Source organism: Aquimarina spongiae (assembly GCF_900141785.1).
Lineage (GTDB): Bacteria > Bacteroidota > Bacteroidia > Flavobacteriales > Flavobacteriaceae > Aquimarina > Aquimarina spongiae.
The window spans coordinates 57,672-519,044 of record NZ_FQYP01000002.1; the positions used below are offsets into that span (position 1 = coordinate 57,672).

The 461,373-nt window shown below is 35.9% G+C and carries 435 protein-coding genes, 5 tRNA genes and 1 pseudogene (2 of these 441 running past the window's edge); 211 read left to right on the forward strand and 230 right to left on the reverse strand.

Annotation, left to right across the window (positions count from 1 at the left end; genetic code table 11):
• The 8 genes from BUE24_RS04885 to BUE24_RS04920 all read left to right on the forward strand — a co-directional run.
• On the forward strand, positions 1–168 hold the 3' portion of the coding sequence (locus BUE24_RS04885) for a hypothetical protein (protein ID WP_073314576.1). Its footprint begins 126 nt before the window's first position; 168 of the gene's 294 nt are visible here — the last part of the coding sequence; its start codon lies off the left edge, out of view; the stop codon is at positions 166–168.
• A 2-nt stretch (positions 169–170) separates the two neighbouring features.
• Positions 171–602 (forward strand): hypothetical protein, encoded by a 432-nt coding sequence (locus BUE24_RS04890; RefSeq protein WP_073314578.1) that lies wholly within the window; start codon positions 171–173, stop codon positions 600–602.
• Positions 603–832: 230 nt separating this feature from the next.
• On the forward strand, positions 833–4,498 hold the full coding sequence (purL, locus tag BUE24_RS04895; RefSeq protein WP_073314580.1) for a phosphoribosylformylglycinamidine synthase: 3,666 nt from the start codon (positions 833–835) through the stop codon (positions 4,496–4,498).
• A gap of 341 nt (positions 4,499–4,839) precedes the next feature.
• Positions 4,840–6,612 (forward strand): AMP-dependent synthetase/ligase, encoded by a 1,773-nt coding sequence (locus BUE24_RS04900; protein WP_073314582.1) that lies wholly within the window; start codon positions 4,840–4,842, stop codon positions 6,610–6,612.
• Positions 6,613–6,806: 194 nt separating this feature from the next.
• Complete coding sequence (locus tag BUE24_RS04905; protein ID WP_073314584.1) at positions 6,807–7,262, forward strand: MarR family winged helix-turn-helix transcriptional regulator; 456 nt, start codon at positions 6,807–6,809, stop codon at positions 7,260–7,262.
• A gap of 17 nt (positions 7,263–7,279) precedes the next feature.
• The gene (locus BUE24_RS04910) at positions 7,280–9,685 is read left to right on the forward strand and encodes a 3-hydroxyacyl-CoA dehydrogenase/enoyl-CoA hydratase family protein (protein WP_073314586.1); all 2,406 of its coding nucleotides are present in this window, start codon (positions 7,280–7,282) and stop codon (positions 9,683–9,685) included.
• Positions 9,686–9,706: 21 nt separating this feature from the next.
• Complete coding sequence (locus tag BUE24_RS04915; RefSeq protein ID WP_073314588.1) at positions 9,707–10,894, forward strand: acetyl-CoA C-acyltransferase; 1,188 nt, start codon at positions 9,707–9,709, stop codon at positions 10,892–10,894.
• Between the two features lie 37 nt (positions 10,895–10,931).
• On the forward strand, positions 10,932–12,749 hold the full coding sequence (locus tag BUE24_RS04920) for an acyl-CoA dehydrogenase family protein (protein WP_073314590.1): 1,818 nt from the start codon (positions 10,932–10,934) through the stop codon (positions 12,747–12,749).
• Positions 12,750–12,861: 112 nt separating this feature from the next.
• Here the strand turns inward: BUE24_RS04920 and BUE24_RS04925 are convergent, their stop codons facing one another.
• Complete coding sequence (locus BUE24_RS04925; RefSeq protein WP_073314592.1) at positions 12,862–13,656, reverse strand: DUF8213 domain-containing protein; 795 nt, start codon at positions 13,654–13,656, stop codon at positions 12,862–12,864.
• A gap of 655 nt (positions 13,657–14,311) precedes the next feature.
• Here BUE24_RS04925 and BUE24_RS04930 point away from each other — a divergent pair.
• From BUE24_RS04930 to BUE24_RS23590, 4 genes are all read left to right on the forward strand, one after another.
• Positions 14,312–16,606, forward strand: a complete 2,295-nt coding sequence (locus tag BUE24_RS04930; protein ID WP_073314594.1) for a starch-binding protein — start codon at positions 14,312–14,314, stop codon at positions 16,604–16,606.
• Between the two features lie 117 nt (positions 16,607–16,723).
• Positions 16,724–17,524: a sugar-binding protein gene (locus BUE24_RS04935; RefSeq protein WP_084549409.1), complete on the forward strand. Its 801-nt coding sequence runs from the start codon at positions 16,724–16,726 to the stop codon at positions 17,522–17,524.
• A gap of 124 nt (positions 17,525–17,648) precedes the next feature.
• A complete protein-coding gene (locus tag BUE24_RS04940) occupies positions 17,649–18,767 on the forward strand; it encodes an MFS transporter (RefSeq protein WP_244548122.1) in 1,119 nt (372 codons plus the stop codon).
• Between the two features lie 71 nt (positions 18,768–18,838).
• Complete coding sequence (locus BUE24_RS23590) at positions 18,839–20,020, forward strand: nuclear transport factor 2 family protein (RefSeq protein WP_084549439.1); 1,182 nt, start codon at positions 18,839–18,841, stop codon at positions 20,018–20,020.
• A gap of 25 nt (positions 20,021–20,045) precedes the next feature.
• Here the strand turns inward: BUE24_RS23590 and BUE24_RS04950 are convergent, their stop codons facing one another.
• Genes BUE24_RS04950 through BUE24_RS04965 form a run of 4 tightly spaced genes read right to left on the reverse strand, consistent with a single transcriptional unit; the run spans position 20,046 to position 26,594 of the window.
• Positions 20,046–21,848: a hypothetical protein gene (locus BUE24_RS04950; protein ID WP_073314598.1), complete on the reverse strand. Its 1,803-nt coding sequence runs from the start codon at positions 21,846–21,848 to the stop codon at positions 20,046–20,048.
• A gap of 10 nt (positions 21,849–21,858) precedes the next feature.
• Positions 21,859–23,067 (reverse strand): DUF4249 domain-containing protein, encoded by a 1,209-nt coding sequence (locus tag BUE24_RS04955; RefSeq protein ID WP_073314600.1) that lies wholly within the window; start codon positions 23,065–23,067, stop codon positions 21,859–21,861.
• A gap of 4 nt (positions 23,068–23,071) precedes the next feature.
• Positions 23,072–25,837, reverse strand: a complete 2,766-nt coding sequence (locus BUE24_RS04960; protein WP_073314602.1) for a TonB-dependent receptor — start codon at positions 25,835–25,837, stop codon at positions 23,072–23,074.
• Position 25,838: 1 nt separating this feature from the next.
• Complete coding sequence (locus BUE24_RS04965) at positions 25,839–26,594, reverse strand: hypothetical protein (protein ID WP_073314604.1); 756 nt, start codon at positions 26,592–26,594, stop codon at positions 25,839–25,841.
• 278 nt (positions 26,595–26,872) lie between these two features.
• Here BUE24_RS04965 and BUE24_RS04970 point away from each other — a divergent pair, with 278 nt between their 5' ends.
• Entirely contained in the window at positions 26,873–28,213 is a 1,341-nt protein-coding gene (locus tag BUE24_RS04970) for a M28 family metallopeptidase (RefSeq protein WP_073314606.1), read from the forward strand.
• 30 nt (positions 28,214–28,243) lie between these two features.
• Positions 28,244–29,170 (forward strand): alpha/beta hydrolase, encoded by a 927-nt coding sequence (locus BUE24_RS04975; protein WP_073314608.1) that lies wholly within the window; start codon positions 28,244–28,246, stop codon positions 29,168–29,170.
• A 51-nt stretch (positions 29,171–29,221) separates the two neighbouring features.
• On the opposite strand, the gene BUE24_RS04980 is transcribed toward BUE24_RS04975, so the two are convergent.
• The 11 genes from BUE24_RS04980 to BUE24_RS05035 form a co-directional block, all read right to left on the reverse strand.
• Positions 29,222–29,956, reverse strand: coding sequence for an SGNH/GDSL hydrolase family protein (locus tag BUE24_RS04980; RefSeq protein WP_073314610.1), 735 nt, complete (start codon positions 29,954–29,956; stop codon positions 29,222–29,224).
• Between the two features lie 71 nt (positions 29,957–30,027).
• Positions 30,028–30,819 carry a cupin domain-containing protein gene (locus tag BUE24_RS23595; protein ID WP_084549410.1) on the reverse strand — a complete coding sequence of 264 codons (792 nt, stop codon included), beginning with the start codon at positions 30,817–30,819 and terminating at the stop codon, positions 30,028–30,030.
• A gap of 29 nt (positions 30,820–30,848) precedes the next feature.
• Positions 30,849–31,370 (reverse strand): hypothetical protein, encoded by a 522-nt coding sequence (locus BUE24_RS04995; protein WP_073314612.1) that lies wholly within the window; start codon positions 31,368–31,370, stop codon positions 30,849–30,851.
• Between the two features lie 10 nt (positions 31,371–31,380).
• A complete protein-coding gene (locus tag BUE24_RS05000; RefSeq protein ID WP_073314614.1) occupies positions 31,381–31,752 on the reverse strand; it encodes a VOC family protein in 372 nt (123 codons plus the stop codon).
• 37 nt (positions 31,753–31,789) lie between these two features.
• Complete coding sequence (locus BUE24_RS05005; RefSeq protein WP_073314615.1) at positions 31,790–32,305, reverse strand: hypothetical protein; 516 nt, start codon at positions 32,303–32,305, stop codon at positions 31,790–31,792.
• An 87-nt stretch (positions 32,306–32,392) separates the two neighbouring features.
• On the reverse strand, positions 32,393–33,484 hold the full coding sequence (locus BUE24_RS05010) for a hypothetical protein (protein WP_244548123.1): 1,092 nt from the start codon (positions 33,482–33,484) through the stop codon (positions 32,393–32,395).
• A gap of 15 nt (positions 33,485–33,499) precedes the next feature.
• Positions 33,500–34,576, reverse strand: coding sequence for a serine hydrolase domain-containing protein (locus tag BUE24_RS05015; protein ID WP_084549411.1), 1,077 nt, complete (start codon positions 34,574–34,576; stop codon positions 33,500–33,502).
• Between the two features lie 84 nt (positions 34,577–34,660).
• On the reverse strand, positions 34,661–35,461 hold the full coding sequence (locus BUE24_RS05020; protein WP_073314617.1) for a helix-turn-helix domain-containing protein: 801 nt from the start codon (positions 35,459–35,461) through the stop codon (positions 34,661–34,663).
• Between the two features lie 71 nt (positions 35,462–35,532).
• Positions 35,533–36,120 carry a hypothetical protein gene (locus tag BUE24_RS05025; protein WP_073314619.1) on the reverse strand — a complete coding sequence of 196 codons (588 nt, stop codon included), beginning with the start codon at positions 36,118–36,120 and terminating at the stop codon, positions 35,533–35,535.
• Complete coding sequence (locus BUE24_RS05030) at positions 36,110–36,583, reverse strand: RNA polymerase sigma factor (RefSeq protein ID WP_073314621.1); 474 nt, start codon at positions 36,581–36,583, stop codon at positions 36,110–36,112. Before BUE24_RS05030 ends, BUE24_RS05025 begins: the two co-directional genes overlap by 11 nt.
• Positions 36,583–37,509 carry an alpha/beta hydrolase gene (locus BUE24_RS05035; protein WP_073314623.1) on the reverse strand — a complete coding sequence of 309 codons (927 nt, stop codon included), beginning with the start codon at positions 37,507–37,509 and terminating at the stop codon, positions 36,583–36,585. Before BUE24_RS05035 ends, BUE24_RS05030 begins: the two co-directional genes overlap by 1 nt.
• A gap of 147 nt (positions 37,510–37,656) precedes the next feature.
• On the opposite strand from BUE24_RS05035, the gene BUE24_RS05040 reads away from it, so the two are divergent.
• Complete coding sequence (locus tag BUE24_RS05040; protein ID WP_073315342.1) at positions 37,657–38,319, forward strand: class I SAM-dependent methyltransferase; 663 nt, start codon at positions 37,657–37,659, stop codon at positions 38,317–38,319.
• A 29-nt stretch (positions 38,320–38,348) separates the two neighbouring features.
• Here the strand turns inward: BUE24_RS05040 and BUE24_RS05045 are convergent, their stop codons facing one another.
• The 10 genes from BUE24_RS05045 to nfsB form a co-directional block, all read right to left on the reverse strand.
• The gene (locus tag BUE24_RS05045; RefSeq protein WP_073314625.1) at positions 38,349–38,870 is read right to left on the reverse strand and encodes a DUF4269 domain-containing protein; all 522 of its coding nucleotides are present in this window, start codon (positions 38,868–38,870) and stop codon (positions 38,349–38,351) included.
• Positions 38,871–38,885: 15 nt separating this feature from the next.
• Positions 38,886–39,449 (reverse strand): hypothetical protein, encoded by a 564-nt coding sequence (locus tag BUE24_RS05050; RefSeq protein WP_073314627.1) that lies wholly within the window; start codon positions 39,447–39,449, stop codon positions 38,886–38,888.
• A gap of 9 nt (positions 39,450–39,458) precedes the next feature.
• Positions 39,459–40,592 carry an FAD-dependent monooxygenase gene (locus tag BUE24_RS05055; protein WP_073314629.1) on the reverse strand — a complete coding sequence of 378 codons (1,134 nt, stop codon included), beginning with the start codon at positions 40,590–40,592 and terminating at the stop codon, positions 39,459–39,461.
• A gap of 115 nt (positions 40,593–40,707) precedes the next feature.
• Positions 40,708–41,142: a cupin domain-containing protein gene (locus BUE24_RS05060; RefSeq protein WP_073314631.1), complete on the reverse strand. Its 435-nt coding sequence runs from the start codon at positions 41,140–41,142 to the stop codon at positions 40,708–40,710.
• 91 nt (positions 41,143–41,233) lie between these two features.
• On the reverse strand, positions 41,234–42,712 hold the full coding sequence (locus BUE24_RS24220; protein WP_244548124.1) for a nuclear transport factor 2 family protein: 1,479 nt from the start codon (positions 42,710–42,712) through the stop codon (positions 41,234–41,236).
• Between the two features lie 102 nt (positions 42,713–42,814).
• Complete coding sequence (locus tag BUE24_RS05070) at positions 42,815–43,693, reverse strand: AraC family transcriptional regulator (protein ID WP_073314633.1); 879 nt, start codon at positions 43,691–43,693, stop codon at positions 42,815–42,817.
• Between the two features lie 53 nt (positions 43,694–43,746).
• A complete protein-coding gene (locus BUE24_RS05075; RefSeq protein WP_073314635.1) occupies positions 43,747–44,670 on the reverse strand; it encodes an LLM class oxidoreductase in 924 nt (307 codons plus the stop codon).
• Positions 44,671–45,468, reverse strand: a complete 798-nt coding sequence (locus BUE24_RS05080; RefSeq protein ID WP_073314637.1) for an SDR family NAD(P)-dependent oxidoreductase — start codon at positions 45,466–45,468, stop codon at positions 44,671–44,673.
• A 61-nt stretch (positions 45,469–45,529) separates the two neighbouring features.
• Positions 45,530–45,832, reverse strand: a complete 303-nt coding sequence (locus tag BUE24_RS05085) for a DUF1330 domain-containing protein (RefSeq protein ID WP_073314639.1) — start codon at positions 45,830–45,832, stop codon at positions 45,530–45,532.
• Positions 45,833–45,863: 31 nt separating this feature from the next.
• A complete protein-coding gene (gene nfsB / locus BUE24_RS05090; protein WP_073314641.1) occupies positions 45,864–46,517 on the reverse strand; it encodes an oxygen-insensitive NAD(P)H nitroreductase in 654 nt (217 codons plus the stop codon).
• A gap of 114 nt (positions 46,518–46,631) precedes the next feature.
• On the opposite strand from nfsB, the gene BUE24_RS05095 reads away from it, so the two are divergent.
• Entirely contained in the window at positions 46,632–46,967 is a 336-nt protein-coding gene (locus BUE24_RS05095; RefSeq protein ID WP_073315344.1) for a winged helix-turn-helix transcriptional regulator, read from the forward strand.
• Positions 46,968–47,062: 95 nt separating this feature from the next.
• Here the strand turns inward: BUE24_RS05095 and BUE24_RS05100 are convergent, their stop codons facing one another.
• The 9 genes from BUE24_RS05100 to BUE24_RS05140 form a co-directional block, all read right to left on the reverse strand.
• Positions 47,063–47,620, reverse strand: coding sequence for a YbhB/YbcL family Raf kinase inhibitor-like protein (locus tag BUE24_RS05100; RefSeq protein ID WP_073314643.1), 558 nt, complete (start codon positions 47,618–47,620; stop codon positions 47,063–47,065).
• A gap of 82 nt (positions 47,621–47,702) precedes the next feature.
• Positions 47,703–48,551: a helix-turn-helix domain-containing protein gene (locus tag BUE24_RS05105; protein ID WP_073314645.1), complete on the reverse strand. Its 849-nt coding sequence runs from the start codon at positions 48,549–48,551 to the stop codon at positions 47,703–47,705.
• Positions 48,552–48,672: 121 nt separating this feature from the next.
• Positions 48,673–49,041 carry a nuclear transport factor 2 family protein gene (locus BUE24_RS05110; protein WP_073314647.1) on the reverse strand — a complete coding sequence of 123 codons (369 nt, stop codon included), beginning with the start codon at positions 49,039–49,041 and terminating at the stop codon, positions 48,673–48,675.
• 3 nt (positions 49,042–49,044) lie between these two features.
• Positions 49,045–49,239, reverse strand: coding sequence for a tautomerase family protein (locus BUE24_RS05115; RefSeq protein WP_073314649.1), 195 nt, complete (start codon positions 49,237–49,239; stop codon positions 49,045–49,047).
• A gap of 18 nt (positions 49,240–49,257) precedes the next feature.
• Positions 49,258–49,674, reverse strand: a complete 417-nt coding sequence (locus BUE24_RS05120) for a DoxX family protein (RefSeq protein WP_073314651.1) — start codon at positions 49,672–49,674, stop codon at positions 49,258–49,260.
• A 133-nt stretch (positions 49,675–49,807) separates the two neighbouring features.
• A complete protein-coding gene (locus BUE24_RS05125) occupies positions 49,808–50,371 on the reverse strand; it encodes a Crp/Fnr family transcriptional regulator (RefSeq protein WP_073314653.1) in 564 nt (187 codons plus the stop codon).
• 38 nt (positions 50,372–50,409) lie between these two features.
• Positions 50,410–51,474 carry an alpha/beta hydrolase family protein gene (locus tag BUE24_RS05130; protein WP_073314655.1) on the reverse strand — a complete coding sequence of 355 codons (1,065 nt, stop codon included), beginning with the start codon at positions 51,472–51,474 and terminating at the stop codon, positions 50,410–50,412.
• A 121-nt stretch (positions 51,475–51,595) separates the two neighbouring features.
• The gene (locus BUE24_RS05135) at positions 51,596–52,507 is read right to left on the reverse strand and encodes a hypothetical protein (RefSeq protein ID WP_073314656.1); all 912 of its coding nucleotides are present in this window, start codon (positions 52,505–52,507) and stop codon (positions 51,596–51,598) included.
• Between the two features lie 120 nt (positions 52,508–52,627).
• Positions 52,628–53,200, reverse strand: a complete 573-nt coding sequence (locus BUE24_RS05140) for a Crp/Fnr family transcriptional regulator (protein WP_073314658.1) — start codon at positions 53,198–53,200, stop codon at positions 52,628–52,630.
• Positions 53,201–53,279: 79 nt separating this feature from the next.
• On the opposite strand from BUE24_RS05140, the gene BUE24_RS05145 reads away from it, so the two are divergent.
• Positions 53,280–54,236 carry a nucleoside hydrolase gene (locus BUE24_RS05145; protein WP_073314660.1) on the forward strand — a complete coding sequence of 319 codons (957 nt, stop codon included), beginning with the start codon at positions 53,280–53,282 and terminating at the stop codon, positions 54,234–54,236.
• Between the two features lie 81 nt (positions 54,237–54,317).
• Here the strand turns inward: BUE24_RS05145 and BUE24_RS05150 are convergent, their stop codons facing one another.
• The 16 genes from BUE24_RS05150 to BUE24_RS05225 form a co-directional block, all read right to left on the reverse strand.
• Positions 54,318–55,091, reverse strand: coding sequence for a hypothetical protein (locus BUE24_RS05150; RefSeq protein ID WP_139241915.1), 774 nt, complete (start codon positions 55,089–55,091; stop codon positions 54,318–54,320).
• A gap of 7 nt (positions 55,092–55,098) precedes the next feature.
• Positions 55,099–55,968, reverse strand: coding sequence for an SDR family oxidoreductase (locus tag BUE24_RS05155; protein WP_073314665.1), 870 nt, complete (start codon positions 55,966–55,968; stop codon positions 55,099–55,101).
• Between the two features lie 67 nt (positions 55,969–56,035).
• Entirely contained in the window at positions 56,036–56,893 is an 858-nt protein-coding gene (locus BUE24_RS05160) for a helix-turn-helix domain-containing protein (protein ID WP_073314667.1), read from the reverse strand.
• A gap of 123 nt (positions 56,894–57,016) precedes the next feature.
• Complete coding sequence (locus tag BUE24_RS05165; RefSeq protein WP_073314669.1) at positions 57,017–57,514, reverse strand: GNAT family N-acetyltransferase; 498 nt, start codon at positions 57,512–57,514, stop codon at positions 57,017–57,019.
• A gap of 33 nt (positions 57,515–57,547) precedes the next feature.
• Complete coding sequence (locus BUE24_RS05170; RefSeq protein ID WP_073314671.1) at positions 57,548–57,895, reverse strand: VOC family protein; 348 nt, start codon at positions 57,893–57,895, stop codon at positions 57,548–57,550.
• Between the two features lie 15 nt (positions 57,896–57,910).
• Entirely contained in the window at positions 57,911–58,207 is a 297-nt protein-coding gene (locus tag BUE24_RS05175; protein WP_211483307.1) for a DUF1905 domain-containing protein, read from the reverse strand.
• Positions 58,208–58,300: 93 nt separating this feature from the next.
• Positions 58,301–58,807, reverse strand: coding sequence for an SRPBCC family protein (locus tag BUE24_RS05180; RefSeq protein WP_073314673.1), 507 nt, complete (start codon positions 58,805–58,807; stop codon positions 58,301–58,303).
• A gap of 18 nt (positions 58,808–58,825) precedes the next feature.
• A complete protein-coding gene (locus BUE24_RS05185; RefSeq protein ID WP_073314675.1) occupies positions 58,826–59,182 on the reverse strand; it encodes a SnoaL-like domain-containing protein in 357 nt (118 codons plus the stop codon).
• Between the two features lie 8 nt (positions 59,183–59,190).
• On the reverse strand, positions 59,191–59,805 hold the full coding sequence (locus BUE24_RS05190) for an SRPBCC family protein (RefSeq protein ID WP_170864559.1): 615 nt from the start codon (positions 59,803–59,805) through the stop codon (positions 59,191–59,193).
• Positions 59,806–59,858: 53 nt separating this feature from the next.
• Positions 59,859–60,371: an SRPBCC family protein gene (locus BUE24_RS05195; protein ID WP_073314679.1), complete on the reverse strand. Its 513-nt coding sequence runs from the start codon at positions 60,369–60,371 to the stop codon at positions 59,859–59,861.
• A gap of 125 nt (positions 60,372–60,496) precedes the next feature.
• The gene (locus tag BUE24_RS05200) at positions 60,497–61,369 is read right to left on the reverse strand and encodes an RNA polymerase sigma factor (RefSeq protein ID WP_073314681.1); all 873 of its coding nucleotides are present in this window, start codon (positions 61,367–61,369) and stop codon (positions 60,497–60,499) included.
• A gap of 123 nt (positions 61,370–61,492) precedes the next feature.
• Complete coding sequence (locus BUE24_RS05205) at positions 61,493–62,353, reverse strand: DUF4437 domain-containing protein (protein ID WP_073314683.1); 861 nt, start codon at positions 62,351–62,353, stop codon at positions 61,493–61,495.
• A 60-nt stretch (positions 62,354–62,413) separates the two neighbouring features.
• Positions 62,414–63,508, reverse strand: coding sequence for an L-dopachrome tautomerase-related protein (locus BUE24_RS05210; RefSeq protein WP_073314684.1), 1,095 nt, complete (start codon positions 63,506–63,508; stop codon positions 62,414–62,416).
• 221 nt (positions 63,509–63,729) lie between these two features.
• On the reverse strand, positions 63,730–64,200 hold the full coding sequence (locus BUE24_RS05215; RefSeq protein WP_073314686.1) for a DinB family protein: 471 nt from the start codon (positions 64,198–64,200) through the stop codon (positions 63,730–63,732).
• A gap of 29 nt (positions 64,201–64,229) precedes the next feature.
• Complete coding sequence (locus tag BUE24_RS05220) at positions 64,230–64,706, reverse strand: OsmC family protein (protein ID WP_073314688.1); 477 nt, start codon at positions 64,704–64,706, stop codon at positions 64,230–64,232.
• A 9-nt stretch (positions 64,707–64,715) separates the two neighbouring features.
• On the reverse strand, positions 64,716–65,114 hold the full coding sequence (locus BUE24_RS05225; RefSeq protein ID WP_073314690.1) for an amino acid-binding ACT domain-containing protein: 399 nt from the start codon (positions 65,112–65,114) through the stop codon (positions 64,716–64,718).
• A gap of 69 nt (positions 65,115–65,183) precedes the next feature.
• On the opposite strand from BUE24_RS05225, the gene BUE24_RS05230 reads away from it, so the two are divergent.
• Positions 65,184–65,867 (forward strand): ArsR/SmtB family transcription factor, encoded by a 684-nt coding sequence (locus BUE24_RS05230; RefSeq protein ID WP_073314693.1) that lies wholly within the window; start codon positions 65,184–65,186, stop codon positions 65,865–65,867.
• A gap of 21 nt (positions 65,868–65,888) precedes the next feature.
• Here BUE24_RS05230 and BUE24_RS05235 read toward each other — a convergent pair whose 3' ends face one another.
• A complete protein-coding gene (locus tag BUE24_RS05235) occupies positions 65,889–66,521 on the reverse strand; it encodes a LysE family translocator (protein WP_073314695.1) in 633 nt (210 codons plus the stop codon).
• 363 nt (positions 66,522–66,884) lie between these two features.
• Here BUE24_RS05235 and rpsU point away from each other — a divergent pair, with 363 nt between their 5' ends.
• Entirely contained in the window at positions 66,885–67,085 is a 201-nt protein-coding gene (rpsU, locus tag BUE24_RS05240) for a 30S ribosomal protein S21 (RefSeq protein ID WP_073314696.1), read from the forward strand.
• 317 nt (positions 67,086–67,402) lie between these two features.
• Positions 67,403–67,594, forward strand: a complete 192-nt coding sequence (locus BUE24_RS05245) for a cold-shock protein (RefSeq protein WP_073314698.1) — start codon at positions 67,403–67,405, stop codon at positions 67,592–67,594.
• A gap of 124 nt (positions 67,595–67,718) precedes the next feature.
• Here the strand turns inward: BUE24_RS05245 and BUE24_RS05250 are convergent, their stop codons facing one another.
• The 5 genes from BUE24_RS05250 to BUE24_RS05270 all read right to left on the reverse strand — a co-directional run bounded on the left by BUE24_RS05250 (position 67,719) and on the right by BUE24_RS05270 (position 71,801).
• On the reverse strand, positions 67,719–68,228 hold the full coding sequence (locus tag BUE24_RS05250) for a cupin domain-containing protein (RefSeq protein WP_073314699.1): 510 nt from the start codon (positions 68,226–68,228) through the stop codon (positions 67,719–67,721).
• Positions 68,229–68,846, reverse strand: a complete 618-nt coding sequence (locus BUE24_RS05255; RefSeq protein ID WP_073314701.1) for an FMN-dependent NADH-azoreductase — start codon at positions 68,844–68,846, stop codon at positions 68,229–68,231. It lies immediately after the preceding gene.
• Between the two features lie 57 nt (positions 68,847–68,903).
• Positions 68,904–69,737, reverse strand: coding sequence for a sigma-70 family RNA polymerase sigma factor (locus BUE24_RS05260; protein WP_073314703.1), 834 nt, complete (start codon positions 69,735–69,737; stop codon positions 68,904–68,906).
• Positions 69,738–69,865: 128 nt separating this feature from the next.
• Complete coding sequence (locus BUE24_RS05265) at positions 69,866–70,825, reverse strand: alpha/beta fold hydrolase (RefSeq protein ID WP_073314704.1); 960 nt, start codon at positions 70,823–70,825, stop codon at positions 69,866–69,868.
• 67 nt (positions 70,826–70,892) lie between these two features.
• Entirely contained in the window at positions 70,893–71,801 is a 909-nt protein-coding gene (locus BUE24_RS05270) for an NAD(P)/FAD-dependent oxidoreductase (RefSeq protein ID WP_073314706.1), read from the reverse strand.
• A 270-nt stretch (positions 71,802–72,071) separates the two neighbouring features.
• On the opposite strand from BUE24_RS05270, the gene BUE24_RS05275 reads away from it, so the two are divergent.
• On the forward strand, positions 72,072–72,464 hold the full coding sequence (locus tag BUE24_RS05275; RefSeq protein ID WP_073314708.1) for a Fur family transcriptional regulator: 393 nt from the start codon (positions 72,072–72,074) through the stop codon (positions 72,462–72,464).
• 120 nt (positions 72,465–72,584) lie between these two features.
• On the opposite strand, the gene BUE24_RS05280 is transcribed toward BUE24_RS05275, so the two are convergent.
• From BUE24_RS05280 to BUE24_RS05305, 6 genes are all read right to left on the reverse strand, one after another.
• Positions 72,585–73,094 (reverse strand): hypothetical protein, encoded by a 510-nt coding sequence (locus BUE24_RS05280; RefSeq protein ID WP_073314710.1) that lies wholly within the window; start codon positions 73,092–73,094, stop codon positions 72,585–72,587.
• Between the two features lie 12 nt (positions 73,095–73,106).
• Complete coding sequence (locus tag BUE24_RS05285; RefSeq protein WP_073314712.1) at positions 73,107–73,655, reverse strand: carboxymuconolactone decarboxylase family protein; 549 nt, start codon at positions 73,653–73,655, stop codon at positions 73,107–73,109.
• Positions 73,656–73,752: 97 nt separating this feature from the next.
• Positions 73,753–74,337, reverse strand: a complete 585-nt coding sequence (locus tag BUE24_RS05290) for a Crp/Fnr family transcriptional regulator (RefSeq protein WP_073314714.1) — start codon at positions 74,335–74,337, stop codon at positions 73,753–73,755.
• A gap of 177 nt (positions 74,338–74,514) precedes the next feature.
• Complete coding sequence (locus BUE24_RS05295; RefSeq protein ID WP_073314716.1) at positions 74,515–75,168, reverse strand: hypothetical protein; 654 nt, start codon at positions 75,166–75,168, stop codon at positions 74,515–74,517.
• A 188-nt stretch (positions 75,169–75,356) separates the two neighbouring features.
• On the reverse strand, positions 75,357–76,142 hold the full coding sequence (locus BUE24_RS05300; protein WP_073314718.1) for a LytR/AlgR family response regulator transcription factor: 786 nt from the start codon (positions 76,140–76,142) through the stop codon (positions 75,357–75,359).
• A gap of 102 nt (positions 76,143–76,244) precedes the next feature.
• Positions 76,245–76,784, reverse strand: coding sequence for a GNAT family N-acetyltransferase (locus BUE24_RS05305; RefSeq protein ID WP_073314720.1), 540 nt, complete (start codon positions 76,782–76,784; stop codon positions 76,245–76,247).
• A 206-nt stretch (positions 76,785–76,990) separates the two neighbouring features.
• Here BUE24_RS05305 and BUE24_RS05310 point away from each other — a divergent pair, with 206 nt between their 5' ends.
• On the forward strand, positions 76,991–78,166 hold the full coding sequence (locus BUE24_RS05310) for an alpha/beta hydrolase-fold protein (protein ID WP_073314721.1): 1,176 nt from the start codon (positions 76,991–76,993) through the stop codon (positions 78,164–78,166).
• A 44-nt stretch (positions 78,167–78,210) separates the two neighbouring features.
• Here the strand turns inward: BUE24_RS05310 and BUE24_RS05315 are convergent, their stop codons facing one another.
• A complete protein-coding gene (locus BUE24_RS05315) occupies positions 78,211–78,609 on the reverse strand; it encodes a DUF4345 domain-containing protein (protein WP_073314723.1) in 399 nt (132 codons plus the stop codon).
• Between the two features lie 220 nt (positions 78,610–78,829).
• On the opposite strand from BUE24_RS05315, the gene BUE24_RS05320 reads away from it, so the two are divergent.
• Positions 78,830–79,684: an SPFH domain-containing protein gene (locus tag BUE24_RS05320; protein WP_073314725.1), complete on the forward strand. Its 855-nt coding sequence runs from the start codon at positions 78,830–78,832 to the stop codon at positions 79,682–79,684.
• Between the two features lie 2 nt (positions 79,685–79,686).
• The gene (locus BUE24_RS05325; protein WP_073314726.1) at positions 79,687–79,866 is read left to right on the forward strand and encodes a type II toxin-antitoxin system antitoxin; all 180 of its coding nucleotides are present in this window, start codon (positions 79,687–79,689) and stop codon (positions 79,864–79,866) included.
• 31 nt (positions 79,867–79,897) lie between these two features.
• On the opposite strand, the gene BUE24_RS05330 is transcribed toward BUE24_RS05325, so the two are convergent.
• The 12 genes from BUE24_RS05330 to nagB all read right to left on the reverse strand — a co-directional run bounded on the left by BUE24_RS05330 (position 79,898) and on the right by nagB (position 102,533).
• The gene (locus BUE24_RS05330; RefSeq protein WP_073314728.1) at positions 79,898–80,356 is read right to left on the reverse strand and encodes a hypothetical protein; all 459 of its coding nucleotides are present in this window, start codon (positions 80,354–80,356) and stop codon (positions 79,898–79,900) included.
• Positions 80,357–80,558: 202 nt separating this feature from the next.
• The gene (locus BUE24_RS05335) at positions 80,559–81,083 is read right to left on the reverse strand and encodes an STM3941 family protein (protein WP_073314730.1); all 525 of its coding nucleotides are present in this window, start codon (positions 81,081–81,083) and stop codon (positions 80,559–80,561) included.
• A 52-nt stretch (positions 81,084–81,135) separates the two neighbouring features.
• Complete coding sequence (locus tag BUE24_RS05340) at positions 81,136–81,669, reverse strand: DUF4442 domain-containing protein (protein WP_073314732.1); 534 nt, start codon at positions 81,667–81,669, stop codon at positions 81,136–81,138.
• Positions 81,670–81,764: 95 nt separating this feature from the next.
• A complete protein-coding gene (locus BUE24_RS05345) occupies positions 81,765–82,124 on the reverse strand; it encodes a DoxX family protein (protein ID WP_073314734.1) in 360 nt (119 codons plus the stop codon).
• Positions 82,125–82,262: 138 nt separating this feature from the next.
• Positions 82,263–83,282, reverse strand: coding sequence for a M12 family metallopeptidase (locus BUE24_RS05350; RefSeq protein ID WP_073314736.1), 1,020 nt, complete (start codon positions 83,280–83,282; stop codon positions 82,263–82,265).
• A gap of 169 nt (positions 83,283–83,451) precedes the next feature.
• Positions 83,452–84,756, reverse strand: a complete 1,305-nt coding sequence (locus BUE24_RS24355) for a lytic polysaccharide monooxygenase (protein ID WP_073314738.1) — start codon at positions 84,754–84,756, stop codon at positions 83,452–83,454.
• Between the two features lie 85 nt (positions 84,757–84,841).
• Positions 84,842–86,989, reverse strand: coding sequence for a beta-1,3-glucanase family protein (locus BUE24_RS05360; protein WP_073314740.1), 2,148 nt, complete (start codon positions 86,987–86,989; stop codon positions 84,842–84,844).
• Positions 86,990–87,000: 11 nt separating this feature from the next.
• On the reverse strand, positions 87,001–88,698 hold the full coding sequence (locus tag BUE24_RS05365) for a carbohydrate-binding protein (RefSeq protein WP_073314742.1): 1,698 nt from the start codon (positions 88,696–88,698) through the stop codon (positions 87,001–87,003).
• A 28-nt stretch (positions 88,699–88,726) separates the two neighbouring features.
• Positions 88,727–92,359 (reverse strand): cellulase family glycosylhydrolase, encoded by a 3,633-nt coding sequence (locus tag BUE24_RS24135; protein WP_084549412.1) that lies wholly within the window; start codon positions 92,357–92,359, stop codon positions 88,727–88,729.
• A 103-nt stretch (positions 92,360–92,462) separates the two neighbouring features.
• Entirely contained in the window at positions 92,463–98,330 is a 5,868-nt protein-coding gene (locus tag BUE24_RS24140; RefSeq protein WP_073314744.1) for a glycosyl hydrolase family 18 protein, read from the reverse strand.
• A gap of 180 nt (positions 98,331–98,510) precedes the next feature.
• Complete coding sequence (locus BUE24_RS05395) at positions 98,511–100,556, reverse strand: beta-N-acetylhexosaminidase (protein ID WP_073314746.1); 2,046 nt, start codon at positions 100,554–100,556, stop codon at positions 98,511–98,513.
• 9 nt (positions 100,557–100,565) lie between these two features.
• Positions 100,566–102,533, reverse strand: coding sequence for a glucosamine-6-phosphate deaminase (gene nagB, locus BUE24_RS05400; protein ID WP_073314748.1), 1,968 nt, complete (start codon positions 102,531–102,533; stop codon positions 100,566–100,568).
• Between the two features lie 318 nt (positions 102,534–102,851).
• Here nagB and BUE24_RS05405 point away from each other — a divergent pair, with 318 nt between their 5' ends.
• Positions 102,852–106,166 (forward strand): VCBS repeat-containing protein, encoded by a 3,315-nt coding sequence (locus BUE24_RS05405; protein ID WP_073315346.1) that lies wholly within the window; start codon positions 102,852–102,854, stop codon positions 106,164–106,166.
• 54 nt (positions 106,167–106,220) lie between these two features.
• Here the strand turns inward: BUE24_RS05405 and BUE24_RS05410 are convergent, their stop codons facing one another.
• The 3 genes from BUE24_RS05410 to BUE24_RS05420 all read right to left on the reverse strand — a co-directional run bounded on the left by BUE24_RS05410 (position 106,221) and on the right by BUE24_RS05420 (position 112,803).
• A complete protein-coding gene (locus BUE24_RS05410) occupies positions 106,221–108,068 on the reverse strand; it encodes an Ig-like domain-containing protein (protein WP_084549413.1) in 1,848 nt (615 codons plus the stop codon).
• A gap of 132 nt (positions 108,069–108,200) precedes the next feature.
• Entirely contained in the window at positions 108,201–109,790 is a 1,590-nt protein-coding gene (locus tag BUE24_RS05415; protein WP_073314752.1) for a RagB/SusD family nutrient uptake outer membrane protein, read from the reverse strand.
• 10 nt (positions 109,791–109,800) lie between these two features.
• Positions 109,801–112,803: a TonB-dependent receptor plug domain-containing protein gene (locus BUE24_RS05420; RefSeq protein ID WP_073314757.1), complete on the reverse strand. Its 3,003-nt coding sequence runs from the start codon at positions 112,801–112,803 to the stop codon at positions 109,801–109,803.
• Positions 112,804–113,077: 274 nt separating this feature from the next.
• Here BUE24_RS05420 and BUE24_RS05425 point away from each other — a divergent pair, with 274 nt between their 5' ends.
• From BUE24_RS05425 to BUE24_RS05495, 14 genes are all read left to right on the forward strand, one after another.
• Complete coding sequence (locus tag BUE24_RS05425) at positions 113,078–114,091, forward strand: sensor histidine kinase (RefSeq protein ID WP_073315347.1); 1,014 nt, start codon at positions 113,078–113,080, stop codon at positions 114,089–114,091.
• A complete protein-coding gene (locus BUE24_RS05430; RefSeq protein WP_073314759.1) occupies positions 114,088–114,813 on the forward strand; it encodes a LytR/AlgR family response regulator transcription factor in 726 nt (241 codons plus the stop codon). Before BUE24_RS05425 ends, BUE24_RS05430 begins: the two co-directional genes overlap by 4 nt.
• 13 nt (positions 114,814–114,826) lie before the next feature.
• Positions 114,827–116,767, forward strand: a complete 1,941-nt coding sequence (locus tag BUE24_RS24235; RefSeq protein WP_244548125.1) for a sodium:solute symporter family protein — start codon at positions 114,827–114,829, stop codon at positions 116,765–116,767.
• 17 nt (positions 116,768–116,784) lie between these two features.
• Complete coding sequence (locus BUE24_RS05445; RefSeq protein ID WP_073314761.1) at positions 116,785–118,407, forward strand: M1 family metallopeptidase; 1,623 nt, start codon at positions 116,785–116,787, stop codon at positions 118,405–118,407.
• Entirely contained in the window at positions 118,407–118,925 is a 519-nt protein-coding gene (locus BUE24_RS05450) for a DUF2867 domain-containing protein (protein WP_073314763.1), read from the forward strand. The genes BUE24_RS05445 and BUE24_RS05450 overlap by 1 nt, the downstream gene beginning before the upstream one ends.
• A gap of 16 nt (positions 118,926–118,941) precedes the next feature.
• Positions 118,942–119,745, forward strand: coding sequence for an arginase family protein (locus BUE24_RS05455; RefSeq protein WP_073314766.1), 804 nt, complete (start codon positions 118,942–118,944; stop codon positions 119,743–119,745).
• Positions 119,746–119,752: 7 nt separating this feature from the next.
• Positions 119,753–120,565: a hypothetical protein gene (locus BUE24_RS05460; protein WP_073314768.1), complete on the forward strand. Its 813-nt coding sequence runs from the start codon at positions 119,753–119,755 to the stop codon at positions 120,563–120,565.
• A 33-nt stretch (positions 120,566–120,598) separates the two neighbouring features.
• Complete coding sequence (locus tag BUE24_RS05465) at positions 120,599–121,639, forward strand: zinc-dependent alcohol dehydrogenase family protein (protein ID WP_073314770.1); 1,041 nt, start codon at positions 120,599–120,601, stop codon at positions 121,637–121,639.
• 11 nt (positions 121,640–121,650) lie between these two features.
• Positions 121,651–122,574: a carbon-nitrogen hydrolase family protein gene (locus BUE24_RS05470; RefSeq protein WP_073314772.1), complete on the forward strand. Its 924-nt coding sequence runs from the start codon at positions 121,651–121,653 to the stop codon at positions 122,572–122,574.
• A 120-nt stretch (positions 122,575–122,694) separates the two neighbouring features.
• On the forward strand, positions 122,695–123,573 hold the full coding sequence (locus tag BUE24_RS05475) for a DUF6492 family protein (protein WP_073314773.1): 879 nt from the start codon (positions 122,695–122,697) through the stop codon (positions 123,571–123,573).
• A gap of 167 nt (positions 123,574–123,740) precedes the next feature.
• Positions 123,741–124,580, forward strand: coding sequence for an alpha/beta fold hydrolase (locus tag BUE24_RS05480; protein ID WP_073314775.1), 840 nt, complete (start codon positions 123,741–123,743; stop codon positions 124,578–124,580).
• The gene (locus BUE24_RS05485; protein WP_073314777.1) at positions 124,573–125,067 is read left to right on the forward strand and encodes an RNA polymerase sigma factor; all 495 of its coding nucleotides are present in this window, start codon (positions 124,573–124,575) and stop codon (positions 125,065–125,067) included. The genes BUE24_RS05480 and BUE24_RS05485 overlap by 8 nt, the downstream gene beginning before the upstream one ends.
• Entirely contained in the window at positions 125,060–125,656 is a 597-nt protein-coding gene (locus BUE24_RS05490; protein ID WP_073314779.1) for a hypothetical protein, read from the forward strand. Before BUE24_RS05485 ends, BUE24_RS05490 begins: the two co-directional genes overlap by 8 nt.
• A gap of 71 nt (positions 125,657–125,727) precedes the next feature.
• Positions 125,728–126,303, forward strand: a complete 576-nt coding sequence (locus BUE24_RS05495) for a YdeI/OmpD-associated family protein (protein ID WP_073314781.1) — start codon at positions 125,728–125,730, stop codon at positions 126,301–126,303.
• A 7-nt stretch (positions 126,304–126,310) separates the two neighbouring features.
• Here BUE24_RS05495 and BUE24_RS05500 read toward each other — a convergent pair whose 3' ends face one another.
• Both BUE24_RS05500 and BUE24_RS05505 read right to left on the reverse strand, forming a co-directional pair.
• Positions 126,311–127,039 (reverse strand): LytR/AlgR family response regulator transcription factor, encoded by a 729-nt coding sequence (locus BUE24_RS05500; protein WP_073314783.1) that lies wholly within the window; start codon positions 127,037–127,039, stop codon positions 126,311–126,313.
• A 1-nt stretch (position 127,040) separates the two neighbouring features.
• The gene (locus BUE24_RS05505) at positions 127,041–128,111 is read right to left on the reverse strand and encodes a sensor histidine kinase (RefSeq protein WP_073315348.1); all 1,071 of its coding nucleotides are present in this window, start codon (positions 128,109–128,111) and stop codon (positions 127,041–127,043) included.
• A 182-nt stretch (positions 128,112–128,293) separates the two neighbouring features.
• Between BUE24_RS05505 and BUE24_RS05510 the strand changes: the two genes are divergently transcribed.
• From BUE24_RS05510 to BUE24_RS05550, 9 genes are all read left to right on the forward strand, one after another.
• Positions 128,294–130,705, forward strand: a complete 2,412-nt coding sequence (locus BUE24_RS05510; protein ID WP_073314785.1) for a TonB-dependent receptor domain-containing protein — start codon at positions 128,294–128,296, stop codon at positions 130,703–130,705.
• Positions 130,706–130,883: 178 nt separating this feature from the next.
• Positions 130,884–134,192: an amidohydrolase family protein gene (locus tag BUE24_RS05515; RefSeq protein WP_073314787.1), complete on the forward strand. Its 3,309-nt coding sequence runs from the start codon at positions 130,884–130,886 to the stop codon at positions 134,190–134,192.
• A gap of 154 nt (positions 134,193–134,346) precedes the next feature.
• Positions 134,347–135,843 (forward strand): S10 family peptidase, encoded by a 1,497-nt coding sequence (locus tag BUE24_RS05520; protein ID WP_073314789.1) that lies wholly within the window; start codon positions 134,347–134,349, stop codon positions 135,841–135,843.
• Between the two features lie 14 nt (positions 135,844–135,857).
• Positions 135,858–136,319 carry a DUF3291 domain-containing protein gene (locus BUE24_RS05525; RefSeq protein ID WP_073314791.1) on the forward strand — a complete coding sequence of 154 codons (462 nt, stop codon included), beginning with the start codon at positions 135,858–135,860 and terminating at the stop codon, positions 136,317–136,319.
• On the forward strand, positions 136,312–136,908 hold the full coding sequence (locus BUE24_RS05530; protein ID WP_084549414.1) for a hypothetical protein: 597 nt from the start codon (positions 136,312–136,314) through the stop codon (positions 136,906–136,908). The genes BUE24_RS05525 and BUE24_RS05530 overlap by 8 nt, the downstream gene beginning before the upstream one ends.
• A 15-nt stretch (positions 136,909–136,923) precedes the next feature.
• Positions 136,924–137,616 (forward strand): DUF2490 domain-containing protein, encoded by a 693-nt coding sequence (locus BUE24_RS05535; protein WP_073314793.1) that lies wholly within the window; start codon positions 136,924–136,926, stop codon positions 137,614–137,616.
• 84 nt (positions 137,617–137,700) lie between these two features.
• A complete protein-coding gene (locus BUE24_RS05540) occupies positions 137,701–138,711 on the forward strand; it encodes a pirin family protein (RefSeq protein WP_073314794.1) in 1,011 nt (336 codons plus the stop codon).
• Between the two features lie 118 nt (positions 138,712–138,829).
• Positions 138,830–140,908, forward strand: coding sequence for a response regulator (locus BUE24_RS05545; RefSeq protein ID WP_084549415.1), 2,079 nt, complete (start codon positions 138,830–138,832; stop codon positions 140,906–140,908).
• Positions 140,909–141,733: a DUF1853 family protein gene (locus BUE24_RS05550; RefSeq protein WP_073314796.1), complete on the forward strand. Its 825-nt coding sequence runs from the start codon at positions 140,909–140,911 to the stop codon at positions 141,731–141,733.
• 16 nt (positions 141,734–141,749) lie between these two features.
• On the opposite strand, the gene BUE24_RS05555 is transcribed toward BUE24_RS05550, so the two are convergent.
• Entirely contained in the window at positions 141,750–143,213 is a 1,464-nt protein-coding gene (locus tag BUE24_RS05555) for a sigma 54-interacting transcriptional regulator (RefSeq protein ID WP_073314797.1), read from the reverse strand.
• A 50-nt stretch (positions 143,214–143,263) separates the two neighbouring features.
• The gene (locus BUE24_RS05560) at positions 143,264–144,394 is read right to left on the reverse strand and encodes a vWA domain-containing protein (protein ID WP_073314798.1); all 1,131 of its coding nucleotides are present in this window, start codon (positions 144,392–144,394) and stop codon (positions 143,264–143,266) included.
• 434 nt (positions 144,395–144,828) lie between these two features.
• Between BUE24_RS05560 and BUE24_RS05565 the strand changes: the two genes are divergently transcribed.
• Together BUE24_RS05565 and BUE24_RS05570 are read left to right on the forward strand one after the other, a co-directional pair.
• Positions 144,829–145,929: a serine hydrolase gene (locus BUE24_RS05565; RefSeq protein WP_244548126.1), complete on the forward strand. Its 1,101-nt coding sequence runs from the start codon at positions 144,829–144,831 to the stop codon at positions 145,927–145,929.
• 328 nt (positions 145,930–146,257) lie between these two features.
• A complete protein-coding gene (locus BUE24_RS05570; RefSeq protein ID WP_073314799.1) occupies positions 146,258–146,539 on the forward strand; it encodes a hypothetical protein in 282 nt (93 codons plus the stop codon).
• On the opposite strand, the gene BUE24_RS05575 is transcribed toward BUE24_RS05570, so the two are convergent.
• The gene (locus BUE24_RS05575; protein WP_073314800.1) at positions 146,536–146,778 is read right to left on the reverse strand and encodes a hypothetical protein; all 243 of its coding nucleotides are present in this window, start codon (positions 146,776–146,778) and stop codon (positions 146,536–146,538) included. The genes BUE24_RS05570 and BUE24_RS05575 overlap by 4 nt on opposite strands.
• A 111-nt stretch (positions 146,779–146,889) precedes the next feature.
• Between BUE24_RS05575 and BUE24_RS05580 the strand changes: the two genes are divergently transcribed.
• On the forward strand, positions 146,890–147,663 hold the full coding sequence (locus BUE24_RS05580; RefSeq protein ID WP_139241916.1) for an MBL fold metallo-hydrolase: 774 nt from the start codon (positions 146,890–146,892) through the stop codon (positions 147,661–147,663).
• A gap of 18 nt (positions 147,664–147,681) precedes the next feature.
• Positions 147,682–150,873 (forward strand): WD40/YVTN/BNR-like repeat-containing protein, encoded by a 3,192-nt coding sequence (locus BUE24_RS05585; protein ID WP_073314803.1) that lies wholly within the window; start codon positions 147,682–147,684, stop codon positions 150,871–150,873.
• A 54-nt stretch (positions 150,874–150,927) separates the two neighbouring features.
• Here the strand turns inward: BUE24_RS05585 and BUE24_RS05590 are convergent, their stop codons facing one another.
• Positions 150,928–151,623 carry a hypothetical protein gene (locus BUE24_RS05590; RefSeq protein WP_073314804.1) on the reverse strand — a complete coding sequence of 232 codons (696 nt, stop codon included), beginning with the start codon at positions 151,621–151,623 and terminating at the stop codon, positions 150,928–150,930.
• Between the two features lie 260 nt (positions 151,624–151,883).
• On the opposite strand from BUE24_RS05590, the gene BUE24_RS05595 reads away from it, so the two are divergent.
• Both BUE24_RS05595 and BUE24_RS05600 read left to right on the forward strand, forming a co-directional pair.
• Positions 151,884–152,567: a DUF2490 domain-containing protein gene (locus tag BUE24_RS05595; RefSeq protein WP_073314805.1), complete on the forward strand. Its 684-nt coding sequence runs from the start codon at positions 151,884–151,886 to the stop codon at positions 152,565–152,567.
• On the forward strand, positions 152,567–153,136 hold the full coding sequence (locus BUE24_RS05600; RefSeq protein ID WP_073314806.1) for a cysteine hydrolase family protein: 570 nt from the start codon (positions 152,567–152,569) through the stop codon (positions 153,134–153,136). Before BUE24_RS05595 ends, BUE24_RS05600 begins: the two co-directional genes overlap by 1 nt.
• A 2-nt stretch (positions 153,137–153,138) precedes the next feature.
• Here BUE24_RS05600 and BUE24_RS05605 read toward each other — a convergent pair whose 3' ends face one another.
• Complete coding sequence (locus BUE24_RS05605) at positions 153,139–154,245, reverse strand: helix-turn-helix transcriptional regulator (protein ID WP_073314807.1); 1,107 nt, start codon at positions 154,243–154,245, stop codon at positions 153,139–153,141.
• A gap of 148 nt (positions 154,246–154,393) precedes the next feature.
• On the opposite strand from BUE24_RS05605, the gene BUE24_RS05610 reads away from it, so the two are divergent.
• Together BUE24_RS05610 and BUE24_RS05615 are read left to right on the forward strand one after the other, a co-directional pair.
• Positions 154,394–154,969: a type II toxin-antitoxin system RatA family toxin gene (locus BUE24_RS05610; RefSeq protein ID WP_073314808.1), complete on the forward strand. Its 576-nt coding sequence runs from the start codon at positions 154,394–154,396 to the stop codon at positions 154,967–154,969.
• Positions 154,966–155,505 (forward strand): hypothetical protein, encoded by a 540-nt coding sequence (locus tag BUE24_RS05615; RefSeq protein ID WP_073314809.1) that lies wholly within the window; start codon positions 154,966–154,968, stop codon positions 155,503–155,505. Before BUE24_RS05610 ends, BUE24_RS05615 begins: the two co-directional genes overlap by 4 nt.
• Positions 155,506–155,611: 106 nt before the next feature.
• Here the strand turns inward: BUE24_RS05615 and BUE24_RS05620 are convergent, their stop codons facing one another.
• Positions 155,612–156,634, reverse strand: coding sequence for an alpha/beta hydrolase family protein (locus BUE24_RS05620; RefSeq protein ID WP_170864560.1), 1,023 nt, complete (start codon positions 156,632–156,634; stop codon positions 155,612–155,614).
• 178 nt (positions 156,635–156,812) lie between these two features.
• Here BUE24_RS05620 and BUE24_RS05625 point away from each other — a divergent pair, with 178 nt between their 5' ends.
• The 8 genes from BUE24_RS05625 to BUE24_RS05660 all read left to right on the forward strand — a co-directional run bounded on the left by BUE24_RS05625 (position 156,813) and on the right by BUE24_RS05660 (position 163,193).
• A complete protein-coding gene (locus BUE24_RS05625) occupies positions 156,813–158,027 on the forward strand; it encodes a bifunctional alpha/beta hydrolase/OsmC family protein (RefSeq protein ID WP_073314811.1) in 1,215 nt (404 codons plus the stop codon).
• Positions 158,028–158,105: 78 nt separating this feature from the next.
• Positions 158,106–158,675 carry a Crp/Fnr family transcriptional regulator gene (locus BUE24_RS05630; RefSeq protein ID WP_073314812.1) on the forward strand — a complete coding sequence of 190 codons (570 nt, stop codon included), beginning with the start codon at positions 158,106–158,108 and terminating at the stop codon, positions 158,673–158,675.
• Positions 158,676–158,732: 57 nt separating this feature from the next.
• Positions 158,733–159,737, forward strand: a complete 1,005-nt coding sequence (locus BUE24_RS05635) for an NAD-dependent epimerase/dehydratase family protein (RefSeq protein WP_073314814.1) — start codon at positions 158,733–158,735, stop codon at positions 159,735–159,737.
• 113 nt (positions 159,738–159,850) lie between these two features.
• The gene (locus tag BUE24_RS05640; protein ID WP_073314817.1) at positions 159,851–160,909 is read left to right on the forward strand and encodes a helix-turn-helix transcriptional regulator; all 1,059 of its coding nucleotides are present in this window, start codon (positions 159,851–159,853) and stop codon (positions 160,907–160,909) included.
• Positions 160,910–160,984: 75 nt separating this feature from the next.
• Positions 160,985–161,338: a hypothetical protein gene (locus BUE24_RS05645; RefSeq protein WP_073314819.1), complete on the forward strand. Its 354-nt coding sequence runs from the start codon at positions 160,985–160,987 to the stop codon at positions 161,336–161,338.
• A 36-nt stretch (positions 161,339–161,374) separates the two neighbouring features.
• Positions 161,375–161,845: a YHS domain-containing (seleno)protein gene (locus BUE24_RS05650; RefSeq protein ID WP_073314821.1), complete on the forward strand. Its 471-nt coding sequence runs from the start codon at positions 161,375–161,377 to the stop codon at positions 161,843–161,845.
• Between the two features lie 28 nt (positions 161,846–161,873).
• The gene (locus BUE24_RS05655) at positions 161,874–162,227 is read left to right on the forward strand and encodes a hypothetical protein (RefSeq protein ID WP_211483309.1); all 354 of its coding nucleotides are present in this window, start codon (positions 161,874–161,876) and stop codon (positions 162,225–162,227) included.
• Between the two features lie 129 nt (positions 162,228–162,356).
• Complete coding sequence (locus BUE24_RS05660; RefSeq protein WP_073314825.1) at positions 162,357–163,193, forward strand: M23 family metallopeptidase; 837 nt, start codon at positions 162,357–162,359, stop codon at positions 163,191–163,193.
• A gap of 60 nt (positions 163,194–163,253) precedes the next feature.
• Here BUE24_RS05660 and BUE24_RS05665 read toward each other — a convergent pair whose 3' ends face one another.
• Positions 163,254–165,533 (reverse strand): fibronectin type III domain-containing protein, encoded by a 2,280-nt coding sequence (locus tag BUE24_RS05665; RefSeq protein WP_073314826.1) that lies wholly within the window; start codon positions 165,531–165,533, stop codon positions 163,254–163,256.
• A 519-nt stretch (positions 165,534–166,052) separates the two neighbouring features.
• Here BUE24_RS05665 and BUE24_RS05675 point away from each other — a divergent pair.
• Positions 166,053–166,931: a hypothetical protein gene (locus BUE24_RS05675; protein ID WP_073314830.1), complete on the forward strand. Its 879-nt coding sequence runs from the start codon at positions 166,053–166,055 to the stop codon at positions 166,929–166,931.
• A gap of 27 nt (positions 166,932–166,958) precedes the next feature.
• Here BUE24_RS05675 and BUE24_RS05680 read toward each other — a convergent pair whose 3' ends face one another.
• The gene (locus BUE24_RS05680; RefSeq protein ID WP_073314832.1) at positions 166,959–170,216 is read right to left on the reverse strand and encodes a M36 family metallopeptidase; all 3,258 of its coding nucleotides are present in this window, start codon (positions 170,214–170,216) and stop codon (positions 166,959–166,961) included.
• Between the two features lie 414 nt (positions 170,217–170,630).
• On the opposite strand from BUE24_RS05680, the gene BUE24_RS05685 reads away from it, so the two are divergent.
• From BUE24_RS05685 to BUE24_RS05700, 4 genes are all read left to right on the forward strand, one after another.
• Positions 170,631–171,113 (forward strand): YdeI/OmpD-associated family protein, encoded by a 483-nt coding sequence (locus tag BUE24_RS05685; protein WP_073314834.1) that lies wholly within the window; start codon positions 170,631–170,633, stop codon positions 171,111–171,113.
• Between the two features lie 111 nt (positions 171,114–171,224).
• Positions 171,225–171,806 (forward strand): superoxide dismutase family protein, encoded by a 582-nt coding sequence (locus BUE24_RS05690; protein ID WP_073314836.1) that lies wholly within the window; start codon positions 171,225–171,227, stop codon positions 171,804–171,806.
• 88 nt (positions 171,807–171,894) lie between these two features.
• On the forward strand, positions 171,895–172,425 hold the full coding sequence (locus BUE24_RS05695) for an RNA polymerase sigma factor (RefSeq protein ID WP_073314838.1): 531 nt from the start codon (positions 171,895–171,897) through the stop codon (positions 172,423–172,425).
• Positions 172,426–172,432: 7 nt separating this feature from the next.
• Positions 172,433–173,227 (forward strand): anti-sigma factor, encoded by a 795-nt coding sequence (locus BUE24_RS05700; RefSeq protein WP_073314840.1) that lies wholly within the window; start codon positions 172,433–172,435, stop codon positions 173,225–173,227.
• A 52-nt stretch (positions 173,228–173,279) separates the two neighbouring features.
• Here BUE24_RS05700 and BUE24_RS05705 read toward each other — a convergent pair whose 3' ends face one another.
• From BUE24_RS05705 to BUE24_RS24365, 4 genes are all read right to left on the reverse strand, one after another.
• Positions 173,280–174,437, reverse strand: coding sequence for a hypothetical protein (locus BUE24_RS05705; protein WP_073314842.1), 1,158 nt, complete (start codon positions 174,435–174,437; stop codon positions 173,280–173,282).
• Between the two features lie 314 nt (positions 174,438–174,751).
• A complete protein-coding gene (locus BUE24_RS05710; protein ID WP_073314844.1) occupies positions 174,752–176,041 on the reverse strand; it encodes a tetratricopeptide repeat protein in 1,290 nt (429 codons plus the stop codon).
• 152 nt (positions 176,042–176,193) lie between these two features.
• A complete protein-coding gene (locus tag BUE24_RS24360; RefSeq protein ID WP_073314846.1) occupies positions 176,194–176,808 on the reverse strand; it encodes a DUF4331 family protein in 615 nt (204 codons plus the stop codon).
• A 23-nt stretch (positions 176,809–176,831) separates the two neighbouring features.
• Complete coding sequence (locus BUE24_RS24365) at positions 176,832–177,533, reverse strand: DUF4331 family protein (RefSeq protein WP_342039416.1); 702 nt, start codon at positions 177,531–177,533, stop codon at positions 176,832–176,834.
• A gap of 164 nt (positions 177,534–177,697) precedes the next feature.
• Between BUE24_RS24365 and BUE24_RS05725 the strand changes: the two genes are divergently transcribed.
• Entirely contained in the window at positions 177,698–178,882 is a 1,185-nt protein-coding gene (locus tag BUE24_RS05725; RefSeq protein WP_073314848.1) for an LETM1-related biofilm-associated protein, read from the forward strand.
• Position 178,883: 1 nt separating this feature from the next.
• Here the strand turns inward: BUE24_RS05725 and BUE24_RS05730 are convergent, their stop codons facing one another.
• Positions 178,884–179,513, reverse strand: coding sequence for a hypothetical protein (locus BUE24_RS05730; protein WP_073314850.1), 630 nt, complete (start codon positions 179,511–179,513; stop codon positions 178,884–178,886).
• Between the two features lie 6 nt (positions 179,514–179,519).
• Positions 179,520–180,014, reverse strand: a complete 495-nt coding sequence (locus BUE24_RS05735; RefSeq protein ID WP_073314852.1) for an RNA polymerase sigma factor — start codon at positions 180,012–180,014, stop codon at positions 179,520–179,522.
• 309 nt (positions 180,015–180,323) lie between these two features.
• Here BUE24_RS05735 and BUE24_RS05740 point away from each other — a divergent pair, with 309 nt between their 5' ends.
• From BUE24_RS05740 to BUE24_RS05790, 11 genes are all read left to right on the forward strand, one after another.
• A complete protein-coding gene (locus tag BUE24_RS05740) occupies positions 180,324–181,055 on the forward strand; it encodes a LytR/AlgR family response regulator transcription factor (protein WP_073314854.1) in 732 nt (243 codons plus the stop codon).
• Positions 181,056–182,125: 1,070 nt separating this feature from the next.
• Complete coding sequence (locus BUE24_RS05745) at positions 182,126–183,424, forward strand: NAD(P)/FAD-dependent oxidoreductase (protein ID WP_073314856.1); 1,299 nt, start codon at positions 182,126–182,128, stop codon at positions 183,422–183,424.
• Positions 183,425–183,599: 175 nt separating this feature from the next.
• A complete protein-coding gene (locus BUE24_RS05750; RefSeq protein WP_073314858.1) occupies positions 183,600–185,753 on the forward strand; it encodes a TonB-dependent receptor in 2,154 nt (717 codons plus the stop codon).
• Positions 185,754–185,771: 18 nt separating this feature from the next.
• Entirely contained in the window at positions 185,772–186,194 is a 423-nt protein-coding gene (locus tag BUE24_RS05755) for a DUF2141 domain-containing protein (protein ID WP_084549417.1), read from the forward strand.
• A 97-nt stretch (positions 186,195–186,291) separates the two neighbouring features.
• Positions 186,292–186,915, forward strand: a complete 624-nt coding sequence (locus BUE24_RS05760) for a hypothetical protein (protein WP_073314860.1) — start codon at positions 186,292–186,294, stop codon at positions 186,913–186,915.
• 31 nt (positions 186,916–186,946) lie between these two features.
• Positions 186,947–188,302, forward strand: coding sequence for a 2TM domain-containing protein (locus tag BUE24_RS05765; protein WP_073314862.1), 1,356 nt, complete (start codon positions 186,947–186,949; stop codon positions 188,300–188,302).
• Positions 188,295–188,597, forward strand: a complete 303-nt coding sequence (locus BUE24_RS05770) for a 2TM domain-containing protein (RefSeq protein WP_073314864.1) — start codon at positions 188,295–188,297, stop codon at positions 188,595–188,597. Before BUE24_RS05765 ends, BUE24_RS05770 begins: the two co-directional genes overlap by 8 nt.
• A 13-nt stretch (positions 188,598–188,610) precedes the next feature.
• A complete protein-coding gene (locus tag BUE24_RS05775) occupies positions 188,611–188,943 on the forward strand; it encodes a 2TM domain-containing protein (RefSeq protein ID WP_073314866.1) in 333 nt (110 codons plus the stop codon).
• Positions 188,944–188,947: 4 nt separating this feature from the next.
• Positions 188,948–189,262 carry a 2TM domain-containing protein gene (locus BUE24_RS05780; RefSeq protein ID WP_073315354.1) on the forward strand — a complete coding sequence of 105 codons (315 nt, stop codon included), beginning with the start codon at positions 188,948–188,950 and terminating at the stop codon, positions 189,260–189,262.
• Positions 189,263–189,310: 48 nt separating this feature from the next.
• On the forward strand, positions 189,311–189,619 hold the full coding sequence (locus BUE24_RS05785; RefSeq protein WP_073314868.1) for a 2TM domain-containing protein: 309 nt from the start codon (positions 189,311–189,313) through the stop codon (positions 189,617–189,619).
• 57 nt (positions 189,620–189,676) lie between these two features.
• Entirely contained in the window at positions 189,677–190,432 is a 756-nt protein-coding gene (locus BUE24_RS05790) for a LytR/AlgR family response regulator transcription factor (protein WP_073314870.1), read from the forward strand.
• Between the two features lie 13 nt (positions 190,433–190,445).
• Here the strand turns inward: BUE24_RS05790 and BUE24_RS05795 are convergent, their stop codons facing one another.
• Together BUE24_RS05795 and BUE24_RS05800 are read right to left on the reverse strand one after the other, a co-directional pair.
• Positions 190,446–191,249 (reverse strand): lysophospholipid acyltransferase family protein, encoded by an 804-nt coding sequence (locus BUE24_RS05795; RefSeq protein ID WP_073314872.1) that lies wholly within the window; start codon positions 191,247–191,249, stop codon positions 190,446–190,448.
• A gap of 45 nt (positions 191,250–191,294) precedes the next feature.
• Positions 191,295–191,891, reverse strand: coding sequence for an NUDIX hydrolase (locus BUE24_RS05800; RefSeq protein ID WP_244548127.1), 597 nt, complete (start codon positions 191,889–191,891; stop codon positions 191,295–191,297).
• Positions 191,892–191,929: 38 nt separating this feature from the next.
• On the opposite strand from BUE24_RS05800, the gene BUE24_RS05805 reads away from it, so the two are divergent.
• Positions 191,930–192,679 (forward strand): peptidylprolyl isomerase, encoded by a 750-nt coding sequence (locus BUE24_RS05805; RefSeq protein WP_073314877.1) that lies wholly within the window; start codon positions 191,930–191,932, stop codon positions 192,677–192,679.
• Between the two features lie 45 nt (positions 192,680–192,724).
• Here BUE24_RS05805 and BUE24_RS23890 read toward each other — a convergent pair whose 3' ends face one another.
• A complete protein-coding gene (locus tag BUE24_RS23890; RefSeq protein WP_170864561.1) occupies positions 192,725–192,886 on the reverse strand; it encodes a hypothetical protein in 162 nt (53 codons plus the stop codon).
• A gap of 71 nt (positions 192,887–192,957) precedes the next feature.
• A complete protein-coding gene (locus BUE24_RS05810; RefSeq protein WP_073314879.1) occupies positions 192,958–193,674 on the reverse strand; it encodes an RDD family protein in 717 nt (238 codons plus the stop codon).
• 37 nt (positions 193,675–193,711) lie between these two features.
• On the opposite strand from BUE24_RS05810, the gene BUE24_RS05815 reads away from it, so the two are divergent.
• The 7 genes from BUE24_RS05815 (at position 193,712) to BUE24_RS05845 (ending at position 200,471) form a co-directional block, all read left to right on the forward strand.
• Complete coding sequence (locus tag BUE24_RS05815) at positions 193,712–194,677, forward strand: stage II sporulation protein M (protein ID WP_073314881.1); 966 nt, start codon at positions 193,712–193,714, stop codon at positions 194,675–194,677.
• Positions 194,667–195,539: a hypothetical protein gene (locus BUE24_RS05820; RefSeq protein ID WP_073314883.1), complete on the forward strand. Its 873-nt coding sequence runs from the start codon at positions 194,667–194,669 to the stop codon at positions 195,537–195,539. The genes BUE24_RS05815 and BUE24_RS05820 overlap by 11 nt, the downstream gene beginning before the upstream one ends.
• 1 nt (position 195,540) lies before the next feature.
• Complete coding sequence (locus tag BUE24_RS05825; RefSeq protein WP_084549420.1) at positions 195,541–196,290, forward strand: DUF4129 domain-containing protein; 750 nt, start codon at positions 195,541–195,543, stop codon at positions 196,288–196,290.
• Positions 196,291–196,293: 3 nt separating this feature from the next.
• On the forward strand, positions 196,294–197,502 hold the full coding sequence (locus tag BUE24_RS05830; protein ID WP_073314885.1) for a DUF4350 domain-containing protein: 1,209 nt from the start codon (positions 196,294–196,296) through the stop codon (positions 197,500–197,502).
• Between the two features lie 12 nt (positions 197,503–197,514).
• A complete protein-coding gene (locus BUE24_RS05835) occupies positions 197,515–198,555 on the forward strand; it encodes an AAA family ATPase (RefSeq protein ID WP_084549442.1) in 1,041 nt (346 codons plus the stop codon).
• A gap of 6 nt (positions 198,556–198,561) precedes the next feature.
• Positions 198,562–199,893 (forward strand): DUF58 domain-containing protein, encoded by a 1,332-nt coding sequence (locus tag BUE24_RS05840; RefSeq protein ID WP_073315357.1) that lies wholly within the window; start codon positions 198,562–198,564, stop codon positions 199,891–199,893.
• A gap of 155 nt (positions 199,894–200,048) precedes the next feature.
• Positions 200,049–200,471 carry a DUF2141 domain-containing protein gene (locus BUE24_RS05845; RefSeq protein WP_073314886.1) on the forward strand — a complete coding sequence of 141 codons (423 nt, stop codon included), beginning with the start codon at positions 200,049–200,051 and terminating at the stop codon, positions 200,469–200,471.
• An 81-nt stretch (positions 200,472–200,552) separates the two neighbouring features.
• On the opposite strand, the gene BUE24_RS05850 is transcribed toward BUE24_RS05845, so the two are convergent.
• A complete protein-coding gene (locus BUE24_RS05850; protein ID WP_073314887.1) occupies positions 200,553–201,176 on the reverse strand; it encodes a hypothetical protein in 624 nt (207 codons plus the stop codon).
• 200 nt (positions 201,177–201,376) lie between these two features.
• Here BUE24_RS05850 and BUE24_RS05855 point away from each other — a divergent pair, with 200 nt between their 5' ends.
• Positions 201,377–202,327, forward strand: coding sequence for a LysR substrate-binding domain-containing protein (locus tag BUE24_RS05855; RefSeq protein ID WP_073314889.1), 951 nt, complete (start codon positions 201,377–201,379; stop codon positions 202,325–202,327).
• Between the two features lie 15 nt (positions 202,328–202,342).
• On the opposite strand, the gene BUE24_RS05860 is transcribed toward BUE24_RS05855, so the two are convergent.
• From BUE24_RS05860 to BUE24_RS05870, 3 genes are all read right to left on the reverse strand, one after another.
• A complete protein-coding gene (locus BUE24_RS05860) occupies positions 202,343–202,543 on the reverse strand; it encodes a hypothetical protein (RefSeq protein ID WP_073314891.1) in 201 nt (66 codons plus the stop codon).
• 132 nt (positions 202,544–202,675) lie between these two features.
• Entirely contained in the window at positions 202,676–203,476 is an 801-nt protein-coding gene (locus BUE24_RS05865; RefSeq protein WP_073314893.1) for a TIGR00266 family protein, read from the reverse strand.
• Positions 203,477–203,582: 106 nt separating this feature from the next.
• Positions 203,583–204,038, reverse strand: a complete 456-nt coding sequence (locus BUE24_RS05870) for a DUF4442 domain-containing protein (protein WP_073314895.1) — start codon at positions 204,036–204,038, stop codon at positions 203,583–203,585.
• A 155-nt stretch (positions 204,039–204,193) separates the two neighbouring features.
• On the opposite strand from BUE24_RS05870, the gene BUE24_RS05875 reads away from it, so the two are divergent.
• From BUE24_RS05875 to BUE24_RS05900, 6 genes are all read left to right on the forward strand, one after another.
• The gene (locus BUE24_RS05875; RefSeq protein ID WP_073314897.1) at positions 204,194–204,646 is read left to right on the forward strand and encodes a DUF4870 domain-containing protein; all 453 of its coding nucleotides are present in this window, start codon (positions 204,194–204,196) and stop codon (positions 204,644–204,646) included.
• A gap of 3 nt (positions 204,647–204,649) precedes the next feature.
• On the forward strand, positions 204,650–205,183 hold the full coding sequence (locus BUE24_RS05880; RefSeq protein ID WP_073314899.1) for a zinc metalloprotease: 534 nt from the start codon (positions 204,650–204,652) through the stop codon (positions 205,181–205,183).
• 74 nt (positions 205,184–205,257) lie between these two features.
• The gene (locus tag BUE24_RS05885; RefSeq protein ID WP_073314900.1) at positions 205,258–205,593 is read left to right on the forward strand and encodes a PadR family transcriptional regulator; all 336 of its coding nucleotides are present in this window, start codon (positions 205,258–205,260) and stop codon (positions 205,591–205,593) included.
• Between the two features lies 1 nt (position 205,594).
• On the forward strand, positions 205,595–207,340 hold the full coding sequence (locus BUE24_RS05890; RefSeq protein WP_073314902.1) for a PspC domain-containing protein: 1,746 nt from the start codon (positions 205,595–205,597) through the stop codon (positions 207,338–207,340).
• 45 nt (positions 207,341–207,385) lie between these two features.
• Complete coding sequence (locus BUE24_RS05895) at positions 207,386–208,114, forward strand: head GIN domain-containing protein (protein ID WP_073314904.1); 729 nt, start codon at positions 207,386–207,388, stop codon at positions 208,112–208,114.
• A gap of 360 nt (positions 208,115–208,474) precedes the next feature.
• Positions 208,475–209,335 (forward strand): GIN domain-containing protein, encoded by an 861-nt coding sequence (locus BUE24_RS05900; RefSeq protein WP_073314906.1) that lies wholly within the window; start codon positions 208,475–208,477, stop codon positions 209,333–209,335.
• 77 nt (positions 209,336–209,412) lie between these two features.
• Here the strand turns inward: BUE24_RS05900 and trxB are convergent, their stop codons facing one another.
• Complete coding sequence (gene trxB, locus BUE24_RS05905) at positions 209,413–210,381, reverse strand: thioredoxin-disulfide reductase (RefSeq protein WP_073314907.1); 969 nt, start codon at positions 210,379–210,381, stop codon at positions 209,413–209,415.
• Between the two features lie 167 nt (positions 210,382–210,548).
• Between trxB and BUE24_RS05910 the strand changes: the two genes are divergently transcribed.
• The 6 genes from BUE24_RS05910 (at position 210,549) to BUE24_RS05935 (ending at position 215,329) form a co-directional block, all read left to right on the forward strand.
• Positions 210,549–212,231 (forward strand): tetratricopeptide repeat protein, encoded by a 1,683-nt coding sequence (locus tag BUE24_RS05910; protein ID WP_073314909.1) that lies wholly within the window; start codon positions 210,549–210,551, stop codon positions 212,229–212,231.
• Positions 212,232–212,584: 353 nt separating this feature from the next.
• Positions 212,585–213,364 carry a sterol desaturase family protein gene (locus BUE24_RS05915; protein WP_244548128.1) on the forward strand — a complete coding sequence of 260 codons (780 nt, stop codon included), beginning with the start codon at positions 212,585–212,587 and terminating at the stop codon, positions 213,362–213,364.
• Between the two features lie 82 nt (positions 213,365–213,446).
• Positions 213,447–213,878: a hypothetical protein gene (locus BUE24_RS05920; RefSeq protein ID WP_073314911.1), complete on the forward strand. Its 432-nt coding sequence runs from the start codon at positions 213,447–213,449 to the stop codon at positions 213,876–213,878.
• Positions 213,879–213,893: 15 nt separating this feature from the next.
• Entirely contained in the window at positions 213,894–214,235 is a 342-nt protein-coding gene (locus BUE24_RS05925; protein WP_073314913.1) for a YdhR family protein, read from the forward strand.
• A 32-nt stretch (positions 214,236–214,267) separates the two neighbouring features.
• Positions 214,268–214,879, forward strand: a complete 612-nt coding sequence (locus tag BUE24_RS05930; RefSeq protein ID WP_084549421.1) for a trimeric intracellular cation channel family protein — start codon at positions 214,268–214,270, stop codon at positions 214,877–214,879.
• A gap of 36 nt (positions 214,880–214,915) precedes the next feature.
• Positions 214,916–215,329 carry a hypothetical protein gene (locus BUE24_RS05935; protein WP_073314914.1) on the forward strand — a complete coding sequence of 138 codons (414 nt, stop codon included), beginning with the start codon at positions 214,916–214,918 and terminating at the stop codon, positions 215,327–215,329.
• Positions 215,330–215,381: 52 nt separating this feature from the next.
• Here BUE24_RS05935 and BUE24_RS05940 read toward each other — a convergent pair whose 3' ends face one another.
• Positions 215,382–215,729 (reverse strand): hypothetical protein, encoded by a 348-nt coding sequence (locus BUE24_RS05940; protein WP_073314916.1) that lies wholly within the window; start codon positions 215,727–215,729, stop codon positions 215,382–215,384.
• A 59-nt stretch (positions 215,730–215,788) separates the two neighbouring features.
• On the reverse strand, positions 215,789–216,307 hold the full coding sequence (locus BUE24_RS05945) for a fasciclin domain-containing protein (RefSeq protein ID WP_073314918.1): 519 nt from the start codon (positions 216,305–216,307) through the stop codon (positions 215,789–215,791).
• A 123-nt stretch (positions 216,308–216,430) separates the two neighbouring features.
• Here BUE24_RS05945 and BUE24_RS05950 point away from each other — a divergent pair, with 123 nt between their 5' ends.
• The 14 genes from BUE24_RS05950 to BUE24_RS06015 all read left to right on the forward strand — a co-directional run bounded on the left by BUE24_RS05950 (position 216,431) and on the right by BUE24_RS06015 (position 228,835).
• Entirely contained in the window at positions 216,431–216,985 is a 555-nt protein-coding gene (locus tag BUE24_RS05950) for an RNA polymerase sigma factor (protein WP_073314920.1), read from the forward strand.
• Positions 216,982–217,764 (forward strand): anti-sigma factor, encoded by a 783-nt coding sequence (locus BUE24_RS05955; protein ID WP_084549422.1) that lies wholly within the window; start codon positions 216,982–216,984, stop codon positions 217,762–217,764. The genes BUE24_RS05950 and BUE24_RS05955 overlap by 4 nt, the downstream gene beginning before the upstream one ends.
• A gap of 10 nt (positions 217,765–217,774) precedes the next feature.
• Positions 217,775–218,137: a VOC family protein gene (locus BUE24_RS05960; protein ID WP_073314924.1), complete on the forward strand. Its 363-nt coding sequence runs from the start codon at positions 217,775–217,777 to the stop codon at positions 218,135–218,137.
• A 132-nt stretch (positions 218,138–218,269) separates the two neighbouring features.
• Positions 218,270–218,800: a hypothetical protein gene (locus BUE24_RS05965; RefSeq protein WP_073314926.1), complete on the forward strand. Its 531-nt coding sequence runs from the start codon at positions 218,270–218,272 to the stop codon at positions 218,798–218,800.
• A 193-nt stretch (positions 218,801–218,993) separates the two neighbouring features.
• The gene (locus BUE24_RS05970) at positions 218,994–219,320 is read left to right on the forward strand and encodes a hypothetical protein (RefSeq protein ID WP_073314928.1); all 327 of its coding nucleotides are present in this window, start codon (positions 218,994–218,996) and stop codon (positions 219,318–219,320) included.
• Between the two features lie 142 nt (positions 219,321–219,462).
• Positions 219,463–220,485, forward strand: a complete 1,023-nt coding sequence (locus BUE24_RS05975; RefSeq protein ID WP_073315360.1) for a transporter — start codon at positions 219,463–219,465, stop codon at positions 220,483–220,485.
• A 58-nt stretch (positions 220,486–220,543) separates the two neighbouring features.
• Positions 220,544–222,694 (forward strand): TonB-dependent receptor family protein, encoded by a 2,151-nt coding sequence (locus BUE24_RS05980; protein ID WP_073314930.1) that lies wholly within the window; start codon positions 220,544–220,546, stop codon positions 222,692–222,694.
• A gap of 49 nt (positions 222,695–222,743) precedes the next feature.
• The gene (locus BUE24_RS05985) at positions 222,744–224,009 is read left to right on the forward strand and encodes a PepSY-associated TM helix domain-containing protein (protein ID WP_244548129.1); all 1,266 of its coding nucleotides are present in this window, start codon (positions 222,744–222,746) and stop codon (positions 224,007–224,009) included.
• Positions 224,010–224,024: 15 nt separating this feature from the next.
• Positions 224,025–224,762: a PepSY domain-containing protein gene (locus BUE24_RS05990; RefSeq protein WP_073314934.1), complete on the forward strand. Its 738-nt coding sequence runs from the start codon at positions 224,025–224,027 to the stop codon at positions 224,760–224,762.
• The gene (locus BUE24_RS05995; protein WP_084549423.1) at positions 224,759–225,661 is read left to right on the forward strand and encodes a DJ-1/PfpI family protein; all 903 of its coding nucleotides are present in this window, start codon (positions 224,759–224,761) and stop codon (positions 225,659–225,661) included. Before BUE24_RS05990 ends, BUE24_RS05995 begins: the two co-directional genes overlap by 4 nt.
• Before the next feature lie 64 nt (positions 225,662–225,725).
• On the forward strand, positions 225,726–226,157 hold the full coding sequence (locus BUE24_RS06000; RefSeq protein WP_073314936.1) for a hypothetical protein: 432 nt from the start codon (positions 225,726–225,728) through the stop codon (positions 226,155–226,157).
• Between the two features lie 66 nt (positions 226,158–226,223).
• The gene (locus BUE24_RS06005; protein WP_073314938.1) at positions 226,224–227,042 is read left to right on the forward strand and encodes an OmpA family protein; all 819 of its coding nucleotides are present in this window, start codon (positions 226,224–226,226) and stop codon (positions 227,040–227,042) included.
• A 134-nt stretch (positions 227,043–227,176) separates the two neighbouring features.
• Positions 227,177–228,127 carry a bifunctional helix-turn-helix transcriptional regulator/GNAT family N-acetyltransferase gene (locus BUE24_RS06010; protein ID WP_073314940.1) on the forward strand — a complete coding sequence of 317 codons (951 nt, stop codon included), beginning with the start codon at positions 227,177–227,179 and terminating at the stop codon, positions 228,125–228,127.
• A gap of 261 nt (positions 228,128–228,388) precedes the next feature.
• A complete protein-coding gene (locus tag BUE24_RS06015) occupies positions 228,389–228,835 on the forward strand; it encodes a hypothetical protein (RefSeq protein ID WP_073314942.1) in 447 nt (148 codons plus the stop codon).
• 41 nt (positions 228,836–228,876) lie between these two features.
• Here BUE24_RS06015 and BUE24_RS06020 read toward each other — a convergent pair whose 3' ends face one another.
• A complete protein-coding gene (locus tag BUE24_RS06020) occupies positions 228,877–229,683 on the reverse strand; it encodes a DNA alkylation repair protein (protein ID WP_073314944.1) in 807 nt (268 codons plus the stop codon).
• Positions 229,680–229,973, reverse strand: a complete 294-nt coding sequence (locus BUE24_RS06025) for a hypothetical protein (RefSeq protein WP_073314946.1) — start codon at positions 229,971–229,973, stop codon at positions 229,680–229,682. Before BUE24_RS06025 ends, BUE24_RS06020 begins: the two co-directional genes overlap by 4 nt.
• A 170-nt stretch (positions 229,974–230,143) precedes the next feature.
• Between BUE24_RS06025 and BUE24_RS23700 the strand changes: the two genes are divergently transcribed.
• The 4 genes from BUE24_RS23700 (at position 230,144) to BUE24_RS06045 (ending at position 234,705) form a co-directional block, all read left to right on the forward strand.
• Positions 230,144–231,859, forward strand: a complete 1,716-nt coding sequence (locus tag BUE24_RS23700) for a LytTR family transcriptional regulator DNA-binding domain-containing protein (protein ID WP_073314948.1) — start codon at positions 230,144–230,146, stop codon at positions 231,857–231,859.
• 123 nt (positions 231,860–231,982) lie between these two features.
• The gene (locus tag BUE24_RS06035; RefSeq protein WP_073314950.1) at positions 231,983–232,786 is read left to right on the forward strand and encodes a DUF1330 domain-containing protein; all 804 of its coding nucleotides are present in this window, start codon (positions 231,983–231,985) and stop codon (positions 232,784–232,786) included.
• 371 nt (positions 232,787–233,157) lie between these two features.
• Positions 233,158–233,766, forward strand: a complete 609-nt coding sequence (locus tag BUE24_RS06040) for a carboxymuconolactone decarboxylase family protein (protein WP_073314952.1) — start codon at positions 233,158–233,160, stop codon at positions 233,764–233,766.
• Positions 233,767–233,802: 36 nt separating this feature from the next.
• Entirely contained in the window at positions 233,803–234,705 is a 903-nt protein-coding gene (locus BUE24_RS06045) for a hypothetical protein (protein ID WP_073314954.1), read from the forward strand.
• A 133-nt stretch (positions 234,706–234,838) separates the two neighbouring features.
• Here the strand turns inward: BUE24_RS06045 and BUE24_RS06050 are convergent, their stop codons facing one another.
• The 6 genes from BUE24_RS06050 to BUE24_RS06075 all read right to left on the reverse strand — a co-directional run bounded on the left by BUE24_RS06050 (position 234,839) and on the right by BUE24_RS06075 (position 239,432).
• The gene (locus tag BUE24_RS06050; protein ID WP_073314956.1) at positions 234,839–235,351 is read right to left on the reverse strand and encodes a hypothetical protein; all 513 of its coding nucleotides are present in this window, start codon (positions 235,349–235,351) and stop codon (positions 234,839–234,841) included.
• A 72-nt stretch (positions 235,352–235,423) separates the two neighbouring features.
• A complete protein-coding gene (locus BUE24_RS06055; protein ID WP_084549424.1) occupies positions 235,424–236,185 on the reverse strand; it encodes a DUF481 domain-containing protein in 762 nt (253 codons plus the stop codon).
• A gap of 73 nt (positions 236,186–236,258) precedes the next feature.
• Complete coding sequence (locus tag BUE24_RS06060; protein ID WP_073314960.1) at positions 236,259–236,651, reverse strand: DoxX family protein; 393 nt, start codon at positions 236,649–236,651, stop codon at positions 236,259–236,261.
• 15 nt (positions 236,652–236,666) lie between these two features.
• Positions 236,667–237,296, reverse strand: coding sequence for an SGNH/GDSL hydrolase family protein (locus BUE24_RS06065; protein WP_073315362.1), 630 nt, complete (start codon positions 237,294–237,296; stop codon positions 236,667–236,669).
• A 5-nt stretch (positions 237,297–237,301) separates the two neighbouring features.
• The gene (locus tag BUE24_RS06070; RefSeq protein WP_073314962.1) at positions 237,302–238,153 is read right to left on the reverse strand and encodes a DUF5694 domain-containing protein; all 852 of its coding nucleotides are present in this window, start codon (positions 238,151–238,153) and stop codon (positions 237,302–237,304) included.
• A 31-nt stretch (positions 238,154–238,184) separates the two neighbouring features.
• On the reverse strand, positions 238,185–239,432 hold the full coding sequence (locus tag BUE24_RS06075; protein ID WP_073314964.1) for a hypothetical protein: 1,248 nt from the start codon (positions 239,430–239,432) through the stop codon (positions 238,185–238,187).
• 209 nt (positions 239,433–239,641) lie between these two features.
• On the opposite strand from BUE24_RS06075, the gene BUE24_RS06080 reads away from it, so the two are divergent.
• Entirely contained in the window at positions 239,642–240,430 is a 789-nt protein-coding gene (locus tag BUE24_RS06080) for a LytR/AlgR family response regulator transcription factor (RefSeq protein WP_073314966.1), read from the forward strand.
• Between the two features lie 2 nt (positions 240,431–240,432).
• A complete protein-coding gene (locus BUE24_RS06085) occupies positions 240,433–241,539 on the forward strand; it encodes a sensor histidine kinase (protein ID WP_073314968.1) in 1,107 nt (368 codons plus the stop codon).
• Between the two features lie 196 nt (positions 241,540–241,735).
• Here BUE24_RS06085 and BUE24_RS06090 read toward each other — a convergent pair whose 3' ends face one another.
• The 16 genes from BUE24_RS06090 to BUE24_RS06165 form a co-directional block, all read right to left on the reverse strand.
• Positions 241,736–243,703 (reverse strand): ATP-binding protein, encoded by a 1,968-nt coding sequence (locus BUE24_RS06090; RefSeq protein WP_073314970.1) that lies wholly within the window; start codon positions 243,701–243,703, stop codon positions 241,736–241,738.
• A 73-nt stretch (positions 243,704–243,776) separates the two neighbouring features.
• Entirely contained in the window at positions 243,777–245,825 is a 2,049-nt protein-coding gene (locus BUE24_RS06095) for an ATP-binding protein (RefSeq protein WP_073314972.1), read from the reverse strand.
• 154 nt (positions 245,826–245,979) lie between these two features.
• Positions 245,980–247,245 carry a hypothetical protein gene (locus BUE24_RS06100; protein ID WP_073314974.1) on the reverse strand — a complete coding sequence of 422 codons (1,266 nt, stop codon included), beginning with the start codon at positions 247,243–247,245 and terminating at the stop codon, positions 245,980–245,982.
• A 189-nt stretch (positions 247,246–247,434) separates the two neighbouring features.
• Positions 247,435–248,070 (reverse strand): hypothetical protein, encoded by a 636-nt coding sequence (locus BUE24_RS06105; protein WP_073314976.1) that lies wholly within the window; start codon positions 248,068–248,070, stop codon positions 247,435–247,437.
• 107 nt (positions 248,071–248,177) lie between these two features.
• On the reverse strand, positions 248,178–248,759 hold the full coding sequence (locus tag BUE24_RS06110) for a TetR/AcrR family transcriptional regulator (protein ID WP_073314978.1): 582 nt from the start codon (positions 248,757–248,759) through the stop codon (positions 248,178–248,180).
• 69 nt (positions 248,760–248,828) lie between these two features.
• Complete coding sequence (locus tag BUE24_RS06115) at positions 248,829–249,281, reverse strand: antibiotic biosynthesis monooxygenase family protein (protein WP_073314980.1); 453 nt, start codon at positions 249,279–249,281, stop codon at positions 248,829–248,831.
• 529 nt (positions 249,282–249,810) lie between these two features.
• Positions 249,811–250,254, reverse strand: a complete 444-nt coding sequence (locus BUE24_RS06120) for a hypothetical protein (protein WP_073314981.1) — start codon at positions 250,252–250,254, stop codon at positions 249,811–249,813.
• Between the two features lie 88 nt (positions 250,255–250,342).
• Positions 250,343–251,020, reverse strand: coding sequence for a hypothetical protein (locus BUE24_RS06125; protein WP_139241918.1), 678 nt, complete (start codon positions 251,018–251,020; stop codon positions 250,343–250,345).
• A 3-nt stretch (positions 251,021–251,023) separates the two neighbouring features.
• Positions 251,024–251,959 carry a protein-glutamine glutaminase family protein gene (locus BUE24_RS06130; protein WP_073314985.1) on the reverse strand — a complete coding sequence of 312 codons (936 nt, stop codon included), beginning with the start codon at positions 251,957–251,959 and terminating at the stop codon, positions 251,024–251,026.
• Positions 251,960–252,012: 53 nt separating this feature from the next.
• On the reverse strand, positions 252,013–253,104 hold the full coding sequence (locus BUE24_RS06135) for a hypothetical protein (RefSeq protein WP_073314987.1): 1,092 nt from the start codon (positions 253,102–253,104) through the stop codon (positions 252,013–252,015).
• A gap of 246 nt (positions 253,105–253,350) precedes the next feature.
• Positions 253,351–254,748 carry a serine hydrolase gene (locus BUE24_RS06140; protein WP_084549425.1) on the reverse strand — a complete coding sequence of 466 codons (1,398 nt, stop codon included), beginning with the start codon at positions 254,746–254,748 and terminating at the stop codon, positions 253,351–253,353.
• 247 nt (positions 254,749–254,995) lie between these two features.
• A tRNA-Pro gene (locus tag BUE24_RS06145) sits at positions 254,996–255,073 on the reverse strand.
• Between the two features lie 54 nt (positions 255,074–255,127).
• Entirely contained in the window at positions 255,128–256,147 is a 1,020-nt protein-coding gene (locus BUE24_RS06150; RefSeq protein ID WP_073315364.1) for a cytochrome d ubiquinol oxidase subunit II, read from the reverse strand.
• A gap of 5 nt (positions 256,148–256,152) precedes the next feature.
• A complete protein-coding gene (locus BUE24_RS06155; RefSeq protein WP_073314989.1) occupies positions 256,153–257,451 on the reverse strand; it encodes a cytochrome ubiquinol oxidase subunit I in 1,299 nt (432 codons plus the stop codon).
• 207 nt (positions 257,452–257,658) lie between these two features.
• Positions 257,659–260,781 carry a starch-binding protein gene (locus BUE24_RS06160; RefSeq protein ID WP_073314991.1) on the reverse strand — a complete coding sequence of 1,041 codons (3,123 nt, stop codon included), beginning with the start codon at positions 260,779–260,781 and terminating at the stop codon, positions 257,659–257,661.
• 374 nt (positions 260,782–261,155) lie between these two features.
• Complete coding sequence (locus tag BUE24_RS06165; protein ID WP_073314993.1) at positions 261,156–262,097, reverse strand: tryptophan 2,3-dioxygenase family protein; 942 nt, start codon at positions 262,095–262,097, stop codon at positions 261,156–261,158.
• A 323-nt stretch (positions 262,098–262,420) separates the two neighbouring features.
• Here BUE24_RS06165 and BUE24_RS06170 point away from each other — a divergent pair, with 323 nt between their 5' ends.
• The 3 genes from BUE24_RS06170 (at position 262,421) to BUE24_RS06180 (ending at position 265,666) form a co-directional block, all read left to right on the forward strand.
• A complete protein-coding gene (locus BUE24_RS06170) occupies positions 262,421–263,554 on the forward strand; it encodes an AraC family transcriptional regulator (protein ID WP_073314995.1) in 1,134 nt (377 codons plus the stop codon).
• A 154-nt stretch (positions 263,555–263,708) separates the two neighbouring features.
• On the forward strand, positions 263,709–264,695 hold the full coding sequence (locus BUE24_RS06175) for a DPP IV N-terminal domain-containing protein (protein WP_073314997.1): 987 nt from the start codon (positions 263,709–263,711) through the stop codon (positions 264,693–264,695).
• A gap of 56 nt (positions 264,696–264,751) precedes the next feature.
• Positions 264,752–265,666: a TolB family protein gene (locus BUE24_RS06180; RefSeq protein WP_073314999.1), complete on the forward strand. Its 915-nt coding sequence runs from the start codon at positions 264,752–264,754 to the stop codon at positions 265,664–265,666.
• Positions 265,667–265,829: 163 nt separating this feature from the next.
• On the opposite strand, the gene BUE24_RS06185 is transcribed toward BUE24_RS06180, so the two are convergent.
• Both BUE24_RS06185 and BUE24_RS06190 read right to left on the reverse strand, forming a co-directional pair.
• Positions 265,830–266,102, reverse strand: coding sequence for a hypothetical protein (locus BUE24_RS06185; RefSeq protein WP_073315001.1), 273 nt, complete (start codon positions 266,100–266,102; stop codon positions 265,830–265,832).
• Between the two features lie 31 nt (positions 266,103–266,133).
• Positions 266,134–266,481 (reverse strand): hypothetical protein, encoded by a 348-nt coding sequence (locus BUE24_RS06190; RefSeq protein ID WP_073315003.1) that lies wholly within the window; start codon positions 266,479–266,481, stop codon positions 266,134–266,136.
• 435 nt (positions 266,482–266,916) lie between these two features.
• Here BUE24_RS06190 and BUE24_RS06195 point away from each other — a divergent pair, with 435 nt between their 5' ends.
• From BUE24_RS06195 to BUE24_RS06200, 3 genes are read left to right on the forward strand one after another with little or no spacing between them, the layout of a single operon-like run.
• Positions 266,917–267,507, forward strand: coding sequence for an RNA polymerase sigma factor (locus BUE24_RS06195; RefSeq protein WP_073315005.1), 591 nt, complete (start codon positions 266,917–266,919; stop codon positions 267,505–267,507).
• Positions 267,500–267,676, forward strand: a complete 177-nt coding sequence (locus BUE24_RS23895; protein WP_170864562.1) for a hypothetical protein — start codon at positions 267,500–267,502, stop codon at positions 267,674–267,676. The genes BUE24_RS06195 and BUE24_RS23895 overlap by 8 nt, the downstream gene beginning before the upstream one ends.
• Positions 267,677–267,702: 26 nt before the next feature.
• Complete coding sequence (locus BUE24_RS06200) at positions 267,703–268,533, forward strand: mechanosensitive ion channel family protein (RefSeq protein WP_073315007.1); 831 nt, start codon at positions 267,703–267,705, stop codon at positions 268,531–268,533.
• A gap of 335 nt (positions 268,534–268,868) precedes the next feature.
• Here the strand turns inward: BUE24_RS06200 and BUE24_RS06205 are convergent, their stop codons facing one another.
• The 3 genes from BUE24_RS06205 to BUE24_RS06215 all read right to left on the reverse strand — a co-directional run bounded on the left by BUE24_RS06205 (position 268,869) and on the right by BUE24_RS06215 (position 271,510).
• The gene (locus tag BUE24_RS06205; protein ID WP_073315009.1) at positions 268,869–269,696 is read right to left on the reverse strand and encodes a T9SS type A sorting domain-containing protein; all 828 of its coding nucleotides are present in this window, start codon (positions 269,694–269,696) and stop codon (positions 268,869–268,871) included.
• A 314-nt stretch (positions 269,697–270,010) separates the two neighbouring features.
• Positions 270,011–270,202, reverse strand: a complete 192-nt coding sequence (locus tag BUE24_RS06210) for a hypothetical protein (RefSeq protein ID WP_073315011.1) — start codon at positions 270,200–270,202, stop codon at positions 270,011–270,013.
• A gap of 204 nt (positions 270,203–270,406) precedes the next feature.
• On the reverse strand, positions 270,407–271,510 hold the full coding sequence (locus BUE24_RS06215; protein WP_073315013.1) for a WD40 repeat domain-containing protein: 1,104 nt from the start codon (positions 271,508–271,510) through the stop codon (positions 270,407–270,409).
• Between the two features lie 325 nt (positions 271,511–271,835).
• Between BUE24_RS06215 and BUE24_RS24245 the strand changes: the two genes are divergently transcribed.
• On the forward strand, positions 271,836–272,465 hold the full coding sequence (locus BUE24_RS24245) for a putative quinol monooxygenase (protein WP_139241919.1): 630 nt from the start codon (positions 271,836–271,838) through the stop codon (positions 272,463–272,465).
• An 83-nt stretch (positions 272,466–272,548) separates the two neighbouring features.
• On the opposite strand, the gene BUE24_RS06225 is transcribed toward BUE24_RS24245, so the two are convergent.
• The 4 genes from BUE24_RS06225 to BUE24_RS06240 form a co-directional block, all read right to left on the reverse strand.
• The gene (locus BUE24_RS06225; protein ID WP_170864563.1) at positions 272,549–273,319 is read right to left on the reverse strand and encodes a helix-turn-helix domain-containing protein; all 771 of its coding nucleotides are present in this window, start codon (positions 273,317–273,319) and stop codon (positions 272,549–272,551) included.
• A 128-nt stretch (positions 273,320–273,447) separates the two neighbouring features.
• Positions 273,448–275,016, reverse strand: a complete 1,569-nt coding sequence (locus tag BUE24_RS06230; protein ID WP_073315019.1) for an HAD-IA family hydrolase — start codon at positions 275,014–275,016, stop codon at positions 273,448–273,450.
• A 105-nt stretch (positions 275,017–275,121) separates the two neighbouring features.
• Entirely contained in the window at positions 275,122–275,991 is an 870-nt protein-coding gene (locus tag BUE24_RS06235; RefSeq protein ID WP_073315021.1) for a polyprenyl synthetase family protein, read from the reverse strand.
• Positions 275,992–276,295: 304 nt separating this feature from the next.
• A complete protein-coding gene (locus BUE24_RS06240; RefSeq protein WP_073315023.1) occupies positions 276,296–277,282 on the reverse strand; it encodes a lipocalin family protein in 987 nt (328 codons plus the stop codon).
• 715 nt (positions 277,283–277,997) lie between these two features.
• On the opposite strand from BUE24_RS06240, the gene BUE24_RS06245 reads away from it, so the two are divergent.
• Complete coding sequence (locus BUE24_RS06245) at positions 277,998–279,839, forward strand: tetratricopeptide repeat protein (RefSeq protein ID WP_073315025.1); 1,842 nt, start codon at positions 277,998–278,000, stop codon at positions 279,837–279,839.
• A 70-nt stretch (positions 279,840–279,909) separates the two neighbouring features.
• On the opposite strand, the gene BUE24_RS06250 is transcribed toward BUE24_RS06245, so the two are convergent.
• The 4 genes from BUE24_RS06250 to BUE24_RS06265 all read right to left on the reverse strand — a co-directional run bounded on the left by BUE24_RS06250 (position 279,910) and on the right by BUE24_RS06265 (position 283,947).
• Positions 279,910–280,302: a hypothetical protein gene (locus tag BUE24_RS06250; RefSeq protein WP_139241920.1), complete on the reverse strand. Its 393-nt coding sequence runs from the start codon at positions 280,300–280,302 to the stop codon at positions 279,910–279,912.
• Entirely contained in the window at positions 280,299–280,679 is a 381-nt protein-coding gene (locus BUE24_RS06255) for a hypothetical protein (RefSeq protein ID WP_073315029.1), read from the reverse strand. Before BUE24_RS06255 ends, BUE24_RS06250 begins: the two co-directional genes overlap by 4 nt.
• A 179-nt stretch (positions 280,680–280,858) precedes the next feature.
• Positions 280,859–281,044 carry a hypothetical protein gene (locus BUE24_RS06260; protein WP_073315031.1) on the reverse strand — a complete coding sequence of 62 codons (186 nt, stop codon included), beginning with the start codon at positions 281,042–281,044 and terminating at the stop codon, positions 280,859–280,861.
• Positions 281,044–283,947 (reverse strand): leucine-rich repeat protein, encoded by a 2,904-nt coding sequence (locus BUE24_RS06265; RefSeq protein ID WP_073315033.1) that lies wholly within the window; start codon positions 283,945–283,947, stop codon positions 281,044–281,046. Before BUE24_RS06265 ends, BUE24_RS06260 begins: the two co-directional genes overlap by 1 nt.
• Positions 283,948–285,057: 1,110 nt before the next feature.
• Here BUE24_RS06265 and BUE24_RS06270 point away from each other — a divergent pair.
• The 3 genes from BUE24_RS06270 to BUE24_RS06280 all read left to right on the forward strand — a co-directional run bounded on the left by BUE24_RS06270 (position 285,058) and on the right by BUE24_RS06280 (position 288,073).
• A complete protein-coding gene (locus BUE24_RS06270) occupies positions 285,058–285,870 on the forward strand; it encodes a LytR/AlgR family response regulator transcription factor (protein WP_073315035.1) in 813 nt (270 codons plus the stop codon).
• A gap of 411 nt (positions 285,871–286,281) precedes the next feature.
• On the forward strand, positions 286,282–287,463 hold the full coding sequence (locus tag BUE24_RS06275; protein WP_073315037.1) for a DUF3440 domain-containing protein: 1,182 nt from the start codon (positions 286,282–286,284) through the stop codon (positions 287,461–287,463).
• Positions 287,456–288,073, forward strand: coding sequence for a ParB N-terminal domain-containing protein (locus BUE24_RS06280; protein WP_073315038.1), 618 nt, complete (start codon positions 287,456–287,458; stop codon positions 288,071–288,073). Before BUE24_RS06275 ends, BUE24_RS06280 begins: the two co-directional genes overlap by 8 nt.
• A gap of 525 nt (positions 288,074–288,598) precedes the next feature.
• Here the strand turns inward: BUE24_RS06280 and BUE24_RS06285 are convergent.
• From BUE24_RS06285 to BUE24_RS06295, 3 genes are all read right to left on the reverse strand, one after another.
• Positions 288,599–289,540 (reverse strand): PorP/SprF family type IX secretion system membrane protein, encoded by a 942-nt coding sequence (locus BUE24_RS06285; protein WP_073315040.1) that lies wholly within the window; start codon positions 289,538–289,540, stop codon positions 288,599–288,601.
• Positions 289,541–290,053: 513 nt separating this feature from the next.
• The gene (locus BUE24_RS06290; RefSeq protein ID WP_073315042.1) at positions 290,054–292,774 is read right to left on the reverse strand and encodes a T9SS type B sorting domain-containing protein; all 2,721 of its coding nucleotides are present in this window, start codon (positions 292,772–292,774) and stop codon (positions 290,054–290,056) included.
• Between the two features lie 504 nt (positions 292,775–293,278).
• A tRNA-Pro gene (locus BUE24_RS06295) sits at positions 293,279–293,356 on the reverse strand.
• 182 nt (positions 293,357–293,538) lie between these two features.
• On the opposite strand from BUE24_RS06295, the gene BUE24_RS06300 reads away from it, so the two are divergent.
• The 19 genes from BUE24_RS06300 (at position 293,539) to BUE24_RS06390 (ending at position 312,484) form a co-directional block, all read left to right on the forward strand.
• The gene (locus BUE24_RS06300; protein ID WP_073315044.1) at positions 293,539–295,821 is read left to right on the forward strand and encodes a TonB-dependent receptor domain-containing protein; all 2,283 of its coding nucleotides are present in this window, start codon (positions 293,539–293,541) and stop codon (positions 295,819–295,821) included.
• 43 nt (positions 295,822–295,864) lie between these two features.
• A complete protein-coding gene (locus tag BUE24_RS06305) occupies positions 295,865–296,977 on the forward strand; it encodes a PQQ-dependent sugar dehydrogenase (protein WP_073315046.1) in 1,113 nt (370 codons plus the stop codon).
• Positions 296,978–297,012: 35 nt separating this feature from the next.
• On the forward strand, positions 297,013–297,480 hold the full coding sequence (locus BUE24_RS06310) for a c-type cytochrome (protein ID WP_073315048.1): 468 nt from the start codon (positions 297,013–297,015) through the stop codon (positions 297,478–297,480).
• 129 nt (positions 297,481–297,609) lie between these two features.
• Positions 297,610–298,359 carry a hypothetical protein gene (locus BUE24_RS06315; RefSeq protein ID WP_073315050.1) on the forward strand — a complete coding sequence of 250 codons (750 nt, stop codon included), beginning with the start codon at positions 297,610–297,612 and terminating at the stop codon, positions 298,357–298,359.
• A 48-nt stretch (positions 298,360–298,407) separates the two neighbouring features.
• Positions 298,408–299,493 (forward strand): anhydro-N-acetylmuramic acid kinase, encoded by a 1,086-nt coding sequence (locus BUE24_RS06320; protein ID WP_073315052.1) that lies wholly within the window; start codon positions 298,408–298,410, stop codon positions 299,491–299,493.
• Between the two features lie 57 nt (positions 299,494–299,550).
• On the forward strand, positions 299,551–300,159 hold the full coding sequence (udk, locus tag BUE24_RS06325; RefSeq protein ID WP_073315054.1) for a uridine kinase: 609 nt from the start codon (positions 299,551–299,553) through the stop codon (positions 300,157–300,159).
• Positions 300,160–300,196: 37 nt separating this feature from the next.
• Complete coding sequence (locus BUE24_RS06330) at positions 300,197–300,556, forward strand: FtsB family cell division protein (protein WP_425290157.1); 360 nt, start codon at positions 300,197–300,199, stop codon at positions 300,554–300,556.
• Complete coding sequence (locus BUE24_RS06335) at positions 300,549–301,913, forward strand: methylmalonyl-CoA mutase subunit beta (protein WP_073315056.1); 1,365 nt, start codon at positions 300,549–300,551, stop codon at positions 301,911–301,913. Before BUE24_RS06330 ends, BUE24_RS06335 begins: the two co-directional genes overlap by 8 nt.
• An 86-nt stretch (positions 301,914–301,999) precedes the next feature.
• The gene (locus BUE24_RS06340; protein ID WP_073315058.1) at positions 302,000–302,632 is read left to right on the forward strand and encodes a hypothetical protein; all 633 of its coding nucleotides are present in this window, start codon (positions 302,000–302,002) and stop codon (positions 302,630–302,632) included.
• Positions 302,633–302,751: 119 nt separating this feature from the next.
• On the forward strand, positions 302,752–304,881 hold the full coding sequence (gene scpA / locus BUE24_RS06345) for a methylmalonyl-CoA mutase (RefSeq protein ID WP_073315060.1): 2,130 nt from the start codon (positions 302,752–302,754) through the stop codon (positions 304,879–304,881).
• A 77-nt stretch (positions 304,882–304,958) separates the two neighbouring features.
• The gene (locus BUE24_RS06350) at positions 304,959–305,840 is read left to right on the forward strand and encodes an SDR family oxidoreductase (protein WP_073315062.1); all 882 of its coding nucleotides are present in this window, start codon (positions 304,959–304,961) and stop codon (positions 305,838–305,840) included.
• A gap of 140 nt (positions 305,841–305,980) precedes the next feature.
• Complete coding sequence (locus BUE24_RS06355; protein WP_073315063.1) at positions 305,981–306,745, forward strand: ParA family protein; 765 nt, start codon at positions 305,981–305,983, stop codon at positions 306,743–306,745.
• A 6-nt stretch (positions 306,746–306,751) separates the two neighbouring features.
• Positions 306,752–307,666 (forward strand): ParB/RepB/Spo0J family partition protein, encoded by a 915-nt coding sequence (locus BUE24_RS06360; protein ID WP_073315065.1) that lies wholly within the window; start codon positions 306,752–306,754, stop codon positions 307,664–307,666.
• Positions 307,656–308,285: a DUF5683 domain-containing protein gene (locus tag BUE24_RS06365; protein WP_244548130.1), complete on the forward strand. Its 630-nt coding sequence runs from the start codon at positions 307,656–307,658 to the stop codon at positions 308,283–308,285. The genes BUE24_RS06360 and BUE24_RS06365 overlap by 11 nt, the downstream gene beginning before the upstream one ends.
• A 31-nt stretch (positions 308,286–308,316) precedes the next feature.
• Positions 308,317–309,015: a 4-hydroxy-tetrahydrodipicolinate reductase gene (gene dapB, locus BUE24_RS06370; RefSeq protein WP_073315067.1), complete on the forward strand. Its 699-nt coding sequence runs from the start codon at positions 308,317–308,319 to the stop codon at positions 309,013–309,015.
• 52 nt (positions 309,016–309,067) lie between these two features.
• Positions 309,068–310,636: a signal peptidase I gene (gene lepB / locus BUE24_RS06375; protein ID WP_073315069.1), complete on the forward strand. Its 1,569-nt coding sequence runs from the start codon at positions 309,068–309,070 to the stop codon at positions 310,634–310,636.
• A gap of 42 nt (positions 310,637–310,678) precedes the next feature.
• Positions 310,679–311,302: a WbqC family protein gene (locus BUE24_RS06380; protein WP_073315070.1), complete on the forward strand. Its 624-nt coding sequence runs from the start codon at positions 310,679–310,681 to the stop codon at positions 311,300–311,302.
• Positions 311,303–311,611 (forward strand): DUF6122 family protein, encoded by a 309-nt coding sequence (locus tag BUE24_RS06385; RefSeq protein WP_073315072.1) that lies wholly within the window; start codon positions 311,303–311,305, stop codon positions 311,609–311,611. It begins immediately after the preceding gene.
• A 90-nt stretch (positions 311,612–311,701) separates the two neighbouring features.
• Entirely contained in the window at positions 311,702–312,484 is a 783-nt protein-coding gene (locus BUE24_RS06390) for a M949_RS01915 family surface polysaccharide biosynthesis protein (RefSeq protein WP_073315073.1), read from the forward strand.
• A 55-nt stretch (positions 312,485–312,539) separates the two neighbouring features.
• Here the strand turns inward: BUE24_RS06390 and BUE24_RS06395 are convergent, their stop codons facing one another.
• The 7 genes from BUE24_RS06395 to BUE24_RS06425 all read right to left on the reverse strand — a co-directional run bounded on the left by BUE24_RS06395 (position 312,540) and on the right by BUE24_RS06425 (position 318,863).
• Positions 312,540–313,523: an endonuclease/exonuclease/phosphatase family protein gene (locus BUE24_RS06395; RefSeq protein ID WP_170864564.1), complete on the reverse strand. Its 984-nt coding sequence runs from the start codon at positions 313,521–313,523 to the stop codon at positions 312,540–312,542.
• A gap of 42 nt (positions 313,524–313,565) precedes the next feature.
• Positions 313,566–314,453: a rhomboid family protein gene (locus BUE24_RS06400; protein ID WP_073315078.1), complete on the reverse strand. Its 888-nt coding sequence runs from the start codon at positions 314,451–314,453 to the stop codon at positions 313,566–313,568.
• Position 314,454: 1 nt separating this feature from the next.
• The gene (locus BUE24_RS06405) at positions 314,455–315,207 is read right to left on the reverse strand and encodes a rhomboid family intramembrane serine protease (protein WP_073315079.1); all 753 of its coding nucleotides are present in this window, start codon (positions 315,205–315,207) and stop codon (positions 314,455–314,457) included.
• Positions 315,208–317,112: a DNA mismatch repair endonuclease MutL gene (gene mutL, locus BUE24_RS06410; protein WP_073315081.1), complete on the reverse strand. Its 1,905-nt coding sequence runs from the start codon at positions 317,110–317,112 to the stop codon at positions 315,208–315,210.
• Positions 317,113–317,403 (reverse strand): riboflavin synthase subunit beta, encoded by a 291-nt coding sequence (locus BUE24_RS06415; RefSeq protein WP_073315083.1) that lies wholly within the window; start codon positions 317,401–317,403, stop codon positions 317,113–317,115.
• A gap of 101 nt (positions 317,404–317,504) precedes the next feature.
• Positions 317,505–318,011 carry a 6,7-dimethyl-8-ribityllumazine synthase gene (ribH, locus tag BUE24_RS06420; protein ID WP_073315084.1) on the reverse strand — a complete coding sequence of 169 codons (507 nt, stop codon included), beginning with the start codon at positions 318,009–318,011 and terminating at the stop codon, positions 317,505–317,507.
• Positions 318,012–318,089: 78 nt separating this feature from the next.
• Positions 318,090–318,863: a tetratricopeptide repeat protein gene (locus tag BUE24_RS06425; protein WP_073315086.1), complete on the reverse strand. Its 774-nt coding sequence runs from the start codon at positions 318,861–318,863 to the stop codon at positions 318,090–318,092.
• Positions 318,864–318,999: 136 nt separating this feature from the next.
• On the opposite strand from BUE24_RS06425, the gene recF reads away from it, so the two are divergent.
• Genes recF through BUE24_RS06440 form a run of 3 tightly spaced genes read left to right on the forward strand, consistent with a single transcriptional unit; the run spans position 319,000 to position 320,794 of the window.
• Positions 319,000–320,079, forward strand: a complete 1,080-nt coding sequence (recF, locus tag BUE24_RS06430) for a DNA replication/repair protein RecF (protein ID WP_073315087.1) — start codon at positions 319,000–319,002, stop codon at positions 320,077–320,079.
• Positions 320,080–320,084: 5 nt separating this feature from the next.
• Complete coding sequence (locus tag BUE24_RS06435; RefSeq protein ID WP_073315089.1) at positions 320,085–320,498, forward strand: lipocalin-like domain-containing protein; 414 nt, start codon at positions 320,085–320,087, stop codon at positions 320,496–320,498.
• A complete protein-coding gene (locus BUE24_RS06440; RefSeq protein ID WP_073315091.1) occupies positions 320,498–320,794 on the forward strand; it encodes a DciA family protein in 297 nt (98 codons plus the stop codon). The genes BUE24_RS06435 and BUE24_RS06440 overlap by 1 nt, the downstream gene beginning before the upstream one ends.
• Here the strand turns inward: BUE24_RS06440 and BUE24_RS06445 are convergent.
• The 4 genes from BUE24_RS06445 to BUE24_RS06460 form a co-directional block, all read right to left on the reverse strand.
• The gene (locus tag BUE24_RS06445) at positions 320,780–321,172 is read right to left on the reverse strand and encodes an acyl-CoA thioesterase (protein ID WP_073315093.1); all 393 of its coding nucleotides are present in this window, start codon (positions 321,170–321,172) and stop codon (positions 320,780–320,782) included. The two genes, BUE24_RS06440 and BUE24_RS06445, sit on opposite strands and share 15 nt — an antisense overlap.
• Before the next feature lie 159 nt (positions 321,173–321,331).
• A complete protein-coding gene (locus BUE24_RS06450; RefSeq protein ID WP_073315095.1) occupies positions 321,332–322,726 on the reverse strand; it encodes a hypothetical protein in 1,395 nt (464 codons plus the stop codon).
• A 290-nt stretch (positions 322,727–323,016) separates the two neighbouring features.
• Positions 323,017–324,438, reverse strand: coding sequence for a hypothetical protein (locus BUE24_RS06455; RefSeq protein ID WP_073315096.1), 1,422 nt, complete (start codon positions 324,436–324,438; stop codon positions 323,017–323,019).
• 228 nt (positions 324,439–324,666) lie between these two features.
• Positions 324,667–325,821, reverse strand: coding sequence for a hypothetical protein (locus BUE24_RS06460; protein ID WP_073315098.1), 1,155 nt, complete (start codon positions 325,819–325,821; stop codon positions 324,667–324,669).
• Between the two features lie 170 nt (positions 325,822–325,991).
• Here BUE24_RS06460 and BUE24_RS06465 point away from each other — a divergent pair, with 170 nt between their 5' ends.
• The 4 genes from BUE24_RS06465 (at position 325,992) to BUE24_RS06480 (ending at position 331,296) form a co-directional block, all read left to right on the forward strand.
• Positions 325,992–326,513 (forward strand): RNA polymerase sigma factor, encoded by a 522-nt coding sequence (locus BUE24_RS06465; RefSeq protein WP_073315100.1) that lies wholly within the window; start codon positions 325,992–325,994, stop codon positions 326,511–326,513.
• 138 nt (positions 326,514–326,651) lie between these two features.
• Positions 326,652–327,566 carry a FecR family protein gene (locus BUE24_RS06470; RefSeq protein ID WP_073315101.1) on the forward strand — a complete coding sequence of 305 codons (915 nt, stop codon included), beginning with the start codon at positions 326,652–326,654 and terminating at the stop codon, positions 327,564–327,566.
• Positions 327,567–327,570: 4 nt separating this feature from the next.
• Positions 327,571–330,123: a TonB-dependent receptor domain-containing protein gene (locus tag BUE24_RS06475; RefSeq protein WP_073315102.1), complete on the forward strand. Its 2,553-nt coding sequence runs from the start codon at positions 327,571–327,573 to the stop codon at positions 330,121–330,123.
• Positions 330,124–330,189: 66 nt separating this feature from the next.
• The gene (locus BUE24_RS06480; protein WP_073315104.1) at positions 330,190–331,296 is read left to right on the forward strand and encodes a C1 family peptidase; all 1,107 of its coding nucleotides are present in this window, start codon (positions 330,190–330,192) and stop codon (positions 331,294–331,296) included.
• Positions 331,297–331,347: 51 nt separating this feature from the next.
• On the opposite strand, the gene BUE24_RS06485 is transcribed toward BUE24_RS06480, so the two are convergent.
• Entirely contained in the window at positions 331,348–331,767 is a 420-nt protein-coding gene (locus tag BUE24_RS06485) for a nucleoside-diphosphate kinase (protein WP_073315106.1), read from the reverse strand.
• A gap of 160 nt (positions 331,768–331,927) precedes the next feature.
• Positions 331,928–332,959, reverse strand: a complete 1,032-nt coding sequence (locus BUE24_RS06490) for an alkaline phosphatase D family protein (RefSeq protein WP_073315108.1) — start codon at positions 332,957–332,959, stop codon at positions 331,928–331,930.
• Positions 332,960–333,037: 78 nt separating this feature from the next.
• Between BUE24_RS06490 and BUE24_RS06495 the strand changes: the two genes are divergently transcribed.
• The 3 genes from BUE24_RS06495 to BUE24_RS06505 are packed head-to-tail and all read left to right on the forward strand — an operon-like array spanning position 333,038 to position 335,751.
• Positions 333,038–334,045 carry a DHH family phosphoesterase gene (locus BUE24_RS06495; RefSeq protein WP_073315110.1) on the forward strand — a complete coding sequence of 336 codons (1,008 nt, stop codon included), beginning with the start codon at positions 333,038–333,040 and terminating at the stop codon, positions 334,043–334,045.
• Positions 334,042–334,593, forward strand: coding sequence for a gliding motility-associated peptidyl-prolyl isomerase GldI (gene gldI, locus BUE24_RS06500; protein WP_073315112.1), 552 nt, complete (start codon positions 334,042–334,044; stop codon positions 334,591–334,593). Before BUE24_RS06495 ends, gldI begins: the two co-directional genes overlap by 4 nt.
• Positions 334,594–334,605: 12 nt before the next feature.
• The gene (locus tag BUE24_RS06505) at positions 334,606–335,751 is read left to right on the forward strand and encodes a peptidylprolyl isomerase (protein WP_073315114.1); all 1,146 of its coding nucleotides are present in this window, start codon (positions 334,606–334,608) and stop codon (positions 335,749–335,751) included.
• A 59-nt stretch (positions 335,752–335,810) separates the two neighbouring features.
• On the opposite strand, the gene BUE24_RS06510 is transcribed toward BUE24_RS06505, so the two are convergent.
• Positions 335,811–337,271 (reverse strand): aminoacyl-histidine dipeptidase, encoded by a 1,461-nt coding sequence (locus tag BUE24_RS06510; RefSeq protein ID WP_073315116.1) that lies wholly within the window; start codon positions 337,269–337,271, stop codon positions 335,811–335,813.
• A 154-nt stretch (positions 337,272–337,425) separates the two neighbouring features.
• Between BUE24_RS06510 and BUE24_RS06515 the strand changes: the two genes are divergently transcribed.
• Entirely contained in the window at positions 337,426–338,442 is a 1,017-nt protein-coding gene (locus tag BUE24_RS06515) for a DUF3810 domain-containing protein (protein ID WP_342039417.1), read from the forward strand.
• 27 nt (positions 338,443–338,469) lie between these two features.
• On the opposite strand, the gene BUE24_RS06520 is transcribed toward BUE24_RS06515, so the two are convergent.
• The 9 genes from BUE24_RS06520 to tgt form a co-directional block, all read right to left on the reverse strand.
• Positions 338,470–339,594: a pyridoxal-phosphate-dependent aminotransferase family protein gene (locus BUE24_RS06520; protein WP_073315119.1), complete on the reverse strand. Its 1,125-nt coding sequence runs from the start codon at positions 339,592–339,594 to the stop codon at positions 338,470–338,472.
• Between the two features lie 289 nt (positions 339,595–339,883).
• Positions 339,884–340,693, reverse strand: coding sequence for a DUF6503 family protein (locus BUE24_RS06525; RefSeq protein WP_073315121.1), 810 nt, complete (start codon positions 340,691–340,693; stop codon positions 339,884–339,886).
• Between the two features lie 74 nt (positions 340,694–340,767).
• Positions 340,768–341,754: a DKNYY domain-containing protein gene (locus BUE24_RS06530; RefSeq protein ID WP_073315123.1), complete on the reverse strand. Its 987-nt coding sequence runs from the start codon at positions 341,752–341,754 to the stop codon at positions 340,768–340,770.
• Positions 341,755–341,877: 123 nt separating this feature from the next.
• Complete coding sequence (locus BUE24_RS06535) at positions 341,878–343,062, reverse strand: asparagine synthetase B (RefSeq protein ID WP_073315367.1); 1,185 nt, start codon at positions 343,060–343,062, stop codon at positions 341,878–341,880.
• Between the two features lie 97 nt (positions 343,063–343,159).
• Positions 343,160–344,704 (reverse strand): replicative DNA helicase, encoded by a 1,545-nt coding sequence (gene dnaB / locus BUE24_RS06540; protein WP_073315124.1) that lies wholly within the window; start codon positions 344,702–344,704, stop codon positions 343,160–343,162.
• 168 nt (positions 344,705–344,872) lie between these two features.
• Positions 344,873–345,826 (reverse strand): acetyl-CoA carboxylase carboxyltransferase subunit alpha, encoded by a 954-nt coding sequence (locus tag BUE24_RS06545; protein ID WP_073315126.1) that lies wholly within the window; start codon positions 345,824–345,826, stop codon positions 344,873–344,875.
• A 52-nt stretch (positions 345,827–345,878) separates the two neighbouring features.
• Positions 345,879–346,811, reverse strand: coding sequence for a DMT family transporter (locus BUE24_RS06550; protein ID WP_073315128.1), 933 nt, complete (start codon positions 346,809–346,811; stop codon positions 345,879–345,881).
• A complete protein-coding gene (locus BUE24_RS06555) occupies positions 346,798–347,868 on the reverse strand; it encodes an LptF/LptG family permease (RefSeq protein WP_073315130.1) in 1,071 nt (356 codons plus the stop codon). Before BUE24_RS06555 ends, BUE24_RS06550 begins: the two co-directional genes overlap by 14 nt.
• Before the next feature lies 1 nt (position 347,869).
• Complete coding sequence (tgt, locus tag BUE24_RS06560) at positions 347,870–349,000, reverse strand: tRNA guanosine(34) transglycosylase Tgt (RefSeq protein ID WP_073315131.1); 1,131 nt, start codon at positions 348,998–349,000, stop codon at positions 347,870–347,872.
• A gap of 176 nt (positions 349,001–349,176) precedes the next feature.
• On the opposite strand from tgt, the gene BUE24_RS06565 reads away from it, so the two are divergent.
• From BUE24_RS06565 to BUE24_RS06575, 3 genes are all read left to right on the forward strand, one after another.
• Positions 349,177–350,022, forward strand: coding sequence for a transketolase (locus BUE24_RS06565; RefSeq protein ID WP_073315134.1), 846 nt, complete (start codon positions 349,177–349,179; stop codon positions 350,020–350,022).
• 22 nt (positions 350,023–350,044) lie between these two features.
• Positions 350,045–350,998: a transketolase family protein gene (locus tag BUE24_RS06570; protein ID WP_073315135.1), complete on the forward strand. Its 954-nt coding sequence runs from the start codon at positions 350,045–350,047 to the stop codon at positions 350,996–350,998.
• 219 nt (positions 350,999–351,217) lie between these two features.
• A complete protein-coding gene (locus tag BUE24_RS06575) occupies positions 351,218–351,823 on the forward strand; it encodes a porin family protein (protein ID WP_073315137.1) in 606 nt (201 codons plus the stop codon).
• A gap of 56 nt (positions 351,824–351,879) precedes the next feature.
• On the opposite strand, the gene BUE24_RS06580 is transcribed toward BUE24_RS06575, so the two are convergent.
• On the reverse strand, positions 351,880–353,091 hold the full coding sequence (locus BUE24_RS06580; RefSeq protein ID WP_139241921.1) for an FKBP-type peptidyl-prolyl cis-trans isomerase: 1,212 nt from the start codon (positions 353,089–353,091) through the stop codon (positions 351,880–351,882).
• Positions 353,092–353,180: 89 nt separating this feature from the next.
• Between BUE24_RS06580 and BUE24_RS06585 the strand changes: the two genes are divergently transcribed.
• The gene (locus tag BUE24_RS06585) at positions 353,181–353,582 is read left to right on the forward strand and encodes an RNA-binding S4 domain-containing protein (RefSeq protein WP_073315141.1); all 402 of its coding nucleotides are present in this window, start codon (positions 353,181–353,183) and stop codon (positions 353,580–353,582) included.
• Positions 353,583–353,675: 93 nt separating this feature from the next.
• A complete protein-coding gene (locus BUE24_RS06590) occupies positions 353,676–354,176 on the forward strand; it encodes a phosphoribosyltransferase family protein (protein ID WP_073315143.1) in 501 nt (166 codons plus the stop codon).
• Here BUE24_RS06590 and BUE24_RS06595 read toward each other — a convergent pair.
• Positions 354,168–354,689: a shikimate kinase gene (locus BUE24_RS06595; RefSeq protein ID WP_073315145.1), complete on the reverse strand. Its 522-nt coding sequence runs from the start codon at positions 354,687–354,689 to the stop codon at positions 354,168–354,170. The genes BUE24_RS06590 and BUE24_RS06595 overlap by 9 nt on opposite strands.
• Positions 354,690–354,815: 126 nt before the next feature.
• Here BUE24_RS06595 and BUE24_RS06600 point away from each other — a divergent pair.
• The 3 genes from BUE24_RS06600 to BUE24_RS06610 all read left to right on the forward strand — a co-directional run bounded on the left by BUE24_RS06600 (position 354,816) and on the right by BUE24_RS06610 (position 355,152).
• Positions 354,816–354,888 (forward strand) — tRNA-Lys (locus BUE24_RS06600).
• A 39-nt stretch (positions 354,889–354,927) separates the two neighbouring features.
• A tRNA-Lys gene (locus tag BUE24_RS06605) sits at positions 354,928–355,000 on the forward strand.
• A 68-nt stretch (positions 355,001–355,068) separates the two neighbouring features.
• Positions 355,069–355,152: transfer RNA gene (locus BUE24_RS06610), tRNA-Leu, on the forward strand.
• A gap of 56 nt (positions 355,153–355,208) precedes the next feature.
• Here the strand turns inward: BUE24_RS06610 and BUE24_RS06615 are convergent.
• Entirely contained in the window at positions 355,209–355,631 is a 423-nt protein-coding gene (locus tag BUE24_RS06615) for an outer membrane protein assembly factor BamD (protein WP_073315147.1), read from the reverse strand.
• Positions 355,632–355,997: 366 nt separating this feature from the next.
• On the opposite strand from BUE24_RS06615, the pseudogene BUE24_RS24415 reads away from it, so the two are divergent.
• The 5 genes and pseudogenes from BUE24_RS24415 to BUE24_RS06635 form a co-directional block, all read left to right on the forward strand.
• Positions 355,998–356,207: pseudogene (locus tag BUE24_RS24415) on the forward strand (MerR family transcriptional regulator); the annotation flags it as partial.
• A 6-nt stretch (positions 356,208–356,213) separates the two neighbouring features.
• On the forward strand, positions 356,214–356,894 hold the full coding sequence (locus tag BUE24_RS06620; RefSeq protein ID WP_342039421.1) for a cobalamin B12-binding domain-containing protein: 681 nt from the start codon (positions 356,214–356,216) through the stop codon (positions 356,892–356,894).
• A gap of 14 nt (positions 356,895–356,908) precedes the next feature.
• Positions 356,909–358,396, forward strand: a complete 1,488-nt coding sequence (locus BUE24_RS06625) for a phytoene desaturase family protein (protein ID WP_073315149.1) — start codon at positions 356,909–356,911, stop codon at positions 358,394–358,396.
• A gap of 37 nt (positions 358,397–358,433) precedes the next feature.
• A complete protein-coding gene (locus tag BUE24_RS06630; protein ID WP_073315150.1) occupies positions 358,434–359,273 on the forward strand; it encodes a phytoene/squalene synthase family protein in 840 nt (279 codons plus the stop codon).
• A 75-nt stretch (positions 359,274–359,348) separates the two neighbouring features.
• Positions 359,349–359,750: a sterol desaturase family protein gene (locus BUE24_RS06635; RefSeq protein ID WP_139241931.1), complete on the forward strand. Its 402-nt coding sequence runs from the start codon at positions 359,349–359,351 to the stop codon at positions 359,748–359,750.
• A gap of 13 nt (positions 359,751–359,763) precedes the next feature.
• On the opposite strand, the gene BUE24_RS06640 is transcribed toward BUE24_RS06635, so the two are convergent.
• The 10 genes from BUE24_RS06640 to BUE24_RS06685 all read right to left on the reverse strand — a co-directional run bounded on the left by BUE24_RS06640 (position 359,764) and on the right by BUE24_RS06685 (position 374,441).
• Positions 359,764–360,246, reverse strand: coding sequence for a TlpA family protein disulfide reductase (locus BUE24_RS06640; RefSeq protein ID WP_170864565.1), 483 nt, complete (start codon positions 360,244–360,246; stop codon positions 359,764–359,766).
• A 252-nt stretch (positions 360,247–360,498) separates the two neighbouring features.
• A complete protein-coding gene (locus BUE24_RS06645) occupies positions 360,499–361,914 on the reverse strand; it encodes a hypothetical protein (RefSeq protein ID WP_073315155.1) in 1,416 nt (471 codons plus the stop codon).
• Between the two features lie 75 nt (positions 361,915–361,989).
• Complete coding sequence (locus BUE24_RS06650; RefSeq protein ID WP_073315157.1) at positions 361,990–362,658, reverse strand: Crp/Fnr family transcriptional regulator; 669 nt, start codon at positions 362,656–362,658, stop codon at positions 361,990–361,992.
• Positions 362,659–362,791: 133 nt separating this feature from the next.
• Positions 362,792–365,062 carry an aconitate hydratase gene (locus BUE24_RS06655; RefSeq protein ID WP_073315158.1) on the reverse strand — a complete coding sequence of 757 codons (2,271 nt, stop codon included), beginning with the start codon at positions 365,060–365,062 and terminating at the stop codon, positions 362,792–362,794.
• 201 nt (positions 365,063–365,263) lie between these two features.
• The gene (locus BUE24_RS06660; RefSeq protein ID WP_073315160.1) at positions 365,264–368,041 is read right to left on the reverse strand and encodes a bifunctional aconitate hydratase 2/2-methylisocitrate dehydratase; all 2,778 of its coding nucleotides are present in this window, start codon (positions 368,039–368,041) and stop codon (positions 365,264–365,266) included.
• 628 nt (positions 368,042–368,669) lie between these two features.
• Complete coding sequence (locus BUE24_RS06665; RefSeq protein WP_073315161.1) at positions 368,670–369,101, reverse strand: hypothetical protein; 432 nt, start codon at positions 369,099–369,101, stop codon at positions 368,670–368,672.
• Between the two features lie 118 nt (positions 369,102–369,219).
• Entirely contained in the window at positions 369,220–370,176 is a 957-nt protein-coding gene (locus BUE24_RS06670; RefSeq protein WP_073315163.1) for an AAA family ATPase, read from the reverse strand.
• Position 370,177: 1 nt separating this feature from the next.
• Positions 370,178–371,650: a peptidylprolyl isomerase gene (locus BUE24_RS06675; protein ID WP_342039418.1), complete on the reverse strand. Its 1,473-nt coding sequence runs from the start codon at positions 371,648–371,650 to the stop codon at positions 370,178–370,180.
• On the reverse strand, positions 371,634–372,482 hold the full coding sequence (locus BUE24_RS06680; protein ID WP_073315167.1) for a hypothetical protein: 849 nt from the start codon (positions 372,480–372,482) through the stop codon (positions 371,634–371,636). Before BUE24_RS06680 ends, BUE24_RS06675 begins: the two co-directional genes overlap by 17 nt.
• 3 nt (positions 372,483–372,485) lie before the next feature.
• Complete coding sequence (locus BUE24_RS06685) at positions 372,486–374,441, reverse strand: peptidylprolyl isomerase (protein ID WP_073315169.1); 1,956 nt, start codon at positions 374,439–374,441, stop codon at positions 372,486–372,488.
• Between the two features lie 171 nt (positions 374,442–374,612).
• On the opposite strand from BUE24_RS06685, the gene BUE24_RS06690 reads away from it, so the two are divergent.
• From BUE24_RS06690 to BUE24_RS06700, 3 genes are all read left to right on the forward strand, one after another.
• The gene (locus BUE24_RS06690; RefSeq protein WP_073315171.1) at positions 374,613–375,062 is read left to right on the forward strand and encodes an SRPBCC family protein; all 450 of its coding nucleotides are present in this window, start codon (positions 374,613–374,615) and stop codon (positions 375,060–375,062) included.
• A gap of 47 nt (positions 375,063–375,109) precedes the next feature.
• Positions 375,110–375,349 (forward strand): hypothetical protein, encoded by a 240-nt coding sequence (locus tag BUE24_RS06695; protein ID WP_073315173.1) that lies wholly within the window; start codon positions 375,110–375,112, stop codon positions 375,347–375,349.
• 79 nt (positions 375,350–375,428) lie between these two features.
• Positions 375,429–375,944 carry an OmpH/Skp family outer membrane protein gene (locus BUE24_RS06700; protein WP_073315175.1) on the forward strand — a complete coding sequence of 172 codons (516 nt, stop codon included), beginning with the start codon at positions 375,429–375,431 and terminating at the stop codon, positions 375,942–375,944.
• A gap of 69 nt (positions 375,945–376,013) precedes the next feature.
• Here BUE24_RS06700 and guaB read toward each other — a convergent pair whose 3' ends face one another.
• Complete coding sequence (guaB, locus tag BUE24_RS06705) at positions 376,014–377,489, reverse strand: IMP dehydrogenase (RefSeq protein WP_073315176.1); 1,476 nt, start codon at positions 377,487–377,489, stop codon at positions 376,014–376,016.
• A 315-nt stretch (positions 377,490–377,804) separates the two neighbouring features.
• Here guaB and BUE24_RS06710 point away from each other — a divergent pair, with 315 nt between their 5' ends.
• The 3 genes from BUE24_RS06710 (at position 377,805) to BUE24_RS06720 (ending at position 380,464) form a co-directional block, all read left to right on the forward strand.
• Entirely contained in the window at positions 377,805–378,587 is a 783-nt protein-coding gene (locus BUE24_RS06710; protein WP_073315178.1) for a phosphatase PAP2 family protein, read from the forward strand.
• A 172-nt stretch (positions 378,588–378,759) separates the two neighbouring features.
• Entirely contained in the window at positions 378,760–379,095 is a 336-nt protein-coding gene (locus BUE24_RS06715; protein ID WP_073315180.1) for a hypothetical protein, read from the forward strand.
• A gap of 292 nt (positions 379,096–379,387) precedes the next feature.
• Positions 379,388–380,464, forward strand: a complete 1,077-nt coding sequence (locus BUE24_RS06720) for an acyloxyacyl hydrolase (protein WP_084549429.1) — start codon at positions 379,388–379,390, stop codon at positions 380,462–380,464.
• Positions 380,465–380,769: 305 nt separating this feature from the next.
• On the opposite strand, the gene BUE24_RS06725 is transcribed toward BUE24_RS06720, so the two are convergent.
• The 23 genes from BUE24_RS06725 to BUE24_RS06835 all read right to left on the reverse strand — a co-directional run bounded on the left by BUE24_RS06725 (position 380,770) and on the right by BUE24_RS06835 (position 404,919).
• The gene (locus BUE24_RS06725; RefSeq protein ID WP_073315184.1) at positions 380,770–381,228 is read right to left on the reverse strand and encodes a hypothetical protein; all 459 of its coding nucleotides are present in this window, start codon (positions 381,226–381,228) and stop codon (positions 380,770–380,772) included.
• Between the two features lie 149 nt (positions 381,229–381,377).
• Entirely contained in the window at positions 381,378–382,670 is a 1,293-nt protein-coding gene (locus BUE24_RS06730) for an RNA polymerase sigma factor (RefSeq protein ID WP_073315186.1), read from the reverse strand.
• A 5-nt stretch (positions 382,671–382,675) separates the two neighbouring features.
• A complete protein-coding gene (locus BUE24_RS06735) occupies positions 382,676–383,017 on the reverse strand; it encodes a YciI family protein (RefSeq protein WP_073315188.1) in 342 nt (113 codons plus the stop codon).
• 11 nt (positions 383,018–383,028) lie between these two features.
• Positions 383,029–383,376 (reverse strand): YciI family protein, encoded by a 348-nt coding sequence (locus BUE24_RS06740; RefSeq protein WP_073315190.1) that lies wholly within the window; start codon positions 383,374–383,376, stop codon positions 383,029–383,031.
• 278 nt (positions 383,377–383,654) lie between these two features.
• Positions 383,655–384,023, reverse strand: coding sequence for a lipocalin family protein (locus BUE24_RS06745; RefSeq protein ID WP_073315192.1), 369 nt, complete (start codon positions 384,021–384,023; stop codon positions 383,655–383,657).
• Between the two features lie 113 nt (positions 384,024–384,136).
• The gene (locus BUE24_RS06750) at positions 384,137–385,033 is read right to left on the reverse strand and encodes a PD40 domain-containing protein (protein ID WP_073315194.1); all 897 of its coding nucleotides are present in this window, start codon (positions 385,031–385,033) and stop codon (positions 384,137–384,139) included.
• A 40-nt stretch (positions 385,034–385,073) separates the two neighbouring features.
• Complete coding sequence (locus tag BUE24_RS06755) at positions 385,074–385,496, reverse strand: nuclear transport factor 2 family protein (RefSeq protein WP_084549430.1); 423 nt, start codon at positions 385,494–385,496, stop codon at positions 385,074–385,076.
• A gap of 254 nt (positions 385,497–385,750) precedes the next feature.
• A complete protein-coding gene (locus BUE24_RS06760; protein ID WP_073315198.1) occupies positions 385,751–386,230 on the reverse strand; it encodes a DUF1203 domain-containing protein in 480 nt (159 codons plus the stop codon).
• 77 nt (positions 386,231–386,307) lie between these two features.
• Positions 386,308–387,144: a bifunctional helix-turn-helix domain-containing protein/methylated-DNA--[protein]-cysteine S-methyltransferase gene (locus tag BUE24_RS06765; RefSeq protein ID WP_073315200.1), complete on the reverse strand. Its 837-nt coding sequence runs from the start codon at positions 387,142–387,144 to the stop codon at positions 386,308–386,310.
• A gap of 74 nt (positions 387,145–387,218) precedes the next feature.
• Positions 387,219–388,460: a DUF3570 domain-containing protein gene (locus BUE24_RS06770; protein WP_073315202.1), complete on the reverse strand. Its 1,242-nt coding sequence runs from the start codon at positions 388,458–388,460 to the stop codon at positions 387,219–387,221.
• Positions 388,461–388,501: 41 nt separating this feature from the next.
• Positions 388,502–388,714: a DUF4266 domain-containing protein gene (locus BUE24_RS06775; RefSeq protein WP_073315204.1), complete on the reverse strand. Its 213-nt coding sequence runs from the start codon at positions 388,712–388,714 to the stop codon at positions 388,502–388,504.
• On the reverse strand, positions 388,711–389,640 hold the full coding sequence (locus tag BUE24_RS06780) for an FAD:protein FMN transferase (RefSeq protein ID WP_084549446.1): 930 nt from the start codon (positions 389,638–389,640) through the stop codon (positions 388,711–388,713). The genes BUE24_RS06775 and BUE24_RS06780 overlap by 4 nt, the downstream gene beginning before the upstream one ends.
• 52 nt (positions 389,641–389,692) lie before the next feature.
• Entirely contained in the window at positions 389,693–390,133 is a 441-nt protein-coding gene (locus BUE24_RS06785) for a thioredoxin family protein (protein ID WP_073315208.1), read from the reverse strand.
• Positions 390,134–390,521: 388 nt separating this feature from the next.
• Positions 390,522–391,025: a ferritin gene (locus tag BUE24_RS06790; RefSeq protein WP_073315210.1), complete on the reverse strand. Its 504-nt coding sequence runs from the start codon at positions 391,023–391,025 to the stop codon at positions 390,522–390,524.
• 160 nt (positions 391,026–391,185) lie between these two features.
• On the reverse strand, positions 391,186–394,074 hold the full coding sequence (locus BUE24_RS06795; protein ID WP_073315212.1) for a tetratricopeptide repeat protein: 2,889 nt from the start codon (positions 394,072–394,074) through the stop codon (positions 391,186–391,188).
• A gap of 211 nt (positions 394,075–394,285) precedes the next feature.
• The gene (locus BUE24_RS06800; RefSeq protein ID WP_073315214.1) at positions 394,286–394,798 is read right to left on the reverse strand and encodes a PAS domain-containing protein; all 513 of its coding nucleotides are present in this window, start codon (positions 394,796–394,798) and stop codon (positions 394,286–394,288) included.
• A gap of 95 nt (positions 394,799–394,893) precedes the next feature.
• Positions 394,894–397,362: a TonB-dependent receptor domain-containing protein gene (locus BUE24_RS06805; protein WP_073315216.1), complete on the reverse strand. Its 2,469-nt coding sequence runs from the start codon at positions 397,360–397,362 to the stop codon at positions 394,894–394,896.
• Positions 397,343–398,704 (reverse strand): HTTM domain-containing protein, encoded by a 1,362-nt coding sequence (locus BUE24_RS06810; RefSeq protein WP_073315218.1) that lies wholly within the window; start codon positions 398,702–398,704, stop codon positions 397,343–397,345. The genes BUE24_RS06805 and BUE24_RS06810 overlap by 20 nt, the downstream gene beginning before the upstream one ends.
• Positions 398,705–398,723: 19 nt before the next feature.
• Positions 398,724–399,839, reverse strand: a complete 1,116-nt coding sequence (locus BUE24_RS06815) for an imelysin family protein (RefSeq protein ID WP_073315220.1) — start codon at positions 399,837–399,839, stop codon at positions 398,724–398,726.
• A gap of 101 nt (positions 399,840–399,940) precedes the next feature.
• Positions 399,941–401,173, reverse strand: a complete 1,233-nt coding sequence (locus tag BUE24_RS06820) for a DUF4856 domain-containing protein (RefSeq protein ID WP_073315221.1) — start codon at positions 401,171–401,173, stop codon at positions 399,941–399,943.
• 168 nt (positions 401,174–401,341) lie between these two features.
• Complete coding sequence (locus tag BUE24_RS06825; protein ID WP_073315222.1) at positions 401,342–401,803, reverse strand: heme-binding domain-containing protein; 462 nt, start codon at positions 401,801–401,803, stop codon at positions 401,342–401,344.
• Positions 401,804–401,816: 13 nt separating this feature from the next.
• Positions 401,817–402,683, reverse strand: a complete 867-nt coding sequence (locus BUE24_RS06830) for a hydroxymethylglutaryl-CoA lyase (protein ID WP_073315223.1) — start codon at positions 402,681–402,683, stop codon at positions 401,817–401,819.
• Positions 402,684–403,182: 499 nt separating this feature from the next.
• Positions 403,183–404,919: an AraC family transcriptional regulator gene (locus BUE24_RS06835; protein WP_073315224.1), complete on the reverse strand. Its 1,737-nt coding sequence runs from the start codon at positions 404,917–404,919 to the stop codon at positions 403,183–403,185.
• Positions 404,920–405,307: 388 nt separating this feature from the next.
• Between BUE24_RS06835 and BUE24_RS23900 the strand changes: the two genes are divergently transcribed.
• Positions 405,308–405,460 carry a hypothetical protein gene (locus BUE24_RS23900; RefSeq protein ID WP_170864566.1) on the forward strand — a complete coding sequence of 51 codons (153 nt, stop codon included), beginning with the start codon at positions 405,308–405,310 and terminating at the stop codon, positions 405,458–405,460.
• A 116-nt stretch (positions 405,461–405,576) separates the two neighbouring features.
• Complete coding sequence (locus BUE24_RS06840) at positions 405,577–406,206, forward strand: hypothetical protein (protein ID WP_073315225.1); 630 nt, start codon at positions 405,577–405,579, stop codon at positions 406,204–406,206.
• 74 nt (positions 406,207–406,280) lie between these two features.
• On the opposite strand, the gene BUE24_RS06845 is transcribed toward BUE24_RS06840, so the two are convergent.
• Positions 406,281–406,913: a LysE family translocator gene (locus BUE24_RS06845; protein ID WP_073315226.1), complete on the reverse strand. Its 633-nt coding sequence runs from the start codon at positions 406,911–406,913 to the stop codon at positions 406,281–406,283.
• Position 406,914: 1 nt separating this feature from the next.
• Positions 406,915–407,940, reverse strand: coding sequence for a quinone-dependent dihydroorotate dehydrogenase (locus tag BUE24_RS06850; RefSeq protein WP_073315227.1), 1,026 nt, complete (start codon positions 407,938–407,940; stop codon positions 406,915–406,917).
• Between the two features lie 92 nt (positions 407,941–408,032).
• Between BUE24_RS06850 and pepT the strand changes: the two genes are divergently transcribed.
• Positions 408,033–409,277: a peptidase T gene (gene pepT / locus BUE24_RS06855; RefSeq protein WP_073315228.1), complete on the forward strand. Its 1,245-nt coding sequence runs from the start codon at positions 408,033–408,035 to the stop codon at positions 409,275–409,277.
• An 87-nt stretch (positions 409,278–409,364) separates the two neighbouring features.
• On the opposite strand, the gene yajC is transcribed toward pepT, so the two are convergent.
• The 4 genes from yajC to BUE24_RS06875 form a co-directional block, all read right to left on the reverse strand.
• Positions 409,365–409,658, reverse strand: coding sequence for a preprotein translocase subunit YajC (yajC, locus tag BUE24_RS06860; RefSeq protein WP_073315229.1), 294 nt, complete (start codon positions 409,656–409,658; stop codon positions 409,365–409,367).
• 1 nt (position 409,659) lies between these two features.
• Entirely contained in the window at positions 409,660–410,139 is a 480-nt protein-coding gene (locus tag BUE24_RS06865; RefSeq protein ID WP_073315230.1) for a DUF1573 domain-containing protein, read from the reverse strand.
• A 50-nt stretch (positions 410,140–410,189) separates the two neighbouring features.
• Complete coding sequence (gene nusB, locus BUE24_RS06870) at positions 410,190–411,134, reverse strand: transcription antitermination factor NusB (protein WP_073315231.1); 945 nt, start codon at positions 411,132–411,134, stop codon at positions 410,190–410,192.
• 139 nt (positions 411,135–411,273) lie between these two features.
• Positions 411,274–412,374, reverse strand: a complete 1,101-nt coding sequence (locus BUE24_RS06875) for a Glu/Leu/Phe/Val family dehydrogenase (protein ID WP_073315232.1) — start codon at positions 412,372–412,374, stop codon at positions 411,274–411,276.
• 141 nt (positions 412,375–412,515) lie between these two features.
• On the opposite strand from BUE24_RS06875, the gene BUE24_RS06880 reads away from it, so the two are divergent.
• The 3 genes from BUE24_RS06880 to BUE24_RS06890 all read left to right on the forward strand — a co-directional run bounded on the left by BUE24_RS06880 (position 412,516) and on the right by BUE24_RS06890 (position 417,349).
• Positions 412,516–414,273: an ABC transporter ATP-binding protein gene (locus tag BUE24_RS06880; protein WP_073315233.1), complete on the forward strand. Its 1,758-nt coding sequence runs from the start codon at positions 412,516–412,518 to the stop codon at positions 414,271–414,273.
• Between the two features lie 79 nt (positions 414,274–414,352).
• Positions 414,353–414,736 (forward strand): PUR family DNA/RNA-binding protein, encoded by a 384-nt coding sequence (locus BUE24_RS06885; protein ID WP_073315234.1) that lies wholly within the window; start codon positions 414,353–414,355, stop codon positions 414,734–414,736.
• A 99-nt stretch (positions 414,737–414,835) separates the two neighbouring features.
• Positions 414,836–417,349 (forward strand): M14 family metallopeptidase, encoded by a 2,514-nt coding sequence (locus BUE24_RS06890; RefSeq protein WP_073315235.1) that lies wholly within the window; start codon positions 414,836–414,838, stop codon positions 417,347–417,349.
• Positions 417,350–417,370: 21 nt separating this feature from the next.
• On the opposite strand, the gene BUE24_RS06895 is transcribed toward BUE24_RS06890, so the two are convergent.
• The gene (locus tag BUE24_RS06895) at positions 417,371–418,237 is read right to left on the reverse strand and encodes an alpha/beta fold hydrolase (protein ID WP_073315236.1); all 867 of its coding nucleotides are present in this window, start codon (positions 418,235–418,237) and stop codon (positions 417,371–417,373) included.
• Position 418,238: 1 nt separating this feature from the next.
• Positions 418,239–418,703 carry an Mpo1 family 2-hydroxy fatty acid dioxygenase gene (locus BUE24_RS06900; RefSeq protein WP_073315237.1) on the reverse strand — a complete coding sequence of 155 codons (465 nt, stop codon included), beginning with the start codon at positions 418,701–418,703 and terminating at the stop codon, positions 418,239–418,241.
• A 111-nt stretch (positions 418,704–418,814) separates the two neighbouring features.
• Here BUE24_RS06900 and BUE24_RS06905 point away from each other — a divergent pair, with 111 nt between their 5' ends.
• Both BUE24_RS06905 and BUE24_RS06910 read left to right on the forward strand, forming a co-directional pair.
• A complete protein-coding gene (locus BUE24_RS06905; RefSeq protein ID WP_073315238.1) occupies positions 418,815–419,372 on the forward strand; it encodes a thioredoxin family protein in 558 nt (185 codons plus the stop codon).
• A 3-nt stretch (positions 419,373–419,375) separates the two neighbouring features.
• Complete coding sequence (locus BUE24_RS06910; protein ID WP_073315239.1) at positions 419,376–419,903, forward strand: GNAT family N-acetyltransferase; 528 nt, start codon at positions 419,376–419,378, stop codon at positions 419,901–419,903.
• On the opposite strand, the gene BUE24_RS06915 is transcribed toward BUE24_RS06910, so the two are convergent.
• From BUE24_RS06915 to BUE24_RS06935, 5 genes are all read right to left on the reverse strand, one after another.
• Positions 419,900–420,418 carry a YfiT family bacillithiol transferase gene (locus BUE24_RS06915; RefSeq protein WP_073315240.1) on the reverse strand — a complete coding sequence of 173 codons (519 nt, stop codon included), beginning with the start codon at positions 420,416–420,418 and terminating at the stop codon, positions 419,900–419,902. The two genes, BUE24_RS06910 and BUE24_RS06915, sit on opposite strands and share 4 nt — an antisense overlap.
• Before the next feature lie 6 nt (positions 420,419–420,424).
• Positions 420,425–421,219, reverse strand: coding sequence for a hypothetical protein (locus tag BUE24_RS06920; protein ID WP_139241922.1), 795 nt, complete (start codon positions 421,217–421,219; stop codon positions 420,425–420,427).
• A gap of 272 nt (positions 421,220–421,491) precedes the next feature.
• On the reverse strand, positions 421,492–422,424 hold the full coding sequence (locus tag BUE24_RS06925) for a peptidylprolyl isomerase (RefSeq protein WP_073315242.1): 933 nt from the start codon (positions 422,422–422,424) through the stop codon (positions 421,492–421,494).
• A 174-nt stretch (positions 422,425–422,598) separates the two neighbouring features.
• Positions 422,599–423,396 (reverse strand): tetratricopeptide repeat protein, encoded by a 798-nt coding sequence (locus tag BUE24_RS06930; RefSeq protein WP_073315243.1) that lies wholly within the window; start codon positions 423,394–423,396, stop codon positions 422,599–422,601.
• On the reverse strand, positions 423,393–423,959 hold the full coding sequence (locus BUE24_RS06935; RefSeq protein ID WP_073315244.1) for an RNA polymerase sigma factor: 567 nt from the start codon (positions 423,957–423,959) through the stop codon (positions 423,393–423,395). Before BUE24_RS06935 ends, BUE24_RS06930 begins: the two co-directional genes overlap by 4 nt.
• 105 nt (positions 423,960–424,064) lie before the next feature.
• Between BUE24_RS06935 and BUE24_RS06940 the strand changes: the two genes are divergently transcribed.
• From BUE24_RS06940 to BUE24_RS06955, 4 genes are all read left to right on the forward strand, one after another.
• Entirely contained in the window at positions 424,065–424,637 is a 573-nt protein-coding gene (locus BUE24_RS06940) for a hypothetical protein (protein ID WP_073315245.1), read from the forward strand.
• A 70-nt stretch (positions 424,638–424,707) separates the two neighbouring features.
• Positions 424,708–427,467: a CHAT domain-containing protein gene (locus BUE24_RS06945; protein WP_073315246.1), complete on the forward strand. Its 2,760-nt coding sequence runs from the start codon at positions 424,708–424,710 to the stop codon at positions 427,465–427,467.
• Between the two features lie 79 nt (positions 427,468–427,546).
• The gene (locus BUE24_RS06950) at positions 427,547–428,086 is read left to right on the forward strand and encodes a hypothetical protein (RefSeq protein WP_139241923.1); all 540 of its coding nucleotides are present in this window, start codon (positions 427,547–427,549) and stop codon (positions 428,084–428,086) included.
• Between the two features lie 202 nt (positions 428,087–428,288).
• A complete protein-coding gene (locus tag BUE24_RS06955) occupies positions 428,289–428,516 on the forward strand; it encodes a hypothetical protein (RefSeq protein WP_073315248.1) in 228 nt (75 codons plus the stop codon).
• 66 nt (positions 428,517–428,582) lie between these two features.
• Here BUE24_RS06955 and BUE24_RS06960 read toward each other — a convergent pair whose 3' ends face one another.
• Positions 428,583–430,787 (reverse strand): RecQ family ATP-dependent DNA helicase, encoded by a 2,205-nt coding sequence (locus BUE24_RS06960; protein ID WP_073315249.1) that lies wholly within the window; start codon positions 430,785–430,787, stop codon positions 428,583–428,585.
• A gap of 239 nt (positions 430,788–431,026) precedes the next feature.
• On the opposite strand from BUE24_RS06960, the gene BUE24_RS06965 reads away from it, so the two are divergent.
• From BUE24_RS06965 to lptB, 4 genes are all read left to right on the forward strand, one after another.
• Entirely contained in the window at positions 431,027–431,992 is a 966-nt protein-coding gene (locus BUE24_RS06965; RefSeq protein ID WP_073315250.1) for a KpsF/GutQ family sugar-phosphate isomerase, read from the forward strand.
• On the forward strand, positions 431,992–432,825 hold the full coding sequence (gene tatC / locus BUE24_RS06970) for a twin-arginine translocase subunit TatC (RefSeq protein WP_073315251.1): 834 nt from the start codon (positions 431,992–431,994) through the stop codon (positions 432,823–432,825). Before BUE24_RS06965 ends, tatC begins: the two co-directional genes overlap by 1 nt.
• The gene (locus BUE24_RS06975; protein ID WP_073315252.1) at positions 432,825–433,172 is read left to right on the forward strand and encodes a carboxymuconolactone decarboxylase family protein; all 348 of its coding nucleotides are present in this window, start codon (positions 432,825–432,827) and stop codon (positions 433,170–433,172) included. Before tatC ends, BUE24_RS06975 begins: the two co-directional genes overlap by 1 nt.
• Positions 433,173–433,254: 82 nt before the next feature.
• Positions 433,255–434,001 carry an LPS export ABC transporter ATP-binding protein gene (lptB, locus tag BUE24_RS06980; RefSeq protein WP_073315253.1) on the forward strand — a complete coding sequence of 249 codons (747 nt, stop codon included), beginning with the start codon at positions 433,255–433,257 and terminating at the stop codon, positions 433,999–434,001.
• A 19-nt stretch (positions 434,002–434,020) separates the two neighbouring features.
• On the opposite strand, the gene BUE24_RS06985 is transcribed toward lptB, so the two are convergent.
• Positions 434,021–434,770: a CDP-alcohol phosphatidyltransferase family protein gene (locus BUE24_RS06985; protein WP_073315254.1), complete on the reverse strand. Its 750-nt coding sequence runs from the start codon at positions 434,768–434,770 to the stop codon at positions 434,021–434,023.
• A gap of 157 nt (positions 434,771–434,927) precedes the next feature.
• Here BUE24_RS06985 and lnt point away from each other — a divergent pair, with 157 nt between their 5' ends.
• The 5 genes from lnt (at position 434,928) to BUE24_RS07010 (ending at position 441,324) form a co-directional block, all read left to right on the forward strand.
• Positions 434,928–436,511, forward strand: a complete 1,584-nt coding sequence (gene lnt / locus BUE24_RS06990) for an apolipoprotein N-acyltransferase (RefSeq protein WP_073315369.1) — start codon at positions 434,928–434,930, stop codon at positions 436,509–436,511.
• Positions 436,512–436,593: 82 nt separating this feature from the next.
• Positions 436,594–438,462, forward strand: a complete 1,869-nt coding sequence (locus BUE24_RS06995) for an ABC-F family ATP-binding cassette domain-containing protein (protein WP_073315255.1) — start codon at positions 436,594–436,596, stop codon at positions 438,460–438,462.
• A gap of 37 nt (positions 438,463–438,499) precedes the next feature.
• The gene (locus BUE24_RS24420; protein WP_073315256.1) at positions 438,500–439,078 is read left to right on the forward strand and encodes a hypothetical protein; all 579 of its coding nucleotides are present in this window, start codon (positions 438,500–438,502) and stop codon (positions 439,076–439,078) included.
• Between the two features lie 67 nt (positions 439,079–439,145).
• A complete protein-coding gene (locus BUE24_RS07005) occupies positions 439,146–439,832 on the forward strand; it encodes an ABC transporter ATP-binding protein (RefSeq protein ID WP_073315257.1) in 687 nt (228 codons plus the stop codon).
• A gap of 52 nt (positions 439,833–439,884) precedes the next feature.
• Entirely contained in the window at positions 439,885–441,324 is a 1,440-nt protein-coding gene (locus BUE24_RS07010) for a sodium:solute symporter (protein WP_073315258.1), read from the forward strand.
• Here BUE24_RS07010 and BUE24_RS07015 read toward each other — a convergent pair.
• Positions 441,301–441,663, reverse strand: coding sequence for a CoA-binding protein (locus BUE24_RS07015; RefSeq protein ID WP_073315259.1), 363 nt, complete (start codon positions 441,661–441,663; stop codon positions 441,301–441,303). The two genes, BUE24_RS07010 and BUE24_RS07015, sit on opposite strands and share 24 nt — an antisense overlap.
• Before the next feature lie 401 nt (positions 441,664–442,064).
• Here BUE24_RS07015 and BUE24_RS07020 point away from each other — a divergent pair, with 401 nt between their 5' ends.
• The gene (locus BUE24_RS07020) at positions 442,065–444,437 is read left to right on the forward strand and encodes a TonB-dependent receptor (protein ID WP_073315260.1); all 2,373 of its coding nucleotides are present in this window, start codon (positions 442,065–442,067) and stop codon (positions 444,435–444,437) included.
• Positions 444,438–444,719: 282 nt separating this feature from the next.
• Here BUE24_RS07020 and BUE24_RS07025 read toward each other — a convergent pair whose 3' ends face one another.
• From BUE24_RS07025 to BUE24_RS07050, 7 genes are all read right to left on the reverse strand, one after another.
• Positions 444,720–445,727 (reverse strand): 3-oxoacyl-ACP synthase III family protein, encoded by a 1,008-nt coding sequence (locus BUE24_RS07025; protein WP_073315261.1) that lies wholly within the window; start codon positions 445,725–445,727, stop codon positions 444,720–444,722.
• 213 nt (positions 445,728–445,940) lie between these two features.
• Positions 445,941–446,849, reverse strand: a complete 909-nt coding sequence (locus tag BUE24_RS07030; protein WP_073315262.1) for an aKG-HExxH-type peptide beta-hydroxylase — start codon at positions 446,847–446,849, stop codon at positions 445,941–445,943.
• The gene (locus tag BUE24_RS23905) at positions 446,850–446,987 is read right to left on the reverse strand and encodes a hypothetical protein (protein ID WP_170864567.1); all 138 of its coding nucleotides are present in this window, start codon (positions 446,985–446,987) and stop codon (positions 446,850–446,852) included.
• A gap of 339 nt (positions 446,988–447,326) precedes the next feature.
• Complete coding sequence (locus BUE24_RS07035) at positions 447,327–447,959, reverse strand: response regulator (RefSeq protein WP_073315263.1); 633 nt, start codon at positions 447,957–447,959, stop codon at positions 447,327–447,329.
• Complete coding sequence (locus tag BUE24_RS07040; RefSeq protein WP_139241924.1) at positions 447,952–450,006, reverse strand: tetratricopeptide repeat-containing sensor histidine kinase; 2,055 nt, start codon at positions 450,004–450,006, stop codon at positions 447,952–447,954. The genes BUE24_RS07035 and BUE24_RS07040 overlap by 8 nt, the downstream gene beginning before the upstream one ends.
• Before the next feature lie 180 nt (positions 450,007–450,186).
• Positions 450,187–451,494: an ABC1 kinase family protein gene (locus tag BUE24_RS07045; RefSeq protein ID WP_073315265.1), complete on the reverse strand. Its 1,308-nt coding sequence runs from the start codon at positions 451,492–451,494 to the stop codon at positions 450,187–450,189.
• 42 nt (positions 451,495–451,536) lie between these two features.
• Positions 451,537–452,202: a TetR family transcriptional regulator C-terminal domain-containing protein gene (locus BUE24_RS07050; RefSeq protein ID WP_073315266.1), complete on the reverse strand. Its 666-nt coding sequence runs from the start codon at positions 452,200–452,202 to the stop codon at positions 451,537–451,539.
• A gap of 255 nt (positions 452,203–452,457) precedes the next feature.
• Here BUE24_RS07050 and htpG point away from each other — a divergent pair, with 255 nt between their 5' ends.
• The 7 genes from htpG (at position 452,458) to BUE24_RS07085 (ending at position 459,961) form a co-directional block, all read left to right on the forward strand.
• Complete coding sequence (gene htpG / locus BUE24_RS07055; RefSeq protein WP_073315267.1) at positions 452,458–454,344, forward strand: molecular chaperone HtpG; 1,887 nt, start codon at positions 452,458–452,460, stop codon at positions 454,342–454,344.
• A 40-nt stretch (positions 454,345–454,384) separates the two neighbouring features.
• Positions 454,385–455,452 (forward strand): helix-turn-helix domain-containing protein, encoded by a 1,068-nt coding sequence (locus BUE24_RS07060; RefSeq protein ID WP_084549431.1) that lies wholly within the window; start codon positions 454,385–454,387, stop codon positions 455,450–455,452.
• An 89-nt stretch (positions 455,453–455,541) separates the two neighbouring features.
• Positions 455,542–457,866 carry an outer membrane beta-barrel family protein gene (locus tag BUE24_RS07065; RefSeq protein WP_073315269.1) on the forward strand — a complete coding sequence of 775 codons (2,325 nt, stop codon included), beginning with the start codon at positions 455,542–455,544 and terminating at the stop codon, positions 457,864–457,866.
• 108 nt (positions 457,867–457,974) lie between these two features.
• Positions 457,975–458,208, forward strand: coding sequence for a thioredoxin family protein (locus tag BUE24_RS07070; RefSeq protein ID WP_073315370.1), 234 nt, complete (start codon positions 457,975–457,977; stop codon positions 458,206–458,208).
• A 77-nt stretch (positions 458,209–458,285) separates the two neighbouring features.
• Complete coding sequence (locus BUE24_RS07075; protein WP_073315270.1) at positions 458,286–459,008, forward strand: hypothetical protein; 723 nt, start codon at positions 458,286–458,288, stop codon at positions 459,006–459,008.
• A gap of 7 nt (positions 459,009–459,015) precedes the next feature.
• A complete protein-coding gene (locus BUE24_RS07080; protein WP_073315271.1) occupies positions 459,016–459,279 on the forward strand; it encodes a DUF2024 family protein in 264 nt (87 codons plus the stop codon).
• Positions 459,280–459,355: 76 nt separating this feature from the next.
• A complete protein-coding gene (locus tag BUE24_RS07085; RefSeq protein WP_073315272.1) occupies positions 459,356–459,961 on the forward strand; it encodes a MarR family winged helix-turn-helix transcriptional regulator in 606 nt (201 codons plus the stop codon).
• A gap of 56 nt (positions 459,962–460,017) precedes the next feature.
• Here the strand turns inward: BUE24_RS07085 and BUE24_RS07090 are convergent, their stop codons facing one another.
• Positions 460,018–461,373, reverse strand: partial view of a S9 family peptidase gene (locus BUE24_RS07090; RefSeq protein ID WP_073315371.1) — the 3' portion only. The gene runs 954 nt beyond the window's last position; only the last 1,356 of its 2,310 coding nucleotides appear in the window; the start codon falls outside the window, past its right edge; the stop codon is at positions 460,018–460,020.

Below are 461,373 nucleotides of genomic sequence, written 5' to 3' on the forward strand. Positions count from 1 at the left end.
TTAAACTGTATTGCAATCGCTATTATTTGGTTTGGAAAACCTAAAACCGGAAGTATTCTATTCTTTATAGGAAGTGTTTTATTTATACCCATTGGCATCATTGGAGCCATAGGAGCCAGAAAAAACCTAAATCAAATCAAAAAAGAGAAGTTCATTAATACAATATAAGTATGGAATTAATACAAGAATTTTCACTACGTAAACAATTAGCCAATCAAAACTTAATCATGGGAGGAATAATCGTACTGATTAGTATTATTATGTTTTTCCTAATTGGAAATCTTATGATGATTGGTCCAGGTATTTTATTATTGGTCATTGGTGGTTTAAATCAAAACTTAAAAGTAGTAAAAGTCTATCCTGAATATTTAGAAGTTAAACTTGGAGTTCTTGCATCGAAAAAATTTATCCGCTACAATCAAATCACCCAATTCAAAGCTGTTAATAAAATCCTGGAAATACACTATAATACAGACGAAGGTAAATCCAAAAAAGTAAGAATTGCAAAAAGAGCTCTGGAACAAGAAGATATAATTGCTATTAATAATTTTTTATCAGAGCATACAGATTTGGATTCGAATAACAGTTGGATTAACGAGTAATTACAGGGGCTATACCATACTTTGGGATTCAGTATTAAGGTCACTCACAATTGTATGTATTGCAAAAAGGTGGGGCATTAATTATCAGAATGTATACCTGGTAGTCTTTATACTTTCTGGTTTTTAAAATTTGGTGAATAACTAAAGGATCCAATAGCTATTTTGTGCTTGATTTTACATTTAAAATAGTAAATTTGCAGCTTAATTAAAACAACACAAATAATCGAAGTATGATTCATTTCTTCGGAAACCCAAAAGAGAAAGTATTTGCCGTTCAAGCCAATACTGAAATTACCCCAGAAAGTATTAAAAAACTCACATGGTTATTTGGCAACCAACCTAAAATATCTACGGCGTCTGTTGACGCTTTTTTTGTTGGTCCACGTGCCGCAATGATTACTCCGTGGAGTACCAATGCAGTAGAGATCACCCAAAATATGGGTATCGAAGGAATCCTACGAATTGAGGAGTTCAACTCGGTTCCAGAATCGCATACGGACTTTGATCCGATGCTTTCTCAAAAGTACGATGGATTGGATCAGGATATTTACACTATAGACATCCAACCAGAAGCGATTATGGCCATCGAAGATATTGCTGCCTATAACGAAAGTGAAGGGTTAGCACTTAGTGAAGAAGAGATTGAATATCTTGAAGGAATAAGTCAAAAAATTGGTAGAAAACTCACAGATTCTGAAGTATTCGGTTTCTCACAAGTAAATTCAGAACACTGTCGCCATAAAATCTTTAACGGCACTTTTGTTATTGATGGAGAGGAGCAACCCTCTTCTCTTTTTAAAATGATCAAGAAGACGTCAGAAACACATCCTAATCATATCGTTTCTGCATATAAGGATAATGTTGCCTTTATCGATGGACCTAAGGCTACGCAGTTTGCTCCTAAAACCGCAGACAAACCAGACTTTTATACCGAACAAGATTTTGAAAGTGTAATTTCTCTAAAAGCAGAAACACATAACTTCCCGACCACGGTAGAGCCTTTTAATGGTGCCGCTACAGGTTCTGGAGGGGAGATAAGAGATCGTCTCGCAGGAGGAAAAGGTTCTTTACCGCTAGCAGGAACTGCAGTATACATGACCTCATACTCAAGACTTGAAGAAAACAGACCTTGGGAGCAAGCCGTTGCAGAGCGCGATTGGTTGTATCAAACTCCAATGGACATTTTGATCAAAGCTTCTAATGGAGCTTCGGATTTTGGAAATAAGTTCGGACAACCTTTGATCACTGGATCTGTACTTACTTTTGAACATGAAGAAGATGCTAGAAAGTTAGGATTTGATAAGGTAATCATGCTAGCTGGAGGTATTGGATATGGCAAAAAAGACCAGGCGATCAAAGCCAAACCAGAAACGGGTGATAAAATTGTAATTCTTGGTGGAGAAAATTATAGAATTGGTATGGGAGGTGCAGCTGTATCCTCTGCAGATACAGGAGAATTTAGTAGTGGTATCGAATTGAATGCCATCCAACGTTCTAACCCAGAAATGCAAAAAAGAGCAGCCAATGCGATTCGTGGTATGGTAGAAAGCGATCAAAACACCATTGTTTCCATCCATGATCACGGAGCTGGAGGACATTTAAATTGCCTTTCAGAATTAGTAGAAGAAACAGGAGGCAAAATCGATTTGGATAAGCTACCAGTAGGAGATCCTACCTTATCTGCCAAAGAAATCATAGGAAACGAATCACAAGAGAGAATGGGATTGGTGATCGGACCTGATAATATCGACACCCTACAACGTATCGCTGAGCGTGAACGCTCTCCTATGTATCAGGTTGGAGATGTAACCGGAGATCATCGTTTTACCTTTACTTCAAAAACTAAAGGAGACACTCCTATGGACATGGATTTGGACCATATGTTTGGAAGTTCTCCAAAAACCATCATGAACGATATAAGTATTGATCGCAATTATAATGAGATCAATTACACTACAGATAAATTAAAAGATTACCTCGAGCAAGTGTTACAATTAGAAGCAGTTGCTTGTAAAGACTGGTTGACTAACAAAGTAGACCGTTGCGTAGGAGGACGTGTAGCCAAGCAACAATGTGCTGGACCATTACAACTACCACTCAACAACTGCGGAGTAATGGCAATAGACTATAAGTCTGGAGAGGGTATTGCTACTTCTATAGGGCATTCTCCTATTTCTGGATTGATTGATCCAGAGGCAGGAAGTAAAAACTCTATAGCAGAATCACTTACCAATATTATTTGGGCTCCTTTGAACGAGGGATTATCTTCCATTTCATTATCTGCAAACTGGATGTGGCCTTGTAAAAATGAGGGAGAAGATGCAAGATTATACAAAGCTGTTAAAGCCGTTTCTGACTTTGCCATAGATTTAGGGATCAACGTCCCAACGGGTAAGGATTCTTTATCCATGAAACAAAAGTATCCTAATGAGGAAGTTATCGCTCCGGGTACCGTAATCATATCCGCTGCTGCACATTGTAATGATATTGTTGGAGTGGTAGAACCGGTATTAAAAACATATGGTGGAGATATCTTCTACATCAATATGTCCAATGATAAACATCAATTGGGTGGATCTTCATTTGCGCAGGTACACAATAAAATTGGTACAACAGCACCAAATGTAACGGATGCCAAAGCTTTCAAAACTACGTTTAATGTCATCCAGCAATTGATTCAGGATCGTAAAATTATCGCAGGACATGATGTTGCCTCAGGAGGATTAATCACTACCCTATTAGAATTATGTTTTGCAGATGTGAACCTTGCTGCTAATATTGACCTTTCTGAAATTGGAGAGTCTGATTCTATCAAACTCTTATTTGCTGAGAATGCTGGAATTGTTTTCCAAAGTGCTCCTAATAGTGATGTAGCACAAATACTTGCTGAAAACGGAATTGAATTTTTCAAGATTGGTAAAGCTGTTGAAGGAAACACACTGCAGATTGTAAATAAGGACGATAGTTTTGATTTGAATATTGCAGAACTTCGAAATACTTGGTATAAGACCTCTTACCTTTTGGATCAAAAACAAACGGCAAATAATCTTGCCAAGGATCGTTTCGAGAATTATGCAAAGCAACCTTTGAAATATGAGTTCCCTATTCATTTTATGGGGAGAAAACCAATCATTGATAGCAGTAAGCCTCGTCCAAAAGCAGCAATCATTAGAGAAAAAGGAAGTAACTCTGAGCGTGAAATGGCCAATGCCATGTACCTGGCTGGTTTTGATGTAAAGGATGTGCACATGACTGATCTTATTTCGGGACGTGAGACTCTTGAAGACATTCAGTTTATTGGTGCAGTTGGAGGGTTCTCAAATAGTGATGTATTAGGCTCTGCAAAAGGATGGGCTGGAGCATTTCTATATAATGAGAAAGCCAATACAGCACTAAAAAACTTCTTTGACAGAGAAGACACACTCTCTGTAGGAATCTGTAACGGTTGTCAGTTATTTATGGAGCTAGAAGTGATCAATCCAGACCATGAAACCCATGGAAAGTTAATTCACAATGCTTCGCATAAACACGAAAGTGCATTTACATCGGTAAAAGTTCAGCAAAACAATTCTGTAATGCTATCTACTTTGGCAGGAAGTACACTTGGGGTTTGGATTTCTCATGGAGAAGGAAAATTTAGCCTTCCCCTATCTGAAGACAACTACCACATTGTAGCAAAGTACGGTTACAACGCGTACCCTTCTAATCCAAACGGATCAGATTATAACGTAGCGATGATGGCCGACAAAACTGGAAGGCACTTGGTAATGATGCCGCATATCGAACGTTCTATTTTCCAGTGGAACTGGGCTAATTATCCAGATGGTAGAAACGATGAAGTATCTCCATGGATCGAAGCTTTTGTAAACGCGAGAAAGTGGATAGAAAACCAATAAAAATAAAGCGGTAGGATTAAAGATATCTTAAACTAGAATGGAGAATACCACCATATCCTCTTAAAAATTACGATATCAAGAATATCGCATCAAAAACAATAAAAAATTAAGGAGTTGATAAATTACAGCTCCTTTTTTTATATATTAGGGTTGTGTATTATCAGATTTTTTATAATTTGCGAAACTATGCACGCATAGTAATTTAACAAGATCCCTAGAAAGTAAAATGAAGCATTTGTTTTTGGTATATAATCCCTTGGATTTTACTATCTTATAATGCTTTTATGCCATTCTTCTAGGTAAGATTTGTTGAATTCTACAAAAAACATTTAAAACGACTTATGACGACAATTACTAGATTATTTGATTTTCCACATTATCAATTAGAGAAATTTAATTTAGAAAAGGCTTTAATCACAAAGTATGATGGAGAGTGGATTGCTACTTCTACCCAAGAATACATCAATAAAGCCAACCAGATTAGTAGAGGTTTACTAAGACTGGGGGTAAAACCAAACGATAAAATCGCCATAATATCTTCAAATAATAGAACTGAATGGAATATTACAGATATTGGTGTGTTACAAATCGGAGCACAAGATGTTCCTATTTATCCTACAATTTCTCAGGAAGATTATGAATATGTATTAAATCACTCAGAGTCGGTATATTGTTTTGTTTCCGATGATGAAGTATTTCAAAAAGTAAAAAATATTCACGGAAACGTACCTTCATTAAAAGGGGTATATTCTTTTAATGATATAGACGGTTGTAAAAGCTGGAATGAAGTTTTAGAATTAGGTAAAGATGACAGCAACCAGGAAGAAGTAGAAAAGTTAATGGCAGGAGTACATGAAGATGATCTTGCTACCTTAATATATACCTCTGGTACTACAGGTCGTCCAAAAGGAGTAATGCTAAGTCATAAAAACGTGGTAAGCAATGCCTTAAGTGCTGCAACCCGATTCCCTATTCCTTCTGGAGAGGCAAAAGCGTTAAGCTTTTTACCAGTATGTCACATTTATGAGCGTATGCTGATGTATTTATATCAATATTTGGGTGTAAGTATCTATTTTGCAGAGTCGCTAGAAACGATCAGTGACAACCTAAAAGAAGTGAAACCAGATGTGATGACAGCGGTACCTAGACTTCTTGAAAAGGTATACGATAAAATTATTGCAAAAGGAGCTGACCTAACCGGGTTAAAGAAAAAGCTATTTTTCTGGGCAGTGGAGCTTGGTTTAGAATATGAGCCATACGGAGCCAACGGATGGTGGTACGAAAAGAAACTAGGATTGGCCAGAAAATTAATATTCAGCAAATGGCAAGAAGCCCTTGGAGGGAATCTAAAAGTAATTGCTTCGGGAAGTGCTGCACTACAACCAAGATTGGCAAGAGTATTTAATGCTGCTGGAATGTCTGTGATGGAAGGATACGGTCTTACCGAAACCTCTCCTGTAGTATCCGTAAATGATGAAAGAGAGAAAGGTTTCAAAATTGGAACTGTGGGTAAAATGATCCCTAATACCGAAGTTAAAATTGCAGAAGACGGTGAGATTCTTGTAAAAGGACCACAAGTAATGCAAGGATATTACAAAGATCCAGAAAAAACTGCTGAGGTATTAAAAGATGGATACTTCCATACTGGTGATATCGGAGAAATTGATAGCGACGGGTTCTTAAGAATTACAGATCGTAAAAAAGAAATGTTCAAAACTTCTGGTGGAAAATATGTAGCTCCTCAGTTGATCGAAAACGCCATGAAGCAATCCAGATTCATTGAGCAAATTATGGTAATCGGTGAAGGAGAAAAAATGCCAGCTGCTTTCATTCAGCCTAACTTCGAATTCTTAAAGGATTGGGCAGAAAGAAAAGGACTACAGATCGGTGGAACAATGGAAGAAATGATTAGCAATCCTACCGTGATAGAACGCTATCAAGAAGAAGTAGATGAGCATAACGAAAAATTTGGGAAGTGGGAACGCGTAAAGAAATTCGAATTGACACCAGATGAGTGGAGTATCGATGCAGGTCACCTTACCCCTACTATGAAACTAAAAAGAAGAGTTATCAAAGAAAAATATAGTGCGTTATACACTAAGATTTATGGCTAATTCAAACTACTGATTACAATTGTAATATATATACAAGCTTAACTGTTAATCAGTAAACTCCTCATTTTATGGGGAGTTTTTTTATTAATTCAATAGAAAAACGTAAATTACTTCAACATTTTCTAAATTTTTACATTATTTATTATGCATGCATAATAAATTTTTCTTACCTTTACCATCACAATAATAAACGAATGAGGGAAAAAACGATCGACTATGCCCTTCGGGCTACATGGATGGCGGTTGCCAAGATGTATAACGAAGAAGCAAGTAAAAAAGGCAGTACTATGGCTACTGGATTTGCACTCCTAAGTATTGATCCAGAAAGCGGCACTCCATCAACCTCTTTAGGACCCAAAATGGGCATGGAAGCTACAAGCCTGTCACGTACTTTGAAAACCATGGAAGAAAAAGGATTAATCTATAGAAAAAAGAACCCTCAGGATGGCCGAGGTGTTTTGATCTATTTAACCCCTTTTGGAGTAGAAATGAGAAATTTCTCTAAAGAAGTGGTTTTCACTTTTGACAACGCGGTAAAAAAACACATTCCAAAAGAAAAACTAGATGTTTTTCTGGAAGTATTTCAGATCATCAACGATTTAATATCGTCAAAGAAAATTTATAAAAAACAGGAATCTATAAAACCTTAACAACCAGAAGTTCAACAATGAAAAGAATCATTAAAAAAGTTGCAGTCGTCGGCTCAGGAATTATGGGATCGGGAATTGCATGTCATTTTGCTAATATTGGTGCAGAAGTTCTACTATTAGATATCGTTCCTAGAGAACTAAACGATAAAGAAAAGGCAAAAGGCCTTACTTTAGAAGACAAAGCAGTAAGAAATCGATTAGTAAATGATTCGCTTACCGCTGCGCTTAAATCAAAGCCCTCTCCTATTTATCATCAAAAATTTGCAAACAGAATTACCACAGGTAATTTGGAAGATGATATTGCAAAAGTTGCAGATGTAGATTGGATTATCGAGGTTGTTGTTGAGAGACTTGATATCAAAAAACAAGTTTTCGAAAACTTAGAAAAATACAGAACACCAGGAACTTTAATTACTTCAAATACTTCTGGTATTCCTATCAAATTTATGAGTGAAGGTAGAAGCGAAGATTTCCAGAAACATTTCTGTGGAACACACTTCTTTAACCCTGCTCGTTACTTAAAGTTATTTGAGATTATCCCTGGTCCACAAACTTCTACAGAAGTATTGGATTTCTTAAACGGATACGGAGAGCAATTCTTGGGTAAAACTTCTGTTGTAGCCAAAGATACACCAGCATTTATCGGTAACAGAATTGGTATCTTCAGCATCATGAGTTTATTCCATATGGTAAAAGAAATGGGATTAACTATCGAAGAAGTGGATAAACTTACTGGTCCGGTAATCGGTCGTCCAAAATCAGCTACCTTCAGAACGGTAGATGTTGTTGGTCTGGATACTTTGGTTCATGTAGCTAATGGTATCGCTGAAAACTGTCCAGATGACGAACGTCATGAATTGTTTAAACTTCCTGATTTCATCAATACAATGATGGAAAACAAATGGTTAGGAAGCAAAACAAAACAAGGGTTCTATAAAAAACACGTTTCTCCAGAAGGTAAAAAAGATATTCTTTCTTTAGATTTGGATACCTTAGAATATAGAGAAAAGAAAAGAGCTTCTTTTGCAACACTAGAAATGACAAAGACTATCGATAAAGTAATCGATCGTTTTAAAGTATTAGTATCCGGAAAAGACAAAGCAGGAGAATTCTATCGTAAGAACCTTGCCGCTTTATTTACATACGTTTCAAACCGAATTCCAGAAATCACTGACGATTTATACAAGATTGACGATGCGATGAAAGCTGGTTTTGGCTGGGAGCATGGACCATTCCAAATCTGGGATGCTGTAGGTGTTGAAAAAGGAATAGAAATGATGAAAGCTGAAGGATATGAGCCAGCAGCTTGGGTAAACGAAATGTTAGCTTCTGGAAGTTCTTCTTTCTATACGGTAAAAGAAGGTGCTACGTATTTCTACGAAATTCCAACAAAACAACAGACAAAAGTACCTGGACAAGATGCCTTTATCATTTTAGATAACATTAGAGAATCTTCTCAGGTATTCAAAAACAGCGGTGTTGTTGTTGAAGATCTTGGAGATGGAATCTTAAATGTAGAATTCCAAAGTAAGATGAACACTATTGGTGGTGATGTTCTTGCTGGTCTTAATAAAGCTATTGATCTTGCAGAAAAAGATTTCCAGGGATTGGTTGTTGGTAACCAGGGAGCAAATTTCTCTGTGGGTGCAAACATCGGTATGATCTTTATGATGGCTGTAGAGCAAGAATATGACGAATTGAACATGGCAATCAAATACTTCCAGGATACCATGATGCGTATGCGCTACTCTTCTATCCCTACGGTTGTGGCTCCTCACGGAATGTCGCTTGGTGGTGGATGTGAGATCTCACTCCATGCAGACAAGGTTGTTGCAGCTGCAGAAACTTATATGGGATTAGTAGAATTTGGTGTTGGTGTGATCCCAGGTGGTGGTGGATCCAAAGAAATGGCATTAAGAGCTGCTGATTTGTTTAAGAAGAACGATGTAGAGTTAAATATTCTACAAGAGCATTTCTTAACCATTGGTATGGCAAAAGTGTCTACTTCGGCTTATGAAGCTTTTGATACTAACCTACTACAAAAAGGTAAAGATATTGTTGTGGTTAACAAAGATCGCCAGATCGCTACCGCAAAAGCACATGCAAAATTAATGGCAGAGCAAGGATATACACAACCGCCTCGCCGTAAAGACATAAAAGTACTTGGAAAACAAGCACTGGGTATGTTCTTGGTAGGAACAGACTCTATGGAAGCAAGTAGATTTATCTCTGAACACGATCACAAAATAGCCAACAAACTAGGTTATGTAATGGCTGGAGGAGACCTTTCTGAACCTACTTTGGTTACAGAACAGTATTTACTTGATCTTGAAAGAGAAGCTTTCTTGTCTCTTTGTACAGAACGTAAAACTCTTGAGCGTATCGAACACATGCTTAAGAAAGGAAAACCTCTTAGAAACTAGAACCTTAGAAAAAGAAAAAAGATGAAAACAGCATATATAGTAAAAGCTTATAGAACAGCCGTGGGAAAAGCGCCCCGCGGATTGTTCAGATTTAAAAGAACTGATGAATTAGCTGCAGAAACCATCGAGCACATGATGAAAGAGCTTCCTCAATTGGATAAGTCTCGTATTGATGATGTGATTGTAGGAAATGCAATGCCAGAAGGTGCACAAGGATTAAACATGGCTCGTTTGATTTCATTAATGGGATTAGATTCTATAGATGTACCAGGTGTTACTGTAAACCGTTTCTGTTCTTCTGGACTTGAAACTATCGGAATCGCTACTGCAAAAATACAAGCAGGAATGGCAGATTGTATCATCGCTGGTGGTGCAGAGAGCATGAGTGCAGTACCAATGACTGGTTTCAAAACAGATTTGAACTATGACCTTGCAAAAGATAACGCAAGTTATTACTGGGGAATGGGAAATACTGCAGAAGCCGTAGCTGATCAATTTAAAGTATCTCGTGAGGATCAGGATGAGTTTGCTTACAATTCTCATATGAAAGCATTGAAAGCACAAGCTGAAAATCGTTTTCAGGATCAAATCGTGCCTATCAACGTAGAACAGACTTATATCGATGCTAGTGGTAAGAAAGCTACAAAATCATATACAGTAAACAAAGACGAAGGACCTCGTGCTGGTACTAGTAAAGAGGTATTAGGAAAACTAAGGCCTGTATTTGCTGCAGGTGGTAGTGTTACTGCTGGTAACTCTTCTCAAATGAGTGATGGTGCTGCTTTTGTATTGGTAATGAGCGAAGAAATGGTAAAAGAACTTAATCTTGAGCCTATTGCAAGAATGGTAAACTATGCAGCTGCTGGAGTTGAACCAAGAATCATGGGTATCGGACCAGTAAAAGCTATTCCAAAGGCGTTGAAACAAGCTGGTTTAAAGCAAGATGATGTTGAGTTGATCGAACTTAACGAAGCTTTTGCTTCTCAATCGCTTGCTGTAATCCGGGAACTTGGATTAAATCCAGACATCATTAACGTAAACGGAGGAGCTATTGCTTTAGGACACCCACTAGGTTGTACGGGAGCAAAGCTATCGGTACAGTTATTTGATGAGATGCGTAAGCGTGAAATGAAAGGAAAATACGGTATGGTAACTATGTGTGTCGGAACAGGACAAGGTGCCGCTGGTATTTTTGAATTTTTGAATTAAAATAAAAGAGTAAAAGAAGAAATATAATACGAAGAAGATGAGTACAGAAACTATAAATAAAGATATTTTACGAGGTGGACAATTCCTTGTAAAAGAAACAAAATGTGAAGATGTATTTACTCCAGAAGATTTTTCTGAAGAGCAAAAAATGATGCGTGATAGCGCAAGAGAGTTTGTTGATCGCGAATTATGGGCGCATTGGGAGAGATTTGAGTCTAAAGACTATGATTATACAGAACAATGTATGAAAAAAGCTGGTGAGCTTGGTCTTTTGGGTGTTGCTGTTCCTGAAGATTATGATGGACTAGGAATGGGGTTTGTTTCTACAATGCTTGTATGTGATTATATTTCTGGAGCAACAGGATCATTCAGTACAGCGTTTGGAGCGCACACTGGTATCGGTACTATGCCAATCTCATTATACGGAAATGAAGAACAAAAGAAAAAATACGTTTCTAAATTAGCCACTGGTGAGTGGATGGGTGCATATTGTTTGACTGAGCCTGGAGCAGGATCTGATGCTAACTCTGGAAAGACCAAAGCTGTTCTTTCTGAAGATGGAAAACACTATTCGATCTCTGGTCAAAAAATGTGGATCTCAAATGCAGGATTTTGTAACCTAATGATTGTTTTTGCTCGTATCGAAGACGACAAAAACATTACAGGTTTTATCGTAGAATATGATCCGGCAAATCCTAATGGAATTTCTTTAGGAGATGAAGAGAAAAAATTAGGAATCCACTCCTCTTCTACTCGTCAGGTATTCTTCAGTGATACCAAAGTACCAGTAGAAAACATGTTATCTGAAAGAGGTAACGGTTTCAAAATTGCAATGAATGCTTTAAATGTTGGTCGTATCAAATTGGCAGCTGCTTGTTTGGACGCGCAACGTAGAGTAATCAATGAGGCTACAAAGTATGCTAACGAGCGTATCCAGTTTAAAACGCCTATCGTTAATTTTGGAGCTATAAAATCGAAGCTTGCTGAAATGGCTACCAACACGTATGCTGATGAGTCTGCAAGTTATAGAGCTGCAAAAAATATCGAAGATAGAATCGCTATTCGTCAAGCTGAAGGTAATACTCACCAGGAAGCTGAACTTAAAGGTGTAGAGGAATATGCTATCGAGTGTTCTATTCTTAAAGTAGCGGTTTCTGAAGATGTACAAAGTTGTACAGATGAAGGTATCCAAATCTTTGGAGGTATGGGATTCTCTGCTGATACTCCAATGGAATCTGCTTGGAGAGATGCTCGTATTTCTCGTATCTATGAAGGTACCAACGAGATCAACAGAATGTTGGCAGTAGGTATGCTAGTAAAAAAGGCGATGAAAGGTCATGTAGATCTTTTAGGGCCAGCTATGAAAGTTGCTGATGAGCTTACAGGAATTCCTTCATTCGATACTCCGGATTACTCAGTATTGTTTTCTGAAGAAAAAGAAATCATTGCTAAGTTGAAGAAAGTATTCTTAATGGTGGCTGGATCTGCTGTTCAGAAATTCGGACCAAAATTAGAAGAGCACCAACAGTTATTAATGGCTGCTGCTGATATCTTGATCGAGATCTACATGGCAGAATCTGCAATACTACGTACTGAGAAAAACGCTAAACGTTTTGGTGAAGAATCTCAGGATACTCAAATTGCAATGAGTCAATTATACTTGTATAATGCAGTAGACATCATTATCAAGAAAGGAAAAGAAGCTATCGTTTCTTTTGCTGAAGGAGATGAGCAAAGAATGATGTTAATGGGTCTTAAGCGTTTTACTAAATACGCAAACCAACCTAACGTTGTTGAATTAAGAACTAAAATTGCCAACAAAATATCTGAAGAAAACGGATATTACCTTGGATAATTAATAATACATATTGCCCCCCTAGGGCTTTAAACTAGGGAGTTGTTTAATTTTGATTTAAGAAACCGCCTTTTTAGTATTGGGTAAAAGGCGGTTTTTTTATGAGTTATGTTTAACCTCTACATCCTCGTATTACTCCAAAAAGGTAATCATCTGCAGCTTGTCCATACTCATCGCCACAATTACTATCAAATGGATTGGTACTTCCTCCTAATACTCTACCACACTGATCATGGTCCAAACAGTCCTTTGTCCATGCACTAGCCAAAGTAAAAATTCCAGGACATCCAGAACCGCAACGCCCCAAACAACGATCACCGTTTACTAATTTTCGCTCTCTGAATTCTCTTCCTCTTGCATCGTCATAAACCGCGGTAACATAAGTATTTTTGCGAATACAGGTAATTCCTTCATTAGATCCTTTTATTCCACTAAGTCTATTACTTTTGATACTCAACTTATCATAAGCATAATGGTTAGGTGATTTGGCCCAATATTCTAACAATCTCAATAATGTAAACTCTGCCAGCGTAAAATCATCCACAGAACCATCTTTAAACAAATATTCGGATAACTCTTGACCCAAATCCAAAAACGCTTCTTTTTGACTTTTACTTAAAACTGCCTTGCTTCCATCCAGATCTATATTTTCTGTAGCATAATCAATAACGGCAGTAAGAGCATGTTGGTCTATATTAATTGTAGCTACATAAAGCACATCGCTTTTAGCGATCACCTTAAAGCGAATTTCATGACCATTCATTCGTTTATGCCCACTGAGTACATCTGTTCCCTGAATTTCTAATCCTACAGATTGTGCAGTTTGGTTTTCTTCAGATTGCTCGCAAGAAGCTGTTAACAGCAAACAAATCAAGGCAATACCTAATAATCTAAATCGATTTTTCATTGTATAAAAAAATTTAAGTTAGTGTTCTAAAGATAGAAAGTGGAAAAAACACAATGAAAACCTAAATATTACCAAAACATTAAAATAATGGACGAAAGGTTAAAAGGGTAATAACTTTGTAAGATATTACTCAATAAATCAACAATTTATCAACACGAAAACGTTGTAGTACGGTTAAGACTCAAAGAAATTGAATATTTCGTAATAACTTAGTGAAAATTTAACACAAGAGACACTTTTACAAACAAAAATTTATTAATTATGAAATTAATTTCTCCAACTACGAAAATTGGAAATTTATTTGAGCTACTTATCACACATCAGAGAAGCCTAGTTTTTTTTGATTAATGCTATAGTTTTTCAAATTCTGAAAACTCATCTTCAGGATATTTAAAGTACTTCTAGATTGTTTAGTTATCTGTTTTGATCTTCCTAACCTAACGAGTAAACTACATTACAGATAATTACACCAGAAAAACATGATCGGTTAGTCATTGATTTACAAGGTTTTTCAGATTTCAATCAAGTCGACATCCAAATACAACCACTCCTTAAGATTTAATGTATTCAACAAAGCCATGATGTATTCTTATTGGCTTGTATTATTAAAATTTTAAACACTTATCACACTTAACTTAACTCAAAAAATTGAGAAATGAAACGAAAAATTTTTACCTCACTTTTAGTAACCTTACTTTTATGGATTCCCTTTGTAGGAGTTCAGGCCCAAGATGAAGATGTTATGTTCCAGGCTTTTGACTGGAATGTACAAAACCAACCTGCCGGACAGACTTGGTATAACGTTGTAACTCAAAATCGAAACGCTATCAAAGATGCAGGCATCGATTTGATTTGGATGCCGCCACCAAGTAATTCTGCTGCTCCACAAGGATACTTACCTAGAGAACTGTATAACTTTGACAGTGCTTATGGTACCGAAGCACAACTACGTAACTTAATCAATCAATATCACGCTTTAGATATGCGTGTGATTAGTGATATCGTTATCAATCATAGAGTGGGTACCAATGATGCGGTTACATTTACAAATCCTGCATGGCCCACGTTTTATATCACAGCAGACGATGAAGGAAGAAATTTCGTAAACTTCCCGGTTAATTTCAGTATCAACAACGACTTTTTTCCGGGGAATGCACTAAAAGCTGACGGATCTAATGGTGGATTTGCAGCGGCAAGAGATTTGGACCACGAAAACCCAGAGGTACGACAGGAAATTATCAGATGGATGAATTTCTTGAGAAACGATCTTGGTTTTGATGGATGGAGATACGACTTTGTACATGGATACAATCCTATTTACAACAAAGAATATAACGATGCAACGAATCCATATTTTGCGGTTGGTGAATTGTTAGAAAGCAGCAGGGTACAAACCAATAATTTTGTAAACTGGACACAAGGTTCTTCGTCTGCATTTGATTTTAACACCAAGGTAAGTTTGCAAAATGCAATCAGAGATAATAACCTATCATACTTACGTGATTTTTCAGGGAATCCTTCGGGGATGATTGGTATCAACCCAACGAAATCAGTTACGTTTTTAGACAATCATGACACAGGAGAAGCTCAGCAGTGTTGTGGATCTAATTTTGTATTTCCAGGTGGAGAAACGAACTTAAGAAAAGGATATGCTTACATTCTTACTCACCCAGGGAATCCAATGGTATTTTGGACACATTTCTTCAATGCAGGAACAGGAGTTCGTGATGCGATCAAAGATTTGATTGCAATCAGAAAAGATGTAAGAGTATTTGCTGGATCTAATATTAGTATTGCTGAAGCTAGAAATGATCTCTATGCTGCTTATATCGATGGTAGAAATGGTACAATCGCAATGAAATTAGGTAGTGGGAACTGGTCTCCTAATGGCAGCGGATGGACGTTAAGAACTTCAGGTAACGATTACGCTGTTTGGACACAAGGAGGAAGTAATACCGGAGGTGGAACCACAACGGTAGATCCATTTACCGTGAATTTCCAAAAACCAAGCGGATGGAGTAACAACGTTAATGTATACTTCTTTGATGCATCAGCAAATGCTACTCTACCAGGAACTGCAGGATGGCCAGGTCAATCTATGAGTAATATCTCAGGAACGCAGTGGTATGCATACACTTTATCTCCACAATCGGGAACAGCTGCAGCTAATATTCGTGTAATTTTTAATGATGGTGGAAGCAACCAAACCGACGATCTCTCAAGAAGTACAACCGGATGGTATACCAATGGGACATGGACAGACACCTGCCCAAGTGGTTGTAGCGGCGGATCAACACCTTCAAATCAGGTAACCCTTAATTTCTTAAGACCCGGAGGTGGATGGGGCAATACTGCTAACATCTATCTGTATAACAATGCTACCAACCAAACCCTATCAGGAACTCCTGGATGGCCGGGACAATCCATGGATAATCTCAGCGGTACATCATGGAGTCGTAGCACTTTTACTATTCCGAATGGAGTTTCTACGAATAATATTGGTGTTGTTTTCAATAATGGTAACGGACAACAAACTGTAGACTTAACAAGAGGTACTAACGGATGGTTTAGAGTAACTGGTAGTAGTAGTGGGAAAAGAACAGGAACCTGGACGGCAAATTGTACAACCGGATGTCCAAATAGAGCAGCTAATCTAACAACTGCTATTGATGATGACAATGGGTTACTAGCCAAAAATACAGTAACCATCTGGCCAAATCCTGTAACAAGTAATGCTACCATTTCGGTACATACGATTACTGATGGTATTTTGGAAATTACGGCCTCAAATATTCTAGGTCAAACCAGAACTATTTATAGTCAAAAAACACTGGCAGGAGCACAAAACATTCCCTTAGAAAGCTCTCAAATAGGAGAAGGAATGCAGTTCTATACCGTAAAATTAAATGGAGAAAGACTTTCGGAACCAATACGGGTCGTAAAACAATAATTCGCTAAGTTTATTCAATTTTAACATTTTTTTTGTTATACTAATAAGCGATTGTGTCTTATATAAGATACAGTCGCTTATTAATTTTTAGAATAAACTTTTATTAGCAATAGATATATGAACCGATTACTTATTTTATCAGCCTTTACTTTTATCTTTCTTTATTCGTGTGCCAAAGCCCAAAAACAAGACTCAGATAGCTCTGTCTCCTCGGTAGCAGTAGCACAGACATTGGCTAAACCAGAAAAAAAGGATCACCAAATCATTGAAGTCAAAAAAGCAGTCATCGTACCCGAAATTGATGGACAAATGAATGACCCTATATGGAACGATTTAAAATGGTTACCTATGGATCAGGCCTGGATTGGTAAATATCCTACAGTAGATGATTTTTTTGGCAGATATAAAATTGCCTGGACTCCAGAAGCCTTATATATTCTTGTAGAAGTTAAAGACGATATATTAATTGATCAATACAAGGATCCCCTAACACAATGGTGGGACGATGACTGCGTCGAAATTTTTATCGATGCTGATAACTCTGGAGGAGAACACCAATTTAACAACAATGCCTTTGCTTATCACGTAGCTTTAGACGGAAACGTGGTGGATTTGGATTCGAAAAAAGAACCCATCCTCTACAACAACCATGTGATTTCTAAAAGAACGACTACAGACAATGTTTCTGTTTGGGAGTTTGAAGTAATCGTTCATAACGACACTTATGAAGAAGGAAAAACCAATGATGCCAAAGTGTTACAAAAAGATCAGAAAATAGGTTTCGCCATTGCCTATAATGACAATGATACCAGTAAAGAACGCGAAAATTTTATGGGTTCTGTTTTTGTTCCTGGGGAAGATAAAAACCAAGGTTGGATCAATGCTGATATCTTTGGAACCATAGTGCTTCAAGAGTAGAAATCCTAAGTTTTAAAAGATATTTATGAAGTAAAAAATCTAGAAACCGATTTTAAATACATATATTTAGTAATAAATATCTAGTCCTCTGAAACCAAAGTTTTATATACTTCCTGTAATTATTTTGTCACAATTTTTTTGCACCTCCCTTTGGTTTGCAGGAAATGCCGTTATCGATGATTTAGCAACACAGTTTAATGTTGAATTTAATTTACTGGGATACTTATTATCTTTTGTTCAGTTTGGATTTATCGTTGGAACCCTCACCTTTGCTTTGTTAACTCTAGCCGATCGCTATTCTCCTTCCAGAATATTTATGATTTGTGCTTTTTTGGGAGCGATATGCAATTTGTCATTATTAATTCCCAACATTAGTATTTTCAACTTGCTCACTGCACGCTTTGGAACCGGTTTTTTTCTTGCAGGGATTTACCCTATCGGTATGAAGATCGCTTCAGATTATTACAAAGGTGGATTAGGAAGAGCTTTGGGATACTTGGTTGGCGCCTTGGTTCTAGGTACTTCTTTCCCCCATTTCATCAACGAATTCTCTTGGAGTAGTGATTACAAAGCAGTAATTATCAGTACTTCCATTTTGGCTAGTATTGGAGGCATTAGCATTTGGGGACTTGTACCCGATGGTCCATATCGAAGACCTGTGAGTAAATTGCAACTTGGTGTAGTAACACAACTTTTTAGCATCCAAAATTTCAGAAAAGCAGCTTTTGGTTATTTTGGACATATGTGGGAGCTTTATGCCTTTTGGGGATTCGTGCCGGTAATTTTAAAAACATATGCAAGATACAATGCTATCGAGTTACCTATATCCTTTTGGTCTTTTATTATTATAGGGATAGGAGCTGTTTCTTGTGTATTAGGAGGATTAATCTCCCTACGAACGGGAAGCAGAAAAGTAGCGTACAATTCTTTACTCGTTTCCGGGATATTTTGTATACTCTCCCCCCTACTATTTAAGCTATCTCCTCAACTATTTATCTCCGCATTATGTATTTGGGGAATGGTGGTCATATCAGATTCACCACAATTTTCTACCATGGTGGCAGCGACCTCTCCTCCAGAATTAAGAGGTACTGCCCTAACGATCACCAACTCCATTGGTTTTGCCGTGACCATTATAAGTATTCAGCTATTATCTGCGTTGGTTGAAGTTTTTGACGATCGATTGATCTATTTATTCCTTGGATTTGGACCTTTGTTTGGATTATATGCCATGCGCAAATAGGCATTCATTATTAACAATTCCTTAGGAAAAAGCCCTTTTTTTCCATGTATTTTAGAAAGCAAATATTTTTTATGAAACGTATCGTCTTTCTTGCAATTCAGCTTATCGCTATCACTGTGTGGTCTCAAACCAATACTGAAGTTTTTCTATTTGACCTACAAAAAGAAGGTAATTCCTTTGTCCTAAACAATCAAAGAAACGTATCTAATAATGAAGGATACGACAATCAACCTTCTTTTTTTGATGAGAATACACTTCTTTTTGCAGGTACAAGAAATGGACAGACGGATATCGCCGCATACACTATAAAAACAAATACTATCCGTTGGGTAAACTCAACTCCTGAGGGTAGTGAATATTCTCCTACCAAAATTCCTGATGCGAACAAAATTTCATCAATTAGATTGGATAAAGATGGGAAACAACTTTTGTATGCCTACGATTATAAAACCGGGAAATCCAAAGCGCTTTTTGAAGATTTAAAAATAGGATATCATACCTGGTATGATGAAAATATTGTGGTTTCTTCAGTACTGGAAGATGGCGGCTTGTCTCTTGTTGTGTCTAACCTAAAAGACAACACCAACAAAACTATTCAGAAAAAAACAGGAAGGTCATTACATAAAATTCCTAATTCTAATTTGATAAGTTATATCAGCAAAGAGAATGAAAATTGGGAAATTAAAAGTCTTGATCCGCTTACTGGAGTTACGAAAAAAATTACAAATACTTTCCCAAATGTAGAAGACATGTGTTGGTTGGCGGATGGTACTATTATTATGGGAAAAGGCAACTCCATTTTTAAATTCAAACCCAAAGAAGACCAATTTTGGAATATATTCCACTCCTTTACAGATAAAGAAATAGGAAATATTACCCGAATTACCACTAACGCTACCTCTACAATGCTGGCTCTGGTTTCGGATGCTTCTCCAGAACATATTGTTCAAAAACAACTTGATGCTTATAATAAAAGAGATATTGAAGAATTTTTGGCTGCATACAGCAAAAACGTAAAAGTGTATGATTTTCCAGAACAACTCCAGTATGAAGGACTTGATAAAATGAGAACTTCGTATGCTGGTTTCTTCAAAAACACTCCCAATTTGCATTGCGAAATCAAGAATCGTATTGTCTTTGGTAATAAAGTGATCGATGAAGAATTGGTAACGGTTAACGGCTCTCAATTTAGTGTGATAGCAATTTACGAAGTTAGTAATGGTAAAATTTCAAAAGTTACTTTTATTAGATAGCACTGGATACAACAAACCAGGAATACTATTCTACAGTAAATAGCTTTCTTACAGAAATGGGTGTTCCATTGAGAGTAAACCCTTCTAAAGCAATTTCATAGGTCCCTACCACATCGGAAGTAAAAAAATGAAGCTCATTTTTACGATCAGGATCTATCTGTATTTTGGGTTCCCAGCATAATTGATACCGATAATCTGGGATGCGGTCATACTTTGTAGTAGTATAATTTTGCTTATAGTATTGTTTTTCTCTGGCTGGCCTATGGGTAGTAATTTGTTTGATGTAACTTTTATTGAATTCATCAAAATAATTCCCATCTAAGGTTTTGATGCTTATTAACCCATCATATACTTCAGCTCCCAAATAATACCGATCCGGCAAAAAACCTATACTTTTAACCTTTCTGGCATCATAATTTAATACCTCTTCTTGCTCTTGTACCAAAATCCCATCTACCAGTACTAGGGGTAAAAAATTATCATCCTTTTTAATTGCATAGTTTCCTTGTATAGCAAAGACTTCTCCTTTGGTACCGCTTCTCCTGGTCCAAACTTTATCTACAATCTCTACTAATGTTTCTTTTACCGTAGCGAATCGCGTGTAATCATTTAAGTTGTAATTCTCATAAAGTTGCCCATAAAATGGTTTTTCTTTTTTGACTTCACTAATAGTATCCGGTTTTATATTGTAAAAGCTATTATCAACCTGATTGTAAATACTTCTTTGTAAAATTTCTTTACGCATAGCAGGAGTAATTGTTAGCTTATGCATATTAAAAGATTGCGGATTTGGAGAAGGAATCTCATCAAGAATAATGCTGTACTTTTCCTTTTGTGTATCCAAAACCTGAACAAAAGATATTCCTGCTCCCTGTTGGTTGTGTGGTATATTAAAAACAAAATTACCATTTGGGTCTGTAGCAACGATACTAATATGATTTTCTCCGTCTACCGTAGAAAGTGCAACTGGTACATTTGACAACTTATACAATGAGTCTCTCGATACTATTTTACCATAGATCAGTTCACCTCTCATTTCCGGCAAAAACAAGGATTCTCCAGCACTTTTCTGTTTACTCCGAAGTTGGTTTGGATCTAATTCATCAAAATCAATTGTTTTTATAGGAGTAACAGCGTGAATTGTATTAACTTTTCTCACAGACAACGAATACGAAATAGGTGTATCCAATGTATTTTCTATAGCAAGTTTCACTTTTCTTCTTGTGGCATACTTTTCCTTATCCAGAAAAACAGTCATCACATCTTTTATATTTTCTTTAGGAATTACAATATGCTCTTCTTGATTATTTAACTCAGAAGATTGTTTTAAATCATTGGCCAATACATTATCTTGATTTCCTTGATAAGGATTAAGGATACTCACATCCCCTTGAAAAAATGGAACTTCCTCGGCATTGAGCATCCATTGCGTATATGCCAAAAGTTTGTAGTTTCCCGAAGGAAGATCTACCGGTATAAAGAAGTCTCCTTGTGCCAATCCAGAATGCAACATTACCTTTTGTTGAAGCACCGTTTCCTTGTTTTGATTGACCAACTTTACATAGGCTATTTTACTGATATCACTTAGTTGTCTGTTTTGGTTGTTAATACAGTACAAACTATAGTACAAATATTCTCCACAAAACAGTAGGGTACTGTTGTAATGCACAAAAATTCGTTCTTGTGGGATTTGACTATATTGAAGTACTTCTTGATTGGTTCTTAGCTCAGTTAATCTTTGACTATACCCTACCAAACTGCTAAACAGAAAAACACTAAGTACAACGTATGTTTTTAGCACAGTTCTATATTTTACTTTTTTTTGCATAAATCACTATTTAATCTACCCAAAAATCAGGCACTGCACTACTTCCAAAAACAGTACAATCCCCACATGGCCTGGGTACAAAAACCAAAACACCACTCCCTGGTTCATTTCCTCTAATTTCTTCCAAGAATTTGATACTGCCGGTTCGAATCAATTCTCTTAATCTTCGATCAAAAGATTCTGGAGTTTCGCCTGTATTGGGCCTGGGTATTATTCTATCACATCCAGGAGAAAATCTAGGCAAATCATTTAAGAATTCTTCTCTATCAAAAAATATACGTTCCTCCTTTACCGAAGCCACATTAAAAAAACCAAGAACTCTTTCGTTGGGGTTGGTCTGAGAGGTAATGTTTCCACTAATAAAACCAGGTTGTACTTGCGAAAACAAACTTTCAGATTGAGAGAAATTGGAAAGGGTTTGATAAAACCCATTAGCTTCCTGCGATTGCACGAATTGTCGTACTAAAATGCTGTATCGCTCTGACACGCGTATATCTTCTGCCTGGATAAAACGTAAGAAAAATCCACTCACCCGATCTTCATTCAATGTATTGGTGTCAGTAATCAAAATATCTTCTGAAACTCGATTATTAAAACATATTCTTTGATTTTCTGATCGTTCTACAAACTCTAACGAAGGTGTTAAATCCACCGGAACCCAAAAACGAGCCACAATTTTATAAGTTTCTTCAAACTGATATCGGTAAAACTTAGAGCTTCCGGTTTCATCAAAACTATCCACAAAAAGTCCCACTCCCTCTACTCCATCGTTATTTGTCATTCGCATTGGAAACACCCGTTCGATATTAGAAGTAACCGGAGGCAATTGCACAATTTTAGACAGGTAAACCCGACCTTCTACAGTCTCTATAGAAAGTTGATAGTTCTTGTTGGGAACAACGGTAAAAGGAATAATGGACTCATAACTGCCTGGAAAAATTTCATCAAAAGGAATCGTGGTAGTTTCATCTTCTATGATTTTTACAATAGCACCTTGTTCGGCCGCTGGTCCGTTCTCTTCAAATCTAAAAGTTCTGGTAAGAAGTACCTCTTGACGTTTTAACTCATTTGTAATTGTAGCATTAACCACCAAAATACTCTCAAAATCTTCGGTCTCGACATCAAATTCTTCAACACAACTGGATAGTAATAAACAGCAACTCAATAGATATAAGATCGCTTTATGATACGTATGATTATGATTGTTTAGCATCTTCATCTCCTTAAAATTTGAAATTATATGTAATAGAAGGAACAGGTACTGAAAAGACTGAGCTTTGTAATGCTTTTACTTCTCCTTCTTCAGTAACAAAAAAGACAGAAAGTGGATTGTTACGTCCTAATACATTATATACCGAAATGGTCCAAAATCCATGGGCCAGCTTATTCTTTTTATGATTCCCTTCTATATTCAACCCAATATCCAATCGGAAAAAATCTGGAATTCTAAACTTGTTACGATCACTGAACACCGTAAATTCTGCACCATCAAAACTAAAAGTCCCAATGGGGAAAGTCACTGGTCTACCGGTTTGATAGATAAAATTGGTTGCCAAACTAAATCGTTTCGTAAATCGATAGTTGGTCACCAAACTAAAATCGTGCGGTCTGTCAAAGTTGGACGGGAAAAAATCTCCATTATTGACCCGCTCCTCATCAAAAGGACTATCCAACTGTATAAAAGATCTCGAATACGTATATCCCAGCCATCCATAAAGTTTTCCTTTCTGTTTTTTGACCAGGAATTCAACTCCATAAGCTTTTCCTTTTCCTTGTAACACCTCGGTTTCTATATTTTCGTTCAGTAGAATTTCTGCACCCGTCTTAAAATCCAGTATATTTTTGGAGGTTTTGTAAAACCCCTCTAGACTCATTTCGTAGGTGTTATCATCAAAATTTTTATACAGGCCAAGCGCATACTGCTGTGAACTTTGCGGTTCGATATTTAAATCAGAGAGTTTCCATGTATCTATAGGAGACACCGTTGTATTATTGGATAAGGTATGGATATACTGATAGGTCGAATTATAAGATGCTTTTAACGAAAAGTCTTCGGTAAACAAGTACCTTCCTGACACTCTTACTTCTGGAGCTGAATAAGTTTCTATTACTTCATTTTCATCAAAAGTGAGCGTCTCTGTAATACTGCTTTCTTCTCTAGGAACTCCCTCCTGAAATACATTTTGCGTTCCAGCTCCCAAGGCATTATAGATGGAGTATCTTAGTCCAGCATCCAAAGTAAATTTTTCAAAAAGATCTACTTCTGCAGCAACAAAAACAGCCGATTCCAAAGCCCTCTCTTTTTCTATGGTTAATGGTTCGACAATGGATTCTACACCTTTGGGTGCAATACTTCCAGGGTTTACCGAATACAGCTTGCTCGCCACCCCATAGTCAAACTTCAATCGATCACTATATAAGTGTCTAAAATGTAGTTTTAATGCGGTTTCATTGATTCTATATCCCAATTCGAAATCATCATCTGAGTCTCCATCAAACTCAATATCAAAGCTATATTCACTGCTTGAAAGTGCTATTTCCCCACTATTCTTATCATTAAATTTCTGATTCCAACGTAGAGAAAAAGCTTTGTTTCCATACACATACAAGGAATCTGAAGTAATACTAAAATCATCTCTACTCCAATAAGCCATCGCTTCTAGTTTAGCGTTTTTTGAAATTTGATGATTGTACTTGGCAATTCCGTCGTAAAATGAAGCCTCACTATCTTGTAGCGATTCTTCATCCAAAGCATCCAAAATCCAATTCGCATATGCCGCTCTTCCTCCTATTAATAAGCCCGATTTCTCTTTTACAATTGGTGTTTCGAGGGCGATATTTGCGGTTACAGGTCCAATTGCTCCTTCCAAACTGAATTTATCTGTAGAAGCATCTTTGGTCTGTAGATCAAAAACCGATGATAACCTTCCCCCATACGATGCCGGAATACTACTTTTGTAAATATTTGCCTCTCCTAGCACAAAAGGATTTAAGGCCGAAAAAATCCCGAAAAAATGTTGAGGATTATAAACTACAGCCTCATCTAACAAAATCAAATTTTGATCGGATTTACCTCCTCGTACGTTGTAACCTATTGTACCCTCTCCTGCTGTGGTTATTCCTGGTAGGGTAGCGGCAACTTTTAAAACATCTCGTTCTCCCAGGGCCAGCGGTATGTTTTTGGATTCTTTGATATCAATTTCAGTTTTGGTCACCACATCGGTTACTGCATTATTCACATCAGACTGTAGAATTACAGCTTCGAGCTGTTCAATTTTTTCTTCTAGTTTGATATTCAGGGTTCCATTATTGTATACAATCAAACGCCTTTTGAAATTCTCCATTCCCAAGTCATTCACTTCAAAAAGATAAGTTCCTCGTTTAACTTCTATATTGTAATATCCATTATTATCTGTTTTGACTCCAGTATTTCTACCTTCAAGAATGATCAAAGCATTTACCAATGGTTTTTTTGTTTTGGTATTAGTCACATATCCAGATATGGTAAAGGATTCCTGATTTGTTATTTCTGAAGATTTCCCGATTTTGACGGTAGGAATGATTTGTTGATTTGATTGTCGATATGACTTCTCAAAAATTGGAGAATTGATCTTTTTTGATGTATTAGCAACAGTACTATCCCCTATTTCCTGGGCTCCAAAAAAGCCTTTAGGCAAGTATCCATAAATACGATTATTATTGGTTAAAATAACCCTATCTTCCAGAAGAAAGTAATTTAGAGAAGTAGTATCCAAAAGGTTTTTTAATATTTCTTTCATCGTAGCATTCTGAAAACTACCGCTTACACCCTGATATTGATCTACCCAGGGTTCCTGATAAAAAAAAGTACAATCACAAAGCCCTTCTAACTGCAATATGGCCGATTGTAAATCCACATTTTCAAAAGTAACGGTAATCCTCTTTTCTTCTCCCTGAGACCAACCTATCTGAGCGCATAAAAAAAAGAGTATGATCCAACTATTTTTCATACTATATATCGTTACTAGTTGATAAGTTATCGCCTATATATTCAAATAAGTTTTTCATAAAGAGATCCGGATTCGACTTTCGTTCTTGTCTTTGATCGGTATAGTATTTTTTGACGATGCCTTTCTCTTCGGGAAAAACATCCAGAATATTGCTTTTAGAAATAACATCCCAATAAGAATCTTTATAGAACAAGACATAGGAGTGATCATCTACAAATTCATAATAAATCTTTGTTTTCCCTAAATCTTCTATACGCTCTTTTCTATTCCTTTTGTTTTTCTTGTACAGCGTAAAGACCTCATCGTTTACTATGATTTGATAAAATCCTCTTATTTTACTTCCATCAGTAGACATCGTATCCAATCTCTTAAAATTGAAATCTTTAATAGAGAAATGCTCTATTTTCTCATCAATCAATTGAATTATCGAAGAAGAAGTACCTGATTTTAAGGAAACCAATACATGATCATTTTCTAAATTGTATTTCAATGGCACCTCATAATAGGTCTGGTTATTATAGGTAATCGTCGCTAACTGTACTTTATCAGACAGAAAAAAAGCATTCCTATCTTCAAAAATTTTATTTACATCGGTATCTACATATTGTCTTCCATTAAAAAGTCCGGTATGTGTTTTACCAATCATACTATCGAACCAATTGTAGTATTGGGCACTATCACTATTTTTTTGACCATAAAAAGCATATGATACCAATAGCAATACAAAAGCGCTCTTTTTTGTGATTATAAAATTCATGTTCCCCAAAAGATAATTATGCAAAGAATTTATGTTGGTAGTCCAGTATTTCTGTCCCCCAAAAACACCAACATTACAGAAAGATAGATCGAAATATTGAATTGTATCACTTACTAATTCAGCTACAACGTTTTCGTGTTAATAAGTTTGTAAAATATGTAACATAAGCCTTAGAAAATCGCATATCTTATTCCAAATCTTCAGATCTCTTATAAATTTGTTAATGAAGCTTCTTACACAAGTGCTTTTACTTAAATTAGGCGATCAAAAAATTGAAAATGAAAATAGTTTTTACCACCGCCTTACTTTTATTTACTACCACTTTTGTCGCTCAAACCGACCAAAAAATATATGATATTATCAATGCTGTATCCGCAGAAAGAATTGGAACCGATGTCAAAAAGCTTGCAGGGTTTGGTACGCGCCATACCTTAAGCGATACTGTTTCTAATGCCCGAGGTATTGGAGCGGCAAGAAGATGGATCAAAGGAGAGTTCGAACGTATTTCTAAAAATTGCAATAATTGTTTAGAGGTATTCTTTCAAAAGGACTTAGTAAAAAAAGGAGCCAACCAACGTATTGTAAAGGACGTTTGGGTGTATAATGTAGTTGCGATCCAAAGAGGGACTAAGTATCCCAACCGTTTTATTGTAATGAGCGGTGATATCGATTCAAGAATTACCGATCCCAATAATTTTACCGATGACGCCCCTGGAGCTAACGACAATGCTACTGGTATGGCAGGAGCAATAGAAGCAGCCCGGGTACTTTCTAAATACAAATTCGAGAGCAGTATCATCTATGTAGGGTTATCAGGAGAGGAACAAGGTTTGTTTGGAGGACAAGGCCTGGCGCGATATGCTGCTGAGAAAAAATGGGAAATCATCGGTGTGATGAATAATGATATGATTGGAAATATAAAAGGAGTTGACGGAGTAATTGACAACCGTACGTTTAGAATATTTTCTGAACCCGTACCTCCTACTGAAACCGAGGAACAACGAAGAGCAAGACGTTTCTATGGTGGCGAGGTTGATGGTATCTCCCGGCAGCTTGCAAGATACATCCATAAAACGGTAAAGACCTATATGCCTGAGATGAATCCTATGATGGTATATCGATTAGATCGTTTTGGAAGAGGAGGACACCACAGACCTTTTAATGATGCAGGTTTTGCTGGTATTCGAATCATGGAAGCTCACGAAAATTACACACAACAACATCAGGATATTAGAGAAGAAAATGGAATCAAATATGGTGATGTTGTAGAACATGTTAATTTTGAATATACAGCCAAACTAACTGCCGTAAATGCAATCAACCTGGCAAGTATGGCCTGGGCACCTCCTGCTCCAACAGAGGTAGGAATCGGAGGTATCGTAGAACCTTCTGCAAAGTTTCGATGGAAAAAGAGTAATGACCCCAACATAAAAGGATATAAAATATATTGGCGAGATACTACTTCTCCTACCTGGGATTACAGCAGATTTGTAGGAAACGTAGATAATTTTGTATTAGACGGAATTGTCATCGATAACTTCTTTTTTGGAGTTAGCGCGGTGAGTAAAGACGGATTCGAAAGTCCTGTTGTATTTCCTACCAAAATCTTTAGAAACTAAAACAATTCAACACCACTAAAAACTTAAATTATGAGAAGATTAACCACCTTTTTAGTTACCATTGTCCTAATAGGATGTAACCAGACTAAAACTCCCTCGACGCAAGCCGTAGCTACTTCAGAACCAACCAATGCTTTGAAAGAAAGCAAAGTTGTGATCCACAAAAACGTTGAATCCAAATTCGTAGATGCTCGTAATGTTGAAGTCTATTTACCAAAGGGATATGATGAAAATAGCACCGAAAAGTACCGGGTACTGTACATGCACGATGGACAAAATGTTTTTAATCCTGAGACCTCCTATACTGGGATCGATTGGGGAGTAGATGAAACTCTGGATAGCCTGTTGGAAAATGGTAAAATCAAAAAAACCATCATTGTAGCAGCCTGGAACAATGGTCCGAAGCGGTTTGTAGAATATATGCCAAAAGCTCCCGCTGAAGCTACAGCCACTCCTGAAGCCAAAAAAGGATTAAAAGACAATACCGGTTTTGATCAACTGTATTCTGACGATTATCTTCAATTTTTGGTAGAAGAATTAAAACCATTTATTGACAAAACCTATAATGTATCTACGCTAGTTGAAGATACTTCGGTTATGGGATCATCTATGGGTGGGCTGATTTCATTGTATGCGATCTGTAAATATCCAAAAGTATTTGGTGCAGCAGGGTGTGTCTCTACCCATTGGCCAGTGCCTGTTTTGGGAGATGCTTTTATCGGTACATTAGCTACTTCTCTACCTGATCCAGAAACCCATAAGATTTATTTTGATTTTGGGACTGAAGGATTAGATGCCCAATACGAACCTTTTCAAATCAAAGTAGACAAGATTATGGCTGACAAGGGGTATACACAAGAAAAAAACTGGATCACCAAAAAATTCGAAGGTGCAGGCCACAACGAAAAGAGTTGGAAATCCAGAATTCACATCCCTCTAGAGTTCTTATTGAACTAAGTAATCGCAAACATTATTTTGTATTGAAATTTCAGTGCTTTTATTGATTCTCTATTTCAATATATCTTTTAAAACCGTAAAGTATTTGTTGGCTATAAAAGTGGCACCTGCGGCATTATAATGTACATCGTCAGCCAGAAACGAATCATTAAAACCATCCTGCATATCAACCGTCATTACTTTTGAAGTGGCGGTGGTTCGCTGCGCTGCAATGCGTGCAATATCTTGTAGGGCTTGGTTATAAAAAGTCAGGAACTCTTGAGTTTGCTCGCTTGTTAAAGGTGGAGCTGGTAATTCTATAAGAATGGTTACATTTTGATTTGCGGTTTGGATAGCATCGATAATTGCATTGATATTTGCCAGAGTCTGCGTATAATTATCAATTCCATCATTACCTCCGGGTGAGCTAAACAACACAATATCTGGGATTCCGGCTTCATTTATCCATCCATTAAGTCCGGCAAGAATTTCTGTAGAATTGATACCTCCTCTCCCTTCGTGATCTATATCAAAAGATAAGCCTTTAAAATCAGGATAAGAGGCCTCATCTTTTGCGGTTCCTATAAAATCGAAATCATATGCTCCATCTACCAGCAATTTCCATAAATCGTATCGATAACTTTCGTACTCTGGTCGAGCTCCAGCAACTCTGGAAGCACCTAACGGCATAATTTTATTAATAGAAGTACTTGGATTGGGCGTGGTGGGAGTTGCATTATCATCCTCACTACAGGATAAAAAAATGAACAAAAACACTAAAATTGGGTAGAAAAATTGGATTTTCATTGTTTTACTTTTATGATTTGCTATAAGAACAGCTCAATCAAAAAACACCCTACCTCTTATTGTTATTTCTTTCAAATTTGTTTTACCCGTAATGTTCTACAAAGATCGTGTCCTTCACTTTTCCAATGTCCCGTAAATCCTTTGGGGAGAACAAAAAAATCTCCTCGATAAAAAGTTTGAGTGGTTCCTGATTTCGGAGTAATCGTAAGTACTCCTGCGAGTACATGAATAAACTCTTCTTTTGGCTGATCAACAATTTCCATTTCACAGGATATTTCAGACTCTGTAGTTACTTCTAACTCTACCCCATGGTACAGGACATCCTTATATTTTTTCGACCCTAATTGGGTGAGCTGAATTCCGGAAATACGATCTTTATTCAATACGAAAGGAATTTTTGCTTTTGATATTGCTGTACTATCCGAACGGGTATTTGATATTACCGAAAGCTCTAAATGGTAAGTATTCCCACCATTATTTATCCATTTTCCCGAAAATCCTTTGGGCACAAAAATGTAATCTCCAGCAAAAAAAGAAAACTCTTTATCGTCTTTGGGTTCGATATCGGCGCGTCCATTCAAAAAATATACAAATTCATCAATCGGGAAATTAGGTATGTCATTAACTGCTGTTTCACTGGAAAGGATAAAAACACTCAACTCACTACCCTGGTAAATTCTTTTTTGGAAATACTCACGATCTGGATGCGCTTTTAACTTCAGCTTTGGAATATCCATACCAGACAATAACCGATCTTCTATTTTAAAAGGAACTATAGCCTCCTTCTCTTGGGCAAATCCAGAACTAATAAAGGCTAAGAAACTTAATACTCCTATTCCTTGTATAATTTGGTTTCGTTTCATGTCATTGTTAGGTTATGAATAGTTTGATTTCAAAAACAAGGCGAACTTCCGTAAGGATCAGCGTTGTGATCAATCGTAAAATTGAAAACCTTTGCATCTTTACCTCTGGTATACTCCACATAATCCCAATTACCCGAATGTGTTAGCTTGTATACTCCGTTTATCTTTCCTTCGTAAATTTCGTTATAATACCTTGCATACACTGGATATGGTCCTCCTGGGTTTAAATTATCCGATTCCTTCACAAAAGTAAGGTCAATTGCAGTCGTCATTCCTTTGTACTTTACCTGCCTGGCTTTACCCTGATCATCAAAACTAATCCAAATCACCAAATCAGATTGTTCATCTTCTGTATAGCAGATATAATGATCTATTTTGCCAAGTTCTGACGCATTCTTGTTTTCTTCAGTTACATCATTTTTACTATGATCTATCCCCTCATCATTCTTGAGCGTATCAATTATTGTAGATTCCTTATCCTTATGATCCGATTTTGTTTGTGAACAAGCAATAACAACCACCAAAAGGCAAGAGAGCATTATTTTTTTCATGTTACTATTATTAAACATGTTGATCAATAAGAATAGCATTGCCATCTGGATCAAAAACCGTTATACTACCCGGACCCGTAGTGGTAGTATCTACTTCCTTTTGCAACTCAATCCCTTTTGATTTTAATTCTTCCTGAATGGTTCTTACATCATCAAACGTATCCAATTGTTCTGCATTTGTATTCCATCCCGGATTGAAAGTAAGAATATTATTCTCAAACATTCCTTGAAATAAACCTATCAAAGAATCCTCGTTTTTCATAATCAGATAATTGTTTGCGGGATCACCTGCAAAAACGGTAAACCCAAAGGTTTCATAAAATTCTTTGGATGCCTTTATGTCTTTTACACTAAGGCTAATAGAAAATGCTCCTAATTTCATGTTTGTATGTTTTTAAAATTAATTCTTATAACAAATATTACTTATTAATCATTTCAATAGCCTTAGATTCATCTTCATTTAGTATTACATTCCTCATAATTCCTCCTCCCGTATCATCCCATAGCATAAAAGCAATTACATAGTAGTTTCCTGGTGGGAGATTGCTAAACTCGAATTCTCCTTCTTGATTACACATTGTTTTTTTGGTGTCGTGATATGCTTTGGGATCTGGTGTAAATTTTGGAACACCATCTTCTACATATACATATCCAAAATCTTTATTGTTATATATATGCATTAATCTTTCTTCGGTATATCGACAATTAGGCATTAATTCGATTCTGAAATCTTTTCCAAAACGCAATTCACCATTTTTTGAAGTGAATTTTGCAATACCCTTTATGGTACCATTGCCTGTATTCTTGAACCATTTCGTCCCTTCTTCATCAAACGCATTTTCAATCTTTATAGGTTTGTCCTGCTCTACATTTTGTTGGCTATAACCACATAGGCATGTAAATCCAATAAGGAAGAGTATCAATTTGTTTTGCATGGTTGATCTGGTTGTAAGTTTCCTTACGAATATAAGAAACCTTGTAGTTAAAAAGCGTTAAGTATCCGTTATTATGAAATCTACCATTTAATCGAAACAAGGAAGTACATCTTCTTCGAAGTAGGGTTTTTGATCTACCCAAAACATATAATCTACCTTCAAAAAATCTGAAGCAAAAGCGTATAGCATAGGTACAATATTGTTTCTGTCTATTCCTTTGTCATTTTTTTCGTTATAATCTTTGTCTGCTCCAGTTTTGCCAATGTAGTTCCCATCTTGAATTGCGATTCCTACAGGAACCGTCAGTGTATTTTCATGCATTTGTGCCAACGCGTGATTCAATTGCCCTTTGCGGGTGACCATCAAATCTGGCGCTCCTAAACCTACACCAATTTCCTGACCGTAATTATAAATTCCTTTCAAGTACCCTTTATCTTCCCAAGGCAACCACTCTCCTGGCATAAAATTGGCGTAAATCATTGTTGTACTTTTTGGAAATGCTTTCTTCAGAGCTAACATATTATTTTTTATACCATCGACATACTTCTCTTCGGTAAAGCCATGCTCGTTGTTTTTGAAACTTAAAGATGTTTCTTGAAGATTAATGCCTTCAATTCTGCCGTCAAACTCCTGCCCCAAAGCCATCAAAAAAAGTGCAAAACGTTCTTGTACTTTTTTGCTCCATCGTTTGGCAACCCATCCAACAGGTTGTTTATTCTCGTGATGTAGCACTGCACCCTGATCATACTCTTCCTGCATGAGATATTCTGGGACCGGTTTATTTTTTACGGAAAAAGTAGCATCTTGTAATTGGATAAATAATTTCTTATCAAATTTTTCCAGATAGTTAAGATCTTGTTCTATTACCGAAAAATCATATGCTCCCTTTCTAGGTTCTAGTTGTTTCCAGGAATACATAATTTGTGCTCCTGCAAATGCATCATGATCCAACATGGCATGCGATTTAAGCTTTCCTCTATCCCTGGAAAAATAAACAAAATGCTGAATTTGGCTTTTGGGTATTGGGCAAGAAATTTTGCTGTATTTTTTATATGTATTGAGGTATTTGTTAGCCGGATTATCCCATTGTTGAGCAGAACTCCAGAAACTAATGATCAAAAAAGTAAGCACAAGAAAAAATCGCATTTCTACAATAAGATTTCCTGTTGGTTTACTCATCTAGTTTATCAATTTTTATCCATTATTAACACCAGGTACAATATACTCATTTATGATCTCATCGGTATAATTATGAGCATTTCTATTTCCATAATTTGTGGTGGTAATTACTAATACTACATCCAATTCTGGAATGGCTAATACCTTTTGCCCTCCGTTTCCAGCCATGGCATACGAACGGTATTGTTGTTCCTTCCCAAAGGCTTTTAACCAAAACAAATATCCATATTCTACTCCATCTCGTACCTTAGCTTTGGGAGTTGTGGCTTTTTGAATCCACGATTTGTCCATAATTTGTTGCCCGTTCCATGCACCACCATTTAAACACATTTGGATAAGTTTTAAAAAGTCTCTGCTTTGATATTCACTTCCTCCAGCAGTATTCAGGATTCCTTCTGGATTGTAATGAATTTTGTACTCTTTAATTTCCAGAGGTTCGAACAGGTGTTGCTTTGCAAATTCTACCACATCCATACCGACTGCCTTCTGCACAATTTCTGCCATTGTTGCCGACCCAGCAGAACAATAGCTAAAGGATCTCCCATAAGGCTGATCTTCTGGTTTGGGTTCAAAAGGATAAGATCGGATGGGTAGATCAACAAAAAAACTGGTCCAATCTTCTATAGGGTACATACGTTCTTCATTCCCCCTCGAAAAACTATTAAAATCATTGCACTCCAACATCGAACTCATTGTGAGCAGATCCTCTATTGTAATTTCTAACTTACGAGGGTCTGGATACTCTACAGGAGTCTTATGTTTCAGATAAGTAAATATCTTATCTTTTTCAGATTTTATGTGACCATTTTTTATCGCAATACCGGTAAGCAATGTTGCCATTGTCTTTGTTGCTGATCTTGTATTATGCTTACTATTTTGATCTGCCCCATTGTAATATTTTTCAAACAACACTCTTCCTTTTTGTGCGATCAAAACACTGGTAATTCGTTCGTATTTTCCGGATTGAATGGCACTATCCATATTATCAAAATACTCATTTGGAGTACCGTTTACTTTAGAAAAATCCAGCTGCCCCATAATCATCTGAAAAGAAAATAAAAAAGTAAGGGGAATTAAAGATGTTTTATACATAATTTACGTTTTTTGAGATCGCAAAATACTATTCCCTACATTGCAAAAATAGAATGAAATTAACATCTACACTGAAACCTCCACTTAAAGTACATTTTTTCTAAATGCACTTGGTGTTCTTTGCAAATAGGTTTTAAAAGTTCTCGTAAAATGGCTTTGATCCGAAAACCCACATATGTGAGCAATTTCGGTTAAACTAAAGTTCTTATCCATCAAATAAACTAAGGCTTTCTTAATCTTTTGCTGACGAATATAATCTCCTAAAGAACTTGCAAAATACTTTGGCACTGCCCTAGAAATATGTCCCGGATGAATGCCTAATTGATCAGAGAGAGATTGAAGTGTTATTTGATCAGGAGTGTCATTCAGTATTTGTCTTAGTGATGCTACCCAAGCAGGTTGTTTACTTTTAGAAAGCGCCGCCTCCTGTATATTTTCGCATAATTGAAGTAGCAATAGTTCTATGGACAATTCTGAATAGACATCTTGAAATCTGAATTCAAAATAAATCTTTGCCAACAGATGATGAGATTTGGGGTGATCAACGATACTACTTCCTTCCCAAAGGTTAATATTTAATTTTTTGGTATCAAACCAAGCTCTTGGAAATTCTATATGAAATCCTCTGGCGTATGCAGTCTCTTTAGAGTTATAATGTGCTTCTTGCCAATTATGAAAAATTAGACTCCCGGGCTGACACGTTTGTTTCAACTTTTTATTTACGTCAAACAAGTTTCCTTGCAGAACGTACATAAAATAAGGGTTTTCATGAAAATGCCAATCCGTACGGGCAGCAGAGTAATCGTATTCAGATAAGATAACCCCGTCAAAATCTACTTCAGATTTTTTTGTTCCGTAGTATTTCCCTGGGGTAAGTATCTTCATACTTTGTTGCTAGTTAAATTTGACATAAACAATATAAGCAAAAGCTATAATACTAAAAACCATTTATTCTGTTACTCTTGTATTTGATTATTCAATTCTTCAAATTTCTGTAGTAACTCGTCTAATTTGGCATTTTGCTTCTTGATCACTCTAGGTCGTAAGTACCACCAATTTATTCCTATCCAAAGTAAGGTGGCGGTATACACCACAATCCCCCAGAACCCTGTCATTTTTGAAACGTACTCAAACAAATACAATGCTATGCCCAAAGAAAGCATTACAAAATAGATACTCAACATCCACTTTTGCTGAAATATCTGTTTTTGCTTTAGTTGCATCAACTGCCTAAGGTATGTTTTATTATTATCTCCCTCATTCGTCTTGAGTAGTGAAATCCATCTATTGTAAGGAATCAAAAAAATGATCATGGCAAGAATAGCCAGTACGAGTCCTATTTTTGTTGTAACATATTCGGGTTGATATCGATACCAAATGCCCCCTATGATACAAGAAGTAATCAACAATATTGCATTTGCGCCCATAAGTTGATAACGTTTATACCTCTTCAACCGATCCGCTTTTTTATAAAGATCTGCAATTTCAAGTTTTTGAACTTCCTGAGTATTCCAGATTTTTTTGAAGTCTATATTAGTATCCATTTTCTTTAAACTTTTTGGTTAGCTTTTCCTTGATTCTATGAATTTTAACTCGAACATTCCCTTCTGAAATTCCTACAATCTTGGCAATCTCTTTCTGATCGATGTCTTCTAACTCAAGGGATATGATAATACGGTCAATTTCTTTTAGTTCCGAAATACATTGATGTAAAAACTGAATGTGATTTTCGATAGTAACCTCTGAAGTTTCAAGCTTCATATGAGGTGGTAATTCTGATTTAGGCATCCTCTTTTCTTTTTGAATTTGACGTAGACAAGTATTTGTCGTAATTCTAAATATCCAGGTACCAATAGCAGACTCTCCTCTAAAATTGGGGAGTTGTCGCCAAACTTTAACAAACGTTTCTTGAGCCAGATCTTTGGCTTGATCAGTATGGTTAACATACCCCATACAGAGTCTGTACACCTTCTGCCAATAGGTTTTATAAATCTCTTCAAAATCCATTAGTTGATCCACTCTTTTAAGGTATCAATAAATTCCTTTTGACAATCGATAAATGGGTTGTGCGATGCATGATCAAACTTTTTAAAATTCGTATTGCCTATCAGGTTTTTGATTTTTTCTATTTGCATTTCAGAAAAAAGACCATCATCTTCTCCATATATCCCAAAGATAGAAATACGCTGTGTTTGAATATTCTTTACCATATCCTTGATATCAAGTGTTGTGTATTTTTCATTTTTCCAAAACCCCATTGGTGCCTCAAAGGTCATTTGTGAGGCATACTTCAATAATACAGGATCTTTTTTAAAATTTGCATACATCTGTGATGCCTTTGTTGTTGGCTTTTGGGGATGATAAAATCCATTTTGCATTGCATGACTAAAACAATACGAACTATATTGAATAGAACTTTTGTCTATTTTTTCTAACATCCTAATGTAATTCAGATTTACAGTATCCTTGTTTCGCATATAGATTTCTTTAGAAGATTTCACAATCGTAGAAAGGGTTTCCTGCATAGACAAAGGAGTAGACACCAATACAACGGATTTTATTTTATTTGGATGTTGTTCTGCATAAAGTGTAGCTACGATCCCTCCAAAACTATGTCCCATTAGCGTTGCTGTTTTTAAGTCGAACGTATCGTAAATAGCATTCAAATCATTAAATGTTTCTTCAAAGGTAAATTTCGTGTTTTTATCTGTTGATCTCCCTTCTCCTCTTCTATCGTAAACAATCACATAAAAACCATTTTCTGCAAGAATTTGAGCTGTCGTCCTTTCAAAACCCGCAGCATTATATCCAGGTCCTCCATGAAGAAATATAATTGCTTTGTGATTTGGGTTTCCAAATGCTTTGGTAAATAATGTTTGTGATCTTACAGAAGCTACCAATAGTATACAAAATAACACCAGTGTTTTTTTCATCGTTTTTCCTTTAAATTTTCGTTTAGATACAAGGAATCTCAAAATGTTACACCTACTATTTCAAAAACAGTAAAAAAGTAAGGCAAAAATTTGTTTAGACTCTGTTTGGCTTTGGTTACTTTTACGATGATAGCAATGCAATCACTCATGAAAGAAAAAAGGAAAAAGCAACCCTGGCCTACTCAAGAGGTAATGAAACAGATTTATGAGATGCAACTTTGGGGTGCTAATGATGCTGCCTTTTATTCGGGAATCGGGTCTCATCATACCGATATGGTTGATCCCTATCTGGAAGCTGTAAGCTCATTTTTGAGATCTTTTGAAAGCCCTATTACCGTATGCGATTTGGGGTGTGGAGATTTTAATGTTGGAAAAGAATTGGTCCCCTATACTCAAAAATACATTGGGGTAGATATTGTACCAGATTTGATCACTCACCATAGAGAAAAATTCAAGGTTGCACATTTAGAATTTCACTGTTTAGACATTGCAAAAGATGATTTACCTGCAGGAGACTGCGCCATACTAAGACAAGTATTACAACATTTATCAAATACCGAAATACATGGTGTTCTTGAGAAGTTATATCAATACAAATATATTATTCTAACAGAGCATATCCCTGAAGGAGATTTTGAACCCAATAAAGATATCATTACAGGACAAGGTATTCGTTTGAAAAAGCAAAGTGGAGTGCAATTGTTATCTCCTCCCTTCAATTTTAAAGTAAAAGAAGAAAAAATGTTGCTATCCACTCGTATCGATGAACATCCAGGTGTAGTGGTAACTACTTTGTATACTGTCTTCTAAACCCCTAAGTGGTACAAACAAGATTTTTGCTAGGGTTTAATCTTAAGAAGGGCTTCGTAAGGGTTTCCCTGCAAGTCCAATAGTTTGGCAAATGCGGGTTCTGTTTTATAACCTTCTTTCTTTAATTGGATAATGTTCTTTTTAAACACTGCATCCTGTTTATTTAATATTTCATGCTCAATGAGCATGTGTCTGTAGGCATTTTGACTTGTAGTGGTTATATCCTGACCAAAAATTTCAACTCCAAAATGATCAGATTCAAAATTAGCCACAGTTACCAAAAGATGATCCTGAGTATAAGTCCGTATTTCAAAATCCTCTTCCTCAGAGAAAAACTGCTCAATGGTAGATGAAAATTCAATATGATCGTTGCATTGGCAAATGATGTCTAAATCACTATTTGGGAGATCAATACCAATAGGTATGGTACCGGCCAAAACTGGGTTGTACTTCTCTAACTTCTCGAATACTTGAAGTTGCGTAAGGTCGATATACGCTTTTTGCTGACGTTCATTTCCATTCTTCAAATAAGTTATATCCAGGAAATTCATTTCTCAACTCTTCAATTATTTTTTGACCGCTTCATCCCATATCTTCTTGATACTTTCTAAATTGGTTTTTGGTCGTATTCCAAGGGGATGCAATGCATTTTTGGTCAATAAAAGTATTACTTCCTGATCTTTACGTAATCTTGGAAAACTAGGTTCATCTATAAAAGTTACCTTATTTACTTTGTTGTATGCTGGACTAAAATAAAGATCGATTTCTTGCGGTCCTGGGCCCTGTTTATAGTTTACATTTTTGGCTTTAACATGAAGTACTACTTTCTTTTTTTCTTCAAGATCTTTTTTCAGCTTCGCATATTTAAACGAGAAATACAAGTACAAAACCAAAGCGCCCGAAATCGAAAATATCATAATTAGGGTTGGAAGCACCCCTAAAGATTCAAACATGGTCAAATTAGGGTCAGAAATCTCAACCCTTCTTTTTTTAGGGATTAATCCCATGGGAATTACCGAAAACACAATTAACAAAACAAAAACACCACCGCCCCACATGGCGATTAGGTTTCCTATTTTTTCATAATGCCTTCTTAATTTACTTTTTTCACTTGGGTTTAAATCTTCCATATACAATTTTCAAATTTGATACATTTCTATCATCTTCTTCTGCAGTACTTTTTTCGGAACACGTTTCAACACAAAGTTTCTAAAACCTTGACCATATTTCCAGTGTGCCATCTTTCCAGTACTCCAGGATTGATTAACAATTGTGGTTACTTTCTTCTTTCTTTTCCCTTCAAATATCTTAAAATTGTGTTTATTACCCTGATCATTTACTATCATTTTGCTCAAATAATAGGCATCTTCTATCGCTTGTGCTCCTCCCTGTCCCATATTAGGAGTAGTGGCATGGGCTGCATCCCCAATCAAACAAATATTATCATGATGCCAATGATCCAGAAGAGCCAAATCAATAATATCATTACGAACTATTTTCTCTATTGGTGTAGATAAAATCAACTGAGTTACTATTGGATCAAATTCCTTAAACATCTCTACAAGCTTTTGCTGTAATTGATCACGATTGTCCTTTTGATTAGGACTATCAAGGGCTACTGCAAACCAATACACCTTGTTTTCTGCTATTTTTGATATTCCAAATCGTATTTGATTCCCCCAAAGCTCCATCCCTCTATGTTGAAATTCGGATGTCATTTCAAAATTTGCTACGCCTCGCCAACACGTCTGACCAGAATATCTGATTTTACTTTCAGGAAAAAGTTGTTTTCTCACTTTGGAATGTATCCCATCAGCACCCAATAGATAATTTGTTTCAATGATAGTATCATCTTCAAATTTTACCTTGATGTTTCCATTTGGGTGTTCTTCATAGGATTGAAAGCCTTTACCCAAATGTATTTTTTCTTTTGGAATTTTATCAAACAACAGTTGTTGTAATGCTGCTCGATGTATCGCAATTGTGGTAAATCCAAACTCTTCTTCTATAAAATCCTGATCATTATCCGAAATTGGAGCCAAATCTGCCTGTGCCAGGGTAATTTGGTTGATTGTATTTCCTTTTACTTTTACCTCGTCCAAAACATCCAAATATTGCAAAACTGACAAGGCATTTGGAGCTAACCAAATTCCAGCTCCCACTTCATCTATTTTTGGTGCCTTTTCAAAAATCTCATAGTCTACTCCAATTTTTTCTAAAGCTAGGGCAGTGGTTAGTCCCCCAATACCTGCACCGACAATTGCATATTTCATTTATTTAAAATTTTTACTTTTCTGGTAATAAAACAAACAAAAACTCTCTGCTCAGATCCACCTATCCGTTTTCGCATAAGTTAGTTATATCTCCTGTAACCGAAGCTGAACGAAACTATTCTTCATAAATATCATATGCCTCAGAAATTGATTTCACAAGTTCTGGATTTTCAAAATCAGATTCTGAAAGTTGAGATAGTTTCTCTAAATAAAGATCAAATTGACCATTTTTGAAAATCGTTAACATCTTCCCACCTTCTTTACAACTTGCTGCATGCCATACGTTAGGCGGTACCATGATCGTATCTCCCGGTTTACCCACAATCGTTTCGTCATCAAAAACCAAGGTTACTTCTCCTTCCAAAATATAAAAGACCTCTGTCATAATCTTATGATAATGTCTCCCTAGATAAAACCCTGGTTTTAACGTATCTTCTACAAAACTAAGCTCTCCATTTGTATGCTTCGAAGAGAGCTTTATAAAACAATGATCCTGAACATAGTTGTAGTTCTCTCCTTCTCCTTTTTTTATAATTTCCTTTGTTTCCATTTTAGCTTGTTTTAAATAAAATAGTTTGAAAAATTATAAAGGACCATTCCCACAGAACGGCCCTTTAAAATTATCATTTGTTTAGTTAAGATTAAAATTTTCCGTTCTGATTTTTCCATTCGGATTTTGGTGGAATGGTTGCAATCACATCCCAATGTTCTACAATCTGCCCATCCTCTAATCGGAACAAATCATAAAAAGCGGTATGTGCTCCTTTACCAAATTTTCCTTCGCTAACGGTAAGCACAAAATTTCCTTCTCCCAATACCATATGCAGCTTATTATACTCCATGACCAAGCCATTTTCTGCAAAATATTTCATCGCAGCTCCAAAACCCTCTAAACCGTCTGCTACAGCTGGATTGTGTTGTATATACTTTGTTGGATTGATGTAAGTTGTGATTTGATCATTTTGATGATTAAGTAAAACATCGTTCACAAATGATGTTACAATGGTTTTATTACTTTCACGTTTTTCTTTATCAGTTATATCCGTAGCACCATCAGTTTGTGTGCGATCACTTGGATTAGGTGGTTGTACTTCTACCAGGTTATCCCAATGTTCTACGATCAATCCATCTTCAAATCTAAAAATATCAAAGCCGATTTTAGGTCCAAAAAAATCATAAATCGTATGTGTAAACACATAATCTCCATCCTGAAAGGCTCTTACCACATTGGCTTTAAAACCTTGTGGTGGTGCATGCTGCATAATCTCTCCAAAACCTGCAAGTCCATCTCCTACGCTCAAATTATGCTGAATATACTTTTGAGAATTAATGTAAGAAATCGGTGTTTTGTCTCCTGTATTAAAACTATTTAATAAGGCAACTACTTTTTCTTTGTTCGTTAGTTCCATATTCAAAAATTTATATCTTCCCATAACCATGGTAGATTGATCCATATCTTGCATAAATTCTTTGGCAGTAGGATTGTTCATAAATGCATCTAATGAAGCATCAGAATCTTCCTTATTGGTCCAATACACTACAACCACTTGCTTGCCTTCTTCATTTACACCGGTAAATCTTTGTAGAAATCCTTTTCGTTTTCCGGTAAAATCGGTTTCTACTTTTTGATTCAACGAGTTAAACTGTACGATATCCGTTTCCTGGGCCAAATTAAAAGACATCACTTCAACAAAATGGCTGTTATTCGTATTAAAAATCTTATCCATCCCATACCTAGACATTTTCATGGTATTTGCATTGATCATTTGTGCATAGTCGGCAACAGATGGATCACTCATAAACTTATTCATGGAAGCATCGGCATTAGGTATACTCTTCCAGTATACGATGACCACATATTCTCCTTTTTCGTTAACACCGCTTTGGCGTTTGATAAATCCGGGTTGCTTACTGGTAAAATCACTTTCTATTTGCGCATCCCTTTTCTCAAAATCGTCAGGATTTACTCCCTCATTAACTTGGAAGGTCGTTACCTCCATAATGGTCTTTCCTTCCATAGTATTCTCAGTGTTCGATTGGGAATCCTTCTTTTTGTTGGTAGAGCATTGACTAAAAACTAAAGCCAATACCACCAACATACATTGTGCAGAGTATTTCATTTTTGATGTGTTTAATGGTTTGAAATTCTGCAGTAAAATTAATTTTACGCCTAAAAAAAAGAATGGTAAAAACCATCCTTTATAGTGTCAAAATCGGAAAATTTACTGATGCGCCTGTCGAAACACATCCGGAGAAGCGCCTACATATTTTTTGAAGTATTTGAAGAAATTGGCGGGATCATCAAACCCAGAGGTATACGCAATTTCTTTGATTGGAGTATTGGTACTAATCAGTAGTCTTTTGATTTGCATTATGGCAATTTCGTTGATAAATGTTTTGGCAGGTTTATTCACCACTGCTTGCACAATATTATTTAGTGTTTTTGTGGTTACTCGCATACTTTGAGCATAATCCATTACTTTTTTATTTTCAAAACACTGCTCTTCGACCATACGTTGAAACGAAAGAAATTCTTCCAAGTACTTTTTCTTGCCAGAGAGTTGTCCATTCTGTGATTTTATACGAAATAGCTTGGTAATGATCATATGCAATGCACTTCGGGTTATTCCTATCGAATATTCATCTTTACATTGATACTCTAATTCAATTTGCTTAACCAGGGTGGAAAAACTGGAAAATGCTTCTTTGTCTTCCTTTAATTCTATTTTGGGAAAACTCAATAACTCATTAAAGAGCTGGAAGGATTTTAAAGCTTCTAATTTATTAAGATGACTAACGATAAAATCTTCTGTAAAAATCAATAAATACCCCTTTACACTCCTACTTTTAAAAAACTTTTGGATTTGATCCTTCCGAATTAATAATACAGTCCCGCTCTGGTATTTATAATCCGTAAAATCAATAGTGTGATAGCCTTCTCCCTCGAGCACCAAAAAGATATTGTAAAATTTGATGATATGATTCTTGCAGATATCATGATCCAAAGTTCTGTTCAACAGTTCTTCAATTCGAACCACCTCAAAATATGATTTAGGATTGGTTTTATTGTCGAATTGTATTTGCTTAATGTCTTCTCTCATGAAAACCTTGAATAGAACATTGGTTATGCTTGTAGCAATATACTAATATTCTATCAGGAAAAATGAGGCAGTACACTTTCGCCAAGCTCTTCAATTACCTGATCAGCTGGTCTGGAACCATATTTCAAATTCAGAATTACATGATTGACTCCATAGGACTCTAAGAGTTTCAAATGAGAGATTGTATATTCCACCCCTGCTTTAAAACCAAGGTGTATTGGGCTTGGGGTAGTTTTTTCATTCTCTAATAAATCTACATACAGTGATTGCATAAAAGGTTTCCAATCTTGCTGCGCTTTGTCAAGTGCGTCATTCCATTGATGCATTACTCTTTGTAGGGTAGCAAAATCTCTGGGGTAATACAACCACCCATCGGCATGTTCTGCTATCCAATCTATAGATTGTCCCGAATGCCCGGTTACCAGAAATGGTGTTTTTGAATTGTATTTGGGTAATATATCTATACCGCCATTTGTGCTACCGTAATATTTGGATTGATACGCCGGAAAGTCTTGTTGTAAAGCTTTGATATAAAAAAAGCTATCTCTGAAAAGTTCTGCTTTTTGATCTAATTTTTGATGAAAAGCAGGGTACTCAACAGGGCGATCACCAGAAGCTACTCCTGCTACTACTCTACCTCCAGACAAAACCTGTAAACTATTTATTGATTTTATCGTATGTACTGGATGACGTAATGGAAGAATGACACTACCTGTAGCCAAAGCAATCTCATTGGTGTGATTCATTATATGCGTCATGTATACCCAGGGATCAAATAATTGCCCGGCGTCCCCAAACATGGGATCATTAAACGGCACATCCCGAAACCATAAGGCACGAAAACCTAGTTCTTCGGCTCTTTTGGCCAAACGCTCTTGATTTTCCATTTTGGCAATTGATCCTTTATAAGATTCTAAAGGAAACACAAGTCCTAATGTGAGTTTCTTCTTTTTTGCTATTTTTTGAAATGTTTCCATTTACACAGATAAAATTGATTTGGTGGCTGCAATTAGTTGATGTATTTTGTTGTCATCGTATGCATCAGTGTGGGCTTGGGAAAACTTCCCTTTATCATTGTCAAAGTATTTACCCGAGCTATTTGCATACTGATTAGAACTAGCTAAATCATACAAAATAGAAGCTCCCTTGTCGGCAGAAGACCAATGTTGCCCATAAGCTTCTTGTACCATTTTGGTATTTAATAAAGAGCCTGGATTTACAGCAATCACATTTGCAAAATCCCATTGCTTCGCTAAATAAAAACTCCACATCGTTAACGCTAATTTACTTTGAGCGTACGTCTGCTGTGCGGGCACTATTTCCTTACCTATCAAGGCATTTAACGAAACTGGTGATTGTGCTGCGGAGCTAAGATTAATAACTCTTGGAGAGTTCGATTTTTTAATTAGATCGTGCAACTGATTGGTAAGTAGAAATGGAGCCAAATAATTGACTACAAATCGAAGATCCAATTGATCCTCGTTTTGCTGATTTCGACTCTTAAAAACACCCGCATTATTGATCAATATATCAATTTTTGAAAGCTCTTCTTTAAGCTGATCTGTCATCTTTTGTATGCTTCCAAAACTGGATAAGTCGGCAACGTATCCTTTTATATAATCATTGTTTGTTTTTTCTTTTAACTCCGTAATAGTAGTATTTAGTTTTTCCTGATTTCTTCCATGCAGTATCACTTCATGCTGATCTTTTGCCAGCTTCAAAGCGGTCAACTTACCAATACCATCTGTACTTCCTGTAATCAATATCGTTTTCATGCCCTAGTGTATATTTTAAAGAAAGAGTGCTCTTCCAGAGAGCAACTCTTTCTTGTATTAGTTATGCCAAATCATCTTTGGCTTCAATTAAATAGTGATGACTTACCGACCCCTTGGTTCTTGCTTCCAAATGTGGTACATATTCCTGATCTTTCATAAAGTTCAATGCAGCTTCTTTGGATGGCCATTCCAAAATTATCCGTAAAGCAGCAGGTTGATCGTTTCCTTCAATTTGTTCGTGAGAAGCAGTTCTTGCCAGATATTTACCTCCGTGTTTTGCTACTATTTTGCCTGAAACGGCTACATAGTCGGCCACCCATTTGTCGTCTGCGGGTGTTACATCTAATACCGAATAATAACTCATCGTTTTGCGTTTTAATGGATTGTACTTTTGATTATACTAAGGTTAAAATTTCGTCCTGATCCAATCTGGATTTTGGAAGTTTGGCATTAAAATCGTTTTCACTACGATATCCCAAAGCCACCAATGTAACTGCTGTAAACCCTTTTTGACGTAAACCAAATTCTTCATCAAAAGCTTTCATATCAAAACCTTCCATAGGAGCGGCGTCTATACCCATTGCGGCTACACCTAGTAAAAAGTTACCGATGTTTAGGTATACTTGTTTTTCCATCCAATGCTGAAAATCTTTCACATCATATCTATGGATATCTGCAAATAGGTTTCTGGCTCCATATGTTTGTTCTTTGAATTCTGGTTTGGCATATCTACCATCATCGTCTTCTTTATCTACCAAATGACGCATATACTCATCAGTAGCACTAGTTCGAGAACAGAAGGCAACTACATGAGATGCGTTGAGCACTTTGGGTTCGTTGAAAATAAAAAAACCTTGCGTGCTTTTGGTAAAACGTTGTTTCCCTTCTTCGGTACCAGCAATAATGAAATGCCAGGGTTGCAAATTGGTGCTCGAAGGAGACATTTGTAACAAGGATTTAACTTGTTCTAAATCCTCTGGAGAGATTTTTTTATTGGGATCAAACGACTTTGTCGTATATCTCCAATTCAATACATCTTTAATATTCATGAGTGTAAAACTTTATACTATATTTTTTATAGTAGCAAAACTAATTATAGTTTTTTATCTTTGCAATAACGGTCAAAAAGGATAGTATAGATTATGGAAGAAGCTACACCAAAAATGCTAACGTTTAAAGGAAAGGAATATCCTTGCTGCGCAAGTCTTACCATGGGTATTATAGGAGGCAAATGGAAAACGGTAATTTTATTTCATTTAATGCACGGAACACTTCGCTATAGTGAGCTCCGTAAACAAATGCCTACGGTAACCGAACGTACCTTAAGTTTACAGCTAAAAACGTTGGAGGAAGATGGAATCATCAACAGGAAAGTATATACTTCAAAACCTCCTCTAAAAGTGGAATACTCTTTGACCGACTTTGGAAAAACGCTAATCCCTATTGTGCAATCTATAGCCGACTGGGGAGATTTTGTATTAGAAAACTATTCAAACTAAGGCTAACAGTTTTTAGAGAAGATTTGCAATCTCCTTAAAAAAACAAAAGCGCAAACCCGAGAGTTTGCGCTTATCATACCATTTAACCAGATGTATTATTTTGTTGTTCTTTGGTAATATGTTACCAAACTAGCTTTAGCCAACGTATTGTTCCATAAATAATAGCCTACTACTGCGGGATTGGTATTGGCTTTTAGCCCCAATTTATCCGTTTTTAAGGCATGTACAGTGATAATGTACTGGTGCAATCCATGTCCTTCTGGTGGACAAGGACCTCCATATCCATTGGCTCCATAATCGGTAATACTTTGAATAGCTTCTTTTGGGGCTAAATTTAATGATACATTTCCTGCATTGGATACCAATTCATTAACATTCGCCGGAATATCAAATACCACCCAATGCCACCATCCACTGCCTGTGGGAGCATCCGGATCATACATGGTAATAGCAAAACTCTTGGTACCTTCGGGAGCATTTTTCCATGATAATTGAGGAGATTGGTTCTTACCTACACACCCAAAACCATTAAATTCTTCATTGATTGTCGCTTCTCCTCCCAAATCCGTACTGGATAAGGTAAAGGTACTTTGTGCAAAAACCGTAGTTGAAAATGCAAGTATAATTCCTAAAATAAAATTCGTCTTATTCATCAGTTGTACTTTTAAAATTATAGGTACAAATGTATTGACGACCTTTAGAAAAGAGGTGTTTCCTTTAGCTCAAAAAGTAGTGCTAAAAGTTCATTTTTGATTGGTACTGTTTGGGTGTAATTCCGAACTTCACCTTAAATGCATGAATAAAATTAGACAAGTTTTCATAGCCTATTTCTTCAAAAATATCTGAAGGTCTATTGGATTTATTTTTCAGGAGAAATGCAGAATGCTCTAATCGTTGATCCTGAAACCATTTGCTAGGTGAGCTATCAAAGTGTTTTTCAAATTCTCTTTTGAAAGTAGACACGCTCATATTAGACAAAAATGAAAGTTCTTTGATCGTCAATTTATTCAAGCGATTACTCTCAATAGTCTGAATAAATTTTTGGCTCTCATTATCAGTATCATGCAATAGGGCGTACAGAAATGCTATTCCTTTAACTTGAATCAGATACAGCATTATTTCTTCAAATTTAACTTCGAGTATATTCTTTTGAGTATCCTTGGGGAGTTTGGAAACATCAAGAATACTTTCTACAAACCTACTGATAAACCCATCATAGCTAAATGAGTAGGTAGAATGATACTCTAAACTTTTGGGAGTATCGAAGTCATATTTCCGGATAAACTTAAGTACGGATTCATTAGAGAAGAAGAATAATACACTACGATAATAATTTTTGACATTAGACAATTTTTCGGTCATCAAACAATGGCCAGATTTCATCAAAAGAAACTGATGATTATCAATTGCAAAAGATGAATTATCAAAAAATACTTCCTTATTCCCTTCCTGCAGAAAACTAAAAGTATTTTTGGTTAGAACCACCTGTTGTTTTGAGATTTCCTGGGTGCTCTCATAATCGTAAACCTCGATAGCAATCGACGAGTCCTGATACAATTCGTCTGGTAAAGTAATTGTTTTCATTATCGTTTAATTAAAAACAGTCTAATACTTCATAAAAGTACAATTTACTAGGTATTCCATAAAATAATAAGGGCAGTTTGCCCTTATCATTATCTCCAAAACTCGATTTACCTTATGGTTTTTAATTCACATGTGTATATAACTTATTAACGATTTTCCATCCCTCTTTACCTTTATACAGTGATAAATAATCATAATAATTATATTCTAACATTGGCACATGCAATTTTACCATTGCAGTTTTTCCTAAGATATCTACACCTATAATTTTCATTCTCAATGATTCACCCAAATCATTAGGGCTTTGTCTCTTTCCTACTGCTTCGAGATAGACCTCCATATTTTGAATACGATCTATTCCTTCAATATCTCCGTAAAGAATCGCATTCTGATGAAAACAATTTTTTAATTTGACAATATCACCATAAAAGATTCCTTCAAAATAATTGTGGATGAGCTTTTCGATTGCTTTGTGGTTTGAAGTAAACATGAGCTACTTCTTTGTTCCTTCATACTGTCTACCATCATATCCCCAATTGTCTATGGGTACTTCGTCGATAACAATATGAGTAGTTTTTGGGTTTTTCTGAAGTACATCTACCAGTACCTTAGTGGTGCCCTCGATTAATAAGCGCTTTTGTTCTTTGGTAACTTGCTCGTCTGTGATTTTGATATTTACGTATGGCATAATTTTTATTTTTATTGATTAATCCCATTTTGAAGTTGTAGATACTGCATATTTCCCTGCTCCAAGAAAAAATATGGATACTGATCCTAATAAATAAAGTGCCTGAAGCTCTATTCCCCATCCGCCAAACTGATTTAGCGAAAAAATATCTGCTCCATGAGCTAATAAAATGGCTATTAAGAAATTGAAGGCTACCACCAAACTGCTTAGTTTAGCTTTATATCCAATAATCATAAGAATTGGAGCTACTATTTCTCCTACAAAAACTCCGTATGCCAAAAGGCTAGGAATTCCGCATCCATCAAGTACTTCTTTGATAAAGGCATAACCCGAATTCATGTTTGCGATCCCATGAAATAGAATTAGCACTCCGATCGTAATTCGAAGCAATAAAAATCCTTTGTTATTGCTTTCTTCTTTTTGTAATGCATTCATATCTATTTTTTTAGGTTAAAATTATTTATGAAGCAAAGTTGTGAGATATTAGAATGAATGAACAGGACCTAGATCACCTTTTTGAAGTGATCTACATCACATTGTGGAAGAAAATAACCGGAAAAATATTGGATTAAGAATCTAATCTACTTAGGGTCTCTCGGGAAACACCCAAATAGGCCGCAATCATTTTTTTGGGTACTCGTTGAAAAAGTGCCGGGTATTGTTCTAGTAGCATTTCATATTGTTCTTTGGTAGAACTTTTTAATAGTGCCAAAACTCGATTCTGAAGAGCAATACGTCCCATTTTACTTTTTTTTGCCCAAAAACGTTCCATTTTATGCATCTCGGCGGTAAGTTTCTCTCTATTTTCATAAGTAATGTAGAGTAGTTCGCTATCTTCAATACAATCGATATATGTTTTGGATTTTACTCGTTTCACAAAGGATTCGTAATCAGTAATCCACCAATTTTCCATACCAAACTGTAAGATATGCTCTTTCCCCTGATCATCTACAAAATAGCTTTTTAAACACCCTTTGATAATCCAATATTCTTTATCTACATAGTCTCCTTCCTGCACAATATATTGATGCTTTTTCTTTATGGTGGGAGTAAAATGACTGAGTACAAAATCAAATTCCTCATCAGTAAGGGTAATAATTTCTTCAATATGTTGCCTAAGAGGATGTTTCATAAGAAGTTATTTCTACAAAAAGATAACACGGGACGATCCTATTTCGTTTTTTTCTGAATCCATTTGAGCATAATCTCCATAGCCTTTGGAGAGAATGTTTGTTCAATAGATGCATATTCATTTGGCAAACCCGTTTCGCTCTCCTGAAATAAATGATTTAAATTATCTAATACCATGGTTTCCACATCTACATTACCGCCTTCTTTAAGATTCTTTTCGATACTTTCGAGGTTTTCTGTTGCTGGCACTTGTAGATCATTACTACCATTAAGTGCAAGTACTGGGCATTTGGTTTTACTAAGCGCTATTGCAGGGTCAAATTTGATAAAATCTACCAACCAAGGAATTGCTAATTGTTCTGAAAGTAAATTGAGCTGATTTTCTGGTAGCGCCGCTCCAAAAACTTTGGTAAAATAGCTTTTTAAATCCACCTCCAGTTGTGTTCTATCTGATGATACCAAAATGATGTCATAGGCGCCTTTCATGTTTTGTTGCCCAAGCGTAATCATAGATTCCGGAACCAACATCTTTCTTTCAATTTTTTCTTTTTGCAATAACATTAATTGATCTCCACGCAAAGCAGAACCAGAAAGTAAAAGGACAAAAGAAACATCGTTTGATTGACTGGCAACCATGGGAGCGATCACACCTCCTAAACTATGCCCTATCAAACCAATCTTATCTGTATCAATTTCTTTTCGAGACTTCAAATATGCAATTGCACTTTGAGTATCCCTGGCAAATCCTTCTAAACCTGTATCATTATGACTTCCTTCAGATTTTCCGGCACCTCGATCATCTACTCTTAATACAGCAATGCCGTTCTTTGTTAAATAATCAGCGATAACCAGAAAAGGTTTATGATTCATCAATTCTGAATCCCTATTTTGAGCCCCACTCCCACTGATTAAAATTACCGAAGCAAAATCAGAACCCGTTTTCGGATATGTAAATGTACCTGCAAGAGCAATACTATCCGTTTCGTTCTTAAAAACTACTTCTTCGACATGATAATCAAATGGTTCTTTAGGTTCTTGTGGTCTATTTTGTCCGTATATACATGATACTGTAATGAAAAGAAAAAACGAAAGAGTTTTATTCATAGGGTTAGTCGTTTCTTAAGGATATGAAATTATGTAGGCAACTTTTACTTCCAATCTCGTATTGATGAATTATTGCCATGAGTAAAGGTAGGCAATACGGATGAATTCTTAAACATCCTTACTACCAGTCATGCATTATTTTCAGGAAATAAGGATCTACTTCGGTAGACAATCTATTTCCGAAATCCTCTTCGCTCATTTTTCCTTTCCAGGAATCATCATATTTGATCAAAAAATCATTTAAAGGTTTTAAAATATCATTCCCTAAAGAGTCAATTAATTGTTTTGCTGTTTGTGTAAATCTCATTTGATACTGTCCATAATTTGCAGGATTCATTTCATAGTAATGCCTATCAAAATCCAATAGACTTGTATAGGACAAATCTGGTGGAGGATTCTTTAAACTAAAATCTACCAACTCCATAACATACTTCAGTTCTTTTGGTTTTTTGGTCTTATAAAAAGCATATAAACCCATATTAGCATGTATTTCTTCTAGCCATCTACTCATAGAATAGTTTTCCTGATTTTCAGGATCCTGAAAACTATGCGTTAATTCGTGTATTACTAACTTATCAAAGAAAAGACGCATGTCTAGTTGGCCATTAGCATTGGTATAGGTACTTACCAAATCCTGTGTCATATCCTTGGGGAAACTTTGAATCATTTCTTGGTATCCAGAAGCCATATGATTTTGTCCCGCCCCAACAATAAGGTTGCCTCGATAATACTCTGGCATCCCCACTACAGGAGAGTATGCGTTTCTAGTCCAATCTTGAGGAGCAACCACCAGCACGCAAAAATTATCTTTAGGTCCCATTATTTCAGATAAGAACTGATAGGCTTCATTTACCAAAATGGACTGTTTTTCGGCATGATTTATTTCTCCTTCGCTATATAAAGTTTGAAATACATAGTTGGTTTCCAATTGCATAAGCCCTTCATGCTTAGCAATGTCCAAAACCGGTTGCTGCTTAGATTTACCACATGAGATGAATGTAAAAACGAACAAGAGAAGATAGGCTGATTTCATAACTATGAATTCTAGATGATATTGAAATAGGCCTGTATTTGGTAGAAGAGCACTCTAAGATAACAAAAATCCACATAACACACTCAATAACAAACTCTTGCCCTCTGCCACGACATACTTTTAAAGGTTGTTTTCAGTGTTATTTTTTAATGCTCTGTTTAAACTTCGAATCGTAATCCCGAGGTAATCGGCTATATCTTGTTTCGAAACATTTAATTGTTGGTTGGCTATCAAAGCCATAAACTTTTTCAAATTATAGTCAATAGGGTGTAATTGTTGTTGAGAAGCTCTCATCGCGGTGTTACGCAATTTCACAGCTATTGCTCTTATTACAATTTGATTTAAGGCATGATGCTCATCCAACAATTTGTAGAAGTCACTTTTATACACTTTGAAAGCAGTAATCTCTGTTATAGCCTGTACATTACTAAAACTTAACGTATCTGTAAATACTTCAATTTCACCCAGTATTTCTCCCTCGCCTACAAATTCCTGGATAAAATCTCTACCATTATCCTCATTTACAAAGCACTTGGCAATCCCTCTTTCAATGATAAAAATAGTATTACCTTTTTTGTGCTGATGAATTAAGAAATCTCCAGGATAAAAAACTTCTTTGTGTATGCAATCCACAGTGTTCGAAGTTTTTAAATCCTTGAAATAGTCTACTAACTCTTTATTAATTCTAATCATGACATAGCCGGGACAAATGTCCTTTTAATTCTCGATACAGCATGCTTACTTTGCTTCTCGTTAAAGGTACACAACTACAATGAAAAAAATAATTATTGATACAGATCCTGGTATAGACGACGGAATGGCGATACAGTTAGCCTTGCATAGTCCGGAATTAGACATATTAGGTTTAACCACCATTTTTGGAAACGCATCGGTTAACATAACTACGGATAATGCCATGCGACTTTTAGAAATTGCAGATCGAACCAATATTCCTGTTTGTAAAGGTACTGACAAACCTCTTAAAAGACCATTTGCTGGAGGTGTCCCTCAAGTACATGGAGAAGATGGTAAAGGAAACATCGAACACCCTGAAAGTAAATTAAAACCAGATCCAAGATCGGCTCACGAGTTTATGGCAGAACAGATCAAATCCCATCCGGGTCGAGTTACTATTCTTGCCATTGGTCCGCTAACGAACCTTGCACTATTGCTACAAGAATACCCAGGGATTGAAGAACTAGTAGAAGAAATTGTTATTATGGGAGGTAATGCTTTTTGTCCAGGAAATGCTACTCCTGCAGCAGAAGCAAACATCCTTTCTGATCCAGAGGCGGCGGATATTGTTTTGGGAGCTAACTGGAAAGTGCATATGATAGGGTTAGATGTTACTCACAAAGTTTTGATGACCAGCGAGCAACTTGATCGAATTGCCAATACCGAAAGTCCTTTGAACCAGTATGTCTCTACTACCTTTCATTTTTATAGAGACTTCTTTAAAAAAGTAGATCAAATTGATGGTATATATGTTCATGATTCTACTGCAGTGGTATATGTTTTGAAAAGAGCACTTTTTGAAACCAAAGATTTCCCTGTAAAAGTGGAAACTACTAATTCTATTAGTCTTGGTAAAACATGGCCTTCGATGGGTGAATCGGATCATGAGGATGGAAATGAACTCTTACCCTGGAAAAATCGCCCTAAAGTAACTATCTCTGTAGATGTGGATGCCAATACTGTTTTACAGCTTATTGAGGAGCGACTCCATTAAATCTAGTAATAAAAAAAGCAGAAAAGAATATGCTAGATTCTTTTCTGCTTTTTTCAACGTACAACTACAAATTCCTTGTGGTTATAAAGAAGCTTCACCTATAAAGAAATATAAATTCTGAAGGGCTTCATCTCTTTTAGGAAATAGTGCCTGCATTCTTTCATCAGTTCCCATTTGTTGTAATCCATCCATGGAGTCAAAGTAAAATCGGTGGATCTCATCTGGCATTTCTACACTTCCTTTGGATTGAAAAGGCGCTATAAAACGTTCGAAATGGGTTCCAAATTCTGGCATGATTTTACAAACATCATCGTGATACTCTTCAAACTGCTTTACATAACGTTCACCCTCCTTAAAATAGATCAAAGCAACACCATAGGTTTTGGTATGATCACCGGTTTCTCTTTCAAATTTAAAATTGGTATTCTTACTGGTAAAAATAGAAATGTCCTTTATTGCAGGCATTGCATATTCATTTCGAATTTTTATAAATTCTGGATCTTCATTAAATTTATTGAATACCTCAATACTTGGATAGGTCGCAAAATGAATCTCATCGGGCAATGCTATTTCTCCTTTTGCCAACATTTTGGGCGCAATAATACGTTCTATTTTTCCTCCATATTTTTCTAATATGGTTCCTCCTTTTTGTTTATACTCTTCAAAACGTGCTTCTTCTCCTTCTTTAAGATATACCAAAGCTACATTTACTATTTCTTCATTTTTAACTATCATTGGGTCTACTGTTTGTACATTAGTATTAGCCTGTTCTAGCTCTTGTGTGGTAGACGTTTTACATGAGATCATCAAAAAACATATAAAAGCTACACCTACCTGTTTTATCATCGTTTTCATTTGTTGTCTAGATTAAATGCTCCATTTGTAATGTTTCCTTAATCAAGCTTTCCTGAATTGGACCCGTTTTGGTATTCAGCTCGTTCGTATTGTAATCTATGCCAACCGCTTCTCGTATAGGCCGGGTTCCTTTTTCCATCTGAATCACATTTAAAATAGCATCCGCGATCTCTTCAGAATTTGGAGCATCTTCACTTTTAAAAAACTCTCCAAAATTTTGAAGCATCGCTGCCGGAACGTCGCGCATTTCTCCATAGCTTTTCAGCACCTCATCATCATCTTCTTTAGGGCCACTATACAATAACCCAGAAGGATAAGGTCCTGGTTCAATAATCGTTACATCAACGTTTAATGGTTTTAATTCATATTTCAATGATTCTGAATAGGCTTCCAGAGCGAACTTACTAGCGCAATACACACCAAAATATGGGAATACTAATCTCCCGGCCAATGATGAAATGTTTATAATCAATCCGTCTGAAGATTTTTTAAGCAAAGGAAGGAAAGCTTTTGATGTTCGGATTACTCCAAAGAAGTTAGTATTAAACTGCTCTTCTACTTGTTGTAAACTATACGCCTCGGTAATACCTACGTACATTACTCCGGCATTGTTTACCAAAACATCTATCCCACCATCTTCTTTGGTAATTTGTTCTACTACCGCATTTACAGAGGCATCACTAGTCACATCCAAATCTGCTACTGTAATAGCAATATTTTCACTTTTTGCGATATATGCTAATGCTTCCTTTTTTTCTTTGTTTTTGCCACTTGAGTCGCGCATCGTAGCCCAAACTTTATACCCATTTCGAGCTAAGGTAAGTGCTGTTAAATAACCAAACCCGTTACTTGCTCCCGTAATCAATACATTTTTCATTAGTAATTTATTTTTCGATTAATAATGAAACAAAGATCGAAACCGGAGAGGTGGAATCGTTTTACGATTAGTTCAATGATTTGCCCAAATAGGTCAATTTATATGTCGTAGGAGAAGTTCCATATCGAAGCTTAAAGGTTTTAGAAAAATGAGAAACGCTTGTAAAACCACATTCGTAGGCAATATCGGTGGTTCTTAGATCTGTAGAAATCAGCAGCTCTTTGGATTTTTCTAGTTTTTTATCTCTTAAATAGGTTGCTGGTGAAGTATTGTATATCCTTTTGAATTCCCTTTTGAATGTTGATAAACTTTGATTATTTAATATCGCTAGTTCCTCTAAAGTAATATTAGAATAGTGGTGAGCTTGTATAATTTCTCTAAAGGAATAGGTATTGGGTTCAAATAAATTTGAAAGGATGGATTGTATATCGGGTGCATTTTGTGTTTGATTTAATAACAATACAATTTCCTTCAATTTTAAAATTAAAATTTCTTCGTTGACCAAAGTCGGGTTTTCAAAATAAAACAAAATACCTTCGATATATTTTCGAATTAAAATGTCACTTTTAAGTTTGGACATCCCTGTATCCAAAGCCATCTTTTTTGTGAGAAACTCTGGTAGTTTATTTTCGTAGATCTTCAATAAGATTTCAGGATAAAAATGCACCGCCAATGCTTGATAAGTATCAGATTCTCCCGAGGGTAACATATTACAGGTATAATTCCCACATTTCATCAACAGGGATTCTTCTGCCTCGATGGTGACACGTTGTGTTTCCGAAATGGAATTATATTCTCCTTGCAAAATATACAGGAAACAAGCCTCGTTGGGCATCAAAGTAGGCTTTTTGTAAGGAGGTTTCAGAATAATGGTCTCAAAAAGCAATTTACCAAATAAGTCTATGGTTTTATAATCCTGTATCATCCTTCATTTTCTATCAAAAATACATGTTATCCCTGTATTTTTCTTTTAAAATTAGTCCAAGCATTTGTCAATTCGGGTCAAACCAGGTTAAAATGTTCATTGATCTAAAAATCAAACACTAAGTCAACTCTCCTGATATGTTTTCCTTCTTAATTCAAAAACGAAACAGCTAGTGGCATCAAAATCTCGCTCTTCAACAAATTCGAAACCGAGTCTTTTGTAAAAGCGATGTGCTTTGGTATTTGTTTTCAAAGGGTCGATTAGTATTCCATCTACGTCTGGCACTGCAAAACATCTTTGTATGGCAAGTTTCATCATTTGAGTACCATATCCTTTATTAAGATCTGTTTCTTCTCCTATCCAAATATCGATGGCCCTTTTATTGGGCGCAACCTTTCCCCAATACTGAGTTTCTTCTAGATATGGATCAATGATTTGAATAAACCCTATTGGTCTACCTTCTAATTCGGCAACGAGCTGTTCTCTCCAAACAGGAGTATATTGTAATTCGGTTTCCCAATTCCAATCCTCATCGGGATCACAATCGATTACATGTTGCTTGGTGTCCCAATATTGCAATAGTTCGAGATCATGTATTGTAGCGGCACGAAGTGAAATCATGATAAAAACAATAGTCGAGTTTTCTTTTTTTTACTATTGATCAGACCAAATGGCCAATTCATTTCCTGCTGGATCCAAAAAGTGAAATCTGCGCCCTCCAGGAAACGAAAAAATTTCTTGCGCAAGTTTTCCTCCGGACTGCAATACGGTTTCTTGTATTTCTTCCAAATTTGCGTGATACAATACCACCAAAACACCATTAACTATAGGGTCATCCGATTTTTCAAAGCCGCCTTCCAGTCCACTATCTGCAAATGCAGTATAACCTGGCCCATAGTCTGTAAACTTCCATCCAAAGGCTTTTATGTAAAAGGCTTTTACAGCTTCCAGGTCTTTTGCTTTAAACTCTATGTAATTGATATGATTATCTTGTTGCTTCATTGTTGAAAGGTATGCTTATAATAAAATATGTACTTTGATCTCTTCATCGATCTGGATATAAGTCTTTTTCCTAATTGCAGCTTTTACCGGTAGGATGTAGCTCTCATTCTTCGTATCATACCAAATAGCAGTATCCCATTGGATCTCCTTAATAATAGCAGAAGCTTTCATCCTTCCCCAACCTTCTTCCTGCCACTGTAGATGTTCTCTAATTTCTTTTGACATTTCTTTGGGAACAGAAACAAAAAACCATCCTCCTGGAACATCGTGCTTCCATAATTTGGCTGAAAAAGTATATTCAATTTTTGGCATCCGTTTTTTGCTATTGAACTATAAAAATATTAAAAAAAGCATAGGCCTTTACGCCTATGCTTTATTAGTTATCACCAATGTATGGATTACAGATTATTTGATGAATCCTACCATATTTTCTACCATTTCGGTTACAGCTCTTTGTAAAAAGGCTCTAAATTGAATCTCGGTCATATTCGGGTTTTTCAGGAATTCATAATTAGACGTCCATACAATCATCGATTTATTTAATCCCATATCTACGACCCGAAAACTATTCTCTACCTTCTTTGCCGGAACTCCTTCTACCACTTGCCACGTATAGGTTCGGTCACTATCATCAAACTTCATGATTTTTTCTTTAAACTTTCCCTTTCCATCGGGTGCAGTACACACTCTGGTCCCACCTATTCCTTTTGGGCCTATCCATTCTACCTTACCTACAAAAGAGGATATCTTATCAATATTATCCATTTTTCGTATTTGCTCCCAGACCTTATCTGCAGAAAAATCTACATGTGATACATAACTCAAATCTGATTTGTGATTTTGTGCTTGTACCTGAAACGTTCCTACTACAGTAACTATTATTATTACAACTTGTTTAATCTTTTTTTTCATTTTGTTATGTGTATATTGTTAATAAAAGAATTGTTCAAGAATGATTTTACCTTCTTCAACTTGATAAATAATAAGTTCATCAAGCGCCCTTTCATCTCCATTTTTGAGCGTTAAAGAAATTTTATACGGAATAGCGATGAAGTTCTTGCTGGTCACATAATCTCCAATTTCTAAGGACGTTACTTCCTCAATATTTCCGGTCATAACTGTATCCTTTTCTTTGATAGCTTTTACTCCTACTAATTCTGGAAAATGAAGAGATTGTGGTTCGATGTGTTTTACCTTCTCTTGATGAAAAAGGGTGTTATAAATGTCTTCGAACTTCCCTTCTTCCAGCAGTGTTTTTAGCTCTTTGGCTATAGCTTCGGTTGTCATATTATACGTTATTTTAATACAGTATAGTTATAAGTATTTTTAATGTCTTTGAATTTGTTGTTAGAAGCATTTACTACTTCTCCAGTTTCTACATAATGTTTTAATCCCACTAATGTCTCGCCCAATAACTTTTTGAATTTACCTTTGGCCAATCCAGCCATAAAAGCGGGTTTGGTTCTAAACTGAAACTTATAGCCTGCTGTTGCAGTCCCATCTCCATTATCTTTTACATAGTAAATGGCCTGAGAATTGTTTTTGTCCAAAGGAAATTTAGCTGCATCTTTAATGATATTGATCATACGCATATTTTGCGCATCAATGTCAAGAATAGTCTCGTGTGCCCATCTCTTTTTATTTTCACTGAAATAACACTTTCTTTCTGCTCCAACTTCTCCTTTTAAGGAACCACTTTCATAATGAGAAGAATAGATAAAGGGAGAAAAGTTTCCCACTTTGCCATAGTCCAATACCATGGTTTCCCAAACTTTTTCTGCTGAAGCGTTTATTACAATTTCGGTATTAAGGGTTTTGAACTTTTTTGTCATCCGTTCTTGCCCCAGGATCGAATGACTTGCTAAACCAAAAGCCAAAACAATCATTACTGTACGCATTACATTTTTCATATGTTCTAAGATTTTTAAAGATTTATTGTTTGGATACATCAATTCAAGTGGTGTTACAAAACTGAAGCTACCTTCTTTGATAATTTTTGTAATTCTTTTGTTTTATGAGGGCTAGGTTGTCCTGTTTCTACAAAGTGTTTTAAGTCATTGGGAATACTTGCAATCTGTTTGGCTAATTGTATTTTCATCATAGGAGCCATTATGCGTCCAATAAAACCTTTGGTAGTCACTATCAGATGCATATTTACTCTGGTCTTATCGCTTCCTATTTCGTTCAACTGCCAATTATTAATCGCGGTGTCAACAAAAAATGGAAAACCTTCAATGACTTCGTACTCTAACTCGTATTTCTGCGGATCAAAAGTTCGTATTACCTCTTTGACCTTTCCTGATGGTAATTCGCAAGCTCTGTTATTAGATGGAGCTTCGATGATAGTTGGTGCACCATACCCTCTGGAATGATTGAGTCCTGAAGCCCATTTGTAGGCATCCCCAAATTGATTCCCCAAGATATCCCACACGGTTGCAATCTTCCGGTTAATAATAATTTCTTTCTTAAATTCCATATCGATAAAAATTAAATGAATTAATGATTTATCATTTGGATACGAGAAAGTTAGAGGTGTTACAAAATCAAAAAAGGCTACTTTTCGTTGAAGTAGCCTTTGATATACAATCGAAAAAAGGGGGATTACAGACGGAAATAGTCAGTAAGCTTGTCATTATTAATCAACTCATTTACAATGGTATCTTTGTCAAAATCGTCTTTTACCGGATGTTCTTGAAACAGTTTTGTATACGTATCGGTAAAATCATCTAATGCAGCAGCATGATTTTGCTCTACAAAGTCTTTTACTTTGGTCTGCGTTTTGATATTAAATACCATCTTTTCTTCGTCCAAGACTCCCATTTGTTTTAAGGTCTTTGCCTTTTTGGGACAACGACAAGGATTGTTTGTATTGACCAAACCACATTTGTTATTCATATAATTAAACAGGTCCTTACGAGCTCTATGCAATTTGATTCTAAAATTTTGTGCACTGATATTGAATATTTCTGCACCCAAATTATGATCAATTCCAAAACTTGCACCCAAAATAAAAATAAGACGCTGTTCCCTATTCAAACACATAATCATCCCACTCATACATTGAATTTGCATTTCTTTAGAAAGCTCTTGATAGGCAATATCTTCCTCGATAGTCAATTCGGCATTGGGTACCTGATCCAGACGTTCGGCATAATCAGTAAAGTCCGAAAATTTCTCTTCTCCTTTTCTACGCTTGGTCTGCAAAAATTCATTAACCACAATTCGATACAACCAGGTACGAAATTTACTTTTGAAACCAAACTGCGCTAATTTGGTTATCACTTTTATTAATACCTCTTGTGTAAGATCCTGAGCATCGTTTGGATCATGACATAATTTCCAGGCCAGGTTGTAAATAAAAGGTTGGTGATATCCGATAAGATCGTTGAGCGCTTTTCGATCACCTTGGATAGCTTGTTTTACTAATTCTTGTTGTTCACTATCAGAATACGTTTTACTAAATGGAAAATTCATAATTAAACCGTTTTATCATTCTGATGCAGAATCTGTACAAGTGTTACAACTTTATAGAGTTTTACGCATTCAATATTACGAAATACCTATTACTTTTATCATTTTTCACCTATTCGAAAGGCTTTAGTATTTTACTTTAATATCACCATTAGTTCTAATATACAATATACTATCGTCATTAGTTTCGTTGACTACTCTATGAATTGCCTCATCTGTAGCTGTAAAATAGCTACCTGGGTCTAAGATTTTTACATCTCGGTTTTGAGGCAAAGTGTAATGCAACTCTCCTTGTACAAGAATCGCATGAAAAATTTCTCCATCACTAACAATTTCACCAGTAAATTGTTTCGGTAGTTTTACAAAAAAGCCTTGTAGACCATCATTATTATTACTTTTCCATAGAAAACTTATCTGGGCATTACTTTCTACACTAATCCAATTGGTAGCTTCGCTAGTTACCCAAACTACGTTTGAGGCATCTATGTTAACAGGACGTTCCCCATTTTCAAAAGCTTTATCAATGGGTTTTACCAAATATGGTCCGCTATCAATTTCTACATAAGCTATATTTTCTTTTCCTTTTGCAGAAGTGATATGTGATTCTCCGGCTGGTTGTGTCCAAAAAGAACCTTGTGGCATCCACATAGCCGCAGCATTCGGATCATCATTATGGATCAACCCCTTGATTACAACAGCCCGGTAGGTAACATTATGAATGTGCGGAGGTGAAGAGAAACCATCTACAAATTTTGCCAAAAAACCAGTAGCCACAGTATCTTTTCTATCGCCCCAAACTGTTCCCGCTAGTGGGCTTTTATCTCCTCTAGCCGGATTTAATTTTTGCCATTCAATTTCAGAACTTAACACCACTTTATTTGTAGATATTACCTTTTTAGGATTGGACACTTTTTGCACAGGTTTTTTTTCCTCGGTACAAGAAATTGCTATACTAACTGCAATAACTACGTATAAGATCTTCTTCATTGTATCCTGATTATATTGTTTACTGAATATACCCAACACGAATGGGATTCCAGATATGTGTTATAACTTTACTTTTTTGATAAAATAAGGAGGCTTTCCTAAATCTTCTGCTCCGGTAAATGCTGGTGCTTTGTGCAATTGGTTTACTACCACATATAACCATCCATCATTACCCACTGCTACATTGTCTGGCCAATCGATAGACTTATCTCTTATCACAGGTTGTAATTCTCCCGATGCATTCAATACATCTAAACCATACTCCTGAAGGTTGGTAAAGTAATGATTGCCATTTCTATCCGTAGCAACACCGTCTGAAATCGGCTTTGCTCCTACTACCTGTATCGCCTTAGCTATCTCGCTGTCTTCTTTTCCTTCTCTAAATACACTTGCTGGCACACTATACCATTTCGTTCCATTCATAGCTCCAAAGAACAAGGTACTTCTATCATAACTTAAGGTAATTGGATTTACTGCTACTCGTGCCGGAGCACCTCCAAAATGGATCACTTTACCATCGATGACCATATCGATGTCCTCGGCCTCAACTACCTTGTCTGCGAATCTTCGTACCGTTTTGTTATTGATATCAACTGCTAAGATTCCTGGATTTGCAATATCAGCAAGATAGACCCAACCATTTTTCTCATCTACCGCCAAGTCTTGAATAAAACTTCCTTTGGGTGCTACATCCTGGGGAAACTCGAATCGAAACACCTCTTTTTTGGTACCAATATCAAAACCAAACAAACGAGTTTTTCCTAGATTTTGTCCCATATCAATGATCCATAGCACATTGTTTTTGGCAACACGTATTCCCAATGGAGTATCGAGTTTATCATCACTTGCAGTAGCTCCATTCTTTTGGTAATCGGTGCTTGGAAAAGGTTCTACATTACCATTTTTTACCTCTACCAACTGAAAGTTAGAAGCATCCAAAGGATGCATCGTAGCAAACACACGCCCGTCTTTGGATACCGCAACATTACCCGGACGGGTATCAAACTCAGCAACATTTTGCAGTACCTTTTCTTCTTCTTTCTCCTCAGTAACTTCAGTAGCATTCGTGTTTTCCTCTTTCTTTTCTGGAGATTTACACATGGTACAAACACTTAAAATCACAGTAAAGGCAAATGCCATAGTTATTTTTTTCATAGTAAGCAGTTTTATGATTTGTTGACTATTTATTGAATTCGATTCTTAGCATGACAAACAAATCTTGTTAATCTATTCTCATCCTATAATTCCTATGCATGCAAAGGTACATAGGGGTTGCTTACCATACAATACCGGTCAAAAAGGATAGTCTTAGTTTTTAGGTTAAACCTTCGTTAAAATTCACTTCACAATGAATGACAGCAACTTCTCTATGTCCATTAATCCCATATCAAAGGTCTCTCTATCCCAATGGTTCTGAGATAGTCCAGCATTTGCCCAGTATGCACAGCTTCATGATATGCCATACGATTTAAGTAATCTCCCAAGGTTTTGCTTTGTCCTACTTCCGTTCTCTCTATGCGTATACTATTGAGACTTGAAGGATCCATATCTTGTATCATCTTTAAAAAGGATGTTCGATACGGTTTGCAAAACTCAAGTTCGTATTGGAGGTTCGAGTAGGGTAGTTCCTGCCATGGAGATGGATAATCGCCAAGGTTTCCTCTATTTTTAATAATGGTATGAAAGAGATGTTCTGTTTCCAAAACATGTCTGACCATTTCGAGGCATGTAAATGCTTTTTGATCTGGTTTCCAATTGAGATATTCATAGGGGATACCCTCCCAGAGTTTGATACTTCGTCTTCTGATTTCAGAAAAATTTAATAGGATGACTTCAATAGCGTTCATTTCACATTTGTTATTGGTTATTGATATTTCTAGCCTTCCTCAGAAAAACATTGAGGATGATGTGTCACTTTAAAATTCATAGAATTTGCGATAAAACAATATGCATTGGCTTTTTCATGTATTTCTATTGCTTTTTCTATCATTTTATCTTCTGTTACGGTTACTACCGGATGTAAACTTACTTCGGAAAAATATCCACTTCCATCCTGCTTTTCGATCATTATACCTTTTGCCTGATCTTTATAACTGGTCACTACAACTTTTGCGGTAGCGCACAAATGCAAATACCAAAGCATATGACAGGAAGATAAGGACGCCAGCAATAACTCCTCTGGATTATGTTTGGTAGGATCTCCTCGAAATGAAGGATCCGAAGATCCCAAAATTTCCGGTTTGTTGATAACCGTAATGCTATGGCTACGCTCAAAAGTGCTATACGCTGCGGTACCTTTTCCTGTATTGCCTGTCCAGGTTATGGTAGCCTGGTATTGATGTTCTTTTTTCATATTATTTATTTAATTACTCCACCATTTTTTCATCCAAGTATTGGATATTACTTTTGCCTTATCATAATCATCTACAACTACGATCAACTGATTGTCGTGATCACTGTATTGCGTGATAATATTGACATGGGCCTCGGCTAATGCTCTGCAAAACATTCCTAATTGACCAGGTACGTCCTGTCTAAGTTTTTGAATCAACACCTCATTAATTTGGGTAACCTTTATCCCTTCTTGCTCTAACACAATTTTGGCTTTATCGGCTTCGGCGACCAAAAAATGAGCAATAGCATGTGTGCCATTATAAAAAACGCCTCCGCCCTCGAGACTAATATTGTTCTTTCCTAAAGTTTCGCCCATTAAAGCCAATTGCCCGGGCTTGTTTTCGAATATAATTTCTATGTCTTTCATTTTATGTGGTTTTAATTTATGACGAAGTAAATTCAATTATTACATTTACATTTCATTTGACAGTGAACTATGGAAGAAACTAATTTTGTCTCGGTGACCTCTTTGCTTTGTGAGCCTTCCAGGGCAAAAATTCTATGGAATTTATTGGATGGAAGAGCCTACACCGCAGGAGAATTAGCACTTGCTGCTGATTTATCAACTACTTCGGTAAGTAACCACTTATCCAAACTACTCAAAGGCAACCTACTAAAAGTAGATGTGCAGGGTAGACATCGATACTACTCTTTTGCTTCTAGTGAAGTTGCCTATGCTGTAGAATCTATGGCCTATTTGGCGAATAAAAAATTACCAAATACAGAAAATCAGCGTACTCAAAAAATTGGGGTCAAATATTGCCGAACCTGCTATGATCATATGGCGGGGTACCTAGGCGTAACCATAACCGAAGCCATGGAAAAGAAGGGATACCTTCAAAAAAGTGAAAACCATTATCTAGTTACCCAAAAGGGATGGACATGGTTTTCTCAACTTGGTATTTCTCAAGATGATTTTTCAAAAAGCCGTCGCCCCCTGACCCGTCAATGTCTGGACTGGTCCGAACGTCGCCCCCACCTGGCTGGGCACTTGGGCGCCATATTATTAAACAAAATGTTGGAACAACACTGGTTTAAAAAAGTAGAATTCTCCAGAGAGCTTGTAGTTACTTCCAAAGGAAATCAATCTTTATACGATCATTTGGGAATCAAACTTTAAACCCTCTCAGTCTCACCTAAACTATTTTACTTTAGCAAATGCCATTTTTACTGCCAATCCTGTGAGTACTGATGCCATAAACCATTTCTGAACTCGTAACCAAATCGGTTTTTTTGAAAACCAGCTGGCCATTTTGGCAGCAGATAACACGATCAAAAGGTTAACAATAAAACTGATGATCACCTGTACTATACCCAACTGAAAACTCTGACTTAAAATCGAACCATATTCTGGCTTGATAAACTGCGGAAAAAAGGAAAGGTAAAAAACCGCCATTTTGGGGTTCAAGACATTCGTCATTAATCCAATATTAAACAGTTTGAAGGGTTTATCCTTTTTAAGGGTTTGATCCGCATCAAAAATCTTGTTTTTCGATCTTACCGAATTGTATGCCAGAAATAACAAATATCCTACTCCAAGAAACTTTACCACAACAAATGCATAAGGTACTGCAAAGAATATTGCTGTAAGTCCAAATGAAACCATGAGAATATGAAATAAAAACCCACACATTACTCCAAATAGAGAAATGATTCCCGCATTTTTTCCTTGAGATAGGGAACGAGAGATTAAATAAATCATATTTGGTCCTGGTGACAGTACCATAAGTAAAGCTGCTAATGCAAATACTAGTATATCAGTTATAGGTATCATAGTTTATGTATTATCATTTAAATTAAAGTGATCATCCTGTTTTGGATTTCAGTATTCATGGCTTTCCCTTAAGAATCATTCTTTCTTCGTAAAAATACGATAATCTAGTATTATCTTGTTGTTATAAATCAGAGTATCTATACTTAAAGATCAACTGATTTCATAGAATTAAAAATAAACTCAAATAATAAGCGATAAGTTATAATAATACCTTATCTATGCATATGCGTTTGTGATTCATCAATCGCAGTACTACAAAATCTTTAAGAGGATAATATAGCTTGTTTTAATTGATGCTTAAATAAGATCGAAAAAATCGAGATCATTACGAACTTTTAGGTGATAACAATTAAAACTAAAACTATGCTAATAATCCAGGTTAAAAAAGGAGAAAGTATTGATAGAGCTCTTAAAAGATATAAGAGAAAGTGCAAAAACGTTAAGCTTGTAAAAGAAATAAGGTCACGCAAAGAATATGTAAAAAAGTCTGTTAAAATGCGTGAACAAATGAAAAAAGCTCAACATAAAGCAAAATATCTTCGCGAACATAGTGACGAATTTTAGCTAAGAGCATAAAACACAAGCACTTCATTTACTGTGTATTAATTTAATGTTATCAAAATAATTTTTCATTTGATCATGGTTATTTTGCGAATAAATATGCTATTTTTGCAGCGTTCAAATAGAACTGCTTTTTGATTTTAAGGTATTATTTAGTAATTAGTTTTTTGAGTTTATTCTCTTCTTGCCTTTTTTATTTCATTATTACTTTATTTTTTTAAGTGTTTAGGATGATATTATAACTATTATAATGAGCTCTAAATTTTATTAAGAAGAACTGTTTGAACACGATAACATTTAATAATTTAAAATTTAGTAAGATGCAAGAAGGCACAGTAAAATTTTTTAACGACTCAAAAGGATTTGGGTTCATTTCATCAGAATCAGGACAAGATATTTTTGTACATGTAACTGGTTTAATAGATGAAATAAGAGAGAATGACAAAGTTGAATTCGAAACCGAACAAGGAAAAAAAGGATTAAACGCTGTTAATGTTAAAGTGATTTCATAATTCAAATTATCTGATCATTTTAAAAAGTGAAAAATATTACAAAGATTGTCTCGCAAAGACAATCTTTGTTGTTTATATTGCTGTCTTTATTTTATACTATTAAAAGGTAAAGATTCAATATTTCTTATTCTCTTATTGGCAGCATGTCCGAAGTATCTACAGGAAAACTGTCGTATTTGTTATATAATTTCAAATACTTTTTGGGATTGATAGGAACTTCGTTTAAGGTTTCGTACAATCCTCTAAAAAACCCTTCACGTTTTTGCGATGGATTAAATACCAGGCTTAGTTTCACCGTCTCATTAGTATCATTTTTAAATCCATGTGGTGTAAATCTTGGAATGTAAGCCACTGTGCCCGGATGGGCTTGCATTTCTTTATCTCCAACTTGCATCGTTAAAACTCCTTCGTTTACGATAAAGGTTTCGTCCATAAATCGATGATAGTGTAGCTTTGCACCAATGGCCATTGGAGGTAAGGTAATTTCATAAATCCCTAATTGATCATTTGATATTTCGCTGGTCACTTTGAAGGTTATCGAAATGGTTTCCAATTCTAGTTTTTCTCCTTGTTCTGGAGCTACAATCACTGCTTCACTTTCCAGTTGATCATTAAAATAATCTGTCTTTTTCATTTATCGTGTTTTTAGTATTTCTAGTATTTGTTCTTTTTGACGGTTTAGATTTTCCTGAAGAATGTTTGGATGCGCCGTCCCTTCTAGCGAGAAAATGGCCTTTTGCTTTATCCCCATAAAACCGAAAATGGTGGTTAAATATGGCTCTTGAAAATCCAAAGCTTCCATAACCGTGTTTTTGTAAACTTCCCCTTTGGCAGTGATGATGAAAACTTCTTTTTTTTTCAGTAATCCCTTATAATTCCCATTATGATCAACCATAAAAGTATGTCCAGCCCTAACCACATGATCCAGATATGATTTTAAGGCTGAGGGTACATTCAAGTTATACAGTGGACTGCTTATCAGAATTTGATCTGCTGATTTGAGTTCTTCTATCAAAGTATCAGACAAGGCAATCGCCTCCCTGTTTTGTTGCGTATAGTGCTCTTCAGGAACATGAAAAGCCTGTACCGTTTCATTTTGTAAATGTGGAATATTGATTCGGGTTAGATCCCTATGTATTACTCTTCCTCCTGGGTTTGCTTTTCCCCAATGGGTTTCAAAAAAATCGGCTAAATTTCTGGAGTGAGAACCTTCGATTCTGAGACTTGCGTCTATTCTTAATAATGTTTTCATCTATTGATTTTTTACATTCAATAGAATGACAAAAGAGTCCTTTAAAACGTGACTGATTTATAACAAAAAAGATTTTAATTTCTTTGGATCAACAATAGAATAGATACTTTTAATTTTGGTCCCTTTTAACTCAAAAACCTGGCAGTTGTATAGGGTACCGTTTTGAAAAAACAAAATAGCTGGTTGGTGGTTTACAAACTTCATTTTGATCGTCAACCCTGCCAAAAATGCTTTGTATACGTAAATCAATAGTTTAGAAGCACTTGTTATTCCAGTGGTTAATGCTCTTACCACTTTGATATCTTTTCCTCCATCCGCAGCCACAACGATATCATTGGATAATAGGTTTTCCAAAGCGGTAAGATCCCCACTTTGTATGACTTTGACATAATTTTCTAAAGGATACGTATCGTACACCGTATTTCTATTTTCGTTGATCTGGGTATTCTGGACTTTTTCCTTTGCTCTACTCAGTAATTTTCGAGAATTTTCAATTGAAAAACTGAGCACTTCAGCTATTTCTTTGTGAGAATAATCGAATGCTTCTTTTAGAATAAAAACTGCGCGTTCTTTTACCGTTAATTTTTCAAGGAGGACCAACATCGAATAGGATAATATTTCCTCTTTATGAATACTATCATCGGTATTTTCGGTAGAAAAAGGTTCTGGTAACCAGACTTCATTCATCCGGGTAATTTTACTTCTCCTCTTTTTTAGATTAATGGCATGATTAATTACAGATCTGACTAAGTATCCAATCTCATTTTCTACAGATGATTTATCTATGGATAGATACTTTATCAAAATATCCTGAATAGTGTCTTTTGCATCTTCAGAAGAACCTAAGATGTTATATGCATATGGAAATAAGATGTCATGATAGTTTTTCAAAACAAGCAGCTATATTTACAATAAGACAATTCAAATTATAAAAATGTGACATCATTGTGAAAAATAATATCAAAAACAGAGGGTACGTTGATTATTCATGCGCTTTTAAAGCGCAAAATCTAATACCATTACTTCTCGTTTTTGGATAAAGATCTTGCTACATCAATCATTGCAGCACTAAATTTTTTGGGTTCGTCACTTGGGACCTCATGGGTAGAATTATAAAACCAAACAATTTCTTTATGATCAGCTTCGATATCTTGGATCAGCTCTTCTGCTACCTCATAATTTGACACCAAGTCCTTTTTACTTAAGAAAAAATAAATCGGACAATCTATTTTTTGAACGATCTGCGAATAATCAGTCCTGGAAGCCTCCAAAAAAATCGACATCCATTTTGCAGACCATTCTTTGAACAAAGCTTTAGGATAGTACCTTTTTGAAGATTTGGCATTAGAGAAATAGGCAGTCCATTTTCTCTGAACATACAATGCCTCCCAAGAGGTAAACGGAATAGTGACATTGGCAAGCTCTTCTACGGCTTGCGTATTACCCGTTTGTTTTGCTTTTTCTTTAATAAGTTGTAAAGTTTGTGCTTCGGAAGCATCTCCATGGATCATAGCACTTACCGATACATAGGCATGTAATAGTTCTGGATATTGATGTGCAAATTGAAGCCCAAGGACACCTCCCCACGAAAACCCGACTAAATACAGTTTTTCTTTGTTAAACTTTTGCAATACATAATCCACAACTTCTTTGGTATCTTGATGCATCAAGTCTATTGAGATAGGATCATCTTCGGATCCCCATGCTGCTGTAAAACCACTACCTCGTTGGTCCCATTGTACTACAATAAAATCTTTTTTTAGATCTTTTATAAACTTCTTGCTATACACCTTGGATGAAAACCCTGGGCCGCCATGCAGAAATAAAAGCACTGGTTTTGTTGCATCTTCTCCTTTGGCACTTATCCATTGTTTGATCCCTCCTATTTTTACACCTTCATGAGTTTTTACAGATTGTGCAGAGGCCAAAATATTGAAAAAAAATGCTAGAATCAGTGCAATAGTGGTAGTTGTTTTCATGTTAAAAATTTACTGCATTGGATCAAAAATAATACCAACTTTGTGAATCACCACTCCGCAATAACACTTAGAATTGCTCTTGGGCCAATTCCATATTCACAACTGCCCCGGTTGTATTACCAGCAGCTACCGCATTAGCTACAGAACGCATCCTAGTAGTATTATCCCCACAGGCAAATACGCCTTCTACGGTTGTCTTTTGCATCATATCTACTTCCAGATAGCCTTGCTCATTTAATGTACAACCCAAAGAAGCTGGAATATCCGAATGTTGAACAAAAGGAACTGAAGCATATACAGCTTCAAAACTTGTTGTACTACGATCAGTAAAAATTACATTTTTCACATACCTATTTTCGTGTTCTATTTCCAAAACCTTTTTTTCTATGACCTCAATATTGTTGCGTTTAAGTTTTTCCAGCTCCTCTTTATCAAAATCTGCTTTTCCAGAAGTGATAATAGTTAGATCATCGGTTAGATTAGCAACCAAAGTTGCTAAATGCATTCCTTTTTCACCATTAGCCATAATTGCCGTTTTTTTATGATGTACTTCGTAACCATGACAATATGGGCAATGAATTACAGAAATCCCCCAACATTCTGATATGCCTTTTATGGCCGGCATCAAATCCTTTACTCCAGTAGCAAAGATCAATTTTTGAGCAGTAAACTCCTCTCCTTTTTCTGTAAAGACACGAAATCCTTGAGCAGACTTCTTACCATCGACTGCCAGGTCTTCAACAAATTTTATGGTTTTATACTGCAATACTTGTGCTTTGGCTTTTTCTGCAATTACACTCGGTTGTACTCCATCCTGGGTAATAAAATTATGAGAATGTGGTGTCTGCCGATTGCAAGGTAGACCACTATCGATTATTAACACCTCACGTAAAGAACGGCCTAATGCCATTGCCGCAGATAAACCTGCATAACTCCCTCCTATGATGATAACTTCAAAATTCTTCTTTGTATTCATTTCCTTACAATTTAAAAAATTAGCTACGGAAAGGATTCACGCTACCCAAATCCTTGTCAACGTATTTTTCATCTATTTTAATTTCATTATTGCGATTAAGTCGCAATAATACAAATGCAAATATAAACCTATTCTATATTATTGCAATAAAGTCGCAATAAAATATTTACATTTGTAGTATGAAATAAGCCATAACCATTATGTTGATCTTCAACAGAACTGATTATATGGCAATCCCATCTGACGATTGAAAACAACAAATAAAAACAGATGAAACGAAGAAATACTCCTACAAAAGAGGCTGTGCTTTCTGTTTTGGAATCAACAGCCAAAGCAATGAGTCAAGATGCTATTGAGAAGAAAATCGGTATCGATATCAATAGAGCTACCATCTATAGAGTATTAAACCGTTTTTGTGATGATGGTGTACTACATAGAATTGTTGCTGATGATGGGAAACAATATTTTGCTTTATGCATGAAATGCGATGATCATCAACAACTAAAGAATCATTTCCATTTTCGGTGTAAAGTATGTGAAACCATCGAGTGCTTACCCATTCCTGTGCACTTTTCTTTGGCCAAAGAATATGAAGTAGAAAATGTGAATTGTGTAATTACAGGAGTTTGTAAGGATTGTGGTCATGATAAAAAATATGACTAGAAAGCAACTTGCCAATTCTGAAGTTGCAAACTATAACTCTCTTTTATTCACAAAAAGTGCAAACCTTTTGGGTTTACACTTTTTTACTTTTCTTGCGTATTCATATTCGTGTAGAATTGTTTACTCTAACTTCGAATGGTAGTTCGAAGTGATCACAGCAATGGGAAGTCCTACCAATATCATGTGCCAAACAATACCTATAATTGCTAATCCCATATCAAAAGGTGCTTTAGGAATATTAGAATTTGGTAAAACCAAAAGATTCATGAACAACCAAATTGCAAAACCATATAGTAATCCCATTATTCTCTTATTCTTTCGTAAGATGCCCATTCTAGGATATGCTATAAAGTAAATAACAGCAACTACATAGGCTATCAAAAAATGAAAAAGCATTCCGGCAATTACCATTCCCACACCTCCATCTATAGCCTCTGGACCATAAACCCCAGCAGCAATAAACTGCAAAACTTGCAAAGGATTCAATCCAAAATAAATATAATACACAATCACTCCTGCAATAGCATCCAATATACCAGCTACCAACCCAGACCAAAGTATAGTCTTTGTTGGATTTGATGATTGCGTGTCACCAAATGTTCCTGACGTAATAGTTTTATTCTCATTCATAGTTTTCTTTTTTTAGATTTTAGGTACTTCCGGAAAATCAATTGGTATCTGGGTAATATTGTGGAGATAGTTGGTCATTGTTTTCTCTCCAATTTGTAAAATCACATCTACTAAGTCTCCTTGATTGTACCCTGATTCATAAAATAATTCCAAATACTTGAAATTCACTTTTCCTCTAGTATTTACAATGTTTTGACTTAGCTTTACAAGACTATTCAATCTTTCGTCAAAAGAAGCTTGTCCACTTCTGATTTCAAGAGCTTGTTCGTATGTAAATCCATTCATCTTTCCAATAGCAGTGTGAGCGGCTCTACAATAATCACATTCGTTTACTTCGCTTACCACCAAATTAATAGCTTCCTTTTCTTTATTACTCAAAGAAGACTTTGCATTCTGAAAAGATATATATCGATTCAATCCATTATCAGATAACCCCAGGGTTGCGAAAAGATTTGGCATAAAACCAATAGATTTTACAATAGTATCAAACACGGGTAAATTATGCTCAGACATTTGTTCCCGTACCGGGACTTCGAATTTAATTTTTGAATTTGTTTCCATTCTTTTTGTATTTATTTAATTCAATACAAAGATGGAAACTCAACAAATGCTGTACATTCAGCTATATGAAGAAAAATGGTTCGTCTAGTTGAACATTTTATAGTTCAGAAGTTAATTGATTTCTAATTTCACTTAAATATTGTTTAGAGATACCGAGATAGGAAGCAATCATGTATTGAGGTATTCTCTGCTCGAATTCTCGATATTCTTCTCTAAACAAAAGATACCTTTCTTTGGCAGAAAAACTTAAATTATTGATGATTCTCTTTTCCAGAGTAATAGAAACATTCTGAAAAAGCAGGCGAAAAAAACGTTCGAATTGAGGAATCTCTTGAGTTAACTTTTCAAAACTTTCTAAAGAAATTTGAACAACCACTGTATTCTCCAGACATTGTATATTGGTATTCGAAATATCTTGATTTATAAAACTGGGTAAATCTGTGGCCCACCATTTTTCGATTGCAAACCTGAATATATGTTCATTACCCTTATCATCTAGATGAAAAGTCTTGGTTGCACCAGAAACAACAAAGTTCAAAAAATGACAAGGATCTCCTTGTTGTAATATGTACTGACCCTTCAAATATTTTCTTTCTTTTACTTCAGAAAACAGCAAAGATTCCTGATTATCAGAAAGAGTAATAACGTTTTTAATATAATCTCTAAAAACGGAAATATTCATTTTTGAATGAGTTAAATTGATAACATTCTTTTCATTAACCAAATATATAATAGAAGGACAAATACAACACAATGAATACGACATTACTTACACAATATTCGAATAACTTGATTTCTAAGGCCACTAATCCTTGACAGAATGCTTACTAATCTTAGGTCTTCAGATCCACATAGTTCGTCATTTTGGTAACTTTCTAAGCCCATATTTTTTCACATAAATCATAAATCCAACTATGATGAGAATGGCTATTACTGATGGGATGTACTGACTGTGTGGTTGATATCTCTCTAGAACAGTACCCGAAAATGCCGATAAAAGGGCCGAAAATGCACTTGTCATTTTATAAATATGCTCGTATAACCAAATACGATGTTTCTTATAGGCTTCCCTCGGAATCCCATATTTTAGTAAGTCATAAGTGACAACTAATAACAAAGCTCCTACACCACTGTAAATTACTATAGGAGACCAAATCATACCAATAGATTTAAAGTAATAAAGAAAATATCCCAAAACCAAAACGCTAAGTATAGCTATGGTAATATCTATCCATTTTGGTGTATTGGATTTTAAAATTAACACCCGATATCCCGAAAAAGAAACGTAGCCACTCAATACTGTAATCACCAACAAAAATGCATTCCTTTTAAAAACAAAAACTCCTATCAAGCCGGTCACAATGACCACAGCAATGAGCTTTAAAAAGTAACTCCCACTTTGATTATGAACCTTTGCACCTTTTGTGCTTGTCAAAGCGATAATACCTAAAATTAGAGCGATCGAACCAGTGATCACGTGTAGAATAATATTGAATTTATGTAGTATTTCCATATAACTGTTCATTTAAAACAAAACCTCATCATGAGGGGCTCTTCCGTATGCAAGTAATTGAAATGTTACAGGTTACAAAAGACAAATCGGGTAAACGAACCAGATTAATGGTGAGTGATCCAAAAAAATAAGTGAATACAATTGAAAACTATAGAGCCGGTATAAGTTAGAATGACACAATTTACTTTCTACTCAATTTTAATGAGTTTTCTTATCGTACTTGCGTAGCTCTTGCTGCTGGTAATGGAAGACAATTCGTTTTCAAACAACAAAACGTAACGCCCATTTACATATGGAGTGACTTTTTTTATATGACTCTCATTTACAATATATTTTCGATGCACTCGAGAAAAATTGCTGGTCAATCGTTGTTCTAGAAATCTCAAGGAATAATCACATAGTTTCTTTTCTCCATTCTGCATATATACAAAAGCATAATTATCATAGGCTTCAAAATAGACAATATCTTCTATCGGGATGAGAAGCACATGCTCGCCTTGTTTTACAGGAATTGTAGTAATCCATTCATTCGCAGACAAAGTAGTAGCTGTTTGTTCCTGACTATAATCAGTAGTCTTACTTTTGTAGAAATCATTTAGAAAAAAACTATACCCCAGGATTAAAGAAATGATGCCGTTGAACACATACATTTTACCTGAAGAGAACAACTGAAATTCTTGGCTTTGAAACACCACCGATCGAATCACATGCTCAAACTCAGTAGCCACTGTACCTGTAAACAAGAAGGTAGAAAATAGGAAGAGGTATAATTTTGTTTTTGATCCAAAACGGGACATCAACCAAGATTTATTTACACCAATAACCACTAGTGTATATCCAATGATAAAACTAGTGCACAAAGATTGGATACACCATTGTATCCAATTAAGGTTATCATTCAAAACATAATTTGCTGTACCTATACCCAACCCTACCACCACGATATGTGGTAAAAATTTATTTGCGGGTTTCATATTAAAGGGTTTGATAGTCACTAGTATAATATGGACTTTAATTATATCATATATCCAAATACCAAGGTAATAAAATTGAAAGAAATCTACTCATTAGATCACTTACTTCGCTGATGATCTTTCCTTCTCTAATACTTTGTTCATCACAAGATTTTCATAAGTATTAAACTCCATTGGAAAATCTACATTACCGATAGCAACATAGCCTTGTCTTTTGTAAAAAGTAATCGCTCTAGCATTATGAATATATACCTCTAGATTGCATTCTTTGTATCCATTTATTTGTATTTCCTTTTCGACTTCTTGAAGCAAACCAAACCCGATACCTTTGCCATAAAACCGTTCTAATACATATAATTTACTTAATTCTGGCACCGATATTTTTCGAATTGGACAGATGCTGTGATACAATATTTCGGCAACTCCAACCGGATTCCCGTTTTGATAAGCCACAATCAATTGGTTTGGGTTTTCTTTGATAACTTGCTCAATATAGTTGGTAGAAAATCTTTTGGTAATAAAATTGGCAAACTCAAACGTGATACCATCTACGGCATAAGTTTGAATATATACGGTTTTTAACAATACCGATATTCGTAAAGCATCTTTGTATTTGGCTTTACCATAAGTTATTTCATTCATAATATTGATTTCCTATTATTCTTTAATGTATCTGTTTGCTCTAAAGATGCAAGATATTCTTACCCGTTGCTTTTTACATTGTAAAACCCCATTTTGTTGTACAACTGTAACAATCCAAAAAAAATGTACTCTTTACTAACGTATAGTTACACTATACGTTACGAGTAACACTAACAAATATTTACTTCTACAAAACACTAGCCGTCATGAAATTCATTAAAACCATCCTTTGTTTTTGTATTTTATTTTCGAGTTGCCTGACATTTGGGCAAGACAAAAACCAATCAGAAATTGAACATACCATCGATTCCAAGATTTTTGAAAAGAAACGTAGTGTAAAAGTTTTTTTACCCAATAGGTATCATCGGGATTCTATTTCAAAATATGCAGTAACCTATGTTTTGGATGCGCAACATCAGATATTTTGGGATGCCGCCAAAGGAAACATTGGATACATGGTAGACAACTATTCGGTAATGCCTATGATTGTGGTAGGTGTGGTTTCGGATCAACGCGGACCAGAGTTTAATCCAAAATCTTCCAAATTGCAGGAACATTTGGCCAAAGAGGTGTTCCCGTTAATAGAAAAAGAATACAGAACAGACTCTTTTAGAGCTATCGTAGGTCACTCATGGGGCGGCGCATTTGTAGGCAATACCATATTTAGTGACAAACGTAATATGTTTGATGCTTATGTTGGCATCAGTCCTTCTTTTGGAGATAAAGATAATGTCATTGTAAAACATGCCGATTCTTTATTAAAAACCAAAACTACCTTTGGTAAATACTTGTATTTTAGCCATGGAGATGTAGGCCGTAGAGAAATAGAATTCAAAGGATATGTGGATAGTATTGATTCTTTGTTAACCAAATACCCAAATACAACAATCGCCTGGCAACCCAGACCAATCAAAAGTGTGGGGCATTGGCAAATTGTTGGGCCATCAATTTGTGATGGTTTGATTAGTATGAGTCGCAATTATTTTGCGGATCAAAAGGTAATGGAAGATCTGGCTAAAAAACCTAATAGTGATTTAGCTAAAGAAGTCACTCTTTTCAACAAAAAACAAAAAGCAACTTTTGGATATGTACATGAAGCAAGTGCTGGGTATTTGAATTTTGTCGCCAACGATTTTAAAGCTCTGAAAGATTATGAAATTGCTTTGGTCATTTACACGATGGCTATTGCCAAAAAACCTAACCATGTACAAATACATGCCAATGTGAGTGACTTATATGATAAAATGGGGAAAAAGGAACAGGCAAAAACCATGTTTCTAAAAACCAAAAAACTATTAGACGAACAGAAATCTGATTTTAGTGAGAACTATTATAAAAACACTTCTGAATGGATTGACGAAATGTTAGCTGGCTATGATTAAAAAAGGAACGAGAGTTCCTTTTTTAATCTGATTCTCCTAGTAACCTATGTTAGAGGTTTGTTTTTTAATAAAACCAATGCGGATAGTGTCCCTAATAGTAATTCGATAGCCAATGCTATTAGCAAAGATTGGTTTGGTTTGTCATCAAGCGCCCAACTTACCAACCTGCCCAATGCGTACCCAAGATATACCATAGTAGAAACGGTTAACGATAGCCTTATCATTTTTTTCTGGAATACTCCTAAAAACATTAGAAATCCAGCAATTACTAATACCCCACCCGGAGATCGTAATTCACTTAACAAACTGGCACTTGGCGATTCAAAAACAATCTGAGACGCAGCGTGAAAATCTAAAGGAGTAAATGTCAAAGCTCCTCCAATCCATAAAGCTACCAAACTTGCTATAGCTAATAATACCTTGATTAAATGTATAACTTTCATGACTTATTATTTTGATACAAATATGAGTCAAAGAAGCAGTGTCAACTTGTTTGAAAAGTGTTTTGATTTGTCCGAAAAGGGATAGCATCACCTACATTCAATACCAAAGAGAACTGCAAAGAAGTAAATATTAAATACCATAATTTACTAAAAAAAAGCAGTTCAAACTTTTTATTCTGAAAAATAAATAGTATTATTATGATATCAAAACAATATCAAAATGAAAAAAGAAACAGAATTTAAAGCGACCAATGGATATATAATGCTATTTATACTAGTCGTAACCATTACAGGTATGATGACAGGTTTGATCATTTTCGACAATCCTCTTTTCTTATTGCTTGGATTACTCATTATCCTGATTATCAAAGGCTTCTTTATTGTTAATCCTAATAGTTCTAAAGTACTCGTATTATTTGGTGCATATAAAGGAACAGTCCGAGACAATGGTTTCTTTTGGGCTAATCCGTTTTTTTCTAGACAAAAAATTTCGTTACGTGCTAGAAATTTTGATAGTGAACGTGTAAAGGTGAATGACAAAATTGGTAATCCCATTATGATTAATGTGATTCTGGTTTGGCAAGTTTCTGACACCTACAAATCAGCTTTTGATGTAGACAATTATGAAGAATTTGTAAAGGTACAGACCGATGCCGCGGTACGTAAACTTGCCGGATCGTATCCTTATGACAATTTTGATGATGAACAGGCAGAATTTACCCTACGCTCTGGTATGGACGAGGTAAACGAAGCCTTGGAAAATGAAATTACCGAACGTCTCGCTATTGCAGGAATTAAAGTAATGGAAGCCCGAATTGGATACCTAGCCTATGCTCCGGAAATTGCAAGCTCGATGTTAAAACGTCAACAAGCGGTTGCCATTGTAGCCGCCAGAAAGAAAATTGTAGAAGGTGCTGTAGGTATGGTTGAAGATGCCTTGCATAAATTATCTACTGACGATATCATAGATTTTGATGATGATAAAAAAGCATCTATGGTTAGCAATTTAATGGTAGTTTTGTGTGGTGATAAAGAGGCGGTTCCTGTAGTGAATACCGGAACTCTAAATTCTTAATTGTGAGCAAAAGAAAATCATTTGTACTTCGTATTGACCCAGAGCTATTTAAACAAATCGAAAAATGGGCTGATGATGAGTTTCGTAGTGTTAATGGCCAAATCGAATGGATGATCCATAAAAGCTTGAAGGAAGCAAAACGATTACCAAAAAAGGGGCGAGATAAAGATGATGACGCTTAGGTCCTAAAATTATCAATATAGATAACTCTTATTATTTTTGCATTCTGGCAATATTTCTTAGGTTTATCAATACTCGTTCGGCATCTTTATTCTCAGGAAATAGAAAGGATCTAGTATTAATAATAAGATAAGTCTCAAATGTTCCATCATCATTTTTCATTTCTACAGTTATGTATTTTGTCTTTTTTAATTGAAATGAATCAGGATACCCGATTTTATCAAAAGAATACGATTTAGCCCGTCTAAATTTCTTTTTTAAAACAATTTTATCTCCTACAATTCGTGCATCACATGCATACAGAAATTGATAAATTACTAATACTACCAGTAAGAGTAATAATACTCCCCCTAATAACATTCGTTCATTGAATTCATATTCTATTACCGCGAATAAACCTATAGCCAAAAGAAATAATGTAAATATACCGGCCGCATACAATCCAAAACTAGTCCAATTTGAAGATAGTTTGACTTCTTTTTGAGTATTCATTTTATTTAGGTTTTAGGTGAGTATTGGTCTCAGTTGATTGATGGTTAAAATCTGTTCTTATTACGCTTTAGATTAAAAAACTAACAATTTTAATATCCGGTATATGCTTACGACTTTTCAGACTTGGTCAACCAATTTACAAACACTAATATACTCCTTTTTCATAAAAAATAAATAGGAATCATAAACATAGTAAACTTTTTTAGGCAGGAGAAAGTAAGGTTTTTAAGAGTTGCTCACGATGATCTACCTCGGCCTGTATCATAGCAACAATAAGGTAGGTCAACTTTACTGCATCTACTTTTACCTGACTTAGATTCAAGTTCAGTTCTTGCGCGCCCAAAGCTTCATTCCATCGCACTACATTGCGTTTAAAACGGCTTTGCTTATGTGAAGGTTTAAACTGTTCATCGATCACTAAACATACAAATTCTTGCCCGCTAATGCTTATGGGGTAGGCATCTTGTATTAGCTCCCAGTTGATAAATTCATTATGCGCAGTACGATCAAAAACTCCAATGGTATTGATAATAATTTGTGGTCTGCGATCTAATAAATTATAAGTCCCAACAGGATAACCCAACCCGAAAAAACCTATCCCCAACCAGGATACCCAACGAGGTGCATCTGTAGTTAGTAACCAAATGCCAAGTACGACAAATATGGAACACAAAAGCATTAGTTTTATTGCTTTCCAAGGAGATTTATAGATCTTTATTTCTTGCATTACCCGTTCGTATTGGTTATTATAAATGTAAGAAATAAAAAGCCAATCGCGGCTAATGTTGATGCTGTTTGGCTTGCTTTCGTTTTTCTTTGTAAAAAGCCTTATCTGCTATATAGATGATCTTTCTTACCTCACAAAAGGTTTTATTATTGTCCTTATTAGTGAGATAAGTTATTTTTTCGATCTCGATCTCTTTTTCCTGTTGTACTCTGCGAGTGATATCATTCAATTCTTCTACTGTATAAGTAAAATCAGCATACAAATGTTCTTTGGCTGGTCGTTTAAAAAATACCTGAGCAGATTTATCCCATACCACATAATCATCTCCGATTAGGTTCATTAATTGCACCATCGGAATAGGATCTACTGCGGAAAACATGCTTCCTCCAAAAATAGAGCTCACATAGTTTTTGTTTTTATAACTGATCTTAATACGTATCCGAATATGCAGCAGATCTTTTGATGCCTGGATTACACGACCAGTACTGCGCCGATACATGGGTGACAAATTGAATCCGTATTTAAAAAGGATATCTTTTCCTAAATATTTGATACCTACTGCAGCTATTTTTTGGTAAATGGACATTACATTTTGTTTTTGCAATTTCGTCTGTATCGACAAAACTAGGCATTGCTATACAAATTATACTACATTATTTTGAGAAGTATTTTTTTCAATGTTTAACGAGTAGCCAATAGTTTGTGTAAATATACATTTGAAGTGATCAATACCATAATAAACACAAGGTTGAGAAAGGTAATTCCCCAACCGTCTTTATGCGCAATATGGGCTACAATCGCAGTGATAAAAAACAACCCTGTCCGGGCATAAGCCCACTCTTTGGCTTGTAGCGGGACTTGCGGGATCAACAATAACAATACTGCAATAATTTTTAGAATTGCTAGTTGAACCCTAAAAAAATCAGGAAAACCAAGAGCCTTGACCCCCTCAATCATTTCTTTGTTGATCAAATAGGCAATTGCACTCCACAGTAAAATTGCTGATAACAATAGCGTTGATATCCAATAGATTGCTTTCATAAATGATATGCTCAAAAACTTAATGTATACGATTCTAAGATCTTGATCCAAACAACTAAAATAAGCATTCTGAAAAAAGAAATCCCCAGATTCTTAAAGATTCTAGGGATAACTCAATGACGATTGTTAAACGTATGCTTAACTGATATAATACCAGGTGGTACCTCTTAATTCTACACGTCTCCAACGGCTTTGATTACGATCGTAATACCACCATTGGTCATTCCAACGGTATACACGTACTCCTTGGATAGTGTAATAATTTCCATTTTCGTACTCTTCTCCTCCACCGTCGGCTGGATACATTTTATTGATCCCTTCCAGATCTCCGGCAGATAATCCATTACGTTGTGTACTGTAGCCACTTCCGTCTTTTTTGGTGATCGTACGTTGCCCATTTTTTGAAAAAGATCTTGAACTATACATCATAATCGAACCAAAATCCAAGCTATTGGTATATTCATCTCCATCTCGTCCTCGTTGTACATAAGTTTGGAAATTATGTTCTTTCCCTGATTGGATGTTTTGCCATTGTATGGTGATCCAATCATCACGATCCGCCCTACTCTGTTCATGCCATAACCCTACTGCATGGCCAATCTCATGAATTGTACTTCCAGTAGAACAACCATCAGCCAAATTGATATTCTGACGACCTCCAATCATTCCTACACTCGAAGAACACCCAGACCCTTTTCTAAATCGAATGTAATTAGATTGGTTAGTACGACGTACAAAGGTTAATGCAGTATTTGCCTCCCAATGAGCTATAGCATCGGTAACTCGGTACTGCTTTGGTAAATCGGCATCAACAGTATAATAGACAGTGTTATTGGGCCAACGCGCTCCAGTTCTACCTACACTTTTGGTTGCCCCGCTTTCACCTGGCTCAAAAACAAGTTTTTCTAGATCTCGAGTCAACATGTCCTTTTCGAAAATAATATCCCCTTCCATAACAAACTGTCCATTGATCTCTTCTATGGCCAATTTTTCTCCGGCGTGGTACATTTCACTTACTTTACCTGTTTCATTTGGGAAAGCTACTTCTACGGTTTCTTCTTTTGACGATTGATTAAGAATCGTATCGTCAAAGGTCTCATGGGTACATGCAGTAACCAAAAGCCCTAAAAACAATGACTTTGCGATTGTCTTTTTCATAATAGTTGAGTTTGTATTAGGTTTAGATATAAATTGGTTTTGGTGTGGTCGTTTGGTTTTTGACCCCCCAAAAGTACGTTCTACATTGCTTATTTACTGGTACTAAACTAGTATCCGAAGGCATTGATTTAGTATTCGACAAATCACGCTTCCATTTACCCATTTCATACTATCTAACAATGATTTTATGGCTTGTAAAAGCTCCATTTTGATCCTCTAAAACACATAAATAAATTCCTGGAGCCAAGCTTTTCGTATCAAAAGAATGCAGGTGTATCTCCGGTGTTTTAGGTTCATTTTCAAATACGGTTAACACTTTTTGATTGGATAAGCTTCGTATGGTCATGGTTAACTTCCTGGGTATATCTACTTGATATGTTACTTCTGAAACATTGCCGAAAGCATTCGAAACGCTTTTGATTTCAAACGTTTGCTTGAAACTATTACGAGTAGTACCAGTGCAGTCTCCCATATTTTTCCATACATCCCACTGACCTGAATTGGCTTCCGGATCATCTCCTTGGGTCCACCATTTTGCCTGGTATCCTACTCCATTGTATGCCACTTGATCACCACCTATATAAATTGTTGTAGACAGCCAAGTAGTCAAACCATCACATTCATCACTTCCAGCACCTTCACAATTCCCTACAGAAGTATACACCAGTTGCTCACAATTCACTGTAAATTCACTAATTAGATGATTAGAAAGATCTTTTGCCTGCCATTGGCTACCTACTGTAGTGTTTGTATCATATACATTGCCAGCAGTGGCTGTTCCCATAAGAGTACTATCTTGAAAATACTGAAGTGTGCAATCGGTGGTGTTATTAAAAGTAACAGCTACTGAATCTCCTGTATTACATCCGGTTGCACCATCCACCATTATATCGCTTACCGAATAAAATGCTTCATGACTTTCGTTATAATCCCGTTGCCAAACACTTACCAGAGCGGCTCGTTTGCCAGCATAAGAATCGGGAATAAAAGATCTAATCGTAGTAAATGCCGCTGCTGGGCTTTGACCAACATGGCCAATTTCTAACAAGTCATTCCAGCGTAATGGTTGGGTAGGGTTCCAATCCAAAGGAGTAATATACACCTTATAATATTGTGTTTTATGCGGTGCTGTATTTTGCCATTGCACATCTATATATCCATGATTAACTGTTGTTGCGGGCCAGGCATTCGTTAAAGCATCCAGACAACTAAAATCTATTGCGCTACCATTACCTCCACTGGCAATTTGACCATCCGGCACAAAATCCTGGTGTCTACCAAAATTAGTATCCGGCTGTAAGACTCCCATCCAATTATAGACTGCATTGCCACAAGGTTGACATATGCTAGTTGTTGGATTGTTGTAACAATTGTAAATTCGACTAGGGGGCCAAATGACGGTCCCATGCGAAAAAGTAAGTTGAGAAAAACTCAATAAAAACAGAAAAAATGAGCACAGTTTAATTTTTTTCATAATATCAAAATTTAGATTAGTATTATTTTAAAAAGTGCTAGGGGTAGTAAAGGCCCAGGCAGGGCCTTATTTGTATTCTTTTGGATTATTGTTTTGTAAACCGCGTGATCTTGCCCGTTTTAAAATCTTTTATAACATATGCTCCCGATTTTAAATGGCGTATATCCAAAACCATAATGTCTCTTTTTCCATTTATATCTGTTTTGAGAATTAATCTCCCATATGCATTATAAATTCCCAAGGCAGATGTAGATGAGAGTCCTTTTAAATTTAACACGCCTGAAGCGGGAACAGGATATGCTATAAGGTCTTGAACGGTAGAGTTCTCTGGATTCAACCTTACATTGCTTTCAACTTTGGTTATTCGTAACCAATTGATGTTCCAACCATCTGTAAGTGCCTTGATTGCTATTTGCTGTTCTCCACTTTCTAAATTAACAACATGCTGTATAGTGGTCCAGTTTTGCCAGTCTCCGGTATTAGGAATATCCAATGCTCCATAAACAGGAATCCCACCTCCCTTTTCAAATTGAAGTCTACCTCCGGTATTGGGACTTGCCACCCGGTATTCAACAGAATAACTTCCTGTTCTTGGAATAGTTACATCCCAAACCAACCAATCATTAGCATCAATCCATCCTACATTAAGTCCTCCTTCACTACAGGCTTCGGTTTGTATCCCAGATTCTATTACATAGTTTTCGGCTTCGATTTGAATAGACTCGGGATTATTTGTTTTTGAAATGATCAGTGAAGTTACCCTATCGTTAAAACCATCATCTACCAAACAAGGAACGTTGGTAGTTTTGATTACCGAAGCACCGGTAAAATTATCGGTATCGTACATCGCTATTTGATATCCATCTTGTACCTGTATGGATGAAATATCATTATTTACTACTCCCAGGTTCTGTAACTGACTTAGTGTATATCTACCTTCTGTTAAGGCTACCTGATATCCTCCAAAATTGCAATGTTGAAATAGAGAAACAACTTGAGTATTCGGAGGAGTGCTTCCTGCAAAACCACCAATAGTGATTTTTATTCTGTTAGGATTTGATGTATGCACTGTTGCCGACTGGTCAAACACATCATCATAAGCAAAAGTATAGGTTTGGCTATCCTGACTGATATCTGATCTATGAAAGAACTTTGAGTACCAATTATATGGCCAGGTTTGGTAGTAAGTAGCAATATCGCCAAAATCCTGCAGTACTCCAGAAGACGTATTCAAATCAATAGCATGACGAGTAATAGCCGCAACAAATTGTGCTTGCACCACCAAATCCCATTGTGGTCCGGTAGCCAATACACCACTTCCTTCCATAGCTTCGATGGTGGTGGGTTTGCCAGGGATTTTTGCTAGCTGTCCATCACCATCTCTGGTAAAGATAAACTCATTACCCACAACACTACCTCTCCAAACTCCAGCCTGACCAGAATTAAATACCAAGACCTCTGTGCGATATTTGTTCCAAATGGCGTCAATGTAATCATCAAAAAAATTAACAGGAAAAGTGTTGGTTTTGGTTGGAAAATGAATGATTCCTTGATTGGCATCCAAAAGACCTTGATATGCTGAAGGAGCAGTTGTCTTCCAGGCCGTTAATATTTCCTGATGTGTTTTTAACTCTCCAACTCTTTTGTAAAAGTCAGTTCCCCAGACTTCTAGTCCCATAGGGTACTGATACGAATCAACCCTTGTAGTATTACACCAAAGTCCAAAATCATTGAAAGTAAGTTCTATCAATTCATACTTGATTCCTTGATTAGGATCTGTAGGATTAGATAAGTTTGGTGCAGCATATCCGCTTGGCGAACCTGAATGTCCAAAAAAATATAAATACAATTGACTTTGAAAGGAAATCATGATCCTACATCCTGCTATTTTGGGGATGTTAATTATCTTACCGGGAATATCACTTAATTTTCGAAAGCAATTTGCGTACAAGCCATTGTTTCCCGGTCCTGTATTACCATCAATGATTGGTCCTGCCACCGTATTATCCGAAACCCGCATGGGGTTGACCTGGCCTGTTACCGGATCTACCCAGACATGACCATCTGTTATCCCTACGATAGCTACATATACCTCATCATCAGGATAATCTGAATTATTTTCCACCTGGTACGGAAGTGTTTGCGCAATTATTGAGCATTGGATCATTATGAATATCGTACAAAGTACTTTTGATATCCTCCTATTGTGGTTTTTATCTATGTTGGTTTTCATTGTTACATTCTTTATTGTTTTGTAAAACGTTTGGTTTTACCGGTTTTAAAGTCTTTTACTACATACATTCCTGAAGGCAATTCATGTATATCTATAATCAAAGAGGTATCATCTGACTTCGTTTTAGTGGTTAGCAGTAGATCTCCATCTAGGTTATAAATACCAAGAGAAGTTTGGGCTTTTGCACCTTCCAATCGAATTTCATGCGTAGCAGGAACAGGGTAAATGATTAAGTGTTCTTCTTTACTTGGATTTAATTTTACCTTGGAAGTAAAAGTATTGGTCGTAGATCGTATCTCAAGCCAATTGATATTCCATCCTCCTGAAAGAGCTTTGATCGCTATTTGCTGAGCTCCTTGTTCTAAGTTAACCCTGTGCGCTATAGTGGTCCAGTTTTGCCAGTCTCCTGTATTAGGAATATCTAGGGTGCCATAAACAGGAATTCCACCTGCCTTTTCAAATTGAAGTCTCCCTCCAGAATTGGGACTTGCCACCCGATATTCAACAGAATAACTTCCTGTTCTTAGAATAGTTACATCCCAAACCAACCAATCATTAACATCAATCCACCCCACATTAAGCCCACCTTCAGAGCAAGGTTCGGTTTGAGTCCCAGACTGTACGACATTGTTTTCTGCTTCGATGCGTGTAGACCAGGAAGGTTGAATTTTGGACACGATTGCCGAACTCATAATATCATTAAACCCTTCATTTACCAAGCAGTTATCATCACTTGTTTTTAGCAAAGATGCTCCTGTAAAATTATCGTGTTCATACATGGTAACTTGATATCCATCCTGAACACGAACTGAGGATATATCATTATCCACAAACCCAAGTGCCTGCAGTTGACTCATGGAGTAGCTACCTTCATTTAGAGGTATGCTATAGCCACCGTAATCACAATGCTGAAAAAGATTTACAAGTCCTGAAGGCGTATTCGTTTGTTGATACACTCGAACATAATCTACTAACATCCTTGCAGGAAAAGCAGTATTATCCACTACAAATCCAGGCCAATTTCCTCCTATCGCCATATTGAGTAAAATGAAAAAATTTTCATGAAACTCCGAGGTTCCATTCACTCCATTGGCAATACTAGCTTCGTGATACAGGGTATTATCCACATACCATTTGATAGCATTGGCATCCCATTCTATGGTATACACATGAAAATCTGTAATATTGCCGACAGGAGTAGCCCCACTATAATTAGCATATAGATTATTATGATCCTGCCAATGGATGGTTCCATGAGTTTGTGTTTCGGTATTTACATGCTCCATAATATCTATTTCACCACAGGCAGGCCAACCTATTGATGAAATACTATTGCCCAACATCCAAAATGCAGGCCAGGAACCCGTAAAAGAAGGCATTGCAATACGAGCTTCAACCTTACCGTATTTCCAGGATTTTCTTCCCTGGGTTTTCATTCTTGCAGAAGTATAATTAAACCCACCCACAGATTCTTGCCGAGCTGTTATGACCAGGTTACCATTTTCAACAGTTGCATTTTGCTGTTGATAATACTGAAGTTCATTATTACCCCATCCAGAATTTCCATTTCCGGTTTCAAAAACCCAGTCCGTACTTATTCCGTTTGTAAATTCATCTTGCCAAACCAAAGTCCAGTTTTGTGCAATTGACAAATGGCCGCATAAGGATGTAAATAAAAGCAGGATCGTTTGTGTTTTGATCGTTTTCATAATTGTTAGTTTTAAGAGTTACTTACTATTATTCCTTGATCAATCTTCCTGTATATCTTTTGTCGTTTACCCTACTCTTATAAAAATACATTCCAGGAGCTACATGTTCCAAATCTATTCTCAGCGATGTATTGGCCTTATTATTAGTAAAATTATCTTTTTGATACACCTTTATACCTGCCATATTGTAGACCTCGATGCTGAAATTATGAATTGGTGTATCTAGAGTGAAGTGTACATATTTTTGTATTGGATTCGGAAATATGCTAAGCTCTTCTGTATTCACTTTTAGCGATGTAACTACTTCATTACTTCGACTTCCTAATCCGTCGAGATAGGCTCTTACTGTATTTGAAAAGTTTTTATTTTCGAATGCATCCCAATTGATAGACCAGCTCATCACACCTCGCAACGCCGGATAGGTTTGTGTAAGATTGTATTGCCCTCCAAATCCATTTCCTTTGATTAGGTAATCGAGAGCCGTAATTACACCTTGTGCTCCTGTATGACCATTACCAGCGTTTACTGTTGCCGGAACTCCAATCAAAATCTGATCAGGTCTTAAAGCTGGAAAGAACTTACTTTGATCTCTTGTTATCGGAAAACCTTTCAGCAACATATCCACCAAAGACACATAGAAATCTGAATTACCCATACCGTAAAACTGATCATCTAATGCGGTTATCGAACCAGAATTATAATACTGTACCTGTAAAAAAGTAAGCTTATCACGTAACGCATGAATTAACGGCAAGTATGCTCCTGCTCTGCGATCTGCTCCTGCAGAAATTCCTCCATAAAAAGAATACCCCAGCTGCACAAAAAAGGTCTCTGGTGCCATCGTAAGGATAAAATCATCTCCAAAATGGTTGCATACATCTCTCACCGCATTTATGGTATTCACGATTACCGGAGTGGTGGGATTTTCAAAATCGGTATCTCCCAGGTTGAAAGAAAGAGATTGTCCTTCAAAATCAATATCCATCCCATCGAATCCGTATTCTTCAATAATCGAAATCATGGAGGTAATGAACTTGTCTCTTGCCGAAGTGGTATTCAATTGCACCTGTCCCTCAGCACCACCGATAGAGATAATTACTTTTTTACCCTGACTTTGTAACCATTGAATATCTGACTTAAATTCATTAACATCATAATTAATCGTCCCAAAAACAGGATCCAACTCGAAGCCTATTTCACCATCGGTAGGAGAAATTTTAGACACCGCAAAGGATACGTTAATCACATCCCAGTTGGGAGATACATCTCGTAATTTGATTAACCCAGATCCATTTTGAAAATTATGCCAATATCCATTCAAAATTCTGGCTGGTAATCCTGTGGTAGGTGGTGGAGTAACAGTACCTACGGTAACAGTTACAGGTGAAGATTCTGTGGTTGCATTATCGTTATCAGTTGCTTTGGCAGTTAAGGTAGAAGTACCTGTGGTAGCATTGGTCCAAATCGACTCATAAGGTGCTGTGGAATCTTCTCCTATTTTTATACCATTTCTAAAAAACTCCACCAAACTAATTGTTCCATCTGTATCTGAAGCTGAAGCCGTAATGTTAATCGTGCTTCCCGCGACAAAAGATTGTCCTGAATTAGGCTGTGTAATAGTTACGGTAGGGGCTTCATTTCCATCAGGCGGATTGCCTCCATCGCATTCGCCTACCAAAGTCCAGGCGTCTTGCCAATAGGTTCCTTCTCCTGGTGCATAGGCCCATGCAGCTCCATTACACCATCCTGAAAACGGATACGGTTTACATTCATAGGTATTTCCATTATTTTGAACCACACTACCCGCAACATAACCTCCATTTTCAACATATTGTGGATCAGTACAGGTCGTACCTCCAGTATTGTTTTCTACGGAAATAGTAACAGCAGAAGATGTACTGCTGGCATTATCATTATCGATAACTATTGCCGAAATTGAATGACTTCCTGTAGTTGATACCCAACTAGCATCAAAAGGAGCCGAAGTATCCTCTGCGATCTTATTTCCATCCACAAAAAACTCTACACGAGTTACACTACCATCTGCATCGGATGCATTTGCAGAAATAGTTACGGTTTGTCCTGCTGTATATGTCGCTCCTTGTTGGGGTGCGGTAATCGTGACAATCGGCAATTGATTATCAGGGGTTGTTTCAGAAGTAAATGTAAATCGATGAATATTAAAATCACCACTATCCATAAATACCCGTATAATCTGTGGTCCTGCAGTAAGGGGAACATTAGCTGAAATAGTCTGCCAAACTTGCCACCCTCCCGTATTAGGAACAATGATAGGACCACTAACATCTTGATTGTTGACTTCCAAATGAAATTGTTTCCCTCCGGATATAGCAGCTACACGAACTTCAAGAGCATACGTTTTTGTCTCTTGTACATCTACAGAATACTCCAACCACTCGCCAGCATTGATCCACCCCACATTATATCCTCCTTCGGAGCAGGGTTCTACATCGACTTCATCAGTACGATATGAACCTCCTTGATTTGCAGAACTAAGATCGTTGTAGGCAATACCAGAACCACCAAGATCATAATTCTCTGCCTCTACAATTCCAGGAATTATAGCTGGAGTCCCTAAATAAGGCCTTTGGGTTTCTCCCGGATCACCCCCCGGAAAATCATCGGCTGGAAATTTAATTTTATCACGTATCCAACTACCGGCTTCTTTTAATCGATTGGTAGTCCATGGACCTCCAGAACATGTTCCTGCCTGCCATGCAGCTCCAGAACGGGTATCATCAGAGTAATTCCAACTGGTCCAACTAATTTTCTTTTGGCGCATCAAATCAATAAAACGTTGGGTCATAACAAAATCATTCGGCCCATCTCCTGTAAATTCCTGACTTCCAAATTCGGTGACAAAAACAGGCAATTGACTAGAAGCTTGATCCAAAACATTTAGATATGCATCCTGATGACTCTTTGCATAAAAATGAAATGTATACATCACATTATCAAAAGATAACGGGTTATCGAGTACATCCTGTAGGTTCCCTTCTCCAGACACTCCAAATGTTGCCCATCCCTGAGTACCTACCAGAACCACTGCATCGTTATCAATCCCACGAATTACCGGGATGATCTGATCTGCGTATGTTTTGATACGATTCCAGTTCACCCCAGCACCGTTGGGTTCATTGCACACATCATATATAATATTATTCTTATTCTTGTGTTCGTTGGCTATATCGGTAAAGAATCTTTTGGCATTTTCGAGATTGGCATTTGGATCTCCGGGACTGAGTTGATGCCAATCAATTAGTGCATACATTCCTCTTTCTGTGGCTTCATTAATCAGTCGACTCACTTGTGTAGTAAACCCAACCGGATCGGTTTCATACCCTCCTTCCTGTACATATAGAGAAATACGAAGGATATCTGCTTCCCAATCGTATGCCAAAGCATCCAGTGAAGCTTCGGTTAAACAATCTCCCCATCCATACCATTGTATACCATGGGTACTCATTCCACGCAGTTGTATGGGTTGATTATATTGATTACACAGTTGTGTTCCACATACTTTTAGTTGACCATTTTGGGATACAGGGGTGTTTTGAGCGATGGTCTTTGCACTAAACAATATGCAGAACACAAGAGTAATCAAAACAATATAATTGGCTAATATATTTTGTGTTTTCATAGTTGATGTTTTAAGAGGGGAATTAGGATTCCCAAATAGAGAAAGAAAAAATCACCCGATGACAGCAATTCTAATATCATCGGGTGATCAAAAAAATGAGAGCTTAACGCTTAATAAGCTTTCCTGTGGTCTTACCTTTTGTGGTGGTAATCGTATAGAAGTATAATCCTTCTTCTAGTTGACTTACATCAAAAGTGGCTAGGTTACTTCCCTTTTGTAGTTTAGTATTTTGGTATTGTAATACCTGTATACCTGTGGCATTAAAAATTTGCAGATCAAAAGTGCTGTTAGATACTTGATTATCCAATTTTAGGTTGATCACATCTCCTTTAACTGGGTTTGGAGAAAGGGTAACTTCGGTAGTTTCCTCTTCTTGGACAAGGCTTGCTCTGGTATCCAAACCATCCAGATACGCTCTATGCGGATTAGAGAATCCGAAACCAGCTACAATATCCCAGTTGATAGACCAAGTCATCAATCCTCGGAAATTTGCATATCCAGAAGGGTTACGTAACGTATAACGTCCTCCAAACGATTGCCCTTTGATGATATAATCCAATGCCTTATGCACCTCTGAAGCTTCAGTATATCCACTCCCCGCTGCAGATGGGCTTGCCGGTAATCCTATAGCAACCTGATCCGGACGCAAAGCAGGGAACTGTTGTCCACCCGCTACTGGGAATCCTTGCAGCAACATATCGGCCATGGCAACATGAAAATCTGCGTTTCCTGATCCGTAACACAATCCATCTAAACCAAGCATACACCCTGTGTTGTAATGTTGCACATGAATGTAATCCATATCGTTTCGGAGTGCATAGATTAAAGGAAGGTAAGCTCCACTTGGTCCTCCATATCCACTAAATCCTCCTTGCACAAATAGCGTTTCCGGAGCCATCGACAATATAAAATCAGAGCTATATTGACTTAAGATTGTTCTAAATGCATTGATTAAATTAACCACCTTAGGAGATGTTGGGTTTTTAAAATCGGTATCTCCCGCGGCCAACGAAATTGAAGAACCTTCAAAATCAATATCCATTCCATCAAAACCATATTCGTTGAGAATACTGATCATCGAATTACTAAAAGCTTGAGCATCTGCTGGGCTATCTACATCTACAGCTCCGGTTGCACCACCCATAGAGATTAATACTTTCTTACCTCGACTTTGCAATAAAGCAACATCATTCTTAAACTCCTGAACACTTGAATAGATCGCTGGATCCGGAGTAAAAACCATTGTAGCTCCATTAGGTACGGTCGGGATGGCAAAAGATACATTGATCACATCCCATTTATCGGATACATCTCTTAGCTTTGGTATCGAAGAACCATTGTCAAAATTATGCCAATACCCTACCAAAATCCTTCTCGGTAAATCTCCTCCAGGATTTGGTGGATTTGTAGATCCTACAGAAATATTTACCGCAGTGGCATCACCTGTAGCGTTGTCATTATCAGTTGCTGTGGCAGTTAAGGTATAATTTCCGGTAGACACATTACTCCAGGTATAACTGTAAGGGCTATTGGTATCCTCTCCTATTTTGGTGCCATTACTGAAGAACTCAACCTTGGTCACTGTACCATCACTATCTGATGCTGATGCATTAATAGTTATAGTACTTCCTGCTGTAAATGTTTGTCCGTTTGCAGGTTGTGTAATCGTAACAGTTGGTGCTTCGTTACCCGGAGGGTTACCCCCATCACATGCTCCTACCAAGGTCCATGCATCTTCCCAATATGTTCCTTCTCCTGGAGCATAAGCCCAAGCTGCACCATTACACCATCCAGAGAATGGATACGGTTTACATTCATACAAACTACCATTGTTTTGCACCACACTACCTGCTTCGTACCCACCATTTTCTACATATTGCGGGTCATTACATTCACCTCCATCGGTTGGATTTCTGGTAACAGTTATCGAGTTTGAAAAATCATAATCTCCTTGTAAATCTGAAGTATTATTGTTGGCAGCAAGACCTATTAATCCATCTTCATAGCTTAAATGCCAGATCAAACAGATCCCTGCAGGGGCCTCGTCGAAATTCACATCCTCTGGAGCTGCCGGTAACCCAAGTATAGTGCCCATATCATCGGTAACCACCCATTGAGAGTTAGTTCCGCTATTTCCGGTCAAAGTAACTCCCGAAACATTATCAGCAATACCATCTCCTACTGTAAATACAAATGGCCCACCACTTATTGTTCCTCCAGAAACGGTATTTCCATCGGTATTTACTACGATGCTTATCGCAGAAGATGTAGTTGTAGCTCCCTTATCATCGGTGGCGATTGCAGTAAGCGTATGATTGCCTTGAACTGCAGTCCAATTGCCCGTATAAGGTGCTGTTGTATCCTCTGCAATCATATTTCCATCTACATAGAACACTACTTTTGTGACACTACCATCACTATCTGATGCAGACGCACTAATAGTAACAGCATTACCCACTAAAAATGTTGCTCCGGACTGAGGCGTAGTAATGGACACTTGTGGTGCTACGTTATCGGGTTGACAAGGATCACCAACTACCTGATTGATGGCTGCCAATAAAGAGGTGTTCGGATCTGAAGTATCGTGAGATAGCTCCCACATCATGATTCCACCAGCACGATCTAATGCCATTTGCGTTTTCGCTTTGATCGTCGGGATTCCGTTATAATTATTTCCTTGAAAAGAATCACTATTTGGGCTAGCGCCTTGTACTAATAATGAAGCATAGCTCTGCGCTTGTGGGCGGCTGTAAAAAGGAACTCCCAATACTGCTTTTTCTTTTGGTAATCCTCTACCTAACCAATAGTTTAATCCTCCCTCGGCTTGAGCCATTGTAGAGTGCTCTGGACCATCGTAGGCCATAATATTTAAGAAATCTACATCATCAAAAACACCGTTAAGTACGCCATCTGCATTCCATCCGGAAACCACAACTGCAGCAGTCAACAGTTTTCCACGACTATGCATAGCCTGACCTAATTCTTGCATTAACAATTCGAAGTGTTGAGGTTCATTCCCTTCTCGAGGATATTCCCAATCCATATCAACTCCGTCAAGATTATATTGATTTACAAAATTGACCAGATTGTTTATAAAAGCTGTTCTTGTCGTTGGATTTGCTGCCAATGTAGTAAATGGAGAGTCATTACCATCCATCCATCCTCCTACAGCAATCAATACTTTTACACCTTGCGCATGCCCCAAAGTAACGATTTCTTGCATTTTTGCAGCATTTTCGAGCGGTCGTAAACTACCATCACTATTTGGTAGTAGGAAAGAATAGTTAATATGAGTTAGCTTATCATATTGAATTCCGTTTGCGGCACCTTGCCAGCTGGGCATATATCCCACAACTTTAAAATTACTATTACCGCAACCTCCATCTGTGTTTACTGAAATGGATACAGCGGATGAAGTCGTAGACAAATTAGCATTATCTGTAGCAATAGCAGTAATGCTATGACTTCCCAGAGTACTATTCCAGTTTGTAGTATATGGTGCCGTAGTATCTTCGTCAATCAAATTTCCATCTACGTAGAATGCTACTTTAGTGATATTTCCATCTGCATCTGATGCGGTAGCATTTATTGTTACTGCACTACCATCGGTAAATGTTTGTCCGCTTGAAGGTGAGGTGATGGATACCTGTGGGGCCGCTTGACCATCTCCACAAGGACCTATCAGTTTCCAAACATTTTCGCGATTCGTTACGGGGTCATTGTTTTGTGTCCACCATTTGGCTTCGTACTCATTTCCTTGATAAGACACTCTATCGCCTCCTGTGTACACTTGACCAGGAACATATGCTGGTACAGAACAGTTGTCTCCTCCAGTAACCGTAATAGCAACTGCTACCTGGCTTGTTCCGTTTCTATTATCAGTAGCTCTTACTTGTATCGTATGATTTCCTGAAGAGGCTCCTGTCCAGTCATAACTATATGGTGCTGTAGTATCTTCTCCCAAGAGCACATTTCCATCATAAAATTCTACCTTGGTTATGGTACCATCAGAATCTGAAGCATCAGCAGTAATGCCAATAGTAGCTCCTGACGCGAAGGAAGCTCCATCTTGAGGAGCAGTAATAGCTACTTGTGGTAATTGATTTTCTACATCGATATCACCAACAATAACAGATACAGTTGCTGTTGCACTCCCCCCATCATTATCATAAGCTTTTGCGATTATCGAATTAGGTCCCAGTGGTGCGTTCTGCCATGTATACGCATATGGAGCAGAAGAATCTTCTCCTAGCAAAACTGTACCTGCATAGAACTCTACTTTAGTAATACTTCCATCAATGTCATTGGCATTGGCTGTAATTGCAATATCATCACCAGCAGAAAACTCGGTATTGTTAGCTGGAGAGCCTATAGATACAGTAGGGTTAATATTTCCTCCTCCAGTGGCAAAAACTTCATTTACCTTATTTACCAAAGGTGATTTCACATTTGACCATCGTTTTAGTTTATTTCCAAAGGACTGGGCCGTACCTGATATTTCAAGGTCCCCAAAAACAGTCCATACGATAGTTCCGCCAAGGTTATTCTCATTGATATATTGTGCCTTAATTCCTATAGACTCTTCATCATCATAACTCAAAAAGAAATTTCCTTTGGTCATATAAGGTACTTTGGCCTGATCGTCCCATTGTCGGGTCCATCCACTACCTGCTCCTGTTTTTTGTTTGATAAAAAAGTGGTTTGGTGTTCCATCATACACATCCAAAGGCCAGTTGGTATAATCTGCAGATGTACTTACTGGTCCATCAGGTTGTATAGTTACATTTCTTTTAGAAGTAGGTGCGTTGAGAGCAGCTGTACCTTCGGTAACCACTCCTCTACCATAAAAAGGAATCCCAAAATTGATTTTAGTCGATGGAACTCCCAAAGAAAGTAGTTTGTTAAGTGTAGATTGCCAATTGAAATCTGGCGCTTCGGCTCCATCGTATGGATAGATCGGTGCATTATGTCCTGCAATATTTGACCATCCTCCATTAAAATCATAGGTCATCATATTGAAGTAATCCATGCTACTCACTAACTGAGGCCAGTTGAATCCATCCAATTTTACAGGATCTGCAGACATTGCGGCAGTGATCAATTTATCTGGGCCAATAGCCGTTCTAATCTCTTGAACCAGAGTTGCAAAATTGGCAAAATCAGCGTTGGTACCTGTAAAGTTCATCCCAGCATAAGGTCCTGGGTATTCCCAATCCAAATCGATACCATCAAAGCCCATATTGATCAGCTTTTTGCAGTCTTCGATAAAGCGAGCTCGTTTTACCGGATCTGCTGCCATTTCAGGAAAATGTTTACACATACTCCAACCTCCTATGGAAGCCATCACTTTTACCCCATTGTCATGAGCAAGTTCGAGGAGTCCTTTGGCTCCACTACCTTCTTTTGGTAATGGAAGTGGCAATACCCCGCTTAATCCCCATTCGGGATGTGTCCATGTATTTCCGCCAACTTCTACCTGAAAACCTAAAGCTTCTGCTCGTTGTTTGACATCTTCATTGATCCACTGTATGGGCTCTATTTCTCCAAAAAGAATATAGAAATCCCAACTGCTATAAACATCACCATATAATAAATCTCCTGGTTGCTGTACTTGCCCCTCTTGATAGATTTGTTTATTTCTTAAATCTCCACTATGCAATGACCCGTCGACTGCCACTCCAAAGAAGGAAAAATTAAGAATTGTGTATTTTGAATAATCTATATTCAATTGTGTTAGAGCACCTGCAGAGGGTACTCCCGCGCTAGCGGCTTTCCAAGCATCCCAATTGGTAATATATCCAATAATTTGCTTGTTGTGATTAGATGTAGTTGCGCTTCCTCCGGTATTCACTTGTGCCTGACACAAGTTACCGATAAGAAGTACGCTAATAATCGCTAAAAAGTTGAAAACTCGGATTGATTTTTTGGGTATAATCCCCTCTAACCAGTCCCAAAGATTGATTGGTTTCATGAGTTAAAGATTTGTGTTTGTATTAAGTCTTTATAAAAATATTAACACTGATACTCAATGCGTAATTTTTTATACGGAGGGAGTCAAATAATAGCTAAACAGCCTTATTCTTATCACTAATAGCATGTACATCAAAAATTCAACAAAACCGGAAGAAACTGGTTAATATCGTATCAAGTACTACAATTCACTTTTCTTTAAATGCTCAAACAACTTCATAAAAGCGTCATAAGTCACGATCTCGACATCCGCTCGAGGTTCTTTGATGATGTTCATCAGGGAAGCGAAATCATTTGCATCAGCTTTGGACACCCCTTCTTGTTTCAGAATTTTCAAGAAAAACGCTGAAACATTCTTTAACGCCGATGATAGTTCCAACAACTCTGAAACCAGAGGAGTTTCTCCTTTCAGAACAAGTAATTCTTCGTGATTTGCTATCCATTGATGAAACATGGATTCTAGTGGTTTCTGAGCTACTTCGGCTTCAGTAATAAACGTATCCACCAATTGACTAAATTGATAAGCATCCGGTGCATCTGTAGTACAAGCATCTGCAAATAAGGTAAAGGGCGAATACGATTTGTACTCTGTTCCTCCCTTATTGCGGCTGTATTTTTGTAAAGGTTGACAGACTTTGGTTAATTTCTGAAGTGCATCTGTCTGATACCCATTGGAGATATTTCTTAGGATCACATTTTGATTTTTAAGATGAGTGAGCCCAAGTTCTTCTAGTCGAAAACTGATCATAGTGAGTCGTTTTCTCATGTGTTGTATATCAGTAACAGTAGCCGGTGACCAAAACCGTTCGGCTATTGCAGCAGTTCTTGGCCAGATCCTGGAATCAATAGTAAGTGGTGTTACCAATTCTCCCCACATGGTAACTTCTCCTCCTAAAATTTTCTTTTGCTCCTCTTTTGTTAAGCTAAATGATTTTGGTAGTGGGTCTACTAAATAATGGTTATTTACATCATGCATACGATCGATATAATACCCTGTAGACAAAATAGAATAATGTCCTTTTTGTGCCGCTTTAGCCAATGACTCACCTGGTTGTAGCCCTTCCTCTACGCCTCTCCATGAATGAATTAATGCAGTTGTTGGCATTTGTGGCGTCATAATCTCTTCCCATCCTACTAACCTTTTACCTAGTTTTTCTAATATCTTTTGTAATCTGAGATTGAAATGGGTTTGTAAATCGTGATTTGATTGAAAACCGTGTTTCTTTTTGAAGGCCATGATTTCAGGGTTTTCGTCCCAGTGTTTCCCCTCGTTTTCATCACCTCCAATATGAACATAAGGATCAGGAAATAGTTCTGCTATTTCCGTAAATACATCCTCCAGTATTTGATACGTCTTCTCGTTGGTAGGATCCAAAGTAGGATCAAAAATACCAGCATACCGTTCGATAGTATAGGTATCCTTTTTACTTCCCAACTCTGGATACGCCGTAAGCAACGCAGATGCATGCCCGGGAACATCTATTTCTGGTATTACCCTAATCCCTCTCTCTGCTGCATATTGAATGATCTCTTTTATCTCCTCATGTGTGTAGTACTCTCCGTCAGAACCAAGTTCATGCAATTTCGGGTGTCGTTTTGATTCCAATCTAAACCCTTGATCATCGGTTAGATGCCAATGAAAAACATTGAGTTTAACAGCTGCCATAGCATCAAGGTTTCGTTTTAACACGTCCAAAGGTTGATAGTGCCGAGCTACATCGATCATCAAACCACGCCAAGGAAACCTTGGCGCATCTTCAATATTCAATGCAGGAATATAAAAATAGTTAGCACTGGGGGTTACTAATTGCAACAAGGTTTCCAGGCCTCTTAGAGCACCAATATCAGTTATCGATTTGAGATAAATAGTCTTATCTGTTATCTGCAGCGAATATGACTCATCATCAAAGTTTTGTAAACTTCCTTCTCGTTCAACTTCAATAATAAATGATGGAGCACTTTTTACTTTTTGTGGGAAGCCTTCTTCAAAAAACACCCCTGTTCTTCCACTTAATCGTCTTAAAAAACGAGTAGCTCCATTATGCAATCGTTGAGAAGACACATTTTGAATAAAAAGGGTAAAATCCTCTTTTATTACATAATTTCCTGCACCTTGATGAATCTCTTTTGGCCAAGGCATTAAATTATATGAATACTGATCCGTTGTTTGTGCTGTAACTAATTGCATTGTCCCAAGTATTAGGGCGATCCAATATATTTTTTTCATTAACTTTTTTTAAAAATGATATCGCTTAAAAGCCTCTATGGCTTCATATTCTGCTAAACCTAGTTTGTGATACTTTTCTGCTGTTTGTTGATTTCGTTCTTCTGCTCTTACCCAAAATTCTCTAGAGTCATCTCCTTGAAACATTACTCCATCCTTTTGAGACTGATGAAAAAATATGGCCTTGCGTTTCTTTAGTACCTCATCAGGACTTAAAGGAACTGCCATTTCTATATCATGAATATCCCATTCTTGCCAAGCTCCTCGGTATAGCCATACCCAACAATCCTTCATATATTCTTCTTCTCTCAGATCATTTAACACTTCAAATAACACATCCAAACATACTTTATGTGTTCCATGAGGATCTGCCAGGTCTCCCGCCGCATAGATTTGATGGGGTTTGACTTTCTTGATCAAGTTGGTTAATCGTTTTTTATCTTCCGGTCCGTATGGATTTTTCTTTACCGTTCCGGTTTCGTAAAAAGGAAGGTCAAGAAAATGTACATACGCATCTGGCAAGCCCAAAAATCGTGTCGCTCCATAAGATTCTCCTCTACGGATCAATCCCTTTAAAGATCTCGTTGATTCAGAATCTATCATCCGTTCCTGTTTCCTTTTGAGTTCCAAAATGATTGAACCGATGTTTTCCTTATCAGTTGCAGGTAACATATTTTGTATCACCTCTGCATATTTTATGGCCTCTTCATCAGACACTGCAATATTTCCAGAGGTCTGATACGCTACATGTACAATATGATCTTGTTCTATCAAGCGAAGAAATGTTCCTCCCATAGAAATCACATCGTCATCGGGATGAGGACTTAGAATCAACACTCTCTTTTTATGTGGGGTATTGCGCTCTGGCCTATAGGTATCATCAGCATTTGGTTTCCCACCTGGCCATCCGGTAATGGTATGCTGTAAGGTGTTGAACATTCTGATATTTAGTTCATATGAAGAACCTTCTTCCGCCAAAAGTCCTGACATTCCATGGTCATTATAATCCTTGTCTGTTAATTTTAGAATTGGTTTTTGCACTTTTTGACTCAACCAGATAATGGCTTTATTCTTGTTTTTTTCGTTCCAACGGCAAGGACCAACTAACCAAGGAGTTTTGATTCTTGTAAGCTCTTCTGCAGCCTCCTTATCCAAAACAAATGTGGTATTTTCATGACGCTGCAAATACGAAGCAGGTACTTCTGAAGAAACCATTCCTTCTATAGTTTCCTTTACGACTTCTGCCTTTTTATGTCCCCAAGCCATAATGACAATTCGCTTTGCTTTTTTAATGGTCCCAATACCCATCGTAATTGCTTTTTTGGGAACATTTTCGATACCAAAAAAAGCAGGAGCAGCATCAGATCGTGTAAGGTGATCCAGAGTGATACTTCGAGTTACCGAATTATAATGAGATCCTGGTTCATTAAATCCAATATGCCCAGTTCTACCGATCCCTAACAGTTGAAAATCCAATCCACCAAAGGAGTTTATTTTTAATTCGTAATCGATGCAATATTGATGGATTTGTTCCTGTGGAATAGTCCCATCAGGAATATGAATATTTTCTGGTAAAATATCTACATGATTAAACAGGTGTTCGTGCATGAAATAGTGGTAACTCTGTACATTGCCCTTTTCCATTGGGAAATACTCGTCCAGATTAAACGTAACCACATTGGCAAAACTTAGACCTTCTTCCTTATGCATTCGTACTAGTTCTTCATACACCTTTATTGGCGAAGAACCTGTAGCCAATCCCAAAACACAAGATTCTTGTTGTGCTTGCTTTTCTTTGATTAACCCTGCTATTTCTTGTGCAATAATGATAGAAGCATAATCCGAACTCTTAAAAATCACATTATGGATTTTTTCAAACCGTGTCTCTTCAAATTTTCCAGCTTCGCGATAGCTGATATCCTTGTAATAAGGCCCGTTGCTATTATTGATCGAGGAATCGTACTTTGTTTGTGTACTCATTGCGTAACTTAAGTTATGTTGTTTAATGGCTTATCGAAAATGAAACTATTACCTATATGGCTTTTATGAAAAGTTTTTCGACAGATGACATGAAAGCAATCACAAATGACAATAAAAATTGCACTAGATGATGAAGCAAAAAATCACTAATAATTTTTTGGAGTCCCATTAGCCCCATAAACCTTGTTGTTGCACCAGAAAAACACCTATATTTAAAATCTGGTTGTATGTCGACAAAAGCATGCTATATAGAGCATAAATTCGGGAATTGACACAAAGTTGATTACTTTGATTTCTTATAGAAATTTGTCTTCGAAAATGGTCTTTAGAAAATTCTGGATTTTAGTATTCCTGTCTCTTATTCATTGCAATACAGAACATCAAAACGGTAACCATAAGAAAGTTCAAGAAAAGGAATCATTATTCAAAATGGTTGATCCTTCTGTTTCTAATATTTATTTCAAAAACGAAGTGTCTGAAACCTTATCATTTAACTTCCTAAACTATTCGTACATATACAACGGCGGAGGAATTGCAGTGGGAGATATCAATAATGATGGATTAGAAGATCTGTATTTTAGCTCTAATCAAAACAGTAATAAATTATACCTAAATAAAGGAAATTTTATTTTTGAAGATATTACTGAAAAAGCCGGAGTTGAAGATGCTACTGGTTGGACTACCGGTGTATCAATGATAGATATCAACAATGATGGATGGATAGATATTTACGTATGCAAATCGGGTTCTTTACATGATTCTGAAAAAAGGAAAAACAAATTATATATTAACCAACGAGATGGAACTTTTCTAGAGCAAGCAAAAGTCTATGGACTGGATAGTGAAGCCTATTCTACTCAAGCCTATTACCTAGATTACGATAAAGACGGTGATGTGGATATGTACCTGGTCAATCATCGTGCTGATTTTAACAATAATGTGGTTGTTGATCCTAGAATACAAAACAATATTGATCCAGAAAGTACAGATCAGCTCTTTGAAAATGTAACCGGAAAATTTAAAAACGTCACACAAACTTCCGGAATTCTAAATAAAGCCTGGGGACTGAGCGCAGCAATTGGTGATTTTGATGAGGATGGATGGCCGGATATTCATGTGGCTAATGATTTTTTGGAACCTGATTTCCTTTATATCAACAATAAGGATGGGACTTTTACTAATCGGATTCTTGAAACTTTTGACCATATTTCTGCCAATAGCATGGGATCAGATTATGCAGATATCAATAACGACCTAAAACCAGATCTTATTGTTTTAGACATGCTTGCCGAAGATCATCAAAGAAGTAAAGAAAACATGGCAACCATGAGCACTGATAACTTCAAGTATTTGGTGGATATAGGATATCATTATCAATATATGTCTAATATGCTTCAGTTGAATTTGGGAGATGGATCTTATAGTGAAATTGGGCAATTATCAGGCATTTCCAAAACCGACTGGAGTTGGGCTCCTTTAATTGCAGATTTTGATAATAACGGGTATAACGATCTTTTGGTTACCAATGGTATCAAACATGATCTTTCTAATCAGGATTTTAGAAATAGTATGCGAAACAATATCCTCAATCAACAGAAAGTCACTTTACAAGAAGCCATAGGTATGATGCCTTCTACCACTTTGGAAAACAAAATATTTTCGAATGCCGGCACGTATCAGTTTCAAAACAAAAACCAAGAATGGGGGCTACATCACAAAATAAACTCTAATGGTGCAGCCTATGTGGATCTTGATAACGACGGTGATTTGGATATTGTCTTAAACAATCAAGATGTCATTGCTAGTATCTACCAGAATCAACAATCCAACAACTTCATAAGTATCACATTGTCTAATCCTGAAAACAATAATACACTTTTGGGAACTCGCATTAAGGTATACACCAATCAACATCAACAGATGAAAATGTATTATACCTGTAGAGGTTTTCAATCTTCGGTAACCAACAACCTACATTTTGGCCTGGGCAAAACCGAAATCATAGACAGCATTGTGGTTGATTGGCCCAACAATCAATCCAGTTCTTTAAAAAATGTTGTGGCAAATCAAAAACTTCATATTGACTATAAAAAGAAAGAAGCATTCTCAAAATCACAAACGACAGAGACAGTCGCAATAAAAGTCCATCCTAGCAATGCATTTGGAGTAACTTACAACCATCAGGAAACCCAATTTGATGATTATGCGTTACAACTATTACTCCCCCAAAAGCAAAGCGAAAAAGGAACTCCAATTGCAGTAGCTGATGTAAATAACGATGGTTTAGAAGATTTCTTTGTCGGGAATGCAAAGGGTGCTAGTGCCATGCTTTATATTCAAGATAATTCAGGTTCTTTTTCTATCATGAGTCAAAACACTTTTGAAAAGGATAGTAATTTTGAAGATCGAAAAGCACTGTTTTTTGACTATGACAACGATGGGGATCAGGATTTGTATGTTGCTTCCGGGAGTTATGAAAATATTGCAGACAAACCTTATCTGCAGGATAGAATTTATGAGAATACTGGTCAAGGAAATTTTACAAGAAAAGAAAATCTATTACCTAAAATTCAAACGGTATCAGGAGGAATTGCTATTGCAGATTTTGACAACGATCAAGATGAAGATATTTTCATCGGAGGAGGCTTTATACCAGGTAAGTACCCTTCTGCTTATCCTTCCTATATTTTGAAAAACGAAAACGGAAAGTTTATTGATGCTACTCAGGATATAGCAAAAGACCTGTCAAATATCAATCACATCAATGATGCATTATTTTCTGATTATGATAGTGATGGTGATCTTGATCTTGTGGTTGTTGGCGAATGGTCTTCCCCTACAATTCTTGAAAATAAAAAGGGAAAATTTGAGGCTGCAGATATCAAAGCGCTAAATGATTTGTCTGGTTGGTTTTTTAAAATTTCAAGTTCAGACATTGATAATGATGGTGATATCGATTACCTCTTAGGTAACTTGGGTGAGAATAATAAATTTCATCCCTCTACAGATAAACCTTTCCATATATACGCCAAGGATTTTGATGCTGACCATAGCATTGACATTGTCCTAAGTAAAACCACAAAAAAAGGAGTTTTGCTGCCTGTTAGAGGAAAGGAATGTTCGTCTCAGCAAATCCCTAGGCTTTCTGAAAAATTTAAGACGTATAATTCATTTGCTGCTGCTTCTTTACCCGAAATTTATGGTCAAGAAGCTCTAAATAATGCAGTTCATTATACTGCTACCTGTTTTACCAGCTTGTTATTAAAAAACAAGGGACAAGGAAATTTTGATGTTCAAGAACTGCCTATTACTGCTCAATTTGGTCCTTCAACCGATTTTTTGGTAGAAGACTTTAATCAAGATGGTAATAAAGATGTTTTTGGTATCGGATCTCTATATGAAGCTGAAACCGAAACTATTCGTTATGATGGTAACAAAGGGTATTTCTTATTCGGAAATACAGATCAAACCCAATTTGCTTCTTATCTGCTATCTGATACATTACAGCAATTACAAGCTAAAGCTTGCAGGTTTATTACTATCAAAAACAAAAAGTACATTCTGATTTTTACCAAAAACAACGAGTTGAAGTTTTTGGAATACCAATTTGAAACAAAAAACCTCCATAAATAGCAGCCACACTTTTTACAGAGGTTTCTCCAATTAAAAACTAACATTTATACATTTCTAATCACATGAACGTATGGTTTTCCACCAGTGTTCTCCACTTCCTGGAATTACCCAAATTGGTCCGGTTTGTGCCTCATACAACACTCCTTGATATACCACCTGATCTCCTTGGTTGTATATTTGTGGGTAAGCTTCCCAATTGGCAACTCCGGCGCAAGAACCACTACCTCCTCCATCAGATTGTACTGAGATTGCAACCGCAGAAGAAGTTGTTGTTCCTCCAGCATTATCCGTGGCAATTGCGGTAATGGTATAATTTCCAGTACCTGCATTAGTCCATGAATAACTGTATGGGCTTGTAGTATCTTCGCCTAATTTGGTGTTTCCTTCAAAAAACTCTACTCTAGTAACGGTCCCATCGCTATCAGATGCATTGGCAGAAATCACTATCGCGGTACCTTGAGTAAACGTGGTGTTATTTGATGGAGAAGTGATCGCTACCGAAGGTAGTTGATTACTTCCATCGCCTCCACCATCACCACAATTCTGTAGCAATTCCCAAGGTTTACCATTTCCAGTATTCGAGGAGGGCACATCACCTTGGGTCCACCATTTTGCACGATATAATTGATTTTGGTATACCGCTTCCTGACCACCTTGATATGCTGTAGCCGAGTTCCATTGTGCCGAATTACATCCGGTACCATCTCCACCGCCATCACCTCCGCCGTCTCCACCATCATATGGTGATTCTGGGTAGTTTTCTGCATTCGCGATGGCTTGGGATTGCGATACTCCATCCAACACCTGACTTGCTACATACAAATATCCATATGCAGAAGAGTTCCCATCTCCCAACAATAATTGCCAAATCATAATCCCATCATTGTTCACATTAGTTGCTCCTATATGAGCAGATAGATCCGCCATAGTTTGATAAGTATACGTATAATACGGCCCCCATGGCTCATCTGGATAATGTGTCCCTGCTGCAATCGAGAAACCATATCGATCTGCATAATGTTTGTAAGCATCATACATTATTTTTCGGTTACTTGCAGCTCCGGTATTATACCCTTGATAGGCTATTAGATCTATTTTATCTCCCACAGCTTCCATCACCGGAATCATATGCCCTGTGGTAGCAAAGCCATATAAACTAATAGCTTGATTTGGAGAAGTAGCATTATATAAATTAGCATCAGATTCTCCAGTTACGCTATTCCTCTTGCTATAAGCAAACGGTGAGGAAGGATCATCATTATTTAATCCTCCTAATGCTCCAACTCCTGCTGGCGCACAGGCTAATAGGTACTGTCCTTTGGGCATTATCGCTCTTGAGTTATTGAAAAAATCAATAAATCGTTGCACATTAATAGGTTCTCCTATAGTAGCAAAACTCCCATTGGGTTCAAAATCCCAGTCGATCCCTTCAAATCCCATGTCATCGACAAGATCCTTGATTTGTTGATAGTTAATATCATAAGCAGCATCCGATCCCCAATACGTCTCTCCTCCTACGGATAGTATCACTTTGGTCCCTTTTGATTTTAAGATAGCTACAGATTCTTTAAGCGTAGCACCTCCATACGGTGTTTGGATACCTGTATTTGTTATATCCAGTGATCCTTTCTGATATCGTAGATTAGGTCTTGCAAAAGCGAGAAACACGTGGGTAACATGTTTGGGAATATCTCTAAGTTTAGAACCCTGACCTGTGGTAGTCCAACTCTCTGACCATGATGGGAAATATCCCAAAATAATGGGTTGTGTAAGCACAGTTTTTCTATCAAGCTGAACGGATGGATCTTCCTCTCTGAGATCATTTATAAAGCTTTCATTATTGCAAGAAAACAATAATGCTAGCATCGCAACTACTGTGATAATTCTTTTCATTGATTTCATAATATATAGTTAGATGTTTGTGTTAGGTAGTATTTATCTCATGCATTCTTGTTATTATATTTCATTTAAAGAAGGAAAAAAGAGAGAAACGGAATACAATTCACTATTTCTCTCTTTAAAATCACATGTGTGTTAGAAATTTCCTCCAGGCACATCCCACCAAAGACGTGTACCTGCATTGTCTGGCCCTCCCAATTTGGTCACGGCATCAGCCACACCATCTGGGTTGGTTTGTAATTCGCTATCTACAAAAGGTATCCTTCTGATTTGAAGATCGGTATCCACTACTCCTCCACTCTGGTTACTCACTACGGGGAATATTTTAGGATATCCAGTACGTCTATATTCACTCCATGCCTCTTGTCCTTCTGGGAATAATGCGATCCATTTTTGAGTAATGATACGCTCCAGTTTTTCTTCGTTGGTAGCTGCATCGTCCCAAGCAATAGTGATGGTGCTTAAAGCATTTATACTATTTCCTGGTGTAACAGGATCTACATAATCCATGGGGGTTCTTGTACCATTAGAGACATAATCTGATATCCCTCCTAAGCCATATTGCTGAAATGAGGTGGTAATTCCTTGCTCGTAATTACCTTGAACATCTCCTGCACCAGTCCAACCTCTTAATCCCGCTTCTGCTTTTAAGAAAAATACTTCGGCTGCTGCCATCAATTGCACTCGTGGCGTCAACACTTCATCTGCCAATAAAGAAAAAGTAACATAGTCTGCTTTTTGCGCAAGCTCATCATCATACCCTGGTAAAAGTGGTAATCCATTTCGAACTCCTTTGTATACTCCTTCTTCAACTTCTGAAGTATTAAAGTAGCTACCAACTCTAGGGTCTTCATATCCTACCAAAATAGATTCCATCGAAGCATTCATACGGATATCTCCCCAGGAATTATTAATAGTGCGTACCGGATGATCTAATGTTCCATTCACAAAAAAACCATCAGGATTAGCTTCGATAAGTCCTACAGGATGATTCAATGATTTCTCACCTTCGGATTGTGCCTTGGTAGGTGCTACTTTTGAAATTCGAATTGCTAAACGTAATCGAAGTGCATTGGCATACTTAATCCAGTTCTCATAATTTCCGCCATAGGCTAAATCAAAAGCTGCAAACCTTGGACTATCAATATTATCTGATAGTATTTGAATAGCTTCTTCCAGATCTGCGAAAAAAGCATTGTAAGCTTCCTCCTGTGAGTCATACTCACTCGTAGTTGCAGATTCTCCAAATTTGGTATACACTATTGGCCCAAATACATCAGATACTCTGTGCATAGCAGTAACTTTAAGTATTTGAGAAACTGCGAACAACTCTGGAAATGTTTCCCGGGTTTCGTTTTCAATGGTCTTGGCATTGTTCATTACATTAGAGTACGGTACACTCCAAATGAAATTATTCCAACCACTTACCAAATTATAGGTGGTATTGTTTGCCCCAGCTACAAAAGGTCTTGGATTCGTCATATATCCAGAAAACACATCTGCATTCAGATTTTGCTGTAATTGAAAAGACCATGGTGGCGTATATTGATAGATATTCTCGAACATAGGTTTATATAAAGATCCTACATTCTGAAAGTCTACTTCTAATTGTTCTTGAGTAATGTTTCTGGGGTTTCCATCCAGATCTTCTAAACCTTCAGCACAGGAAGACAAGAAGAGTGATATCACCACAAACCCCGATAAAAATATATTGCTGTTTTTCATTTTACTAATTTTAGAAACTTAGATTAACATTCAACCCCCAACTTCTGGTTGAAGGAAGTCCTAATACATCAACACCTTGCAAAGCATTTCCTGTACTTAAAGTCACGTTCGGATCATGCGGAGCATCTTTATAAAAGAAGAATAAATTGTTACCGATTAACGAAGCCTTTATACTTCTGAAAAAAGAATTTTCTGAAAGCTGGAAATTATATCCCAAAGCAATTTCGGCCAGACGTACATTGGTAGCGCTGTATACATACTCTCCGGTAAATCCATTTCTTCCTCCTGCAAGTCCATAATATTCTTGTGCAGTCAAAGTCGATACATCTCCCGTTGGACTTACCACTTCGATCAATGCATTTTCGGTTTCTCTTTGTGTATTATTGCTCAAACCTTCTACAATAGCTTCAGTCATACTGATGGTTTCTCCACCAAATTTTCCATCGATCAAGAAATCCAAACTAATATTTTTATAAGTCATGGTGTTGTTCCACCCCAAGGTAAAGTCAGGATTCGCGTTACCCACCTTTTCTAGTCCCGCAATGGTATTGTCTGGGTTTTCATCATTGATTACTATAGCTCCTGCGTCAACTACAGGTCTTCCGTTGGCATCACGTTTTACCACTTGCGCATAGATATCTCCATACTGTCCACCTTCTACCAAATAAGAGGCAAAAGTATTTACCCCAGGAGGCGAAATCACTTGATTATCAATTTGTACATCATCAGATGGGTTGCTGATTTCTTGAACCTCATTATCATTAGCTGCAAAATTGATATTCGAAGTCCATTTAAAATTTCCTGTTTGAACTGGAGTAACAAAAATTGACGCTTCGAATCCTTCGTTAATGATATCTCCAGAGTTTACTCCTACAGTTACAGAACCTGTTCCAGTAGATACCGGTACTTGAAAATATTGATCCACAGTACTGGTGTGATAATACCCAATATCAAACCCAAATCGATTATCAAAGAATCTCCACTCGGTTCCTATCTCAAATGAGCTTTGTTGTTCTGGACGAACTTCGCCCAAAGGTCTTACCGGATCCAAAGGACTTAATCCACCTCCAAAAAGAATTTGTCGTTCAGGAAACACTGTGTTTGCTGGTACGTCATTACCTACTTGAGCATAAGATCCTCTTATTTTTGCAAAGGAAATCTTCTCTCCCATATCAAAAATCTCGGTCAAAATACCTGTAATACCCGCCGATGGATAGAAGTAGGAATTATTGCTAGAAGGTAAAGAAGAAGACCAATCATTTCTTGCTGTTAGATCTACAAATACCTTTTCATTAAATCCAATGGTAGCACTGGCAAAAATTGAGTTTACCTTTTTATCTAACGAACTTTGAAATAGAGAAACTTGTGGGTTTGCATTAAAATTCTGAATAGAAAATACATTCGCAAATTGTAAGCCTCCGTTAGTTCCAGAGTCTGCATTTAATAATTCTACGGTAGTTCTCGTCGTACTCGTCCCGACATTTGCAGATAGTGAAATGGTATTAAACTGTTTATTTATCGTAGCGATCACATCCCCGTAAAGTTGTCTAATATCCTGCTCTGTAAAAATATATCTTCCATTTGCGGGTGCTAGCGTAGCTTCGGTAGTTGCATGAACCTTTTTCTCGTAATTCAAAAAAGTTTGATCATACGTACCTCTACTCTGAACAGAAATCCAATCGTTGATTTTGAATTTCAAATTCATTGAAGCTAACAACTTCCTATTAGTGTCCTCACTAGCATTTCTGTTTAATATCCAATAAGGGTTTTGTTCTATATCCGAAGTCGCTCTAAACCAGCGTTGACTTTGAATGTTTCTATCAGGGTCTAATTCTTCAAAATTCTCATAATCCGATAGTCGTTCTCCTGGAGAGTCAAAGTTGTATGCTCCCACAAGTGGGTTAAAATACAAACCTGAAACTGGTCGATTATCAATGGTTTGTGTAGATGCCAACACATTAGCACTAGCTGTCAAAACTCCGTCGAAGAATTGTGCATTCTCTCGAATGTTTATCGTATGCTGGCTCATTTTATTGGTAGGTAATATCCCAGAAGCAAAGGTGTTGGAATATGAAAAATACGTTTGCGCTTTCTCACTTCCTCCAGAAAGAGAGACCGCATTAATATTGGTAACCCCATTGTTGAAGAAATCCTTAATATTACTTTCAGCCTCATCGTTAAGATCGATATAATACGCCGCAGACTCTACTAATAAATTAGAAGACGCTTCTACCTTAAAAGATCCCGCTCTTCCTTTTTTGGTAGTAATCAATATCACTCCGTTTAACCCAGCGCTTCCATAAAGTGCAGATGCCGAAGCTCCTTTTAAAACGGTCAAGGATTCTATATCGTCTGGATTTATTAAAGACAATACATCTCCTCCATCACGGTTTCCACCGTTAATATCTCCAAAAGTATCCAAAGGTTGCCCTCCTGTAGGATTCGATAATGGTACCCCGTCAATTACATATAAGGGTTGGTTATTCCCTAATGAAGCATTTCCTCGCAAAGTAACTTTTACCGATCCCCCAGCACCTGAGGAGCTGCGGTTTACGACTACCCCAGAAACTTTCCCGGAGAGACTATTTACCGGATTGGTTTGCCGTACTTTGTTTAGTTCATCGGCATTAATATCCTGAGCAGCATAGGTAAGTGATTTTCTACTTTTTGCGATACCTAACGCGGTAACAACAACATCATCGAGCTGCTCCAGATTCTCCTCCATAGCAACGTCGATTATATCTGATGCTCCGACAGTAACGGAAATAGTAGTGAGTCCCACATAACTAAACTCCAAGACATCGCCCGCAGATGCCGTAATAGTATATTTACCATCAAAATCTGTTTGTGCCCCTTTTGCCGTTCCTTTTACAATTACATTAACTCCTGGGAGCGGCATGGCATTTTCTCCCGTCGAAGTTACTGTTCCCGAAATTGTTTTTTCTTGCGCTTTGACCTGTTGTGTCATTAATAGTGCTAAAAGAACAGAAAAAACTAGAATAGTTCTTTTCATGAAATTAAGATTGATTTGTTTGATTATTTCCGATTTAAAGGTTTTATGAATAAACTTGAAAAAGAAATTAAATATCTAAACAGCATTAAAAAAACAATAAACGACGTATTTCCTCATATAAGCGTTTTTGCGATTGAGCACTTTTTAAAATATTCCTTAAAGTATTTTGTTTTTAAATAAAAAAACACATAATTTTTTCACGTTTTTTAACAAATTCACACAAAAAACATCAAAAACCGTGTTTAACTGGATAGCAACATCTGATGGTTACAAAATGCCAAAAAAGTATCATTTCATATTTTGGGCAGGCTATTTTTTAATCAATTTTATTCGTTGGGGAAGTTACTTCGATGATTATGTATATTCATTGAAATCAAATCTGGTAGAATTCTTTATTCATATCCCAATTACTTATTTTCATATTTATTATCTGATTCCCAAATTTGTCCTTAAGAAAAAATTACCACTCTATCTTATCACAGCCATATTAACCTTGGCTGTGGCATACATAGTAAGAACAGAACTTAATCTTCTATTAGTGACCAGCAATATCTGGCCAGAAGCTATCGGGACCCAAAAAGCCTATAGTTTTAATCATATTGTAGCGGTTACCATTGGAGAAGTATATGTAGTTGCACTTGCTACCGCGATAAAATTAACCATGGATTGGATTGCCGAACGAAAGAAGAATTCTCAGTTGAAACAATTACAACTCAAAACTGAATTAAAATATCTAAAATCACAAATACAACCTCATTTCTTCTTTAACACCTTAAACAATTTATATTATTTAACGATAGAAAAATCGGATAAAGCTTCAGATGTGGTTCTTAAATTATCTGAAATCATGCAGTATGTTTTGTACGATGTTAAAGAACCGAAAATTGGATTGCTTAATGAAATCAACTATATTGAAAGTTACCTGGAACTAGAACGATTGCGACATGGCGAAAAAGTAAACTCAGAAATTCAGATCAGAGGAAACATTGATGATATTTCTATTCCTCCATTGTTATTACTACCTTTTATCGAGAATTGTTTTAAACATGGTAGTAAAAACAATGAAGAAGTACGTCTTGACATTCATTTTGAAAATGAGAAAAACGAACATCTCATTTTTAAAGCCAAAAACAACTTTAATTCTGATTATGCTGATGATAAAAAAAGAGGTATCGGAATTGAAAATGTAAGACGAAGACTAGAATTATTATACAAAAACAAATACTCTTTAGAGACCAAAGTAATAGATAATACGTTTAACGTATTATTAAAAATCCCCATCCTATGATTGTCAAATGCATTATAATAGATGACGAGCCATTCGCGATAAAAGTAATCGAATCGCACCTGGCTTCTTTTAAAAACATAGAACTTTTAGGATCTTTTCACAATCCTATAGAAGCCTTAGAAATTATAGAACAAGGAGAAGTCGATGTCATCTTTCTGGATATCAATATGCCCGGGATGAACGGATTAGATTTCATCAAAAACAGTAGAAACAACTATCAGATTATTATCACTACAGCGTATCGCGAGTATGCTGTAGAGAGCTTTGAATTAGACGTACTGGATTATTTGGTAAAACCTATTCCTTTTAATCGTTTTTTAAAAACCATCAATAAGCTTACTCAAGTAATTAATAAAGACCAATCAAAAAATGAAGAGTATCAAGGAAATAAGGATCCTTTTATTTTTCTTAAAGTGGATAAAAAGCTGGTAAAAATACTCTTGAAAGATATTCTTTACATCGAAAGCCTTAAAGATTACATTAAGGTGATTACTACACATGGTAATTATCTGGTTCATAAATCGCTAACAGGAATTACGGAAGAGTTACCTGATTCCAATTTTATACGTGTGCACCGCTCCTATACTATTGCTATCGATAAAATTAAATCTATTGAAGGCAATCTGGTAGAAATCGATTCTAAACGAATCCCGATTGGCCGTAACTACTCCAAACACGTAAAAGAAACTATTTTCAGCAACAACAAAGATTTACATATTTAAAATATCATTATACATGATCACACTTTCAACCCTAGACCTTATTCTTATATTCTCATTTTTCACACTCACTTTATTAATTGGTATTTGGGTTTCTAGAACCTCGGGAAAAAATACCAGCGAATTCTTTCTATCGGGTAGAAACATGCCCTGGTGGTTATTGGGACTATCTATGGTGGCCACCACCTTTTCTACTGATACTCCAAATTTGGTTACCGATATTGTTAGGAAAGGAGGAGTATCTGGTAACTGGGCTTGGTGGGCTTTTTTGATTACAGGTTTACTCACTGTATTTGTATATGCCAAATTGTGGCGTAAGTCCAATGTAAATACCGATATAGAATTTTACGATCTAAGATATGGAGGTAAACCAGCGCATTTTTTACGTGGATTTAGAGCAGTATATCTAGGGATCATTTTTAATGTACTCGCAATGTCTGGTGTTACCCTTGCCGCTATAAAAATTGGGCAAGTGATGCTTGGGTTAACGGCCTTAGAAACTGTAGGGATTGCTTCGGTAGTAACCGTTATTTTTAGCGCTATTGGAGGGTTTAAAGGAGTAGTATATACAGATTTTATTCTTTTCTTTACAGCAATGATAGGTGCACTTGGAGCGGCTTATTATATAGTAAATTTACCTGAGGTAGATGGCGTAGCCAATCTTATAGCTCATCCGCAAGTGGCCGATAAGATCTCGTTACTTCCTGATTTTGATAATACCGAATTATTGGTATCATTATTAATCATTCCACTTGCTGTGCAATGGTGGAGTTCATGGTATCCCGGTGCTGAACCTGGTGGTGGTGGATACATTGCGCAACGTATGCTGGCAGCCAAAAATGAGAATCATGCCATTGGTGCTACTCTATTTTTTAATATCATGCATTATGCTATCCGACCATGGCCATGGATTTTGGTAGCACTCGCTTCTTTGGTATTATACCCAAAAGATGATGCCAACACTATGGAAGCTGCTAAAAGCAATTATATAGAAATGCAAAAGTTGTCAGAAACGAGAGCCCTTACTCCTGAAGAAGCCGAACGAATGGATGCTTATTATTTTGCTTCAGAAGGGTTAACTGCAATACGACAAGCGTTCCCCGAAGATAAAGTGCAAAAAGATAAGATAGGTCATGATATTGCATATTCGGCAATGCTTACTCGTCTACCTTCCGGACTGTTAGGTATTGTTTTGGCTTCGCTAATAGCTGCTTTTATGTCGACTATTTCTACGCATCTCAACTGGGGATCTTCCTACATCGTACATGATTTTTATGCCCAACAAATCAACAAAAAAGCTTCAGAAAAAGAGCTGGTGCTCGTAGGAAGAATAAGTACTGCTATTTTGATGATTCTTAGCGCCGTCTTAGCATTATTGCTCACCAACGCTAAGCAGATCTTTGATTATATCATTATGTTTGGTGCGGGAACCGGACTTATTTTCATCTTGAGATGGTTTTGGTGGAGAATCAATGCCTGGAGCGAAATCTCTGCTATGTTTGCCTCAGGAATCGTATCTATAATTTTTGGATTAGAATCTGTAGACCATGCATTATTTGCTGAAGGAATGCTTCCTGGATGGTCAAAATATCCAATAATTGTAGGGATTACTACCGTGATCTGGCTTATCGTGACCTTTGTTACCAAACCAGAAGACGACAAGGTATTATTCGATTTTTATAAAAAAATACAACCGGGAGGACCTGGTTGGAAAAGTACTATTCAACGGGCGAAACACCAAGATCTAAATATTGTTACGGATAATAGTACATGGAGTGTTCCTTCAGGAATATTGGCAATGATTGTAGGGTGTATTATGATCTATGGAGTACTTTTTGCTGCTGGATATTGGATCTATGGAGAATATACTTTTGCAATTATTTTAACAATAGTTGTTATTGTCGCTGTCTACATTTTAAGTAAGTTGTGGAAGAAAATTAAAACCACCATCTTATAAGAGACGGCTCACAATACATGATTAGATTTTTTTTACCCTTACTATTAGTTCTGGGGTTCACCACTATTGAGGCTCAAGAACATACATTTACAAGACAAGATACCTTAAGGGGTTCTATAACACCCGAGAGAGCATGGTGGGATCTTATCTACTACCATCTAGATATTACTGTAAAGCCTGATCAAAAAACGATTTCAGGAAAAAATACGATACAGTATAGGGTATTGGATGCTCATAATACCATGCAAATTGACTTGCAGCCTCCTTTGAAGATTGAAAAGGTAATGCAAGGCGATCAAGAGCTAAAAGTAAATTCTGAAGGAAATGCCCATTTTGTGACACTTACTGATGAACAAAAGGAAAATGACGTCAATACCGTAGAGGTATACTACAGTGGAAAACCTCGAAAAGCTGTAAATGCTCCTTGGGATGGCGGTATTTCTTGGAAAAAAGATAAAAATGGAAAACACTTTGTCGCATCTTCTTGCCAAGGACTTGGTGCTAGCGTTTGGTGGCCCAATAAAGATCATATGTATGATGAAGTAGACAGTCTTTTGATCAGCGTGAATGTTCCTAAAGGTTTAATGAATGTATCGAATGGTAGACTTCGAAAGATCGATGAGCATAATAATGGTACCAGAACCTTTCATTGGTTTGTCAGTAATCCTATCAATAATTATGGAGTGAATATTAATATTGGAGATTATATTCATTTTGGAGAACAGTACAAAGGTGAAAAAGGGTATTTGGATATGGATTATTATGTACTACGATATAACCTGGATAAAGCCAAAGAACAATTCAAAGACGCTCCCAAAATGATGAAAGCTTTTGAACATTGGTTTGGCCCCTACCCATTTTATGAAGATAGTTTTAAACTGGTAGAAGTTCCCTATTTGGGTATGGAACATCAAAGTTCGGTCACTTATGGTAACAAGTATAAAAATGGATATCTGGGTCGAGATCTTTCTGGTTCTGGTTGGGGATTAAAATTTGACTTTATCATTATCCATGAAGCTGGCCATGAATGGTTTGCCAACAATATTACTTACAAAGACGCCGCAGACATGTGGGTGCATGAAGGATTTACCGCATATTCTGAAAATTTGTTTCTGGATTATTATTATGGCAAAAAAGCCTCTGCCGAATATGTGATTGGGACAAGAGGGAATATCCAGAACGATAGCCCCATTATTGGTACTTACGATGTAAACCATGAAGGCTCCAGCGATATGTACTACAAAGGAGCTAATATGTTGCATACATTAAGACAACTTATTGAGGATGATGAAAAATGGCGTACTATTCTTAGAGGATTAAATAAAGATTTTTATCATCAAACCGTTACCACAAAACAAATAGAAGACTACTTAAGTAAAGCGGCTAATATTGATCTTACTCAGTTTTTTGATCAATATTTGAGAACGATCAAAATACCAAATTTGGAGTATTCTTATAAAGATGGAGTTCTTAAATATCGCTACACCAATGTGGTTGAAAAATTTGATATGCCAGTACGTGTTTTTGTTGATGATAAAGCGCATTGGATACAACCGAATGCCAAATGGCAAAGTAAAAAGTTGACAGGAAGCAATTTGCAAATTGACCCCAATTTCTATATACATCCAACACCAATATAATGATTGTTTCAGAAGTTGATTTACCAAAGAACTCTTTGCTAGCGAATACCAGGCATGATTATACCGATAGCTTCTCTGGTAGCATCCATACTTCGTCTACTATTGATCAGCATCAATTAGTAAAAGCTTTTTTTGTATCCTCTCCGAAATGGGTGGGCGCATTACTATTTTTACGAAATAAAATTGTGGCTGTATTTGGACTCAAAACAGGAGAAGCAATTTCAAAAGAAGACATTCTTAGTAAAGATTTCAGACTACAGAAAGGGGATGCTGTTGGAATTTTTAGAGTATACGACAAAAGTGAAGATGAAATTATTTTTGGAGAGGACGACAGCCATCTTAATTTTAGAGTCTCTCTTTTATTGACACAAGAAAACACAACCAGGGATTTGATCATATCTACAGTTGTTGTATTCAATAACTGGTTAGGAAAGTTATATTTTCTTCCAGTAAAACCATTCCATAAGCGTATCGTAAAAAGTATGCTCAAAAGAACACTAAAGGAATTAAAGAACTAAACAATTACTCGAGTAAATGAAAATTTATTTTCCACAATGGCAAGGATCTGGTACAGGAAAAAATATTGAACCTGGAGCAGAAGCGATTCTAAAATATCTTGATGACCCCGAATTCGTAAATATCCCCTTATCCAACATCGCAGCTGGAACACAAGGAATACAAAAGCATCATATTAATAACTACGACGCCATTACCGAACAACTAACTCGTTTAAAAAAAGAAATAGCTACCGTGCAACCTGATACTCTCAAAACTATTGGCGGAGATTGTGGATTAGAAATTGTGCCTGTATCTTATCTCAATCAGAAATATCCCAATTTGGGTGTAATATGGTTTGATGCACATGCTGATATTAACAAGCCTTGTGATTCCCCAAGTTGTAATTTTCATGGCATGCCTTTACGTACATTGTTAGGTGAAGGAGAACCCGAAATGAGTCCTTTACTATTTTCCACCATTACGGCATCACAAATCCACTATGTGGGTTTACGAGATATAGATAAGACCGAAAAAGACAGAATACAAGAAGGAGAAATTTATGCCCCGACCAAAATAGATATTGATCACCTTACGGAGACCTTGAAGGCTAAAGGTATCACCCATTTGTACCTACACTTCGATTTCGACTGTCTGGAGCCTAACGATTATGATAAAACCTATTATAATGTTCCCAATGGGGTAAGCATTGCTGATGCTGAAACCTGCATAGAGGCACTTACCGAGAATTTTACGGTTGTAGGAAGTAGTGTTCTTGAATCTGTAACGACAAAAAGTGAAGAACTACAACCGATTTCAAAAATTATCGATCTTTTAATCTGACACTGCTATGGACACTAAATTCGTATTCTCTTTCTTACTAATTTTTACCCTTTTTATTTTGGGATGCAGCAATGAAACCGCAAAGAACGATACGAACGACAAAGAAAATAAGAAAAATGAAGTATTGGTACTAGGAGCCATTCATGGTGGACATCTTACAGATTCAGTATATCATACAGCGTATTTAACTCAACTAATAAGAGCAATACAACCAGATTATATCCTAGCAGAAATACCACCAGATCGGTTTGATCAAGCGGTAAAAGAATTCAAAGAAAATGATAGTATTTCAGAATCCCGAGTACGTCGGTTTCCTGAATATGTGGATGTGGTTTTTCCGCTAACCAAAGAAATGAATTTTGAAATCATCCCTACTGCCGGGTGGACATTACCTATGGCGCAAGAACGCAGTCAAAAATTACGGGCAATAAGCAAAGACTCTACTCGAATTGAAGACTGGAATGCATATCGCAAAGCAAACCGTATATCTGATTCCGTTTATCAAGCAACGGGAAAAGTAAATGATCCTTACTTTATTCATACCCACACTTATGATAGTATACAGGATATCGCTTTGCAGGTATATAATGATTTGTTTAATGTAGAATTAGGCTTGGGAGGATGGGATAATATCAATATTGCTCATTATTGGAAAATTGAAAAAGCATTAGAAAAACATCGCTATCAAAATAAAAGAATGCTTATTATATATGGAGCAGGTCATAAAGGTTGGTTTTTAAGAGAGTTAAGAAAGCGTGATGATATCAAATTATTAGAGATGAAACCTTTTCTTGACAAAATATCTCAAAACCAATCCTAAAACCAAAGGTCCACCTGCATATTAAAAAGTTCTATGAAAGCAATTGTATTTGAAGAATTTAAAGGTCCTCTCACCGAACAAAATGTACAAGATCCAACGCCTAATCCGCACAGTGTTGTTATTAAAGTCACTGCAACTGGGTTATGCCGTAGTGATTGGCATGGTTGGATGGGACATGATCCAGATATCCGATTACCACATGTCCCGGGGCATGAATTGGCTGGAGTTATTGAGGCTACCGGGAAATTCGTCAAAAACTTTAAAATTGGGGATAGAGTTACCGTTCCCTTTGTAGCGGGTTGCGGTCACTGTGGTGAATGTATATCGGGCAATCATCAAGTGTGCGATCACCAATCCCAACCCGGATTTACACACTGGGGTTCATTTGCAGAGTATGTTGCTATAGATTATGCAGATACTAATTTGGTTCGGCTACCCGATTCGATCGATGATGAAACTGCTGCTACTTTGGGATGTCGATTCATCACATCTTTTAGAGCTGTTGTGGAGCAAGGCAAAGTAAGTGCAGGACAATTTATAGCAATTCATGGATGCGGTGGTGTTGGTTTGTCGGCAATAATGATCGCAAAAGCGATAGGAGCGCAAGTTATTGCTATAGATATCAATGATCAAACTTTACAATTTGCCAAAGAATTGGGTGCATTTGCAACAATTAATGCAAAGGATCAAAAACATATTGTGGATGAGATACGATCCTTGACCAATGGGGGTGTTCATGTTTCCCTCGATGCGTTAGGAAGTGCAGCTACTTGTTTTAATTCTGTGGCTAATCTCAGAAAAAGAGGAAAACATATTCAGGTAGGTCTAATGACAGGAGATCATGCACATCCCAAAATCCCAATGGACATGGTGCTAGCTAATGAGCTAGAAGTAATTGGAAGTCATGGGATGCAAGCTTACAAATATCCAGAGATGTTACAAATGATAAGTGCTGGTACGTTGAAACCCCAAAAATTAATCCAGAAAACCATTTCTCTGGAAGATGCAATAACCGCTCTACCCCAAATGAACACTTTTCAAAATATGGGAGTACAAGTAATTAACTCTTTTTAAAACCCTAAGGTATGTCTGTAAAAGTATGTTTGATTCAGGATCATCCAGAATTTTTTGATAAAGAAAAGACCATTAATAAGGTGGCTTCTTTGGTTTCCCAATATGCCAAAGAGGGTTGTAACTTGATTGTTTTCCCAGAATCTTTTATACCTGGGTATCCCAGAGGGTTTTCTTTTGGAGCAACGATAGGTAGCAGAACTCCAGAAGGCAGGGAACTATATGCTACATATTATGATAATAGTATTGATCTGGAAAGCGAGGATCTTAAACGCCTGGAAAAAATAGCTAAGTCAGAAAATGCATACCTGGTAATTGGCGTAACCGAAAAACAAGCTGTAAACGGAAGTTTGTACTGCTCTATGCTTTACATTTCTCCAACAAAAGGATTGTTAGGGGTACATAGAAAAATTAAACCTACCGGTACAGAACGCCTAATCTGGGCTGAAGCTGCTGGAGAATCTTTAGTGGCATTCGATACTAAAATCGGGAAATTAGGAGGATTGATCTGTTGGGAAAATTACATGCCACTAGCGCGTATGTCTATGTACCAACAAGGAGTAGAAATTTATATTGCTCCCACTGCAGATTCTAGAGAAGAATGGACCTCAACCATGAAACATATTGCCCTAGAGGGGAGATGTTTTGTTTTGGGTTGCAATCAATACTACACCAAATCTATGTATCCAGACACCTATCAAACTATGGTAAATAACGAACCTGAAGAAATGTGTCCAGGAGGTAGTATCATTGTTTCTCCATTAGGAAAAGTTATGGCGGGACCTCTTTTTGGTGAATCTGGAGCGTTAATTGCTGAATTGGATCTGAATGAAATCACACAAAGTAAACTGGATTTTGATGTAATTGGTCATTATTCGAGAAATGACATCTTCCATTTTGAAGTAAAAAATCAGCCCGATATGAAGACAGAAAATTAAATCCCTTTTTTTAAATTATCATTCTACTAAGTTTTAATTAAATATAGATAGTAGAAACCTTAAAAGGAATAGTATTCTTATTACTTTTAAAGAACACAAATAAATCTTTAGTCTCTCTTTATGAGTAAACCTGTTGAATTCACCTTTGTTTTACCTACCAGACTTAAGGGAGGAAGAAAATATGATGACTACTTCAGAGTAAAAGAATTTCTCATACCTTCTTTGAAAAAAAATTTAATTGATAAAGATCATATTGAATTAATTATTATCATTCCAGAATATGAATTCATCTATTTTGATCCAGAAGATCTCGGACTTTCGAATTTTAGATATAGAGTTTTCGGCGACAAGGAAGTCATAGGAAAACAACATCATATTGGTGGATGGTACAAACAACAATTGATTAAATTGGCTATTGCCGGAGTCGTTACTTCAGACTATTTTTTGACTTTGGATGCTGATGTTATTTTATGTAACCCTATTTCTTATAAAGATTTTTTTCAGGAGGGTAAACCCATAATTCAAAAAGAGTTGTATAGCTATCATATCCGTTGGTGGCAAAGTACTGCAGCTCTATTACATTATGACATCAAATTTGATCCAAAAGGGTATTGTCCTGGTGTTACACCTGCAGTACTTTCTAAAGAATTAGTAATCAAAATGGTTTATCATCTTCGTAAACATTTTAATGACTCAGATTGGATGGGTAGTTTATGTAGAAATCTGAAACATCCTTATGAAGCATCCTGGACTGAATATTGTTTGTATTGGTTATTTATAATGCAAGAGCATAATTTGTCCTCTTTGTACTGCACAAACCCAGATCGAATTCTATTGGGTAAAAGTATTTGGTCCGATGGTGAATTCCATAATATGAAAGGAAACATAGGCTCTCAACTGTTTGAGTACAAAAATCATATTTTTAGTATTGTACAAAGTAATCTAAATGATTTGAATTTTGCAGAGTTAAAAAAGGAGTTGACTCCGTTTATTTTTTGAAAAAGGTGTGAATCCTTATAAACCGTGAAAAACGAATACTTGCGCTGGTTTTATTCACTAATCAGATCATGAGATTTTAGCTGCATCCAATTTTTTCGTGTTTTTTTTCAATCAAGTGTAACAATTCTTTTGGTATTGCATCAAAGGGAAAAACAAAATACAAAAACATGAAAACTTTAAAAATCGTTTTTCTTCTAATTATTGTTACAAGTTTGGGATACAGTCAATCATCATCAATCAAAATTGAAGTTCTTGGAGAGGGGGATCCGATAATATTCCTTCCAGGTTTTATCACACCAGGATCTATTTGGAAAGAAACAGTAACACACTTAACTTTAGATAATGAAGCACACCTAGTATCCTATGCTGGTTTTAACGGTATAGCTCCAATAGAAATGCCCTGGTATAACACCATCAAGAAAGAATTGGTCACCTATATCAAAAACAAAAAATTGACAAATGTAACGATAATAGGACACAGTATGGGGGGCAATCTCGCCACAGATTTGGCGGCAGAACTACCAGATACTGTGACCAAATTGATCATTGTGGATGCTCTTGCTTGTATGCGAGAAGTCATGATGCCTGGTATACCCGCCAGTAGTTTACAATACGACAGTCCTTACAATCAACAAGTACTGGCTATGGAAGAAGCGCAATTTAAGCAAACAGCTATGATGATGGCTCAAAATATGACAAATACTGAAGATAAAGTACAAACCATTGTCGATTGGATTTTGGAGGCCGACCGCAAAACTTATGTTTATGGATATACAGATTTATTAAAATTGGATTTAAGAGAAGTATTGGATAAGGTAAACGCTAAAACTTTAATTCTCGGAGCTTCTTTTCCTTCCTTAGAAATGGCCAAAGATAATTATGAAAAACAATATTCAAATTTATCCGACAAGACCATTACAATGGTTTCAAACAGTAAACACTTTATTATGTTTGACCAACCCGAATGGTTTTATAATCAGGTAAACGCTTTTCTAACTAATGAGTAAAAAGAACCAACAACTCTTTGAGACGGTATATCAGCAGTGCTACCCTATGGTATTGCAAATGTGCCTGGGTTTTGTAAAGGGTAATAGTGATTTGGCTAATGATCTATCTCAAGAAGTATTTATTAATATTTGGAATGCTCTGGATAAATTCAAAGGAAAATCCACTCCTAAAACCTGGGTGTATAGAATTACCGTGAATACCTGCTTACAATATCTTAGAAAAGAAAAGAATAAAACGAAACTTCCGATAGAAAAAGTAGAACAGGTATTGATAGATGAATCCAAAGAAATTGATCATCAACAAAATCAAAACCTCTACCGTGCAATTGGACAACTAGAAGAACTAGATCGGCTTCTTATCATGATGGTACTCGAAGAACAAGATTATGATACTATTGCCGAAGTACTAGGAATTACTCCAACAAATGTTAGAGTAAAAATTCACAGAATTAAAAAAAGATTAAAAAAAATATTGGATCATGAGTGATAATTTTGAAGCACTACAAAATCAGTGGAAAAAAAATAAAAAGCAAGTTGAACACGATTCTGATGCAATGAGCAAAATGCTAGCATCTATAAAAGCCAAAAGAAACTGGAGCAAACGATTTCATTACGGGAACATCGTTGTTCTCTCCCTTGTAGTAGTTCTAATTTCTTCCTTTTTCTACTTTGTCGCACCAGTACAAAAAATCTTAAGTCAAATCGGAGTTGCGCTTATGGTCGGAGGTTTACTACTTAGAATAGGTATCGAGTTTTTTAGTGTTGAAAAACTAAAGCAAATACAATTTGATGATACTGTTTTGAAAAACACAACGGATACTCTGTCTTTTTATGCCTTCAGAAAGCAAATCCATGGCCCAATTACAATAGGCATTATCGCCTTATACACTATAGGTTTTTTCTTTATTACTTTAGAATTTACATTATATTTTTCTACAATAGCAATGATCCTTATTTATGTATCCTATGTTATTGGAGCGATTGTCCCTGTATTTTTTGTTAGGAAAAACATCATAAAAGAAATTAGAATCTTAAAAGAAATCACCCAATTAAAAGACCACATTAGTATAGCATAAGCTACATATCCAAAATACTACTAAAAATAAAAAGCGTATCTTAAAATTCTTATTGAAATACACCAAAAAAAATGCAAGACAAACCCGAATTATATTTCAAAAATGATCAGGAATGGCGAAACTGGTTACACAATAACCATAAGGAATATGGAGGTGTTTATCTCATCTTTTATAAGGTGGAAACCAAAATACCCAGTATGCGCTGGGAAGAAGCAGTGCGTGTAGCTCTTTGCTATGGATGGATTGATTCTACTGTTAAGAGGATTGATGACCAACGTAGACGGCAATATTTCTGCCCTAGAAAACCAAAAAGCGTTTGGAGTAAAGTAAATAAGATCCATATCAAAGATCTTATTAAAAACAAACTCATGCACAAAAGCGGTTTGACCAGTATCCAAATCGCTAAAGAAAATGGATCTTGGACCGTTCTAGACGATGTCGAGAACGGAATTATACCTGAAGATCTGCAAAAAGCCTTTACATTAAATCCTCAAGCCTATGAAAATTATCAACAGTTTGCCAGAGGATATCAAAAAAGCTATTTGTACTGGTTGAATCAAGCCAAACGAGAAGAAACTCGAAATAAACGAATCATTGAAATTATCAACTTATGTGAAGCCAATCAAAAAAGTAGAGGTAATCGATAACGAAGTATCAAAACATCAATTTTTTGATGTTATCCATATATCCTCTGCTCACTCTTACCACATCATCATTTTGCATGACCACATCGTAGCTTTTGGTATATTTAATTAACTCTTTCACATTATGAATATTAATTATAGAGGAACGATGAACTCTAATGAATACAGATGGATCTAGCTTTTCTTCCAAAACAGAAATTCCGAAATTACTTAAATAAGTGCCATTATTCGTGATTAGTTTAGAATAATCCCCATACGCCTCAACACGAATAATCTCATCTACAGCTACAGTAATTAGTTTGTTTTGAGACTGTACCAAGATGCGTTCCGGATATTTAGGTTTATCCATCAACAAACTCTCTGCCAATGGCCTAATTTTATTTTCTTTACTATTACTAGATATTTTTTCTATAGCAGTTTTAAAGCGTTCTTTTGTATATGGTTTTAACAAATAATCAATCGCATGCACTTCAAAAGCTTGCAAAGCATACTTATCATATGCGGTAGAAAAGATAATCTCTGGGATTTCTTCAATATGTGTTAATACATCGAACCCCGTCATACCAGGCATCTGTACATCCATAAATACCAAATCCGGAACAAACTCATTAATCATTTTTACGGCATCCACCCCATTGTTCGCTTCTCCTAACAATACCAGCTCCGGAAAATCTATCAAATACTCCTTGATCAACTTTCTTCCTGCTGCTTCGTCATCAACAATAATTACTTTTTTCATATTAAATGGCGAAATTTATTTTAAGCCCCTTAGGCTCATTTTCTGAAATATGTAATGTGGTATTGTAAATTTTTTCTAATCTCATTTTGGTATTCGTTAACCCAATACCTTTATCGAATACCTTTTCCTTATCCTTGATTCCAACACCTGTATCTGAAATCTCAAAATATAGTTTTTCTTCTTTTCTGAATATTTTTACTGATACTGTACCTCCTTCGATGAGAGGTGCTAATCCATGTTTTACAGAGTTTTCAACCAAAGGCTGCAATAACATGGGAGGAATCATTTCATCCATTACGTTTTTTGCAACATCAATTTCAATTTGTAAACGTTCTTCAAATCTTTCTTTTTCAAGTGCAAGATATTTTTTGACAAAATCGAGTTCGTCTTGAAGTGGAACTCGTTCTGATTGAGAAGCTTGTAGTTGATATCGAAACAAGTCTGATAATTCTGCTATTAGATGTCGTGTCTTTTCGTTTCCAGGAGGAACTGAAGCGCTTATTGTATTAAAAACATTGTACAAAAAGTGCGGATTTAATTGTGCCTTTAAAGCTGCCAATTCACTTTTTAATGCAGATGCTCTTAACTCTGCCTCAAGTTTTATTTTATTTTTATTATCTACATGATATTGATACGAATGAAAAATTCCAAACTGCAAAATATAAAACAAAGCAGGTAAATATATATCCCAGATTTTTGCCGGCCCCGTTAAATAGAAAAAACCAAATAGACCACTAAAAATACTATATAGCTGTTGCCAAACCAAAACAAAAAATGGTAATAATAGGACATGTAACAATAATTTCTTTTTCATTGACCAAGCCTTTAATTCTCTAAACAAAAGCCACCAAATGGGAATTGTGATAATAAGTTTTAACAGATACCCTAATCCGCTGTCATCCATAAAAATTATAGGATCAAACAATACATTCCCTTCATTATCGAATCTGCCACGATTCATCCATAAGGCGATATGATATGCTGACGCAAAAAAACAATAGAATCCTATAAACGCCATCAATTCGCCAATTCGAACTCCCAAAAACTTTTTCTGTAAAAATGATTTTTCCATAACGATATTCAATACTCACAAAGCTAAGCTTAAAAACTTTTCTATTATTTATTTTTCGATGAATGGTCCTATAGCCTGCCGAACTGGAATTTTCCGTTCAACCCCATATAGGACCACTTATCGGTTTTCACGTGTTTGATATCCTCTTAAAATTCATATTTGCCTCATCAAATTTAACAATCATGAAAACGAAAACAGTTAGGTTATTAGTAGTATTAGGGATAATTATAAACCATTATGCAATTGCACAATATAACATTACAGGTATTATCGCAAATGAACAATCCTCCCCTATCGAATCCGCTACCATTTCATTAATCAATTCTTCAAACAATCAATTTATTAGAGGAGTAATTACAAGTACCGAAGGGATATTCAATATTCCAAACATCAACAATGGATCTTATATCATAATCGTTTCGAATTTGGGGTATGCAGAATTTAGAACTGCACCCTTCACTATTGAGGACGTAGATAAAAACTTAGGTGTTATTCAGCTTTTTCCTGAAGCCGAAAATCTAGAGGAAGTTACTATTACCGCAGAAAAACCTATTGTCGAAGTACTTCCAGACAAAACAGTATTTAATGTCCAAAATACTTTGGGAGCCACTGGAATTTCAGGTTACGAATTGTTGCGTAAAGCTCCGGGGGTAATTATTGATAATAACGACAATCTCGTCGTAGAAGGTAAAACCGGAGTATTAATTTACATCGATGACAAACCATCTGTGTTAAGAGGGCAAGATTTGGTGAATTACCTAAAAACCATACAATCCAGCGATATTGAAGCCATCGAAATTATCACACAACCTTCATCAAAATACGATGCAGAAGGTAATGCAGGCATCATTAATATCAAGTTGAAAAGAGACAAAACCTTAGGTACGAATGGATCCGTGGGTAGCGGTTTCACCTATGGAGATTTTGCAAGATATACGAGTTCTCTCTCATTTAATAACAGAAGTAAAAAATCTAATTTTTATGGGAGTTACAGCAATCGGTTTGGAAAGAGTTTCAACTTTATTAACCTTTTCCGAACGCAAAACAATACGATTTTTGACGCCAGAACAGAAACTATTAACGATAACAATAGCAACAACATAAAACTTGGCTATGATTATTATGCCAATAGCAAATCTACTTTTGGGATCATTGTTTCTGGTAACTTCTCGAATAATATTTCTGATAGCGATTCGAGAACTCCTATCATTCTACAAGGAACCACAACCCCAGATCAAGTTTTGGTCGCTGGTAGTGATACAGATACCCAAACCCAAAATCTATATGCCAATATCAATTACAAGTTTAAAGATACTTTGGGGCATAGTCTGAACGTAGACTTAGACTATGGTGGATACAATAGTGATCGTACAAATTTGCAGCCTAACCGTTATTTTAATGGAGATGAAACTGAATTGATTAGTGAAACCATCAATTTTATGGTTACTCCGATAGAAATTACGCTTTTAACAGCAAAAGCCGATTACGAACAAAATCTTTGGAAAGGAAAACTTGGGTTAGGTGTTAAATATTCCAATATCAATACAGAAAACGAATTCGATTTTTTTGATCGTATAAATGGTAATGATTTGCTTAACTTAGACAGAACCAATGATTTCACCTATGATGAAAGGATCAGTGCGGCTTACGTGAACTACAATCGAAAATTCAAAAAAACATCACTTCAATTTGGACTTAGAGTAGAACATACTGATTCTGATGGACAGCTATTTAGTGCTCAACAAAATGCAGACGATCGTGTAAAACGTAATTACACAGACTTTTTCCCTAGTGGAGGAATCACCCATCAAGTAAATAGAAAAAACTCTTTGGCCCTATTGTATAGTAGAAGGATCCAACGACCTAATTATCAAAACTTAAATCCTTTTGAGTATAAAATTGATGAATTATCATTTAGACAAGGAAATCCTTTTCTTCAACCTCAGTATACCGATAATATTAAACTTTCGCATACGTACAACTATCGATTGACCACTGCCATCAGTTATAGTTTTATTAAAGATTACTTTGCCCAGGTAACTGAGGCTCTTGGTGATGATCAAAATTTTATAATTACTCGTAATGTAGCTAATCAAAAAATCATCAACCTTAGTATTTCATATCCCACAAAAATCACAAACTGGTGGAGCGTATATTACAGCATAAATGCCTATAGAAGTATTTTTGAAGCTACCGATGAAGATTTTCTTTCTGTATCCCAAAACACACTCAGCTTTTATGGACAGAACACCTTTTCTCTACCTAAAGAATTCAAGATGGAAATCTCTGGCTGGTATAGTTCTCCTTCGATATGGGGAGGAACGTATCAAACACAAAGTCTGGGATCATTAAATCTTGCGTTACAAAAGAAATTTCTCGATAACAAACTTACCGCCCGTCTGGCTTTTAATGACATTTTATTTACCACGCCATGGAAAGGTGATACACAATTTGGCGACTTAAGAATAGATGGTAGCGGAGGAAGTGATAGCAGACAAGTACAATTTAACCTGACCTACAACTTTGGAAGAAAAGAAATTAAAGCTTCCAGAAAACGAAAAACAGGTCTAGAAGACGAAAAGAAAAGAATTTAGAATTAGCCATAATCTTACTCACCGGAATTTATGACAAACGCATAAATTCCGGTTTTCTATTTCTGTGCATTCCTTAATATAGCAAGTCTTCGATCTAACTAACATCTACCGATTAACAACACTTTAAGATATTTTTTGGTATAAATCCTTATTTTCGGATCACTATAAACTACACATCATGCACAAACACATTATTACTACTCTAGCTTTAGGAGTATTTGTAATTTTTAACGCACACGCTCAAAAGAAGAAAAAAGACAAAAAAGAAGAAGAAAAATGGGAGGTTACCAATCCAAAAGGAGAGTTTAACTACAAAGATCATTCTTTTACTACTACCGAAGGAACCTGGATGAACCTAGATGTAAGTCCCGACGGTAAAACAATAGTTTTTGATATGCTGGGAGATATCTATAGTCTTCCGATTTCTGGAGGTAAGGCCAAAGTATTACGAACCGGAATCCCCTTTGAAATTCAACCTCGTTTTAGTCCAGATGGAACTAAAATATCATTTACCAGTGATGCTGGTGGTGGTGACAACGTTTGGATAATGAATACCGATGGAAGCAACGCCAAACAGATTACCAAAGAAAGTTTCAGGCTATTAAACAATGCTGTTTGGATGCCCGATGGAAACTATTTGGTAGCAAGAAAGCACTTTACTTCTCAACGGTCTTTGGGAGCTGGAGAAATGTGGCAATATCATGTCACCGGAGGTTCTGGATTGCAATTGACCAAAAGAAAGAACGATCAACAAGATGTAAACGAACCTAATATTTCTCCCGATGGAAAATATATGTACTACAGTGAAGACATCTACCCAGGTGGTTCTTTTCAGTACAATAAAGATCCGAATAAGCAGATTTACGTTATAAAGCGTTATGAATTCGAAACGGGAAAAACTACGACGGTTACCGGTGGACCTGGTGGAGCTGCCCGCCCTCAAGTATCCAGAGATGGAAAATTATTAGCATTTATTAAAAGAGTTCGTACCAAATCTGTTCTTTTTATTCATGATCTCGAAACTGGTCAAGAATGGCCTATTTATGATCAATTAAATAAAGATCAACAGGAAGCTTGGGCTATTTTTGGAGTGTATCCCAACTTCAGTTGGCTTCCAAATAATAAGGAGCTCGCCTTTTGGTCTGGAGGAAAAATCAATACGATTAATATAGATACCCAACAGGTCACTAATATTCCTTTTACTGTAGATGCTACTATTAAGATTGCAGAGACTTTACATTTTAACTCACCTGTAGCTCCAGAAGAGTTTACTGCCAAAGTGATTAGAAATGCAGTAACTGCACCAGATGGAAAAACAATTGTTTTTAGTGCCTTAGGCCAATTATGGAAAAAAAGTTTACCAAATGGAAAACCTCAACGTCTTACATCGCAATCTACACACTTCGAATTTGAACCTAGTTTTTCTCCTGATGGACAAAGTATTGTTTATGTAACATGGAATGATGAAGAACTAGGATCTGTAAATAAAATTTCGATTTCAGGAGGATCGTCTACAAAGCTTACCGTAGAAAAAGGAATCTACCGTACGCCAACATACAACAATACTGGGACTGTAATCGCTTTCAGAAAAGAAAATGGAAATAGTGATCAAGGGCTTAGTTTTGCCAAAAACACTGGAATCTATACCATGTCCTCTACTGGTGCTAATCAAAAATTAGTGATCAACGAAGGAGAGTATCCAGTGTTCTCAAAAGATAACCAACGTATTTTCTATCAAACAGGTGGTACTTATTTTGGTAGTTTGACTAAAAAGCTAGCTTCAGTTAACCTAAATGGAAAAGACAAGAAGACACACCTTAAGTCAAAATATGCAAACCGATTGGTACCAAGTCCAGACAATAAATGGATTGCTTTTACCAACTTGCACAAAGCTTTTATAGCTCCTTTGGTTCTAAATGGAAAAGAGATTGACCTGGATAACAAAACCAAATCGGTTCCTGTAACTCAAATATCCAAAGATGCAGGTATTAATCTTCATTGGTCACGGGATAGTAAAAAAATATTCTGGACTTTAGGGGGTGAATACTTTGCAAATGATGTAAAAGATAAATTTACTTTTTTACCAGGATCACCAGAAAAAGTAGGAGAAATTACATCAAAAGGTATTGAAATTGGCTTAAATGTAAAAACAGATATTCCTACTGGTAAAATTGCATTTAAAAATGCACGAATTATCACTATGGAGGGTAACGAAGTTATCGAAAATGGAACGATACTTATTAACGGTAATCAAATAGAAAAATTAGGGAATGCTTCTGAAGTAACCATACCTGCAGATTACAAAACTTATGATGTTTCTGGTAAAACGATTATGCCAGGAATCGTAGATGCCCATGCACATATTGGTGGTTTCCGATACGGGCTTACTACCCAAAAACATTGGCAACTGTATGCTAACCTTGCTTTTGGAGTAACAACGGTACATGATCCTTCTGCTAATACCGAGTCAATTTTCACCATGTCAGAGATGATCAAGGGCGGAAATATGGTAGGACCTCGTCTCTACTCTACCGGGATTATTTTATATGGAGCAGATGGAGATTTCAAAGCGGTAGTCAACAATCTGGAAGATGCCAGATCTGCTATACGAAGAACCAAGGCATTTGGAGCGAAATCGGTAAAAAGTTACAACCAACCGAGACGAGATCAAAGACAACAAGTAATACAAGCAGCGCGAGAATTGCAAATTAATGTAGTGCCCGAAGGAGGATCAACCTTTTATCACAATATGTCTATGATTATGGATGGGCATACCGGTATCGAACATAATATTCCTGTAGCACCTGTTTACAAGGATGTTAACGAATTATGGAAGACCAGCAAAACCGGATACACTCCTACTCTTATTGTAAATTATGGTGGTATGAATGGTGAGTATTACTTCTATCAAAAAGATAATGTTTGGGAGAATGAAAAGTTACTGAAATATACTCCTAGATCTATTGTAGATGCAAGATCAAGACATAGAACCATGGTACCCGACGAAGAATATGAAAACGGTCATATTTTGGTTTCTAAAACCTGTAAGGCATTAACGGATCTGGGTGTAAAAGTAAATCTGGGAGCTCACGGGCAATTACAAGGATTGGGTGCACACTGGGAATTATGGATGTTTGAACAAGGTGGTATGACCAACCTTGAAGCCTTACAAGCAGCAACCATCAACGGCGCTCAATATATTGGTGCTGGAAATGAAATTGGATCCCTGAAAGCAGGAAAACTTGCCGACCTTATTGTTTTGGATAAAAATCCTTTAGATGATATCCGAAATACTGAAAGTGTAAAGTTTGTAATGGTAAATGGTAGATTGTATGATACAGATACTATGAATGAAATTGGAAATACCACCAAAGAACGCAGTAAATTCTGGTGGGAAAACAACAAATACAATCAAGCTTTTGAATGGCATCAGGAATCTCAAAGCTTTATGCGAGCTGGATGCGGATGTCATATCGGACATAATTAATACCTTTAGACCCTAAAGATGTAAGATCTCTAGGGTCTTTTGATATAAACTCAACTCAAAATAAATACTGTAAAAAGACTAGTATGCCTAATCTTGTTGTTCAAACCATTTTTTCGGCCGTGTACAGATAAAAATTAAACCTTACATTTAAAGAATGAAACACCAACGATCAATTCTTATTCATCTGCTTCTACTTTTAGTGGTAACCTTAAATGCGCAACATGTAAAAGTTCCAATAGATACCACTATAGTCTCCAATCACAGTACAACAATCAAAGGGAAAACAATTCCGTACAAAGCTACTGTAGGGTTTCAGCCTGTTTGGGATGAAAATGGAATACCCATAGCTTCCTTGTGTTATACGTATTACAAGCGATCTGATATCAAAAATGATCAAAATCGTCCGCTACTAATTTCATTTAACGGAGGTCCAGGTTCTGCTTCGGTTTGGATGCATATTGCTTATACAGGTCCAAGAATACTAAAAATAGATAATGAAGGGTTTCCTGTACAACCTTATGGTATAAAAGCGAATCCAAATTCGGTTCTGGATGTAGCCGACATTGTTTTTATTAACCCAGTAAATACTGGTTATTCGCGCATGATCCCAGGAAAAGATGGCAAAATGCCTGATAAAAAATTATTTTTTGGAGTTAATGCAGATGTAAAATACCTGGCGGACTGGATCAATACTTTTGTATCCCGTACTAATCGCTGGAGATCCCCTAAATATCTTATTGGTGAAAGTTATGGAACTACCAGAGTATCCGGATTGGCATTAGAACTGCAAAATCGTCAATGGATGTATTTGAATGGTGTGATCCTAGTATCTCCTACTCAGATAGGATTTAAATTTGATGGCCCAGTAGAGGTAGCCAATCGTTTACCTTATTATGCAGCAGCAGCATGGTATCATAAGATGTTACCTCCTGCCTTGCAAAGTAAAGATTTGCTAGAAGTACTACCCGAAGTTGAAAATTATACAATCAATGAGTTGTTACCTGCTATTGTACGAAGCGGGTATTTGGATGCGAGTAAAAAAGAAGAAGTTATCTCCAAAATGGCGTATTATTCAGGTTTATCCAAAAAGACCATTCGCCAGCATAATCTAGAAGTACCTAAAAGTTATTTCTGGAAAGATTTACTAAGAGATAAAGATGGATATACGATTGGAAGATTAGATTCCAGGTACAAAGGAATGGATATCAAAGAGGCCGGAGAAAGACCTGATTATAATAGCGAACTCACCGCTTGGTTACACGCTTTTACACCCGCAATAAATTATTATTACAGCCAAGAATTAGGTTTCAAAACGGACTTAAAGTACAATATGTTCGGCCCTGTAAGACCATGGGATAGAACACAAGATAGCACTGGTGAAAACCTCAGAAAAGCGATGGCTATGAATGCCAACTTACATACGATGATCCAATCTGGATACTATGATGGTGCTACCACTTATTTTAATGCCAAATATGTAATGTGGCAACTTAATAGTAATGGTAAATTAACTGATCGTCTTAGTTTTAAAGGATATCGAAGTGGACATATGATGTATCTTCGTAATGAAGACCTAATACAAGCCAATGAAGATATACGAGCATTTATTACCAAATCTTCAGCAAATATCAATAAAGGTTCTAAGTACTAAAAAATTACAATATCATGCATTTAGCTCAAGTAAATATTGCCGAAATGATCGCTCCTATCAATGACCCGGTAATGGCCGACTTCGTAAATAATCTAGATAGAATTAATGCTCTGGCAGAATCTAGCGAAGGCTTTGTCTGGCGACTAAAAGGTGACGAGAATAATGCAACTGCCATTAGAGTTTTTGACTACGATTTTTTGATTATTAATATGTCTGTATGGCAAGATATTGATACTCTATTCGATTTTACATATAAAACGGCCCATGTTGAGATTTTAAAGCGTAAAAAAGAGTGGTTTCATAATATGAAACAAATGCATATGGCGTTTTGGTACGTTGAAGAAGGGCATCACCCTACTCCTGAAGAAGCCAAAGAAAAATTACAATACATCAGAGAGCATGGTGAAACGCCACTCGCTTTTACCTTCAAAAGCAGATTTACTCCCGAGGACTATAAAACGTATACGCATGAGTAAATACACTTTTTACCGCAACAATAGGATCAAGCTATTTGTATTTTGTTTGATCATTTACACCAGTTCCTATGCGCAGGTAAAATTTGAAAAAGAGTATCGAATTAAGGAAGACCAAGTTCCTAGCCAAGCTGTAACATTTATCAAAAAAGCCTTTAACGAGGTCAAGATCAAATGGTATAAAGAAGAAAGCCATGAAGGGAAGACAATAGAAGCAAAAACTGTAGTGGATGGGATAAAGCACAGTATTGAGTTTGATACATTGGGCACCCCTCTGGATGTAGAGAGAACGGTTAAATTATCTTCATTATCCTCTACACTTCAAGAAGATATCAAAACTACACTCGAGCAACAATTTGTAAAATATAAGATCATCAAGATTCAAACACAATGGAAAGCTGCAGATGAAACCCTGATACAACTACTCAGAAAAGAGAAGACAACACATCCCTATGCTCAAAATTATGAGATTGTGCTAAAAGGAATGGTAGAACGTTCTTATCAACGATTTGAAGTTTTGCTTAATGAAAAAGCTGAATTATTAAAAATATTGACCATTCAGCAAAGAAATACAGATAATCTAGACTTTTAAAAACTTGAACCGGTGATGAAGTTGTTGATCTGCACACTTTTTTCTTTCCTTTTTATCTCATATTCCTGGTCTCAATCTAGCTTTTCTTCTGGGCTATTACCCAGAATACGAGTATCCACCAAAATCGGGGATAACTTAAAATTGGTCAACGGAATAGAGTCCAGACAACTACTCATAGATAATACTAGAGAAGAATCTTTTGATTACGAATATGTTCTTACGGATCTTTCTTCCCTACTCTCCTACAAGTTGGGTTCAAGTAGCAAGATCAACGCTGGATATCTCATTCGTTTTGAAGATAATGAAGTATTCCATCGCACTATACAACAATTGAGTTGGGTACAGTATGCAGATCCGATTAGATTCGGACATCGTTTTGTTACCGATCAAACCTTTGGTAACAAACAGTCTCCTAAATTTAGGACACGATACCGACTTACTCTTGAAAAACCACTCTCAGGAAATAAAATTGATCCTACCGAATGGTATCTCAAATTGGGAAATGAATACCTTGGAGAATGGCAAAACGGTGAATTTAATCTGGAAATTCGTTTGCTCCCATTTCTAGGATATGAAGTGAGTAACACCAATAAGATTGAGTTTGGATTGGATTATCGAATTGGTAGTTTAATCGATGCTGCTACAGAAAATGATCTTTGGATAACAGTGAACTGGTACTACAGCCTTCAGTTCAAACCAAAAAATTAAAATTAAGAACTAACGTTCTTTTATCTTAACCCAACTTTAATACATCATTCGGGATTAATTGAATACATTAGAAAAAAATTATCGATGCCAGCAATCAAAAAAATCAAACCTCTAGGGTTTCCTTGGGAAACCAGTGATCCTTTTTTATTTTGTGCCTACCACGAAGATCAATATCCCAAAGGAAATGGAAAACTTGGTCCAGCAGATTCTCTAGAAGGGCGTAATCTCGGACAGGATTTTACATTAAAAAATGGTTGGCGGATGTATCACGGAACAAAAGTCCCTGGTTTTCCTGCACATCCTCATAGAGGTTTTGAAACCGTTACTATTGTACAAAAAGGACTGGTAGATCACGCAGATTCATTGGGTGCCGCTGGGAGATTTGGTAATGGTGATGTGCAGTGGATGACTGCAGGCCGTGGTGTGCAACATTCTGAGATGTTTCCCTTGCTAGAAACCGAAAAGGAGAACCCTTTTTTATTGTTTCAGATTTGGTTAAATCTACCCAGAGAGAAAAAAATGGTAGATCCACATTTCAAAATGCTATGGAACGAGGAAATTCCTAAAATTACTATCAAAGATGATCAAGGTTTTTCTACCAAAATCGTTTTGGTAGCCGGTACCATCAACAATATAAAAGCTCCGGATCCAGCACCAAACTCATGGGCTATTCATGCAGACAATGATTTGGTAATTGCCACTTTAAAAATTGATCCTCACACAACATTTTCTCTCCCTAAAGGATCATCTGGAACGAACCGATCTTTATATTTCTTTAAGGGAAATGAAGTAACTTCGGAAGGGTTTACAATTCCCGTAAATAATGAAATTATTTTGGAAGGAGATAAAGAATTGGTCCTTAAAAATGGTGATGAAGAAGCTCATTTTTTATGGCTTCAAGGAAAACCCATCAATGAGCCTGTAGCCAAACATGGTCCGTTTGTTATGAACAGTCAACTAGAAATACGAGAAGCCATCCATGAGTATCAACAAACTGAATTTGGAGGATGGCCCTGGCCAACATATGATCATGTCCATGATCCTACAAAAGGTAGGTTTGCACGCTTTCCGGATGGAACGGAGGTTACCAAGTAATTTTGGTGAACCAAAACGCTTGCTTTTGAGTATTTTACCATTACATTTTCAAAAGTGTTAACATTATACTATCTTTATTTTAGGGCTCAAAAAGTAAAGGAAGTATTAGTATAGCATTATGTCAAAAAAACCACTAACCACTCTTTTAGCATTTTCTATATTTTTCGGGCTCATTTCATGTTCTAAATCCACGTCCGTACTTACTCCGGAAGAAGAACAATGGTTACAAGAAAAAGAAAATATTTCAGTTGCTTTATTTCCGTATTATGCTCCTTATCAATACATCAAGGACACCAATAAAATAGATGGCATCCTCATTGATTACCTGCAGCTTATAGAAGAAAAGATTGATTATAAGTTCGAGCGCAGAATATACTATAACTGGGAACAAGTAATACGGGATGCCAAAAATGACAATTTGGATATCATCCTTGAAATTCAAAAAACTCCAGATAGAGATCCCTATCTTAATTTTTATTCACAACTATTCAAATCTCAACATGTTATTGTTACCAGAAAGGATAGCGATCTTGGTTCAAAAATTAAGAATTATTACAATAAAACAGTCGTTGTGCCCAAAGATTTTGCAATCGATGACATCCTTAGGGCGAATGAAAAAAAACTAACCCTAAGTAATGAGATCGATGACCTTACCTGTCTAAAGCAAGTTAGCAATGGAGTTTATGATGCCTATATCGGTCCTATTGCTGTTGCCAATTATCTAATCAGCACAAAAAATCTGGATAACCTAAAAATTGCCGGAGAAACAAAATACAGTTATGTACCTGGAATTGCAGTACAAAAAAATAATACTATCCTGAATCGGATAATTGCAAAAGCCGAAAATAGCATTTCTGATACGGAGAAAGAGGTGATTTATGACAATTGGTTATACCGAGAGATTGTACCGTTTTACAAAAGAGCAGATTTTTGGATTTGGCTTTCTGCAATTGTAGTAGTTATCCTTCTAGGAATATTGTTGATCAACAAGTATTTAAAACATATTATCAGGCAAAAAACCAAGGAATTAAGAGTTGCCAAAGAACTTGCTGAAGAGAGTAATAAGCTTAAAACCGCTTTTATACACAATATATCCCACGAAGTTCGCACACCTATGAATGGAATTATGGGGTTTTCAGAATTATTAAATGACCCTGAAACTACAACATCTGAACAAAAGGAATACTCCAAAATCATTATAGAAAGTAGTAATCAATTGATTAATATTATAGACGATATCATTGAGATATCACGATTAGAAACCAATCAAGTAGAATTACATCTGGAAGAAATCAATTTCAATACTTTGCTAGATACTTTGTTCTCTCAATTTCAGAGTAAAGCGGTAAGCAAAAACATCGCAATTCACCTCAATAATAGGTTAACCGAAGAAGAAGGAAATATCCTAATGGATCGATCCAAAATCAATAAAATACTATATAATTTGATCGACAATGCCATCAAATTCACTAAAAGAGGGATTGTGGAAATTTCTACTGAAATAAACAAAGACACCTTACAAGTATCTATCCGAGATACTGGGATAGGAATTAAATCAAAAGATCAGGAAATCATTTTCAGGAACTTCTCTCAATCCGAAAAAAATGTAACAAAAAGCTATGATGGACTAGGACTAGGGCTTTCTATAGCACAAAAAAATGCAGTGCTTATCAAAGGAGATATTACCTTTACTTCTATTCCTAATAAAGGCTCTACTTTTATGCTAAAAGTTCCTTACCATCCTGTAATGGACCCCAACAAAATGCAAGATAACGATACCCCAAATCCTGAAGAAAAACCAATCAAACAAGTAATTCTTATTGTAGAAGATGGTGATGTCAACTATCTTTTCTTAAAAACAGTTCTAATGAAAATGAAAGATTATAAGTTTGTTATTCATAGAGCAGAAAACGGCAAAGAAGCTGTAGAAATTTGCCAAAACAATGAACATATTGATTTGGTTTTAATGGATATAAGAATGCCTGTAATGGATGGGTATACTGCCACTCGAAAAATCAAAAAACTAAGACCTAAATTACCTATTGTTGCGCAAACAGCGTATTCTACAGAAGAAGACATACAAAAGGCTTTGGATGCAGGATGTGATGATTTTGTATCGAAACCCGTGGATAGAAAAATATTAAAACCCATTATAGGTAAGTATTTCTCAGTTTTTACCAGATCAAAATATTCATAAATGCCTTTAAAAGAACAGTATCTCAGTTTTTTAAAGACTCCTGTTCTATGGAATAACAATGGTGTTTTTGGTATTCGTTCGTTCCACTTAGACCACAACGAATTGGACATGTCCGTACCTGAACCTTCTGAAATTACTTTTTCTGAAAATGAAGTATTGGGCAAGCGTATCGAACACTTTTTTAATTATTACATCAAAACTTCTGAGAGATACCTACTTCTTCTCAAAAATCTGCAAATTTTTAGTGATCAGATTACTATTGGCGAATTGGATTTTATTGTTCAGGATCTAGTTAAAAATAAAGTGATCCATATAGAACTCGTATTTAAGTTCTATATATATGATCCCACATTTAATGATGAGATGGATAGATGGATTGGGCCTAATCGTAAAGATACTTTTCGCCAAAAAATAGATAAACTGAGGCAAAAGCAACTCCCTCTACTTTTTAAAAAAGAAACCATAGCTTCATTAAAGGAACTAAAACTTGATCCACAAGACATCGATCAATCGGTATGTTTTATGGCTCATCTCTTTGTCCCTAAATCCATGATAGAAACATTTTCTACTTCATTCAACCTTAACTGCATTATTGGGTACTGGATAAAAGACAAGGAGTTTTCAGAGACAACTTATGGAGCTCATCTCTTTTATATTCCACAAAAAAAAGAATGGATGGTTGATCCCAAATACCATTCAGAGTGGTACTCATTTACAACAACTCAAAAATGTGTCACTGAAGCATTACAACAAAAAAGATCTCCACTACTCTGGATGAAAAGTGGAGATCAAGAATTTCAACGTTTTTTTGTGGTTTGGTGGTAAAAAACACTTTATACGCCTACAAACCACTTATATAACTTCCATAAAGGTCTTTGAATCCAAAACCTTCAGAAAGTCTATACTTGCTTAGTTTTTTGAATTCTACTAACCCCCAGAGTAAAAACTCTTTCATGAAATAAGTGTCCTTTTGATCCAAATCTTCCTGATATTCTTTGATCAATTGATTAAGTGGTTCGATAGAATCCAGTTTCGCCCTATATTCTTTTTCAGGAATATCGTCTAGCAGTTCAAAACCACTCTCTTCAAAAAACCAATTCACCAAATCTTGATAAGGACTTTTATAATCTTCTCTTTCTAATTTTTCCACTTTAGGAAAGTAATCCGGGAACAGTGTTTTTATGGCATCTGTAATTAACGTTAAAGCCACAGAAGCAGACCCTTCCTGTTCTCCTTCATATACCAACTCCACTTTTCCAGTAATTGCTGGGATTACTCCGGTAAAATCACTGAGTCGCAACAAAGTGTTTGTATCTCCAGTCCGTAATGCTCTATATTCTGCTGTACTGAGCAAGTTCTCGAATGCAGTAATACTCATTCTGGCACTTACCCCACTTTTATGGTCTATGAATTCACTTCGACGAGCCTCAAAACTAATTTGTTCCAACAAGTCTTTCGCAATCTCTGGAACATAGACCAAATTGCTCTGTCGCTCATCCATATCGGCTTCTTGTTGAGTAATCGTTTTTGCGATCTCGATAGTATCCGGATAATGCGTCAGGATTTGAGATCCAATACGATCTTTAAGTGGAGTTACAATACTACCTCTATTGGTATAATCCTCTGGATTTGCAGTAAATACAAACTGTATATCCAAAGGTAATCTCAATTTAAAACCTCTAATTTGTATATCACCTTCTTGTAGAATATTAAATAAGGCTACTTGAATTCTAGCCTGTAAATCAGGTAATTCATTAATCACAAAAATACTTCTATTTGCTCTTGGAATCATCCCAAAATGAATCACACGATCATCGGCATAGCTCAATTTAAGATTTGCTGCCTTTATTGGGTCTACATCCCCAATGATATCTGCTACACTCACATCTGGTGTAGCTAGTTTTTCTGCAAAACGTTCGGATCGATGTACCCAGGCTATCGGGGTATCATCTCCTTTTTCTTCTACCAAAGTTGTGGCATATCTCGATATAGGTTGGAAAGGATCATCATTGATCTCTGAGCCTTCTACGATAGGCATCCACTCATCCAATAGGTTAATCATTTGTCGCGCCAACCGTGTTTTGGCTTGCCCTCTAAGGCCCAACAGATTAATATTATGTCTGGAAAGAATTGCGCGTTCTAGTTCTGGGATAACCGTATTTTCGTACCCATGAATTCCAGTAAAGGTTTCTTCTTTGTTCGTGATTTTTTGTCTTAAGTTATCCCTTAGTTCATCTTTTATAGATTTACTGTTGTATCCTGATTTTTTTAGTTCTCCTAATGTCTTTATATTTTCTATTTTCATATGTATATTCTCTAAAAACAATATTTTTTTGAGTATTTAAACTCGGTTGGTTATCCTTTTATTCTTTTTCTTCTGTTGGTTTCATAATCTTCAAAAATCATTTCTCCCAAGCCTTTTAATCCTGTATAGAAAGCCTTACCCTGATTGGCATATGTAAACTCCCTAACAAATTGCATTAAATATGGATCTTGTGCAATCATGAATGTGGTTATAGGTATATGTAACTTTCTTGCTTGTTGGGCCATCATATAACATTTATTAATGATTCTTCTATCCAAACCATTGCTATTCTTATAATACTCCCCACTGGGTAATCGCAAACAGCTTGGTTTACCATCGGTGATCATAAAAATTTGCTTATTGGTATTTCGTTTTCTACGCAACATATCCATCGCTAACTGCAAACCAGCAACTGTGTTGGTGTGATACGGTCCTACTTGCAAATACGGCAAATCCTTTATCGCTATTGGCCATGCATCATTACCAAACACCAAAATATCGAGAGTATCTTTTGGATATCTGGTGGTAATTAATTCTGCCAAAGCCATCGCCACTTTTTTGGCTGGAGTAATCCGATCTTCGCCATATAGAATCATACTATGACTAATATCGATCATGAGCACCGTACTCATCTGCGCTTTGAATCGCGTTTCTTCGATAACAAGATCTTCTTCAGTAAGGTTCAAATCTCCAATACCATGATTGATCTGAGCATTTTTAAGTGTCTCGGTCATCGAGATTCTTTCTATGGAATCTCCATACTGATAGTTACGAAACTCTCCCGCATGTTCATCTCCTCTTCCCACATAATTGGTTCGATGATTCCCGGCTCCACTCCGTTTCAATTTACCAAAAATCTGATCTAAAGCTCGTTTCCGAATAGCCTGCTCGGTTTTTGCAGTGATCTCCATCTTACCATTTCCATCTGGTTTGATTTCTTCTCGGATATACCCCTTCTTTTTAAGATCTTCTACGAAATCATCCAGGGTATAGTTTTCATCGGTGAGTTGATATTCCTTGTCTAGTTCGCGCATCCAATCCAAAGCTTCATCCAAATCTCCAGAGGTATGGGTGATAATCTCCTGAAAAATATCAAAAAGCTTATCAAAGGGAGACTGTTCTGGTGCTTCATACTTCTTGAAGGTGAAACCTTTTTTGAACAATTTTCTTTTCTTTTCCATTATATAAAGTTAGCATATTTTACAAAAGATTGGTCCCCAATTCGACGATAAGAAATAAGAATTAACATTTGTTTTGGAGAATAGCAATGTCTAAACTGTTTATCATATTGACCTTAAAGTTCTGACACTAATATTTTTTTGAAATTAATACTCAAAAATCAAATAGCTACGAATTCATTATAAATTTACTCATCTATTCCTCTCAATTTAAATATGAAGAAATTGGTTCTATTCATTTGGTTACTCTCATTTACTGTATATTTATATACCCTAAGAATAGATGTTAATTAACAAACGATAAAATGCCTTTTGCGATAAAGGCGATAATTACTATGAAGCAGATAAAGAACCTCGTATCAAAAAAAATCCTATCAAAGCTTTTTCTACTTCTTGTTTTTCCTCTTTGCATACTGTCTTGTTCAAAAAAATCTCCTTTGGATACTATTTTGTATTCTGATAGTGAAATTATTAATAAAGTTATTTCGAATGTTGAAGATCATGAAGTACAAATCATCTACTCACAAATTCATCGAGATGAAGAAGGCAATATTACTTTTGAAGATTACCAATATAACGTAAGCGACAGTGTATACTTTTATCCTGCCAGCACTGTAAAACTGCCTGTAGCATTATTAGCCCTTGAGAAATTAAATGAGTTACAAAAACAAGGGGTACCTATTGATTTACATACCCATTTCAAAACCCAAAACGACACCCTCTATTCAAATTTGGAAAAAGAAATAGAAAAAATCTTTGGGGTAAGCAGTAACCTAGCTTATAATCGATTATTCGAATTCCTGGGACAAGACGATATTAACAAAAGACTGGCAGAAAAAAATATTCCTGGAAGCATTTCGCATCGACTATCCGCCTTTTTTTCTCATAATCCAAAGACACAATCCATTGTTTTCAAACAACATCTTGATGATAGCATCCCTGTTTATGTGCAAAACACTATAGAAAATAAAATACCTTCAAAATTGACATTACAACGAACCCAAAAAGGGATTGGTTACATTTATAACGATTCTCTGATGCAAAAACCTAAAGATTTTTCAGAAAAAAATTACCTGCCGCTATCTTCATTGCATGGGATTATGAAACGAATACATTTCCCAGAATTATTTCCTGAGAATCAACAATTTCGCCTCACAAAATCAGACAGTGAATTTATTACCCAAACGATGAAAAGAACACCTGCCGATCTTGGTTTTGATAAGAGTAAATACTATGATGCTTATGGCAAGTTTTTCATGTTTGGGGATAGCAAAAAAAATATTCCTCAACATATTCAAATACATAATAAAGTGGGCTATGCCTATGGATATCTTACAGATTGCGCCTATATCATGGATACAAAAAACAATGTCGAATTTTTATTATCGGCGACGATTCATGTAAATCAAAATAGAATTTTTAATGATGATCAATATGAATATAAGGAAATAGGAATTCCTTTTTTGGCAGAATTAGGAAGGCAAATCCATGATTACGAATTAAATAGAAAACGACAGCGCACCAATATCCACCAATAACTTTCGTTTATTTTTCTTGTTTATTTAATAAACAAAACTGTTAAAAACTACGAATTTTAAGAAAAATTACGGTTTTTTTAACAAAACAATACCACAAAAAGCCTGAGGTATGGGTTAACTTTATAGTACCCTTATTTTAGATTATTGTTAAAGCATTAGCAAATACGCCCTATGAAAACAAACGTAAACCAAGTGTAATTGCATTTTTTGCTCCTACAAGCAAGGTATGTAATTCGAAAATATTTCGCTTATGAAACATTACATACTCTTTCTTTTTTTGTGCTCCTCACTTTTAGTTTCTCCACGGCTATATTCAAATATTGATTGTTTGAAACACATTGAACAAGTTCAAAACCCACGTGACAGAGAAATTCCCAAAGACGAAGAAAAACAACGCGGTTTGGATCTGTTAGCCAATGAAATTATAGAAGGTATTGATGAGATTGATATCCGCAAAACCGCTAGATCTTCTATTTTTGAAACCTCTTATGGTTTCCGATGGAAAATGGTAAATCTTCATACCGGAAAAAGAATCATTATTAAAGTAGACAAAGATTTCAAACTGATCTCTGCTAGATATAGTGACAATTCCAAAATTATGAGGCCTTAGAGATATTTAGAAAGTATTCCTTTTATTTCATCATAACTTTCCTGATATTCCCAATAAATGATGCGGTCCTGGGTATATTTGGTTAAGACGTATTTTTTACTCACGGATAGTATTCGATCTATAGCTACGAGTTTTTTTGAAGCTTCTTTTACTTCTACTTCTTCCATAATTTCTTTATTTCTTGCATCAAACCCATGGACAATCATATGATTTTTTAAGGTAAGTTCTATGAATTTCATGTGCTATTTTTTTTGATGTGTTAAATGTAGTGAATTCACCTTAACACCCCTTTAAGAATTTGACATTTTCATTTTAGTACCTTTAGGGCACATAACTCAATTCTGTTTGTAGTGTTTAGAACGGTTCTTATCCTGATTCCCTTTCTGATGTGTTCTTTAGGGATATCCCAAGATAAAATTACCATTACATATATTGGTAATATGGGAGTGCATCTGGCAGGAAAAGACATTTCAGTTTTGATAGACGGTTTGCATACCAAATATGGCGAAGATTATCTGTACCCTAATGCTGAGCTAATCAAAAAAATTCATACCCATTATACACCAAATGCCATTCTTTTCACACATCATCATGGTGACCATTTTAGTCCGGTTCTTGCTTCAAATTATCTAAAATCGAATTCAAAAGCAATGGTTTTTGGGGCACAACAAATTACAGATAGTCTAAAAACATTTAAAGATCAAAGCTTCACCATAAAAACATCGGATTATATCAAGCAAACGATCAACGTTGGAGCTCTAAAAATAACAGGTATGAAAGTGGATCATGCGGGTAAACGACATCGATCAATACAAAACGTTGGATATATTGTAGAGCTTGATCACCAAAAGATATTACACCTGGGAGACACCAGTTGGCTTGAGGAAATCAAACTTTTTAACCAACTCCAGTTAGTTCAAGAACGAATTGATATTGCGATACTTCCCTATTGGATGTTATTAGAGGAGGATGCATCGACCTTACTCAAAAAACACATCAATCCTAAGTATACTATAGCCACACATATTTCACCCCGAATAAAAGAAAAGGAACTTTCTTCCTTAAAAGAAAAATACCCTAACATATATTTTTTAACTCATTTAGAACAACAAATTCATCTATAATTAACTCGTTTTCATCTCATGAAAAAAATTTTATTTCTAATTCTATTTTGCTCCCTTTCATATCTAAGTGCACAAGATTTTAATATCGACTTAATCAAAGATCTTACTCCAAGAAATATTGGTCCTGGAGGGATGAGCGGTCGTGTAACTACAATCGATGTAGTCAACTCAAATCCAGATATCATCTATGCCGGAACTGCGTCTGGTGGTTTATGGAAATCTACCTCTGGAGGGATCAAATGGGACCCTGTATTTGACAATGAAGCTACCGCGTCTATTGGGGCTGTGGCCGTTCAACAATCGAATCCTTCTGTAATCTGGGTAGGTACCGGAGAAGGAAACCCAAGAAATAGTTTGAATGGTGGTTATGGAATTTACAAATCTCTTGATGGTGGAAAACACTGGAAACTGATGGGACTCGAAAAAACACGTCATATTCATAGAGTGATTATCGACCCTACAGATCCAGATACGGTGTATGCCGCTGCTATTGGTTCTCCTTGGGGAGAACATCCTGATCGTGGTATTTTTAAGACCACAGATGGAGGAATTACCTGGAAAAAAGTTCTTTTCACCAATAATAAAACGGGAGCTGCTGATTTGGTAATGGACCCAAAAAACCCAAATAAGCTTATTGCTGCTCTTTGGGAACATAAAAGAGATCCTTGGTTTTTTAAATCCGGAGGAAAAGGTTCTGGATTGTATATTACCCATGATGGAGGAAAAACATGGGAACAAAGAACTGATAAAGATGGACTACCAGAAGGTAATCTAGGTAGAATCGGATTAGCAATTGCTCAAAACAAACCAGATATTATCTATGCATTAATTGAAGCTAAAAAAAATGCATTGTACAAATCTGAAGATGGAGGATTTAACTGGAAAATGGTGAACAACAAAAAGGATATAGGAAACCGTCCTTTTTACTATTCTGATATATACGTTGATCCACAAAACGAAAATCGTGTTTATTCTATTTTTACCTATGTAAATGTTTCTGAAGATGGAGGTAAAAACTTCACGCAACTTATGCCAGCCTATAATGCTAACAATGGAGTGCACCCAGATCATCACGCCTGGTGGATTCATCCTCAAAATGGGAATTTTATGATTGATGGTAATGATGGAGGACTAAACATTACCAAAGATGGTGGAAAAACGTGGCGATTTATTGGGAATCTTCCGGTAGCTCAGTTCTATCATATCAATGTTGATAACGAATTTCCTTATAACGTATATGGAGGGATGCAGGACAATGGTAGCTGGCGAGGACCTGCCTACGTTTGGAGAGATCAGGGAATCAGAAATTCGTATTGGCAGGAAATATCCTTTGGAGATGGGTTCGACGTCGTACCGGATAAAGATGATTCACAATACGGATGGTCCATGAGCCAACAGGGTTTTGTCGTACGATACGATTGGAAAACAGGAAATAATTATATCGTAAGACCGATACACCCCGATCCAAAAGTAAAGCTTCGTTTTAACTGGAACTCAGGGATTAATATCGACCCTTTCAATAATAGCACCCTTTACTTTGGTAGTCAATTTGTTCATAAAAGTACTGACAAAGGCCTAACGTGGGAAGTAATTTCTCCAGATCTTACTACCAATGATCCTGAAAAACAAAAGCAATCCGAAAGTGGAGGTCTTACCATGGATGCAACAGGTGCAGAAAACCATTGTACTATTTTGGTTGTAGAACCTTCTACTCTGGAACAAGGTATGCTTTGGGTAGGTACCGACGATGGTCGTGTACATATTACTCAAGATGGTGGAAGCAGCTGGACGGATGTATCCAAAAATATCAAAGGGTTACCCCAAGGAAGCTGGATTGCTCAAATTAAAGCTTCGAACAAAAAGAAAGGCGAAGCACTTTTGATTGCCAATGATTATAGAAGATACAATTATACTCCGTATGCATATCGCACAACAGACTACGGAAAAACCTGGAATCGTATTGTAGATCAAAACGATGTGACTAGTTATGCGCTAAGTATTGTAGAAGATCCTATCGAACGAAATTTATTGTTTTTGGGTACTGATGATGGACTTTATATTTCCTTAAATGCAGGTGCTAAATGGACAAAATGGACCGCTGGTTTCCCTACAGTTTCTGTAAAGGACTTAGTTATACAAACCAGAGAAGATGATTTGGTAATCGGTACTTTTGGTAGAGCAGCTTGGGTACTAGACAATATCAAACCTTTACGGGCTTTGGCAAAAGACAAATCCATTTTGAATGAGAAACTGCATGTTTTTGATCCTCCTATTGGATATCAGGCTGCCTACCAACAACCTACAGGCACACGTTTTGGAGGTGATGCATTATACAGTGCTGAAAATAGAAAAGAAGGTGCTTTAATCTCTTATTATGTGCAAGCACAGAAAATAGAGAAGAAAAAAAATAAGGAAGATGATGCGGATAGCGAAAATGAAGAAGCCATTGTAAAATGGGACTCTATACAATTAAAAGTATATAATAACAATGAACTCATTAGAACGCTAAAACAAAAGGCACCAGATTCTACAGGTTTTTATAAAATGGTATGGGATATGACCGAAAAAGGAGTTCAAAATCCAACCCGAAAAATTGTAAAACCTAAAGTAGAACCTGCAGGAGTAGAAGTAAAACCTGGCACATACAAGGTAGTTATGGAGTATGGAGATCAAAAGTCTGAAACTACTATCCAGGTAAAGTCTGATCCAAGATTGAATGTATCGCAAAAAAATATCAATGAGGTATATACAGCTTCAAAAGAAATTCAGAGAATGAGGGAAACGGTGCTTAATGCTGTGCAACAACTCGTAGAAAGCAAAGATGTGACGGCTGAGTTTCAAAAGAAACTTAAAAAAGAGGATAAAGAGAAATATAAAGATCAAATTAAGTTATCCAAGGAAGTTTCCAAAAAAGTAGATAGTGTTATGGCTTATTACATCGGTAAAGAAGATAAAAGGCAAGGTATTACTAGAAATCCAGAAGTAACAGTGATGCAGCGCTTAAACTCAGCTACTTTTTATGTGGGTTCAAGGCAAACCGGATTAACCTCAACAGAAAACACCTTACTGAAACAAGCTAAAGATGCTTTGAAGGAGGCATTGGAAAAAACCAATACATTTTTTGATCAAGATTGGAAAACCTATAAAGAGACTATAGAAACATTGGACATTTCTCCTTTTAAAGAAACCAAAAAGTTCTCAATAGAGTAAAGAGAAACTACAAATATCCTGAAAAGCGTGCTTTTCAGGATATTTTGTTTAGGTTTAATTTTTTACATGCCTCATATTTCTTACAGCTCGATGTCCTTTCTTTCTTCCAAAACCGTACATTCCGCTAATCACTAAATCAAACGTCCAATGATCATTAGACTGTGGCCAGGGATGATCTACAGAAACTTCAATCGGGATGGTCACCACAGGATATACATTGATCCCTACTTTACGCCATGCTGAAGAGGTAGGTTGTCTTTCCAGACTAAGTGGATTTCTAATAGTAACTTTACTATCCCTCATTAATCTGGACCGTGTACCACCAGCTGCAAAACCAAAGGTCGCCTGTACAGATGGGCCATTGTATTGAACTCTACAAGTCAATTGAATATTTACTTGCTCTATCCCGGAAATTGGATTTGTTTTTCGGTATTTAAATATCGTCCTTGCTCTTGGTCGTACCGTTCTTAATTGACTTCTGATATTGCTAGGAATCCCCGAAGCCGTAACTCCGATAGGTCCATTGGGCATTACTACCTTTAAGTCCCCTTTGGTAAAAGTGGTCATCGCACTAGACAGGATATCGAATGTAAGTCCTGCCACCGCGGCACCTGCAGAAACCCCTGCTGCCGATTCGTATCGATCATCTTCATCTTCAAAATGATCATAATACCCTAAATCATCTTCTAAATAATACTCATCAAAATTTTCGGGATGAGTATCATATCCATTATGCTGTATATTTTCCATAGTATTAATTTATCAGCTGTTAAACATCATCTCTTACCCAAAGTTATTCCTACCTAAGATTTTAAAACAGAGGGAAACCACCTAATCAAAAAGGGTAAACACCTGTTTTTGAGGTAGTTTAACTCTTTATCATAAAAGCTTGAATCATCATTTTTAGGATTTAACAGATTTTTAACTTCTTAAAAAGTCTGATAATATTTTATATTATCTGAAATTTACGAGCTAAATTCTAGCACATCTTTACATCTAAATCGCACATAATGAAGAAAATTATTTTATCCGTTCTCTGTTGTTTTTTTATGGCTCACTGTTTTTCTCAAGAAACTGGAGAAGACGAATGGGGAGCATGGTATATGTATTTTGGGACCAATAGAGTAAGCGATAAGTTAAGTATTCATTCTGAAGCGCAATTCCGATTTTATGAAGTAGCATCGACTTTTAATCAACTTTTGCTCCGTACTGGGCTTAATTATCATATCAATGAAAATGCCATAGCCACTTTGGGATATGGGTACATCAATACCGATGGTAGTTTTGAAGATATCCCTGGAGAAGAAAACAGCAATGAGCACCGAATTTTTCAGCAATTTATTTTAAAAAATAAAGTAGGTAAATTCAAGTTTGAGCACCGATACCGTTTAGAACAGCGATTTATAAGTACACAAGTAGATGATTTTACCGAACATAGAGCACGATATCGTTTACAACTTACGTATCCAATTGATGATAAGTGGTTTTTGAATGTGTATGACGAGGTGTTCATTAATCTTCAAGAACCTATTTTTGGGCAAAACCGTTTATATGGTGCTGTTGGGTATAATGTAAAAGACAACTTAAGCATCCAGTTTGGGTATTTGAAAAATCATTTCACCGGAATTAATTTTGATCGTTTACAGTTAGGAGTGTTTTTTAATACCGACTTTAGAAAAAAACAAGATCAATAATGGGAAGTTTTAAAGCAAAAAAACCAGCACTTTTATTAGTAGATATTCAGAAAGGGTTTGAAGATATTCCGTATTGGGGCGGAGAACGTAACAATCCAAATGCAGAGAAAAATATGGAGACGCTTCTTTCTGTATGGAGAGATCAAGAATTGCCTGTTTTTCATATCAAGCACTGTTCTACAAATCCCAACTCTCCGCTGTCCAAAAACAATCCAGGGAATGCTTTTATGGAGTTTAATACTCCCAAACCCAACGAACCCATTATCGAAAAAGAAGTTAACAGTGCTTTTATCGGTACTGACCTTAAAACACAACTAGAACAAAATAACATCGATACGGTAGTCATCGTAGGATTAACCACAGACCACTGTGTTTCTACCACGACCAGAATGGCGGGTAATTTTGGATTTGAAACTTATCTTATTGATGATGCAATAGCAACTTTTAATAAAACAGGTGCCAACGGTGAGTTGTATAGTGCTCAATTGATCCATGATACTGCCATTGCAAGTCTAAAAGATGAATTTGCAACAATTTTGTCTACCACTGAACTGTTGAACAAACTTTAAGCTTAGGAGATCTGATAGGATTGATATTGAGCAGGTGTCATTCCTGTTACTCTCTTAAAAGCTCGATAAAAACTCGTTTTACTGCTAAAGCCACACTCCTCTCCTACTGCCTGGACAGATATTTTTTCTAGAGCACCAGATACCAAGAGCTCCTTTGCTTTCTCAACTCTATAGTGATTGATTATAGTATAGAAATTAGTATTCATCCTTTCGCTCAATACCTGCGAAATATGATGTGAAGGTATTTGTAATCCATCCGCCAAATCGGCAACTTTGAGATTAGGATCCAAATAGTTTTCCTCTTTTACCAAAAAGTTATGGATTTTTTTCTCAATAAGTACTACCTGCTGTTGAGATAAAGGAGATGTTTTATATTTCTTTCCTTCTAATACTGGTAACACCTGTTTGATATCTACAATCCAATATCCCAAAAGAAGTACGGTAATTGCCATCAAACCTGCCAAAACAATCTCTGCTGTGATAGCTGAAGCTCCCGTAAGTAAAAAACCTGCTTGTAACAAAATCTCGGTAAAAGCCAAAATCGCCATAAGGATACTGAATCTCTTCAACAGTATGCTATTGGTTTTATCTCTTTTTTGTATCAACATAAAAGCGGCTACTGCATAAATTAACAACAACACTAAATGCAAACTGGCCTGAAGCCAATCTGAAACCGCTACTACCCCATTAGGTAAAAGATCATAATAATAGGTAATGATTTCTTGTTTTTCTACAGCACTGTAAAAGTACTTGGGAGCAAAAAGAATCAACATCATCACAAAAGGCAGAAAGTGTACAAAATTCCATCTTTTAAAACTAAAAGAAGACTCTCCGTAATGCTTTATAAAAAGAAAAAAGCAAGGACCTACCAAAAACAATAATGGATATCCCAATCCAAACAAATGAGGCCATACTTTGATTAATTGCGTAGTAAACAAAAGATAAGTAAACAAATGTTGTATAAGTCCCAATAAAGTAATCGCCAAAAAAAATCGGGAATGTTTTAATGTAACGCTTTTAAGTACTACCAACAAGATAAAACAACCGATCAAAATAACCCCTCCTAACAAAAAGGTTATGATAAAAGCAGATGACTCGATACTATTCATAGTATAAAAATAGTACACCTTAATTAAATAGAAAACCCTTGGTCGCGAGAAAGAACCAAAAATGAGTTCCAATTAATTAAGAGCACCCTATTTACGAAGTATCCAGCGATTTTCTGAACTAATTTTATGGCAACAAAAAGCAAAAGTTATGACACGTAAAATTTTAAAAGTACTGGCACTTTTCTTGGTATTAGATATAGTGTTATTGTTAGGTTACGGATTTATCCAGTACCCTAAAGCAAAAGGAGAACAACATTTTACCGCAGAACGAATAATTCATGCTCCAAAAGATAAAGTATGGAATATCATTGCAGATGTAGGTAATTATCACGAGGTAACTGCTCCCAACATTCATCATGTTGAAATTACCGAAGGGCAAGGACTTGGCATGAAAAGGGTATGCAGTGCACCAGATGGTAGTAGTTGGGAAGAGACTTGTACCGTTTGGGAACCCGGTAAAGAATTTCAATTTAAGGTCCATACAGAACGAGAAGATTATCCATTTCCATTAAAATCTTTATCGGGATTATGGAGAGTGGAAACGGTAAGCCCTTTTCAAACTCGATTAGTATTGGATTTTACTTACGAATTCAAAAACCCTTTTTTGAGCGGATATTTCTTATCCATGGGTACTAAGCAAGCAAAAGAAGACACCGAATATCTTCTTGATAACTGGCAACATCTGGCAGAAAACAACAAACAAATTTCAACAACTCAATTATGAAATCAGTACTAAAACTCTTGACAATTTTGTTTTTAAGCACTGCAAGTGCCCAACAAAAGATTCCCGATTGGTTTGTCGAAAATATGAAAGCTTCAACAGGAACCTGGATTACTGACAATACATCTTACCAAAATCAAAATGAACCCTTTGATCAATATGGTATGCACTGGGATTGGAGTGCTGGTAAACAAAATATCACTGGAAAGTTATACGGATTGATTAATGGAAAAAAACAGGGTGTTTTATGGGAGTTCAGGCAATATTGGGATTATGGTAAAAATCGAGGAGTCATCGTTCAGTATGGAGCAGATGGCACCGTGGGAAAAGGCCCTTTAACGCTAAAAAAGGATCAAATCTCAGAATTAATCCAGGAATTTGTAGCACCTAATGGAAAAAAGACAATTCATGGACACCGATCAACCCTAAAAGATGGAGTATTGGTTACTACTTCTTTTGATATTGACAGTCAAGGTGTTTGGCAAAAAAGACGGACTTATACCTGGAATCACATTGAAAATCAAAACAGCATGAACTAGATGATTCTTGGGTTTGACACATAAAATCAAAGGTTATTATTACTTTTCATCGGGCATGGATGATTTCTATATGCACAAGTCATTCATGCCCAAATGATATGAAGAATTAATTATGCTGGCGCAACCAATCCATAATATATAGGGTTTGATTATCAATGGCATGTCCCTGATCGGTAATCCGATATTCAAAATTCTCTTTTTGCTTTAGTTTAGCAATCACCTTATGTGCATGAGAAACCGGCACTATTTTATCATTTTCGCCATGAATTAATAATAGAGCATTAGGATATTTTTCTACAAAATAAATCGGAGAACTCTTGATCATTTTAGCTCGTATCGCACCAATGGTTTTTTTATGACTTAGGAACTGGTACTTATACTGTTTGGTATAACGGTTATACATTTCTTCAGAAAAGAAGTTCGTTGGTGCAGCTATAGATATCACAGCATTAATCCCGGGATCTCGAATCCCCATCAAAAGCGCTACTGTCCCCCCTCTACTTGTACCACTAACAACAACTCTGTTATTGTCTATTCCTTTAAACTCACTTTTGGCTAATGCCAGAAGTCGTAACGCATCATCTGTAGCGCCATCAAAAGCATCTCCAAAAAAACCATCTGAGCAATACCGGCGACCGTTTGCTACCAGAGCTTGTCCTCGGTATGACGGCACCAAGATAAAATAATCTTTAAGACGCATAAACACCTTTCCCAAACCTCTCAAATCTACCGTAGGGTTAGATTGATCCAAACCGTTTGCCCAAACTAATAGAGGATATTTTTTGTTCTCATCATAATCCTTGGGCAATACAATAGCTCCGTAATGTTTTGCGCCATGTACTGTATGTCGAACTACCAACAAATTTCGGTTATAAAAATATCCACTTTTATTGACCGTTTGATAGGTATCGCTCTCTTCAGAAAAATTCTTCCAGGACAAAAGAATATTTTGTAATTCGGTACTATCAGTAGGAGTATATAGCACATCCAGATCTATCTCTTTATTGAGGTCTATATGCTGATAAGAAATCCGGTCCTTACATTTACAATAGTCCTTGCGCAAATACAAGATCAGAGCAATCAAAAGTATGCTGCCGAGTGTTACTGCTATTTTTATTTTTAAGCTCAAAATTGTTCTGTTGAGTAATTCTTCATAATTTAATAAATTATCCAGTGCAAAATCTTGAGTTTTATCAAAACTTATCCCCTACAAATCAACAAAAGCTCTCATTTCTTTAACATACTTTTAATACCAATAAAATTTATTTTACACCAAAAAATTCGACATTACCATAAAAATAACACCAATGAGTTTATCCAAAGTTTCCTTTATCAATTCTGAAGGCCAAAAACTTTCTGGTCGACTAGAGTTACCTGCCGATCAACACCCACATAATTTTGCGTTATTCGCTCACTGTTTTACCTGTAACAAAAATCTGAGTGCTGTAAGAAATATTAGTCGAGGACTTACTTCGCAAGGTTTTGGAGTTTTGCGTTTTGATTTTACTGGATTAGGAGAAAGTGAAGGTGATTTTGAAGACACTAATTTCTCGGGCAACGTAGAAGACCTTGTTGCTGCCGCTAATTTTTTGAAAGAAGAGTACCAAGCCCCTACGGTCTTAATTGGGCACTCTTTGGGTGGAGCTGCTGCCATATTTGCAGCTTCTGAATTAGACTCAATCAAAGCAGTAGTTACCGTGGGTGCTCCTTCTAACCCTAAGCATGTTACTCATTTGCTAAAAAGCAATCTAGAAGAGATTGAAGCCAACGGCAAGGCGGTAGTCAACCTTAGCGGTAGAGATTTTACGATCAAAAAACAGTTTATAGATGACTTGCAAACCAAATCACTGCCCGAAGTTGCTAAAAATTTGAATAAAGCGCTCTTGGTCATGCACTCTCCTCAGGATCTCACCGTAGAAATAAAAAATGCCGAAGAAATTTATATTGCTGCAAAACACCCTAAGAGCTTTGTATCCTTGGATGGAGCGGATCACTTATTGATGCGAAAAGAAGACTCGGTTTATGTCGGAAAGGTGATTGCAGGTTGGGCTTCCAGATACGTAGATATTCCTGAAACACCAAAAATTAATAGTCAACATCAGGTCGTAGCTAGTTTGGACGATAGTGAAGGATACACCACCAAAATGAAAGTAGGAAATCACTACATGGTTGCCGATGAGCCCGAAAGTGTTGGTGGAAAAGATTTTGGTCCTTCTCCCTATGAGTTGGTTTCAGCAGGTCTATCGGCTTGTACGGCAATGACGATAAAAATGTACGTTGCAAGAAAAGGTTGGAAGCTAGAGAATGTAGAAGTACATACTAGCTATGGTAAAACTCATGCTATTGATTGCGAAAATTGCGAAGATCCAAATGCTATAATAGATACTTTCGAAAGAGAAATCAAATTAGAAGGAGAACTCGACGAAAAACAAATTAAACGTATTCTGCAAATCGCAGACAAGTGTCCCGTACATAAAACGTTACATAGCGAGACTCAGGTCATCACCAAGTTAATATCATAGTTAGGACTCAAGTCGTTCTTTTTATTTAAGATCGATACTAAAATCTAACTAATATAAAATGTTTGCACAACAGCACATATGGATCAACTAATCTCTTTTTTTGAGCAAAAAATCCAATTATCAGAGAAAGAGATTGCTCTACTCGAACGAATGTTTACCTATGTAGAACTCCCAAAAAAATCTATCATCATCCAAGAGGGAAAAACCGAATCCTATTTGTACTTCGTGGTAGAAGGAATTCTAAAAGGATATAAAAACAAAAACGGAAAAATAATTGTAGAGCATCTCGTAGGAAATACTACTCTTTTTACGGCATTAGACAGTTTTATGAATGGCACTCCATCTGAAGATTGTTTTGAGAGCATTACAGATTGCAAATTATACCGAATTTCTAAGACCAACTTTAATCTTTTGAAACAATCCGATACCAAATGGAATCAATTGGCTGAAGCAATTATCAACGAGAGTCTTCGCTGTAAAATGGAGCGTGTGCACGATTTTCAAACATTAACGGCCAAAGAGCGTTATCTTAAGTTTATCAAACAAACACCCGAACTGGCTTTACAGGTATCTGTAGAAAACATTGCCTCTTTCCTCGGCATAGAACCTCAGTCCCTGAGTAGGATCCGAAAGCAAATCACTTTCTAACAAATGTTATTTTTGATTCCTTCTTAAGTTTCGAGATTTGCTCAAACACCAAAATGTATGAGCAAAGAAATTTCATTGGTTACTGGAGCAAATGGGCACCTTGGTAACAATTTGGTTAGATTACTACTATCAAAAAATCACAAGGTCCGCGCTACAGTAAGAAACATCAACAACCTTACTCCCTTTGAAGGACTTGATTGCGAAGTTGTACATGCCGATATTACAGACAAAAACTCTTTGAGAGCAGCTTTTACCGATGTTACAAACGTTTATGCTGTAGCAGCTAATTTTAATATGTGGGCCAAGCACCCCAAAAAAGAAATTTATGACTCCAATATCCAAAGTACACAAAATGTATTTGACATTGCCAAAGAATGCGGTGTTCAAAATATTATTTATGTCAGTTCTGTAGCTGCATTGGATTTTACAAAACTCCCAGCAAGCCCTGAAAATGGATATAACAAAGATCGTAGAAATTGGTATTACAATTCAAAAAACGACTCGGATCAACTTGCGCTTTCGTTAGGCAAGAAATATGGAATCCGAACGGTCCTTATTTTACCTTCAGCGATGATCGGAAGTATTGCTCATAAATTAAGTTATTCTAATCTTCTGGTCTTTCAGATCTTAAACAAAGAGATTCCCATTGATACCAATATCACGCTTAATTGGATAGACGTTAAAGATGTAGCTCTTGGCGCATACCAAGCGATGCAAAAAGGTAAGGATAGGGAACGATATATCTTAGCCAATGAAAAACACACTAGTTTATATGAAAGTGTTGCCATAGCCTCCAGACAATATCCTGATCTAAAAATTAAAACCCCGATAAAAGCCCCTAGATTTTTACTTTATATAATAGCAACTATTATGGAGTTATGGTCATATCTATCTGGAAGTGAGCCTTTATTACAACGTCATTATTTGGATATGTTTTATGGTTTGAAACAAGACTACAACATCCAAAAGTCAAGGGTCGAATTGGGGTTTTCTCCTAAATCATCAGAGCAAGCATTGATAGAAGCTTTGGCATATTTACAAAACAACTGGAAACAACAGTGATCAAGATTCAGAAGAAGATCCAATCCTATACCCAAATAAGATTTGAACAACGATATCAATTTTTACAAAATATTTATCTTTGAAAGATCTCTACAATTAGATAAAGCAACTGAATGCAAAAGGTAGAAAAATTTACTCCCGAAATTAATAAGGTATACTTTATAGAAAGGCATACTCTTATTCATATTTTATCTGGAGAAGGGAGCATTCAAGTTGATTTCAAAAATTATTTTGATTGGAAAGAGAAAGCTATTTTCCTGGAAAAAGGACAATACATTAAATTCTTATCTGATGATTTCCTGGTAAGAAGAATTGAATTTGGGAATGAAGATAAGTTTTATAATAACGACGTTCGCGTTTTGTTTAAACACCTCATCTCTTTAGGGTATATCGATTTATTAGAATGTGAGGAGTGCAATACTTTTTTATCCAAATCTGTATTAACCGATAATTCTGCGGATATCATTGACATTTCCTCCAAACAATGGTATTGGCAAAATCCTTTTAAAGCCAATAAGGAAGAATATCATGTCATTTTTGATGTAAAAGAAGTCATCGATGATGAATATTCTAATAACTTAACAAGTACCGATTTGGTAGACCTAATTAATGATCGCGGTTATAATGCGCAGTCTCTGGTTAAAAACAAAATCGGTTTATCCATCAAAAACTTAATGAGCGCCAAGAGATTGCAAGAAAGTCTCAAAGAAGTGGCTTTTACGGATAAAAACATTCAAGAGATTTCTTACGAATTAGGATTTAAAGATGATGCATATTTTAATCGTGTATTTAAGAACTCTACAGGGCAAACTCCCAAACAATTTAGAGAAAACTTTGATTTCAAAAACAGAGATCTGTTCACACAGGATATTATCGAGCTTCTAAAAAAGTATCATACACATGAGAGATCTTTAGGGTTCTATGCAGACAAAATGAACCTTTCCATAAAATCCTTATCCAAAAAAGTACAATCCAAAATGAACACTTCTTTTGGACAGTTGATTCGATTAGAATTGATCAATACCGCCAAGCTCATGCTAATCGAAGATCAACCTATATCAGCCATAGCAACGCAATTAGGGTTTGAAGAGCCCAATCACTTTTCCAGGTTTTTTAAACATTATTCGGGTACTACACCCACAGATTTCAAATTAAAAAAGTACAATTCTTAGTCCTTTTTTTGTAGCAACAAACCCTTGATTCTGATTCATCTTTGCAGTGTATTAATTCACTAAAAAAATAAAAAGATGAATATTAAAGAACAAGTAACAAAAATGGATGCAATAGTAAGTCAAGGAGCTATTGTAGACGCAGTAAAAGAATTCTTCGCAGACAATGCTATTACCTCGGACTATGGTGATGGTAAAACCAGCAACAAGGCAGAAATGGTTGCCAAAATGGAAGGTTTTGCAGGATCTATCGCCAATGTAAATGGCATTCAACATCATCATTCTATAGTAGACGGAAACGTATCCGCTTCAGAATTTACTTTCGATTTTGATATGAAAGACGGAAGCAAGATCTACTGGCATGAAATCATCCGTAGAATATGGAATAATGAAGGACAAGTAATCCAGGAAGAATACTTCAACGCAGAATAACAAACAAAAAATCACAAACATTAAAAAAATAAAAAAATGAAAACTTTAAAATTAGTATTAGTAATCGCAGCATTTTCGTTGACCACAACAATTTCGGCTCAAGATAAAATGGCCAATAATATTGACAATAGTAATATCGCACTTCAAGGATATAGTGCAGTATCGTATTTAGATCTTGGACTCGCACAAAGAGGGAATAAAAATTACAAATCAGAGTACAACAAAATAGCATACTACTTCACCTCTGCAGAGCAAAAAGCAACTTTCGACAAAAATCCTGCAAAATATGTTCCTCAATATGGTGGATACTGTGCTTTTGGAGTGTATGCCGGAGCAAAGTTTAGAGTAGATCCTAATAAGTTTATCGTGAAAGATGGTAAATACTACTTATACCTAAACAATGTAGAATTGGATGCGAAACAACTGTGGTTGGCAGAGAATAATCATGGAAAATTAAAAGGTGTTGCTGATAAGAATTGGAATAAGCTGAGCAAAACCCACAACTAGTATTAACCCCCATATAAAAACAATAATTATGAAATTTGTAACCAAAAGAATACATGCGTTTTTAGACTACCCAGTAGCTGTAGCATTGATTGTATTACCCTTCATATTGGGATTAGGAAGCTCTAACCCGATAGCATTGCAACTATCGGTAGCTATAGGAATTGCAGCCTTTGTATTGACGCTATTAACAGATCATCACTTAGGAGTGTTTAGAGTATTATCGTATCGTTTTCACCTTATTGTGGATTTTGCAGTTGCTGTATTGTTCATTCTGGCACCTACTATTTTCGGATTCAAAGGAATTGATTCCTACTACTATTGGGTGAATGGTATAGCAGTACTGACCGTAGTAAGTCTTCATAAACCCGAAGTAGCCGTGTAATATATACTGATGTTATTTTACTTATATACAAAAGCGATTTGAACTTACTTTCAAATCGCTTTTTTTATGTATCTACTTCAATAGAACGAGGGCATTGTAACAAAATCAAATTTTTCTGATCTTTATAGTATGTACAGAATTATACTTTTATTTTTTATCCCCATACAATTTGTATTTGGTTTCAATTCCGAAAATGTGTTCTATAGTGTCTCAAAAGATTCGGTAAAAAAAGACATTAGCTTAAAAACGATCAAATTTGAAAAAGGTACTGCAGTCAGAGCTTTTAATCACACCTATGCTCCTCTTCTATTTTATATCAAACTGAGAGCAACAGATAGCATAGTGAAAGAAATGGTGCTTCCACCCAAAGACAGTTTAGTGGTCATACAATGGGAAGAAAAAGATCGAACAATCGCAACGCAAAAATTTAATACAACGTATAGAGCAGGGTATTACATTGGTGATCCTACAAATACAAAACCTAATACCAATTATTTATACCGATTGCCTTTTAAGAAAAATAAAAAATATCGGGTATCACAGGGTTTTAATGGTAAGTTTTCGCATACCAAAACCGCATCAAAATATGCGATAGATTTTCAGCTAGAAATCGGAGAACCCGTTTATGCAGCCAGAGAAGGATTAGTAGTAAAAGTGCAAAGTAAGTTCAAAGAATCCGGAGGCAAAGAGTTTTTATACAAAGCCAATAGAATTATCATCCTACATGATGATGGAACCACTGCCTCTTACGTACATTTGGATTATGATGGTGTCCTTGTAAAGGAAGGAGATCGGGTTACTAAAGGGCAGCATATTGGTTTTTCTGGTCTTACAGGATATACCAGAGGACCTCATCTTCATTTTGTAGTAAGAAAAGAAAGAGATATTGCGATCCCGATTTTCTTTGAAGGATACGCTGGTAAAGAATTAAAACAAGGTAGAAAATATAATGTTAAAAAGTTTTAAAAATAAGAACCGTCAATCTGGGTAAAGACCGACGGTTCCTGTAAAGAAGTTTATATGCTGTTATTTCTTGATCAATCTATGATTTTCAATAATTTGATCGTTCTTATCAAATATTGAAAGTAGGTAAATCCCTGATTCTTTAATTTCTGGATTAAATACTAATCCTTCCTTTTTCATAGTTGCAGTGATGTTAGCTTTGTAGACTTCAGCACCTGCAATATTATAAATAACTATTTCATTCGCTTTGTTCAAGATCAATGATGAACTTGATATATGAATGGAGGTAGTAAATGGATTGGGATGAATAATAGTTTGCTCCACCAAATCATTAAACAAAGGAGGGGTAACTCTTTGAACAAAAGTAGTATTGGTTCTTGACGCCGTACAAGCTTCGATAAATTGCCAGCCGCTGGAAGTTCTTTCAAAAAGATTTCCTTGATAGACTACTCTATCTCCGGCAGAATAACTTACACCACTTTGCCATTCGGAAACTCCAGCACATGGATTTGGTGGTGGAGGGTTACTTTCTGTAGTATAACTTATAATTAATCGAGGGGCTTTGTCGGCTCCTCCTTCGTAAGAATCAGCCACTCGTTTTGCCGAAGTACTTGTTAAACTTCTTCCTTTTCCTCTAATGATCATACTCAAATTATTACCAGACGACCAATCGCTTTTATTGACCAAGCTTTGTACCATATTCTTTAAATCTGGAGATCGTTGAGCACTACCATTTTGATTACTAGACCATGATTGTGGTGTCCACGTTACCTTACTAGAAAAAGTGGTTCGGTTTGATACTTTGTTTGAGTTTGAAAAGGCAGGAGAATTACTGCTATTGTGTAAGGCTATTTCTAATTCTGCATCTGCACTATTACTCTCATCTGCTGTGAACTGTAAATATGCATTAGTAATCGTTGCATTTTTAGGCACTCCTACTCCTCTAAAACGCAAACCAATTATTTGATAACCAGTATTACTATAACTATCATACACTAGCTCAAGATCACTACTGTTCGTATATAAATCTCCATTTTCACGTTCTTCTACATCATCATTCCCCGAAGAAATTGCCACATCTACAGTACCATTATCCGGATCTGGATCTACCACTGTTCCTTTATTTATAGTCACCACACTCCCATTTGATGGGTTCCAGATATCCAAATTACTTGGTATGGCAAATACATTATTATTAGAAACAGATCCAACTTGAGAAGCATTATCTACTTGTATGGTTCTGGTTTCAATCTTGTTTTCATCTACAAAAATCCATTTAAACTGATTGAAACGAGCCGAGTTTCTCGTCCAGTTTTTGTTATCATTATTAGATCGCAATGGAGCCCCCCAACATCCTTCTCCAACATAGACGGTTCCATTTTGATTATCTCTGACAAAACCTTCATCACTTCCTGATCCTGTTGAAGGACGCACTGGCCAGGTTGTTTTTACGGTATGTGCATCGCACTCTACCACCAACTTCACTCCTTTTTCATAAAATAATTGTGCCCAATTGTTGTATTGATTATTTCCTTCAGATTTTGAAGATACATGAGGGCGCATTGGTTTATGATATTGCGCCATTTTCCAAATAACATTGGTATTTGCGTTCAAATCATTTCGTAACCAGTTGGTTTGATTTCCAGAAATCGAAATTTCTGTATTAAGGGTATATGTTCTTACCAGATTATTACCAAAAGTAATCGCATAATAAACACTGGTAGAAGGCACATCGAATAAATGATATACACTATTGTTACTATCTTCATGATTACCTCTGGTAGCTACAATTGGAAACATTCGATTGTCGCTGGCGATAGTCAATTGCCAATCGTCAAACCATTCTCTCCATTCAGAATTAGTATCTCGATTGGTCATATCTCCTCCAAATAAGACAGCATGTGGTTTTAGCTTTGCCACTAAACTATTTGCATTTCGTCTTGGAGTTCTATTATTTCTAGAGTCTCCTCCCGCAATAAATGACAACCTACTATTATCTGAAGGTGCTGTTTTGAACCAAAACCGCTCACTAGTACCCTGACTATCTCTTATCACAAAATAGTAGGCTGTATTAGGTTGTAAACCAGTTAATCGTGCAAAGTGATTATTCATTCCTTTGTACGATACAATTCTATCGGGAGATTTAGAATTGGGATAATTGTTATAATTCGTTCCAAAATCTGTTGTTCCGAAATATACGGTAGGATTACTGCCTGAAATTTGGTTCCACCCAATAACTATCGAAGTCGCTGGATTGCCTCTTAAGGTAAGTCTGTACTTATCATTTGAAGCAAATAACTGAAAACCAATAAAAATAAAGATGAGAAAGTATGTTCTTTTCATGATTTGTGTGTTTGTTTAGGTTGGTTAAAATTAATGTATGACGTTTTAAGAAATACATTGTAATCTAATAGTAACTTAGAGTTAATATTGGTAACATAAGGTTTTAAAAAGGTTAATATACAGTTTAAAATTGGTTAATAAAACCCATATAAATGAAAAAGAGAGAGGAAAAATCAACCTCTCTCTTTGTTGTATAAACCGTCTTTATCTTTTGAGAATTTGTTCTTGAAATTTGATTCCATCCTATCCCTATTGTGATTGCTGGATTATCACGTAAAGTTAATCTATATTTGTTGCTGGAAGCATTGGCTTTCCATGTAAAAAGGATCACAAAAAGTAGACATATTTTATTCATGGTTTTAAGATGTTAGGTTAGAAAAACAAATTTAAAATATTGAAAAACAGAATTTTAAAACCTATTCCAAACTTAATTCAGAATTAAATATGATAACACTCCTTTTTACAAAACATAACTATATCTTCAACTAATGTTAACATCAATATGATTTATTTTGTGGCATGAAAAACTCAACTACTTTATGGATTATTAAAGGCTCTGTATTTCTGATTTTTATAGGACGAGCCTGGCAGCACTTATTTTGGGATGCTCCTTTTCGTTCTTTTTTTTGGGATGAAGCCCTGTTGAAACCTATTGTAGAATCTATATTTGACATCCCCTGGAAAGAATATGTAACCAGTAGTACTACAGATGATTTTATACAAAATAGTATTCGAGTAAATGGAGTGTTATACTTGATTGCTGCTATAGTTTCGCTAACTGTGAATACCGTTCCAAAAATGTGGCAAAAAATTCCAATTTATGCAGGAGGAATTAGTTTAATCTTATTGTCCGTATTAATGGCTAAAGAAAAGTTCTATCACTTGGGTCAGTTTTTTGAGCACAGTATACAATTTAGTACTCCATTTGTGTTTATTCTATTTGCCAAGGACACCATTAGCAAAGAACGTATTATTCTTACCCTTAAGATTTTGATTGCCCTTACCTTTTTTTCTCATGGATTATACGCCTTTGGTTTTTATCCTGTTCCGGGGAAATTTGTAGATATGGTGATTCAAATTTTTGGATGTTCTGAATCTAGCGCGTTGACTTTTTTGTATATCGCAGGAATTCTTGACTTTATCGTTGCCGCCCTGATTTTTGTACCCAAAGTAATGAAGTATGTACTTTGGTATGCAGTAGTTTGGGGATTACTTACAGCGTTTGCAAGAATAGCAGCTAACTTTTATATCGATTTTCCTCTAGAATCTTTGCACCAAAATTTGTATCAAGTAGTATATAGATTGCCACATGGTTTAATTCCTTTAGCAGTATTATACTTAACACAGCATCAAAGCAAACTTACCATAAGTTATAAAAGAAAAAAGGCCGTTGTATAACGGCCTTTCCTTTCTCAACAAATCAAATTAGTTAATTATAAAACGTTCAACAGTCTTCATTTGTGAATTTTGAATTTGTAGCATGTACATTCCTGCTCCAAGATAATCCACATTAATCCAACCATTACTGTTAAGTTGTCCTTTTCCTACTTCTTGTCCCATTAGGTTAATAATTGAGTAAGAAGTGTCTGTAGATTTAGACAACTGATTATTAGGCATAAATACCTGTAATGCGTTTCCTTTTTGTAAAGGGTTTGGTGCTATTCTGATCGAAGATAACAGACCTTCGTCTTCTGTTCCTATTTGTGCCGTAACCGGTCCAAAATCTACTGGTGCAAATGATGATCCACAAGAACCTTCGAAGATTTTTACATTAGAGAATGTAGAAGTGTTACCTGAACCTGTATCATTATCATTAATGAATACAAGTCTATCCATACTACCTGTATAGAAGTTACCCACTGGTATTGTATATGTTGTTGTTCCGCTTGAGTAATTATCAAAATTGGTTATCCCGTAGTTTTGAGTACCGTGAACTTTGAAATATCTAGCAGATGTTAAGCCATTATCATCTTCGAAACCTACCGCATGGATTTCTCCTTGACTAGTACTGCTAAAATCAAACTCGATTACAGTGTTAGCAGTTACTGTATAATTTAAAGGAATAAACTTCCAGGTGTTATTAGTAAGTGATAATGAGGCTCCTCCACTTCCGATAGAGAAATTACCCGCTGAATCCTGATTAGAGAACGAATTAATAGTAAAGTTGTTGAAATTAAGTGCGTCACACGTTGGATCAGGGTTACCAGATCCTTCCTGGATACTTACGTCATCGATAGCAATATCACTCTGCCATCCTTGATTACCACTACCGGTTACTACATTAAATCGAAGTTGCACGCTAGCTTGACCTGCATAAGCAGAAAGATCAACATCTGCAGCATTCCAGTTACTACCTTGAGCTCCATTTCTACTAAACACACTTGTCCAAGCTCCATCGTTATTAGTTCTTGCTTCAACATCTAAACTGTTGATAGCACTTCCTAACATATGGTACTGGAAAGTAAGTGTTGGAGTTGATAAGCTACTGAAATTCAAACATGGAGAATTCAAGATTGCTCTCTTATTAGGATATCCTGTTCCATTTCCTGAAGCTTCAACATAAAGGTAGAAACTACCATCTGCTGCACTTGATGGTCCAGTTCCGTTAGAAGGAGTACCGTTTGCATCTCTAGTCCAGTCTAGGTCATCACCAGTAGTTGCTTGTGCCCACTGTCCTAAATTCGTTTCGAAACTTTCACTGAATGGGTAAGATGTTACATCTCCAGAACAATCTCCAGTTCCTGGACCAGGTCCACCACCATCACAAGGGTTAGTGAATGAAACTGTTTGGTCTGTTTGTCCGTTAGAACCTCCGTTATTATTTTCATTAGCTCCTTCACCTACTCCTCTTTCAGCAAATGCTTTCCAGATTAAACATCTGTATTGACCTCCATAAAGATCTTGATCAGCTTGAAGGATTCCGTCACGTCCCGAGACAAATCCTGGATTATTCGCAGTGTTTTTAAGTCCTTCTACTACTAAAGCCATAGCAATATTATTCCCACCTGTTCCATTATAAAAATCTGCATCAAATCCTTCTTGATCGATAAGTAACCAAGTCATATCCCACAGAATTGTTGCAAAAGCATATCCTACACCGTGTGGTCTTGCCAATCCCCCTATATCTGCATAGTCAGTATCATTTATAGATCGATTGGTAGAATAACGAGTTGGTCGAATACCTGCCCCATCTGTTGCTTGTCCAAGCACATAAGCTCCTACACCTCTAGCATCTGTACCTTGATCTCCTGCTCTCATTGTAAGCATTAGACCAAAATAGTCAGACCATCCTTCACCCATTTGCTCAGATCCTCCAAGCACATTTGAAGATGGTCCACCAACCAAACGAGTAGAGATTCCATGACCATACTCATGAACAATAATTACATTATCAAAAGATCCATCTCTTCCAGGGTTGGTTCTGTTCCACAAGAACATCTGCATTCTAGGGTTGCCTCCATCTCCTGGTGTTGCAAAATTAGCATTATTGGTTCCGCTTCCATCCTGAGCATCTGCATTTACAGAGTCGCCTCCTGCCCCTCCTCTTCCATAATTATTTTCCTGGAAGTTTCCACTAGCTTCATCAAAACCATATTGATAGAATACATCGTGAATGATATTATTCCAATAGAATAAGTTAGTAATCGATGCGCTTAGATAATTACTTGGTGCTTGGTTTAGATTTACAGGGAAATCAAAATCGAGGCCTGATCCTCCATCAGGAGAAAAACCAGTACCATTATTTCCATTGCTGTCATCTTGAGCTCTAACGTTATTACCTCTAGTAGTTGTGAACTCTGCACCAGCACTACCATTGGTATCGTGCCAACCAAAAGGTGATGCTGTAGCCTCAGCTGGATTCGTTACAATAGAACGCCCTCCATGAATTGGACTTTCTATTGGCATTGGGTATACGTTATAAGAATCCGGAGCAAATGCTAAAGATTCTGCTTTTGTCATCGGACCTACCATATGATCATCAATCAATAAAGATTCTCCATGGTTATGACTATGATTGTGGTTTGCATGACCTGGCTCATCAAAGCTACAGGCTACTACCCAATCTTCTTCATAAACTACACTTCCCGTATTAGCATCTACATCAGCTACCCACCAGTGTTGCCCGTTCTTTTGATAAATACTTACATTCCAACATAGTACTAATTGATCTTTAACCAATCTATATACCTTTTTGGCTTCGATAGGATAATCTGCCATTGATACACCAGAATTTTTATACACTAATACATCTCCTAGCTTAGACTTCTTGGAGGTACGAGATAAACTTTTGGCTTGGATGAGTTTGTGTTTTCCGATTACCGCATTAATCGCTTGCTCTGGAGTAATTCCAGGGCTTACTGAATTGATTTTACTATTCACAGCATCTACAAACTGATTAATCTCATAGGTAACCTTATTATTCTGGACAGTTAATTTATAACTACCATTCATGATCGGAATGTTGTTATACATCTGTCTCAGATATACGTGGAGAATACCTACTTTCAACGAAGGCACCTCATCTGTAATAACGTAGTTATAGTCATTAAGAGTAGCCTGAGATTTTGAAGTGTGTGAAATTGCGTCTTGAAAATGATTTTGGACAATACTACTTATGTCCTGTGCAAAAGTTGTTTGACAAATTACAAAGCATAAAATGACAAACGAGTAGACTTTTTTCATAAAAATAAGTTTTGAGTTTGTGTATAGCAAAATTAAAGAAAAATGAAGGATTTACGATAATGATTGCAAAAGACATACTAAATTATCATAAATTAACTTATAAATTATTTTTTATTCAACACATTTGTTAAAACAATCTTTTTTATCCATTCACTATTCTGAAACTCTTATAAACACTATTAGTCGCAAAAAACCAGGTCAAACCAAAACCTAACTATTTGATAAACAAATAATAAAACAACCTTTATTCGATTACGGGAAAAGTGTAAAAATTTGATGGTGTTTTTTCTAAAAAACTGAATGTTTTACATAGTAAAATGATAGATTTGATTAACAAATTTCAACAAACACTAAACAAGATATTCTAAGTCCTAAGAAAATACATCTAAGTCTTATCTTTACAAAAAACAGCAAATGAGCACTTTAGCTTTTGAAACACATTTACATTCTGGACATACCTTTATTCTTCCTGATAAAATTGCCCATAATTTTCTTGACCAAGGTTATAAAAGAGTAATCGTTACTATTCTGTTTGATGACAGATCAACTTCCTTTCACGCTGCTATTCAAAAGTTTAACAATCAATATCACATTACTTTTAATAAAGCCAATCAAAAAAAGATGAAGATATTTCCTTCGGATTATTTTACGGTAGAGTTAACAGAAGACACCTCTAAGTATGGCGTAGAAATGCCCGAAGAGTTCGATGCCGTTCTACAAAGTGATCCAGAAGCCTTTGAGATTTTTGAATCTTTGACTGATGGTAAAAAAAGAAGCCTTATTTATTTTATACTAAAAATCAAAAACTCGCAAAATAGGATTAATAAGGCCCTGATTATCACAGAGAATCTTAAAAGAGGAATCAGAAATGCTCAAGAATTGATAAAAAAAATATAATCATACACTAAGTGACCATTACTTCTTACAGAATGATTTCATTCCCGAATCTTTTGTAATGATCGAAAACTACACTATCTTACCCTAGTAAACAAAGGACAAGTTATAATTATGAAAGCGTTACCATTGATAGTCTTTGCTTTCTTGTCAATCATAATTGTTGGCTGTAAAGGTGAAAAAAAACAGGAAATAGATCCGACTACTACAGTTGAAAAATTATACAAAAAAAAGGAAGGCGAAGTTAAAACGATTACTATTACACTAGACCCTAAGAGTGATAGCAAAGTTTCGGGTAAAGTTACTTTTATCGAAACTGAAGGTATTGTTAATATGACAGCAGAACTCAACGGACTAAATGAAGGAGAACATGCTATCCATATTCACGAAAAAGCAGATTGTTCATCTCCTGACGGAAAATCTACGGGAGGACATTGGAATCCTACCATGGAACCTCATGGAAAATGGGGAGCAAAAGAAGGTTATCACAAGGGAGATATTGGGAATCTAAAAGCGGATGCTGAAGGCCATGGAGTGATTAATTTTGCAACTACTGAATGGTGTATTGGATGTGATGATGACAAGAAAAATATTTTGGGCAAAGCAGTAATTGTACACCAAGGAATCGATGATTTTACTTCTCAACCATCTGGAGCCGCAGGTAGCCGAGTAAGTTGCGGTGGAATCATACAATAACATATACTAAAAAAAGAAATGGTTAAACGAGCTCTTTTTCTTTTAACACACTAAATCATTATTTAATAGTTTACCCTCACACTCTTTAATGCAACCCACAGCACTTATAATAGCATTACAAAACAAAGAGCAATCTGCTTTACAAAGCATTTATGACATGTATGCTACTAATGTCTATGGGATTATTTATAATATATTAAGAGATAAAGAATTATCCGAAGAGGTTTTACAAGACGTTTTTATTAAAATCTGGAATAATGCACCTTCCTATTCAGAAAAAAAAGGTAGGTTCTTTACCTGGATACTCAATATTGCTCGTAATGCGGCAATTGATAAAACCAGATCAAAAAGTTTTAAGAATTCCTATCAAAACCTTGAAGCCGAAAATTTCGTAGATATATTAGAGGACAACAATAATTTTTTAAGTAAAGTAGATAGTATAGGAATAAAAAAATACATCAGTGCTCTAGAGCCTCTTTGTAAAAAAATAATTGATTTGCTGTTTTTCAAAGGGTTTACCCAAAAAGAAACAGCAGAAACTCTGGATATTCCTTTGGGAACAGTAAAGACCAGAAATAGGATTTGTATCGATAAACTAAAACAAGTCTTAGAAGTATAACAAATACATGGATATTAAAGAATACATAGCATCCGGGATTTTAGAACTTTATGTTTATGGTTCTCTTTCTGAAAAAGAGAATACCGAGGTGTATGCTATTTTGCAAGAACATCCAGAAGCTCTGGCGGAGGTTGAGCGAATCGAAAACTCTTTGAAGGAACTATCTGCTGCTGTAGCACCGGATTTGGATACTTCCATATACTCAAAAATTGAAAATCGTATAGATCCTGAAGATAACTCTGTAATTCCTATTACCAGAAAACGAAGCAATTTACCGATGTATATTGGTTGGGCAGCTTCAGTCGCCTTATTAGCTGGTTTATTTGTACAATTGAATAAAAATAAGGAGCTAAGGCAACAACTGGTAGAAAACCAAATAGAAAAACAATTGCTTGAAGGCAAAATTCAAGTAGCAGAAGAAGATTTATCTCAAACCAAAAACTTACTAAGCGTTTTACGTAATAAAGAGTTTATCCAGGTACCATTAGCTGCTCAACAAGTGGACCCTAATGCTTATGCTACAGTATATTGGGACAAAGAAAATCAAAAGGCCTATATTGATGTAGCGGGGTTACCCACTCCTCCTCCCGGAAAAGTTTATCAGGTTTGGTCATTAGGCTTGAATCCCTTGACCCCGACAAGTATGGGAACGTTAGACGCTTTTACCGATAATAAAAATAAGATCTTCTCCTTATCCAACCCTAATAATTCCGAAGCCTTTGGAATCACCCTAGAACCAGAAGGTGGAAGCGAATCTCCTACATTAGAAATGTTATATACGCTTGGTGCGGTAGAATCATAAAAAAAGGGTTAAGACAACATCCTAACCCCTTTATTATTTTTACAAACTTTTCTTAGTTCGTCTCTGTAATCATAGCGTCGCTATTCATAAAGATGTTGGCTCCAGAAAGCTTGTCGATCTCAAAACTGAATGATGTTGTTGGTGTATCAAATTGCTCTGAGAAGTTGTTTGGTGTATTAAATCTTCCTGTTCCGTAGTTGAAGTTGATCTCGCACATTTCGTATCCTGCATTTACAGAATATTCAATTTTTAATCGCGTATCGCTTACAGAAGACACGTTGATGTGTCCAACTTCGGTACTAGTGCTGATATCACATCCATTTGGATTCGTGATCAATTCAATATTAAATCCAGCATCTCCTCTACTATCGATAAACACATATGCTAAGAACGTGTTGAATACGTCATTCTCGCAGAATCCACACTCTTCGTGGAATCCATATGCTTTTACACATTCTGGTGCACAACTTTTAACACAGTACTCAAAAGAACGTACCCACTCTCTATAGTAGTAACATCCAGAGTAGTAAGAATATCCATACTCCTGAGTTAAGTTTTTGTTGTATGCAAACGCAGAATAGAAACACTTGCTGTCTGCATCGTAAATTTTAGAATACGCTACAATCTCAAAACAATCTAAGTTAATAGATGATAATGGAATAACGTATGCTGCTTTCTTCGTTCCTCCAAAGTAGTAAGGAAAAGCTTTATAGTTAAATTTACGTAAATTAGGAAATCCATTAGAATAAAATGGAATTTGTCCTTTTTCACCAATATACAGATATACTTTTTTCATATATCTAGACTTATTGGCCTTAAAGAATAAATATAAGTTTTCTCCGTCGTTAGTAACTTCTACTCTACCTACTCTTTTCTTTTGTGATCCAACTAATAGTGGAATAACTTTAGTTTCTCCACAACCTGCTGCCTTAACATCATCAAGAGTTAAATCAGTTGGTTTTAATAATGTATAATCGTAGTGACCATACGTTTTTGCACCAAATTCTTCAGGAGCGTTTTCTTCTTCATCGTGTCCTCCCTCTTCTTTGGTTAATCCTTCTGACCCGTCATTTTTAACAAAGTCAGGTTCTGCAACTTCACTTGCAGGTTCTTCCATTAGTTCATTTTCCTCACTCTTGTTACAAGATGTGTAAACAAAAAATAAAGCAATGAACGCATACTTCAATACTGATACGTAATTTGTTTTCATATAAGAATGGTTTTTGGTTGAAATTTCCCCTTTTGTGGGGTCAAAACTAATAAAAAATAGTATTCAAAAGATGTGATAATCAGGCAAAACCGACATAAACAATGATAAATTCGATGATCTTCACAACTCATATGTCAGAATACCCAAATAGTAAGATTAATAATACAAAAAAGCTTGCCTACTCCCCCAAGTAGACAAGCCATCATCTAAACATCAAAAAACAAAAATCAAAAATTGTATATAAGTTATACTCCCACAAGAATGTATGTATTCTCTGGCGTAAATGATATATCATTACTGGTTGCAAAAATCAATCATAAGTTCTGGACTTTTACAGCAGTAATCGGACCTAACTCATAATCGCTCTCTATCAATTCCTCCTTGATCACTTCCATTTTATCCAAAAGCCCATTCACCTTATAAATCTGAGCAATGTGCAGATTGGCAACTGGCTCAAAGGTTTTGTCCACTACGTGTGCATTCACCAGATTCAAAGCTTGCTGGTATTCTCCTTTTAGATACAAGATGTATGCTTTCAAGTCATATGATTGAGGTGTAGGTCGATTGTTAATCTCAATTTCTGCCAATGCCATAGCTTTATCGTACTGTTTATATTCTTCGGCAAGCAATATCGCATTATGAACATTATACATTACCCCATAGTTGGGATTGTCTACTCCTTCCTTGTAGTCCTTTATATTGTCTTCCTTTTGCGTTTGATCTGCCAAATACTCACTGATTTCTGCTTTGAACAAGTAATAGTCCGGGCTCTTACTGTTTGCAATCACGTTGTCCATTATCCTTAGAGCTTCCTGCGGTTTCTTTTCGTAAGAATAAGCTATCCAAGCGATACCCTTTTTGGCATAAGTATATGAAGGATCGATCTCCAGCGCTTTCAAATAATGTTGATACGAATCTTTGATCCTACCTGCATGCCCATAATAATCGCCCAAATTGGTGTAAGACCATAACATGAGTGCTTTGTTGTTCTTTTGTTCTACAAGTTTTGTGGCTTTCTCCATATACTTTATGGTCAAATCGAGATTACCTTTGAAATCACTCCACTTTGCCAATCGAATTAAGAAGTTGAAATCATTATGATCTGCGATCTTTTCTAAATGTTTTGAAGCATTATTGTATTCTCCTAACTCCATCGACACATCAAACAACACCATTGTAGCAGCCTTGTTATCATTAATTGCTCTTGCGATTTTTGCAGCTGCCTTTGCATCTATAAAACGATGCTGAGTAATATAATTTTGTGCAAGAGCTAACCAATAATTCTCTCTTTTGAAAGCGGCTATATCTGCAGATTTTTGTAATATTTGTTCGGCTTTTTTTAGGTATGAAATCTCACCTGTGGCCTGAAACAAATCGGTATATGCTTGAGCCACGGGACCCATGGATGTAATTTGGGTACTATCTTCTTTTATTCTTGCATTCCAGAATGCTAATTCGTGCTCTGCTTTCAGGATCTTATCCTGATGATCTATTTGTAAATAGCTATCATAATCGCTTGTATTACTTATTCTTTCAGTGTCTTCTTTACAAGAGAGGAAAAGGATTACAGCTATAAAAATATATAAGATTTGAATTGTTTTCATCTGTTTAAGATTTGAATGTTTAGTTTTTTAAACCACCGCTACGTATGGAACATTACGTCATGGTATTCATAATGCTGCAACTCCTATGACATATGGTAGATTTATTTGATTGCAACATTATATGTAGTAGCGGTGGTCAAAAATTTAGTTTTTTATGAAGCGTGTGGCGGTTCTAGATAAGGAAATGAAGCCAAAGGAGTTTCTCCGGATGCATCCACTCCATCACTAACCAAAATCGGAAGATCTGCATTTCCATCTCCATCAAGATCCTGCCCATTAAAACGATCTCCGTTTTGTCCTCCAAAAATCAATATCAATGAAATATCAATGACATCATCTGTAAGTCTTCTACCCGTTAATAGATTTGTACCGTCAAAATAAGTAGTTGGAGCATCTGGTGCTACCTGTAGTACATCTGCCGCCAAAAATGTGGTAAGTTGTACAGCGTCTTGACCAAGAATATTATTTTCATATTGTGCTCCGTATGCACCATAAAGACGAACTGCTTCTTCTAAAAATAACGGTTGAAAAATGGGCACTCTTTCTGAAGGAATAGTAACATTAAAGGCATCTTTGTTTGCTCCATCATCAAATCTCAGTAATGCACTGTTTATTGCCGGTCTCCCCATTTGATCTACCTGAGCAAAAGTTCCTGTAAAATCAGGTCCTGGATCAGGAATATTTGGATTTCCATCGTCATCATTGTTACAGCTTGTTGCAAACAATAAAGTGATCAAAAGTAGGGTGCTATATTTTAAAATTTTCATGATTATAGTTTTTAAAAATTAGATTATTGTTTTCTTTTGGTTTCTACCCATGCATTAAATACTTCAACATTTGTTCCTGCGGGGTGGCTAAATGTTCCTCCTAATAAAGAATTAGGAACTTCGATTACTACGGCCAGCACATTGGTACCATCGAATGTATCAGTTCCGTTTCTATTGAAACCTTCTGGAACTACTTGACCGCGAATAACTTGTGAAAAACGATCAAAATCGAAGAAAAAAGGATCTTCTCTAAGCCCAGCGAAATAAGAAATTCCATTAGCTGTAGCCGTATTAGCCGTTGCCCCCGTACTAATTACTACTTCTCCGCGCAGAGATGTGGTTTCGTCGATTACACTGTTTAACCCTGTATTTGATGGAGCATAAGGACCAAAGAAATACATCGTTCCATTTCTTGGAATGGCTTGGATTACCATGTCTTCGACCATATCACCATCGTTATCAATATTGATTTCGATCAGGATATCTTCATCAAAAGAAGCATCTGCTCCAGGCATCTGCAATCCTTGTACAGTAGTAGCAAAAACTGTATTGTCTGGATTTGCTCCTTCGTAAGCATAAAAATCGGCAATGTCTGCTCTGGCATCACCTCCGTCTGCTAATCGAATACCTGGCGCATCAATGTGATCTGCCGCAATAAGTATTACTGCAACCAGAATTAGTAAGCTACTAAACAAAAGCACGTTTGTTTTTTTAATAGAGTTCATTTTTTTAGTTTTTAAAAAGTTTACGCCTATACTTACGAGCCATTATTAGGGTCGGTTTTCTTGATATCGTTAAATGTTTGTTAATGATTATCGTAAACATCATAGCACCAACGTTACTGTTTAGAAAAAAAATAAACCTAAATTTGTAATAAACTGGTAGATTAATGAACCCTTCTACTTCTGGATGGATTGATAAATATCTTAGAGATTTGGATGATGACTCTGAAAGGCTTCAGTGGTCATTTGAACAATTATATGCGGGATTGAGAAGTGCCGGTTTTATTTACGGGACTTCCATCCATTCTTTAATAGATAGTAGTTCAGACATTACCTATTCTGAAGAAGAAAAAACAAAAATCAATTTATTAACTGCTTTGGTTGTGGTGTATTACGACACTATACAGAATGCTAATCCTAAAGATTGTATTAATGCATTAGTTCAATTTTATGGCTTTCTAGACACCAAAAAATCGTTTTTCTCTTTTTCTAACGTACTCCCCACCAATAAAACGGAAAAGCTAGAAAAGATCATTCATGCCAGAATACAAACGAATGAATCGATCTTCAGAAAAAACTTTAGTCACTTGCTCACCAATGCGCTCTTGTTTATTGATGTTTTGGCTTTTGATTATTTCTTGATTCATAATAAAAACCCTTTTGAGTACGCTGCCAAACTAGAAGAAACCTTAACCAATACAGTTTTTCTAGCATTAAACTCTAAAGATGAACAAAATGAACACGATAAATTATTAATAAAGTTGTTTGCTTCGTCGGTGAGATACACCAATATTTCTACTGAAGAAGATGCAAGTTTCGATTATATTGAGTTGGATCCTTATACAGATGACATTGAAAAAAAATACATATTAGATCTATCCAGTATGGCTATTTGGAATGATAAGGAATTGGATCAAGGAGAACAAACCTTTATGTCGGCACTGGGAGCAGAACTCAAATTATCAAATGCCGAGGTAAAAGAATCCATAGATATGGTTCATGAATTCATCAATGCTCATAAAGAGCAGATTACTTATTTCAATTATTCGAACCCTGCGTTACATTTCTATCAGCAAACCTCAAGAACCGTAAGTATTTTGGTATTGAGAAATAAGAAAAGGTTGATCAAGGAAATTACTGAAAGTAAAGAACTAATGATTTTATTAGGTCAGTCTGCTATGAGAGAACTCTCTAAAGAAGAAAAACAACAGGTAAAACAACAACTTATAGATATTTGCAAGACCATTCCTTCTCTTGCTATATTTATCTTACCAGGAGGAAGTCTTTTGCTTCCCCTACTCATAAAATTTATACCTCAGCTGCTACCTTCTGCGTTCAACGAAAATAAATAAGTTATACTTCTAATTTTTCTAACTCGTTATAATTTCTTTTTAGTCTTCGGGTAATAATACCATAAATAACTCTATAGAATAACGCAATAAACCCGATAAAGATAAGACCAAGAATAATAGAGCTTACTATAATAATTGTTGTAGACGCTTGCCCCAGATCTGCTTGTTTTTGGTAATGATCTGTAAAGGCTGCCAGATATATGGTAAAAGACATAAAGGTTAATGCAAAGAAACCGATATTAAACCAAACGTAATATTTAACTGTTTTTCTGGTTCTGAAAATGTTTTCCATCAAAACCTTGGCAGAATCTGTAGTTTGAATTTTCTTATAATTTAAATAAAACCGAACCACAAAAAACACGATCACTGCATAATATACTAATGAAAGTCCTACAATAAAGCCTCCACTTAACAGTTCGTCTACTTGCTCTTGTTCTGTATACCCATTTACCCTAAGGAAAATATCCAATAGTACCCATAGCGAGAACTCCAATAGACTTATAATGAAAATCCACTTTACCATCGAGGACGATTTTTTCAAAATCATCTTGTAGATCTCATTATATGATAGTCTTGGCATTGCAGTATCCTGCTTCTTCCAATCTTTTTTTAATAACTCTAATTCATCCATACGGGATTAGGGATTTAATATTTTTTTCAATTTTGTCTTTACCCGATTCATTTTTACTCTGGCATTTACCTCACTAATACCCAAGGTATCAGCGATTTCTTTATAAGATTTATCTTCCAGATATAAAAAAACCAGGGCTTTTTCTATATCGTTAAGCTGCTTTACCGCAGCGTACATTAATTTTAATTGTTGCTCTACCTCATCATCATAATCTTCAGCTTTAATTCTGAAATTCATCGCATCCAGATCCGTAGTTTTTATACTTCTCTTGGATTTCCTATACAACGTTATTGCCGTATTCAAGGCTACCCTATACATCCAGGTGCTAAATTTTGCATCCCCGCGAAATTTGGGGTAAGCCTTCCAAAGTTGAATTGTAATCTCTTGAAACAAATCATTATGTGACTCAGAATCACTGGTGTAGATCCTACAAACCTTGTGAACAATATTTTGATTTTGTTCAAGATTGGTTACAAAACTATGTTCTAATTCTTTATCCATTTAGTCAGTTACACCTTATATGTAGTCGGCAAAACTAATCTGTTACAACTTTTGCTAACAAATTATTACTTTTTTAAGCAATACAGAAAATGGATATCAATAAAACTTTCTTCATAAAAAGAAGCAAAACCCATACCAATTTTATATTTCTTTTGCTATATTTAATCATCCAAACAGGTTAAAGACTAATTATCGTCGCCCCTTGTTATCGATGAAAGTAATTACCCTTTTTTAACCTTTTACCCCTATAACATTGTCTTGTTTTTCAAAAATGCATCATGTTTAAAAAATTAAATAATTTAAACACGTATGACTGTTGCTTTGGTTGGAAATGATACAAGTGTGTTAAACACCATAAAAAAATACCTAATAGAAAACTTTGCATATGTTTTCTCATGCGACTCTGTGGACATATTCGAAGTATATGACAAAAACATTCAAAAATACTCTCATGATTTAGTCTTATATGATTTCCCTGAAGATCAGAATAATTTGGAAATCATCCGGAAAATTATCAAATCCAAATCATACATATTTCCTATAGTTTCCGAAAACCCTGATACCGTAGATTTATTAAAGCAAAACGATATCAGGTATCTAAAAAAGCCTATCAACTTCGAGGAACTACATTTTTTTGTGGATAGTTATTACACTTTCAAATCAAAGGAACTAGAAATAAAACAAATCATCAAAGAGTTAAAACTTACCGCTCCAAAAAGAAGAATTGCCATTCCTCAGGAAAGACAAATTCTTATGATTCCAGTTAATGAAATTTTGTATATAAAAGCAGACATTAACTATTGCAAAATCTTTTTACCCGATAAAGGGAATATCTTAGTTTCCAAAACGCTAAAAAACTTTGAGCAGCAGCTTATTAACAACCCAGAATTTTATAGAATTCATCAATCTTACCTCATTAATTTGAACTATATCCAAAAAGTGATTAAAACCAAACTTTTGCAGGTAGAAATGAGCAATGGAGATATCTTATCTATTTCGAAATCCAAACGAACAGAGTTTTTGAATCTAATTTTAAAATAAAAGAGACACTCCTTACTAAAGTGTCTCTTTGTATGACAGTAGTGTCATCAATACATTATTAATAATACTGTATTAACAATGGAAATCCAATCTAATCAAAGTGTATTATTCCTTACTTTTCTGTTCGTTTATTGATTCTTACTTTTCTGTTTAATTTCCCGTATACAAAAAACAAAAACTTAAAGCGTTACAGAGCAAACTATTACTATAGATGCTACTACCAATAAAGACATATAAATATCCAGTGAATTAATTGCGAATTTTTTCATGACTGTATTTTTAAGATTAAAATAAAGGTCTTCGTATCTAAAGAATACTATAGAATACGTTGCAATTCGGTCTCAATTTCTCCATGAATTGGAAAAACTATGATATCAAATTTCACCAGTGATAAATTCACGTGTAGAAAAATTGAGAGTAACTTCTATTGGCGATGTGCTAAGAATGTGGTAATGTGTCCGGTGGTGGTAAAGTGTATTTTCTGATCATAACATAACAATTAGGTTAAACAATTCAATTTGGGTATGTTTTTATATTATGACGAAGTGTTGTACGTTGTAAAAGTTCCTTACTAATAATTGATTATAAGCGATTTACAAATATTAATACTTTTACATATGCAATTTGGGAATTAATCACTGTTTATAAAAAATTAATTTATTATTCCGGGTTAAAATGCCCCTTTTATGGATTAATTGGTTATTATTTGTACTTTTTTCGTCGCTCTAATTTACCAAAAACAAACCTAAAAACACAATTTACTTACGTAAAAACCATAAAAAATCACCAAAAAACAAGTTAAAAACCACATTTTCAAGAGAAAAGGGTCACTATAATTACTGCAAAACCATAAATCCTTAGAAAATTTAAATACAAAATTGTTTATTAAAACACATTAAGATCCGTTAAGCGTATTATCTGTATGTATTCTGTTTTTAAGTACTAAATCCCTTCTTCAACTAGCTAATTCCAATTATCTTTGTAGTATTCCATTATTGCATGAATACAACCGGAGAAATAAGATCACTGTTGGAATTTTGATGCTAAAAAATTATACTAAATAGTAAAATATGAACATACCTTTCTCTAACGTACCTAGATTGGTAATTATTGGTGGTGGGTTTGCAGGTGTTGCTCTAGCCAGAAAAATGATCAAAGAAGACGTTCAACTTGTTTTATTAGATCGACAGAATTATCATACATTTCAACCTTTACTCTATCAAGTATCTACCTCTTCCCTGGAACCTGATTCTATTGCTTACCCTCTAAGAAAAATTGTAAAAAGAGGTAAGAATACATTTTTCAGAATGACAGAAGTAACATCTATTGATCCCAACATTCAAAAAGTATACACCAATATTGGTGAAATATCATATGACTACTTAGTAATTGCTACTGGTGCCAAGACCAATTTCTTTGGAAACAAAACTATCCAGGACAACGCCATGCGGATGAAAAATCTCCCGCAGGCTTTGAACCTTCGCAGTTTGATGTTGGAGAATCTTGAGCAGGCTGTAATTACTTCGGATCCTGAAAAAAGGAAGGAATTGTTAAACTTTGTATTAGCTGGAGCAGGACCAACAGGTGTTGAACTTGCTGGAGGTATTGCAGAATTAAAGCTCAATGTACTCCCCAGAGATTATCCGGATATGAATTTTGATGAAATGCAAATTCATTTGATAGAAGGGGCACCTAGAGTATTGCCACCTATGAGTCAAAATGCTTCAAAGAAAGCTACCCAATTTCTGGAAAAATTGGGAGTGCATATTCATGTAAACACTCAGGTTACCAATTACGAAAACAATCTGGTGACCACCAATACAGACCTGACTATCAAAACAGCTACATTCATATGGTCAGCAGGAGTTACCGGTGCACCCGTAAAAGGATTAAAAGCAGAAACTCTTATTCCCAGAGCTAATCGTTATAAGGTAAACTCCTTTAATCAAGTAGAAGGCTATGAAAATGTATTTGCTATTGGTGATATTTCTGTAATGGAAACCAAGAACTACCCTAAAGGACACCCTATGGTAGCACAACCTGCTATACAACAAGGAACCCACCTTGCCAAAAATTTTAAAAAGCTCTTAAAGGGTAAACCTATGACCCCTTTCAAATATTTCGACAAAGGTTCGATGGCAACTATAGGTCGAAATAAAGCAGTGGTTGATATTGGCAATTTTAAATTTGGAGGATTTTTCGCCTGGTTTATATGGATGTTTATCCACCTTTGGTTCTTGGTTGGTTTTAGAAATCGTTTTGTTACTTTCTTCAACTGGTCCTATAACTATATTAATTACGATAAAGCCGCCCGGCTTATTGTAAGGCCTTTTAAGAATAAGGAAAATCCCATAGAGGAAGCTGTTTAACCATATCTATCTTCTACTTCACAAAGCTTGTAACCTAAAATAAAATACCTTGGGTAATGCTTCTGTGTACTAATTATTCAATTGATCATGGATTTTTAACAGTTCGGTAAGAGTTTGTTTTGAATGCTTTTAAGAAGAATCACTTTTGTCTCATCAATCAAAATGATTCTTAAGCATGAAACAATTACTAACCGTAGCATTTATTTTAACCTCTTATCTTACTCAGGCACAAACCACCATCAACGGAACTGTAAAAGATCCTTCTGGAATCCCTATACAGGGTGCAAACATTTATCTGGATGGAACCTACGATGGTTCTTCTACAGATGAAAATGGTGCTTTTACTTTTACCACAACAGAAACAGACGTTCAAACTCTGGTAGTATCGTTCTTATCTTTTGAGACTTATTACCTTACCCAAGACATCAACACCTTAAGCAACCTAACCATCACCTTAAAAGAAGATGTTAACTCTCTGGATAGTGTAATTCTAAACGCAGGAACGTTTTCTGCAGGTGACAATAGTAAAGCTTCAGTACTTACTCCATTGGATATCGTCACCACGGCCGGAGCAGATGGTGATTTTATAGGAGCTCTGCAAACATTACCTGGAACCTCTAATAACGCTGAAGACGGAAGACTTTTCGTTCGAGGAGGAAACGCAGACGAAACCAACGTATATATTGATGGATTACGAGTGTTTCAACCCTTTGCGGCTACTACCAATAATATCCCTACTCGTGGCCGTTTTTCTTCTTTCTTATTCAAAGGAACCAATTTTTCTACCGGAGCCTATTCTGCAGAATACGGAGATGCGCTATCCGGAATCCTTCAACTCAATACCATTGACGAGCCCGATCAGAACAAGACAGACCTTCAGTTTATCAATGTTGGATTAGGAGGCGGACATACCAAAAAATGGGAAAACAGCTCTTTAAGCGTAAATGGATTTTATGTAAACCTGAAACCATATCAGGAAATTATATCCCAACGTGTAGAATGGATCAAACCTTATGAGTCTTTATCTGGAGAAGCGGTATATCGTCATAAATTAGGGAACGGACTCTTAAAACTTTATGGAGGATTAAGCTATGCAAATTTTGATTTAATACAAGAAGACATTAACGTTCCAGAAGGAGTCAACTTTGCTTTAAAAAATAGAAATCTGTACTTCAACTCGTCTTATGCTGCTTCTTTGGGCAATGACTGGAAAATTAACACAGGAGCCAGTTTTGCCAACGATTTCAATGATATTGGAATTGACGATACGGATATTAGAGATGATATCAATAGTTTTCATTTTAAAGTGAAGCTAAGAAAGAGATTCAGTAATCGTTTCAAACTGAATTTTGGAGCGGAGCAATTCATCAATCAATTTACAGAAAAAGTAGAGGTTCCTGAAGTTGATACTTTTAATACCGAATTTGATAACAATAGCACCGCGGCTTTCACCGAAGCTAACATATTTTTCAGTAAAAAACTGGCCCTACAAGTTGGAGTAAGAGGAGTACATAATTCATTACTGGACTACACCAGGGTATCTCCAAGAGCTTCGTTTGCGTACAAGACCTCTTCAAAATCACAGATATCTCTGGCTTATGGAGATTTTTATCAAGCTCCACAGCAAAATGTACTAAAATTCAATAATACCCTAGATCCCGAAAAATCCTCACACTACATTATCAATTACCTCTATCAACACGATAGAAGAACACTTCGGTTAGAAGGATATTACAAGTCTTATGAAGATCTGGTAAAATTTGATAGTGACCTCCCCCAGTTCGATAGTTTGTATAGCAATGAAGGAGATGGCTATGCCGCAGGAGTAGATCTATTCTGGAGAGATAACAAATCCATAAAAAACCTAGAATATTGGGTAAGTTATTCTTATCTGAATACCGAGAGAAACTATAGAAATTATCCAAACAGAGCCACTCCGAATTTTGCAGCAGAACACAATCTTTCTTTGGTGACCAAATACTGGATTACAAATTGGAAATCTCTGTTGAGTATGACCTACAACTTCAATTCAGGAAGACCTTACAATGATCCTAACCAAGGTGCTTTTCAGAATCAGAAAACCAGAACATTCAACTCTCTCAATTTCAGTTGGGCATATTTGCTAAGCCAGCAAAAGATATTGTATTTCTCAGTATCCAATGCGCTTGGGTTTAATAATGTATTCAACTATCAATATTCGAATACGCCAGATGTTAATGGAAATTTTGCCAGAAGAGGAATTCGTCCTACTGCTGATCGATTCTTTGTTGTAGGATTCTTTTGGACCATCAGTGATAATAAAAATGACAATCAATTAGACAATTTATAAACCAAAAATTCAGCAATCATGAAAACTTTTATTCTTGCACTAGCAACGATTTTTATCCTGGGATCTGCTTCCGGGTTTTCTCAAAGCACCGCAACTTCGATTGAAGTCAATATTAAGAATATCAAATCCGATAAAGGAACCTTGCGTATTGGGCTGTATCAAAAGCAGGAAAATTTCTTGGGAGAAGCATTTAAATCTTTGGATATAAAAGCAAACTCCAAGGGAGTTACGGTAACATTTGAGAACATTGAACCTGGAGAATATGCCATTTCCTTATATCATGATAAAGATGACAATGAAAAGCTAAACACTTTCCTAAAAATGCCTACTGAACCTTATGGCACCAGTAATAATGCCAAAGGTCAGTTTGGACCTCCAAAGTGGGCAGATGCCAAATTCACCGTATCTGATCAAAAAGTGGTACAAACTATTAAACTATAAACATTTCATCATCAAAAAATAACAACTCGGTCAGAAATAGTTCTAAAAAACACACTGGCTACGGATCTTTACATTGTAATTATAAAAAAACACCACCATGAGAATTATTTTAATAATACTTGCTTTTATAGCCTCGGCGAATATCAATGCACAAGGTGCTTACGAAAAAGGAATGACCAAAGCTTTTGACCTTTGGAAAAACGGAAAACAAGACGAATCTATCAATATGTTCGAACGCATTGCTAGAGCAGAAAAAGAAAACTGGTTACCATTTTACTACGCTGCTCAAGTACATATCATTACTTGTTTTAATATCAAAGACGAAACTGAGGTTCAAACTCGATTAAAAAAAGCTCAGGACTTTTTGAATGAAGCCAAAATTTTCTCAAAAGAAAATGCCGAAATTCTGGTGATGGAAGCGATGTTAAACACTGCTTATGTGGTATCAAATCCATCGGTATACGGACCTACCTTATCAGGAAAAGTAGAAGAGTTATATAGGAGTGCCAAAGGAATAGATCCCGAAAATCCAAGAGCAACATTATATCATGCAGAGTGGAAAATGGGAGGTGCTAAATTCTGGGGTAAAGACCCAAAGGACTTTTGTCCTGAGGTAGAAAAAGCTATCTTGTACTTTGAAAAGGAGTCTAAAAACGAAACACCTTTTTATCCTAAATGGGGTAAGGACCAAATAACTAGAATTCAGGAAAATTGTAAGTAGTAAGACAATGGATTCTAAAAAACCAGAGTACATGAAGACGTATATTACAAAAATGGTTAAAATCAGTATCGTCATTGCGGTGATCATAGAGATAGCAGAGTTGTTATTCGCTATTGGGGAGCCCATCATTCTTATGGACGTACTGGAAGATACATTAGTCAATTTTGTATTCGCGTTTCCTCTGGCTATGGCTAACTTCTATTTCTTTGATTTTTTAGGCAAATGGTACACCTGGGAAAAACACCCTAGAAAACGATTGTTGTACGGAGCTATTGGTTCTATTATCGTTACCATGATTGTTTTTGGGTTGATAAGAATGATTATCATTGTTGGTATCAAAGGAAGATCTTTTCAAACCTTTTTAGAAAACGAAAAGTTGAGCTACTACTTAATAGGGTTCTTTATCACACTACTGATCTCTTTATTTTTTCATGCTTTTTACTTTTACAAAGAGTTACAAAAAAGAAAGATCACCGAGCAAAAAATAATTGCAGGAACGGCCTCTGCAAAGTTTGCAGCTCTTAAAAATCAATTAGATCCTCATTTTCTATTCAATAGTTTAAATGTATTGACATCACTGATTGAAGAAAACCCCAGACTGGCCCAAAAGTTCACCACTTCTTTATCCAAGGTATATCGATATGTCTTGGAACAAAAAAACAAAGAGTTGGTGACCGTAGATGAAGAATTGAAATTTGCAAAGACCTATATGACTTTGGTACAGCTTCGGTTTGAAGATAGTATCATCTTTGAAATGCCAGAGAAAGCTGCAAATCCCGATGCTAGAGTAGTTCCTCTATCATTGCAGATATTACTGGAAAACACAGTAAAACACAATGTGGTGATGCCAGAAAAACCTTTGCACATTAAAATCTACGAAGAAGATGGTTTCCTGATTGTAGAAAACAACTTACAGCCCAAAGAAGTCATCAAGCAAAGTAGCGGTGTTGGTTTAGGAAATGTACAGCAACGATATGCGCTGCTCACCAAAAGAGAGTTTATGGTGTATAAAACTGAGAAAGCTTTTATCGCAAAACTCCCAATGTTAACCAAAAAGATAAAAATAATGGACGCAACAATAGAAAGACCTATCACAAATATCAAAGAATTAAAATACAATCGTGCCAAAGAACGAGTACAGAAAATAAAAGAGTTCTACGGAAACTTTATTTCATACATCATCGTAATTCCGTTTTTAGCATTCATCAATTACAGCACGACAGGTTTTGGCATACCTTGGGTAATATTCCCTATCGTTGGTTGGGGTATCGGAGTCATATTCCACTATGCCGAGGCCTATGACCGACACCCAATCTTTGGAAAAGACTGGGAAAAAAGAAAGATCAAAAAGTACATGGAAGAATCTAAAAGAAATGGTTATGAATGATTTAAAAGATAGTGAAGCTTACGAAAGAGCAAAAAAGAAGGTAGATGCCGAAAAAGGATTCTACTCTCACCTTACTGCTTATGTGATCATCAATATAGCCCTTTTGTTAATGAGCATTGATTTGGATTTCATTTTTCTAAGTTGGGCAAGTTGGAAATTCTCTTTAACCACTCCGGTTTTATGGGGAATAGGATTACTGATTCACGGAATATGTGTATTTGGACCGAGTATGCGAATCTTTAAAAGATGGGAAGAGGATAAGATAAAGAAACTAATGGATAAAGACGATTTTTAAAAATAAGGCAACTATGAACATCAATGAAAATGAGCAAAAGGCCTATCAAGCTGCCAAAAAACGAGTAGAAAAAGAACGGGATTTTTATATTCACCTAGCTATATATGTTGTCATTAACATTGCTCTCTTCTTTTTCAAAACAAAACTTTTGGTATTTATTGGTACCGACGATAAGGACGTGGATTTTTTGAAATGGTGGAATTTTAGTAATATCATCACACCAGTGGCATGGGGAATTGGCTTATTTTGCCATTGGCTTTGGGCATTCGAAAAGGTATTTCTTTTCAGCAAAAACTGGGAAGAAAAGAAAATCCAAAAGATGATGGAAGAAGATATAAATGAATAAAACTATGCAAACACCAGATCAACAAAAATACGAACGAGCGAAACAGAGAGTTAAAGAGGAAAAAGGGTTTTATATACACCTTACCATATATATTATTATTAATACGCTAATCCTCTTTGTCAATACCAACTTTGAGAGTCAAGGGTTTAAAAACTGGTTACAATGGCATTTGTATGTGACTCCAGTGCTTTGGGGAATTGGATTATTATTTCATTACATCAAAGCTTTTGACAAAAATCCCTTTTTCAGTAAAAAATGGGAAGAACGCAAGATTAAGGAAATACTTAGAGAGGAAGATGATTTTTTCAAGGACCTCTAAATTAGAACTCCCTTAAACAACAATACACTAACTGCTAAACGAATGATCATGAATAATTTTGAACAACAAAAACGATATGAGCGCGCAAAAGAACGCGTAGAAGAACTCAAGAAGTTTTATAATAACCTAATATCTTATATTATTATTATTGGTTTTCTCGCAGGACTTAACTACTACCAAAACGAATGGAGTTATCCTTGGTTTCTTTGGGCCGCTTTTGGTTGGGGAATTGGATTGGCATTTCACGCCGTAAAAGCATATCGCATCAACCCGATGTTTGATAAAGATTGGGAAGAACGAAAAATAAGAAAGTATATGGAAGAAGAACAGGACAATCAGAAACAATTGTGGGAATAACAACCACAACAATTGCATCTTTTTATTGTTTTTCACAAATTAATAATGACATAACCCATGAACGTAATAATCATTGAAGACGAGAAACCTGCAGCCAGAAGATTAAACAGAATGCTCAGCGATTTGGATATCGAAGTACACACCATGCTACATTCTGTCAATGAATCTATCGAATGGTTTAGCAATAACGAACATCCAGATCTTATTTTTTTGGATATACAACTCAGTGATGGATTATCGTTTGAAATTTTTGATACGGTAACCATAAAAAGTGCGATTATCTTTACTACCGCTTATGATGAGTACGCGCTTAAGGCGTTTAAATTAAATAGTATTGATTATTTACTAAAGCCTATCGATGATGATGAATTAGAAGCTGCGGTTACCAAATACAAAGAACAAATCCCTGCAAAACAACAAATTCAGGTCGACTTTGATGATATCAAAAAGTTACTGATCAATCCTATAGACCGTCAATACAAGAAGCGTTTTACCGCAAAAGTTGGGCAACATCTTAAAATATTCTCTGTACAGGATATCGAATGCTTCTATTCTGAAAATAAGGGAACCTATTTACACACAACCGATAATAGAAATTATCTAATTGATACTACTCTGGAATCGCTGGAGGAAGAATTGAATCCTCAACAGTTTTTCAGAGTAAGCAGAAAGTTCTATGTGAACATTAATGCAATAAAGGATATTATCTCTTACACCAATTCGAGATTACAAGTAAAACTCAATCATTTTAATGAACAAGAAATCATAGTATCCAGAGAGCGAGTAAAAGATTTTAAACTTTGGTTAGAATAAAAATAGATAAACACTAATATTCCCACTGTCTTTTTTTGTTCAATTCTTCTTCGGCATCCAACTCTGCTTGAGGAATTACTTTTAGGAACGAAGGATGTTGCTCGATAGCAAATTCCAGTTTACTCACGATATCATCGATAGAATCATTATCGTAATCAATCTGCAAAGGTTCTTTGATGACCATAGATTGTAAAATCCCACGTTTCTTGATACGAATTCCTTTTTTGTCAAATGATCTTCGGAAACCATCAATAACTATTGGGATTACAATTGGTTTGTATTGTCTGATAATATGAGCTGTACCTTTACGAATAGGCTTAAAAGGTTTTGTTGTACCCTGCGGAAAAGTAATCACCCAACCATCTTCGAGGGCTCTTTTGATATTGGTGATATCACTCATTTTTACCTGTCGGTTTACATCTTTTCCTGCTTCCCTCCAGGTACGTTCTACCGTTATTGCTCCGGCATAGGCCAAAATACGAGCCAGCAATCCAGCTCTCATAGTTTCTTTTGCAGCTACATAGTACAAGTTAAGCTTAGGATGCCAGAGATAGCCAATATTTTTAATAGAGTCTACTCGCCCACTCAAACTAGCGTTAAAAACATGAAACATTGCCACCACATCTGCAAAATAAGTCTGATGATTAGAGACAAATAATACATTATTATCTGGAAGATCTTTGATGATCTCACTTCCTTCTATTTGTAATTCGTTGAAACCGCGATAACGCCTGTGCGTCATTGATCCCATGATACGAATAAGCCACTTTTTCAAAAACAAAACATGACCAAAAGGATTTCTTTTAAATATTCCCATGCGTAGAAATCTGGTTGTATTTAGATTGGCAAAGATACAAAATCATTATTCCATTGTAGTCTTTAAAAAGATTTTAAGCTCACTCAACATCATAGCTGTTGCTCCCCAAACTGTGTAACCGTTTAGTTTAAAGGAAGGTACCTCTATATCGTTGGCATAAGAAGTCGTTAATCTTTGTGGTACTACATTATGATCATTCAGTAATTCAGACAATGGCACCTCGATTACCTCTGCCACTTCTTCTTCTTGAGCCACAAATTCGGGTCTATGATCAGTAAACCCCATAAAGGGATGTACCCAAAAATTTGATGGTGGGATATACACTCTTGTCAAAGTTTTAACTACCTCAATACTTTTATTAAATACACCTATTTCTTCTTCGGTTTCCCGCAAAGCGGTTTCTCTATAACTGGTATCATAGGTTTCTACTTTTCCTCCGGGTAAAGCAATCTGACCCGAGTGGACCCCTTCGTAAGTAGGTCTTAGGATCAAAACAATATGAGTTATTGCTTTTTTAGGATAAAAAAGCATCATTACGGCAGCATTCCTGGGGTTTCTTTCTTCAATTTTTAAACGGTTTAACTCCTTAGTTCGCATCTCGGGAGCCATAACAAAATGAGAAGATTCTCCCGGTACTGACATTTTCTTTATTTTTGGAATTAAATTTTTAAACGTATCAAATGTCATTTACCAGATCAATTTTAGTCTTTTGCATTAGCATTTTTGTATTCTCTAATTGTGAAGATACACAATCTAAAAAAAATAAGCAGAAGGATTCTCCATCTGTCACTCAGCAAAAGGTTGAAAAAACAAACGCTGCACCTTCAAAAAAACCAGCTGTAGAAAACACTGATACCAACAAAAAGACTGAAGAAGAGCCTTTTAGACTAACCAACGAAAACCTGAGGGAATTTATGGCAGCATACGGAAAAGAAAATCCAGAAACTTTAGTACGAATATCTACGTCTTATGGAGATATTCATATCAGGTTATATAAAGAAACACCATTACACCGAGCAAATTTTATCTATTTGGTCAAACAAAAATACTTTGACGAAACTTTTTTCTACAGAGTCGCCAAAGGTTTTGTAATACAGGGAGGAAATAGTGATCGTGAGCAAATGGCAAGAAAACGTTTTGAAATTGGAGAGTACACCATCCCGCAAGAGCAGGTAAAAGGATTAAAGCATGTACGAGGTGCAGTAGCACTATCAAAACAATGGGTTGATAATCCTTCTAATCGTTCTACTCCTTATGAATTCTTTATTGTTCTGGCCAAACAAGGAGCCAGTCATTTGGATGGGGAACATACCATCTTTGGTAAGGTCGTAAAAGGGATGAATATCGCAGACAAAATATCAAACGTCCCCGTAGATGGTAGCGAATGGCCCAAAGAAAACATCTTCATCAAAGCCGAGGTTATTAAATAGTAATTTAAATAACAAAAAAAGCGGACTTCGGTCCGCTTTTGTCGTTTAACAAGGAGAAGCAATGGTCTCACATTGGCAGGTATTTCTTGTACCTACATAATATTTAACCCGTTCTTTATACTCTCCCATTGGATGAGCTAACCCACCTCTTAATTGTGCAATACTGTCTTTACTCAATTGTAACTTTTTGATGTTCTTTTTCTTCATGATATAAAAGATTTTATGATTTATATCCCTATATCAGGAAGAAGAAAAAATTGTTACCCCTTGGTGATAAATTAGATTTGTTGCGTGTAATAATTGTAATCTGCAATCACCCTATCTACAAAATGTAGAGGCTTTTCTTGCGGGGTTACATCCATTATGGTACTGATCTTTTTAGACAGTTCCAAAATAACATTATGATTGGCTTCTCTCTTGGCTTCTGAGTATATTGTTTTAATTTTTCTCATTTCAGCATCACTAAAAACAGTAACCTGAGGATAAACAGCAACATAATCGTCTGGTATATCTACCAATATGGTTTGATGAAATTGTACGTGTTGTCGTTCACTGATTACTGTAGTTCCAGCAGCCATATCTCCCAAACGTTGTCCTTTCCCATTCATCAAAATGGTAACCACTGCTACACCTCCCATCGCCAAAGAAATATCCAGCAAGCGAAGTAACCACCGAATCAAATAATTTGAAAATGCAGGGCGTGATCCGTCAAGTCTTGTCACTTTAATTTTCATAGTAGCCTTACCTGGTGTTTGCCCATCCCAAAACGTTTCCCAGAGCAAAAAATACAAAAACGGAGGAATACTGAGTATCAACCAAAAAGCCCATTGATCCCCCATATCTGCATCCAACATACCAATAACAAACAATATGAGTATGTAATACGCTATGATAATCATAAAGTCAATAAAATATGCTAGTATTCGCTCTCCGATGCCAGCAGCATTTTGTTGTATGCTAACATTTTGGGCAGTTTCTATTTGAAAATTATCCATTAATTATGTTTCTTTGAACCTCTTAATCTTTTGATACATGCGCGAGGCGGCTTTTGTGAAGCAAAATAAAGATAAATGGTTAAAATTTGAAAGTGTTCTGGTTAATAATACCATCATTCCACCAGATGAACTTTCGGATCTGTATATAGAAATAACCGATCATCTTAGTTATGCACAAACATTTTACCCCAATAGTCAAACCCTAAGTTACCTAAATGGCTTAGCCAGCAAAGCACATCAAAAAGTATATCGAACGAAAAAAGAGAAGAAAAATAGGTTCTATACATTTTGGGTAAAAGAGTTTCCTTTAGAATTTTATAGCTATCAAAAAGAGCTGTTGATTGCCTTTTTGATTTCGGCACTATTTACCGCAATAGGCGTATATTCTTCTGCCACAGATGGGGCATTTGTCCGCTCGATTCTTGGAGATGCCTATGTAAATATGACTTTAGAAAATATTGCAAAAGATGATCCTATGGCCGTGTATAAACAGATGGGAGAAACCAATATGTTTTTGGGCATTACCATCAATAATATTAGAGTTGCGCTCAACTGCTTTATACTGGGAGTAATGTTTGGTATAGGTACTGTGTATATGCTGATGCAAAACTTTATCATGCTCGGTGCATTTCAATACTTCTTTTATGCCAAAGGTTTATTGTGGGAAAGCGCAAGAACGATTTGGATTCATGGTACCATAGAAATCTCTGTTATTATTATTGCAGGATGTGCTGGTTTGGTAGTGGGCAAATCCATTTTATTCCCCAAAACATATACCCGTTTGACTTCCTTTGTAAAAGGGATAAAGGCAGGATTAAAAATTGTAATAAGTACTATTCCTTTCTTTATCATTGCAGGATTTTTGGAAGGGTTCGTAACTCGACATACCGAAATGCCGGATTGGCTTGCCTTAATCATTATACTAGGCTCTTTATCACTGATCCTGTTTTATTATGTAATTTACCCCAGACAACTATATAACAAACTAAAAAATGAACAATAACTACATAGAATTCAAAAAAAGAAGAGAATTAGGAGACATACTGACAGATACTTTTGGTTTTTTAAGACACAATGGAAAATCATTATTCGGGATGTTGATCAAAACCTCTGGTATTCCTTTTGTAATACTGCTATTAGCTTCCGGCTACTATACACATGCCTCGGCCGATGTGCTGGATCCTGTAAATCTTAGTAGTGGAGGTCTTTTAGGCACTGGAAATATGTTTATTGCATTGTTTGTTATGCTAATCACGCTATTAGTGTTTTATGGACTACTTTTTGGAACCGTTCTTCATTTTATCAAATCATATATTGAAGGAAAAGGTGTGGTAGATCAGGATGCAGTATCTCAAGGGGTAAAAAAAGATTTTGGAAGTATGATAGGACTAGGATTACTATCAGGGATCATCATATTTTTTGGCTTTATGCTATGTGTTATTCCAGGAGTCTATCTATATGTTCCGATGAGTATGGTATTTTCGCTTTTGGTTTTTAGAAACATTAGTGTTTCTGATTCGATCAATGAGAGTTTTCAACTGGTCAAAGATGAATGGTGGATTACCTTTGCTACGCTATTTGTATTGGGAATTATCATTTGGCTAATTAGTATGGTATTTTCAATCCCTGCAGTGGTTTATTCTTTAACCAAAACGTTTACCGCTGCCACAGAGAGTACAATGTCGGATCCTTCATCTATGTTTGATTGGGTGTTTATTATATTAAATACGATTTCGTCTGCCGCTCAATACATACTATATATTATCACTGCTGTAGCCACTGCTTTTATATATTTTAATCTGAATGAAAGAAAGCATTCTACAGGAGCTTTTGAACAAATAGAATCCTTAGGAAAATCTGAATAACTTGAAATTTTTATACTTCTTACTGTTCTTTATCCCTTTTTCTATAGCTGCCCAAGCTGTGGATAGCACTAGCGTAGTCCAAAGTCAAGAAGTCATATATGATTTGGATTCTGAAATAGAAGTCCAAAAGTTGGATCAGGATAAAATAGAATCCTACAAAAATGACAAAGCTTTTAATTATACAGAAAAGCAAGAAGTAGATAACTGGTGGACACAATTCAAAAGCTGGTTGGCTCAGGCATTTATGAAATTCATCAACTGGTTGTTTGGAACCAGTGAAGCTAATAGTTTTTGGGCAGGTTTCTTCAATATATTACCGTATCTGGTCATTATCGCAGTATTATTCTTATTAGTCTGGTTGTTTATGAAAGTAAATCCAAGAGAAATGCTTTTAGAGAATGAAGAAATCCCACAAGTTGCTTTTACAGACGAAGAAGACATTATCCATAACCAAGATATCAGAGATCTCATCAATCAAGCCATAAAACAACAAAATTTTAGGTTGGCGATTCGTTATTATTATTTGTTAGTCCTCAAAAATCTATCTGAAGCCGAGTATATCGATTGGGAGTCCCAAAAAACGAATACAGATTATAGTAAAGAGCTTACCGACAGTAGCCTGAGAGAACAATTTAAAGTAATTACCAAGTTATACGATTTTATTTGGTATGGAAGTTTTGAAGTCAATCAAAACACCTATCAACAGGCTGAGAAAGAGTTCTTATCCATAACCCAAAGCATTCAAAAATAGTAGATGAGTAAGAAATCCAAAATATTCATCATTGTAATTGTCGTAGCCATCGGGTTGCTTACTTTTTTGGAAGCTAATGAACCGGAACCTGTTAATTGGTTTCCTAGTTATGCCAAAACTGATAAAATTCCTTTGGGAACTTTTGTTTCTTATAATCTGATCAAAGAAGCATTTACCGACGAAAAAGTAAAGGACATTAATCAACCACCTTACGAATTCTTAACCGATAATGACACAATATCGGGTACATATTTCTTTGTAAATGGAACCGTGAATTTTGATAAAGATGAGTTGAATAAAGTATTGAATTGGGTAGATAAAGGAAATACACTATTTATCTCCGCAAAAACTATAGAAGAAAAACTCTTAGACACTTTACAACTTGAGGCTGAAAATCTAATTTCGGTTAATAATATTACGACAAAGCCGTTATTAGAGCTCGTCAATAAAAATTTAAAAGTCGATCTCCCCTATTTGTACGATAGAGATATTTATAACTCGTATTTCAAAACCATCGACACTCTAAAAACTACAGTGCTGGGCATAACTGAGTTGTATAAGGATACACTACAAATACAATCTCCCAAGGTGAACTATATCCAACAACCTTTTGGAAACGGTGTTATTTTATTACATACCTTCCCGGAAGCTTTTGGAAATTACTTTATGCTTAAAGCGAAAAACTTTGAGTACACTCAAAATGCACTGACCTATATTAAGGGCAAGCCTATTCTTTGGGACAATTATTACAAGGCAGGAAAGACTTTTTATACGTCTCCGCTGTTTTTATTACTCAGTAATCGATATCTCAAATGGGCCTATTATTTTGTACTCATTGCCGCGGTACTATTGGTCATTTTTGAAGGAAAACGAAAGCAAAGAAGTATTCCAATTATCAACCCCCTAAAAAATCAAACACTAGCCTTTACCAGGACCATAAGTGGGATGTATTTTGAAAAAGAGAAACATAAGGAAATTGCAAAAAAGCAAAATCTATTGTTTTTGGAGTACGTTCGGAACACCTTACGGGTACCAACGAATAATATCGATGAAAAAACAATAATAGACATCGCAGCTAGAAGCAATAACACGATAGAAGACACTAAAGAATTATTTAATTCTTTCAATACGCTACACAACACACCAAAAATAGAAAAGGAACAACTAATCCGACTTTATCAATTGATCAAAGAATTCAAAAGTCGATCATAATAGAAAATGCACATGGAAAACGAGGAACTGCAAAATAATACTCCGCCAGAAGAAACATCATCTGGAGCACCGACAGAACAAGACCTTAACTTTGAAAATCGAATCGATTTGAGTGAGCTGCAACAGGCAGTAGAAAAGCTGAGAACCGAATTAGCGAAGGTTATCGTTGGACAACAAGATTTTATAGAATTATTGATTGTGTCTTTGTTATCCAATGGTCATGTTTTGATCGAAGGAGTTCCGGGAATTGCCAAGACCGTGACCGCAAAATTATTTGCTAAAACCTTAGAAACCGGGTTTAATCGTATTCAGTTTACTCCCGATCTCATGCCTAGTGATGTTTTGGGAACTTCGGTTTTGAATATGAAAACAAGTGATTTCGAATTCAAAAAAGGCCCTATTTTTTCTAATATGGTGCTTATTGATGAAATCAACAGAGCGCCAGCCAAGACACAAGCTGCTTTGTTTGAGGTTATGGAAGAAAGACAAGTAACCATCGATGGTGTTCGATATCCTATGGAGCCCCCTTTTATGGTCTTAGCTACGCAAAATCCGGTTGAGCAAGAAGGTACCTATGCGTTGCCCGAAGCACAGTTAGATCGTTTCCTCTTTAAGATTAAAGTAGATTATCCTAATCTGGAAGAAGAAATCAATATCCTTAAAACACATCATGAACGCAAAGCAACAAAACCGCTCGAACTGATTGATGCTGTTTTAACTCCAGAAAAATTATTAGAATTCAAGAATAAGACGCAAGAAGTTATTATTGAAGAAAAGATATTAGGATACATTGCGGAAATTGTCACCAAAACCAGAACCCATCCTCATCTGTATTTAGGAGGCTCTCCTCGTGCCTCAATTGCAGTGATGAATGCTTCAAAGGCTTTTGCAGCAATCAATGGTAGAGATTTTGTGACTCCAGAAGATATAAAGAAGTCGTTATTCCCGGTATTGCGCCATCGTATTATTTTATCTCCAGAGCGCGAAATGGAAGGAATGAGCACAGAAGATGTTATTGAAATGATTTTACAATCTGTAGAAATCCCCCGTTAAGTAGTGATCCAGTTTTTCAAATCTTTTTACCTAACCAAAAACGTATTTTATATACTCTTTACGATAGCTGTACTATTTTTACTATCGTATTGGTTTCATATACTGTATCCTTTTACATGGCTTTTGGTATGGGGGTTTGTGATTGTGTTTTTATTTGATATTATCATCCTTTTCAATTCCAAAAATGGGATTGATAGTAACCGATTATTACCGGATAAATTTTCGAATAGTGATTTCAATGCTGTACCGATAAGGATCAAGAATAACTATCCTTTTACCACACATGTTGAAATTATCGATGAGATACCAGTTCAATTTCAGAAGAGAGATTTTTTGAAATCAGAACGTATTGGTCCAAAAAACATACTTGATTTTGAATATTCGCTTCGACCTGTGCAACGAGGAGAATATGTATTTGGTAGTTTACATATTTACGCCATGAGCAAAATACAATTTGCTAAAAGAAGATATAGCTTTGATAAAGCTGCCATGGTAAAAGTATATCCTTCGTTTATCCAAATGAAGAAATACGATTTTTTGGCGATAGACAATAAACTGACACAAATTGGGCTGAAAAAAATTCGCCGAATTGGGCATACCATGGAATTCGAGCAGATTAAGGAGTATGTTGTTGGGGATGATGTACGTACTATTAACTGGAAAGCCACTGCCAAGCATGGCAACCTGATGATCAATCAATTTCAAGATGAAAAATCACAGCCTATTTATTCGATTATAGATGCGAGTAGGGTCATGAAAATGCCATTTAATGAGTTAAGTTTATTGGATTATGCCGTAAACAGTACGCTCGCCTTTTCTAATATTGCTTTAAAAAAGCATGATAAAGTAGGAATGTTGAGCTTTTCGAATACGGTAAATGATTTTCTTCCGGATAGCGGTAAGAAAACATATATCAATACCATTTCAGAAACGCTTTATAATGTAAAAACGCAGTTTTTGGATTCGGATTTTGGTTTGTTGTACGCTCATGTCAAACGACAAATTACCCATCGCAGTCTCCTTCTTCTCTATACCAACTTTGAGCATATTTCTTCACTAAAAAGACAACTTCCTTTTTTGCAAGCACTGGCAAAAAAACATTTATTAGTGGTTATCTTTTTCGAAAACACCGAATTGAATCAGCTAATCAAATCCGAAGCAGAAGATTTGCAAACCATTTATGACCAAACCATTGCGCAACAGTTTGCTTACGACAAAAAAGTAATGGTCAAAGAATTGCAAAAGTATGGTATCCAAACAGTACTTACTACTCCTCAAAATCTTACTGTAAACACTATTAATAAGTACCTGGAAATTAAAGCACGAGGACTTTTATAAGGAGACTTTGATCCTATTCAATTTCTGATTACTGAGTACCAGATACAATTCATCCTATGATATTGACAATTCGGTAACATACTTTATTACATACACATGGATTTATAGACTTTTGAAGTGTTCAAACATCAAATAACTATAAAAATCTTATGTATATGAAAACTCTAGCTTTATTACTTGCCTTGTTTACTTCAAATTTTATACTTACTGCACAAGACAATGCCAAAGGAATCACAATTACAGTAACCGTTCCTAATGTAACTGGTTCTGAAGGAGAAGTATTATTTGCCTTATATGATGAGAATACGTTTATGAAAGCGGCTCCGATTCAGGCTGCAAAAAGTGAAATCGAAAACGGTGTGGCCAAAGTGACTTTCACCAACATTCCTGCAGGAGAATATGGAATCACTTGTTTGCATGATGCCAACGGAAATGGAAGAATGGATTTTGAAGCCAACGGAATGCCAAAAGAAAATTACGGAGTATCCAACAATAATATGAGCTACGGACCACCAATGTGGGGAGATGCAAAATTCGAAGTGGGTAACGAAGACCTAGCTTTTGAAATAAGAATGTAATCCAACAGAAAATATTCATCAATCAAAAAAGCTGTCTATTAAGACAGCTTTTTTTCCTATTGTATGCCCTATATAAACACCCTAGTTCATAACAATAGCTCTGACGTGTGTTTTTAAGTTTTGTTCGTTGCTTTTTAACACTTTGGTTCGGAGTTTACATCTAATCGATTGTACTTCTGACACTTCTAACTGAAGTTTTTTTGCCGTTTTTTCTGAAGGGATATTCAAATAAAGGAAAACACAATGCTGAATTTCATCTTTAGAAAAATTAGGATACAACGTACTTAATTGGCTGCTCAAAAGAAGATGATAAGGTAGTAAGGTCTGCATTTGTTGATCTTTTTCTTTTCCAATAATATAGGCTTGTTGTTGTCTTGCCGAATATTCTTCAAAAAAATGCCCCAAATGTTTGCCTCTACCTGATCGAAGGAAGGCTAATTCTCTTTCTCTCTTCTTTAATAATACTTCTGCAACCTTTTTCTCCAGTTCATGTTTTAAAACGATGCGTTTACTTTTTTGAACTTTATTAAAACTAATCACCACAATCACTCCCAAAATCAATACAAGGACCAATGCTATACATGCAAAAATCACCCAATTCGGTATTGCTTTTTGGATATAAAGGATCCATAAATGGCTAAAATTTCCCAGCACTTTTCCAAAACCTATTATCGCATCATAAAGGGGATATGCTATAAGGTACATATTGATCAGGTTAGTGTTTCTTTATCTTTATTATTAAAACACCATATTGCGGGTTTACCCTACTTTTATTTAAAAAAAAGTAATTTTACCAGTAATTTCTTATAATAAACATCATTGTTATAGATAAAACAAATTTTTAAACGCTTATTAATAAATAATATCAATAGCTTTATTATCTTTGTAGTTCTAAAATATAACCTATGACCATAACACAACTAAAATATGTTCTAGCCGTTGCCGAGCACAAAAACTTTACCAAAGCTGCGGAAAAAACATTTGTAACTCAACCCACATTGAGTATGCAAATTCAGAAATTGGAAGAAGAATTAGATATTCTGATTTTTGACAGAAGCAAAAAACCTATAGAGCTTACCGAAGTTGGAAACAAACTAGTACAACAAGCCAGAAATATTGTCAATGAGAGTGAACGTATACAAGATATAGTAGACCAACAAAAAGGATTTATTGGAGGAGAATTCAAACTTGGAGTCATCCCTACCATTATGCCCACATTGTTGCCCATGTTTTTGACCAATTTTATCAAAAAGTACCCCAAGGTAAAACTAAAAATTGAAGAACTAACTACAGAGGCTATTATTGAACGTTTGATGGATGGGCATTTGGATGCGGCTATAGCTGCTACCCCGCTAGAAAATGAGAATATAAAAGAACGTGTTCTATATTATGAACCTTTTGTTGGATACATCCCCAATAACCATAGGTTGAACCAAAAGAAAAAGATTGATGCGACAGATTTGGATATAGATGACTTGCTATTGCTAGAAGATGGTCACTGTTTTAGAGATGGTATTATCAACTTATGCAAGACACAAAAAAGTTATGATGAAGATCATTTCCAGCTACAAAGTGGAAGTTTTGAAACTTTGGTAAAATTGGCAAACGAAGGATTGGGTATGACACTACTCCCCTATCTACATACTATGGATGTAAAGGAAAGCGAAAAAACCAACTTGCATTATTTTAATGAACCAACACCAGCAAGAGAAGTAAGTTTAATCTTCAATAAAAGTGAATTAAAAATGCAGATCATAGATGCACTACACACCACTATCGCTGGAGTAGTAAAAGGCGCAATCGCATTTCAAAATGTTCAAATTATAAGCCCTATTACAAAAGTAAAAAGCGACTAAAAAGTCGCTTTTTTTTTATGTTGTTTTTAAATAGATTAAACAAGATTGTAATTCTGGTTGTTTAACCGTCAAGGATTGAATCCATATTTTCAATTCTTCAATCTCGTGCGGAAGTAGTCTGTTTAGTGCTTTTAGAACTTCCTTTGTAAAAAGATTAACATCAAAACTTACTTTTTTAAGAACAGTTTTAGTGTAATCAAACATTGCTCTGGCCATAAATTAATAGGGGTTTAAATGTTAGGTTTAAACTAGTAATTGTAGGAATAAGCTTACATTTTAATATTTAACTAATACTAATATATGCAAATAAAACTAAAAAACCAGTCTTTTAGCGCTTATTTAACACAGTTAAAAATTGTTATCGCCATCCAAAAGATCTCCTAAACCTCCTAAAATACTACCTTCACCTTTACTTTTACCTCCTCCCCTTGGAGCTAAAGCAAGTACTCGATTTGCTAACCTACTAAACGGAAGTGATTGTATATATACTACTCCTGGCCCTGTTAAGGTAGCAAAGAATAATCCTTCGCCCCCAAAGATGGTATTTTTGATTCCTCCCACAAACTCAATATCGTAGTTTACTCCTTTAGAAAAACCAATAATACATCCGGTATCTATCTTTAATTTTTCACCTGGTTGTAGTTCTTTTCGTGCTGTGGTACCCCCAGCATGCACAAATGCCATACCATCACCTTCTAGTTTTTGCATGATAAACCCTTCTCCCCCAAAAAGGCCACGACCTAATTTTCTAGAAAACTCGATTCCGATAGAAACTCCTTTCGCAGCGCATAGAAAAGCATCTTTCTGACAAATAAATTTACCACCGTAATTCGTTAAATCAATGGGAATGATTTTTCCTGGATAAGGAGAAGCAAAACTTACACGTTTCTTTCCTATAGCTTCATTATAAAAGGCTGTCATAAATAAACTTTCTCCGGTAAGCAGTCGTTTTCCCGCTCCAAAGATTTTACCCATGATCCCTTTATCCTTGTTAGACCCATCACCAAAGATGGTATCCATTTTTATACCATCATCCATCATCATAAAGCTTCCTGCTTCAGCAATTACGCCTTCTTGTGGATCCAACTCGATCTCCACATATTGCATTTCTTCTCCAATGATGTCGTAGTCTATTTCGTGTGCTGTCATAATAACTAGGTATACGTTTTAATGATTAAATGAATGTTTATACTATTGGTAAACATTTTTTGCAAAGCGTTACACCTATTTTTGGTTTAAGTAGTATCGCTTTGTGTTACCCTTTTACTTTCAAGGTCCATTCAAAGTTAAAAGTAGATACTTCTACTCCTTCTTTATTAGTTCCAACAGATTTCATCCATACCGTTTGTCCTTCTCCTGTTTCAATAGCTTTTTCGATAGCTTTTTCTATCAATCCACCATCTTCACAAACAAAAGTAATTCTCCCTGTAGCCTTTTTGGTAAAGGTAGCATTGTTATTAGCTACCAACATCGAGATTTTCTTTCCGCTGTTTCTAATATAACCAGTTACCAAAGCTCCGGTGGTTAACTCGGCTGCCATCCCTTGTACGGCCCAAAACATAGAATTAAAAGGATTTTGATTGAACCATCTGTGCTTTACGGTAACGGTACAAGTCGTTCTGTCAATAGATTTAACCCGTACTCCGCATAGCCAAGCCGAAGGTAATTTAAATAGTAAGAAGGTATTTAGTTTTCCTGGAGTGATATTCATTGATTAACATTTTTGATAGTTACAATATAGGTAAAAGTAATTGGGTTCGAAAATTCATATTTTCTTAAATTTATGTTAAATTATGGTACTATGTTTTGCATAATACCTTTTTTTAGACATATATTTGCATAAGAAACTATTATATACTTTTAAAAATGTCATCTAATAACCACAAAAATATCGCAACGTTCATGCATCTGGGGGCGTTTTCCAAATACTTTATTCCGTTTGGAAATTACATTGTTCCCATATTGCTTTGGACCACCAATAAGGACAAATCAGAGTTTATTGACGAAAACGGAAAAGAGGCCATTAATTTTCAACTGAGTATATTATTGTATACCGTTATCCTAGGAATGTTTTCCTTTCCGTTTTTCATCTTTAATGTTTTTGGAGATGCTTCTATTACAGATTTATTTCACCATGATTCGATATCCATCAATTTTTCGAATCCTGGAGGATTTAGAACACTTATAGGTGCATCATTTATAGGAGTAATCGCGCTAGTTGGTTTCTTTCTGGAAATCATTTTTGTAATTACTGCCGCATTAAAAGCTGACAAAGGAGAGTCGTACAGATACCCACTATCTATTAGGTTTATCAAATAATCAATGAAATCATCTATCAACATATCGTATATCTTGGTTACTGCTTTGGCAGTGTTGCTTACCTTCATTGTACATGAGTTTGCACACTATGTGACTGGAGAGCTATTAGGATATTCGATGAAGATGACATTAAATTCGGTAACCTTAAAAGAGGGAACCTATAATTCTGATTGGCATAGCTATTTAGTAACCGCTGCCGGACCTATAATAACTATTGTATTAGCTTTTGTGTTCTTTTACGTAATAAGAAAAACTGGTAAAGTATCCTGGTATCCATTTTTGTTTTTCGCTTTTGTTTTTAGACTTATGGCAATGGTAATTTCCATATTCAACCCTAATGACGAAGCAAGATTAAGTTATGTACTTGGGCTTGGATATTGGATGCTTCCATTATTAGTAACATTTACATTATTGTTTCTGGTTATTAAAACCTCAAAAGAACAAGGGTACGGTCTAAAATTTAACCTCATCAATTATCTTTTAGCAACAGTCTTTGTTACTGGAGTTGTATGCCTTGATCAATATGTTTTAAAATAATCATCAATCAAATTCATCAATCAATCAAACCATCAATCAAAAAATGAACAGTTTAACTTTTAAAAATTAGTTTTATGAAGATCGAAAACACGAAAGCGCAAATGCGCAAGGGTGTTCTGGAATATTGCATACTTTCTATCTTAAAGGACGATGATGCTTATGTTGCCGAGATTTTGGGAACCTTAAAAGATGCAAAGATGCTCGTGGTAGAAGGTACGATTTACCCCCTACTAACCAGGCTAAAAAATGCCGGGCTTTTAAACTATCGCTGGGAAGAATCAACCTCGGGACCGCCACGGAAATATTATGGACTCACAGAAACCGGAAAGTTGTTTCTAAAGGAATTAAACACTACTTGGGACGAATTACAACACGCTGTAAATCTGGTAACCAAACAAAAAAAGAAGTAAAATGAACAAAACAGTCAATATAAATTTAGCAGGTATATTTTTTCATATCGATGAGGATGCGTATCTCAAATTGCAACGATACCTCAGCGCGATCAAACGTTCCTTTACAGATTCTCAGGGTAGAGACGAGATTATTGCCGATATAGAAGCACGTATTGCAGAGCTTTTTAGTGAAAAAATAAGAGATGAAAGACAAGTTATCGGTAATAAAGAAGTAGACGAGGTAATCGCAGTAATGGGGCAACCAGAAGATTACCGATTGGATGAGGAAATTTTTGAAGACGAGCCAAGAGCATCGTATCAAAGACCAAAAAGTGCTAAGCAGTTGTTCAGAGATACCACCAATTCGTATGTAGGAGGTGTAAGTTCAGGACTTTCTCACTATTTAGGAATAGATTCTACATGGATTCGTTTGGCATGGATTTTATTTACGATCTTTTCTAGTGGAGCTTTTATCTTGATTTATATCGCTTTCTGGATTTTTGTCCCAGAAGCCAAATCCACTTCAGACTTTCTTGCCATGAAAGGAGAAGCGGTGAATATCAGCAATATTGAAAAAAAAATTAAAGAGGGTTTTGACGATGTAGCGGATACCGTAAAAAATGTAGACTATCAAAAATACAGCAATAAAGTAAAAAGTAGTTCTACCACTTTTTTTGAAGCCTTAGGAGATGTTCTATTGTTCTTATTAAAGATATTCGTAAAGTTCATTGGTGTCATCCTTATCATCACTGCCGGTATTACTTTGATCAGTTTGTTTATAGGATTATTTACGGTAGGGACCTTTGGATTTATGGATACCCCATGGACCGAATACATCGAAGTGGGTAACCATCCCGATGTTCCACTATGGATTGTATCCTTGTTAGCGTTCTTTGCAGTAGGAATCCCTTTCTTCTTCCTATTCATCCTTGGATTGAAGATTTTGATTAACAACCTTAAATCCATAGGTACACCGGCAAAATTGGGATTATTAGGGGTTTGGATCATTTCTATAATAGGATTAAGTGTGATCGGTATTAGACAAGCAACTTTAGAAGCATATGACGCTGATGTAATTACCGAAGAAAAAACACTTCCAATTACAGCCAAGGACACGCTTACCATCAAAATGCAAGGTAATGATCGATATGTGCGTCAGTTAAGACATAGAGATGATTATAGAATCAAAAGAGATGAAGAAGGTAATAGAGTGATTGTAGTACGTGATATAGAAATCTATATGAAGTCCACCAAAAGAGATTCTGTAGTAAGTTTGGCCATAAAGAAAAAAGCAGAAGGCCGATCATATGACGAAGCTTCAGAACGTGCAGAAGACATCAAGTACTTTTATGAATTAGAAGGAAAAACATTGCTCTTAGACGGATTTGCGATCACGGATTATGCAAATAAATTTAGAGATCAGGAAGTGAATATCACCTTAACACTACCAGAAGGTATTACCATTTATGCTGATGATAACACATCTGGTTTCAATAACTCCTGGACATATGATGATTATATCACTATCGATCGAAAAGAGGAGGAATACCTGAAACTGGTTGATGGTAAGTTTGTATGCGAAAGCTGCCCTGAGAAAGAAAACGATTGGGAGTATGATGAAGATGAAGACGAGGTAAAAATTAATATTAACTCTGAAGATCAAAATTTCAATTTAAAAATAGACGAAGACGGCGTTGAATTAAATAATGAACCCGTAAAAGTAAAAATAGACGAGGACGGTATAGAAATCAAAACCGAAAATTAAATCAAAAAACGAACAGTTAAATCACAACACTAAAATCTGAAAACAATGACCACACTAGCCAAATTTTTAGTCACCCTTTGTATGTCCTTAGCTTTTTGCTCATGCAATATTTCCATCGATGGACTTAATGGAATCAAAGGACAAGGAGAAGTAGTAAAAAAAGAGAGAACCATAGATCAAAACTTTGAAGCTGTAAAAGCAAGCAGAGGATTAGATGTTATTTTAGTAGAAAGTAATGACAAGAAAGTTATCGTAGAAGCTAATGAAAATCTACATGAGCATATTGAGATTTATGTAGAAAAAAACACCCTGTACATTACATCTGATGAGAATATTTATAGAGCAGATGAGAAAAAAGTATATGTATCTTATGATCAACTCAATAAAATACATGTAAATAGCGGAGCCAGCGTATATTCTGATCAGGAAGTAGCTCAAAAAGATCTTGCGCTTAGTGCTTCTAGTGGAGCAGATATCAAGTTGAAAGTAAAAGCACAAACGGTAAACTCTTCGGTTTCTAGCGGTGCATTTATCGATCTGGAAGGAAAAGTAGAGAACCATTCTGCAAGTGCCTCGAGCGGAGCTAATATTCGTGCTCAAGATTTATTGAGTTTGGTTTCAGAAGCTAAAGCAAGTAGTGGTGCAAACATAAGAATCCACGCTCAAAAAGAATTTACAGGAAAAGCTACAAGTGGCGCCAATGTAGTATACTATGGAAAACCAGAAAAAGTATCAGAAACCGATAACTCTGGAGGAAACGTAAGAAGAAACTAATCAATCCTAACAATCTAACCAACCCAACCAACCAAAATCATACTGCCCGAAAAGCACCCATTGTTGAAACCTTAGTTCATGTTAAGTACTAAATTTTTCGGGCAGTTTTTATTTTACGATTTTAGTTTAGCAAATGGTAATAGTTTCTATTACCATTTTTTCATTCTCCTCAAGCAGTTTATTATATCCTTCCCAAAGCTTCTTTTCCTTTGTTTTTATAGTCTGGCACAATTTCTTTTTAAGAAAAATGTTATTGTTTTTGGTACATGTTTTGCGCTACCATTTTTGTAACTTATGTTTGCTACATAAACATTTGCTGTTTTTTGTAGTCTTTATCAAAAATTAAAATCACACAATCCAATGAAAAAGTTATTCTTTTTATGCTGTATTTGTTCACTAACATTCAGCGCCTATGCTCAAAAAGAAAAAATAAAGGGAAACAAAATTGTAAGCACAGAACGTTATGATGTAGAACCCTTTCATACTATAGAAATTTACGAAAGTTTCGAAGTTACTTTGGATGAAAGTAGTGACAGCCAAGTAAAAATTGAAGCCGACAGCAATATACAGCGAGTGATACAAATAGAAGTTGTAGATAGTGTCCTGACCATAAAATCTGATAAAGATCTTCGTCGAGCAAAAGCACTCAATATTGATATTTTGTATGGGGCAGAACTTAAAAAGATTGTTTTATATGACAAGGTGAATGCCAAATCATTGTCTGCTATCAAATCCTCTGGTCTTACTGTTGAAGTAAATGATTATGCAGAAGTATTTTTAACCACAGAAACCGGTAATTTGAGTTGTGTCTCTTATGGAAAATCAAGAGCAGAGTTACACGCCAGTGCCACTAGCATTGTCTATCAAGTAAATGAAAACTCTGAAGTAAAAGGTATTGTTACTGCCGATAAATTTAAAATTGATTTGTATCAAAAAGCTACGGCAGAACTAGAAGGAGAAGTGCAGTTTATGCAATTGCGTACCGATAATGAAACTGACTTTTACGGGACTAAATTAAATGCTACAAAAGCATCTCTTTTGACCGAAGGATCCAGTGATAATTATGTACAAATCCAAGAAGAAATAACCATAGAGGCCAAAGATAAATCTGAAATTTTTCTGTTAGGAGAACCTAAAATTAGTATTCAAGGATTTACCAATGAAGCTGCGCTTTTCAAGAAAAATATCGACTACACCCCTAGTAAATTACGATTAAACTAGGTACATAAAGTCTTACGAAAACAAAAAAAGCATCTTGAGAGTATCAAGATGCTTTTTATATCTTCAAATTCTTTCTCTTAAGCCGAAACTCCAGCGTTTGTTTCTACAGTCGCTAAATAGCGCTCTGCATCCAAAGCTGCCATACATCCTGTTCCTGCAGCAGTAATTGCCTGTCTGTATTCTTTGTCTTGAACATCTCCTGATGCAAATACTCCAGGGATATTGGTCTTCGTAGATTTACCTTCGGTAATGATATACCCGGTATCATCCATATCCACTTGCCCTTTAAAGATATCCGTATTTGGTTTATGTCCAATAGCAATAAACAATCCAGTGATACTAATATCGGTTTTTTCGTTGGTTTGATTATTTACCATACGTAACCCTTCTACCACTTGGTCTCCTAATACTTCATCAACTTCGGTATTATACATCACCTTCAGGTTTGGAGTATTGTTGACTCTATGTTGCATTGCTTTTGAGGCTCTCATATAATCTTTACGTACTAGCATAGTAACACTAGAACAAATATTAGCCAAATAAGTAGCTTCTTCGGCAGCTGTATCTCCTGCTCCTACGATAGCAACATCCTGTCCTTTGTAGAAAAATCCATCACAAACCGCACAGGCAGAAACTCCTCCTCCTCTTAAACGTTGTTCACTAGGTAAACCCAAATACTTTGCAGTGGCACCAGTAGAAATAATTACAGTCTCTGCTTCTATTTCTTTACTATTATCAACAGTAACTTTGTGTATCCCTCCTACTTCTGTACTGAAGTCTACAGCAGTTACCATCCCGATGCGTACCTCGGTACCAAAGCGTTCTGCTTGTTGTTGTAACTGGACCATCATTGTTGGACCATCAATTCCTTCTGGATATCCAGGGAAATTATCAACTTCTGTTGTAGTAGTAAGTTGTCCTCCTGGTTCCATTCCTGTATACATTACAGGTTTCAAATCAGCTCTCGCTGCATATATAGCTGCAGTGTATCCTGCAGGCCCTGAGCCTACGATAAGGCATTTTATTCTTTCGATTGTATCAGACATAGTCATTTCTTTATTATCTGATGTAAAAGTAGCAATTTGAACATAAACCTTACATTAAAGTTATTAAGAATTGTTATGAAGTTATAGACATCTTAAATTATTATTAAATCATATAAAAACAGGCATAACAACTCTATATTTGTATGTCAATCAATCAATAAACCATAATGCGGGGAATACTCATTACATCCTTATTACTCCTTGTTTCTTTTAGCTATTCTCAAAATAAAAAAGCAGATAGTTTACAAAACGTATTAAACCAATACCAAAAAAAAGATACTATTCGAGTTAATTTACTGAATACTATTGGCTTTGAATATTGGATCAGTGATGCCAATCAATCTATCAATTTTGGGCAACAGGCTCTAGATTTATCAAAAACACTTAACTATACCAAAGGGCAAGCCACAGCACAACGCATTATCGGTGTTGCCCACTGGGCGCATGGGAATCAAAATGAGGCATTACGATTTTTGACCCACTCCCAACAGGAGTTTCAAAAAATAAAGGACGACGAAGGAATTGCCAATACTATGCTCAACATAGGTATGGTGTATGCCGACCTTAAAGAGTATGATCGAGCTCTGGAGAATTATAACAATGCTATTGATTATTTTACAGCACTGGGTTTGAAAGGAAGAATTGCTACGACATTTACAAAAATGGGAACCGTATTTTTGGAACAAGACAGACATTATGACGCCAAAGAATACATATCAAATGCACTAAAAATCCATAAGGAAAATAACTTTACCTATGGTATTGCCGAAGCTCATAATCGATTAGGGGTTTTATATATTAAAAACAAAGAGTTTGCTCAGGCCAAGTATCACATCGAACGATCAATAACCACAGGAAAATCCATAGATGACAGAGACGGGATAACCAGTAACCTGATTCAATACGGGAAATTGCTACGGTATGAAAAGAACTATGAAGCCGCAGATATTCATTTACAACTAGGGTTAAAAAGAGCAAAAAAAAACAACTTAAAAAAATATGAGCTTCAGGCGTATAATGAACTAAAAGAGTTAAGAAAAGAACAAGGCAAACCAGAGGAAGCCCTGGCATTTTACGATCAATATATATCACTCAAAGATTCTGTTTTCAATACCGAAAAATCTAAACAAATTGCCTATCTCGAATTCGAGAAAGAGATAGAAAGTCAGAACCGGGAACTTGTATTCTTAAAAGAGAAAGAAAAAACCGATGCTTTAATCAAATGGAGTTTGATGATGGGTATCATCATTCTAGTGGGCGGAGGCTTTTTGGTGTTTAGAAATCTAAGACAACGCTCTAGAAAAAATAATGATCTCCTCGAGAAGAGCAACGAATTATTACAATCCAAAGCTCAATTGGCTCAACAAGAAATGGAGAATGCTACATTAAAACAACAGGAATTAAAGCAACAACTCAATTTCAAGAACAAAGAACTCACCTCCTATGCGATTAATTTTGTGCAGAAGAATGAATTGCTCGAAGAACTTAGAAACACTGCGTTATTAGCAAAAAAAGCAACCCCAAAAGAAAAAGATAAACTGATCGATCAGCTTAATAAAACCATCAGACAACACCTGAATATTGATAAAGATTGGGAGGATTTCAAGCGATTTTTTGAAGAAGTGCATGTTGGTTTTTATGCAAAATTAAAGGCTAAACATCCGGATCTAAGTGCAAATGACCTTAAAGTTTGTTCGTTAACCCGACTTAATCTAAATGTCAAAGAAACGGCAAGCATACTAGGTATCTCTCCTGAAAGTGCAAAAACAGCTCGCTATCGACTTCGCAAAAAGCTCGCATTGTCTCAAGAACAAGAAATATTTACCTATTTATTATCACTGGAAAATTAATTCCTTGATTTTGGGCAGTTCAGACGGTTAGGACTTCTTAAAATCTATCACTACATAAACAACTGTTTATCAAACAAATAAATATCAATGTCTACCTAAAATCCACTTTAGTTTAAGACCATTAAAATAGTGGTCTACTTTTAATAAAAAGATGCTCACCACGGGTACACCCCTATTCTTTCCTAAACCTCAGCAACCCTTATACTTTTGATCCCGGAAAACAAATCAAAGTTTAAAGTTGTAAAAAATAATATGATGTTTAAAAATGAGGAAACAAGATCCATAAAACAATTTTGGATCAGAAGGAAAATTGAATTTACGAATAGATTAAATAACAAAAAGTAGGAGAAATTATGAAAGAGATAATAAACGCGTTGCCTACCCCTTTAGAAATTATTACAGACCCCATATCATTAGTTGTATTAGCCATGTATGCCGGTCTAATGATCTGGGAAGGTATTGCTCCAGCCCGAAGTTTACCTAAGGTAAAATTCTGGAAACTTAAAGGTATGATTGCCTTTGTGGTATTTTTCTTTTTATCCACCTACTTCCCATTGTTATGGGATGGATATCTGGCCAAGTACCAACTTTTTGATCTTACCTTTTTAGGTACCGCTTGGGGAGTAATCGTAGGCGTATTGATATACGAATTAGGGTTATACCTATGGCATAGAACGATGCACAAGAATGATGCACTGTGGAAGATATTTCATCAAATGCATCATAGCGCAGAACGTTTAGACAGTTACGGAGCTTTCTATTTTAGTCCAATGGATATGATCGGGTTTACCTTTTTGGGTAGTTTATGCCTGGTACTTATTGCAGGTTTTACACCAGAGGCTACCACATTGATCATCCTAGGAACCACATTTTTGGCGATTTTTCAGCATAGCAATATCAAAACACCGAGTTGGATAGGATATATCGTGCAACGTCCAGAAGCGCATACCTATCACCATGCCCGAGGGATTCATGCCGATAACTATGCTGACTTACCCATTATAGATATGATTTTTGGGACGTTTAGAAACCCTAAAAGTTATGATCATGAAACTGGTTTTTATCCCGGTGGTTCCAGTAAAGTAAAAGACATGTTACTATTCAAAGATATCTCACAACAAAGTGAGGGTTGAGTTGAGCGAGAAGCAATTGTCCCTGGTTTTTGTAGGGTAAAACCGGGGCAATTCTTCAAATGAGCTCCAAAAAATGTATCTCATGAAAACGATCACAAACATAGGTAACAAAATCTACCGTAGATTTTTAAATAATCGATCTACCATAAGCGCATTAGTATATGGTATACTGTTGTTTTCAATTGTCCCAGAACAAAGTTTGAGTACCTCCAAATTGGTGTATCTCGAAGTATATAATGCCACCTTGTTTTATATCATAGTAAACATGCTTTTTTATACAAGCGATATTTTATATCCCAAAAAGGAGCATGTCTTTTCCAGAGACTTAATTGAAATTCTTGTAAACGTGCTGATCTCCGCGATACTCATCATCTATCTATATGCAATTCGAAACAATGCAACGGCAATCAAAACCAGCGCCATATTGCTTAAGATAAACGCGCTTCTGATGTTACTGATATCTGTCTATATCTCAATAAAAACACCTTCAAATCAAAATAAAATCACATCATAAATACAGCAAGCATTCATGTTAAATGAAAAAGTAATTGTCAACGTGCAGTTTAAATCAACTTTATCCCCTAAACAATTAAAAAAAATCTCTATCAAAAGTTTGGATGAGACGGCAAATGTAAAAGGGCTAATCACCAAGTACTATTATACTAATCCGGAAACCAGCATCATTGGAGGTACCTATTTGTTTGAAAACCTAAAGTTAGCCAGAGAGTATTTGAGTTACTTTCTAATTCAAGGAATTGGTTTAAAATATGGTATTATCCCCGATACATTGAAAATGGACACTGGAATAGTTCATCTAGAAATCAATGGAAAGAACACAAAATATTATACGAAAGATCATAATCCCAAATAGATACGCTACATTTATCCCCAAAATGAAGCCTAATGACCATTTTTACTGCTTTAGATATTTTGGGTACCATAGCTTTTGCTATTTCTGGAGCACTTAGTGCGATCAATCGTAAACTTGATCCGTTTGGTATTTTTATCATTGCGTTTGTAACTGCTATCGGAGGAGGAACCGTGAGAGATATCCTAATTGGTAATACTCCTGTTTCCTGGATGCAGAATACGCTCAATATCTATTTGATAGGAATAGCGGCAACTCTGGCGATCATTTTTAGAAATAAATTAGGATATCTTAAAAGATCGCTTTTCCTTTTTGATACCATTGGATTAGGAATTTTTACCATTATTGGGGTAGAAACTGGTATAAATGCTGGGCTTGAGCCTATTATTTCTGTTGCTTTGGGAGCTATGACAGGATGTTTTGGTGGTGTAATACGGGATATTCTTTGTAATGAGATTCCGGTAATTTTCAGAAAAGAAATTTATGCTACAGCATCTATCGCCGGAGGAATATGTTTTATGGTTTTATATGTTTTTGCTATTGACCAAAACATCATTTATATTGCTACCACATTGCTTATCATTACGATACGTCTGGTAGTTGTGAAATATAAAATCTCATTGCCTACTTTTTTTATAAAGAGCTAACCTCAGTAGAAAAAGTAATTACTTATTTTTTGTCCTATGGAAAAGCATAACGAATTATCCGATCTCGATTTCAAAAAGCAGTTTCAGCAACTAAGCCTTGCTCCTGCTCTTTTTACTCACGAAGCGCATTTGCGATTGGCCTGGATTCATATCCAACATACAGGTCCAAAAAAAGCAGCAACAACCATTTGTGACCAAATTCTTCGTTTTGCTACCAAACATGGTGATCCTGGCAAGTTTAATAAAACAGTAACCATCGCAGCTGTGCAAATGGTCTATCATTTTATGCAGAAATCAACTAGCAAAAGTTTTACAGACTTCATTAAAGAATTTCCCAGGTTGAAAAATAATTTCAAAGAGCTTATAGCCAGTCATTACAGCTGGAATATTTTTACAGCCGATCGTGCCAAAAAAGAATACGTAGCACCGGACCTGTTACCTTTTACCTAAAAAAGCACCTTGGTTAAGGCGCTTCTGTCATTTTCATAGCAAATTTGATTCCCTAGTCTATCGCTTCAAATCTTACAACTGCCACAGATTTTGATGTAGCATCAAAGAATACTCGATCTTTTCCGTTAAGTTTAAACCTAGCCGTTGTAGCGGGAGCAACATCAGTCCTCTTTATAATTTCTCCATTGTTTTGAATCCTAACTCCAAAAGGATTTTCCCCTCTATTTTTAATGATAATAAAACTATCGTATCCAAAATAAGGATTAATTACAGCATCTTGACCAGGCCCTATACCTGTAATCCCCATAGATTGAGAAGGATCTAATTCTAATGTGGTCTTATAAGCATCACAAGAACTTAAAACACCAGCAACGATGAGTAGTAATAAGAAATGTTTCATAATGTTATTTTTTATGAAAAGACTATCTGTTGGGTGATCCAACAGATAGTCTGCCTTCATTACTTAGGCATTACCACATCACTAATCACATGGATCACTCCATTTTTGGCCATTACATCAGTTTTTACGATCTGACTATAGTTACCATTCTGGTCCTTCAGCCAAATTTTACCGTCTTTCTTAATTACTTTTAATTTTGAACCTTGTAGTGTAGTTACTTCGGCTTTACCGCCTCCTTTTTTCAAGGCATTTACTACATCACCAGCAGCCAATTTTCCGCTTACTACGTGATAAGTTAGAATAGCAGAAAGTTTTTCTTTGTTTGCTGGTTCTAATAAACTGTTTAAGGTTTTTGAATCGATTTTTGCAAATGCATCATTGGTTGGAGCAAATACTGTAAATGGTCCATCTCCTTTTAATGCACCTACCAGGTCTGCAGCTTTTACTGCCGCTACTAATGTAGAGAAATCATCTACGGATACTGCTACATCTACAATGTCTTTATTGTTTTGAGCAGAAGCCATTTGGGCAACTAAGAATAAGAATAAGGTTGAAAGAACAAAAATTAACTTTTTCATGATTTTTATTTTAATAATTAAACATTTTTTCTGCGCGCTTTACATTATCATATACACATGTTTTTTCCTTTTGGATGAGATTGACTCATTTTTTTTTAAATTTGGATAACCCTAGCCCATAAAATGCAAGATAATTTAGAGCTTATACAAAGGTTACAACAGAAAGACAGCAAAGCACTTTCAGAGATTTATGACCACTACTCTGGTGCATTGTATGGGGTTATTTTACGTATTTGTAAAAATGAGGCTATGGCACAAGATCTATTGCAAGAAACATTTGTGAAGATCTGGGAAAAATCGAATCAATACGATCCGAAAAAGGGAAAATTCTTTACCTGGTCCTACAGAATTGCTAAAAACCAAACGTTAAATTCTTTACGTAATCCCAATAAGCTCATCCAAAATGAGGATTTGAGTGTATATATAAATAAGACTGACGAAGAACCGAAAATAGACATACAAGAATTGGACGGTTCTCTGAAGCAACTTGAACCTCATCATCAAAAAGCGTTGGAGCTGGTTTATTTTAATGGACTTACGCATCGCGAAGCTCATGAAGAAATGAATGTCCCTTTGGGTACATTCAAATCATATGTGAAACAGGCTTTAAAAAAACTTAGAGAAGTATATCAAAAAGAACTCCTTATTCTATGGGTGCTTACTGAAATGGTGATATGATGGATAGGAATACGATAAAAGATACAGGAATATTAGAGCAGTACCTGCTTGGCGAGCTCTCCGAGGATCAACGAACTCAAGTTGAAGATCTTTTGAGAGAAGATGCCGATTTGCGAGATTATTTGGGTAAAATCGAAGATGATTTTGAAAAAATCGCTTTCGAAAACGCAATTACCCCACCCGCTCATATCAAATCGAATGTACTAAATCATATTACTGATACCGATGAAGAAGTTATTATCATCCCTAGACCACAAAAAAATCAATTAGTAACTTACCTAGCTATTGCAGCTGGATTAGCCATGGTGTTTATGGTTAGTGGATTATGGTTGTATACACAATGGCAAGATGCTAAAGAAACTTTAGAAGTTGTACAAAATCAAACCAATGACTTAAGAGATAGAATTGTATCCCTGGAGAACAATCTGAATGAAACCAGCAAATGGTATACGGCTATCAATAACCCAAATACGGTAAAACTAATCTTAAAAGGCAATCAAATATCACCTACCTCTTCTGCAATTACCTATGTCAACCATTCAGAAAAAACAGTGATTTTAAATCCGCAAGGACTAACAAAGTTAACCGATGCTGAAACGTATCAAATGTGGGCGGATGTAGATGGTGAAATGATTGATATGGGCGTGATCCCATCGGATCAAAATATGATAGTGATGAAGTATATTGATAATGCCGAATCTATCAATATTACGATTGAACCCAAAGGCGGTAACGATCATCCTACAGTCGAGCGTTTGATATCCAATGTATTATTATAACCACTAGCATATGGCAGCAAAGCTTCCGTTCATTGTTCCTGTTCTTCCCTCTGCCGATATCAAAAGAGATATACAATGGTATAAAGAAATGACAGGCTTTGAATTGGTGTTTGGGGATCACATGTATGCCGGCTTACAAAGAGATGATCTCGAAATACATTTGCAATGGCATGCCGATACCGAAGACGATCCATTATTAGGCGGATCGGTAATCAAAATCTTTGTAGAAAATGTTACTCCTATTTTTGAAGAGTTTTTAGAACGGGGTACAGTCAACAAAGACAAATTAAGAAAACATACTCCCTGGAATACTCACGAATTTGGTTTTTATGATCCCAACAATAACGCTATCTTTTTTGTTCAGGATATTTGATTCAACTTCTTTTGATATGAAATAAGCCATAACAATTAAGTGGATACCAAATCAAAAGATGATATGGCGATTCCATTCTCGCGCTTAGTGTCATCGAAGTATGAACTATTAAAAAACAATAAATATAAACAGATGAAAAATATAATATTGGTTCTCATCGCTTTAGTATTTTGCTGCGAAACACATGGACAAGATAGTACCACGGATTATACCAAGAAAGTACAAACCCTGGACCAAGCCATTACTACCCTATACGATGTTATTTCTGGCGAAAAAGGAGAAGAACGTAATTGGGAATTGTTTCGGTTTCTTTTTAAACCCGATGCAAAACTGATCCCATCCGGAAAAGATAAAGAGGGAGTATATCAAGTACGTTACCTATCCCCTGATGATTATATCCAAACTTCAGGAAAATGGTTGATTCAAAATGGTTTTTTTGAAAATGAAATTCATCGGGAAACACAGACCTTTGGTAATATCACACAAGTGTTTAGCACCTATGAATCTTTCAAAAGTAAAAATGATACAGCACCATTTATGAGAGGTATCAATAGCATCCAATTACTTAATGATGGGAAAAGGTGGTGGATCATCAATATTTATTGGACACAAGAGACTGAAGAAAATCCGATTCCTAGCAAGTACGCTACTAAAAACAAATAATGTAATCCTCTGAAAATAGAACGGATACGATATTCTTGTGCTTATTCAACAACTTTTAACAACAACTTATTTATTTTTTGTGAGTATCAAACCACATGAATTCGTATTTTTGCGCGAAATTTAGTAGCATTTAATGAGGGTTCTGTTCTCAATACTATTGTTTGCCACATTCGCCGTAAAACCGGTTATGGAGATGAGTACAATCATGTACTATCAGCTCAATATCGATTATATTGTGGAAACCTATTGTGTAAACAAAGAGCGTCCCAAACTTAATTGTAATGGTAAGTGTTACTTAATGAGTCAAATGAAGGCCAAAATACAACCTTCAGAAGAGCAACCTGACACCATTATTAGTGCAGAGGCTTTTATTCCTCTTTTCTTTCAAGATTATACGGTTCGCATCAAAAAACCTGATTTTTTAGGTTTCGAATATCTACACAATTGGAAAACCGAGGATTTGGTTATCAAAACCATTCTCAACGACATAGATCATCCACCGGAATTCTTCCTCTCTTAACCATTTATTTTTTTTAACGGAACACTCAAAGCAATACGCCTTTGAAGTATTCTATGCATTCATTTTTAAATAAAAATGGCAATTCTATTGTACTCCTGTTTCAACACGTACAATGGATGAACTATACAATCAATTATCAATAATGAAACTATATATACATGCCCTATTTCTTGGGGCAACACAATTATTTTTTGCTCAGGAAACAGTAGAAAACAAATGGTCGGGATCAAGACCAGACGGACATGCTCCTATTTCGGTAATGGGAGATCATACACACGGAAAAGGAGAATTCATGTTCTCATATCGCTATATGTATATGAATATGGAGGACCTCAATCGCGGTAGTGAAAATGTACCTTTCTCTAATGCACTACGACCAAACGATATTTACATGGTTACGCCTACACAGATGCCCATGCAAATGCATATGCTAGGTGCCATGTATGCACCAAGTGATAAAGTCACTTTGATGGTTATGGCCAATTACCTATCCAGCGAAATGGATCATATTACCGCTATGGGAGGGACATTTACCACAGAAGCTTCTGGATTTGGAGACACCAAAATTGCAGTGCTATACAAGTTCTTTAACAGCAACAGACAGCAGTTGCATGCTCAAGTAGGAATCTCTATCCCTACCGGTAGTATTGATGAAATGGATGTGACTCCAGCTTCTGCTCCCAACGAAGTAATACTCCCATACCCTATGCAAATAGGTAGCGGAACCTGGGATCCGGAATTAGCATTGACCTACCTAAAACAGTGGGACAAGTTTTCTTTTGGAACACAGGCCAGAACTACACTTCGATTGGGTAAAAACGATAACGAATATCGATTAGGAAATCGATATAGCATCAATAACTGGCTGGCTTTGAAAGCTACCAACTGGTTAAGCTTTTCTGGACGTTTTGAACTAGGTGCTATCGACAGGATCGAAGGAGCTAATCCAGCATTAAATCCTATGATGGTGATTACTGCAGATACGGCAAACTCTGGAATGACCTATGCTAATGCTGGTTTAGGTTTTAATCTTTACGCTTTTCAAGGGGGATTAAAGAACTTAAGACTAGGTTTCGAAGCAGCACTACCCATATTTCAGAATATGAACGGTGTTCAGCTTAGAAATAAGGAAACCATGACACTAGGATTACAATACGCTTTATAAATATATACAACTGTTGACGTGTAGTGTCTCAACTACATGAGCAACAATTTCAATAGCAATGAAAAACAATTTATTATATATCTTATTCCTTCTTGCAGGAATACAGACCTATGCACAAAATGAGTATCCAACAAAAGAACAGGATACGATTATGTCAGAAGAAACACTAGAAGAAGTTATTGTGACTTCGGCTAGTCGAGAAATACAAAAAAGATCTGAAGTACCAGGTTCTATCTCTACCTTAAATGCAAAGGCCTTAAAAGAAACCAAAGCATTTGGAATCGATCAACTGGTGAATCAAGTACCTGGAGTTTTTATGTCGACTTCAAGGGTAGCAAGTAACGAACAACACTTTATGGCCGTTCGTTCTCCGATATCTACAAAAGCATTGTTTTTATACCTGGAAGATGGTCTGCAAATACGACCTACCTCCGTTTTTAATCACAATGCATTATTAGAAATGAATGATGTGGCTTATAACCGTGTAGAGGTTTTAAAAGGACCCGCATCTAGTATCTACGGTAGTGAATCCATCGGTGGAAGTTTTAACTTTATTACAAAATCTCCGTCCGAAGATTTGAGTGGTAGCGTAGGTTTCCAAACCAACGACCTGGGATTAACGCGTTACGAATTTGAAGTTTCTGATTCACCTAGTGAACAATTTGGGTTTTATTTGGGTGGACAACATGTACAACGACAAGATGGTCCTATTGAGCATAGTGATTACGAGAAAACGGCCATTACCTTTAAAACGGTATATGATATAACCGAAAAATTCAATTGGACAACTGTTGTAGATTTGGTGGATTATCGTTCGGATATGACCGGTTCTTTGAGTGAAGCGGATTACGAAAGTGGTAATTTTGAAAGTGACCAAACGTTTACAGAACGAGATGCATTGGCGTTTAGAGTACGAAGTACATTCAACACCCAATGGAACGAACAAAACAAAACCTCGTTCAACCTGATCGTCCGTGATAATCGTATGGATCAGAATCCATCCTATAGAATTCGTCAATTCAGAAACCAAGGGCAACTTACTGGCTTTGGGTCTGGAGAGATCAACTCCAATCAATTCAGAAGTTATGTTGGTTTAGTTCAACACAAAGTAAACATGAACTTTGCCAACTCCTCTTTGATTGTAGGAGCTACAGCAGATTATTCTCCTCAGGAGTATATGGCAGAAAGCACCAATGTTATCGTAGATCCAGAAACAGGTAGAAACATTGATTTTACGATCAACTCTGGACAGTATATCTTGAACTACGAGGCGGATATTTTTAACTATGCTGGTTTTTTCCAGTACGAAATATCTCCTGTAAATCAGGTAAAAGTAACGGCCGCACTTCGTTATGATGGCTTCGAATATGATTATGACAACCAGGTAGATGGTATTGTAGGAGTTGATGATGCTGTAGATAATTTCAACAATCTTACACCAAAATTGGGAGTGAATTACAATTTCACTTCAAGATCTGGAGTGTATGCCAATTATTCGCAAGGATTTACGCCACCACAAGTATCTACCTTGTATCGTAATCGTAACGATTTAATAGGAATCAAGCCAAGTCGTTACAATAACTATGAAATTGGAGGATACCTATCTTCTTCAAAATTCAAAGTAGATGCCGCCATTTATGTTTTGGATGGACAAAACACCTTAATCACGTTAAGAGATCTTGATGATAACTTTTTCAATACCAATGCAGGAAAAACAAGATCTTATGGTGTTGAATATGGAGTTACATGGTCTCCTATCAAAGAATTATCCATTACACACAATGGTAGTTATGCGATGCACAGATATATAGATTTCTTTGATCGCGGAGTAGACTTCTCGGATACCGATAGAGAAACTGCTCCTAACCTATTAGGAAATTCTTTGATTACCTATCGAAAAAATATCAACACCGATTTAGGGTTCAGTGTTACTGCAGAACACGAGTTGGTGGGTGAATACAATACCAGTTTCGAAGGTCAGGTAGAAAACGAAGATGGTACTTTTGGCACCGCTACCTACGATGGACACAGTGTGTTCAACCTAAGAGCGAATGTTGCTTACAAAGGATTCGAATTGTGGGGACATGCGCTCAATGTCTTTGATGAGTTGTATGCTGCAAGAGCTTCTTTTAATCGATTTAGAGGAGAAAATAGCTTTACGGTAGGAAATCCCCGAGCTTTTCATGTAGGGATGCGATATAATTTTTAAACCATTGAGACCTGATGAAACGACCATTCGTCGGGTCTCATTTTTTTGAATGATGAAAAAAAACGAAAAATTAAATAAATGGCTCTGGAAATGGCATTTCCTGGCCGGACTGATCACCCTTCCTTTTATCCTTATCCTCTCGATCACTGGTGGTATCTATCTTTTCAAAACGGATTATGAAGCCAAAAAACAACAGCACATTACCGAGGTTAGTGTTCAAGGAGAGCCTATCGGTTTCCAGGAACAATGGGAAATTGCAAATCAAAATGCGGTCAAAAAACCAAATTCGATGATTGTTCCCACAAAAAACAACCAGGCAACTCAATTTGTCTCGGGTCGTTTTAGCGGGAAAAGTGACTTGTATATCAATCCCTATACAGGCAAAGTTTCTGGTGAGGTAATTACCAAAAAAACCGATATGTACAAAGTTCGAAAATTACATGGTGAATTGCTTATGGGATCTTTTGGAACTAAAATCGTGGAGCTTATCGCCAGCTGGATGGTGGTGCTTATCGTAACTGGACTCTACATATTTTGGCCGGCTAGAAAATGGAATCTCTCCGGATTCTTTATCCCCAGATGGAAACATGGCAAACGCACCTTTTTTAGAGATTTACATGCCATCAGCGGATTTTGGATTTCGGGACTATTGATACTGGTATTGGCAGGAGGTTTCCCCTGGACAGATGTATTTGGAGAAAATTTTAAATATGTACAAAAGGTAACAAATACCGGTTTCCCCAAAACCTGGCATGGGATAGGATTACAATCACAACCCACAGGAAATGCGATTACACTGGATGAAATGGTGGCCAAAGCGGTTGCCTTAGAGCTTCCTGGTCAAACCACGATACATTTCCCAAAGGGTCCCAAAGGTGTTTTTAGCATCTCTAACCAAAACCCTAGTGATCTTGAGTCGCAAAAAAAGATCCATTATGATCAGTATTCGGGTCAAGAAATGATGACGGTAGCCTGGGCAGATGTAGGGATCCTGATGAGGGCACGAATGTGGGTCATGGCTTTTCATCAAGGAGAATTTGGTAAATGGAATTGGTGGTTGATGCTAGGAGTCGCTTTGGTATTAACGATAATGAGTATTTCGGCATTAGTATCCTATGTATTGCGTAAACGTAAAGGAAGCTGGGGCATCCCAAAAGTTCCTGTTGCATTTCGTGTAGGATATGGCATAGCCATCGTTGTCGTAATTTTAGGACTTGTTTTCCCTTTGTTTGGGGCAAGTATCCTACTGTTAGTACTAATCGAGTATCTTAGAAAGCTGAAGAGAAAAAAAGTACATCCTGTTCCAGCATCCTAACCAGAAAATATGATTATGAAAAAACGTGAAATAGTAAGAGCGACCAGAAAATGGCACAGATACCTGGGTCTTATTTTAGGATTACAATTCTTGATGTGGACAATAGGAGGGCTCTATTTTAGTTGGACTAATATTGACGAAATTAGAGGGGACAACCTAAAAAATAGTGCTCAAAAGATTCCGTATCATTTGGATTATGTCCCTCCACAGCTATTTCTGAAGGACCATATTACAGAAAGAGATAGTTTGATTTCCCTCGAACTCTCTACTATTCTACAACAACCGATATACAGAATACAATATGGCAATTCCAAACAGAAACAAGTGCTTTTGGTAGACGCCATAACCGGAAAAAAAAGAAAAGAGCTAACCAAGGAAGAAGCTATTGCAGTCGCCAAAGAAAAACTGAATGTTACTGCAGAGCTGACCGAGGTTGAATATATCACCGAAACCGGAAACCATCACGAATATCGAGGTAGGCCGTTACCTGCTTATGCCATTACTTTTGATCAACCTGCCAATACCACGGTTTACGTTTCGGTAGACTATGGTAATGTGCAGACGTTTAGGAACAACCAATGGCGAGTGTTTGATTTCTTTTGGATGTTACACACCATGGATTATCAGGAGCGTGATAATTTCAACAACTTATTATTAAGAGCGTTTTCGCTGTTTGGACTCTTTACTATTTTCTCTGGCTTTCTATTGTATGGGTTGACTTCTAAAACATTGAATAAAAGAAAAAAGTCATGAAGAATTTTTTAATACTGCTTCTAAGCCTTGTGCTATTTGCACAGTGTAAAAAACAAGAGCCAATCTCTATTACAACTGAGCAGAATAACATTATACAGCAAAAAGAAGAAAAAAACGTCGGTCTTTCCAAAGATCGAATTGTAAAGCAAGACGGATCATCATATACTCTTGAAGAGCTAAATGCATTATCCCATACCGAATTAATGCAAGCGGTTTACGAACCGCCAAGAGACACCATCAAAACCATAGGAATCCTGTTGTATGAAGGATATTTTATGTTGGACGCCATGGGACCACTCTCAGTACTCAATCATATCCATCCTGCACAAAAACTACTCATCGGTAGAGAAAAAGGACTGGTGACCAGTAGCGATAACGTAAAGATACAGGTGGATCACAGTATCAACGACATCGAACAATTGGATATACTCATTGTTCCCGGGGGTGTGGTAGAAACCTATAAAGCTACTCAAGACCAGGAATTACTCTCCTGGATTCGTAAAATTGATCAAAAAAGTAAATACACCGCAAGTGTGTGTACTGGGGCCTGGATTTTGGGAGCAGCGGGTGTGTTAGAAGGAAAACAGGCCACTACCAATTGGTATAAAGCCGAAGAAAATCTCGAAAAATACGGGGCTCAATTTGTACAAAAAAGATACACCCATGATGGTAAATACTGGACCAGTGCAGGGGTATCGGCAGGGATTGATATGAGTCTTGCTCTGGTAGATCATATTATGGGACGCAATTATGCGCAGTTTACTGCGTTGAACTTAGAATATGATCCCGATCCTCCTTTTGAAGGTGGGCATCCGGATAAAACCGATCAGGTGGTCACTTTTATGACCGAAAAAATGTATGACCAGTTGTTACATACGGTGTCTACGGAGAAAAACTAATAGACGCTATATCACAAAACAACACCAATAAATAATATCTTTGAACAATTAAAATTAAATCATAATGAAACTACGTATTTTTTATTCCCTTATACTTTCAGTACTACTATTCTCTTGCAATCAATTATCCAAAGAAGAACAGGAGTTTGACGCACTTATGCAAAAGGTAATTGATGTGCACGACGAGGTAATGCCAAAAATGGGAGAAATGAGTTCACTCATCAAAGAGTTGGAAGCTAAAGTAGATACTACCGCACAAGGGCAGAACTACGCGAAAGCACAACAAGATGTAAAAGACGCTTATGATTATATGATGAGCTGGATGGGGAACTTTAGCGATTCTTTCCCGCATGATGAAACCAACGATAGTGCTGATCCAGAAAAGTTGGCTGCCAAATTCAAATTACTACAAGAAGAAGAAGTAAAAGTTGAGAAATTAAGGGATCAAATTAACGCCAGTATTAAAAACGCAAAAGCGATATTGCAAAAGCCCTAAAGTGCTATGCTATCATAATTTCTAAAAAAGTTTTACTTTAGCAGCTGCAACAAATCACTTAAACCAATGAGAAAAATAATTTTATTTGCAACCGTACTAGTTATTTCGGCATCTTCAGGATATGCCCAGAAGAAAAAGGACCTTCTTGAAGAGATAGACAAGCTTAGAAAAGAGCTAAAAACCACAAAAGCTGATCTAAGTGATTCCCGAAAGAAAGAAAAAGCCACACTTACACAAGTAGCGACCATGGAAGCTCAGGTAAAGGATCTTAAAGACACTAATGCTTCTTTACTATCCAACATGAGTAATTTTACAGAGCTGTCTAATCAAAAGGCTGAAAATCTTAAGAAATCTCAAGAGATCATTCAGGAGAAAGACAGACAACTGAAAACCATAAATGATGCGTTAACACAATCCGATTCTACCAACCTTGCTGTTTTTAGCACGTTTAAAAATGCTATTGGTGGTGATAATGTAAAAATCGGACAAGGTGTGATCTATATTGTATTACCAAATGATATGCTTTTTGGTGACAATGATAAGAGCTATATGGTGGCAGACGGTGGAAAAGCCATGTTAGAAAAAATTGCTGCTGTACTGAACAAAAGTAAAGACTTGAACGTAATTGTTGAAGGAAATAGCAATGCGCTAAAGCTAGATGGTAAAACTTTATTAGATAATTGGGATCTAAGTGCAAGACAAGCGGCCTCTGTGGTTCGCGTATTGCAAAACGATTACAAAGTAGATCCTAAACGTTTGGAAGCTGTAGGTAAAAGCGAATATGCTACCGATGGTATAGAAACGGTGACCAAAATTATTATTGATCCAAAATTTGATGGTTTTTTCAATTTGGTGAAGAATAATATGAAAAACGACAAAGGATAAAAAAACAACTCCTTATACCTTAAAATCCGATCGTATTGATCGGATTTTTTTATACCCCTACTTTATAGATGCTTTTGAAAATTCAATTAATTTTAATACATTTACGTAACCAGTTACGTAAATAATAAAATAATATGGATTTTTTTGATAAGGCAGGGGTCATGGCCATAGGTTCAAGATTGAGAATGTTAAGCGAACAACTTACCGAAGAAGCTACAAAGATCTATGATCTATACGATGTGGGATTAAAACCAAAATGGTTTCCTGTATTTTATCTCCTATCCCACGATGAATCAAAATCCATCACTCAAATCGCAACCGAGATTGGTCACTCCCACCCTTCTGTGAGTAAGATCGTAAAAGAAATGATCAAAGAAGGAATCCTTTCGGAACACAAAGACAAAATCGACGGCCGTAAAAACAATATTCGGTTGACCCCAAAAGGAAAAGAAATTGCTATTCAGATTGAAGATCAATATCTGGATGTACGAAACGCCGTTGAGGAAATTCTAAATCAGAGTACATACAATATGTGGAATGCCTTGCAGGAATTCGAGTTCTTATTGGAGCAAAAACCGCTTTTGAAACGGGTAAAAGCCCTTAAGAAAAACAGAGAAGCGCAACATGTTCAAATCATTCCTTACGCTCCCAAATACAAAACCCATTTTAAGGAGCTCAATGAGGCATGGATAACGCAACACTTCAAAATGGAAGATACCGATCATAAGTCGTTGGATCATCCTGAAGATTATATTTTGGATAAAGGAGGCGAAATTCTGGTGGCATTGTATAACGAAACACCTGTAGGAGTCTGTGCTTTGATCAAAATGGATCATCCAGAGTACGATTTCGAACTCGCCAAGATGGCAGTTGCTCCCGAGGCGAAAGGAAAAGGTATTGGATGGATATTAGGGCAAGCGACGCTGGAAAAAGCAAAATCTCTGGGAGCCAAAACGGTATACTTAGAGAGCAATACGGTGTTGAAACCTGCCATACACCTATATCACAAACTAGGGTTCGAAAAAGTGGTAGGCTACCCTACTCCTTACGAGCGTTGTAATATTCAAATGGCCAAAACGTTATAATATACTTTTCAAACTACTATGTTTTCGGCGTAGAAGTACTTTTAAAACCATTTCATAATGGTTGTTTAAATGTTTTACCTTAAAAGCTAACCTACGCCGATTCATGGTAGTTCTGGATCTTAGCGTTCTTTTCTTCTTTGTGCTATCCATACATAAAGGAATCAAACTTGTTTTAAAGCTTTCTTAAAAGCAAACCAAAATGATTCTATCTCATTAAATTTTTGTAACTTAATGAGGTACAGACTTTAAAACCTCTCAATCATGAAAACCTTAATTTTTATTCTAATGGGGTTCTGTTCCTTCCTGGCGATCAATCAGGAAAATAACAAACCCAATAGCGAGCTCTATAACCTTGAAGGTGTTTGGGAATTACAACATCAATACATGTATCAGGACAATCATATTGCGGATACATTGCTGAATCAAAATGGATATCGACAAATCAAAATGTATAGTCAAGGAAAAGTCATGTGGACCCGTTACGATCCAAAAGACAATAACGAATGGTTTGGCTACGGGACATACACCATAAAAGATGGTATTCTCGAAGAACGTCTAGAGTACGCCTCTGGTTCTATGATGAAAATCCTGGATACCACCAAAGTATTTACTTTTGAGCTAATTGTTGGTCCTGATTCTTATCAACAAATTGATCTGGATGAAAATGGACATTATTACCATGCCGAAAACTATAAACGCATAAAATAAAAGAAATGCATCACTTACTCTGATGCATTTTACTTTTGTTCTTACTTCGTCTTGGCGATGGTACGCATTGCTTTTTTAACGATGTAAGTCGTTTCTTTGGTAGCCGAGTCTTTGGACCAGGTGGTACAGATCATACTCACCCAATCAGGTTGTGTTTTGCTAGCATCGTTGAGCCAGTTTCCTACCGAATCTCGTACATATTTTGAGGGATCGGATTTTACCGGTTCGATAAGCGAAAGCCCTTTTTGAGGGTTCTCCTGAAAAGCCAGTATTTTTTTGGTCCATACCCCTACTGGTCGTAAGGATTCTACGGCATAACGACGAATATTTTCGTCCTGATCCTTTGTCCAACCAGATAATATTTGAATGGCCGAATCCAGATCCTCAATCATTCGCTCTTTGCTTGCAAAAATAACTACCTCCCGTACTCCAAAATGGGAATCCGCAGCATAGGGTTGCATCGCTGATAATAAATCGGCAACCACATCATAAAACAAACTTTCTGCCCAGCAGCTCCAACAACGTACAATATCACTGGGATGACTGGATAAGTGTTTACGAATAAAAGCAACATCCGAAAGTTCAGCAAAAACTTCTCCTATTACTTTGGTATTGCTATTGGCTGTTGGCTTTTTTTGTGCATTTACTGCGTCTTCAAAAGAGGAAAACCAATCCATTTTTCCCAAAGGTTCCAAAACCGTCTTTAGTAATACCAACTGATCGGTAGCCAACCATTCCATTAAGTTTTTGGTTTCTACTTTTCCGGCATTTAGATATTCTATGACTTCTGGATCTAAGTCTTTTAAGCTTCTAGGACCTTTTCTGTTTTGGATGTGCTCTGGGATCATTTTTTATTTTTTGATTTAGGAATTACACCGATTAAATGACTATTCTGTTTGATTAGCTCTGCTATGGCTGCGGCTGCTTCCTCAAAATCATCTGCTTCATCAGGTAATAACAGCCAGGATTTAATATTGTAGGTTTCCAAATTTCGTAAAGAGGGGAACATTTCCTTCAAAATAGGTTGATATGCTACTTTGGTTGCGATCCAAATCCCATTATCTACAGGACTATGATCTTTGAACCGGGTGGCCAATACGATTTTTTCTTCTACATAGATCCCTACGTTCCCAAACATCTTTTTGGTCCGTAAGGGTAACGAATATAATAAATCCAGTATGAAGTCATAGGGTATCACAAGTACAAATGTAAAGGTATATAGTATCCCTACATACCCATTCACTACATACCAACCAAAATTTTTATGTTATACATATATTTGTATCATAAAGGATCATCAATATCTATATGACCAAGAGAATAGCCATATTACCCTTTGAGTATAAAGGAGAACAACTACAGTTTCTGTCGCACAGCATTCAGGAAGTGCTAATGCAAGAGCTTGGTCCATCACAAAAGTATACGGTAATCTCTAAGCAATCCACCCAGGTAGCCGTAGCACAATCCGCTAATTTAGCACACATCAGCACCCAATTGGATGTGATTCGCGTGATTACGGGTACGATTATAGAGCAAGATGCATTAAAAGTGCATATACAATACCACAGGCTTGATCTTAACGAAATAGAAGAAACCACCATTTCTATTTCCAAAGCCAGCATCTTTACCCTTGGAGAGCGTTGTCGAACTGCTGTTTTACAATTGCTACAAATCAAAGAAGAAAAACAAAAACCCCTCACCGTACAAAAACTCACCCACCCTGAGCTGTATCAAAAATTTATGCTTGGGGGGTATCATTTTAACCGATGGACTCCAGAAAATGTTGCAGAGGCCATAGCATTATTCCAAGAGGTGATCCAAAAAGAGCCCAATTTTGCACCCGCATACTTAAAACTGGCCAAATGTTACATCTTTCAGGCAGGACGAGGCTTAGAGAAACCAGATACCGTGTATCCAAAAGCACGAAAAGCGATCGATCAGGCATTACAACTCAATCCCGAATCTGGTGAAGCTATCATTGACAAAAACCTCATTGATTTTTTTTACAATCTGGATTGGCGAAATATCTACAACAGTATAGAAGAAGGGCTAGAGAAATATGTAGATGCCAGCGAAGCTTACCAACAATTATCCTTTTTCTGGTATGGGTTAAAAGAATACGATGCCGCTTTGGATGCCCTATATTCGGCTTTGGAGTATGACCCACTATCCACCGGTATTTTGAATATGATCGGAGATGTGCAATTGAGTGCAGAACTCTATGATGACAGTGAGAAAACCTTTCTTTCCATCTTGAAAATGGTTCCTAATGACATTGCTTCTCTAGAGAATCTAATGTACATCGCCTCTTTGCGAGGAAACGAAGCTCTTGCCTCTCGTTACCTACGGAAATTACAAAAAAACTTATCAGACACCACCCCTTATGTTCCCAGAATGGGGTATTTCTACGGAAAATTTGGTCATGATCAGGAAGCCCAGGACTTTTTGGATCATTTTGATAGGATAGAACAACAATTTCCTAATCGGGTGCTACATAATTACAAAACTCAGGTGTATTCTGGCAGAAAAGATTGGGAAGCTGTAATGGACCTTATCGAAAAAGGTTGGAAAGCACGTACAGGCATGTTATTTATTCTCACCGATCCTCAATTAGCACCCATCCACAAATGGAAACGGTATCAATTGATGGTTTCTCAGGTGTGGTTGCCCGAAAAAGTGGAAGACGTTGATTACATCTCCTTACATACCGACATTAAAGAAACCATTCGGGTGAACTTAAAAGCCTTATTGTTTATCAAAGCCGAAGACAATTATTCTCGTCTGTATTTCTTTCAAAATTTCAGATTAGAACAAAAACTGGTACGCGCTACGCTCAAAACTATAGAAAAACAGCTTCCAAATGCCTTTGTACGCATCCATCGTACTTACCTTTTAAATACGACTAACTCTTTTCAACTCTTTGGGAATTCTAAAACACGCTTTATTACCCAGCCACAACATGATATAGAAATACCGGTAAGCCGTAGTTTTGATCATACGCTGTTAACCAATATCACCGCATAGTCATTCCTACCCAACTACTACACAATTCCCCATATTTTTTTCACCACTTACCCATTGATCACATAAATGATTTAAAAGCAAGTGCTCTTTCGACATTTGAATAAACTTTTAAAAATCATTAAAATGAAAACAGTAAAATTCTTAACCTTGATGGTGTTATTCGTGTCCTTTTCGGCGATAGCCTCTTGCAAAAATCCATCAACCGAAAAAACCAACCAACTTGCAGAAGCTACTATTACAAATGAAAGCTCTTCTGCGGTAGTGAAATCTGCTAACATCACTTTTAAATCAGGCAAACTTATCGAAGTAGCCCTATTATCAGTAAAACCTGAAGGTCAAAAAGCATTTATGGAAGAGTATTTCCCAAAAGTAATGCCGGTAGCAACTCCTTATGGAGCAAAACCTATCGCTTCTTTTGCGGTGGTAAAAACAGTATTGGGAGATAAACCCAACCAAATGGTAGTATTTTTTGAATGGGATAGTATCGAACAAAAAAGAGCATTCGAATCCAATCCAGAATACCTAAAACTAAGAAACATTAGAGACAATGCATTGAGTTTCTTAAGCCAGGGGTACTTTCAAGTAGAACAGGATGTCACCGTTACCATCTCTTCGGATCAGATTTATGACTTTGCAGGTATTTTTATAAATCCCAAAAAAGCACACTTGCTACAAGAATATTTTCAGGCGGTGCTACCTACAGCTTCAAAACCAGAATTTGGGTACACTCCTATTGTTAACCTCAACCCTATCCCGGGAGTCTATGACCAAAATTATCACCCTTCGGTAATTGCCTTTGCACAATGGAAAGGTGGGCCAGACTCTCAGGCGCGCTTTGAGAAAACAAAAGCTTTTCAACAGCATAAGGAAAAAAGAAGCCAGGGCGCTCCTTATATCGATGTATTTCACATCAAACCTATCCTATAATATCAAAAGGAGGTTGTCATGAAAAATAAAAAGAGATCGAAAGAAAAAACCTCCAAAAAAAACTCAACAAAAAAAGAATGCAAGTGTCAAACACAGAAATCTAAAAAGAGCTTGTATTACCTTCTTTTCAAAGGTGGATTTTGGTAGCGATAGTGATTGATTGATGATTGTTCGTTTGTTTAACGAAAATTGGGCGGGATGATGTGCTCTCTCGCTCAATTTTCAAAACAAGCATACAGAATGTCTTACCCATTTACTACAAGACGATTCACCATCATTCATTCTTCATACCTGTTCACTACACAAAGAAATCAAAGCAAAACGATATAAACATCTTTGATAACATTAAATAACTTAAATACACATTAAAAATGGAAACTAAAACAGAAAAAAAACAAACCCTAAGAGGATTCGATTTAGAACTGCGAGAAAACCCGTCAAAAGAAGTACAGGCGGTGTATGATTGGTCGAGCGAAACTTTTGGTTTTATCCCTAATCTCACCAAACTATTAAGCGGATCTGAAGCGACGTTACTTTCTTATATCCATGCCCAATGGAATCTGGATAAAATCGGTAGTCTTTCTCCAGAAGAAAACAATATCGTGCAATTGAGTATCGCCGTAGAAAATGAGTGTAAATATTGTACTGCTGGTCACACCCTTGCCGGAAAAGTATTTTTTGGTTCTGCAGAAGAGGATTTAGCTGCTTTACGTAGTAAAACGGCTTTATCTAGTGAAAAATTCGATGCATTACGTGCTTTTGCGATTAGTGTTTACCAAAAACATGGTCGTGTGAATGATACCGAACTAGAAGCATTTAGAAATGCAGGGTACAACAATGCACAAGCTTTGGATGTGATCACCAACATTGCAGTAAAAGTGATCTCTAATTTTGCGAATCAACTTGCAATCAACGAAGTGGATGAGCCTATGCAACCCTTTACCGAAGGACTTGAAGTTTTTAAAACAGATTATCGCTAAGCAAATAGCAAACGAACATTCTAAATTTTTAAAATCATGAAAAACATTTTAAAATCAATACCCATATGGATACTAATTCTAATATTGTACTCCTGCAAATCTGTTGATTTACGAACGGACTATGTAAAAAATGAATCCTCACAAACGTTGGAGGAAAAAGGAAGACAGTTGCTAATAGAATCTTCCAACAAAATGGGATATGATCAATTGGCCAATAGCGAAGTGTATGAAACGGTAGCTAATTTTCAATGGAAAGGCCTTTGGCCACTCATGCCTATGAATGCTTTGCCAGGAAACCTGAATAAAGACATTCAATTTCGTTTTGCCACCAATTCTTTTGATGGACAGGTAGAATATCTTGAGGGTCGTAAAGAAGGGCTGGTACAGGGACTCCAATCCTGGGAAGGCTATAAAACCTGTGTTGATCATAAAGAAATCACCAGGCACGAACATGATCGTTATTTATGGGGACTTGCTACCTATCACTATCTCATAGAAGCACCGTTGACGATAAAAGATGCCGAGATCGTGCGATATGCTGGTGAGAAGGAATTTGAGGGCAAAACCTATGAAACGGTATATGTTACCTGGGGAAACGAAACTCCTAACAAACAATACGATCGTTTCTTGATCTATATCAACAAAGAAACGCGATTCATAGATCTTGCAGAACTCACCATTGGGGATTTCTTTTTACCCATGCCCAAAGGCTTGCAACATGCTACAGTACAATGGGATCGGGAGAAAGCCAGCAACGGTACTTACTTACCCAGTACTACCTATATCCAGCTCGGTAAACCCAGGGACAAGCAAAAACATGTATATAAATACACGACCAGAAACTACAAGTTTGATAGTTTCAAGAAATCGAAACTGTATCCTGTAGCCGGTTTGGAATCTTATGGTACTTCAAAAAAGTTTACCAATGATCAGATGTGAAGGTCACGACGTTTTAAGAAATTTAAAAATGATTTAGCTGGTTTTCCGTTTTAGCGATGCGGATTTGTGGCGGTCCATTAAAAATCCAATCTTATCGGTTGGATTTTTTTCATTTACGGATAGGTATATACATTTAATTGGTTAAGAAATATTGCAAGTCCACAAACTCTATGGTATTTATTGTTCCAAAAACCAAAGAATCTTCTTGATCATAGGTATATGTACAACTAGAATTTGCTTCCAATTGTAAACAAGGAGTTATGGCATTTTCATACACTCTCGACACCTCAAAATCATCAGTTCTTATGGTCATATAGGGAATCCCATTTACGTCAAAATTGTTATTGTTGGTCAATCTAATTTCAAATTGAAGCCTCATGGTATTATTACCTGTATCCGGAGTAAATTCAAACCTAAGCACTTCAAACGAAAAATTCTCAAGCAAAGGTGGAGTATCCAAAACTTCTGCAACCGTAGGTTCTGGAGTATCACAAGGTACAAGCTGCTCTATATCGTAAGAAAAAGACCGATTATTAACGAAATAGGTTTGTGGTATGGTAATAATCTTCATGCAATCCTCATTATCATCAGAACCGCAGGAGATGAATACAAAAACGAAAAGCGAAAGTGTAATTATTTTGTGCATAATATGATCATTTTTCTATTATTCTTAATGTTTCCAAAAGGAAAGATGTTACCTCTATAGTTCAATTAAAAATCAATTAAACGTATACGCCAACCCATTGGTCCACTCGTATTGGGTATCCGGAATGTCCATGGCCGGGAAGGAATCAAATGAAAAGGTGAAAGTCGATTTAAACCTGAGGTCCTTAAATATTTTAAATACTATCGAGGTTTCATTCGAAATTCGATAATCCCGAATCGCATCTACTCGCGGTTGATAGTACGAAGTACTAATGATCGACATATTATCCGATGGATATAAGTTTACAGATACATACATACTCCCCCGAATATCCGAATTGATCACCTCCATCTCCATTTCTTCGGTTTCTTCGTACTCATACATCAACAAGGTTCCTAGATAAAAGCGATGCTTTTTGGACGGCAATACTTTAAATCGGGCTCCTGTACCTGCTAACGCACGGATGTTGATGTTGGAAACCGGATCAAATTGGGTTTGCACAAAAGCTTCCCAGGCAATGCGCGGATAGAATTTGTAGTTGTACCGCAAGTGCTGAATCCCACGGTTCACAAACTTCTCATCATCCAATTGTTGAATATTAAGGTCATTAATAAACAACAGCAGATGTTTTCCTGCACTGTATTGCACATGGGTACGGTTGGCAATCTTAAAAATATCTCGTCTGTTCTTGATCAAAGCCAAATCCAGGCTTACAAAGCCCGACCAACCTGAAGTATCTGCTACTTTTCGTAAAGATTCTACATTCACAATTTGCGCGTTGGTAGTGCAACAAATTATCATCAATAGGACTACGATATATATTCTTTTTGACATTCGGTCTTTCAATAAAAGCCCAAAAATATTCAAAAAGACCAGAAAATAAACGTATCCTTATCGTATTTAGTGATCAAACATGCATTTCTTGTTTTGCAGAGAGATTCCCCCAACTATTTAAAAACAAGAAAATCGAGCTGCACAACATCATGATCGCCGGGAATTTTTGAGGGTATCGATCACTCAAATGCACCAAACCAATGGCCACTACAAAATTGATGATCATAACCAACGCCGCCCATTTTATTTGCTTTCCTAGTATGAATAATATTCCACAAATAAATTGAGCGTACACCGAAATGTGTGCCGCCACTAATGGAAAAATAACCTGGTAATTGGCCAGAAAATCCGCAAACTCTTGCATACGCTCAACAGAAAACACATTATCCTGAGAACCATAGATCAAATGAAAACCTACGGGACCTCGAATAAAAAAATCGGCATGTTTTTTTAATAGGGTAACCATGTGATGGATACTTTATTAATTTTTGGTATTCCTATTGACAAACAAACGCTCCACAATCACTCGTGCCGCAACGGTACTCCCTTGTAGAGAAGGATGAAAACCATCTGGCCCATAGTACGAAAAGTCTTGAGTGGCATCAAAATGTGCTTTCCAGGCTTTCCCCACTGGGCATAACAAAGCATTGTTTACTCGAGCGGCGGTGGTATAATTGGCAATCACCCCTTCAAAAGTGTGGTAATAGTATTGGGCCGGCCACACCATAAAATACACCAATTGCGCATTGTTCTTTTCACATAGCCTTGCATATTTTTTCCCATCACGAATTAGCATATCTCTACCCTCTTTTTGTGAGGAAGGTCCTTGTTGTATTACTACATAATCAAATCGTCTTGAGTTGATCAAACGTTGCACCTCTCCTTCTGCCCAATGATCCACAATCGCATAATTGGGTTTTGCCAACATGCTTACCTCGATCACCATTCCTTTTTTTGCAGCTGTATTTTTCACCAACTTTGGCAAATCGTTGGTGTAAGTCAAACTATTACCCACAAATAGCACATGAATCCCATCTGTGGGTTCCTGTCCTTGAGTGGAACAGCCCAGCATACTTAGTGCTATCAACAACAATAGTATTTGCATTCGCATGGCCATTAAGATTTTAGATAGTCTTGAATTTCAACATACTCAATATCGGGTCTATCCTTATAAAAGTCCTTTAACACGGCCCGATGGGCACCCCCTATGATCACCAATATTCGATCATCTTTGGTAATGTGTCGGTCGATATTGGACATGATATAAAAATTACGTTCCCACCATTTGGCCACAAACTCCATCCCGATATAGGTCGAATCCGAAACAAACTGTCCCGTCCCTACTACATATTGATTCTTGTTCTTGAGGTCTTCTTCTTCAGAATTTTTATAGGCATAATATTCGATCAGCGTACGTTCTCGTAAAAGCTCTGAGTCCTTTTTGTCATTTTCTTTGATCCTATTCAAAAAGGCATCAAACTCTTTTGCCTTATGGGTTTGTGCAAAAGCCGCTAATTGATCCAAAGGCAAACTTAGAGTGTAGTCGATACTATACATATGTATATGTCCCAATGCTTTGGCCAATCGAAATCCCAATTGCTCAATTTCATTAATCGTTAACTCATGGGTCCCCTCCAGAAATTCCAAATAGGTTTGGTTTAAGGCTTCGGCCTGATCCATAGGATATTCTACCATGATTTTGGTGGGTTTGTATTTTTTAAGGTGATCCAGCAGGTTCTTGATTTGGAGTTGACGTTTTGGGGATTGAAAATTATCCAGGTCCATGGATGAAAAATCAGAAGTCGCTCCAAAATGGAAGGTCCCCAAAATCGCAATACTAGGCAGCTCCGGTTTTGGGCCAACTAGTGCATCTGTTGCAATTTTTTCATTTTCAGAACAAGATATGAGGAATGCACACAATAGTACGATAAACCACCATGCCTTACTACTGATATACTTTTGTTTCATAGGTATTGTTATTGAATTGGTAAAAAGGAGACTATTTTCCAAGCTTCAACAATCGGATTTTTTGTGGTTCCCATTGATCCAGGATAGGTTGTGCTTCCTTGTCATAATGCGGCCACTGACTATTGGTGATATACATAAAACCGATCTCGGGATCGTATGAACCATTGGTAGGTTCTCCCGAAACCGGTAATGCATTATCCAACAACAAAACGTCCACTACTCTCATCTCATCATGATTGATTTTTATTAATCGTTTTGGTGTAGTGTTATTTTGTATGGACAACAAAGTCTTTTCATCCAGATAGGTAAGCCCGTCTATTCCTTTTAGTAAGTATTGGGAGGAGTGCATCCAAACTGGTGTTTTATCAGTATCCTTGATATTAATTTTGCATATCCCTTTGATGTAATCGGCTACATACAAGCACTCGTTGTTAGGATCCAGGGTAATCCCTTGCAAGTTTTTGGCATCGGGTACGGCTATGGTCTCTATCAACTCCTTTTTGCGGGTATCGATCACAAAAATCTCTGGCTTTCCTGAGTTGGACGCATACAACCTCCCCTGTTGATCCATCACCATGCTCCCTACTACCGCCTTGTCTGGCAATGTGATTTCTGTAATGATTTCTTTTTTGGTGATATCAAACTCCACCAAACGAGCTTTTTGCTCCTTCTCGTTGGAAATACCCTGAAACTGAGGCAAAGCAGCCATAGAAACCCATACAGACTTATGGAAGGTATCACTCACAATGGTTAGCAGTGCCCCAGGTAACTTGAGTAACACTTCACTTTGTTTTGTATTTAGATCATAGGCAATAAGACGTCCTTCTCGGATATCCGTCATATACAGGGTCGACCCTACTTGTACCAGATCTTCGATATGGTATTGGGCATCGATCTCGGCATAGTCCTCACTGGTGGTTTTTGGCGTTTGGAAGGTTTTGGACACCTGCTGTAACTCCGGTAAAAGATCACTTGCTGCAACCATCGCCTCAAAATCAGCATCCTTTTCAAATTCTACCAACGCATTCCAGGATAGTAATTGTTGTAGGATACTTTTTGCGGATTGGGCATCCCCTGTTAAACTATAGGATGCGGCCAAATTATATAATATGGTAGGTTGCGAAGGATGTATGGTCAAGGCTTCTTGATTTAAGGCTTTAAATTTTTGAAAATCCTTGTTTTTATAGGCCTCCATACTTTGTTTATACAAACTATTGAGGTCTTGTGCCTGACCCAAAAATGCCACTAAAACCAAACCAATCCATAGTATATGCTTCATGTAGTGTTCTTTTCATTAAAGGTACCTCAACAACACCTCGAATGGCTATATTATGATATGGACCACTGATTTAAAGATGTAAAAAGGCATTTTTTGGCTGTTTTTTGATGGTACATAGCAATAATTACGGCAAGTATATCTTTGGTTGGTATGCCACTCATTTTTTTCATAACTTGGTTTTCGAATCCAAATTGCTATAGCTCGTATTGATGAAAATCCTGATTGCAGATGATGAAACCCTGGCCAGAAAACGTATCCTAAATATTCTGGAAAAAGAGAGCGAACCCTATCAGCTGGACGAAGCCAGCTCTGGGAAAGAAGCGATCTTAAAAATCAATACCACCCAACCTGATATTGTGTTTTTGGATATCAAAATGACGGATCTCACCGGTTTTGAGGTGATCGAACATATCGATACTACTGTACTGCCTATTATTGTATTTGTTACTGCTTTTGATCATTTTGCCATCAAAGCCTTTGAGGTCGAAGCGGTAGATTTTTTATTAAAACCTTATAAAAACGACCGGCTACTGGCTGCTTTGCAAAGGGCGATCGCCAGAGTAAACTCCAAAGAGCGAGATGCCTATCGAGAAAAGGTACACCACTTGCTACAGCAATTGGCAACACAAAACGTAGCGCCCAATACCAACCAAAACCAATATTTGGAGAAGATTGCCTTAAAAATGGGAAAAAAGTATGTGTTTGCCGATACGGCACAGATCAAATACATTACCTCTTCTTCCTATTATGCAGAGATTTTTATGCAGGACGGGAAAAAGCATGTATATCGATCCTCTATGGCGGCATTATTAGAAAAACTGAATCCTAATCGTTTTTTACGCATCAATCGGTCTACCATAGTGGCGATTCCTGAAATTAAAGAAGTGATTAGTGAAGGTTTGGGGGATTATAGCATTACTATGAAAGATCGTACGGCATTTAGTGTGACCAAAAACTATCGCCAGGCATTTTTAAAAATAATGGGTATAAAATCATAATTGTGGAATCCAGAAAAAAGAACCCTTTTTATTTTGACAAAAAACTACTGCAGTTTTTGTTGTTTTTTTACCTGATCGCCTATCTGGTAGATTTTTTGGGGGTATACCTCTCTTCTTTGGCAAGTACGGATCCTATACAAGATGATAGTCTTGTAAACTTATTGATCAACTATGTTTTTTATTATTTCACCAAATCCTTATATATCTATCTAGCCTTGGTATTTACCCAAAAATATCTCTTTGGTGGTAAACGAATCGTATTAAAATCTACGATCCATATTTTGTTGGCGTTTTTGCTATCCTTTTATACCTCTTTTGTACAATTGTTGATCAGCAAACATATTATAGGCAGTGCCATCGAGGTGACTTTTGATAGCGTATACATTAGAGGGTTAAATGGCCTAAGCTTTAACTTTTTTGTCTACTTTTCTATGGTGGCTATTTTGTATGCGTATAATTATTTGCAGAAAGAAAAGGAAAACGAAATCCAGCAAATGCATTTAACCAACCAATTGTTTGATTCCAAGATACAGGCCCTACAATCTCAATTACAACCCCATTTTTTGTTTAATGCCTTAAATGATATCTCGTCTTTGATGGAAGAAGACATTACCAAATCCCAGGATGCCATTGCCGATTTAAGCGATTTGCTACGAGATACCTTAAACCTGACCGACTCCAAATTTATACCGCTAGACAAAGAATTGGAGCTGCTTAAAAAGTATTTACAATTAGAAAAGATCCGGTTTGATGACAAGCTACAATTTGAGATTACCGTAGCTCCAGAACTATTATCTACCAAAGTCCCACCTTTATTGCTACAACCCATACTAGAAAATGCGATCAAACATGGGTTTTCTTTACATCATGATGTGCTCACTATCTCCATAGATATTACCACATCCCAGGAAAATATACATTTGGTCATTAGTAACAATGGCCAACCCCTGCCAGAAACCGAACCCGTTATGGGGATTGGAATTAGTAATATCCTATCGCGTATGGATTCTTTGTATGATGGAAATTTTTCCTTTGCAATGAGGAATGTTGAGGATCAAGGTGGAGGTCAAAAAGTGGTAACTGAGATGGTGTTGCCTATGGTGAGGTAGCTTAAAATCCTGAAGGACTTATATTACTACTTTTGTTTGTTAGCTTAAATAGATCCTTTTAACAGTCTAGTGCAAAAATAGTGGAGATTTGAAGACCACAAACTTTTCAATTTAAACCAAAGTTTATTTTTATGACTGTTTTCTGTTTTTGGAAGAATTTCCACCATTACTTCTATACCCAATTAGCTACAGTTACTTATTCGAAAATATCTTCTCCATACTTTTTAGTATGAAAATCTTGAACGCCGTCTACATCATTTAGATATTCTATCAGTTCTTTTAATACGATTAGGTTAAAGTTAGAAGTCTTCGAATGAATTATGTGTGTAATTCCGTGAAATTGTCTGTGGTGTAAATTATCAAGATCTAGTAACGATGTTACATCATAATTTCTTTTCCAGACATCTCCCAGTTCCCAGGCAATTGCCAAATTCACATCTTTTTCAAACTTATCTTCATTTTCAAATTCCTGGAAAAGAGCATTTAAATTGAACTTGTATTCCAGTACCATAGGGTTTGATACAGTATCTATCGGTAATCCTAAATCTTGAACACCAAGAGGGTTGGTCACCTTATCAAAAATGTGGTTTTCTCTTGGTTCTTTAATATAGAATTTAAATATGCCATCATAAGTTGCATATTGACTTGTTGCTAATAATTTAAGACCTCTAATTACTCCTCCAGCAATCAATTGATTAAATAAAACAACAACATCCTGTTCAGATTGCGGAACCGAAGAAATAGATATTTCGTTAATTGGCTTGAAAAAGTTTGGATTTGATAAGTCAAGTGGGAATGATTGTTCGTGATTTTCCTGTTCTTTTATCCAATTGTGTAGATTAATTTGTGTTGTAATGACTGGTTTTGCACCCGTGTCATTCCTTAATTTATTTTTCCAATGCTTTAATTTATTTACAATACCGACAGATAAAATTTCACAAAGTTCTTTTATCTCAGGCTGAAATCCTTTTCTTCCTAAATCTGGATCTGCATTTTTTAAATGTACCACAACATGTGCTTGGTTTTGATAACCAATATTTGAAGTTAAAGGAATAGCAATATAGTCTCCTTGAAGCATATTATTATTCGCAATTAACAGACCACCTTTAAGAACTCTATATCCTTTCCTCAATTTAGCTAAGTTGTCATTAAATTCATCCCAAAGCTGAGTTGAATAACCAAAATAACCATAAGCTTCTATTGAATATTCATCAATCAAGAGGTGATGCTTTTCTTCTAACCTATTTGTTGGTAAAGCTTTTAATTCTTCTGAAGAATAGTTTTCGTAAACTCCATTAAGTCTCTCATATTTCGCAGGTAATTTTGACGGGTCTTTTCCTTTATCTAGAAGTTGTTTTTGAATTCTAGCTATTTCTTTAATATTAGCACTTGCTTTTATCTTACTGTGAGGATATATATAAAGAGCCGATTCATTATCAATTTCGGTTACAGAACCAGAAGAATCAATAACTTTTAAGTTAAATTTAGTTTGGTCGGTTGAATCATCAAAGTAAATTCCTCCTAATGGTGTCTTTAATAGTAAAAGATAAATCCATTGCTCCGCATTATTAGCAGAAAAGTATGAGAGATTTTTAGGTCTAGTAAAATCTCCACCATACTCGATTTTAAAAAAAGTTCCTTGTTCTGTTTTCTTAAATAAGTCAGGTATTTGTCCAAAAGAAGTAACTACAGGCCTTGTAACAATTCCTTCTTTATCTTCTACCCATTTTCTACCATTGTTAATTTGTCCAATGTAATTGAAATCGGCATTTTTTGTTCCAAGTGTTAGTTTATTAAATCCATATGCGATGTAAGTAGCTCCTACACCTTTATTCCCCCTTGTTCCACTACCGTCTTTGAAGGAAATGTTTGGTGCTAAAAATGCTTCGAATTCTTTTTGCTGAAACCCAATTCCATTGTCCGATATAGTAAATGAATTATCTTGTAAATTAACTTCTAGCCAAAGTTTTTTCTCTAAATCTGTTTCGACTTTTTTTCTTTTATCAACGGCATCAAGAGAATTTTGAATTAGTTCTGAAAACGAGTCAAAAATTCCAACATAAGATTTAAGAATATTTCTGATTTCTCTTTTTTTGGCAGAATTGACAATCTCGCTATCAAAATTATCAGAGCTATTTAATGGGTCAAAATCGTTTGTTATCATTCGTTTTTTCTATTTATGACTAACAGTTTGGCTATACGCAGTATTGTGTATAGGTGTCGTTACCTAATGTTTTCTACTTTACTAGTCTTAATTGTGCAGATATTTTTTCATCAATCAATTCTGCATATTCAGTTTCAAATTTCTTTTTTACAGTTTTGTCCTTCACTGACAACTTATTAGATAAATAACCTAATTTCCTGTTGTTCTGTTCTATTAATTCTGCCCATTCCATAACGTAAACTTCAATATTCTTTTCTGTCTTTTTTTCAAATAGAAATGGATTGTCAGGATAAGTTTTCCTTCTAGCTTTTGTTTGTGACTTTGCAAACTTTGTCAGTTTAGAGGAGATTAGGACTAATTTATATTTAACCTTTTCAGCTGGTAGTGCAGAATTTTCTTCAATTGTAAAAGCATAGCGATTAATTTGATTAAGCTCTTTTTCGCTAATCGCACATTTAGGAGCTTTGAGCTCAACTACCATTATTTCCCGTACACCAGAGTCCGTAATTTTTTCATTCAAAAAAAACAAGTCCGTAATATCGTTTAATCCTCCATCTTCAAGTGATATTAAGTTCTTATCCTCCTCAGTTGGAGAATAATTGAAGTACTTATTTCTTAATTCAATGAGAATCTTACCAATTTTTTTATCTGACCATAATTTAGGAGTACCATTATAATTCTCTCCAAAAATCCATAGTTGGTTCTCAATGATTTTATGCAGTTGGCTTCTTTCCTTAAGATGTTTAGAAATTTCTCCATAGGTTAATTCTTGAAGAAATTCGAGAAACTCTGTTTTTTCAGCAACAACACTTGCAAAGTGAACTACGTCTTCAAGATCTGTCTTTTCCAATAGCTGATGAAATTTTTCCAAGCTTTCATCTGATAATTTTAAAACCTTATCAAAGATATATTCAATGTTTCCGTTACCTATTGCTTTATCAAGTAAAGGGTACAAAAAATTCCGGATTTTATTGTCTTTTTGAATTAGACGATGCTCATCTTCTAAAAGGTAAGCAACCTTTTTAAATAAAATTTCTTGGGATTTAGAAGCAGGCTGTTCATTTTCTTGATAAGGATAATATTTATCTCTTTCTAGATTGTGAAGAAACTTTTCGAAACGCTTATTTTTAGCTTTATAAAAATCATTTATGGTATTTTTTATGGTATCCTTTAAATTTTTAACCTCCGCTTCACCTAAAGATTCAATATCTAGATTTCTGAATAAGTCTGTGTCAAGTAAAGGTGATTCTATATATATAAACCAAGTACCAAGATCTGGGGTATACCAATCCGAAGAATAGGTATATTCATGAGCAACACTTTTCAATCCAGCATTATCTATTTGAAAGAACACCTTGACCTTGTTAAGGGTTGAATTAATATTATAGAAATAGAAGTTCAACTCATGACTCTTGCCTTTTTTATCTATATATTCAACCATCTTTTTGGATGGTTTTCCAACGACAAAGTCACTTCTTTTTAGTTCAAAACCATTGATTCTGAATGTTACAAGGCTGTGGAAAATTTCAAAAGGATAATGTTCAAATACTGCTTGTTTTACCTTCTGTTCTAAGAAGTTTTCATGAATAAGATTTCTCTTTTGAACCTTCTCTTGTTTATTATGATGAAGCCTTTCAATACGAACTTTATAATAAGTATTTTTTTTGCCAATCAAGTATTCATAGTCGACTTTAAATCCTGTGTTCTCTAATTGAGCATTATTGAAATCAGTTGTATCTATGCTAAATTGAGTTCGGGTAAATTGTTTTTTACGGTTGTCATAGCCAACAGTTTCAATGTGCATTAACTCTCCGATTTGCAAAGAACTAAATCGACCAATCCCTTGTCCCTTATTCTTAACAGTGGTACCAATTTCTAGAATTTTATTATCAAACTCATTAAAGGAGACCCCATACCCATCATCAATAATTTCAATACTTTTTATTGGAGATTTTATATCCGCTTGATTTACGTATTCAATGTTAATATAGATGTTTTGAGAATCAGCTTGAATAGCATTATTTATCAATTCACGAAATGCCTGAAATGTATCTCTATATTTCGTTAAGTGGTCTTTTATAACCCTAGTATTCGTGGTTATCTTTTTGGTTGTAGTTTTCATTTTTTAATATTGGGTAACAATCTCGATCATGAGTAGTAGCGGATTTCTATTTACAAACCTCTCCTCTCAGCATTGTACTAACTTTGGATTTACATTTCACCCTTCGTTTTATCACCTAAGTCACAATTACTTATACATCGTGTTAAGCACAGATTTATGTTATTTTATCTATATCAGTATCAGTAGTTTCAATACTATCCCCAGATTTTAGTATATATAAAATTTCATTGATATCAATTTTCAAATCATCAGCTTCCAGAATTCCAGCAGTTGCCAAAGAAGATAGTTTTTCTATAATTTCTATTTTTTCTTTAGCATTTCTAATTCTTAAATTTTCATTTTCCAAAGCTTTTTTCTCAAGTTCTAAAGCATTAGATATTTTTGATTCTAGATTTGTTGGTAAACTTTCTAATTCTTTTTCTATTTTCTTTTGCTCTATTTTTATTTTATCGGTTTCAGCACTTGTTTTTTTAGTTTCCACGTGTGAAACTTGTCCTGCTGTAGCCGTTTTTATTAAGGCTTCTTTTGTTGTTTCTAACACAGCTTTAGTTTCTTCCTTCGCTACCAAATCTTTAATGTAAGCTCGGACTCTTACAATTAAACTACCTTTTAGGATATGTTCAAATTCTAATTTAACGTTATTTATGTTTGAAAGACTTGATAAAATCTTGAAGAGTATTTCTGTTTGTAATTGAGCATCATTATCGTTAGTATCTATTCTGATATCTAAAGTCATTTCATATGAAAAATCAATTTCGATGAATTTCTCATTTTCGGAATCCCAGTGATACTCGATGATTTTGAATTCTGTTACAAATAAGTAGAATTCTTTTTTCACAAAGTCTTCCGGTTCTTCAGTTTCCTCCTCCATATCCTTTAAATAAACAGATATTGGGTTAGGAATGCCAAAATCTAATGCGATTCTATATTCCGCTTTAGAAATAATATACTCATATTCATCAAAATTACTCGTGCCAAGTAAATTAAAATTGAAATCGTTTTTTGATAAGAAATTTATATAATCACCTTCAAAAAGTGTTGGAAAGTTTTTTGAAATGTTTTTTTCAAAGAAAAAATCACTTTGCACATTATCGGACTTTTCTAAAAGAAGGCTATAAAATTGGATAAACTTCTTGAATGCATAGAAAACAGGTCTGTCTGAAAAGCCTTTGAATTTAAATAGCACAAAAAAGGAATAGAGACTATCCGTCAAATATTTCGTTACAATTTTATTCGAAAGCTCATTATTTCTAAAGTTGTATTCCTGATATGCAAGATCAAAAGCACTCAAATGGTCATAGAAGTTTCCTAATTCAAAGTCCTTTTCTGCGTTAAATCTATGTTCTTCAATTAGTTCATAAAAACCTTCAAAAATATTTTTACTTCCTAAATGCGGTGAATCTAAATTTGATTTATCCATTTTTCTTGATTTGTACCTAATTCATATAAATTCATACCAACGCAATATCAATAATTTGCAAACACCACCCTTACGGGTTTCCACAATCGCACTAAATTCAAAGCAAAAAAATGAGATAGCAATTTTTAAAAACAAAAAAACCAACCCTAATGGATTGGATGTTTGTAATCGGGATGACTGGATGATCAATTATTGCATACAGCTATCGTTATACCACTCCACGACTTGCCTTACTTTACGTATTTGTTTTTGTTGTATGGCTTTTCCTAGTTCTGGACAGTCTGCAAAATAACGTTGTAATACTTTTCTTTTTAACCCAAACAATCCTTGATCTGCACGGATCAAAAAGGCATCTTTTTCTTTTTTAAGTAAAGACATCGACCATAGTGTACTATTTCCTTGTTCAAACCATTCTAGTTGATAGTGGCTTAACCTGCCTTTGCTTACCACTCTTAAAAAATGCTGTTCGCCCTGGTTAGGATCCATGGTATACTTAGGATTTCCCAATGCTCCGGTTATCAAGGACTGTGATTCTTGATATAACCAAAAGCTTTCAAACACAACACCGTCTACACTAAAACTAGAGACGTCTCTTCTTTGATACTTTTTTGTTTTACCCCTGGCATTGGTGATCCTGATCTTTTTATAAAACCTTCGACCCCCAAATCCACCTTCTTTGATGTGTTCTACTTTGCCATATAAGGTGTCACTGGTACGTAACACCAAATAGTCCGATGCTTGGTTGTTCTGGGCATATAGGCATATAGAACCAAAAAATACTAGAAAAGAAAGGGTCAAAAAGGGTATTTTGGGGATATGTATCATCTTTGTGATTGGTTTTGTTAACCTACAAAGGCTCAAACAACGTGCCAATACCTAATCCAGTAAGAAGAGCTAATATGCCTACAGTTTATTTATGTTCTTTTTTATTCCTAATCTAAGATGGTAAGTGCGCTTTCCACCATTTTTTTTAATGCTGTAGTTGAAGTATTCGTTCTATTAAGCACCTTGATACCATTGTTTAATGTGAAAAGGAATAATGCCAATGATTCTAGGTCCTTTTCTGGTGAAATCTCTCCACTTTCTACACCTCTTTTCAAATGGTCCAAAAATACATTCACAAACATGTCTTGATTGTTTTGTATAATGGATTTGATGACATCATCATGAGCCGTTAATTCGGTAGTTGTATTTACCACAAAACAACCTATATTGCCTTTGTCTGTTTCCTCTTCTTCTGCAATGCTTAGAAACAGTTTTTTAAATCCCTCTTTTACCGAATTATGACTGTACAAGAACATTTTTAAATCTGATAAAGATGTTTTTCTATAATGTGAAAAAGCTTTTAAAAAGAGCTGCATTTTGTCACCATAAGTGTCATAAATACTAGCTCTGTTGATTTGTAAATGTGTTACAAGGTCTTGCATTGAAGTAGCATAGAATCCATTTTTCCAAAAAAGATGCATTGCTTTTTCCAGGACTGCGTTTTCGTCAAAAGATTTTATTCTTGGCATGATTGAATAGCTAAAGCAGGTTAGCCCATACGGCAAAACCTGCTAAAGAATGATATTAAATGGTTAACACTATTTCTTTTCACTTGCTAAATTAACCGAAATTACGTCGTATGGATGATAATCCGGTGTAGAATTACTAAATACTTCCAACATGTTTGGTGCTTTACCTGCTTCAATGAGTTTGACCGCTTCTTGAAGAGAAGCTCCGTCTTTCCACTGTGCATAAACAATAACATGTTCGCTATCCAGACTTTTATGAATATTTGCAGAGATAAAACCTTTCTGGTAACGCATTGTTTCTGTCATTCCTTTTTGTAGCAATTCAACAATTTTTTCTTGTTGTCCTTCTTTGGGTGTGATTACGTTAATCACGGTAAGAATTTCTCGATCAGCATTAATGATGGCTTCTGATTTTTGATTGGCGAAGTCATCAGTGTTTGTAAAAGCGAAGCTCATTGTTAGTATGGCAATAGCTAGTGTAAAAAGAGTAACTAAAAATTTACGGTTTATTATAGTTTTCATTGTATTGGTTTTAAATTAATATTCATTTTGGAATGATCATTCTGAAATAAATCAAAAAAATATCATTTCCGATACAAACATACTTATAAAAGAATGATCATTCCAAAATATTAACTTTTAATTAACTTATGATTTCAAAGAACCGGAATCCATCAAATTATGCGTTTTACAAAGGTGAAGCAACTACTTTTTACAAATAAAAAATCCAAACCTAATGGATTGGATTTTTTATGGTCGGGATAACATGGCTATTAATTAATAGATACAGCTATGGTTATACCACTCTACAACTTGCCTAACTTTACGGACTTGTTTTTCCCGTATCGCTTTCCCTAATTCTGGGGACAGTTCGAAAAATATTACCAAAGTAAAGGTCAAAAAGTGTGTTTTGGGTAAAAGTATCATCTTAGTTAACTGGTTTTATTACCCCCTAAGGTTCAAACAACCTGCTAATACCTAATCCAGTAAAAGGAACTAAATGAACTGCTTTGTGTAAAATACGTTTTTATACCTTATCTGCAATAGATGATTAATAATAGCGCCAGACTCCACACCCCATAAAGACATTAGAAGTCGTATTCCATACTCTTTCTATTTCCCCATCTTTCCATTCTGTATATTGTCTCGATTGGACCTCGTATTTTGCAGGACACCAGTCTGTATAATCCCTATTCGGACATCGGTAACAATCGTCTAATGTAGTTTTGGTCGACGATAAAATTATATACGAAGTTCCATTCCTGGGCACATTATAGCGCGCTTTGTTCTTTTTATATTTTAATTCTACAGCATCACTATAGCTTTCATTCGTGCTACTTTTTAATTCTTTGATGGATTTAGATTTCAAAGATTCAGATTTCTCAATTTTTTGATAGGTCGAGCTTGTGAAAATTTTGGCTGATGCTACTTTTACTTTTTGACCCAACACGGTTTGTGCAAAAAACAGTAAACCTATAAACAATAGTTTTCTCATAATTTTTATTTTTAAATGGAACTTGTGACTACCTTATTTAAATATATACTGGTACCCATATATGATAAATACAAGCAATTACGGCTAACTATTGCTGTAGATCCGTTGGTTTAACAAATTTCAATTCCATAGGAGTGAATTGCGTTCTTTTTGACAATAGAGAATCGGCTAATACATTATGAATACCATCAATACTTGATTGAATCACTCCAAAACCATCAACATCAAAATTGCTATTTACCTGAGGTTTAAAATAGTTGACCAACTCCCTAGATTTAATCCCAAATGTTTGCAAACTATAATACACCGATGTTCTGTTGCTTTGAAGCTGCGCAGAAGCAGCAACACTTGCCAAATTGGATATATCGATACCTCTTTTCAGCTTTTTAAACAGATAATGTGTGGAATATCCTATCCCATAAACTACGGTATCATTTTGTCGTCTTACAATCTTCGTTTCCACGTAATACACATTAAGACTGGTTTCTTTTTTCCCAAGTTTCAAACCACCAAAACCAGGAATAGTAACACCTGCATCATCTTTACCGTTAAACACTTTTACTACGGTTCGCATACTGTTTAAATCATCTCTTGTCACTGGGATCGAATCAGTAATAGCTTTTACCGTAAAGTTTTCTAGGTCTGATACCTCTAAACTTCTCGCCAATTCAGTGAAATTGAATTCTGTACTGTCGATAGAATCATTGCAACCGATCATGGTTCCCAAAATGAACAGTACGACTAATAGTTTTCTTGTTGTTTTCATATTTTAGTTATTTAGTTTATTCAGCCAATCGTTAAAAGACTTGGTATATGCTTCCTTGTATTCAGTTAAAAATGGGATGAAAGGGTGAGAATTCTCTAATAGTTTTTCTCCTTTTAGTACGGCTTTGACCCTATTATAATCAGAAAATAATGCTGCCAATTGAGCTTTCTCAATACGCTGATTTTCATCAAGATTGTAAATTGTTTTCATCGTAAAATCTGTTATCTGCTCGTTGGTGGCTAGTTCTTCTGCGATTGCACTAAAATTAGAAGAGGAGTATTTGTAAAAATCCCCGGTAATGAGGTGAGGAAAACAATTTGGGATTGTAATATTAGAATAACTATTATTACAGGATATGGATGAATTGGATTGTAAGGTGACAAAATTATACCATTCTGGATCCAAATAAGTATAGTGCGAATTGGGAGAATTCTGTAGGGATAACCAATCCGATACCGTTAACACCGAATCTGAAAAAGATGGATCAATTACAAATCTTTCATTTTCATTTTTATCATTCTTAACAAGAACAACAACAGCCACATGAAAATCCCAAAATATGCTGTCTTTTTTTAACCCCAAAGGGTCTTCAACATCCAATGCATCTTGCTTGTGGTATAGTGCTATTTTGAAAGGATCAAAATTCCATATTTTCTGGTGATTGATTTTTTTTTCATTAAGAATTAATGAAACAATCATTGCTCGGTTTTGACAACCATTATATACGCATTTAAAATCCATTTTAGATGCTTCCAACAGGTATTTGACCAAGGCATTGGCTTCTTTTTTGGTAATTGCATCCTCGTCATTGAATTCTGTATAGGTAGGAGTCATCCCTCCTGCTATACCATAAGAATAATCAATTTTAAACTCTTTGTGCTGACAGATTGCTGTTGAAAAGGTAATAGTACATAAAAGTGTAATGAAATGTTTTTTCATATTTCTGGTTTTAGTGTATTGCCAAGAGATCGATGCATAAGCTGTAGTTATTTTTAATCTTTTTTCAATTTTTCTACATCTTCTAATTCCAATGACAGCTTTTCTAACTTATCTTTTTCCATAAGTGTTAATAGAATATAGGAGTGAATCCATTTTTTATTGAGCATGGTATAGATGAAAAACAAGAAGACCAATTTGCCCCAAAACGTGATCAAAAACACTATTGCTTTTATCACAGCGGTTTGGCCCAAATCAAATAAATTAAAAAGCGAATACAGCGGTTGTACTACCACATAAAGAGGAAGCCAAATAGTGACTCCGTAGAAATAAAACAGTCTTTCAAAAGATTTGTTTGAGCTCTGGAAATAGTATTCCATAGAAATAAATCTGCTAAAGAGCAACGCCATGGCAATTCCGTTATACAGTCCTCCCAGTAATCGTACAATAGTTGCCGATTCTTCAAGAGTTAAACCGGGAATTCCTTTACACAGGATTAAAATATTTAAAGCAGTGATTCCTATTGCGATTGCAATGGGGATTTGGTTGTTGATTTTTGATGTTCTGTCGTCATCCTCTAAGGTGACACTAAAGAGCACAAGGAAAGCGGTAAATAAAAAGGTGGCACTAAATAGATTAGTGGCATTAGTTAAAACTTCTATAGCCAAATATTGGGCAGCGCTTTTCCTTCCAATACTATCATTTACTAATAAATCAATATAGTCCTCATTTACAATTTTGAGCACACTTTTGAAGGAATCGTAATCAAAATAACTGTCCACATAAAATTGTAACAGATAGAATCCCAAAAGAATGATTATAAACCAACGGATTGATTTGTAAAGTTGACGAATTAGTGAATTGGTTCTTAATAACTTGCTCGACAATTCTTGTTTGGTTAAATCGTATTGCTCACAAAGCCGAACGCTTTCGTCATCGCTAATCACCAGAACTGTTTTTTTGATAAAATACAATCCTATAAATAGTGCTGCCAGATTTAATCCATCGGTAAAGAGGTTTATATTTTCTATATATTGAAACGAAGAGCTCTTTATCGCGTTTAAGATCACGCCAATAGACCCAACCAATGCTATCAGGCTAGCAAGAAACTCATCATTTTCTTTTATAAATCCTCTTAGTTTTTTCATCAGTACTAGTATTCAATTCAGCGTCATAGGATAGACTCTATAATTTTTGAATAAAGGTTGAATAATATCCATCCGAAATCAATACCCATTAGTGGGTATAATTCATATCCGTACCAGAATCATAAAGTGCTGCAATTGGGTAACCGCCCAGGAAAAAAGTGAAGTAACTATTTATAAAAACAAAAAATCCAACCCTAATGGATTGGATTTTTGTAGTTGGGATGACTGGATGCGAACCTGCGATCTCTATCTTTCTTTTAGGTTGTTAATCTTCTTTATCATCTCTTCGGCTTTTGTGTTTTTGGGGTTAAGCTCTAAAGACTTTTCATAATTGGATAACGCCAAATCATATTGTTCATTGGTGTAGTATGCTTCCCCAAGACTGTTGTACAAATTGGCATTTTCAGGAAATTCGGAAGCCGCTAACAAAAATATCTTGATACTTTCTTCTATCTTTTTTTCTGATAATAAATCTTTACCTAAACTATTTAACTCATTGGGATTATCAAAACTATAAATATCATAATCACTTTCTTTTAACGCATGGTATTGCTTGATCCCTTTATCAATATTTGCTAAACAGGTTTCTCTTATTTGTCGGTATATTGATTTTTTGGGCAAGGTAAAAGCCTTGTCATTCATAATATTATGAACCGATTGTATGATTTCAAAACTCTTATTTTTATTGTTGGACATCAAAATAATATTGAGATCCGTATCCAATTCGCTCATAAAAGCGGCTTCAAATTGCCAGGATTGACCACCATGAAGATGCAAAGCAAAAGAATCATGAAATGAACCCAAACTCCCCTCTTTATTTTTAAAATACTGATTCTGCAAAAGCAGTTTTAGCGACGCTTTAGAAATTAATTTATTGTTGTGCAGCGCAGTAATCCATTTATTTAAATCATCAATTGACACCCACAACCTATCTTTGCTCGTAGAAACTTCCTCGCAATTTATTTTGTGTACGTCAAAGCACCTAACTTTATTTGGATAATCCAAAGCAGGATCAAATACAACATTTTTCATTTGTAAAGGGGAAATAACGTTTTCCGTCACAAATTCTTGATATGTTTTTTTTGTCACACTTTCAATAATCCGTTTTTGGAGAAAAATACTATTGTTGTTGTAGTTGTAATTTGTGCCTGGTTCAAACATTAAATTAGGTAGAAGTTGTAAGTCTTCCAAAATGTCTTTCTCATTTTCTACATGGTCATAATCAATTTGTGGAATCCCACTAACATAGTTTAAAAGGTGCTTGATGGTCACTTTCTCGGACCAATCGGGTAAGCCCAAATCAAATTGAGAGAGTTTATCGTCTAACTGTAAATCCCCTTTTTCTACTAACATCATAATAGAAACGGCATTAAATTCCTTTCCAATTGAGCCTATATTGAAAATAGAGTTTTTGGTCAGTTTAGTCTGCCCTGAACCGTCTGTATACCCAAAGAATTTTTGATACACCAAAGAATCGTTTCTGGTAACCAGAATATTACCATTGTAAATGCCTTTATCAAAACTATACTGCATAAGTGAGTCTATAGTTGTATAATACTTTTCAAAAGGTGGTGTTTTTTGTGTTTTTGTATCGCTACACCCCAAAATACATAGGGACAGCATAAGAATAACGAATTTATTCATGATTTTGATTGATTTGATTGATGTTACCAACTACAGACAATTTGGTTCTAAAATTGTTACAGTTTTTGTAGGGGTATTGGTGTTGTAGTTCACTATACTATTAGTACAACTCGTATTTGCCATGTTTTTATTTCTTTTATATCAATAGGTGTCTTAATGTTATAATTGTTATCACCATATTTTAGGAAATTACTTATGTAGGTTTTTTCTAAACAAAAAATCCAATCCTAAATGGATTGGATTTTTGTGGTCGGGATGACTGGATTCGAACCAGCGATCTCACGCCCCCCAGACGTGCACTTTAACCGGGCTAAGCTACATCCCGAAATCGGTGAGCAAATATAAAAATATCTTGTACAACAAAAAGAAAATCCTTTGGCTATCTTTCTAAAATCTTAATCATTTTAAACGATTTTAATAAATGAAATAATCCAGGTAGGATTATCAATCCCCCAATGATCAAAGCTACCCCCAAGGCTTGGATCACGCTATCGGGCGCGATATCCTGTAGTAGGCTTACACTGGCATCGGTAGTAATCACCACATTGGGGAAATGAGAGACCAAGGCGGCCAATAGGATCAAAAACACCTGTAGACCTGCATAAAACCGACTCCATACCTTATTTCCTTTTTTGATGGTCATCCATAAGGGATATAACAGTACCGCCGATAGTATTACCAAGACTACTGCAAATCCATTTTCTATAAATCCCATCACAAAGGCTTTGCCCGTAATAAATCCATACAAAAAAGTAAGCAAGCCAATAATCACCACCACCATAGCGGCAATTCTTGATTTTTTGATATACACTTTTTCGTTACCGGGCTCTGCCTCTCCTATCAATAAGACCGAGGATAAAAAGGCACACAAAGCCGCAAAAAACATCCCAATCAACAAACTAAAGATATTGAACCAGGGTTGTAAAAAGGCTTCATAAAAGGATAGGCTGGCAACATCGCCGGTGATCACGATATTCCCACTAATCAATCCTCCAAACACCATCCCCAAAAAGATGGGCGTGATCAAACTTGAAATTTTAAACATGGTATCATATACCTTTTGGGAATTATCGATGACCGCATCATAATGTCTAAAGACAAAAGCGACTCCACGCAAGGTCACTCCCAGTAACACAATCGTTAACGGGATATGCAAATGCACCACCATAATATTGTAATAAGCAGGAAAAGCAATCCACAAAATTACAATCAAAATAATGATCCAGATATGATTGGCTTCCCAAACGGGCCCCATCACTCGGTAAATGGTTTTTTTGGTGATTTGTTGGTTCTCTTCAGAAGAAAACAGTTCGACAATCCCTGCGCCATAATCCGCACCACCCAGCACCACATACAGGTATAACGAAAAGATGAGAAAAAATAAGACAACGTATAACATGGGCATTAATTTGAATGATTAAGAACTCGAATCTGTCTCAGCATTAACCAGGTTACTGCAACCGATAAAGTGGCATACACTACAATATAGGTGTAAAAACTAACCACAATCCCTGGCATGGGTGTAACAGCATCCTTGGTTCTCATGATTTTATGAATGATCCAGGGTTGGCGACCTACTTCGGTTACGATCCAACCGGCTTCCAAGGCGATAAATCCCATAGGAGCAAGTAATATGAACAACAACCAATATTTGTTGCTATTCAGCCATTTTCGTTTTTTGAGCGACACAAAATAGAGGATTCCTGCTAGCAGTAAGATGCTTCCGATCCCCACCATAATCTGGAATGCATAATGTACCATCGGTACATTAGGACGTTCATCCTCGGGAAAATCATTTAGGCCTTTTACCTCGGCATCAAAATCCCCAAAGGCCAAAAAAGATAGCATCCCAGGCAAGGCTATTTTATGACTCACCTCTTGGGTTTCGGCATCTACAATCCCACCGATGTATAAAGGTGCTCCTTTTTCGGTATTATAATGCGCTTCCATAGCCGCCAGCTTTACGGGTTGTCGTTTAGCAATATCTTTGGCAGAAATATCTCCACTAATGGGTTGCAAGATAGCCGCCACTGCACCAAAGGCCAGTGCGATCTTAAAGGCTTTTTTATGTAGCTCTACTTTTCGTTTCTTATATACTTGATACGCATGGATACCCGCCACGGCAAATCCTGTAGCGGTAAATGCCGCCAGGGTCATATGCAAAGCTTGTGTAAACCAAGCGGGATTCAACATCGCTTGTATGGGATCTATATTGGTAAACTGCCCGTCGATATAATCGAATCCGCTTGGGGCATTCATCCAACCGTTTGCGGCGACTACCAATATCCCTGAGGCTACACCAGACAGTCCAATAATAATCCCGGTAAACCAATGAAATCGTTCTGGCAATTTCCCCCAACCGTACAGATAAAATCCCAAGGCAATGGCTTCTACAAAAAAGGCGGCACCTTCTAACGAAAATGGCATCCCGATAATAGGACCCGCATGTTTCATAAACTCGGGCCAGAGCAATCCCAACTCAAAGGACAATGCCGTACCCGAAACCGCACCGGTCACAAAGAAGATGGCGACTCCTTTCTGCCAGGCTTTGGTGAGGGTCAAATACATTTGATCTCGTGTTTTTAACCATTTGTAATGAGATACGACCATAAAAAAAGGCATCACCATACCAATACAGGCAAATACAATGTGAAATATCAGTGTAAATGCCATTTGGAGCCTTGCTGCATCAAGATTTTCCATAAAAAATATTTAGCGAAGAAATTGGTTTCCAATTAGGATATAAAGATACGACACAAAGCTTGTTTAAGGAAGAAAAAGGGAAGGATGTTTTTGATTTGCTATCGTTAAACTTTTGTCAAGAAAAAACAGGAACATACAACTGGTCAATACCAACAAAAAAAGCTTGCCACCTCGAGGAAGTAGCAAGCCTTTTACAGAACCAAAAATCTATTTTACAACTTTAATTATTTCGGAAGTACTTCCGTAATTAACACGTAATATATACATGCCCTTTGGTAAGGCAGATGTATCAAAAGTTAGGGTGTTTGCTCCTTCTACTGGAGAGACTTTCATTTGCTTTCCTTGTAGGTCATACACCACAGCTTCTATGGATGATTTATTCAATCCATTCGCCACCGACAAGGTCAAGGTATTGGTAAATGGGTTTGGCGAAGCACTGATGGTTTGATTCCCTGTCTTGAAAATCGAAGTTCCTGATTGTGCACTAGCTCTGGTGCAATCACTAGGACAAGAATCGAACCACTGGTTGTCGTACCAACCATCTGCCGTTCTAAACACATCTGGGCTTTGCGCGCCCCCATTATCGTTAAATACAATACCTACCTCTACTGTTTCATCGATAGTAGCCGAATACCATGGGGTACCTACTAAGGCTTTCATTGGTACTCCTGGCCATGCTGGTGCTCCCGGGATGGTCGCATTCGCATTTTTGTCGTAGATGTAGATGTATGCTGTACTCCACGAAGCTGGTTTTTTGAAATATACATCAAATGAAGTATCAATAATATCTACAGGACACTCACTTGGGCAGGTATCAAACCATTGGTTATCATACCAACCTTCGGTAGTTCTAAATAAATCATCGCTTTGGGCACCACCATTATCGTTAAATACAATCCCTACTTCAACCGTTTGATCGATGGTGTATTTGAACCAAGGTGTGTCTTTTACGGTAGTCATCGGAATCCCCGGCCATGCTGGGAATCCAGGAATAGCTGCATTAGCATTTCTATCATATAGATAGATATACGCACTGTTCCATGAAGCTGGCTTTTTGAAGTATACATCAAAAGCGGTATCGATAATATCCCCAGGACATTCGCTTGGGCAAGTATCAAACCATTGGTTGTCATACCAACCTTCGCTAATTCGGGTCAAATCGTCTGACTGTGCTCCCCCATTATCATTAAATACAATACCTACCTGTACATCCTGATCGATGGTATACTTGTACCAAGGAGAATTTCCTTCTTGTGTCATTGCTACTCCCGGCCATGCTGGGAATCCTGGTAGCGCAGCTCCTGTATTTTGATTGAAGATATATACATAGGCCGAAGACCAATCTGCTGGTTTTTTGAAATGTACATCAAAAGCACTGATATCTCCCACCACATAGTCTCTAAGGATGATAGGTGATTCATTACCATCTGAGTCAATAGCTATTGCTCTCACCGTCGTATTATCACCTACTTCAAATGAAGAAGTATAAGGTGTACTTGCCGCCGTAGGTGTGGTACCATCTAGTGTATAGAAGATAGATACGCTAGCACCATCCGCAGTAGTTGAAGCCGTCATCTCTACCGTTACTGGACTAGTATATACTCCAGAAGCCGGATTAACAGTTAAGGACACAGAATCTGATAGGTCTAGTGGCTGTCCTACCAATACTAAACCAAAGGTAGTACCAAAATTCACGGTACCATTAGTTACTGTAGCCGTAAGATCAGAGAAATAGTCTTTTAACACCGTACCATCAGGCCATAGTCCATATACATTTAATGCGCCTGCAAAGTCTCCATCCTGTCCCTGGAACACCAAGGTCTTATCGCTTTCTCCATTTCGGTTATATTCTCTTTTGAAGATATACGGAGATTCATTCATACGTTGGTGAGATCCTGCTCCTACAGAGATATGCTGTCTTCTGAAGGTTCCTAGTTTTCTCCAGTGAAACAACATGGCTTCATCAATAGAATCCCAGTTCATATCCCCGCGATATCCTGCATCCACATAGGTTTGAGATTCAAAAAACTGTCTTCCGGATTCATCTCCGTAATAAATCTGAACCCCACCCGGAGATAATAACAAGGTTGTTCCTCCATAAAACATGTTTCCAGTGTAGAATTCACTAAAATCATGAGATCTTAGGTAACTGATCATGTTATACTCCCCCGGAGTATTGAATCCTCCGTCGTTATCGTTCAATTTTGCTGCAAAAGAACTGAAGATCTCTTCTTGTCCTAGATCGGTATACGCCTCTTTTGGAGATCGGAAGTTGATCATACTGTTAAACTTCCCTACGGTAAAATCGTCTGGTAAGTTATCCCCAACATTACCGATGATATTTACGCCAGAGTGTTCTCCTGTCATATAAAAATCAAGGTCATCTAACTTTTTGGTCGGATTATTTTGTTTCCATTCCTGAAGTGCCAGCACCGCTTCGTCCTTTAACTCTGCCCAGGCATCTACCCCAACATGTCTTTCGGTATCTACTCTAAAGCCATCGATACCATATTCTCTAACCCAATCCGTCAACCATTTGATCAGGTAGTAACGTGGCGCTCTTGGTTTGCCGGTTCTGGCAAAATAGGCATTCAATTCATCTACCTCTTGCTGTCTTCTTCCTTCGGCGTCCCACTTGTTTAATAACCACTGTGGTAATGCCACTTCGCTAAACGATTCTGTTCTGATATCAGGTAATCCAAACAAAGGTGTGGTTAGATCGTCGCAAGGAAGTTCTCCGTTCTCTACCCCACAAGTTAATCGTACCCAATCGCTAGGGTAATCTTCGTCTACAAATTGAAGTTGCCCATTCACTTCTTTATAGGTACGATATCCAGAGTGATTCATCACGATATCCAGCAATACGCGAATCCCATGATCATGCGCCTCGTCGATAAACTCCTGAAACTGCTCTGCAGAAGTAAAGTTAGGATCAAAAGCCGTCCAATCGTTGGTATGATATCCATGATACGGATAATCCCTAAAAGTTGGATCGTTGGCTGGTGGGTTATTAAAACCGTGTCTGTTTTCTACTACCGGAGTCACCCAAATGGCACTTACGCCCAGTGCATCAAAATAGCCTTCACGCAATTTTTGCGTTACCCCAGGGATGTCTCCCCCATGAAAGTCAATCTCGTTGTTTCTACTATCCTGCTTCCTATCAAAGTTAATATCATTTGTGGTATCTCCATTATTAAATCGATCAGTGATCAGGAAATAGACCGTTACATTATCCCAGGAGAATGGTAAATTCCGAAGGGATTGCGAAGTTCCTACTTTTGGGAGCAATAGACTTAAAAGCAACCCAAAATAGAGTAAGCGTTTTTTCATAATTAGTTCTTAGTTTGTGTGATTGTTAATAAAACCATCTGAAAATCAATTATTAGTAAATATTTCAAACGTTGTAATAAATATTTCTAAAAAAAATCCGCTTTTGGTAACAATGGAAGTCCCGATTTTTCTCGCAAACGATTGAGTGTTGATATTTTATTTTCACTTATGTTAAAACCTTATTTTTAGTACAATAAAAACACAGTTATCTTGTCAAATTTTTAGGCATAGGATTCCCTGTTATTCAGGAATCGAAACTATAACAACTTCAAAATTTCAGATTTGTAGTTATTTCTGCCTGAATATTAGGAACTACATATTAGCAAACACCAATAAGGTTTTGTAGAACAGGTGTTTAGAAAAAATAAGCTTTACTAGATGGTAACGTACCCTTCCAGATTAGTTACGCCCCAATTCTCTAGCTCGTCTTCTGACCATAACTCAGGAAAAAATACTCTTCTTTGGTATCTGGGATGCATGTATTTGTGCCAATCGCTCCCTCCGGTTGCTTTTTTATTGGTTTTTCCAGAATCCAAATACTTACCCGCTGTTTGGTAGTGATGCATCACCCATTTGATATTCACCGTGTGATCGTAGTGACGCATGGCGTTGATCAACTTCTTTTCTTGTTGCTCTGCTTCTGGCAATTGGATATACTTGTCCCAAAGATTCACGGTATTGTACTCCTTCATCCATTCGATCAATTCCTTTTTGTATTGTTCTTCAAAATTGGTCAGCAATTTGGATTTTTTACCGGTTTGGTAATCCTTACCCGCGGCTTGCCAATACATATGATCAAAGGCATGCTCAAAAGGAGTATCCCTATTGATGGTTTTCCTGAATCGGTAATCGATCAAATTGATCAATTGTGTAGAGGCGATTTCTATTTTTCGGTATTGCACCGATTGGAAACCACTGGCCGGAGTGAGCGTATCTCTAAATTTCAGGTATTGCTCCACTTCCATCCCTGCCGTCATGATATCAAATGAATTTGATAACATATCAAAGTAGCGGCTGATGCGCATCAAATGCATTTCAAATTGTGTGGTGTTGATATCCTCTGCATAAGAAATTTGCCCCATCTCCCAAAGGATCATCTTAAACAACAATTCGTTGATTTGATGATACATGATAAACACCATCTCATCTGGTAATTCGGTACGTTTGATTTGTAACCCCAAAAGGGCATCTAGTTGGATGTAATCCCAGTATTTTATGGGTTCTGCATGTAATAAACCAGATAAGTATACATCTGGATTTTGTCCCATGGCAGTATATTTTTTATCTATTGCTGCTAGCAACTCTTCTCTATTCATGATTGAAAAAATTAAAATAAATGGAAATCCCTGGTGATGATTTTATAACGAATTCGTGCACAAAATCATTCCGGGAACTAAAAATCTAAAAAAGAAAAGAGGAGCTTATGAAAAAGGAGATTTGATGTTTATATAACCAGCCACACTATACAAAGTATAGGCTGCCCAATTGATATGACAATGGTGGTTATTCATTTTTGTGCTTTAAACATTTCTTATACAAAAATATTAAATTTATTTTCTACGGATACTATGATTCTTCATTCAATTCCAACGCTTCATAATAATTTAAAATCCTATCTTCATCTCTTCAATACAAAGCTATGGAGTATCGGTTTGATTTTTATAGTATTCTGGCTTTTGTAGCATTGGTACAGCTTTTTATTTTAATGGTATATCTATGCTTTAAAAGAAAAATGAATCGGATCAATGGTTTATTGATTCTATTCTTTGCTGCACTGTCCTTTGATTTGTTTCATTACATAATCATTACAACCAAGGCGATCTTAAGTATTCCTTTCTTTATCGGTGCGGGTTCTATCGCTCAGTACTTATATGGTCCCACCATCTATTTCATTGTACTTTCGGTACTGCATCCTAATAAAAAGTTCAACCCATACCAATACCTACACTACCTCCCTTTTCTGATCAATTTGATATGGTTTTTAAGCTATAAATCTCCCGAGCATATTGACCAGCATTTAGATATGGCCACTCAATTTGTTACCGATATGGATAGTGATCCGAAACTTAGATTTGGATATCCTATTAGTCTACCCTCTTATATAAAATTGTTAGTACTGTTTAGCATCCACCCAATTATCTATCTCATTGTATCCATACGAAAATTGGATGTCGTAAAAACGGATAGGAGATTAAAAAATTCTGCATACTACAAATGGTTGCGAACTATCATTTTTGGGTTTTTAACGGTTGTATTACTGAGCGAATTGGCATATGCACTTGTCCATTTTTTTGAAGTGTATTATTGGTTTTTGAACAGTTTTGTGATTTGGCGGCCTCTTTATGTTTCCTTTTTGCTCTTTGCAGCTCTGCTCTGGCCTTTATCCCATAAAAGTTTAAAACATTTTGGAAGTTCCCAGACTGGTTCCGATTTCATCATGGTATTACAGAACTATATGGAAGGATCTAAGCCCTATAAAAACCAACAGTTATCCCGATATCAACTCGCAGAAGCCCTGGAAGTATCTCCGGATTATCTCACCAACATGATCAACAGCGAACTTGGGGTGAATTTTAGAGAATTCATCAATACCTACAGGATACAAGAAGTGAAGACCCGTATTGAACATGGAATCCTAAAGGATTTGACCATCGAGGCAGTTGGCAATGAGGCAGGGTTCTCCTCTAAATCTACATTTTTCAGAGTGTTTAAAGATCAGGAAGGAGTAACACCTTTATCCTATGCAAAACAACATGATCAATCTGTAAACTAGTCTTAAAACTAAGTTTTGACACTACATTATTCCTCGTAATTACCACGATCTGGTATTGTTTTATAAGCTTTGTATCCAAGTACATTTGAAACATCACCTATTGATTTTCAATGCGTACTGATATCATCAATCAATCTTTCAAATTCAAAATACTATGAAAATACATGTAGTAGGTATCGCAATACTGTTTTTTGCTTGTACTGGTAAAAGTCAAACGAATACAATAGAAAACAAGACTGTCCAAGTGATCACAAAAACCAAAAAAGCACTATCCTCCAAAATTTTGTTTGCACGAAAACATAACACCGAAAATGGGTGGTCTATATTTTCTATCGGCCCAAATGGAACTGAAGAAAAAATCGTCATCCCATACGCATCTGGGCAAGGCGAATACAATCCAGACATCTCTCCCGATGGTACTACGGTTTTGTTTAACTCCTATCGATTTGGTGGATGGAAACTATTAACTACTAATCTGCTCACAAAAGAATATAAGAGGATTTCATCTTCTACTGATTATTATTTTAACGGTAGCTACTCGCCCGATGGAAATCAAATCGTATATGAAAAAGTAGGACGTGGAGAAAAAACGCAGCTATACATTTCGGATAAAAATGGAGGCAAGGAAATTTTGGTTTCTATAGGAATGAAAGATGTTGAAAACCGCATACCGGTATGGAGTCCCGATGGCACATCCATCATTTTTTACAGCAATAAAAATGGAAGCACTGATATTTACCGTTATGATACAGCAAAAAAGGATATCACCAATCTCACCAAAAACGAAAAGGGGAATAATTTTAATCCTAGTGTGTCTCCTGATGGAAAGAAAATTGCTTTTTTCTCGGATAGAAACGGGTATCTGGATCTATACGTCATGGATAGTGACGGAACTAACTCCAAGAACCTTACGGCCAGTCTTCATAATGAAAACAATGTGTATAATTATTACAAAAACAGCAATCTATTTTGGCTTTTTAAGTGCTCCTGGTCTCCTGACGGGTCATCTCTGGTATTCTCGAATGCCAACACCACCAATATCGATCTATTTACCATCAAAAAAGATGGCACCGAACTACAGCAAATCACCAAAACCGAAGGATCAGAATTAACGCCTGTTTGGGGAATGATTCATCCGTAACACATCAAAATGCCTTAACTACCTATTAAAATTAGTACTACATAAATCGCAATTCAATGAAACGAAATATCATCACCCTATTCCTGATAAGCCATTGCTTATTTTCTTATGCCCAGTCCAAAATCATATTTTCTAAGAGTGCTGGAGGCTTAAATACTGGAGGGACTTTGGATCTCATGCTATATAATCCTGTTGACAACACCACAAAGCTGTTAATGAAAGGTACAGTAAACCGAAGAGGAGAATACAATGCAGTTACCTCCCCTGATACAAAAAACATCATTTTTAATACCTATAAGTTTAGTGGTTGGAAACTAGGCATTGGTGATTTTGATGGGAAGACCATCACTAATATTTCAAAACTAACCTCTCGATCTAACTATGAGTATAATGCAAAATATGCACCAGATGGCTCAAAAATCGTCTATCAAGAGTACAACTGGGCAAGAGGAACTGCTGATATCTATATAGCTGATAGAACCGGAAAAAATGCCAAGCACTTCTTCACCACCAAAATCAGTGATCAGAATTTAGCCTGGACCAAAGATGGAAAGTCGATCATCCTTACTTATGTAGAAAATGAAAAATTAAGAGTTTACTTAAAATCGTTGGACCAAAAAACATTCAAAAAACTATCACAGCATAATGCTAACGATTTTGCCGTATCTACATCTAAAGCTGAAAACAAAATTGCTTTCTTATCTGACAAAACTGGTAAAATTGATCTGTTTGTTATGGATCTGGACACAGGCTCCATAAAAAATCTCACTCTTAATCTAAAATCAGCAGATGCTGATGTAAATAGTATCTGGGCCTATAAAACAAGTTGGTCCCCCGACGGGAAACAAATCGTTTTTAATGCCATGGTGGGTGGAGACTTAGAACTTTTTATTATCAATAAAGACGGATCAAACTTGTCTCAAATAACAAATAACAATGACACAGAAATTACTCCCTTCTGGACGAATTAATAAAAGCAAACTTAGATCATAAACAACGACACTATAAGCGATAAAAAAATCCAACCACTACTGTGATTGGATTTTTTGGTTAACAACTAAGAAACTTCAATACTTAGAGCTAACCGTACTAAATTAAAAAAAGCGAAGTAAGTTAAAACGTGATACGTTGTTTTTACCAAATAGTATAAGGCATGGTTATCGTCCATAACTCGGCAACCTTTTTGATCGTATCTTTTACTTTTCCGGTTATATTCTCTTTATGAGCGGTATCTATTAAAAATATATCCAAAACTGCATCGTAATAGTGTTCGGTAAGCTCGTGTTCAAATTGATTTTCTGGTTTTATATCAAGAATTTCTGTTTCGGTTTGTGCTACATCAAAATTTTCTTTAAAAATTTGAAGCACATTTTTTTGAACAATACGTTCCTTTTCTACAATATTCATAATTAGAGCTTAATCCTTATTACCTGAGTAATTAATTTTTAACTATGATATTTTCTTTTTTATCAATATCCATTAAAATCAATCTTTTCTTTACTTGAGAAACCTCTTTTCGGTCTCCTACAATTTCAATTTTATCTTCTTCATAAGAAATTGTAAAATGAGCTCCTATATACTCCTTAGCAGTTAAGTCATATTTAGAAAGTACTTTTTTAGCAACAATTGAAAACTCTAATACTTTTCCATTCTTAGTATCTGTAAAATAAATTGCCTTATCAGATTGCCCGTTATATGTAGCAACGGTTTCCAAAATCGTTAAATCTGGTACACTAGTAAAACTAGTCATTACCGCGGTCACTAAAATTAAAATCATGTTTTTCATTATGTGAATTATTTATCGTTTTACTTTTTAGACACAAGATTTTATAAAAAGTCACTTCTTATATATTTATGTATCTCATAAAACCATGTTTTGTTAAAAAACAGTGGATTAAAGCATTGAAAATTAGAAAGTTTAGTATTTCATCGATTAACTATGAATCTAAGCTAGAAAAGCTCAATTAATTTGATCAAAAAAATTGGATTCTTGTGGATATTTGACAACTTCAAATAAGCAAAAGATATGTTTTGATTCATCAAAAGTTTTCAAAAAACTACTGATTGTGGTTTATAAGAAAATAAACATTGTTTATTACGATACTTCGCAAATAATCTAATCCATTGTTTTTAAATCAAAAAAACGATTAGAATAAAAAAACATTCTTAAAAAGTGACTTATTTGTAATACTGGTGTCTCAATTATTGTATAACCATATAAATGCAACACTTGGAGACTGACAATACATTCCGTAATCTAACAGATGAGGAACTTGTTGCACAAATTGTGAAAACGAAAAACTCTCTGCTATTCGAGATTTTATATGATCGATATAGTAGTATGGTTTACAATAAGTGTTATGGTTTTGCCAAGACTGTGGATGAAACAAAAGATTTAACACAAGATATTTTTTTAAAACTATATGTAAAACTACCCAGCTTTAAGGGAACCTCTAAGTTTTCCACCTGGTTATATGCGTTTACTTACAATTCGTGTGTCAATCATGTTAATCGTAATACTGCAAAAAAAATAGAAAAAGTGAGTGTTCCTTTACATGAAGATAATCATTTAATGATAGAAACGGATGATTACAATTTATTTCAATTAAAAGTAGATAAACTTCAAAAAGCATTAGAAATGGTATCGCCGGAAGATAAAATGATATTGCTATTAAAATATCAGGATGATCTATCCATCAAAGATTTATCAACTGTGTTAGAAATCGGAGAAAGCGCCGTAAAAATGCGTTTAAAAAGAGCAAAAGCGAGAATAATAGAAATATATAATGAAAAACTAAATGCTTATGGATAATCCATTCAAAAAAATTGGGCATCCCCCCCAACCCGTTCCTAAAGAATTAAAGAAAAAGGTAATGGAAGATGTAGCTGCATTTCAGTTTTTTATGGAATTGGCAGGTTTATTCTCTATAAACTATGCTAAAGCAACCGAAAGCTTCTTTAAAAGAAGGAATCGAGATTAAAACTAAATAACATACAAATTATCATCATGGAAACAATTACCAACTGGAAGCAATTGACTTTTAATTCGTTAAACGAAATGTTTAAAAATGTAATGGAAACCGTGCCTAATTTACTAGGCGCCATTTTCATTCTTTTAATCGGATGGCTAGTCACTAAGATTGTAGTATTTATTGTAAAAAGAATCTTGAAATTTGCCAAAATAGATAAACTCACAGAGGTAATTAATGAAAAAGATCTTTTTGGAAAAACAGATATAAAATTTAACATTACTAAAGTAATTACAGGCTTTATTAAATGGGTAATGTTCTTAGTATTCTTAATTGTAGCATCGGATATTATGAACTGGCAAATTGTATCAGTAGAAATCGGAAATTTGTTACGCTATTTGCCTAAGCTTTTTAGCGCTATTGCTCTATTTATGATTGGACTTTATGTGGCCAACTTTGTAAAAAAGTCAATCCATGGAGTATTTAAATCTTTTAACCTTAGTGGCTCTAAAGCTATCGGTAATATCGTATTTTATGCCATAACGATTATCATAACGGTAACCGCTTTAAATCAAGCCGGTATAGACACTAGTATTATCACCAACAACTTAACCATTATTCTTGGAGCATTTTTAGTTGCTTTTGCTATAGGCTTTGGTCTTGGATCTAAAGAGATCATTGGTGATTTGCTACGAACTTTTTATATGAGAAAAAGTTACGACATCGGTCAGAAAATAAAATACAATAATATTTACGGAACGATAGAATCCATAGATCACATAACTCTTATAGTAAAAACAGAAAAAGGAAAAGTAGTATTACCCATTAAAGAAATAGTAGAAAATCAAGTAGAAATAGAAGATGAATAAAACTTTCCGTTAGTATACTACCTAACATAATGAAGATGTGGATAACCTAAGATATCCTGATGTTTAACTTGTACTTGAGGGAAACTTTGAAATTGGAAAATAAATCTAAAGAAATGTTCCACTATAAAAGGCAGAAATTTGGTGAGCCATATAGTGACTTCAATTGCGTACTTATCAGAACATCAGGTATCTTAGTTAGGGCTACACAAACTCAACTTAATCAAATTTTCACAGCTCTGTAGCCGTTATGGGCTTCTTACAGTGTAGGGTTAATTAAATGTTTACAGGATCATTTTGATCCAAGTATGCTTCGCTTATAAAAAAACAGGTTTGCCTTAAAGTTTATTTATAATTATTCTTTTAACTACTTTAATTCCTGTTTTGGTTGTTATTTCGAGTATATACATCCCATTAAATAAATCGCTTACATCAATTTGCAAGTTGCGCGACGAACGCACTTGAACACCAAGCGTATTGTATACATGTATATGCTGTAATTCTTCTCCTTCCTTTAGTTGAATATGAATTTTATCTCGTGCGGGGTTGGGATATACCATGAAATCATGAGACTCATTTATATCATTTGAAAGCTGCTCTACCCGTACAGCCATGAATGTAGACTCGAAGCTGTTTTTACGATTTTCATATAAAACCCTGTCATTCAAGGGAACTATCAGGTTCATTTCACCTCGGTGATCTTCTACCAATTCATTACTAGTTTTCTTCTTAACTTCAAAAAAGAGGAGACTATTCGTATCTACCAGTACTGTGATATACTCTGGACGATCCAAATAAGACCAAATTCCAACACCTTCCATTTTTGTTGGAATGGTTACCTGCTCTAATTGATTCCATCCAAAAGCATTACGCCCTATACTTCTTACACTATTGGGTATGATCACGCTCTCTACCCATTCTCCTTTTTGAAAAGCATTTGCTCCTATATGAGTTAAGGTATATTCGATCCCATTATTAAGGACTTTTTCTGGCATGTTTACACTGGTTGCAGTACCTGTATAGTCTACAACCATTACTTCATTCGAAGAGATAATCTCATATCTTAAATCGTCAACGGTAAAGCTTTGTCCATAAGTAACTATCATTAAAAACAGAGAAATCATAACCAGTTCCCATTTATTTTTAAATTGTAATTGGCTTTTCATAACTTATTCAGTACTTGTTTTTTTAGTGTTTTTTTAATCCATAAGATTATCATTATGAAGAAATGATAGTGGTCTACCCCAAATCATTACGCATAACTGGCTCCTGGTTTTTATGAGGTGGTATGTAAGTTGCTCCCTGTATACCCCAATTCTTATCAATTTACTAATCAACTATTTTTTCAACAAATAAGAATGCTAACGAAGCAACCTACCCTCTCTGATAAAACATACCACCTTTAAACTTCTACAGTTAAGTGTTTACAACTATATGGAAACACTATCTACCCTGTATACCTTTATATCTCGTATTGTTTTTACATATTTTTCCAACTGTAAATTGCGATGTAAACCAGGTTTACCACCCCAAATAAAATGACCATCATCTGCATAAACACAATAAAGTACAACAGATATTGATATGATACTTTTATCATGTTAACCGGCTTTTGAAACGCTTTAAGTAATGCCATCATAAAGACATCTTTTTTTACTATATTTTCTTCCATCTTTTAGAATTTATTTGTTTTGATATACTACTATACGAAGTGGTATACAGGCTGCTCACCAACGGGTTCTAATCCAAACTCATTAAAACATTTCCCTACTATATATTACCTGCCATCGCCATATTTTAAAGTAATACGAAAAGGAGTATTGGAGTGTTGAGGGAGCAACCTATACTTCCACTATAAAGACAACATTTTTAACTTTTATATTTGAATATTTGCGTGCTTCCATACATTGGAACTCTTTTCAAATTTGTACACCCGCATATAGCTTATTATAGGGACTTGTTTATTCCTATTTTCTTCTTTATCAAAGGCCCCGATAAGGGTAATCGTATCATCATTACTCAAGTTCATCGTATTAAAACCTGATAGGTTATATCCTGCTATGCTATCATCTATATCTGCTCCTTGTTGTACCCAGCGATTGGATACATTGCGGTAAGTCCTTACATATCCGTACCTCTTCTCTTTACCGTGGTTGTACGAGGCTATTGAAATGGCGGTACCGTTATCAGATAAGCTGATATTCCACCCTGAAAAATTACCGGTTGGTAATCCAACAATATCTTTACCTATTTGCTTCCAAAACCCTGATACGTTTTGATATACGCTCACATAACCCGATGATATTCCACCCTGGTGAGCTCCTATAGCCATCATTTGACCATCGCTCGACAAACTCACGCTTGCTCCGAAATAATCTCTTACCGCTTTCCCATTAATATCTCCACCTATCTGAGACCATTTCCCAGATGCATATCTATACACCCGTACCTGGCCCGAATGTTTACCGTTATTACTGTTTAGTATTGCTCCTATGGCTAGTGTGGCGCCATCTTGAGATAAGCTTACACTATAGCCAGACCACCCCCCTTTCCTCTCGCCATCAATATCTTCTCCTACTTGTTCCCATACGCCTTCATTATTTTTGTACACGCGCACATGTCCGGAGAGTTCACCATTACGCCCATTGTTACGTTTAGCTCCAATGGCTACCGTAGTACCGTTTCCTGATAAGCTTACACTATACCCCGACCAATCTCCGGTTGCCTCGCCGTAGATAGCATTCCCCAGTTGATTCCATGATCCCGCATCTCTTTTGTATACACGTACACATCCTGATTTTTCACCATTATAGTTCGCTTCATATGTCCCTACAGCCATAATGGTTTCATTATTGGATAAACTCACACTGTAGCTTGACAAATCAACTACTGGTTTGTTTATGTTTACTTGAGTCTGAGCAGAACTCACTAGGGTTAATATCCCAAAAAGAATGATCGTATGTCTCTTCAATTGTCTCAATTCTTATCAATTTTGAAACGAAGATTCACCGTATTTAGCTACCCTAATAAAAAAAGTGCTGAAGTATGTTAAATCGGGGACTAAGAATTTACTTTATGGGACTTTAAAAACTTTCCTATACCATTTTTAAAGGGTTTTTGTCCATGTAAAATTGTCCATGAATAAGTTACAGATATCCATTCCCAGATCTTCCTATTAGTCACAAATTTGCCCTGTAATTAAATATCAAACCATGAAAACAGCAATTCTATTAAAAACCACAATCCTAATCATGTTTTTAGGATTTTCTATTCAATCATTTTCTAAACTTAAAAACAGTACTATTATGAAGAACACAAAAAAAGAAACCATGGGATTATTAGTAATCATGAAAGCAAAAGCTGGTAAGGCAAAGGATGTTAAAGACTTCCTATTAGGCGGATTACCACTAGTACATCAAGAACCTGAAACCGTATCTTGGTTTGCTTTTCAAATTGATGATACCACTTTTGGTATATATGATACTTTTGAAACGGAAGCTGGTAGACAAGCCCATCTGAAAGGTGAGGTTGCAAAAGCATTATTAGCTAATGCTGATGATTTATTAGAAAATTTTGATGCAAACACAAGCATTCAATTTATTGATGTGATTGCCGATAACCACAAACCGGGAATACAAAACAAAGGCCTACTTGTTATGATGAACGCCCAGGCTGGAAAATCTGAAGCCGTAGAAGATTTTTTGAAGGCCGGAAAACAACTGGTTAATAACGAACCTGAAACCTTAGGATGGTATGGATTTAAAGTAGATGATACCACCTATGCCATCTTTGACACCTTTACTGAAGATGCCGGAAGAGATGCTCACCTGAATGGTAAAGTGGCCGCTGCCCTCATTGAAAATGCGCCAGTGCTATTGAAGGATTTTAGTGCTACAGCTATCCAGAAGATCGATATTTTGGCTTCAAAACAATAGCTACTTCCTATAATCAAAAAAGGAGCATTCTAATGGATGCTCCTTTTTTTGTATCTAAACAAATGTTTAAGTTTTTTGTATAATCATGAGAGGTTGGTTTGCGTTTTTTCAAGTTTAGCAAACCCAACGGTCTTTCTATAAATATCTGGGGAAACACCTACTTTCTTTTTAAAAAATCTGCTAAAATAAAATTCATCTTCATACCCCAAATTGGCTGCTATTTGCTTTACTGGCTTAGAGGTTAAATACAATTCTCTTTTGGCTGCTACTACAATTCTATGGGTGATTAAAGAAGTTAACGTTTGATTTAAATATTTCTTAACGATTCCTGCCAAAGTCCTGGGGTTTACACATAGCATATCTGCATATTCTTGTGGGGCATGTAATCTAGCATAATTACTTTCTATAGCATCTACCAGATTTTGTAAAATTTCGGATTGTCGATCTGTAAATTGAAGTACTGAATCTTTATCAAATTTCTTTTTCTGTCTTACCGCTTCAATAAGAAACACTTTTAAAAAAGCCACCAATACTTCATGCTGCGCAATCGAATCTTTACTCATTTCTCTTGAAATTTGCTCCATAAGGCTTAAAAACAAAGCCTCTTCTGCTATTTTAAAAAAAGGTAAGCCATGAAAATTCCCAAAAAGTACCCCTTCTGTTTCTATTTCATTTTGATGGCGATATGTACAAAAAAAATCAGGATGAAAATTCAACATAAACCCGGAGCATTCTTCTTCCGAACTCAACATAAATGGCTGGTAAGGTGACAAGCAAATGATATGATTTTCTTTGAGTTGGTATTCTGAGAAATCTACTTGCAACGTGAAACTATTCCCTCTTAATAGAATCATAGAGTAATAATTTTTCCTTTGTAGATGCCCAAACTCATCTAGGCTACTAAACTGTTCTAACCTAAATGCTAACTCATTGTTTTGTTTATTAATAATCGTTTGTACCATAAATAAAACTTCGGTTCGTTCTAACTCAATATATGTAACGCTTCCAGGGCAAATGCCGTACTAAGCTCTCTACTTCCAAAATAGGTATTTGATCTTGGTGCTATAAAAAGCCCATACACTGGCCAACCTCCATCAGCTAATTGTGTGTCTAATAACTTTAAAAAATCTACCCTGTTCACAATGCCTAGTTTTTTTAACGCGATGATTCTCAACGCTCTTTCTAATGGAAATGTGGAACAATTTACTCGGGTTATAAGCATCTCTGTAAGTGGCTTATGAAATTTCTCGAATTGATCAGGAAAATCAACTACTAATCTAGAAAGAAAAAACAAAAAAACATCTGGTGCCGGGTAATATCTTGTACCCTTAAGATATTCTTTACTAATTAAAAAATCAAACACAAATGCTTCGGTTTCTTTTAACTCTTTTCTTTCTCCATAGCCTATTTGATGCATCAAATACAATACGTTAATAGCCACTATAGCATCTATTCTTGGCCTATTGTCATCAAAATACACCTGGATAATACCTTCCTCATTTCTATTAGCTATCATTTGTTCTGCCACGGGTATAATCTTTTCTATAGTGAGCTTGTTATGGTTCAATAGGAAAGATAACACCATAGATGTTGTATCCAGATCGTCTGGGAAATTATCCGGTCTAGCCTCATTTTTATAAAAACACCAACGTAGCTTGTTCTGCCCATCATGGTTGAGTATCTCATGGCACATGGATGCTATAATATCATCCGGAAGTGATGTGTATGAGTGTAAAATGACCGCTGTAGAGAATATTTCTTTAGAAAAATCTTCACCTCCTATTAACTCTACATTGTTACTGACAAAACTCTTGCAAAAAGGAAATTTACGCAATCTAAGGTTTAAATAGTCTTCTCCTAAAGTCCTCTTTTTATGTATCTCTGGTGTCATATTTTGAAGAGGTATCGGCCAACCACCTTCTATAGCAGTATATTCAAAGTTATCTTTGTTATATTTTAAGGTACTAATTCCAAAGTTCGCTGCTTCCTGCAGGTTTTCCGATTTATCATCTATAAAAATGGTGCTTTTGGTGTTTATCGAAGCACTAGAAATAAGGTATTGAAAAATATCTGGGTTTGGTTTTCTAAGTTGTAACAAAGCTGACACGTATATCCCATCAAAATATTTCCAAAAATCAAATTGCTTATATAAGTAGGAGAAAGATTCTAAATCTACGTTAGATAAGCAGTAAATTTGCTTATCCTTTTTATGTAACACTCTTAGCACCTCTACCATGAGCGGATTTACTTGTAAACTAGCTATACTTAACTCAAGCATTTCTTTTAGCTTACTGCATGGAGTCTCTAACTCACAACTAAGTGCCGTAAGTGCAAATTCTTGATTAATCAAACCTTTTTCTAAATCCTGCCAAACAGGATGTTTGACCATTTTTCGTACGTCATCTATTCCTTTTGTTTCTGAGGTAAAGTGAACAGAATCCCAATGTAAAAGGACATCGCCCAGGTCAAAAACAATTGTATCATACCGATCTAATATTTGTGATAATTCTTGTAAACTGGTAATAAGTTCCGGGGTTAAAACTTCTTTCATGTTATTTTGATTTATTGGTGAAACATTTGACGAGAAATCCATCTTAGCTTTTTGTTCTGGAAAACGATAGGTAAGATGAGTGTTTACTTTCTGGGTAATATTAGATTAGCGCCTCCTCTGCACTGTAAATCTTGCAAGTTCTTCTAAAACTGCTACGCTATCGTTTTCAAATTCGTTTAAATTAGCGATAGCCTTTTCTGCCAATTTGTTGGCTTCGATTTGAGCGCTTTCTACAGAACCAAAAAGGGAAGGATAGGTTAGCTTATTTTCATCGGCTTGTTCTCCCGCTGGTTTGCCCAACGATTCTGTTGTTTCGGTTTTACTAAGGATATCATCTTTTGCTTGAAATGCAAGACCCAAATAATATCCGTAATTCAACAGTTTGTTTACTTCTTGCTCCGATAATTTGCTAGAAATACACCCTCCCAAAATAGCGATTTGAATTAAGGCACTTGTTTTTCCGGAGTGTATAAATTGCAAGTGTGGTAATGACACCATATCATCTGCCCATGATTCGGCATTTAAATCTGCACATTGACCTTTATGCAACTGATTGTTTAGTTTTCGGAAAAGTTCTATGTCCTGACAATACTTATGATATGGATACAATCCTTCCTCAAAGAGTCTTGAGGCAGCCAAGGTAGCTGTGTTGACATCATATTTTATATGACAAGTAGGCGCATTTCTTCTAATAGCATCATTATCTTGAATATCGTCGATAATAAGGGTATAGGTGTGAATAAACTCTACAGCTTTGGCAAATTCAAAGGCTTGCTGTGTGTCCCCATTAAATCCCTCTGATATCGCAAAAACAATGGCTGGTCGTATTCTTTTCCCGCCATCTCCCAAATTTAGCATGTAATACATAGCCTCATTTGTAGATTCCAACATATTTGTATCTGGGAATGCTATATCTCTAAAAGCGGTGTCTATTTTTGTTTTAGTTCTTGTCAGAACATCTTTGAGTCTTTCCATTTTCTATATAGGTTTTTAGAGTTCTTAACTTGAGGTTTTAGATGAATCTCAGCACGCTGCTTTAATTTTCAACGTTTTACGACACATCTAAATTTTCGTAATCTCATTAAACAATTATCAAAGCATTTCTGTATTTTGTTAATACACTGGAGGCGAGTTTGTCAGTCTGAGTTGATCGAAGGCAAATTGAAAATCAACAGTTTAAAAACTTCGACAAGTACCATTTGAAATCGTGAAGCTACTTTTTAAATAGCCTCATTTTTTAACGTTTATTATTTCTACCAAATAAACTGTTCTGGTCTCTTTATAGCTTTTTGTAAATAAATTCTCTAATTTGTTCATTATTATCACTATCAGTGAATGTATGGACAAGCTTAATAGTAGTGCTATCTTCTAATACAAATTTGACCCTGGGGTTATTTTTAAGGGCAATAGTTTTCTCATCTTTTACTACATACTCTAGAGTACTGGTTTTGATAAATTGACATTCTGCACTGGTATCAAAAACAACCGTGCTATTTCCCTTGATAATTGTTGCCTCAATACTTTCTGGCAAAGGGTAACTCACACTTACATTGTAGTCTAACAAATCTCTACGATTAAAGTTTTTTTTATGTTGAATAAATTCAAAAACACTTTGGGATTTAAATTCTATGGTGTTTTTTTGAAGGCAATCTTTGTCAGAGTCAATTTTCCATTTTCCTAATATATTTTGGATTACTTCTGTTCCATCAAAAGTGTCGTCATTATTATCTTCATCGGTCTGGTTATCTGTTTCTACCTCTTCTGTTTCTTCTGCCTGATTTTCTCCTAATTCTGAATTGTCACTTCTTATAAAAACATCAATTTGATTTTGTTCTTCATTATCATTAGTAACTTTGGAAGTAATCTGTAAAGTATCGTCAATCAACTTGATTTCAGAATCAAAGTTAAAAAAAGTGACACTGTTCAAACCAACAACTGTATAGGTCCCGGATTGTGTAACTGTTCTAGAACAAAGATTTGTTGAATTACTCCCTAGTTTTAAAAAAGTTACTTCGTAGGTGTCGTCTTGATTGAAAGTGGCCGTTGATTTTTTTAAGCATTCGAATGCAGATGGTGAAACATTTTCATTGTCGATAATACTACTTACTAATATCCAATCTCCAATTAATTTTTCTTTAGTGACCATTATATCCTGAGAAACTTGCTCATTGTTTTCTGGATTAGAATCATTATCAGAATCACAAGAAAAAAGAGTTAGAGACAACAGAATACATAGAATTGATTTGTAGGTTTTAATACGGATCATTTTGTTTAATTTTAATGTTTACTTTAAGAGTTGATTTCAATTTAACGTGAGTTCGAAATAAGGCTTATTGATAATCAGATTTTCACAGACTTAGTTGGTTAAAAACTGATTTTGTACTGATGTACTAATAAAAGGCGAGCATCCTCTACACTAACAATACACTAAAAGTATTATGTCGTTTACTATCAGGAATATTCCTCAATTAGTTTTTACTTTTTTAAAAACGCCCTTTATTTTTTAGGTATTAGATTGTGGTAACAAACGTATTGATCATGTTTACCTTTTGCAAAAATAGGGGGTGGACAAAGGGGGGACAGTACGTTAAAATGAAAAAAAACTATACATTTAGGAAATAGAAAAAGTGAGAGCTATGCCTTTTGAAATCAAAAAGGGGATTTAAGAAATTTCTGGATTTTGGAAGCCTTTCATCTCTTCTTGTGCCACTAATTGAATTTATACTAATGTAAGCATTGAAGTCGTTAATAAAACACCTGCATTTTTATCCGCAGACTGGAGTATAAATATTGGGAAAGGCATTATTTATCAAGAAAAATGGGAGAAAATAAATGGCAAATGGCTTTTGACCTATGATGAATTTCAAGTACTGAAAAAGTATTAAAACAATATAAAGCAAAGAGGTGAGTTAGTACCTTACTTTATTTCCTATAAACGTCATAAATAGACAAAATTTAACTCGATTGAAAAAAATGTAAAAATGTTTCTTAAAACCTTCTTATCCTTTTGGCTTTTTTTTGTTTGTGTGTTTGTAAATGCACAAAATAAAAGAGTAGTGGATAGCCTTTTACAAATTATACATCAAAAATCAGTAGCAGATACAACCTTAGCAACAGCCTTTAATGATATAGGAGTCGAGTATGCTATATCAAAACCCTTATTGGCAAAGGAGTATATAATGAAGTCGCTAGCTATTTCACAACAAAATAATAACCCTAGGGGAATAGCTAGTTCATACAATTGTTTGGGTAAGGTTTACCTTTATCAGATTGAGTATGATACTGCTCTAAAATATTTTGAGAAAGCGTTACAGGTTAGTAAAAAATCAAATCATATTTGGGAACAGGCTTCTGCACTACATCAAATTGCTGCTACCCATGTTTATTCAGGAAATTATCTTGAAGGAATCACTGTACTAGAGAAATCTGGAGCGTTGTTTTTGAAAAAGAATGATTCACTCTCTTATGCAAAATCACTGCAAACTTTGGGGGTAGCCTATAAAAGATTGGGACGGCTAAGCGTAGCAACCAAGAAATACTTAGCCTCAATAAAAATCTATAAACAACTTAACCTAACAACGGGGATAACACATTCAAACTATCAATTAGGGGATATTTTATTGATAAAAAAAGAATATAGAAAAGCTTTACCTTATTTGAACTCGTCTTTATCTGGCCTTCAAGAAATGGGTAATTTTAAATTCATTTTAGTTAATCATCAAAGTTTAGGATGGTGTTACAAAGAATTAAAAGATTATGATAATGCCATTAAACACTATGAAAAAGCATTAGAAATTTATAAAAACAAATATCCAATATCCAATAGTTGTTATGCATTATCCATGTTAAGTGAGATCTATTACGATTTAAATCAGCTGGATAAAGCTACCTACTATCAAAAAAAAGCCGTACTGGAATTGAATTCCAATAAAAAAATGTACAAGCTAGGGAAAGCGTACACCTATATTTCTATGGGCACACTTTTTCTAAAGCAAAAAAAAACGGACTCAGCAGTCTTTTATGCACAAAAGGCATTAAAATATACACGTCAAAATGGCTTTTTACGAGCAAAAATGGATACCTATCAGCTGTTGGCGCTAGCTGCCGAAGAAAAAAACAATAATGTTGTTGCTCTTGAATATTTTAAAAAATTGGCAATGTTGAAAGATTCTATACAAGAGCTAGAAAATAAAACACTGGTTTACGAACTGAGCGCTCAATATGAAGCCAATGAAAAAGACTTAAAGATTGAGCAATTCGAAAAAAGCACTAAAACGAAACGAAAACAAATTGTTGCATTAATGATTTTGGGGGTAGTTTGTATAGCTTTTTTGCTTGTAGGTGGGAAGATATTAAGAAGAAAAAATAAACAAAAACAAAAATTGGAGGAAATAGTGGAACGAAAAAATAAAGAGTTAACCACCAATACACTCCATTTGTTAAAAAAAAATAACACCCTTAATAACGTTAAAGAAAAAGTAACAGACTTGTGCAATACACAAGATGCAAATATATATGAGTATCGTAAAGTGTTACAGGTTATAAATTTTGATAAAAAAGAAGATCAAAATTGGAGGCTTTTTAGAGAACTTTTTGAAGAAAGTCATCAGGGTTTTTATAAAGAAATAAAGAACAGGTTTCCCACTATTACCTCAAAAGAACTAAGACTTATTTGCTTGTTAAGACTTAACCTTTCCTCAAAAGAAATAAGTACATTTCTTAATATATCTACAGAAGGAGTTAAAAAAGCTCGTCACAGATTAAGAAAAAAATTGAAGCTTACTATAGAAGAATCTCTGGAAGATTATATTATGAGTATTTAATAGAGGTGTAAACTCGGATTATGCATTGAAACTTCTTATGTATCTTATAAGGTTTTAGTTTTAGTAATAGTTATTCCTTCTCCTTAAACAAATAGCTATATTCAATCTTAATTTGAAAGGATAATAATGCTAAATAGATCACAAGTTCCTTTTCTTTATCGTCAATTTCTGTAGAGTTTAAAATTTCTGTGATCTCTGTGGAAATGGTTGAAGCTTCTTTTTGAATATCAATCAATAAAAAATCTTGTCTATCCAGCAATTGCAGATAAAAAGCTCTCCTAAAAGCATTGTGCCAATTATAAACAGATAGCTTATCAAAAATCCGTTTTTCTATATATCGATGCGTCCTATTATCCTTAAACCGTAGTTTTTTGGCTATTGCTTTCTTATCCACCCCTTGGTAGGTTAAGCTTAAATAGACTAATTCCTTATCACTAAGTAGTTTTGATAGTGTATGCATCATTTTGAAGTAATTATCAAATGTTTTAGAGTAGATGTTACTGTATGATCAAAATCAAGTACCGTATCCTGAGAGAATTGATATCCATAAGATATTTCCTTAAAATCTTTTATAATTTTTGATGCATATCCTAGTGCTATTTTTTCTACTGTCGCATCCACATAATCTTGTTTCTTTAATATACCAAGTTCAAATGCTTTTTGAATTAAAGCTGCCCAATTTTTGGTTTTAAATTTCTTTTTTAACGTACCTCTTACATAGCCTAAATCTTCCTTTCTAAGTGAAAGAAAATCTGCAATATATTGATCGTCGAAATTAAGAACCGACAATTTCAAAAAGTACTTTTCTATATTTGACAATGTGATTAAATTACCCTCCATAATTTATTTTTTTCTCAAAATCCTTATGATATCAAAGATCAATTCTTAATCTAAATTATTCCAAAAAAAGTGCTGAAACTCCTTTAAAACGGGACGAAGAAAGATTGAAATGTGATTTTAAAAAGTTATATATCACAGTAAATATTCTTAGTAAATCATTTGCTATACCTATTGCTTACTTAATGCCTCCTTCTTACTTTTTTTGACACATTTATAGATTGTTCGATTACCCATTTGATGTTCCAACTTATCAATGCCGACACTACTAAAATTGCCAATAGCATAAAAACGATAAAAATACCCACGGCTAAAACACTTTGATAGAAATCTTTCATAAGATCAGGAGGCATTTCTCTGGCTAACATCAATAATTGACATATATCAATTTTGTTTCGTGGCGTAACTCTGGCTCGTTGTAATCTATCACACAAACATAGGATCCTACAGGAACTAGGCTCCCTTTATGGGTACCGTCCCAACCACCACCAGGTCCCTCATAATGGCCGCTGAACAGTAATTGTTGGTTCAGGTTATATATTTTCACCACATTGTTTCCATATTTCTCAAGGCCCTGGATGACCAGAGTATCAGCTATACCATCACCATTGGGAGAAAACCCTCTATTCAACCCTACCAGAGCTTCAGACCCGCATCGCTCTGAGAAAGTCACCGTTTCAATACTTGCTTTTGACGCCTCCATATTTGGCAAATTGTTTGCTCCCATAGCAACATTTGCAGGCACTTCTATGGTAATATCACCATCGCAGAGCGATGTAGCTACAATGGTAGCGGCATATGTTGATCCACTCCCTTTAAGGAGACTTACAGTAGCATTGGTAATTTCAATATCATCCAACACAAAATCTGTTACTTCGTCATCAAACGCAATGTTTACCGTAAAGGGATTCAGATGATTAATACTTTGTGGTGCATCAATGGTTGGTTGAGGAGGTGCGCTACCATCTAATGCAGATCTAAAGCCACCCCATCCATTATCTTCATAAACTTGCATCCTACCTGTGGGTACTACAAGATCTATTTGGTGGCGATTTGCATTGGCAAAAGCAGTTGCATGCAGCACTGGTGGGTCATTGGCCTCTACTGTTACCGAGGCAAGGTCTGGGTTGTTATAAAAAGCGTGGTTATCTATACGTTCTACATCTCCAGGTATAGTAATCGTAGTCAATTGATTATCACTAAACGCTAGTTCTCCAATACTGATGACACTCAATGGAATCTCAATGCTGGTCAGTCCTTTATTTTGAAAAGCATTTTCCTTGATCGTGATCACGGCATACGTATTCTCGCCATGATCCACTGTTTCGGGGATACTAACGTCTGCGTTTGTACCAGTATAGTCGACTACCATTACATCCGTTGGAGAAGTAATCCCGTATCTGATACCATCCACGGTAAAGATTCCGAAGCTGATGGATTTGAATCCGTCCCACCCATTATCTAAATAATCCTGCATGGTACCTACGGGCACTACAAGATCTATTTGGTCACGGTATGCATTTGAAAAAGCATTCTTATCCAAGGATGGAGGATCGTTGGCTTCTACCGTCACCAAACGAAGGTTGGAGTTGTCTAAAAAAGCATACAAATCTATACGAGTCACCTTGCTTGATATGGTCACCTCTGTTAATAGGTTAGAAGAATAGGTCCATCTTCTAATCCAACTCACATTGCTCGGTGTCGTCACACTGGTCAATTCGTTATGCGCAAAAGCTTGCTCCCCCATACTGGTCAAGCTTTCTGGTATCTCAACACTGGTTATGTTATTATTCAAAAAAGCATTTTTGCCAATCCATGTCACAGCACCGGGTATAACCACTTCGGTCAAGTCATTTCCGCAAAACGCACAATCCCCAATCGAAGTCACAATATCGGGTATATCAACGCTAGTCAATGGGTAAAATCCATAACGCCAAAAAGCATTGTTCCCTATAGACGTGACCTGATATGTCCCATGTCCAAATTCTGGATCGCTGTCATTGGGGTCAATAGAATAGTATCGGACTTCTGAAGGAATTTCCATGTGGCCTTCTTGAGTGCCTACATAATCCGCTAGCTCCATTTCATTAGGAGAAACCGATGTTACTTTCCAGTGGAAGCCACTATTGATATGGATTTGCCCTTCGAGCGAAAAAATATTCTTAAAACCCGTCCACCCTGCATCTTTATAATCTCCTATCCTGCCCTCGGGTACTACCAGGTTGATTCTTTCAGAACGGTATGGATATTCAAAGGCATCCGGATCTAGTGCCGGTGGTTCATCAGACATTATAGTTAACCGGTTGATGTGTATAGCGGTATAAAAGGCCTGAAACCCAATTTTTTTCATACTCCTTGGCAAGACCAACTGTAGTAAGTCCCCTGCGCCTTGAAAAGCATTATCACCTATTGCTGTCACCGGGTAGGTGTTCCCATCAATATCTATCGTTTCAGGAACGACCAAATTAAAATCTGTGCTATTATTTCCTGTAATGTCAATAACAGTTGCCTCGGTTGGAGAGTCTACGATTCCGTATTTAACACCCTCTAAGCTAGTGATTCCAGAGGTAACGTTTCCGTAGTCTGCCCAACCTGCATTTTCATAAGCTTCAATGGCCTCAAAGGGTACCCTAAGATCAAAACTTATCAATAGGAACTCTCCCCCTGAACGCGCTTGAAACGTATCCGCTTCGTAGGTTGGAGGCGGATTACGTTTTATGGTGACCAGGTCAAGATCATTGTTTGCAAAAAAGGCTTGTTTGCCAATGGATTCTACGCTAGCGGGTATAGTTACCTTTGTTAAACCATTTTGAGCAAAGGCCCACTGCTCTACTCTAGTGACACCATTGGGTATAGTTACCTCTGTCATCTCTTTATTACTTCCAAATGCTCGTTGTCCGATATCAGTCACACTTTCTGGAATCTCAAGTACACCTGTCAGTTGATTTTGAAAAAAAGCATCTTGCCCAATACTGGTGACGTTGCTAGGCGTGCTAAAAGTAACCTTGGTCAATTGTTTAAGATGAAACGCTCTATTACCAATAGCCGTAACTTCATAATCTTTACCTTGGTCGTTTACCGTTTGAGGGATGGTCACCTCTGTTTCTGTACCCAAATAATCAACAATCTCAACTGTGGTTGGTGCCGTAATCTTATATTTGATCTCATCAACGGTAAATTCGCTTCCTACATTCTGGCCATATCCCGCCAGGCTCATCCATACCATAAAGATGACAGATAGTAGTAATTGTAATTGTTTTGGATTTTTCATGATGCGTCTACTTTTTCAAACTTTTGAATATTAATTTGTCACAAAGAATAACCACACCAAGAAAACACCCAACTTTTAGTGCTAAAGCCATTTAAAAAAGGGATATAACCGAGCATTTGTGGGATTTCAAAAACAGAGATCCAATAGGGTTTCGCGATACTGATTTTGCATCAGACACCCACACATATCCTTTCAAACCTATTTGTACTTTATAGATAAGAGAATTGACTTTTCAAAGACAGTGATCAAGATTAAGGGTCGATAAACAGTTCCCAAAATACATTCCTTAAATGCGCTATCACTTTAAATGGATTATTTGTCCCTGTTTTAATTGACATGAACACATTTTATGGTTTGGTCTTCTACTAAAACCTCATTTTTGTTCTCAATAAACGTTTATCCAACCACAAGTATAGGCAATGGATTGATAGTGTGGATCCTAATCAACCATTGATCCTATAAGGGTAAATATTTTGAGTTAGTTTTAGGTTTATTAACCACGGCGGGAACTTACAACGACGGTTCCCGTCGTTTTTTTATAAAACCAGATGCTTTACCGCCGTTTTATTACATCTCTTTTTTTAAACGTTTCAACAGGTTGTACGATCACATTTTGATTCTGAAGTTCCTTTCCAACGAAACGAAGTAGCCCATATTATTAACTCAAAGTAATGAAAGATTTTTAATCCCGAACCTATAAATACTTGTGAAAAACTGTTTTGTAAAGTCCCTTAAAACCATTTTTTAGTCCCCATTTTAACATGCTTAAACACATTTTTTTATAAGAATAATAATTAGGATGAATATTAGCGTAAGCAAGTGAAATCCCTATTGAGACGTAACATAAAATTATCCATGCTTAATAGATAATTATCCATGTTTTAGTATAGAGAATGAAAGTAGCTTTGTCTATAAATAATAACGATATGCGTGTCGTTATTTTGGCGCTAAGTTGGATAAGTTAATTTGATATTCCTGCGCAATGACCTCAATTTCCAACTTAGGTAAGGGCACGCTTATTTTTCACCTTGGTATATAGCTGCTAAGGTTTTAACAAAAGTAGCAACGAGATTTTTGAGCGTATAACACAAAAAGAAAATTTAAGATTTTATGACGAATAAAGTGGCAATTTTGGCGAGGGAAAAATCACAATGCACATCCTTGTTAGAGGACTTAAAGTTAAGTGGCGTAAGAAGAAGTACGGTTTTTTTTTCTTGGAAAGACATATGGTTGTCTGAGCAGAAAAACCAGTACGATTTTATATTAATCGACTATTACTTCTTTGATATGTTTAGAGGTGATATAGTGATCTACCACTTATTTCATAAATATAAATATAAAATAACTTTTTACAGTAACATCTCACAAAAGGTAAAAACCCCAGAAGGCCATGCAACCATTGATTTGTATAGAATTTTCTTTAGACCTTTTGTTGATTTTAACACCCTAATAAAAAACACTGCTAAAAATGAAGTGCTCGCGGGAATCCTGGAGAATTCATTAGAGAATGAATCAGAAGCAGAGAAAATATCGCCTCAAAAAGACACTTTTTTCTTAAAAGAAGGATATTCTCTAATTAAATTTCATTTGAAAGAGGTCTTATGCTTAGAGAGTGATCGTAATTACATCACCATATATCTAGCTAACAATGGGAAACACTTAATAAGAGAAACCCTCCAATCCATATCCGAAATTTTACCCAAGAATTTTTTAAGAATTAATAGGTCTGTAATCATCAATATAGATAAAGTCTATAAGGTGGTAGGCAATAGAGTTCATATTGATGGCTTAAATAGTTTTAGGCCATTAATAGCGAACAAATACAAATTAGACATTTCAAACGCTGTACCTCTATTTAGTCAAAAGCATACCGTGAATTGGAATTGTGAGAAAAAAGAAAAAGACTATAAATTTAAAAATTAGTATCCCAACTATAAAACGAAGAAAACACATGAAAAAAACAACAAGAATGTTATTTAGAACAATAGCAGCAATAATATTATTTCTATACCTGACTATATGTCTCTATATGATTTTAGGATATGATCTATTTTAATCAGGTCGTCGAAAGAGATGTTTTACCATCTATAAGAACCAGTTGATCTTGATTTTTTACGAATTAGAAAAGTCAGAATGAATGCTATCCAATAGAAAAACTCTAAAATGAAACATTTAGAAGAAAAATTATATGCGTTATGTGCTTTGGCAGTCATACTGTTCATATGCACAGTATTATTTATCATATCACTATTCATCGATTAGCTCTGACTAATAAAATCAACACAAAACAACCATAAAAAATAAATGATATTAAATAGTAGTACAACATAAAATATGCCTAAAAACTATCTGCAAGAAAATGTTCATGTCGCAGCCAAAAAACGTATACAGGATATTTTTAACACGTTCCCAAAGGTCTACATCGCCTTCAGTGGAGGAAAAGACAGTACTGTAATGTTACATATGGCACTCGAAGTGGCGAGATCAGAAAACAGACTACCTCTTGATGTATTATTTGTCGATTTAGAAGGGCAATACGATACTACAATACGTCATATTGAAGAAGTAGCACTAAACTCGGAAGAAATTAATTTGCATTGGATTTGTTTGCCTTTAAATCTTCGAAACTCGGTTAGCGTTTTTCAACCCCATTGGCGATGTTGGGATCCGGAACAATCTAATGTCTGGATTCGCCCAATGCCTACACACCCGCAAGTAGTATCTGATCCAGAGCAATATACCTTTTTTAAACACGGAATGGAGTTTGAAGATTTTGTCTACCAATGGGGCAATTGGTTTTCAAACGGCGAAAGGTGTACATGCCTATTGGGGATTCGGTCCGACGAAAGTTTAAACCGATTCTTTTCTGTTACAAAACACGGTTGGCGTGGGAAAAACTGGCTAAGCAAGGCTTCAAATAATTTAGTGTTTTCCTATCCTATTTACGATTGGCGAACCGAAGATATATGGCGTTATGTAGGGAAGCAGAACATACAGTATAATACACTGTACGATTATTTTTATTTGTGCGGAATGTCTATTCATAAAATGCGTATTTGCCAACCTTATGGGGATGACCAACGCCAAAGCCTTATCTATTATCAGCAGATAGAACCTGATACCTGGAACAAGGTAGTAAAACGAGTTCGTGGGGTTAACTTTGGAGCGCTTTATAGCAAAACAGCAGTTTTGGGCAGAATAAAAGTGGTGTTACCTGAAGGACTTACCTGGCAAAGATATGCTCATATCTTATTACAATCTATGCCAGCGATTACAAGAAAACACTATACCGGGAAAATAAAAACTTTTCTCAAGTGGTGGGATACCAATGGATTTACTTTAGACCTCATCCCGGATCAGGGAAACCTAAAATTAGAAAATACAGGCAAAATGCCGTCCTGGAGAAGGATATGCAAATGCATCATCAAAAACGATTGGTGGTGCCGTAGTTTAGGCTTTTGTCAAACTAAAAACACCTACAAAACCTTATATGCAAAAAAACAACCTCATGAATAAGAGTATAAAACAAGACATTATAGACATCATAAAAGAAAGTGATTTCATTTTCGAGGATCATAAAAAACAACTCGAAAAAAAGATTGTAAACGCTTTCAACCAACAGCAAGAACCTATTTCAGAAGTGTTTTGGATAGCTATAAATTCCATCTCACCTAATAGTTATAACCCCAATAAGATGGCGACCCCAGAAAAACGCCTACTACTTCGTTCTATGTTGGATCATGGAATCACTCAACCTTTGTTGGTAGCGCCAGAAAAAAACCAACGGTATGAATTAATTGATGGGTATCATCGTTGGAGGGTTATAAAAACAAACAAAGAATTACGTAATCGATTAAATCATAAGGTTCCTGTGGTCATCTTGAATACATCCGACAAAAACCAAATCGTAGCCGCAATTCGACACAACAGGGCCCGTGGACGGCATCAAATAGGAGAAATAGGTGAAGTCGTAAAAACCTTATCAAATAGCGGATGGTCTTCAAGAAAAATTATGGATGCCTTGGGAATGGAGGCAGATGAAGTACTACGACTAAAACAGTTTAAAGGGCTTGGAGAACTTTTTAAAGATGAGGACTATTCGCCATCCTGGTCATGGGAAGAATAGACAAACCGAACATATATTGTTATAACTTTCTTAGAATATGGAATACAAAAAAATGGAGGTAAAACTACCCTCCATTTTTTTGTATCAATTATTTATTGTTCTGGTATATTTTATAGTTTTTTGTAACGCGTTTCAAATTTTCCTTATTTAGCTTTTAATATGGTTTAACTAACTCTTAACTTAGCGCCTCCAATTCCATTTGTATTTTTTTCCGTGTCTATGTATACGTAATGTTTGTTATTGCGCAACTAGCTGCTTGGAAGTATATAGATTGGTCTCTGTAAAAGTCCCTAAATCCTTTTATGAAAAAACCATCTATCTTACTTCGTTTACCTTGATAAGTAAAGATATTTATGGACCAACCTAAATACACTTCCATTTTACAACTCTATAGTACTTATCTAATGCTACATACAATCCAGTATATTATGCCATCTCTGTTATCCTTTTTGATGGTATAAATAAATCTTTATATGTACGCATGAGCACTTGGTTATTATTACAATATTGGTTGTTACATCTCTATTAATTTAGCTCTTCTGTTGTGGTTTGCGGTTGTGGTTGTTTTTCTGAAAACAGTGGAACTTTCAATATCACTTCGTGATTTCCTCTTCTATAATTACTTACAGCCGTTATAGAACTATCATAAGCATAGCCTACCTTGATTCTATCCAGCATCTTAAATAACACAACAGTACTGATCGATTCCTTTAATCTATAGCTAAGACCAAATTCTGCCTTGTCATACAAATCAAAGGTTCCGCTGATATCCATAGAGAAAGGCACTTCACTTATTACTCGTGTTAAAAAAAAGGGTGTAAAGGTCAAATTCTTGTTTAAAGTAAAATGATATCCTGCTCCCATAAAAAATTGCATTTTGTCGGTGGCTTGTGTTACAATGCCCGATTCCTTTTCGTATCTTCTTGTTTTTAACAAAGCCGGTGCAGATAAGTTTACATAAAAGCGTTCTCCTTTTAAATAGGCCCCCATACCAACATTTGGATTGAACACACTTACATTTTCTGAAAAAAGTGGGTCCTCATCAAGTCCAATCCCAGCCAGATCTATATTAACCGAAGAGCCTCCCGCTTTTACTCCCAAATACAGATCTAATGTTTCCTTTAATTGTAATTTATAAGAAAAATCAACAAAAACATCAGTTTCTTTGAGTACAAACACACTACTATTGGTAACAGAAAGGCCCAGTCCCACCTTGTCACCTACCCCTTCTTTTCTCCTCATTGGGCCGCTCAATGAAAAACTCCAGGTCTCGGGTGCTTCATCAAGCCCTGCCCACTGTGCTCTATAGTTTGAGGTGAGCTCAAAATTTTCACCAGTTCCCGCATAAGCCGGGTTAATGATATTCATATTATAATTGTACAGTGTAAATGTTACATCCTGTTGCGCATAAGACTGAATGCAGCATATCGTTATTATTGTAAAAAAGTATAATTTGTTATTTTTCATTTTATTTTTTTTAATGTGAATGATTTTATTTAGAATTCTCTTGACTCATTTAATGGGTCCTTCAATTATCTATTCTCACGATTATTTTTACTACGTATTTCAAACCATGGACAATTCTTGATTATATGATTAAACCATAAATACGTACTCCAACGATTGCCTATGGTATTGTAGACCTACACCTTCCTGTATTTCTATTTCAGAACCAAAATTCCACCCTTTACGGTTAATCTCAATAAAAATGTGTTGATCCAACTAAAAAATGGGACAGAGAAAGCGTAGGTTGGGACGAATACGCTAGAAACGCTAATTCTTGCGGTGTATCGTCACGCATTTATAACTTTTCTAATCGCTAATGTTTTGGGTAATTAGCTGCTTTGATGACGCTTATAATCACTATATAAACAAAAAGTAAGGGTGTTTTTACGTCAGCTCCCTTACTTTCGCTTTCCTTTCTGAGGAGGGAGGGGTATCTCCACTCACATCCTTTAAAATTTTTATTCATGTCAATGCCTAATAATTGACATATATCATTTTTGTTTGGTGGGTCAATCCCGGTTCGTTGTAGTCTATGACACATACATAAGCACCAACAGGCACTCGCCCTCCACTATAGGTACCATCCCAACCATCGCTAGGTCCATTATAATGGGCACTGAAGAGCAACTGCTGGTTAAGGTTGTATATCTTAACCTCGTTGTTCTCATATTTTTCCAGGCCTTTAATCTCCAAAGTATCGGCAATACCATCACCGTTGGGCGAAAACCCTCTATTTAAATCCGTAAAAAGTTGGGGCTCACAATTCCCTTCGACCGTCACTGTGACAGTTGCCACCTCCGAATTATCACCATGGGAAGCCGTAAGGGTCACTGTTACTGGCGCTCTCGAATCAGCACAGGTAAACGTGCTCCTGTCTAAACTCAAGCTTGGGGTATGGCCACACCCATAGGAAGAACCTTCGTCTACATCCTCTGGAGAGATGGTAAACTCTCCGTCGTCATTTAATTGTACAATAATGTTGTCTTTGGCCTTAACCTCTAAATTATCTAAATTCTCTTCTACGGTCACTGTAGCCGTAGCCGTATGTGAATTGTTGCCCTGAGCAGCGGTAAGCGTTACGATTACCTCGCCCACGTCGTCACAGCTAAAAGTACTCTTGTCCACGCTTAATAAAATAGGCGTCGTTGTGTTGTAACAACCACTCCCTGAACCATTGTCGATTTGCCCAGGGTTGATGGAAGCTATTCCATCAGCATTCAATTGGATGGTAATATCTTTGGTCACAGCTACAGGACCGTTAATATTGTTTTCCACAGTTACTACGGCAGTCGTTGTATCTGTTTGGTTACCCGAGGTAGCAGTAAGGGTTACGGTTACCGGAGTTCCTACATCACTACAAGTAAAGGTATCCCGGTCTAAGCTCAATGTAACTGGATCTCTATTTTGGCAGTTATGACTGGAACCATCGTCTATATCCGCTGGAGAGATGGTCACCATTCCATTGGGATCCACCTGTACAGTAATGTCCTGAGCAAGCGCTACAACCCCGGTTTTGACAACGACTTCTTGCGCCACCAGACTGGGCATGTTGGAATCTATATCAAATGCCGAACTAGCAGCTACATTTATGGTAATGTCGTCGTTATCCCCGCATATAAATGCAGGGGTAATGGTCGCGGAATATTTGGATTCGCTGACGGCCTCAAAATTGCTGACTGTGGCATTAGTAACCTTAATATCCTCTTCATTGAAACCGAAAACCGCCCTATCCAACTTAAAAGTAACTTCAAAAGGATCTGTAGTATTTATTGTTTCCGGTGCCCCTTCAATATAAACACCACTTACGCCAATATTGAACATGCGTGCCCGGCCCCATAGCAGATTCCATGCCGTCCCATCTCTAACTTCATAACCATAGTCAGAAGCTCCAATAGCAATAACTGAACCGTCTGCAGACAGACTGACACTGTTACTATTGCCCAGCTCATGCCCTCTATGTTCACCATTAAAATTACCTACTACCTCCCAGGTATTATTGGGACGGTATTTATAAATACGTATTGCACCTACATTTAAGAAACGATCAAAATCTCTCAAGGGGGTTCCTATAGCCAAAGTTTTTGCATCATCGGATATTGATAGGGCATATCCAAAAGCTCCTTTAAGTTTATTGCCTTTTAACGTCCAATTATCATCGGCACCTCTTTCATACACTTGTACAGATTGATCAATGACTGAAGTTATGGCCAAAGTCTTGCCGTCTCCCGTAAGTCGTACATATACTCCTCTATCATCACGGGTAACTGTCCCTTCTTGGCCTTTAAATTCTCCTATCAGACTCCAATTATTGCTATCATTTTTAAACACCTTTGTTATTACACCTTCAGAATCCCATTTTAACCGGTTATACTCATCACGATATCCTGCTCCAACATTAAGCGCCGTCATGGCCAAAGTGTTACCGTCATCGGACAGGTTCACACTTATCCCCAAACGTTCGTGCCCTGACTGACCTTCAATATCGCTGCCTATTTGGACCCAATTATCAGAGACATTTCTTTTATACACACGTACCAGGCCAGCATTGGAAAGGTCGTCAACGTCAAAAAACGGAGCTCCAATGGCCACTACATTACCATCTCCGGACAAACTCACATCAAATCCCGATAGACTCCATGCTTGTGTACCATCAATATCATTGCCCACTTGCACCCACTTATAGCCACCTGGGGATGAGGTATCTGCCACTTTTTGAAATACACGCACATGACCTGTATCTGTACCGACTCCATTGCCTTCATTTCCCCTGGCTCCTATAGCGATAACGGAACCATCATCTGATAGACTAATAGCTCTTCCAGAACGTTGACCATAATAGTGCTGCTCCCAAAGAGTTTCCGGGAATATATAATCACCTACTTGTTCCCATGCAACCCCCTGAGAGGAAACCTTTTTTGTAAAGACGCGTACAGAACCATTATTCCCATAAACACCTTGTGACCATAGATGTGCATGCCTTGGATCATTAGGAGCATACCAATTGGGTGACCAGAGTCCTATAGCAACTGTATTGCCATCTGCCGATATGCTTGTGTTTTCTCCCAGGCCTAAATGGCCAAATCCTAGTATTTCTTCTCCAATTAAGGTTTGCCCATGGATGCCCATTCCGATTACTCCTAAAAGTAAAAACAAGCCCCACTTTAATCGGGTTTTAAATTGTATTTTCTTCTTCATTTTGAACGGTTTTTAACTTTTTGAATATTATCTCAAAGCAAAGAATGACTATACAAGGAAAACATCCAAAAACTAGTGCTAAACCTCTATAAAAATGGGATGTAAGTATAGAATTCGGGGACAATGCAAAAGATGTATAGAACACTATATACAAGGAAAAGAAGAACCATTTATCTCCAAACAAGGATAAACAAAGGGCATGAAAAAATATTTTTTCATGCCCTTTGCGCTTTTAATTTCCTCTTTGTTTTTTACCTGATTTCACTTTCTAAAACTACGTTTTGAAGTTTCACCAACTAAAAAATCCAACCACTTTCGTGATTGGATTTTGTTGGTCGGGGTGGCAAGATTAACTTTATTGATCCTGATTTTGGGGTTGTTGCTCAATGAAACCCAATCCCTGCTATCGCCAGTTTGTCTTTTTTAGTTGGTTTCACTTTTTCAAACTATGTTTGAAAGTTTCACCAACTAAAAAATCCAACCACTTTCGTGATTGGATTTTGTTGGTCGGGGTGGCAGGATTCGAACCTGCGACCTCCTGCTCCCAAAGCAGGCGCGATAACCGGGCTACGCTACACCCCGATAAAAGGATTATCCCTTTAGCGGGCGCAAATATACATAATACTATTTGTTTTCTCCCAAAAAAATGTCACTAAAAATAATTGGCATGGGCAAAACCTAAGATTTTCACAAAAAACGTTAACAGAATCATGTTTTTTAAACCCGTTTATATGTGGTTTACGATATTTGGCAAAAACTAAGATTTGAAAAAAATACTATTCCTTTTCGCTTTACTTTCTTCCATTTCTATATCTGCTCAATTTACTACGACAGGTATTGTCATCGACAAATCTCTAAACCAACCTCTCGATAATGTCACTGTTATGGATACGATTTCCAAACAAGAAGTTGTCACTCGCATGGATGGAACGTTTCGTATTGAAACCAACGGAATTCTAAAATTCAGTAAAAAAGGATATCAAACCCTATTTCTATCAGTTACACAAAATCAACAGTTTACAGCTTACTTAATCCCAGACACTGCTTTGGCACTGGATGAAGTGCTTATTAATGCTCCTTCCATCCCTATTCCCTACAAGGAAGCTACGGATGCTGTTTCTCTAGTCACCACTTCAGACATCAACCGAGGTAATACCCTAGAATTACATCCCATTTTGAATAGAGTGCCCGGAGTATTTATGCAAAGTGCCACCCTAAATACCAATAGAATTGCTATACGCGGGATTGGAGCACGAAATTTATTTGGGACGGCAAACATTAGAGCCTATTTTGGAGATATCCCGCTTACCGATGGGAATGGAGAATCTTCTATAGAAGACCTGGAGCTTGGCGCATTATCAGGTATCGAAATTCACAAAGGCCCCTCTGCCAGTAGTTATGGTGTGGGTCTGGGTGGAGTGATTCTGTTACACCCCCAATACAGCACTACTGATACGCCTGAAGGTCAAATCGAATTTACTACCGGAAGTTTTGGATTGAGACGTATCGTGGCCAAAACATCCGTAAATACCAATACTGCGAATCTAAATGTACTGTTCAGCAACAATCATAGCGATGGATATCGGGATAACAATGAATACAACCGAAATACACTAACCCTTACCTCTCAAATTGACCTTGGGGATAAAGACCTGCTTTCGATATTAGGGAGTTATGTTGATCTAGAAGCCGGAATCCCCAGTTCTCTGGATCAGGAAGATTTTGATAACAACCCAAGGCAAGCTGCTTTTACTTGGGGGCGATCCCAAGCGTTTGAAGATGTGAATTATGGTATTTTGGGAGTTACCTGGAAACACGACTACACTGCTAGTTTATCTCATAACACTAGTGTATTTACTTCTTTTAGGGACAATTACGAACCTCGTCCTTTTAATATTCTGGAAGAACAATCCACAACTGTTGGAATACGTACAAGAGTTTTGGGTGCAGATCCATCAAAAAAGAATACCATATCTTGGACCGCAGGAGCCGAGCTTTTTTATGATACTTATAATGGTAAGACGTTTCAAAACCTATTTGAGGATTTTCCAGTAGGTACGGGCAGTGTACAGGGAGATCTACTTTCTGATCTGGATGAAAAACGATATTTCTACAATCTTTTTGCTGAAGTCAATTATCAACCTATAGAAAAATTAAGGATTAATGTGGGGGCGCATCTTAATCAAACCTTTTTTGATATCGATGATAAATTTCTACAAGATGGTGAGGATAATTCGGGAGATTTTGATTTTGATCCTATTTTTTCACCAAAGTTGGGAGTCAATTATGAGATCCAACCAGAACTCATCTTTTTTGGCAATATCGCACATGGGTTCTCTACCCCTACCACTGCCGAAACTTTGTTGCCGGATGGTATTTTCAACCCAGATATCAAACCCGAAATTGGCTGGAACTACGAAGTAGGAATGCGTTACAAACTCCTGAATAGATTGCAGGGATCTGTTTCTTTCTATACCTTGAGGGTAAGAGATTTATTAGTCTCCCGAAGAACTGTAGAGGACAACTTTTTTGCCATCAATGCAGGAAAAACAACACACAACGGTATTGATGCCGAGCTTAGGTATCAGCTTTTGCAAAAACAAAGCCATCAGCTACATTTCTTTGCGAATGTTTCTATCTATGATCATACCTTTGATGATTTTGTGGATTTGGACAATGATTTTTCTGGAAACGATGTGACCGGTATCCCTTCTGAAGTAATCAATGCAGGGCTTGACCTTACTTCCCCAAAAGGATTCTACGGAAATATTTCATATCAAATTGTGGGAGAGATTCCTGCCAATGATGCCAATACTGTGTCTGGAGAACGATACGACCTATTACATGGTAAAATTGGATATAAAAACAATCTAGGTAATCGCTTATCCTATAACTTTTCTTTTGGAGTGAATAATATTTTGGATACCAAATACGCCTCGCAATTACAGATCAATGCTCGTGGATTTGGAGGAAATCAACCCAGATTCTTTTACCCTGGATTACCGATTAATGTCTTTGGAGGGATTAACATAAATTATAGATTATAAATGATATTTTATTGTAATTTTCGTGCTGTATAAACTATCACACATGAAATCACTCTCTTTTCTCATCATATTACTCTTTATATTTTCGGCTTGCGCACAAGAAACTAAAGAAAATGATATCGTTCTCGAAGAGGATGCCAAAAATTATACAACAGAAATCATTGTTCCTGGTCTTCAAATCCCTTGGGGAATGGCCTGGTTACCCGATGGTAGTATGCTAATCACTGAAAAAAGCGGTACCTTAATTCATTTCAAGGACGGTAAAAAGGTAAACATCGCCAATGTTCCAGAAGTATATAATAGAAACCAGGGAGGTTTACTCGACATCGAACTGCATCCAAAATACGAGGAAAATGGTTGGATTTATATCACCTATTCTTCCAAAGAAGGAACAGAAAAAGGTGGAAATACAGCCTTAATACGAGCAAAATTAAAAGATAATCAACTTACCAATATTGAAACTTTATACAAAGCAACACCAAATACCACTCGTGGCCATCATTTTGGATCGCGTATAGAGTTTGACAATGATGGATATTTATATTTCTGCATTGGAGATCGAGGAAATAGAGATGTAAACCCTCAGGATATTACCAAAGATGGTGGTAAGATCTACCGCCTGAATGATGATGGTAGCATCCCCAAAGACAATCCTTTTGTAGACCAAGCGGGAGCCAAAACTGCGATTTACTCTTACGGGCATCGCAATCCACAAGGAATGGCGCTTCACCCTGATGGTACCATATGGGTTCACGAGCATGGACCAAGAGGTGGTGACGAGATTAACCCTATCAAAAAAGGAGTCAATTATGGTTGGCCGGTAATTACTTACGGTATTAATTATAGTGGCACAACAATTACCGATATCACTGCAAAAAAAGGAATGGAACAACCCTTATACTATTGGGTACCTTCTATTGCACCAAGCGGAATGGACTTTGTGACCAGTGATAAGTATCCAAATTGGAAAAATACAGTACTAGTGGGTTCTTTGAAATTTCAATATTTGGAACTATTACAATTGGATGGATACCAGGTTACCAAACGACAAAAATTATTAGATGGCATGGGGCGTGTAAGAAATGTACGTCAAGGACCTGACGGGTTTCTATATGTCGCTATCGAAAATCAGGGCATTGTAAAAATCATACCGTAAAATACTCTATTTTATATCTCAGTAAAAATCAGAAAATGAAAAAACATATCAAGCGTCTTTTTATTTTAGAAATCGCAGTTTTTATCCTTAGCATTTCTCTTGTTGCACAGCAAAGCAAAAATCATGAAGATTACACGCAAATTCCTGTACCTGCTTTGGATCAGGATCAGGAGCTCACCAAGAGTATTGCTCAAGGAAAAGAGATTTATGCTGATTTTTGCATGCAATGTCATCTGCCAGATGGAAAAGGTACTCCCAATGTATTCCCTCCTCTTGCCGGTTCGGATTGGTTGGTAGATAAACGCAAAGAAAGTATCCACTCTGTAAAGTATGGTCTTAATGGTCCTATCAAAGTAAACGGAAAGCCTTACAACAGCGCAATGACATCCCTGGGATTGGAGGATGAGGAGATCGTAGACGTGATGAATTACATCATGAACAGCTGGGGGAATACACAAAAGAAAATGGTGACCCTAGAAGAAGTAACCGGAATCAAACAATAGCGAATTTCTTTTTTAGATTTCATAATATAACAAATATGGCGTATCTTACGTTATGATTAGTGTATTGCATAATCCCCATCGTGCAATAGAGAACTTGACCTAACAACTAGTACGACCAATTTTACTATTATGAGGTTCTCGACACTTCTTATTACTTTTTTAATCACCTTGTCCGTAAGTGCTCAAAGTTCTTATGACGAATCTCCTAATCGATATCGATTCAAATATAAATCTGAGCTGTATAAAGGAACCAGGCTTCAAATTACCTCTCAGTTGCGTAAGCTGAAAAATGATTCAAAATTCACCAATATTCCCGAAGAAATTGAACAGGAACTTCATTCTCTTTTTATAGCCACTAAAAAACAGCCTATTCCTAAATACTATAAAAAACGTGCTTATATCTTTTTGGACGCTCTGTATGCTTATGAAGATTTTGCCAATATATATGAAAACGCATTGTATCAGGTAGTAAGAAAGGTAAAAAAAGATATGTATGTGGTGGATTTTAAGTTTGAAAGACAATTTACCAAGGCCAAAGTAGCTTTGGATCGCTATATGAAAGAAGATTATTCTGATATTGAAAGGTTTGACCAGCTCAAAAAAGAATTGATCGATAGCCAAACCAAATTAGCCAGCCACCGATGGATGAAAGGAAAGTTCGAGAACTATGATACCATCGAAATTGTAAAACACCCTGACGAACTTATGGGGGCATTCAAAAAATCTGCAGCTGTTCATGTCTATAGACTATACAATGATAACAACATTGCAGCCATAAAACCTTATCTCGAAAACCAAATCATTGATTTTTATTACAAAAAATCATTACCTGAGATCAATCCAGAGTCATTCGATCTGCAATACATTACCAAAATATAGCAAGTAAAGAAGATCAAATCCTTAAAATTATTTTGTTAGTTTGTACGTATGGATAACTCCCCTCGCACATACAAAGTATTAGGATTAATGTCTGGAACTTCTCTAGACGGATTAGATATTGCGTATTGTCATTTTACTAAGGATAATCATCGCTGGACTTTTTCTATCGAAAAAACCAGTGATATCGCCTATTCGCAAACCTTAAAACAAAAGCTAAAAAATGCAATCCATTTAAGTGCGATACAACTGTTGGCACTCCACAACGAATACGGTACCTGGTTAGGTAATCAATCCAAAGCCTTTATTACCCAACATCGTCTTGATATAGATTTTATCAGTAGCCATGGGCATACTGTTTTTCATCAACCCGATATCGGCTTGACCTATCAAATTGGATCTGGTCAGCATTTGGCAAATGCTTCAGGACAAAAAGTTATTTGTGATTTCAGGACCAACGATGTGATTCATGGTGGACAAGGGGCTCCTCTGGTTCCGATCGGAGATCAATTGTTATTTAGTGAGTATGACTTTTGTCTCAATTTGGGTGGGATTAGTAATGTTTCGTTTCAGCATCAAAACAAAAGAATTGCTTACGACATCTCTCCGGCCAATATGCTACTCAATCACATTTGTAAATCCATTGATCTGGAATATGATAAAGGAGGAAAAATAGCAGCTACAGGTATTGTAAACGCTGAATTTTTTGAGAACCTAAATGTATTGAACTATTACAAGCAACCTTTTCCTAAATCTTTGGGTTATGAGTGGTTTGAAGAACAAGTGATACCTATCATCAACAATACCAAAGATACGGCTACCAACCTTTTGCATACCGCGGTTCATCATATTGCGTTTCAAATTGCCAACGAGATTAAAAAGGTAAAAAAGGCTAATCCAAAAATGCTAATCACAGGAGGCGGTACAAAAAATGAGTATCTGATTAAAGTGCTTAGCCAAAAGTTAGAGGGTATTGTTAGTATTAACATCCCCCCTACTGTAATCATAGATTTTAAAGAGGCCATGGTTTTTGGATTTTTGGGGGTTTTAAAAGATCGTAACGAAGTAAACTGCCTAAAATCAGTGACCGGAGCCACTCAGGATTCTTCTTCCGGAGTTATTTACAATCCGGCATGAAAATTTTATGACGAAGATTAAATCGCATTCTTTAAATTTGCCGAAAAATAAAGTACAATGTTAATTATTGGTATTGCCGGAGGAACTGGCTGCGGAAAGACTACGGTTGTGAATCAAATCGTGAATGAACTTCCAGAAAATGAAGTATGCGTCATTTCGCAAGATTCCTATTATAAAGACACCAGTCATCTTTCTTATGACGAACGAGTTCAGATTAATTTTGACCATCCTCAATCAATTGATTTTGAATTATTGGGACAACATCTGATGGCTCTAAGAAAAGGAGAAACTATAGAACAGCCGGTGTATTCTTTTGTAGAACACAATAGAACCGGAGAAACCATTTCTACAAAACCTAGTAAAGTAATCATCGTAGAAGGTATTCTGATTCTTACCAACCCAGAAATCAGGGACATGTTCGACATAAAAATTTATGTACATACCGATAGTGATGAAAGATTGATAAGAAGGTTAAAGAGGGATATTGCGGAACGCGGTCGGGATATGGACGAAGTTTTGGATAGATACCAAAACACCCTCAAACCCATGCACCAACAATTTATTGATCCTACCAAAGAATTTGCTGACCTGATCATCCCAAATAATCATTACAACAATGTAGCTGTTGATATTGTTCGTACAATTATTAAAGAACGCTTGAATTAACTTTTGTACCTTTACACCAATATTATTCTTACACCGATTGAAGCTAAAAAGTTATTTTCAGAAATTAAAAAACAAACCGGCACTTATACCGATTTTTGCCATATTTCTCAATAAATATGTGCTAATCATATTGCTTTTTGTGATCTGGATGCTTTTTCTGGATACCAACTCCTGGCTTATACATCGCGAACTGGATGAAGAAATCCAGGAACTCGAGAACAATAAAGAATATTATATCAAAGAAATTGTAAAAGATCAAAAGGATATCAAAACCCTTAAAGATAGCAGTGAGCTAGAAAAATTTGCTCGAGAAGAGTATTTTATGAAACGTGACGATGAAGAAATCTATATCATCGAATATGAAGACAGTTTACCCAAAAACAAAAAAGATGACTAAATCTCTATTTGAAAGTTTCGATGAAGTTTCTGCAAAACAATGGAAACAAAAAATTCAGTTTGATTTAAAAGGTGCAGATTATAATGAAGCCTTAATTTATAAGTCTTTAGAAAGTATAGATATCAAACCTTTTTACAATGAAGAGGATATCTCGGATATCGATCATACGATTGCTCATCCTACCCACTGGAAAAATTCGATTCGGATAGAAGTTGAAGATGCCAATACTGGAAATCAAAAAGTTGAGGATGCTTTGAAAAAAGGGGCAGAAAGTATCTTTTTTGTGATTACCGATGAACAAGTAGATCCTGCTACCCTATTTCAAAACATTACCAAAGCAACTTCTGTTTTTGTGCAAACCCGTTTTCTTTCTGAAGCATATATCCAAAGCATCGAGAACATCGCAAAAGAGCAGCAGCTAGATATTTATATCCTTACGGATATCATCAATAGATTAGCAGAAACTGGAAATTGGTTTAATAACCTTAACCAAGACCATGAAACCTTAGAACAAATAGCAAAAAGTGATACTTTAAAAAGTTGTATTAGCATAGATACCGGATTGTACCAGAATGCTGGTGCAACCATGATACAACAACTTGCTTATGGTCTGGCTCATGCCAACGAGTACCTGAATCATTTTGACAATAAGGAACAAAACCCGTTAAAACAGTCCAAAGTTGTATTCAAAGTAGCTATTGGTGGTAATTATTTCTTTGAAATTGCCAAGTTACGTGCATTGCGATTGCTTTGGGAATCTCTGGCTCCGGCATACGGGGCAATAAAAGATTGTAGCATTATTGCTTATCCTTCTCATCGTAACAAAACTATCCTAGACTATAATGTGAACATGTTACGTACCACTACTGAGTGTATGAGTGGGATCTTGGGAGGCGCAGATTTCATTTACAACCTCCGTTATGATGACATTTACAATCTGGATAATGATTTTGGAACCCGAATTTCTTTAAATCAATTATTGATTTTAAAAAACGAAAGTTATTTTGATCTAGTAGAAAATCCTGCTTCAGGGTCTTATTATATCGAAAGTTTAACCAATCAGTTGGCGGAAAAAGCACTTTCTTTATTTAAAGATATCGAAGAAAACGGAGGTTTTTTACATCAACTTAAATCTGGTACCATTCAGAAAAAAATAAAAGAATCTGCAAAAAAAGAGCAGGAACTTTTTGATCAGGAAAAAATTGTTCTTACCGGAACTAACAAGTATAAAAATCAAGAAGAAACGGCACCTACATTTCAAAAATCCGTCTTTTTAGAAAGAAATGTAAGAAAAACCCTTCTTGAACCAGTGATAAAACGGCGATTAAGTGAGATTATGGAGAAAAATATGCATTAAAACGTTAATATTTGCTAACAAATTGTTAACTTGCATACATAATTATAAATTTTAGCCTATACACTAACATTACTAAATCTAAATCAATGCCCCTAAAGATTGGATCTAGGATCTTCGTCATTTGCTTGATCGTATCCGCCCAAATTTCGTCTGCTCAATCAAGATATTATTGTCATGATGTAGATGACTCTGGAATTATCAAAAGAGCATACGAATCTTTTGAAAAGGATATTTTTACTCACTACAAGTTTGGCACAGATTCTATAAAGACCTATAGAACATTTCTAGCAGAAGTGGCCAGTTTATCTATTGACCTCAGAAAGTTGCCTTCAGAAAGGTCTATTCAGTTAGCACGTCAATTCAAGAAAGTCGCCAACAACAAAAACTCCATTTGGATCAAACTCAGCGAATACGAAAATCATGAAGCGTATAGAAAATCATACCCCACTACTAGTGTTAACAAAAAAAATGAAGAAGAAATTCTAATATTTAACTATCGTGGTGGTTTTATACAATGCTTAAAAAATTCTAGTGATAGTGATGATTTTCAGGAGATCGTAAATGCATTAGAACTAGATGGAAATGTAAGCACTTCTTTGATTGCTCAAAAGATTTATTATATCCCCGATAAAGAATTTCGCGGAGTAGAAATCAAGAACTTCATCGCTTTTGATATTTACTATTCTATTCTTATGGTGATCGAAAAAGCTTTTGGTTAATTTTTCAGTATTTTCAATTCTGAAAGTAAATCAGACACCTTTTTTGAATAAAAATCACTTTTAAAAGCTTAATTTTATGGCCTGTTTAATTTTTTTATGGCAAACGGGTTAAATTGGCAATGAGTAGAAAAGACATACAACATATACAACTATCCAAAGAATCATCAACATCCAATTCAACAGTTAACACTTTTACCACGTCTGAAGGTATCGAAATCAAATCTTCATATGTAAATAGTGATATCGAAAACCTTGAACACCTTAATTTTAGTGCAGGTATAGCGCCTTATCTAAGAGGTCCTTATTCAACCATGTACGTTCGACGTCCATGGACAATTAGGCAATATGCGGGTTTCTCGACTGCTGAAGAAAGTAATGCTTTTTACAGAAGAAATCTAGCAGCTGGACAAAAAGGACTGTCTGTAGCATTTGATTTGGCTACACACCGAGGTTATGATAGTGATCATGAACGTGTAGTTGGTGATGTAGGAATGGCTGGAGTAGCTATAGATACTGTAGAAGACATGAAAGTGCTCTTCGATCAAATTCCACTGGATAAAATGTCGGTATCGATGACTATGAATGGAGCTGTACTGCCCATCATGGCCTTTTACATTGTTGCTGCAGAAGAACAAGGCGTGGATAAAAATCTACTTTCTGGTACCATTCAAAATGACATCCTCAAGGAGTTTATGGTTAGAAACACATACATCTATCCTCCTACTCCTTCGATGCGCATTATTAGTGATATTTTTAAGTATTGTTCTGCAAACATGCCAAAATTCAACCCGATTAGTATTTCGGGTTATCACATGCAAGAAGCTGGTGCTACTTGCGATATCGAACTGGCATATACTCTGGCGGATGGATTAGAATATATTCGTAAAGGTATTGAAGCAGGTTTGGATGTAGATTCTTTTGCTCCAAGACTATCTTTCTTTTGGGCTATAGGAATGAATCATTTTATGGAAATTGCAAAAATGAGAGCTGCTCGTATGCTATGGGCCAAACTCATACAGCAGTTTAATCCTAAAAACCCTAAATCATTGATGCTCCGCACCCATTGTCAAACCAGTGGTTGGAGTCTCACTGCACAAGATCCTTTCAATAACGTGGCAAGAACTTGTATCGAAGCCAGTGCTGCTGCTTTTGGAGGAACGCAGAGTTTGCATACCAATGCTTTGGATGAAGCGATTGCATTACCGACGGATTTCTCTGCTAGAATTGCAAGAAATACACAGATCTTTTTGCAAGAGGAAACATTGATCACCCGTACAGTAGATCCATGGGCTGGAAGTTACTATGTAGAATCACTTACCAATGATATTGCTAAAAAAGCCTGGAAACTGATAGAAGAAGTAGAAGAACTTGGTGGAATGACCAAAGCCATTGAGGCAGGTATCCCAAAAATGAGAATCGAAGAAGCAGCGACCCGTAAGCAAGCGCGTATTGATAGTGAACAAGACCTTATTATTGGTGTAAACAAATATCGACTAGAGGAAGAAGAAGCCATCAGCACCCTTAAAGTAGATAATCAAGCGGTTCGCAATCAACAGTTAGAGAGTCTTAAAAAAGTAAAAGACTCAAGGGACGAACAAAAAGTACAACAAGCACTTGAGAATTTAACTACTGGTGCTGCAGATGATGATCAAAATTTGTTAGCTTTAGCAGTAGAAGCTGCCAGATTGAGAGCTACACTAGGAGAAATCAGTGATGCTCTGGAGAAGAAATTTGGTAGGCATAAAGCAGAAATAAAATCGTTTACCGGAGTGTACGCCAAAGAAATAAAAAATGATGAGTCTTTTGATAAAGCAAGAAATTTAGCCAACAAATTCGCTGAGCTAGAAGGACGTAGACCCAGAATTATGATTGCCAAAATGGGTCAGGATGGTCATGATCGAGGTGCCAAGGTAGTTGCTACCGGTTATGCCGATGTTGGTTTTGATGTAGATATTGGTCCACTTTTTCAAACCCCAAAAGAAGCAGCAAAGCAAGCCGTAGAAAATGATGTACATATCGTTGGAGTATCTTCGTTGGCAGGTGGTCATAAAACACTGGTACCTCAAATTGTAGAGGAACTCAAAAAATACGGAAGAGAAGATATCATGATTATTGTAGGTGGTGTGATTCCTCCTGATGATTATGACTTTCTTTTTGATGCAGGGGCAGTAGCTGTGTTTGGCCCTGGCACAAAGATTAGTAATGCAGCGATCACTATTTTAGAAATTCTAATTTCTACTTTTGAATAGATACAAAATACTATGCGTGCATAGTTTTTCAGGAATAATATCGTAACTTCCCCAAAATATAGAAATTACATATACCAATGAGTTATACAGACAAAATGCTTCGTGATGGAGCTTTAGAAGGAAAAAATATCGTTGTTACTGGTGGAGGTAGCGGACTAGGAAAATCCATGACCAAGTACTTTTTAGAACTTGGTGCAAAGGTAGCTATCACTTCTCGTAATCTTGAAAAATTACAGACCACTGCCAAAGAACTCGAGGACGAGACTGGAGGCACTTGTCTTCCTCTTCAATGTGATGTGAGACATATCGACCAGGTGGAAGCTATGAGAGATGCCGTGATTAAAGAGTTTGGTTCTGTGGACATATTGTTAAACAATGCTGCAGGAAACTTCATTTCTCCTACTGAACGTTTATCTGCGAATGCATTTGATACCATTATTGATATTGTTCTTAAAGGAACCAAAAACTGTACTTTGGCTTTTGGTAAACATTGGATCGATACAAAATATAGAAATACTGTTGTATTAAATATCGTAACTACCTACGCATGGACAGGATCTGCATATGTGGTACCTAGTGCAACGGCAAAAGCTGGTGTTCTGGCAATGACAAGATCTTTGGCTGTAGAATGGGCAAAGTATGGAATGCGTTTCAACGCTATCGCTCCTGGACCATTCCCTACCAAAGGGGCCTGGGACCGTTTGATGCCCGATGAACTTAAAGAAAAGTTAGATATTACCAAACAAGTACCGCTAGGAAGAGTTGGTAATCATCAGGAGTTAGCTAATCTTGCCGCGTATTTGGTTTCTGACTTTTCTGCCTATGTAAACGGTGAAGTAATGACTATTGATGGTGGAGAATGGCTTAAAGGAGCTGGTGAGTTTAACATGCTAGAGCTAGTGCCTGAACAGATGTGGGATATGCTAGAGGCTTCCATCCGATCAAAAAACAAGAAATAAGTAGTTATTAACAATTCATAAATTACTCAGGACCATTTGCAAAGGCAAATGGTCCTTTTTTGTCCATACTGTTAACATTTTTCATTTTTATAATATATAATAAATCGTATTTTTATCGCTTAAAAACCAAATCTCCCCAAATGGGTAAAATAATAGCGATTGCCAATCAAAAAGGAGGTGTAGGAAAGACTACCACCTCAGTTAATTTAGCAGCTTCTCTAGGTGTTCTGGAGAAGAAAGTGTTACTAATCGATGCCGATCCTCAGGCTAATGCTACCTCGGGACTAGGTCTTGATGTAGAAAGTGTCGAAAATGGAACGTATCAAATTCTTGAGCATACCATAAAACCTCAAGAAGCAATTTTGGAGACTACCTCTCCGAATGTACATATTATTCCTGCGCATATTGATCTGGTTGCAATCGAAATTGAACTTGTAGATAAGGATGATCGAGAGTATATGATGAAAAAGGCTATCGAAGAGTTGCGATCCGAATATGATTATATTTTAATTGATTGTGCTCCATCATTAGGACTTTTGACACTAAATGCACTGACTGCTGCGGACTCGGTTATGATCCCAATACAGTGTGAATATTTTGCGCTAGAAGGGCTTGGTAAATTACTGAATACAATAAAAAGTGTACAAAAAGTACACAACACCAATCTGGATATCGAAGGGTTGTTATTAACCATGTATGATTCTAGATTACGTTTATCTAATCAAGTGGTAGAAGAAGTACAGAAGCACTTTAATGAGATGGTTTTTAAAACAATCATCCAGCGAAATATTCGTTTAAGTGAAGCCCCAAGTTATGGAGAGAGTATTATTAATTACGACGCAGCTAGTAAAGGAGCTAGTAATTATTTAAGTTTGGCGCACGAAATTATAAAGAAAAACAGTTAAGGATACATGGCGAAGGCAACAAAAAAACAGGCATTAGGAAGAGGATTATCTGCACTCTTGAAAGATCCAGAGAATGATATCAAATCTGTTGATGATAAAAATGCAGATAAGGTTGTAGGGAATATTATAGAGCTTGAATTGGAAAGTATAGACGTAAATCCATTTCAGCCACGTACAAGTTTTAATGATGAAACCTTACGTGAACTAGCTACATCGATAAAAGAAGTTGGAGTTATTCAACCTATTACGGTACGAAAATTAGACTTTAACAGTTATCAGCTTGTAAGTGGAGAGCGACGTTTCCGTGCGTCAAAATTGGCAGGTTTAAAAACAATACCTGCATATATCAGGATTGCCAACGATCATGAGTCTCTGACCATGGCTTTGGTAGAAAACATTCAAAGACAAGACCTTGATCCTATCGAAATTGCTTTGTCTTATCAACGCCTGATTGATGAAATCAGTTTAACTCAGGAGCAATTAAGTGATCGCGTAGGTAAAAAAAGATCTACAATCGCAAACTATTTGAGGTTACTGAAACTAGATCCTATTGTTCAAACAGGAATGCGTGATGGTTTTATTTCTATGGGGCATGGACGTGCTTTGATCAACTTAGAGAACAACCAACAACAATTAGATATTTACGAAAAGGTAATTGGAAAAGGACTTTCGGTTCGTGAAACAGAAAAATTGGTAAAATCCTTAAAGGATCCTTCTGAAAACTCAACTTCTGAATCCACCACTACAACTCCTTCGCAATTACCAAAAGATATTGCAAAAGGAGTAAAAGAGTTTTCTGAGTATTTTGGCGCAAAAATTGATGTAAAAGTTTCCAGTAAAGGAAGTGGTAAATTGATTATACCCTTCTCTTCTCAAGAGGATTTTAACCGGTTAAAGAAACTCATCAATAGTGAAAATTAAACATTGTTATATCATTTTTTTTGTACTCTTCTCTTTTCATACCGCAGTTGCGCAAGAAGAGGATGAAGAACTAAAAGTTACTACTGAAGAAGTAGCTGTCAAAAAGAAAAAAAGAGATAGAAAAAAGGAAAGAAGGGAAAAGAGAATTCAACCTTACGAACCTTTAGCTCCTGCCAGAGCAGCTTTTTACTCTGCTGTACTTCCTGGTTTGGGCCAAGCATACACCAAAAAATATTGGAAAATCCCTATTGTATATGCTGCCATAGGTACTGGAATTTATTTTTATCTCGATAACAATAGAAATTATAACGATTTTAGAGATATTTTTAAAAGACGATTAGCAGGTTTTACCGATGACCGTTTTATAAACCAGCAAACCGGTGAAATACTAGTTTCTAACGAGCAGCTTATATCGTTACAAGAACGTTTTAGAAGAGATCAGGAGTTATCATTATTACTGACTGTTGCGGCATATTTATTAAATATAGTTGACGCTAACGTTACCGCTCATTTACAACAATATAATATTACAGACGATCTTTCACTAAAACCAGGAATAAATTTTAACGAATTTGATTTTACTCCCAATTATGGAGTTACTTTGAACTTTAATTTTTAAGATCAATTCATTTTTATAATAACCAACACACATGAAAATTGCATTACTAGGATATGGCAAGATGGGTAAAACCATTGAAAAAATAGCAACAGAAAGGGGCCATACCATAGTACTTAAAGTAGATAAAGACGATTCTAATTACGATCTATCCCAAGCTGATGTGGCTATCGATTTTAGTATCCCAACAGCGGCGGTGACTAATATTTCTAATTGTTTTGAGGCTGGAGTACCCGTGGTTTCGGGAACCACAGGATGGCTCGATCATTATAAAGAAATGATCTCCTTATGCAAAGAAAAAAAGGGCGCTTTTATTTATGCTTCTAACTATAGTTTGGGTGTCAATCTTTTCTTCGAACTCAATAAAAGACTAGCAAAAATGATGAATCCTGTAGAAGGATATTCAATAGCTATGGAAGAAATTCATCACACTCAAAAATTAGATGCACCAAGTGGAACAGCTATCACCCTTGCAGAAGGAATCATAGACAATACTAATAAAACAGGATGGCAATTGGATCAAGGAGACCAAAACACTATACCTATTGTTGCCAAAAGAATAGAACAAGTTCCTGGAACACACACCGTTACTTATTCTTCTGAAGTAGATGATATAGAGATTACTCATACCGCTCATAACCGACATGGTTTCGCTTTAGGTGCGGTGGTTGCAGCAGAATGGCTGAAGGATAAAACCGGTGTTTTCGGAATGAAAGACGTTTTAGGTCTATAAAAACGTAACACTTTTCCAATATAGGGTACATATACTAAAAAAATAAATACTTATGGCGCTCACAGAATGGCTTATATTTTTCCTAGTACTTCAGGTGATTCACTTTTTAGGAACCTGGAAATTATACACAAAAGCGGGTAGAAAAGCTTGGGAAGCAATTGTTCCTATATACAACGCAGTAGTTTTGACAAAGATCATCAATAGACCTTGGTGGTGGGTTATTCTACTATTTATACCTGTTATCAATGTCATTATGCTTCCTGTGATTTGGGTAGAAACTATCAGAAGTTTTGGTAGAAACTCCACAACAGATACCATTCTGGTCGTTGTAACTCTTGGGTTTTATATATTTTATATAAACTATGCTCAAGATGTAACATACATTGAAAACCGGAGCTTAAAGCCTAGGACTTCAACAGGAGAATGGATAAGTTCCATTTTGTTTGCAGTAGTAGCTGCTACTATCGTACATACATATTTTATGCAGCCATATACTATTCCTACAGGTTCATTAGAAAGAACATTGCTTGTTGGTGACTTTTTGTTTGTAAGTAAATTTCATTACGGAGCGCGCACCCCTATGACTGCAGTTTCTTTTCCTATGGTACATGACACCATACCATTGGTAAAGACAAAATCCTATGTAAGCAAGCCACAATATCCATATTTCAGACTTCCAGGTTTTCAGAAAATCAAACGCAATGACATTGTCGTTTTTAGCTGGCCAATAGATACGGTTCGCTTTTTTAGAGATCGATCCAAAAAAAGTTACTACAAACCCATCGATAAAAAATCAAATTACGTAAAAAGATGTGTAGGTATACCAGGGGACTCTTTATCCGTGGTTGATGGTTTTGTGCATATTAATGGCAAACAAAATGTGTTACCAGAAAGAGCTCAACTCCAGTTCTCTTATTTTGGAAACACTAAAGGGAGTGGTTTTAATCTACAAAATCTTTATGACCGCTATAAGATCAAACCCAAAGAATTTGGGTATAACAATACTCAATTTAGTGCTTTAGGCCTTACAGAAAAGGCAGCTGCAAGGTTTAAAAACCATCAAAATGTTGCATCCTTAGAACGTGTTATCACTCCAAAAGGACAAAAAGATCCTAGTATTTTCCCAAACAATGGAAAAGTAAATTGGAATAACGATAATTTTGGTCCTATCTATATTCCTGAGGCTGGCAAAACAGTGAAGATGGATCTGAAGAGTTTCTCTTTATATCGCAGAATTATTGAAGTATATGAAGGCTCTGAAATGGGTATAGATAATAAACTTTCCGTAAACGGAACTCAAGTGCTACTTAACGGGAAACCACTAGATTCTTACACCTTTAAGCAGGATTATTACTGGATGATGGGAGACAATCGTCATAACAGTGAGGATAGCCGTGTATGGGGTTATGTTCCTGCCAATCATGTAGTAGGAAAACCAGTTTTTGTATGGTTCAGCTGGGATTCTAATGCCAAGGGACTATTGAATAAAATAAGATGGGATCGTATGTTCACTACAGTTGGAGGTAGCGGAGAACCTGTATCTTATTTCAAATATTTCTTGATTCTATTGGCAGGATGGATTATTTATAATCAGTATCGAAAAAGAAAAAAAGGAGCTTAAACCACAGAAACTAAGTTCTTCCAAATTTTAACTGTCTAGGCATTGAAAAAAGTTCTGTTACATCCTATGTATTTTGGCTCCATAGCGCAATATGTTGCTTTGGTACAGGCTGATGGTGTTATTTTCGAAAATGAGGATAATTATCAAAAGCAAACCTACCGCAATCGCACCTATATTTACGGAGCTAATGGAAAACTACTTTTAACCATCCCTATAAAACATACTGGGAAAGCAGGAAGACAATTATACAGGGATGTACGTATTGAAAACGATTTTAGTTGGCAGACCTTACATTGGAAATCCTTGGAGACTGCATATAGAACCTCTCCCTTTTTTGAATACTATGAGGATGAATTTGCTCCTCTTTTTGAGAAAAGAAAAGAGTTTTTGCTGGATTTTAATCATGAGTGCTTTCAGGCGCTTCAGGACTGCTTGCAGTTAGATACTCCTTTTTCAAAAACTTCTAAGTATCAAGAACAACCCGAAGATAGTATAGACTTACGAAATTTGGTATTTGCCAAAAAAGAAAAATCGTATGACCTACAGTCTTACATCCAAGTATTTAGTGAGAAGCACGGTTTTATTTCTAATCTTTCCATACTGGACTTACTTTTTAATGAAGGAACTAACGCCTTGTCTTATTTAGAGCAACAGACTATTTTTTAAATGATTCGTCCTATTGTTCATTATAGTTTACATTTTGTTATTCCTCTAGTTGTGATTCTAATTTTCTTTCCAAAGCAATGGAAAAAATTATCACTCATTTTTCTACTCTCTATGCTTGTCGATTTGGACCACCTTTTGGCAACACCTGTCTTTGAGGCCGATCGATGCAGTATTAACTTCCACCCTTTACATAGTTATATCGCTTTTTTTGGATATGCAATAATGCTGCTGTTTCCAAAAACACGAGTATTAGGTATAGCTTTACTTTGGCATATGATCACAGATCAAATTGATTGCTGGATGATGTAAAAACATTGGATATCAGTTCGTTTGTAAAATATTAATTATATTTAGAACGAAACTTGTACAACAAGCCCCATTAACCTAAATCTATTATCTATGAATAAATTTTTACTTGTATTGGTAATACCACTAGTATTATTCTCTTGTAAACAGCAATCTAAAGAGCCAAAAAAAGAAGCAGAACAGACAACAAGTCCCGAGGAATCTTATACTCCTATAACCCTTAAAAACAGCGATACGCTTTCCCTGGATCCTAAATTTGCAAAAAGACTAACTCCTCAAGAAACCGCAAGTATCTTTACCCGAAGAATTAAGCGTCAATATGAGGTGACCTATCCGATTCGTCAGGCCTATTCGTATCAGGATGAAGCTGGATCTTATTATGTAGCACTTGCACAAGATCAATCTGAAATTACTAAAGAAGGAGATACACTTTACGACAAATTACAAGGGCTTATTTTAACCAAAAAAGGCAATGGCCTAAAAAAGAAGTCCAGCATCAACGATGAAACCGATAATGATTGGGAAACGTCTATTTTCTTCTGGAATCACTACTCAGAAATTAAAGATTTTGATAATGATGGATTAGCCGATTTGATATTGGTGTATGGTACTACAGGACAAGAAGACTATGCCGATGGCCGTATGAAAATGATGATTTATCACAAAGGAAAAAGAATTACCGTAAGACATCAAAATAGTGATTACGACGGTAGATTAACCAAAATTAGCAGTAGATTCTACTCGCTACCCGAACAGCTTCAAAAGGTAGTTATTGATAAAATGAGAGCAATGACCAAAAACAAACACGCCACTTTTTCTGCAAATTGGGAAAATAAAATGATGAAAGACAAAGCAACCCAATTGGAAGATTTGTAAAAAGCAACTAGAACAATAGACTTAAAAAGAAGTCCAAAGAGACCATACTCTATACCTACAATTGCACTCTAGAAAATATCGGATAATGATCGGATAGTTCTTGATGGATATTTTTGAACTCTAACACTTCATATTCTTCTGGAACCAAGATAAAATCTATACGCACAGGAAAAAGATCGAATTCCCAGGTTTTACCGAACCCCTTCCCTGCTTCTTTAAAGGTATCCTGAAGCCCCTCAGACACGATTTTATCATACACATAAGAGTATGCAGAATTATTAAAATCTCCCATCACAATGTTTCTATAAGGAGATTGACGCATATGCTCAATAAGTTCATCAACCTGTTCCTGTTGACGTTCAAATGAAATTTGGATTCTTTTCAACAACTTTTGCGAGTCTTCCTGAGAAATTCGGTTGGTATTCGAACTAATCTTATGGGATTGTAAATGGACATTATATATCCGCAATGTATCTTTTTGAATAGCGATATCACAAAAGATAATATTGTTTGCTGTTTTTTTGAAGTGAAGCGATCCTTTATTAACGATAGGATACTTGGAAAAGACAACCAGCGCCAACTCGCCATTATCATTGTTAAAATCTTCGAACTTATACTGATATTGCGAAAAGTCGGTATCTGGATTGTTATAATATTCCTGAGCACAGAAAATATCCGGGCTTTCTGATCGTACAAAGGCAGAAATATCCTGAGGGATAGTTTTGGAATCAATCCATGAGAATCGATTAAAACTCCTTACATTAAAACTCAATAAGGAAATACCATCAGTTGTATCTTCGGTAGATTTACCACTTATTTTATACAAGGAAGTAACATGCGATATCCCCAATACCAATACTACCAGAGATAGGATTGCTTTTTTATTTAAGAGCACCACCCAATAGATGAGAAAAACAACATTGACCACAATCAAAATGGGTACTGCCAGACTCAATACCGATAACAAAGGAAAAGTTTTGGGAGATACATAGGGCAATAAATACGATAGCAACAACGCAAACGCCGCTATAGAATTCATCAAAAAGATAAATTTATTTACTAATTTCCTCATAGATAGCCCCTATTCCTTACCTGCTTTAAATAAAAAATCCTTTTCTTCTTTGGTTAAACTATCGTATCCACTCTTGCTTATTTTATCAAGAATTGCATCAATTTGCTCTTGATTTGGGGTTTTTACGTATTTCTTTTTAGAAGAACTCGTTCTTTGTTTAGGTTTTGTATATGATTTTGACTTGTGTACAGTTTTGAGTGGGCTTTTCTTTTTTGGGGTGAACATATTGGCAAATCCATCCATTATTTTTTCAAACCAAAGCCCAATATCATTTCCCTTTTTTAATTGAACGGCATACATATAACCAAATAGTGCACCGCCTAAATGCGCTATAAGTCCACCAGCATTTCCTGAAGTCGGTATTTGAATAAGATCTGAAAGCACTACAAATACCCCGATTTGCCACAATTTCACATTAAAAAAGATAATTCTTACCTCAGCATTGGGTGTGTAGGCCGCGATAAAAATCATAATCGCTCGTACTGCAGCAGATGCTCCTATAAGATAAGCTAAAGTACCGGATAGCACAGGAAATACATTATATGCTAATACAAACAACAACCCACCACAAATGGCACCCAACAGATATATAGTGAGAAAGCGTTTCTCGGTAAATAAATTCAATACATACTGTCCAAACCAATACAACACCAACATATTCCAAAAGATATGCCAAAACCCAAAATGCAAAAAACTATAGGTCAACAAACTCCATAGCTGGACAATCAAAGAACCAGGCTCTACAGGCAATACAAACCATTTCATCAACTCACCAGCACTGGTTTTGAAGATCCACGAACCCAATGTAGCCACAAGAAACAATGCCACATTAATAACGATAAGCTTAATGATAATATTTGCAGTCTTAAACTGATATGTAAAATTAGTTGATGTCATATCAATACCAACGATGTTGATTAAACGAATTCTTTTTCCAATACCACATAGTGACAAATCCAATTACCGCACCTCCTATATGTGCCCAATGCGCAACATTAGAAGGTCCCAAAATAGCCTGTCCTGTAATCCCTCCCCAAAGATCCAATAAGAAATATCCTCCTATTAAATATTTAGCTTTAATAGGTATTGGTATAAATATAATATATAAGGGCAAGTTAGGAAACAATACCGCAAAAGCAGCCAAAACTCCAAAAATTGCACCCGACGCTCCTACCATAGGAGTTACATAAGCTCGAATCATTTTCTCGGTAACCTCTTGCGGAATATTAGGGTAAACCTTGTATTGACCCGAAGCAATTGTTTCCTGGATGAATGTATTTATTTCTGCCGAAGAAAAACCTGCCTCCAAATAAGCCTGGTAACCTGGCGCAAACTGAAAATAGGTAAAAAGAATTTGAAACCCAACTGCACCAAGTCCTGAAAAAAAGTAAACGAATAAAAATTTTCGTTGTCCCAATGAATTTTCCAAATGGCTTCCAAACATGTATAGAGCAAACATATTAAAGAAGATATGACCTGCATCGGCGTGCATAAACATATGGGTAACAATCTGCCAAATCTGAAAATTATCATTTTTTGGGAACCACAACGCTAACCATTCAAACGCATGATCACCAAGTGAGATAGACCCGATAAAAAAAATGATATTAATTATCAGTAAGACTTTTACTGTTTCTGTGATTCTCCCCATTTAAAAAAATTTCTTATCGATCTCATCTACCGAAAACGTGATGAAAGTCGTCTTATTATCTGGTGTTATTGTTGGCTCGGTACAAGCAAAAAGACTATTAGCCAAATACTGTATTTGTTCTGCACCTAATTCAGTACCCGTTCTTACCGCTATACTCTTTGCCATAGATTTTGCTAATGCATCGGTTTGAGAAAATCCGCTATCCGGAACATCATTCTCCAAATCACTTATCAATTGTTCCAAAAGTGTTCCCACTTCTTTCTCTCCTACTACAGATGGAATCGCGGTTATTTCCAGCTCTCCCAAATTGTCGTCGCCAAAAACAAATCCAGTATTTTCTAATTGCTCTTTTACGGTATCCAAAAGTGCCATTTCTGTTTTTGACAACGAAATTTTAAGCGGAAATAACAATTGTTGACTTACTGAGCTAGCCATGGTAATACTACGAAGTAATTCTTCGTATAAAATTCGTTGATGTGCTCGATGTTGGTGTATAATCACCATTCCACTTTTGATGGTGGTCACTATATATTTCTTTTGTAATTGATAGGTGTTTTGATGCACCAAATCCTTTTTTTCATCATCTTCAAACAGGGATCCAGTTACTTCAGCACTTTCAAATTCTATGGTAGAAAAACCTTCTTCTTTTTCTGTTTTGGCTTCAGTAGGTGAAGTTATAGGGTCCTCCGACTCTAAACCTACATATAGATTCTCCCAGTTACCGGCTGATTCCTTTTTGAAAGATGAAAATGAAGACTTTCCAGAAGATTGACTACCTGCTGAAGAAGAACTACTCTCTTTAAAAGGATTAAAATTACGGTCCACCTCTACTTTGGGTATCTGAGCTGCCTTATTCTTATATTCATAAGGGGTATCCATCGTTGCATCCCGATCAAAATCTAATATAGGAGCTACATTAAATTGTCCCAAACTATGCTTTATCGTTGATCGTAACATTGCATATAATGCATGTTCATCTTCGAACTTGATCTCTGTTTTGGTTGGATGGATATTGATATCTACTGTTTCCGGATTTACTTCTAAATAAATAAAATAACTGGGATGCGTTTTTTCTTTTACTAATCCTTCAAAAGCAGCATTTACCGCATGGTTCAAATATGGGCTTTTGATGTATCGATGATTAACAAAGAAAAACTGCTCTCCTCTAGTTTTTTTGGCATACTCTGGCTTCCCCACAAAACCACTGATGGTGACTAAATCGGTCTCTTCAGATATGGGCACTAATTTTTCATTGGTTTTACCACTAAAGATGTTTACTATGCGTTGTCGATAATTTGAAACCGGCAGATTGAAGATCTCACTACCGTTATGATACATATCAAAACGAATATCCGGATGCGCCATAGTCACTCTATGAAACTCATCGATAATATGACGTAACTCTACAGCATTTGATTTCAAAAAATTACGTCGCGCCGGAATATTATAAAACAGGTTTTTTACGCATATCGAAGTACCCTTGGGTGTTACACATGCTTCTTGAGAGGTAATCTTACTACCTTCTATTTTGATTTCGGCACCCACCTCATCACCTTCTTGCTTGGTTTTAAGCTCTACATGGGCTATCGCAGCAATAGATGCCAACGCCTCACCACGGAACCCCTTGGTATCCAGATGAAACAAATCCTCTGCAGATTTGATTTTTGAAGTAGCATGTCGCTCAAAACTCAATCTGGCATCGGTATTGCTCATCCCTACTCCATCATCAATAACCTGGATTAAGGTTTTACCTGCTTCTTTTATAATTAGTTTTATATACGATGCTTTTGCATCAATCGCATTTTCTAATAATTCTTTTACTACAGAAGCTGGTCGCTGAACCACCTCTCCTGCAGCAATTTGATTAGCAACGTGATCTGGTAATAGTTGTATGATATTAGACATTTATCGTCTTGCAGTAAATATGGATAAATCAAAATCTATTAGAAACAGGAATACAAAAAGTAAGATCATAAAAATAACAAGAACTCTTCTATTGATTTTTCTATCTGATTCATGTCTTAGTTCATTCCAGGCATTTTTGAAACGATCCTTAAGGTTTCCAGTCTTACCAATCGTACTTCGGTATTCATCAAACTTATGTCCGATTTGATAAGGGCTACCTTCTCCTTTATCGTCCCAATACCTTGGCGTGTAACTAAACTTTTTATTTTTTCTTGTCTTAAAAATTCCCATAACGTATTCAAATATACTTAAAATGCATTGTAATGTAAAGCTTTTAGCATTACAATAACATCAAGCAACACTTGTGCCAAATAAAGAAATTAAATGGAAGATTATTCTTTGTAGAATTTGGAATCTTTTCTTAGCTGAGCCATTTTAATCGCTGCTATCGCCGCTTCTGTGCCTTTATTCCCGTGTTTACCCCCTGATCTATCTATGGATTGCTGCATATTATTGTCGGTAAGCACACAGAAGATTACTGGGATATCATTTTGGATATTTAAATCCTTGATCCCTTGGGTAACTCCTTCGCATACAAAATCGAAGTGTTTGGTTTCCCCTTGAATCACGGATCCTATAGCAATAATTGCATCCAGCATATCAAAGGACTCTTGCATCTTTTTGCAACCGTAAATCAACTCAAAACTTCCGGGAACATTCCATCGAACAATATTCTCTTTGATAGCACCACAATCAATAAATGCATCAAAAGCTCCCTGAAAAAGACCTTGAGTTATGTTTTCGTTCCATTCTGAAACAACAATCCCAAACCGAAAGTTTTTCGCGTTTGGGATTGTTGCTTTATCGTATTGTGATAAATTTTTATTTTCTGTAGCCATTCGTTTACGTTAAGCGTTTAGGATCATGAGTTAAGAGTTACTCATACAATCACTACACTCTTAACTAGACAATCACGACTATTTTTGCATTCCACGTGCTTTTCCTAAGTGTACGTCTGCTTGATTTGCTTCTACACTTTTAGGAAATTCGTTTTTAATTCTTTCCAAATACTGCACCGCTACTTCTGATTTACCCAAAGAAATTGCGGTAATTGCAGCTTTCAATAAAAATTTAGGAGTAGTAAAATTATTAGTTTTTGAAGAAGCTGCTTTTTCATAATATCCTAAAGCTTCATCTTGTTGGTTTAATTGAGCAAAAGCATCTCCAATACCTCCCAAAGCTAATGGACCTAACATCTCATCATCGCTTTTGAAGTTATCCAAATAATCGATCGCTTCCTGATACTTATTCATATTCAAATAAGAAAAACCAACATAATAATTGGCAAGGTTAGCCGCTTTTGTACCTCCGTAATTATCTATGATTTCTAAAAATCCGTATTTACCTTCTCCTCCATTAAGAGCTAGATTGTATATAGAGTCACGAACTGTAGAATTACCATTTATTGCAAGGTCAAAATATTGTTGGGCTTGAAACATCTCGTTGGCTGCTTCTTGTTCTTTTGGCTCCTGGATAAACTTTTGAAATCCTAAATAACCCAAAATTATCAAAGCAATAAGCCCTACACCACCTAAAATGTATTTTTGATTTGCTGCAACCCATTCTTCAGTTTTAGAAGCACCTTCATCCAAGGTGTTAAACACTTCGGCTGTTGTTGAGTTTTCTTCAACCTGTTCTACTTCTTCCGCTTTATTTTTTGGTTTGTATCCGCGTTTCTTGTAAGTTGCCATAAATTTTCTTTAATGAAGGGCAAAAATAAAATTTTTATTCATAATTAAAAGCACAAGTATTTATTATTTTTCAATATTTTGCACCGATTAATTGCGAATCTTATTTCTAGCACTATCTGTTGATCATCAGTGTTTTATGTTTTTAAAATCACTTTCTTTACTCAATTATAAGAATTTTGAATCGATTGATTTCGAATTTGACCACAAGATAAATTGTCTCGTAGGAAACAATGGAGTGGGCAAAACCAATATTCTAGATGCCATTTACCACCTTTCCTTTGGGAAAAGTTATTTTAATCCGGTGACGAGTCAAAATATTAGACACGGTACAGATTTTTTTGTTATTGATGGTCTCTATGAAAAGAACGAACGAGAAGAGAAAGTTATTGTAAGTACCAAAAGAGGACAAAAAAAAGTTATTAAACGCAACGGAAAAGTATATGATACTTTTAGTGAACACATTGGTTTTTTACCACTAGTCATTATTTCTCCGGCGGATAGGGATTTGATTACCGAAGGAAGTGATACCCGACGTAAATTTATTGATGGGGTAATATCACAAAGTGATCATGGTTATTTAACTACCTTATTAAAGTACTCCAAACTGGTCTCACAGCGTAATTCACTCCTCAAATATTTTAGTGCCAATAACACCTTTGATGCCACCCAACTAGATATCTATAACCAACAACTAGATGAATTAGGAAATGTGATCTATGAAAAAAGGGTAGCCTTCCTGGATACCTTTATTCCTATTTTTATTAATCGATATCAAGCCATAAGTTCTGGCAAAGAAAATATTTCGCTCACCTACCAAAGTAAATTATCTCAAAATCGTTTGTTGGTTTTATTAGAGCAAAATCTGGAAAAAGATCGTGCATTACAGTATACCAGTGTTGGAATTCATAAAGATGATTTGTCCTTTGAAATTGAAGGGTATCCTATCAAAAAATTTGGTAGCCAGGGCCAACAAAAATCATTTTTGATTGCATTGAAATTAGCTCAATTTGATTTTATCAAAAAACAAAGCAATGTGAATCCAATTCTTTTACTAGATGATATTTTTGATAAATTAGACGAAAAGCGTGTGGAGCATATCGTTAAGTTGGTAGATGATCAAAATTTTGGACAGCTATTTATTAGTGACACCCATGCTGACAGAACAGAAGAGGTGGTTAAAAAGATTTCACAGAGTTATAAAATTTTTAAGCTGTAGACATCATGAAAAAAATATTTTTTGTCTTACTACTAGGATTATGCGCTGCTTGTACAAAAGTAGATCCAAATAGCTATAAAAAACACATCAACGGGTATTGGGAAATTGAGCGTGTAGTGCTATCTACTGGTGAGGAAAAAGAGTACAATTTCAATCAAAGTATCGATTTTTTTGAATTAAAAGATACTATAGGAACTCGAAAAAAAGTACAACCCAAAATAGAAGGGAATTTCATTGTAACTCGAGATAGTGAAACGTTTGTGGTAAAAATCGAAAATGATAGTTTAAGAATGTACTACACCACTCCTCTTGACTCCTGGAGAGAAACTGTAATTTCTGCCAAAGAAAACCAGATCATCATCAAGAATGAAGCTGGAAATATGTACTTTTATAAACGCTATCAAAAGATTGAATTATAATGGCAAAAAGGAATCGTGAACATCAAAGCTTGAAAGAGGTTTTAGAAAACTTTGTTACCGACAACAACTTGCAAAAAGGGTTAGACAAAGTTAATGCTAAAGAAGTATGGGCAAAAGTTATGGGACCTGCGATTATGAATTATACTCAAAACATCAAGCTAGAACGCAACACCTTGTTCGTACAGTTAAACTCATCTGTATTACGAGAAGAATTGAGCTATGGTACACAAAAAATTATCACCAACCTTAATGAAGAGTTAGGCAGAGAGCTGATCCAAAAACTAGTCTTGCGCTAATCGATCTTTTACATACTCTATTTTAGTTTTACCATGAGGTGTAGGTCTGCCATTTTCATCCAAATTCACCAATGTAATATTTTCCACGTTGATAATCGTCTTCCTGGTTAACTTATTACGGACCGTACATTTTAATACCAAAGAGGTATTTCCAAATTTTACCACATCCATACCTATTTCTACGATATCTCCCTGTACCGCAGAGCTCACAAAGTTGATTTCTGACATAAATTTGGTGACTACCCTTTTATTCTCTAGCTGTATTACTCCATATAATGCCGCCTCTTCGTCTATCCATTCCAGTAATCGACCTCCAAATAAGGTTTCATTAGGGTTTAAGTCTCCAGGCTTTACAACTTTTCTGGTGTGATATCTCATAATTTCTTTGTTTTTCCTACTACAAAGGTATCGAAAACCATAATAAAAATGCAGTGTTTATAGGGTACTGAATAAAAATTATGAGATTGAGAATTATTACTTCCTTACATTACCATAACAGGAATTATAGGATTTGGATTTTATGAAAACTTAAGTGTTTTAGGGCACGGTTACCGTTACACAAAACTTTGGAGCGGGTTCGCATCCTGCGATTTCACTCTCAATACAAACTTCATAAGTACCTGGTGTAAACTGAAATGTAAATGTATTATCTCCGGCTACTCCTCCATCGGTCTCCTGAGGTTCTCCATCGATAGTCCATTGGTAGGTAACTTGCTCTATTCCTAAGAAATCAGCATTGAATACATAGGTATTTGTATTTCCTTCTTGTTCTGCGGTAAAGAACAATTCTGGGCATACGATAATATCCTGGCAAAATTCTGTTCCCTGCGGACACAATGGTGTCTCTGTAGCAATGCACACTCGATGTGCTCCAGGAGTAAATTGAAATACAAAATTATTGTCACCTTGGGCTCCACCATCATTTTCTTCGATTACCTGATCATCAACTACCCAATTATATTGGGTATCACTGATCCCTTCGAAATTTGCCGTGAAATTATACTGAAAAGTTCCTTGCTCTTGCTCAAAAGTAAATCCAAGATTAGGACATCTACTTTCTACAACAAGGGTTTGGCAAGCTTCTTTCCCCTCTGGGCAATCTGGAGACACCACTTTTACACAAACTTCATAAGTTCCTGGTGTGAATTCTTGTCTGAATATATTTCCATCCAGAACCGCATTAGATACTACTTGACCATCAATTTTTAGCGAAACTTGAAAATTATCAAGAATTTCGAAATTAGTAACGATTTCGTACAGCGTATCAGAAACCGACCGAATTTCAAAACGAATATTGGGACACCCCACGCAACTATTAATAATGCTATAAAACTCAAAATAAGAAGAAACCGTTTCAGAGACCAAATCAGGCCCCACTAACACATTAATTGGAAACCTGAAATTAGGTTGATAAGTACCTCCCTGATCCATAAGGAACCCTACAAAAGCTTCCTGATTTTCTATGGTTACTTCTGCATTTTGGCTATTAATTACCGTAATTGGATAATCAAATTTGAAACATTGCCTAAACAACGCATTAAATTCATCTCTAAAGGTTCCAAGCTCGCACTCTCTTAATACTTCGATTAACCCAGCTTCATTCTGTATAGTAACAGGACTTGTACTCGTTCCAAATTGAATGGTTACCGGGAATGCTAATCCAGTGATATTAAAATTTCCACTTTGGCCGGAGATCGCATCAACTAATCCTTGAAAATCGTTGATACGAATACTCGAATCGTTATTGAATCCCAGAACAATAGGATACTGAAATGAGAAACATAAATTATCTTCAGAAACTCCTGGTGTACTTACCAATTGGTTAAGTAATGTCACCAAAGCAATAGAAGATGTAATCTCCCCTCTTTCTTCAGGAAAAAAGGAATCATCATCTACACATGAGCTTGCTAATACTAAAAATATTAGCGCCAATGTTTTGAAATATGTCTTGATTATCTTCAAAATAAAAGTGTCTTATATAGATATAACGCTTTGAAAATCATTTACCCTACCCCCTTGCTCCTATCACTTATATACCTTGAAAGTATAAAATTTTGTTTACAATATAAAAAACGTCCGCTATTCAACAAGGTATTAGTTGAAGTTCGTATTATTTTACCATAAAAAAAATCCCCAGAAGAAGTTGCCGTTCTCCTGGGGATCAACCTAATTAATCTAACCTAAACTAAACCTATCTTATCGACGTTTAATTTTAAATTTCTTTATTCTATTACTAATGTTTTACAATATCTTACTCCTTGCGGACAGTTTGGTGTCTCGGCAATAATACAAATCTCGTAAGTACCTGCTCCAAACTGATAGTACAGATAGTCATCTTTTTCTTCGTTACTATCCACGATTTCTCTGTCAACTACTTCTCCATTAATCGTCCACTCATAAGAGGTGTCTTGCATTCTGTCAAAACTTGCATAGAAGTTATATCCTGGTGTGTCTCCTTCTTGCTCCATTTCGAAGAATAGCTCTGGACAGTCATAATCGATTTCGATCACTTTACAGAAAGAAACTCCTTCTGGACAATCTTCGGTTTCTATTAACATACAAACTTCATATCTACCTGGTGCAAACTGGAAGTAAAATGGTTCATCGTGTCCTTGTGTTGTTCCTACAAAATCCTGATTTACCGACCAGCTTATTGGAGTTTCTTCGATACCATCAAAGTATCTCGGATAGAAGTAGTACGCAAGGTTATCACCATCTCTCTCTGCTTCAAAAGTTAATTCTGGACAGGTTTGCCCTACTCTAATCTCTTTACAGTATACCACTCCATCAGGACAATCCGGTGTTGTTACTTTTAAACATACTTCGTATACTCCAGGACCAAATTCCTGTACCAATACTCTAGACCCTTCTTGTTGATCTGTAGCGTTCTCTACTTGCTGATCGTTTACATACCAAAGAATCTCGCTCACCTCATCTGTACCTTCGATCACTGCTTCAAAAACATAGGTTCCATCGGTACCTGGCTCCATTTCTTTTCTAAAGAATACTTCAGGACAAGCTAAATCAGATTCTTCAACTCTAATTTCTTTACAGTATGACGCTCCTTCTGGACATTCGTCAGTTTCTGTCTTAATACATACTTCGTACACTCCTGGCTCTTCAAAATCCCAGATTAAATAGTTACGCTCATTTGGTGACGAATCTTCTACCAACTCTCCATTGATGTACCATCCGTAATCCAAACGCTCTATTCCTTCAAAATCAGCGATGAATTTATAAGTAGATGGCTTTTCGTTGGTTCTGCTCTCAAAGAAAAGATCTGGGCATGGATCAGTTTCATCTCGTACTACATCTATTTCTTTACAAACTTGTATCGGACAATCGTCACTTGCCACCTTCACACAAACCGTATGTTTACCTGATTCAAATCTATAATCTAAGATTTGACCAATAATATTGTCAATATTCCCTGTTGCTATTTCTTCGTCGTCTATTGTCCAAGTAAATCGAATGTCTTCTAACTCATCTAGCTGTGCAATAAATCTATATACTGCGCTACCAGGTTCGTTTTCGATTTCCAGATTAATTTCTGGGCAGGTTTCAAATTCTTCATTTACCTCACAAGAAGTAAATGTTAACATCATAGCAAAAACTGTTATCAACCAAATACTAATTTTTTTCATCGTAAATAATTTTAGGGTTACTTGTTTCGAATGGCTTTGCGACCGCTCTATAAGTGAAACGCCTGTTTAAAAAAACACCCTACCCCCTGTGAGGGTATTTTCCCTAAAAAAAATTAAAAACAAAGAATTAATATACTGAAAAACAATATTTTACAACAAAAAAAAGAGACAGCAAATTTGCTGTCTCTTTTAAAATTTTGGCTTTATTAATTCTAAGATTACGGTAATCTAAAGCGCTAAAAAGTCTACTTCAATACATTTCTCCAAAGTACCACAATCTTGTGATTCTCCTTTGTAACATACTTCATACTTACCAGGTTGAGTAAGATGATCATCTAAAATGATAAAATTACCTGTAGGAGAATTAGACGGCACTTGATTACCATCAATAGTCCAAACCACAGTACTTGGATCTACAAGAGGAACAAGAGGATTACGAGCAACAAATTCTCTATTTCCACTAGAAGCGTATATAATATTAAAAGCGTTACAATCTACTGGTTGTGGCATAGGAATGACCACTTCTAAGCAAAATTCTGTGCCTTGAGCACACTCATTGGTTTCTGCTTTAATACATACTTTATATGTTCCAGGATTGTAAGAGCCTAAATCCAGCATATCATCTCTATCCTGACTTTGAAGATCTTCGGTCTCTACCAATTGACCATCTACAAACCACTCGTAAACGTCTAATTGATCAATCCCTGGAAAGCTTGCGAAAAGAAGGGTTCCCTCTTCTATAAAAGATAAATCCGGACAGTTATCTCCTCCTGTATTATCGTCTTCTATCACTACAACTTTACAGAATTCGACACCTTGTGGACATTCTGGAGATTCGAACTTAATACATACATTATATTCACCTGGGTTGTATGTGCTCAAATCCAGTTTATTATCTCTATCTTGATTTTGATTGCTTTCGGTTTCTACTACTTGTCCGTCTACAAACCACTCATAAACATCGATTTCATCAATACCTTCAAAACTGGCTGTAGCTACTCCTCCTTCTACAGTAAAAGCAAGTGAAGGACAGTCCTCATTTCCGACAGGTTCTTCAATTGTGATTTCTTTACAGAATTCTACGCCCTCCGGACAAGTTTCTGTTTCAGCTTTTATACATACGGTATACGTTCCAGGGTTATAGGAACTAAGATCGAGCTTATTATCTCTTTCGTTTTGAAGACTTTCGGTTTCCACCAATTGATCATCAACAAACCATTCGTATACGTCGAGGTCATTGATTCCATCAAAATCTGCAAACAGTTCTTTTCCATCCTGTGTAAAAGATAATTGCAGACATTCATTTTCTTCAATATCTTCACAAGATGATACCAAAGCCAATAGCCCAAATAATAGGTAAATTACATTTTTAAGATTTTTCATTTTAATTTTTAAATTAAGTTCTAGATTTATGCGAATGCTCAATTGAGATTTGAAATGTTATAACAAGAATAGAACGAGTGTGAAAAGGTATACCCTACCCGTCTTTCTTTATATTTTTTTGATAGCTTAGAAAAAAAATCTAGATTTGACCTCATCTATATCCACCCCAGATGTCTGACAATAAAAATTCTACATGTAACGAAAAGGTATTTGATAATTTCTTTAAAAGTCATTCCAAACTTTTAAGGAACTATCTGTATTATAAGTTTGGAGATCTTGATCAAGCAGAAGATATCGTACAGGATGCTTTTATTAAACTATGGAATAACTGTGCTAATGTATCGATAGACAAAGCCAAAAGTTATGTATACACCGTTGCAACCAATTTGGGAATTAGTATTACAAGACATCAAAAGGTAAAATTTAAATATCAGGATTATGTAACTCAGCGAAAATCAGATATTAATCACGAGTCTCCAGAGTTTATTGCTTTGGAAAAGGAGTACATGGAAAAACTAAAAGCAGCTATTGCTTCATTACCCGAAAGACAACGTGAGGTATTTTTGTTGAGCAGGATCGATAAAAAAACCTATAAAGAAATTGCTGAACTATCAGGAGTCTCTGTAAAGGCCATTGAAAAATTAATGCACAAAGCCCTGGGCACATTGCGAAAAACATTAGGAAATATATAAAACACACAACAATACTGTTCAAATCAGGTTATGATGGTAGCAGTAATTCATAATAAAACAAGTAGTTAGATTATTTTTTTTCAAAATAGTGGTAGGGTAATTTAAAGTTAATGCGTTCATATTATATAGACAGAAGTTATGTTTGAAGATAAAAAAGATGATTTTTTCTTAGCCAGATGGGTAAGCGGAGAGCTTTCTGAAGAGGAATTCAAGGCGTTTAAGAAGCATCCGGAATATCAGTATTATGCCAAAATAATGGCAGGTGCAGATGCTCTTGATCTTAAGACGTATAATGTTGAAAAAGAACTCATCGCTTTGAAGTCTAAACGAGAAAACACTACTAATAAAAAGAAAAAAGGTACAGTAATCAAACTGCTACCTTACGTGGCCGTGGCTGCATCTATAGCTATCATATTTGGGATATTTTTATTTGGACCTAAAGATGATTTTGCTACCCAATATGGCGAAACATTAACGGTGCAGTTACCTGATGGTTCTGAAATGATATTGAACGCAAAGTCTAAAGCTAGTTTTGATAAGGACAATTGGAAAAATACCCGCCTTGTTTCTTTGGAAGGAGAAGCCTTTTTTAAAGTAACCAAAGGAAGTAAATTTACGGTATCCACAAAAAACGGAGAAGTTTCTGTATTAGGAACCCAATTCAATGTGCAGTCTCACAATGCTCTCTTTGAGGTGAATTGTTATGAGGGAAAAGTAAGCGTGGTGAATAAAAATTATACAGAAATACTTACCGCTGGTAAGGCATATAGAAACTATGGAAATACACCAGAAAACTGGACTTTTACCGGAGCAGAGCCTACATGGTTAACCAATACAAGCTCTTTTAGAAGTATTCCATTGAAATATGTTTTTAAAGAATTAGAAGAACAATACAACATACAAATCAACTCCTCTAATATTGATCTAACTACCATTTATACAGGTACATTTCCTAATAATAATAAGGAAGTGGCGCTTAGAACAGTTTTTAGTACCTTAGGCATGGACTACACCATATCGGAAGATGGAAATACCGTGGTGCTAGAAAAATAAAAGCATGATTAGATTTTTGTGTGTATGTATTTTTTTGTGGAATATCTCTGTTTTTTCTCAAGAAAGAACAACTATTGCTGCGTTAAAAAGCGCTCCCTTATCTGAAGCACTTACCATAATAGAAGAACACTATCAGGTAAAATTCTCTTTTATCGATAATTTGATCGCCAACAAAGAGGTGTCTCTTGATATTACTTCTACCACTTCTTTGGATCATGTATTACAAGAAATCAGCAAACAATCCCAATTAAAATTTGAAAAGACTGGAGCCAATTTTGTCACCATCAGATCCTATAGTAAAAAAGACAACCTTAGCATTTGTGGATATGTTTTTGACGAAGAACAAAAACCCTTAAAGAATATTGGAGTTTTCTTCAAAGCGCTGCGAATCAATACGACCACTGACGAGAATGGTTATTTTGAACATCCCGGAATTCCGTTTAATTCTGTCACGCTTATCAGTGCACCCGGTTTTAGGCAAACGGTATTAAAAACAGCTTCTTTTATCGATGGAGATTGTATCCATATCTATTTGAGTCGAACTAAGGAAGAAGAACTAGAAGAAGTACTCATTCAAGAATATCTGGCCAAAGGAATCACTCAAAACAAAAAAGTGATCAATATCGATCTCAATAATGTAGAGGTACTCCCGGGTAGAACAGAACCCGACATATTACAAACGGTACAACTTACTCCAGGAGTAAATAATCCCAACGAAACGGCTTCAGGTTTATTTGTAAGGGGAAGCACCCCTCACCAAAACCTTATTCTTTGGAACGGGATAAAAACCTATAACCAAGGACATTTTTTTGGTATGCTATCTGCTTTCAATCCTTATGTTGCCAAGGAAGTAAATTTCTCAAAAAGTGGGGTGAGCGCAAAATATGGGGATCGAATTGCCGGTGTTATCGACATCAGTTCTGAAAACAAAGTAGCCGATCGGTTCTCTGGCGGTGCTGGGATCAACATGATCAATGCCGATGCTATCATTACCACTCCAATCGTAAAAGACAAAGTATCTCTCCAAATTTCTGGAAGAAGGTCATATACCGATGTTTTAGAAACCTTTACGTATAATCAGCTTTCGGATCGGGTGTTTCAGAATACTCAAATTGCAGAAACCACACCTTTGGATGAGGAAGACAATGATTTTTTCTATGCCGATTACAATGCTAATCTTATCATTCAGCCTTCAGAAAATCAACATGTCGAGATCAATACCATTTATAATAAAAATGACCTTGATTTTAGAAGAAGTGATGGTGCAGAATCTCTAAGTGATGATTTGGTAACCGAAAATGAAGGATATAACATCCGTTGGAAAAGTCAGTATGGCGATCACCTATCCCTGGATGTGAACGGATATTACACCAGATACCTGTTAAATTATCAATTTATTACCAGAGATCTTGGAGCTATCACAGAAATCGAAAGCAAGAAAAATAGTATTCGAGATTTTGGAGGGCAATTCAATTTGGATTATAAGTTTACAGAATATCAGAGTCTATCGGCAGGTTATCAATTTTCTAACAACGATATCCGATTTGCTTTTGTTACCTCTACCTCTAGTTACGAACTAATTTTGGATGAAGATGATCGTTTTTTAAACACCCATTCTTTCTATTCTGAATATAAATACGAGGACCCTAAGAACATTTTTGTATCTGCAGGGTTGCGTTTTAATCAATATGCAGAATTAGATGAATCATTTATTGAGCCCCGAGTGTTTGTGCAGAAACATTTAAGTAAACACTGGACCATCAATACTAGCGCAGAGTACAGAAGTCAAGCCGCTAGTCAGATCCAGGAATCTGTGGTAAGCAATTTATCCTTAGAGAATCAAGTATGGACCTTGTCTAACAATGATGAATTTCCTGTAGTAACCAGTTATCAGTTCACCCTTGGTTCTAGTTTTAGAAAAAACAGATGGTACATAGATGTGGATGGGTACTACAAACAAATTGACAACATCACCTCGCTAACTGCTGGTTTTATTAATCCAGTAGATAACACCTACCATAATGGAGAAAGCAGGGTATTTGGAATGGATGTTTTCATCAAAAAAAGGTTTAGAAACTACAAAACTTGGGTGAGTTATTCTTTTATAAATACGCGTAACCGATTTGATGATGTAAATAACAATGAGTTTTTCCCTGGCAATTGGAATATCGAGCACACCGTAAAATGGTCTCAATTTTATAAAATCAAAAACTTCCAATTTTCTTTAGGCTGGCTCTGGCATACGGGTAAAGCTTTTACCAACATATCAGGAGTTGATGACTCAGGAGATATTGTGGTTTTAGAGTTTGGAGAAATTAACAGTAATACCTTACCGGTATACCATAGGTTAGACTTTTCGGCTATCTACGATTTTCAATTAAAAGCTAACTCTTCGGTAAAATACAGATTGGGATTATCTGTACTCAACCTCTATGACAGAGAGAATTTATTAAATAGAGAAATCAGAACTACAAACTCGTTAAATAATCAGTTTATCAGTGCAGATGTAGTTTCTTTAGGTATTACTCCTAATCTTAGCTTTAGAGTCTTCTGGTAATTAACACATTTCAATTTTATAATTACAGAATTTCTTGTACATTACTCACTCACAAATCACAATACAATGAAACGTTTCGCATTTATTGCATGCCTTACACTCTCTTTGGTTGGGTACGCACAAGAAATACATCCAGATTACACCATAACAGATCAAGTATCCTATGAGTGTACTCCGGTAATAAGTCAAGGAAAAACGGGTACTTGCTGGAGTTTTTCTACCACTTCCTTTATTGAATCTGAAGTAGCTCGATTAGGCAAAGGGATGCACAATCTTTCAGAACTCTATCAAGTACGAAATACCTATCTGGATAAAGCCAGAAACTATATCTTACGACAGGGTAAGGCACAATTTAGTCAAGGAGCGTTGGCACACGATGTCATGAATTCTATTCAGAAATATGGGATAGTACCTAATCCAACCTATACAGGATTTACCGCTGCTGAAGCGGATCGTCACGATCACAGCGAATTAATTCAGCTACTTACCAATATGGTTGATAATGCGGTAGAAAATCAAATTTTATCAGATAAATGGTGGAAAAGTTATGAAGCTATGTTGGATATCTACCTGGGAGAAAAGCCAACATCTTTCACTTATAATAACAAGACATATACTCCTCAGGAATTTGCCAAGGAACTAGGCATTGACACCAAGAACTATATCACCCTTACTTCTTTTACGCATCACCCATTGTATAGCAGTTTTATATTGGAAATCCCTGATAATTTTTCAAACGGGGTATATTACAACATTCCACTAGATGAATTACAACAGGTAGTAGATCATGCCCTAAAAGAAGGATACACCGTGGCTTGGGATGGAGATGTAAGCGAAGTAGGATTTTCTCAAAAAAGTGGATTAGCCATTTTGAGTAAGGAAGAGGAAAAGAAAGATGCTTTTAAAAAATATATCAAAGAAGAGGTTGTAACTCCTGAGTCTCGCCAAAAAGAATTCGAAAACTACAATACTACAGATGATCATCTGATGCATATTGTAGGAAAGGGAGTCGATAAAAAAGGTAAAGTCTATTATAAGATCAAAAACTCTTGGGGGCAGCAAGGTGTTCATAATGGATATCTCTACATGTCTGAAGCCTATTTTAGAATGAAAACAGTAGGCATTCTATTGCATAAAGACGGTATGCCCAAACAAGTAAAAGAAAAAGTATAACAACAAAAAAAGGCTGTCGTAGGACAGCCTTTTTTTATTCTAGTATATCGTTTAGAATTGCTCTCTTCCAGAAAAGTGGAAAGCACCCTCGATAGCAGCATTTTCATCACTATCACTTCCGTGCACAGCGTTTTCGCTAATCGATGTCGCATATTTTTTACGAATAGTTCCTTCTGCAGCTTCTTCAGGATTAGTAGCCCCAATTAAAGTTCTAAAATCCTCTACAGCATTTTCCTTTTCTAAAATAGCTGCTACAATAGGACCACTTGTCATATACTCTACTAACTCTCCATAGAAAGGACGCTCTTTATGCACCGCATAAAATTCTTTAGCATCATTGGTAGTAAGCTGAGTCAATTTCATAGCCACAATTCTAAATCCTGATGCCGTAATTTGTTCAAGGATCGCTCCGATATATCCTTTTCTTACCGCATCCGGTTTTAGCATTGTAAAAGTTCTGTTTGTTGCCATTGTATATTTTTTTATTGTCAACTTCTGAAAGTAGAAGCAGGTTTACATTAATTAACGGAAAAATCCGGTTTTTAAATTTTTGTGCAAAAGTAGCTATAAAAGCTTCAAAAACAAGAATTATTATAAGAAAGTATCGTTCTTAGATCTCAACATTCAAAATCTAATCTTTGGGATATTGTTTTTTATATTCCTGTAAAACGATATTATTATCCCCTACCATTTGCATAGTAACAGTATAGGCATCCAAATCAAATTTTAACACTCCGTAGCTAGTTGAAGAAATGACTCTTCCTACCCGATATTGATTAGGTTCTCCTGTATAACCGGAATACGAATGCGTAAGCCCACTAGAAGTAAAATCAATCAATGGATATTTTAATCCTTCGATATTGGCCATAGAAAACTCTGAAATATGACGATCTCCACTCAAAATAATAGCATTTCTTACTCCTTTTTTAACTAGTAAATCCTTAAGTTTTTTTACTTCGTGAGGAAAGTTTCCCCAAGTTTCAAATCCATGCTCCCATGACAAAAACTGAATACTACTTACAATGACCAAAAAATCAGAAAAGTTATTCTCGAGTTCTTGTTCCAGCCATTGCCATTGTTTTTCTCCCAAAACTGTTCCTTCACCATTATCATAGGGCATATAACGTCTTTCTTCCGAAAAGTCTCTTTGTAAAGGAGATCTGAAATAACGTGTATCCAAAGTAATTACCTTTATACTTCCTTTTTCTATTTCAATTACTTCTGAAGTGTAAACCCCTTCTTGTGATCTTCTTGGATCATTTTTGGGCACACCAAAGAAATCTAAAAACAACTGTTGACTCTCTTTCTTTTTCTCCCATTCTACTCCGGCGTCATTTTTACCAAAATCATGATCATCCCAAGTTCCCATAATGGGTACTGATTTTTTTAATTTTTGATACCCTTTGTTTGAGTTCTGTATAGCATAATCGTTTTTGATTTTGTTCATATCATCAGAATCCGCATACACGATATCACCTCCCCAAATGAATACATTAGGATTTTGCTGTAGAATTCCTTCCCAAAAGGGTTGTGGATTATTCTGTTTGTTACAACTACCAAATGCAATCACAAAATCAGCTTGACTATCCAACTCCTTATGCTGCCCAATACCAAATTGGATTGTTATTGCGAACAAAAAGATCGTTAAACCCAGTTTTTTCATTACTTCACTTTAAGAATTCCTACAAAATTAATTGATCTAATATTACCAAAATATTATTTATCGTATATTCGCTGATCTATGAATATTCAAGAAATAAAACAGCTTTTAAGCACCCCAAAAAACATAGTAATCACCGCACACAAAAACCCTGACGGTGATGCAATAGGTTCTTCATTGGGTTTACATCATTACCTCTCCTCTTTGGGTCATAATAGCACCGTAATTATGCCCAACGAATACCCAGATTTTTTGAAGTGGGTTCCTGGAGAAGAAAACATCATAAAATATAATTGCGATACCGATGCTGCACAAACAAAGATAAGAGAAGCTGAAATGATTTTTACTCTGGATTATAATCATTTATCCAGAAGTGGAGAAATGCAAGAGAGTTTATCCTCTGCTGAAGCTATATTTGTAATGATCGATCATCACCAACAACCAGATGACTATGCACAATTTGTATATAGTGATGTTACGATGAGTTCTACATGCCAGATGGTGTATCATTTCATTCAAAAATTGGATGATCTAGATAAAATTACTCCAGAACTAGCCACTTGTATTTATGTGGGTATTATGACTGATACCGGATCTTTCCGATTCCGATCTACGACAAGTGTTACACACAAAGTTGTTGCCGATTTGATAGATCGGGGTGCAAACAATACCGCTATACACGAAAACATTTACGATACGAATACCTTGTCAAGATTGCAGTTAAAAGGTGTAGCGCTTAAAAATCTTAAGGTGTTATCCGAATACAATACCGCTTATATTTCACTTTCGCAAGCAGAGTTGGATCAACATAATTTCAAAAAAGGAGATACCGAAGGGTTCGTTAACATAGGCTTATCTATCGAAGGGGTTAAATTTGCGGCTATTTTTATAGAGAATAAAACCGAAGGGATTATCAAAATTTCTTTGCGTTCAAAAGGAGATTTTTCGGTCAACGAATTCTCTAGAGATCATTTTGAAGGTGGTGGGCACCACAACGCCGCAGGAGGAAAAAGTAATCTTTCTTTATCAGAAACTGTTGAGAAATTTATTAGTATCTTACCATCATATAAAAACCTCCTGAATCCATGAAATTAGTACTATATATCTTTGGCTTTTTGATAGTATTTTCCTCTTGTAAAACTCAGGAAGCTCGTAGGCCCGTGAGTGTAAAATCAGGTTCATTTATTTCTGAATCGATAACAAGAAACAAGCAACTTGCTGCAAAAGAAGAAGGTCTTATCAAAAAAATTATGGATAACGACACGCTGAATGAATATATCACTTCTGAAGGTGGCTTTTGGTATTACTACAACAAAAAAGATACAATATCCCAAAAAACTCCAAAATTTGGAGATATTGTAAATTTCAATTATGACATCAAAGACTTAAACGGAAACCTCATTTATTCGAAGACCGAACTAGACACAGTAACTTATTACATTGATAAAGAAGAACTTTTCCTTGGATTGCGGGAAGGATTGAAATTGATGAAGGAAGGAGAAGTAGTTACTTTTTTATTCCCTTCGTATCAAGCGTATGGATATTATGGAGACAATCATAAGATTGGGACAAATATTCCGTTAATGAGTGAGGTAACTTTACATAAAATCACGAAAGAATCAACAACAGAAAATTAATTAAACCTAAAAATGAAAAAATTAAATCTCTTATTCTTAGCTATTATTGCTATTACTGTAGTGGGCTGCAAAGAAAAATATCCTGAATTACCTGAAGGAGTCTATGCCGAAATCGTTACCAACCAAGGTACTGCCGTTGCTAAATTATATTATGATGCAACCCCGCTAACTGTAGCAAATTTTGTTTCTCTAGCTGAAGGGACCAATACTATGGTAGATAGTTCTTATCTAGGAAAACAATTCTATAATGGTGTAGTTTTTCACCGTGTCATCAAAGACTTTATGATTCAGGGAGGAGATCCTCTAGGTACAGGATCTGGAGATCCAGGTTATAAATTCCCAGATGAAATCGTAGATTCTCTTACTCACAAATCAAAAGGAATTTTATCGATGGCCAACTCTGGACCAAACACCAATGGAAGTCAGTTTTTTATTACCCTAAAGGATACGCCTTGGTTAAACGGTAGACATACTGTGTTTGGTGAAGTAGTTGTGGGGCAAGATGTAATCGATAGCATTGGAGTAGCAGAAACCGGACAAAGAGATAAGCCAAAAAGTGAAATTAAAATGCTAGAGGTGAATATTCTTAGAAAAGGAAAAGAAGCTAAAAATTTCAAAGCGGCAGATATTTTCACAGACAAGCTACAACAAATCAAGGAAGAGGAAGAGGAAAAAGAGCGAAAAGCTGAGGCAAAAGCAAAAGAAATTGCTGCTAACTTTGAAGCTTTAAAGGCAAAAGCAACCAAATTAGAAAGTGGCTTAGAAATTTTATTTGTTCACAAAGAAGAAAATGGTCAAAAACCAAAACCTACTGATATCGTAAATATCAACTACGCTGGATACTTTACAGATGGTAAGGCATTTGACACCAATATTCGTGAAAAAGCTGAAGAATTAGGGATATTCAATGAAAGAAGAGCGGCAGACCCTAGAGGATATGCGCCGATTCCTATGCCGTATTCTCCAGATGCACAAATGATTCCTGGATTTAAAGAAGGAGCTCAACAAATGAATATTGGAGATAAAGCCATTTTATTCATCCCATCTCATTTAGGATATGGTGAAAGAGGTGCTCGTGCAATTCCACCTAACTCTGATTTAGTCTTCGAACTTGAGTTAGTAGGTATTAGAGACAAAGCTCCTGGAGCAGCACAATAAACACTAAAAAAGTTATATAAAAAACATCCCGATCGATTGATCGGGATGTTTTTTATGCTTTAGTTTTTAGGAATATTACTTAGAATCTCCTTTACAAACTTCCAATATTTTTGTACCGAAGATATACTCGCTCTCTCATCTGGAGAATGTGCTCCCAAAATGGTAGGACCAAAAGAAATCATATCCAAATTAGGATAATTCTGTCCCAATATCCCACATTCTAAACCGGCATGACAGGCAGCAACATGAGCCTTTTCTCCATTTATATCTTGATACAATTGATCAAGAACTTTTAAAATTGGCGAATCCATATTTGGCGCCCAACCTGGATAATCTCCACTTGTGGTTACCTCGCACCCTATCAATTCAAAAGTTGCTCTTAATTTGTTCACCAAATCAATTTTTGAAGACTCTACACTACTCCTGGTTAAGCATTCGATAACCACCTTTCCATTTCCTATAGAGACCTTAGCAATGTTATTTGAAGTCTCTACCAAGTCATTGATAGAAGCACTCATAGTATAAATCCCATTATGCGCAGCATATAATGCTTTCAATACTCCTTCTTGTACTCCCAATTCCATTACACTTTTAGGAAGGTCTGTTTTTTTAATCTCAATCCTTAAATTTGGTTCTGATATGGCTAGTTCATTTTGAATCGTTTGAATTAATTGCCCGGTTTCAAAAACAAAAGCTTCTTCCTGTATCCCATCGACCACAATCGTTGCAAAACTTTCTCTAGGAATCGCATTTCGCAAGCTTCCTCCTTTTATGGCACTCACCTGCAAACCGAAATTTTCAAAACCTTCAAATAATAGTCTATTCATAATTTTATTGGCATTACCCAATCCCTTATGAATATCCATCCCAGAATGTCCACCATTAAGTCCTGTAACGGCAATGGTATATCCTACTTTACCTTCAGCAACATCTTCTTCCTGGTAGGTTCTTTGGGCAGTAACATCAATTCCTCCTGCACACCCTACTCCTATTTCATCATCTTCTTCGGTATCCAAATTCAACAAAATATCACCTTTTAACCATCCACCTTCTAATCCCATAGCACCAGTCATTCCTGTTTCTTCATCAATGGTAAACAATGCCTCTATAGCTGGGTGTTCAATATCTTTGGATTCAAGAATCGCCATAATCGTAGCTACTCCCAATCCATTGTCTGCACCCAAGGTAGTACCTTTTGCACGTACCCAATCTCCATCTACATACATTTCAATTCCTTGTTGATCAAAATCAAAGTCTGTATCTGCATTTTTTTGGTGTACCATATCCAGATGCGACTGCATCACCACAGTTTTTCGATCTTCCAGACCGGGTGTTGCCGGTTTTTTGATAAGTACATTTCCAACTTTATCGACTTCGGTGACCAAACCAAGAGATTCTCCAAACGCTGTCATAAAGGCGATAACACGTTCTTCTTTTTTTGAGGGTCTGGGAACCGCATTAAGATCTGCAAATTTATCCCAAAGTACTTTAGGTTCTAAGTTTCTTATTTCTGAATTCATGAGTATTTTGTCTTTTCGCAAATGTACTATATTAAGATAATCTTAAACATAATGATATATTAAATGTTGTAGATTTATCGTTCTATTATATATTTATCGAATGCAATCCAAAACCAAACTTTATCTTACTTTATTCTTACCTATTCAGATACTAGTGATTAAAGTAATTTCTTTTTTCCCTGAGCTTATAGAAAATGTATACAGTAATGGAGTTTTTGTATATACCTCTAAAGCCTTGAGATATGTCTTTGGTTGGATTCCTTTTTCTTTTGGGGATGTATTATATGCTGTACTCATCGTATTATTAATTCGTTTTTTAATCCGAAAAGTATTCACAAAAAAGATACTTTGGAAAGAAGTGCTCTTAGATATTGGAGCGACTTTGTCCATCGTATATGCTTGTTTCCACTTATTATGGGGAATGAACTACTACAGGTTACCACTTCATGAAATTATAGATATTGAAGATCAGTACACAGAGCAAGAACTAATTTCGGTGACTGAAAATCTAATAACACATGCTAATCGATTACATACCAAATTAGAACCCAACGACTCTTTGTCTATTGCAATGCCGTATACCAAGGATGAGATTTTTCAAAAAACCGTACCTGCGTATCAACAATTGCAAACCTTGTTACCACAGTTGAATGTATATAACCCAAAAAGTATTAAAACTTCTTTGTTGAGTATTCCACTCACCTATATGGGGTTTAGTGGGTATCTCAATCCAATTACCAACGAGGCACAGGTGAATGGACTTATCTTAAACTACAAAGCACCTACTACCAGTTGCCATGAAGAAGCACATCAAATTGGTTTTGCCAAAGAAAACGAAGCTAATTTTCTGGCTGCTTTGACCACAATAAACTACGATGATGATTATTTTAAATACAGCGGAACTACGTTTGCCCTAAAATTCTGCATCAATGATCTTTATTTGCGAAATGAGGAAAAAGCCATTTGCCTCATAGAGGAACTACGTCCGGGAATCAGAAAAAACTATCGAGAGGTAAACGAGTTCTGGGAATCTTATGAAAATCCTCTAGAGCCTATTTTCAAAAGTACATATGATAGTTACCTGAAAGTCAACAATCAGCCAGACGGTATAGAAACTTATAGTTATGTGGTCGCCTTATTGGTGAATTACTACAAAAAGCATTCGATATAATCCAATCTACACCTCCTCTATCCCGGTTTATCCTTTTTTAAACTCTTTCATATCCTCTAATGCACTTACCAACATGTTGACATGATTAAGGGTGCAACTCTCTCCCATAATTCCTACTCGCCAAATCTTACCTGCAAAGGCACCAAGTCCTCCTCCTACTTCAATATTGTACTCATTCAACAATTTTGATCGTATTAATCCCTCATCATTCCCCTCTGGCAAGAAAACAGAGTTCAGGTTTGGTAACCGATATGGTTCTTCTACCAGGTATTTAAATCCAAGTGCTTCTAACTTGCTTTTCAATACCTGATGTACCTCCTGATGTCGTTTCCAACGATTTTCCAATCCTTCTTCCAGAACAATTCTAAGCGACTCTCTAAGCGCATACACCGAGGATACCGGAGCCGTATGGTGATAGGCCCGCTTGGCTCCTCCCCAATAGTTTTTTACCAAACTCAAATCCAAAAACCAACTTTGCACCTTAGTTTTTCTATTTTCTAACGCTTTGACCGCTCTATCCGAAAAACTTACCGGAGATAAACCCGGAGGAGCACTAAGGCATTTTTGTGTACCCGTATAAATAGCATCTACACCCCATTCATCTACTTTAAGCTCTACTCCACAATAAGAGGTTACTGCATCTACCATCAACAAACCTCCTGCATTATGCACAAGATCACTTATTTCTTTAAGAGGTTGTAGTGCTCCTGTAGAAGTTTCGGCATGTACTAAAGCCAACAATTTTGGTTTAGGACATTTTTCCAAAGCCTTCTTTACATCTTCTGGGGTTACCACAGTACCCCATTCTTTTTCTATTTTGTATACATTAGCTCCACAACGTTCTGCTATATCTGCCATTCTTCCACCAAAAACTCCATTGATACAAATAATAGCATCATCCCCCGGTTCCAAAAGGTTAACCAGACAAGTTTCCATACCGGCACTTCCTGGAGCAGAGACCACAAAAGTGAGATGGTTCTTGGTGATAAAGGTATCTTGCACCATGGTTTTCACCTCATCCATAATCGTTACAAATTCTGGATCCAAATGTCCTATCAAAGGTGTACTCATGGCCTTTAATACTCTTGGGTGAGCGTCTGATGGCCCTGGTCCCATTAAAATTCTTGTACTGGTATTTAACTCGTTATACATAAAGAAAGCGTTTTTAAGCTACTATATCGTTTTCGTAAATCAAATAAATAAAAAGCATAAAATTAGCTAATTCTTTGCGTTTGCTTTTGAGCGCAAAAGAGGATTTTACTTCAAAACCTTTATGAAAATGACAAATACATAATTCTGATAATCAAAAAGGCTTCTGAAATGAAATATTCTCAAAATAGGAAGGCTATTTTTATCAAAAAAATTATGCCCGATGCTGAAAAAAGAAATGCCTATTGCGCATTGCAATAGGCATTTTATCGTTATTCTTTACTCGTTCTGTCTAGAGAGATTCTTGTTTTTCTTCTTTTGGTTTTTGAAATAGGCTAGCTGCAGGTTTATCTTTACTAGCAAGCGCATTTACAAAGCTTCTTTCACTCTTTACATCCCCTACTACTCCATCTTTGTAATCTCTCCACTTCAAGGTTTTAGGAAGTACCAAACCATTAACATCATTCCAATCAGCATACTCGATCAAGCTTATTTTTTCGCTGGTTTCTTTACTAAAGAAAGTAACCGTATATCCTAAAAACTTCATTTGCTTAGAATTGGCATCATAGTACAAGAAATAATTATCCTTTGGAGAATCTCCTACGTCTTCTCCGTAAGAAATTTTATATCCGGGATACGATACTCCATCTACCTGTAAATCTTCAACTTTTTCATAGAACACTCCTTCGTCACCCAAAACAAAAGGCATTGCATAAAAGTAGAACATCAGGTTATGATAGAATCTTGGATTTCCTTTGAAATATGTTGAATCTTGTTCTAACCAAGCTTCTTTTCCGTCAAAACCTAAGGCGAATTTATTTGATTCGATTCGGGCATGACGGGATTTAAGATCTGTAGTATGTTTTTCGTTTCCACCTTCTTTTTCCATTTCAAATACGAGAGTATTCATAGTATCAAAGGCTTTGATACCACCATGGGCGGCAAAAACAGCATTGATTTCTTCTGGAAAATTACCCGATCTATCTGGTGTAACTTCTTCTTTAGGAGTTTCTGATACTACTATTGTTTGGTCTGATTTCACCTCTTGTTTACAGGAAATCAGTACAAGCACTAATAGTAAAAGTGTTGATAGTTTTTTCATGTGTAAGATTGTTCTTTTAGTTTTAAGAGGGAATAGTCGAAAATAACGATCAACCTTACAAAAGGTAATGAATTTTATCTTTTTCTTGTCTTTTCTCCACCTTCATACACATAATTTTTATCATAAAAGATGTAGTCTATATCATCGTATTTAAAAGTACCTGGATCCGCTCCATCAATGATTTCTCCCAGAAAAAAGACATGCTTAGCATCTTTTGCATAACCATAACCGACTTCTTCAAATGATGAGGCATCAACTTCACTATGAATTTCTCCTTCATAATACATTTTATTACCAACCTTAAGCCATTTTTTCTCTTCAAAAAATGTAATCTGTTTTGGGTCCTCAAATGGAATACTAGCAATTTCATCAGTATCCTCGTATTGTATACTTCCCAAATGAAAAAACAAATTTTGGTTGTCTCGTATACAATAAGACGTAAGAGATACAACCTCATGATCATTGATGTTGTCTATTTTCTGCAAAGGTTTTTGATACCTGTAGTGGTATACTCCGTCTTGATCTTTACAAAATTCTCCATTTATAATTTCAAATGATTCGTGATCAATTTCGGTTAGTTTCTCATTATTTCTGAAGATAACGTTTTTATCTCTTGCAAAATCATAGTTCAACTGTTCGTAGGTATCGGGATCTGCATCTTCTAATATCTTGAAACCCGTTTTAGTATCATCAAGGTAGGCATAGGCATCAACCAGCACATATACATGATTTTTGTCCAGTGGCACATAACCTTCAAGCACTCTAAAAGAAGGTACATCGATACCAAAATCAATAACTCTGGATTTGAAATAGGCATTTTCTTTATCCTTTGCATAATCTATTCCTAATACTTGAAAAGAACTCATATCCACCTCCATTTCGGTTTTACCAAGCTCAAACCAATTTCCCATGGGGCTGTAAACTATTTTCTCCTTGTCCTTAGTATAAAAATAGGAGTTCGAAACTTCTTCATTTACCAACCCTCCAAAAGGATTAAAGAAACGATACACCCCATAGACTAATAAAGAAATTAGGATAAAGAAAATAATTGCGATTGTCATGAGCACCTTTTTAACCATAAGACATTTCATTTTTAAAATGTACTATAACAAAGCTATAAAAAAGTACGGTAGCAATCTTTCCCTATAAACCGTGAAAATAAATGTGCTATGAATAAAAAACGTTTAGGTCTTCTGCTTTTTCTTTTTTGCTGCTGGAAAAAGAACATTGTTTAATATCAAGCGATAACCTGGAGAATTGGGATGTAGCTCAAGCTCTGTCTTTGGATCTCCAACACGGTGTGTATAATCTTCTGGATCATGACCTCCGTAAAAAGTAAAGAAGCCTTTTCCTTTTATCCCATGAATGTATCGAGCTTCGCCATTGGTTTTATTTTCACCCAGAATCAATACGTTGGATTTAATTTCATTAGGGTTATAGGCAGTTGTTTGCCCCATAAACCCTTTGACTAGTGCGGTATGATTTTGACATAACATAGTGGGAATAGGATCCCACTTGGCAGAAAAATCCATCAATGTGAAATAATCTGTCGTTTTTGAAATACGACGTTTACGCGTCATATCTATCGAAGAGAACTCATATACATTTGGACTGCGCTCTAACGTAAAGTTCTTAAACGCAAAGGTCTTGCTATAATCAATTTTTGATTGATAACCCGGTTCACTAGGATCTCCATCAAACATCGGCTCGCAGATATCTACGTTTTCTGCAGAAAGCGCGATTTCAAAACTATCGGTAGCACTGCACATTGCAAACATGAACCCGCCACCTACTACATAATCTCTAATTTTGAGAGCAACTGCTAATTTTTCTTCGGATACCTTATCATAGCCCAAAGATTTAGCCAGTTTTTCTGCTTCAGCTTTTTCCTTTATATACCATGGAAAGGCTCTATAAGTCGCATAGAACTTCCCGTATTGCCCAGTAAAATCTTCATGATGAAGGTGCAACCAATCATATAGAATTAGATTATCTTCTAATACCTCTTTATCATAAATGGTTTTGTAAGGAATTTCAGCAAAGGTGAGCACCATGGTTACTGCATCATCCCAAGGCTGATTACCTTTTGGGGAATATACTGCAATTTTTGGTGCTTTTTCTAATACTACAGCATCCATATTTTGAGAAGGACTGGCGATCTCGGTTAGAATTTCTTCGGTTTCACCATCACTTAACACTTCATAAGTCACCCCTCGAATAGTACATTCTTTTTTTATGGCCTCGGTATCTGGTAACAGAAAAGAACCTCCTCGGTAATTCAACAACCATTTTACCTTAAGATCCCTACTTAGTGTCCAATAGGTAATCCCATAAGCCTTTAAATGATTTTGTTGACCATCGGCATCCATAGGTATTAAAACATAAGATGCATAAGAAGGTATTACGCATAGCAACACCACTATGAGAAGGATACTATTTTTTAATTTTCCAGATACAATTGTTTTTTTAGAACGGTACTTCATCATCATTATCAGAATCATTTGTGCTCCCCCCGAAGGCTTCATCAGCACTTGGCAAATGACTAGTGCTAAATGGATCTTCTTCTTTTTCGTCATTCATCTTTGAATGAAATTCAAAAGGAGTGCTAAAGTCATCTAAGTTATCAAATTTACCTAAGTGACCAATGAATTTTAACCTAATATTCTCAAGTCCACCATTACGGTGCTTGGCAACTATAAATTCTCCCTGTCCTTGAGTAGGTGATCTTTCTTCGTCATCCCACTCGTCAATTTTATAATATTCTGGTCGGTAAATGAAAGATACAATATCCGCATCCTGCTCGATCGCTCCTGATTCACGAAGGTCACTAAGTAGTGGCCTTTTACTACCTCCCCTGGTTTCTACCGCACGAGAAAGCTGGGATAATGCGATTACAGGAACATTTAATTCTTTGGCCAAGGCTTTCAGGTTACGAGAGATGGTAGAGATCTCTTGTTCACGGTTACCATTTTTACCGGTTCCTCCTGCTGTCATTAACTGCAAATAATCTATTACGATCATTCGTATCCCATGTTGAGACGACAGACGACGTGCTTTTGCTCTAAGGTCAAAAATAGATAACGAGGGAGTATCATCGATAAACAAAGGTGCTTTTTCGAGATCTTTTACCTTTACATTCAATTGCTCCCACTCATGTTTTTCTAATTTCCCAGTACGTAACTTTTCTGAAGACAATCCTGTTTCTGAAGATATCAAACGAGTAATTAACTGTACCGAGGACATCTCCAAAGAAAAGAACGCTACTGGAATATTTTGTCCAACAGCCATATTTCTAGCCATCGAAAGCGTAAGTGCTGTTTTCCCCATACCAGGACGGGCAGCCACAATAATCAAATCACTGGGCTGCCAGCCCGAAGTTAGTTTGTCTAGCTTATCAAAACCAGACGGGATTCCACTTAAACCTTCTTTGTTTGATATTTCCTGTATCTTCTTTTTTGCTTGGATCACCAAACTTTGAGCAGTTTCGGTTGATCGCTTTATATTTCCTTGAGTAACCTCATATAATTTGGATTCGGCCATGTCCAAAAGATCAAAAACATCTGTAGTTTCGTCATACGACTCCTCAATAATTTCATTAGATATTTTGATCAGACTACGCTGAATATACTTTTGTAAAATAATACGAGCATGAAACTCGATATGTGCAGAAGAAGCGACTTTTTGAGTCAATTGTATCAAATAATAGTCCCCACCTGCTAATTCGAGTCTTCCATCCTTCTTTAACTGGCTCGAAACCGTTAATAAGTCAATAGGTTCCGAATTTTCGAAGAGTTTGTAGATGGACTCAAATATGTATTGATGCGCTTCGCGATAAAAGACATCAGGATTCAGTATATCGATTATTTCGTCAACCCCCTTTTTGTCGATCATCATCGCTCCGAGCACAACTTCCTCTAAATCAACGGCTTGAGGTGGTATTTTACCTTTCTCAAGTGCGATTACGTTCCCCTTTCCGTAACCAGCTTGTTGCAACTGCTGTACTTTTTCCATAACCACGAATGTAAAAAAATTGTAAAGAGATATACCCAATTACAAAGATACGAATGTCCACTGTTCTTCAACAAATGAACTGTTAATAAGTAAATTTTATTGTTAATAAGCATAAAAAAATCTGAAGTACAAAACTTCAGATTTAGGCAATAAGTGATTTTTTAGGGTCTAACCTTTAAAGACTCCCATATTTGCATATTTGTCCATACGTTTTTCTATCAAATCTTCTGGTGATAAGTTTTTTAGTTCTTCGTATGATGACAAAATTTTGTCTCTTACTGTTTTGAATATTTTTTCTCGATCACTATGTGCACCTCCCAAAGGTTCTTTCACAATTTCATCGATTAACTTCTGTTTCTTCATGTCGGTAGCAGTAAGCTTTAAGGCTTCTGCAGCTTGCTCTTTAAATTCCCAGCTACGCCATAAAATTGAAGAACAAGATTCTGGAGAAATTACCGAATACCAGGTGTTTTCTAACATCAATACTTTATCTCCCACTCCTATACCTAAGGCTCCTCCACTGGCTCCTTCTCCAATAATCACAACGATAATGGGTACTTTAAGGCGAGTCATTTCCAAAATATTACGAGCAATGGCTTCTCCTTGTCCTCTTTCTTCTGCTTCCAGTCCTGGATAAGCACCTGGCGTATCTACAAAACACACTACAGGGATATTAAATTTCTCGGCACTCTTCATCAATCGTAGTGCTTTTCGGTAACCTTCTGGATTCGCCATACCAAAGTTACGATATTGTCTGGTCTTGGTATTATATCCTTTCTGTTGACCAACAAACATAAAACTCTGATCTCCGATTTTTCCTAAACCGCCGATCATCGCTTTATCATCCTTTACTGTTCTATCACCGTGTAGTTCCAAAAAAGACTCTCCACAAATGGCATCCACATAATCCAATGTATATGGTCTGGAAGGGTGTCTTGAAAGTTGCACCCGTTGCCATGGAGTTAAATTTTTGTATATATCTTTTTTTGTCTCTTGTAGTTTCTTTTCTATCTGCTTGCAAGTATCAGTAACATCCACTTCGCTTTCCTCGCCTATGGCGCAAGCTTTTTCAAACTGTTCTTCAAGCTCTTTTATGGGGAGTTCAAATTCTAAATATTCCATAATCAAGAATATAATTTATGTTAACTAGGGTTAGCTGACAAATATAAAAACTTTACTTCGTAATGTTACCTAAAGTTGAAGTACTTTTTCTTTTTTTAGCATTTTTAAGGATTCCGTTGAGGATTACCGTACTCAAAATAATAAGCGCACCGTAGTAAAACTGGGGACTCATTTTTTCGGATTCTCCAAAAATAACCACCGCCAACATGATTCCATACACAGGTTCCAAATTGATGGTTAGCATTACAGTATAAGGACTCAAATACTTCATCACCTGCACAGAACCAATAAAAGCATAGGCTGTACATACAGAAGCAAGAATAAGCATATACGTCCAATCGGATACGGAAAGCTGAAAAAAGGAAACAGTAAATCCTTCAGTTTGACTCCCAAAAAACGTAAGAAACAGTAAATACAAGGTTATTACTCCTACACCACTTAGTAACTCATAGAACGAAATCATTGAGGGATTGTACTGCTGTGCTACTTTTCCATTGATTACTGAAAACACTGAAGATAGAAAAGCCGAACATAAAGCATACAGAATTCCTAAAAAATAATCTCCCTCTACTTGAAATATGATATAGAGCCCTAAAATGACCAGAAGACCAAAAAGGACTTCGTACCAGATCACTTTTCTTTTGTAAAATATAGGTTCTAAAATAGATGTAAAAAAAGCTCCTGTTGACAGCATTGCCAATGTTATAGAGACATTAGAAACTTTTATAGCTGCAAAAAAAGTAATCCAATGCAAGGCAATTACAATACCTGCAAAAAACAGGGTGAAAAAAAGTTTTCTTGAAATATGGAGCGCAATTTTCTTAAAACGGATATACAAATAAATAAATCCCGAAGCCAAAAGCATTCGATACCAAACCAGAGGTAACGCTTCTATAGAAATTAGTTCCCCCAGGATAGCTGTAAAGCCCCAAACAAATACTATAAAATGGAGATGTAAATAATTTTGAAGCTTAACGTTTGGCATTATACAGTAGGTAAATTGCTAAAATCCCAAAAGATATATTCGGAAACCAAACCGCAATAACCGGCGGAAAATCTGATTGATTGGCTAATGTACCCAATACCTTATCAAAAAAGATGAATACAAAAGCTAACGATATTCCTACGGCAAGGTTAACTCCCATACCCCCTCTTCTTTTCATAGAAGATACTGCTACTCCTATAATGGTCAAGATAAACGCAGACACCGGAATACTCCATCTTTTATATGCTACTACTTTGTATCGATTGATATCTGACGATCCCCGCTTGCTTTCTTTTTCAATAAACTTACTTAGTTCGGTATAATTTAAAGTTTCTGCCACATAAGTTACCGGAGTAAATTCATCGATATTAAAAGGAAGCACCGTATCCTTCTTGATTGCCTTTTCCAGGATATCTTCGTTTTCCAACACCTTGCGTTTTACAAAATCTCGAAGTTCATAGATGCTATCTTTGAAAGTAATTTTTTTTGCAGAGATCTTGGTATCCAATACATTTCCGTTGAAATATTCCAAAGTAAAATTAGTAGCCGATTTTTCTAAAGGTTTAAAATTATTGGCATACAAAAAGATACTATCATTAAGTTGTCTGTATACATTCTTGGTCTCCTGAACTTTTCGACCTTTTTTGAGATAGGAATATTTAAACTCATTAAATCCCTGACTGGCTTTAGGTGCCAAAAACAATCCCATCGCCAAAGCACCCAGGCAGATAATTACCGCACCGATCATATATGGTCTCAAAAACCGCCAAAAAGATACTCCCGAACTTAAAAAAGCAATAATTTCGGTCTTATTGGCCAATTTGGACGTAAACCAGATAACCGATAAAAAGACAAATAATGGAAACAGTAAATTGGCAAAATACACCATGAAATCGAGATAATACCCTATTACTGCCTCAACAGGAACTTTATGCTCCAGCATATTATCTATTTTCTCTGAAAGATCAACAATGATTCCTATTGGGATAAACAACAAAATCATTGTAAAAAATGTTCCCAAATATCTTTTCAGTATGTACCAGTCTAGTATTTTCAATCTATAATCTTTTATCCATTTGTTTTACCATCATATTTTTCCAGGAATAAAAATCTCCCGCTAAGATATGTTTTCTTGCTTCTCTAACCAACCATAAATAAAATCCTAAATTATGTATGGTAGCAATCTGCCTACCTAACATTTCGTTAACTGTAAACAAGTGACGTAAATACGCTTTCGAATATTCTGTATCTACAAATGTTATTCCCATTTCATCAATTGGTGAGAAATCATCTTCCCACTTTTTGTTCTTTATGTTTATGGTTCCATGGGCAGTAAACAACATTCCATTACGCCCATTACGAGTTGGCATGACACAGTCGAACATATCTACCCCCAAGGCTATATTCTCTAAAATATTGATCGGAGTTCCTACTCCCATCAAATATCTTGGTTTATCTTCTGGCAATATATCAGTAACCACCTCGGTCATTGCATACATCTCTTCGGCGGGTTCTCCTACCGACAAACCTCCAATTGCATTACCTACTGCCCCAGCGTTTGCTATATATTCTGCAGACTGTTTTCTTAGATCCTTATAGGTACTTCCCTGCACGATCGGGAAAAAAGCCTGTTCATATCCATATTTAACCGGAATTTTTTCTAAATGTTGCATACAGCGATCTAACCATCGATGCGTCATGTGCATACTGCGCTTTGCATACTGGTAATCACAAGGGTATGGCGTACACTCATCAAAAGCCATGATAATATCTGCTCCAATGGTACGTTGGATCTCCATTACATTTTCTGGAGTGAAGACATGGTAAGACCCATCAATATGAGATTTAAACTTTACTCCTTCTTCTTTGATCTTTCGATTAGCAGAAAGCGAATACACTTGGTATCCTCCACTATCGGTTAAGATATTTCTGTCCCAGTTCATGAACTTGTGTAACCCTCCTGCTTTTTCCAAAATAGGAGTTTGCGGACGTAGATACAGATGATAGGTATTTCCTAATATGATATCTGGATTGATATCATTTTTAAGCTCACGCTGATGTACTCCTTTTACAGAAGCTACAGTCCCAACGGGCATAAAAATTGGAGTTTCTATAACTCCATGATCAGTAGTTATTTTTCCTGCTCTTGCTTTGCTTTGAGGGTCTTTGGATAAAAGGTCAAATTGCATATCTTCATTTTCGTAGAGCGCAAAGATAACTAACTAAAATCATATCCATAACTCTTGGTTTTCGAAAACTTTTCGTTATTAACATCGAATTCTTAATTAAAAGCTAGGTATACATTTTGTAGCCGTATACAAAACCTTTATTTTTGGGGCTTTATTATCAAGAAATCAGCATTATAATGCCTAAAACAAAACAACTAGAAGATTTTGCAACACAGGTCCGTAGAGATATTCTACGTCAGGTGCATAAGGTAAATTCAGGTCATCCAGGAGGTTCTTTAGGATGTACCGAATTTTTTGTAGCTCTGTATCAAGAAATCATGGAACGAAAAGATGATTTTGATATGGACGGAATAGGAGAAGATCTGTTCTTCCTATCTAACGGACACATTTCACCGGTGTACTACAGTGTATTAGCAAGAAGTGGATACTTTCCTGTTGAGGAATTAAACACTTTCAGACTTATCGACAGTAGATTACAAGGTCATCCAACAACACATGAAGGTCTACCTGGTATACGTATCGCCTCGGGATCACTAGGCCAAGGGATGTCTGTTGCCATAGGTGCAGCCGAAGCCAAAAGACTAAACAATGATCAACATTTGGTGTTTAGTTTACACGGAGACGGTGAATTACAAGAAGGTCAAAACTGGGAAGCGATCATGTATGCTTCTGCAAAAAAAGTTGACAATCTTATCGCTACTGTAGATCTTAATGGACAACAAATCGACGGTTCTACAGATGATGTATTACCTATGGGAAGTCTAAAAGCTAAGTTCGAAGCATTTGGATGGGATGTTTTGGAAATCAAAGAAGGTAATAATATGACTGCCGTAATTGATGGTCTAAATGAAGCTAAAGCACGAACAGGTAAAGGAAAACCGGTTTGTGTACTTCTTTACACAGTAATGGGTAATGGTGTTGATTTTATGATGCATACTCATGCTTGGCATGGAAAAGCTCCAAATGATGAACAATTAGAAATCGGATTGGCTCAAAATCCTGAAACTCTGGGCGATTACTAATACATCCAAATTAAATAAACAGATGAAAAAATATATAGATACAGGAAAAAAGGATACACGTTCAGGTTTTGGAGCAGGTTTGGAAGAGTTGGGTAAAACCAACGAAAATGTTGTTGCTCTATGTGCTGACTTGATAGGATCTCTTAAAATGGATGCTTTTATAGCCAATAACCCAGAACGTTTTTTTCAAGTTGGAATTGCAGAAGCCAATATGATGGGGATCGCAGCTGGATTAACTGTTGGTGGCAAGATTCCATTTACAGGAACTTTTGCAAATTTTTCTACAGGTAGAGTTTATGACCAAATTCGTCAATCTATTGCCTACAGTGGTAAGAATGTAAAAATATGCGCTTCTCATGCTGGTTTAACACTGGGAGAAGACGGTGCTACACACCAGATTCTTGAAGATATAGGTTTGATGAAAATGCTACCAGGTATGACCGTAATCAATACTTGTGATTACAACCAAACCAAAGCAGCTACCATTGCTATAGCTGATCATCAAGGACCTGTTTACTTACGTTTTGGAAGACCAAAAGTAGCAAACTTTACGGCAGAAGATCAGAAGTTTGAAATTGGTAAAGCAGTGACCTTGCAAGAAGGTACAGATGTAACCATTGTAGCTACCGGACATTTGGTTTGGGAAGCGCTGCAAGCAGCAGAAAGCCTGCATGAAGAAGGTATTAGTGCTGAAGTAATTAATATCCATACCATCAAACCTCTTGATGATGAAGCTATATTAAATTCTGTGAAGAAAACAGGATGCATAGTTAGCGCAGAAGAGCATAATCACCTTGGTGGATTGGGAGAAAGCGTTGCCAGAGTATTGTCGCAACAACACCCAACACCACAAGAGTTTATTGCTACCAATGACACTTTTGGAGAAAGTGGTACTCCTGATCAACTTATGGAAAAATACGGCCTTAACGCCGATGCAATCAGCAAAGCTGTACACAAGGTTATTAAAAGAAAATAATATTTTTATACACCTAAAAGCTAACCGCCTTTTGACAATGCTCAAAAGGCGGTTTTCTTATAAAGACATTTCATTTATATTTGCTTTTGAAAAAACATTCTGCAGATTACTGCGTTATGGCAAACTTTTTGATTGTAGAATAAATCAATTATTAAAACCGTTTAACCAATACCAGCCAATTCACATCATCATTCAATTATTAATTAAAACTTATTCACAATGAAAAATGCACTTGTTTTTTTAATGTTATTCACTATCTGTACGGTTTCCGCACAACAAAAAGGAATCACTTTTGGTGTAAAAGCTGGACTTAACTACGGAGACAATGGAAAAATTGAGATTTCAGATCTCGCCGATGCTGGTAGCAACGTATTATCAGAAAGAGCCGATGATAGGGTTGGATACCACTTTGGTGTTTTTTTAAGAGGAAATCTAACCGAAAACCTTTATTTACGACCAGAATTACAATACACGGTAAACAATAGTACTTATGAACTAGATGGAAGAAGCCTGGACTACGACATCAAAAAAATAGATTTACCCATTTTACTTGGAACACGTGTCTTAGGCCCAATTCATGTATTTGGAGGACCAGCATTGCAATTTATAGTAGATAACGAACTGGAAGATGTACGATTAGGAGATGTAAAAAATGAATTCACCGTTGGGGTTCAATTTGGTGCCGGGGTTCAATTAGGGAGGCTAAATGCAGATGTACGATATGAAAGAGGATTAAGCCGAAATAGAGCACAATCTATCGACGAAAGTATTCGCGTTGACTCTAGACCTGATCAATTCATATTAGCACTCTCTCTGGATTTGTAAAGACCTTAAAATTATGAATAAAAAAACTCCGGTATGTTTACCGGAGTTTTTTTTATTTAGTCATTTTTCGAATCTCTATCATCTGGATCAAGATGGTTTTGTACTCCATCACCATCATCATCATAAAAGGTAATTTCATCCAAGCTAATGAATCCATCTCCGTTGGCATCATTTACCGTAATTTCGTCTCTAGTTTGAGTTCCATCACCATCATCGTCGGTATCCAAATAGTTTGCGGCATTATCTCCATCGGTATTATCATCTGCATCCAATACCAATCTGTCATTATCTAAATCTTCCAAATATGAAGGAATCCCATCTCTATCGTGATCAGACTCATTAATAGCATACAATTGTATGTTAAAAATTAACGCTTTGTAAGCTCCTATTCCTGTTCCAAGAGGTGGATTCTCAAAGTAAGCTAATCCGGAAGGGATAAACACTGTAAAATTACCGAAATCATCAGTAAAATCTACTGTACCATCTCCATTGATCATACTTCCAGACGCTCCACTAAAACCTGTAGTAGCCTCCCTAAACCCGTCAATCACTCCAACCAAATCAAACCATACAGGAGTTACTGCATTATCAAAAACTCTTCGGTTAGGATCATTATTATCCACAGGATCATTTTCATCTATGATACCATCTCCATCAGAATCTACTTTGCCTGGATCTGTACCAGGAGTACCATCATCATCAGCATCACTATCATCTGCAATACCATCATTATCTCGATCTGTTCTTGTTGCTCCATCTAGTTCATCAGCAACATTATCCCCATCAGCATCCACATCTGCCGCATCCGGAATACCATCACCGTCCATATCAAGATTTTCATAAAACTGTTCTCCCCTAAAGGTTACCAATGCCGAATCTGCAAATTGAGGTTGTCTTTCAGTAGGTGCTCCATTTCGTAAATTCAAAATATACAAAGTGTAATCAATATTTTCTTCAGTAACAGGGTCTTCTCTGGTTATTGTTCTTGTTTCCAAAAACTCTGAATCAATAATAGCTTGTTCTCCACTATTGGCACCAGCTATGGTATCTAATTCTACAATTTGGTAATCTGGGTTAAACGGATTATCAATTAATCTAAAGAAATGTGTTTCCAAATACCTTCTTATGATGGGATCTTCATTTGCTTGCTGTTCTGCTCTATCCCGAACAGGAATGGTCTCTAATCCTGGATCATCATCATCATTATTACAAGCGAATAAAGCTACCAAAGCAAAAATGGTAGCAAAAACATATTTGTTAATATTCATCGAATTACTTTTTTGAAGGCGCAAGATACGATTTTCTTGTACTTTTGTTTTACAATTTTTTAATATAAAACGCATTTTAAACACTTTTTATGCGAGTTGATAAATATTTATGGTGTATTCGATACTTCAAAACGAGAAGTATCGCCACAAAAGCCTGTAAAGAAGGAAAGATAAGAGTTAATGGAGATCTTATCAAACCTTCTAGAGAAATCTATCCAATGGACAAAATTTCTGTCAGAAAAAACCAAATAAACTACGAACTCGTTGTTTTAGATACTCCTGATAGCCGTATCGGCGCAAAATTAGTTGATATCTACCGTAAAGACATCACTCCAACCGAAGCGTTGCAAAAATTAGACCTTTTAAAATATTCTAAAGATTATTATCGAAAAAAAGGAACTGGGCGTCCAACCAAAAAAGACCGAAGAGATATCGATGATTGGTTTATTGATACGGATGATCATCAGTCTTCTGATTCAGAAGAAGAATAGGATAACATCTGTTTATCATTGACCAAAGACTCCCTCTAGATTGGGAGCAATTGTCTATCTTTACCCCATCAATCATATTCAACAAGATTATTTATGAATACTGAAAATAACATCATCCTTACTCACGAGCAAATACAGCATAAAATAAAAAGAATTGCGTATCAGATTTATGAAACTAATGTTGGCGAAAAAGAAATCGTAATTGCTGGGATTGCTCAAAACGGATATGTTTTTGCCGAAAGAATTAAAGAGATACTGGAAGATATTTCGGAATTAACTGTTATTCTTTGCAAAGTGACTATGGATAAGAAAAATCCAACGAATACAGTTAACACCTCTCTTTCTACAAAAGAATATCAAGGTAAATCTCTTGTGCTTATTGATGATGTATTGAATTCTGGAACGGCTTTAATGTACGGGGTAAAACACTTTTTGGATGTACCTCTTACCCGATTCAAGACAGCGGTGCTAGTGAATCGAAATCATAAAAAATATCCAATAAAAGCTGATTTCAAAGGAATTTCTCTTTCGACTTCTCTACATGAGCATGTAGAAATCATTTTTGGCGAAGAAGACTCTGCTATTTTAAAATAAAGCTGCCTGAATCTCTTTGCTAATTTCTTCTGGATGTTTTTGATCTGTGTTTACCTTATGAGTGGACTGACTATAATAAAAAGATCTTTCAAAAAGATGTTTTCGAATAAAATCTTTTAACGCCTCATGACTTTCCAGATGTGCGATTAGAGGTCTTTTTTCTTTTTCTGCATACAATCTTTGTGTTAGTTCATCTAGAGATGTCTGCAGATATACTGTGGTTGCGTTACTTTTTTGCTGAATGAATTCTAGGTTTCCGGCAAAACAAGGAGTTCCTCCTCCTAAAGCAAGCACAGTGTTTTCAAAATTGGCTAGTACCTCTTTGAGATAAATTGTTTCCTTTTTTCTAAAATATATCTCTCCATGGTCCTGAAAAATATCTTTTATTGTTTTTTTTTCTTGTTCTTCGATATACGCATCCAAATCTAAATAATCATACCCTATTTTTTCAGCTAGTGTATTGCCTATCAGGGATTTTCCACTCCCCATGTATCCTATTAAAACTAAAATCATAGCCCTATTAATTGGTGAAAAAAAAATTCATTTTAAACAAAAAGCAAATTTATATTAATTTCTTCTTGAAAAATAAATTAATGATAGTATATTTGCACCCGCATTCAGGAAATAGTGTAATGCTATGACTTGGTAGCTCAGTTGGTAGAGCATCTCCCTTTTAAGGAGAGGGTCCTGGGTTCGAGCCCCAGCCAAGTCACAAAGAATAGTTCTGTAAAATACTAGAAAAACAACAAATGACCAGGTAGCTCAGTTGGTAGAGCATCTCCCTTTTAAGGAGAGGGTCCTGGGTTCGAGCCCCAGCCTGGTCACTAAAAAGTATCGTATGTAGTACGATACTTTTTTAGTTTTATAGTATATTGTTCTGCTAAAAATTATTGCCCAGGTGCTGGAATTGGTAGACAGGCATGGTTGAGGGCCATGTGTCCATTAGGGCGTGCGGGTTCGACTCCCGCTCTGGGCACTTATCTACCAAAGCTGAAATCTTAAAAAACGAATCAAAAACGTAACGGATTTCTATTAATTATTGCAGTTCTTGATTTCTTCATAAAAAACATGATATTCTGCTGTAGGAATAACATCTCCTTTTTTACTTAATTTGATCGATTGATTTTCTTTAAAATTTCGTAAAGACAACATATTTATCGAATATCCTTTGTAGACAATTTCAAAATGACTTTGATCCTTTACTCGTAATTCATCTACAGAGAACTCGAAACGACCTTCGGCATCAGTATAGGCACTCATACAATCATCATCATCCAGATAAAGCTTTACTGCGGCATATTCTACGCTTTTTCTTTTATCATCTATCACTTTACCTTTAAAAACCTTTAATTCTTGTCCCGAAGCATTAGAATCTGCATCGCTATTAGAATTTTCTTTTGATTTACAAGAAGCTAAAAAAACTAAGCTCGCACAAAACACAACTATTTTTCTCATATACATTAATTTATTTTGCAAATGGTTATAGTTTTTAAGAGTCTTAAAACTCAGTTAATATTTATTGTCACTGTTAAATATACAAAATTATGTAGTGAGTTACACTATGCTTCAATTTTCTAGAAAAAACATAAAAAAAGACCTTTTTCATTGATAAAAATCAAAAAATAAAAAGTTTTATTAAAAAAACATCAAACCTCCAGTTATGGTTTTTCTTGTTTTGATTTGTTAAAAGAATACAAAAGTTGTTCTCCAGAAATCGTAGAATATTCTGGTATTTTAACAAAAATCTCTACATTTTTAACAAATAATGAAAAAGAATATGAAATCTTTTAAGTAAGTTTGTTTAACTATTTTTTAGAAAAGGTGAACAATATTAAACAAACATTCAGTATAAAGGATCTTGAAAACCTTTGTGGGGTAAAGGCTCACACGATTCGTATTTGGGAAAAAAGATACAATTTACTCTCTCCCGATCGTACTGAGACTAACATAAGAACCTACAATCTAAAGAGCTTACAGAAACTACTTAATGTAACCTACCTAGTTAATAGTGGTTACAAAATCTCCCGTATATCCAAATTGAATGAACAAGAAATTAATGAATATGTAAGGAGTATAGTTTCCGATAACAGCACAAAAAATCAAGCTATCAATTCATTCAAGATCGCCATGCTCAATTTTGATCTTGAACTATTTCTAGGCACATATGAGCAATTGGAAAGCAGACGAAATTTCAGACAAATATTTACTGATGTGTTTATTCCACTGCTAAAAGAGATTGGTCTGCTTTGGCAAACGGATACTATCAGTCCAGCTCATGAGCATTTTGTGACCAATCTAATTAAACAAAAGCTCTTGCTGAATATTGAAAAACTTCAATATTCTAAACCGACAAAAAAAGAGAAAGCCTTTATTCTATTCTTACCTGAAAATGAAATACACGAATTAGGCTTATTATACATCAATTACGAAATCCTGCTACATGGTTACAAAGCCATCTATCTAGGCCCAAGTATTCCTCTAGATAGTCTTCCAAATATGCTTACTTTTCATGAAAACACGGTATTTGTGTCCTATTTCACCATAAAACCGGAAAAGGATCAAATATCAAAATATGTTCAAAGTTTTAATGAAATGATTTGCAAGGAAAGAGAATGCGAGTTTTGGATGTTAGGCAAGCAAATTATGCACATTTCGAAGAGCAGTGCACCTAATCATCGCTATTTTGACTCCATTAGCGCTTTATTAACCGAACTTTAATACCACTACATTACATGTCTAAAAAAGTCGTAATTATTGGCTCAGGGTTTTCTTCCCTATCCGCATCATGCTACCTTGCACAAATGGGATATGATGTAGCTATTTATGAAAAAAATGCTACAGTTGGAGGTAGAGCCAGACAATTAAAAAAAGAGGGGTTTACTTTTGATATAGGACCTTCCTGGTATTGGATGCCTGATGTATTCGAAAGTTTCTTTAACGACTTTGGGCGCCAAGTTGCTGAGTATTATACTTTAGAAAAACTAAATCCTGCTTACAAAGTCTTTTTTGAAAATCATGAAAGCATAATCATAGAAGATACACTTGAAAAGATTTATGCTGCTTTTGAACATGAGGAAAAAGGAAGTTCAACCAAGCTCAAAAAGTTTATAGATACCGCCAGAAGGAATTATGATATTGCTATCAAAAATCTAGTTTATCGCCCGGGTGTGTCACCTTTAGAATTAGTAACCAAGGAGACTATTCTAAGAGTCAGTCAATTTTTCAGCACGATTTCCAAAGAAGTAAAGAAAGAATTCACTAATAAAAAATTGATACAAATCCTTGAGTTTCCTGTTCTCTTCTTAGGAGCTAAACCAAGTGATACTCCTGCTTTTTACAGTTTTATGAACTATGCAGATTTTGGGCTAGGCACCTGGCACCCCAAAGGAGGAATGTATCAGGTTATCTTGGGAATGAAACGATTAGCCGAGTCTCTTGGAGTAGATTTTCATACTAATGCCGAAGTTGAAAAAATCACTGTTGAAGGAGGTAAAACCAAGGGAATCGTAGTAAATTCAGAATTGATAGCCGCTGATATTGTATTATGTGGTGCCGACTATCATCACGGAGAATCGTTATTAGATCCTCAACACAGACAATATTCAGAAAAATATTGGAACAAAAAGACTTTTGCTCCTTCTTCTCTGCTCTTTTATGTAGGATTCGACAAAAAACTCAAGAATATCCATCATCATAATCTATTCTTTGATACTGATTTCAATGCACACGCTAGAGACATTTATGATGATCCCAAGTGGCCTGAAGAACCTCTTTTTTACGCCAACTTCACTTCTGTTACGGATCCTGGTACTGCCCCAGAAGGGAAAGAAAATGGTTTTTTCTTAATTCCCTTAGCGCCAGGAATAGAGGACACAGAGGAGCTTAGAGCCTTGTATTTTCAAAAAATTATAACTCGTTTTGAGGCACTTACCAATCAAAGTGTTAAAAATAGTATTATCTTTAAAGAAAGCTTTTGTGTAAAAGATTTCATTAAAGAATATCATTCTTACAAAGGAAATGCATACGGAATGGCCAATACGTTGCTACAAACAGCATTCTTAAGGCCTAAGTTAAAAAGTAAGAAAGTTGACAACCTATTTTTTACCGGGCAGCTTACCGTGCCTGGACCTGGAGTACCGCCATCATTGATTTCAGGGAAATTGGTAGCTGGATTGATTCAAAAGCAATACAAGCAGACGAAAGAACTACAACCAACATAACAATACGTAAACTTAGAACCTTCTTAAACTCACTCTTATGAAAGCTATTTTTGATAATGTATCTTATGATTGCAGTAAAATCGTAACCAATTCTTATAGTACTTCATTCTCTTTAGCATCCAAAATGTTATCTGAATCCATACGACAAGATATTTACAACATCTATGGCTTTGTGAGATTTGCTGATGAGATTGTGGATACTTTTCATGAATATAACAAAGAGGTTCTTTTTAATGACTTTGAGAAAGAGATGTATAAGGCTATTGAAAACAAAATAAGTCTTAACCCCATCCTTAATGCTTTTCAAAAAACAGTGCATCAATACAACATACAACCGGAGCTTTATGAAGCATTTATGAAAAGCATGCGATTAGATCTTCATAAAACAGATTATCTCACCGATGCAGAATATAAAGAATACATCTATGGTTCTGCAGATGTGGTTGGGCTTATGTGCCTAAAAGTGTTTGTGAATGGTGATGACAAAAAATACAATGATCTTAAAGATAGTGCTATGCACTTGGGTTCTGCTTTTCAAAAAGTAAATTTCTTACGAGACTTAAAAGCCGATTTTGAAGAGTTAAACAGAACGTACTTCCCGAATACTGATTTAAGACAACTGGATGAAGCTTCAAAATTGAAAATCATTCAAGAGATTGAAGAAGACTTTGAAAAAGGATTAAAAGGCATTCTAAAGCTTCCTGTTGAAGCAAAATTTGGTGTTTATACTGCTTTTATTTATTACAGAAAATTATTGAATAAACTTAAGAAAACTCCGTCATTAGAAATTAAAAATACCCGTATACGCGTACCTAATTATCAAAAACTTGGTTTGTTGGCTAAATCGTATTTTGATTACCGATTAAATTTAATTTAAACGTATTTTTGTAAAAACATTCGAACTGTGAAATTATTTATTCAAATACTGGTTTTTTTTGGTACATTTTCGATTATGGAGTTTATGGCTTGGTTCACGCATAAATATGTGATGCATGGTTTTTTATGGGTTTTACATAAAGATCATCATCATAAAGATCATGATAGCTGGTGGGAGCGAAATGATCTTTTCTTTGTTTTTTATGCTGTAGTAAGCATGTCTAACATTTTGTTTCACGATTCGGAAACATATTGGCTAGGTATCCCTATTGGCTTAGGAATTTTGGCTTATGGTATTGCCTATTTTGTAGTGCATGACATTTTTATCCATCAACGTTTCAAGATGTTCAGAAATGCAAATCATTGGTATGCTAAAGGTGTAAGGCGAGCTCATAAAATCCATCACAAAAATAGATTCAAGGAAGAAGGAGAATGTTTTGGAATGTTAGTCGTTCCTTTTAAATACTTTAAAAAATAATCAACCTCAACAATTACTGCTCAGCTAATAACTGATCTATCGTCTCTCTTACTTTATCACTATTCCAGTTGGCAGCGTTACTTTTATCGATAACAATATTGCCTTTTTTATCTACAAGATAAGTTTGTGGTATAGGATTATTTACGAACGGTTTTGGACGAGATGAAAGAGATCTGTATATCGGGAAATAGTACTTCTTGTTTTTCATAAACTTATTCAGTTCAGGATCATCATCTGTGGTAACAAATAAGAAAACCACCTCATCCTTATAATCATTGTACAATTTCTGTAAAGAAGGCATCTCTGCGATACAAGGAGGACACCAGGTAGCCCAAAAGTTGATCAACACTACTTTCCCTTCGGCTGTATCAAAATTTATCGACTCTGTATTGACTCCGTGCAATTTCCAGTTAAATGAAGCCACCTCTGCACGTTCTTCGACCTGTACGATACCAGGACTGAAAGAAAAAATTCTAGTTAAAAATATCTGCATCATCCCTCGAGTATTTGGGATAAAAAACAGAATCAAAAAAATAGCAAAAACTAAATTCGAAACATTTTTTTTATTCAATTTTCCTTTCATATCAATTTTATAAAAACCTCGTTAGATCAACCTATTTTAATCAATAAAGCGCAATCTTAGATTGCGCTTTAAAACTAACAAAAAAACAACGAACTATCTTGGCAAAAATTCTAAAATAGAATTTGAAATCTCTAAGGAGTTCGAAAGTATTATCTTTATGTGTGTTTATTCTCTATTTACTGTAATCGAATTGGACAAATCGAAACACCCCTCAAGTTCGTTGGCATTCATTCCCATTTCAAGTCCTTTCAGTCCTGCTTCGTAACGTATATACCAAATCAAACAAACTCCAACACCAGCTTCATCAAAATCCACACCTTCTACTGCTGCTAACGTTTCCGGCAATCCAAGAATCATACCTTGATCGTCTGTGATGATCCATGAACTATTTGTTCCTGAAGCTCCAGTGGCATCCAGCATAATACCTGATACCATATCAGGAGTTCCGTCTACAGTAAATGTAAAAGGCCCACCAGAAAGCGTTCCTGCTTCGGTCATTCCGCATTCACGAACTACTTCGATAGAGTTTGACAAATCAAAATCACCTTGTAGATCTCCTGCATTCATACCCATTGCCAATCCCTGTAAACCGTCTTCATATCTCAAATACCAGATCAAACAAGTACCAGGTCCAGCATCATCAAAATTAACATTTTCTACATCTGCTAAGGTTGGTGGTAACCCGAGGATATTCAATGCGTCATCTGTAATCACCCATGTGCTATTGGTACCAAAGGCATTAGTATCATCTAACTCTATACCAGATACCATATCCGGTGTCCCATCTACGGTTGTGGTAAAAGGTCCACCGGTAATTTTCCCAGCGTTTACCACTTGATTTCTTACTACTGTAATCGCATTAGACAAATCGAATTCTCCTGTTACATCATTAGCATTCATTCCCATCTCTAAACCAGTAACCATACCATTATATCGAGCATACCAGATTAAACATGTACCTGCCCCGGCATCGTCAAAATTCACACCTTCTACTGCTGCTAACGTTTCCGGCAAACCAAGAATCATACCTTGATCATCTGTAACAATCCAAGTACTGTTTTCACCAAAGGCATTGGTATCATCAAGGGTAATTCCAGTTACCATATCTGGCTCTCCGTCTACATCAAACTCAAACGGTCCACCAGCGATACTACCCGCATTCGCAACCTGGTTGCGCAATACTGTTATAGAATTCGATAAATCAAATTCACCTTCAACATCATTAGCATTCATCCCCATTTCTAAGCCAGTAACCGCACCATTATATCTAGCATACCAGATCAAACAGGTACCTGCACCAGCATCATCAAAATTCACACCTTCTACGGCCTCGATAGTAGGGGGTAATCCCAGAATCATCCCTACGTCATCGGTAACAATCCAAGTACTATTTTCTCCTATTGCATTCGTGGCGTTTAAGGTAATCCCGGTCACCATATCCGCTTCACCATCTACATCAAACTCAAAAGGTCCCCCAGAAATCTCTCCAGCGTTTACTACCGGAACATTATCATCGTCGTCGTCACAAGAGGCGGCAATAAGCCCGATTGCCAAAACCCCTAACATTAATTTTTTGAACATTGCTTTTGTTTTTTTATGATTATTAGATCATAAAAATATTGACAATGAACATCTTAAAATGTTAGATGGCTAACATTACGCCACACTTTTCAATCGAATTTCTTTACGACTAAAGTCTATGATATTCAATTCTTTCAACTCATTAAGAATGATATTAAGAGTAGGTCTTGAAGTGCCTATTAGATTAGCGATATCTTTCTGTGTATAAGGATGTTCGATCACCATATCACCAGTATCCGGGCAACAATGGCCATAGTCTTCTTTGAGTTCGTTTAAAAATTCTAATAATCTGGTTTTGGTATCCTTAAAAAGAAGCAGTTGGAGTCTTCTTTCCAGTTTCCGAAAACGCAATCCGATAAATTTGTAAATACGAAGGCTGAAAGACTGATTTTCTCTCATCAATCCATGCATTGTTTCTACTCCGATAGGGCAAATTGAAGTGGCATTATCAACAGATTGGGCAAATTCAGTTCTTTTGTTTACGCCAAGAATCGCTTTTTCACCAAAAATTTCTCCTCGTGTTAGAATAGCTTTAACAACTTCATTTCCATCTTCGGCATAATATCCAATTTTTACCTTTCCTTTCTCAATGAGGTAAATTTTGTTGGCAGAGTCTTGCTCAAAATAGATATAATCGTTCTTTCGATACGCGTCGAAATCGTGGTCTTTTTTATAATTTTTGAATTTATGAGGGCATAACACTTTGAATAGATTGGCATCCTCAAAAAACCATATGGCACCCATGATGATTGTGTTTAAGAAGTTACTTCTGTAGTAGTGTCGTAATATAAACGATATCCTTACATTCTTTTTATAAAAAAACTCTCAAGAAATAAATTCTTGAGAGTTTGTGAAAATTAAGTTCTGTATACGTTCTCTACACGTTCTGTTTTTTGATCAGATTAAGAGCCGATCCTTCCTTGAACCATTCGATTTGAGAATCATTATACGTATGATTTAATTTGATGGTATCTGTTGATCCATCTGTATGTACAATTTCCATAGTAAGTTGCTTTCCGGGCGCAAATTGATCCAAATCTAGGAAGTTAAAGGTGTCATCCTCTTGAATCAGATCATAATCATTTTCGTCGGCAAAGGTTAATCCAAGCATTCCTTGTTTTTTAAGGTTAGTTTCATGGATTCTTGCAAAAGACTTTACGATTACTGCACGCACTCCAAGATGACGTGGCTCCATAGCAGCATGTTCTCGGGAAGACCCTTCTCCATAGTTATGATCACCTACTACGATCGTCGGCACTCCGGCAGCTTTGTAAGCTCTTTGCACATTAGGCACCCCGTCGTATTCATTATTCAGTTGACTCTTGACAAAATTTGTCTTTTTATTATATGCATTTACTGCACCTATCAAACAGTTATTAGAAATGTTATCCAAATGCCCTCTGTAACGTAACCAAGGCCCTGCCATAGAAATATGATCGGTAGTACATTTTCCAAACGCTTTGATCAGCAACTTGGCTCCTGTTATGTTTTTACCATCCCATGGTTCAAAAGGAGTCAGCAGCTCTAAACGCTCTGAATTAGGATCTACGACTACTTCTACATTAGAACCATCTTCTACAGGTTCCATATACCCATTTTCTTTTACTTCAAAACCTTTTGGAGGTAACTCCCATCCTGTTGGCTCATCCAACATAACCTCCTGCCCTTCCTCATTGATCAACTTATCGGTCATCGGATTAAAATCCAAGCGCCCTGCTATAGCAATTGCGGCCACCAACTCTGGCGATGCAACGAAAGCATGTGTATTTGGATTCCCATCTGCACGTTTGGCAAAATTTCGGTTAAAGGAATGTACAATACTATTTTTTGGCGCATTCTTCGGATCCTCATATCGCCCCCACTGCCCAATACACGGACCGCAGGCGTTGGTAAATATCTTAGCATCTAACTTTTCAAAAACACTTAAAATACCGTCCCTATCAGCAGTATAGCGCACCTGTTCAGATCCAGGGTTAATCCCAAATTCGGCTTTTGTTTTTAATCCTTTATCCAAAGCTTGTTGTGCTATCGAGGATGCTCTTGACAAGTCCTCGTATGAGGAGTTGGTACAAGAACCAATAAGCCCCCACTCTACTTGTATTGGCCAATCATTTGCTTTGGCTTTTTCTGTCATATCACTACCAGCTTCAGTTGATAAATCTGGGGTAAAAGGACCATTCAATAATGGCATTAACTCAGATAAATTAATTTCGATAACCTGATCAAAATACTGTTCTGGATTAGCGTACACTTCAGCATCACCAGTAAGGTGTTCTTTTACTGCATTTGCAGCATCAGCAACATCTGCGCGATCCGTGGCACGTAGGTATCGCTCCATAGAGTCATCATAACCAAAAGTTGAAGTGGTAGCACCTATTTCTGCTCCCATATTACAGATAGTTCCTTTACCCGTGCAGGACATTGCTGTTGCTCCTGGACCAAAATACTCTACAATAGCCCCTGTTCCTCCTTTTACGGTAAGAATTTCGGCTACTTTCAGAATCACATCTTTTGGTGCAGTCCACCCAGAAAGTTTCCCAGTTAACTTCACACCAATTAATTTGGGAAATTTCAACTCCCACGGCATTCCTGCCATCACATCTACAGCGTCTGCTCCACCTACTCCTATAGCTACCATTCCTAATCCACCGGCGTTTACCGTATGAGAATCCGTACCGATCATCATTCCTCCTGGGAATGCATAATTTTCTAAAACTACCTGATGAATAATTCCTGCTCCTGGTTTCCAGAAACCGATTCCATATTTATTTGAAACTGACTCCAGAAAATTAAATACTTCGCTACTGCTGTTTAAAGCAGATTGTAAATCCTTATCCGCTCCAAGTTTTGCTTGTATCAAATGATCACAATGTACAGTAGTAGGTACAGCTACTTTATTTTTTCCGGCCTGCATAAATTGCAAAAGCGCCATCTGTGCTGTTGCATCCTGACAAGCAATACGATCAGGGGCAAAATCTACATAATCTTTTCCTCTAACAAATGCGGTTTCAGCTTTACCATCCCAAAGATGAGCATATAAAATTTTCTCTGCTAGTGTTAAAGGTTTACCAGTAACTTCTCGCGCCGCATTAACACGATCAGCTACTTGACTGTAGACCTTTTTTATCATTTCGATATCGAATGCCATATGACTTTTGTATATTTCTGTTATTTAATTTTTTGTATTCCAAGATACGAAATATACAAGGACTACGAAAAGGGATTAAGAATATAGAATCATTTTAAAAAAAGAAGCTATTACGCTAACGATAAACCAAAATAAAAGCCATGAAAAAAGCCTTAGTATATCAAATACTAAGGCTTTTTATTGGTGATTATAAAATCGAAATTATATAACTAATTGTTTTTGTGACGGTTTGAACTTAGTCAAAACAATACCGTCTACTGCCGCTTCATACTCTTCCATTGTAGGCGTTCTTCCCAAAATGGTTGACAATACCACTACAGGTGTTGATGACAACAAAGACTCTCCTTTTTTCTCATTAGAGTCTTTTACTACCCTTCCCTGGAATAAACGTGTAGAAGTAGCCATTACCGTATCTCCTGGCTCTGCCTTTTCCTGGTTCCCCATACAAAGGTTACACCCTGGTCGCTCCAGATATAACATGTTTTCGTATTTGGTTCTTGCCAAGCCTTTTGGTGCATTATCGTCGAATACAAATCCAGAGTATTTTTCCAACACTTCCCAATCTCCTTCTTCTTTTAACTCATCAACAATGTTATATGTTGGAGGAGCAACTACCAAAGGAGCATTAAATTCAACCTTTCCTTGTTGCCCTTCGATATTTTTCAACATCTGAGCTAATATTTTCATATCTCCTTTGTGCACCATACAAGACCCTACAAATCCCAAATCTACTTTTTTGGTACCTCCGTAAAAGGATAGTGGTCGAATTGTATCGTGTGTGTATCGTTTAGAAACATCTTCATTATTCACATCTGGATCTGCGATCATCGGTTCTGCTATCTCGTCAAGATCGATAACTACCTCAGCATAATACTTTGCATCCGCATCAGGTTTTAATGCAGGTTTAACTCCTGTTTTCACCTCCTGAATTCTAGCATTTGCTTTATCTACAAGACCCTGAAGCATTTGCTTTTCGTTATCCATACCTTTTTCGATCATGATTTGGATACGATCTCTAGCAATTTCTAATGATTCTATCAAAGTCTCATCTTCTGAAATACAGATAGATGCTTTAGCTTTCATTTCTGCTGTCCAATCTGTAAAGGTAAAGGCCTGATCAGAAGTCAAAGTACCAATATGCACCTCGATGATTCTTCCCTGGAATACATTTTCTCCTCCAAACTGTTTCAGCATTTGTTGTTGTGTAGCGTGCACAACATCACGGAAATCCATGAAACTTCTCATTTCTCCTTTGAAAGTTACTTTTACAGACTGTGGAATTGGCATGGTAGCCTCTCCTGTCGCCAAAGCCAAAGCAACGGTTCCTGAATCTGCTCCAAACGCAACTCCTTTGGACATACGCGTATGAGAATCCCCACCAATAATGATTGCCCAATCGTCGATGGTAATATCGTTTAATACTTTGTGGATTACATCCGTCATAGAGTGGTACACTCCTTTTGGATCACGAGCGGTAATCAACCCAAAGTCATTCATAAACTTCATCAACCTAGGAATATTCGCTTTTGACTTATCATCCCATACCGAAGCGGTATGACATCCTGATTGATATCCTGCATCTACAATTGGAGAAACCACAGTAGCAGCCATCATTTCTAACTCTTGAGAAGTCATTAACCCTGTAGTATCCTGAGAACCTACGATGTTTACCTCTACACGAACATTAGAACCTGCATGTAATGTTTTTCCTGGAGTTGTACCTACCGCATTTTTATTGAAGATTTTTTCAACAGCGGTCAAACCTTGACCTTCCACAGAAATTTCTTTTGATGTGGCGTATACCTGAGGCACTTCAACACCTAAAACTTTACAAGCAAAGGTTTGTAGCTTTTTACCAAAAACAACAGCATAAGACCCGCCTGCTTTGATAAATTCCAATTTTTGAGGAGTTAATGCTTCGGAAATATCTTTCAATTCCTGCCCCCCGTTATATAGTTTTTTCTTCTTAGTATTAATAGTAAATACCGTTCCTGTCTCTACAGAATATACTTGTTCTAAAACTGGTTCTCCATCCTTATCAACTACCGTTTTTCCATCAGCATCTTTTTTGGTGATCCAGTTTTTTAAGTCAACCCCAATACCACCAGTAACCCCAACAGTAGTCAGGAAAATCGGAGCAATACCGTTGGTTCCCGCAATTACTGGAGCAATGTTAATAAATGGAACATATGGACTCGATTTCACACCGGTCCACAATGCCACATTATTTACACCAGACATTCTTGAAGATCCTACTCCCATTGTTCCTTTCTCTGCCACCAACATTACACGTTTGTCTGGATGCTGCTCTTTAAGTGCAAGAAGTTCCTTTTGCATTTCTTTGTTATGCTCAAAGATAGACTGACCGTGTAATTCGCGGTCTGATCTAGAATGTGCATCTGCTCCTGGAGATAATAAATCTGTAGAAATATCTCCTACACCAGCAACATATGTAACCACTTCAATTTCTTCATCAACTTCTGGCAATTGTGTAAAGAACTCTGCCTGAGCATAACTTTCGATAATATCTTTAGCAATTCCGCTTCCTGCTTTGTAAGCATCTTCCAAACGTTCTGTATCCGCTTCATAAAGGAATACTTGTGTTTTTAAAACCTTAGCGGCTTCTTGAGCAATAGCATCATCATTTCCTAAAGCCAGATCTAACAACACTTCAACCGAAGGCCCACCTTTCATATGAGACAACTGCTCAAAGGCAAAAGCAGGAGAGATCTCTTCAACAACAGCTTCACCAAGAATAATTTCTTTTAAAAATTTAGCTTTTACACCTGCAGCACTGGTTGTTCCAGGTAGTGTATTGTAAATAAAAAAGTGAAGTGAATCCTCACGATGTGCATTGTCTTTATCTTTGATTTGTGAAATAATTTCACTTAATAAGGCTGCTCCATCGATCGGCTTAGGGTGTAATCCTTGAGATTTCCTTTCTTCGATCTCCTTGAGGTAATCGTTATACGTGTTCATATAGTAAATAATAGAATTCTTTCCTTTTTCAAAATGTGTAATTACACATAAACTTTTGTTCTGCACTTTATAAAAACTTCAATACGTCATAGACGATTGTTGTTTCTTGAAAAGTTATAGGATCTGTAGCAAAATTTACATGGTCCTTACACCTTAACATGTTCATGCCCTATGAATTTTATCTCATCAAAAACAAGAACCTTAAACTTTTATCATGATTACTAGGGAGTATTCTATGTATTTGAAAGCTTTTTTTGTTTTCGCAATTCATAATACGCCTTTTTATCATATCCATATTCTGTATCAAATACTGAATATTTTAGGCATTTAAAAGTCTTGCGAAAATACGAATTTTGGTAGATTTTATTAAATGAATAGCCTTATTCAGATGTTTTTGCGTTTTTCAAAAAAATAGGGTATTGATTTCTTGAAATTCATAAATTCAGTTTGTTAAAACTATGAATTTTACAAAAAAATAGTGAAGAAAATAACACCCTCTCTTTGCGATTTACGAAAACGTTATAGTAAAAATCAAAAAAATCCTCAAAAAAACACCCATTTTTATCAAAAAGAAGAAAAGTGAAGACCATAGCTTCACTTTTCTACATTCTAAAATTTCAAGATCCTATCACTTCCCGGAGCGTCTTTTTCCTCTTCTCTTCCTTTTATGTTTTAGGCTCTCGTATTGTGCCAGTTGCTCTTCGGTTAAAGTTTCCTTGAAGGCTTCATTCTTGGCTTTCATTTCCTCTTTATGCGCTTTGGCCATGGCTTTTTGTTCAGCAGTCATTGTTGGTAATAGTGCTTTTCTTCTATCTCTTCGGGATAAATCTTTATTTCCTACAATAGCCAATTGCTCTTCGGTAAAAGTAGCTTCCATTTTAGATTTGTGTGTTTCACGTAATGCCTTATGGCTGTCGAGCTGGCTTTTTTGTTCTTCTGAAAGGTTTTGATAAAACTCTTTTTTCAATCCTCTACCTTTTCCTTCATGATTCTCAGACTGCGCAAATGAAGATAACACTACACCACAACTCAGAAAGATACCTACTATTAAATGTCTCATATACTATAACTTTTTAATTGTTTAGTTATAAGACTAAAAAACACATCACAGGTTTAATCTACCTGATAAAAAAGTATAAGATTTTTAAGGATTGGGATTCGCTAAGCTCACCTTCAAATTAAAACAGGCTCTGAATGATATCTTCAACGCTTACTCCTTCGGCTTCGGCCTTGTAGTTTTTGATGATCCTATGCCGTAGGATCCCCATAGCAACAGCTTGCACATCTTCTATATCCGGAGAGAATTTTCCTTTTACAGCAGCATTTGCTTTTGCTGCCAAAATTAAATTTTGAGAAGCCCTTGGTCCAGCACCCCAATCCACATAATTCTTTACCAACTCTGTAGTTGAATCTGCATTAGGCCTCGTTTTACCAACCATACCTACTGCATACTCAATCACATTATCAGCTACCGGGATTCTACGGATTAAATGTTGAAAATCTACAATCTCTTGAGCGGTAAACAATGGATTAATTGTTTTGGAAGTATCTCCAGTAGTATTTTTCACCACCTCTACTTCTTCTTCAAAACTAGGGTATTTCAACTCTATAGCAAACATAAATCTATCCAACTGTGCTTCTGGAAGCGGATAGGTTCCTTCTTGTTCTATAGGGTTTTGTGTTGCTAATACAAAATATGGTAAATCCAATTTGTAGTGATGCCCTGCAACTGTAACCGCACGCTCTTGCATAGCTTCGAGCAAAGCTGCTTGTGTTTTTGGTGGTGTTCGATTGATTTCATCCGCCAAAATAATGTTTGCAAAAACTGGCCCTTTGATAAATTTAAAATGTCTGGACTCATCCAATATTTCACTCCCCAGAATATCACTTGGCATTAGATCAGGAGTAAACTGAATTCGTTTAAAATCCAATCCCAAAGCTTTGGAAATGGTGTTAACAATAAGTGTCTTTGCCAATCCAGGGACACCGATCAACAAAGCGTGTCCTCCGGAAAAAATTGAAACCAGAATTTGGTCGATTACCTTTTCCTGGCCAATAATAGCTTTAGAAATTTCTTGTTTGAGTTGGGAATGTTTTTTAACCAGCTGTTCGATAGCCGCTACGTCGTCTGACATCTTATTTTTCTTTTTTTAACCAGTTACCGCTATACTCGCAATCTCTGTAGTCGCCATTAACTTTTACATAAGTATCCATTATCTTTTCGTTTTGCCACTTTCGGATTGCATCGATTTGCTTTTTCCTAAGGGCCAATTCCTGAATTTTGAGATAATCTTTGGAATAATCGGCAATGTGCTCATCATATCTGTTAAGTACTGTAATAAGCTTGAACTTTTTTCTTCCTTGACGATCTTGATCAGGAATTACCAATGAAACATCATTAGTTTTTAATTTTGATACTTGATCGTACAATATAGGGTCAATTTTGGTAAGTTCAAAACGGGTATCCCCAGTTGTTGGATTAATTAACTGCCCCCCATCCTCTTTAGTTTCTTTCTCATCACTAAATTTTCTAGCAGCTTCCTTAAAATCAATAGTTCCAGCTACCAATACATTTCTAAGTGAATCTACCTGTTTTTTTGCATTTTCGACACTGGTCCTGGTTACTTCCGGCACCAAAAGAATGTGTCTTACATCGATCTCTTCTCCTCGAATTCTATCTACCTTTACAATATGCCAGCCAAATTCTGTCTTAAAAGGTTCACTAACTTCTTCTTCCTGTAGACTGAAAGCTACATCTTTAAACTCTTTGGCAAAACCACTTTTTCTATCCAAAGTATATTTACCTCCAGTAGATTTGGAACCCGGATCTTGAGAATATAATACTGCCTTTGTAGCAAAACTACTTCCGTTTTCTACAATATCTTCTCTAAATTGGTTCAACCGATCCACCACCTTTTGTTCTTCCTCTTCGGGTATTTCGGGTTCGATTACAATTTGAGCTAGTTCTACCTCGGTACCAAATAAAGGTCGTTCTGCTTCGGGAATTGCATCAAAAAACTCACGCACCTCTTCAGGAGTAATCTCAATATCTTCTATAATATTGGTACGCATCAACTCAGACAACCTATTGGATTTGTTGATTTCAAAAAGTTCTTTTTTGAAATCCTCCACATTGTCTTTTTTATAATATCTAATTACCTTTTCAATTGTTCCCAATTCGTTAGTCATATATGCCAATTGTTGGTCCACCATAGAATTGATCTCAGCATCTCTAACCACAATACTATCCTGTACCGCATGATGCGCATATAGTTTATTTTCGAAAAGACTTCCTGCTAATTCACAACGGCTTACATCTCCTTGAGAAACTCCTTCGCTTAACAATTGCTGATAAGCAATATCTATATCACTATCCAAGATTACGCTTTCCCCTATCACGGCAGCAACGCCATCTATTTTTGTTCTTTTGAAAGGCTCTTTAACAGGTTCTTTTACTATTTTTAAAGAATCTGTTGCAATCCCCAAACTATCCTTCGTTGCGATAGAATCTACTACCACGGTATCTGGTATAATCTCTTGAGCAAATACTCCTTCTACACCTATGATAAGGACTGTAAAATATGCTGTAATCTTAATTATAGACTTCAAATTGTTTGTTCTCAACTGCATCTCTTGTAATATCTTTTTCTATTTTCTTAACCAGCTCTAGCTTTCTCTTGTTAAGTATTATTTGTCTGATTGTAGGTTTGATATATTCGATTGGGGCTTTTTCATTTCGTTTCAATACATCTTCAATCTTAATCATAAAAACTCCTGTAGAGTCCCTAAGTTGCATGTATTTTCCACTTTTTAGTATTTTATTTTTATCTTGTTTTTTAAGAATAGGTATCTTGTTTAATAACTGATCCAAACGCACCCAAGTCGAATCATTTAGAGAAAACCCTAAATATTCGACCTGTTTGGTCACTAGTTCTTCTATATCCTCTTCATTAAAACGATTTAATTGTCGCTTCGTTGCAACAATATTTCCATAATCAGGAGGCAAATGTAAGTAACGTAATTGTACTAACTCCTCATTAAGATTAAAATTTTCTAAATTTTGGTTATAATAGGCGATCAAATCCTCTTCGGTAATCTCCATATTTATAGATTTATTAATCACAGCATTCTTATAAGCATTGATGTATAATGTACTTTGATAACTTTCCACCAGCTCATCAAATTCTTTAAGTTCTGCCTCGGTAAGATTTCTCTTGGCTTGATCTATAAAAAGTTGTCGAGTAGCCCAGGAATTGATATAATTTTGTACAATGTTAACACTATCCTGTTTTGGAGTATTGCCCGGCACTAGAGAAGCAATATCCTCTTTGTACAAATAGGTTTCATTAACTCTGGCAACCGCTTCTTTCTGTAGTTGATTTCCAAATTTTTGACAGGAAATCATCCCCAATATTACTAATGAAAATATGAAATATCTCATGAATTATTTTAACAACTCCTTTTTTACTTTTTTCAATACCCTGGTATCCACTTTAACGGGATATTTTGTTCGTAACTCCGCTAGCCAGTCTTTTTCCATGTTCTCCTGAAAATCATTAATCACTTCTCCCTTGATTTCTTCAAATTTCCTAACTCTTGAAGATACTACTTCTTTTACCATTATCAAAGTGATAAAATTCCCTTCATTGGTGATTGTAATCCCATCTTTTTTCCCTACAAAACCTTTAGGAAAAGTATGTTCTCCCTTGATAAGATCTTCTTCTGAAAAAAGCACTATAACTGCATCACCTGTATTTACCTTCCTTTTAATTTCTTCCAGAGGTTTTTGCTGTTTTAATAGATCCTTTACTTGTTCTATCGCATCTTTTCTGGTAGAAGATGCCTTTATAATTTTATAGGTTTCTGCCTGGACATATTCATCTTTTCTAGTATTGTAGAATTGTCGTAGACCCGCACTATCAGTTTTTGCCACATTCCATATTTTGGTTTCCATCAAATCAAACAACAACAGTCCGTCTTTATACTCATTGAAAACAGTAGCAAAATCAGCATTATCGTCTTCCAGATGTTCATCATAATATTCTAATAATGTCGTAGACTCGAATTGAGTAAACATTTCTTCTACAAAAGTATCTCCATCTACCCTTATTCCAGCTCTCAATCTTTTATTCATCAAAAACTCAGCAAAATCCTGATATGTTATTTTTTGATCTTTTAACGAAAAAAGTTCTTTATTTAAATCCTCATTTTCTTCAATTACCCACTCCTGATTGGAAATGGTATCAGGAATAATCTGTTTGAAATATTGCAACGCATTTTCGTTACGTGCTATTTCATACTTTTCTTTTAGAGAATTCATAAAAGACGTAGTTACCAATTTGGATCTACTATCTCTTTTTACTTTACTGGTTAATTCTGCTTTTTGTTCTTCGAAAGATTTTGGAGGATGCTTTTCTATTAACTTAATAATATGCCAACCATATTTGGTTTGTATGGGCTGAGACAGTTCATCTTTTTCCTGAAGAGCAAAAGCTGTTTTCTCAAATTTCTCAGAGTTTAACACCCCTTGACCAAAACGTCTTATTTTCCCTCCATCAATAGCTGTACTTGGGTCGTCACTATATTCTTTGGCCAAAGAAGCAAAAGATACTCCTTGATTAAGTTGCTGATTAATTTCTTCAATTCTGGTTTTAGCCTGATCCTCTGTTCTTTTTTCATTAGTAGCAACCATAATATGGGCCACTGTGACCTCTCCCAGGCTTTTCTCGCGATTGTTCACCTTTACGATATGATATCCAAATCTTGTTCTAAAAGGTTGAGAAATATCTCCTATTTTGGTCTTAAACGCTTCATTTTCGAAAGGATACACCATTCTAAATACAGAAAACCATCCTAAATCACCTCCATTTTTGGCTGCAGAAGGATCCTCGCTATAGCTCTTTGCTGTTTCTCCAAAATTTGCTCCATCAATGACTTTATTTCTGGCTTCGATGATTTTATTGTAAGCTTTGAGCGTATCTTGTGGAGAAGCAGTGGGTTTCACCATAGTCAAAATATGACTTGCATTTATACGTTCTAAAGATCTATCATATGCCTCCTTAATTAAAGCATCAGAAGTTCTTGTGTCGGTAAGGTAACCCGAAGCTAGCTGTTTTCTGTACCCTGATAATTCTTTCTGATATTCTTTTTTTTGATCCAAACCTAAAGTCTTTGCTTCCTTAAGTTTCAACTTATAGTTCACGAACAAATCAAGATACTCATCTATATTTTTTTGCGAATCATCCTTTACCAGATCAATATTTTTGAGGTATACCTTTTTAAATTCTGAAATGTAAACTGGTGTACCATCAACGGTAAGTAGTACTTCTTCTTTCTTCTGAGCATTAGCAAACCCAAAAAAAAGTAATCCTAAAAAAAAGACAAATGACTTTGTGTGCATGATTGATTTGTGATAAAGTCCTTAAACTGGACAAAAATAACAATATTAAGATGTTTTACAAGCTACAACATTTAACGAAGAGATTCCTTCAAATCGTATTTTCTTTTAATTTTTTTTGTCTTCTCCGTATATTGTATCCGCTTAACGACCTAACAAACAAAAAAACACAATATGGAGTATACCCTCGATATCGAAATCGCTCTGCCTAGAGATGAAGTTATTCAAAAATTCGACAGTGAAGAAAACCTAAAACATTGGCAAAAAGGTTTGATAAGTATGGAACATTTAAACGGTGAAAAAGGTAAAACCGGTGCTACTTCTAAACTTACCTATAAAATGGGAAAACGCGAATTAGAAATGATTGAAACAATTACTCTTGTTGACCTTCCAGAAGCACTTCATCTTACTTTTGACGCCAAGAATGTATACAATATCCAGGAAAATTATTTTGAAGAGCTCGCCAATGGACATACCAAATGGATCTCTAAAAACGAATTTAAGTTTAGCGGTTTCATGAAACTTATGGGATTTTTAATGCCTGGAGCGTTCAAAAAACAGTCTTACCTGTATATGCAAGCTTTTAAAGCTTTTGCCGAAGACGGAAAAAGTGTTTTGGATTAAATACAAGCTTCAATTCGTATCTATGTTTAACTAACCTTCGCTATCATTTGGAAAGAAAATTGAAATTAATCTGGGATTTTAGAGGACCTGCTGCCAGCAAAACAGCTCAACATCATGAAATCCATCTTAAGGAGTTCATCGCTGCAGAAAAATTAACATTAAATATTACTGGTTTTGAAGAACTTACCGACATGCATAGTCTTGCTTTTATGGTAGTTCCAGAGTCCGAAATGAAAAAGGTTCGTGATCTGTTAAAACCGCATCGCGGACAAGTTTATTCTGAATAATTTGTAAAAATATCGGGATTGGTACGGATATTGTCTAAGACCTTATATATTTGCAAAAATATAAAAATCAGAAAACAACATGAAAAAGATATTCCTAACCATTTTTGTTTTAGTAGTAAGTCTTCAACTTAGTGCTCAGTCGAAAACAGGAACCATTGACACCGAATTCGTTCTTTCTAAAATGCCTGAGCTTACAAAGGTTCAAGAAGACCTAAAAGCGTATAACAAAAAATTAGAAGATGAATTAAAAGTAAAAGTTGAAGGTTATCAAGCCAAAGTAAAAGACTATCAAGATAACGTAGCTTCATTTACGGAACCTATGAAAAAAACCAAACAAGAAGAAATTCTTGCCATGGAAAGCGATATCGCAAAGTTTAGACAAAACGGTTCTCAGTTGGTACAACTAGAACAAAACAAATTATTACAACCACTTTACACAAAAATCGGAAAAGCTCTTGAGGAAATCGCAAAAGCAGAATCTTATACTCAAGTATTTACGATAACATCAAGTGGTTTGGCATATATCGATCCAAATTATGACTTGACTAGAAAGGTAATGACGAAGTTAGGTATCAAAATCGAAGAAGGTAAATAAGCCATTGCTAATTACGACATAAAAAAACCTGCTTAGTAGCAGGTTTTTTTATACGATTATTTCAACTAATTATCTTCTACTATAATTTGGCGCTTCTTTGGTAATTGTTACGTCATGCGGGTGACTTTCATGAATACCACTTGCTGTAATTTTTATAAAGCGACCACTACTTTGTAAAGTTGCAATATCTTTGGATCCGCAATATCCCATACCTGCTCGTAAACCTCCAACAAATTGGTGAATACTTTCTGAAAGATCTCCTTTGTAAGCTACACGACCAACAATACCTTCTGGAACTAATTTTTTGATATCGTCTTCCACATCCTGAAAATATCGATCTTTAGATCCTTTTTTCATAGCCTCTACAGATCCCATACCGCGATATGTTTTATACTTTCTACCTTCATAAATCACGGTTTCTCCAGGAGATTCTTTAGTACCAGCCAATAACGATCCCAACATCACTGTATCTGCTCCAGCTGCTATAGCTTTAGGAATATCTCCCGTGTAGCGTATACCCCCATCGGCAATTACAGGTACTCCTGATCCTTTAATTGCATGTGCAACTTCTAGCACAGCCGAAAATTGTGGAAAACCAACTCCAGCTACAACACGGGTTGTACAAATAGATCCAGGACCAATTCCTACTTTTACAGCATCAGCTCCTGCTTCTACCAAATACTTTGCTGCTTCAGCTGTGGCAATATTCCCCACTATGACATCAAGATCGGGGAATTTTGCTTTCACATCTTTTAAAACCGAAACCACTCCTTTGGTATGTCCATGTGCCGTATCGATAACAACCGCATCCACTCCTGATTGTACTAGCGCCTCGGCTCTATCTACTGCATCTCCGGTAACTCCTATGGCCGCCGCCACTCTTAACCTTCCCAAAGCATCTTTGTTAGCCATTGGATTCAGGGTTAACTTGGTGATATCTCTAAATGTGATTAAACCTACCAATTTATAGTTCCCATCAACAACTGGTAACTTTTCAATTTTATTATTCTGAAGAATTACTTCTGCTTCTTGCAGAGAGGTCCCTTCTCCAACCGTAACCAAGTTCTCACTTGTCATCACTTCAGAAATTGGTCTTTCATCATTTTTTTCGAAACGAAGATCCCTGTTGGTAACTATGCCGATAAGTGTATTCTCATCATCTACGATAGGAATACCTCCAATACTATGCTCACGCATGTTGTTTTTGGCATCGATCACTTTTGCATCCCTTGGTAAGGTAACCGGATCGATAATCATTCCGCTCTCAGCACGTTTTACCTTTCTAACCTTGATCGCTTGTTCTTCGATCGTCATGTTCTTGTGCAGAACACCGATCCCTCCTTCTTGCGCCATGGCAATCGCCATACTGCTTTCGGTAACCGTATCCATTGCTGCGGAAACGATAGGAACGTTAAGCGTAATGTTTCTGGTAAATTTTGTTTGAATACTTACTTCTCTTGGAAGCACCTCAGAAAAGGCAGGGACTAAAAGTACGTCGTCGTAGGTAAGGCCTTCTCCAAGTATTTTGGACTCATGTGCTGTCATCGCAATTAAAATTTAATTGCGTGCAAATATACGTTTTTTTAAAGAATACTTCATGTTATCCTTATGTTATTTTTTTACAAGATTTTGAAAACCCCTAACAAGTTTTTGACCTTATCTAAAGAATATCCACATTTCAGCATAAGGCAATAACAAACATCGTTAAAAAACATTATTTATCGACAAAAAGCGAAATTTTATCAAAAAAAGTTAATTATTTATTAACAAAAACTAATTTATTAACATTTTTTTAATACAAAACTTGTATATTTCTGTTGATAATTGATCACACTGCGTAAGTCCCCAAAATGAATCGCTATGAAAAAAATTATATCCCTATGGCTTGTATGCCTTTGTTGTCATACTTCTATTGCCCAATTGACTCCCAAATCAGAACAGAAAAATGATTTTACGAAGTATTACCAAACCGAACAATCAGTAAAGAAAAGGAAACTTACTGGAAGGCTAGTTCCCATTGCATTAATAACCACTGGAGTCTTATTGTCTACCAACGATTTTGAACAATCTTTACAAAAAGATTTGCGAAGTTCAATCGGTAATGATTTCAATACCAAAATAGATGATTATACCAGGTATATCCCTGTATTACAAATGTATACTGCAGACATTTTGGGAGTTAAGGCTCAAAATCATTGGTTTGACCAAACAAAGATTTTGATTTTATCTTCTTTATTGAGTAATGGTACTTCTACTCTTCTGAAAAAAGAAATTTATAAAAAAAGACCTGGAGATTACGCAGAGAACTCCACACATGCAAACTCCTTCCCATCTGGACATACCACCACTGCCTTTACTACCGCTAGCGTTTTGTATGAAGAGTTCAAAGATACAAGCCCGGCTTTAGCATATAGTGGATACGCTTTTGCAGTGATGACCGGAGCTTTACGAATGATGAACAATGCACATTACCTATCCGATGTATTGGTAGGTGCTGGAATTGGTATTTTGGCAACCAAAGTAGTGTACCATTTTGAATACTTATTCGATTGGAATCCATTTAAAAACTTAAAGGGAGTAGCATTTGCTCCTCAATACAACGATAGTTATGGTTTAGGTTTTTACTTTACCAAAGTGTTTTAATCACAGAATTCTTAAAAATATTCAAATAACCCATAGAAAAGGGAAATACCCCCTGGTCAGAATCCGTGTTTTCCCTCTACCGCGTAAAAGCTATATCCAATAACTTTGGAACAAATATTGATAATACCAATAAAACAAACAATCATTAATTCTTAAAAAAGCAATACCAAAAATGGTTTTTACACACAAAATAGAAAGCTATAACATTAAGATTATTAGCAACTATGCAGAAGGTGGAGGTTACCAAATGGGGTATGTATACTTGTATGGGGAAAATTCAAAGTATTTAGGTTGCCTGGGGATTATCAAAAATGATAAGGCACTTCCTAAAAACAAACTGAAAGCAGACAAAACGTTTTCGGTGTATTTTCACGAATCAGGTTTACAAACTATACTGAATACCTTCAAACAACAAAATCCTATTTTTATTCAATTTGATTCCAGGTCGCTACTGGCTTCATTGATGGTAGGAAAATACGAAGAGAACGGTAATGATATTGCCGCTTAGAATAAAAAGGCCTTTACCATAAAGTAAAGTCTTCACTCTCAATTAACACATGGGCCAACCGTAAAAGAGAGTACTAAAAAATATTAATTGTGAAAAATGTAATTGGTCACAATACGGTAACAGTGGAAGTGTTTTAATTACGGACTTTTCGAATTGATTGAGGTCTTTTTATCTTTTTTCCTTGTTTCTACCTAGGAAAAAACTCGATCTCGGGCATATTTATCATTTTATTACCTGATTAATTTTATCGCCACCTAAATTTTAAGTACCTTATTTGTACATATATAGAGGTATGCTTAGAATTATTATACTCTGCATCATATTGGGGACTTATAGCATTGTGAATGCCCAATCGGACTTAAAATTTTATGGTGTAAAATCACACTACGGTTTTATTATTGCTCATACTCCAGACCTAAAACCTATATCTCAAACCAACCCGTTTGGATTACAAATTGAAATAAGTAAGCTCAAAACCAGTGATAAAGCCTGGAAAACTTGTTTCTGCTATGGAAAAACGGGTTTTGCTTTTGCGTATTTCAACTATGCAAATCCTGATGTATTGGGGAATTCATATAACCTTATCTATTTTGTAGAACCTTATTTTATTTATCAAGGACCATTAAAATTCTCTCTTAGAGGATCTATCGGTGCAACATATCTGGATACTATTTTTGATGAAGAAACCAATCCAGACAATCTACTTTTTAGTACCAATTTGAGTTTTTATCTGGCCTTATCGCTCAATCTAAATTATCATTTCAATAATGGTTATGCCATCAATCTTACTGCAAATTACAACCACATCTCGAATGGAGGGCAAAAACAACCTAATAAAGGGATGAACTTCCCCACACTATCCCTTGGTGTTGACAAGGTGATCGGTGATTACAAACTAACTCCTAAGCCAGATGAACTAAAAAAATATTCGACCTCCTGGAACTACTACCTTGGTGGTTTTGCTAGTTTAAGATCTTCTGATCGTGAAGCCGAGGCATCCAATCATCCATTATTCGGAGTACTGGGAGGAGCCCTCAAACCTTTATCCCGAATAAATGGCTTCAATCTGGGAGCAGAACTATGGTATGATTGGTCTGATGAAAAGCGAGCAGAAAACGAAGGAATAAATGAATCCGCTTTTTCTTCAGCGATTACGGCAGGTCATCATTTTTCTGTAGGCAACTTCTATTTTCTTCAACAGTTTGGGATCTATATTACCCATCCCGAAACATTACAACCCAATGATGTATATCAGCGCTATTCTTTTTGGTATCGTATTGCAAATCGATGGACTATAGGTGCTTCTTTGATTGCCTACGGAAGAGTAGCAGATCATATGGATGGTAGATTGATCTACATCCTCGAATAAAACATGAATTAAAACATATCATTTTAAATCCAAGAAAACAAAACGCTTCACAACCATCTAATAATCAAATGTTTAAAAGTTTGGCACAGCTATTGATTTATATAAACCAAATAATACAAACAATTAAAATTAATAGTGTATGAAAACTTTAAACTTTACATTCGGATTGGACTTTAAACCATTTATTAACTTTTTAAAAGAACTTCCAGCATCTTGTAGTTACGCAATTCACAGGTAATGGAAACAAAACGCAATAACTAAGGACGGTTACACTGAATAAGCAGTACGTGTAGCCGTCATTTTTTTTAGCCCTCCAAACATTTCCCATATTCGCAATCTTCAGCGAGACCTTTTGAATAACTCACCTTTGAGACAATATCCATAATGAGATATACTTTATTTTTTACAAGAACAGAAACATAGTCTGGTTGCCAATGTATCGAAATATGTTTTTTTCTAATGTTTTTTATATATCCAAACGAATTAACTATTGAAGAAGGCAACAAAGTATCCGCAACCGGTTTTTCTTGTATAGAAGCATCATTTTTTTTGGGATTAATTACAGTGCACAGAAAGCCTTTAAAGTCAATTCCTCCTTTGTCTGATCGCAATAAATACACCCAAACATTATACTCATTTTCTTCGATCATTATAGTTCTCCCAGTAGCATTATCTGTAGAGGTAATAAAAATAGTATCCTGATGATTTCTGGATCCATTGATCAAAAACCACTCCCTAAAAAAGGATGACAACAATTTCTTCATTAAATATATTACTTAGTGCTATTTAAACATGGCCATTCCCCATCAACCATATTTTTAGTAAAACGTAGCTAAGCAACGAACATACTTAAATATTCAATACAGAAACTACGGGTTCCCGTAACCTGCATTTATTTTTATCAACATCCCTTTTATTTCGATTGAATTGACTTCATCATTTCTTGAATTTTGCCTTCGAGTAGTTGTTTTTCTTGCTTGGATCCGGTCAAAGCAATGGCATTTTCAAAATGGGCGATTGCCTTGTCTAATTGCTGTAGTCTTTTATTAATCTCTCCCAAAGATGCATGATAAAGGTAATACCCTTGTAATTGTTTTTCGTTTTTGATATGATCAATCGCTTCCAATGCTTCTAGTGGCCCGTAGAGTTCAAGAATAACCAAGGCTCGATTTAGAAATACAACGGGATCAAAAGCCAGTTTCAGAAGAATATCGTAATACTCTAAGATCTTTTTCCAATTGGTGTTTTCGTATTGTCTGGCACTACAATGTTCGTAGGCTATTGCTGCTTCCAGATGATAGGTAGACAACTGATTTCCAAAAGATGCTTTATTCATATACAATTTCCCAGAGTCGATCAAAGATGGGTCCCAAAGTTTTCGATCCTGTTTATCCAAAAGAATCAACTCTCCGTTGCTCCCTAAACGACTATCTACTCTTGCTGCATGAAAACACATCAGTGCCATCAACGCATATACTTGTGGTAGTGCTGTTCTTTCTTCAGAAAATAGAGAGCGGCATAATAACATGGCTTGACCAATTAAATCTTTTCGAATGAGGTCATTAGAATGTGTAGAATTATATCCCTCGTTAAACATCAAATAAATGGCGCTCAACACCGTATTGGTTCGTAAAACAATCTGATCTGGTTTGGGTATTTGGGGTTTAATCTTATGTTTCCTGAAGTACTCTTTGGTACGATACAAACGTTTTGAAACGGTATCTTCACCAGTCAAAAAAGCTTTTGCCACTTCTTTGGTACTGAATCCACACAAAGATTTAAGAATAAAGGTAATTTGGTTTTCTGGAGAAATATTTGGGTGACAACAGGCAAACATCATCGCCAGGAAATCATCTTTTATACTATCTTCTTGCCAATAGGTATCCATAGTCGCGCCCAAGGTATAATTAGATGTTAACAATTGCCGCTGAGGATCCGAAAAATCAATAACCCGACTATGTTTATTTCGTCGGATGACATCGATTGCTCTATTCTTTGCCGTACGATACAACCACGCACTTGGGTTATCTGGAAGTCCTCTATATTTCCAGGTCTCTAATGCCTTTAGCAAAGCATCTTGTACCACATCCTCGGCCAGTTCTATATTTTCTGTTCCAAAGATCTTGATCAAAACAGCAACCATCTTTCCAGATTCTTTTCTGAAAAGATGGTTTACCGTAGCTTCTATGTTATTGTAATTCTCCAAATGAATTACATCGGGCTTATTTCCCGAACTTCTACACTACAGTTATAAGTAATGCTAGGACAGTTTTTAGCAATTTCGGTGGCACTGTCTAATGATTCGGCTTTGATCAATAGATATCCGCCTACAAGCTCCTTACCTTCAGCAAGAGGGCGATCAATCACTTTTTTACCAAAATCCAACAAGGTTTTCCCTTCATTCATCAAAGGTTGACCTCCTAGCAATTTTTCTTCCTTTGCCAAGGTATTCATCCAATCTTGCCAATCCTCCATATGTTGTTGCATTTCTTCCGGAGAATTCTGGGCATACAATTCTTGCCCTCCTCTTATAATTAATAAAAAATCACTCATAGCAAAATGGTTTAATGTTCTGGCCACACTTCGCGCACTTCAACTCCAGAAGCATCCCAACGAAAACCTGGACATCCTTTGGCCATTTCTGTTGCTTCTTCGATGGAATCTGCTTTTATCCTTAGATACCCTCCAACAAGTTCTTTACCTTCGGTTAAAGGGCGATCAATGATACTTGTTCCTTTATTTATCACTGTTTTTCCTTGAGTTCGCAATCTTTCTCCACTTACGAATTTACCCTGTTCTGCAATTTCGCCGATCCATTGCTGCCAGTGCTGCATGTGTTCTTGTTGTTCTTCTGGAGATTTGGTATCCCATACTTCATCTCCTCCTCTAAAGAGAAACATAAATTCTTTCATGTGTTTGTTTTTTTAATGGTTTATATTTTTTTTACACCATTATGACGAACATCGATCTTTTATTTGGACAATATTTAGAAAAAAAATAAAAATTAGCTCTCCTGCATTATTTTTCTATGAGCAGATATGCTATATAGAGATGGCCTTTATTGGGTGTGCCCATATCATCGAAAAAGGAATATCAGATTGCTCAATCAACGTCATTTTTACCCCAAACGGACCATTATAAAAATAGTACTTTAGTATTCTAGATGCATCAGTAGTTAAGAACAATATCACTAATGCCCTCTATATCTAGTGTACGGTAGTTTCATGTTATCCATGGTTAACACAAGTACATCTTGGTTAAGCATAAATTCTATACACATTTCTGCACCATTTTGTTTTTCAGAAGCTTTTAAACAGAGTTTATCATTTTTTACAGACCAGAATCTTTTCATTGGCTCTCCTATAGACTTTTCTGTTGCTGTTCCATCTGAGTTTAATTCTATATAGGTCTCATCATCTCCATCCATCATCCACTTCCCTACCAATTCTTCCGGGTTTTCCTGATCAAAGGATAATATCTTGCTATCGGTCGTGCTCGCATTAGCGAAATGCAATGTAAAAAACATCAATACCCCTAAAAAAACAACATTAACTTTCATAAGCTCCGAATTTAATCCAGTTTAAATTTAATATTTTTTAACGTATCCTCATCTATACTTTTTAATATCTTTTCACAATTCTTTAAGAAATATCTATTCGCATAACTTACTTTTTATCTGTAACTATCCAAAATTTTAGCATCTACCCAATAAATATCTCTATTACTGGTGTAAAACAAGTACTTACCATCATTACTCACAAAAGGACAAAGCTCATGATTTTTGGTATTTATGGATGCTCCCATATTTTTAGCTTTTGTCCAACTGCCATCTTCTTGCTTAAAACTTATGTACAAGTCTCCTCTACCTAAGCCGTCTTTTCTAGTAGCACAAAAAATAACATACGACTCATCTAAAGCTACAAAAACATCCGCCTCGTATGCTTTGGTATTGATGGCGGTACTCAACTTTATCGGTTTTTGAAATTCATTGTTGCGATAAGTCGCACTATAAATATCAAAATTGTGTCCCTCATCCTGGGTAGTATTTTTATTAGAACTAAAATACATCGTTCCCTCAGCAGTAAACGATATATAGTATTCGTTGGATTGAGTATTGATATTTGGTCCTGCATTAATAGGTGACGACCAACCATCCTTTTCCCGAACAGAATACCAAATATCATAATCTTTACCCTCTCCTTTTCCATTTAATGGCCGATTAGAAATATAATAAAGTCTGTTTTCGTCTGGAGATAAAAAGGGATCATTAAAACCGTAAACCTCGTGTGCAACTATTATTTTTGGAGTAGTCCAAGAGTCTTTTTCCTTTCGAGTATATCTAATTTCTGCCCTATTTCCCGTGTCTACACCATAAAAAAATTCTTCTGCATTCTTTGAAAACACAGAACCAAATTCATATTCGTCTTCATTAGAAATAATTCCCGGAGCAAAAATTTCTGGAGTTGTTCCTGGCGCCTTCTGTTTTAGATATGTTCCATTATTTTGTGAATATGCGTAGTCTGTTGCCACTAGTAAAAGTGCAATCCAAAGGTATTGTCTAAAAATCATTGATGTTGTTTCTTAAAAATTGGATAAATACTTGATAGTTCTACTTAGAGGCTAAGTCTTGTGTTTTCTTATAAAAAATCTTGTTCACGATTTTCCATTCTCCATTGATCTTTAGTAGATTCATATAATCAATGAAGGTAAAATTTGGGTATTCAATTTCTAATTTTGCATTGGCAGCATGTCCAGACACATTGATATAATCAATTCTTGTTTTTCTGTTTTGTTTAGGACCAGGTTTCATTTTTCCAAAAAACTCCAGTGCATTCACTTCTTTGTATTCGTCTCCTATAAATTTCATAGTAGCCGTTTCATGAAATGCCTTTTTTAGGGTCTCAAAATCATTGTTGGTACCTCCATCCAGATAATAACGTACAGTTTTTTCTACAAGAGCGTAGTCCGATTCTTGTGCCTGGCAAAACGCAATAGCCATACACATTGCTAATAAAGTGATTGTTCGTTTCATTTTGATGATTTGTTATATTAATAAGAATTAGGTGATGCTCTAAAGTAGAAAAACAATTTGGATACTTCTCATAAAAAAAACTTAATCCTTTTTGCAACTGACTAAAAATGAAAAAATTAAAAAAATGACCTTTAAAGGGTAGGGTTATTCTTTTTTGAAACGTTACACTATAAAATGCTCGTGGATTACCTCTAAAGCTACATGGCAAAAAGGGAACGCTGTTTTATGTGTTCCCTTTTTTATTAATATTCACTTTATGCCCTTTCGATTTTACAGATGTAACAACCTGCCTCGGCATTTCTGGCATGTAGATACGATACTTCTTTGTGCTCTTCAAAGATTTGCGAAATTAATATATCCACATCATCATCCTTGACCAATTGCGTAAATACCATTTTTTGATCTTCATTATATCCAATCAGTGTCAATGGAAAATTTTTGGTATCTGCCTTAATCTCTGGAGGGAAAACATGGATATTTTGATACGGTGCTACTTCTTCTTTATGAATAAAAATAGGTCCCGGTTGGTCAAATGCATTAGCAATTTCAAACGGACTATGTCTCAGCAATAGTCTTTTGTCCTTCCCCGGTTCAAAAGGTTTTAATGAAAATCGGCAAGGACCATATCCACTTGCAAGTTGTTCAACAACGGGATAGCCATACGCATCTATTTTGGTAGCTTTAATTCTCGAAACATACTCTTTTGATAATGGCACAATTCTAAATGTATTCATCGTTTTGATTTTAAAGTTCTGCTACAAAGATGAACTTTAACGATCTCGTATACCACCCGAATATTGCTCAATGTATGCTACACATTGGCGGCCTCCCAGCCGATAATTGCCGTTTTCCTAACAGTTCCCCAATGGTATTGTCCAAAATCTCCAGATGCTCTAATCACTCGATGACAAGGGATTAAAAAAGCCACTGGGTTTTGTCCGATCGCAGTCCCAACAGCTCTTACGGCTCCTGGATTATCAATATGATTAGCGACATCGCTATACGTTGCTAAACCTCCTTTAGGGATTTTAAGCAGTGTACTCCATACTTTAATTTGAAAATCAGTAGCTTTTAAATGAAGTTTTATCTGGTCCTGTTGTTTCCAATCTTTGGTAAAAATATGTAGTGCATTTTCTTGTATAGGATCTGTAGTTTGGTTGAATTGTGCTCTACAAAACCTTTTCTGTAATACAACAAATCCTTCATCTCGATCTTCAGTAAATGCCATATGGCAAATTCCTTTGCTTGTAGATCCCACCAGAATGGTCCCGAAATTAGTATCGTAAAAATTATAGTTGACTTCTAGATTTTGACCTTCATTTTTATATTCTCCTGGGGTCATCCCTTCGATGTTGATAAACATATCGTGTAATCTTCCTGTTCCGGAAAGTCCTGTCTCAAAAGCCGTATCGAACAATGTTGACGCATTATTTTTTAGCACTTGCTTTGCGTACTCGATGCTTATGAACTGCAGAAATTTTTTAGGGCTTACTCCAACCCATTCTGTAAATAGTCTTTGGAAATGAAATGGACTCAGATGTACCTTACTCGCAATTTCATCCAAATCGGGTTGTTGCTTAAAGTTTTCTTTTATATACCTAATCGCCTCCGCTATACGGTTGTAATTAATACTATTTTGTAGTGTCATTTTTTTCTATTTGAAACCTTACAAAAGTACATTCGTATACACTTCGAGTAAACCCGAAACTTGCTGGATGTGCACTAATCCATTTGGAAATTAAAGCCCCCTGAAAACAAATTGGCATTCAATCCAGAGTTTCGTTCGTAGTATCTATATCTAAAATCAATACTCTTCAGTCCGAATTTCCAAATATGCGCTTTGGCAAAAATATCAGTATAGCTTATCCCGACACCATACTGATTTGCATTAAAATCTGATAAATCAAAATCAGAAGTATAAAATTCCTGAATAGACAAATGCTCATTAAATGGTGCAAAATAATCTGCTTCGGTTTGATGATAAAAACGATAACTTGGATATACCGTAAACTTATCTGTGATTTTTATGGGTAATTCGATACTTGCTGTATGCGAATTAATCCCCCAATCATCTGTATAATATCTATAAAAAGTCCGTACTGCAACATATTCATTGACATAATAATGCAGTCTACCCCCCATAGCAATTTTAAATCGAGTATCCGGTAATCTTTCTACATCATCTCCCAAAGTAAATTCCTGAACCACCTGATCCGCGACATCGGCAAATAATACTCTTTGAAAAGGCGTAGAAAGCAATCCTTCTTGTTGTATGAGATCTAAGGACAAAGAACCCTGAAGTTTTTTGGATAAAATCTGAGAAAAGCCCAACCCTAGTGAATAGGAGTTTCGGGATTCGTCATCAAACTCAATAAATGCTGGATTATCCCTTAATTCTGAAGGGTAAATTGCGTTCCAGGTATCCAAGAACACATTGGCTTTGATACTAACTTCGGTATTTTTTTCATTAAACAAATAGGCATAACTACCACCGAAACCTACTGAGAAATAGTCGTATTCGTTGGCTATAGAGGCATTGACCGACCATACTCTATTCCTGTCATCACTACTATGGCTATAGGTACCTGTAAATGTGGTTAAAACATCATTTCTTGAAGCTCCAGACGAAGCAACAAATGGATTAGCAAGTCCTTCGGTATCAAAAGGATCAACATTACTTGATGAAGCCGAGGTATAGGCAGAAACACTCGAATCTATAATCAAGACATCGTCATCATTGAGAGGAATCGACACCACTATGGTAGGTGTTACATCGGTAAGTTCTTCTGTCCCCAATCCACCGGTTACTGCCGCATTACTTCCCTCTTGTGTGTAATAACTCATCAGGTAATCGACTTCTGTGGATTCCAAAACTCTTTTCTTATATCTTTCTGTTTCTTGTTGTTCTTGTCCTACAACGCAAAACGTATTCCATAAGATGATGATCAAAATTAATCGTTTCAAAAGCTAAAATTTAAGAGTTATATTCTTTGTATACCATTAGTTTAGTTGCAACCACATCCACCACCTGTTTTGCCTCCATTAGCACCAGCAGCTGATTCTCTGTAGGCTTGAAAATTGGTTTCAAAACGATCACATTTTTTCAGTGCCAACTCCATATCTGGATCATTCAATTGCACTTTCTCGTATTCTTTTACCACCACACACGAATGCAGCAGGCTGGTAAGAAGAATTCCTAAAACTAACCTATAACTCATTGGTCTATTTTTATGTTTTTGGAGGTATGTATATTACCTTCATTATCTATGATAATACATTCAATATTATCTAATTGATTTATTCTATCCATTCCCGTGGTTACTCCCATTACAAAAACCGAAGTAGCTAATGCATCAGCTAATTCTGCTTTTGGAGCAAAAACGGTTACACCTGCGATATTTTCTGTAGGGTATCCGGTACGTGGATCAATAATATGCGCATATCTTTTTCCCTCTAAGATAAGATACTTTTCATAATTTCCTGAAGTAACCACTGCACGATCTACAAGAGGTAGTATGGCAAAAGCATTTTTTTTGTTCAAAGGATTGGTAATTGCTACTTTCCAATGTGTCTTATCAGGTTGTACTCCCCAGGCACTCATATCACCAGAGGCATTGATAATCCCTGCTTTTACACCGTTGACAATAAGCAATTCTTTAGCTTTATCAGCTGCATATCCTTTACCAATTGCGCCAAATCCAATTTTCATTCCTTTCTTAGGTAAAAAAACTGTTCTTTTTTCTTTGTTCAACTTAATGTTTTGAAACCCAACATTGGCAATAGATGCTTTAATTTCTGCTGATGACGGCAAAGCGTTTACCGTACCATCAAACTTCCATATCTTATCCATAGAAGCATAACTAATATCAAAGGCACCATCGGTTAATCTAGATATTGCTATTGATCTTGTAATAAGATCAAAAAGCTCCTTATCTACCTCAACAGGGAGTATCCCAGCATGCTTGTTAACTGAAGAAGTCAACGAATTTTGATCCCAGGATGATATCTTTTGTTCAATTCTTTGAATTTCTTGGATAGCTACATCTATATATCGATCTGCATGTTCTTTGTTCTCGGCAACTACCGTGATCTCAAAATCACTACCCATTAGTAAAACAGCACGCTTATAAATTTGCTGTGCCATCGTAAGATAACTAGCTAAATATATAACAAGAGTAATTAGAAACTTCAAATCGTTATTGAATAATAGAGTTTAAAAGTTTGATATACGATTGGGGTGACACCTTTTTGTAACCAGTTTCCCCAAGTTTGTTTCCGGTTTTATCTAACACGACCACCAATGGGAATCCTCCACTTCTATTATACTTTTCTGCTAAAACGTTATTTTGAGCTTGCAACGTCTTAGATAACTGGTTTTTTTTCTTTCTTGGGAAATCCGCCTTCATTAGAATGTAGTGTTCCTTTGCATACTTTTGGAACTCACTCGTATGTAAAATCTGTTTTTCAAGTTTGATACATGGTACACACCAATCTGAACCTGCAAAAACCAAAACAATAGGTTTATCATTTTCTGAGGCTACTTTTTTAGCCTCTTCAAAATCAGTAAGCCACTCCTGCCCAGTTGCCATATGAAGACCTGCAACTAAAAAGCACCCAACAATCATTATCAATCGCATAGCATAGAATTTTATATACAATAATAAAAAAATATCCTTCAAGTTACTATTCAACACCTACAATCTTGTCATAAAAAAACGGAGATAATCAATTTTATCTCCGTCTCTAACATCGGATGGTTATTCACCAATGTATGTTTAGTTCTATCAAAGTTTTGGACATCTTTTGCAATTCGTTTTTCCTTTTTTCTTGTACTTCTTGCAACATTTTTTCTTTTTGCCACCACAGGCAACTTCGCAATTCATAGAAACACAAGGAGAATATAATGAAGGGGTATCTGTACTATGCACTTTGTAATTTTTATTAAATCTAAATAAAGTGCAAAAATATAAAAAATACTACCTTAGGCAAGAAATCCTTTCTCTTTATTTACTAACTTATTAACAATTAGTTAGCTGGTTCTTCTGGTTGGAAAGAATTGATATCTCGATCAAACAAATAATGACCTGATTTATCATCCCCAATAATCTTTAATTTATCCAGCAAATCTCTTGCTGTAGCCTCTTCTTCTAATTGTTCTGCAACATACCATTGCATAAAATTATGAACGTTGTAATCCTTAAATTGTAAACATTCATAAATGATATTATTAATTTTTGCTGTTACAAACTCCTCACTTTCCAGGAATACTTCAAACAACTCCATTAGAGATTTAAAATCATCTCTGGGTTTATCAATAGCTGGTATTACGGCGTTACCACTTCTTTCATTTATAAATTTCACCAATTTGGTCATATGTACTCGTTCTTCCTCCGATTGTGTATAGAAGAAATTGGCAACACCATTATAACCATTTGTATCTGCCCAACTTGCCATTGATAAATATTGCGCAGAGGCTTTGGCTTCATATTTTACCTGCTCATTTAATAATTTTTCTATTTCTGGTATCATACGCTTAACTTAGAATTTTTGTCAAAAAAACTAAAGTAAGCAATTTCCCATCCATTTAAAATGAACTTCACTCCTTCTTTACTTATTTAAAATTAAACTACATAATGATAGGAACGGTATAATTGTATTTACTTTATTTAGTGAACAATACCTACACCAATTATTTTTCAATTCCTGAAAGTGACATATCACTAATTTCCGAAGGTTTATTTTTTTCGAGTTCAATTACTCCTACTTTGATCTTTAACAACTTACGCAAGTACAACCCAGCAATCATAAACAGAATAGACCCGAAAGAGATTAATGCATAATACCCAGCAGATAAAACACTATTGGAGGTACCAGAATCTAACATTTTAAAATCCATTTTCTCCAAGACTTTGATCATATCTACCTTTTGATCTTTGGCAACTATCTTTTGAATTTCCGTCACCAAGGTAGTTTTGTCATTAAAAGGAACTCCAGTAATGCTTTTTATACCACTAACTCCTTTTTCTTTTAACGAAAATGCCTCTGTTAGGTAAGTAATCCCTTTTTCATCCAGGGCATAGCTACTGGTACTTTTGGGCAGGAAATAAAAATAATACTGACAAAAAGCAAACAGTACAAAAGCCATACTACAAACCAATAATGCTCTAGATCTTTCATTAATATTCGTATCCCTTTTGGACTTAATGAATGTATTGATCTCTTCTATGGCTATTTTGGCTTTGATATTATCTGGATTGCTATCCAAAGATTTTTTAAAACATTGCAAACTATCTTTCAGATACGAATTATTGATCTCTAATTTGTGTTTTTCGTATTGTTTGGTTTTGATATATCCTCTAGAATAATATAAATCTGAAAGTTTCAAATCTTTGTATTTCTTTTCTTTTGTTTCTGAATTTCGGTTTTGATACAAGTTAAGTTGTTTGGAACCTTTACCTGATTTTCCTATTTGTATGGCATCGCTAAGGTACTTATCTGTTTCGCTTAAAACTTTCTCATTAAGTTCTTCTTCAGGTCCATTCAGATTCAATTCACTTAAGCCAATTAAAGCATCTACATTATTTGGATCTCTTCTTAGTACCTTATTGAATTCAACACGAGCAGCTGTGTATTCCTTATTTCTTAAGTAAGCATTCCCCAAATTATTGGAGAGCACAAAATTATGCTCATCGAGTTTTAACGCTTTTTTAAAAGAACGAATAGCTTTAAGGTATTCTTCTTGTGCCAAAAACAATTGTCCTTGTAAATTAAATCCTTTGGCACTGGGCTCTCCATAGCTCAGATATTCACTGATTGCCTTATGTCCTTTTTCATTTTCGCCTTCGAGAGCATATAATTCTGCCAGTTTAAAATAATCATTGGCAAAACTATAAGGTTTGTCCATTATTTTTTCGGCTGCCTTTACATTGGCATTTCGTTTCCAATAATTACTTAATTCTACATTGATTTCGCGTTTATCTTTTTCGGCATAAATGAGATTAAGTGCATACAATAACCCAATATTCTTTTCATCTTTGGCGATACCCTCTAGAAATACCTTTTCTGCTTTTTCTATATCTCCAAAAAATTCAAAATAAATATTCCCATAGTACAAATAGTTATGCGCATCTAGTTTAAAGTTAATATCTTGTTCAAACTCATTTTCATAATGGATTAACACATCCGCCCATAATTTCCTGGATTTTTCATATTCTCCCATTTTAAAAAGGTAATGGGCCTTATTATGAAGAATATAAATGTGCTGATCTTTTTTCTGTAAAGCTTCTTCGAGTACGGCTATGGATGCTTTTAAATTACCTCTTGAATCATACAAATTGGATAAATCAAGATAACCATCCTGTACCTCACCTTTACTGAGTCCTTTTTTATAGCATTCATAACTTTGGTTAAAATCATGCAAGAAATATTGGTAAAGATTTCCCAAGGCCCAGTATCCTTCTACAGCATCATATTGCTCAACAATATCATGAAACCTTTTTAAACTGTCCTTGTAATCTTTAAGTGAGGTAATACTATGGTAAATGTTGTTATACGCGCTAACATTATGTTTATCTATCTCAAGCACTTTTTCATAGTATGATATTGATTTATTAGGGTCTTCAGATTGATAACTAATCCCTAAACTGGAATATGCCAACTTATTTGTAGGATCAATTTCTAGGCATTTTTCATATTTTGACCTTGCCTCTTCATACTTTTCTTGTTTTAATAAAATACCACCCCACCCCGAGTAAACATCAATATAATTAGGGTCAATATCAAGGGCCTTTTGATAATGTTCTACCGCCAATGCTATTTTATCTATTCTTGTATATAACAAACCGATGTTATATTGTGCGTGTCTAAAACCAGCATCCAGTGCAATGCATTTTTTATACATCTTTTCGGCATCATCATACCGCTCTTGAGCCAAATACACGTTCCCCAAACCATTATATGCATCAACATAATTTGAATCCAAATCAATTGCTTTATGATAATATGTTATGGCCGTTTTATACTCTTTTTTCCTTTCATAAACATAACCAAGGTTACAATATGCAAATTTGTACGTATTATCTAGATAGATACATTGAAGATAGTTTTCAATAGCCTCGTCATACCTATTCATATCTAATAAGGTATTCCCTAGGTCATTATAGTATCCTACATTATTGGGGTCTATTTCTATTGCTTTTTCATAATAATGAATCGCTTTTTCGAGATCAATTTTATCATATAAACTCCCTAAACTTTGATAAGCAGCAGCATACATAGGATCCAATGCTATAACTTTCTTATAATAATCAATTGCTTTTTGGGGTTCACTGGCTCTATGTACGAGCCCTAAATTGTGATATGCTAATTTGTAATTTGGATCTAACTCCAGGCATTTTTCGTATTTTTCTTTTGCCTCTTCCTCTTGTCCCTGATCTAGAAGTACATTACCCCAATTAAGATATGCATCCACATATTCCGGATTAATTTGTGTAGCTTTTTCGTAATATTCGATGGCTTTTTCTGGGTCGCTTTTTTCATGTGAGTACCCCAAACTATAATACTCCTGTGCAGTTTCCATAATGAATGAATTGGTTACAGATACTAATTGATCTCAATACATTTGGGGATAAAAAATAAAAAGGTATAACAAAACTAGTACATTTTGCTATAAAAAACACGGGGTATTTACCTGTTTATCAAAATATTACACAAAAACAGAAACATATTATAAAATATAAATACGTTACTGGTAACGAGAAGAAATAATAAGGTGTAATAAAAGGGATTATCTAAGCCGCCTTTTCAAAAGCTATGTAGTTAATTAGCTTTCCTTTTTTATTAAGGACGGGATACCCTTTTATTACACATGTATAAGGAGTTTGATCTTTTCTGTAATTCAATATAGCTACCTGGAAAGGCTCTAATTTGTCTACCGCAGCTCTGATCTTTGCCGAAGTTTTAAGACAAGTATCTTTTCCCTGAAACATTTTTGGAGAATTTCCTATTACCTCCTTTGGTGAATATCCATTGAGTTTTGTGATATTACTGGAGGCATAAACAATCTTTAATTCTGGACTAGTCACTACGACTACCGAGTGCTTGTCTACAAATTCTGAAAGATAGTCTTTTTCGAAATCCCAATTCTTGGTTATCTTTTTAAGCTCGGAAAGGTCTTGCTTGTATGCTTCTAAGGAAGAATGATATTCCCCGTAGAATTCCCATGACAATAAAGGCAATACATAATTAGATAAACCTTCGTAATACTCCGCCATCATATGATCATACCCGCTAAACTCTTTCATAAACTGTTAATTTATTCAAAAATATAGAAATCTACTTTTATTTCAGATTGAACAAAAGTTAATTCTTAGGGTAAACAAAAGTTAATCTTTTACCACTATAGCTTGAATTGCAGAGTAGCGTACCACGAAATTGGCGCCGAAGGAATGATCCCTGGACCTGGATATCCCGTTGCTCTTTGAGTGAAATAACTCTCGTCCAAAAGATTATTGACTCCCGTCTCTAGCTTAAAATTCTTATAAGTATAAGAAAAAGATACATCCAGAATTGAATACGCCGGAATCTTACCTAAAGTTCCTTCTTCTCTACTTCCTGGCACTCCTCTATCTGCATTGGTCACTTCAGTAAACTGTTCTGACAAATGGGTAAACTGGATACTGCTCAGAAAATTTTTATATCCAAATCCTATTCCTGTTTTCAAGTTGATGAGTGGTATAAACTCTACTTTATTGCCCTCGATAGGTTCTTCAGATCTGGTGTATTCAGAATCAGTTATGGCTAGATTGGTAAAAGCATTCAGCACATAATTGGTATCATCGGCCAAGAAGGTAGTTGCCATGTTCCAGTTGATGTAACTTTCAATACCATAAATAAATGCATCACCAATGTTTCCTCGTACACGTTGAGCTCTATCGTTAAAAACTTCTCCAATCCGATCTTGATACCACAATCCAAAAACACTTGCATCATAAGTAAGCGTATTATTAAACTTACCACGGATACCTATATCTGCCGTAAACCCTTCCTCATCACTAATATCAGGACGAATAACAAAGGTTGGATTTACAATTCGAATATCATTAAATGTTACCGACCTGTAGTTTTGAGAAACATTCGCATATCCTTCTAGACTTGGATTGAACTTATAGCTAGCTCCAAGACCTAATAACAAGAAAGAACGCTCAAAAGTCTCATCATCTCTCTCTAACGTATTATTGATGGGGTTACCAGCATTATCAAATATTACATTATTGAAGGTTCCGTCTGCTTCGGTCTTAATGTATTCGAATCGAGCCCCTGGAGTCACCGAAAATTTATCTGTGATATTAAATATGTTTTCTCCAAAGACCGCAACATTTTGATTAGGAAAATCAAAAGTGGATTGATTGGCATAATCTGGAAAAAGATCATTTTGAAAATCAAAATTCGCATCTGTTCCTATACTCCCTGGTCCTTGTCTGGCATCATTATCTGCCTGATAATATTTGGTACCAATCAAAAACACGGATTCTTTACCCAAGAAATTATACCTACTCAAAAGCCTTGCTTCTGCTCCCCAGTTTTTAAAATTACCAACAATCAAATCTCTTGGTGTAATAAAATTACCATTTACATCGGTTTCGTCTACTGCAGTTATTGGATTGGTGTTAAGGTCTGTGGGTATTCCTCTGAATCCTAAGGCTTTTCTGGAAGCATCCAAGGCAAAAAGATTGACACTAAAATCAGTTTTTTCAGAGAATTTATGTTCTAATTTAAGTGAGAACAATTTCCAATCTACATCAAACCAGTTCCTTGTTCGATTACTGAAATCCGGATCAAGCTCAAACTGGGTATCTGTAAGACCTCCTGGTTGTTGTGCCAGGTAATCCAAATAGGTAAACTCTCCCGTTATTTTGGTGTTATCCGTTAATTGGTATCCAATATGCGCATAGATATTTTTTGAATCATAATCTGAATTAGGTCTGAATCCATCTCCACTCTTATAATTAAAATACGTATAATAACTCAACTTACCTACCGTGCCTCCTATACTATTAAAACTACTAAATGCATTAAAAGAACCATAAGATTGGCGGGTAACCAGTTCTATTTTTTTGTTGGGATTAGGTTGTTTCATTTTGAAGTTGATCAGTCCTCCGAACTGAGTTCCATACTGTAATGATGCTGCTCCCCGCACCACCTGAATTTCACTTAAGGCCTCTGCTGGCGGAGTGTAATAACTTTCTGGATATCCTAAAACATCAGCACTTATATCATATCCGTTTTGACGGGTATTGAAATTGGCAGTACGATTGGGATCCAATCCTCTACCACCAATATTGAGTTGTAATCCTCCTACACTGTTTTCGTAGATGTTCAATCCCACTACTTGTGCATAAATTTCTCTCGCATTATTCGAAGCTAAATTACCTAATGCATTTTCTAGCAAGACCACTTCACTCTTCTTACCTGCATAAATAGCAGTACCTTCTACAGGTTTGAGTTGCTTTAACCCAAAAATCTTCGCCCTGCGTTGGGTGATTAATACTTCTGAAAGTTGCTCTCCAAGAGGAGCTAAAACAAAATCGAAATTGGTATTCTTATCGATTGTAATCTGCTTTTCTAAAATCTCATAATTATAGTTGAAAACAGTGAACAAATACGTTCCTTCTTCCAAATCTGTAAATTCAAAACTACCATCTGCAGAGGTAGTTGTCTGACCACCTGTAGTTTGATTATATATCTCGGCGTTTACCACACCTTGATTATTTTGATCCAATACCTTTCCTGAAAATATATGTTGTGAATAACTAAATCCAGTAATAAAAACTATGACAAAAAATACGTTATAATCCCTTAATCTCATCTTTGAATGGAATAATCCAAGTTTTATGTTTAAATGATTCTTTTTGTTTTCCTAAATCTACATTTGGGTCAATGTATGGGCTACTTAAGCGTCCATTAAGTGCGACATAGCTTTCTACATAAATTTCAACATTTTGATGACCCTGATTTTCAAAATGTTGTTTTAGATAATGTGCATATTGCAAGATAAAATCTGGCTGTGTTGCCATCTGTTTTTGCTGAAATGCAGTGAGAAAATCATCATTATCTACATAAAATCGCTTTCCGGTTTGTCCATCTACAATTTTAAAATTGGCATAGCCTGCTTTTTCCATAAGCATTACTCTCCAGGAGAATCGAAACCCCTCCTCTGTCCAAAATAATTCGCCAGGATATAGCCAATATCGAAACGGCAAAAGTAATTGAATTGCAAAGAAAACAGACAATAAAACCACACTTATTCTTGATCGTACCTGGTTACCTATCCAAGACTTACCCGTGTCAAAAACCTCTTTGTTGATTTTGATCATTTTTGCGATTACTCCCAAGATTTTATGATGAATATTTGCATCAAAAAATATCAATGTACTGACGATCATAATATATGGGAACATCCCTATCGGGAACAATACTCTAGTTAATACATGAAAAGCAACTACGAACACAAATGCTATAATTCTTGTTCTTTTGTAGAGCAATAAGAATGGAATGGTTAGATCATAAACAGCTCCAAAATAGCTAAACGTATAGTGTATCCACTCTTGCTGCATTAAATCTCCCAACAATGGAATACTATATTTGGATGGTAACCATATTTTTAACGGCATCGCTTTCAGCAACCAATCAGAATTCAACTTGGCTAAACCTGCATAAAAATACACGATCCCCAACAACAACTTAACAACATCAATAGTCCATACGGGAATTTGCTGAAATGATTTTCTCTTTCTCCAGGCATCTACAGAAAAGTAAGCATGCGCTGGTAAAAAAATCATCAAAAAACTAAGTAAAGAAATAAAATAGTAATGATTAAGATAAGTAGTCTTATCCATTAACTCTATGTAGGTAAAGCTTAAAAAAAAAGTAATTATAGCTAACCGATACTTAAATCCTAATGCCACCATTAGGGCAGAAATCCCGCAGATTGCAAAAATCACATAGGTATAAATCCCCAACGGTTTTACAAAGTCAAAACCAAAGTATGAAAAAAAGAAGCCGGGTTGGATGTACAACTTATCAATCCAGCCATAACTCCAGAAACGAATAATGCTTATGAGCATCATTATCCCAAAAAAAATACGAAAGACTGCCAATGGTGCAGCCTCCGTATGTTTATGAAAATATGCTTTTGGACTAAAATCCATGTATAATCAAGATATAATTCTAGTCACCATCTGCATCAACAAAATCAACTCTAACTGAAAATGCTTGTAGCATATCTACTTTTAAATGAACTACATTTTTTTGAAGCTCATCATAGGTATTCAGCATTAGATTATTATTGGACCGAACTTGTTCTGTAAAACTATCATCCAAACCGGAAGCAGTAGTTCGTGAAAGATTAAATTGATTATTGATGATCTCAGCAAGGTCTTCACCTTCTTTTATGGTATTCAAGAAATCCAAATAGGTTTTAAAACTCTCTCCTGTAGCATTGCTTCCGAAATGTTTCCCGTTAAAGAAATCCTGCATTGCGTCCAAATTGGCATTAAATAGGGCTTTGGAAAAATCTCCTTTATAAAAAGCTTCTACTTTGTCATCAAAAGTTTGAGTACCAAACACTCCTGCTGGTATTCCTACTTTTCCAGCTCTTAGGTGTTTTTCGTAATGAAATATAAAGTCATTAGCAATTTTATCCACAGAACTTGTAGCAGAAGATCCACTATTACCAACAAAAGTTGCTCTATAATCACCATTCCAATCTGCCAGTACTTCTGTAGTCAAATTGTTCATTCGGTCTACTAGATCTGTTAAATAGGAAATGTATTTGCTACCATTGGTTGCATCGGTATAAAAAGCAACGATATCTGCATCTGCAGTCGCTAACCCATTGATCATATAATCTAAAGCTCCAAAACCTTGTTCATCTTGAGCGGCTACAGCACCTAGATCATAAGATTCTGAAGTGATATTAGCATCAATATTTCCTGCATTAACCGGAAAAACGTTCATAAAGTTTCTATACGATAACTCTTCTGCTTTTCCAATCTCGAACATCCCTACCGCTTGCCAAGATAAATATGCATTAGACCATGCTGTTCTTAAAGCCAATAAATTTGTTTCATTGGCATCGGCAGTAAAAGCAGTAGTTGCTTGATCTAAAGCCGTTATATCTGTAGAAAACTTTTGTAATGACGGGATAATGATATTATCTGCAAAATTCACCAACATTGCAGCTCTGTCAAAACTATCTCCTCCTGCTTCTCCACCATCATCACTTGTAGAACAAGCGGATGCCAAAAGCATCAAAACGAAAAATGAACCTAGCAACTTCTTCATATTATTTTTATTTATTCTTAATAAGTTTTGCAAATGTAAAAAAAGAGGTTGAAAACATACTGTTTTCCCACCTCTTTTTTACGATTTTATATTTTGTTTAATTAATTCGTGCTACCTGCTTGCGCAACGGTAAAGTCAAATCTTGCAGCGATAGCTTCAGAAATTGATTGTAACGTTGCAGGAGTAACATCCCATAAACCGTTGGTACCACCCATCAATTGACTAATAAATCCTTGTACTTCTGTTCTGCTAAAGTAAGGAGCATTCGTATCTGGATTTCTTGTAAATTGTAGACTGTAAATAAATCCGTACCCTTCAGAAAGATCGTGGAATACACTTGCAAAATCTACTGTACCAGCTTCAAGGCCATTCTTACCTTGCTGTAGGTAATATACTGCTCTAATCCCTACAACTTCAGAAATTTTTCTTCTTAAGATAGCAGATTGCGCATCACGAATATCATATCTCTTTGCAACGATTGCTGCTCTACCTAATTTGAAAGCATTAAATATCTCTTCGGCAATACCCGCAAAATCAGGATCCCCTTCTACTCGTCCAATATATTTGTTTAAGAAACTGTCATCATCTCCAATAGTAGGATTTGGATTGGCAGTATTTGCCGAAGTTCCGTAAGCATAACCATATGCTTCATCCCACTTGTGCTCCATATTAGTATAGTTTTTACCGTCCACTAATACTTCATTGTCATTATCGGCTCTACTATTATTTGTTTGGTCAAGAATAGTAACACCTAAGTAGTTATTCAATGCTTGATCTACCATTAGTGCCCCAATCAAACCTTTGTTAAATGCTTGGTTTAATTCTAATCCTTTGGCGTTTACATATCGATCAGATCCACCTCCAGCTTCTTGGATTACTCCAGGTGTTCCAGCCACTGCAGTAGTACCCCAATTTGGGAATACTTCATCTACCTGCCCTTTGATAAAAGCATCAAATTCAGCTTTGATCGCGTTTGCATCAGTTACATTGTCAGAAAAATAATCTTGTGAAGCAGCAGTTTTACTACGTACACTTTTATCAGAAGCATTAAGATCTGCCTCAGAAAAATCGTTTGCTCCTTCAACATGTGCAAACATAGCATCTATTGTAGCTTCGTCTAATGTTTCAGTTTTAAATGCATTTAGGATTTCTTCTCCCATTTTAATACGAGTAGTTTGTCCGCTAAAACTAACCGTAGTTTCTCCGTTACGTTCAAAAACATACGTCGCTGGGGCAGTTAAACCTGTATCTGGAGTATCGTCATCAGAAGAGCATGATCCTAATATAGCAACTCCGGATAAACATATAACTTTTAATAAGTGATTGATTTTCATTGACTTTTTATTTAGACTTAATTCAAATAGTAATATTTATGTGGGCAAATATATAGATATAAATGCATCTCACAAACTTTATTTGTAATAAATCTAAATAAAATTAACCTAAAGATAATATAGGCTTGACCTACCGAAAACGATATCAAATAGAATACCTGCAGTAACTTATTCTGCCACAGAATATTGACTCCTCACCTGTTTTACCCAATTGATCAATTGTTCTTTTTCTTCTTCTTCAAGATTACTATGCAACCAAGTGTATGATGAAAGTGGCATCTCTCCTTCCTCTACTTCTTCTACAAGCTCTTCTAACTTATGATCCTTCTTTTTAACGCTATATCCTTCCCAATCGGATACGTTAAAATGTTCTTTACCTTCTTCTACATGATGATCAATCCAATACGATACAGGAGCTACTTCGGCATACCAAGGATATATGGTTTGATTGCTATGGCAATCGTAACATTTGGTTTTCAGTATTTGTTGTATCTCAGGAGAAGGTTTGGTTTCCTTTTCAAAATAGGCGACAGACTCATATCCAGATTCATTCTTATCTGGTCTTACGAATTGAAGAACTACCAATACGACCAAGAGTGCTATTCCTACTTTTTTTAAAATTCCTTTCATTTTAGTTTGTTGTTTAGTGATATACCGAAAATATTTTGGACGCCTCATTATGCGAGGACTCAAAACTTAGTGTTCTAATATTTGTATCCGCTTGAACTGTGGTAAAATAAGAAATCATACGTTCTGTAGGCATATTTCCTGTTAATTCATCCTTAGCCATAGGACATCCCCCAAAACCTTGTATCGCACCATCAAATCTTCTACAACCTGCTTTGTAAGCCGCATCTACTTTTTCGTGCCAAGTCGTTGGTGTAGTATGTAAGTGCGCACCAAATTCGATATCGGGATACTTAGGGATCAAGTTTGAATAGAGATAATCGATAATTTCTGGAGTGGATGTGCCCACAGTATCCGATAATGAAAGTATTTTTACCCCCATCTTGTTTAATTTCTCTGTCCATTCCCCGACAATATCTACATTCCAGGGATCCCCATAAGGATTACCAAACCCCATAGAGAGATAAGCAACCACTTCTTTGTTGGCATTACCTGCAATATCCAAAATGGCCTTAAGTGTTTCTACAGACTCTGCAATGGTCTTATGTGTATTACGCATCTGAAAATTTTCTGAAATCGAGAATGGATATCCCAAATAATCAATGGCCTCATGTTGTACAGCATCATTTGCCCCACGCACATTGGCAATAATGGCTAACAACTTACTTTCTGTATGAGACAAGTCTAATCGGGATAGTACTTCTGCAGTATCTACCATTTGTGGAATAGCCTTTGGCGAAACAAAACTTCCGAAATCTATAGTATCAAAACCACATCTCAATAAAGATTGAATGTATTGTACTTTTTTTTCGGTTGGGATAAATTCTTTAATGCCCTGCATTGCATCTCTAGGACATTCAATAATTTTTACTTTTTCGGCCATTTTAGCAGATCAAAATAGAAAATATTCAGTTACGCCTATAAAAGTATGATTATTTTTCAGAATTAAAAGAATCACTAATATTCTTAGGAAAATTTTATGCATCCACTATTTCCAACTGCTTGACTTCATAAAAAAGCACTCAATTTGAATCAAGTGCTTTTATAATTATCCTAATCGGTACATCACAGTAACATGATTTTTATCTTCTTATACCTGTGGTTCATCTTGATGATCTATGCAAAAAAAAGTACATGCTATATGATTAGATGTACTATTAGGTCCACGACCTCCCTGTACGTAAGAAAGGTTCGTAATTTGTGCAATTTTCATCTTTTTTAAATTAATACTACTTTTTTTTTCATTTCTTTTCATTGTGACTGAGTTTTAAGGATTGATTACCTAAATGTATAGTTTTTCCCTTGTATTCAAAGGCTTAGTCAATCGTTAACTGTCTGGTTTCCGGAAATCCGACTCTTAAAAAAAAGTAAATCATCCATAGTTAAGCCGGCACCTCCAGTTCATCCTCATACTCTGTTATTCGTTTAATAAAGTAAGAAGGGTACAACCCAGTTTTTTTATGGAAATATTTTGAAAATGCTTCTGTAGTATTAAACCCGATCTCACTAGAAATCGCTTTAATAGTATAGTTCCTAAACTTTTTATTCGTTTTTAACTCCTCTATCAAATATTCAACCCTCAAGTCATTAATATAATTCGTAAAGTTTTTCTCTTTATAAATGTTTACAATTCTAGAAACGTACTTACTGTTGGTTTTAAATTGTGTTGCCAAACTATTAGTGGTAATGTTGGGCTCTAGAAACTCTTTGTTTGCTTCAAACTTCTCAATTTTAGCCAAAATATCTGTTTTAATCTCTTCTGCTATTTTCAATTTTTTGATCTCTTCTGTTTTGGCATTTATTACAGACTCTTTCGCCATTTTTTCCCTTCTTCGATTTTGTTCTTTCATCAAAGCATTAAATCGTTGGGCGTATAATTTTCTTTTTTGAAATTGATAGTAAAACAAAATAGTCACCCCAAAAACAATACCCACCAAGATCCATATATAAAGCTTGAAATTCGAATTCTTAGTGTAAACCACTTCAATCAATTTTTCTTTTTCAGCCAAGAGTTTAGCAGTATCGTATTGTTTCACTAGCTTTTCATTGACCTGCGTATTGTTCTTACGCATAATGCTATCAAATTTTAAAAGTCGATCTACATAAAACAACTGATTTTCGAAATCCTGTTCAGCCTTGTAATTATTAATCAGAAACAAATATCCCTCTCTTACTTCGGGAACTATAAATTGAGTATAATTAAAGACAGAATCTATACGCTTGTAAAAGAAGATGGATTCTTCATGATCTACTAACGATTCTTTTATTTTACCCAAATAATAGTAGGCTTTGACCAGAAATGCTTTATCCTCTATCTTTTTGAGATAAGGTAAGGTTACTATTAAGGTTTTCTCAGCATTTAAATATTCTTTTTTACAATAAAAATTAACTCCTTGATTAAGAAGTAATTGATAATACAAATTCTCGTCATAATAATTTAGAGAAGAAAAAGTTCGAGCGATATAATAATCAGACGAATCTATTTTATTGTTTTTAGTATATGATTCTGTAAGATGCACCATGATATCTAAATAATCGATAGTATCTCTTATTCCTCTTTTTTCTTCATACTCTCTGCTTTTTCTAAAGATTTGCAAAGCCTCCTGATGCTTCCCCAATTCACTTTTTATGAGTCCTATATTATATTCTACCATATATTGAAAGCTTTCATTCTTACTTTTTTTAGCATAGTCCAAAGCTTTCAAATAATTATCCAATGCATTTTCGTAATCCCATTTTTCTAAATAAAAATTACCTTTTGAAGAATATGGAAATGCAGGATAAAGTGTATGTACCAGATTTTTGGATAAGGATATGGACTTATTTAAAAACTCAAGTTTTAAGGAATCATTTTCTTCATAAAAGTAAACCCGAGCATAAATCTCCGCCATTTTAAGGCTATCATTTGCCTGAACAGCCTTTGCCAAACACGTTTTTAAGTAAGGAATAGCTTTTGCGGTATCTTCATAACTACCCCAGAACTTTTTCAAAACCTCTTCATAAGAAAATGGCTTAAGGGAATCAGGTACCACAAAGTGTTCATCAAGAGATTGAGAAAATGTAAGATTCGAGCACCACAAAAGAACTAAAAGCCGTGCTATTCGTGCTATTTTATTCATTAGGTTTTAAGAATGTATAACACCACCAAATGTTTACATAACCATATACTACATTCAATTAGGCGAATCTGCAACGAAAACAAAAAACATTTGGTAGTAAATGTGATTGATTGATGTGTAGTAAATATACCATTTTAAAATGGTATCATCTCCAAAGACCACCTGTATTTCTATAGGTTTTATCTATAAATTTCTAAGAAAAACCATAAGGTCTGATTTCCGGAAATCCTACTCCCTATTCTGGAAACCAGACTTTAAACCCTTGTTTTTAAGACATATACACTTTTAAATTTGAATATACTTCAATCATAAATTTCAAATCATTTTAAATCAAGGAGGAATCTGAAAATCCTAAAAACAGAGTAAGAACATAATTAATTTATACCACATGAACCACAATCAAATTTTAAACATCGAAGGAATACAAGTATTACAAAGAGAACAAACTAAAACAATTAAAGGAGGAGCCGAGGATAATATGGTCTGTGACTGGGTAGGTAGCGAATATATCTGTTTTGATGTCATTGACGTCGTTGCCTAACCAAGGATGGAGCACTGCTTTACCTCAGGTTCAAAGCAGTGTTTCTTAGGCCTTCTTATTGGTGATTTCACAATTTAAAACAATCAATTTTATACAAATCTTAAAATAAAACTTTTATGAAAACTCAAAATCTAAAACTACGTTACCTTTTTGTACTTTCGATCCTTTTTGCCTTGTTCTTTACTGTTTCTTGTGAGAAAGAGGAAGACACTTTTGAACCACCTGTAGAAGCAGTAGAAACCACAGAAAACTTAGACGACACTGGTAAAATTTATCCTCTCCTGGATCGTCCAGACTTTAGACCTCCCAACATTCCGCAACCACCAGCATTTGATGCGCATTGTGTTGTGAGATTGGCATACTTATCTTACCTAAGAAGATGTCCAGAAAATGCACAAGTCGTTAATGGTTGGATTCAGGTTCTTTTAACTCAAGGGTTTGATGATCTAGCCAAAGGGTTTATCACGTCTAACGAAGCAAGCGTGAAATGGAACTCGCAGTACCACAGTTATCTTTCAAGAAATAACCTAAACAGTGTAGAAGTTCATAAGTTTATTTATATCGCTTACCGAGGATTATTACTTAGAGAACCGGATGTAAACGGAGGAAAAGGCTGGACAAATGTCTTTTATGACAGAGGAATAAGAGCTGTAGCTAACGGAATTGGAAACTCTGCAGAATTTAGACGTAGGTTAAACAATATACAAACCGAATGTAATAACGCTGCAAATCAGTGCACCTATTAATTTTATTTTCCAAACCTAGATTAAAAAAGTGTAAGCCTTCTACTTATAGAGGGCTTACATTAATTGGTCTATTATCATTTTTCAGAAAAAAGAACAAAAACCCCTATCCCTATAAAAACGATAATTTGTAACCATTTAAGAACAACTCCTACCCTTGCATTTTTCTTAAGATACTCTGAAATAGCTCCCGCCAGTATGGCGATTAATCCAAACACCACAAATGACACCAGAATAAACAACAGTCCCAACACATAAAACTGCACCACAGTACTTAATTCTTGACTAAATAAAAACCCGGGAAAGAAAGCTAAAAAAAAGATGGAAACTTTTGGGTTTAAAAGGTTCATTATAAACCCTTGCTTAAATAATTGCAATGGATTCTTTTTGGGCACACCAACTTCTGATAACTGAATGGAAGATTCACTCCTGAACACTTTATACGCCAAAAAGAACAGATAAAACGCCCCAAACAATTTGATAATAAAAAAAAGTGTTTCGCTTTGTTTTATGATCACCGATACCCCAAACGCTAATAGAGAAGTATGTATGATACAGCCAGTCATCAGTCCAGCCACTACAGAGAGGCCATATTTTTTCCCATTTGCCATACTTTGCATCAAGACAAAGATATTATCTGGACCTGGCGAAATGGATAAAGCAGCCGTTGCTAAAACAAAAGTGTATAGGATTTCATAATTAACATCCATACTATCCGTTTTTCAATAACGCTTTATTGATGCGTTTGATCAGTTTGGGACCTTCATAGATAAATCCAGTATATAGTTGCACCAGGCTTGCTCCAGCCTCTAATTTTTCAAGAGCATCATCTACAGTATGTATACCCCCCACACCGATTATAGGAAATGCTTTATTGCTTTCTTCAGACAAGAATCGGATAACTTCTGTAGATCTATTGGTAAGGGGTTTACCACTAAGTCCCCCTTTTTCGTTTGCCAATGTAAGATTGGATTGTAATCCTTTTCTGGAGATTGTAGTATTTGTTGCAATAACACCTGCTATTTTTGTCGTCTTCACGATATCAATAATATCAAACAATTGATCATTGGTAAGATCTGGAGCTATTTTCAACAAGATTGGTTTTGGAGAAGGCTTTTTTAAGTTTTTCTCCTGTAAGGTATTCAAAAGTTGTGTTAGCGGTTCCTTATCTTGCAAAGCTCTAAGATTAGGTGTATTGGGTGAACTTACATTTACCACAAAATAATCTACATGATCAAATAGAGCATCAAAACAAATGATATAGTCGTCGGTTGCATTTTCGTTTGGCGTTACCTTATTCTTTCCGATGTTCCCTCCTATCAGGACTCCTTTGTTTTTCTTTAAACGTTTTACAGCATCTTCTACGCCGCCATTATTGAAACCCATTCGGTTGATAATTGCGCTATCCTTTTTAAGACGAAACAATCTTTTTTTAGGATTTCCTCCTTGAGGTTTTGGTGTTAACGTACCAATTTCTACAAACCCAAAACCAAAATCATGAAGCTCATTAAACAGTTTCGCATCCTTGTCAAATCCTGCTGCCAGACCTACTGGATTTTTAAACTTCAATCCAAAAACTTCTCTTTCCAATTTGGAATCATTCACATGATACATACTTCTAGTTACAGAAGAAAAAAGAGGAAGCGCAGACAAAAATTTGATCATTCTAAATGTAAAATGATGTACTTTTTCTGGGTCAAAATTAAAAAGTATAGGACGTATTAATAATTTATACATTGGTATCTGGATTTGCTTGGCAAAAATAAGTTATACAAGGTTCTAATAAAAGTGTATTTTTGAATTCTTCAGTATACAACATTTTAAGTTTTATGATTTCTAAAAAACACATCACAGATCGCTTTATAAGTTACGTTACTATTGACACCGAAAGTGACCCAGCTAGCCAAACTACTCCCAGCACAAAAAAACAATGGGATCTGGCCAACAAGCTAGTAGAAGAATTGAAAGCAATAGGCCTTAGCGATGTCACCATAGACGAGAATGCATATATCATGGCCACACTTCCTTCGAATATCGATCAAGAAGTACCTACCATTGGTTTCATCTCTCACTTTGATACTAGTCCTGATTTTACAGGAGCTAACGTAAAACCGCAAATTGTAGAAAACTACGATGGAAAAGACATTATCCTAAGCGAAGCAGAGAATATCGTTTTATCTCCTGATTATTTTGAAGATTTACAACAGTACAAGGGACAAACCTTAATTACAACAGACGGTACTACACTTCTTGGAGCAGATGACAAGGCTGGGATTACGGAAATTGTTACTGCAATGGAATACTTGATTCAACATCCTGAAATCAAACATGGAAAAATACGAATCGGATTCACGCCAGATGAAGAAATAGGAAGAGGCGCACATAAATTTGATGTACCAAAGTTTGGAGCCGATTGGGCATATACTATGGACGGTAGTCAAATAGGAGAATTAGAATATGAAAACTTTAATGCTGCTGGTGCTGTAGTTACGGTAAAAGGAAAGATAGTTCATCCTGGTTATGCCAAAGGAAAAATGATCAACAGCATGTATATTGCTCAGGATTATATCGACGCATTACCCAAAAAAGAAACCCCCGAACATACTAGTGGTCGGGAAGGTTTCTATCATTTACACACCATAAAAGGTGATGTTGAAGAAACCAAACTGTACTATATCATTAGAGATCATGATAAAGAAAAGTTTGAAGAAAGAAAGGCTTTTATGCTTCAAATGGCCCAAACGATCAACTCAAAATATAATAACGAGCCTATTACTATTGACATCAATGATCAATATTATAACATGCGAGAAAAAGTTGAACCTGTAATGCATATTGTAGATATTGCAGAGGAAGCTATGAAATCTCTAAACATCACCCCTCTTATCAAACCCATTAGAGGAGGAACAGATGGGTCACAGCTTAGTTTTAAAGGCCTACCTTGTCCTAATATCTTTGCTGGAGGACATAATTTTCATGGACGATATGAGTATGTTCCTGTAGAGAGTATGATTAAAGCAGTTGAAGTAATTGTAAGAATAGCTGAATTAACGGCTAGCAAAAAAGTGAAGTAACATATTACTTCTCTAGATAATAAAACATAAAAAAGCGCGATAGAATTAGTTATAATTTTATCGCGCTTTTAACAAGTAGGCTAGTTATTACTTCTTTTCTGTAGCCGGCATGTTTAATTTCTGACTCATCTCCAAAGAGATTGCCGATTTATCAAACGTTAATTTACCAGCTCCTGTTTCAATAATAACAGCATTGTTTTTTTCACTAAAGTCGAAAACTTTACCATGAAGACCGCTTTTTGTTACTACACGATCTCCTTTTTTTAAGTCTTCAGCAAATTTCTTTTCCTTTTTTGCCTTTTGCATTTGTGGACGTATCATAAAAAAATACATCACCACAAAAATCAGTATAAAAGGAAGAAATGATTGTATTTGTTCCATATTAGTTTCCTGCTGGTGCTCCTCCAGCTGGCTTAGCCTTTGGATTTACCAATGCCTTAATCTTAAGAATTTCTTTTCCAGCTTCTGTATTAGCAGTAATAGTTACCTGCTTAGTTTGCTGATTTGGTTTTCCGTTTGAGTTAAACTTCACCAACATTTCACCTTCCGCTCCAGGTGCAATTGGCTCTTTTGGCCACTCTGGTACAGTACATCCACAGCTTCCTTTTGCACTTACAATTACTAAAGGAGCTTTTCCTGTATTTGTAAATTTAAAAGTGTGCTCTACTACATCTCCTTCGTTGATCGTACCGAAATCAAATTCAGTTTCAGCAAATGTCATTACAGGAAAATCAGTATTCTTCGCATCTCTTTCTGCCGCTATTTCAACATTTTCTTCTTTAACTTTTTTTGTTGCATCCTCTTTACAAGACACCATCGTCATAGCAAAGATTCCGGCTAAAATTAAGATTCCTTTTTTCATTACTTGGGTTTTTAATTAATTTGAGGGTTAAAAATACATTTTTTTTTGAACTACATAAGTCCCCTACCAACTTTATTTAGTTTACCGTTCTTCTGATACTCTTTTGATAATTTATCCAGAATACCATTGATAAAAATACTACTTTTAGGAGTACTATATTCTTTTGCAATCTCTAAATATTCGTTAATTGTTACTTTTACAGGGATTGACGGGAACTTTACAAACTCGCAAATCGCCATTTTTATAATAGCTTTATCCAATTCTGCTATTCGATCCTGATCCCAGTTTGGTGTCTTACCATCGATCTCTTTGTTAAATGTATCGCCGTTAAGAACTGTTTTTCTAAAAATATCGATAGCAAACTTTTTGTCATCCTCATCTTTATATAACTCTGGTAAAGATTTTTGTTCATCATGAGATGCCTTGGCCTTACGTAACATCTTTACGATTGCAGTGTTTACCAAGGGTAAATCATCTACCCAGGTTAATCTTTTATCTTCAAAATAATCATATAGTTTCTCGTTGGGAGCAATTACTTCTTTAAAGATATCCAGAACAAACTCTTTGTCTTCCTTAAAAGAACTTAGTTTGGTACTCATATAATCAGCATATATTTCACTCTCTTTTATAGCCTCCCATAAAAGCGTTACGTATTCACTATCGAGTTCCCAACAGTTCATTTTCTTTCTTTCAATTTTTTCCTTAAGCTCTACATTGTTTTCTAACCATGTAAGCACCTCATTATCGATAAACTTGGTGTTGGGATTTTTTTCTTCAGAAGTAGCGAGGTACTTTTTTTGGCTTTTGGTCAAAAATTCGGCAGCGTGCTTCTTAATTTCTACAAGGAGTTGCAGATTTATAAGAAACAAATCGTACATCTGATCAATACTAAATAGCAGGAATTTTTCTTCTTTATCAAGGTTATCACTTTGGGTCTGCCCTACCGTATAGAGCGACTGCATGACTTTTACTCTAATATGTCTTCTGGTTAACATAGAATAATTACAAAGAACTTTATACAAAAAAAAACGGGCGAAAGTATACTTAACTTTCGCCCTGCAAAAATACTATTATTTTTAATCTAACTACTTTAAATTTCTTTTTTCTGTAGCTAAATTTTAAATTTTAAAAATTCTACAATTGCTCTTTTTTTCTTACTGCAATACGATCTTCAGCAATGCTCATAGCCGACGCATTTGCAGTGATATTCATCGCTTTTGATTTATTCAAAATATCCAGAGTAGTATTGTAAATATTCTCAGTCTTGGATTTGATCTCTTCTCTACCATAACCTTCGATCTCTGCATATACATTAATGATACCTCCTGCATTGATCAAGAAATCTGGAGCATACACTATTCCTTTCTTTTGAAGTAAAGGACCATGAATATTCTCATTGGCCAACTGATTATTTGCAGCACCTGCAATTACTTTTACCTTTAACTTATTAATGGTATCATCATTTACAGTAGCACCAAGTGCACACGGAGCGTAAATATCTGCAGTTTCTGCATATAAGTCTTCTCCTCTATAAATCTCTGCACCATACTTCTTACTTACCTCCTGTAATCTTTCTTCATTAATATCTGCGATAATTACTTTAGCATCTTCTTCTGCAGCCAGTCTCACTAATTCTTCACCAACATGACCAATTCCTTGTACCAAAATTCGTTTCCCTGCCAATGCATCATTACCATAAGCAAATTTGGTTGCTGCTTTCATACCCATATATACTCCATAAGCTGTTACGGGAGAAGGGTTACCTGCCCCACCTTTGGCTTCAGAAATACCAGTTACATAAGGAGTAACTTCTCTTACCGTATCCATATCAGAAGTTTCCATACCTACATCTTCGGCAGTGTAATATTTCCCTCCCAAGGTATGCACAAACTTACCAAAACGAGTCATTAATTCTGGGGTCTTGATTTTCTTTGGATCTCCTATAATAACAGCTTTTCCACCACCAAGATTCAACCCAGTAATTGCTGCTTTATAGGTCATCCCTCTAGATAACCTTAATACATCATTAAGAGCGTCCCACTCTGATGCATAGTCATACATACGAGTTCCTCCTAATGCCGGTCCTAAAATTGTGTTATGCACACCAATTATTGCCTTCAATCCTGTATCTTTGTCTTGACAAAAAACAACTTGTTCGTGATTGTCAAAAGATAGTTGTCCAAATACGGGCGCTTCTTTTTTTAATTGATTTGCTGTCAGCACTTCGGTTATCATTTATTAAAAATTTAAATGGTTATAAATTATATAATATTCAAAATCAGAGTGCTAAAATAATGCATTTTTATGAAATTAAAATTTTTAGCTGTTAAATTTTACGAATTCTTTAATAATTAACCCCTTGCAAAAAGATCTTACATGCGCGCATTACGCCATTTGAACAAATACTTTTTAAAGTATAAATACCGACTTTTAATTGGTTTAGTAATTACCGTAATTGCTAGAATTTTCTCGACTTTAGTTCCTACAATTGTGGGAGATTCTGTAGATATTGTAGAGAAATACATTAATAACGACGTCACGGATATTTCACAAGTAAAAAACGGACTCATTATTAATATACTTCTCATTTTGGGAGCAGTTCTAATTTCTGCACTATTCACCTTTTTAATGCGCCAAACCTTTATTGTCGTTTCCAGATTTATAGAATTTGATTTGAAAAATGAAGTTTTTCAGCATTATGAAAGATTATCCCTTAATTTCTATAAAAAAAACAGGACGGGTGATCTGATGAATCGAATAAGCGAGGATGTTTCAAAGGTAAGAATGTATGTTGGACCTGCTATCATGTATAGTGTAAACACCATAACTCTATTTGTCGTGGTTATTGGATATATGATAAGTATTGCACCAGAACTCACATTATATACCGTTGCTCCTCTACCCATACTATCAGTCTCTATCTACAAATTAAGCGTAGCTATACATAATCGTAGTACCGTTGTACAAGAGTTCTTATCAAAATTGACCACCTTTACTCAAGAGTCATTTAGTGGTATTACGGTTATAAAAGCGTATGGTATTGAACCGCAAACCAATCAAAATTTCACTGAATTATCGAGTACAAGTAAATCCAAAAACTTGGATCTTGCCAAAGTACAGGCACTATTCTTCCCTTTGATGGTCTTACTTATAGGATTCAGTAATATTTTGGTGATTTATATTGGAGGGAAACAATATCTTGACGGAACGATACAAGAAATAGGAGTCATTGTACAATTTATACTTTATGTAAATATGCTTACCTGGCCGGTAGCTACGGTTGGATGGGTAAGTTCTATAGTACAACAAGCAGAGGCCTCTCAGGTAAGAATCAATGAATTTTTGAGCCAAGAACCTGAGATTGTAAATACAGTAACCCAAAAAACTCCTATCCAGGGGAATATTAAATTCAAAGATGTTAGTTTTATTTATGATGACACGAATATTACTGCGTTAAAAAGCATTAGTTTTGAAATCAACAAAGGCGAAACTATTGGTATTATCGGTAAAACAGGTTCTGGAAAATCCACTATTTTGGATCTACTGGGAAGACTTTACGATGTCTCTTCTGGAGTAATCGAAATAGATGGTAGATCTATAACAGACACCAACCTATTTGATCTCAGAAATCATATAGGTTATGTACCACAAGATGCTTTTTTATTTAGTGATTCTATCAAAAACAATATTAAATTCGGAAAAGAAGACGCCACCGATGAAGAAGTATATCAAGCAGCAAAGAACGCCGTAGTACACAAAAACATTGTTGGTTTTACCAATGGGTATGATACTATTTTGGGTGAGCGTGGAATTACATTATCCGGAGGACAAAAACAAAGAGTATCGATTGCAAGAGCCATTATTAAAGACCCATCAATACTTTTATTTGACGATTGTCTGTCGGCAGTAGATACAGAGACTGAAGAGGAAATCATGTCTAATCTAGGGAAGATTTCTAAGGACAAAACCACATTTATAGTGAGTCATCGTGTATCTACTACTAAAAACGCTGATAAAATCATAGTCATAGACGACGGACAGATTACCCAGCAAGGCACTCATAATCAGCTAATCACAGAAGATGGATACTATAAAGAATTGTACTTAAAACAGCTCGATGAAAAAGAAATTTAAGCTTTTTTTTGTGCGATTAACAATTTTTTTAGATTTTTGAAACCATCATAGTATATTAATTAATTAAGAAATACGGATTATGAATGACAATGAAATGATGGAGAAAGAAGAAATTTTCTCAAAAGTTTTAAGAGCAGGAAGAAGAACATATTTCTTTGATGTTAGGGCTACCAAAGCAGGGGATTACTATCTAACTATAACAGAAAGTAAAAAGTTCACTAACGACGACGGATCTTTTCACTACAAGAAACACAAGATCTATCTTTACAAAGAAGATTTCGCTGGATTTACTGAAATCCTAAATGAGATGACTAATTTCATTGTTGATGAAAAAGGTGAAGAAGTAATCAGCGAAAGACATCAAAAAGACTATCAAAAATCATACGAAAAAACAGCTGTAGGCACCGAAGAAGTTAGCGCTTCTACTGAAAGTTTTACAGACGTAAGTTTTGACGACATATAAGACGTAGCCGTACAGGTTAAGTTAAAGTTATGCAAACCGCTTCATTCTCTGAAGCGGTTTTTTTTATATTCACGCTTCACAAAATAACTCAGCTCAAAAATGAAGTACCTCTACGCAGCGTTTATTTTTTTTATAGGAATTACCGCTACCGCACAACAAAATCTTTCTTTAGATTATTACCTACCAAAAAATGATACTTACAATTCTTCAATCCCTACTCCACAAAGCGTATTAGGTTTTGTTCCTGGAAAATGGCATGTTTCTCACGATAAACTTGTGAACTATATGACCATGCTTGCCCAAGCATCTTCGAGAATAACAATCGAAAACCGGGGAAAAACTTTTGAAGACAGACCTTTATTCTTGCTAACGATTACTTCAGAAAAAAATCATCAAAACATTGATCAAATACGACAACAACACCTTCAATTGGTCGAAAACGATGCAAATACAGTTGACCTGGAATCTCTACCTGCAGTTGTTTACCAGGGGTTTTCTATCCATGGTAACGAACCGAGTGGTGCTAATGCTGCCTTGGTAGCTGCATACTATCTTGCTGCAGCCCAGGGCCCCGAAATTGAAAATCTATTAGACAATACGGTAATTCTGTTCGACCCTTGCCTAAACCCAGATGGATTGCAGCGTTTTGCGTATTGGGCCAATACAAATAAAAGTAAAAACATAAGTACAGATCCGCAGGATCGTGAATATAGTGAAGTCTGGCCTGGAGGTCGTACCAATCATTATTGGTTTGATATGAATCGTGATTGGCTACCTGCCCAATTACCAGAATCTCGTGCCAGAATAAAAACTTTTCATCAGTGGTACCCTAATGTACTTACTGATCACCATGAAATGGGCACAAACAGCACTTTCTTTTTTCAACCAGGAATCCAATCGAGAACACACCCGTTGACTCCTAAACTCAATCAGCAACTCACCAAAAAGATTGCTAATTTTCATGCCAAAGCATTAGATAAAATTGGCTCTTTATATTATACAGAAGAAAACTTTGACGATTTCTACTATGGTAAAGGATCTACGTTTCCTGATATTAATGGTGGAATCGGGATTTTATTCGAACAAGGGAGCTCTAGGGGTCATGCACAGCAATCGGCTAATGGTTTACTTACGTTCCCTTACACCATAAGAAATCAATTTACCACAATACTTTCTACCCTGGACGCTACAAAAGAAATGCGTAAAGAGTTACTTACTTATAAACGTGATTTTTATGCAAATGCAAGGAAAGAAACCGTGAAAGGAGCCTATCTTTTTGGAAATACTAAGGATGCTGGATCCACTTACCATCTTGCAGAAATGTTACATAGACATAAGATCGAACTTCATGAATTAAAACAGGACGTAACTATCAACGGAAAAGCATTCAAGAAAGGATACAGCTACATAGTTCCCAAAAATCAACGTCAGAAGCGACTATTAAAGGCTATTTTTGAAAAAAGAACCACTTTCCAGGACAGCCTTTTCTATGATATTTCTGCGTGGACATTACCGATGGCGTTTAATCTGGAGTATACAGAAAACGCTCCTCTGTCTAACGTAGGTAGTAAAGTAACAGAAATTAAACCCAAGAATCCGGGATCGGTAAATAAGAGTTCTTATGCTTACCTCATGCAATGGCATGAGTATTATAGCCCTAAAGCTTTATATCAAATCTTATCCAAAGGGTTACGAGCAAAAGTAGGCTTACAATCTTTTGAACTGGAAGGTAAAAAATATGATTATGGTACAATACTAATTCCTATTCAGAATCAAATTTTGAGTGCAGATCAGATTCATAATCTACTGCAACAAGTAGCTTCAGAAAATCATATTAATATTACCGGTGTACAAACCGGATTAACGCTAGGAATAGACTTGGGGAGTAATCAATTCAGAACTTTAACTTTACCCAAAATAGCGCTATTCACAGGACAAGGAATCACCCCTTATGATGCAGGAGAAATATGGCATCTGATGGATCAACGATATGACATTCCTATTACAAAAATAACCACTGATCGCTTTGCAAGCATCGACTTATCAAAGTACACACATATCATTCTACCCAATAGTAACAGGCAACATATTAATAGCGAAAAAGTAGAGAAATTAAAAACCTGGATCCGAAACGGAGGTACATTGATCGGCTACCGAAACGCCGCACAGTTTTTTAAGAATAATGGATTCATGAATATCGATTTCGCAAGGCCAAAAAATGATGCGAAAAATATTTCTTTCGAGCAAAAACAAGATTTTTCTGGTGCACAGTATATAGGAGGAGCTATTTTTGAAGCTACTATAGATCGTTCTCATCCCATCAACTTTGGATATGCCCGAGATAAAGTGGCTCTATTTAGAAATACAACGTTTTTTGTAAAACCAGACACCCAAAGTTATAATAACCCGATACAGTATACCAAAAACCCATTATTAAGTGGATACATTAGTAAAAAGAATCTGGATTCTTTGGCAACAACAGTACCGTTCCGCCATAACGATTTGGGTAAAGGTGACATCATTCTATTTACAGACAATACGAATTTTAGAGCCTTTTGGTATGGAACTAACAAATTATTAATGAATGCCATCTTTTTTGATCACACCATGTAAATAACGTGATCAAAAGGTCTTTCACAAGGTGTCCCGAAATTCGTAATAATGTTGCAATACTTTTTCGGGAGCCTCTACTTGTGGGTAATGCCCTATCTCTTCCAAAACGATAACATCGGCATGGGGAACGATTTCTTGATAGAAATCTGCCATATGTTTGCCTGAAATAGGATCAACTCCCCCATCTATTAAACGTTTAGGCATATCTGTGTATTGAATGGCTTCTCTCCATCTGATTTTATGCACATCTCTTTCTGTTAAGTATTTAATGAGCTTAGGAATCACATCTTTACCATTATTATAGTCTACTACCTCCCAAAACTCGTCTATCTCTTCTGCACTGGGTTGTGTATGCGCTCCAAAAATTTTTTTAAAATTCTTGGCTAATGTATTTCTGCCCATAAAATGCTTTAGCAGGTTTCCGAACGGAGTTAGCAAAAGCCTTTGTGTAATTGTTGGAAAATTAGTCTCAGGGAACATCCCTCCATTCAAAAACACTACTGATTTGATATCATAGGGATATTGTTTGTTCTCTTTATATCTCGCCAGCATTTCCTGCACTACTGTATCTCCATAATCATGAGCCAGAATATGAAATTTGTCTATTTTTTGTTCTGAAAGATAATACTCCCATAAATCCACCTGAGCCGCAATGGAATATTTGAAATCCTTAGGTTTTGAAGTAAATCCATATCCCATCATATCCAAAGTATGCACTTCGTACTTGCTCGTTAAGCTGTTCCAAATTTTCTCCCAATCCCAGGAAGAAGTAGGAAAACCATGTACCAAAATAAGGACCTCTCCTTCTCCTGATTTTTGATAAAATACCTGATGTTTCTCCTTATAGGTAAAATAAGACCCCGAATCTTTCCAATCTTGTAATGTCATCTTATTTTTTTCCAAACACTTTTTGAATTACCCAAGCTGGTCCGATCAATAAAAATTGGAGATCTTTGATAAACGAAGGTTTTTTCCCTTCAATCTTGTGTCCATAAAACTGTCCGATCCAGGCCAAAGCAAAAATACCTATAGAAACCATCCACAAAGGCGCATATTGCCCGATGTAATAATTCGCTATAATACAAAATGCCGAAAACAATAAGATTTGTAGTGCCATTTTTATGGATAATCTTACGTAGAAAAACAACACTATTAATAGGATTAAAAAAGCCCAATTTTCTATAAATGGATTTGTTCCAGGAATAATGCTTGCCAGTATACCACTAGGAATACTCATTAACAAACCTACAATCGAAAAAAATATGGCAGGAACACAAATAAAATGAATGGCAATATTTGTTTTATTTTGATGGCTTACCGCATATTCCTCAAACCAACTGTCTAATGTCTTCATATTTAACGCTTATTTTAGGAAGTGAACTATTAACTGTAACTAAGGTAACAATTTTTAGACTTATACAGTATAATATTGTAATTTGGAACCTTTGTAAATGTTGAAATAATTATGGCACGTACTCCTTCAAATATGCTTCCTTTGGGCACTATGGCTCCTGATTTTCATTTAACGGATGCTGTTACTAACGATAAATTTTCATTGCAAGATGTAAAAGGAGAAAAAGGCACTGTGGTTATGTTTATTTGTAACCATTGCCCATTTGTAATTCATGTAAATGAGGAAATTGTAAGAGTAGCAAATGACTACAGAGTACAGGGCTTTGGTTTTGTGGCTATCAGCAGTAATGATATCGAGAAATATCCTCAGGATGGCCCTAAAGAAATGTGGAAAACCGCTCAGAAAAATAATTATACGTTCCCGTATTTATTTGATGAAACACAGGAAATAGCAAAAGCATATGATGCGGCTTGCACTCCAGATTTTTATCTATTTGACGCTCAATTGAAATTAATCTATCGAGGTCAATTAGACGATTCCCGCCCTGGAAACGGAATCCCCGTAAACGGTCGTGATCTACGACAGGCATTGGATGCCGTTTTACGAAATGCTACCGTTTCTAGTGACCAAAAACCAAGTATTGGATGTAATATCAAGTGGAAGGAATAATTTATGCTATCAGAAATTCGTTTTGAAAAATGTTCTAAAAAAGATATTGATATTCTAACGACAATAAGTCAATCTTTTTATCCCGAGCATTATGCTCATATCTGGCAAAATCAAGACCCATCCTTTTATCTTAACCTGAGTTTTAGCAAGAAGGCTTTTGAAAAAGATTTTAACATCGAAAACATCATTTATTATTTGATCAAGAAAGATGACATCAATCTTGGCTTATTAAAAATCCGAAAGGATGAACTTGTTCAAGATTATACTAATAATGAGGCTTTGCAACTAGAAAAAATCTACTTATTACAATCATCAACTGGTTTGGGGATCGGAAAAAAAGCCATGCAATTTATCATTGAGTATGCAAGATCCATCAATAAAAAAGTCATTTGGTTGGATGTAATGACCACCAGTAAAGCATTGGATTTTTACAAAAAGATAGGATTTGCTACCGTCTATCACTATGAGTTAGACTATCCTGGATTAAAGGATGGATATAGAGGTATGCAACGTATGATTTTAAAGCTCTAAAGTACTCCCGCCACAATATTTAAATGTGCCAGATGATGATTTCCATGCCAAGCATAAATACCTATATCTTCTGCCAAAGATATAGTTACATTACCTTCTGGATGTACAAAAGCCTTTTTTAAGTCTTCTTCTGTAAGTCCTTTCAGAAAATACACCCATTTGGCATGTAGTGTCTTTATGAGATCCAAAGACAAATGAATAGGAGCGGTTTTGGCATCAAACAATTCTGCCCACAAATTTTCATAATACGCTTTTATTGTCGGTGTATCTTCTGTCATTGCCCATTTAAAGCGTATATATCCATTATGATGGCTATCATGAATATGATGAATAACTTGCCTGGCAGTCCAGCCTCCCTCTCGGTACGGAGTCGCTAATTGCTCCTCTGTAAACCCCGTCACCAAATCGATTAGTTTAGCTGGCAACTCTTCGATATCAGCAATCCATTTTTGAACATCATTTGATGTTATATTTTCGGGACACTCAAATTGGCCAATGGGATACTGTAAATTCATAGGGGATTATTCTACTTTAGCGTACATAAATTCTTCATTCGAAAACTCATCTATCAAGGTCAATACATTTTCGTCAAGACTTTTTATTTTATATCTATACATGCGATCATCCATAGGAAAGAAACATACCAAAACACCTTCTTCGATTCTAGTTTTTAAACGATTTGCGAATTTTCCATCGTAAAAATTAAATCGTATAGTTCCTTCAAAAATGATGTAATCCTGAGTATTTTGAACGTATAACCACTTTCCTTGTAAGGAAGAATAGGTATCTTTATTGTAGAATTTATTATCGAGAAGTCCTTTCATTTTATTGGCATACTCCACAAAATCAGTTTCAGGAGAAACATCATCCAATGGAGAGCCTATCGTTTCCTTATCTACTCTTTCTCCATTATTAAAAAAATGTTTAGACTCGTATTTGGTAAACGATCGCGAATAATCCAACACTTTCTGTCCGCTTTCGTTGGTAGCGTACAGATAAGGTCTCTGCTTATAATTCACATAAATCAATTGATCATTCCAAAAATAAAACTCTGTAATTAGATTAGCATTTCTGGTACTGACCTTTCGATGAATCTTTTTGAGACGTTCATGTTCATAATATCCTTCCAATTCAGCACCATGATCCGCCATTTTATCCAAAAACTCTTCAGGATCCAAATAAAATGTTTCAAATTCGATGTAGCCATCAATAATCTCCATTTGGTCTTTAATATTGGTTAAAATATCCTCTTTACTTTGACCAACACAGAGACAAATATTGCATAGCATTAAGAACGCGATTAATACTTGTTTCATATCTAGGGGGTATAGCAGTTTTGTTAATAAGATACTTAAATCTTAATTCTCTAACAAAATCATTTTTAGCAAAATATAAAAATCTATTGTTAAAAGAAATTTAAAATTCAAAAAATAGTGTTTAACACATAAATTTTATGAGTGAACACAACAATCTATTCTATTTGTTACATAATGTTCAAAATAATCCATCATTTTCTTAATTTTTTTCAAAAAAAAAGCCCCTAATAAATAGGGACTTTTGCAATATGTTTACTCATTTTTTGAATGAGTTATTTCACATTTACCAATTCAACATCAAAAATTAACGTTGCATTTGGTGGAATTACTCCTCCTGCTCCTCTTTCTCCATATCCTAAATATGGAGGAATCACAAAACGAGCTTTGTCTCCAACCTGTAGCAATGCAATTCCTTCGTCCCAACCCGGAATTACATGTCCCATCCCTAATGGAAAATCTATAGGTTGATTTCTTTTATACGAAGAGTCAAATACCGTGCCATCTGGCAAACTCCCTTTGTAATGCACTGATACAGTGTTACCTTTCTCGGCTTTTGCCCCATCCCCTTTTTGGATAATTTGATAACGCAATCCACTATCGGTCTTATCAAAACCAGTCGCTAATTCTTCCAATAATTCTTCAGCTTTCTTTTTGGCTGCAGCTTCGCGTTCTGCTTTGGCTCCGTTGAATTGCCTAAAAGTTTCTACCGCATTAAAACCTTCTGCATCTCCTCCAATTCTGATGATTTCAACTTCTTCTATAGCATCTCCTTGCGAAACTTCGTTTACTACATTTTGCCCCTCTACAACTTTACCAAAAACAGTATGTTTCCCGTCTAACCAAGGCGTTTCTACATGGGTAATAAAAAACTGACTTCCGTTTGTGCCTGGCCCCGCATTTGCCATTGATAATACCCCTGGCCCATCATGTTTTAGATCTGGATGAATTTCATCATCAAACTGATATCCAGGCCCACCAGCACCTGTTCCTTGTGGATCTCCACCTTGAATCATAAAATCTGCAATTACTCTATGGAATTTTAGCCCATTATAGTAAGGTTTCCCCTGAGGAATCGCCTGATTTTCCAAGTTTCCTTCGGCTAACCCTACGAAGTTACCTACCGTCCCAGGTGTTTTTTTATATTCAAGATTGATTAGGATGTCTCCCTTTGTGGTTTTAAATTTTGCGTATAATCCGTCTTGCATGGCAATATATTTTAACGTTTTAATTTTGAGCAGCAAAGATAGTCAATTGCCAATGGTTTTTATGAAGTAAACCGAAGATATATTTTAATGTTTGGACACCTTTTGTTGCTATCCCATAGACGCTAATCTCCAAAAGTTAACTTTCATGAAAGTAAATCACAAAAGTTATCGTGATCAAATATCTTCAAGAAGTGCTTTTGCTCGTTCAAAGTTATAATTGGTGCTGTCTGAAGTAATCTGCAAAAGTATTTGCCTTAGTTTTTCCTTTTCTTCTTGTTTTAAGTACACCATAGCCCTGTACCAATCGGCTTTCTTACTTTGCAGTGTATGTGTTTGCTCAAGTAATCCGAATTGCCCTAAAGCTTTATCAAATTCATTTAATTCTAGATGAGCGACACCTTTATAAATGTAACTTAGCGGATCTATAGTATCCACATCACTATTATGATATTTTGAAAACACATCTGAGGCTTCTCGATACTTCTTATTTTCAAACAGCGTTTGCGCATTGTTAATTAGCTCATTTTCTTCTTCTCCTCTGGTAATCATCGACGGTATTTCTTCTAATGCAATATTGTCTGCATAGAGATCATTATAATCACTCTCTGAAAACACAAAAATAGAAATGGTCATAAGCACAATAATAGAAGCGGCAATCCCCAAAAAATAAAACCTTTTATTTCCAGAATTTAATCGATTATTATCCATTACCTCTGTAATTGATGCTTTCAAAGACTTCGCCTCATCACTTGCAAAGAAATTTCTTAATTGCTTAGCCTCATCATTTTTCAAAGCCGTTTTATCTCCTTCGATCCAATCATTGTCATCATAGACCGTTCGCATGTCTTTTTGAAGCTTTAATTCTTCGGCAAGAGTACTATCATTATCAACCCTCTCTTCAAAAGCTCTTCTTTCTTCCCGGGTCATGATATTATCAAGATATTTATCTATTTCTTCCAAAAAATTACTCATACATCTTTAATTTGCTTATATCTAGAGTCACTTTTAATCAATTTTGTTAACTGTGATTTACAATTAAAAATCCGTTGTCTTACTACATTATCCGAACTGTAACCCAATTTATCGACAATTTCTTTATACGGTACTTTTTGAAAGAAAAGGCCTAATAATTGTTTACAATTATCTGATAATTCCTTTAGCTTTTCCTGGAACAATTCCCACTTTTCTTGTTCCAAAACAGCCATAGTCATATCATCTTCTTCTCTTACTAGTTCAATAGTATCTGGTTTTGTTACTACGCGTTTTTGTTTTTTTAATTCTCTTCGCCATAAATTACGGCAAGCACCGTACAAATAGCCATCAAAAGAGCTTTCTATCACAAAGGATTTTGTTTTATATCTGGCAATGAGCTGCAGCAATGCTTTTTGGAAAACATCTTCGGCATCCGTTGGGTCTCCGTTGTTTTTTACAACAAAACTTCTAATCTTAGGAAAGACGGAGCTATACAACTCTTGTATGACACTGCTATTTCCTGAAGCTAATTCTTTTAAAAGATCTCTTTCTTCTGTGGGCATTCAATAAAAGGTCTTTATTTTTTTATTTTTTTTATTTTCGCGTGGTAACATTATTATGTAAAGGGAAACATACTAATAAATTAGAAAACAAAAAAAACATTTTTAATGAAAAAATCGGCTTTATTAATTTTAGCTGCAATCTTTGTAATTGGAATTCAAAGTTGCTCTACAGACTTACAGGAGGAAATTTCCCCGGAAAACTTAACCGTCACCAAAGTAACATCAGGAAACCATCGGATAAACACAGTAGTATGCACTGAACTCGTATATGTATATTTTGGTAATATGCCTTCTTCAGAAAGAAATGACTTTCGCAAAATTGCTGAAGAAGAATGGCTTCAAGGAGATTCAATATTCCTAATTCCGTCGATTTGCCCAGATATAGAAATTTGGGAAGTTCCTTGCGGTAGCATTTCTAATATAGCCAAAAATGATGAAGACAGAGAAAATTCAGAAGCTATAGATGCCGAAGGAAGCATTGTTACACAATCTGATGGTGGTTCTGGTACTTCGAATCTATTGACCCATAGTCCGGTTTATAGAGAAAATGGTAATTTTAACTATACTACTTGTTTAGATATTGTAGATGACAACACTCCTATTATTATCACAGATGGCGATGAAGATGATGTTGACACAGACAACGACCCAGGATTACCCATAAGAAATATTCGTTAACAAAAAATTTAGTATTTTTCAATTTATTAATTCTCAACGCAACACGTCAAAACCCTAGCGCAAATTACATATGAGAACCTATAAATTGGTAATTACAATAGTTGTATATTTCCTGATTCATACTTGTATGGGTCAGGAAATATCTTTTACACTGGATTCTATTCATCAACTCCCAGGTAAAGATTACGAAAAGCTTGAAGCATACCACAAGCTTTTTGATCTACATGAAAAAAATAAGGATTACACTCAACTGGGCTCAGATGCACACCAAGTGGGGCGGTGGTTATTTTATAAAGAAAAAAAATGGAAAGAGGCACTATCGGTTACCGAAATTGCCATTGATGCAAGAAAAAAAGCGGTCCCCTTTAATCCAGAAATGCTAAAAAGAAGTTATCACAATCATTCTCTTTTTAACATTATAAATGGTAGGCATAGTGAAGGGATTAAGTCTTTAAAAAAACTTTTAGCGGTAAAAGGATCTGACTACAACCATGACAAAGCCTATGATTTGATAGGAAATTCGTACCGAATACTTGGAGACCCACATCAAGCACTCGAATATCAATTATTAGCCTTTAAATACTACGATCCGGTAAAAGATAAAAGATACATTATATCAAATCATATCAATACCGCGATTAGCTACAAAAACATTGGAGACCCTAAAAGTTATGATCAAGCTATCATTCATTTGTTAGCGGCTGATTCTTTAAATAGTACTATGGAAAAATATAGTATCCATGAAGATTATGCTATCAATAATAACCTAGGAGATATGTACTTTCAACAGCAACAGGAGGAAACAGAAAGTATTAACAAATCTATTATTCATTTTGAAAAAGCCATGGTACTCGCAAAAAAAATGAATAATACCAGGAACTTAGCCCAAGTCAATTTTAATTTAGGCATGATTTATGGGAAGTCAGACCCAGTACTTGCTCAAGATTTTTTTGAGAAGGCGAGCTCTTATACAAAAAATAACAGAAGAGCTGCATATTTGATTCCGAAAATATATCGAGGGTTAGGACAAGCAGCTTTTGGTCAAGAAAACTATTCTGAGACTCATGAATACTTTCGGAAAGCATTCTCGGTGTACTTTAATAAAGAGATACAACATTCTAATTGGTTACCCTCTAAACAAGAATTAGAGCTTACCTATTTTAGAGATAAGTCTGTTTTTCTAGAACTATTAAAGTTAAAAGCGCTAGCCTACTTGGAGCAAGCTAAGAAAGAAAATGATACCATTTCTTATCAAAATGCGATACGAACTGTAAAAGCAGCAGATGTATTTACCGATCAGGTGATGAAGGAAAATCTGTCTTATCGTTCTAAACTTACATGGAGAAGTTCCACCTCTCAGATGTACGCTATCGGTCTTGAAGCCTGTTATGAATTAAATGATATAGAAACTGCTTTTTTCTTTATGGAGAAAAACAAAGCATTGCTCCTTACTCAAGAAGTCATTAAAAATAATATCAACTTACCAGGTGATATTTTACAAAGAAAAAAAAGACTGGAAAATAATGTTATTCGTCAACAAAGACGTTTTACTAACGCTTCAGATACCAAAAAAGATTCGATCAGTGCTGTTGTACTAGCTCAAAAAGAAATACTACGGCAATTTAAAGATTCATTATCTTCTATATACCCTTCGTACTCAAACACCACAATTAATCCAGAAATACTATCACTAACCAGGGTAAAACCTATGAAAGATGAGACAATTATTCAATATATTATAGCAGAATCCATTGCTCTTACCGTTCCTCAAACTTTTGGTATCACAATTACGGATAATGACACTCATTTTTTTAAGGTTAATAACCCTAAAAAGCTCTTGGATAATATATACGATTTGAGAAAACGATTAGATCAACCGTTTCGAACTCCAACAGATATCTCTTTTTACAAAGAAGTAGCTTATGAACTATATAATCAGCTTTTCCCCGAAAAAGTAAAAAAACTATTAAAAAATAAAAAAGTAACCATTGTACCCGATCGTCAATTAAGTTTTATCCCTTTTGAAGCTCTTGTTACCGATAAAGGTATCGGGACTTACTTGATTGAAAATACCGAAATAAGCTATATATACTCATTATCATTTCAAAAAGAAAACACTGGGATTAACAGACAACATGAAAATGAGTTTTTGGGTGTAGCACCTATTAATTTTACCAATGGCCTTTCTACCCTATCAAAAAGCAAAGATGAAATCGATACTGCTCAAAAGTATTACCAAGGGTTATCATTACTAAATGAACAGGCCGTCAAGGAAAATTTTATGGAGCAGGCAAGGAAATACAAAATTTTACACCTGGCCACGCATGCAGATGCTTCTGATTCAATTGCTCCCTGGATTGCCTTCCACGACTCTAAATTAACCGTAGATGAGATTAACATCTCTAAAACTAATGCCGAATTGGTAGTACTCAGTGCTTGTAATACCTCGTTGGGGGAGATTACACATGGCGAAGGAGTATTAAGTCTAGCTAGAGGTTTTTTTGCCTCCGGAGCCAATACTGTAATTCCTTCTTTATGGAGCACCAACGATAAAACAACAGCAACAATTACTTCAAATTTTTATAAGAATTTAAGTGATGGAAAGACAAAATCTGAAGCCTTGCGTTTGGCCAAATTAGACTATCTGAAATCCAATACCGACGCTGAAGCATCTCCATATTATTGGGCTCCATTAATACTAATAGGAGATACCACTACCTTAATACCAGCAACTAGTTATTGGATATTGCTTGTAGGTATTACTGCTATAATACTCGTATTCTTGACATTCTATTTTATAATGAATAAGAAAAAAGTGAAAAATTCTTAAAAAATGTTAATTTCGCGTGGTAACATTTTTGGGTTTGGGGAAACCTAATGATGAATACGGAAAACAAAAAACACATCCTATGAAAAAATTAATTGTATTAGGTTTTGCTGTGCTATGTATTTGTGGAATACAAAGTTGTAGCATAGACGAACAAGAAGACATTGCACCACAAAAAATTGCTACAACTGAAAACAAAAAAACAAAAGCTGCTACACCACTTGAATGCAGAAAAACCATTTATGTCAACTTTGGTGATAGCATGTCAAGTGCTGATAGAGAACAATTTAGAATTATTGCCAAACATCGATGGTATAATTCTATTCTTGTAGCGGAGACTTTGTGCTCAAGAGTCGAAGTGTGGGAAGTACCTTGTGCAAGGGTTAGTAACCCAAGAAGAAACGATGAAGGAAAAAATATTGTGGTTGATGCAGAAGAAAGTGTCGCTACCCTCAATGATGGAGGAAGTGCGCAACCTCCTTATCTTTATCCCGCTCCAAAGTTGGAACCTAATAATTTCAATTTAATTGTATGTACTACACCTCCAAATCCTATAATCATCACAGATGGAGATGAGGATGACGACATAGGCGACAATCCTATCGGAATACCTTTACGATAACATTTGATATCTTTAATATAAAAAAACCGACTGCATATACAGTCGGTTTTTTTATGGCTTCAGATTTACATTAAGGAATACAAACAAAGGTAGTAACATTTCATGATTTGATGAACGGTACAACAGATAGTACTATCATAGACATACATCTTGAGTGTCTCTAAATGTTCAAGCACTTATCATTTTTTAAAACATTAAAATCATGAAGAAAAAAAAGTTAGACGGTTTATCACTAAAGAAAAATGTAATTTCGAGAATTGGTAGAAACTCTATTAAAGGTGGAGGCAATGACTCCAATCAATCTATATGTGATTGTGGATCAGGAGGCACTGTGGTTAATCGAACAAAACCATGCTTTAGTCAGGGAGAAGATTGTGATCTGATAAGAGAAACTAAAAAATGTGAATCTGTTGTTATCCATTGTCTATAATCTAAATTTAAAAAAATAAGGCTGTCTATATAGACAGCCTTTTATATAGATTTTTATCCTAAAACTCTAATTCGCTACATCACTAATAAATTTGATTCGGTATAAACGAAGTTCTTCATCGTCGTAGTCTCCATCAAATTCTTCGATAGCTAGGTCTATTTTATCATTCTCGGCTTCTAAGAAGTATTCATGAATTTCTTCCTGCTGATCTTCATCCAGAATTTCATCAATCCAATAGGTGATATTCAATTTTGTACCACTATACACAATAGCTTCCATCTCCTTAATGAATTCTGGCATTTCCATACCCTTTGCAGATGCGATATCATCCAGAGGTAACTTGCGATCCACATTCTGAATTATATATAGTTTCAAACCACTATTGGCTCCCGTACTCTTTACTACAAAGTCATCTGGACGAACAATTTCATTTTCTTCAACGTACTTGGCAATAAGGGCAACAAATTCCTTTCCATATTTTTTTGCCTTCCCTTCTCCTACTCCATGTACATTACCTAATTCTTCTATAGAAACAGGATATTTTAATGCCATATCCTCTATAGAAGGATCCTGAAACACAACAAAAGGAGGTACTCCGAGCTTTTTGGCTACACTCTTTCGCAGATCCTTTAACATACCTGCCAATTTCTCATCACTGCTTCCTTTTCCTCCTCCTTTGGCAGCTGTGATAATCGTATCATCTTTGGTTTCGTCGTAAATATGATCCTCGGTCATCATAAAACTTGAAGGTGACGTAATAAAGTCTTTTCCTTCTTTGGTCATTCGTATAATGCCATAGGTCTCTATATCCTTTTTTAGATATCCAGCAACCAATAATTGTCTGGTCAGCGCCATCCAATATTTATCTTCTTTGGCTTTACCACTACCAAAAAAATCTTGTTGGTGCGTCTTATGAGAAATAATTAATGCGTTACTCTTACCGGTAAGTGTGTTTACCAAGTCCTTGGATTTATATATCTCTCCGGTTTTACTTACTACTTCTAAGAGTAGTCTGGCCTCATCCTTGGCTTCGTGTTTCTTTTTTGGATTACGAACATTATCATCCATATCCGCTCCTTCTCCATGTACTTCATCAAACTCTTCTCCAAAGTAGTGTAAAATGAATTTACGTCGCGATATAGAGGTTTCAGCAAACGCTACCACTTCCTGAAGCAGTGCATGACCTATTTCCTGCTCTGCAACTGGTTTACCGCTCATAAACTTCTCGAGTTTCTCAATATCTTTATAGGAGTAGTATGCCAGACAATGTCCTTCTCCGCCATCTCTACCAGCTCGGCCTGTTTCCTGATAGTAACTTTCGATACTTTTTGGAATATCGTGATGAATTACAAATCTCACATCCGGTTTATCAATTCCCATCCCGAAGGCAATAGTGGCTACCACAACATCCGCATCTTCCATCAAAAACATATCCTGATGTTTTGCTCTAGTCTTGGCGTCTAGCCCTGCGTGATACGGAACTGCTTTAACTCCATTTACCTCTAATGTTTGTGCTAGCTCTTCAACTCGTTTTCGACTTAAGCAATATACAATACCACTTTTTCCCGAATTTTGTTTTACAAAACGAATGATATCGGCGTCTACATTTTTGGTCTTTGGACGGATTTCATAAAAAAGATTGGGACGGTTGAAAGAAGCTTTAAATGTCTGAGCATTGCCCATCCCTAAATTTTTAAGAATATCTTCCTGCACTTTGGGAGTTGCTGTTGCCGTAAGGCCAATAATAGGAATATCCTCTCCGATCCTTTTTATAATATTTCGCAGATTTCTATATTCCGGCCGGAAATCATGCCCCCATTCACTAATACAATGGGCTTCATCTACCGCTAGGAAAGAAATTTCCTGGGATTTTAAAAAATCTACGTATTCTTCTTTGGTTAACGACTCTGGAGCGACATATAGTAGTTTTGTGACACCACTTTCGATATCTCCTTTTACCTTTTTTACCTCTGATTTATTCAACGATGAATTTAAGACATGGGCTATTCCTTCTTCTGCAGATATACTTCGGATAGCATCCACCTGATTTTTCATCAAGGCGATCAAGGGAGATACGACAATTGCCGTTCCTTTACACATCAATGCTGGGAGTTGGTAACATAGGGACTTCCCACCACCTGTAGGCATAATTACAAAAGTATTTTGCTTGTCAAGAATACTTTTTATTACCTTTTCTTGTAATCCTCTAAATTGACTAAAACCAAAATACTTCTTGAGGGCATCTTGTAAGTCAGTTTCATTCACACTCATTAAATCCTTAAACTTTTATAAACCAATTAAATAAAGATTTCACTAACACTAAAATCTATCTCCCCAATAACAGATTTAAGTGGATAATTTCAATTACAGTATTAAACTGTCAAATATAAGGAAATCATAAATTATAATCCTTTTTTTTGACAGTATTTAAAATTAATAAGGTATTACATACCTTTGCGTAAATTAAAGATAATAAATTCTTTATTGATAACATGCAAATTTTTTAAATTTTGAATACCCAAGACACCATAATTTCTTATGCTAAAAAAACCATAGCAGAAGAAGCACAAGCAATAGCTTATTTAGAGGAATTAATCGACGAAGAATTCGCAAAAGCTGTAGAAACTATACAAAACTCAAAAGGTAGAGTGATCATAACGGGTATTGGCAAAAGCGCCATTATAGCGACCAAAATTGTCGCTACGATGAACTCTACGGGTACTCCAGCGGTATTCATGCATGCGGCAGATGCTATACATGGAGATTTGGGAAATATCCTAAAAGACGATGTTGTAATTTGTATTTCCAAAAGTGGAAATACACCAGAAATAAAAGTGCTTGTCCCGCTGATCAAGAACTTCAAAAATCCGTTAATCGGTATCACTGCAAATAAAAATTCATTCTTAGGACAGGAAGCCGACTTTATACTGCACGCCTATGTAGATAAAGAAGCTTGTCCTAATAACCTAGCTCCTACTACAAGTACTACAGCCCAGTTAGTAATGGGAGACGCCTTGGCAGTATGCCTATTGCACTTGCAAGGTTTTTCGAGTAGAGATTTTGCAAAATACCATCCGGGAGGAGCATTAGGAAAGAAATTATACTTGAGAGTAAGTGACATTACCTCAGGAAACGAAAAACCTCAAGTTTCTCCAGACTCAAACATTAATGAAGTCATTGTAGAAATGACTGAAAAACGGCTGGGAGTCACAGCGGTTGTTGATCAGGAAAAGATTATTGGTATCATTACGGATGGTGACCTTCGGAGAATGTTGACGACCAACACTTCTTTTGATGGTCTTACGGCAAAAGATATCATGTCTCCTAATCCTAAAACAATAACAAATACTGCTATGGCAGTTGATGCTCTCGAAGTATTGGAGGAAAATTCCATTTCACAATTATTGGCCGCAGAAGAAGGTAAATATAGCGGTGTAGTCCATATTCACGATTTAATGCGAGAAGGAATTTTATAATGGCAACAGATACACAAAAAAATCCACAATCCATGTCTTTTCTGGATCATCTAGAAGAGCTTCGTTGGCATCTAATAAGGGCAACAATGGCGGTTTTGATAGCAGCTATTATTGCATTTGTAGCTAAGGAATTCATTTTCGACGTTCTTATTTTTGGTCCTAAGAAACCAGATTTCCCCACCTACAAAGGACTTTGTAATCTGTCTAAGTTGTTAGGCTTGGATGATAGTCTTTGTTTTAAAGAATTACCATTTAGCGTTCAAAGTAGAAAAGTAGCCGGGCAATTTTCTGTTCATATCTGGACCTCCATTACTGCTGGTTTCATTATAGCTTTTCCTTATGTTCTGTATGAATTTTGGAAATTTATCGCTCCGGCGCTGTATGATAATGAGAAGAAATATTCAAAAGGATTTATCATCATTTGTTCATGGCTATTCTTTCTTGGAGTTCTTTTTGGGTATTACGTAATCACCCCTCTATCCATTAACTTTTTAGGAGGCTATCAAGTAAGTGCCGAGGTTTTGAACGAGTTTGATATTGATAGCTATATTGCTTTAGTGAGAGCTTCTGTAATCGCCTGTGGATTGATCTTTGAGTTACCTGTAATCATGTTCTTTTTGACCAAAGTAGGTCTGGTTACTCCCGAATTTTTAAGGAAGTACAGAAAATTTGCATTAGTTATCGTACTGATCTTATCCGCCGTAATTACTCCCCCTGATATTGCAAGTCAGGTGATCGTAGCGATTCCGATTATCATATTATACGAGGTAAGTATCGTTATCTCAAAAATTGTTATCAAAAAAGAAAAACAAAAACTTCAAAAACAATCCTAATGAGCAACATAGTTGACGAATTTAACGCTTACAGAGAGAAAATGAATTCTCGTATCCTGGAGGATAATAACAAAGTGATAAAGAGAATATTCAATCTAGACACCAATGCTTATATGGAAGGAGCATTGTCTGTAAAAACTAAAGAATTGTTGGGTCTTGTTGCTTCTGCAGTATTACGTTGTGACGATTGTGTTCGTTATCATTTGGAAACCTGCCATAAAGAAGGTCTTTCTAAAGAAGAAGTAGCAGAAGCCTTGAGTATTGCCACACTAGTAGGTGGTACTATCGTTATTCCTCATTTACGAAGAGCTTATGAATTTTGGGATGCATTAGAAGCTCAGAAATAACAAATACTTGTTGTTTGAAAGAATAATGTAAATTTACAGGCCATTTGTAGCAACACCCCAAAACTAAAGAAGTCATTCTATTATGAAACTGAAAGCAGATAACTTAGTAAAATCATATAAAGGAAGAAAAGTAGTAAAAGGAATTTCTCTTGAAGTAAATCAAGGTGAAATTGTTGGATTACTTGGTCCAAATGGAGCAGGTAAAACCACCTCTTTCTATATGATTGTGGGCTTGGTGAAGCCAAATGGAGGAAAAATAACATTAGACAATACCGATATCACCAAATTCCCTATGTATAAACGTGCTCAGAACGGAATTGGATATCTGGCTCAGGAAGCTTCGGTTTTTAGAAAATTGAGTATCGAAGATAATATCCTAAGTGTTTTACAACTGACCAAACTTTCCAAAAAAGAACAGCTCGATAAAATGGAAGCTCTTATTGAAGAGTTTGGTTTAGGTCATATACGTAAAAACCGAGGAGACTTACTAAGTGGTGGGGAAAGACGTAGAACTGAAATCGCTAGAGCTCTAGCTACAGACCCTAATTTTATTCTTCTTGACGAACCTTTTGCAGGTGTAGATCCTGTTGCTGTTGAAGATATTCAACGTATCGTAGCACAATTAAAGGATAAGAACATCGGCATCCTGATCACGGACCATAACGTACAGGAAACTTTGGCGATCACAGATAGAACCTATTTGATGTTTGAAGGAAGTATTCTAAAAGCAGGAATCCCTGAAGAATTGGCAGAAGACGAAATGGTACGAAAAGTATATCTTGGTCAAAATTTCGAATTGAGAAAAAAGAAACTGGACTTCAACAATTAGTTTTCCTTTTCAGCAAAGGTTATTTATCCTTGAACACTAAGGACAAAAGGATATACATCAAGATCACCAAAGGAATGGCAACAAATTGAAGTACCGCTATCAAAATAATCGTTAATATCAGAAAAATATATCGGGTTACATTCTCTTTTAAGCCCCAAGTCTTAAACTTCAACGAAAACAAACGAATTTCTGCGTTTAGCAAATAACAGCTTAATATAGTAACCCCTATCAAAAACCATATATTTAATATGATTTCTGAAATCCAAAGTTGTTGTTGAAACTTAAGAATAAGTGGTAAACTTATAATCAGTAAGGTATTTGCAGGAGTGGGTAACCCAATAAAAGAAGTAGTTTGACGCGTATCTATATTAAATTTGGCCAAACGATAAGCAGAAGCCAAGGTGACCAACAACCCTAGCAAGGATAGATATGAAATACCTATCTCTTTAAAAGTTTCATTCGACCCCCAAGAATCCGTAACATCATGAAATGGAGCCCCTACCACTTGAGATAACAAGTGATACATTACAATTCCAGGAACCAAGCCACTAGTCACCATATCTGCCAAAGAATCTAATTGTAGTCCCAAATCACTTTGTACATTTAGCACCCTTGCCGCTAACCCATCAAAAAAATCGAATCCGATACCCAAAACAGCAAACAAAGCTGCATACTCTAATTTTCCGTTGACAGCAAAAACTACCGCAATACAACCACAAAAAAGGTTCAATAAAGTAATACAATTGGGGATGTGCTTTTTTATTTGCATGAATTTTGGATTTGGTGTAAAAATAACAAACTATTTTATCTATACACCAAGAATGAACCCATGAAGTAAGCTTAACAAAAAAGAAGTATTCTATTTTCTTATTTGTAACGAAATAAGTTTATTTTCGTTATCATATATTATCGTGTATTCTTCTTTTATGAAAAACGTTGTATTTGCTATTCTTACTGGATTACTTTTGGCGATAAGTTGGCCAACTTATGGGTTTCCTCTTTTTTTATTTTTCGGCTTTGTCCCACTGCTAGTCACAGAATATCAAATCAGAAATAGTAAACGAAGTGCATTAAAGGTATTGGGCTTATCCTACCTTGCCTTTTTTACATGGAACATGATAACCACATGGTGGATTTACAACTCTTCAGCATTTGGGATGTGGGTAGCAGAATTGGTAAATAGTCTTTTGATGTCTTTGGTGTTTCTACTATATCATATCGTAGCAAAAAGAACAAAGTTTTCGATCTCTGCGGTATTTTTAGCCAGCATATGGATGGGATTTGAATACTTTCACCTACAATGGCAGGTTTCTTGGCCTTGGCTCAACCTAGGTAATGGATTCGCAGGTTTCACTTCGTGGATACAATGGTATGAGTATACTGGCACCTTTGGAGGTACCCTTTGGGTATGGATTGTAAATCTGAGTGTTTTCAAAACCATATTACTTTTTCAAGAACACAAAGACAAACAAATACTGTATCGATCAGCTCTAAAAAATGGTTTGATTATTCTTATCCCCATCATCATATCGGTTGTTATTCTTAAGACTTATGAAGAAAAAGGGAAAGAAATCGAAGTGGTATTGCTACAACCCAACATCAATCCTTACACTGAAAAATACAACACTTCTGATCAGCGAATCAGTGATCTACTTACTTCGCTTACCACTTCAGAAATAACCGAAAACACTCGTTTTATTATAGCTCCGGAAACCGTTTTTGCGGATAGCAAACGATTAACTAATTTCCCAAGTTCTATCGCCAAAAAAACAGGTGTAGATATTCTAAAATTGTATCCAAACGCCCACTTTCTATCAGGAGTGTCTTTGGTAGATGTCTTTAACGATCCTTCCCGGATCAGACCTCAAACCAATATTTATAAAGAAAATATATTCTATGATGATTACAACTCTGCTTTCTTTGTACGCCCGGATCAATCCCATGAGTTATATCATAAGAGCAAACTAGTAGTCGGGGTAGAGAATTTCCCATATCAGAGCGTCTTAAAACCTATTCTTGGTGATGTGATGATAGACCTGGGAGGTACCGTTGCCAAAAAAACAACCCAAGATGATCGTGAAGTGTTTTATACCAAAGATAGTATTGGGGTGGGAACCATGATTTGTTATGAAAGCATCTATGGTGAATTTGCTACAGGATATGTAAGAAACGGAGCAGATTTCCTATCCATAATTACCAATGATGCCTGGTGGGGAAATACTCAGGGACATCGACAACATTTATCCTATGCACGACTGCGAGCTATAGAAACCAGAAGAAGTATTGCACGTAGTGCAAATACAGGAATTTCTGCAATCATAGATCAAACTGGCAATATGATCACTTCTTTAGGATATGAAAAACAAGGAGCTTTGCGTGGTACTTTAAAAACAAATGATAAGATTACCTTTTATGTAAGAGCCGGAAATTACCTAGCACGTACTGGTATTTTTCTAGCCGTGTTTATATTTCTATTTTCAATCACTCGCAGAAGAAAAAAAATCGGGTAACGATCTAGCCTGTTTTTCTTTACTAACTAATGATTTTGTTCCTGATCAACTTTGTACCTTTGTCCCTTAATAAAAAGTGACTGTGAATTACGTATCGGTAGAACATATAGCCAAAGCCTTTGGAGAACGTGTACTTTTCAAAGACATTTCTTTTGGAATTAATGAAGGGCAAAAAATAGGTTTTGTTGCAAAAAACGGAACAGGAAAAACCTCTTTACTCAATATCATCACCAAAGTTGAACAACCCGATGAAGGGCAAGTAGTGTATCGAAAAAACCTTAAAGTTGCTTTTTTACCTCAAGAACCGAATCTGGATCCCAGTTTAACCATCGAGCAAACCATTTTTGCGTCAGACAATGAAACGTTACAAGTTATAAGTAATTACGAAAAAGCCTTACTCAATCCCGATGATGCCGAAGCCTATCAAAAAGCTTTTGAACAGATGGACGCCATTAATGCCTGGGATTTTGAAACACAATACAAACAAATTCTTTTTAAACTCAAATTAGAGCACCTCGATAAAAAAGTTAGTGATCTATCTGGTGGGCAAAAAAAACGACTCGCCCTGGCTAATATTTTATTGAGCAAACCGGAACTATTGTATCTCGATGAACCTACCAACCACCTGGACTTAGAAATGATTGAGTGGTTGGAAGAGTACTTTGCCAAAGAAAATTTTACGCTTTTTATGGTGACACACGATCGTTATTTTCTGGAAAACGTATGTAATGAAATTGTAGAATTAGAAGGTGGAAAATTGTATAGCTACAAGGGTAATTATGCGTACTACCTCAACAACAAAGAAGCCCGTATTACCAATGAGCAAATTGCTACCGAAAAAGCCAAACAACTCTATAAAAAGGAGTTAGAATGGATGCGGCGCCAACCCAAGGCTCGAACTACCAAGTCTAAATCAAGAATTGATGATTTCTTTGAAATCAAGGAACGAGCTCATAAACGCCGTAACGAACACCAAATACAACTCGAAATCAATATGGAACGCCTGGGAAGCAAAATCCTGGAAATCCATAAGGTTTCAAAGAAATTTGACAATCTTACCTTGCTTGATCAATTTGAGTACGTTTTCAAAAAAGGAGAACGTATCGGAATTATCGGAAAAAATGGTACCGGTAAATCCACTTTCCTAAACTTGATCACCGGGTCCCTTGCTCCTGATCAAGGGAAAATTGTGATCGGTGACACGGTGAAATTTGGATACTACACCCAAAAGGGAATCACTATAAAAGAAGGTCAAAAAGTAATCGAAGTGATTCGGGAGTTTGGAGATTATATCCCTTTAAAAAAAGGTAGACAAATTTCAGCACAACAGCTACTTGAACGTTTTTTATTCGACAGAAAAAAACAATATGATTTTGTGGAAAAACTAAGTGGTGGAGAGCGAAAACGACTCTATTTATGTACCGTTTTGATTCAAAATCCTAATTTTTTAATTCTTGATGAACCTACCAACGATCTGGATATTGTAACGCTTAACGTTCTGGAAAATTTCTTATTAGATTTTCCTGGTTGCCTACTAGTTGTTTCTCACGACCGATATTTTATGGATAAAATCGTGGATCATCTTTTTGTATTTAGAGGAAACGGAGTTATTCAAGATTTCCCAGGAAATTACACGGATTACAGGGTATATGAAAGCAGTAGTACTCCTCAGAATACTACCACAGAAACTTCCGAAGCCAAAACCAAAAAAACTTGGAAAAAAGATTCAAAAGCTGGGTTATCCTACAACGAACAGAAAGAGTTTAATCGTATCGAACGAGATTTGAAGAAATTAGAATTACAAAAGAAGGAAATTGAAGCCTTATTTGCTGAAGGAACTCTGGAAGGTGATGATATCAATAAGCAGTCCCAAAAGCTTCAAACCATCATTAGCGAGATTGAGGAAAATGAAATGAGATGGTTCGAACTTTCAGAAAAAATGGAACAGTAATCCCATCGATCCACAAAGCTATATTCTATTTGGAAGTATGTTTTTCAAAATCAAATCGTATCTACAATTTCTTTTTAAGTCGACCAATCAACATGGGGTCCACTCCCCGTTTGTATACCAATTGGTAACAAAGTGTTTTTACAATAAGAAAAAGCTTGAAGTTTATGACACTATTAAAACATGGAACCTGCGAGATGAAGAAAACAGCGCTTTCAAGCTAAAAACGCTCAAATTACTATTTCGCCTACCAACTTACTTAAACTACCAGAACATTTTTCTTTCCAAGGGTACTCCAAAGATTATTTCACAAATATGGTCCTCTCAGAACGAACTTGATAATACTTCAAAAATCGATACCCATCCAACCTATGATCTTATCTACATCGATTTACATAAGGACATCCTTTCTGTGGCCGAAGTTATCGAGTTTTTCTCGTATACGCACAATGATAGTTTGGTATTACTGCGTGGTATACATAATTCCTCAGAGCACCTTTTGTTATGGGATACTCTAAAACAACATCCTCAGGTTCAGGTAACGATCGACACCTTTTATTTAGGGTTTGTTTTTTTCAGAAAAGAACAGGCAAAAGAACATTTTACAATTAGGTTGTAACAACTTTTCAGTTCGTGCGTCAAATAGCTGAATATTGTATCTTACACAAAATTCTAGAGGTCATTATATGGAAAACGTTATCGAGATAAGAGGCATAATACGTAATTTTCAATTAGGTCAGGAAACCGTTTATGTATTAAAAGGTATTGATTTGGACATCAAAAAGGGAGAATATGTGGCGATCATGGGCCCTTCTGGATCAGGAAAATCAACCTTGATGAATCTTTTAGGATGTTTGGATACTCCTACAGCGGGGACCTACATCCTAAATGGTAACGATGCCAGCACAATGACCGACAATGAATTGGCTGAAATTAGAAATCGAGAAATAGGATTCGTATTTCAAACCTTTAATCTACTGCCAAGAACTACAGCTCTTGATAATGTTGCCTTACCTATGATTTATGCTGGTGCTTCAAAAAAAGAAAGAACTACACGAGCAGAAGAGGTACTAACCGATGTTGGATTAGCAGATCGTATGGATCACAAACCCAATCAGCTTTCTGGAGGACAACGACAACGTGTAGCTGTAGGTAGAGCTTTGGTCAATAAACCTTCGATCATATTGGCTGATGAACCAACAGGAAACTTGGATTCTAAAACCTCAATAGAAATCATGAATTTGTTTGATGAAATTCATGCTGCAGGAAATACGGTGATTATTGTTACTCACGAAGAAGAAGTTGCCGAGCACGCGCATCGGGTGATACGCCTTAGAGATGGTATCATAGAAAGTGATGTAAGAAATAAATAAGCCATAGTTTCGAGTTAATTTGTATTTTGGTGTTTCATTATAACCAAAGTTTATGCAACCCACACAAATACTACTGCTCATAGCGGGCTATTTTGGCGTTCTCTTACTCATCTCTTATTTTACTGGAAAAAATTCTGGAAACGAAGCTTTTTTTAAAGCAAACCGACAATCCCCCTGGTATGTAGTTGCCTTCGGAATGATCGGAGCTTCATTGAGTGGAGTCACCTTTATCTCGGTACCGGGTTGGGTTGAAGCTTCTCAGTTTAGTTATATGCAAGTGGTATTAGGATATATCCTTGGATACACGGTAATCGGTACCGTGCTACTTCCTTTGTATTATCGACTTAATCTTACCTCTATATACACTTATTTGGACGAACGTTTTGGGAACTATTCATACAAGACAGGAGCCTCATTCTTTCTGCTCTCCAGAGTTGTTGGAGCTAGTTTTAGACTATTTCTAGTTGCCAATGTATTGCAGTCTATATTATTTGATGCCCTGGGGATACCTTTTTGGGTGACTGTTATTATTACCATCCTGCTCATTTGGTTGTATACGTTTAAATCTGGTATCAAAACGATCGTTTGGACGGATACTCTACAAACCCTATTTATGCTTATTGCAGTTGGAGTTGCTATTTATTATGTTTCGGATGACCTGGGCCTCAATGGAGCCAATCTCTTAGGATATGTGCTGGATAGCGACCTCTCCAAAATGTTCTTTTTTGATGATTTTAAAAGTGCCAACTATTTCTGGAAGCAATTTTTCTCGGGAGCTTTTATTGCCATTGTAATGACCGGTTTGGATCAGGATATGATGCAAAAAAACCTGACTTGTAGAAGTTTGAAAGATGCACAAAAAAATATGTTTTGGTTTACCATTGTCCTGACTTTTGTGAATTTCATTTTCCTTGGCCTTGGGTTATTACTCACGCAATACGCTTCACAAAATGGAATAGATGCTCATAAAGACCAACTTTTTCCGGCTATAGCAACACAAAGTGGACTTGGTGTAGGGATTGCTCTGTTTTTTGTCTTGGGCTTAATTGCCGCAGCCTACAGCAGTGCTGATAGCGCATTGACGTCGTTAACCACATCTTTTAGTATTGATATTCTAGATATTGAAAAGAAATACGATTCTAAAGATCAAGTACGAATTCGCAAAAAAATCCACGTGCTTTTTTCGGTTATCCTGGTTTTAGTCATTATTGCTTTCAAATATATCATTAGAGACGAGAGTGTCATTGCAAAACTATTTGTTTTTGCTGGATATACGTATGGGCCATTACTAGGCTTGTACGCTTTTGGTTTGTTTACCAAATTTAATGTGAAAGATAAATGGGTACCTATCGTTGCTATTCTCTCTCCTGTTCTTTCCTATATCATAAGTGATAATAGCGCCACCTGGTTTGGATTTGAATTTGGGTTCTTTATCCTTATTCTAAATGGTTTTTTAACTTTTCTAGGACTAATATTGATTCGTAGACAATAAAACCAAAGTACAAGCTACCTCTACCTCTATGCCGACCTCTTGTAGTTGGGAATACAACTCTGGATTCTCAGTACCTGGATTAAATATTACCCGATTGGGGTGCAAACTTATAATATAATCGTAATATACACTTTGTCGTCTGGGATTGAGATATAAAGTAACCGTATCTACATCCTTAAAAACAATGGGTTCTTTGGTTATAGCAACTCCCGAAACATTTCCCTCTTTTAAACCGATGGCTACCACCTCGTGTCCATGTTCTACTAATCTATGAATAGCTAAGTTTGAATATCGATCTGTTTTTAGTGAAGCACCTAAAACAAGTGTTTTTTTGGTCATTAAAAATTTTTAGGTTTTAGACAATAAACGTTAAAAAAATAAGTCATAATGTTAAAAACAGAGTACTAGTGTAACACAACATAAAGCAGTCCGTCTTACATATATAAAGATATGATTTTTCATAGATTTAGTTAGTTAGTTACTTAGATAATAATCAAATTTTATTCATAGTTGATGGTTAGTGTTACTATTTGGTTATTATAAGAAAACCGCCTTTTTCGAGGCGGTTTTTGTTTTTATACAATCTTTTGTTAAAACTGGAATAAGCTGTAACAGAAAACCACCCTGTTCGTCTAGTCTTTATATACGCTTCATCACCGTATAGAAGAATAAAGTAGACTTTTATTTCTCCTGAGATAAAAATCTACATATAGCATCAATCAATCAAATAAACGTTCAGAATGAAAACAATTAGTCAAAAAACAATTGTACTGTTTTTCTGTGCTTTTTACTGTCTAATCTTAAAAGCACAACCCAACAACGAAGCTATCGTAGGTACCATAAAAGGTAAGGTAATCGATAAGAATCTCAATCAGCCAATCCCCTATGCTTCGGTAGTCATTAATGACGGATCAAATAAAGTAATTAGTGGTGGTATTACTACAGAAAATGGCGATTTTTTAATTGCAGACGTTCCCAAAGGGAATTACACTTTAAAAATTCAATTTATAGGGTATGCAACACATACTCAACCTATAGAGATTTCCAGAAAAAATAAAGATATCGATGTAGGAACTATTTCTTTGGAAGAGACCGCAGAAGCCTTAGACGATGTTACCGTAGTGGCTGAGAGAACAACCATAGAACAAAAAATCGATCGTAAAGTAATTAACGTAGGAAAAGATCTTACGACGACTGGAGGTACAGCTGCAGAAATCATGAATAATATCCCATCTGTAAATGTTGACCAGGACGGAAATATCGCTTTACGAGGAAATCAAAATGTTAGAATTTTGGTAGATGGTAAACCTACCAATTTGACTCCTAATCAACTGCTGCGGCAGATTCCCTCTACTTCTATCAAAAAAATTGAATTAATCACCAACCCTTCTGCAAAGTACAATCCGGAGGGAATGAGTGGAATTATCAATATTGTACTTCACAAAAACAGCAACATCGGTTTTAATGGTAATATCAACACCGGAGTAAACTGGGACCAGAATGCCAGATTCAACAACTCAATTGATTTGAATTATAGAGCAGGAAAATTAAATGTGTATGGAAGCTGGGGTGCTAACATTACCAAAAACAGAAATGCCGGTTTTGTATTACGTGAAGATGAGAATTATTTAACGAATTTTACATTTTTGGATAACAATAAATCTCACCTTGTAAAAGTAGGTGTAGACTATTACATCAACGACAAAAACACTATTTCACTATACACCAATCAAAATCTATTTGATGGTTTAACTACCGGGATTACTGATATCATATTTTTGGATATGGACGAGAATGATCTTACCCAAAATCTGAGAAGTGATAGTGAAAATCTTGGGTCTACCTACAACCTAGATTACAAACATGATTTCGAAAAGGAAGGTCATAATATAGAACTTGAAATTGATTACAATGTTTTTGATGGTGACAACGATGATGATTTTGGTTTTGTAGGAGGTGATGGTTCTTTTATTAATTACAATGATCTTATTGACAATGAAAGAACAAATACCACCATTAATCTTGATTATGTAAATCCACTAAGCGAAAAAACCAAATTAGAGCTAGGGTATGAAGCACGTTTACGAAGGACCGATAATGACTACAGATCAACACTATTCCCGAATTCTATCTACAGTTATGACCGTGATATCCATTCACTATATGCTACCTACGGTACTAACTTTGAAAAATGGTCGTATCAACTTGGTGCCCGATTCGAGAGTTATCAGGTAGATGCCGTATTTAATGGAGAAAAAGTTTTTGAAGATGAAATTTTCACCGTTTATCCGTCTGCATATTTGACCTATAAACCTGGCGAGAAAAACACCTATCAGCTTAGTTATAGCCGAAGAGTCGATCGTCCTGGATTGAATCAAGTAAATCCTATTAGAGAATGGAGCACTCCCAGGATAATTTCGATTGGTAATCCTGCATTAGATCCTCAGTTTACCAATTCTATAGAGTTTAATTACACTCGTAAGCTTGAGGGTGGTTCTATCACAGGTGGGGTATTTTATCGATTGATTAATGATGAGATCAATCAAACATTAATCGAAAATCCAGATGTTGAAGAGGGACAGATATTAACCTTTGATAACTTTGATAACAACTCTGCATACGGCGTTGAACTCTCTAGCAATTACAAACCGACCAAATGGTGGAATTTTAATGCCAGTTTTGATTTGTACGGGCAAACGCAACGAGGTATTGTAGAAGGAATCACGAGAGAGGTAGATGCAGTTATTTACAATTTTAGAATTAATAATAATTTCAAAGCCACCAAAAATCTAACTTTTCAACTATTTGGATTCTATAGAGGCGAACAAGAAGGCGTACAATTCAAAACGAAACCATTTTACTTTATTAATACAGGAGCACGATACAACTTATTTGGAGGAAAAGGAACAGCCAGCATTAACTTTAATGATATTTTTAATACCCTGCGTTTCAGATTCTCTGGAGATACACCTTTTCCACAAAATGGAAGATTTCAAGGAGAAACACAAACTATATATTTAGGACTTTCTTATAGGTTTGGTAGTGGAAAAAATAGAAAAATCTCAAGAAAACGTAGAGATAATAACGAAAAATCCGGCGGGGGGATACTATAAATTAACTATTTTCAAAAAATATGTTAATTAGATGAATATTAATCAGTAATTTAGTTAAATTAGCTATTAACTACTCATCAAAAGCCTTAAAGTTAAATAATTGTAAAAATTTAGCATTTTTTGTAACACTTTACAATTTATAACGTTTAATATAGTACAGTCATGGTTATAATTTATTTGAATTAGCCTTTAAAAAATAATAACCGAGTTATTTCATATTAACGCGAAGTTCTTTCTAGCACTTCGCGTTTTCTTTTGTTATAAACTGTAATATCCTTTGTATTACCATCTTATGATCGCACTACCCCAGGTAAATCCACTACCAAAGGCTGCCAATACAACAAGGTCTCCTTCTTTTACCTTACCTTCTTCCCAAGCTTCTGTAAGCGCAATAGGAATGGATGCGGCTGTAGTATTTCCATATCTTTGGATATTGTTATACACTTGATCATCAGACAGTCCAAATTTCTTTTGTACAAACTGTGAAATTCTAAGGTTGGCCTGATGAGGGATTAACATGTTGATATCTCCAGGAGTCAATTCATTGGCTTGTAGCCCTTCATTAATTACCTCCGAAAAACGAACTACGGCATTTTTAAAAACAAATTGCCCGTTCATATATGGGTAATACGGTATATTTTCTTGAGGATTTTCTTCGATAATTGCAGGTACCCAGTGATCCGTGCTTGGTCCCTCCAGAGATAATTCCTTAGCATGAGCTCCTTCGCTATGCAAATGTGTCGATAGAATTCCTCGATTTGGGTCTTCACTTCTACTCACTACAGCAGCTCCAGCACCATCTCCAAAAATAACAGATACTCCTCTACCTCTGGTCGTCATGTCCAAACCACCACTGTGATTTTCACTACCGATCACTAATACGTTTTTGTACATACCGGTTTTTATAAACTGATCGGCTACAGAGATCGCATATACAAAACCACTACATTGGTTGCGAACATCCAAAGCAGGAATTGTTTTCATGTTCATCATCTCCTGAACTCGTACTCCCCCACCTGGGAAATACATATCCGGACTTAGTGTTGCAAAAATGATTAAATCGATATCATCTGTGGATAAATTGGCTCGCTCAAGAGCAATTTTTGCGGCTTTAACACCCATGATCGACGTACTATTTCCATCTCCTTTCTTGATATGGCGTCTTTCTTTGATCCCTGTGCGCTCTTGAATCCAAGCGTCATTAGTATCCATAAGTTTTGAAAGATCGTCGTTGGTAACCACATTTTCAGGAACATAAGATCCCAATCCTGATATTCTAGAAGTATACATATATATTTTACTTAATGTGTATTGTGCTTAGTTTAAAATGCATTAAAATCTGCCGCACAATATAGATATTCTAGACATTTTGATAAAGTAAACGATGATTATATTATATGCATGCATAACAAATAGTTTAAATTCATTTTACTATTTATTAACTTATCATTTTTGGGTCACCAAAAGCAACATTAAAAAGTGAATACACCTTAGAAACATTACCTAAACCAACTCTTGGTTTAATGCTATATGAGACAGTTCTAAATGCACTTGTTCTCCCAACTCTGTGAGAGCACAATTACTTTTTATTGCATCCGATGTCTCTCTTGCTTTCTTTAGATAATCGTTATGGTAAGTATGTAAAACCTCTACTTCATCAGAAGGCATTTTCGAATCTTTGAGCTTATATCTTATGTAATTGAGCATAAAGGAAAGCGCGACTAGCCCATGCATTGCTTTTATAGCCGGTCTTGATTGTTGTCTGATTCCCGACCAAATAGGTATAAGCATGTCTTTTTCATGAATCAATGTATCTGTACATTGTAAAAGAAATAAAATTTGATGCCCCAGCTCATGAACCAAGCTCATTTCAAATAGCAGTTGCCCATGTTCTCTGGCATACGGTATTTCAATAAAAATCGCGCCTCTTGCCAAAATTGTGCTGTATGAATAAGACCTATAATTTGCAGCAGATACAGGAACTACCACATCTATAATATCATCAAAACCCTTTGAGAATAGAGGTCCTTTTTTTATTTCAGCTTTTGAAGTTTTGTAGAACTCTATGAGCTCTGGAGCGATTGGATCCATTAAACCAATATCGCTCACTTTTTTATTAGAAATGCCCGTTTTTTCTTCTGAAAGATCCCATACCAAAGCCCCATCTGTTCTTAAAAAATTATCCAAATTTTTAACCATTTCCGGATCAGATAGAATTTCTCCTTTACTAGGTTGATGATTATATACCGGATGAAAAGAATAATCTCCTTCGTTTTGGACCAATCCACATAACCAAGGAGAATAAGAAGTTAAAAGCGTGCCTAATTTTTTATTCGTTAAGTCAATAACTTGCTGATCAATACTTTTTTTAAGATCCATCAGATCATCAAGAAGGTCTTCATGGAAAATCATCTACGCTCTGTTATGGCGATCGGTTTTATCGGTTCCTTCTCCGGCTTGATTCCCGCCTAAAACTTTTAGCATTTCTATCTTTTTTAGTTCAATGTTTGACTTTAGATTTTTTAGAAGATTTTCTTTTTTAATTTCCATGCCCTTAATATTTAATTGATTGCGTATTCTATAAAGATAACTTTATTAGTATTAAGATCCAACCCTATTCTTGTAACACCCCCCTAAAACACAAAAAAGCTACAAACTTTTAGTTTGTAGCTTTTTTCCCCCAATGTTCTTAAAACAGATCTGTTTTTAGAATATTTTACTCATTACCCTGATTTTGTTTTCCCAATTCGTTTCACAATGAAATTCCTTATTCGGTAATGATTTGAACAAAACTGTATTTTTGATTCTCAGCGTTTTAAGATCAATACAAAGATATATTGCCGATACATATCAGTCCATACGTAGCCCTACGTAAAAACGAAAAAACGCCTATAACAAAGATTCTTTATTTTTTTGAGCCCAGATCAACAATGCATTAGGTTTTTGATCTAAATCCAATTTTTTGATAATATTGGCCCTATGTTTTTCTACAGTACGAACGGAAATACTTAAAAAGTCTGCAATCTCACCGCTTGTCATTTCGTCGGCGATCAATTTGAGTATTTTCATTTCTGAACGCGTTAATTTTTCGATATGAGTACCTTGCTCTGTGCTAGTCGAAAATCGTTTGTATATTTTTTCACTGAAATAGGATTCCCCTTTACATACACTCTCAATACAAGCTTCTATTTCTGAAAGTGCAAATTCTTTTAAAAGATATCCATGAATATTATACTTTACCGCCTCTTCAAAAATCCTTTTCTCCTTATGTAACGTGTTGAGCACTATTTTGGTATCGATCTGATGTCGCTTGCAATTCTTTGCAATATCAATACCCGTCATATTGGGCATTTCGATATCCAAAATCGCGATATCTGGTTTTTCTTTAATAATCGTATTGTAAGCAGAAAGTCCATCGGTACAAGTTGCGATGATCTGGTAATTTTTCTCTCTTAAGAATTCTTCAAGACCTCTTAAAAGCAATGGATGATCATCTGCAATAAGTATATTAGGTCTAAGCATATTTTGGTATTTTAAATATCAATGTGGTCCCGTTGTCTATTTCCGATAAGATTTTGAAACTGGCTTTTAAAAACTTAGATCGTTCACTTAACGTTTTTAGGCCTATTTTGGAGATTGCCGTTTTTTCTTGGGAAACATCAAAACCTTTTCCATTGTCTTTGATAACTATTTCGACATCGTTTTCTTTATTGTTAACCCTAATTTCTGCCGACCTGGCATTAGAATGCTTAAGAATATTATTAAAACTTTCCTGGACTAATCTATAAATATTAATCTCCTTTTCAGGATCAAAAACCTGATCAATATTATCGATATCCGCGGAAATAAAAATGTCATAATTCTCATCAATCATCTCTACACTACTTTCTAAGGTCACCGTAAGTCCTAATTCTTCCAACTTAAATGGATGCAAGCTTCTGGAAATACTTCTCACCTCATCAATCACATTATCCACTACTTTGGCCGTTTGTTCATCCTTGCTTTGTGTAACCCTATTTTTGATCAGCAGTAAACTTTGGCCAACACTATCGTGTAAATCTTTCGAAATACGTTTACTTACTCGTTCTTGGGTTTGTAATAATTCCTGTAAAAAAGACTGTTGCAGTTTCTTGTTACGAAGTAAAAATACTCGGTTTCGATAGAGGTAAATAGACAAGAATAAAAGGCTTAATCCCACACCACCAAAAATCATCAGATTTCGTTTTGCCTTATTTTTTTCTTCGAGTATACTAATATTTGCATTTTGAGCAGCTATCTTACTCTCTTTCTTTTCAATTTCGTATAATGTGCGGTAGTAGATAATGCTATTAGACCTTCTGATATTGTACAAAGAGTCTTTGAGCAGTAAATGTTTTTCGAGATGTTTGGAAGCTTCAGCAAAATTCTTACTGCCATAATGCGCTTTATGTAACTCCTTTTCAACATGTACCTGACTCTGTAAATCATTAGATTTGGTAAACATTTCTAATTCTTCTTCTAAAAAAGGAATCGCATTTTGGTATCTGCCAGAAGCCAATTCATATTCAGATGCAGCCTGAAGATAAAACATCTTGTCATAGGGGCTGTTCACTAAATCGGGAAACATCTTGAGGGAATCCAAATATTTCTTAGCAATATCCAACTGCCCTCTTTTAGAATAAAATTCGGATAAATATCCTCTTAACCTGAATCTACTAGCACCAAGCTTTTCGTCATTAGCTATAAGAGCCAAGGCTTCCTGCAAAGCTTCACCTTGTTTTTCATATTCTTTTCTTTTTACATAATCCCTAGAATCATTGATCTTGAGTTCAGACAAGGCAACGATATCTTTTTGTTGCTGTTGGTTCAATAACTCTCTGATTTTTTGGCGTTCCTCGAAAGATTTATCTAATAAATACAATTGACTAAAAATACCTGAAATCGCTAATCCAGTATAGGCTACATAGGCTGTATCTTTCATTTTCCCATACAACTCATTTGCTTTTTGATATTTCAAAATCGCTTCAGAGAGCCTTCCTAGTCGTTCTGTTGCCTGACCATTAAAGTACAGTGCGTCTGCCTCAAAAATGGTATCTCTGGTTTGATGATATGTCCTTTCGGCTTTTTCATAGTCAACAATAGCTTTTTCCAGATTATCTATTTGATAAAAAGCCGCTGCCCTCTTGACATAAAGATGCCCCAGATTAATTCTTTTCTTAATCTTATTACTATCAGGAATGATATTATTGACAATCACCATGGCAGAATCTGGCTTGTTAATAATATTAAGGTAATGATATGTAAGTCGAGAGGTTCGGAAAGCCGCCAGATCTATGCTATCTAACTGCTTTGCTAAATCGATATGTTGTAGTGCATACTTCGAATAGTGTTCTTTATAAAACTTAGTATCACTCCACTTTAACTCATTGATTTGTTTAGAAAGGGAATCTAATAACCTCAGTTTATCTTGACCAGGAACCATTTGATCTACCTGTTCCATAAATTGGGTAAGCTCATTGTTTTGCTGAGAAAATCCGCAAAAACCAATGATGACGAAAGAAAAAAAGATGTAAACGTTAACTCTACACATTGTAAGGGGAAATTTCTAAACGTGAATATACACATTATTGTATTTTATAATAGCATCTTTTTAGTCAATTTATCCCTACAAAGAAGATCTGCTGTTAAATGCGGAAGGTGTGCCAACCACAGCACACCTTCCTAACAACCTAACCAATAAATAAACAAACCAAGTCAATCGGACGACTGACTAAAGGTATTTTTCAAAATTTCTTACTCGAATTGTTGCTTTCAAATCGTGTAACAAATTGTATAAGCCGAAAAATGTTCTGTTGATATATAGGAAGTGCTTGCTTCCTCTATTACCATTCATTTTTCTTAGCTCAGTATCCTTAGAGTATTTTTCACTTAACTCATTAATTTTTCCCCAAAAGTCTTCATCGGCCATATCAAAGACATCTCTATTAAATGGTCGTGTTAATAGGCTCAACATTTCATGAAACAGCTCCGAGAAGAATCTTTTTTCTTCGGGGGTGTCATCTTCTCGGAGAATTTCCAGTTGAAACATCTTTTGGGTAAAAAATTCTTTATCACTAATATTATTATGATCAGCCAACTCAAAATAAGGCGTATAAAAATCCATAGGGATCTTTTTGACACATCCAAAATCTATGGCAATCAGATTATTTTCTGAATCTACCAGGAAATTTCCAGGATGTGGATCCGCATGCACTGCCTTCAAAACATGTATTTGATACATATAAAAATCCCACAGTGCCTGCCCTATTTGATTGGCAATCTCTTTATTTTTATTTTGTTTTGCGAATTCACTTAAATGAACACCATCCATCCAATCCATTGTAATAATTCGCTCACTGGATAAGTCTGCATAATACTTCGGAAATTTCAAGTTTGGGATTTGTGCACATGCACTGGTAATCTCCTGACTTTGTTTTACTTCGAGCACATAATCTGTTTCTTCGAGTAACTTTCCTTCTACTTCTTTGAAGTATTTTTCAGAATCTTTTCCTTTTAAATTAAACATTCTGATGGCGATGGGCTTAACCATCGCCAAATCAGAACTTATGCTGTTTGCAACTCCAGGATATTGAATTTTCACAGCAAGTTTTTTCCCATCTTTAACTGCCTTATGTACCTGTCCGATACTGGCCGCATTAACAGATTGAGTTGCAAACGTATCATATAATTCTTCGGGGTATTTCCCGTGATATTTCTTAAATGTCTTTCTTACCAAAGGTGCAGACAACGGTGGAACACTAAACTGCGCTAGTGAAAACTTCTCTACATATGCATTTGGTAATAAATTCTTCTCCATTGACAGCATCTGAGCCACTTTTAATGCGCTTCCTTTTAGGTTCTTTAAACCATCATATATATCAGCTGCATTATTTTCGTTAAGCTCTTCCCTAGTCGTATTAGGGTTTACTGCTTTCTTACTATAATATTTGAGATAATTGCCTCCCACACGAACTCCCGTTTTTACCAATTCGGTAGTTCGTCCTAGTTTTGTAGTGGGTATTTTATCTATTGTTTTCATATATTCTACAACAAGAGTCTGATCTAATTCTAATTCCTTACATTAATTTGACATAACCTTTTCTTTCCACAGAAATTTTCCGAAATCCAGGATGCTATTCAGTGGCGTATTATCGAAAAGATCAAATATGGTATTCACCGATTTCTCAATAGCGATATCGGTCTTCTCAAACTGTGCAGAATCATCATTTGCCCAAAAATTCAACAAAAACAAAAACTGTAACCAAGCGCCTTCTGAAAATACTTGCACTGGGTTTTTGGTAATTTTATATTGTTTCTCCTCGTTATCGGTTTCGATAAGATCTTTTGTAAAATCTCTGATATTGCGTCTTAACTCCTTGAGTTGACTTACATTCTTCAAAGGCATATTGCCTTCTTTTAAAGCAAACAGCACATAACTCCTATTGAGTGTCAGCATTTCAAAAAACGTATAAAAAAATGTCAACATCTTTTCCCTACTCGTAAACTCGGCATATTCTTTATTTTTATGCATTGCGTCTACAGTAGTTGTAAAAAAGGCAGCCCATATACTGGAATTTACCTTTTCTAAACTTCCAAAGCACTTATAGAACTCTTCCTCGGTAATTTTGATCTCTTTACAAAACTTGTATACCGATTTTGGAAACCCATCATGTTCTAAAGCATGTTCCATATACTTTGAAATAATGAACTGATTATCAACTATTTTTTTGTTTTTTGAAGTAGCCATATTTTTATTTTAACTATGTAAAGATACTAATTGTTTAATCTTTACTTACAAAAGTTAAACAAAAAAATTGTTAAAGTTGTTTCATAAAAAATGAAACTTTATTGCTTGGGATAGTTTAGTCTATAAACCTCCTTAAACATTACATGCTGCATTCATAAAAATGTATTAATGTCAGTTTGTCAGCAAATCAGAATTGGTATTTTTTTTGAAACGAGGTTATTCTAATAAGGACAATAAATTTAAAATCATATAACAATGACAACAGGAAATATTAATGTATCGGTTGAGAATATTTTTCCGCTGATTAAAAAATTCTTGTATTCAGATCATGAAATTTTCTTACGAGAATTAATTTCTAATGCAACCGACGCCACTTTAAAACTTAAGCATCTTACCAGCATTGGTGAAGCCAGTGTAGAATATGGAAATCCACTTATAGAAGTAAAAGTCGATAAAGAGAATAACCTTTTACGTATCATAGATCAGGGTATCGGTATGACTGCCGAAGAGGTACAGAAATACATCAACGAAGTAGCCTTTTCTGGCGCCGAAGAATTTCTTGAAAAATATAAAGACAGTGCCAAGGATGCTGGAATCATAGGTCATTTTGGTCTTGGTTTTTACTCTGCTTTTATGGTAGCAACCAAGGTTGAAATCATTACCAAATCTTATAAGGATGAACCTGCAGCACATTGGATTTGTGATGGATCTCCTACCTATAGTCTTGAAGCTCATGACAAAACAGAAAGAGGTACCGAGATTGTTCTGCATATTGGTGAAGAAGATGCCGAATTTCTTGAAGAAAGTAGAATTAGAGAGTTATTGGTAAAGTATAACAAGTTTATGCCAGTACCGATTAAGTTTGGTACTAAAACTGAAACACTACCAAAACCAGAAGATGCAAAAGAGGAAGATCCGGCTCCTACACAAGAAGTAGACAATATCATTAACAATCCTAATCCTGCCTGGACAAAACAACCTGCGGATTTACAAGATGAAGATTATAAAGGTTTTTATAGAGAACTGTACCCTATGCAGTTTGAAGAGCCATTATTCAATATCCACCTTAATGTAGATTATCCTTTTAACCTTACCGGGATTTTATACTTCCCAAAATTGGGGCAGGATATGAATATGCAAAAGGACAGAATTCAATTATATCAAAATCAAGTTTTTGTAACGGATAATGTAGAAGGTATCGTTCCTGAATTTTTGACTATGCTTCGTGGTGTAATTGATTCTCCGGACATTCCTTTGAACGTATCAAGATCCTATTTACAAGCTGATGGAAATGTAAAAAAGATATCAAGCTATATCACCAGAAAAGTAGCTGATAAGTTAAACTCGATGTTTAAAAACAATCGCGAGGATTTTGAGCAAAAATGGAATGATATTAAGATTGTTATTGAATACGGGATGCTTTCTGAAGAAAAATTCTTCGAAAAAGCAGATAAGTTTGCGCTTTATCCTACTGTAGATGAAACGTATTTCACTTTTGAAGAGCTACAGGAAAAAATTAAAGACAATCAAACTGACAAAGACAATAAGTTGGTGGTACTTTATGCTTCTAATAAAGATGAGCAGCATGCTTATATTGCTGCTGCAAAAGACAAAGGGTACGAAGTACTGTTGCTAGACTCTCCTATCGTTTCTCACTTAATTCAGAAATTAGAAACTAGCAAGGAAAACATCTCATTTGTGCGTGTAGATTCAGATCATGTAGACAATCTTATCAAAAAGGATGAAGAAACTATTTCTAAACTTTCTGATGAAGAAAAAGAAGTATTAAAAACAGATCTTGAAAAGGTAATTCCTGCAGAAAAATATACGGTACAGTTAGAAGCTATGGATAGCAACGCCGCTCCGTTTATGATTACACAACCAGAGTTTATGCGTCGTATGAAAGAGATGCAACAAACCGGTGGTGGAGGAATGTTTGGTATGGGTAATATGCCAGAGATGTACAATCTGATTGTAAATACAAACCACGAGTTGGTTGGACAAATTGCTAGTACCAAAACTGATAAGAAAAAAGAACGTTTGATCAAGCAATCTTTGGATTTGGCAAGATTATCTCAAAACCTGCTTAAAGGTGAAGAATTGACAGCCTTTATCAATCGTAGCTTTGAAATGATAAAATAAGAGTATATATACTTATCAAATTATACCGCTTCATACTGCTATGAAGCGGTTTTTTTGTACTTCCTCTTTTGAAATCAATCCTAAATATTCTACATTCGTAACAATCACATTAAGAGCAAAAATGAGAGCTTTTCAGTACTTTTTTCTTTTTACATTGTTATTCCAGACCCATACATTTGGTCAAGCTCCTGTTTCGGGGTACCTTAACATTGATCAGTCCGAAAAGTGGGAAAACAAAGTCACATTAAGCAAAATAGATCTTAACGATCAAGACAGTGATTATCATGCTATACCAATTGCCACAGCAAGCATTACCGAAGAAGGCTTCTTTGCCTTTGACCAAGAGCATTTTGAAAATCATGCACAACTGTATAAGCTACAACTTCAACCTTTATCAGATAAAGAGAAAAAAAAGCTTTCCGAAAAAATAAAAAACTACAAGTTGTTTATTGCTTCAAAAAAGGATACGGTATCGTTTCATAAAACCACCAAGTATTTTGACAAGTACACCACTACGAGCAAAGCAGATTTGGAATGGCAAAAATTAAAAAAGTTTAATGCACGATTCGAAAACTTGACCTCTGATTTTGATACCAAACAGTATTTAATAGAAACCAAGGGATATGTAAAAGATTCTTTACAGATACTTCTGGTAAAGCTCATTGGTATCAAAGCTTTGGATGATCAAAATTTATTGGAGAAAGACATCAAAAAGAATCCCAAGTACTACGTAGATCTTTTACAAGAATTAAAATCCAGTGAACTTGATCCTGCTACCTATTTGTATCTGGAAAACAAACTTCATTTAATCACCAAAGAATTAACTACTCAAAAATATCAGGTTAGTCTTTGGGCTAATGCTGTAGCAATTTTTATCATAGGATTACTCATTGGTGGTATCTTCTACATGAAGAACAAACGAAATGTTCGCCAAATCCCGTTAAGCAAACAAGAACAAATTGTAAAAGACCTCATCCAATCTGGAAAAAGCAATAAAGAAATTGCCAACGAACTATTTGTAAGCATAAGCACTGTAAAAACACATATCTCCAACATTTACAGCAAATTAAATATTGCTAATCGCCAGGAATTGTTATCCAAAAGATAAAATCATACCGGTACTAGTACCATAATCCGCTCTTAAAAATTGAAGGAAGCATTGTTTTCTAGTGTTATTTGTTTTCAGAAAACAAAAACATGCAAAAAACAATCTTCACCCTATTTTCACTATTGCTTTGGGTATCCTTTTATGCTCAAGAAACCTACACCCTATCCGGAACAATTTCAGATCAAAATGGCACCCCCGTAATTGCAGGAGATGTGATATTAAAAGACAACACTACTCAGGAGATCATCACTTTTACTTTTGTGGATAACGGTATGTTTATTTTTAACCCCATTGTCGAAGGTCGTTACTTGTTATCAATTTCCTGTTTGGGATATGACACCAAAACTATAGAGATTCTATTAAATGAAGACAAAAAGATTTTCTTGCAATTATCAAAGGCTTTAGTTGATCTTGATGAAGTTACCGTAAACAGTACAAAAAATACGTTTAGTTTTAAAGAAGGGAACCTAAGTGTGAACGTAGAAAATTCTATTCTGGAATCCCTACCTTCTACAACCGCTCTTTTTTCAAAACTACCAGGTATTCAAATAAGTACAAATCAGGAATCGTTATCCATTATAGGTAGAGGTACCCCATTATTGTATATGGATAATCAGAGAATCGATTTTGATCAATTAAAATCTATAGTTGTTGGAGATATCAAATCGGTAGAAATTATTGATAATCCTCCTGTCAAATATGAGGCTGAAGGCAGAACGGTAATCTTGATCACTAGAAAACGAAACAAAAAAGAAGGCTACAAAATTGATCTTTCAGAAACGGCTTCTTTTAAAAGGAGGTTTAGTAATTATTTGGAGCTACGTTCAAGTTTTAAACAAAAAAAGCTAGAGCTACAAGCCAACATCAACTACAACCAAATTGGTTTTTGGGAAAACTCCGGATCCAGATTAGAAGTCCCCGAACAAAATATCATATCCGATTATAATGCCAAAGCAATTGGCCCCAGACCTCAGTTTATTTTTGGCGGTGGTTTTTTCTATGAATTGAATAAAAGTGATTACTTCTCTGGAAGAATCAATTACAGAACACAGCGTGATCGATTTCCCATTCTTACCAATACATTTTTACAAATCGATCAAACAGAAGATTTCATCATATCCGAAAGCTTAAATAATGCCCCACGAAGTTTTTTGACTTCGAATATCAACTACAATAAAAAACTGGATGCAAAACGTAATTTGTTTTTTGGTGTTCAGTATTCTGATTATTCAAGAGACCTAGAGAGCAGCATTTTTAATAATGTGAATCAAAATGGTTTTGAATTATCTCAAAACAGGAATCAGACCTATGATATTGCTGTTCTTGCATCAAGAATTGACTTTGAAAATGAAATCAATAAACAAATTAAAGTTGAAGTTGGTGGTTCTGTATCTTTAAGTAAAGCCAAAGCCTTTTCTGATTTCGAATTTGTCGACACTGATCAACGTCTGGTGACTGTTTATGATTACAATGAAGATACTTATGCTTCCTATGCACAATTATCAGGTAAAGTAAACAAGATTGGCTATAACGCAGGATTGAGAGTAGAAACTAATGTGGTAAAAGGAGGTTTTAGAAACGAGGAAGATCTGTTGGTAGATAGAACACAAACTCAGTTATTCCCAAAAGCTAGAGTTAATATCCCTATAGATAGTACAAAATCATTAAATTTTGCTTACAACAAAACGATCAATAGACCGGGTTACCTCAATGCCAGCTCAATAAGTACATTTATAAATCCCTTGGTAGAATTTACCAGAAATGTAAACCTACGCCCAACAATCACACAAGAACTATCTACCAATTTTATCACTAAAAAATCGAATCTTAGTTTTCGTTATTTCCATACAGAGTACCCTATATTTTTTAGTTCTGTCTATAATGAAGAAGAAGGCAGTATTGTCTCCTCTCCACAAAACTTTGAGCAAGAAACCGGGTATAGCATCCAATTTCAAAATACACAGCGCTATAAAATGATTACCTCAACCAATATCATAAGTCTAAACTACTCCAAAATAAAAGATCCACTTGCCGTAGAACAACAAACCAGCCCCTATCTATATTACTATTCTAACACCGAATTTAAAATCAAACCCAAAACCACCTTGGGTGTTAACTTCTGGGGGCTATCTAAAAGATACCAAGGAATTTTTGAAAGAAATGCATTAATTGTTGTGGGGGCATCTTTTGCAACTACCATATATCAAAAACTACAACTGTCTATTAATGCTAATGACATTTTCAGAAATATGAATTTTGAAGATCGATATACTGCCAATCAAATCCAGGCCAAGGACACCTTCTTTGTCAATGCGCAGGAGCTTTCATTCTCATTACAGTACTCTTTTGGTAAGACGAAAAAGTCATCCTTCAAAAATAAAGATGTAGACGACAACCTCAACAGAATTCGATAATCTTCATCTACTCTATTGATGAATCATGTTAAAAAAAGTAAAAATATTTTTTTAGTTAGGATTCCTTACTATATTTGTATCGAATTAATAAACGAAAAAAATAAAATTATGAGTAAATCAATTTTTTATCATGCTGGCTGCCCAGTATGTATTAGCGCAGAACAAGATCTTGTACACCTTATTGGTAACGAAAACGTAGAAATTGTTCATTTGGGAGAGGACCAGTCACAAATAGAAACTGCCGAAAAAGCAGGAGTACAATCTGTACCTGCACTATTAACTCCAAACGGAAATGTATTGCACATCAACTTTGGAGCTGCTATAGCCGACGTAAAGGCTTAATTTTTTTTCATGCTTATAGTTAGGATTCCTTATAAAAAGAATCCTAACTATATATGTAACCTTTAAATATCAAAGTAATGAAACTACTATCTTTAAGTATACTTTTAATCCTATCGAATGTATTATATGCATGCGATGATTGTAAAAAGTACAATAATGACGATCTCAAAATAACAGCAGCTTCTGTTATTCATAGCGAAGAAATTTCCAGCACTATTTGGGAAATTACGGTATCAGGAAATGCAGGTAAAACCACGCCCACTCCAGCCGGACAGTTGCATGATGCCCCTGTGTTGGGATATGTATTCCCTACCACCTTACAACCCACCGATGTAGGTTTTAGTGCAACCGATGGTATTGTAGCGTTGGCTCTAACCTCTCATCCAGATTTTGACGATACTCCGCTGTGGGATGAAAACACAGATAATATATATGACAATGATGGGATTGTATGGCATCCTCATTGGGTGGTGCTACATCAGGACAAACGGGTAGAAGGAGGCTTAGCCGTAAAGCAATTTGACAAAAATGACAAATCTGTAAAACTACCACCTACAAATCCCGGTATGCCTATGTATATGGATTCGCCAGGTTTTCAAGTGATCACAAAAGGAAATAAGATCAAAGTGGTCATTCCTGATTATAGAATGAATCATAAAACCGATTTTAAGTTTGATGCGGTAGCTGCCTATATGCAGGTAAATACTGAAAACAAAGATAAACCTATGCTTGGGGTATATGAAGTATACAGCGTGCTAAGCAAAGACCTTTCCCTTCCCTATCAAGTAACATTAAAATAAGATAACTATGGAAATAGCTGTTTGGGACACCTATGTACAAAGAAACGATGGAGCTGTTATGCACTTTGATATTTTAGTATCGGATACTTTAACAGATGAAGAAAGAATATTTGAGTTTGGTCGAACCTACTTAAAAACAAAATCTTTTGAAACTGGTAGCTTAACCTCAAAAGAATGTAGGTTTTGTCATATTGCTGTAGCTTCCGAAGAAATGATAGCACAGATCGTAACGAAAGGATATTATATTCTTGAAATGAAAAACTGTAATTAATAATCTCCAAAATAATTAGGATCACTAACTTTGCCAATAAGAAATTAGTATTTCTTGTTGGTAAAGTTGTAAACATATGGATAAAAGCATTTTTGATATTACTTTTCAGAATACCGATACGGTTTCCAAAATTGTTGTGGGTTTAGAACGTATTTCGGAAGCATTTAGAGCTTTACTTTGGGAGTATGCCAAGACCATTGGCCTAAGCCCCATTCAAATACAAATTTTGATTTTTGTTGCGTATCACAAGGAGCATTTATGTACAGTTAGTCATTTGGCTAAAGAGTTTAACTTAACCAAACCTACGATAAGTGATGCGGTAAAAGCTCTCGAAAAAAAAGGGATGATTAGTAAACATAAAACCTTGGTTGATAGCAGAAGTTATTTCATAGTATTGACTGGAGAGGGAAAAAAAACTGTTTCGGCCACAGAACATTTTGCAAATCCTATTCGAACTCAGGTGGCTCAATTTGATCAAGAAAAACAAGAATCTCTATTGTCTACCATAAATACATTGATCTATAAACTAAATAGAACGAGTATTTTATCTGTTCAACGTACTTGTTTTGGTTGCAAGTTTTATCAAAAAAATAAAGAAGATCACTATTGCAATCTGATCAAAACTACCCTATCTAATAAGGATATTCGTCTGGACTGCCCAGAATTTGAGGAAAGCGCATAAAAAAAGCCCCCTGACCCAAGTTACAGGAGGCTTTTCACTCAAAATTAAGACTAAATTTATCCCTTTACAGGTTTTGTTTGTTCTTTTTTCAAATGTTTTGCATAGAATCCCATCATTGCTTTATACATCGCAATAGAGTTTTCTTCTTTTCCGAAACCATGTCCTTCATCATATCTAACCATATAAGGTACATCATACCCTTTGTCACGTAATGCCTTTACGATCTGATCTGATTCATCGATATTTACTCTTGGATCATTGGCCCCTTGTACTACAAACAATGGCTTCTTGATTTTCCCAATTTGATATACAGGAGATACTTCTTCCATAATTGCTTTTTCTTCAGCAACATCTTCGTCATACCAAATTTCTTTGATAATCTTTAAATAAGGCTTCCAGTAAGGAGGAATCGTTTTCATAAAGGTAAATAAGTTTGAAACCCCTACGTAGTCAACACCGCAAGTATATAAATCAGGAGTTTTGGTCAATCCTCTTAGCACAGCATATCCTCCGTGGCTTCCACCATAAATCGCTACTCTATCCTTATCTACCCATCCTTGCTCGATTACATATTTTAACCCATCTTCAACATCATCCATCGCTTTTCTACCGATTTGCTTAAATCCGGACTCTAAAAACTTTCTTCCGTATCCTCCAGAGATTCTAAAGTTCACCTGAAGTGTTGCATATCCTCTACTTGCAAATAATTGAGCTTCTGGATTAAATCCCCAAGAATCGCGGATTCCTTGTGGTCCTCCATGTGGATTTACTACCAAAGGCACTTTCTTACCTTGTAAGGCTTCTTTTGGCAAAGTGATATACCCATGGATGGTAAGCCCGTCTCTACTAGTAAAAGTAATCGGTCTCATCTCTGCCATATCATTTTCTTTAAGTTGTGGCATCAAATTATACAACAACTTGAACTCTTCGGTTTTGGTGTCATAAGAATAATATACTCCGTATAACTTATCACTTTGTAAGAAGATTAGATACTTATCCTCTTCGTCGGTTTTATCAGCGATAGAATATTGGTGATCTGGAAACTTTGCCGTAATTTTTGCATGTAGTTTCTTGTAGTAATCACTAACCGGAACTACTACTCTTTTCTCACCTTGATAAGAGAAATAGTCTAATTCGTATCCTCTTTTTCTGGAAACTGAAAGGTTAGACACGTCATACTTGTCATTAGAGAATAGCTTTTTAATTACCTTATCCTCTTTTAAGTCATATAGATAAATTTCGGACTTATCAGAATCCAAATTAGATACGATATATGCATCATGCGGATTGTCTGTTGAATAATCAAAGTTTAAGATCGAAAACGTATCTTTCCAGTTTAATTGCTTGATGATTTCGTAGCTGCCTTCATTTTTTGCGTAGTAGAAATCAAAATTCACTCCGTCACGAATCTT

Bases quoted from the DNA above. Each gene is read 5' to 3' on its own strand.
- BUE24_RS04890 (WP_073314578.1), top strand. From the start codon at position 171: ATGGAATTAATACAAGAATTTTCACTACGTAAACAATTAGCCAATCAA.
- purL (WP_073314580.1), top strand. From the start codon at position 833: ATGATTCATTTCTTCGGAAACCCAAAAGAGAAAGTATTTGCCGTTCAA.
- BUE24_RS04900 (WP_073314582.1), top strand. From the start codon at position 4,840: ATGACGACAATTACTAGATTATTTGATTTTCCACATTATCAATTAGAG.
- BUE24_RS04905 (WP_073314584.1), top strand. From the start codon at position 6,807: ATGAGGGAAAAAACGATCGACTATGCCCTTCGGGCTACATGGATGGCG.
- BUE24_RS04910 (WP_073314586.1), top strand. From the start codon at position 7,280: ATGAAAAGAATCATTAAAAAAGTTGCAGTCGTCGGCTCAGGAATTATG.
- BUE24_RS04915 (WP_073314588.1), top strand. From the start codon at position 9,707: ATGAAAACAGCATATATAGTAAAAGCTTATAGAACAGCCGTGGGAAAA.
- BUE24_RS04920 (WP_073314590.1), top strand. From the start codon at position 10,932: ATGAGTACAGAAACTATAAATAAAGATATTTTACGAGGTGGACAATTC.
- BUE24_RS04925 (WP_073314592.1), bottom strand. From the start codon at position 13,656: ATGAAAAATCGATTTAGATTATTAGGTATTGCCTTGATTTGTTTGCTG.
- BUE24_RS04930 (WP_073314594.1), top strand. From the start codon at position 14,312: ATGAAACGAAAAATTTTTACCTCACTTTTAGTAACCTTACTTTTATGG.
- BUE24_RS04935 (WP_084549409.1), top strand. From the start codon at position 16,724: ATGAACCGATTACTTATTTTATCAGCCTTTACTTTTATCTTTCTTTAT.
- BUE24_RS23590 (WP_084549439.1), top strand. From the start codon at position 18,839: ATGAAACGTATCGTCTTTCTTGCAATTCAGCTTATCGCTATCACTGTG.
- BUE24_RS04950 (WP_073314598.1), bottom strand. From the start codon at position 21,848: ATGCAAAAAAAAGTAAAATATAGAACTGTGCTAAAAACATACGTTGTA.
- BUE24_RS04955 (WP_073314600.1), bottom strand. From the start codon at position 23,067: ATGAAGATGCTAAACAATCATAATCATACGTATCATAAAGCGATCTTA.
- BUE24_RS04960 (WP_073314602.1), bottom strand. From the start codon at position 25,837: ATGAAAAATAGTTGGATCATACTCTTTTTTTTATGCGCTCAGATAGGT.
- BUE24_RS04965 (WP_073314604.1), bottom strand. From the start codon at position 26,594: ATGAATTTTATAATCACAAAAAAGAGCGCTTTTGTATTGCTATTGGTA.
- BUE24_RS04970 (WP_073314606.1), top strand. From the start codon at position 26,873: ATGAAAATAGTTTTTACCACCGCCTTACTTTTATTTACTACCACTTTT.
- BUE24_RS04975 (WP_073314608.1), top strand. From the start codon at position 28,244: ATGAGAAGATTAACCACCTTTTTAGTTACCATTGTCCTAATAGGATGT.
- BUE24_RS04980 (WP_073314610.1), bottom strand. From the start codon at position 29,956: ATGAAAATCCAATTTTTCTACCCAATTTTAGTGTTTTTGTTCATTTTT.
- BUE24_RS23595 (WP_084549410.1), bottom strand. From the start codon at position 30,819: ATGAAACGAAACCAAATTATACAAGGAATAGGAGTATTAAGTTTCTTA.
- BUE24_RS04995 (WP_073314612.1), bottom strand. From the start codon at position 31,370: ATGAAAAAAATAATGCTCTCTTGCCTTTTGGTGGTTGTTATTGCTTGT.
- BUE24_RS05000 (WP_073314614.1), bottom strand. From the start codon at position 31,752: ATGAAATTAGGAGCATTTTCTATTAGCCTTAGTGTAAAAGACATAAAG.
- BUE24_RS05005 (WP_073314615.1), bottom strand. From the start codon at position 32,305: ATGCAAAACAAATTGATACTCTTCCTTATTGGATTTACATGCCTATGT.
- BUE24_RS05010 (WP_244548123.1), bottom strand. From the start codon at position 33,484: ATGAGTAAACCAACAGGAAATCTTATTGTAGAAATGCGATTTTTTCTT.
- BUE24_RS05015 (WP_084549411.1), bottom strand. From the start codon at position 34,576: ATGTATAAAACATCTTTAATTCCCCTTACTTTTTTATTTTCTTTTCAG.
- BUE24_RS05020 (WP_073314617.1), bottom strand. From the start codon at position 35,461: ATGAAGATACTTACCCCAGGGAAATACTACGGAACAAAAAAATCTGAA.
- BUE24_RS05025 (WP_073314619.1), bottom strand. From the start codon at position 36,120: ATGGATACTAATATAGACTTCAAAAAAATCTGGAATACTCAGGAAGTT.
- BUE24_RS05030 (WP_073314621.1), bottom strand. From the start codon at position 36,583: ATGGATTTTGAAGAGATTTATAAAACCTATTGGCAGAAGGTGTACAGA.
- BUE24_RS05035 (WP_073314623.1), bottom strand. From the start codon at position 37,509: ATGAAAAAAACACTGGTGTTATTTTGTATACTATTGGTAGCTTCTGTA.
- BUE24_RS05040 (WP_073315342.1), top strand. From the start codon at position 37,657: ATGAAAGAAAAAAGGAAAAAGCAACCCTGGCCTACTCAAGAGGTAATG.
- BUE24_RS05045 (WP_073314625.1), bottom strand. From the start codon at position 38,870: ATGAATTTCCTGGATATAACTTATTTGAAGAATGGAAATGAACGTCAG.
- BUE24_RS05050 (WP_073314627.1), bottom strand. From the start codon at position 39,449: ATGGAAGATTTAAACCCAAGTGAAAAAAGTAAATTAAGAAGGCATTAT.
- BUE24_RS05055 (WP_073314629.1), bottom strand. From the start codon at position 40,592: ATGAAATATGCAATTGTCGGTGCAGGTATTGGGGGACTAACCACTGCC.
- BUE24_RS05060 (WP_073314631.1), bottom strand. From the start codon at position 41,142: ATGGAAACAAAGGAAATTATAAAAAAAGGAGAAGGAGAGAACTACAAC.
- BUE24_RS24220 (WP_244548124.1), bottom strand. From the start codon at position 42,712: ATGAAATACTCTGCACAATGTATGTTGGTGGTATTGGCTTTAGTTTTT.
- BUE24_RS05070 (WP_073314633.1), bottom strand. From the start codon at position 43,693: ATGAGAGAAGACATTAAGCAAATACAATTCGACAATAAAACCAATCCT.
- BUE24_RS05075 (WP_073314635.1), bottom strand. From the start codon at position 44,670: ATGGAAACATTTCAAAAAATAGCAAAAAAGAAGAAACTCACATTAGGA.
- BUE24_RS05080 (WP_073314637.1), bottom strand. From the start codon at position 45,468: ATGAAAACGATATTGATTACAGGAAGTACAGATGGTATTGGTAAGTTG.
- BUE24_RS05085 (WP_073314639.1), bottom strand. From the start codon at position 45,832: ATGAGTTATTATTCGGTATTAGATGTAACACCCGCAGACGACAAATGG.
- nfsB (WP_073314641.1), bottom strand. From the start codon at position 46,517: ATGAATATTAAAGATGTATTGAATTGGAGATATACGACAAAGTCGTTT.
- BUE24_RS05095 (WP_073315344.1), top strand. From the start codon at position 46,632: ATGCTAACGTTTAAAGGAAAGGAATATCCTTGCTGCGCAAGTCTTACC.
- BUE24_RS05100 (WP_073314643.1), bottom strand. From the start codon at position 47,620: ATGAATAAGACGAATTTTATTTTAGGAATTATACTTGCATTTTCAACT.
- BUE24_RS05105 (WP_073314645.1), bottom strand. From the start codon at position 48,551: ATGAAAACAATTACTTTACCAGACGAATTGTATCAGGACTCGTCGATT.
- BUE24_RS05110 (WP_073314647.1), bottom strand. From the start codon at position 49,041: ATGTTTACTTCAAACCACAAAGCAATCGAAAAGCTCATCCACAATTAT.
- BUE24_RS05115 (WP_073314649.1), bottom strand. From the start codon at position 49,239: ATGCCATACGTAAATATCAAAATCACAGACGAGCAAGTTACCAAAGAA.
- BUE24_RS05120 (WP_073314651.1), bottom strand. From the start codon at position 49,674: ATGAATGCATTACAAAAAGAAGAAAGCAATAACAAAGGATTTTTATTG.
- BUE24_RS05125 (WP_073314653.1), bottom strand. From the start codon at position 50,371: ATGAAACATCCTCTTAGGCAACATATTGAAGAAATTATTACCCTTACT.
- BUE24_RS05130 (WP_073314655.1), bottom strand. From the start codon at position 51,474: ATGAATAAAACTCTTTCGTTTTTTCTTTTCATTACAGTATCATGTATA.
- BUE24_RS05135 (WP_073314656.1), bottom strand. From the start codon at position 52,507: ATGAAATCAGCCTATCTTCTCTTGTTCGTTTTTACATTCATCTCATGT.
- BUE24_RS05140 (WP_073314658.1), bottom strand. From the start codon at position 53,200: ATGATTAGAATTAATAAAGAGTTAGTAGACTATTTCAAGGATTTAAAA.
- BUE24_RS05145 (WP_073314660.1), top strand. From the start codon at position 53,280: ATGAAAAAAATAATTATTGATACAGATCCTGGTATAGACGACGGAATG.
- BUE24_RS05150 (WP_139241915.1), bottom strand. From the start codon at position 55,091: ATGAAAACGATGATAAAACAGGTAGGTGTAGCTTTTATATGTTTTTTG.
- BUE24_RS05155 (WP_073314665.1), bottom strand. From the start codon at position 55,968: ATGAAAAATGTATTGATTACGGGAGCAAGTAACGGGTTTGGTTATTTA.
- BUE24_RS05160 (WP_073314667.1), bottom strand. From the start codon at position 56,893: ATGATACAGGATTATAAAACCATAGACTTATTTGGTAAATTGCTTTTT.
- BUE24_RS05165 (WP_073314669.1), bottom strand. From the start codon at position 57,514: ATGATTTCACTTCGTGCCGCTACAATACATGATCTCGAACTATTGCAA.
- BUE24_RS05170 (WP_073314671.1), bottom strand. From the start codon at position 57,895: ATGAAGCAACAAGATAATCATATCAATTACATAGAGTTTAAAGCAAAA.
- BUE24_RS05175 (WP_211483307.1), bottom strand. From the start codon at position 58,207: ATGCCAAAAATTGAATATACTTTTTCAGCCAAATTATGGAAGCACGAT.
- BUE24_RS05180 (WP_073314673.1), bottom strand. From the start codon at position 58,807: ATGAAAAAAAAGATTAAACAAGTTGTAATAATAATAGTTACTGTAGTA.
- BUE24_RS05185 (WP_073314675.1), bottom strand. From the start codon at position 59,182: ATGACAACCGAAGCTATAGCCAAAGAGCTAAAAACACTGCTGGAAGAA.
- BUE24_RS05190 (WP_170864559.1), bottom strand. From the start codon at position 59,805: ATGAAAAATGTAATGCGTACAGTAATGATTGTTTTGGCTTTTGGTTTA.
- BUE24_RS05195 (WP_073314679.1), bottom strand. From the start codon at position 60,371: ATGGAATTTAAGAAAGAAATTATTATTAACCGGAAGATTGCAACCGTG.
- BUE24_RS05200 (WP_073314681.1), bottom strand. From the start codon at position 61,369: ATGAATTTTCCATTTAGTAAAACGTATTCTGATAGTGAACAACAAGAA.
- BUE24_RS05205 (WP_073314683.1), bottom strand. From the start codon at position 62,353: ATGAAGAAGATCTTATACGTAGTTATTGCAGTTAGTATAGCAATTTCT.
- BUE24_RS05210 (WP_073314684.1), bottom strand. From the start codon at position 63,508: ATGAAAAAAATAACTATGGCATTTGCCTTTACTGTGATTTTAAGTGTT.
- BUE24_RS05215 (WP_073314686.1), bottom strand. From the start codon at position 64,200: ATGAACGCTATTGAAGTCATCCTATTAAATTTTTCTGAAATCAGAAGA.
- BUE24_RS05220 (WP_073314688.1), bottom strand. From the start codon at position 64,706: ATGAAAAAAGAACATCAATACCAGGCTACCATAACCTGGACAGGCAAT.
- BUE24_RS05225 (WP_073314690.1), bottom strand. From the start codon at position 65,114: ATGAAAGACATAGAAATTATATTCGAAAACAAGCCCGGGCAATTGGCT.
- BUE24_RS05230 (WP_073314693.1), top strand. From the start codon at position 65,184: ATGGAAGAAACTAATTTTGTCTCGGTGACCTCTTTGCTTTGTGAGCCT.
- BUE24_RS05235 (WP_073314695.1), bottom strand. From the start codon at position 66,521: ATGATACCTATAACTGATATACTAGTATTTGCATTAGCAGCTTTACTT.
- rpsU (WP_073314696.1), top strand. From the start codon at position 66,885: ATGCTAATAATCCAGGTTAAAAAAGGAGAAAGTATTGATAGAGCTCTT.
- BUE24_RS05245 (WP_073314698.1), top strand. From the start codon at position 67,403: ATGCAAGAAGGCACAGTAAAATTTTTTAACGACTCAAAAGGATTTGGG.
- BUE24_RS05250 (WP_073314699.1), bottom strand. From the start codon at position 68,228: ATGAAAAAGACAGATTATTTTAATGATCAACTGGAAAGTGAAGCAGTG.
- BUE24_RS05255 (WP_073314701.1), bottom strand. From the start codon at position 68,846: ATGAAAACATTATTAAGAATAGACGCAAGTCTCAGAATCGAAGGTTCT.
- BUE24_RS05265 (WP_073314704.1), bottom strand. From the start codon at position 70,825: ATGAAAACAACTACCACTATTGCACTGATTCTAGCATTTTTTTTCAAT.
- BUE24_RS05270 (WP_073314706.1), bottom strand. From the start codon at position 71,801: ATGAATACAAAGAAGAATTTTGAAGTTATCATCATAGGAGGGAGTTAT.
- BUE24_RS05275 (WP_073314708.1), top strand. From the start codon at position 72,072: ATGAAACGAAGAAATACTCCTACAAAAGAGGCTGTGCTTTCTGTTTTG.
- BUE24_RS05280 (WP_073314710.1), bottom strand. From the start codon at position 73,094: ATGAATGAGAATAAAACTATTACGTCAGGAACATTTGGTGACACGCAA.
- BUE24_RS05285 (WP_073314712.1), bottom strand. From the start codon at position 73,655: ATGGAAACAAATTCAAAAATTAAATTCGAAGTCCCGGTACGGGAACAA.
- BUE24_RS05290 (WP_073314714.1), bottom strand. From the start codon at position 74,337: ATGAATATTTCCGTTTTTAGAGATTATATTAAAAACGTTATTACTCTT.
- BUE24_RS05295 (WP_073314716.1), bottom strand. From the start codon at position 75,168: ATGGAAATACTACATAAATTCAATATTATTCTACACGTGATCACTGGT.
- BUE24_RS05300 (WP_073314718.1), bottom strand. From the start codon at position 76,142: ATGAAACCCGCAAATAAATTTTTACCACATATCGTGGTGGTAGGGTTG.
- BUE24_RS05305 (WP_073314720.1), bottom strand. From the start codon at position 76,784: ATGAATGAAATAACTTATGGTAAAGCCAAATACAAAGATGCTTTACGA.
- BUE24_RS05310 (WP_073314721.1), top strand. From the start codon at position 76,991: ATGAAATTCATTAAAACCATCCTTTGTTTTTGTATTTTATTTTCGAGT.
- BUE24_RS05315 (WP_073314723.1), bottom strand. From the start codon at position 78,609: ATGAAAGTTATACATTTAATCAAGGTATTATTAGCTATAGCAAGTTTG.
- BUE24_RS05320 (WP_073314725.1), top strand. From the start codon at position 78,830: ATGAAAAAAGAAACAGAATTTAAAGCGACCAATGGATATATAATGCTA.
- BUE24_RS05330 (WP_073314728.1), bottom strand. From the start codon at position 80,356: ATGAATACTCAAAAAGAAGTCAAACTATCTTCAAATTGGACTAGTTTT.
- BUE24_RS05335 (WP_073314730.1), bottom strand. From the start codon at position 81,083: ATGCAAGAAATAAAGATCTATAAATCTCCTTGGAAAGCAATAAAACTA.
- BUE24_RS05340 (WP_073314732.1), bottom strand. From the start codon at position 81,669: ATGTCCATTTACCAAAAAATAGCTGCAGTAGGTATCAAATATTTAGGA.
- BUE24_RS05345 (WP_073314734.1), bottom strand. From the start codon at position 82,124: ATGAAAGCAATCTATTGGATATCAACGCTATTGTTATCAGCAATTTTA.
- BUE24_RS05350 (WP_073314736.1), bottom strand. From the start codon at position 83,282: ATGAAAAAGACAATCGCAAAGTCATTGTTTTTAGGGCTTTTGGTTACT.
- BUE24_RS24355 (WP_073314738.1), bottom strand. From the start codon at position 84,756: ATGAAAAAAATTAAACTGTGCTCATTTTTTCTGTTTTTATTGAGTTTT.
- BUE24_RS05360 (WP_073314740.1), bottom strand. From the start codon at position 86,989: ATGAAAACCAACATAGATAAAAACCACAATAGGAGGATATCAAAAGTA.
- BUE24_RS05365 (WP_073314742.1), bottom strand. From the start codon at position 88,698: ATGAAAACGATCAAAACACAAACGATCCTGCTTTTATTTACATCCTTA.
- BUE24_RS24135 (WP_084549412.1), bottom strand. From the start codon at position 92,359: ATGAAAACACAAAATATATTAGCCAATTATATTGTTTTGATTACTCTT.
- BUE24_RS24140 (WP_073314744.1), bottom strand. From the start codon at position 98,330: ATGAAACCAATCAATCTTTGGGACTGGTTAGAGGGGATTATACCCAAA.
- BUE24_RS05395 (WP_073314746.1), bottom strand. From the start codon at position 100,556: ATGAAAAAAATATATTGGATCGCCCTAATACTTGGGACAATGCAATTA.
- nagB (WP_073314748.1), bottom strand. From the start codon at position 102,533: ATGAGTACACAAACAAAGTACGATTCCTCGATCAATAATAGCAACGGG.
- BUE24_RS05405 (WP_073315346.1), top strand. From the start codon at position 102,852: ATGGTCTTTAGAAAATTCTGGATTTTAGTATTCCTGTCTCTTATTCAT.
- BUE24_RS05410 (WP_084549413.1), bottom strand. From the start codon at position 108,068: ATGAAATCAATGAAAAGAATTATCACAGTAGTTGCGATGCTAGCATTA.
- BUE24_RS05415 (WP_073314752.1), bottom strand. From the start codon at position 109,790: ATGAAAAACAGCAATATATTTTTATCGGGGTTTGTGGTGATATCACTC.
- BUE24_RS05420 (WP_073314757.1), bottom strand. From the start codon at position 112,803: ATGAAAAGAACTATTCTAGTTTTTTCTGTTCTTTTAGCACTATTAATG.
- BUE24_RS05425 (WP_073315347.1), top strand. From the start codon at position 113,078: ATGCCAAAAAAGTATCATTTCATATTTTGGGCAGGCTATTTTTTAATC.
- BUE24_RS05430 (WP_073314759.1), top strand. From the start codon at position 114,088: ATGATTGTCAAATGCATTATAATAGATGACGAGCCATTCGCGATAAAA.
- BUE24_RS24235 (WP_244548125.1), top strand. From the start codon at position 114,827: ATGATCACACTTTCAACCCTAGACCTTATTCTTATATTCTCATTTTTC.
- BUE24_RS05445 (WP_073314761.1), top strand. From the start codon at position 116,785: ATGATTAGATTTTTTTTACCCTTACTATTAGTTCTGGGGTTCACCACT.
- BUE24_RS05450 (WP_073314763.1), top strand. From the start codon at position 118,407: ATGATTGTTTCAGAAGTTGATTTACCAAAGAACTCTTTGCTAGCGAAT.
- BUE24_RS05455 (WP_073314766.1), top strand. From the start codon at position 118,942: ATGAAAATTTATTTTCCACAATGGCAAGGATCTGGTACAGGAAAAAAT.
- BUE24_RS05460 (WP_073314768.1), top strand. From the start codon at position 119,753: ATGGACACTAAATTCGTATTCTCTTTCTTACTAATTTTTACCCTTTTT.
- BUE24_RS05465 (WP_073314770.1), top strand. From the start codon at position 120,599: ATGAAAGCAATTGTATTTGAAGAATTTAAAGGTCCTCTCACCGAACAA.
- BUE24_RS05470 (WP_073314772.1), top strand. From the start codon at position 121,651: ATGTCTGTAAAAGTATGTTTGATTCAGGATCATCCAGAATTTTTTGAT.
- BUE24_RS05475 (WP_073314773.1), top strand. From the start codon at position 122,695: ATGAGTAAACCTGTTGAATTCACCTTTGTTTTACCTACCAGACTTAAG.
- BUE24_RS05480 (WP_073314775.1), top strand. From the start codon at position 123,741: ATGAAAACTTTAAAAATCGTTTTTCTTCTAATTATTGTTACAAGTTTG.
- BUE24_RS05485 (WP_073314777.1), top strand. From the start codon at position 124,573: ATGAGTAAAAAGAACCAACAACTCTTTGAGACGGTATATCAGCAGTGC.
- BUE24_RS05490 (WP_073314779.1), top strand. From the start codon at position 125,060: ATGAGTGATAATTTTGAAGCACTACAAAATCAGTGGAAAAAAAATAAA.
- BUE24_RS05495 (WP_073314781.1), top strand. From the start codon at position 125,728: ATGCAAGACAAACCCGAATTATATTTCAAAAATGATCAGGAATGGCGA.
- BUE24_RS05500 (WP_073314783.1), bottom strand. From the start codon at position 127,039: ATGAAAAAAGTAATTATTGTTGATGACGAAGCAGCAGGAAGAAAGTTG.
- BUE24_RS05505 (WP_073315348.1), bottom strand. From the start codon at position 128,111: ATGGAAAAATCATTTTTACAGAAAAAGTTTTTGGGAGTTCGAATTGGC.
- BUE24_RS05510 (WP_073314785.1), top strand. From the start codon at position 128,294: ATGAAAACGAAAACAGTTAGGTTATTAGTAGTATTAGGGATAATTATA.
- BUE24_RS05515 (WP_073314787.1), top strand. From the start codon at position 130,884: ATGCACAAACACATTATTACTACTCTAGCTTTAGGAGTATTTGTAATT.
- BUE24_RS05520 (WP_073314789.1), top strand. From the start codon at position 134,347: ATGAAACACCAACGATCAATTCTTATTCATCTGCTTCTACTTTTAGTG.
- BUE24_RS05525 (WP_073314791.1), top strand. From the start codon at position 135,858: ATGCATTTAGCTCAAGTAAATATTGCCGAAATGATCGCTCCTATCAAT.
- BUE24_RS05530 (WP_084549414.1), top strand. From the start codon at position 136,312: ATGAGTAAATACACTTTTTACCGCAACAATAGGATCAAGCTATTTGTA.
- BUE24_RS05535 (WP_073314793.1), top strand. From the start codon at position 136,924: ATGAAGTTGTTGATCTGCACACTTTTTTCTTTCCTTTTTATCTCATAT.
- BUE24_RS05540 (WP_073314794.1), top strand. From the start codon at position 137,701: ATGCCAGCAATCAAAAAAATCAAACCTCTAGGGTTTCCTTGGGAAACC.
- BUE24_RS05545 (WP_084549415.1), top strand. From the start codon at position 138,830: ATGTCAAAAAAACCACTAACCACTCTTTTAGCATTTTCTATATTTTTC.
- BUE24_RS05550 (WP_073314796.1), top strand. From the start codon at position 140,909: ATGCCTTTAAAAGAACAGTATCTCAGTTTTTTAAAGACTCCTGTTCTA.
- BUE24_RS05555 (WP_073314797.1), bottom strand. From the start codon at position 143,213: ATGAAAATAGAAAATATAAAGACATTAGGAGAACTAAAAAAATCAGGA.
- BUE24_RS05560 (WP_073314798.1), bottom strand. From the start codon at position 144,394: ATGGAAAAGAAAAGAAAATTGTTCAAAAAAGGTTTCACCTTCAAGAAG.
- BUE24_RS05575 (WP_073314800.1), bottom strand. From the start codon at position 146,778: ATGAAATTCATAGAACTTACCTTAAAAAATCATATGATTGTCCATGGG.
- BUE24_RS05585 (WP_073314803.1), top strand. From the start codon at position 147,682: ATGAAAAAAATTTTATTTCTAATTCTATTTTGCTCCCTTTCATATCTA.
- BUE24_RS05590 (WP_073314804.1), bottom strand. From the start codon at position 151,623: ATGGAAAATATACAGCATAATGGATATGATACTCATCCCGAAAATTTT.
- BUE24_RS05595 (WP_073314805.1), top strand. From the start codon at position 151,884: ATGAAGAAAATTATTTTATCCGTTCTCTGTTGTTTTTTTATGGCTCAC.
- BUE24_RS05600 (WP_073314806.1), top strand. From the start codon at position 152,567: ATGGGAAGTTTTAAAGCAAAAAAACCAGCACTTTTATTAGTAGATATT.
- BUE24_RS05605 (WP_073314807.1), bottom strand. From the start codon at position 154,245: ATGAATAGTATCGAGTCATCTGCTTTTATCATAACCTTTTTGTTAGGA.
- BUE24_RS05610 (WP_073314808.1), top strand. From the start codon at position 154,394: ATGACACGTAAAATTTTAAAAGTACTGGCACTTTTCTTGGTATTAGAT.
- BUE24_RS05615 (WP_073314809.1), top strand. From the start codon at position 154,966: ATGAAATCAGTACTAAAACTCTTGACAATTTTGTTTTTAAGCACTGCA.
- BUE24_RS05625 (WP_073314811.1), top strand. From the start codon at position 156,813: ATGAGTTTATCCAAAGTTTCCTTTATCAATTCTGAAGGCCAAAAACTT.
- BUE24_RS05630 (WP_073314812.1), top strand. From the start codon at position 158,106: ATGGATCAACTAATCTCTTTTTTTGAGCAAAAAATCCAATTATCAGAG.
- BUE24_RS05635 (WP_073314814.1), top strand. From the start codon at position 158,733: ATGAGCAAAGAAATTTCATTGGTTACTGGAGCAAATGGGCACCTTGGT.
- BUE24_RS05640 (WP_073314817.1), top strand. From the start codon at position 159,851: ATGCAAAAGGTAGAAAAATTTACTCCCGAAATTAATAAGGTATACTTT.
- BUE24_RS05645 (WP_073314819.1), top strand. From the start codon at position 160,985: ATGAATATTAAAGAACAAGTAACAAAAATGGATGCAATAGTAAGTCAA.
- BUE24_RS05650 (WP_073314821.1), top strand. From the start codon at position 161,375: ATGAAAACTTTAAAATTAGTATTAGTAATCGCAGCATTTTCGTTGACC.
- BUE24_RS05655 (WP_211483309.1), top strand. From the start codon at position 161,874: ATGAAATTTGTAACCAAAAGAATACATGCGTTTTTAGACTACCCAGTA.
- BUE24_RS05660 (WP_073314825.1), top strand. From the start codon at position 162,357: ATGTACAGAATTATACTTTTATTTTTTATCCCCATACAATTTGTATTT.
- BUE24_RS05665 (WP_073314826.1), bottom strand. From the start codon at position 165,533: ATGAAAAGAACATACTTTCTCATCTTTATTTTTATTGGTTTTCAGTTA.
- BUE24_RS05675 (WP_073314830.1), top strand. From the start codon at position 166,053: ATGAAAAACTCAACTACTTTATGGATTATTAAAGGCTCTGTATTTCTG.
- BUE24_RS05680 (WP_073314832.1), bottom strand. From the start codon at position 170,216: ATGAAAAAAGTCTACTCGTTTGTCATTTTATGCTTTGTAATTTGTCAA.
- BUE24_RS05685 (WP_073314834.1), top strand. From the start codon at position 170,631: ATGAGCACTTTAGCTTTTGAAACACATTTACATTCTGGACATACCTTT.
- BUE24_RS05690 (WP_073314836.1), top strand. From the start codon at position 171,225: ATGAAAGCGTTACCATTGATAGTCTTTGCTTTCTTGTCAATCATAATT.
- BUE24_RS05695 (WP_073314838.1), top strand. From the start codon at position 171,895: ATGCAACCCACAGCACTTATAATAGCATTACAAAACAAAGAGCAATCT.
- BUE24_RS05700 (WP_073314840.1), top strand. From the start codon at position 172,433: ATGGATATTAAAGAATACATAGCATCCGGGATTTTAGAACTTTATGTT.
- BUE24_RS05705 (WP_073314842.1), bottom strand. From the start codon at position 174,437: ATGAAAACAAATTACGTATCAGTATTGAAGTATGCGTTCATTGCTTTA.
- BUE24_RS05710 (WP_073314844.1), bottom strand. From the start codon at position 176,041: ATGAAAACAATTCAAATCTTATATATTTTTATAGCTGTAATCCTTTTC.
- BUE24_RS24360 (WP_073314846.1), bottom strand. From the start codon at position 176,808: ATGAAAATTTTAAAATATAGCACCCTACTTTTGATCACTTTATTGTTT.
- BUE24_RS24365 (WP_342039416.1), bottom strand. From the start codon at position 177,533: ATGAACTCTATTAAAAAAACAAACGTGCTTTTGTTTAGTAGCTTACTA.
- BUE24_RS05725 (WP_073314848.1), top strand. From the start codon at position 177,698: ATGAACCCTTCTACTTCTGGATGGATTGATAAATATCTTAGAGATTTG.
- BUE24_RS05730 (WP_073314850.1), bottom strand. From the start codon at position 179,513: ATGGATGAATTAGAGTTATTAAAAAAAGATTGGAAGAAGCAGGATACT.
- BUE24_RS05735 (WP_073314852.1), bottom strand. From the start codon at position 180,014: ATGGATAAAGAATTAGAACATAGTTTTGTAACCAATCTTGAACAAAAT.
- BUE24_RS05740 (WP_073314854.1), top strand. From the start codon at position 180,324: ATGACTGTTGCTTTGGTTGGAAATGATACAAGTGTGTTAAACACCATA.
- BUE24_RS05745 (WP_073314856.1), top strand. From the start codon at position 182,126: ATGAACATACCTTTCTCTAACGTACCTAGATTGGTAATTATTGGTGGT.
- BUE24_RS05750 (WP_073314858.1), top strand. From the start codon at position 183,600: ATGAAACAATTACTAACCGTAGCATTTATTTTAACCTCTTATCTTACT.
- BUE24_RS05755 (WP_084549417.1), top strand. From the start codon at position 185,772: ATGAAAACTTTTATTCTTGCACTAGCAACGATTTTTATCCTGGGATCT.
- BUE24_RS05760 (WP_073314860.1), top strand. From the start codon at position 186,292: ATGAGAATTATTTTAATAATACTTGCTTTTATAGCCTCGGCGAATATC.
- BUE24_RS05765 (WP_073314862.1), top strand. From the start codon at position 186,947: ATGAAGACGTATATTACAAAAATGGTTAAAATCAGTATCGTCATTGCG.
- BUE24_RS05770 (WP_073314864.1), top strand. From the start codon at position 188,295: ATGAATGATTTAAAAGATAGTGAAGCTTACGAAAGAGCAAAAAAGAAG.
- BUE24_RS05775 (WP_073314866.1), top strand. From the start codon at position 188,611: ATGAACATCAATGAAAATGAGCAAAAGGCCTATCAAGCTGCCAAAAAA.
- BUE24_RS05780 (WP_073315354.1), top strand. From the start codon at position 188,948: ATGCAAACACCAGATCAACAAAAATACGAACGAGCGAAACAGAGAGTT.
- BUE24_RS05785 (WP_073314868.1), top strand. From the start codon at position 189,311: ATGAATAATTTTGAACAACAAAAACGATATGAGCGCGCAAAAGAACGC.
- BUE24_RS05790 (WP_073314870.1), top strand. From the start codon at position 189,677: ATGAACGTAATAATCATTGAAGACGAGAAACCTGCAGCCAGAAGATTA.
- BUE24_RS05795 (WP_073314872.1), bottom strand. From the start codon at position 191,249: ATGGGAATATTTAAAAGAAATCCTTTTGGTCATGTTTTGTTTTTGAAA.
- BUE24_RS05800 (WP_244548127.1), bottom strand. From the start codon at position 191,891: ATGTCAGTACCGGGAGAATCTTCTCATTTTGTTATGGCTCCCGAGATG.
- BUE24_RS05805 (WP_073314877.1), top strand. From the start codon at position 191,930: ATGTCATTTACCAGATCAATTTTAGTCTTTTGCATTAGCATTTTTGTA.
- BUE24_RS23890 (WP_170864561.1), bottom strand. From the start codon at position 192,886: ATGAAGAAAAAGAACATCAAAAAGTTACAATTGAGTAAAGACAGTATT.
- BUE24_RS05810 (WP_073314879.1), bottom strand. From the start codon at position 193,674: ATGGATAATTTTCAAATAGAAACTGCCCAAAATGTTAGCATACAACAA.
- BUE24_RS05815 (WP_073314881.1), top strand. From the start codon at position 193,712: ATGCGCGAGGCGGCTTTTGTGAAGCAAAATAAAGATAAATGGTTAAAA.
- BUE24_RS05820 (WP_073314883.1), top strand. From the start codon at position 194,667: ATGAACAATAACTACATAGAATTCAAAAAAAGAAGAGAATTAGGAGAC.
- BUE24_RS05830 (WP_073314885.1), top strand. From the start codon at position 196,294: ATGAGTAAGAAATCCAAAATATTCATCATTGTAATTGTCGTAGCCATC.
- BUE24_RS05835 (WP_084549442.1), top strand. From the start codon at position 197,515: ATGGAAAACGAGGAACTGCAAAATAATACTCCGCCAGAAGAAACATCA.
- BUE24_RS05845 (WP_073314886.1), top strand. From the start codon at position 200,049: ATGAAAACTCTAGCTTTATTACTTGCCTTGTTTACTTCAAATTTTATA.
- BUE24_RS05850 (WP_073314887.1), bottom strand. From the start codon at position 201,176: ATGTACCTTATAGCATATCCCCTTTATGATGCGATAATAGGTTTTGGA.
- BUE24_RS05855 (WP_073314889.1), top strand. From the start codon at position 201,377: ATGACCATAACACAACTAAAATATGTTCTAGCCGTTGCCGAGCACAAA.
- BUE24_RS05860 (WP_073314891.1), bottom strand. From the start codon at position 202,543: ATGGCCAGAGCAATGTTTGATTACACTAAAACTGTTCTTAAAAAAGTA.
- BUE24_RS05865 (WP_073314893.1), bottom strand. From the start codon at position 203,476: ATGACAGCACACGAAATAGACTACGACATCATTGGAGAAGAAATGCAA.
- BUE24_RS05870 (WP_073314895.1), bottom strand. From the start codon at position 204,038: ATGAATATCACTCCAGGAAAACTAAATACCTTCTTACTATTTAAATTA.
- BUE24_RS05875 (WP_073314897.1), top strand. From the start codon at position 204,194: ATGTCATCTAATAACCACAAAAATATCGCAACGTTCATGCATCTGGGG.
- BUE24_RS05880 (WP_073314899.1), top strand. From the start codon at position 204,650: ATGAAATCATCTATCAACATATCGTATATCTTGGTTACTGCTTTGGCA.
- BUE24_RS05885 (WP_073314900.1), top strand. From the start codon at position 205,258: ATGAAGATCGAAAACACGAAAGCGCAAATGCGCAAGGGTGTTCTGGAA.
- BUE24_RS05890 (WP_073314902.1), top strand. From the start codon at position 205,595: ATGAACAAAACAGTCAATATAAATTTAGCAGGTATATTTTTTCATATC.
- BUE24_RS05895 (WP_073314904.1), top strand. From the start codon at position 207,386: ATGACCACACTAGCCAAATTTTTAGTCACCCTTTGTATGTCCTTAGCT.
- BUE24_RS05900 (WP_073314906.1), top strand. From the start codon at position 208,475: ATGAAAAAGTTATTCTTTTTATGCTGTATTTGTTCACTAACATTCAGC.
- trxB (WP_073314907.1), bottom strand. From the start codon at position 210,381: ATGTCTGATACAATCGAAAGAATAAAATGCCTTATCGTAGGCTCAGGG.
- BUE24_RS05910 (WP_073314909.1), top strand. From the start codon at position 210,549: ATGCGGGGAATACTCATTACATCCTTATTACTCCTTGTTTCTTTTAGC.
- BUE24_RS05915 (WP_244548128.1), top strand. From the start codon at position 212,585: ATGAAAGAGATAATAAACGCGTTGCCTACCCCTTTAGAAATTATTACA.
- BUE24_RS05920 (WP_073314911.1), top strand. From the start codon at position 213,447: ATGAAAACGATCACAAACATAGGTAACAAAATCTACCGTAGATTTTTA.
- BUE24_RS05925 (WP_073314913.1), top strand. From the start codon at position 213,894: ATGTTAAATGAAAAAGTAATTGTCAACGTGCAGTTTAAATCAACTTTA.
- BUE24_RS05930 (WP_084549421.1), top strand. From the start codon at position 214,268: ATGACCATTTTTACTGCTTTAGATATTTTGGGTACCATAGCTTTTGCT.
- BUE24_RS05935 (WP_073314914.1), top strand. From the start codon at position 214,916: ATGGAAAAGCATAACGAATTATCCGATCTCGATTTCAAAAAGCAGTTT.
- BUE24_RS05940 (WP_073314916.1), bottom strand. From the start codon at position 215,729: ATGAAACATTTCTTATTACTACTCATCGTTGCTGGTGTTTTAAGTTCT.
- BUE24_RS05945 (WP_073314918.1), bottom strand. From the start codon at position 216,307: ATGAAAAAGTTAATTTTTGTTCTTTCAACCTTATTCTTATTCTTAGTT.
- BUE24_RS05950 (WP_073314920.1), top strand. From the start codon at position 216,431: ATGCAAGATAATTTAGAGCTTATACAAAGGTTACAACAGAAAGACAGC.
- BUE24_RS05955 (WP_084549422.1), top strand. From the start codon at position 216,982: ATGATGGATAGGAATACGATAAAAGATACAGGAATATTAGAGCAGTAC.
- BUE24_RS05960 (WP_073314924.1), top strand. From the start codon at position 217,775: ATGGCAGCAAAGCTTCCGTTCATTGTTCCTGTTCTTCCCTCTGCCGAT.
- BUE24_RS05965 (WP_073314926.1), top strand. From the start codon at position 218,270: ATGAAAAATATAATATTGGTTCTCATCGCTTTAGTATTTTGCTGCGAA.
- BUE24_RS05970 (WP_073314928.1), top strand. From the start codon at position 218,994: ATGAGTACAATCATGTACTATCAGCTCAATATCGATTATATTGTGGAA.
- BUE24_RS05975 (WP_073315360.1), top strand. From the start codon at position 219,463: ATGAAACTATATATACATGCCCTATTTCTTGGGGCAACACAATTATTT.
- BUE24_RS05980 (WP_073314930.1), top strand. From the start codon at position 220,544: ATGAAAAACAATTTATTATATATCTTATTCCTTCTTGCAGGAATACAG.
- BUE24_RS05985 (WP_244548129.1), top strand. From the start codon at position 222,744: ATGATGAAAAAAAACGAAAAATTAAATAAATGGCTCTGGAAATGGCAT.
- BUE24_RS05990 (WP_073314934.1), top strand. From the start codon at position 224,025: ATGAAAAAACGTGAAATAGTAAGAGCGACCAGAAAATGGCACAGATAC.
- BUE24_RS05995 (WP_084549423.1), top strand. From the start codon at position 224,759: ATGAAGAATTTTTTAATACTGCTTCTAAGCCTTGTGCTATTTGCACAG.
- BUE24_RS06000 (WP_073314936.1), top strand. From the start codon at position 225,726: ATGAAACTACGTATTTTTTATTCCCTTATACTTTCAGTACTACTATTC.
- BUE24_RS06005 (WP_073314938.1), top strand. From the start codon at position 226,224: ATGAGAAAAATAATTTTATTTGCAACCGTACTAGTTATTTCGGCATCT.
- BUE24_RS06010 (WP_073314940.1), top strand. From the start codon at position 227,177: ATGGATTTTTTTGATAAGGCAGGGGTCATGGCCATAGGTTCAAGATTG.
- BUE24_RS06015 (WP_073314942.1), top strand. From the start codon at position 228,389: ATGAAAACCTTAATTTTTATTCTAATGGGGTTCTGTTCCTTCCTGGCG.
- BUE24_RS06020 (WP_073314944.1), bottom strand. From the start codon at position 229,683: ATGATCCCAGAGCACATCCAAAACAGAAAAGGTCCTAGAAGCTTAAAA.
- BUE24_RS06025 (WP_073314946.1), bottom strand. From the start codon at position 229,973: ATGTTTGGGAACGTAGGGATCTATGTAGAAGAAAAAATCGTATTGGCC.
- BUE24_RS23700 (WP_073314948.1), top strand. From the start codon at position 230,144: ATGACCAAGAGAATAGCCATATTACCCTTTGAGTATAAAGGAGAACAA.
- BUE24_RS06035 (WP_073314950.1), top strand. From the start codon at position 231,983: ATGAAAACAGTAAAATTCTTAACCTTGATGGTGTTATTCGTGTCCTTT.
- BUE24_RS06040 (WP_073314952.1), top strand. From the start codon at position 233,158: ATGGAAACTAAAACAGAAAAAAAACAAACCCTAAGAGGATTCGATTTA.
- BUE24_RS06045 (WP_073314954.1), top strand. From the start codon at position 233,803: ATGAAAAACATTTTAAAATCAATACCCATATGGATACTAATTCTAATA.
- BUE24_RS06050 (WP_073314956.1), bottom strand. From the start codon at position 235,351: ATGCACAAAATAATTACACTTTCGCTTTTCGTTTTTGTATTCATCTCC.
- BUE24_RS06055 (WP_084549424.1), bottom strand. From the start codon at position 236,185: ATGTCAAAAAGAATATATATCGTAGTCCTATTGATGATAATTTGTTGC.
- BUE24_RS06060 (WP_073314960.1), bottom strand. From the start codon at position 236,651: ATGGTTACCCTATTAAAAAAACATGCCGATTTTTTTATTCGAGGTCCC.
- BUE24_RS06065 (WP_073315362.1), bottom strand. From the start codon at position 237,296: ATGCGAATGCAAATACTATTGTTGTTGATAGCACTAAGTATGCTGGGC.
- BUE24_RS06070 (WP_073314962.1), bottom strand. From the start codon at position 238,153: ATGAAACAAAAGTATATCAGTAGTAAGGCATGGTGGTTTATCGTACTA.
- BUE24_RS06075 (WP_073314964.1), bottom strand. From the start codon at position 239,432: ATGAAGCATATACTATGGATTGGTTTGGTTTTAGTGGCATTTTTGGGT.
- BUE24_RS06080 (WP_073314966.1), top strand. From the start codon at position 239,642: ATGAAAATCCTGATTGCAGATGATGAAACCCTGGCCAGAAAACGTATC.
- BUE24_RS06090 (WP_073314970.1), bottom strand. From the start codon at position 243,703: ATGATAACAAACGATTTTGACCCATTAAATAGCTCTGATAATTTTGAT.
- BUE24_RS06095 (WP_073314972.1), bottom strand. From the start codon at position 245,825: ATGAAAACTACAACCAAAAAGATAACCACGAATACTAGGGTTATAAAA.
- BUE24_RS06100 (WP_073314974.1), bottom strand. From the start codon at position 247,245: ATGGATAAATCAAATTTAGATTCACCGCATTTAGGAAGTAAAAATATT.
- BUE24_RS06105 (WP_073314976.1), bottom strand. From the start codon at position 248,070: ATGATACATATCCCCAAAATACCCTTTTTGACCCTTTCTTTTCTAGTA.
- BUE24_RS06110 (WP_073314978.1), bottom strand. From the start codon at position 248,759: ATGCCAAGAATAAAATCTTTTGACGAAAACGCAGTCCTGGAAAAAGCA.
- BUE24_RS06115 (WP_073314980.1), bottom strand. From the start codon at position 249,281: ATGAAAACTATAATAAACCGTAAATTTTTAGTTACTCTTTTTACACTA.
- BUE24_RS06120 (WP_073314981.1), bottom strand. From the start codon at position 250,254: ATGAGAAAACTATTGTTTATAGGTTTACTGTTTTTTGCACAAACCGTG.
- BUE24_RS06125 (WP_139241918.1), bottom strand. From the start codon at position 251,020: ATGAAAACAACAAGAAAACTATTAGTCGTACTGTTCATTTTGGGAACC.
- BUE24_RS06130 (WP_073314985.1), bottom strand. From the start codon at position 251,959: ATGAAAAAACATTTCATTACACTTTTATGTACTATTACCTTTTCAACA.
- BUE24_RS06135 (WP_073314987.1), bottom strand. From the start codon at position 253,104: ATGAAAAAACTAAGAGGATTTATAAAAGAAAATGATGAGTTTCTTGCT.
- BUE24_RS06140 (WP_084549425.1), bottom strand. From the start codon at position 254,748: ATGAATAAATTCGTTATTCTTATGCTGTCCCTATGTATTTTGGGGTGT.
- BUE24_RS06150 (WP_073315364.1), bottom strand. From the start codon at position 256,147: ATGTTATACGTTGTCTTATTTTTTCTCATCTTTTCGTTATACCTGTAT.
- BUE24_RS06155 (WP_073314989.1), bottom strand. From the start codon at position 257,451: ATGGAAAATCTTGATGCAGCAAGGCTCCAAATGGCATTTACACTGATA.
- BUE24_RS06160 (WP_073314991.1), bottom strand. From the start codon at position 260,781: ATGAAAAAACGCTTACTCTATTTTGGGTTGCTTTTAAGTCTATTGCTC.
- BUE24_RS06165 (WP_073314993.1), bottom strand. From the start codon at position 262,097: ATGAATAGAGAAGAGTTGCTAGCAGCAATAGATAAAAAATATACTGCC.
- BUE24_RS06170 (WP_073314995.1), top strand. From the start codon at position 262,421: ATGGAGTATCGGTTTGATTTTTATAGTATTCTGGCTTTTGTAGCATTG.
- BUE24_RS06175 (WP_073314997.1), top strand. From the start codon at position 263,709: ATGAAAATACATGTAGTAGGTATCGCAATACTGTTTTTTGCTTGTACT.
- BUE24_RS06180 (WP_073314999.1), top strand. From the start codon at position 264,752: ATGAAACGAAATATCATCACCCTATTCCTGATAAGCCATTGCTTATTT.
- BUE24_RS06185 (WP_073315001.1), bottom strand. From the start codon at position 266,102: ATGAATATTGTAGAAAAGGAACGTATTGTTCAAAAAAATGTGCTTCAA.
- BUE24_RS06190 (WP_073315003.1), bottom strand. From the start codon at position 266,481: ATGAAAAACATGATTTTAATTTTAGTGACCGCGGTAATGACTAGTTTT.
- BUE24_RS06195 (WP_073315005.1), top strand. From the start codon at position 266,917: ATGCAACACTTGGAGACTGACAATACATTCCGTAATCTAACAGATGAG.
- BUE24_RS23895 (WP_170864562.1), top strand. From the start codon at position 267,500: ATGGATAATCCATTCAAAAAAATTGGGCATCCCCCCCAACCCGTTCCT.
- BUE24_RS06200 (WP_073315007.1), top strand. From the start codon at position 267,703: ATGGAAACAATTACCAACTGGAAGCAATTGACTTTTAATTCGTTAAAC.
- BUE24_RS06205 (WP_073315009.1), bottom strand. From the start codon at position 269,696: ATGAAAAGCCAATTACAATTTAAAAATAAATGGGAACTGGTTATGATT.
- BUE24_RS06210 (WP_073315011.1), bottom strand. From the start codon at position 270,202: ATGGAAGAAAATATAGTAAAAAAAGATGTCTTTATGATGGCATTACTT.
- BUE24_RS24245 (WP_139241919.1), top strand. From the start codon at position 271,836: ATGAAGAACACAAAAAAAGAAACCATGGGATTATTAGTAATCATGAAA.
- BUE24_RS06225 (WP_170864563.1), bottom strand. From the start codon at position 273,319: ATGATTCTATTAAGAGGGAATAGTTTCACGTTGCAAGTAGATTTCTCA.
- BUE24_RS06230 (WP_073315019.1), bottom strand. From the start codon at position 275,016: ATGAAAGAAGTTTTAACCCCGGAACTTATTACCAGTTTACAAGAATTA.
- BUE24_RS06235 (WP_073315021.1), bottom strand. From the start codon at position 275,991: ATGGAAAGACTCAAAGATGTTCTGACAAGAACTAAAACAAAAATAGAC.
- BUE24_RS06240 (WP_073315023.1), bottom strand. From the start codon at position 277,282: ATGATCCGTATTAAAACCTACAAATCAATTCTATGTATTCTGTTGTCT.
- BUE24_RS06245 (WP_073315025.1), top strand. From the start codon at position 277,998: ATGTTTCTTAAAACCTTCTTATCCTTTTGGCTTTTTTTTGTTTGTGTG.
- BUE24_RS06250 (WP_139241920.1), bottom strand. From the start codon at position 280,302: ATGATGCATACACTATCAAAACTACTTAGTGATAAGGAATTAGTCTAT.
- BUE24_RS06255 (WP_073315029.1), bottom strand. From the start codon at position 280,679: ATGGAGGGTAATTTAATCACATTGTCAAATATAGAAAAGTACTTTTTG.
- BUE24_RS06260 (WP_073315031.1), bottom strand. From the start codon at position 281,044: ATGTTAGCCAGAGAAATGCCTCCTGATCTTATGAAAGATTTCTATCAA.
- BUE24_RS06265 (WP_073315033.1), bottom strand. From the start codon at position 283,947: ATGAAAAATCCAAAACAATTACAATTACTACTATCTGTCATCTTTATG.
- BUE24_RS06270 (WP_073315035.1), top strand. From the start codon at position 285,058: ATGACGAATAAAGTGGCAATTTTGGCGAGGGAAAAATCACAATGCACA.
- BUE24_RS06275 (WP_073315037.1), top strand. From the start codon at position 286,282: ATGCCTAAAAACTATCTGCAAGAAAATGTTCATGTCGCAGCCAAAAAA.
- BUE24_RS06280 (WP_073315038.1), top strand. From the start codon at position 287,456: ATGAATAAGAGTATAAAACAAGACATTATAGACATCATAAAAGAAAGT.
- BUE24_RS06285 (WP_073315040.1), bottom strand. From the start codon at position 289,540: ATGAAAAATAACAAATTATACTTTTTTACAATAATAACGATATGCTGC.
- BUE24_RS06290 (WP_073315042.1), bottom strand. From the start codon at position 292,774: ATGAAGAAGAAAATACAATTTAAAACCCGATTAAAGTGGGGCTTGTTT.
- BUE24_RS06305 (WP_073315046.1), top strand. From the start codon at position 295,865: ATGAAATCACTCTCTTTTCTCATCATATTACTCTTTATATTTTCGGCT.
- BUE24_RS06310 (WP_073315048.1), top strand. From the start codon at position 297,013: ATGAAAAAACATATCAAGCGTCTTTTTATTTTAGAAATCGCAGTTTTT.
- BUE24_RS06315 (WP_073315050.1), top strand. From the start codon at position 297,610: ATGAGGTTCTCGACACTTCTTATTACTTTTTTAATCACCTTGTCCGTA.
- BUE24_RS06320 (WP_073315052.1), top strand. From the start codon at position 298,408: ATGGATAACTCCCCTCGCACATACAAAGTATTAGGATTAATGTCTGGA.
- udk (WP_073315054.1), top strand. From the start codon at position 299,551: ATGTTAATTATTGGTATTGCCGGAGGAACTGGCTGCGGAAAGACTACG.
- BUE24_RS06335 (WP_073315056.1), top strand. From the start codon at position 300,549: ATGACTAAATCTCTATTTGAAAGTTTCGATGAAGTTTCTGCAAAACAA.
- BUE24_RS06340 (WP_073315058.1), top strand. From the start codon at position 302,000: ATGCCCCTAAAGATTGGATCTAGGATCTTCGTCATTTGCTTGATCGTA.
- scpA (WP_073315060.1), top strand. From the start codon at position 302,752: ATGAGTAGAAAAGACATACAACATATACAACTATCCAAAGAATCATCA.
- BUE24_RS06350 (WP_073315062.1), top strand. From the start codon at position 304,959: ATGAGTTATACAGACAAAATGCTTCGTGATGGAGCTTTAGAAGGAAAA.
- BUE24_RS06355 (WP_073315063.1), top strand. From the start codon at position 305,981: ATGGGTAAAATAATAGCGATTGCCAATCAAAAAGGAGGTGTAGGAAAG.
- BUE24_RS06360 (WP_073315065.1), top strand. From the start codon at position 306,752: ATGGCGAAGGCAACAAAAAAACAGGCATTAGGAAGAGGATTATCTGCA.
- dapB (WP_073315067.1), top strand. From the start codon at position 308,317: ATGAAAATTGCATTACTAGGATATGGCAAGATGGGTAAAACCATTGAA.
- lepB (WP_073315069.1), top strand. From the start codon at position 309,068: ATGGCGCTCACAGAATGGCTTATATTTTTCCTAGTACTTCAGGTGATT.
- BUE24_RS06385 (WP_073315072.1), top strand. From the start codon at position 311,303: ATGATTCGTCCTATTGTTCATTATAGTTTACATTTTGTTATTCCTCTA.
- BUE24_RS06390 (WP_073315073.1), top strand. From the start codon at position 311,702: ATGAATAAATTTTTACTTGTATTGGTAATACCACTAGTATTATTCTCT.
- BUE24_RS06395 (WP_170864564.1), bottom strand. From the start codon at position 313,523: ATGAATTCTATAGCGGCGTTTGCGTTGTTGCTATCGTATTTATTGCCC.
- BUE24_RS06400 (WP_073315078.1), bottom strand. From the start codon at position 314,453: ATGACATCAACTAATTTTACATATCAGTTTAAGACTGCAAATATTATC.
- BUE24_RS06405 (WP_073315079.1), bottom strand. From the start codon at position 315,207: ATGGGGAGAATCACAGAAACAGTAAAAGTCTTACTGATAATTAATATC.
- mutL (WP_073315081.1), bottom strand. From the start codon at position 317,112: ATGTCTAATATCATACAACTATTACCAGATCACGTTGCTAATCAAATT.
- BUE24_RS06415 (WP_073315083.1), bottom strand. From the start codon at position 317,403: ATGGGAATTTTTAAGACAAGAAAAAATAAAAAGTTTAGTTACACGCCA.
- ribH (WP_073315084.1), bottom strand. From the start codon at position 318,011: ATGGCTACAGAAAATAAAAATTTATCACAATACGATAAAGCAACAATC.
- BUE24_RS06425 (WP_073315086.1), bottom strand. From the start codon at position 318,863: ATGGCAACTTACAAGAAACGCGGATACAAACCAAAAAATAAAGCGGAA.
- recF (WP_073315087.1), top strand. From the start codon at position 319,000: ATGTTTTTAAAATCACTTTCTTTACTCAATTATAAGAATTTTGAATCG.
- BUE24_RS06435 (WP_073315089.1), top strand. From the start codon at position 320,085: ATGAAAAAAATATTTTTTGTCTTACTACTAGGATTATGCGCTGCTTGT.
- BUE24_RS06440 (WP_073315091.1), top strand. From the start codon at position 320,498: ATGGCAAAAAGGAATCGTGAACATCAAAGCTTGAAAGAGGTTTTAGAA.
- BUE24_RS06445 (WP_073315093.1), bottom strand. From the start codon at position 321,172: ATGAGATATCACACCAGAAAAGTTGTAAAGCCTGGAGACTTAAACCCT.
- BUE24_RS06455 (WP_073315096.1), bottom strand. From the start codon at position 324,438: ATGAAAAAAATTAGTATTTGGTTGATAACAGTTTTTGCTATGATGTTA.
- BUE24_RS06460 (WP_073315098.1), bottom strand. From the start codon at position 325,821: ATGAAAAATCTTAAAAATGTAATTTACCTATTATTTGGGCTATTGGCT.
- BUE24_RS06465 (WP_073315100.1), top strand. From the start codon at position 325,992: ATGTCTGACAATAAAAATTCTACATGTAACGAAAAGGTATTTGATAAT.
- BUE24_RS06470 (WP_073315101.1), top strand. From the start codon at position 326,652: ATGTTTGAAGATAAAAAAGATGATTTTTTCTTAGCCAGATGGGTAAGC.
- BUE24_RS06475 (WP_073315102.1), top strand. From the start codon at position 327,571: ATGATTAGATTTTTGTGTGTATGTATTTTTTTGTGGAATATCTCTGTT.
- BUE24_RS06480 (WP_073315104.1), top strand. From the start codon at position 330,190: ATGAAACGTTTCGCATTTATTGCATGCCTTACACTCTCTTTGGTTGGG.
- BUE24_RS06485 (WP_073315106.1), bottom strand. From the start codon at position 331,767: ATGGCAACAAACAGAACTTTTACAATGCTAAAACCGGATGCGGTAAGA.
- BUE24_RS06490 (WP_073315108.1), bottom strand. From the start codon at position 332,959: ATGAAAAAACTGGGTTTAACGATCTTTTTGTTCGCAATAACAATCCAA.
- BUE24_RS06495 (WP_073315110.1), top strand. From the start codon at position 333,038: ATGAATATTCAAGAAATAAAACAGCTTTTAAGCACCCCAAAAAACATA.
- gldI (WP_073315112.1), top strand. From the start codon at position 334,042: ATGAAATTAGTACTATATATCTTTGGCTTTTTGATAGTATTTTCCTCT.
- BUE24_RS06505 (WP_073315114.1), top strand. From the start codon at position 334,606: ATGAAAAAATTAAATCTCTTATTCTTAGCTATTATTGCTATTACTGTA.
- BUE24_RS06510 (WP_073315116.1), bottom strand. From the start codon at position 337,271: ATGAATTCAGAAATAAGAAACTTAGAACCTAAAGTACTTTGGGATAAA.
- BUE24_RS06520 (WP_073315119.1), bottom strand. From the start codon at position 339,594: ATGTATAACGAGTTAAATACCAGTACAAGAATTTTAATGGGACCAGGG.
- BUE24_RS06525 (WP_073315121.1), bottom strand. From the start codon at position 340,693: ATGAAAAAACTATCAACACTTTTACTATTAGTGCTTGTACTGATTTCC.
- BUE24_RS06530 (WP_073315123.1), bottom strand. From the start codon at position 341,754: ATGACAATCGCAATTATTTTCTTTATCCTAATTTCTTTATTAGTCTAT.
- BUE24_RS06535 (WP_073315367.1), bottom strand. From the start codon at position 343,062: ATGGATGCCGATGGTCAACAAAATCATTTAAAGGCTTATGGGATTACC.
- dnaB (WP_073315124.1), bottom strand. From the start codon at position 344,704: ATGGAAAAAGTACAGCAGTTGCAACAAGCTGGTTACGGAAAGGGGAAC.
- BUE24_RS06545 (WP_073315126.1), bottom strand. From the start codon at position 345,826: ATGGAATATTTAGAATTTGAACTCCCCATAAAAGAGCTTGAAGAACAG.
- BUE24_RS06550 (WP_073315128.1), bottom strand. From the start codon at position 346,811: ATGCCAAACGTTAAGCTTCAAAATTATTTACATCTCCATTTTATAGTA.
- tgt (WP_073315131.1), bottom strand. From the start codon at position 349,000: ATGCAATTTGACCTTTTATCCAAAGACCCTCAAAGCAAAGCAAGAGCA.
- BUE24_RS06565 (WP_073315134.1), top strand. From the start codon at position 349,177: ATGCCTAAAACAAAACAACTAGAAGATTTTGCAACACAGGTCCGTAGA.
- BUE24_RS06570 (WP_073315135.1), top strand. From the start codon at position 350,045: ATGAAAAAATATATAGATACAGGAAAAAAGGATACACGTTCAGGTTTT.
- BUE24_RS06575 (WP_073315137.1), top strand. From the start codon at position 351,218: ATGAAAAATGCACTTGTTTTTTTAATGTTATTCACTATCTGTACGGTT.
- BUE24_RS06580 (WP_139241921.1), bottom strand. From the start codon at position 353,091: ATGAATATTAACAAATATGTTTTTGCTACCATTTTTGCTTTGGTAGCT.
- BUE24_RS06585 (WP_073315141.1), top strand. From the start codon at position 353,181: ATGCGAGTTGATAAATATTTATGGTGTATTCGATACTTCAAAACGAGA.
- BUE24_RS06590 (WP_073315143.1), top strand. From the start codon at position 353,676: ATGAATACTGAAAATAACATCATCCTTACTCACGAGCAAATACAGCAT.
- BUE24_RS06595 (WP_073315145.1), bottom strand. From the start codon at position 354,689: ATGATTTTAGTTTTAATAGGATACATGGGGAGTGGAAAATCCCTGATA.
- BUE24_RS06615 (WP_073315147.1), bottom strand. From the start codon at position 355,631: ATGAGAAAAATAGTTGTGTTTTGTGCGAGCTTAGTTTTTTTAGCTTCT.
- BUE24_RS06625 (WP_073315149.1), top strand. From the start codon at position 356,909: ATGTCTAAAAAAGTCGTAATTATTGGCTCAGGGTTTTCTTCCCTATCC.
- BUE24_RS06630 (WP_073315150.1), top strand. From the start codon at position 358,434: ATGAAAGCTATTTTTGATAATGTATCTTATGATTGCAGTAAAATCGTA.
- BUE24_RS06635 (WP_139241931.1), top strand. From the start codon at position 359,349: ATGGAGTTTATGGCTTGGTTCACGCATAAATATGTGATGCATGGTTTT.
- BUE24_RS06640 (WP_170864565.1), bottom strand. From the start codon at position 360,246: ATGATGCAGATATTTTTAACTAGAATTTTTTCTTTCAGTCCTGGTATC.
- BUE24_RS06645 (WP_073315155.1), bottom strand. From the start codon at position 361,914: ATGTTCAAAAAATTAATGTTAGGGGTTTTGGCAATCGGGCTTATTGCC.
- BUE24_RS06650 (WP_073315157.1), bottom strand. From the start codon at position 362,658: ATGGGTGCCATATGGTTTTTTGAGGATGCCAATCTATTCAAAGTGTTA.
- BUE24_RS06655 (WP_073315158.1), bottom strand. From the start codon at position 365,062: ATGGCATTCGATATCGAAATGATAAAAAAGGTCTACAGTCAAGTAGCT.
- BUE24_RS06660 (WP_073315160.1), bottom strand. From the start codon at position 368,041: ATGAACACGTATAACGATTACCTCAAGGAGATCGAAGAAAGGAAATCT.
- BUE24_RS06665 (WP_073315161.1), bottom strand. From the start codon at position 369,101: ATGAGACATTTAATAGTAGGTATCTTTCTGAGTTGTGGTGTAGTGTTA.
- BUE24_RS06670 (WP_073315163.1), bottom strand. From the start codon at position 370,176: ATGTCAGACGACGTAGCGGCTATCGAACAGCTGGTTAAAAAACATTCC.
- BUE24_RS06680 (WP_073315167.1), bottom strand. From the start codon at position 372,482: ATGAGATATTTCATATTTTCATTAGTAATATTGGGGATGATTTCCTGT.
- BUE24_RS06685 (WP_073315169.1), bottom strand. From the start codon at position 374,441: ATGCACACAAAGTCATTTGTCTTTTTTTTAGGATTACTTTTTTTTGGG.
- BUE24_RS06690 (WP_073315171.1), top strand. From the start codon at position 374,613: ATGGAGTATACCCTCGATATCGAAATCGCTCTGCCTAGAGATGAAGTT.
- BUE24_RS06700 (WP_073315175.1), top strand. From the start codon at position 375,429: ATGAAAAAGATATTCCTAACCATTTTTGTTTTAGTAGTAAGTCTTCAA.
- guaB (WP_073315176.1), bottom strand. From the start codon at position 377,489: ATGACAGCACATGAGTCCAAAATACTTGGAGAAGGCCTTACCTACGAC.
- BUE24_RS06710 (WP_073315178.1), top strand. From the start codon at position 377,805: ATGAAAAAAATTATATCCCTATGGCTTGTATGCCTTTGTTGTCATACT.
- BUE24_RS06715 (WP_073315180.1), top strand. From the start codon at position 378,760: ATGGTTTTTACACACAAAATAGAAAGCTATAACATTAAGATTATTAGC.
- BUE24_RS06720 (WP_084549429.1), top strand. From the start codon at position 379,388: ATGCTTAGAATTATTATACTCTGCATCATATTGGGGACTTATAGCATT.
- BUE24_RS06725 (WP_073315184.1), bottom strand. From the start codon at position 381,228: ATGAAGAAATTGTTGTCATCCTTTTTTAGGGAGTGGTTTTTGATCAAT.
- BUE24_RS06735 (WP_073315188.1), bottom strand. From the start codon at position 383,017: ATGAGTGATTTTTTATTAATTATAAGAGGAGGGCAAGAATTGTATGCC.
- BUE24_RS06740 (WP_073315190.1), bottom strand. From the start codon at position 383,376: ATGAAAGAATTTATGTTTCTCTTTAGAGGAGGAGATGAAGTATGGGAT.
- BUE24_RS06745 (WP_073315192.1), bottom strand. From the start codon at position 384,023: ATGAAAGTTAATGTTGTTTTTTTAGGGGTATTGATGTTTTTTACATTG.
- BUE24_RS06750 (WP_073315194.1), bottom strand. From the start codon at position 385,033: ATGATTTTTAGACAATACCTTTGGATTGCACTTTTACTAGTGGCAACA.
- BUE24_RS06755 (WP_084549430.1), bottom strand. From the start codon at position 385,496: ATGAAACGAACAATCACTTTATTAGCAATGTGTATGGCTATTGCGTTT.
- BUE24_RS06760 (WP_073315198.1), bottom strand. From the start codon at position 386,230: ATGAATACATTTAGAATTGTGCCATTATCAAAAGAGTATGTTTCGAGA.
- BUE24_RS06765 (WP_073315200.1), bottom strand. From the start codon at position 387,144: ATGACACTACAAAATAGTATTAATTACAACCGTATAGCGGAGGCGATT.
- BUE24_RS06775 (WP_073315204.1), bottom strand. From the start codon at position 388,714: ATGAGTTATAGGTTAGTTTTAGGAATTCTTCTTACCAGCCTGCTGCAT.
- BUE24_RS06780 (WP_084549446.1), bottom strand. From the start codon at position 389,640: ATGGCACAGCAAATTTATAAGCGTGCTGTTTTACTAATGGGTAGTGAT.
- BUE24_RS06785 (WP_073315208.1), bottom strand. From the start codon at position 390,133: ATGCGATTGATAATGATTGTTGGGTGCTTTTTAGTTGCAGGTCTTCAT.
- BUE24_RS06790 (WP_073315210.1), bottom strand. From the start codon at position 391,025: ATGATACCAGAAATAGAAAAATTATTAAATGAGCAGGTAAAATATGAA.
- BUE24_RS06795 (WP_073315212.1), bottom strand. From the start codon at position 394,074: ATGGAAACTGCACAGGAGTATTATAGTTTGGGGTACTCACATGAAAAA.
- BUE24_RS06800 (WP_073315214.1), bottom strand. From the start codon at position 394,798: ATGAAAGAGTTTAGCGGGTATGATCATATGATGGCGGAGTATTACGAA.
- BUE24_RS06805 (WP_073315216.1), bottom strand. From the start codon at position 397,362: ATGAGATTAAGGGATTATAACGTATTTTTTGTCATAGTTTTTATTACT.
- BUE24_RS06810 (WP_073315218.1), bottom strand. From the start codon at position 398,704: ATGGATTTTAGTCCAAAAGCATATTTTCATAAACATACGGAGGCTGCA.
- BUE24_RS06815 (WP_073315220.1), bottom strand. From the start codon at position 399,839: ATGAAGAAGTTGCTAGGTTCATTTTTCGTTTTGATGCTTTTGGCATCC.
- BUE24_RS06820 (WP_073315221.1), bottom strand. From the start codon at position 401,173: ATGAAAATCAATCACTTATTAAAAGTTATATGTTTATCCGGAGTTGCT.
- BUE24_RS06825 (WP_073315222.1), bottom strand. From the start codon at position 401,803: ATGAAAGGAATTTTAAAAAAAGTAGGAATAGCACTCTTGGTCGTATTG.
- BUE24_RS06830 (WP_073315223.1), bottom strand. From the start codon at position 402,683: ATGGCCGAAAAAGTAAAAATTATTGAATGTCCTAGAGATGCAATGCAG.
- BUE24_RS06835 (WP_073315224.1), bottom strand. From the start codon at position 404,919: ATGAATAAAATAGCACGAATAGCACGGCTTTTAGTTCTTTTGTGGTGC.
- BUE24_RS23900 (WP_170864566.1), top strand. From the start codon at position 405,308: ATGAACCACAATCAAATTTTAAACATCGAAGGAATACAAGTATTACAA.
- BUE24_RS06840 (WP_073315225.1), top strand. From the start codon at position 405,577: ATGAAAACTCAAAATCTAAAACTACGTTACCTTTTTGTACTTTCGATC.
- BUE24_RS06845 (WP_073315226.1), bottom strand. From the start codon at position 406,913: ATGGATGTTAATTATGAAATCCTATACACTTTTGTTTTAGCAACGGCT.
- BUE24_RS06850 (WP_073315227.1), bottom strand. From the start codon at position 407,940: ATGTATAAATTATTAATACGTCCTATACTTTTTAATTTTGACCCAGAA.
- pepT (WP_073315228.1), top strand. From the start codon at position 408,033: ATGATTTCTAAAAAACACATCACAGATCGCTTTATAAGTTACGTTACT.
- yajC (WP_073315229.1), bottom strand. From the start codon at position 409,658: ATGGAACAAATACAATCATTTCTTCCTTTTATACTGATTTTTGTGGTG.
- BUE24_RS06865 (WP_073315230.1), bottom strand. From the start codon at position 410,139: ATGAAAAAAGGAATCTTAATTTTAGCCGGAATCTTTGCTATGACGATG.
- nusB (WP_073315231.1), bottom strand. From the start codon at position 411,134: ATGTTAACCAGAAGACATATTAGAGTAAAAGTCATGCAGTCGCTCTAT.
- BUE24_RS06875 (WP_073315232.1), bottom strand. From the start codon at position 412,374: ATGATAACCGAAGTGCTGACAGCAAATCAATTAAAAAAAGAAGCGCCC.
- BUE24_RS06880 (WP_073315233.1), top strand. From the start codon at position 412,516: ATGCGCGCATTACGCCATTTGAACAAATACTTTTTAAAGTATAAATAC.
- BUE24_RS06885 (WP_073315234.1), top strand. From the start codon at position 414,353: ATGAATGACAATGAAATGATGGAGAAAGAAGAAATTTTCTCAAAAGTT.
- BUE24_RS06890 (WP_073315235.1), top strand. From the start codon at position 414,836: ATGAAGTACCTCTACGCAGCGTTTATTTTTTTTATAGGAATTACCGCT.
- BUE24_RS06895 (WP_073315236.1), bottom strand. From the start codon at position 418,237: ATGACATTACAAGATTGGAAAGATTCGGGGTCTTATTTTACCTATAAG.
- BUE24_RS06900 (WP_073315237.1), bottom strand. From the start codon at position 418,703: ATGAAGACATTAGACAGTTGGTTTGAGGAATATGCGGTAAGCCATCAA.
- BUE24_RS06905 (WP_073315238.1), top strand. From the start codon at position 418,815: ATGGCACGTACTCCTTCAAATATGCTTCCTTTGGGCACTATGGCTCCT.
- BUE24_RS06910 (WP_073315239.1), top strand. From the start codon at position 419,376: ATGCTATCAGAAATTCGTTTTGAAAAATGTTCTAAAAAAGATATTGAT.
- BUE24_RS06915 (WP_073315240.1), bottom strand. From the start codon at position 420,418: ATGAATTTACAGTATCCCATTGGCCAATTTGAGTGTCCCGAAAATATA.
- BUE24_RS06920 (WP_139241922.1), bottom strand. From the start codon at position 421,219: ATGAAACAAGTATTAATCGCGTTCTTAATGCTATGCAATATTTGTCTC.
- BUE24_RS06925 (WP_073315242.1), bottom strand. From the start codon at position 422,424: ATGCAAGACGGATTATACGCAAAATTTAAAACCACAAAGGGAGACATC.
- BUE24_RS06930 (WP_073315243.1), bottom strand. From the start codon at position 423,396: ATGAGTAATTTTTTGGAAGAAATAGATAAATATCTTGATAATATCATG.
- BUE24_RS06935 (WP_073315244.1), bottom strand. From the start codon at position 423,959: ATGCCCACAGAAGAAAGAGATCTTTTAAAAGAATTAGCTTCAGGAAAT.
- BUE24_RS06940 (WP_073315245.1), top strand. From the start codon at position 424,065: ATGAAAAAATCGGCTTTATTAATTTTAGCTGCAATCTTTGTAATTGGA.
- BUE24_RS06945 (WP_073315246.1), top strand. From the start codon at position 424,708: ATGAGAACCTATAAATTGGTAATTACAATAGTTGTATATTTCCTGATT.
- BUE24_RS06950 (WP_139241923.1), top strand. From the start codon at position 427,547: ATGAAAAAATTAATTGTATTAGGTTTTGCTGTGCTATGTATTTGTGGA.
- BUE24_RS06955 (WP_073315248.1), top strand. From the start codon at position 428,289: ATGAAGAAAAAAAAGTTAGACGGTTTATCACTAAAGAAAAATGTAATT.
- BUE24_RS06960 (WP_073315249.1), bottom strand. From the start codon at position 430,787: ATGAGTGTGAATGAAACTGACTTACAAGATGCCCTCAAGAAGTATTTT.
- tatC (WP_073315251.1), top strand. From the start codon at position 431,992: ATGGCAACAGATACACAAAAAAATCCACAATCCATGTCTTTTCTGGAT.
- BUE24_RS06975 (WP_073315252.1), top strand. From the start codon at position 432,825: ATGAGCAACATAGTTGACGAATTTAACGCTTACAGAGAGAAAATGAAT.
- lptB (WP_073315253.1), top strand. From the start codon at position 433,255: ATGAAACTGAAAGCAGATAACTTAGTAAAATCATATAAAGGAAGAAAA.
- BUE24_RS06985 (WP_073315254.1), bottom strand. From the start codon at position 434,770: ATGCAAATAAAAAAGCACATCCCCAATTGTATTACTTTATTGAACCTT.
- lnt (WP_073315369.1), top strand. From the start codon at position 434,928: ATGAAAAACGTTGTATTTGCTATTCTTACTGGATTACTTTTGGCGATA.
- BUE24_RS24420 (WP_073315256.1), top strand. From the start codon at position 438,500: ATGTTTTTCAAAATCAAATCGTATCTACAATTTCTTTTTAAGTCGACC.
- BUE24_RS07005 (WP_073315257.1), top strand. From the start codon at position 439,146: ATGGAAAACGTTATCGAGATAAGAGGCATAATACGTAATTTTCAATTA.
- BUE24_RS07010 (WP_073315258.1), top strand. From the start codon at position 439,885: ATGCAACCCACACAAATACTACTGCTCATAGCGGGCTATTTTGGCGTT.
- BUE24_RS07015 (WP_073315259.1), bottom strand. From the start codon at position 441,663: ATGACCAAAAAAACACTTGTTTTAGGTGCTTCACTAAAAACAGATCGA.
- BUE24_RS07020 (WP_073315260.1), top strand. From the start codon at position 442,065: ATGAAAACAATTAGTCAAAAAACAATTGTACTGTTTTTCTGTGCTTTT.
- BUE24_RS07025 (WP_073315261.1), bottom strand. From the start codon at position 445,727: ATGTATACTTCTAGAATATCAGGATTGGGATCTTATGTTCCTGAAAAT.
- BUE24_RS07030 (WP_073315262.1), bottom strand. From the start codon at position 446,849: ATGATTTTCCATGAAGACCTTCTTGATGATCTGATGGATCTTAAAAAA.
- BUE24_RS23905 (WP_170864567.1), bottom strand. From the start codon at position 446,987: ATGGAAATTAAAAAAGAAAATCTTCTAAAAAATCTAAAGTCAAACATT.
- BUE24_RS07035 (WP_073315263.1), bottom strand. From the start codon at position 447,959: ATGCTTAGACCTAATATACTTATTGCAGATGATCATCCATTGCTTTTA.
- BUE24_RS07040 (WP_139241924.1), bottom strand. From the start codon at position 450,006: ATGTGTAGAGTTAACGTTTACATCTTTTTTTCTTTCGTCATCATTGGT.
- BUE24_RS07045 (WP_073315265.1), bottom strand. From the start codon at position 451,494: ATGAAAACAATAGATAAAATACCCACTACAAAACTAGGACGAACTACC.
- BUE24_RS07050 (WP_073315266.1), bottom strand. From the start codon at position 452,202: ATGGCTACTTCAAAAAACAAAAAAATAGTTGATAATCAGTTCATTATT.
- htpG (WP_073315267.1), top strand. From the start codon at position 452,458: ATGACAACAGGAAATATTAATGTATCGGTTGAGAATATTTTTCCGCTG.
- BUE24_RS07060 (WP_084549431.1), top strand. From the start codon at position 454,385: ATGAAGCGGTTTTTTTGTACTTCCTCTTTTGAAATCAATCCTAAATAT.
- BUE24_RS07065 (WP_073315269.1), top strand. From the start codon at position 455,542: ATGCAAAAAACAATCTTCACCCTATTTTCACTATTGCTTTGGGTATCC.
- BUE24_RS07070 (WP_073315370.1), top strand. From the start codon at position 457,975: ATGAGTAAATCAATTTTTTATCATGCTGGCTGCCCAGTATGTATTAGC.
- BUE24_RS07075 (WP_073315270.1), top strand. From the start codon at position 458,286: ATGAAACTACTATCTTTAAGTATACTTTTAATCCTATCGAATGTATTA.
- BUE24_RS07080 (WP_073315271.1), top strand. From the start codon at position 459,016: ATGGAAATAGCTGTTTGGGACACCTATGTACAAAGAAACGATGGAGCT.
- BUE24_RS07085 (WP_073315272.1), top strand. From the start codon at position 459,356: ATGGATAAAAGCATTTTTGATATTACTTTTCAGAATACCGATACGGTT.